The 364,334-nt window shown below is 59.2% G+C and carries 327 protein-coding genes, 1 tRNA gene, 2 pseudogenes and 1 riboswitch; of the genes and pseudogenes, 174 read left to right on the top strand and 156 right to left on the bottom strand.

The genetic code is table 11. From position 1 onward, the window contains the following. Window positions 1-104: 104 nt before the first annotated feature. Window positions 105-2,978 carry an aminomethyl-transferring glycine dehydrogenase gene (gene gcvP / locus KVG95_RS19150; protein ID WP_217857537.1) on the top strand — a complete coding sequence of 958 codons (2,874 nt, stop codon included), beginning with the start codon at window positions 105-107 and terminating at the stop codon, window positions 2,976-2,978. A 178-nt stretch (window positions 2,979-3,156) separates the two neighbouring features. Here gcvP and KVG95_RS19145 read toward each other — a convergent pair whose 3' ends face one another. From KVG95_RS19145 to KVG95_RS19135, 3 genes are all read right to left on the bottom strand, one after another. Beyond that, window positions 3,157-3,477 (bottom strand): DUF2388 domain-containing protein, encoded by a 321-nt coding sequence (locus KVG95_RS19145; protein ID WP_217857536.1) that lies wholly within the window; start codon window positions 3,475-3,477, stop codon window positions 3,157-3,159. 101 nt (window positions 3,478-3,578) lie between these two features. After that, window positions 3,579-5,363 (bottom strand): type IV pilus assembly ATPase TfpB, encoded by a 1,785-nt coding sequence (gene tfpB, locus KVG95_RS19140; protein ID WP_217857535.1) that lies wholly within the window; start codon window positions 5,361-5,363, stop codon window positions 3,579-3,581. A 90-nt stretch (window positions 5,364-5,453) separates the two neighbouring features. Next, the gene (locus KVG95_RS19135; protein ID WP_217857534.1) at window positions 5,454-5,792 is read right to left on the bottom strand and encodes an ACT-like domain-containing protein; all 339 of its coding nucleotides are present in this window, start codon (window positions 5,790-5,792) and stop codon (window positions 5,454-5,456) included. A gap of 127 nt (window positions 5,793-5,919) precedes the next feature. On the opposite strand from KVG95_RS19135, the gene KVG95_RS19130 reads away from it, so the two are divergent. After that, window positions 5,920-6,384, top strand: coding sequence for an Lrp/AsnC family transcriptional regulator (locus tag KVG95_RS19130; RefSeq protein ID WP_046045137.1), 465 nt, complete (start codon window positions 5,920-5,922; stop codon window positions 6,382-6,384). Window positions 6,385-6,503: 119 nt separating this feature from the next. On the opposite strand, the gene KVG95_RS19125 is transcribed toward KVG95_RS19130, so the two are convergent. Then, window positions 6,504-7,871, bottom strand: coding sequence for a CYTH domain-containing protein (locus tag KVG95_RS19125; RefSeq protein WP_217857533.1), 1,368 nt, complete (start codon window positions 7,869-7,871; stop codon window positions 6,504-6,506). A 159-nt stretch (window positions 7,872-8,030) separates the two neighbouring features. On the opposite strand from KVG95_RS19125, the gene argE reads away from it, so the two are divergent. Both argE and argA read left to right on the top strand, forming a co-directional pair. Further along, complete coding sequence (argE, locus tag KVG95_RS19120; protein ID WP_217857532.1) at window positions 8,031-9,197, top strand: acetylornithine deacetylase; 1,167 nt, start codon at window positions 8,031-8,033, stop codon at window positions 9,195-9,197. A gap of 147 nt (window positions 9,198-9,344) precedes the next feature. After that, complete coding sequence (argA, locus tag KVG95_RS19115) at window positions 9,345-10,643, top strand: amino-acid N-acetyltransferase (protein WP_217857531.1); 1,299 nt, start codon at window positions 9,345-9,347, stop codon at window positions 10,641-10,643. Between the two features lie 117 nt (window positions 10,644-10,760). Here argA and tauA read toward each other — a convergent pair whose 3' ends face one another. Then, window positions 10,761-11,747: a taurine ABC transporter substrate-binding protein gene (gene tauA, locus KVG95_RS19110; protein WP_437180798.1), complete on the bottom strand. Its 987-nt coding sequence runs from the start codon at window positions 11,745-11,747 to the stop codon at window positions 10,761-10,763. Between the two features lie 368 nt (window positions 11,748-12,115). On the opposite strand from tauA, the gene KVG95_RS19105 reads away from it, so the two are divergent. From KVG95_RS19105 to KVG95_RS19075, 7 genes are all read left to right on the top strand, one after another. Beyond that, complete coding sequence (locus tag KVG95_RS19105; RefSeq protein WP_217857529.1) at window positions 12,116-13,507, top strand: OprD family porin; 1,392 nt, start codon at window positions 12,116-12,118, stop codon at window positions 13,505-13,507. Between the two features lie 293 nt (window positions 13,508-13,800). Next, on the top strand, window positions 13,801-14,439 hold the full coding sequence (locus KVG95_RS19100; RefSeq protein WP_217857528.1) for a peroxiredoxin: 639 nt from the start codon (window positions 13,801-13,803) through the stop codon (window positions 14,437-14,439). A gap of 317 nt (window positions 14,440-14,756) precedes the next feature. Next, window positions 14,757-15,350, top strand: a complete 594-nt coding sequence (ssuE, locus tag KVG95_RS19095; RefSeq protein WP_217857527.1) for an NADPH-dependent FMN reductase — start codon at window positions 14,757-14,759, stop codon at window positions 15,348-15,350. Window positions 15,351-15,451: 101 nt separating this feature from the next. Continuing rightward, complete coding sequence (locus KVG95_RS19090; RefSeq protein ID WP_217857526.1) at window positions 15,452-16,432, top strand: sulfonate ABC transporter substrate-binding protein; 981 nt, start codon at window positions 15,452-15,454, stop codon at window positions 16,430-16,432. Window positions 16,433-16,438: 6 nt separating this feature from the next. Next, window positions 16,439-17,221 carry an aliphatic sulfonate ABC transporter permease SsuC gene (ssuC, locus tag KVG95_RS19085; protein ID WP_217857525.1) on the top strand — a complete coding sequence of 261 codons (783 nt, stop codon included), beginning with the start codon at window positions 16,439-16,441 and terminating at the stop codon, window positions 17,219-17,221. Next, window positions 17,218-18,024: an aliphatic sulfonates ABC transporter ATP-binding protein gene (ssuB, locus tag KVG95_RS19080; RefSeq protein ID WP_217857524.1), complete on the top strand. Its 807-nt coding sequence runs from the start codon at window positions 17,218-17,220 to the stop codon at window positions 18,022-18,024. The genes ssuC and ssuB overlap by 4 nt, the downstream gene beginning before the upstream one ends. 34 nt (window positions 18,025-18,058) lie before the next feature. Next, window positions 18,059-18,274, top strand: coding sequence for a TOBE domain-containing protein (locus KVG95_RS19075; RefSeq protein WP_003229256.1), 216 nt, complete (start codon window positions 18,059-18,061; stop codon window positions 18,272-18,274). Window positions 18,275-18,477: 203 nt separating this feature from the next. On the opposite strand, the gene KVG95_RS19070 is transcribed toward KVG95_RS19075, so the two are convergent. Continuing rightward, window positions 18,478-19,116: a TetR/AcrR family transcriptional regulator gene (locus KVG95_RS19070; RefSeq protein WP_217857523.1), complete on the bottom strand. Its 639-nt coding sequence runs from the start codon at window positions 19,114-19,116 to the stop codon at window positions 18,478-18,480. Between the two features lie 241 nt (window positions 19,117-19,357). Further along, window positions 19,358-20,734 (bottom strand): glutamine synthetase family protein, encoded by a 1,377-nt coding sequence (locus tag KVG95_RS19065; RefSeq protein WP_007897683.1) that lies wholly within the window; start codon window positions 20,732-20,734, stop codon window positions 19,358-19,360. Between the two features lie 278 nt (window positions 20,735-21,012). On the opposite strand from KVG95_RS19065, the gene KVG95_RS19060 reads away from it, so the two are divergent. From KVG95_RS19060 to KVG95_RS19025, 8 genes are all read left to right on the top strand, one after another. After that, window positions 21,013-21,789, top strand: a complete 777-nt coding sequence (locus tag KVG95_RS19060) for a gamma-glutamyl-gamma-aminobutyrate hydrolase family protein (RefSeq protein ID WP_217857522.1) — start codon at window positions 21,013-21,015, stop codon at window positions 21,787-21,789. 37 nt (window positions 21,790-21,826) lie between these two features. Beyond that, complete coding sequence (locus KVG95_RS19055; RefSeq protein WP_217857521.1) at window positions 21,827-23,185, top strand: glutamine synthetase family protein; 1,359 nt, start codon at window positions 21,827-21,829, stop codon at window positions 23,183-23,185. A gap of 58 nt (window positions 23,186-23,243) precedes the next feature. Next, window positions 23,244-24,608 (top strand): aspartate aminotransferase family protein, encoded by a 1,365-nt coding sequence (locus KVG95_RS19050; protein ID WP_217857520.1) that lies wholly within the window; start codon window positions 23,244-23,246, stop codon window positions 24,606-24,608. Between the two features lie 182 nt (window positions 24,609-24,790). Next, window positions 24,791-25,888, top strand: coding sequence for a polyamine ABC transporter substrate-binding protein (locus KVG95_RS19045; protein ID WP_217857542.1), 1,098 nt, complete (start codon window positions 24,791-24,793; stop codon window positions 25,886-25,888). A 187-nt stretch (window positions 25,889-26,075) separates the two neighbouring features. Beyond that, the gene (locus KVG95_RS19040; protein ID WP_050682232.1) at window positions 26,076-27,173 is read left to right on the top strand and encodes a polyamine ABC transporter substrate-binding protein; all 1,098 of its coding nucleotides are present in this window, start codon (window positions 26,076-26,078) and stop codon (window positions 27,171-27,173) included. Between the two features lie 61 nt (window positions 27,174-27,234). Beyond that, window positions 27,235-28,377, top strand: coding sequence for an ABC transporter ATP-binding protein (locus KVG95_RS19035; protein WP_123720303.1), 1,143 nt, complete (start codon window positions 27,235-27,237; stop codon window positions 28,375-28,377). A gap of 35 nt (window positions 28,378-28,412) precedes the next feature. Then, window positions 28,413-29,294, top strand: a complete 882-nt coding sequence (locus KVG95_RS19030) for an ABC transporter permease subunit (protein ID WP_177318856.1) — start codon at window positions 28,413-28,415, stop codon at window positions 29,292-29,294. After that, window positions 29,291-30,181 (top strand): ABC transporter permease subunit, encoded by an 891-nt coding sequence (locus KVG95_RS19025; protein WP_007897694.1) that lies wholly within the window; start codon window positions 29,291-29,293, stop codon window positions 30,179-30,181. Before KVG95_RS19030 ends, KVG95_RS19025 begins: the two co-directional genes overlap by 4 nt. 141 nt (window positions 30,182-30,322) lie before the next feature. Here the strand turns inward: KVG95_RS19025 and KVG95_RS19020 are convergent, their stop codons facing one another. After that, on the bottom strand, window positions 30,323-30,964 hold the full coding sequence (locus tag KVG95_RS19020) for an HD domain-containing protein (RefSeq protein ID WP_217857519.1): 642 nt from the start codon (window positions 30,962-30,964) through the stop codon (window positions 30,323-30,325). A gap of 267 nt (window positions 30,965-31,231) precedes the next feature. Between KVG95_RS19020 and KVG95_RS19015 the strand changes: the two genes are divergently transcribed. Beyond that, entirely contained in the window at window positions 31,232-32,197 is a 966-nt protein-coding gene (locus KVG95_RS19015) for a GlxA family transcriptional regulator (RefSeq protein WP_217857518.1), read from the top strand. A gap of 135 nt (window positions 32,198-32,332) precedes the next feature. On the opposite strand, the gene KVG95_RS19010 is transcribed toward KVG95_RS19015, so the two are convergent. Further along, entirely contained in the window at window positions 32,333-34,744 is a 2,412-nt protein-coding gene (locus tag KVG95_RS19010) for a penicillin acylase family protein (RefSeq protein WP_217857517.1), read from the bottom strand. A 103-nt stretch (window positions 34,745-34,847) separates the two neighbouring features. Further along, window positions 34,848-35,426: a DUF6436 domain-containing protein gene (locus KVG95_RS19005; RefSeq protein ID WP_038980891.1), complete on the bottom strand. Its 579-nt coding sequence runs from the start codon at window positions 35,424-35,426 to the stop codon at window positions 34,848-34,850. 97 nt (window positions 35,427-35,523) lie between these two features. On the opposite strand from KVG95_RS19005, the gene bipL reads away from it, so the two are divergent. Beyond that, a complete protein-coding gene (gene bipL / locus KVG95_RS19000; protein ID WP_217857516.1) occupies window positions 35,524-36,471 on the top strand; it encodes a phospholipase BipL in 948 nt (315 codons plus the stop codon). Window positions 36,472-36,603: 132 nt separating this feature from the next. Here bipL and KVG95_RS18995 read toward each other — a convergent pair whose 3' ends face one another. Beyond that, a complete protein-coding gene (locus tag KVG95_RS18995) occupies window positions 36,604-37,356 on the bottom strand; it encodes a DUF2059 domain-containing protein (protein ID WP_217857515.1) in 753 nt (250 codons plus the stop codon). Window positions 37,357-37,489: 133 nt separating this feature from the next. On the opposite strand from KVG95_RS18995, the gene KVG95_RS18990 reads away from it, so the two are divergent. Both KVG95_RS18990 and KVG95_RS18985 read left to right on the top strand, forming a co-directional pair. Then, entirely contained in the window at window positions 37,490-38,122 is a 633-nt protein-coding gene (locus KVG95_RS18990) for a 2OG-Fe(II) oxygenase (RefSeq protein WP_217857514.1), read from the top strand. A 2-nt stretch (window positions 38,123-38,124) separates the two neighbouring features. Then, entirely contained in the window at window positions 38,125-38,619 is a 495-nt protein-coding gene (locus KVG95_RS18985; protein ID WP_217857513.1) for a 2-thiouracil desulfurase family protein, read from the top strand. 124 nt (window positions 38,620-38,743) lie between these two features. Here the strand turns inward: KVG95_RS18985 and KVG95_RS18980 are convergent, their stop codons facing one another. Then, the gene (locus KVG95_RS18980) at window positions 38,744-39,331 is read right to left on the bottom strand and encodes a transporter substrate-binding domain-containing protein (RefSeq protein WP_217857512.1); all 588 of its coding nucleotides are present in this window, start codon (window positions 39,329-39,331) and stop codon (window positions 38,744-38,746) included. A 135-nt stretch (window positions 39,332-39,466) separates the two neighbouring features. Between KVG95_RS18980 and KVG95_RS18975 the strand changes: the two genes are divergently transcribed. After that, complete coding sequence (locus tag KVG95_RS18975) at window positions 39,467-39,892, top strand: DUF4399 domain-containing protein (RefSeq protein WP_052964596.1); 426 nt, start codon at window positions 39,467-39,469, stop codon at window positions 39,890-39,892. A gap of 77 nt (window positions 39,893-39,969) precedes the next feature. Here the strand turns inward: KVG95_RS18975 and serA are convergent, their stop codons facing one another. Continuing rightward, window positions 39,970-41,199, bottom strand: a complete 1,230-nt coding sequence (serA, locus tag KVG95_RS18970) for a phosphoglycerate dehydrogenase (RefSeq protein WP_052964597.1) — start codon at window positions 41,197-41,199, stop codon at window positions 39,970-39,972. A 204-nt stretch (window positions 41,200-41,403) separates the two neighbouring features. Here serA and KVG95_RS18965 point away from each other — a divergent pair, with 204 nt between their 5' ends. The 4 genes from KVG95_RS18965 to KVG95_RS18950 all read left to right on the top strand — a co-directional run bounded on the left by KVG95_RS18965 (window position 41,404) and on the right by KVG95_RS18950 (window position 45,817). Continuing rightward, a complete protein-coding gene (locus KVG95_RS18965; protein WP_052964598.1) occupies window positions 41,404-42,798 on the top strand; it encodes a D-2-hydroxyglutarate dehydrogenase in 1,395 nt (464 codons plus the stop codon). Between the two features lie 38 nt (window positions 42,799-42,836). Next, window positions 42,837-43,502, top strand: coding sequence for a fumarylacetoacetate hydrolase family protein (locus KVG95_RS18960; RefSeq protein WP_217857511.1), 666 nt, complete (start codon window positions 42,837-42,839; stop codon window positions 43,500-43,502). A 269-nt stretch (window positions 43,503-43,771) separates the two neighbouring features. Beyond that, on the top strand, window positions 43,772-44,701 hold the full coding sequence (locus KVG95_RS18955; protein ID WP_217857510.1) for an SdiA-regulated domain-containing protein: 930 nt from the start codon (window positions 43,772-43,774) through the stop codon (window positions 44,699-44,701). A gap of 198 nt (window positions 44,702-44,899) precedes the next feature. Continuing rightward, the gene (locus tag KVG95_RS18950; protein ID WP_052964601.1) at window positions 44,900-45,817 is read left to right on the top strand and encodes an SdiA-regulated domain-containing protein; all 918 of its coding nucleotides are present in this window, start codon (window positions 44,900-44,902) and stop codon (window positions 45,815-45,817) included. Window positions 45,818-45,941: 124 nt separating this feature from the next. Here KVG95_RS18950 and rpiA read toward each other — a convergent pair whose 3' ends face one another. Continuing rightward, window positions 45,942-46,616, bottom strand: coding sequence for a ribose-5-phosphate isomerase RpiA (rpiA, locus tag KVG95_RS18945; RefSeq protein ID WP_052964602.1), 675 nt, complete (start codon window positions 46,614-46,616; stop codon window positions 45,942-45,944). A gap of 300 nt (window positions 46,617-46,916) precedes the next feature. Here rpiA and ilvA point away from each other — a divergent pair, with 300 nt between their 5' ends. Together ilvA and KVG95_RS18935 are read left to right on the top strand one after the other, a co-directional pair. After that, window positions 46,917-48,431, top strand: coding sequence for a threonine ammonia-lyase, biosynthetic (ilvA, locus tag KVG95_RS18940; protein ID WP_052964603.1), 1,515 nt, complete (start codon window positions 46,917-46,919; stop codon window positions 48,429-48,431). Window positions 48,432-48,470: 39 nt separating this feature from the next. After that, entirely contained in the window at window positions 48,471-48,896 is a 426-nt protein-coding gene (locus KVG95_RS18935) for a DUF2269 domain-containing protein (protein WP_217857509.1), read from the top strand. A 122-nt stretch (window positions 48,897-49,018) separates the two neighbouring features. On the opposite strand, the gene KVG95_RS18930 is transcribed toward KVG95_RS18935, so the two are convergent. After that, window positions 49,019-49,675: a histidinol-phosphatase gene (locus tag KVG95_RS18930; protein ID WP_217857508.1), complete on the bottom strand. Its 657-nt coding sequence runs from the start codon at window positions 49,673-49,675 to the stop codon at window positions 49,019-49,021. A 143-nt stretch (window positions 49,676-49,818) separates the two neighbouring features. Between KVG95_RS18930 and KVG95_RS18925 the strand changes: the two genes are divergently transcribed. Then, the gene (locus KVG95_RS18925; protein ID WP_007897732.1) at window positions 49,819-50,298 is read left to right on the top strand and encodes an RNA pyrophosphohydrolase; all 480 of its coding nucleotides are present in this window, start codon (window positions 49,819-49,821) and stop codon (window positions 50,296-50,298) included. Window positions 50,299-50,320: 22 nt separating this feature from the next. Further along, window positions 50,321-52,600, top strand: coding sequence for a phosphoenolpyruvate--protein phosphotransferase (gene ptsP / locus KVG95_RS18920; protein ID WP_052964606.1), 2,280 nt, complete (start codon window positions 50,321-50,323; stop codon window positions 52,598-52,600). Between the two features lie 132 nt (window positions 52,601-52,732). Here ptsP and KVG95_RS18915 read toward each other — a convergent pair whose 3' ends face one another. Continuing rightward, window positions 52,733-53,479 carry an NRDE family protein gene (locus KVG95_RS18915; protein WP_217857507.1) on the bottom strand — a complete coding sequence of 249 codons (747 nt, stop codon included), beginning with the start codon at window positions 53,477-53,479 and terminating at the stop codon, window positions 52,733-52,735. Window positions 53,480-53,613: 134 nt separating this feature from the next. On the opposite strand from KVG95_RS18915, the gene KVG95_RS18910 reads away from it, so the two are divergent. The 3 genes from KVG95_RS18910 (at window position 53,614) to KVG95_RS18900 (ending at window position 56,322) form a co-directional block, all read left to right on the top strand. Further along, on the top strand, window positions 53,614-54,396 hold the full coding sequence (locus KVG95_RS18910; RefSeq protein ID WP_217857506.1) for a sulfite exporter TauE/SafE family protein: 783 nt from the start codon (window positions 53,614-53,616) through the stop codon (window positions 54,394-54,396). Window positions 54,397-54,478: 82 nt separating this feature from the next. Continuing rightward, window positions 54,479-55,285 carry a prolipoprotein diacylglyceryl transferase gene (gene lgt, locus KVG95_RS18905; protein WP_123500313.1) on the top strand — a complete coding sequence of 269 codons (807 nt, stop codon included), beginning with the start codon at window positions 54,479-54,481 and terminating at the stop codon, window positions 55,283-55,285. A gap of 65 nt (window positions 55,286-55,350) precedes the next feature. Then, window positions 55,351-56,322: a thymidylate synthase gene (locus tag KVG95_RS18900; protein ID WP_217857505.1), complete on the top strand. Its 972-nt coding sequence runs from the start codon at window positions 55,351-55,353 to the stop codon at window positions 56,320-56,322. 169 nt (window positions 56,323-56,491) lie between these two features. Here KVG95_RS18900 and cadR read toward each other — a convergent pair whose 3' ends face one another. Further along, window positions 56,492-56,941: a Cd(II)/Pb(II)-responsive transcriptional regulator gene (gene cadR / locus KVG95_RS18895; RefSeq protein ID WP_217857504.1), complete on the bottom strand. Its 450-nt coding sequence runs from the start codon at window positions 56,939-56,941 to the stop codon at window positions 56,492-56,494. An 85-nt stretch (window positions 56,942-57,026) separates the two neighbouring features. On the opposite strand from cadR, the gene KVG95_RS18890 reads away from it, so the two are divergent. From KVG95_RS18890 to KVG95_RS18860, 7 genes are all read left to right on the top strand, one after another. Continuing rightward, window positions 57,027-59,306: a heavy metal translocating P-type ATPase gene (locus KVG95_RS18890; RefSeq protein WP_217857503.1), complete on the top strand. Its 2,280-nt coding sequence runs from the start codon at window positions 57,027-57,029 to the stop codon at window positions 59,304-59,306. A 16-nt stretch (window positions 59,307-59,322) separates the two neighbouring features. Continuing rightward, window positions 59,323-60,186, top strand: a complete 864-nt coding sequence (locus KVG95_RS18885; protein ID WP_217857502.1) for a LysR family transcriptional regulator — start codon at window positions 59,323-59,325, stop codon at window positions 60,184-60,186. A gap of 240 nt (window positions 60,187-60,426) precedes the next feature. Continuing rightward, the gene (locus KVG95_RS18880; protein ID WP_217857501.1) at window positions 60,427-61,503 is read left to right on the top strand and encodes a putative 2-aminoethylphosphonate ABC transporter ATP-binding protein; all 1,077 of its coding nucleotides are present in this window, start codon (window positions 60,427-60,429) and stop codon (window positions 61,501-61,503) included. Next, window positions 61,503-63,227, top strand: a complete 1,725-nt coding sequence (locus KVG95_RS18875; protein WP_217857500.1) for a putative 2-aminoethylphosphonate ABC transporter permease subunit — start codon at window positions 61,503-61,505, stop codon at window positions 63,225-63,227. Before KVG95_RS18880 ends, KVG95_RS18875 begins: the two co-directional genes overlap by 1 nt. A gap of 49 nt (window positions 63,228-63,276) precedes the next feature. Further along, window positions 63,277-64,302 (top strand): putative 2-aminoethylphosphonate ABC transporter substrate-binding protein, encoded by a 1,026-nt coding sequence (locus KVG95_RS18870; protein ID WP_038980913.1) that lies wholly within the window; start codon window positions 63,277-63,279, stop codon window positions 64,300-64,302. Window positions 64,303-64,447: 145 nt separating this feature from the next. Next, a complete protein-coding gene (locus tag KVG95_RS18865; RefSeq protein ID WP_217857499.1) occupies window positions 64,448-65,602 on the top strand; it encodes a TIGR03364 family FAD-dependent oxidoreductase in 1,155 nt (384 codons plus the stop codon). After that, window positions 65,581-66,138, top strand: a complete 558-nt coding sequence (locus KVG95_RS18860; RefSeq protein WP_217857498.1) for a phosphonate degradation HD-domain oxygenase — start codon at window positions 65,581-65,583, stop codon at window positions 66,136-66,138. The genes KVG95_RS18865 and KVG95_RS18860 overlap by 22 nt, the downstream gene beginning before the upstream one ends. Before the next feature lie 148 nt (window positions 66,139-66,286). On the opposite strand, the gene KVG95_RS18855 is transcribed toward KVG95_RS18860, so the two are convergent. Together KVG95_RS18855 and KVG95_RS18850 are read right to left on the bottom strand one after the other, a co-directional pair. Beyond that, complete coding sequence (locus tag KVG95_RS18855) at window positions 66,287-67,663, bottom strand: GTPase/DUF3482 domain-containing protein (RefSeq protein WP_217857497.1); 1,377 nt, start codon at window positions 67,661-67,663, stop codon at window positions 66,287-66,289. After that, a complete protein-coding gene (locus tag KVG95_RS18850) occupies window positions 67,656-69,035 on the bottom strand; it encodes a DUF2868 domain-containing protein (protein WP_217857496.1) in 1,380 nt (459 codons plus the stop codon). The genes KVG95_RS18855 and KVG95_RS18850 overlap by 8 nt, the downstream gene beginning before the upstream one ends. Before the next feature lie 85 nt (window positions 69,036-69,120). Between KVG95_RS18850 and KVG95_RS18845 the strand changes: the two genes are divergently transcribed. Further along, the gene (locus KVG95_RS18845; protein ID WP_123719718.1) at window positions 69,121-69,633 is read left to right on the top strand and encodes a dihydrofolate reductase; all 513 of its coding nucleotides are present in this window, start codon (window positions 69,121-69,123) and stop codon (window positions 69,631-69,633) included. Window positions 69,634-69,750: 117 nt separating this feature from the next. On the opposite strand, the gene KVG95_RS18840 is transcribed toward KVG95_RS18845, so the two are convergent. Further along, window positions 69,751-71,142 carry an L-cystine transporter gene (locus KVG95_RS18840; protein ID WP_217857495.1) on the bottom strand — a complete coding sequence of 464 codons (1,392 nt, stop codon included), beginning with the start codon at window positions 71,140-71,142 and terminating at the stop codon, window positions 69,751-69,753. A gap of 238 nt (window positions 71,143-71,380) precedes the next feature. Here KVG95_RS18840 and KVG95_RS18835 point away from each other — a divergent pair, with 238 nt between their 5' ends. Then, on the top strand, window positions 71,381-72,436 hold the full coding sequence (locus KVG95_RS18835) for an HAD family hydrolase (RefSeq protein WP_217857494.1): 1,056 nt from the start codon (window positions 71,381-71,383) through the stop codon (window positions 72,434-72,436). Window positions 72,437-72,676: 240 nt separating this feature from the next. Here the strand turns inward: KVG95_RS18835 and ilvD are convergent, their stop codons facing one another. The 5 genes from ilvD to KVG95_RS18810 all read right to left on the bottom strand — a co-directional run bounded on the left by ilvD (window position 72,677) and on the right by KVG95_RS18810 (window position 79,674). Further along, window positions 72,677-74,518 (bottom strand): dihydroxy-acid dehydratase, encoded by a 1,842-nt coding sequence (gene ilvD / locus KVG95_RS18830; RefSeq protein WP_217857493.1) that lies wholly within the window; start codon window positions 74,516-74,518, stop codon window positions 72,677-72,679. Window positions 74,519-74,775: 257 nt separating this feature from the next. Further along, complete coding sequence (locus KVG95_RS18825) at window positions 74,776-75,996, bottom strand: MFS transporter (protein WP_217857492.1); 1,221 nt, start codon at window positions 75,994-75,996, stop codon at window positions 74,776-74,778. Next, on the bottom strand, window positions 75,989-76,966 hold the full coding sequence (locus KVG95_RS18820; RefSeq protein ID WP_217857491.1) for a diiron oxygenase: 978 nt from the start codon (window positions 76,964-76,966) through the stop codon (window positions 75,989-75,991). Before KVG95_RS18820 ends, KVG95_RS18825 begins: the two co-directional genes overlap by 8 nt. Beyond that, on the bottom strand, window positions 76,963-78,042 hold the full coding sequence (locus KVG95_RS18815; protein WP_217857490.1) for a SagB family peptide dehydrogenase: 1,080 nt from the start codon (window positions 78,040-78,042) through the stop codon (window positions 76,963-76,965). Before KVG95_RS18815 ends, KVG95_RS18820 begins: the two co-directional genes overlap by 4 nt. Window positions 78,043-78,477: 435 nt before the next feature. Then, the gene (locus KVG95_RS18810) at window positions 78,478-79,674 is read right to left on the bottom strand and encodes a class I SAM-dependent rRNA methyltransferase (protein ID WP_007897847.1); all 1,197 of its coding nucleotides are present in this window, start codon (window positions 79,672-79,674) and stop codon (window positions 78,478-78,480) included. 321 nt (window positions 79,675-79,995) lie between these two features. On the opposite strand from KVG95_RS18810, the gene KVG95_RS18805 reads away from it, so the two are divergent. From KVG95_RS18805 to KVG95_RS18795, 3 genes are read left to right on the top strand one after another with little or no spacing between them, the layout of a single operon-like run. After that, window positions 79,996-80,808 (top strand): HDOD domain-containing protein, encoded by an 813-nt coding sequence (locus KVG95_RS18805; RefSeq protein ID WP_217857541.1) that lies wholly within the window; start codon window positions 79,996-79,998, stop codon window positions 80,806-80,808. A 30-nt stretch (window positions 80,809-80,838) separates the two neighbouring features. Beyond that, complete coding sequence (gene mutM / locus KVG95_RS18800; protein ID WP_008007376.1) at window positions 80,839-81,651, top strand: bifunctional DNA-formamidopyrimidine glycosylase/DNA-(apurinic or apyrimidinic site) lyase; 813 nt, start codon at window positions 80,839-80,841, stop codon at window positions 81,649-81,651. 54 nt (window positions 81,652-81,705) lie between these two features. Further along, window positions 81,706-82,029 carry a hypothetical protein gene (locus tag KVG95_RS18795; protein ID WP_007897853.1) on the top strand — a complete coding sequence of 108 codons (324 nt, stop codon included), beginning with the start codon at window positions 81,706-81,708 and terminating at the stop codon, window positions 82,027-82,029. A gap of 141 nt (window positions 82,030-82,170) precedes the next feature. Here the strand turns inward: KVG95_RS18795 and KVG95_RS18790 are convergent, their stop codons facing one another. The 5 genes from KVG95_RS18790 to KVG95_RS18770 all read right to left on the bottom strand — a co-directional run bounded on the left by KVG95_RS18790 (window position 82,171) and on the right by KVG95_RS18770 (window position 86,895). Then, window positions 82,171-82,422: a YfhL family 4Fe-4S dicluster ferredoxin gene (locus tag KVG95_RS18790; RefSeq protein ID WP_003195146.1), complete on the bottom strand. Its 252-nt coding sequence runs from the start codon at window positions 82,420-82,422 to the stop codon at window positions 82,171-82,173. A 148-nt stretch (window positions 82,423-82,570) separates the two neighbouring features. Further along, complete coding sequence (coaD, locus tag KVG95_RS18785) at window positions 82,571-83,050, bottom strand: pantetheine-phosphate adenylyltransferase (protein WP_038980940.1); 480 nt, start codon at window positions 83,048-83,050, stop codon at window positions 82,571-82,573. A 115-nt stretch (window positions 83,051-83,165) separates the two neighbouring features. Further along, the gene (locus KVG95_RS18780) at window positions 83,166-84,761 is read right to left on the bottom strand and encodes a GMC family oxidoreductase (RefSeq protein WP_217857489.1); all 1,596 of its coding nucleotides are present in this window, start codon (window positions 84,759-84,761) and stop codon (window positions 83,166-83,168) included. A 129-nt stretch (window positions 84,762-84,890) separates the two neighbouring features. After that, a complete protein-coding gene (locus KVG95_RS18775; RefSeq protein WP_217857488.1) occupies window positions 84,891-85,436 on the bottom strand; it encodes a twin-arginine translocation pathway signal protein in 546 nt (181 codons plus the stop codon). Between the two features lie 28 nt (window positions 85,437-85,464). After that, window positions 85,465-86,895, bottom strand: coding sequence for a coniferyl aldehyde dehydrogenase (locus KVG95_RS18770; RefSeq protein WP_201061719.1), 1,431 nt, complete (start codon window positions 86,893-86,895; stop codon window positions 85,465-85,467). 146 nt (window positions 86,896-87,041) lie between these two features. On the opposite strand from KVG95_RS18770, the gene KVG95_RS18765 reads away from it, so the two are divergent. Next, window positions 87,042-87,713 carry a TetR/AcrR family transcriptional regulator gene (locus tag KVG95_RS18765; RefSeq protein WP_217857487.1) on the top strand — a complete coding sequence of 224 codons (672 nt, stop codon included), beginning with the start codon at window positions 87,042-87,044 and terminating at the stop codon, window positions 87,711-87,713. 45 nt (window positions 87,714-87,758) lie between these two features. Then, window positions 87,759-88,613: a sulfurtransferase gene (locus tag KVG95_RS18760; protein WP_217857486.1), complete on the top strand. Its 855-nt coding sequence runs from the start codon at window positions 87,759-87,761 to the stop codon at window positions 88,611-88,613. Between the two features lie 114 nt (window positions 88,614-88,727). Here KVG95_RS18760 and KVG95_RS18755 read toward each other — a convergent pair whose 3' ends face one another. The 6 genes from KVG95_RS18755 to KVG95_RS18730 all read right to left on the bottom strand — a co-directional run bounded on the left by KVG95_RS18755 (window position 88,728) and on the right by KVG95_RS18730 (window position 94,568). Beyond that, window positions 88,728-89,570: an AraC family transcriptional regulator gene (locus tag KVG95_RS18755; protein WP_217857485.1), complete on the bottom strand. Its 843-nt coding sequence runs from the start codon at window positions 89,568-89,570 to the stop codon at window positions 88,728-88,730. Window positions 89,571-89,573: 3 nt separating this feature from the next. Further along, the gene (locus KVG95_RS18750; protein WP_217857484.1) at window positions 89,574-90,584 is read right to left on the bottom strand and encodes a hydrolase; all 1,011 of its coding nucleotides are present in this window, start codon (window positions 90,582-90,584) and stop codon (window positions 89,574-89,576) included. 73 nt (window positions 90,585-90,657) lie between these two features. Continuing rightward, window positions 90,658-91,275, bottom strand: a complete 618-nt coding sequence (gene rsmD / locus KVG95_RS18745; RefSeq protein WP_063342248.1) for a 16S rRNA (guanine(966)-N(2))-methyltransferase RsmD — start codon at window positions 91,273-91,275, stop codon at window positions 90,658-90,660. Further along, window positions 91,275-92,765, bottom strand: coding sequence for a M16 family metallopeptidase (locus KVG95_RS18740; RefSeq protein ID WP_217857483.1), 1,491 nt, complete (start codon window positions 92,763-92,765; stop codon window positions 91,275-91,277). The genes rsmD and KVG95_RS18740 overlap by 1 nt, the downstream gene beginning before the upstream one ends. Continuing rightward, the gene (locus KVG95_RS18735) at window positions 92,758-94,113 is read right to left on the bottom strand and encodes a M16 family metallopeptidase (protein WP_217857482.1); all 1,356 of its coding nucleotides are present in this window, start codon (window positions 94,111-94,113) and stop codon (window positions 92,758-92,760) included. Before KVG95_RS18735 ends, KVG95_RS18740 begins: the two co-directional genes overlap by 8 nt. Window positions 94,114-94,265: 152 nt before the next feature. Further along, window positions 94,266-94,568 carry a hypothetical protein gene (locus tag KVG95_RS18730; RefSeq protein WP_217857543.1) on the bottom strand — a complete coding sequence of 101 codons (303 nt, stop codon included), beginning with the start codon at window positions 94,566-94,568 and terminating at the stop codon, window positions 94,266-94,268. Here KVG95_RS18730 and ftsY point away from each other — a divergent pair. The 4 genes from ftsY to rpoH all read left to right on the top strand — a co-directional run bounded on the left by ftsY (window position 94,458) and on the right by rpoH (window position 98,696). Continuing rightward, window positions 94,458-96,041, top strand: coding sequence for a signal recognition particle-docking protein FtsY (gene ftsY / locus KVG95_RS18725; RefSeq protein ID WP_217857481.1), 1,584 nt, complete (start codon window positions 94,458-94,460; stop codon window positions 96,039-96,041). The two genes, KVG95_RS18730 and ftsY, sit on opposite strands and share 111 nt — an antisense overlap. Further along, window positions 96,038-96,709, top strand: coding sequence for a cell division ATP-binding protein FtsE (gene ftsE, locus KVG95_RS18720; RefSeq protein ID WP_007897888.1), 672 nt, complete (start codon window positions 96,038-96,040; stop codon window positions 96,707-96,709). Before ftsY ends, ftsE begins: the two co-directional genes overlap by 4 nt. After that, window positions 96,706-97,728, top strand: coding sequence for a permease-like cell division protein FtsX (gene ftsX, locus KVG95_RS18715; protein WP_217857480.1), 1,023 nt, complete (start codon window positions 96,706-96,708; stop codon window positions 97,726-97,728). The genes ftsE and ftsX overlap by 4 nt, the downstream gene beginning before the upstream one ends. Before the next feature lie 113 nt (window positions 97,729-97,841). Next, the gene (gene rpoH / locus KVG95_RS18710) at window positions 97,842-98,696 is read left to right on the top strand and encodes an RNA polymerase sigma factor RpoH (protein ID WP_007897890.1); all 855 of its coding nucleotides are present in this window, start codon (window positions 97,842-97,844) and stop codon (window positions 98,694-98,696) included. A gap of 189 nt (window positions 98,697-98,885) precedes the next feature. Here the strand turns inward: rpoH and mtgA are convergent, their stop codons facing one another. Then, complete coding sequence (gene mtgA / locus KVG95_RS18705; RefSeq protein WP_217857479.1) at window positions 98,886-99,608, bottom strand: monofunctional biosynthetic peptidoglycan transglycosylase; 723 nt, start codon at window positions 99,606-99,608, stop codon at window positions 98,886-98,888. Window positions 99,609-99,682: 74 nt separating this feature from the next. On the opposite strand from mtgA, the gene KVG95_RS18700 reads away from it, so the two are divergent. The 4 genes from KVG95_RS18700 to trmB all read left to right on the top strand — a co-directional run bounded on the left by KVG95_RS18700 (window position 99,683) and on the right by trmB (window position 101,935). Next, window positions 99,683-100,054 carry a DUF423 domain-containing protein gene (locus tag KVG95_RS18700; RefSeq protein ID WP_038980963.1) on the top strand — a complete coding sequence of 124 codons (372 nt, stop codon included), beginning with the start codon at window positions 99,683-99,685 and terminating at the stop codon, window positions 100,052-100,054. Between the two features lie 90 nt (window positions 100,055-100,144). Continuing rightward, on the top strand, window positions 100,145-100,345 hold the full coding sequence (gene thiS, locus KVG95_RS18695; protein WP_217857478.1) for a sulfur carrier protein ThiS: 201 nt from the start codon (window positions 100,145-100,147) through the stop codon (window positions 100,343-100,345). Window positions 100,346-100,405: 60 nt separating this feature from the next. Beyond that, window positions 100,406-101,200, top strand: coding sequence for a thiazole synthase (locus tag KVG95_RS18690; RefSeq protein ID WP_007897902.1), 795 nt, complete (start codon window positions 100,406-100,408; stop codon window positions 101,198-101,200). A gap of 9 nt (window positions 101,201-101,209) precedes the next feature. Beyond that, window positions 101,210-101,935: a tRNA (guanosine(46)-N7)-methyltransferase TrmB gene (gene trmB, locus KVG95_RS18685; RefSeq protein WP_217857477.1), complete on the top strand. Its 726-nt coding sequence runs from the start codon at window positions 101,210-101,212 to the stop codon at window positions 101,933-101,935. Window positions 101,936-102,072: 137 nt separating this feature from the next. On the opposite strand, the gene KVG95_RS18680 is transcribed toward trmB, so the two are convergent. The 10 genes from KVG95_RS18680 to KVG95_RS18635 form a co-directional block, all read right to left on the bottom strand. Further along, a complete protein-coding gene (locus KVG95_RS18680; protein WP_217857476.1) occupies window positions 102,073-102,396 on the bottom strand; it encodes a DUF3392 domain-containing protein in 324 nt (107 codons plus the stop codon). A 9-nt stretch (window positions 102,397-102,405) separates the two neighbouring features. Then, window positions 102,406-103,611, bottom strand: coding sequence for a radical SAM family heme chaperone HemW (gene hemW / locus KVG95_RS18675; RefSeq protein WP_225923211.1), 1,206 nt, complete (start codon window positions 103,609-103,611; stop codon window positions 102,406-102,408). Then, the gene (gene rdgB, locus KVG95_RS18670) at window positions 103,608-104,204 is read right to left on the bottom strand and encodes an RdgB/HAM1 family non-canonical purine NTP pyrophosphatase (protein WP_217857475.1); all 597 of its coding nucleotides are present in this window, start codon (window positions 104,202-104,204) and stop codon (window positions 103,608-103,610) included. The genes hemW and rdgB overlap by 4 nt, the downstream gene beginning before the upstream one ends. Next, a complete protein-coding gene (locus tag KVG95_RS18665) occupies window positions 104,201-104,635 on the bottom strand; it encodes a DUF4426 domain-containing protein (RefSeq protein WP_217857474.1) in 435 nt (144 codons plus the stop codon). The genes rdgB and KVG95_RS18665 overlap by 4 nt, the downstream gene beginning before the upstream one ends. A gap of 26 nt (window positions 104,636-104,661) precedes the next feature. After that, window positions 104,662-105,282, bottom strand: a complete 621-nt coding sequence (metW, locus tag KVG95_RS18660) for a methionine biosynthesis protein MetW (protein ID WP_052964988.1) — start codon at window positions 105,280-105,282, stop codon at window positions 104,662-104,664. A gap of 7 nt (window positions 105,283-105,289) precedes the next feature. Next, the gene (metX, locus tag KVG95_RS18655) at window positions 105,290-106,429 is read right to left on the bottom strand and encodes a homoserine O-succinyltransferase MetX (protein ID WP_217857473.1); all 1,140 of its coding nucleotides are present in this window, start codon (window positions 106,427-106,429) and stop codon (window positions 105,290-105,292) included. 180 nt (window positions 106,430-106,609) lie between these two features. Continuing rightward, a complete protein-coding gene (locus KVG95_RS18650) occupies window positions 106,610-106,906 on the bottom strand; it encodes a DUF167 domain-containing protein (RefSeq protein ID WP_217857472.1) in 297 nt (98 codons plus the stop codon). Beyond that, entirely contained in the window at window positions 106,906-107,493 is a 588-nt protein-coding gene (locus KVG95_RS18645) for a YggT family protein (protein ID WP_052964991.1), read from the bottom strand. Before KVG95_RS18645 ends, KVG95_RS18650 begins: the two co-directional genes overlap by 1 nt. A 24-nt stretch (window positions 107,494-107,517) precedes the next feature. Further along, the gene (gene proC / locus KVG95_RS18640) at window positions 107,518-108,336 is read right to left on the bottom strand and encodes a pyrroline-5-carboxylate reductase (RefSeq protein WP_217857471.1); all 819 of its coding nucleotides are present in this window, start codon (window positions 108,334-108,336) and stop codon (window positions 107,518-107,520) included. Between the two features lie 26 nt (window positions 108,337-108,362). Next, a complete protein-coding gene (locus KVG95_RS18635; protein WP_217857470.1) occupies window positions 108,363-109,070 on the bottom strand; it encodes a YggS family pyridoxal phosphate-dependent enzyme in 708 nt (235 codons plus the stop codon). Window positions 109,071-109,126: 56 nt separating this feature from the next. On the opposite strand from KVG95_RS18635, the gene KVG95_RS18630 reads away from it, so the two are divergent. Beyond that, on the top strand, window positions 109,127-110,161 hold the full coding sequence (locus KVG95_RS18630) for a type IV pilus twitching motility protein PilT (RefSeq protein ID WP_123500239.1): 1,035 nt from the start codon (window positions 109,127-109,129) through the stop codon (window positions 110,159-110,161). 143 nt (window positions 110,162-110,304) lie between these two features. Here KVG95_RS18630 and KVG95_RS18625 read toward each other — a convergent pair whose 3' ends face one another. Next, the gene (locus tag KVG95_RS18625; RefSeq protein WP_217857469.1) at window positions 110,305-110,925 is read right to left on the bottom strand and encodes a C40 family peptidase; all 621 of its coding nucleotides are present in this window, start codon (window positions 110,923-110,925) and stop codon (window positions 110,305-110,307) included. A 250-nt stretch (window positions 110,926-111,175) separates the two neighbouring features. Here KVG95_RS18625 and KVG95_RS18620 point away from each other — a divergent pair, with 250 nt between their 5' ends. Continuing rightward, window positions 111,176-111,607 carry an NINE protein gene (locus tag KVG95_RS18620; protein ID WP_217857468.1) on the top strand — a complete coding sequence of 144 codons (432 nt, stop codon included), beginning with the start codon at window positions 111,176-111,178 and terminating at the stop codon, window positions 111,605-111,607. A 97-nt stretch (window positions 111,608-111,704) separates the two neighbouring features. Here the strand turns inward: KVG95_RS18620 and KVG95_RS18615 are convergent, their stop codons facing one another. From KVG95_RS18615 to gshB, 7 genes are all read right to left on the bottom strand, one after another. Next, window positions 111,705-112,976 (bottom strand): dihydroorotase, encoded by a 1,272-nt coding sequence (locus KVG95_RS18615; RefSeq protein WP_008007433.1) that lies wholly within the window; start codon window positions 112,974-112,976, stop codon window positions 111,705-111,707. Beyond that, window positions 112,973-113,977 carry an aspartate carbamoyltransferase catalytic subunit gene (locus tag KVG95_RS18610; RefSeq protein WP_007897943.1) on the bottom strand — a complete coding sequence of 335 codons (1,005 nt, stop codon included), beginning with the start codon at window positions 113,975-113,977 and terminating at the stop codon, window positions 112,973-112,975. The genes KVG95_RS18615 and KVG95_RS18610 overlap by 4 nt, the downstream gene beginning before the upstream one ends. 27 nt (window positions 113,978-114,004) lie before the next feature. Then, window positions 114,005-114,508: a bifunctional pyr operon transcriptional regulator/uracil phosphoribosyltransferase PyrR gene (gene pyrR / locus KVG95_RS18605; RefSeq protein WP_052964999.1), complete on the bottom strand. Its 504-nt coding sequence runs from the start codon at window positions 114,506-114,508 to the stop codon at window positions 114,005-114,007. A 99-nt stretch (window positions 114,509-114,607) separates the two neighbouring features. After that, window positions 114,608-115,045: a Holliday junction resolvase RuvX gene (gene ruvX / locus KVG95_RS18600; protein WP_007897947.1), complete on the bottom strand. Its 438-nt coding sequence runs from the start codon at window positions 115,043-115,045 to the stop codon at window positions 114,608-114,610. Beyond that, window positions 115,045-115,617 (bottom strand): YqgE/AlgH family protein, encoded by a 573-nt coding sequence (locus KVG95_RS18595; protein ID WP_052965000.1) that lies wholly within the window; start codon window positions 115,615-115,617, stop codon window positions 115,045-115,047. Before KVG95_RS18595 ends, ruvX begins: the two co-directional genes overlap by 1 nt. Before the next feature lie 180 nt (window positions 115,618-115,797). After that, a complete protein-coding gene (locus KVG95_RS18590) occupies window positions 115,798-116,697 on the bottom strand; it encodes an energy transducer TonB (RefSeq protein ID WP_217857467.1) in 900 nt (299 codons plus the stop codon). Between the two features lie 77 nt (window positions 116,698-116,774). Continuing rightward, window positions 116,775-117,728 carry a glutathione synthase gene (gshB, locus tag KVG95_RS18585; RefSeq protein WP_038980983.1) on the bottom strand — a complete coding sequence of 318 codons (954 nt, stop codon included), beginning with the start codon at window positions 117,726-117,728 and terminating at the stop codon, window positions 116,775-116,777. A gap of 232 nt (window positions 117,729-117,960) precedes the next feature. On the opposite strand from gshB, the gene pilG reads away from it, so the two are divergent. The 6 genes from pilG (at window position 117,961) to KVG95_RS18555 (ending at window position 127,970) form a co-directional block, all read left to right on the top strand. Continuing rightward, window positions 117,961-118,365, top strand: a complete 405-nt coding sequence (gene pilG / locus KVG95_RS18580) for a twitching motility response regulator PilG (protein ID WP_038980984.1) — start codon at window positions 117,961-117,963, stop codon at window positions 118,363-118,365. Between the two features lie 57 nt (window positions 118,366-118,422). Further along, complete coding sequence (gene pilH / locus KVG95_RS18575) at window positions 118,423-118,788, top strand: twitching motility response regulator PilH (protein ID WP_007897961.1); 366 nt, start codon at window positions 118,423-118,425, stop codon at window positions 118,786-118,788. Window positions 118,789-118,798: 10 nt separating this feature from the next. Then, complete coding sequence (locus tag KVG95_RS18570) at window positions 118,799-119,353, top strand: chemotaxis protein CheW (protein WP_217857466.1); 555 nt, start codon at window positions 118,799-118,801, stop codon at window positions 119,351-119,353. Window positions 119,354-119,509: 156 nt separating this feature from the next. Beyond that, window positions 119,510-121,567 (top strand): methyl-accepting chemotaxis protein, encoded by a 2,058-nt coding sequence (locus KVG95_RS18565; protein ID WP_217857465.1) that lies wholly within the window; start codon window positions 119,510-119,512, stop codon window positions 121,565-121,567. A 51-nt stretch (window positions 121,568-121,618) separates the two neighbouring features. Beyond that, window positions 121,619-127,522 carry an Hpt domain-containing protein gene (locus tag KVG95_RS18560; RefSeq protein ID WP_217857464.1) on the top strand — a complete coding sequence of 1,968 codons (5,904 nt, stop codon included), beginning with the start codon at window positions 121,619-121,621 and terminating at the stop codon, window positions 127,520-127,522. Further along, window positions 127,515-127,970: a chemotaxis protein CheW gene (locus tag KVG95_RS18555; RefSeq protein ID WP_217857463.1), complete on the top strand. Its 456-nt coding sequence runs from the start codon at window positions 127,515-127,517 to the stop codon at window positions 127,968-127,970. The genes KVG95_RS18560 and KVG95_RS18555 overlap by 8 nt, the downstream gene beginning before the upstream one ends. Window positions 127,971-128,122: 152 nt before the next feature. On the opposite strand, the gene KVG95_RS18550 is transcribed toward KVG95_RS18555, so the two are convergent. Then, entirely contained in the window at window positions 128,123-128,500 is a 378-nt protein-coding gene (locus KVG95_RS18550; RefSeq protein ID WP_123357313.1) for a DUF6124 family protein, read from the bottom strand. Between the two features lie 584 nt (window positions 128,501-129,084). Here KVG95_RS18550 and KVG95_RS18545 point away from each other — a divergent pair. From KVG95_RS18545 to madM, 11 genes are all read left to right on the top strand, one after another. Continuing rightward, a complete protein-coding gene (locus tag KVG95_RS18545) occupies window positions 129,085-129,714 on the top strand; it encodes a nucleotidyltransferase domain-containing protein (protein ID WP_217857462.1) in 630 nt (209 codons plus the stop codon). Then, entirely contained in the window at window positions 129,677-130,120 is a 444-nt protein-coding gene (locus KVG95_RS18540; protein WP_217857461.1) for a hypothetical protein, read from the top strand. The genes KVG95_RS18545 and KVG95_RS18540 overlap by 38 nt, the downstream gene beginning before the upstream one ends. 263 nt (window positions 130,121-130,383) lie before the next feature. After that, complete coding sequence (gene mdcA / locus KVG95_RS18535; RefSeq protein ID WP_217857460.1) at window positions 130,384-132,054, top strand: malonate decarboxylase subunit alpha; 1,671 nt, start codon at window positions 130,384-130,386, stop codon at window positions 132,052-132,054. Beyond that, entirely contained in the window at window positions 132,054-132,929 is an 876-nt protein-coding gene (locus KVG95_RS18530; RefSeq protein ID WP_217857459.1) for a triphosphoribosyl-dephospho-CoA synthase, read from the top strand. The genes mdcA and KVG95_RS18530 overlap by 1 nt, the downstream gene beginning before the upstream one ends. Then, entirely contained in the window at window positions 132,929-133,228 is a 300-nt protein-coding gene (locus KVG95_RS18525) for a malonate decarboxylase subunit delta (RefSeq protein WP_217857458.1), read from the top strand. The genes KVG95_RS18530 and KVG95_RS18525 overlap by 1 nt, the downstream gene beginning before the upstream one ends. Then, complete coding sequence (locus tag KVG95_RS18520) at window positions 133,221-134,072, top strand: biotin-independent malonate decarboxylase subunit beta (protein ID WP_217857457.1); 852 nt, start codon at window positions 133,221-133,223, stop codon at window positions 134,070-134,072. Before KVG95_RS18525 ends, KVG95_RS18520 begins: the two co-directional genes overlap by 8 nt. Further along, complete coding sequence (mdcE, locus tag KVG95_RS18515) at window positions 134,069-134,872, top strand: biotin-independent malonate decarboxylase subunit gamma (RefSeq protein ID WP_217857456.1); 804 nt, start codon at window positions 134,069-134,071, stop codon at window positions 134,870-134,872. Before KVG95_RS18520 ends, mdcE begins: the two co-directional genes overlap by 4 nt. Then, complete coding sequence (locus KVG95_RS18510) at window positions 134,866-135,486, top strand: malonate decarboxylase holo-ACP synthase (protein ID WP_217857455.1); 621 nt, start codon at window positions 134,866-134,868, stop codon at window positions 135,484-135,486. The genes mdcE and KVG95_RS18510 overlap by 7 nt, the downstream gene beginning before the upstream one ends. Continuing rightward, the gene (gene mdcH, locus KVG95_RS18505) at window positions 135,483-136,394 is read left to right on the top strand and encodes a malonate decarboxylase subunit epsilon (protein WP_217857454.1); all 912 of its coding nucleotides are present in this window, start codon (window positions 135,483-135,485) and stop codon (window positions 136,392-136,394) included. The genes KVG95_RS18510 and mdcH overlap by 4 nt, the downstream gene beginning before the upstream one ends. A 66-nt stretch (window positions 136,395-136,460) precedes the next feature. Then, entirely contained in the window at window positions 136,461-136,877 is a 417-nt protein-coding gene (gene madL, locus KVG95_RS18500) for a malonate transporter subunit MadL (RefSeq protein WP_007897996.1), read from the top strand. Window position 136,878: 1 nt separating this feature from the next. Beyond that, the gene (gene madM / locus KVG95_RS18495) at window positions 136,879-137,643 is read left to right on the top strand and encodes a malonate transporter subunit MadM (RefSeq protein ID WP_038981001.1); all 765 of its coding nucleotides are present in this window, start codon (window positions 136,879-136,881) and stop codon (window positions 137,641-137,643) included. Window positions 137,644-137,754: 111 nt separating this feature from the next. On the opposite strand, the gene KVG95_RS18490 is transcribed toward madM, so the two are convergent. Next, window positions 137,755-138,669, bottom strand: a complete 915-nt coding sequence (locus KVG95_RS18490; RefSeq protein ID WP_217857453.1) for a LysR family transcriptional regulator — start codon at window positions 138,667-138,669, stop codon at window positions 137,755-137,757. A 157-nt stretch (window positions 138,670-138,826) separates the two neighbouring features. Here KVG95_RS18490 and trhA point away from each other — a divergent pair, with 157 nt between their 5' ends. Continuing rightward, complete coding sequence (gene trhA / locus KVG95_RS18485; RefSeq protein ID WP_217857452.1) at window positions 138,827-139,444, top strand: PAQR family membrane homeostasis protein TrhA; 618 nt, start codon at window positions 138,827-138,829, stop codon at window positions 139,442-139,444. A gap of 59 nt (window positions 139,445-139,503) precedes the next feature. Here trhA and KVG95_RS18480 read toward each other — a convergent pair whose 3' ends face one another. Beyond that, complete coding sequence (locus KVG95_RS18480; protein ID WP_217857451.1) at window positions 139,504-140,466, bottom strand: LysR family transcriptional regulator; 963 nt, start codon at window positions 140,464-140,466, stop codon at window positions 139,504-139,506. Window positions 140,467-140,573: 107 nt separating this feature from the next. Between KVG95_RS18480 and KVG95_RS18475 the strand changes: the two genes are divergently transcribed. From KVG95_RS18475 to KVG95_RS18465, 3 genes are read left to right on the top strand one after another with little or no spacing between them, the layout of a single operon-like run. After that, complete coding sequence (locus tag KVG95_RS18475; RefSeq protein WP_217857450.1) at window positions 140,574-141,815, top strand: D-amino acid dehydrogenase; 1,242 nt, start codon at window positions 140,574-140,576, stop codon at window positions 141,813-141,815. An 18-nt stretch (window positions 141,816-141,833) separates the two neighbouring features. Continuing rightward, the gene (locus KVG95_RS18470; protein ID WP_217857449.1) at window positions 141,834-142,184 is read left to right on the top strand and encodes a RidA family protein; all 351 of its coding nucleotides are present in this window, start codon (window positions 141,834-141,836) and stop codon (window positions 142,182-142,184) included. A 28-nt stretch (window positions 142,185-142,212) separates the two neighbouring features. Further along, window positions 142,213-143,115: a transporter substrate-binding domain-containing protein gene (locus tag KVG95_RS18465; protein ID WP_007898005.1), complete on the top strand. Its 903-nt coding sequence runs from the start codon at window positions 142,213-142,215 to the stop codon at window positions 143,113-143,115. 132 nt (window positions 143,116-143,247) lie between these two features. Here the strand turns inward: KVG95_RS18465 and KVG95_RS18460 are convergent, their stop codons facing one another. Together KVG95_RS18460 and KVG95_RS18455 are read right to left on the bottom strand one after the other, a co-directional pair. After that, a complete protein-coding gene (locus tag KVG95_RS18460) occupies window positions 143,248-143,967 on the bottom strand; it encodes a 16S rRNA (uracil(1498)-N(3))-methyltransferase (protein ID WP_217857448.1) in 720 nt (239 codons plus the stop codon). Between the two features lie 138 nt (window positions 143,968-144,105). After that, window positions 144,106-145,512, bottom strand: a complete 1,407-nt coding sequence (locus KVG95_RS18455; protein ID WP_217857447.1) for an adenosylmethionine--8-amino-7-oxononanoate transaminase — start codon at window positions 145,510-145,512, stop codon at window positions 144,106-144,108. Between the two features lie 222 nt (window positions 145,513-145,734). Between KVG95_RS18455 and KVG95_RS18450 the strand changes: the two genes are divergently transcribed. Next, on the top strand, window positions 145,735-147,510 hold the full coding sequence (locus KVG95_RS18450; RefSeq protein ID WP_217857446.1) for a flavin monoamine oxidase family protein: 1,776 nt from the start codon (window positions 145,735-145,737) through the stop codon (window positions 147,508-147,510). 96 nt (window positions 147,511-147,606) lie between these two features. Here KVG95_RS18450 and KVG95_RS18445 read toward each other — a convergent pair whose 3' ends face one another. Next, window positions 147,607-148,536 carry a YncE family protein gene (locus tag KVG95_RS18445; RefSeq protein WP_217857445.1) on the bottom strand — a complete coding sequence of 310 codons (930 nt, stop codon included), beginning with the start codon at window positions 148,534-148,536 and terminating at the stop codon, window positions 147,607-147,609. A gap of 284 nt (window positions 148,537-148,820) precedes the next feature. Here KVG95_RS18445 and KVG95_RS18440 point away from each other — a divergent pair, with 284 nt between their 5' ends. Together KVG95_RS18440 and KVG95_RS18435 are read left to right on the top strand one after the other, a co-directional pair. Next, complete coding sequence (locus tag KVG95_RS18440) at window positions 148,821-149,372, top strand: cytochrome b (RefSeq protein ID WP_008007496.1); 552 nt, start codon at window positions 148,821-148,823, stop codon at window positions 149,370-149,372. A gap of 32 nt (window positions 149,373-149,404) precedes the next feature. After that, the gene (locus tag KVG95_RS18435; RefSeq protein WP_217857444.1) at window positions 149,405-149,998 is read left to right on the top strand and encodes a YceI family protein; all 594 of its coding nucleotides are present in this window, start codon (window positions 149,405-149,407) and stop codon (window positions 149,996-149,998) included. 251 nt (window positions 149,999-150,249) lie between these two features. On the opposite strand, the gene rhlE2 is transcribed toward KVG95_RS18435, so the two are convergent. The 4 genes from rhlE2 to ahcY form a co-directional block, all read right to left on the bottom strand. Beyond that, the gene (gene rhlE2, locus KVG95_RS18430; protein ID WP_217857443.1) at window positions 150,250-152,115 is read right to left on the bottom strand and encodes an RNA helicase RhlE2; all 1,866 of its coding nucleotides are present in this window, start codon (window positions 152,113-152,115) and stop codon (window positions 150,250-150,252) included. Window positions 152,116-152,337: 222 nt separating this feature from the next. Further along, on the bottom strand, window positions 152,338-153,153 hold the full coding sequence (locus tag KVG95_RS18425) for a substrate-binding periplasmic protein (RefSeq protein ID WP_217857442.1): 816 nt from the start codon (window positions 153,151-153,153) through the stop codon (window positions 152,338-152,340). Between the two features lie 192 nt (window positions 153,154-153,345). After that, window positions 153,346-154,191 carry a methylenetetrahydrofolate reductase [NAD(P)H] gene (gene metF, locus KVG95_RS18420; RefSeq protein WP_038981031.1) on the bottom strand — a complete coding sequence of 282 codons (846 nt, stop codon included), beginning with the start codon at window positions 154,189-154,191 and terminating at the stop codon, window positions 153,346-153,348. 160 nt (window positions 154,192-154,351) lie between these two features. Then, window positions 154,352-155,761, bottom strand: a complete 1,410-nt coding sequence (gene ahcY / locus KVG95_RS18415) for an adenosylhomocysteinase (RefSeq protein WP_007898042.1) — start codon at window positions 155,759-155,761, stop codon at window positions 154,352-154,354. A gap of 23 nt (window positions 155,762-155,784) precedes the next feature. Continuing rightward, window positions 155,785-155,883: riboswitch (S-adenosyl-L-homocysteine riboswitch) on the bottom strand. A 198-nt stretch (window positions 155,884-156,081) separates the two neighbouring features. On the opposite strand from ahcY, the gene KVG95_RS18410 reads away from it, so the two are divergent. Beyond that, a complete protein-coding gene (locus KVG95_RS18410) occupies window positions 156,082-156,486 on the top strand; it encodes an acyl-CoA thioesterase (RefSeq protein WP_030130199.1) in 405 nt (134 codons plus the stop codon). Between the two features lie 205 nt (window positions 156,487-156,691). Further along, complete coding sequence (locus tag KVG95_RS18405; RefSeq protein ID WP_217857441.1) at window positions 156,692-157,576, top strand: formate/nitrite transporter family protein; 885 nt, start codon at window positions 156,692-156,694, stop codon at window positions 157,574-157,576. Window positions 157,577-157,687: 111 nt separating this feature from the next. Here KVG95_RS18405 and KVG95_RS18400 read toward each other — a convergent pair whose 3' ends face one another. Continuing rightward, window positions 157,688-158,857, bottom strand: a complete 1,170-nt coding sequence (locus KVG95_RS18400; protein ID WP_217857440.1) for an MFS transporter — start codon at window positions 158,855-158,857, stop codon at window positions 157,688-157,690. A 296-nt stretch (window positions 158,858-159,153) separates the two neighbouring features. On the opposite strand from KVG95_RS18400, the gene KVG95_RS18395 reads away from it, so the two are divergent. Together KVG95_RS18395 and KVG95_RS18390 are read left to right on the top strand one after the other, a co-directional pair. After that, window positions 159,154-159,987, top strand: a complete 834-nt coding sequence (locus tag KVG95_RS18395; protein WP_217857439.1) for an EamA family transporter — start codon at window positions 159,154-159,156, stop codon at window positions 159,985-159,987. A gap of 49 nt (window positions 159,988-160,036) precedes the next feature. Next, window positions 160,037-160,423, top strand: coding sequence for an MAPEG family protein (locus KVG95_RS18390; protein WP_217857438.1), 387 nt, complete (start codon window positions 160,037-160,039; stop codon window positions 160,421-160,423). Between the two features lie 118 nt (window positions 160,424-160,541). On the opposite strand, the gene mltA is transcribed toward KVG95_RS18390, so the two are convergent. After that, window positions 160,542-161,714: a murein transglycosylase A gene (mltA, locus tag KVG95_RS18385; RefSeq protein WP_217857437.1), complete on the bottom strand. Its 1,173-nt coding sequence runs from the start codon at window positions 161,712-161,714 to the stop codon at window positions 160,542-160,544. A 128-nt stretch (window positions 161,715-161,842) separates the two neighbouring features. Between mltA and KVG95_RS18380 the strand changes: the two genes are divergently transcribed. Then, the gene (locus KVG95_RS18380; RefSeq protein WP_052965033.1) at window positions 161,843-162,292 is read left to right on the top strand and encodes a c-type cytochrome; all 450 of its coding nucleotides are present in this window, start codon (window positions 161,843-161,845) and stop codon (window positions 162,290-162,292) included. A gap of 65 nt (window positions 162,293-162,357) precedes the next feature. Here KVG95_RS18380 and KVG95_RS18375 read toward each other — a convergent pair whose 3' ends face one another. From KVG95_RS18375 to KVG95_RS18360, 4 genes are all read right to left on the bottom strand, one after another. Further along, window positions 162,358-162,762, bottom strand: a complete 405-nt coding sequence (locus KVG95_RS18375; protein WP_217857436.1) for a DUF1090 domain-containing protein — start codon at window positions 162,760-162,762, stop codon at window positions 162,358-162,360. A 90-nt stretch (window positions 162,763-162,852) separates the two neighbouring features. Further along, window positions 162,853-164,532 (bottom strand): NAD-dependent DNA ligase LigB, encoded by a 1,680-nt coding sequence (gene ligB / locus KVG95_RS18370; RefSeq protein WP_217857435.1) that lies wholly within the window; start codon window positions 164,530-164,532, stop codon window positions 162,853-162,855. Window positions 164,533-164,685: 153 nt separating this feature from the next. Continuing rightward, entirely contained in the window at window positions 164,686-165,876 is a 1,191-nt protein-coding gene (gene metK / locus KVG95_RS18365) for a methionine adenosyltransferase (RefSeq protein WP_217857434.1), read from the bottom strand. Window positions 165,877-165,894: 18 nt separating this feature from the next. Further along, window positions 165,895-166,890, bottom strand: a complete 996-nt coding sequence (locus KVG95_RS18360) for an ArsR/SmtB family transcription factor (protein WP_217857433.1) — start codon at window positions 166,888-166,890, stop codon at window positions 165,895-165,897. Window positions 166,891-167,163: 273 nt separating this feature from the next. Here KVG95_RS18360 and tkt point away from each other — a divergent pair, with 273 nt between their 5' ends. The 6 genes from tkt to fba all read left to right on the top strand — a co-directional run bounded on the left by tkt (window position 167,164) and on the right by fba (window position 173,530). After that, on the top strand, window positions 167,164-169,161 hold the full coding sequence (gene tkt, locus KVG95_RS18355; protein ID WP_052965038.1) for a transketolase: 1,998 nt from the start codon (window positions 167,164-167,166) through the stop codon (window positions 169,159-169,161). A gap of 150 nt (window positions 169,162-169,311) precedes the next feature. Next, window positions 169,312-170,370: an erythrose-4-phosphate dehydrogenase gene (epd, locus tag KVG95_RS18350; RefSeq protein ID WP_217857432.1), complete on the top strand. Its 1,059-nt coding sequence runs from the start codon at window positions 169,312-169,314 to the stop codon at window positions 170,368-170,370. Window positions 170,371-170,395: 25 nt separating this feature from the next. After that, complete coding sequence (locus KVG95_RS18345; RefSeq protein ID WP_217857431.1) at window positions 170,396-171,559, top strand: phosphoglycerate kinase; 1,164 nt, start codon at window positions 170,396-170,398, stop codon at window positions 171,557-171,559. 34 nt (window positions 171,560-171,593) lie between these two features. Then, window positions 171,594-171,815 (top strand): hypothetical protein, encoded by a 222-nt coding sequence (locus KVG95_RS18340; protein WP_052965041.1) that lies wholly within the window; start codon window positions 171,594-171,596, stop codon window positions 171,813-171,815. A 56-nt stretch (window positions 171,816-171,871) separates the two neighbouring features. After that, complete coding sequence (locus KVG95_RS18335; protein WP_038981062.1) at window positions 171,872-172,204, top strand: MliC family protein; 333 nt, start codon at window positions 171,872-171,874, stop codon at window positions 172,202-172,204. A gap of 261 nt (window positions 172,205-172,465) precedes the next feature. Beyond that, window positions 172,466-173,530 (top strand): class II fructose-bisphosphate aldolase, encoded by a 1,065-nt coding sequence (gene fba, locus KVG95_RS18330; protein ID WP_052965043.1) that lies wholly within the window; start codon window positions 172,466-172,468, stop codon window positions 173,528-173,530. Window positions 173,531-173,618: 88 nt separating this feature from the next. On the opposite strand, the gene KVG95_RS18325 is transcribed toward fba, so the two are convergent. After that, window positions 173,619-174,089, bottom strand: a complete 471-nt coding sequence (locus KVG95_RS18325; RefSeq protein WP_217857430.1) for a hypothetical protein — start codon at window positions 174,087-174,089, stop codon at window positions 173,619-173,621. A gap of 349 nt (window positions 174,090-174,438) precedes the next feature. On the opposite strand from KVG95_RS18325, the gene KVG95_RS18320 reads away from it, so the two are divergent. Then, on the top strand, window positions 174,439-174,576 hold the full coding sequence (locus KVG95_RS18320) for a hypothetical protein (protein WP_217857429.1): 138 nt from the start codon (window positions 174,439-174,441) through the stop codon (window positions 174,574-174,576). 53 nt (window positions 174,577-174,629) lie between these two features. On the opposite strand, the pseudogene KVG95_RS18315 reads toward KVG95_RS18320, so the two are convergent. Then, a pseudogene (locus KVG95_RS18315) lies at window positions 174,630-174,830 on the bottom strand (fructose-bisphosphate aldolase); the annotation flags it as partial. Between the two features lie 255 nt (window positions 174,831-175,085). Next, window positions 175,086-175,754: a polysaccharide lyase family 7 protein gene (locus KVG95_RS18310; protein WP_217857428.1), complete on the bottom strand. Its 669-nt coding sequence runs from the start codon at window positions 175,752-175,754 to the stop codon at window positions 175,086-175,088. A 317-nt stretch (window positions 175,755-176,071) separates the two neighbouring features. Between KVG95_RS18310 and KVG95_RS18305 the strand changes: the two genes are divergently transcribed. The 4 genes from KVG95_RS18305 (at window position 176,072) to KVG95_RS18290 (ending at window position 181,714) form a co-directional block, all read left to right on the top strand. After that, complete coding sequence (locus tag KVG95_RS18305) at window positions 176,072-178,195, top strand: putative bifunctional diguanylate cyclase/phosphodiesterase (RefSeq protein WP_217857427.1); 2,124 nt, start codon at window positions 176,072-176,074, stop codon at window positions 178,193-178,195. A 45-nt stretch (window positions 178,196-178,240) separates the two neighbouring features. Continuing rightward, on the top strand, window positions 178,241-178,732 hold the full coding sequence (locus KVG95_RS18300; RefSeq protein ID WP_217857539.1) for a M48 metallopeptidase family protein: 492 nt from the start codon (window positions 178,241-178,243) through the stop codon (window positions 178,730-178,732). A 260-nt stretch (window positions 178,733-178,992) separates the two neighbouring features. Beyond that, on the top strand, window positions 178,993-179,919 hold the full coding sequence (locus tag KVG95_RS18295) for a DMT family transporter (RefSeq protein ID WP_217857426.1): 927 nt from the start codon (window positions 178,993-178,995) through the stop codon (window positions 179,917-179,919). Between the two features lie 124 nt (window positions 179,920-180,043). Next, window positions 180,044-181,714, top strand: a complete 1,671-nt coding sequence (locus KVG95_RS18290; protein WP_217857425.1) for a B12-binding domain-containing radical SAM protein — start codon at window positions 180,044-180,046, stop codon at window positions 181,712-181,714. Between the two features lie 85 nt (window positions 181,715-181,799). Here KVG95_RS18290 and KVG95_RS18285 read toward each other — a convergent pair whose 3' ends face one another. Then, window positions 181,800-182,744 (bottom strand): class I SAM-dependent methyltransferase, encoded by a 945-nt coding sequence (locus KVG95_RS18285; protein WP_217857424.1) that lies wholly within the window; start codon window positions 182,742-182,744, stop codon window positions 181,800-181,802. Between the two features lie 351 nt (window positions 182,745-183,095). On the opposite strand from KVG95_RS18285, the gene KVG95_RS18280 reads away from it, so the two are divergent. From KVG95_RS18280 to KVG95_RS18270, 3 genes are all read left to right on the top strand, one after another. Then, a complete protein-coding gene (locus KVG95_RS18280) occupies window positions 183,096-183,812 on the top strand; it encodes an autoinducer binding domain-containing protein (protein WP_217857423.1) in 717 nt (238 codons plus the stop codon). A 127-nt stretch (window positions 183,813-183,939) separates the two neighbouring features. After that, complete coding sequence (locus tag KVG95_RS18275) at window positions 183,940-184,530, top strand: acyl-homoserine-lactone synthase (protein WP_217857422.1); 591 nt, start codon at window positions 183,940-183,942, stop codon at window positions 184,528-184,530. A 482-nt stretch (window positions 184,531-185,012) separates the two neighbouring features. Continuing rightward, a complete protein-coding gene (locus tag KVG95_RS18270) occupies window positions 185,013-185,309 on the top strand; it encodes a winged helix-turn-helix domain-containing protein (protein ID WP_090178776.1) in 297 nt (98 codons plus the stop codon). Window positions 185,310-185,430: 121 nt separating this feature from the next. On the opposite strand, the gene KVG95_RS18265 is transcribed toward KVG95_RS18270, so the two are convergent. Continuing rightward, window positions 185,431-185,883: a GNAT family N-acetyltransferase gene (locus KVG95_RS18265; protein WP_217857421.1), complete on the bottom strand. Its 453-nt coding sequence runs from the start codon at window positions 185,881-185,883 to the stop codon at window positions 185,431-185,433. A 258-nt stretch (window positions 185,884-186,141) separates the two neighbouring features. Between KVG95_RS18265 and KVG95_RS18260 the strand changes: the two genes are divergently transcribed. Beyond that, the gene (locus tag KVG95_RS18260; RefSeq protein WP_217857420.1) at window positions 186,142-186,879 is read left to right on the top strand and encodes a substrate-binding periplasmic protein; all 738 of its coding nucleotides are present in this window, start codon (window positions 186,142-186,144) and stop codon (window positions 186,877-186,879) included. A gap of 149 nt (window positions 186,880-187,028) precedes the next feature. On the opposite strand, the gene yccS is transcribed toward KVG95_RS18260, so the two are convergent. The 9 genes from yccS to betI all read right to left on the bottom strand — a co-directional run bounded on the left by yccS (window position 187,029) and on the right by betI (window position 201,062). Beyond that, window positions 187,029-189,212, bottom strand: coding sequence for a YccS family putative transporter (gene yccS / locus KVG95_RS18255; RefSeq protein ID WP_217857419.1), 2,184 nt, complete (start codon window positions 189,210-189,212; stop codon window positions 187,029-187,031). Window positions 189,213-189,435: 223 nt separating this feature from the next. Continuing rightward, window positions 189,436-190,614, bottom strand: coding sequence for a BaiN/RdsA family NAD(P)/FAD-dependent oxidoreductase (locus KVG95_RS18250; RefSeq protein WP_217857418.1), 1,179 nt, complete (start codon window positions 190,612-190,614; stop codon window positions 189,436-189,438). Window positions 190,615-190,773: 159 nt separating this feature from the next. Then, the gene (gene dbpA / locus KVG95_RS18245) at window positions 190,774-192,111 is read right to left on the bottom strand and encodes an ATP-dependent RNA helicase DbpA (RefSeq protein ID WP_229768771.1); all 1,338 of its coding nucleotides are present in this window, start codon (window positions 192,109-192,111) and stop codon (window positions 190,774-190,776) included. Window positions 192,112-192,359: 248 nt separating this feature from the next. Then, window positions 192,360-193,787 (bottom strand): multidrug transporter subunit MdtD, encoded by a 1,428-nt coding sequence (mdtD, locus tag KVG95_RS18240; RefSeq protein WP_217857417.1) that lies wholly within the window; start codon window positions 193,785-193,787, stop codon window positions 192,360-192,362. Window positions 193,788-193,961: 174 nt separating this feature from the next. After that, complete coding sequence (locus KVG95_RS18235) at window positions 193,962-195,311, bottom strand: TldD/PmbA family protein (RefSeq protein WP_217857416.1); 1,350 nt, start codon at window positions 195,309-195,311, stop codon at window positions 193,962-193,964. After that, window positions 195,311-196,753: a TldD/PmbA family protein gene (locus tag KVG95_RS18230; protein WP_008072547.1), complete on the bottom strand. Its 1,443-nt coding sequence runs from the start codon at window positions 196,751-196,753 to the stop codon at window positions 195,311-195,313. Before KVG95_RS18230 ends, KVG95_RS18235 begins: the two co-directional genes overlap by 1 nt. A gap of 284 nt (window positions 196,754-197,037) precedes the next feature. Next, window positions 197,038-198,741, bottom strand: coding sequence for a choline dehydrogenase (betA, locus tag KVG95_RS18225; RefSeq protein WP_038981090.1), 1,704 nt, complete (start codon window positions 198,739-198,741; stop codon window positions 197,038-197,040). Window positions 198,742-198,886: 145 nt separating this feature from the next. Continuing rightward, window positions 198,887-200,359 carry a betaine-aldehyde dehydrogenase gene (gene betB, locus KVG95_RS18220; RefSeq protein ID WP_217857415.1) on the bottom strand — a complete coding sequence of 491 codons (1,473 nt, stop codon included), beginning with the start codon at window positions 200,357-200,359 and terminating at the stop codon, window positions 198,887-198,889. A 109-nt stretch (window positions 200,360-200,468) separates the two neighbouring features. Beyond that, on the bottom strand, window positions 200,469-201,062 hold the full coding sequence (gene betI / locus KVG95_RS18215; RefSeq protein ID WP_217857414.1) for a transcriptional regulator BetI: 594 nt from the start codon (window positions 201,060-201,062) through the stop codon (window positions 200,469-200,471). 380 nt (window positions 201,063-201,442) lie between these two features. On the opposite strand from betI, the gene KVG95_RS18210 reads away from it, so the two are divergent. Further along, window positions 201,443-203,392, top strand: a complete 1,950-nt coding sequence (locus tag KVG95_RS18210) for a BCCT family transporter (RefSeq protein ID WP_367616777.1) — start codon at window positions 201,443-201,445, stop codon at window positions 203,390-203,392. 212 nt (window positions 203,393-203,604) lie between these two features. Here KVG95_RS18210 and choV read toward each other — a convergent pair whose 3' ends face one another. From choV to KVG95_RS18195, 3 genes are all read right to left on the bottom strand, one after another. Further along, on the bottom strand, window positions 203,605-204,783 hold the full coding sequence (gene choV, locus KVG95_RS18205) for a choline ABC transporter ATP-binding protein (protein ID WP_217857412.1): 1,179 nt from the start codon (window positions 204,781-204,783) through the stop codon (window positions 203,605-203,607). Then, complete coding sequence (choW, locus tag KVG95_RS18200) at window positions 204,780-205,625, bottom strand: choline ABC transporter permease subunit (protein ID WP_030128579.1); 846 nt, start codon at window positions 205,623-205,625, stop codon at window positions 204,780-204,782. The genes choV and choW overlap by 4 nt, the downstream gene beginning before the upstream one ends. Window positions 205,626-205,702: 77 nt before the next feature. Then, window positions 205,703-206,653, bottom strand: a complete 951-nt coding sequence (locus tag KVG95_RS18195; protein WP_007907523.1) for a choline ABC transporter substrate-binding protein — start codon at window positions 206,651-206,653, stop codon at window positions 205,703-205,705. A gap of 437 nt (window positions 206,654-207,090) precedes the next feature. On the opposite strand from KVG95_RS18195, the gene KVG95_RS18190 reads away from it, so the two are divergent. Then, complete coding sequence (locus KVG95_RS18190; protein ID WP_217857411.1) at window positions 207,091-208,467, top strand: L-serine ammonia-lyase; 1,377 nt, start codon at window positions 207,091-207,093, stop codon at window positions 208,465-208,467. Window positions 208,468-208,999: 532 nt separating this feature from the next. Then, window positions 209,000-210,103 carry a choline metabolism transcriptional regulator GbdR gene (gbdR, locus tag KVG95_RS18185; protein WP_007937970.1) on the top strand — a complete coding sequence of 368 codons (1,104 nt, stop codon included), beginning with the start codon at window positions 209,000-209,002 and terminating at the stop codon, window positions 210,101-210,103. A gap of 105 nt (window positions 210,104-210,208) precedes the next feature. Here gbdR and KVG95_RS18180 read toward each other — a convergent pair whose 3' ends face one another. The 6 genes from KVG95_RS18180 to KVG95_RS18155 form a co-directional block, all read right to left on the bottom strand. Next, on the bottom strand, window positions 210,209-210,472 hold the full coding sequence (locus tag KVG95_RS18180) for a hypothetical protein (RefSeq protein ID WP_017341203.1): 264 nt from the start codon (window positions 210,470-210,472) through the stop codon (window positions 210,209-210,211). Window positions 210,473-210,852: 380 nt separating this feature from the next. Then, window positions 210,853-212,016, bottom strand: a complete 1,164-nt coding sequence (locus KVG95_RS18175; protein ID WP_217857410.1) for a gamma-butyrobetaine dioxygenase — start codon at window positions 212,014-212,016, stop codon at window positions 210,853-210,855. Window positions 212,017-212,029: 13 nt separating this feature from the next. Beyond that, window positions 212,030-212,506 (bottom strand): thioesterase family protein, encoded by a 477-nt coding sequence (locus KVG95_RS18170; protein ID WP_217857409.1) that lies wholly within the window; start codon window positions 212,504-212,506, stop codon window positions 212,030-212,032. Window positions 212,507-212,671: 165 nt separating this feature from the next. Next, window positions 212,672-213,637, bottom strand: a complete 966-nt coding sequence (locus KVG95_RS18165) for an L-carnitine dehydrogenase (RefSeq protein ID WP_217857408.1) — start codon at window positions 213,635-213,637, stop codon at window positions 212,672-212,674. A gap of 140 nt (window positions 213,638-213,777) precedes the next feature. Then, entirely contained in the window at window positions 213,778-214,665 is an 888-nt protein-coding gene (gene cdhC, locus KVG95_RS18160; RefSeq protein WP_217857407.1) for a 3-dehydrocarnitine:acetyl-CoA trimethylamine transferase CdhC, read from the bottom strand. 99 nt (window positions 214,666-214,764) lie between these two features. Continuing rightward, the gene (locus KVG95_RS18155; RefSeq protein WP_217857406.1) at window positions 214,765-215,709 is read right to left on the bottom strand and encodes a choline ABC transporter substrate-binding protein; all 945 of its coding nucleotides are present in this window, start codon (window positions 215,707-215,709) and stop codon (window positions 214,765-214,767) included. Between the two features lie 207 nt (window positions 215,710-215,916). On the opposite strand from KVG95_RS18155, the gene KVG95_RS18150 reads away from it, so the two are divergent. Next, the gene (locus KVG95_RS18150) at window positions 215,917-216,861 is read left to right on the top strand and encodes a GlxA family transcriptional regulator (protein WP_217857405.1); all 945 of its coding nucleotides are present in this window, start codon (window positions 215,917-215,919) and stop codon (window positions 216,859-216,861) included. 138 nt (window positions 216,862-216,999) lie between these two features. Here KVG95_RS18150 and KVG95_RS18145 read toward each other — a convergent pair whose 3' ends face one another. From KVG95_RS18145 to KVG95_RS18135, 3 genes and pseudogenes are all read right to left on the bottom strand, one after another. Continuing rightward, on the bottom strand, window positions 217,000-217,416 hold the full coding sequence (locus tag KVG95_RS18145) for a DUF3010 family protein (protein WP_217857404.1): 417 nt from the start codon (window positions 217,414-217,416) through the stop codon (window positions 217,000-217,002). Between the two features lie 33 nt (window positions 217,417-217,449). After that, window positions 217,450-217,683 (bottom strand): annotated as a pseudogene (locus tag KVG95_RS18140) (helix-turn-helix domain-containing protein); the annotation flags it as partial. A 7-nt stretch (window positions 217,684-217,690) separates the two neighbouring features. Continuing rightward, a complete protein-coding gene (locus tag KVG95_RS18135; protein WP_038981114.1) occupies window positions 217,691-218,092 on the bottom strand; it encodes a lysozyme inhibitor LprI family protein in 402 nt (133 codons plus the stop codon). 247 nt (window positions 218,093-218,339) lie between these two features. Between KVG95_RS18135 and KVG95_RS18130 the strand changes: the two genes are divergently transcribed. The 7 genes from KVG95_RS18130 to KVG95_RS18100 all read left to right on the top strand — a co-directional run bounded on the left by KVG95_RS18130 (window position 218,340) and on the right by KVG95_RS18100 (window position 226,716). After that, window positions 218,340-219,317 (top strand): dipeptidase, encoded by a 978-nt coding sequence (locus tag KVG95_RS18130; RefSeq protein WP_007907542.1) that lies wholly within the window; start codon window positions 218,340-218,342, stop codon window positions 219,315-219,317. 78 nt (window positions 219,318-219,395) lie between these two features. Beyond that, window positions 219,396-219,926, top strand: a complete 531-nt coding sequence (locus KVG95_RS18125) for a DUF5943 domain-containing protein (protein ID WP_052967365.1) — start codon at window positions 219,396-219,398, stop codon at window positions 219,924-219,926. Window positions 219,927-219,941: 15 nt separating this feature from the next. After that, window positions 219,942-222,002: a dimethylglycine demethylation protein DgcA gene (gene dgcA, locus KVG95_RS18120; RefSeq protein WP_217857403.1), complete on the top strand. Its 2,061-nt coding sequence runs from the start codon at window positions 219,942-219,944 to the stop codon at window positions 222,000-222,002. Between the two features lie 170 nt (window positions 222,003-222,172). Beyond that, window positions 222,173-224,122 (top strand): dimethylglycine demethylation protein DgcB, encoded by a 1,950-nt coding sequence (dgcB, locus tag KVG95_RS18115; protein WP_123719625.1) that lies wholly within the window; start codon window positions 222,173-222,175, stop codon window positions 224,120-224,122. Continuing rightward, complete coding sequence (etfA, locus tag KVG95_RS18110) at window positions 224,122-225,342, top strand: electron transfer flavoprotein subunit alpha (protein ID WP_038981121.1); 1,221 nt, start codon at window positions 224,122-224,124, stop codon at window positions 225,340-225,342. Before dgcB ends, etfA begins: the two co-directional genes overlap by 1 nt. A 15-nt stretch (window positions 225,343-225,357) precedes the next feature. Next, window positions 225,358-226,128, top strand: coding sequence for an electron transfer flavoprotein subunit beta (gene etfB / locus KVG95_RS18105; protein ID WP_030128552.1), 771 nt, complete (start codon window positions 225,358-225,360; stop codon window positions 226,126-226,128). Window positions 226,129-226,149: 21 nt separating this feature from the next. Further along, window positions 226,150-226,716, top strand: coding sequence for a GNAT family N-acetyltransferase (locus tag KVG95_RS18100; RefSeq protein WP_030128551.1), 567 nt, complete (start codon window positions 226,150-226,152; stop codon window positions 226,714-226,716). Window positions 226,717-227,027: 311 nt separating this feature from the next. Here KVG95_RS18100 and KVG95_RS18095 read toward each other — a convergent pair whose 3' ends face one another. Beyond that, entirely contained in the window at window positions 227,028-227,258 is a 231-nt protein-coding gene (locus KVG95_RS18095; protein WP_217857402.1) for a hypothetical protein, read from the bottom strand. 513 nt (window positions 227,259-227,771) lie between these two features. On the opposite strand from KVG95_RS18095, the gene KVG95_RS18090 reads away from it, so the two are divergent. From KVG95_RS18090 to KVG95_RS18080, 3 genes are all read left to right on the top strand, one after another. After that, complete coding sequence (locus KVG95_RS18090) at window positions 227,772-231,230, top strand: alpha/beta fold hydrolase (RefSeq protein WP_217857401.1); 3,459 nt, start codon at window positions 227,772-227,774, stop codon at window positions 231,228-231,230. A 233-nt stretch (window positions 231,231-231,463) separates the two neighbouring features. Beyond that, window positions 231,464-233,332, top strand: coding sequence for a c-type cytochrome (locus KVG95_RS18085; RefSeq protein ID WP_217857400.1), 1,869 nt, complete (start codon window positions 231,464-231,466; stop codon window positions 233,330-233,332). A 26-nt stretch (window positions 233,333-233,358) separates the two neighbouring features. Next, the gene (locus KVG95_RS18080) at window positions 233,359-234,603 is read left to right on the top strand and encodes a metallophosphoesterase family protein (RefSeq protein WP_217857399.1); all 1,245 of its coding nucleotides are present in this window, start codon (window positions 233,359-233,361) and stop codon (window positions 234,601-234,603) included. 123 nt (window positions 234,604-234,726) lie between these two features. Here the strand turns inward: KVG95_RS18080 and gbca are convergent, their stop codons facing one another. Next, a complete protein-coding gene (gene gbca, locus KVG95_RS18075; RefSeq protein WP_217857398.1) occupies window positions 234,727-236,022 on the bottom strand; it encodes a glycine betaine monooxygenase oxygenase subunit in 1,296 nt (431 codons plus the stop codon). Window positions 236,023-236,308: 286 nt separating this feature from the next. Between gbca and gbcB the strand changes: the two genes are divergently transcribed. Beyond that, the gene (gbcB, locus tag KVG95_RS18070) at window positions 236,309-237,409 is read left to right on the top strand and encodes a glycine betaine monooxygenase reductase subunit (protein ID WP_123719621.1); all 1,101 of its coding nucleotides are present in this window, start codon (window positions 236,309-236,311) and stop codon (window positions 237,407-237,409) included. Between the two features lie 105 nt (window positions 237,410-237,514). Here the strand turns inward: gbcB and KVG95_RS18065 are convergent, their stop codons facing one another. Further along, entirely contained in the window at window positions 237,515-238,339 is an 825-nt protein-coding gene (locus tag KVG95_RS18065) for an SDR family oxidoreductase (protein ID WP_217857397.1), read from the bottom strand. 120 nt (window positions 238,340-238,459) lie between these two features. Continuing rightward, window positions 238,460-239,500, bottom strand: coding sequence for a threonine aldolase family protein (locus KVG95_RS18060; protein WP_217857396.1), 1,041 nt, complete (start codon window positions 239,498-239,500; stop codon window positions 238,460-238,462). Window positions 239,501-239,631: 131 nt separating this feature from the next. Here KVG95_RS18060 and KVG95_RS18055 point away from each other — a divergent pair, with 131 nt between their 5' ends. From KVG95_RS18055 to KVG95_RS18015, 9 genes are all read left to right on the top strand, one after another. After that, window positions 239,632-240,348, top strand: coding sequence for a TraX family protein (locus KVG95_RS18055; RefSeq protein ID WP_217857395.1), 717 nt, complete (start codon window positions 239,632-239,634; stop codon window positions 240,346-240,348). A gap of 307 nt (window positions 240,349-240,655) precedes the next feature. Further along, on the top strand, window positions 240,656-241,909 hold the full coding sequence (glyA, locus tag KVG95_RS18050) for a serine hydroxymethyltransferase (protein ID WP_052967379.1): 1,254 nt from the start codon (window positions 240,656-240,658) through the stop codon (window positions 241,907-241,909). A gap of 23 nt (window positions 241,910-241,932) precedes the next feature. Beyond that, window positions 241,933-243,183 (top strand): sarcosine oxidase subunit beta, encoded by a 1,251-nt coding sequence (locus KVG95_RS18045; protein WP_007947735.1) that lies wholly within the window; start codon window positions 241,933-241,935, stop codon window positions 243,181-243,183. Window positions 243,184-243,197: 14 nt separating this feature from the next. Then, window positions 243,198-243,527, top strand: coding sequence for a sarcosine oxidase subunit delta (locus KVG95_RS18040; protein ID WP_008008142.1), 330 nt, complete (start codon window positions 243,198-243,200; stop codon window positions 243,525-243,527). Next, a complete protein-coding gene (locus KVG95_RS18035; protein WP_217857394.1) occupies window positions 243,524-246,541 on the top strand; it encodes a sarcosine oxidase subunit alpha in 3,018 nt (1,005 codons plus the stop codon). The genes KVG95_RS18040 and KVG95_RS18035 overlap by 4 nt, the downstream gene beginning before the upstream one ends. 166 nt (window positions 246,542-246,707) lie before the next feature. Then, window positions 246,708-247,340, top strand: a complete 633-nt coding sequence (locus KVG95_RS18030) for a sarcosine oxidase subunit gamma (protein ID WP_217857393.1) — start codon at window positions 246,708-246,710, stop codon at window positions 247,338-247,340. Between the two features lie 110 nt (window positions 247,341-247,450). Beyond that, entirely contained in the window at window positions 247,451-248,308 is an 858-nt protein-coding gene (gene purU, locus KVG95_RS18025) for a formyltetrahydrofolate deformylase (protein ID WP_007907570.1), read from the top strand. 226 nt (window positions 248,309-248,534) lie between these two features. Beyond that, window positions 248,535-249,734 (top strand): formaldehyde dehydrogenase, glutathione-independent, encoded by a 1,200-nt coding sequence (gene fdhA, locus KVG95_RS18020; RefSeq protein ID WP_052967383.1) that lies wholly within the window; start codon window positions 248,535-248,537, stop codon window positions 249,732-249,734. A gap of 236 nt (window positions 249,735-249,970) precedes the next feature. Then, window positions 249,971-250,576: a DUF2780 domain-containing protein gene (locus tag KVG95_RS18015; RefSeq protein ID WP_217857392.1), complete on the top strand. Its 606-nt coding sequence runs from the start codon at window positions 249,971-249,973 to the stop codon at window positions 250,574-250,576. A 1-nt stretch (window position 250,577) separates the two neighbouring features. Here the strand turns inward: KVG95_RS18015 and yihG are convergent, their stop codons facing one another. Further along, window positions 250,578-251,462, bottom strand: coding sequence for a 1-acylglycerol-3-phosphate O-acyltransferase, YihG family (gene yihG, locus KVG95_RS18010; RefSeq protein ID WP_217857391.1), 885 nt, complete (start codon window positions 251,460-251,462; stop codon window positions 250,578-250,580). 271 nt (window positions 251,463-251,733) lie between these two features. Between yihG and rloA2 the strand changes: the two genes are divergently transcribed. The 5 genes from rloA2 (at window position 251,734) to KVG95_RS17985 (ending at window position 256,045) form a co-directional block, all read left to right on the top strand. Then, window positions 251,734-252,240: a retropepsin-like aspartic peptidase RloA2 gene (rloA2, locus tag KVG95_RS18005; protein ID WP_007904116.1), complete on the top strand. Its 507-nt coding sequence runs from the start codon at window positions 251,734-251,736 to the stop codon at window positions 252,238-252,240. A gap of 59 nt (window positions 252,241-252,299) precedes the next feature. Beyond that, window positions 252,300-252,980: a two-component system response regulator CreB gene (gene creB, locus KVG95_RS18000; RefSeq protein ID WP_217857390.1), complete on the top strand. Its 681-nt coding sequence runs from the start codon at window positions 252,300-252,302 to the stop codon at window positions 252,978-252,980. Continuing rightward, on the top strand, window positions 252,980-254,398 hold the full coding sequence (gene creC, locus KVG95_RS17995) for a two-component system sensor histidine kinase CreC (RefSeq protein ID WP_217857389.1): 1,419 nt from the start codon (window positions 252,980-252,982) through the stop codon (window positions 254,396-254,398). Before creB ends, creC begins: the two co-directional genes overlap by 1 nt. Before the next feature lie 109 nt (window positions 254,399-254,507). Beyond that, on the top strand, window positions 254,508-255,884 hold the full coding sequence (gene creD, locus KVG95_RS17990) for a cell envelope integrity protein CreD (protein ID WP_217857388.1): 1,377 nt from the start codon (window positions 254,508-254,510) through the stop codon (window positions 255,882-255,884). Next, on the top strand, window positions 255,881-256,045 hold the full coding sequence (locus tag KVG95_RS17985) for a hypothetical protein (RefSeq protein ID WP_217857387.1): 165 nt from the start codon (window positions 255,881-255,883) through the stop codon (window positions 256,043-256,045). Before creD ends, KVG95_RS17985 begins: the two co-directional genes overlap by 4 nt. A gap of 49 nt (window positions 256,046-256,094) precedes the next feature. On the opposite strand, the gene KVG95_RS17980 is transcribed toward KVG95_RS17985, so the two are convergent. The 8 genes from KVG95_RS17980 to KVG95_RS17945 form a co-directional block, all read right to left on the bottom strand. Continuing rightward, window positions 256,095-256,724, bottom strand: a complete 630-nt coding sequence (locus KVG95_RS17980) for a glutathione S-transferase (protein WP_217857386.1) — start codon at window positions 256,722-256,724, stop codon at window positions 256,095-256,097. Between the two features lie 198 nt (window positions 256,725-256,922). Beyond that, window positions 256,923-257,102, bottom strand: a complete 180-nt coding sequence (locus KVG95_RS17975) for a hypothetical protein (RefSeq protein WP_123719606.1) — start codon at window positions 257,100-257,102, stop codon at window positions 256,923-256,925. Continuing rightward, on the bottom strand, window positions 257,099-258,229 hold the full coding sequence (locus KVG95_RS17970) for a PepSY-associated TM helix domain-containing protein (protein WP_217857385.1): 1,131 nt from the start codon (window positions 258,227-258,229) through the stop codon (window positions 257,099-257,101). Before KVG95_RS17970 ends, KVG95_RS17975 begins: the two co-directional genes overlap by 4 nt. Window positions 258,230-258,301: 72 nt before the next feature. Then, complete coding sequence (locus tag KVG95_RS17965; protein WP_217857384.1) at window positions 258,302-260,731, bottom strand: TonB-dependent siderophore receptor; 2,430 nt, start codon at window positions 260,729-260,731, stop codon at window positions 258,302-258,304. A gap of 272 nt (window positions 260,732-261,003) precedes the next feature. Continuing rightward, entirely contained in the window at window positions 261,004-261,975 is a 972-nt protein-coding gene (locus KVG95_RS17960; protein ID WP_217857383.1) for a FecR domain-containing protein, read from the bottom strand. Next, a complete protein-coding gene (locus tag KVG95_RS17955; protein ID WP_038981164.1) occupies window positions 261,972-262,490 on the bottom strand; it encodes an RNA polymerase sigma factor in 519 nt (172 codons plus the stop codon). Before KVG95_RS17955 ends, KVG95_RS17960 begins: the two co-directional genes overlap by 4 nt. Before the next feature lie 249 nt (window positions 262,491-262,739). Next, window positions 262,740-263,447 (bottom strand): 3'-5' exonuclease, encoded by a 708-nt coding sequence (locus KVG95_RS17950; protein ID WP_217857382.1) that lies wholly within the window; start codon window positions 263,445-263,447, stop codon window positions 262,740-262,742. Further along, window positions 263,444-265,384, bottom strand: a complete 1,941-nt coding sequence (locus KVG95_RS17945) for a putative nucleotidyltransferase substrate binding domain-containing protein (protein WP_050682164.1) — start codon at window positions 265,382-265,384, stop codon at window positions 263,444-263,446. The genes KVG95_RS17950 and KVG95_RS17945 overlap by 4 nt, the downstream gene beginning before the upstream one ends. Before the next feature lie 264 nt (window positions 265,385-265,648). Between KVG95_RS17945 and KVG95_RS17940 the strand changes: the two genes are divergently transcribed. After that, window positions 265,649-266,095, top strand: coding sequence for a response regulator (locus tag KVG95_RS17940; RefSeq protein ID WP_052967397.1), 447 nt, complete (start codon window positions 265,649-265,651; stop codon window positions 266,093-266,095). A 221-nt stretch (window positions 266,096-266,316) separates the two neighbouring features. On the opposite strand, the gene KVG95_RS17935 is transcribed toward KVG95_RS17940, so the two are convergent. Next, the gene (locus KVG95_RS17935; RefSeq protein WP_217857381.1) at window positions 266,317-268,494 is read right to left on the bottom strand and encodes a malate synthase G; all 2,178 of its coding nucleotides are present in this window, start codon (window positions 268,492-268,494) and stop codon (window positions 266,317-266,319) included. Between KVG95_RS17935 and KVG95_RS17930 the strand changes: the two genes are divergently transcribed. Together KVG95_RS17930 and KVG95_RS17925 are read left to right on the top strand one after the other, a co-directional pair. Next, a complete protein-coding gene (locus KVG95_RS17930; protein WP_217857380.1) occupies window positions 268,477-268,749 on the top strand; it encodes a hypothetical protein in 273 nt (90 codons plus the stop codon). The two genes, KVG95_RS17935 and KVG95_RS17930, sit on opposite strands and share 18 nt — an antisense overlap. Before the next feature lie 231 nt (window positions 268,750-268,980). Continuing rightward, window positions 268,981-269,499 carry a glycine cleavage system transcriptional repressor gene (locus KVG95_RS17925; RefSeq protein WP_052967399.1) on the top strand — a complete coding sequence of 173 codons (519 nt, stop codon included), beginning with the start codon at window positions 268,981-268,983 and terminating at the stop codon, window positions 269,497-269,499. 214 nt (window positions 269,500-269,713) lie between these two features. On the opposite strand, the gene rarD is transcribed toward KVG95_RS17925, so the two are convergent. The 5 genes from rarD to KVG95_RS17900 form a co-directional block, all read right to left on the bottom strand. Beyond that, window positions 269,714-270,601: an EamA family transporter RarD gene (gene rarD, locus KVG95_RS17920; RefSeq protein ID WP_217857379.1), complete on the bottom strand. Its 888-nt coding sequence runs from the start codon at window positions 270,599-270,601 to the stop codon at window positions 269,714-269,716. A 187-nt stretch (window positions 270,602-270,788) separates the two neighbouring features. Then, window positions 270,789-271,763, bottom strand: a complete 975-nt coding sequence (locus KVG95_RS17915; RefSeq protein ID WP_217857378.1) for a serine/threonine protein kinase — start codon at window positions 271,761-271,763, stop codon at window positions 270,789-270,791. 210 nt (window positions 271,764-271,973) lie between these two features. Continuing rightward, window positions 271,974-273,875, bottom strand: a complete 1,902-nt coding sequence (locus tag KVG95_RS17910; protein WP_217857377.1) for a PhoX family protein — start codon at window positions 273,873-273,875, stop codon at window positions 271,974-271,976. 68 nt (window positions 273,876-273,943) lie between these two features. Further along, window positions 273,944-274,708 (bottom strand): TOBE domain-containing protein, encoded by a 765-nt coding sequence (locus KVG95_RS17905; protein WP_217857376.1) that lies wholly within the window; start codon window positions 274,706-274,708, stop codon window positions 273,944-273,946. A 63-nt stretch (window positions 274,709-274,771) separates the two neighbouring features. Beyond that, a complete protein-coding gene (locus KVG95_RS17900) occupies window positions 274,772-275,512 on the bottom strand; it encodes a ComF family protein (RefSeq protein ID WP_217857375.1) in 741 nt (246 codons plus the stop codon). A 90-nt stretch (window positions 275,513-275,602) separates the two neighbouring features. Between KVG95_RS17900 and bioB the strand changes: the two genes are divergently transcribed. From bioB to KVG95_RS17845, 11 genes are all read left to right on the top strand, one after another. Further along, the gene (gene bioB, locus KVG95_RS17895) at window positions 275,603-276,658 is read left to right on the top strand and encodes a biotin synthase BioB (protein ID WP_038981183.1); all 1,056 of its coding nucleotides are present in this window, start codon (window positions 275,603-275,605) and stop codon (window positions 276,656-276,658) included. Between the two features lie 209 nt (window positions 276,659-276,867). Then, window positions 276,868-278,046 carry an 8-amino-7-oxononanoate synthase gene (gene bioF / locus KVG95_RS17890; RefSeq protein WP_217857374.1) on the top strand — a complete coding sequence of 393 codons (1,179 nt, stop codon included), beginning with the start codon at window positions 276,868-276,870 and terminating at the stop codon, window positions 278,044-278,046. Beyond that, window positions 278,039-278,770, top strand: coding sequence for an alpha/beta fold hydrolase (locus tag KVG95_RS17885; RefSeq protein WP_217857373.1), 732 nt, complete (start codon window positions 278,039-278,041; stop codon window positions 278,768-278,770). Before bioF ends, KVG95_RS17885 begins: the two co-directional genes overlap by 8 nt. After that, entirely contained in the window at window positions 278,763-279,575 is an 813-nt protein-coding gene (bioC, locus tag KVG95_RS17880) for a malonyl-ACP O-methyltransferase BioC (protein WP_217857372.1), read from the top strand. Before KVG95_RS17885 ends, bioC begins: the two co-directional genes overlap by 8 nt. Then, window positions 279,572-280,252 (top strand): dethiobiotin synthase, encoded by a 681-nt coding sequence (bioD, locus tag KVG95_RS17875; RefSeq protein ID WP_038981192.1) that lies wholly within the window; start codon window positions 279,572-279,574, stop codon window positions 280,250-280,252. The genes bioC and bioD overlap by 4 nt, the downstream gene beginning before the upstream one ends. A gap of 120 nt (window positions 280,253-280,372) precedes the next feature. Then, the gene (locus KVG95_RS17870; RefSeq protein WP_007904188.1) at window positions 280,373-280,669 is read left to right on the top strand and encodes a hypothetical protein; all 297 of its coding nucleotides are present in this window, start codon (window positions 280,373-280,375) and stop codon (window positions 280,667-280,669) included. Between the two features lie 277 nt (window positions 280,670-280,946). Further along, window positions 280,947-282,752 (top strand): phenylacyl-CoA dehydrogenase, encoded by a 1,806-nt coding sequence (locus tag KVG95_RS17865; protein WP_030129976.1) that lies wholly within the window; start codon window positions 280,947-280,949, stop codon window positions 282,750-282,752. Between the two features lie 227 nt (window positions 282,753-282,979). Next, a complete protein-coding gene (locus tag KVG95_RS17860; RefSeq protein ID WP_217857371.1) occupies window positions 282,980-284,269 on the top strand; it encodes a GGDEF domain-containing protein in 1,290 nt (429 codons plus the stop codon). A 90-nt stretch (window positions 284,270-284,359) separates the two neighbouring features. Continuing rightward, entirely contained in the window at window positions 284,360-286,156 is a 1,797-nt protein-coding gene (locus KVG95_RS17855; protein WP_217857370.1) for an acyl-CoA dehydrogenase C-terminal domain-containing protein, read from the top strand. 265 nt (window positions 286,157-286,421) lie between these two features. After that, window positions 286,422-288,200 (top strand): acyl-CoA dehydrogenase C-terminal domain-containing protein, encoded by a 1,779-nt coding sequence (locus KVG95_RS17850; protein ID WP_217857369.1) that lies wholly within the window; start codon window positions 286,422-286,424, stop codon window positions 288,198-288,200. A gap of 453 nt (window positions 288,201-288,653) precedes the next feature. Further along, on the top strand, window positions 288,654-288,812 hold the full coding sequence (locus KVG95_RS17845) for a YqaE/Pmp3 family membrane protein (protein WP_092400858.1): 159 nt from the start codon (window positions 288,654-288,656) through the stop codon (window positions 288,810-288,812). Window positions 288,813-288,967: 155 nt separating this feature from the next. Here the strand turns inward: KVG95_RS17845 and KVG95_RS17840 are convergent, their stop codons facing one another. From KVG95_RS17840 to KVG95_RS17795, 10 genes are all read right to left on the bottom strand, one after another. Then, entirely contained in the window at window positions 288,968-290,800 is a 1,833-nt protein-coding gene (locus tag KVG95_RS17840; RefSeq protein ID WP_217857368.1) for a S9 family peptidase, read from the bottom strand. Next, the gene (pqqE, locus tag KVG95_RS17835) at window positions 290,766-291,908 is read right to left on the bottom strand and encodes a pyrroloquinoline quinone biosynthesis protein PqqE (RefSeq protein ID WP_217857538.1); all 1,143 of its coding nucleotides are present in this window, start codon (window positions 291,906-291,908) and stop codon (window positions 290,766-290,768) included. The genes KVG95_RS17840 and pqqE overlap by 35 nt, the downstream gene beginning before the upstream one ends. 4 nt (window positions 291,909-291,912) lie before the next feature. Then, window positions 291,913-292,188: a pyrroloquinoline quinone biosynthesis peptide chaperone PqqD gene (pqqD, locus tag KVG95_RS17830; protein ID WP_052967135.1), complete on the bottom strand. Its 276-nt coding sequence runs from the start codon at window positions 292,186-292,188 to the stop codon at window positions 291,913-291,915. Continuing rightward, a complete protein-coding gene (pqqC, locus tag KVG95_RS17825) occupies window positions 292,185-292,937 on the bottom strand; it encodes a pyrroloquinoline-quinone synthase PqqC (protein WP_063342344.1) in 753 nt (250 codons plus the stop codon). The genes pqqD and pqqC overlap by 4 nt, the downstream gene beginning before the upstream one ends. Window positions 292,938-293,084: 147 nt before the next feature. Continuing rightward, window positions 293,085-293,996 (bottom strand): pyrroloquinoline quinone biosynthesis protein PqqB, encoded by a 912-nt coding sequence (pqqB, locus tag KVG95_RS17820; protein WP_217857367.1) that lies wholly within the window; start codon window positions 293,994-293,996, stop codon window positions 293,085-293,087. Between the two features lie 84 nt (window positions 293,997-294,080). Continuing rightward, window positions 294,081-294,155: a pyrroloquinoline quinone precursor peptide PqqA gene (gene pqqA, locus KVG95_RS17815; RefSeq protein WP_009045898.1), complete on the bottom strand. Its 75-nt coding sequence runs from the start codon at window positions 294,153-294,155 to the stop codon at window positions 294,081-294,083. Between the two features lie 156 nt (window positions 294,156-294,311). Next, window positions 294,312-296,750 (bottom strand): pyrroloquinoline quinone biosynthesis protein PqqF, encoded by a 2,439-nt coding sequence (gene pqqF / locus KVG95_RS17810; RefSeq protein WP_217857366.1) that lies wholly within the window; start codon window positions 296,748-296,750, stop codon window positions 294,312-294,314. A 38-nt stretch (window positions 296,751-296,788) separates the two neighbouring features. Then, entirely contained in the window at window positions 296,789-297,583 is a 795-nt protein-coding gene (locus tag KVG95_RS17805; protein ID WP_217857365.1) for a carbon-nitrogen hydrolase family protein, read from the bottom strand. Between the two features lie 12 nt (window positions 297,584-297,595). Beyond that, entirely contained in the window at window positions 297,596-299,278 is a 1,683-nt protein-coding gene (locus KVG95_RS17800; RefSeq protein ID WP_095052657.1) for a flavin monoamine oxidase family protein, read from the bottom strand. A 229-nt stretch (window positions 299,279-299,507) separates the two neighbouring features. Next, window positions 299,508-299,969: an Lrp/AsnC family transcriptional regulator gene (locus KVG95_RS17795; RefSeq protein ID WP_007980298.1), complete on the bottom strand. Its 462-nt coding sequence runs from the start codon at window positions 299,967-299,969 to the stop codon at window positions 299,508-299,510. Between the two features lie 350 nt (window positions 299,970-300,319). Between KVG95_RS17795 and KVG95_RS17790 the strand changes: the two genes are divergently transcribed. Then, window positions 300,320-300,967: a peptidase M41 gene (locus tag KVG95_RS17790; RefSeq protein WP_217857364.1), complete on the top strand. Its 648-nt coding sequence runs from the start codon at window positions 300,320-300,322 to the stop codon at window positions 300,965-300,967. 19 nt (window positions 300,968-300,986) lie between these two features. Here KVG95_RS17790 and KVG95_RS17785 read toward each other — a convergent pair whose 3' ends face one another. Next, window positions 300,987-301,778, bottom strand: a complete 792-nt coding sequence (locus tag KVG95_RS17785) for a helix-turn-helix transcriptional regulator (protein ID WP_217857363.1) — start codon at window positions 301,776-301,778, stop codon at window positions 300,987-300,989. Between the two features lie 139 nt (window positions 301,779-301,917). Here KVG95_RS17785 and KVG95_RS17780 point away from each other — a divergent pair, with 139 nt between their 5' ends. Both KVG95_RS17780 and KVG95_RS17775 read left to right on the top strand, forming a co-directional pair. Beyond that, window positions 301,918-303,021, top strand: coding sequence for a polyamine ABC transporter substrate-binding protein (locus tag KVG95_RS17780; RefSeq protein WP_217857362.1), 1,104 nt, complete (start codon window positions 301,918-301,920; stop codon window positions 303,019-303,021). Window positions 303,022-303,382: 361 nt separating this feature from the next. Then, entirely contained in the window at window positions 303,383-303,628 is a 246-nt protein-coding gene (locus KVG95_RS17775; RefSeq protein ID WP_052967143.1) for a hypothetical protein, read from the top strand. Window positions 303,629-303,752: 124 nt separating this feature from the next. Here KVG95_RS17775 and KVG95_RS17770 read toward each other — a convergent pair. From KVG95_RS17770 to rpsU, 5 genes are all read right to left on the bottom strand, one after another. Further along, window positions 303,753-303,829 (bottom strand) — tRNA-Ile (locus tag KVG95_RS17770). A gap of 15 nt (window positions 303,830-303,844) precedes the next feature. Further along, window positions 303,845-307,591, bottom strand: coding sequence for a bifunctional diguanylate cyclase/phosphodiesterase (locus KVG95_RS17765; RefSeq protein ID WP_052967147.1), 3,747 nt, complete (start codon window positions 307,589-307,591; stop codon window positions 303,845-303,847). 123 nt (window positions 307,592-307,714) lie between these two features. Continuing rightward, window positions 307,715-309,562 (bottom strand): RNA polymerase sigma factor RpoD, encoded by a 1,848-nt coding sequence (gene rpoD, locus KVG95_RS17760; protein WP_123719577.1) that lies wholly within the window; start codon window positions 309,560-309,562, stop codon window positions 307,715-307,717. Between the two features lie 67 nt (window positions 309,563-309,629). Continuing rightward, window positions 309,630-311,603: a DNA primase gene (gene dnaG, locus KVG95_RS17755; protein WP_217857361.1), complete on the bottom strand. Its 1,974-nt coding sequence runs from the start codon at window positions 311,601-311,603 to the stop codon at window positions 309,630-309,632. Window positions 311,604-312,084: 481 nt separating this feature from the next. Continuing rightward, a complete protein-coding gene (gene rpsU / locus KVG95_RS17750) occupies window positions 312,085-312,300 on the bottom strand; it encodes a 30S ribosomal protein S21 (RefSeq protein ID WP_002551877.1) in 216 nt (71 codons plus the stop codon). Window positions 312,301-312,499: 199 nt separating this feature from the next. On the opposite strand from rpsU, the gene tsaD reads away from it, so the two are divergent. After that, window positions 312,500-313,525: a tRNA (adenosine(37)-N6)-threonylcarbamoyltransferase complex transferase subunit TsaD gene (tsaD, locus tag KVG95_RS17745; protein ID WP_052967150.1), complete on the top strand. Its 1,026-nt coding sequence runs from the start codon at window positions 312,500-312,502 to the stop codon at window positions 313,523-313,525. A 23-nt stretch (window positions 313,526-313,548) separates the two neighbouring features. Here tsaD and plsY read toward each other — a convergent pair whose 3' ends face one another. Beyond that, window positions 313,549-314,118 carry a glycerol-3-phosphate 1-O-acyltransferase PlsY gene (plsY, locus tag KVG95_RS17740; RefSeq protein WP_052967151.1) on the bottom strand — a complete coding sequence of 190 codons (570 nt, stop codon included), beginning with the start codon at window positions 314,116-314,118 and terminating at the stop codon, window positions 313,549-313,551. A gap of 74 nt (window positions 314,119-314,192) precedes the next feature. Between plsY and folB the strand changes: the two genes are divergently transcribed. Both folB and folK read left to right on the top strand, forming a co-directional pair. Continuing rightward, a complete protein-coding gene (folB, locus tag KVG95_RS17735) occupies window positions 314,193-314,546 on the top strand; it encodes a dihydroneopterin aldolase (protein WP_052967152.1) in 354 nt (117 codons plus the stop codon). Continuing rightward, the gene (gene folK, locus KVG95_RS17730; RefSeq protein ID WP_217857360.1) at window positions 314,537-315,055 is read left to right on the top strand and encodes a 2-amino-4-hydroxy-6-hydroxymethyldihydropteridine diphosphokinase; all 519 of its coding nucleotides are present in this window, start codon (window positions 314,537-314,539) and stop codon (window positions 315,053-315,055) included. The genes folB and folK overlap by 10 nt, the downstream gene beginning before the upstream one ends. Window positions 315,056-315,136: 81 nt before the next feature. On the opposite strand, the gene KVG95_RS17725 is transcribed toward folK, so the two are convergent. The 11 genes from KVG95_RS17725 to KVG95_RS17675 all read right to left on the bottom strand — a co-directional run bounded on the left by KVG95_RS17725 (window position 315,137) and on the right by KVG95_RS17675 (window position 329,310). After that, entirely contained in the window at window positions 315,137-316,366 is a 1,230-nt protein-coding gene (locus tag KVG95_RS17725; RefSeq protein ID WP_217857359.1) for a multifunctional CCA addition/repair protein, read from the bottom strand. Window positions 316,367-316,430: 64 nt separating this feature from the next. Next, a complete protein-coding gene (locus tag KVG95_RS17720; protein WP_123355697.1) occupies window positions 316,431-317,993 on the bottom strand; it encodes a SpoVR family protein in 1,563 nt (520 codons plus the stop codon). After that, on the bottom strand, window positions 317,990-319,261 hold the full coding sequence (locus KVG95_RS17715) for a YeaH/YhbH family protein (RefSeq protein WP_123355699.1): 1,272 nt from the start codon (window positions 319,259-319,261) through the stop codon (window positions 317,990-317,992). The genes KVG95_RS17720 and KVG95_RS17715 overlap by 4 nt, the downstream gene beginning before the upstream one ends. A gap of 201 nt (window positions 319,262-319,462) precedes the next feature. Continuing rightward, the gene (locus KVG95_RS17710; RefSeq protein WP_007904259.1) at window positions 319,463-321,385 is read right to left on the bottom strand and encodes a PrkA family serine protein kinase; all 1,923 of its coding nucleotides are present in this window, start codon (window positions 321,383-321,385) and stop codon (window positions 319,463-319,465) included. A gap of 297 nt (window positions 321,386-321,682) precedes the next feature. Beyond that, a complete protein-coding gene (glpE, locus tag KVG95_RS17705; protein WP_030130002.1) occupies window positions 321,683-322,012 on the bottom strand; it encodes a thiosulfate sulfurtransferase GlpE in 330 nt (109 codons plus the stop codon). Window positions 322,013-322,045: 33 nt separating this feature from the next. Continuing rightward, a complete protein-coding gene (locus KVG95_RS17700) occupies window positions 322,046-322,927 on the bottom strand; it encodes a symmetrical bis(5'-nucleosyl)-tetraphosphatase (protein ID WP_217857358.1) in 882 nt (293 codons plus the stop codon). Further along, window positions 322,927-323,307, bottom strand: a complete 381-nt coding sequence (gene apaG / locus KVG95_RS17695) for a Co2+/Mg2+ efflux facilitator ApaG/CorD (RefSeq protein ID WP_217857357.1) — start codon at window positions 323,305-323,307, stop codon at window positions 322,927-322,929. Before apaG ends, KVG95_RS17700 begins: the two co-directional genes overlap by 1 nt. 115 nt (window positions 323,308-323,422) lie before the next feature. Continuing rightward, complete coding sequence (gene rsmA / locus KVG95_RS17690) at window positions 323,423-324,241, bottom strand: 16S rRNA (adenine(1518)-N(6)/adenine(1519)-N(6))-dimethyltransferase RsmA (RefSeq protein WP_217857356.1); 819 nt, start codon at window positions 324,239-324,241, stop codon at window positions 323,423-323,425. Further along, window positions 324,238-325,227, bottom strand: coding sequence for a 4-hydroxythreonine-4-phosphate dehydrogenase PdxA (pdxA, locus tag KVG95_RS17685; RefSeq protein ID WP_217857355.1), 990 nt, complete (start codon window positions 325,225-325,227; stop codon window positions 324,238-324,240). The genes rsmA and pdxA overlap by 4 nt, the downstream gene beginning before the upstream one ends. Further along, window positions 325,224-326,540, bottom strand: a complete 1,317-nt coding sequence (surA, locus tag KVG95_RS17680; protein WP_217857354.1) for a peptidylprolyl isomerase SurA — start codon at window positions 326,538-326,540, stop codon at window positions 325,224-325,226. The genes pdxA and surA overlap by 4 nt, the downstream gene beginning before the upstream one ends. Further along, entirely contained in the window at window positions 326,521-329,310 is a 2,790-nt protein-coding gene (locus KVG95_RS17675) for an LPS-assembly protein LptD (RefSeq protein ID WP_217857353.1), read from the bottom strand. The genes surA and KVG95_RS17675 overlap by 20 nt, the downstream gene beginning before the upstream one ends. A 130-nt stretch (window positions 329,311-329,440) precedes the next feature. Here KVG95_RS17675 and KVG95_RS17670 point away from each other — a divergent pair, with 130 nt between their 5' ends. Genes KVG95_RS17670 through KVG95_RS17660 form a run of 3 tightly spaced genes read left to right on the top strand, consistent with a single transcriptional unit; the run spans window position 329,441 to window position 331,897 of the window. Further along, window positions 329,441-330,460 (top strand): aminoglycoside phosphotransferase family protein, encoded by a 1,020-nt coding sequence (locus tag KVG95_RS17670; RefSeq protein ID WP_217857352.1) that lies wholly within the window; start codon window positions 329,441-329,443, stop codon window positions 330,458-330,460. Next, entirely contained in the window at window positions 330,457-331,128 is a 672-nt protein-coding gene (murU, locus tag KVG95_RS17665; protein ID WP_217857351.1) for an N-acetylmuramate alpha-1-phosphate uridylyltransferase MurU, read from the top strand. Before KVG95_RS17670 ends, murU begins: the two co-directional genes overlap by 4 nt. A 1-nt stretch (window position 331,129) precedes the next feature. Further along, entirely contained in the window at window positions 331,130-331,897 is a 768-nt protein-coding gene (locus KVG95_RS17660) for a TerB family tellurite resistance protein (RefSeq protein WP_217857350.1), read from the top strand. A gap of 132 nt (window positions 331,898-332,029) precedes the next feature. Here KVG95_RS17660 and KVG95_RS17655 read toward each other — a convergent pair whose 3' ends face one another. Beyond that, window positions 332,030-333,022, bottom strand: a complete 993-nt coding sequence (locus KVG95_RS17655) for an alpha/beta hydrolase family protein (protein ID WP_217857349.1) — start codon at window positions 333,020-333,022, stop codon at window positions 332,030-332,032. Window positions 333,023-333,095: 73 nt separating this feature from the next. Here KVG95_RS17655 and KVG95_RS17650 point away from each other — a divergent pair, with 73 nt between their 5' ends. From KVG95_RS17650 to trpE, 10 genes are all read left to right on the top strand, one after another. Continuing rightward, on the top strand, window positions 333,096-335,492 hold the full coding sequence (locus KVG95_RS17650) for a PAS domain-containing sensor histidine kinase (RefSeq protein ID WP_217857348.1): 2,397 nt from the start codon (window positions 333,096-333,098) through the stop codon (window positions 335,490-335,492). A 131-nt stretch (window positions 335,493-335,623) separates the two neighbouring features. Next, the gene (locus KVG95_RS17645; RefSeq protein WP_003210977.1) at window positions 335,624-336,253 is read left to right on the top strand and encodes a response regulator; all 630 of its coding nucleotides are present in this window, start codon (window positions 335,624-335,626) and stop codon (window positions 336,251-336,253) included. 387 nt (window positions 336,254-336,640) lie between these two features. After that, entirely contained in the window at window positions 336,641-337,765 is a 1,125-nt protein-coding gene (locus KVG95_RS17640) for an ABC transporter ATP-binding protein (protein WP_030130015.1), read from the top strand. Between the two features lie 50 nt (window positions 337,766-337,815). Further along, window positions 337,816-338,859 carry an ABC transporter substrate-binding protein gene (locus KVG95_RS17635; protein WP_052967170.1) on the top strand — a complete coding sequence of 348 codons (1,044 nt, stop codon included), beginning with the start codon at window positions 337,816-337,818 and terminating at the stop codon, window positions 338,857-338,859. A gap of 198 nt (window positions 338,860-339,057) precedes the next feature. Continuing rightward, on the top strand, window positions 339,058-340,305 hold the full coding sequence (locus KVG95_RS17630; protein ID WP_217857347.1) for an ABC transporter permease: 1,248 nt from the start codon (window positions 339,058-339,060) through the stop codon (window positions 340,303-340,305). A gap of 12 nt (window positions 340,306-340,317) precedes the next feature. Then, entirely contained in the window at window positions 340,318-341,142 is an 825-nt protein-coding gene (locus KVG95_RS17625) for an ABC transporter permease (RefSeq protein ID WP_095052684.1), read from the top strand. Between the two features lie 226 nt (window positions 341,143-341,368). Continuing rightward, window positions 341,369-342,517, top strand: coding sequence for an iron-containing alcohol dehydrogenase (locus tag KVG95_RS17620; RefSeq protein ID WP_217857346.1), 1,149 nt, complete (start codon window positions 341,369-341,371; stop codon window positions 342,515-342,517). An 86-nt stretch (window positions 342,518-342,603) separates the two neighbouring features. Continuing rightward, window positions 342,604-343,278, top strand: a complete 675-nt coding sequence (gene rpe / locus KVG95_RS17615) for a ribulose-phosphate 3-epimerase (RefSeq protein ID WP_052967174.1) — start codon at window positions 342,604-342,606, stop codon at window positions 343,276-343,278. Next, window positions 343,275-344,093: a phosphoglycolate phosphatase gene (locus tag KVG95_RS17610; protein ID WP_038981273.1), complete on the top strand. Its 819-nt coding sequence runs from the start codon at window positions 343,275-343,277 to the stop codon at window positions 344,091-344,093. Before rpe ends, KVG95_RS17610 begins: the two co-directional genes overlap by 4 nt. A 70-nt stretch (window positions 344,094-344,163) precedes the next feature. Next, entirely contained in the window at window positions 344,164-345,645 is a 1,482-nt protein-coding gene (trpE, locus tag KVG95_RS17605) for an anthranilate synthase component I (protein ID WP_217857345.1), read from the top strand. A 169-nt stretch (window positions 345,646-345,814) separates the two neighbouring features. Here the strand turns inward: trpE and estP are convergent, their stop codons facing one another. Next, window positions 345,815-347,722 carry an esterase EstP gene (estP, locus tag KVG95_RS17600; protein WP_217857344.1) on the bottom strand — a complete coding sequence of 636 codons (1,908 nt, stop codon included), beginning with the start codon at window positions 347,720-347,722 and terminating at the stop codon, window positions 345,815-345,817. Next, window positions 347,719-348,081: a hypothetical protein gene (locus KVG95_RS17595; protein WP_217857343.1), complete on the bottom strand. Its 363-nt coding sequence runs from the start codon at window positions 348,079-348,081 to the stop codon at window positions 347,719-347,721. The genes estP and KVG95_RS17595 overlap by 4 nt, the downstream gene beginning before the upstream one ends. Before the next feature lie 47 nt (window positions 348,082-348,128). Here KVG95_RS17595 and KVG95_RS17590 point away from each other — a divergent pair, with 47 nt between their 5' ends. From KVG95_RS17590 to KVG95_RS17575, 4 genes are all read left to right on the top strand, one after another. Continuing rightward, the gene (locus tag KVG95_RS17590; RefSeq protein WP_019650349.1) at window positions 348,129-348,722 is read left to right on the top strand and encodes an aminodeoxychorismate/anthranilate synthase component II; all 594 of its coding nucleotides are present in this window, start codon (window positions 348,129-348,131) and stop codon (window positions 348,720-348,722) included. Between the two features lie 9 nt (window positions 348,723-348,731). After that, window positions 348,732-349,781 carry an anthranilate phosphoribosyltransferase gene (trpD, locus tag KVG95_RS17585; RefSeq protein ID WP_052967178.1) on the top strand — a complete coding sequence of 350 codons (1,050 nt, stop codon included), beginning with the start codon at window positions 348,732-348,734 and terminating at the stop codon, window positions 349,779-349,781. After that, window positions 349,778-350,614 (top strand): indole-3-glycerol phosphate synthase TrpC, encoded by an 837-nt coding sequence (gene trpC, locus KVG95_RS17580; RefSeq protein ID WP_217857342.1) that lies wholly within the window; start codon window positions 349,778-349,780, stop codon window positions 350,612-350,614. Before trpD ends, trpC begins: the two co-directional genes overlap by 4 nt. Before the next feature lie 148 nt (window positions 350,615-350,762). Then, window positions 350,763-351,464 carry a lipoate--protein ligase family protein gene (locus KVG95_RS17575; RefSeq protein WP_217857341.1) on the top strand — a complete coding sequence of 234 codons (702 nt, stop codon included), beginning with the start codon at window positions 350,763-350,765 and terminating at the stop codon, window positions 351,462-351,464. A 38-nt stretch (window positions 351,465-351,502) separates the two neighbouring features. On the opposite strand, the gene crp is transcribed toward KVG95_RS17575, so the two are convergent. Beyond that, a complete protein-coding gene (gene crp / locus KVG95_RS17570; protein WP_052967181.1) occupies window positions 351,503-352,147 on the bottom strand; it encodes a cAMP-activated global transcriptional regulator CRP in 645 nt (214 codons plus the stop codon). A 247-nt stretch (window positions 352,148-352,394) separates the two neighbouring features. Here crp and KVG95_RS17565 point away from each other — a divergent pair, with 247 nt between their 5' ends. Together KVG95_RS17565 and speD are read left to right on the top strand one after the other, a co-directional pair. After that, window positions 352,395-352,817 carry an OsmC family protein gene (locus tag KVG95_RS17565; RefSeq protein WP_007941657.1) on the top strand — a complete coding sequence of 141 codons (423 nt, stop codon included), beginning with the start codon at window positions 352,395-352,397 and terminating at the stop codon, window positions 352,815-352,817. A 198-nt stretch (window positions 352,818-353,015) separates the two neighbouring features. Beyond that, on the top strand, window positions 353,016-353,810 hold the full coding sequence (gene speD / locus KVG95_RS17560; RefSeq protein ID WP_052967182.1) for an adenosylmethionine decarboxylase: 795 nt from the start codon (window positions 353,016-353,018) through the stop codon (window positions 353,808-353,810). Between the two features lie 179 nt (window positions 353,811-353,989). On the opposite strand, the gene coq7 is transcribed toward speD, so the two are convergent. The 6 genes from coq7 to hemJ form a co-directional block, all read right to left on the bottom strand. Further along, entirely contained in the window at window positions 353,990-354,637 is a 648-nt protein-coding gene (gene coq7 / locus KVG95_RS17555) for a 2-polyprenyl-3-methyl-6-methoxy-1,4-benzoquinone monooxygenase (protein ID WP_008008345.1), read from the bottom strand. A 200-nt stretch (window positions 354,638-354,837) separates the two neighbouring features. Then, a complete protein-coding gene (locus tag KVG95_RS17550) occupies window positions 354,838-355,176 on the bottom strand; it encodes a histidine triad nucleotide-binding protein (protein ID WP_217857340.1) in 339 nt (112 codons plus the stop codon). An 81-nt stretch (window positions 355,177-355,257) separates the two neighbouring features. Further along, complete coding sequence (locus KVG95_RS17545; RefSeq protein ID WP_217857339.1) at window positions 355,258-356,046, bottom strand: SDR family NAD(P)-dependent oxidoreductase; 789 nt, start codon at window positions 356,044-356,046, stop codon at window positions 355,258-355,260. 62 nt (window positions 356,047-356,108) lie between these two features. Further along, complete coding sequence (locus KVG95_RS17540) at window positions 356,109-357,086, bottom strand: DUF805 domain-containing protein (protein ID WP_217857338.1); 978 nt, start codon at window positions 357,084-357,086, stop codon at window positions 356,109-356,111. 97 nt (window positions 357,087-357,183) lie between these two features. Next, window positions 357,184-358,152 carry an NAD(P)H-dependent flavin oxidoreductase gene (locus tag KVG95_RS17535; RefSeq protein ID WP_217857337.1) on the bottom strand — a complete coding sequence of 323 codons (969 nt, stop codon included), beginning with the start codon at window positions 358,150-358,152 and terminating at the stop codon, window positions 357,184-357,186. Window positions 358,153-358,185: 33 nt separating this feature from the next. Continuing rightward, entirely contained in the window at window positions 358,186-358,617 is a 432-nt protein-coding gene (gene hemJ, locus KVG95_RS17530; RefSeq protein ID WP_007906869.1) for a protoporphyrinogen oxidase HemJ, read from the bottom strand. Between the two features lie 136 nt (window positions 358,618-358,753). On the opposite strand from hemJ, the gene argC reads away from it, so the two are divergent. Continuing rightward, a complete protein-coding gene (argC, locus tag KVG95_RS17525; protein ID WP_217857336.1) occupies window positions 358,754-359,788 on the top strand; it encodes an N-acetyl-gamma-glutamyl-phosphate reductase in 1,035 nt (344 codons plus the stop codon). Window positions 359,789-359,956: 168 nt separating this feature from the next. After that, a complete protein-coding gene (gene erpA / locus KVG95_RS17520) occupies window positions 359,957-360,307 on the top strand; it encodes an iron-sulfur cluster insertion protein ErpA (protein ID WP_007906865.1) in 351 nt (116 codons plus the stop codon). Window positions 360,308-360,379: 72 nt separating this feature from the next. On the opposite strand, the gene KVG95_RS17515 is transcribed toward erpA, so the two are convergent. Next, complete coding sequence (locus KVG95_RS17515; protein WP_217857335.1) at window positions 360,380-361,471, bottom strand: anhydro-N-acetylmuramic acid kinase; 1,092 nt, start codon at window positions 361,469-361,471, stop codon at window positions 360,380-360,382. A 3-nt stretch (window positions 361,472-361,474) separates the two neighbouring features. Further along, entirely contained in the window at window positions 361,475-362,911 is a 1,437-nt protein-coding gene (locus tag KVG95_RS17510) for a peptidoglycan DD-metalloendopeptidase family protein (protein ID WP_217857334.1), read from the bottom strand. 210 nt (window positions 362,912-363,121) lie between these two features. On the opposite strand from KVG95_RS17510, the gene tyrS reads away from it, so the two are divergent. Then, window positions 363,122-364,321 (top strand): tyrosine--tRNA ligase, encoded by a 1,200-nt coding sequence (gene tyrS, locus KVG95_RS17505; RefSeq protein WP_008008359.1) that lies wholly within the window; start codon window positions 363,122-363,124, stop codon window positions 364,319-364,321. Window positions 364,322-364,334 lie beyond the last annotated feature (13 nt).

The following is a 364,334-nucleotide window of genomic DNA, read 5'->3' as shown; positions in this document are numbered from 1 at the left end:
GGGTATGTGTCAACCTTTCCCGCAGGTTCTCTGCTGGCAGCGACTGCTATGCTGGTTTGACCGCATTGCATCGACGCCGAGCGCCAGTCAAGAGAGAGCCCGTCATGTCCCAGTTGCCGTCCCTGAGCCAGTTACGCGACCCCAATACCTTCCTGCGCCGCCATCTGGGCCCCGATGCCGCTGAACAGCAGGCAATGCTCGACAGCCTTGGTCTTGGCAGCCGGGTCGAACTGATCGAGCAGACGGTGCCGCCGGGAATCCGCCTCAACCGGCCACTGGAGTTGCCGCCGGCCCTCGACGAGGAAGCCGCACTGGCCAAGTTGCGAGGCTACGCTGAGCAGAACCAGGTCTGGACCAGCCTGATCGGCATGGGATACCACGGCACCCTCACGCCGGCCGTCATCCTGCGCAACGTGCTGGAAAATCCCGGTTGGTACACCGCCTATACGCCCTATCAACCAGAGATCGCCCAAGGCCGGCTCGAAGCGTTGCTGAATTTCCAGCAGCTGACCATCGACCTGACCGGCCTGGAACTGGCCAACGCCTCGCTGCTGGATGAAGCCACGGCGGCAGCCGAGGCCATGGCTCTGGCCAAACGCGTGGCCAAATCCAGAAGTAACCTGTTTTTCGTCGATGAGAATTGCCACTCGCAAACCATTTCCGTGGTGCGGACCCGGGCCGAAGGGTTCGGTTTCGAGCTGATCGTCGACGCTGTGGATAACTTGAAACAGCACCAGGTGTTCGGCGCGCTGCTGCAATATCCCGACACCCATGGTGAAGTGCGCGATCTGCGCCCATTGATCGATCATCTGCATGCCCAACAAGCCCTGGCCTGTGTGGCGACCGATCTGCTAAGCCTGCTGTTGCTGACCCCGCCGGGGGAACTGGGCGCCGACGTGGTGTTCGGTTCGTCCCAGCGATTCGGCGTGCCCATGGGGTACGGCGGCCCGCACGCGGCGTTTTTTGCCAGTCGCGACGAATACAAACGGGCGATTCCCGGGCGGATCATCGGCGTATCGAAAGATGCGCGCGGCAACGTCGCTCTGCGCATGGCCCTGCAAACACGTGAGCAACATATCCGCCGGGAGAAAGCCAACTCCAACATCTGCACCGCTCAGGTGCTGCTGGCCAATATCGCCAGCTTCTACGCGGTCTACCATGGCCCGGAAGGGCTCAAACGGATTGCCCAGCGCGTCCACCGGCTGACCTGCATCCTCGCCGCCGGACTGGAGCGTCACGGCATTACCCGTCTCAACCAACACTTCTTCGACACCCTGACCCTGGAGGTCGGTGGCACTCAGACTGCGATCATCGAAAGTGCCCAGGCGGCGCAGATCAACTTGCGTATTCTCGGCCGTGGACAGCTCGGCCTGAGCCTCGACGAAACCTGTGACGAAACCACCGTGGCGAAGCTGTTCGATGTGTTTCTCGGTGCCGATCATGGGCTCAACATCGACGACCTGGACGCTGAAGCGCTGGCATCCGGCATTCCTGCCGGGTTGCAGCGCAGTACGCCGTATCTGCGTCATCCGGTGTTCAACGCTCATCACAGCGAAACCGAAATGCTGCGTTATCTCAAGCAGCTGGAAAACAAAGACCTGGCGCTCAATCAATCGATGATTCCGCTGGGCTCTTGCACCATGAAGCTCAACGCTACCAGCGAGATGATCCCCATCACCTGGCCGCAGTTCGCCAACCTGCATCCGTTCGTGCCCAAAGAGCAGGTGGTGGGTTATTCCTTGATGATCGAGGAACTGGAGCGCTGGCTCTGCGCGATCACCGGTTTCGATGCGATCTGCATGCAACCCAACTCGGGCGCTCAGGGTGAGTACGCCGGGTTGTTGGCGATCCGCAAATATCACGAGAGCCGCCATCAGGGCGCGCGGGATATCTGCCTGATCCCGTCCTCGGCCCACGGCACCAACCCGGCCTCGGCGCAAATGGCCGGAATGCGGGTGGTGATCGTCGAGTGCGACGAGGGGGGTAATGTCGATCTGAATGATCTGAAGGAAAAGGCCACGGAGGCGGGGGACAAACTCGCCTGCCTGATGGCGACTTATCCTTCGACCCACGGGGTCTACGAGGAAGGCATCAGCGAGATCTGTGAAGTTATCCACAGCCATGGCGGTCAGGTGTACATGGATGGCGCCAACCTCAATGCGCAGGTTGGATTGGCAAGGCCGGCTGACATCGGTGCCGACGTGTCGCACATGAACCTGCACAAAACCTTCTGCATTCCCCACGGCGGTGGCGGACCGGGGATGGGCCCGATCGGCGTTCGGGCGCACCTGGCACCGTTCGTCGCCAATCACCCGGTGGTGCCAATCGAAGGTCCGCTGCCGGAGAACGGCGCGGTGAGCGCGGCCCCTTGGGGCAGCGCAAGCATTCTGCCCATCAGCTGGATGTACATCGCCATGATGGGGCCGCAACTGGCGGACGCGAGCGAGGTGGCGATTCTCGCCGCGAATTACCTGGCGCAGCATTTGGCTGGTGCGTTTCCGGTGCTCTACACCGGGCGCAACGAGCGAGTGGCCCACGAATGCATTCTCGACTTGCGACCGCTCAAGGCACAGACCGGGATCAGTGAAGAGGACGTTGCCAAGCGTCTGATGGACTATGGCTTCCATGCGCCGACCATGTCGTTCCCGGTGCCGGGGACGTTGATGGTCGAACCGACCGAGAGTGAGTCGAAGGCGGAACTGGACCGTTTTATTGGCGCGATGCTGAGTATCCGCGCGGAAATCACCGAGGTGCAGAACGGCAACTGGCCGGCAGAGGACAACCCGCTGAAACGTTCGCCGCATACCTTGGCCGACATCACCGGGGTTTGGGAGCGGCCGTACAGCATTGAGCAGGCGGTGACGCCGGATGCTCACACCAAGGCCCATAAGTACTGGCCGGTGGTGAACCGTGTGGACAATGTCTATGGCGACCGCAATCTGTTTTGCGCGTGTGTGCCGGTGGACGAATACCGCTGAAGTAACGGAACACACAAACCCCAATGTGGGAGCGGGCTTGCTCGCGAAAGCGGTGCAACATTCACAATTGATGTCGACTGAAACACCGCTTTCGCGAGCAAGCCCGCTCCCACAATGGATCGCATTTCGGGCAAAAAAATGCCGCTCATGAGAGCGGCATTTTGTTAAGCCACGAACCTTATTTCGAGGCGATGGCATTCTTCGCCAGGATTGCGTTTGCCAATTCCATGTCCGTGGCTTGCAGGCCAGGGTTATCGGCGCGGACTTTCTGTATCGCAGCTTCCAGATAGGGGCCGCGAATTACGCCGTCACTGGCGACAAAGCTGCCGGCGTCGTCCTGGGCGGCGACGACCAGCTTGTGATCCCTGGAGGTCAGGTAGGACGTACCGGTGGTGGCACCGGAAGTAAGGACGTTACGCCAAAAGCTGTCATCAGCCATCGCCGAACCGACTGGAAGGGACAACACGGCGAAGGTAACAACAGCAAGTTTGAGACGCATAAAAGGTGACTCCACTGGATTAACTGCGGGCTTTGATTGCCAATAACCCAATCCAGTTCCGTGACGTTAGTCGGCCTGGAGTGTGTAGCGGTTGCAATGGCCTACTTCTGCTCACTCTGCGGCGTCACTCGCAACACCTCTTCGATCGTGGTCAAACCCGCCGCCACTTTCTGCGCCCCCGACAGCCGCAAACTGCGCATGCCTTCCTTGAAGGCCTGACGGCGGACCGCCAGCAAATCGGTATCAGGGTTGATCAGCGCTTTAATGCCGTCAGTCAGCTGCATGATTTCGTACACCCCGGCGCGGCCGCGATAGCCGGTTTCGCGGCATTCCAGGCAGCCGATGGCGCGTTGTGCGTTACCTGGCAGTGGCGCTTGCCAAGGCCGGGTCAGGGTTTGCCAGTCGTCCTCGCCCAAAGTTAATGGCGCCTTGCAATGCGGGCAGAGGGTCCGGACCAGACGCTGAGCCATGACCCCGAGCACCGTGGCCTTGATCAGGTAATGCGGCACGCCGAGTTCCAGCAGGCGGCTGATGGCGCTCGGGGCGTCGTTGGTGTGCAACGTCGACAACACCAAGTGGCCGGTGAGTGCGGCTTGAATCGCCATTTCGGCGGTTTCGAGGTCGCGGATCTCGCCGATCATGATGATGTCCGGGTCTTGCCGCATCAGCGCACGCACGCCGGCGGCAAAGGTCAGGTCGATGTTGTGCTGGACCTGCATCTGATTGAACGCCGGTTCGACCATTTCGATCGGGTCTTCAATGGTGCAGAGGTTGACCTCCGGCGTCGCCAGTTTCTTCAGGGTGGTGTACAGCGTGGTGGTCTTGCCTGAACCGGTCGGCCCGGTCACCAGAATGATGCCATTGGGCTGGCGGGTCATGTCTTGCCAGCGACGCAGGTCATCGGCGGAAAAACCCAGCTGATCGAAGTCCTTGAGCAGCACTTCCGGGTCGAAGATCCGCATGACCATTTTTTCACCGAACGCCGTCGGTAATGTCGACAGCCGCAATTCGACTTCGCCGCCGTCCGGGGTTTTGGTTTTTACCCGGCCGTCCTGGGGTTTGCGCTTTTCTGCGACGTTCATCCGCCCCAGGCTTTTCAGGCGGCTGACGATAGCCATGGTCACTTGCGGCGGGAATTGATAGACGTTGTGCAGCACGCCGTCGATGCGAAAGCGCACCGTGCCTTGCTCGCGTCGGGGTTCGATGTGGATATCGCTGGCCCGTTGCTGGAACGCGTACTGGAACAGCCAATCGACGATGTTGACGATGTGCGCATCGTTGGCGTCCGGCTCCTGGTCGCTGGCGCCGAGGTTGAGCAACTGTTCGAAGTTGCCCAGGGTGCTGGTCTGTTGATCGGCGTTGGTGGCGCCGCTGACCGATTTGGCCAAGCGGAAAAATTCCACGCTGAAGCGCTGGATGTCCACCGGGTTGGCCACCACGCGCTTGATCGGCAGCTTCAGCACGTGGGTCAAATCGGCTTCCCAGCTGCTGACGAAGGGCTGGGCGCTGGCCACGGTGACGGCGTCGCGGTCGATGGACACCGCCAGAATCTTGTGGCGTTGGGCGAAGGCATAGGACATCAACGGCGTAATGGCCGCGACATTGATTTTCAGCGGGTCGATGCGCAAGTAAGGCTGACCGGCCTGCTGAGACAGCCAGAGTGTCAGGCTTTCCAGATCGAGGTGTTTGCCGGGACGGCTGAGGTCGTCCAGGTGTTGGCTGGCGATGAATTCCAGCGGGTGCTGCTGACCATTTATGGCGTGACGGCGGCGGGCGTTGAGTGCGTGTTCGGCCGAGTCCTGACTGATAAAGCCTTGGGAGACCAATTCACGCAGCAAATCATTGAGGTCCAGCCAGCGGTCCTGAGTGGCGAGTTGAACGGACATGCGGGCTCCTTATGAACAACCGTTCACAAAGGATAGCCGCGCACCCGCAGACCGTTGGGCCACTACCCGACCAAGACGTGTCGGGTTTTTTCAGCCTGCCGCCTGAACCAGCTCTCCCCACGCAGAATCAGCCGCTTGCAGGTTCACCGAGCAGACGCTGATCAGGTTACGTAATTTTTCCGCGATCACTTGAGCACGGTGCCAGCTCAGGCCGTCCATGACGATGTCGATCGACAGCAGATCGTCCATACGCTGCACGTTGACCTGCTGCGGCGTCAAAAACTGCAAGGCGAACAAGTTGAGCGCCCGACACAGCAGATCCGGTTCGGCCTCGGCCAGTAATTGATAGTGAACGCGACAGTGGGCGTTGCTGACGTTCCAGACATCGGCGCGGGCGGGCAGGGTGTTCACGGCTTCTAAATGCGGCATGGTCCGGTCTCCAAAATCACTGGAGGAATTTTTACATTCGGTGCGGGGCATTTCTTATCTATGATTGGGCTTATTGACCATTTATCGAATAGATCAATTCGATTTAGTACCCACTACAGGTTTTTCTATGCACAGCGAGCTGGATGGCTACGACCGCAAGATTCTCGCGTTGCTGCAAGAGGACGCTTCGCTCTCCAGCGCGCAGATCGCCGAACAGGTAGGGCTCTCACAGTCGCCATGTTGGCGACGGATTCAGCGGATGAAGGAGGAGGGGATCATTCGCGGTCAGGTGACGTTGCTTGACCGCAAGAAAATCGGCCTTAACACGCAGATTTTCGCCGAGATCAAACTCAACGCCCACGGACGTTCGAACTTCACTGAGTTCACCGAGGCGATTCGCGGCTTTCCCGAAGTGCTGGAATGTTATGTGCTGATGGGGTCGGTGGATTTCTTGCTGCGGATTGTCACGGCAGACATCGAGGCTTATGAGCGCTTCTTCTTCGAGAAACTGTCGATGGTGCCGGGGATTCAGGAGGTCAACTCGATCGTGGCGTTGTCGGAAATCAAATCCACGACGAGTTTGCCCGTCTGAAGCTTTTGCGGTGAATGTGCTGGCCTCATCGCGGGCAAGCCCCACATTGATCTTCAGCGTCCACGAATACGTGAGCGACAGATAACCCTGTGGGAGCGAGCCTGCTCGCGATGGCGGTATCACAGACGCAGCAAAGTCTTCCAGGCGCGATTCTGATACACCGCAATCGCCTGGTGCTTACGCGCATCCAGCGATTCATCGGTGATCGGCTCGTTGGCCAGTTGCGTCAGTTTGTTCAGCTCACCGTACAAGCGATCCATTTCCGGGATCTCCAGCACGCCACGTGCATGATGCAACCAGGACTGGATGCGCTCGATACGCGGCAGTTGCTCAGCCAAGTCTTCCGGCTGTTGCTGGTAACGCTGCAATTGCAGCGAGTTGGCTTCTTCACCCAGCATGCGCGGCAGCCAGCTGCCCAGTTGTGCAGCGCCCTGGCGATTGCCGCGGGTGTTGCGATCGGCGGCCCAGGCGCGGGCCAGCAACCAGCGTGAAGTGTTCAGGGAGAACAGGCCCCAGCGCACGTCTTCCAGTTCTTCGAGGAACTGCTCCGGCGCGGCTTTGCGCACGTCTTCGTCATCGAGGCCGGCTTGTACCAGCGGGCGCCAGTCTTCCAGCAGGGCATCCAGCGCGACCCGCAGATCGTGAGTCGACTGACGCGGTGCGGCCTGACCGAGGCTGCTGATCAGCGCGCGCATTTCAGCGAGGTTCTCGACCCAGTCCTGCAACAGGCGCCAGTGGCCATTGAAGCGATATTGCTCGGCCAGACGTTGGCTGCTGCTCAGCAAATGCCAGCTCAGGGCGGCGAATGCATCGTCCAGCGGCATTTCGGCGGTGATCTGCGGCGTCGGCAAGCTCAGCGAGTAGCTGTTGGCATCGAACAAGCGATAACCGCGTTCGGCCTTGCTGATGTCACATGGCATCAGCGCCAGGGTTGCGGCCAGTTCGGCGGCCAGTTCCAGCAACGCGGCCGGTTCGCCTTCGCGCAGTTCCAGTTCAAGCTCGCAGATTTCTTCTTTCTGCTTGCCGACCGCCACGTGGCCCAGGTCCAGCGCGGCTTCGATGACCACTTTGGTCTTGCCACGGCCCCAAGCGATTTCCGCGCGTTCGCGAACGAAATCGGTGGTAAAGATGGCTTTCAGGGTTTTCTTGTCCAGCTCGGCCAGCTCTTCGGGCCAGCATTCACCGTCGAGTTTCTTCACGTCGAGTTTGGCTTTGGGCAGGGACCAGTCGTACTCGTGACGCTCGGACAGACCGGCGACGCTCTGGCCACGGGTCTTGAGGGTCTGAATCACTTCTTCGCCATCGCGGCGCAGGCGCAGGGCAACCTTGGCGCGGGCCAGGTCGCGCTCAGGCGTGTCGAAGTACTGGTTCATCAACTCACGGCGTTCCCAGCCACTTTTGTTGCGTTTTTTCAGTAACGGGTGCTCGCGCAGAGCGGCGAGGGTTTCGCGGCTGACGCGGAGTTTGATTTCGGTTTCTTTCTGCATGGCCGGAAAATCCAGGATCGGGAGCGCAGCCGGGGGAATGTGTGGCTGCCAAGGTCGTGCAGTGTACAGGACTGATCCGTCCTACGCGCCGTAGCGGTTTATTCCTGTCGCCGGATGGTTCTATGATGGACTTCAATTCGGGAGTGTTGGGAGTCAGCGATGCCTTTGCCGTCCATGAAAGATCAGTTCGCTGCGCTGATCGCCGCGCCATCCGTCAGCTGTACCCAACCCAGCCTGGATCAAACCAATCGGCCGGTCATCGACTTGTTGGCGACATGGCTCGGGGACTTGGGTTTTGCCTGCGATATCCAGCAGGTCAGCCCCGGCAAATTCAATCTGCTGGCCAGTTTTGGTTCCGGCCCCGGCGGCCTGGTGCTGGCCGGTCACAGCGATACGGTGCCGTACGACGAGGCGTTGTGGCAGACCGACCCGCTGAAACTGACGGAAGTGGACGGTCGTTGGGTCGGCTTGGGCAGTTGCGACATGAAGGGCTTTTTTGCCCTGGCCATCGAAGCCGTCAAACCCCTGCTCGACCAACCGTTCAAGCAACCCTTGCTGATCCTCGCCACCTGCGATGAAGAAAGCTCGATGTCTGGCGCTCGCGCTCTGGCCGAAGCCGGGCGGCCATTAGGTCGCGCGGCGGTGATCGGCGAGCCGACCGGGCTGAAGCCGGTGCGGATGCACAAAGGCATCATGATGGAACGCATCGACATCCTCGGCCAGAGTGGCCATTCCTCGGACCCGCGCCTGGGCCATAGCGCCCTTGAAGCCATGCACGATGCCATCGGCGAACTGCGCGGCTTGCGCCTGGCGTGGCAGCGCGAATTCCGTAACCTGCAGTTCAGCGTGCCACAACCGACGATGAATTTCGGCTGCATTCACGGCGGCGATAACCCCAACCGCATCTGCGGCCAGTGCTCGCTGGAGTTCGACTTGCGTCCGTTGCCGGGCATGGACCCCAAAGCCCTGCGCGCGGCGATTTTGCAGAAGCTCGATCCGATTGCCGAACGGCATAAGGTGAAGATCGATTACGCGCCGCTGTTCCCCGAAGTGCCACCTTTCGAGCAGGCCGAGGCCTGCGAATTGGTGAAGGTCGCTGAAAAGCTTACCGGCCATCGCGCCGAAGCAGTGGCATTCGGCACAGAAGCGCCTTATCTTCAGCGCCTTGGTTGTGAAACGTTGGTATTGGGACCGGGCGACATCGCCTGCGCCCACCAACCGGGGGAATACCTCGAAATGTCACGTCTGCAGCCTACCGTGCATCTATTACGTCAATTGATTGAACATTACTGCCTGACGCCGGCCAAAACGACGATGCCAGTGTAGGAGCGTGTATAAATTGCCGATGTCCCAACCCGTATTCATGAGGAGAGCGCGCGTGTCGCCAAGCCTGTTCCGACGATAACCATCAGCCCGCTGTGCGTTTACTGCTTTACCCTTTTTTCGGCTGCTATTTATTACAGGCCCAGGTTCATGCCCGAATACGTCAATTGGCTTCGCCACGCTTCGCCTTACATCAACGCCCACCGCGATTGCACCTTCGTCGTCATGCTGCCCGGCGACGGCGTGGAGCACCCGAACTTCGGCAACATCGTCCACGACCTGGTGCTGCTGCACAGCCTGGGCGTGCGTCTGGTGCTGGTTCACGGTTCGCGTCCGCAAATTGAAACCCGCCTCGCTGCTCGCGGCCTGACCCCGCATTACCACCATGGCATGCGCATCACCGATGCGGCGACGCTTGAGTGCGTGATCGATGCAGTCGGCCAACTGCGCATCGCCATCGAAGCGCGGCTGTCCATGGACATGGCCTCATCGCCCATGCAGGGTTCGCGCCTGCGGGTGGCCAGCGGCAATCTGGTGACTGCACGGCCGATCGGCGTACTTGAAGGTGTCGACTATCACCACACCGGCGAAGTGCGCCGGGTCGACCGCAAAGGCATCAATCGCCTGCTGGACGAACGCTCCATCGTGTTGTTGTCGCCATTGGGTTACTCGCCGACCGGTGAGATCTTCAACCTCGCCTGCGAAGATGTCGCTACCCGCGCCGCTATCGATCTGGGGGCAGACAAGCTGCTGTTGTTTGGCGCGGACCCTGGTCTGATCGACGAAAATGGCCGGCTAGTCCGCGAACTGCGTCCGCAGCAAGTGCCAGCGCATTTGCTGCGTTTGGGCAGCAATTATCAAGCGGAGCTGCTGGATGCGGCCGCTGAGGCGTGCCGGGGCGGGGTGGCGCGCAGTCACATCGTCAGCTACGCCGAAGATGGCGCGCTGTTGACCGAACTGTTCACCCGTGACGGTGGCGGTACGCTGGTGGCCCAGGAGCAATTCGAAGTTGTGCGCGAGGCAGCCATCGAGGATGTCGGCGGTTTGCTGGACCTGATCAGCCCGCTGGAAGAGCAGGGCATTCTGGTACGGCGTTCCCGCGAGGTGCTGGAGCGTGAGATCGAGCAGTTCAGCGTGGTCGAACGCGAAGGCATGATCATCGCCTGCGCCGCGCTCTATCAGATCGCCGATTCGGATGCCGGGGAGTTGGCGTGTCTGGCGGTGAACCCGGAGTACCGCCATGGCGGTCGTGGCGATGAACTGTTGGAACGCATCGAAACCCGCGCCCGGGCACAGGGTCTGAAAACCTTGTTCGTGCTGACCACCCGGACCGCCCACTGGTTTCGTGAGCGGGGCTTCGTGCCAAGCAGCGTCGAACGCCTGCCGTCGGCGCGGGCATCGCTTTACAACTACCAGCGTAATTCGAAGATCTTCGAAAAAACCCTCTGAACCGGGCGACCCCAAACCCAACACGAGCGAGGCTTGCCCGCGAATTAGGCGACTCGATTTATCGGTTGTCCTTGATGACGCCGCGGGCAAGCCTCGCTCCTACAGGGGGGCGGGGTGTTATTCAGTGACATATTTCGCGCTGACATACGGCGAATAATCCGGCAGCACCGTCTCGACCTTCCCTTGCTCCTTCAAAAACTTTGCCGTCTCACCAATCGCCTTGGCTGTGCCACCGTCCAATAGCGCGGTGGTCTGTTGTGCCTTGGCATCCGGGAATGTGGACCCGGCCAGCAGTTCCGGTACATCGGCGGCATTGGCACCGGTCAATTTGGCGATTTTTTGCACCGGTGCCGAATCGGCGGTCCAGCTGTCTTTATGGGCAGCATAGTCGGCGAATGAATCCAGAGTGACCTTGGCAAATCGGGCCACGACATCAGGATGCTTCTCGGCGTAATCCTTGCGAGCGACCCACACCTCGAAGGTCGGCGCGCCCCATTGGCCGACCTGCGCCGCGTCGGTCAATGTCTTGCCGGTCTTGCGGATTTCCCCCAGCGCCGGCGACCAGACAAACGCGCCATCGATGTCGCCACGCTTCCAGGCTGCGGCGATTTCCGCCGGTTGCAGGTTCACCACTTTGACTTTAGAGGCGTCCAGGCCCCAGTGCTTCAGGGCGCCAAGCAGGCTGTAGTGGGAGGTTGAAACGAAGGGCGTGGCGATGGTTTTGCCGATCAAATCTTGCGGTTTATCAATGCCGCTGCCGTTGCGCACCACAAGGGCTTCGGCAGCGTTGATCTGAGCCGAAACAATGAACGCGACAATCGGCAGGTTACGCGATGCGGCTGCCGCCAGCGGGCTTGAGCCGAGGTTGCCAATCTGCACATCACCGGACGCAATGGCGGTGACCACTTCCGGGCCACTGTTAAAGCGACGCCAATCGATTTTCTGGCCAATGGTTTTCTCGTAAACACCATCAGCCTGAGGGACTTTGCTCGGGTCGATACCGGTTTGATAACCGACGGTGAGAGTCGCCGCGTGAGCGGAAAAAGAAAATATCAGCGATACACAAACTGTAACAAATTGACTAGATAGTGCGCGTTTGGCCATCATGGCGTCGCCTTTTCGATAGTGATTGACGTATGGGGAATACGCCAACGCTAATCGATCTAAAAAAAGGCTCATAAATACCATTTAGTAATTAGCTTATGAGCCGATACCTTTTGTCCCGGTTCGGATCATGGCTCGAGAGCTATATTCCTAAATGGAATTAAAAAGAATGAAATAATTCTTTTTGGGTTTATGAGGAACTCATTACCCTGCAGGGACCAAATCACTGCGATTAGACCTTGGTCGCAGACACATATGGTTACGATTGACTTGTCAGTCACGGTCTGGCGCTAATCGCGCATCTGTGGATCTAGGGCGTTAGACCCGAGACCAAAGAACACAAAAATTAGAACGAGAGGAGCGAAACAATGAAGAAGTCCACCTTGGCCCTGGCTGTGGCCGTAGGGGTTTTGGCGCAGCAGGCAGGCGCCGCCGGTTTCATCGAAGACAGCAAGGCTACATTGGGGCTGCGCAACTTCTACATCAACACGGATAACCGTGACGGTGATGCCAAAGCCGCTGGTGCACAGAATAAACAAGAAGAGTGGGGCCAAGCGTTCCAGCTGAACTTTATCTCGGGTTACACCCAAGGCACCGTAGGCTTCGGTATCGATGCTATCGGTCTGTTGGGAGTTCGTCTGGATTCTGGCGGCGGTACTAACGGTGCAAGTCCGGCAACCCGTACCAATTATGGTTCTTACGGTGGTACGGTCTTCCCAAGTGATTCCAATGGCGAGGCGGTCAACAACTTCTCCAGCCTGGGTCTTACCGCAAAAGCCAAGATTTCGCAGACTGAGCTGAAGCTCGGCACCCTGCAGCCAAAATTGCCGGTAATCGTAACCAACGATGGTCGTTTGCTACCGCAAACTTTCCAGGGTGGCCAGATCACGTCGAACGAGATCAAGGACCTAACCCTTGTGGGCGGTCAGATCGAGCACGTCAAAGGTCGTAACTCGAGCAACAATGAAGAATTGTCCATCGCTGGCGCAAACGGCCGTACTGCGGCAGGACGTGACAGCAACAAGTTCATTTACGGCGGTGGTGACTACAAGATCACCAAGGATCTGACCGCGCAGTATTACTACGGCAACCTGGACCAATTCTACAAGCAACATTTCTTGGGGCTGGTTCATAGCTGGTCCATCGGTCCAGGTGTGTTGAAGTCGGACTTCCGTTACTTTAACAGCCGTGATGATGGCGCTAACGGCCATGATGCCAACTACTTCACAACTGGTGATTACGGTACGGGCATCACCAAGGGTAAAGTCGACAACAACTTGTACAGTGGCTTGTTCCTGTACTCGGTTGCCGGTCACACCTTCGGTGGCGGTTACCAGGTCAGCAATGGCGATAGCGATTTCCCATGGCTGAACCAAGGTGACGGCTCTTCGGCTTACCTCACTACCGACATGCAGATCGCCAAGTTCGCCCGTGCCGGCGAACGCACCTGGCAAGCTCGCTACTCGTATGATTTCGCCAAGGTTGGCGTGCCTGGCTTGACCGCCGGCATTGTTTACCTACGTGGTGACAATATCGACACCAGCGGTCGAGTGGGTTCAACCACTCCACAGAGACTCGTTTCGGCGACTGGCCGTTCCGAATGGGAGCGCGACCTGACTCTGGCGTACGTAGTACCAGAAGGTCCACTGAAAAACCTGGGCTTCACCTGGAAAAACGCCATGTGGCGCAACGACATTCCAGGTCAGCGCGACCAGGACGAAAACCGTCTGATCGTCAGCTACTCGATCCCGCTGTTGTAATAGCGCTCGCGTAACCGACGTAAAAAAAGCCCCGCCCGGCATCACGCCGGGCGGGGCTTTTGCGTTTTCAAGGTGGGCTCACCCCCGTAAACCCTCCTTGAAATTCCCCTTTTTGCAACAACTCAAGGCCTTCTCGAACCTTGTGACCGATGTTCATCCCGATGGTCGTTCAGGTCCAGTGAACAGATATTTAATATTCTTTTATGGTCTAAATAAATCGATATTTATTCTTTTTAATTAATATCGAACGCAGGCACAGTTGAGCTCAACAAGCACTCACAAGGAGCAGCACCATGAGCCTCAGACTTGGCGATATCGCCCCCGATTTCGAACAGGATTCCAGCGCCGGCACTATCCGTTTCCACGAATGGCTGGGCGATAGCTGGGGCGTGTTGTTTTCCCATCCGGCGGACTTCACGCCGGTATGCACAACCGAGCTGGGCTTCACCGCCAGGCTCAAGGATGAATTCGCTCAACGCGGCGTCAAAGCCATTGCTCTGTCGGTAGACCCGGTGGACTCGCATCACAAGTGGATCGAGGACATCAACGAAACCCAGAACGCCATCGTCAACTTCCCGATCCTCGCCGATGCGGACCGCAAAGTGTCCGACCTGTATGACCTGATCCATCCGAATGCCAACGACACCCTGACCGTACGTTCGCTGTTCGTGATCGATCCGAACAAGAAGATTCGGCTGACGATTACTTACCCGGCGAGTACCGGCCGTAATTTCAATGAAATTTTGCGGGTGATCGATTCGCTGCAGCTCACCGACAACTACAAAGTGGCCACCCCGGCCAACTGGCAGGACGGTGATGAAGTGGTGATTGTGCCGTCGCTCAAGGACGAAGACGAAATCAGGCAACGCTTTCCCAAGGGTTATCGCGCGGTGAAACCGTACCTGCGTCTGACACCGCAACCGAACAGGTAATCATCCGAATTTGACGATCGCTCCCACGCTCTGCGTGGGAGCGCCGCCCGTGACGCTCTGCGTCACAGTGGACGCGGAGCGTCCATGGATGCATTCCCACGCAGAGCGTGGGAATGATCAGTCCACCAAAGCAGGGGATTTCAGGCCGTTTCGACGGCCTGTTTTTTTGCCTGGAAAAAGACAATTTTCATATTCGTTTAGGATATAACCAAATGAATAAATATGATTTATAGATATATAAATCAACTGTTAAGGTCACTCCATCAACGCGAGATCGCCAGCCGCGAATCGCCAACATCGCTTAAGGAATTGTCTGAATGCTGGTCGTCTCACTTGGTGGCAGTCCCAGCCCACGCTCCCGTTCCGGAGTTTTGCTGGAGCGCTCGCGACGCTGGTTGCAAGAGCAAGGGGTGGAAGTGGTGAGTTACCAGGTACGGGACTTCCCGGCCGAAGATTTGCTGCATGCCCGCTTCGACAGCCCGAAGGTGATCGACCTGCTGCAACAGATTGAAAACGCCGATGGCTTGCTGATCGCCACGCCGGTTTACAAAGCGTCGTTCTCCGGTGCGCTGAAAACCTTACTCGATCTGCTGCCCGAACGTGCCTTGAGCCACAAGGTGGTTTTGCCGATGGCTACCGGCGGTAGCATCGCCCACATGCTGGCGGTGGATTACGCGCTCAAACCGGTGCTGTCGGCGTTGAAAGCCCAGGAAATGCTACAGGGGATTTTCGCCGTGGACAGCCAGATCGCTTACGGCGAAGGCAGCGCCCAGGCGCAGTTGGCGCCGGAGCTTACGCAACGATTGTTTGAAGCGCTGGAGCAGTTTTTCAGCGCCATGGCTCGTCGGCCCAAGCCGCTCGATCCGAACCTGTTGAACGAACGTTTGTTGAGTGCTCGCTGGAGCATTTAAGCCAGCACTCAAGCCATACCTGAATTTGAAATACTCACCTTACTCAGCCGCTAACGGTCAAGCAGGTGCAGCCAAAACCCAACTGCAAAAAGGAGAGCGCTATGCGCACTGTCATTTTGCGTCGTGGTCTGGTCGCTCTGTTTGCTGCGGCTGTGTCCTTCGGCGCCATTACTCAAGCTCAGGCGCTTTCTACCCATGAAGGCGTGCTAAGAATCGGTTATCAAAAGTACGGCACTCTGGTGCTGCTCAAAGCCAAAGGCACACTCGAAAAACGCCTCGCCGCCCAAGGCGTGGACGTGCAATGGACTGAATTCCCCGGTGGCCCACAACTGCTCGAAGGCCTGAACGTCGGCTCCATCGACTTTGGCGTCACCGGTGAAACGCCGCCCGTGTTCGCTCAAGCGGCCGGTGCCGATCTGCTCTACGTCGCTTATGAACCACCAGCGCCACACAGCGAGGCGATCCTGGTGCCGAAGGGTTCGCCGATCAAATCGGTGCAGGAACTCAAGGGCAAAAAAGTCGTGCTCAACAAAGGCTCCAACGTGCACTACCTGTTGGTGCGTGCGCTTGAAGACGCCGGCCTCAAATACACCGACATCCAGACCGTGTTCCTGCCGCCAGCCGATGCCCGCGCCGCGTTCGAGCGTGGCAGTGTCGATGCCTGGGTGATCTGGGACCCGTACCAGGCCGCCGCCGAACAGCAACTGCAAGCACGCACTCTGCGCGATGGCCAGGGCATCGTCGATAACCACCAGTTCTATCTGGCGACCAAACCTTACGCACAGAAGAATCCTGAAGTGATCAAGGCGCTGGTGGAAGAAGTACGCGCGGTTGGCGAATGGTCCAAGGCCAATCCCGAGGATGTGACCAAGCAGGTTTCGCCACTGCTTGGCCTGCCAGCGGACATCACCCTGACCTCGATGAAACGCCAAGGCTACGGTGCACTGTTCCTGACCCCTGATGTAGTCGCGGCCCAGCAAAAAATCGCCGACAGCTTCTACCAGCTCAAGCTGATTCCCAAACCCTTGAGCATTAAAGACGTGATCTGGACGCCACCGGCGGCCGTTGCCAATGCGCAGTAATTCGCCATGAAGAAAATCATCCACAACCTCGCGCCTTGGGCATTGCCGGTCTTGTTGCTGGCGGTATGGCAGTTGTCGGTGTCGGCGGGCTGGTTGTCGACGCGGATTCTGCCGGCGCCGATCGCGGTGATCGAGGCCGGTGTGAGCCTTGTCAGCAGCGGTGAAATCTGGACCCACCTGGCCATCAGCGGCTGGCGTGCGGCGCTCGGTTTCGCCATTGGTGGCGCCATTGGTCTGACCTTGGGCTTCATCACCGGCTTGTCGAAATGGGGCGAACGCCTGCTCGACAGTTCGGTGCAGATGGTCCGTAACGTACCGCATCTGGCACTGATTCCACTGGTGATCCTGTGGTTCGGTATCGACGAGTCGGCGAAGATTTTTCTGGTGGCGTTGGGCACGTTGTTCCCGATCTACCTCAACACGTATCACGGTATCCGCAACGTCGATCCGGCGCTGGTGGAAATGTCCCGCAGTTATGGCCTGTCCGGCTTCGGCCTGTTTCGTCAGGTGATCCTGCCGGGTGCACTGCCATCGATTCTGGTCGGTGTGCGTTTTGCCTTGGGCTTCATGTGGCTGACATTGATCGTCGCGGAAACCATTTCCGCGAGCTCGGGCATCGGCTATCTGGCGATGAATGCCCGGGAGTTCTTGCAGACCGACGTGGTGGTACTGGCGATTCTTTTGTACGCAGTGCTCGGCAAGCTGGCCGACCTTGCGGCGCGTGGGCTTGAACGTGTGTGGCTGCGCTGGCATCCGGCTTATCAGGTTGCCAAGGGAGGTGCCGCATGACGGCTCAACAACCTCCACGCTTGCTGCGCGGGATTCCGCTGGTGGTGCGCAGGCTGCAAAAAACCTTTGGTTCACGGCAAGTGCTGCGGGACATCGATCTGCACATTCCGGCCGGGCAGTTTGTGGCGGTAGTCGGGCGTAGCGGCTGCGGTAAAAGTACCTTGCTGCGCTTGCTCGCCGGTCTCGACAAGCCCACGGGGGGTGAGCTGCTTGCAGGCTCTGCGCCACTCAGTGATGCGCGGGAAGACACCCGACTGATGTTCCAGGAAGCACGTCTGCTGCCGTGGAAAAAGATCATCGACAACGTCGGTCTCGGGCTCAAGGGCAACTGGCGGCCGCAAGCACTGGAAGCGCTGGAAGCGGTCGGCCTGGCGGATCGCGCCAACGAGTGGCCGGCAGCGTTGTCCGGCGGGCAAAAGCAGCGTGTGGCCCTGGCTCGCGCGTTGATCCATCAACCACGCTTGCTGTTGCTCGACGAACCGCTGGGCGCATTGGATGCCCTGACTCGAATCGAAATGCAGCAACTGATCGAACGGCTCTGGCAACAGCATGGTTTCACCGTGTTGCTGGTGACCCACGACGTCAGTGAAGCGGTGGCGATTGCCGATCGGGTGATCCTGATTGAAGAGGGTGAAGTCGGCCTCGACCTGCATGTGGAACTGCCGCGCCCTCGGGTCCGTGGCTCCCATCGGCTGGCGGCTCTGGAAACCGAAGTGCTCAACCGCGTGCTGTCCCTGCCTGGCCAACCGCCGGAACCGGAACCTGTTTCACCACTGCCTACGCAATTGCGTTGGGCTCAATAACTTAAAGATTCATCCAACGACAGGAATCAACATCATGACTATCAAAGCCATCAACGTTCGTAACCAGTTCAAAGGCTCGATCAAGGAAATCGTGCTGGGTGACGTGCTGTCGGAAATCGACGTGCAGACCGCCTCCGGCATCGTCACTTCGGTGATTACCACCCGTTCGGTGAAAGAGCTGGAACTGGTGGTCGGCAGTGAAGTGATCGCGTTTGTAAAATCCACCGAGGTGTCGATCGCCAAGTTGTAAGCGTGTGTGCAAACAACAACCCCGACGGGTGTGAGCCCTTCGGGGTTTTTTATGCGCGTGATTCAGTGAGTTCGGCGGTACGGCCTTCGCGAGCAAGCCCGCTCCCACATTTGATCTTCAGTGGACACAGATTCTCTGTACGACAGAAATCCACTGTGGGAGCGGGCTTGCTCGCGAAGGGGCCAGTGAAGCCTGCGAGGATATCAGGCTGTAATAGCGCGCTTGGGCAGGTAGGGTGGCAAATACAACCCAAGATAAGCATCAAACACCCGCATCCCTTCTTCAGCCATGCGCGGCGTGATCTGCCCATGCTGTTGCACCGAGCGTGCATACACCCGATCCCCCAGCTCCATGGCCAGCGCAAACACATCGACATCACTTGGCAGGGTCGGCAGTTCGAAGTGGTGGTCGAACAACTTGTGCATCAGGTCGCCGAGTTCGATGTCGTGCTGGCGGTCAGCCTGGGTGACTTCGGTCAGGCCATGCTGGGCGAGGATCAATTGGCGGGCGGCGGCGTCTTCGTCGTAGATGGCGAGCATGCGTTGTTCCACCAGTCGCGACAAATCGCGCCAGCCGTTGAGGGCATGGTGGTCGATAGGCGCTTGGAGACAGGCGCGGAACGCGGCGTGGATGTCGGCGGTCAGGGCTTCAAGCAGGGCCGGGACGCTGGCGAAAAAATGGTAGACGGAGGAGGGCGGGATCTCCGCGCGTTCGGCGACGCTGTAGATCGACAGGCTGGCCACGCCCTCGGCGGCCAGCAGCGTGCGGGCGGCATCGAGTATCGAATCGATCCGGGCCTGACTGCGGGCGCGGGGTTTGCGTGGGGTGGCGGTGCGCGTCATTGAAGTCTCCTGCAGGGCAGCGGGCATTGTACGAGCAGGCATCTATGTTGTCTGCCAGGACGCCATCGCGAGCAGGCTCGCTCCCACATTTGATTTGTGTTGAATGCGAATTTTGTGTTCACAGAAAATCCCTGTGGGAGCGAGCCTGCTCGCGATGAATCCAACCCGGTTCCACTGAAAAAAACCATAAAAAAACGCCGCAGGCTTCAATAGCCGGCGGCGTTGTTTTTACTGCAACCGCTTACACGGTATGCAGGTACCAGTTGTACTCGAGGTCGGAGATGGAGTGTTCGAACTCCTCCAGCTCGCTCTCTTTACAGGCCACGAAGATATCGATGTATTTCGGATCGATGTACTTGGCCATGACTTCGCTGTCATCCAGCTCACGCAATGCATCACGCAAATTGTTTGGCAGGCTTTGCTCGTTTTGCTCGTAGGAGTTGCCTTCCACGGGCGCGCCCGGCTCGATCTTGTTGGTCAGGCCGTGGTGCACGCCCGCCAAAACCGAAGCCATCAACAGATACGGGTTGGCGTCGGCGCCGGCGACACGATGCTCGATGCGCACGGCATCGGAGGAACCGGTCGGTACGCGGATGGCCACGGTGCGGTTGTCCAGGCCCCAGCACGGCGAATTCGGCACGTAGAACTGTGCGCCGAAACGACGGTAGGAGTTGACGTTCGGGCAGAGGAAAGCCATCTGCGCCGGCAGGGTCTCGAGCACACCGCCGATCGCGTGACGCAGTGCGGCGTTCTGCTCGGGATCCTCGCTGGCAAAAATGTTTTTGCCATCTTTATCAAGAATCGAGATGTGGACGTGCAGACCGTTACCTGCCTGGCCCGGATAAGGCTTGGCCATGAAGGTGGTGTCCATCTCATGGTCGTAGGCGATGTTTTTGATCAGACGCTTGAGCAGGACCGCATAGTCGCAGGCCTTGATCGGGTCAGCCACGTGGTGCAAGTTCACTTCGAACTGTGCCGGGGCACTTTCCTTGACGATCGCGTCGGCAGGGATGCCTTGCTCTTTCGCACCTTCCAGAATGTCCTGGAGGCAGTCGACGTATTCGTCGAGGTCGTCGATCAGGTAGACCTGTGTCGAATGCGGGCGTTTGCCGGAGATCGGCGAGCGTGGCGGTTGTGGGCGACCGTTCACGTTCTCCTGGTCGATCAGGTAGAACTCCAGTTCGAACGCGGCGCAGATGGTCAGGCCCATCTCGTCGAACTTGGCTACGACTTGTCGCAGGACTTCGCGCGGGTCGGCGAAGAAAGGATCACCTTCGAGTTCGTGCATGGTCATTAACAGTTGCGCGGTCGGGCGCTTCTGCCAGGGCTCATTGCACAGGGTGTCGGGGATTGGATAACAGATTCGGTCAGCATCGCCGATGTCCAGGCCCAGGCCGGTGCTTTCCACCGTCGAGCCATTGATATCCAGAGCAAATAGAGAGGCCGGCAGGTTGATGCCTTTCTCGTAAACCTTGTGGAGGCTGGTGCGTTCAATGCGCTTGCCGCGCACCACACCATTCATATCCGCAATCAGAAGGTCAACGTACAGAACCTCAGGATGTTCCTTAAGGAACGCGTTCGCTTCGTTAAGCTGAACGGCACGCGGGGGTACCGACATGATGCAACACCTTTGTTGTTAAAAATATCAATCATTGATCTCTTCGGATTCCAGTCAACCCGAACGGCATGCCGAAGTCAAGCAAGGCCTTTTTTGCCCTAAAAAAGCACTCGCGAGGCTTTTTTGAGGCACTTTGGGGCGTTTTTTTGCCTTCGGCCGTCTTGGCTCCCGCGAGCTTGAGCGGGCCGTGTTGTATTTTTTACGGGGGTGTTGTGTAAAAAAATGAACAAGGCTAAGCTCGATTTAAACCCATAACAGCAATAATACCGGGGTGCTTCATGTCTCGCCTGCCGTTAATCGGCGTCACCGGCTGCTCAAAGCAGATCGGTCTGCATGCTTATCACATCAGTGGCGACAAATACGTACGCGCCGTGGCATCAGCTGCCAAGGGCCTGCCGTTGATTCTTCCATCCCTGGCGGATCTACTGACATCGTCCGATATTCTGGACGCTCTGGACGGCATTCTCTTTACAGGCTCTCCATCTAATATAGAACCGTTTCACTATAACGGCCCGGCCAGTGCGCCAGGTACTGCTCATGATTCTGCACGCGATGCCACCACTCTCCCGCTGATCCGCGCCGCTGTCGAGGCCGGTGTTCCCGTGCTCGGCATTTGCCGCGGCTTCCAGGAAATGAATGTGGCGTTCGGCGGCAGTCTGCATCAGAAGGTTCACGAGGCCGGTCCATACATGGATCACCGTGAAGACGACAGCCTGCCGCTGGAAGGGCAGTACGCGCCAAGTCACCCGGTGCACGTCCAACCGGGCGGTGTATTGGCCAGGCTCGGCCTGGCGAGCGAGATTCAAGTCAATTCGATTCATGGTCAGGGTATAGAGCGTCTGGCGCCGAGTCTTCGTGTGGAAGCCGTGGCGCCTGACGGGTTGATCGAAGCCATCTCTGTTATCGAAGGCAAGGCTTTTGCTTTAGGTGTGCAATGGCATCCCGAATGGCAGGTAAGCTTGAATCCTGACTACCTTGCGATTTTCCAGGCATTTGGCGATGCCTGCCGCAAGCACGCACTACAACGCGACGCCGATGCGTCAAACAACGCCTGACTTATAAGAGTCAGGAAACTCAGCCTAAGAGGCATTTATGAGTAACAACCTCGACCAGCTCACCGATTGGTTGAAAGACCACAAGATCACAGAAGTCGAATGCATGATTGGCGACCTGACGGGCATCACCCGGGGCAAGATCTCGCCGACCAACAAGTTCATTGCCGAAAAAGGCATGCGCCTGCCCGAAAGCGTTCTGTTGCAGACCGTGACCGGCGACTACGTCGAAGACGACATCTATTACGAACTGCTCGACCCGGCCGACATCGACATGATCTGCCGCCCCGACCAGAACGCGGTGTTTCTGGTGCCTTGGGCCATCGAGCCCACTGCGCAGGTGATCCACGACACCTACGACAAGCAGGGCAATCCGATCGAGCTGTCGCCGCGCAATGTGCTCAAGAAGGTACTGAAACTCTACGCCGACCACGGCTGGCAGCCGATCGTGGCGCCGGAAATGGAGTTCTACCTCACCAAGCGCAGCGATGACCCGGATTACCCGCTGCAACCGCCGATTGGCCGCTCTGGTCGTCCGGAAACCGGTCGCCAATCCTTCTCGATTGAAGCGGCGAACGAATTCGATCCGTTGTTCGAAGACGTCTACGACTGGTGCGAACTGCAAGAGCTGGACCTCGACACGCTGATCCACGAGGACGGGACCGCGCAGATGGAGATCAACTTCCGTCATGGCGATGCCCTATCCCTGGCCGACCAGATTCTGGTGTTCAAACGCACCATGCGTGAGGCCGCGCTCAAGCACAACGTAGCGGCGACCTTCATGGCCAAGCCTATGACCGGCGAGCCGGGTAGCGCCATGCACTTGCACCAGAGCATCATCAGCATCGAGACCGGCAAAAACGTTTTCTCCAATGAAGACGGGACCATGAGTCAGCTGTTCCTCAATCACATCGGCGGCCTGCAGAAATTCATTCCTGAGCTGTTGCCGTTGTTCGCCCCCAACGTCAACTCGTTCCGCCGCTTCCTGCCGGATACCTCGGCACCAGTGAACGTGGAGTGGGGCGAAGAAAACCGCACCGTGGGCCTGCGGGTTCCGGATGCCGGGCCGCAGAACCGTCGGGTGGAAAACCGTCTGCCGGGTGCCGATGCCAACCCTTACCTGGCCATCGCCGCCAGCCTGTTGTGCGGCCTTATCGGCATGGTCGAAGGGCATAACCCGAGTGCTCCGGTCGTGGGTCGTGGTTATGAGCGGCGCAACCTGCGCCTGCCACTGACCATTGAAGACGCCCTGGATCGCATGGAAAACAGCAAGACCATCGAAAAGTACCTGGGTAAGAAGTTCATCACGGGTTACATCGCGGTCAAGCGGGCCGAGCATGAAAACTTCAAGCGCGTAATCAGTTCGTGGGAGCGGGAGTTCCTGCTTTTCGCCGTCTGATGCGCCGGGCGCCGCTGCGCTTGGCGGCGCCCTCCACTCGAATCCAAGGAGAATTCGCATGACCAGCAACAACCCGCAAACCCGTGAATGGCAAGCCCTGAGCAGCGATCACCACCTGGCCCCGTTCAGCGACTTCAAGCAGCTGAAAGAGAAAGGCCCGCGGATCATCACCAGCGCCAAGGGCGTGTACCTCTGGGACAGCGAAGGCAACAAGATCCTCGACGGCATGGCCGGCCTGTGGTGTGTGGCGATCGGCTACGGTCGCGATGAACTGGCCGATGCCGCCAGCAAGCAGATGCGCGAACTGCCTTATTACAACCTGTTCTTCCAGACGGCTCACCCGCCGGTGCTGGAGCTGGCCAAGGTCATTGCCGACGTTGCGCCTGAAGGCATGAATCACGTGTTCTTCACCGGTTCCGGTTCCGAAGGCAACGACACCATGCTGCGGATGGTTCGCCACTACTGGGCGATCAAAGGCCAGCCGAAGAAGAAAGTCATCATCAGTCGCAAGAACGGCTATCACGGTTCCACCGTGGCCGGCGCGAGCCTGGGTGGCATGACATACATGCACGAACAGGGCGACTTGCCGATCCCGGGCATTGTCCACATTGCCCAGCCGTACTGGTTCGGCGAAGGCGGCGATATGACGCCGAACGAGTTCGGTATCTGGGCGGCCAATCAGCTGGAAGAGAAGATTCTGGAAGTCGGCGTCGACAACGTCGGTGCCTTTATTGCCGAGCCGATCCAGGGCGCCGGCGGCGTGATCATTCCGCCAGACAGCTACTGGCCGCGCATCAAGGAAATCCTCGCCAAATACGACATTCTGTTCGTGGCCGACGAAGTGATCTGCGGTTTCGGCCGTACCGGTGAGTGGTTCGGAACCGATTTCTACGACCTCAAACCCCACATGATGACCATCGCCAAAGGCCTGACCTCCGGTTACATCCCGATGGGTGGCCTGATCGTGCATGACGATGTGGTCGAGGTGCTCAACGAAGGGGGTGATTTCAACCACGGTTTCACTTATTCCGGGCACCCGGTGGCCGCTGCGGTGGCGCTGGAAAACATTCGTATCCTGCGCGACGAAAAAATTGTCGAGCGCGTGCGTACAGAAACGGCACCTTATTTGCAAAAGCGTCTACGGGAACTGAGCGATCACCCGTTGGTGGGGGAAGTGCGTGGGGTCGGTCTGTTGGGGGCCATCGAACTGGTTCAGGACAAAGCCACCCGCAAACGTTACGAAGGCCGTGGCGTCGGCATGATCTGCCGCACGTTCTGCTTCGAAAACGGCCTGATCATGCGTGCCGTCGGCGACACCATGATCATTGCTCCGCCACTGGTGATTACACCGGCTGAAATCGATGAGTTGGTAACAAAAGCACGCAAGTGCCTGGACCTGACCCTGAGTGCGTTACAGGGCTAAGTGCTAGGCTCTGAGCGAGGTGCGAAGTGTGCACTTCGCTCAGTGCAAACAAAGGATGGGTCTTTCCTTGAAAGCCTGCCTTGGATCTTGCCAGACTACCGGTTGTTCGGATGCCCAGTAACAGGCCGCTGAGCACGTGGTTAAAAAGAAAAATTGGAGCATTACCCATGAAGGCATTAGGTATGAAGATAGCTGGCAAGACCCTCCTCGCCATGTCCCTGATGGGCGTGATGGCGGGTGCCGTTCAGGCTGACGACAAGGTGCTGCACGTGTACAACTGGTCCGATTACATCGCACCGGATACCGTCAAGAAGTTCGAAGCCGAGTCGGGTATCAAAGTCGTCTACGACGTGTTCGACAGTAACGAAACCCTTGAAGCCAAGTTGCTGGCAGGCAAGTCCGGCTACGACATCGTCGTGCCGTCGAACAACTTCCTGGCCAAGCAAATCAAGGCGGGCGTTTACCAGAAGCTGGACAAGTCCAAGCTGCCTAACTGGAAGAACCTGAACACGGACCTGCTCAAAGCGGTATCGGTGAGCGACCCGGGTAACGAACACGCGTTCCCTTACATGTGGGGTTCGATCGGTATCGGTTTCAACGCCGAGAAGGTCAAGGCTGCACTGGGGGCCGATGCGCCAACCAACTCCTGGGACTTGCTGTTCAAACCTGAAAACGCTGCCAAGTTGAAGTCGTGCGGTATCAGCTTCCTCGATTCGCCAACCGAGATGATTCCGGTGGCGTTGCATTACCTGGGCTATCCAACCGACAGCCAGGACAAGAAACAACTGGCTGAAGCCGAAGCGCTGTTCCTGAAGATTCGTCCTTCGGTGGGCTACTTCCACTCGTCCAAGTACATCTCCGATCTGGCCAACGGCAACATCTGCGTCGCCGTGGGTTACTCGGGTGACATCTACCAGGCCAAGGCTCGCGCCGCTGAAGCCGGTGACAAGGTGAAAGTCAGCTACAACATTCCGAAAGAAGGTGCCGGCAGCTTCTACGACATGGTCGCCATCCCTAAAGATGCCGAAAACGTCGAAGGCGCCTACAAGTTCATGACCTTCCTGCAGAAGCCGGAAATCATGGCTGAAATCACCAACGCGGTACGTTTCCCGAACGGTAACGCGGCGTCTACTGCATTGGTCGATAAAGAAATCACCAGCGATCCTGGCATCTACCCGCCAGCGGAAGTACTGGCCAAGCTGTACGCGATTGCCGACTTGCCGGCCGCGACCCAGCGGATCCTGACTCGCAGCTGGACCAAGATCAAATCCGGTAAATAAGCCGATTTGAGGCAACTACCTGTTGCCGTCGTCGCGCGACGGCGGCAACAGGAATAATTAAATGACAGAAAGTTTTGCTGGAACGGTTTTTCGAGGGTAAGTTGCGCGCCGGTTTTGTTGCCAGGCAGCCATGGCTGTCATGTAACGCGGGGCAACTTGGGCCCAACTAATTTTAGAGGACCTCCACTTGCCTATTTTTTCTTTGTTGCGCAATGCCCTGCTGGTCGGCGCCGGGCTGACACTTGCTGTCAGTGTTCAGGCCGCTGGCACGGTGCATATTTATAACTGGTCGGACTACATCGGTGAAACCACCCTGGCCGACTTCCAGAAAGAAACCGGTATCAAGCCGGTGTATGACGTATTTGATTCCAACGAAACCCTGGAAGGCAAGTTGCTGGCCGGGCGTACCGGTTATGACGTGGTTGTGCCGTCCAACCACTTCCTTGGCAAGCAGATCAAGGCCGGGGCTTTTCAGAAGCTCGACAAATCGAAGCTGACTAACTATTCCAACCTCGACCCGGTGCTGCTCAAGCGCCTGGAGCAGAACGATCCGGGCAATCAGTACGCCGTGCCGTATCTGTGGGGCACTAACGGCATCGGTTACAACGTCGACAAGGTCAAGGCAGTGCTGGGCCTCGACAAGATCGATTCGTGGGATGTGGTGTTCGAGCCGCAGAACATCAAGAAGCTGCACAGCTGTGGCGTGGCGTTCCTCGACTCCGCCGATGAAATGATGCCCACGGTCCTCAACTACATGGGCCTGAACGCCAACAGCACCAACCCTGAAGACTACAAAAAGGCTGAAGCCAAGTTGCTGGCAGTGCGGCCTTACGTGACGTATTTCCACTCATCCAAATACATCGCAGACCTGGCCAACGGTGACATCTGTGTGGCGATCGGTTTCTCCGGCGATATGTTCCAGGCCAAGGCCCGCGCGGCTGAAGCCGGCAAAGGCATGAACATCGCCTACTCGATTCCGAAAGAGGGCGGCGCGCTCTGGTTCGACATGCTGGCGATCCCCAAGGATGCCGCCAACGCCAAAGAGGCCCATGCCTTCATCAACTATTTGCTGAAACCCGAGGTGATTGCCAAGGTCAGCGATTCCGTAGGCTATGCCAACCCGAACCCCGGGTCGGACAAACTGATGGAACAGTCCATACGCACCGACGCATCGGTATATCCACCGCAAGCGGTCCTCGACAAGACATACGTATCCATCGAGTTGCCACCGAACATTCAACGTTTGATGACGCGCAGCTGGACCAAGGTCAAGTCGGGCAAATAGCTTCAAACTATCCAGGTTCGCCACGTTGAGCGAACTGCAAATTCTGTTGGGAGTTTCGTAAATGGCAGTTGCCTCCGGCGCCTATAAGAAAGCCCTCGAGGGCGACCAGACACCTAAACAGGTGCTGGTCAAAATCGACCGGGTCACCAAAAAGTTCGACGAGACGATTGCCGTGGACGACGTGTCCCTGGAAATCAAGAAAGGCGAAATCTTCGCCTTGCTCGGCGGCTCGGGTTCGGGCAAATCCACCTTGCTGCGGATGCTGGCAGGTTTCGAACGGCCCACGGAGGGGCGCATTTACCTCGACGGCGTAGACATCACTGACATGCCGCCGTACGAGCGACCGATCAATATGATGTTCCAGTCCTATGCCTTGTTCCCACACATGACCGTGGCGCAGAACATCGCCTTCGGCCTCAAGCAGGACAAGCTTCCCGCCGCTGAAGTCGATGCACGCGTGGCCGACATGCTCAAGCTGGTGCAGATGAGCCAGTACGCCAAGCGCAAACCCCATCAGTTGTCCGGCGGTCAGCGTCAGCGTGTGGCGCTGGCGCGTTCGTTGGCCAAACGGCCGAAGCTGTTGCTGCTCGACGAACCGATGGGCGCGCTGGACAAGAAACTGCGTTCGCAAATGCAGCTGGAACTGGTCGAGATCATCGAGCGGGTCGGCGTGACCTGCGTGATGGTGACCCACGACCAGGAAGAGGCCATGACCATGGCCGAGCGCATCGCGATCATGCACCTGGGCTGGATCGCCCAGATCGGCAGCCCGATCGACATCTACGAAACCCCGACCAGCCGTCTGGTCTGCGAATTCATCGGCAACGTCAACATCTTCGAAGGCGAAGTGGTGGACGACGCCGAAGGCCATGCGCTCATCACCTGCAAGGATCTGGACCGCAGCATCTACGTGGGTCACGGCATCAGCACCTCGGTGCAGGACAAGTCCGTCACCTACGCGATCCGTCCGGAAAAACTGCTGGTGACAGCCGACATGCCGACCTGCGAATACAACTGGTCGAGCGGCAAGGTGCATGACATCGCCTACCTCGGCGGCCACTCGGTGTTCTACGTCGAATTGCCGAGCGGCAAACTGGTGCAGTCCTTCGTCGCCAACGCCGAGCGCCGCGGCCAGCGGCCAACCTGGGGTGACCAGGTTTACGTGTACTGGGAAGACGACAGCGGCGTGGTACTTCGCTCATGAACCTGCGCAAACTCAAACGCCGGCTCAATCGAATAATTCCCGGTGGCCGTCAGCTGGTCATCGGGGTTCCGTTCATCTGGCTGTTTCTGTTCTTCATGTTGCCGTTCTTCATCGTTCTGAAGATCAGCTTCGCCGAAGCCGACGTGGCCATTCCGCCGTACACCGAGATCTACAGCTTCATCGACCAGAAGCTCCAGGTGCTGCTTAACCTGAGCAACTACGCGATGCTCGGCGATGACGAGTTGTACATCGCCGCTTACCTCGGCTCATTGAAGATGGCGCTGATCAGCACCGTCCTCTGTTTGCTGATCGGCTACCCGATGGCCTACGCCATTGCCAGCGCCCGCAAAGAGCTGCAAACGGTGCTGGTGCTGCTGATCATGATGCCGACCTGGACCGCAATCCTGATCCGCGTTTACGCGTGGATGGGCATTCTCAGCAACAACGGTCTGCTCAATGGTTTTCTGATGAGCATGGGCTGGATCGACGAGCCGCTGCAGATCCTCAACACCAACCTCGCGGTCTACATCGGGGTCGTTTACTCCTATCTGCCGTTCATGATCCTGCCGCTCTACGCCAACCTGGTCAAACACGACACCAGCCTGCTGGAAGCCGCGTCGGACCTTGGTTCGAGCACCTTCAACAGTTTCTGGAAGATCACCGTGCCGCTGTCGAAAAACGGCATCATCGCCGGTTGCATGCTGGTGTTCATCCCGGTGGTGGGTGAGTTCGTGATCCCGGAACTGCTCGGCGGTCCGGAAACCCTGATGATCGGTAAAGTGCTCTGGCAAGAGTTCTTCAACAACCGTGACTGGCCGGTGGCATCAGCGCTGGCGGTGGTGATGCTGGCGATCCTGATTGTGCCGATCATCCTATTCAACCGTAGTCAGGCCAAAGAAATGGAGGGCAAGGAATGAAGCGCTTCCGTTTCTCAAGTTTCATGCTGGTAGCGGGTTTGCTGTTCATCTACGCGCCGATGCTGATCCTGGTGATCTACTCGTTCAACGCCTCGAAACTGGTGACGGTGTGGGGCGGCTGGTCGATCAAGTGGTACGTGGGGTTGATGGACAACACCCAACTGATGGGCTCGGTGGTGCGTTCGCTGGAAATCGCCTGCTACACGGCGATTGCAGCGGTGGCACTGGGGACGCTGGCGGCCTTCGTGCTGACGCGTATCACCCACTTCAAGGGCCGCACGCTGTTCGGTGGTCTGGTCACCGCACCGTTGGTGATGCCGGAAGTGATCACCGGTCTGTCGCTGTTGCTGCTGTTCGTGGCCATGGCGCAGATGATCGGTTGGCCACAGGAGCGCGGCATCGTCACCATCTGGATCGCCCACACCACGTTCTGTGCGGCATATGTGGCGGTGGTGGTGTCGGCGCGCTTGCGTGAGCTGGACCTGTCCATCGAAGAGGCGGCCATGGACCTGGGGGCGCGGCCGTGGAAGGTGTTCTTTCTGATCACCATTCCGATGATCGCGCCGTCGCTGGCGGCGGGCGGCATGATGTCGTTTGCCTTGTCGCTGGATGACCTGGTGCTGGCGAGCTTCGTGTCCGGTCCGGGTTCCACGACCCTGCCGATGGAAGTGTTCTCGGCGGTGCGCCTGGGTGTGAAGCCTGAGATCAACGCAGTGGCCAGCCTGATTCTGCTGGCGGTGTCGCTGGTGACGTTCCTGGTCTGGTACTTCAGCCGTCGTGCCGAAGAGATTCGCAAGCGTGCGATCCAGCAGGCCATCGAAGAAGGCGCCGCCGATTCCTGGAAACAACCGGACGTGCGCCGGGCGCAGGCGCCGGAAGCGGCTTGAGCCTGATGCCGGGTTGACCACGCATGTGTGGCCAACCCAAATCCACTGTGGGAGCGGGCTTGCTCGCGAAGACGGACTGACATTCAACATCCATGTTGACTGACCCACCGCTTTCGCGAGCAAGCCCGCTCCCACAGTGGTTTATGCCACCCAAGGTGATTTGCGGATGATCTCGACGAAGTTCATCGGCTTGAAGCCCGGCTCGCTGTCCACCAGTACATCCGCGTTCACGGTGCCAAACGTGCTGTCCGGCTTATGTTTGAAGCCATTGGCGAACGCACACAGAATGCACTCCTTGAACCCTTCACCCCGTGGATGCGCATGCACCACTGCTTCACGCTGCACGGTGGAAAACGCCGCGTAGTCGATGCCCAGCACATCCATCTCGACGCCGGCCGTCACCAGCGCCACATTGGGACGCAGGTGTTGCGGCACGCCCGGTGTGGTGTGCAGGGCAATCGACAACCACACCTGTTCGATATCGTCGCCAGACAACCCGTAGGGTTTGAGGAACGCTTTGGCTGCGTTGGCACTGTCGACTTCGAATCGCTCATCATCGCTGCGGTGACCTTCCACCAGACCCAAGTCATGGAACATCGCGCCGACGTACAGCAGCTCCGGATCATAAGCCAACTGCTTGCGCTCACCGCTCAAGGCGCCGAACAGAAACACCCGGCGTGAGTGGTGGAACAGCAGGTCGGACTCGACGTCGCGAATGTATTCAGTGGTGGCCCTGGCCAACGCGCTGTCGGGGATTTTGATACCGGCGATGATGCTGCTCATGGTGCTGTCCTCATGGGGAACGCCGTGGCGGCGCTGATGGGGTCAGTCTGTTCGCGCAGCCGAAACCGGACAATCGATCCATGGCTGCGATCCCGGCCAATGAACCTGCATATCGCGCCAACCTCGCTTGTTGGGCTTGGATTGGCTAGGGTTGAGGGTGATCAGCCAGAAAAGATCGCAGCCTTCGGCAGCTCTACAGGGGTGCGCAATCCCATGTAGGAGCTGCCGAAGGCTGCGATTTTTTCAATGTGAAGGTGAACTTGAACCATGAGTAAAACCATTGCCATCGTGGTGTTCCCAGGCGTCCAGTCACTGGATGTCACCGGCCCCCTGGATGTGTTTTCCGAAGCCAATCGTTTCCTGGCCCCGCAGGATCACTATCGGCTGGAGGTGATCGGTGTCGAGCATGGGGTGATGGCGTGCTCCAACGGTTTGTCACTCAATGCCCACCGGCATTTCAGTGAAGCGCTGGAGGCTTATGATTTGCTGTTGGTGGCGGGCGGGCCGCAGTTGCCGTTCATGAATTTTGGCGCGGCGTTCGATACCTGGCTGCGCGATGCCTGTGCGCTGGCGCAACGCTTTGGCTCGATCTGCAATGGCGCCTTCATGCTTGCCCGGGCCGGATTGCTCGATGGGAGAACCGTCACCACTCATTGGGGCGATGCCGCGGCGCTGGCGCAGCTGTGCCCGTCGACTCAGGTCGAGGCTGATCGCTTGTACGTGCAGGACGGCGAGCTTTACACCTCGGCCGGGGTTACGGCGGGGATCGATTTGTCGCTGTATTTGCTGGCCCGGGATCACGGGCCGGACGTGGCACTCAGCGTGGCCAAGCGGTTGGTGGTGTTCACTCAGCGCTCGGGCGGGCAATCGCAGTTCAGCCCGTTCCTCACGCCCCATGCCGAACCGACGTCGGCGGTGGCGATGGCTCAGCTTTACGTATTGGCCAACCTCAATGGCGACCTGACCATTGCTGATCTGGCCAACGCCGCCAACATGAGCACGCGCAACTTTTCCCGGGTGTTCGCCAAGGAGGCGAAAATCACCCCGGCGGAATTCGTCGAACGGGCGAGGGTGGATGCGGCACGGGTGATGCTCGAAAGCACCCATGCGCCGCTGAAAACCGTGGCGTATCAGTGCGGGTTTCGCGATGCCCAGCACATGCGCAGTGTGTTCAACCGCAGGCTGGGAGTGACACCGCAGCAGTTCAGGTTGAATTTTGCGGTGATGGTTTAGCGGCATTTTGTGTTGCTTGTCATGGCCCCTTCGCGAGCAAGCCCGCTCCCACAGTTGACCGAGTTGTTCAGACAGGCACGGTCTAATGTGGGAGCGGGCTTGCTCGCGAAGGCGTCAGCCGGGCCAACAAAAAATCTATTGCCCCGAACGCGCTGGCAACAGCTTCAACGTACTACGGGTATTGGCCGTCACTTCTTCATCATTGAAATGCGCCTGGTAGTAAACCCCCTCGATATACGCCTCGGCCTGGTCGGCATAGTGGCTGTCGAACGGCACGCCGCTCTGGCCGACCGGGTTGATGGTCAGGCTGTGGGCCGGGTCGGCGAAGTCGATCAACCGCCGGGTTGACGGGCCGTAAGTCACAGGCCACGGCGCCGGGCCGATCTTGGCCGAGAGGTTGTTCGGCACTTCATGGGTGCCGGGCGCCGCGAAGGGCCCGACGTTGAAGATCCGCTCCAAAGGTTTCTGCGTCCCCAGCGGATGGCCGTGAGTCAGGGTGTGCGCTTTGCCCCACTTCCATTGTGTGGAATCGGCGCCCAGAGTGGTCTTGAGGTGAGCCATGCTCGCTTGCCAGGCAACCTTGACCGTATCGGCGCGGGTTTCCTTGCCGGGGGTGTTGCGGTTGTCCCACCACGGTGAATCGGCGGAGGCTGCCAGGCGCGGCAGTGCGGCATCGATCACCCGGGTCGGGAGCAGTGTTTCGAAGAAGTCATTGCCCAGTTCATCGCGCATTGCTGCGTCGGTGAGATTGAACAGGAACTGGTTGAACAGGGTGGCGCTGACGGAGTCCAGCGGATAATCGCCGCTCCACTGCGCCAGTTGTTCCACCATCTTGAGCTCGGCGGGATTGCTCACCACTTCACGCAGTACCGGCAGCAACGGCGCCAGCAAACGCGGACCGTAGTCAGTGGTGGTGCCCAGTTGCAGCTTCTGGTTGGAGTCGTTGTCCCACTTCACGTTCTTGTCGCTGAGCTGACGATTGAGTTGCTGACCGCGATCGGCGAGGTTGTAGTAACCGGGAATTTCCATGCCGGTAGGCGACACCGGTTGGAAGTTGGCCGAGACAATGTAGCCTCGCGCCGGGTTCTCTTCCTGTGGGTTGGCACTGAATGGGTAAAAACCTTCCTTGTCCGCCTGAGGGGTGCTGCCGTCGAGGATGAAACCGGGCTTCACCCCGGCCGGGCGCTTGGGCAGCAACGCCGAGGCCCACCAACCGATGTCGCCCTTGGCGTTGGCGTAGACGATGTTCAGCCCCGGTGCCTGAACCTTGGCCGACGCGGCGCGGGCCTTGGCCAGGGTGTCGGCGCGGTTGAGCTGGTAGAAGCCGTCGAGGATCGGATTCGGCGTCTCGAGGAAGGCCCACCACATGGCGACCGGCGTCTTGCCGGCGGCAGTGCCGAGTGCATCGTTGATGATCGGGCCGTGGGGCGACTGGCGCAGGGTCAGCGTGACCGGTGACTGGCCTTTGACCGCGATCTGTTGTTCGGTGTTGACCAGGTCGACCCATTGGCCGCGATACCAGATCTGGTTCGGGTTGTCCGGGTTGACCTTCTCTGCGATCAGATCCAGGTCGTCGTTCTGGAACATCGTCAGGCTCCAGCCGAAGTCCAGGTTGTGGCCAAGAAACGCAAACGGCACCAGTGCTTGATGGTAACCATAAAGCTCGAAACCCGGCGCTGACAGGTGCGCTTCGTACCACACCGACGGAGCCGAGAAGCGAATATGCGGGTCACCGGCCAGCAGCGGCTTGCCGCTTTTGCTGCGGTTGCCGGAAATCACCCAGGCATTGCTGCCTTCGAATTGTGGCAGGCCATTGTCGGCCAGGGCCTGCTCACTCAAACGGGCGAGGGCGTTCAGCCCCTTCCAGTCATTGGCGGTGAGGGCCGGTGCAGGATTGGCGCGTCTTTTGGCCAGCACGCCCTTGGGCTGCCAGTCGAGATCGAAGATGTTCAGGTACTCGGCGCCCAGTTGGTCACGCACGTAAGTCAGCAACGGTTCGGTGCGAAACGCCGCAGCAAAGCTGTAGGCCATGTAGCCGGCGATGCTGATGCTGTCTTCGGCGGTGAACGGGCGCTTGGGGATCCCCAGCACGTCGAACTCTACCGGCGCAGCGTGGCTGTCCTGATATTGATTGATGCCGTCCAGATAAGCTTGCAGGGCCTTCCACGCCGGCGACTGATGATCCAGCGCGGCCACGTAGCTTTCAGCCCGTTCGCGGATGCGCAGGCTGCGAAACAGTTTGTCGGTGTCGATCAGTTTCGGGCCGAGGACTTCAGCCAATTCACCACGGGCCAGGCGCCGCATGGCTTCCATCTGGAACAGTCGGTCCTGGGCGTGCACGTAGCCGAGGGCGCGGTAGAGGTCGGTTTCGTTTTCGGCACGGATATGCGGCACGCCGCGCACGTCGTAACGCACGGTCACCGAACCTTGCAGGTGCTGCAACTCCACCTGGCCCTGGCGCGTCGGTTGCTTGCTGTACACATACCAGCCGCCCCCGGCGACGAGCACGACGATCAGCAAGGCAAGTACGGCCAGGACGCGTTTCATGGTGACTCCTTGTTCTTTCGGGATTGCCGCCCGTGTGGGCTGCAAACGTGTAGCACAGACCTCCTGTGCCGGGCATTGCGGTCCTGGAAAAGTCAGGAATGCCTTACTTAACCTCCGCAGGCCACGGGCAGTAGCAACCCACCGCTAGCGTGTGGGTGGCGTTCACCGCCCGGCCTTCATTCAGCGCTTGCAGAATGGGCTCGATAAAACTGTTGCTCGAATTGCAGGTCAGGCCTTCGCTGTACGGACCGAAATACGCCAGCCTGCCACTGCGGTCCCAGATCGCCACCGCCGGGCTGGCGGGGATCTGTTCGGAGCCTGGCAGGACATTGATGGTTTTGAGGCGACTCAACGTGCTGGGCAATTGACCGTGGCTGCCGGGCTTTTGGACCGCATAGAACTCGACGCCCTGCGGTACATACTGCTCAACCAGTTCGGTCAGGTGTTGTTGGTTGCCGACATTGCACGGGCAGGCCGGGTCCCAGAAGTGCACCAGGCGAATGGCGCCGGGGCCGGCAAGTTCGTCCGGCAGGCGCAAGGGGTCGCCGGAGAACACCGCAGTGTGCGAACTGAAGGCGCGCAAGTAGCGCCCCTGAAACCAGTCATAGGCGGCCCACAGCACGCCGGCACACACAAGGGCGAGCAGGCTGGCAAGCAGTGTGGTGCGGTAGGCAGGACGCATGGGTTTCAATCCTCGAAGGTCGGCTAGCTTGCCATGCTTGCTGCAACAGATGAATATCGCAGGCCTATAAAGTCCGTTTCGCGCTCTGGAATAGCCCATGTCTGCCACTTTCGACCCCGATCATTTGCGTGCCAGCCTGCGGCCATTGGCCGAGTGGCAGCCGCTGTCGACGGAGGCCATGGCCTATCAGCATTTTTATGGGCTGGATTTTCCCCAGCGAACCTTGCGCAGTGGCCTGGGGCGTTTCGAGGTCGATGGCTATGAAGTGGTCAGCCAGCTCTGGTGGCCCGAGCGGGCGAAGGCGACGCTGTTTCTGTTTCACGGTTTCTACGATCACACCGGGCTCTATCGGCATGTGATCGAGTGGGCGCTGGACCAGGGTTTTGCAGTAATCGCCTGTGACCTGCCGGGGCATGGCTTGTCCAGTGGCGAACGGGCGAGCATCAAGGATTTCGCCGAGTATCAGAACACCCTGCAAGGGCTGTTGGCCGAGGCGCAATCGCTGGACCTTCCGCAGCCTTGGCACCTGTGCGGACAAAGTACCGGCGGAGCGATCGTGATCGATCATGTGCTCAATCAGGGCGCAAGCAGTCCGGCCCAGGGGCAGGTGATCTTGCTGTCGCCACTGGTGCGGCCGCGAGCCTGGGGCTGGTCGCAGCTCAGTTATTACTTGCTCAAGCCGTTCGTCAAAGGCATCGCCCGGCGTTTCAGCGAGAACTCCAACGACCCTGAATTCCTGACGTTCCTGCAAGCCGATCCGCTGCAACCGCTACGTCTGCCCACGGCCTGGGTCGGTGCGCTGGGACGGTGGATCAAGCGTATCGAAGCGGCACCGAAGAGCCCGCGGCAGCCGCTGATCGTGCAGGGGCAGGCAGACATGACCGTGGATTGGGAGCACAACCTTGACGTATTGCGGGGCAAGTTCGATCGGCCTCAGGTGCTGATGTTGCCTGAGGCACGGCATCATCTGGCAAATGAGACGCCGGGGTTGCGGGAGGAGTATTTCGGGTTTTTGAGCAAGGGGATGAAGGGGCGGAATCTCTAGCGGTCGTTCGGGCCTCTTCGCGAGCAAGCCCGCTCCCACATTAGATCTCCAGCGGATACAGAATTTATGTACGCCAGAGATCAAGTGTGGGAGCGGGCTTGCTCGCGAAAGCGATCTTCCAGACGCTGAATATTATTGACTGAGGCTCGACGTACTCTGCCCCACCGCCAACCCCGCCCGAATCGCCGCCAGTGCCGCTTGATAGTAAGCCTTACCTTCCGTGGACTCGGCAAACGTGGCGAACTCTTCCAGCTCGTCATCTGACAGGTCGCGGTAGACATACAGCAGCGTGTTGTTCAGGTCGGCGCCGATCTGCTCCATCAGGCGCTGGCGCTGGCCGTTCAACATGCCTTGAGCCTGACCGCCACCGAGAAGGCCGGGGATCATCGAGCTCAGGCTGTCGGCCGCCACGCCCGCAATCGCCAGGCTGACTTCAGCGCCGGCCTCGCGAGCGGGCAGGGCCTGGGCCAGGTGACCGATGATGAGTTGACGGGTATCGCTGGCCTGCATTTTCGGCAAGCCCTTGGCGTTTTTCGCCAATTGATCACGACGGGTCGCCAGCAGTTCGGCGGCGACAATTTTCTTGCCCAGGGGCGATTGAAAGAAGGTCAGTGCAGGTTTCGGATCGGCAAGCTTTTTGCGCAGCTGCGCTTCGGCACGCTGGTCCATGGCCTTGGGGGCGAAACGCTGATTACTGTTGTTGACCAGGGCCTGAAACACCGCCGGCGGCAGGCTATTCTGGTAACGCTGCTGAGCGGCGGAGAGAGCATCGTTGAAATGCGCGCGTTGTTCTGGCCAACCGGCGACCGTATACAACTGGTCGTGGCCGTCCGCCCAGGCGGGCAATACGCAGAGCATTAGCAGTGAAAAAAGCAAGCGACGCATAGGGACTCCTGTCAGCAGGCGACTATTCTCCGTGCGGCATTCGTACTTGTCGAGAATTCGTATCAGGTTGCGTGCCTTATCCGACCAATCCTCCGCTGCGCGGCTCTGTCGGATTTGCGGGCACAGGAATACTATGCGCGCCATGCAAATATCCTCTGATCATCCGCTGCTGTTACGTATCGTCGACGACCTGGCTGAGCGCGGCTGGTCGCAGCAGAATATTTTCCTGCCTCTGGATCTGACCCGGGCGCTGGCGGCCGAGTGCCGCAAACGTGCCGCCGAGGGCGAACTCGCCCCGGCCGCCGTGGGGCGCGGGCCGTTTTCGGAGATCCGCGAGGGCATTCGTGGTGACCATATCCAGTGGCTCGAACCCGGTCAGGCCGAGGCTTGCGACAGCTATCTGGGATTGATGGACAGCCTGCGTGAGGCGATGAATCGCAGTTTGTTTCTGGGCCTGGAAGATTTCGAAAGCCATTTCGCTCTGTATCCGCCTGGCGCTTTCTACCTCAAGCATGTCGACCGGTTCCGCGATGACGACCGGCGCATGGTCTCGGCGGTGATCTACCTCAATGACGACTGGCTGCCCGAGCATGGCGGTCAGTTGCGCATGTACCTGGACGAAGGCATCGAACACGATGTGGTGCCCACCGGCGGATGCCTGGTGGTATTCCTGTCGGGCGAAGTCCCCCACGAAGTCCTGCCCGCGACCCGCGATCGCCTGTCGTTGACGGGCTGGTTCCGCCGTCGTGGCAACGAGCCGTTCTGATCATGCAAAAGATTCTGGTTAGCCGCTGTTTGCTCGGTCACCGCGTCCGTTACGACGGTGGCGCCAGTGGGCCATTCAATTTGTTGGAACAATGGATTGCCGAAGACCGGGTGGTGCCGTTGTGCCCGGAAGTCGCCGGTGGTTTGCCGACGCCAAGGGCCGCGGCGGAGATTCCGGGCGGGCAGGGTGGTGAAGTGCTTGATGGCCTTGCATCGGTCATCACCACCGAGGGCGAGGACGTCAGTGCCGAGTTTCTTTCGGGGGCTTATCAGGCGCTGGAACTGGTGCAACAGCACGGCATCCGCATTGCCGTGCTCAAGGCCAACAGCCCGTCTTGCGGGAATCTGTTGACCTATGACGGGACCTTCAGTGGCGTGAAGATCAGCGGCGAGGGTGTCACCGCGGCATTGCTCAAGCGCAATGGCGTTCAGGTGTTCAGTGAGTTGGAATTGGCCGAAGCGGCGGCAGCCCTGGCAGCCCTGGCAACCCTGAACTAACGACCTGCCTAAAACCCATGTGGGAGCGGGCTTGCTCGCGAAGAGTGAGTGTCAGTCGACATCAATGTTGCCTGACACACCGCATTCGCGAGCAAGCCCGCTCCCACATTAAATCTTCAGTGCCTTATGGCTTCGGCGCCACGCTCGTATCCGCCCCCAACCACTTCTGCGACAACGCTTCCAATCGGCCATCCCCCTTGATCCGCTGCAAGGCGTTTTCGAGGCTGGCATGAAACGCCGGGTTACCCTTCTGAAACGGAATCGCCAGGCTCACCGGCGGGCCGGCCTTCGGTTCTTCTTCCTTCAGCGTTTGCACCAACACTAGCGGGCGCGGCTGCTCTTCTTTCTGCGCGAGCAATTGTGCATCGGCGTAGCTGTAAGGTTCGGTGAAGTCGAAACGATCCTTAAGGTCCGGGGTCTGTGCTATGTGATTGATGGCCACGTCGTATTTGCCGCTTTCGACGCCGGTCAACAGATCGCCGGAATCGGTGACGACGAAGTCGGCCCGTACATCCAGCTCATCGGCCAGCAGTTGACCCAACTCGACTTCGAAGCCGGTCAGTTTGTCGTCATCCTTGAAATTGAAGGGCGGTGTATTAGCCTCAAGGGCAATGCGCAATTCGCCGCGGTCGTTTACATCGTCCATCAGTTCGGCATGAGCCAAAGGGCTAAAAAGGGGCAGCAGGCAGATCAGGCCAGGCAAAAAGCGCATGGTCACTCCTTTGAATTCATTTATCGCGACGCGCTGTTCAGGCTCGCTTTGCTATGGTTGTCGTGTGCCTTCGACAACGAATGGCCGTGAAGTTGTCACGGTCGAGCGAATTTTACGGAAAAACTGGAGAAGAGAATGAAAACCTTTATGTCACGAGCCGCACTGGCTGGCCTGTTGCTGGGTGCATCGATGCTGGCAACGGCTGCCACACCTGCTCCCAAAGGTGCACAAGCGTTCATTGTTTCCCCGGAAGACGGTGCGACTGTGGGGCAGGAATTCAAGGTTAAGTTTGGCGTGAAGGACATCTCACTTGCCCCGGCTGGTGATCCAACCAAAAACACCGGTCATCACCACTTGCTGATCGATGTCGACAAGCTGCCTGCCGAAGGCGCACCGATTCCGACAGATGCCAACCACATGCACTTCGGCAAGGCGCAAACCGAGGCCACCATCAAACTGGCACCGGGCAAGCACACCTTGCAGCTCGAGCTGGGCGACAGCGGTCACATGCCGTTCGATCCACCGATCGTTTCGAAGAAAATCACCGTGACTGTGAAGTAACTTTTCCACAGCCATGAAAAAGCAGCTGTGAAAAAGGGAGCTCCGAGGAGCTCCCTTTTTTGTCGCTCAAAACGCGATCAGAACAACACGCGGCAACGAATGGTGCCGTTGATGTGCTGCAGCTTCTCCTGCGCCATTTCCGAGTATTCGGCATCGACGTCGATCACGACATAGCCGACTTTCTCGTTGGTCTGCAGGAACTGACCGGAAATGTTGATGCCGTTTTCGGCGAAGACCTTGTTGATCTCGCTCATCACACCCGGAATGTTCTCGTGGATGTGCAGCAGACGGTGCTTGCCAGGGTGAGCCGGCAGCGCCACTTCCGGGAAGTTCACGGACGATACCGAAGTACCGTTGTCGCTGTACTTGACCAGTTTTTCCGCCACTTCCAGACCGATGTTGGCTTGCGCCTCAGCGGTGGAACCACCGATGTGCGGGGTCAGGATCACGTTGTCCAGGCCACGCAGCGGGCTTTCGAACTCTTCTTCGTTGGAGCGCGGCTCCACCGGGAATACGTCGATGGCGGCGCCGATCAGGTGCTTGTCCTTGATCGCGTCCGCCAGGGCGTCCAGTTCAACAACAGTGCCGCGAGCAGCGTTGATTAGAATGCCGCCCTTCTTGATGGCGCGGATTTCTTTCTCGCCGATCATCCACTGGGTGGCTGCGGTTTCCGGAACGTGCAGGGTGACGATGTCGGACATGCCCAGCAGCTCGGTCAGACTGGCAACTTGCGTTGCGTTGCCCAATGGCAGCTTGGTCACGGTATCGTAGAAATACACCTGCATGCCCAAGCCTTCGGCCAGAACCGACAGCTGAGTACCGATCGAGCCGTAACCGACGATACCCAGTTTCTTGCCGCGGATTTCGAAGGAGTTGGCCGCGCTCTTGATCCAGCCGCCACGGTGGCAGGAAGCGTTCTTCTCTGGGATGCCGCGCAGCAACAGGATCGCTTCGGCCAATACCAGCTCGGCTACGGAGCGAGTGTTGGAGTACGGCGCGTTGAATACTGCGATGCCGCGTTCGCGAGCCGCGTTGAGGTCGACCTGGTTGGTGCCGATGCAGAAACAGCCGACAGCCACCAGTTTCTTCGCGTGATCGAAGATCTCTTCGGTCAGTTGAGTGCGGGAGCGAATGCCGATGAAGTGAGCATCAGCGATCTTTTCCTTCAGCTGGGCTTCCGGCAGAGAACCTGTGAGGTACTCGATGCTGGTGTAGCCCGCCGCCTTGAGGACGTCGACAGCCGATTGGTGGACGCCTTCGAGAAGAAGGAACTTGATCTTGCTCTTATCGAGAGAAGTCTTGCTCATCTGCGTAAACCTGTGTCCCGGAGAAAAATGGCAGGAAATGGTCAACAGATGCTGACCCGGACGGCAAGAAAGCCGTCGCCGCAGAACAGCCTTTGGGCACTATCCTGCGGGGTCGGTATGCTAGCATATGCACCCCGCTAAACACTCATTCCTGCGACGTGAAGCGTTCTCAGGATGACCATGAATTGTTCGAGAGTTCTGTCGATGACCAATCCTGCCCTGATTGATGAGCTGAAGACCCTGGTTGAGCCCGGCAAGGTGCTGACCGACGCCGACTCCCTGAATGCTTACGGCAAGGATTGGACCAAGCATTTCGCCCCCGCCCCGACCGCTATTGTGTTTCCCAAGACCACCGAGCAGGTCCAGGCCATTGTCCGTTGGGCCAATAACCACAAGGTGGCGCTGGTGCCATCCGGCGGTCGTACCGGGCTTTCGGCTGCGGCCGTGGCAGCCAATGGCGAAGTGGTTGTGTCCTTCGACTATATGAACCAGATCCTCGATGTGAACCTGACAGACCGCACGGCCGTTTGTCAGCCAGGCGTGGTTACCGAGCAATTGCAGAACAAGGCCGAAGAGCACGGACTGTACTACCCGGTGGATTTCGCTTCGGCAGGTTCCAGCCAGATTGGCGGCAATATCGGCACCAATGCCGGCGGGATCAAGGTCATTCGCTACGGCATGACCCGCAACTGGGTAGCCGGCATGAAAGTCGTCACCGGCAAGGGCGATCTGCTGGAACTGAACAAAGATCTGATCAAGAACGCCACCGGCTACGACCTGCGTCAGCTGTTCATCGGCGCTGAAGGCACGCTGGGTTTTGTGGTCGAAGCCACCATGCGCCTGGACCGTGCGCCGAAAAACCTCACCGCGATGGTCCTCGGCACCGCCGATTTTGATTCGATCATGCCGGTGTTACATGCATTCCAGAGCAAGCTTGACCTGACCGCCTTCGAATTCTTCTCCGATAAAGCCTTGGCCAAGGTTATGGCGCGCGGCGATGTGCCGGCACCGTTCGAATCCGATTGCCCGTTCTACGCGCTGCTGGAATTTGAAGCGACCACTGAAGAAGTGGCCAACCACGCCCTGGAAACCTTCGAGCACTGCGTCGAGGAAGGCTGGGTGCTGGACGGCGTGATGAGCCAGAGCGAAACCCAATTGCAGAACCTGTGGAAATTGCGCGAGTACATCTCCGAAACCATTTCCCACTGGACGCCATACAAAAACGACATTTCGGTCACTGTGTCGAAAGTCCCCGGGTTCCTGAAGGAAATCGACGCGATCGTCGGCGAACACTACCCGGATTTCGAAATCGTCTGGTTCGGCCACATCGGCGACGGCAACCTGCACTTGAACATCCTTAAACCGGATAACCTGAGCAAGGACGAGTTCTTCGCCAAGTGCGCGACCGTCAACAAGTGGGTGTTCGAAACCGTCGAGAAGTACAACGGTTCGATTTCCGCCGAGCATGGTGTGGGCATGACCAAGCGTGACTATTTGACCTACAGTCGCTCGCCGGTTGAGATCGAGTACATGAAAGCCGTCAAAGCGGTATTCGACCCGAACGGCATCATGAACCCGGGCAAGATTTTCGCTGTTTGATTCTTCGAACGTTAAGAGCACGAAGCAGGAGTCGGTCCATGAGCTATCAGCACCAGTATGTCGACGGTACGCGTATTCATTTCCCGCTGGGGAAAGTGGTATGCATCGGCCGCAACTACGCCGAACACGCCAAGGAGCTGGACAATCCGGTGCCTACTGAGCCACTGCTGTTCATCAAACCGGGCAGTTGCGTGGTGCCGCTGGAAGGTGGTTTCAGCATTCCGACCGAGCGTGGCTCAGTGCATTACGAAGCAGAAATCGCCGTATTGATCGGTAAGCCGTTGTCGACCAAGCCGAGCCGTGAAGAAGTGCTGGACGCTATCTCCGGCATCGCCCCTGCACTGGATCTGACCTTGCGCGACAAGCAGGCCGAGCTGAAAGCCAAGGGCCTGCCGTGGGAAATCGCCAAGTCTTTCGACGGGGCGGCAGTGCTTGCGCCGTTCGTGGCTGGCAGTACCTTCGCCGACCTGACCGACATTGGCATCCGCCTGACCATCAATGGCGAAGTGCGCCAGGATGGCAACAGCAAGGACATGCTGAATCCGATTGTGCCGATGATCCAGTACATGGCCGGTTGCTTCTCGCTGCAGGCCGGTGACGTGATCCTCACGGGCACGCCGGTGGGCGTTGGCTCGCTGAATGTCGGTGACGAACTGGTGCTCGAACTGCCGGGCGCCAGCCGCTTCGCCAGCAGCGTCCGCTGACCCGACGCAAAACCCTGTGGGAGCGGGCTTGCTCGCGAAGATGCCGTCAAATCCAACATCAATATTGGATGACAGACCGCATTCGCGAGCAAGCCCGCTCCCACATTGGTTTGTGATCCTTCCCGCAAATTGCATCTGCCCACACAGGGCTTTACCGCCATTTCCCGTTTTTTTCACATCTTGTCCGGATAATTCCGGGGCTTCTGGCGTCTGAGCCAGTCCCAATTGTGCTATTACCCATAGCCTGAATTTCTGGAACGTATCCCTGCATGAGCACCCAACCGCTGCCCAAGCTGAAAACTGCCCGCCGCTCGCGCTTTGTCATGCGTTGGTATTCCTGGCTTTTGCTGGTAGCGGCTGCTGTGTATGGCCTCGTGTTTGCGATGCACTGGGATGATCGCGGCCTGCTCTGGGTGATGGAGCGTTTCGAAAGCCCGGCCGAGCGAAAAGAGAGTATCTGGCTGCCGGATTACCGGGCGGTGATCGACGCCAAACTGCTGCCGGGCATGGAGAAGGACGAAGCGTCGGACGTGTCTTATGACCCGCAGACCAAAACCCTGTTTGCGGTGATGGGCAAGAACCCGTTTCTGGTCGAGCTGACGTTGCAGGGCGATGTGTTGCGCAAAATGCCGCTGGTGGGTTGGAGCAACCCGGAAGGGGTAACGGTCATGGGCAATGGTTTGCTGGCGATCACCGATGAGCGCGCGCACCTGCTTACCATCGTCAAGGTCGATGCCGATACTCGCGAACTGAATATCGCCAGTTTCCCGAAATACGACCTGGGTCCGTCAAAAGACCAGAATAAAGCCTTCGAGGCGATCGTCTGGGATGCGCGCAACCAGCAACTGCTGCTGGGTGAAGAGCGTCCACCGGCGCTGTTCAGCTGGAAAAGCGACGACAGCCAAATCCTCAAGGGCGACAAGCAAAAGCTGTCCAGCGACGAACTGGATATCCGCAACCTGTCGGCCCTGGCCATCGATCCGCGCACCGGCCATACTTTGGTGCTGTCCGCCGATTCTCATTTGCTGCTGGAATTGGACGAGAAAGGCGAGCAGGTCAGCTTCATGACTTTGCTCGGAGGGTTCAATGGTCTGAAGAAAACCATTCCCCGTGCCGAAGGTGTGACCATGGACGAAGCGGGCACGCTGTACATGGTGAGCGAGCCGAACCTGTTCTATCGGTTCGAAAAACAACGGTAGGAGCTGCCGAAGGCAGCGATTTCTTGATCTTTTGGTGCAGGCAAGATTGTTGAAGATCAAAAGAGCGTCCGAACGCGGCCCGAACCTTCGGCCGCTCCTACGAGTTCGGTAATTGTGGTCGAAGGCCACTGGCCATTAAGCTTGAATTCATACTGCCGTGGTATTTCATCCACCCGTCTTGTTTCCGAGCTCGCCTGAATGCGCCGACTTGCCCGTCCCAAACCCCTGATGCTGATCCTGTCGGTGATTGCGCTGATCGTGCTGATTGCCGTCGGCCAGTACCTGCGTCTGTTCGAGCGCACCTGGTTCAATGTGCAGGCGTTCTGGCAGCCAATGAATGCCCAGTCCATTGGTCTGGATCAGTATCAGGTAGCAATCGAGGCGCAAGTCATCGATGGCCTGGACGACGATGTTTCGGCGCTGACCTTCGATCCCGTGCGTAAAAGCCTGTTCACCGTTACCAACAAAAATGCCGAACTGATCGAATTGTCTCTGGAAGGCAAAATTCTGCGGCGTGTGGCGCTGATCGGGTTTGGCGACCCGGAGGCGGTGGAGTTCATCAGTGCTGACACTTACGTGATCACCGACGAGCGCCAGCAACGGCTGATCAAGATTCATCTGGAGAAGGACACGACGTTCCTCGATGCCGCGGACGCCGAGCAGATGACCCTCGGCGTGCACATGAGTGGCAACAAAGGGTTTGAAGGGTTGGCCTATGACTCGGTGGGCAAGCGCTTGTTTGTCGCCAAGGAGCGCGATCCGATGCTGATTTACGAAGTGCAGGGCTTTCCGCATTACAACCCGGAGAAATCCTACGCGGTGCATGTCGTGAACAACCCAAAACGCGATGCCGGGATGTTCGTGCGAGACCTGTCGAGCCTGCAATACGACGAGCGCAGCGGCCATCTGCTGGCGCTGTCCGATGAATCGCGACTGATTCTGGAGCTGGATGTCGATGGGCGGCCGCTGACCACTCTGTCACTGAGCAAGGGGCGTCAGGGATTGCAGAAGACTGTGCCGCAAGCGGAAGGCATCGCCATGGACGACGACGGCACCTTGTACCTCGTCAGCGAGCCGAATCTTTTCTACGTCTTCAAAAAACCAGCACAACCCTGACAGACACTACAAAACAAATGTGGGAGCGGGCTTGCTCGCGAAAGCGCTCTGTCTGCCGACATCTCTATCGGCTGACACGGCCTCTTCGCGAGCAAGCCCGCTCCCACACTGTTTGGTGTCTGCCTTATTGGGCGCGCAGGGTTTTCACGCCTTCGCTCGTCCCCAGTAGCAGCAAATCAGCCGGGCGGGCTGCGAACAAGCCGTTGGTGACCACGCCGACGATGGCATTGATCTGTGTTTCCAGCTCCACCGGGTTGGTGATCTGCATGTTGAACACGTCGAGGATGATGTTGCCGTTGTCGGTCAGCACGCCTTCACGGTAAACCGGGTCGCCGCCGAGCTTCACCAGTTGGCGGGCCACGTGGCTGCGGGCCATCGGGATCACTTCCACCGGCAGCGGGAATGCACCTAGGACCGGCACCAGTTTGCTGGCGTCGGCGATGCAGATGAAGGTCTTGGCCACGGCCGCCACAATCTTCTCGCGGGTCAGGGCCGCGCCACCGCCCTTGATCAGGTGCAGGTGCTCGTCGCTTTCATCGGCGCCGTCGACGTAGAACTCCAGGTCGCTGACGGTATTGAGCTCATACACCGGAATGCCGTGGCCCTTGAGGCGGGCGGCGGTGGCTTCGGAGCTGGCGACCGCGCCATCGAATGCGCCTTTGTGCTTGGCCAGGGCATCGATGAAGCAGTTGGCGGTGGAGCCGGTGCCGACCCCGACGATGCTCTTGTCATCGAGTTTCGGGAGGATGAAGTCGACGGCGGCCTGGGCTACGGCCTGTTTGAGTTGATCCTGGGTCATGCGGGCTCCGAAGTGCCGAAAGGGGAACGAAAGGCCGGCATTATAGGCCTCGCGATAGTGCAGGGGGAAACACTCCTGTGGCGAGGGGGCTTGCCCCCGTTCGGCTGCGAAGCAGTCGTAAGGCTGTCGAATGCGGTGTATCTGGAAGAGTGCTGGGGAGCGCTTCGCGCTCCAACTGGGGCAAGCCCCCTCGCCACAGGTATTACTCCGGTTTCAAAACCATCTGTTTAGTGTGGTCGCCCGGCCAAAAGCCGGGTTAGACTCCTTGGCCCTGCCCAACCCGCTCAGTGATGCTTTCCGATGCTCGAACAGTACGTCAAAAAGATCCTCACCTCGCGCGTTTATGACGTTGCCGTAGAAACCCCATTGCAGACTGCCCGCCAGCTCTCCGAGCGGCTGGGCAACGATATCTGGCTCAAGCGTGAAGACTTGCAGCCGGTGTTCTCGTTCAAAATTCGCGGCGCCTACAACAAGTTGACGCAGCTGAGCGATGAAGAGCGCGCTCGCGGCGTGGTCACCGCGTCGGCGGGCAACCATGCGCAAGGCCTGGCCCTGGCGGCCAAGGTTCTGGGCGTGAAAGCGACCATCGTGATGCCCAAGACCACCCCGGAGATCAAGGTCGAAGGCGTGCGTTCGCGCGGCGGCAAAGTGGTGCTGCACGGGGATTCGTTCCCGGAAGCCCTGGCCTACTCGCTGAAACTGGTCGACGAAAAAGGCTACGTCTACATTCACCCTTACGATGATCCCCACACCATTGCCGGGCAGGGCACGGTGGCCATGGAGATTCTGCGCCAGCACCCGGGGCGTCTGGATGCGATCTTCGTTCCGGTGGGCGGCGGCGGGCTGATCGCCGGGATCGCGGCGTACGTGAAATACCTGCGCCCGGACATCAAAATCATCGGCGTCGAACCGGATGACTCCAACTGCCTGCAAGCGGCCATGGCGGCCGGCGAGCGCGTGGTTTTGCCGACCGTGGGTCTCTTCGCCGATGGCGTCGCGGTGGCGCAGATTGGCCAGCACACTTTCGATATCTGCAAAGACTACGTAGACGAAGTCATCACTGTCAGCACCGACGAGATCTGTGCGGCAATCAAGGATATCTACGACGATACCCGCTCGATCACTGAACCTGCTGGCGCCTTGGGCGTGGCCGGGATCAAGAAATATGTCGAGCAGCGCGGCGTCACGGGCCATACCTTCGTAGCCATCGACTCCGGCGCCAACGTCAACTTCGACCGCTTGCGCCACGTGGCCGAGCGCGCTGAACTGGGCGAGGGTCGCGAAGCCATCATTGCCGTGACCATTCCCGAGAAACCGGGCAGCTTCAAGGCGTTCTGCGAAGCCATCGGCAAGCGTCAGATCACCGAATTCAATTACCGCTACAACACCGGCAGCGAAGCGCACATCTTTGTCGGCGTGCAGACGCACCCGGAAAACGACCCGCGCAGTGCGCTGCTCGCCAGTCTCACCGAGCAGGGTTTCCCGGTGCTCGACCTGACCGACAACGAACTGGCCAAGTTGCACATTCGCCATATGGTTGGCGGGCGTGCCGCCCAGGTTGTCGATGAAGTGGTGCTGCGTTTCGAGTTTCCGGAGCGTCCGGGTGCGTTGTTCAACTTCCTCAACAAACTCGGCGGACGCTGGAACATTTCGATGTTCCACTACCGCAACCACGGCGCGGCCGATGGCCGGGTGGTCGCGGGCCTGCAAGTGCCGCACGACGAGCGTCATCTGGTACCGGCCGCGCTGGAAGAAATCGGCTACCCGTACTGGGACGAAAGCGACAACCCGGCCTATCAGCTGTTTCTCGGCTGAGCGGCTACGCTGATCGGCAGGCTATAAGGAAATCGAACAATGGAAACGTTAACCGCCCTGAAAGTGGCGCACATGGTTGCAACGGTGGTGTTGCTGGTGTGCGCGCTGGGTTTGGGGATCTGGGTCTGGCGCACACGCCGTAACGGTGATACGACGGCTCACGTCCGCACCTTGCAGCGACCGCTGGTGTTCATCTGGCTATTGATGGGCCTGGCATTGCTGAGCATGCCATTCACCGGTTGGTGGATGGTGCATCTGGTGGGCTGGCCGTTGGGGCAGACCTGGCTGCTGGCTTCCAGTGTGCTCTATACCGTGGCGGCCCTGGGTTGGTTCTGGCTGGTGGTGCGGCTGAACAAGTTGCGCAAGGCGCCGGCGGGGAACGGCAAATTCACCTTTGCCCTCGCACTGTTCAGCTTTGTTTGTTTCATCGCGATTGCGGGTTTGATGGGAGCCAAGCCGGTTTAAGGCTACAGACCGAGTCGGCCCCTTCGCGAGCAAGCCCGCTCCCACAATTGATCTCGGCTGTACACAAATCCTGTGTCCACTGAAGATCAATTGTGGGAGCGGGCTTGCTCGCGAAGGCGATATCAGCCGCGCAACGAAATTACCGGCCAACCTCGCTTCTCAGCCTCGGCCCGCAGATTCACGTCCGGGTCGACCGCGATCGGGTTCGTCACCCGCTCCAGCAGCGCCAAGTCATTCATCGAATCGCTGTAGAAATAGCTGTCTTCCAGGTTATGGCCAGTCTCTTCCAGCCAACGAAGTAACCGGGTCACCTTACCTTCCCTGAAACACGGAACATCGGTGCTGCGCCCGCTGTAACGGCCGTCGATCATTTCGCATTCGGTGGCGATCAGGGTCTCAACGCCTAAACGTGCTGCAATCGGCCCGGTCACAAAGCGGTTGGTGGCGGTGATGATCACCAGCTTGTCGCCGGCCTCACGGTGTCTGGCCAGCAGTTCGATTGCCTTGGGCAGCACGATCGGTTCGATGCAGTCACGCATGTAGTCCAGATGCCATTGCTCCAGTGTGGCCATCTCGGTGCGGCCGAGAACTTCCAGGCAGAAGTTCAGGTACGCGTCGTTATCCAGCTTGCCGGCCAGGTAATCCTGATAAAACTCGTCGTTGCGTGCCTTGTAGGCGACGGCGTCGAGGAAACCGCGTTCGCACAGATAATCGCCCCAAGCGTGGTCACTGTCACCGCCCAGAAGCGTGTTGTCCAAGTCGAATAAAGCCAGCCGCATTGCAGTTACTCGCTGAAAAGTCTGTAGAAAGGTGTCCAGAATACGGACTTTTCACAAGAGTGCACATAAGGTAGGTCGGCTCGTTGCTGCTTTCACAACCTTTGTGGAACAATGCGGCGATATGCGTTTGCGAGGTTGTTGCCGTGATCGACCCCGATGGTTTCCGCCCCAATGTCGGGATCATTCTGACGAATGATGCTGGCCAGGTGCTATGGGCTCGCCGTATCAATCAAGATGCCTGGCAGTTTCCACAGGGAGGAATCAACCCCCAGGAGACGCCGGAAGACGCCTTGTACCGCGAGTTGAACGAAGAAGTGGGCCTGGAGCGCGAAGATGTTGAAATACTCGCCTGCACCCGGGGCTGGTTGCGCTATCGTTTGCCGCAACGTCTGGTCAGGACGCACAGCCAACCGCTGTGCATCGGCCAGAAGCAGAAATGGTTTCTCCTGCGCCTGATCTCCAACGAGCAGCGGGTGCGGATGGATTTGACCGGTAAACCGGAATTCGATGGCTGGCGCTGGGTCAGTTATTGGTATCCGTTGGGCCAGGTGGTGACATTCAAGCGCGAGGTTTATCGCCGCGCTCTCAAAGAGCTTGCCCCGCGCCTTTTAGCGCGCGACTGACGACGGAGTTCGACCCCGAGCCATGCTCAATACGCTGCGCAAGATCGTCCAGGAAGTTAACTCCGCCAAGGATCTCAAGGCGGCGTTGGGGATTATTGTGTTGCGCGTCAAAGAGGCCATGGGCAGCCAGGTCTGCTCGGTCTACCTGCTTGACCCAGAGACCAACCGCTTCGTGCTGATGGCCACCGAGGGCTTGAATAAGCGCTCGATCGGCAAAGTCAGCATGGCACCCAACGAAGGTCTGGTCGGTCTGGTCGGCACGCGTGAAGAACCCCTGAACCTCGAAAACGCCGCGGATCACCCGCGCTACCGTTACTTCGCCGAGACCGGTGAAGAGCGCTACGCATCGTTCCTCGGGGCGCCGATCATTCACCACCGTCGCGTCGTCGGCGTGTTGGTCATTCAGCAAAAAGAACGCCGCCAGTTCGATGAGGGTGAAGAAGCCTTCCTCGTGACCATGAGCGCGCAGCTCGCCGGCGTTATCGCCCACGCCGAGGCCACCGGTTCGATCCGTGGCCTGGGCCGTCAGGGCAAAGGTATCCAGGAAGCAAAGTTCGTCGGTGTACCGGGTTCGCCGGGCGCGGCGGTCGGAACCGCGGTCGTCATGCTGCCGCCGGCCGATCTGGACGTGGTGCCGGACAAGACGATCACCGATATCAACGCGGAACTTGGCCTGTTCAAGACCGCCATCGAGGGCGTGCGCGCCGACATGCGTGCCTTGTCCGCCAAGCTGGCCACCCAGCTGCGGCCTGAAGAGCGGGCGCTGTTCGACGTTTACCTGATGATGCTCGACGATGCCTCGCTCGGCAGCGAAATCACCACCGTGATCAAGACCGGTCAATGGGCTCAGGGCGCGTTGCGTCAGGTGGTCACCGAACACGTCAACCGTTTCGAGTTGATGGACGACGCCTACCTGCGTGAGCGGGCCTCGGACGTCAAAGACCTCGGTCGGCGCTTGCTGGCTTATCTGCAGGAAGAGCGGCAGCAGACCCTGGTCTACCCCGACAACACCATTCTGGTCAGCGAAGAACTGACGCCGGCAATGCTCGGCGAGGTGCCGGAAGGCAAGCTGGTCGGTCTGGTGTCGGTACTCGGTTCCGGCAACTCCCACGTGGCGATTCTGGCGCGCGCCATGGGTATTCCGACGGTGATGGGCCTGGTCGACTTGCCGTACTCCAAGGTCGACGGCATCCAGATGATCGTCGACGGCTACCACGGTGAGGTCTATACCAACCCGAGTGACGTGCTGCGCAAGCAGTTCGCCGAGGTGGTCGAGGAAGAGAAACAGCTGGCCCTCGGTCTGGATGCATTGCGGGACCTGCCGTGCATAACGGTCGACGGTCACCGCATGCCGCTGTGGGTCAACACCGGTCTGCTGGCGGACGTGGCGCGGGCGCAGAAGCGCGGTGCCGAGGGCGTGGGTCTGTACCGCACCGAAGTGCCGTTCATGATCAATCAGCGCTTCCCTAGCGAAAAGGAGCAGCTGGCGATTTATCGCGAGCAACTCGCCGCGTTCCATCCGCAACCGGTGACCATGCGCAGCCTGGACATCGGCGGCGACAAGGCGCTGTCGTACTTTCCGATCAAGGAAGACAACCCGTTCCTCGGCTGGCGCGGCATTCGCGTGACCCTCGACCACCCGGAAATCTTCCTGGTGCAGACCCGCGCCATGCTCAAGGCCAGCGAAGGCCTGAACAACCTGCGCATTCTGCTGCCGATGATTTCCGGCACCCATGAACTGGAAGAAGCCCTGCATCTGATCCACCGGGCCTGGGGCGAAGTCCGCGACGAAGGCACCGATGTGCCGATGCCGCCGATTGGCGTAATGATCGAGATTCCGGCGGCGGTGTATCAGACCAAGGAACTGGCGCGGCAAGTGGACTTCCTGTCGGTCGGCTCCAACGACCTGACCCAGTATCTGCTGGCCGTGGACCGCAACAACCCGCGGGTGGCCGACCTTTACGACTACCTGCACCCGGCGGTGTTGCAAGCCTTGCAGAGCGTGGTGCGCGATGCCCATGCCGAAGGCAAGCCCGTGAGTATCTGCGGCGAAATGGCCGGTGACCCGGCGGCGGCGGTGTTGTTGATGGCAATGGGCTTCGACAGTCTGTCGATGAACGCCACCAACTTGCCGAAAGTGAAGTGGATGCTGCGTCAGATCAACCTGAGCAAGGCCAAGGAATTGTTGGCTGAGCTGATGACCATCGACAACCCGCAAGTTATCCACAGCTCGCTGCAGTTGGCGCTGAAGAACCTTGGGTTGGCGCGGATGATTAATCCGGCTTCGGTTAAAACCCTCTAAACCTGATCCGGCCCCATCGCGAGCAGGCTCGCTCCCACAGTTGATTTCTGTCGTGCACAAAATCTGTGTTTACAGAAAATCCAATGTGGGAGCGAGCCTGCTCGCGATGGGGCCGGCCTAGACTAAACCCGTCTAAATCCTGACCTCCACTTCCCCCAAATGCCCCCCATACGGCCCGAAACTCCTTTCGACCATATGCCGCCCCCCATCCGCCTGAACAATCAACGCCGTGCTCGCCCGTGTCCCGTAAGTCGGGCTCTTGATAAACACGCTCGACAACAACGTCTCGGTAGCCTGCCCCACGCCAGTGTCCGGCAGTTCGGCAAGCGGCGCCGTCTGCGGGTCGTTGAGCAAGGCCAATAGCGCCTGCGGCTGCGGATCGCCCAACACCTCGCTCAATGCCGCCTTGGCCTTGAGTACTTTCGGCCACGGCGTATCCAGCCCCGCGTTCGATAACCCATAAATGCCCGGTTGGAGCATGACCGCCTCCGTCTCCCGGGCATTGAAGTGCCATAGCTCATTGGTATTGCCGATTAGCAGATTAAACCCGGAATATTCCTGCGAACGTGCAACAACGTCGCTCAAGTAGTCGTCAATCGACATGTCCCCGCTGAGAAACTGCGCCACCAGTTCACCCCGCGATTTGCGCGCTGGCGGTTGAAGGGGATCACGGATGTTGGTCAGCGCGGCGAAGCGCCCGTTGGCGCCGACACCGAGCCATGTACCGCCAGCCTCAAGGTCGCGACCGGCATACACGTGCGGGGCTTGCGGCCATTGCGCCAGGGGCAGGCTGGGCCGGGCATAGAATTCGTCGCGGTTGGCCGCCACGATCAGTGGCTGGGCATGGCCCGGCCGCCAGGCAAAAACAATCAGGCACATAAGGTGGTCCTTGTGTGTTTTTTGCTCACTCTACGCAGACATCGCTCATCGATCCATCGCCATCCACAGTGGAGCCCGAGGCCATGCTTCCGTTACCATGCCGCTCCTGATTCGGGATGCTTGGGGATGCGGCCATGGAATTTCTGCTCTATCTGGCGTTGGGCGCCTGTGCGGGCGTGTTGGCCGGGCTGTTCGGGGTAGGCGGCGGGATCATCATTGTCCCGGTGCTGGTGTTCAGTTTCACTTTGCAGGGATTTGATGCGTCGATCCTGACGCATCTGGCAGTCGGCACCTCGCTGGCGACGATCATCTTTACGTCGGTCAATGCGGTTCGCGAGCACCACCGCCGCGGCGCTGTGCGTTGGCCGATTTTTGCCTGGATGACCCTCGGCATTCTGATCGGTGCCGGTTTCGGCGCGCTGACTGCCGAAGCGATTTCCGGGCCGAATTTGCAGAAGATCATCGGGGTATTTGCGCTGATCATCGCCGTTCAACTCGCTTTGGACTTCAAACCCAAGGCCAGCCGGACGGTGCCAGGCAAAGTCGGTCTGACGGTGGCTGGCAGCATCATTGGCTGGGCCTCAGCGATTTTCGGGATTGGCGGCGGCTCGTTGACCGTGCCGTTCCTGACCTGGCGCAGCGTGCCGATGCAGCAGGCGGTGGCCACTTCGTCGGCCTGTGGCCTGCCAATTGCCCTGGCCAGTGCATTAAGTTTCATGATTCTGGGGTGGCACGATCCACTGCTGCCGGCCCATAGTCTCGGTTTTGTTTATTTGCCGGCGCTGCTGGGGATCGCCCTGACCAGCATGGTTTTCGCCCGCCTCGGTGCGCGACTGGCCCACAGGCTGTCGCCGCGCTTGCTGAAAAGACTGTTTGCCGCTTTGCTGTTTTGCGTCGGCTTGAGCTTCTTGCTCTGACGCGCAGCGCAATCCTGGCTTAATCCTGGCGTGACAGCGTCGCCCGGGAATTTGAAGGTTTCAACTCTAACGAGGAGTCGCAATGCTGCCTTACCCGCAGATCGACCCGGTGGCCCTGGCCATCGGTCCGCTGAAAATCCACTGGTACGGCCTGATGTACCTGATCGGCATCGGCGGCGCGTGGTGGCTGGCGTCTCGCCGGCTGAACCGCTTCGACCCGACCTGGACCAAGGAGAAACTCTCCGACATGGTGTTCTGGATGTCGATGGGCGTCATCGTCGGTGGCCGTTTGGGTTATGTGCTGTTTTACGATCTGAACGCCTATCTGGCCAACCCGACCCTGATCTTCGAAGTGTGGAAGGGCGGCATGTCGTTCCACGGCGGGTTTATCGGTGTGATGCTGGCGGCGCTGTGGTTCGGTAAAAAGAACGGCAAGTCGTTCTTCCAGCTGATGGACTTCGTCGCGCCGATGGTGCCGATCGGCCTGGGTGCCGGGCGCATCGGTAACTTCATCAACGCCGAGCTGTGGGGCAAGGCGACCGACGTGCCGTGGGCGATGGTCTTCCCGACCGATCCGGCGCAGTTGGCGCGTCATCCGTCGCAGCTGTACCAGTTCGCGCTGGAAGGCGTGGCGCTGTTCGCGATCCTCTGGCTGTTCTCGCGCAAGCCGCGGCCGACCATGGCGGTGTCCGGGATGTTCGCGCTGTTCTATGGCATCTTCCGTTTCATCGTCGAATTTGTTCGCGTGCCGGACGCGCAACTGGGTTATCTGGCCTGGAACTGGCTGACCATGGGCCAGGTGCTGTGCGTACCGATGATTGTCGGCGGGCTGTTCCTGATCTGGCTGGCTTATCGACGCGCCCCGGCGGCCCCCGCAGCTGCTGTATAAGAAGCAGGCGCTATAAATTCGAACCCCGGGGGCTTTGGCCCCGGGTTCAAGGACACAGGTAATTCATGAAGCAATATCTCGAATTGGTCGCCCACGTCATCAAGAACGGCACCAAACAGGCCAACCGCACCGGCGTGAACACCATCAGCTTTCCGGGCGCGATGCTGCGCTTCGATCTGCAGGAAGGTTTTCCGGCGATCACCACTCGCAAGATGGCTTTCAAATCCGCCATCGGCGAGATGTGCGGTTTTCTGCGCGGGGTGAACAACGCCGCCGAATTCCGGGCGCTGGGCTGCAAGGTCTGGGACCAGAACGCCAACGAAAATGCGCAGTGGCTGGCCAACCCGTTCCGTCAGGGTGAAGACGACCTCGGCGAGATCTACGGCGTGCAATGGCGCAAATGGCCGGCGTACAAGCAAATTCCGGTCAGCAACCAGGCCGCCATCGAGCAGACCCTGAGCCAGGGTTATCGCCAGATTGCCGAAGGCGAAGAAGACGGTCAGGCCTACGTGGTGCTGTACAAGGCGATCGACCAGATCCGCCAGTGCGTCGACACCATCATCAAGGACCCGGGCAGCCGTCGCATCCTGTTCCACGGCTGGAACGTTGCGCAGCTCGACGAAATGGCCCTGCCGCCGTGCCACTTGCTGTACCAGTTCCACCCGAATGTTGAGACTAAAGAGATCTCTTTGACCCTCTACATTCGCTCCAACGATCTAGGGTTGGGCACGCCGTTCAACCTCACCGAAGGCGCCGCGCTGCTGAGCCTGATCGGTCGCCTGACCGGTTACACCCCGCGCTGGTTCACCTATTTCATCGGCGACGCCCACGTCTACGAAAACCACCTGGACATGCTCAACGAACAGCTCAAGCGCGAGCCGTTCCCGATGCCGAAACTGGTGATTTCCGACCGCGTGCCGGAGTTTGCCAAGACCGGTGTTTATCAGCCGGAGTGGCTGGAGCAGATCGAGCCGGGCGATTTCTCGCTGGAAGGCTATGAACACCACGCGCCGATGACCGCGCCGATGGCGGTCTAAAGCGTCACACGGTCTCCCTGGATCTCTGATATTCACCAGCGGTGAGTTCACAGAAGATCCAATGTGGGAGCGGGCTTGCTCGCGAAGGCGGTGGATCAGTCGACATCAATGTTGAATGAATGAGCGCCTTCGCGAGCAAGCCCGCTCCCACAGGGGATTTGTGGTGTTCTTAGTGGCCGTGACTGCGCCCGACATGGGAATGCTCGATCTCCGTCGCCACAACCCCGCCGCTCACTTCCAACCGCTGCAAAATCCCGCACTGATCGATATCCGGCCCTTCGCTGCAGCGTTGGCGCAGGTCGAGCAGTTGTGTCTGCAAGGCCAGCAAACCATCGATTCGAGCCTTCACATGATGGATATGTTCGTCGATCAACGCGTTGACGTTTTCGCATTGATCCTGCGGGCTGTCACGCAGGGCCAGCAGGCTGCGGATTTCCTCGAGGGTCATGTCGAGGGTGCGGCAATTTCGGATGAAAGTCAGGCGCTCGGCGTGGGCCTGGGTGTAGACGCGGTAATTGCCGTCGCTGCGGGCCGGTTCTGGCAGCAGGTTTTCGCGCTCGTAGTAGCGGATGGTTTCCACGGCGCAGTCGGTGAGTTTCGCCAGTTCTCCGATTTTCATCGCGACAATCTCCAAAAGGGTGCTTGACCCTATAGTGGCTACAGGGTCTTTACTTGGCAACAGGCACCTTCATGGACGCGACCCAATGAGCGATTCTCTTCACACCCACAAACCCAAGGCCGGGCACGATCACAGTCACAAGCTGCAGCCTGTGCCCCAGCATGGCCATGGAAGCCATGGGGATTCCTGCTGTTCCTCCAAAGCAGCGGCACCTTCGCGGATTGTGTTGAGCGAGACGCCGACCGCCAATGCTCGCCTCAGCAGTTTCCGCATTGAGGCGATGGACTGCCCGACCGAGCAGACGCTGATCCAGAACAAACTCGGGAAGCTGTCGGGTGTGCAGCAACTGGAGTTCAACCTGATCAACCGGGTGTTGGGCGTGACCCATGACCTGCCAAGCACCATGCCGATCATCGACGCGATCAAGTCGCTCGGCATGCACGCCGAGCCGATGGAGCAGGGTGCTGAAACCCAGGCGTCGAGCCCTGCACCTGCGAAAAAGCCCTGGTGGCCGCTGGCGTTGTCCGGCATCGGGGCGCTGGCCGCTGAGCTTATCCACTTCACCAATGCGGCACCAAACTGGGTGGTGGCAGTTATCGCGCTGATCTCGATCCTCAGCGGTGGCCTCAACACTTACAAAAAGGGCTGGATTGCCCTGAAAAACCTCAACCTGAACATCAACGCGCTGATGAGCATCGCGGTGACCGGCGCGATCCTGATCGGCCAATGGCCGGAAGCGGCGATGGTGATGTTTCTGTTCACCGTGGCCGAGTTGATCGAGGCCAGGTCTCTGGACCGGGCGCGTAACGCCATCGGCGGGCTGATGCAGATGGCCCCCGAGCAGGCCACGGTGCAGCAGGCCGACGGCAGTTGGGTCGCCCAACCGGTTAAAAACATTGAACTGGGTGGGCGAGTGCGGGTGCGTCCTGGTGAGCGAATCGGTCTGGACGGCGTAGTGCTGTCCGGCAACTCGACCATCGATCAGGCGCCGATCACCGGTGAAAGCCTGCCGGTGGAGAAAACCATCGGCGACAAGGTGTTCGCCGGCACCATCAACCAGTCCGGTTCGCTGGAATACACCGTGACTGCCGAGGCCAGCCACTCAACCCTGGCGCGCATCATTCATGCGGTGGAACAGGCCCAAGGGGCGCGGGCGCCAACCCAGCGTTTCGTCGACGCCTTCTCGAAAATCTACACCCCGGCGGTGTTCATGCTGGCCCTGGCCGTGGCGGTGATCCCGCCACTGTTCATGGATGCGATGTGGTTCGACTGGATCTACCGGGCGCTGGTGTTGCTGGTGGTCGCCTGCCCGTGCGCACTGGTGATTTCCACCCCGGTGACCATTGTCAGTGGCCTCGCGGCAGCGGCGCGCAAAGGGATTCTGGTCAAGGGCGGCGTTTATCTGGAGCACGGCCACAAACTCGATTATCTGGCCCTCGACAAGACCGGCACCCTCACTCACGGCAAACCGGTGCAGACCGATTATTTGTCCCTCGACCCAATCGCTGATGAAATAGCCCCGGCCATTGCGGCGGCACTGGCCGATCGTTCGGATCACCCGGTGTCGCTGGCCATCGCCAATGCGGCTGTGGATGCAGTTATGGATAGCCAACGCGCGCCGCTGATTGTGGATAACTTCGAAGCCCTGGCGGGTCGTGGTGTGCGCGGCGAAATCAACGGTGAGCTCTACCACTTGGGCAACCACCGCCTGGTGGAAGATTTGGGCCTGTGTTCGCCAGCGCTGGAAGAGAAACTGTTTGCTCTGGAGAAACAGGGCAAATCCGTGGTGTTGTTGCTCGACAAGTCGGGTCCCTTGGCGCTGTTTGCCGTTGCGGACACAGTGAAAGCGTCCAGTCGCGAAGCGATCCAGCAGCTGCATGAGTTGGGCATCAAGACCCTGATGTTGACCGGCGACAACGTTCATACCGCTCAGGCCATCGCCGCCCACGTAGGCATCGATCAGGCGCAGGGCGATCTGTTGCCGACCGATAAGCTGCAAGCCATCGAAACGCTTTATGCCCAAGGCCATCGGGTCGGGATGGTCGGCGATGGTATCAACGACGCCCCGGCACTGGCGCGGGCCGAGATCGGTTTCGCCATGGCGGCCGCCGGCACCGACACCGCGATTGAAACTGCTGATGTCGCCCTGATGGACGACGATCTGCGCAAGATTCCGGCATTCATCCGCCTGTCGCGGCAAACCTCGAATATCCTCAAGCAGAACATTGCCCTGGCATTGGTCATCAAAGCGATCTTTCTTGGGGTAACCTTCGCCGGGATCGCCACCATGTGGATGGCGGTGTTCGCCGACATGGGCGTGAGCCTGTTGGTGGTGTTCAACGGTTTGCGCCTGTTGCGCAAATAGACGATGAGGGAAGGGTGTGCTGAGTGCCGAGCTGAAGGCGTTTTACATGGTTGCCCGGTTGGGCAGCATTACCTTGGCGGCGAAAAAGCTCGGCCTGAGCCAACCGACGGTGACAACCCAGATTCGGCATCTGGAAAGCCAGTACTCGGTTGAGCTGTTCTATCGTGGTGGCCGCCGCCTCAGCGTCAGCGATGAAGGCGCGCGGTTGCTGCCGATGGTCAAGGCCCTGTTGCAGCAGGAAGCCGACATTGAGTTCTTCCTGCGTAACAGCGGTCAGGTCCAGGGCACGTTGCGCATCGCTGCCACGGCGCCGTATTACATCCTCGATCTGGTGAAGACCTTTCGCGAGCGCCTGCCGCAGGTGGAGGTGTCGGTGGAAATCGGCAACTCCCAGCAGGTGCTCGAAGCACTGGAGGATTACCGGGTCGATGTCGCTGCGTCCTCGCAGTTACTGGACGATGCGCGACTGATCCGCCGGGTGCTAGGCAGCGATCCACTGGTACTGGCGGTGCACCGCAATCATCCGCTGGCGGTGCATGACCATGTGCCGCTCAGTGCGCTGGCAGGGCATACCTTGTTGATGCGTGAATCGGGCTCGACCACTCGGCGCTTGACCGAAGAGTTGCTGACCAGCGCCGGGGTTAGCTTCGGCCCGCTGCTGGAGATTGGCAGCCGGGAGTCGATTCGTGAGGCGGTATTGCGCAACATCGGCATCAGCATCATCGCCCGGCAGGAAGTGCCGCATGATCCGCAATTGCGGGTGCTGACCATCGAAAATGCGCCGCAGATTCCTGAGTACCTGTACTGCCTCAAGGAGCGAAAAGGTGCGCGGCTGCCGGCGGCGTTTCTGGGATTGGCGCAGGAAATGGCCCCGGCTTAAGTCCTGCGGTGACTGTGCCGGCCTCTTCGCGAGCAAGCCCGCTCCCACATTTGATTTGCGTCGAACACAGATCAACTGTGGGAGCGGGCTTGCTCGCGAAGGCGCCAGATCAAACAACACAGAACCTGAACGCCCAACCCAAATCCTCGAATACCACTATCGGCCGTTTTTGCCTCGTTGCCACATGACGGACGCATTGCAAACCTAGGATGGCCCTCATCTGCTTGATGAGGTCTGTCCATGAACCACTCGATTGCAACTGCCCTGACCAACCCCGGCGCGCCGATGAAAGTGCGCGGCGTGCAGAAACGCTTCGGCGCGTTTACCGCGCTGGATAACGTTTCCCTCGACGTGGCGGCCGGTGAGCTGGTGTGCCTCTTGGGGCCTTCGGGCTGTGGCAAAACCACCTTGCTGCGCTGCATCGCCGGCCTTGAGAAACAAGACAGCGGCGAGTTGTACCTCGGCGATCGCGACGTTTCCCACCTGGCACCTCAAGCCCGGGACTACGGCATTCTCTTTCAGTCCTACGCTCTGTTCCCCAATCTCACCGTCGAAGCGAACATCGCCTATGGCCTCGCCGGTAGCAGTCGCGATGAAGTGCGCCAGCGCGTCGGTCAGATGCTGGAACTGGTCGGCCTGATCGGCAGTGAGAAAAAATACCCCGGTCAGTTGTCTGGTGGTCAGCAGCAACGTGTGGCACTGGCTCGAGCCCTGGCACCGGCCCCTTCGTTGTTGCTGCTGGACGAACCGATGTCGGCGCTTGACGCCCGGGTCCGCGAGCATCTGTGCACCGAACTGCGTCAATTGCAGCGCAACCTCGGTGTCACCACCCTGATGGTCACCCACAATCAGGACGAAGCCATGCTGATGGCCGACCGCATCGCCGTGATGAACAACGGCAAGGTCGAGCAGTACGCCACGCCACAGGAAATCTACGACCGCCCGGCCACACCGTTTGTGGCCGAGTTCGTCGGTCAGGGCAACTGGCTGCCGTTCCGCCGTAGCAGCGACAGTCATGCCCAGGTCGGCGGGATGAACATGCGCCTGGCTGAAGGCAGCGCTAAAACTGCCTCGGGTCGTTTGTTCTGCCGCCCTGAGGCCATTAACGTCAACCCGCCGGTGCATGAAGAAAACCTGTTCCCGGCCAAGGTTCGCGAGATCACCTTTCTCGGCAACCGCTGCCGCATGAGCTTCGAACTCGATCAGCTGCCGGGCCATGCGCTACTGGCGGAACTGGCGCCGGAAGCCATGCCGCGTCTTGGCGCGCAGCAGATCATGGTCGCCTTGCCTCCGCGCAGCCTGCAGGTGTTTGCCTGATGAGCGCGAACGTCGCGCTGCCGATACCGCACAAGCAGGTTCGGCAGACCTCCCGTGCCGAGATCGGCGACCGGCTGTTCGTGATCGGTGGCAAGGTCCTGCTGCTGGTGTTGCTCGGCGTTGCGGTGTTGATGCCGTTACTGGCGATCTTCTGGCGCGGTTTCAGTTCTGAAGCCGGGCAGGGCGGTGGTCTGGTGGCTGCCCGTGAACTGCTGACCAGTGCGAATTTCCACTGGTTGCTGGGCAACAGCCTGAAAGTGTCTGTCAGCGTCGCGGCCATCGTCGTACCGCTGGCCTATCTGTTTGCCTACGCTCTGCAACGTACGTTGATTCCCGGTAAAGGCATCTGGCGCGGTATGTCACTGCTACCGCTGATGGCGCCGTCGATGCTGCCGGGAATTGCGCTGGTTTATCTGTTCGGCAATCAGGGCATGCTGCGTGGTTTGCTCTCGGACAATATTTACGGCTTCTGGGGCATTGTTCTGGGCGAGGTCATCTACACCTTCCCACACGCCTTGATGATTTTGCTGTCGGCGCTGTCCCTGGCGGATGCGCGACTGTTCGATGCTGCTTCCAGCATGGGCGCTAGCCCGGCGAAAGCTTTTCGCAGCATCACTTGGCCGGCGACCCGTCAGGCGGTGTTCGCTGCGTTCTGCCTCGTCTTCACCCTGACCATCACCGACTTCGGCGTGCCCGTGGTGGTCGGTGGCGACTATCAAGTGCTGGCGCTGGAGGCCTACAAAGCCGTGGTCGGCCAGCAACAATTCGGTCGCGGCGCGCTGATCGGTATGGTCTTGCTGCTGCCGGCGCTGTTCAGCTTCGGCGTCGACGCCTGGCTGCGTCGGCGCCATGGCGATTCCATGAGCGGTCGGGCGCAAGTGTTTCAACCGGCTCCGTCGAAGCTGCGCGACGGTTGTTATCTGGCCATCGTGCTGTTGATCTGCGCGGTATTGCTGCTGGTGTTCGGCATGGCGGTGTACTCGTCGCTGGTGAAATTCTGGCCGTACAACCTGTCGCTGTCGCTCAACCATTACCAGTTCAACGACACCGCGGGCGGCGGCTGGCTGGCCTACGGCAACAGCGTGAAGATGGCGTTGTGTACGGCGTTGATCGGCAGCGTGCTGATCTTCACCGGTGCTTACCTGATGGAAAAAACCAAGGGCCAGCGCGGGCTGAATCTGACATTGCGCATGCTCAGTTTCGTACCGATGGCAGTGCCGGGTCTGGTGCTGGGTCTGGGTTACGTCTTTTTCTTCAACCTCACCGGCAACCCGCTGCATGTGCTCTACGGGACCATGACCCTGCTGGTGGTCTGCACCATTGCTCACTATTTGACCACCGCTCAAATGACCGCCACCACCGCGTTGCGCCAACTCGATGCCGAGTTCGAAGCCGCCGCGCTGTCGCTCAAGGCGCCGCTGTACCGGCACTACCTGCGGGTCACCGTGCCGATCTGCCTGCCGGCGTTGCTGGACATCGTGCGCTACCTGTTCGTCTCGGCCATGACCACCGTCTCGGCGGCGATCTTCCTCTACAGCCCTGACACCATCCTCGCGGCAGTGGCGGTGCTGAACATGGACGACGCCGGTAACGTCGGCGGCGCGGCGGCGATGTCGACCCTGATTCTGTTCACCTCGGCGGGCGTGTCCCTGCTGCTGGCCTGGGCTTCGCGCGGTTTGTTGCGTCGCTCCCAGGCTTGGCGGCAGACCGCGCCTGGCAATTGATTCGCTGCTCCTAAACCAAAAAGCCCTCAACTCAAACAGGAAAACGATCATGTTCAAGCCTTTGGCCCTGGCCGCTGCTGTCCTCACCGCTTTCAGCCTGAACGCCTTTGCGGCGAAAACCGAGTTGACGGTGTACACCGCCCTCGAAGCCGAACAACTGAAGACCTACAAAGAGGCCTTTGAAAAGGCCAACCCGGACGTCGAGATCAAGTGGGTGCGCGATTCCACCGGCATCATCACCGCCAAACTCCTGGCCGAAAAAGCCCGCCCGCAAGCTGACGCGGTGTGGGGCCTGGCGGCATCGAGCCTGGCGATTCTCGATCAGCAAGGCATGCTGCAAAGCTACGCACCGAAGGATCTGGGCAAGATCGGTGGCAACTATCGCGACGCGGCCAACCCGCCAGCCTGGGTCGGCATGGACGTCTGGGCCGCGACCATTTGCTTCAACACCGTCGAGGCCGAAAAGCAGGGTTTGAGCAAACCCGTGAGCTGGCAGGACCTTACCAAGCCTGAGTACAAAGGCAAGATCGTCATGCCCAATCCGGCCTCATCCGGCACCGGTTTCCTCGATGTCAGCGCCTGGCTGCAAACCTTCGGCGAGAAGCAGGGCTGGCAGTACATGGACGACCTGCACCAGAACATCGGCCAGTACGTTCACTCTGGCTCCAAGCCGTGCAAACTCGCCGCCGCCGGGGAATTCCCGATCGGTATTTCCTTCGAATACCCGGCCGTTCAATTGAAACGCCAAGGCGCGCCGCTGGACATCATCCTGCCCAAAGAAGGCCTGGGCTGGGAGATCGAAGCGACCGCCGTGATCAAAGGCACACCGCACGAAGACGCGGCGAAGAAGCTGGCTGATTTCTCTGCAAGCCCGGCGGCGATGGAGCTTTATAAAGAGAACTTCGCAGTGCTCGCGCAACCGGGTATCGCCAAGCCGCAGACCGAACTGCCGGCGGATTATGAGCAGCGTTTGATCAAGAACGACTTTGCCTGGGCCTCGAAGAATCGCGACCAGATCCTCACCGAATGGCGCAAGCGTTATGACGGCAAGTCCGAGAAAGTGGCTGCCAAGTAAATCTTCGTAGGCTGACAGGGCCTCTTCGCGAGCAAGCCCGCTCCCATAGTAGATCTCCAGCGGACACTAAATTTGTGAACGACACAGATCAAATGTGGGAGCGGGCTTGCTCGCGAAGGCGGTCTCGAATTCAGGACATCTCTTGATGACACACCACAACGACATGCTGATCGTAGGCGCCGGCATTCTCGGCCTGTCCCACGCCTATGCCGCCGCCAGACGCGGCCTCAAGGTCAAAGTCTTCGAGCGCAGCGAAACGCCACTCGGCGCTTCAGTGCGAAACTTCGGTCAGGCACTGGTCACCGGTCAACCCCCGGGCCCAATGCTTGAACTGGCCAAGGCCAGCCGCGACATCTGGGGCCAATGGGCACAACTGGCGGGCCTGCAACTCAAGCGCAACGGCTCATACCTGTTCGCCCGCACCGAAGCGGAAGAACACCTGCTGGAAGCCTTCTGCGCCGGTCGCGCCATGCAGCACGGTTACCGCGTCGACCTGCTGCGCGGTGCGGCATTGCGCGATTTATACGGCGGCCAGTTCAGCCATCATCGTGCCGCGTTGCACGGCATGGACGACCAGCAGCTGTATTCGCGCGAAGCAATTCCGGCGTTGATCGACTACCTGCGCCGCGAATTGGGCGTCGAGTTTCACTTCTCCACGCTGGTGCGCGACATCGAGCCGGGGCGCTTGCACAGCACCGCCGGCACCTTCAGCGCGGAACAGATCATTGTCTGCTCTGGCCATGATTATCAAACGCTGCTGGCCGAGCCGATTGCCGAGCTGAATCCGCAAATCTGCCGCCTGCAAATGCTTCGCGCCCGCCCGCAGATCAACCTCAACCTGCAACACGCGCTGCTCACCGGCCTGAGTTGCGTGCACTACGGCGCCTTCGCCGATCTGCCGGAGGCCGCAGCGGTGCAGGCGCAGATTCGGAGCGACGCACCCCATCTGCATGAAAACGGCATTCACCTGCTGATCAGCCCGACGCCTTACGGTGAATTGATCATCGGCGACTCTCACCATTACGGCAGCGACCCATCACCGTTCAATGCCGAGCAGGTGGATGACTGGATGATTGAACTGGCCGAGCAGACGTTGGGCTGCAAGGTGCGCGTGGTCGAACGCTGGCAGGGCGTCTATGGTTCACGCGGACCGGGGCCGTTTTCCTTTCTGCGTCCGATGCCGGGTGTGAGCGTGGCGCTGATGCACACCGGTGTCGGTATGAGCGTCGGGCCGGCGATGGCCGAACGTAACGTTGCGACGTTATTGGGAGACAGTAGATGGACCGTCATGAGCAAGTGATCGCCGAGGTGTTTGGTCTGTACGAACGTTTTGGCGACAACGATTACATTGGCGAACCGGTGTCGCAGATCGAGCACATGTCTCAGGCGGCGGAACTGGCGATGGCCGAGGGGTTCGATGATGAAGTGGTGCTGGCGGCGTTCTTTCATGACATCGGGCATATCTGCGCCGAGGGTGCCGAGAACATGGGTGGTTTTGGGATCGTCAGCCACGAGCGGCTGGGGGCGGATTACTTGCGTCGCGCCGGCTTCAGCGAACGCCTGGTGCGGCTGGTGGAATACCACGTTCAGGCCAAGCGTTATCTGACACTCAAAGAGCCCGGGTACTACGAGCGTTTGAGTGAAGCCAGTCGGCGGACACTTGAGTATCAGGGCGGGGTGATGACGGCTGTCGAGGCTGAGGCGTTCGAGCGGGATCCGTTGTGTGCCGTCAGTTTGCGGATGCGTCAGTGGGATGAGTCGGCGAAGGAGATGTGGGTGCCGGTGATTGATCTGGGCATCTTGAAGGAAAAGGCGTTGCGGCTGTTGGTGGCCTAGGACAGTGAGACCGAGGGGCGGCCTTCGCGAGCAAGCCCGCTCCCACATTTGATCTTCAGTGATGAGAGATTTTGTGTACGACGCAGGTCCAATGTGGGAGCGGGCTTGCTCGCGAAGGGGCCCGCCTGAACAGCACATCACTCGGGCTCTACAACTGCTGCGCCAACACCTCAACCTGCTCCTGCCGCTCCCCCTGACTCAGCTTCGAATTCGGATTAAGCGACGACCACTGCGGATGCGCCCGCGCCTTGTTCAGCGCTTCCGGCAGTTTGCCTTCGCGCCAGGTTTTGTCCTGCGGCGTGGCGACCTGAATGCTGTCCATCGCCGCGTGCCCACGGGAATTCAGAGCCTGCAGCAATTGCCGCTGGCGCAACGCCAACAACCGCAGCACGCCGTCGTCGACAGTCAGTTCTCGCTGCCCTTTGATCTTGCCCAACAGGCGGTTGCCGTAACTACGGGCGGTTTGCAGGGCGCCACCGGCAATCGCACCGGCCAGTGCCGCAGCGCCGAGGGTCAGGCCGCCCACCAGCAAATCAACCCCGGCCCCGGCCGCCGCGCCGGCTGCGATACCGCCGCCGACCCGCACACCGAGCTGTTTCAGGGTTTCCGGGTTGAACAGGTCATCGCCCCAGCGGCCATCGAGCAGCGGCAAGTCACTGGCCGCCGCATCTTGTGGACGGAAGGCGTAGAGCTTGAGCAAGGCCTCGACGCAGCGTTGTTCGCGCTGACGCACGGCTTTGCGTAGTTCGCTGATTGCTTGCTGTTCCTGCGCCGCCTCGCTGACCACACTGCGGCGGCAGGCGGCGCAATCGATCAATAAATCGGCAATCAGTCGCGCTGCACTCTGCTGACGGGCCAGGCGTTGGGCCTGCTGGTCGGCGATCAAACGCTCCAGTTGTTCGCGGGAGTTTTCCAGCAGCAGTGCGAGGCTTTCATAGAGTCGACGCTCGCCATCTTCAGGTGGCGCGACGCTGTCGAAACGCACCAAAGCATGTAAGCCGAGACGTGCCAGGGCTTCACGCCAATCAGGTTCGCGGTGCTGGGCGCTGCTGACAAAATTCAGCACCGGTAGCAGCGGTTTGCCGCAACTGGCCAACACTTCCAGTTCGTCGCGGTACTTGGCCAACACCGGCTCTCGGGCGTCGATCACATAGAGACCGGCGTCCGAGGCGAGCAATTGCCGCAGCACTTTGGCTTCCTGTTCGAAGCGCTGCCGGGCTTCGCTGCCCTCAAGAAAACGCGCCAGTCGTGCCGGGCCGTCGAGACGTTCGCCCGGCCGCTCCAGGCGCTCAAGGTAGTCGAGCAGGGCGATGGCGTCTTCCAGGCCGGGAGTGTCGAAGAGATCAAGCAATGGCTCGCCGTCTACCGACAATCGCGCGCCTTCGACGTGGCGAGTGGTGCTGGGACGATGGGACACTTCGCCGAAGCCGACGTCTCGCGTCAGTGTTCGCAGCAACGAGGTTTTGCCGACATTGGTGTGGCCGACCACGGCGAGCTTCAATGGCTTATTCCAGGCATCAGTCATGACCCGTCTCCAGCCAGTTCAACGGCGCGCAATCGGCGAATGGCAGGTCCAGTTGTTGTAGCGCGACATGCCAGTCGCCCAGGCGTTCGGCATCCAGCGCTTCGCCGGGCGGCGCTTGCAACAACCACACGCGGGTGGCGCTGGCGCTGCGAGCCAGTTCGGCAATCAGCGCCAGGCTGCCACGGTCCGGCGAACGCCGTGGGTCACAGGCGATGGCCAGACGGGCCGGGGGAAAACGGCTCAGCTGTTCGAGCAGTTTGTGCCGGGATTCACGGCTGTCGAGGATGCCGGCGTTGTTGACGTTTTTGGGCAACTGCGGCGGCCAGGGACGTTGGTCGTCTAGCTCGATAGCTACCAACAGCGCGCCATCGCTTTGCAGGTCGCTGGCAGTGTTTTCAACCCGATGAAGTTGTTCTGGCGCGGCATCGCTGATGCCCAGGCGTTCGCTGGTGGGCATCAGCCGTTCGCGCAGTTGGGCGTAGCCGGGCAGGTTCAAATCCAGATGCAGGGCTGCTTGGCCGGTTTTCCAGCGCCACAGGCAGAACAATGCGAGCAACAATCGCGGCAAAACGCCGTACACCAGCAGCACCCCAACCAGCCACGCCGCCCAGGCCTGGCGGGCGCTTTCGATGTTCAGCGCGGCATCGCCGCTGGCGCGGATCATCTCCACGCTGGGCACGCTGAAACCGAGTAAGGCCGGCAGGGCGCCGAGGGCTTGGGTCATGGCGACGAAGGTGTCGCCGCCGAGAATGGTGGTCTCCCAGACGAAGCCGTAGCGCCGGGTCGCCATCAGTATCAGCACCATCACTAAAGCACTGAGCATCGCCAGCAACCACAATCCGTTGACTAGCACGCCCAGCGCCCAACGATTGAGTTTCTGCCGTTGCAGCAACAGCAGCAGGGCCGGCGCCAGTTGCGCGGCGTTGGCATCGCGGGCGAGTTTTTCACTGAGCCACAGCCATAAGCGTCCAAGGGCGGCGCCTTGTTCACCGGCGAACACCAGGCCCAGGGCCCAGCTCAGCAATAAAATCAGATTCAGCCCGAGCAGGCTGCCCAACGCCCAGAACACATTGACTGGAGTCTGGCCGTCGCCTAGCGCGGCAAACGCCAGGCCGGCGCCGCTGATCACCGCCAGCACGGCCAGCACGATCAGCGCCAGTCGCGCACCTTGCAGCCAATGTTTGAGGGCGTGGGTCTGTCCGTCGCGCTCGGCCAGCCACAGGGCGCGGCGTTGAATACGCGTCGGCAGGTCGCCGCCGGCGCTACGGGCGATTCGATTGGCTTCCAGATCGTCCAAGGGGCCCGCGTGTTCTTCACGCAGGCGCACGGTTTCGCTCAGCCAGAGGTTTTGCAGTGGAGTCAGTTCAGTCACGCGGCTTCCCGTCGCTTAATTGAGCGGTGAGCATAACCGCTGTGACGCTTATCGGGGTAAGGGAGGCTCTGGTATCCTCGCCGACATGACTAAATCACTCCCCCTCAGCCTGATCGCAGCCCTCGGTGAAAACCGTGTGATCGGCGTCGACAACAGCATGCCCTGGCACTTGCCGGGGGACTTCAAATACTTCAAGGCCACCACCCTCGGCAAGCCGATCATCATGGGTCGCAAGACCTGGGATTCCCTCGGCCGTCCGCTGCCAGGTCGGTTGAACATTGTGGTCAGCCGTCAGGCGGATCTGCAGCTGGAAGGCGCGGAGGTTTATCCGTCGCTGGAGGCAGCGGTGGTTCGGGCGCAGCAATGGGCGAACGAGCAGGGCGTCGATGAGGTGATGCTGATTGGCGGGGCGCAGTTGTATGCGCAAGGTCTGGAGCAGGCCGATCGGCTATACCTGACCCGCGTGGCGCTGAGCCCGGAAGGGGATGCGTGGTTTCCGGAGTTTGATTTGAACCAGTGGAAGCTGGTGTCGAATGTTCCGAACCCGGCGGAGGGTGACAAGCCGGCGTATAGCTTTGAGGTGTGGGAAAAAGCTTAAAAGCTTCGCGAGCAAGCCCGCTCCCACATTTGATCGCGGGTGTTCATAAATGCTGTGTACACCGCAGGACTAATGTGGGAGCGGGCTTGCTCGCGAAAGCGGTCTGTCGGTCGCTCATCAAGCCTGAGCCAACGCCCCATGCTCATCCGCATCCAGCAGCCCTTTATCCGTTTGCTGCATGATCTGGCTGGTGATCGCCCCAGCCGTAATCGAACCACTCACGTTCAACGCCGTACGACCCATATCAATCAGCGGCTCAACCGAAATCAGCAACGCCACCAGTGACACCGGCAAACCCATGGCCGGGAGCACGATCAGCGCGGCGAAGGTCGCGCCGCCACCGACCCCGGCCACACCTGCCGAACTTAGCGTCACAATCGCCACCAACGTCGCGATCCACAGTGGGTCCAGCGGGTTGATGCCCACGGTCGGCGCGACCATCACCGCCAACATTGCCGGGTACAGACCGGCACAGCCGTTCTGGCCTATGGTCGCGCCGAACGAAGCGGCGAAACTGGCGATGGACTGCGGAATACCCAAACGGCTGGTCTGGGCTTCGATGCTCAGCGGAATGGTGGCGGCGCTGGAGCGGCTGGTGAAGGCAAACGTCAGCACTGGCCAGATCTTGCGGAAGAAGCGCAGCGGGTTGATCCCGGCGGCTGACACCAGCAGGCCATGGACCACAAACATCAAGGCCAGGCCGATGTAGGACACCACCACGAAACTGCCGAGCTTGATGATGTCTTGCAGGTTGGAGCCGGCAACCACTTTGGTCATCAGCGCCAATACGCCGTACGGGGTCAGCTTCATCACCAGGCGTACCAGACGCATCACCCAGGCTTGCAGGGTGTCGATGGCATTGATCACTTTCTGACCTTTCTCGACATCATCCTTGAGCAGTTGCAGTGCGGCGACCCCAAGGAATGCCGCGAAGATCACCACGCTGATAATCGAAGTCGGCTTGGCGCGAGCCAAGTCGGCGAACGGGTTCTGCGGGATGAACGAGAGCAGCAACTGCGGCACATTCAGGTCCGCGACCTTGCCCGCGTAATCGCTCTGAATGGTTTGCAGGCGAGCCATTTCCTGGGTGCCGGCGACCAGGCCTTCGGCGGTGAGGCCGAACAGGTTGGTCAGGCCGATGCCGATCAGCGCCGCGATAGCGGTGGTGAACAGCAGCGTGCCGATGGTCAGGAAGCTGATCTTGCCCAGCGACGAAGCGTTGTGCAGGCGCGCCACGGCGCTGAGGATCGAGGCGAACACCAGCGGGATCACGATCATTTGCAGCAACTGCACGTAACCGTTGCCCACCAGATCGAACCAACTGATCGAGGCTTTCAGTACCGGGTTGCCCGCACCATAAATCGTATGCAGAGCGACACCAAATACCACGCCCAGGACCAGCGCCAGCAGAACCTTTTTGGCCAGGCTCCAAGTGGTGTGACGGGTTTGCGCCAGGCCAGAGAGCAAGGCGAGGAACACCAGCAGATTGAGGATCAGCGGCAGATTCATAAGAGCTCCAATAACTTGTGCCAACTGCATTCCGGCGCAGCTGCGGACCGGCAAGCGTAACAGCTTGATATGTAATGAATTAATATCAAAAACATCGGTTGTCTGTCGTTTTTGGAATAAGTGGCTGACGCTGTGGGGAATGCCTCTGACGGAATCAGGATGTAAGCGGTCGCGGGCAGGCGAGGACTGTCATACAGATTTGTTAGCGTCGAGATCTTTGAATCAGGGAGAAACGCCGATGAAGTTCGCACCGAAATTTCTGGCTGCCGTATTCTGCTTGGGCCTTGCCGGCCAAGCATTCGCTACTGACCTGAAACACTGGCCAGCCGATCAGGCCAAGGCATTGGACGCGATGATCGCGGCCAATGCCAACAAAGGTAACTTCGCAGTGTTCGACATGGACAACACCAGTTACCGCTACGACCTCGAAGAGTCCTTGTTGCCGTTCATGGAAAACAAGGGCCTGATCACCCGCGAGAGTCTCGATCCCTCCCTGAAACTGATCCCGTTCAAGGACACCGCCGACCATAAGGAAAGCCTGTTCAGCTATTACTATCGCCTCTGCGAAATCGACGACATGGTTTGTTATCCATGGGTCGCCCAAGTGTTTTCCGGCTTCACGCTTCAAGAGCTCAAGGGCTACGTCGATGAGCTGATGGCGTCTGGCAAACCGGTGCCGAGCACTTATTACGAAGGCGATGTGGTCAAGACCATCGACGTCAACCCGCCGAAAATCTTCACCGGCCAGAAAGAGCTCTACAACAAGCTGATGGAGAACGGCATCGAGGTCTATGTGATGACCGCCGCCTCCGAAGAACTGGTGCGCATGGTCGCCTCCGATCCGAAGTACGGCTACAACGTCAAACCGCAGAACGTGATCGGCGTGAGCCTAATGCTCAAGGACCGCAAGACAGGCGAGTTGACCACGGCACGCAAGCAGGTCACTGCCGGCAAGTATGACGAGAAGGCCAACCTGGGCCTCGAACTGACCCCGTACCTGTGGACCCCGGCCACCTGGATGGCAGGGAAACAGTCGGCGATCCTGACGTACATCGATGAATGGAAAAAACCGGTCCTCGTGGGCGGCGATACCCCGACCAGCGACGGCTACATGCTGTTCCACAGCGTCGACGTGTCCAAGGGCGGCATCCATTTGTGGGTTAACCGCAAAGACAAATACATGACCCAGATTAACGGCATGATGGCTAAAAACGCAGCAGCCCAGGCGAAAGAAGGGTTGGCGGTGACGGCAGACAAGAACTGGGTGATCGTGAAGCCTGAAGAGATTCAGTAAGACCGAGTCCCGGCCAAGCTCACTCTCAAAGGCAACATAGAACAAATGTGGGAGCGGGCTTGCTCGCGAAGGCGGTCTGACAGTCAACATCGATGTTGAATGTTATGGCCTCTTCGCGAGCAAGCCCACTCCCACAGTTGCTTCGGATTGCCTGCAATATTTGTGAATGGCTGTTGCCCGAGTTGTTCGCAAAAAAATGCCCCGCACTTGGCGGGGCATTTTTGTTTCTGCGACTGAGGCTTACAGCCCGTCGAGCATCGCCTTGTTACGTACAGCACCCTTGTCGGCGCTGGTAGCCAACAGGGCATACGCTTTCAGCGCAGTGGTCACTTTACGTGGACGCACTTCCACCGGTTTCCAGCCTTTCTTGTCCTGCTCGACACGGCGCGTGGCCATTTCTTCATCGCTGATCAACAGGTTGATCGAGCGGTTCGGAATGTCGATCAGCACCTTGTCGCCATCCTGCACCAGACCGATCGCGCCGCCGGCAGCAGCTTCTGGCGACGCGTGGCCGATGGACAGGCCCGAAGTGCCGCCGGAGAAACGGCCGTCGGTGAGCAGGGCGCAGGCTTTGCCCAGGCCTTTGGATTTCAGGTAAGACGTCGGGTACAGCATTTCCTGCATGCCCGGGCCGCCTTTCGGGCCTTCGTAACGAATGATCACGATGTCGCCGGCCTTCACTTCGTCGGCGAGGATGCCGCGTACGGCGCTGTCCTGGCTTTCGAAGATCTTCGCGTTGCCTTCGAAGACGTGGATCGACTCGTCGACGCCGGCGGTTTTCACCACGCAGCCGTCCAGAGCGATGTTGCCGTACAGAACGGCCAGGCCGCCTTCTTTCGAGTAAGCGTGTTCGACACTGCGGATGCAGCCATTTTCACGGTCGTCGTCCAGGGTTTCCCAACGGGTCGACTGGCTGAATGCGGTTTGCGTCGGGATGCCCGCCGGGCCGGCCTTGAAGAAGTGATGCACGGCTTCGTCGGTGGTCTGGGTGATGTCCCACTTGGCGATGCCTTCAGCCAAGGATTTGCTGTGCACGGTCGGCAGGTCGGTGTGCAACAGACCGCCACGGGCCAGGGAGCCGAGGATGCTGAAGATCCCGCCGGCACGGTGCACATCTTCCATGTGGTACTTCTGGATGTTCGGCGCGACTTTGCACAGTTGCGGCACATGACGGGAGAGACGGTCGATGTCGCGCAGGTCGAAATCGATCTCGGCTTCCTGGGCTGCGGCCAGCAAGTGCAGGATGGTATTGGTGGAACCGCCCATGGCGATGTCCAGGGTCATGGCGTTTTCGAACGCCTTGAAGTTGGCGATGTTGCGCGGCAACACCGACTCATCGTTCTCGCCGTAGTAACGCTTGCACAGCTCGACGATAGTGCGGCCAGCTTGCAGGAACAGTTGTTCGCGGTCGCTGTGGGTGGCCAGGGTCGAACCGTTGCCCGGCAATGCCAGGCCCAGGGCTTCAACCAGGCAATTCATCGAGTTGGCGGTGAACATGCCGGAGCACGAACCGCAGGTCGGGCAAGCGCTACGCTCGTACTCGGCGACTTTCTCGTCGGATGCGCTGGAGTCGGCGGCGATCACCATGGCATCGACCAGGTCGAGACCGTGGCTGGCCAGTTTGGTCTTGCCGGCTTCCATCGGGCCGCCGGACACGAAGATCACCGGGATGTTCAGGCGCAGGGACGCCATCAGCATGCCAGGGGTGATCTTGTCGCAGTTGGAGATGCAGACGATGGCGTCGGCGCAGTGGGCGTTGACCATGTATTCGACGGAGTCGGCGATGATCTCGCGGCTCGGCAGCGAATAGAGCATGCCGTCGTGGCCCATGGCGATGCCGTCATCCACGGCGATGGTGTTGAATTCTTTGGCGACGCCGCCGGCCCGTTCGATCTCGCGAGCGACCAGTTGCCCCAGATCCTTGAGGTGCACATGGCCCGGTACGAACTGGGTAAAGGAGTTGGCAATGGCGATGATCGGCTTCTTGAAGTCGTCATCTTTCATCCCCGTGGCGCGCCACAGTGCGCGGGCACCGGCCATGTTGCGGCCGTGGGTGGATGTTTTCGAGCGGTAATCAGGCATGAAGCACTCCGGGCGGCTAATCAGGTATCAAAAGGGAAGTGAGCTTCTATTGACGTCTGGAACACTCAGAAATGGCCGTGTGTCCGGAAGTTGCCGATAACTTTGCGGGATCGCCGCGCGCTTCAGCTTGAGCTCATAAACCCGCCGGGGGATGAATGGCGATGAATCTCGCGATTCTACACCGCTGGCGTCAGGAGGGAATGCCGGAAAGTGTTGAACCAGCGCTGATGGCGCATGTGGGGTGACGATCGGCGGGATTATTCGACGCTTGGGCTGGCTCTTGGGCTTTTGGCTCGGCGATTGATACCACTGTTCAGCGCCAGTGCCGCGCTGCTCAAAATGATGAAGCTGTATCCAAGAGTGGATTGCAGATTGGTCGGGCTCAGGCTGATGAGCGCACTGATCAATCCGCCGCAGATGAACGTCACCGTGCTGCCGGCCGATGCCGAGGTTCCTGCATTTTCAGGGAACAGGCTCATGGCTTTGGAACTGGCGGCTGGTCGAGTGATGGTGGTGCCGGCGGTACAGATAAGCATCGGTACCAGGACGGTGATCGGGGACAGGGCAAAGTGGCTCGCGAGGTAAAGCATGATGAGGCCAGACAGCAGGATCAGGCTCAACCCGCTGATGATTTGATGACCGGGACTGATGCGCTTACCCAAGAGAGTCGCCACCATGCCGCCGACAATGTAGGCGCCGCCGTATATCAACAGAATCAGCGAGAAGTCATAGGCCGATAACTGGAGTTGATCCATGAAAATCAACGGCGAAATGACGATGAACGAAAAATGGCAGGCGAAAGCAAAGGCTGAGATCAACCAGTAGGGCAGGAAGTCGGCATCACGCAGGACCCGACCATAAGACTGGAGGATATTCGGCCGGGCTCCAGTTGCCGCCGGGCGGGTGTTTTCGAGAAACAGACAGGCTTTGAGCAATACCACGCCAGCCAGTGCGATAAACACCCAGAAGCTGCCCTGCCAGCCCAGCGTGGCTTGTAGGAATGTACCGGCCAGCGGCGAGACCGAGATGAAAATGCCGCTGGCGGTGACCATCAGGATCCGCAACCGGATACGTTCCTCACCCTCGAACAGATCCTGAACCAGCGCTTGTGACAGCACGAAACACCCGCAGCCCAAGGCTTGAATGACACGGAACAGCAGGAAGCAGGCGTAGTCCGTGGTCAATATGCAGCCCACTGCACCCAGTATCGAAACGGTTATTCCGGCGAGCAACAGTCCTTTGCGCCCGATCACATCCGACAGCGGCCCGATCAGCAGTTGAGAGGCCGCTATACCGAGCGCAAACAGACTGACCGACAGCGCGATATCGGCGCGCGTGTTGCGAAAGTGCTCAGCCAGCGCAGGGAACGAGGGAAGCAGGACATCCAGCGGGAACACGCCAAGCAGCACCATGGCCAACAACAGGCTGACCTTCCCTCGACGGTGTCTGGAGGTTGCCGCAGAGTGCCCTTCATCCATCGATAAGTCCTGCCTTCCTGAACAGTTGCTGGTTGTAAGGCAGGTCGAAGAAACCGGCCTTCTTCAAAGCCTGAAGCGTCGCCCCGGTGCCGGATCGCGCACGTAGAAGGGTGGCTTGCGGGCTGGTCAGTTCGCCAAGCACTTGCGTGACGGAGGTCTCGTCGAGACCTGCGCCCTGCAGGCTTTCCCGCATCCACCGCTCATCGACCTCAAAGAAAATCCGGATACTGTCCAGTAGCAGCCTGGCGGCGAACGCGCGTTGACGGCTGTTCAGCGTCAGCCACAGGTAATGGAACACTTCAGAAAAATAGCGACTGTGGCGCGCCTCGTCCGACAGATGATCTCTGAGCATTGCCTGCACGCTGGACACCAAGTCGTCACGGCAAACGTCGAGCAGTTCTCTGGCAATGATCGTCTCCGACACGAACCCGACGAGAAACCAGGCCAGCGCCCGGTGTTTGTCAGGTGCGCGCTCGAGCAGGGTGTTCAATCGCGTGATGCGCTGCGGCATGACCGGGCGCAGGTTGATCCCGTAGAACCCGGCAATCTGCTCGGCAAGGTTATTGGAGAACAGGGCGTGATAACCCTCGTCGGTATAAAGCTGAAGCGCAGCGGTCTTCATCCGTGGAGGAATGTTGACCTTCAATTCACCGTGGATGATGGTCTCCACGGAACGGTTGACGATGCGGTGTTCGAGCACGGTGGTGTAGTCGAGGAAGTACACCAGATGATTGGCCGACAGCCGATGGATGACGGGTGGACCTAGCGCTTTGATAGCCGGGTGATTCAGGTAAGCCAGCAAGCCTGGGGGAAACCAGTGACGTGTTTCCAGTTGCTGTTCCAGGTCTGGCGGTAATAGATAGTCATGCTCGCTGGTTCGCACCGATGCGCGGGTATTCCAGTCGCCGAGGGTGAAACGCAGCGCCCAGGAAACGGTGTGGTCTGACGGAGCAATGATGGGGGCGGTCATTGTTGCGGCTCCCGACTGCTCAGCAGATCCTTCAATTCCTTGCACATCACTTGTCCGTCGCTGTGGCCACAGCCAACAAAAAACAAGGGTTGTTCTGCGTTGTTCTCGAGCCCCAGTAATGCTTCGACCTGATCGTCCGTCAGTGCTCCGGTCAGCCACGTGTTCAACCCCAGTGCAGTGGCCACCAGTTGAAAGGTCTGGGAAATATGCCCCGCCTCTACGAAGGCCATCCGGTAGGCTCGTGAGTGTTCATATTTCCACCACAACTTGTCGAAGCGAGCGCTAATGAACAGGCCCGCGGGCAGGTTATTGATGAAGTGTTGTCCACACAGCAACTGCCCCAGTAGCGAGTCAGGTGCCGGGTTGATGAAGCTCAGTGCATGGTCGGTGGGATGGTAGGCGTAGAGCCCTGGTTTCAGGCCGCTGACGTTTTGTACATGAAGAAAGCCTTCGCAGGCATTCAGCCCGCCGCCGGACGGACTGCTGCGTCGGGCACCGAGGCCTTCGACAATGGTTTCGTCGACGTCATTTTCGCGCTCATGCAAGTAGCCCAGGGACAGGTAAAGCAGTGTGCCGACATCTTTCAGTGAAACCGCTTCATCCGTGAAGGTGCGGCAGGTTTTTCGGCCTATCAGGACGTTGGCAAGAGAACCCTCCGGCAGGCAGAAAGGTTTTGGCAGGGCAATTAGTTCGCGTGCCTGGCGTTCTGTGAGTCTGGCGTCCGGCGCGGGTGCGTCCAGGACTTCGGTGCAATGATCCAGATAGTATCTCGACCATTCATGAATATTCTGAGGAACATGTTCGCAGGGAATGTTCTTGGTGCCGATATGGAATATTTTCGACAATTCATCCCAGCCCCATTCAATAGTGTCTTGTATTGATGTGGTCAGTATTCCGGAGTTTAGAAGTTGAGTGTCTACTATGCTGCTGTCGTTATACAGTTTGGGGTTGCTTATAAGTTGTGCAAGCCGGGTTGAATATTTCAGATTAAGTTCAAATTGTTTGTGATTCTTGTAATCCCAGACTATTAGGCTAGGCGTACGAGGAAGTATGAACACGTATGGATTTATCTGCATGATGGACGCTTCGCTCTGGGCATAGCTATAGAAAACGCTGGGTAGCCGGCATCCCCAGCGTTTCATTTACTTAGCGGGTTTTTGGCGCAACCAGAAAAGCCAGGTTGGCGATTTTGTTTGTTTCCAGAGTAATTGCTTTCATGTTTTTTGACTCCTTGTCATTGATCGTGAGTGTCACTTCGCGGTGACAACTCAATCATAGGCGGTAATGAGCCCTTATCAAGGGGATATTAAGTAGGAATATTCTAGTAATTTTGTCGGAGCGATCTGGGGGGGAGCAAGTTTGTAAGTTATATTCTTTTAAATAAAAGATGCAGGGAAACGTCCTGCAAGTCAGTAGGACCGCAAGAGTAAGAAGCAGAGGCTGATGAGTGGATGGTGTGGCGTTAGAACGGCTGACGGAGAGCCTGTTGGCTCCCCGTCGAACCAGCGTACTCAGCTGTTTGGCAGCAGACGGCAGGTGATGCTCTTGATGTAGCGGGTCTCGGCAATGGCCGGGTGTACCGGATGATCCGGGCCCTGACCGCCGCGCTCCAGCATCTGGATGTTGCGGTCCAGGTGACGGGCGCTGGTCAGCAGAATGTTCTGCAGATCGTCTTCCGGCAGGTGCATCGAGCACGAAGCGCTGACCAGGATGCCGTCCTTGCTGAGCAGGCGCATGGCTTGCTCGTTCAGGCGACGGTAGGCGCCTTCACCGTTTTTCATGTCTTTCTTGCGTTTGATGAAGGCAGGAGGGTCGGCCACGATGACGTCGAAACGCTCTTCGCTGGCTTTCAGTTCCTTCAGGGCTTCGAACACGTCGCCTTCGATGCAGGTCATTTTTTCGGCGACGCCGTTTAGTGCGGCGTTGCGCTCGACGCCGTCGAGGGCGAAGGCCGAAGCGTCGACGCAGAACACTTCACTGGCGCCGAAGGCTGCCGCTTGAACGCCCCAGCCGCCGATGTAGCTGTACAAGTCCAGTACGCGTTTGCCTTTGGCATAAGGTGCCAGACGCGCGCGGTTCATCCGGTGGTCGTAGAACCAGCCGGTTTTTTGCCCCTGGATGACTGGCGCTTCGAATTTCACGCCATTCTCTTCCAGCGCGACCCATTCCGGCACCAGGCCGAATACGGTTTCGACATAGCGGTTGAGGCCTTCGGCATCACGAGCAGCGGAGTCGTTCTTGAACAGAATGCCGCTTGGCTTGAGCACTTGGGTCAGTGCCGCGATCACGTCGTCTTTGTGAGCTTCCATGGTTGCCGAGGCGATCTGGACTACCAGGATGTCGCCGAAACGGTCGACTACCAGGCCTGGCAGCAGGTCGGAGTCGCCGTAGACCAGGCGATAGAACGGCTTGTCGAACAGGCGATCGCGCAGGGACAGGGCAACGTTCAGGCGATGCACCAGCAGCGACTTGTCCAGCGGCAACTTGATGTCGCGCGACAGCAGGCGGGCGCAGATCAGGTTGTTCGGGCTCATGGCAACGATGCCCAGCGGCTTGCCGCTGGCGGCTTCGAGGATCGCCTGGTCGCCGGCCTTGAAACCGTGCAAAGGCGTAGCGGCTACATCGATTTCGTTGCTGTAGACCCACAAGTGGCCGTTCCGCAGGCGACGGTCGGCGTTGGCTTTGAGGCGCAGGCTAGGCAGGGACATGACGTCGCTCCGGAAAAAAGAGCGGGAGTATAGCGTGTTGAGGGAGTAGCGGGTTTGGTGGTCGATGAAACGCGGATGAGGGCAGTCAGTAAGGTGCGGAACCTGTGGGAGCGGGCTTGCTCGCGAAAGCGGGGTGCCAGGCAGCATTAATGTCGACTGACACGCCGCCTTCGCGAGCAAGCCCGCTCCCACATGAATGCACTGGACTGACTGTCGGATCCATCTTTTTAAGGGTTAGAATCCCCGCCTGACCCGGAGTGCGTACTTATGTCCCAAGAGCTGACGACCGAACAGATTCAACAGTCCCTGCAAGGCATCAGTGTGCCACCCCAGCCGCAGATCATGGTGGATCTGCAGATGGAGCAGTACATGCCCGACCCGGACCTGGAAGTGATCGCGAAGCTGATCTCCCAGGACCCAGGCCTGTCCGGCGCCTTGCTGAAAATCGTCAACTCGCCGTATTACGGCTTGAGTAACAAGATCACCGCGATCCAGCGGGCAGTGAACCTGTTGGGCAGCCGTTCGATCATCAACCTGATCAATGCGCAGTCGATCAAGGGCGAGCTGAACGACGACGCGATCGTCACCCTCAACCGTTTCTGGGACACGGCGCAGGACGTGGCGATGACGTGCCTGACCCTGGCCAAGCGCGTCGGCGTCCAGGCCGGTGATGAAGCCTATGCGCTGGGCCTGTTCCACGATTGCGGCATTCCGCTGATGATCAAGAAATTCCCCGACTACATGAAAGTGCTGGAACAGGCCTATGGCAACGCCAGCGCCGAATGCCGGGTGGTGGATACCGAGAACAAGCAATACAACACCAACCACGCCGTGGTCGGGTATTACACCGCCAAATCCTGGCGCCTGCCGGAACACGTCACTCAGGCCATTGCCAACCATCACAACGCCCTGGCCATTTTCAGCGATGAGTCGTCGCGCAACACGCCGCTGAAAAACTTGCTGGCGATCCTGAAGATGGCCGAGCACATTTGCGCCTCCTTCCGGGTGCTGGGCAACCAGTCTGAAGACCATGAATGGAACAGTGTCGGGCCTCTTGTGCTCGATTACATGGGTCTATCGGAATACGATTTCGAAACCCAGAAACAAGAGATTCGCGACCTCGCCTCTCGTTGAGTGTCGAACCTCGCCTGATTCGAGAGCCCCATGCCTGAATTGCCGGAAGTCGAAACCACCCGCCGCGGAATTGCACCGCACCTGGAAGGCCAGCGCGTCAGCCGGGTGATCGTGCGTGAGCGCCGTCTGCGCTGGCCGATCCCCGAAGACCTGGATGTGCGGCTGTCCGGCCAGCGCATCGTGCTGGTGGAGCGGCGCGCCAAGTACCTGCTGATCAATGCCGAAGTCGGCACGCTGATCAGTCATTTGGGGATGTCGGGGAATCTGCGGCTGGTGGAAGTCGGTATGCCGGCGGCCAAGCATGAGCATGTGGACATTGAACTGGAATCGGGCCTGGCCCTGCGCTACACCGACCCGCGACGCTTTGGCGCGATGCTCTGGAGCCTGGACCCGCTGAACCACGAACTGCTGATTCGCCTCGGGCCGGAGCCGTTGACCGATCTGTTTGACGGCGAGCGGCTGTTCCAGCAATCCCGCGGACGCTCCATGGCGGTCAAGCCGTTCATCATGGACAACGCGGTGGTGGTCGGTGTCGGCAATATCTACGCGACCGAAGCGTTGTTTGCGGCCGGCATCGACCCGCGCCGTGAAGCCAAGAGCATTTCCCGTGCGCGCTATTTGAAGCTGGCGATCGAGATCAAGCGCATCCTGGCCCTCGCCATCGAGCGCGGCGGCACCACGTTGCGGGACTTTATCGGTGGCGACGGCCAACCGGGCTATTTTCAGCAGGAACTGTTTGTGTACGGCCGTGGCGGTGAGCACTGCAAGGTCTGTGGCACAGGGCTGCGGGAAGTCAAGCTTGGGCAGCGCGCCAGCGTCTTTTGTCCGCGCTGTCAGAGCTGATATCGGCTACGGTCTATAGTCAGTGTTCTCACTGCCTAGCCGAAGGACCGTGCCATGAATCTGTTTCGAACCCTTGTCGTTGCGCTGCTGCTGAGTGTCGGTGCGTCCGCGCTGGCGGCCGAGAACGGCAGCGGCGATCCGCGTTACACCATCCAGAACCCGCCAGCCTACGCCATGCTTGGCGATTTACTGATTGCCCGACCGTTATTGGTGGCGGCGACGGTGATCGGTGCCGGGGCGTTTGTGCTGTCGTTGCCGTTTACCGCGCTGGGTGGCGGTATTGGCGATGCAGGGCAGGCGTTGGTGGTCGATCCGGCGAAAGCCGCATTTGTGCGGTGCCTGGGGTGTATCGGGGAGGGGTTTGAGCAGCGGGAGTGAGGCAGTTAAGTTTTCGGTGCTGCTGATGACGCCTTCGCGAGCAAGCCCGCTCCCACATGGGATTTGTGAACGACGCAGATTCAATGTGGGAGCGGGCTTGCTTGCGAAGAAGCCCGGGAAGACAACACAAAACGGTCAGACTCAAGCCTTACCGGTAATCTTGCGATATTTTTCCATCAACTGTTCTTCAGTCTCCGGATGAGCCTCGTCCAGCGGGATGCAATCCACCGGGCAGACCTGCTGGCACTGCGGTTCGTCGTAGTGGCCGACACATTGTGTGCACAGGTTCGGGTCGATCACGTAGATCTCTTCGCCCTGGGAGATGGCGGCGTTCGGGCACTCGGGTTCGCAGACGTCGCAGTTGATGCAATCGTCGGTGATGATCAGGGACATGCTAACTCCAGCCGGGGCGGCAGGCCCGGGCGCAATAAATCAATGCGCACAATTGTGCCGCATTGGCGCCCGCAGTGCACGCGGGCGCGATCAAGTGCAGCAATCGAAGATTGCGGTAGCCGTAAAAGATCGCAGCCTCCGGCAGCTCCTACTTTTTAAAGCGTAGGGTGAGGGCGTCGGCCACCGCCGGGTGGACGAACTTGGTGATGTCGCCGCCCAGGGCTGCGATTTCACGAACCAGCGTCGAGGAAATGAACGAATAACGCTCGGACGGGGTAAGAAACAGGCTTTCCACATCCGGCGCCAGTTGGCGGTTCATGTTGGCCAGCTGGAATTCGTATTCGAAGTCCGATACCGCGCGCAAACCACGCAGGAATATGTTGGCGTTCTTCTCTTTGGCGAAGTGCGCGAGCAACGTCGAGAAACCGACGACTTCAACGTTCGGCAAATGTTTGGTGACCTCGCGGGCCAGCTCCACACGTTGTTCCAGGGGAAACAGCGGGTTTTTTTTCGGGCTGGCGGCGACGGCGATGATCACATGATCGAACAGGCGCGAGGCGCGTTCGACCAGATCGCCATGGCCCTTGGTAATAGGGTCGAAGGTACCTGGGTACAACACTCGGTTCATCGCGTCGTCCTGGCGGGAGTCCGTTGGGGAGTCGGATGGTATCGCAGCCGTCCCGGTCGGCCAAGTCGCCTGTTGGGTAAGAAAGCACTATAGACGATGGGAATATTCCGCGTTTTCATGGGTTTTTCAAACGTTCGGCGAGCGAAGTGGCCAATTGCGCCGTCAGTCCGTAGACCGACAATTGTGGGTTTGCGCCAATGCTGGTGGGGAAAATCGAGCCGTCATGAATCGACAGATTGCGCAATTGGTGATGTCGGCCGAGGCTATCGGTCACGGCGTTTTTCGGGTCTTCACCCATGGCACAACCGCCCATCACATGAGCACTGCCCAAGCGCGTGCGGTACAACTCAAGGCTCAAATCGTCGATTAATGCGCGCGCTTCGGTGAAGGTTTTCACATAACGAGCGTCGACGTGCATCGGCATCACGGCGTTGGCGCCCCCGGCGAACTGGATCTCGGCCATGCTGTGGAACGACCGGCGCAACCCGTCCCAGGCATACGGTGAAACCTGATAGTCGAGCACCGGTGTACCGTCACCGCGCAATTCAACGCTGCCGCCGGGGCTGTCCGGGTGAAAACCGTCCCGCAGCAACGCCAGCATGGCGTGGGTATGCGGCAGGTTTTCCATATGTCGGGCGCTTTCCGTGCCAAAACCGCCGAGTAATGTGCTGGCCAGCGTCGGGTGGAGCGGTGGAACTTCAAGTTTGTAGGACATCTTGCCAGTGGTGCCATCCTGCCACTGGAAATGGTCGGAATAGATCGACTGCGGCGCGCCGTAGAACGGGTTGATCACTTCATCAAACAGCCCGGCGGACATGTTTACCAAGTGTAGGAATGTTCGTTTACCCAGTCGCTCGTGAGGATCCGGTGCTTCGGAGCGCAATAGCAGCGCCGGGCTGTTGATCCCGCCGCCAGCCAGCACGTAATGCCGCGCCTTGACCGTAATCGTGCGTCCGGTAGGCGCAACGCAACGCTCATCCATCGCCACACAGTGTAGCCCCGTAACCTTGCCGTCTTTGATCGACAGCTTTTCGGCGCGGGCCAGATAGAGCAGCTCGCCACCTTTCTCCAGGGTCGCCGGGATGGTCGTGACCAGCATCGACTGCTTGGCGTTGGTCGGGCAACCCATGCCGCAGTAGCCGATGTTCCAGCAGCCGCGCACGTTGCGCGGAATCACATGCCAGGCGTAGCCAAGTTGTTCGCAGCCTTTGCGGATGACGTCGTTGTTGGCGTTGGGCGGCACCCTCCACGGGGCGACACCCAGGCGTTGTTCCATTTTCTCGAACCAGGGCGCCATCTCGGCCGGTGTGTGGCCTATGACGTCGTGCTCTTTGGCCCAATGTTCCAGCGTCGGGTCCGGGGTGCGAAAGCTTGAGGTCCAGTTGATCAGCGTGGTGCCGCCCACTGCACGGCCCTGAAGGATGGTGATCGCGCCGTCCTTGCTCATGCGCCCGATGCCTTCCTGATAGAGGCTGGTGTAGGCCTGGTCTTCGAGCATCTTGAAGTCGCTGCTGGTCTTGAGTGGGCCTTCTTCGATCAGCAACACCTTGTAGCCGGCGGCGCTGAGGATTTCGGCGGTGGTCCCGCCGCCGGCACCGCTGCCGATGATCGCCACGTCCGCTTCGAGGGTCAGGTCCTGGGTCAGCCGGGCGCCGTTGTAGGTTTTCCAGCCACGGGCCAGGCCTTCGCGGAACGGATCGGGTACGGGCATGTTCGGGTTCTCTTATTATTTTGGATTTGGTGGTGAGGCGGCAGACGCTATCGCGAGCAGGCTCGCTCCCACATGGATCGCGTACCCCCTGTAGGAGCGAGGCTTGCCCGCGAAGGCGTCGCCACGACTTCAAACGGTAGGCGGCCCGGGATACCCGCAATGCGCCCACGACTCCGCCCGGCTGTACCATGCCATCATCACCATTTGCAGCAACGAGCTATGGCCCATGCGCAGCAGGCTCAACGAGCTGTTTTCCCAACGGTCGAGAAAGTGCCGGATCTGTTCGCTGCTGGCGTTTTCCCAACTGCCCCAGATCCCGGTCAATGGGCCGCGAGTAATGCTCATCCCCAACACATCGAACAATTGCCGGGTCAGTTTGAGCATTTCCGGCGACAAGTGATTCAGGCCGTTATCCAGGCAGTGCAGGGTCTCGGCGACAGCGGCCGGCATTTTTTCGACGGCCACGGCACCGTCGAGCATCACCGGGATCACCGCCCGCAGAAACAGCACGTCGCCGCTGCGCAGAATCGCGAAACCGCTGGCCGGGTTGCTCGACGAGCAGCCGCTGAGGTTCGCGCCTAATCCGGCCGTGGCGAGAAAGGCGCTGGCGCCGAGGCTGAATTTAAGCAGGCCGCGTCGTGACAGCGCGGGTGTGTCGGACAGGCTTGGGCTCATTATTGTTATTACCCGGCGGTGATGATCGTTAGCGGATAAACAGCTTCTGGATCAGTTTCTGAATGGATTTGCCGTAGGGCGGATAGATCAGCTTCGCCGCATTGAAACGCTGTTTGATCAGCACGCCTTTGGCCTTGCTGAAGGTCAGGAAACCCTCGTGGCCGTGGTAGTGGCCCATGCCCGAGGCACCGATGCCGCCAAACGGCATGTCGTCCTGAGCAACGTGCAGCAAGGTGTCATTGAGGCAAACGCCACCGGAATGGGTTTCGTGGAGGACGCGGTTTTGCTCGCGCTTGTCGTAGCCGAAGTAATACAGCGCCAGCGGACGAGGGCGTTGGTTGATGTAGGCAAATGCTTCGTCGAGATCCTTGTACGGCACGATCGGCAGCAACGGGCCGAAGATTTCGTCCTGCATCACCGTCATGTCGTCGCTGACGTTGAGCAGCAGGCTATGACTCATGCGTCGCCCCTGGCCTTGATCGAACAGCGGAATCAGCAGCGCGCCCTTGCTGGTGGCGTCGCTGAGGTAGCCGTTGAGCCGTGCCAGCTGCCGGTCGTTGATAATGGCGGTGTAGTCCTTGTTGTCGGCCAGCGTCGGATAAAACCCGCGAACCGCCTGACGATAGGCTTCGACGAAAGAGCCGACGCGGTCTTCCGGCACCAGCACATAGTCCGGAGCGACACAGGTTTGCCCTGCATTGAGGGTCTTGCCGAAAGCGATGCGTTCGGCGGCGTCCTTGAGCGGCACATCGCGGGAAACGATGGCCGGGGACTTGCCACCCAGTTCGAGGGTCACCGGGGTCAGATTCTCGGCCGCCGCGCGCATCACGTGTTTGCCGATGCTGGTGGCGCCGGTGAACAATAAATGATCAAAACGCAGCCGCGAGAACGCCACACCGATATCAGCCTCGCCCAGCACCACGCAGACCAGGTCCTGAGGAAAAACTCGCCCCAGCAATTCCTTGAGCAGCAAACCGGTGGCAGGGGTCGATTCGCTGAGTTTGAGCATCACCCGATTGCCTGCCGACAACGCCCCCACCAATGGCCCGATTGCCAGGTAAAGCGGGTAGTTCCACGGCACGATCACTCCGACCACGCCCAACGGCTGATAAACCACTTTGGCCGATGCTGGCTGAAAGGCGAGTCCGACTTTGCGTCGCGAGGTTTTCATCCAGCCTTTGAGGTGCCGGCTGGCGTAATGAATGCCGTGCAGGCTGGGCATCAGTTCGGCGAGCAGGGTCTCATCGGCGCTGCGGTGGCTGAAGTCCTGGCTGATGGCGTCGATCAGGGCCTGACGCTCATTGCTCAGCAGGTCCTTCAACGCCTTTAGCCATTGCTGGCGCTGAGCCGCGGGTGGCATCGGGTTGGCTGCATACGCCGCGCGTTGAGCGTCGAACAGGGCTTGGAGTTCGTCCAGAGGCTGCTGCAGGTTCTTCAGGTAGGCGATGTCAGCAGGCATGGTCGGCTCCGGATTTATTGTAATGGGGAACTTTTTAGAGTCTATGCTCTAGAAAGTCAAATGACGCTCTGGTACAGCTTTGTTTTATCCATGCGTGGATAGGTCGTAAGATGCCCCTCATCGCACTCTGAATTAAAGCTCAAGCCATGGCCCCTCGGATCAAAACCAGCGAGCGCATCGTGCAGAACAGCCTGGAGCTGTTCAATCAACAGGGCGAGCGCAGTATCAGCACCAACCACATTGCTGCCCATATGGAGATTTCCCCGGGCAACCTGTACTACCACTTCCCCAACAAGCAGGCGATCATCGCCGTGTTGTTCAGTGAGTACGAAAACCTGGTGGACAGCTTCCTGCGCCCGCCCCAGGGCCGCGCCGCGACAGTTGAAGACAAGCGCTTCTACCTCAAGGAATTGCTCTCCGCCATGTGGCGCTACCGCTTCCTGCATCGCGACCTCGAGCATTTGCTCGACAGCGATCCCGAACTGGCCGCCCGTTACCGGCGCTTTTCCCAGCGCTGCCTGATCCAGGGCACACACATCTACGCGGGCTTCGTCGAGGCCGGCATTCTGTGCATGGACAAGGTTCAGATCGAATCCCTGACCCTCAATGCCTGGATCATCCTCACGTCGTGGGTGCGTTTTCTGTGCACCACGCGGGAAAACTCCAACCATCTGAGCGAACAGGCGATAAAACGGGGCGTGTATCAGGTGCTGGTGCTGGAGGCCGGGTTCGTCACGGGTCAAGCTCACGATGCGGTGAATGCACTGTTCGAAGAGTTTTATGTGCCGCTGGCCCAGGCGCTGGAAGAAGTGGGATAAAGAGTGCAGTAGGATTCCAGACAAACAAAATCACAGGAGCCCGTTATGCCCATTGCGCAACTGATCAGCCCGCAAGCGTTGGACCTGAAAAAGGAGACGCCGGGGCTGGTGATTCTGGATTGTCGTTTTGCCCTCGAAGACCCTGATTACGGGCAGCGCAGCTACGCGGAAGGGCATATTGCCGGATCGAGCTTTGCCGATCTTGAGCGTGATTTGAGCAGTGCAGTGGTCAAGGGGGTTACCGGGCGTCATCCATTGCCTGAACCCGCCGACTTGATCGAACGCTTGCAAGCCTGGGGCATCAACGCCGACAGCGAAGTGGTTTTGTACGATGACGGTCCCGGCGCCTACGCGGCGCGGGCCTGGTGGTTGCTGGCGTGGCTGGGCAAGCGCGATGGCGTGTTCATTCTCGATGGCGGGCTGAAAGCCTGGCACGCCGCTGGATTGCCCCTGAGTCTTGATCCGCCGTCGGTTACCCGTGGCACCTTTACCGGGACGCCGGATGCTTCGTTGGTGCTCAGCGCCGAACAACTCCAGCAGCGTCTCGGCCAGCCCGCGCTGACCTTGCTCGATGCCCGCGGCTTGCCGCGCTTCAAGGGCGAAGTGGAACCGATCGATCCGGTTGCCGGGCACATCCCCGGCGCACAATGTGCCGCGTTCACCGATAACCTGGGCAGCGACGGGCGGTTCCTGCCGGCCGAACAGCTCAAGCAGCGGTTTGCCGCGAAGCTCGGTGATCGTTCACCGACAGAGTTGGTCGCGTATTGCGGTTCCGGTGTGACCGCCTGCCACAACTTGTTCGCTCTGTGCCTGGCGGGTTATCCGTTGGGGGCGTTGTATGCCGGGTCGTGGAGCGAGTGGATCAACGATCCTGCGCGAGGCGTCGCCAAGGGCGAGTAAACGCAAAACCAATGTGGGAGCGGGCTTGCTCGCGAAGGCGGTGGGTCAGTCGATATCAATGTCGATTGACCCACCGCCTTCGCGAGCAAGCCCGCTCCCACATTTGGATCTTCGTCATCCATAACCAGGCAGCTGCAAAGCGCTGCGATACGCCCCCGGTCCTACGCCGTAAACCTGTTTGAATTGCCGACTCAGATGACTCTGGTCGGCAAAACCCAGCTGCGTCGCGACTTCCAGCGGCAGGCAGCCGCGCTGTAACAGCGCCCGTGCCCGGGCGATACGCTGCTGCATCAACCAGGTGTGTGGCGGCATGCCGGTGGCTCTGCGGAACACTCGGGCGAAGTGGAAGGGCGACAGGTTCACCGTCGCCGCCAGTGCTTCCAGCGAGGGCGGCGCCGCCAAGCGTGATTGCAGCAGCTCCTTGGCCAGGGTCACCGCCCGGTGTTCCTTGCCAGGTTTTCTGGCGATCGGAACGGCTGCGTGACGTTGCAACAGCGACAGCATCATTTTCCGCCAGGCCGTTTGCTGCTGCAGGGCCGTGGACGGACTCTCCAGCAAGCAATGCAGTTGGCAGAACCCCTTCACCAGATCCGGATCGCGATACAACGTGGCGCCAAACGCTGGCAGGGTATCGGTCGGCAGTTCGAGCTCATCCAGCAATGAAAGAATCTGCCCGCTGTCGGGATAAAACGCCCGGTACAGCCAACCGTCTTCCGTACCTTTGTGGCCGGTGTGCAGTTCATCCGGGTTGATCAGCACCAGTGTGCCGCTGCCGGCCAGATGCTCGGCGCCTCGATAGCGATAACGCTGGGCGCCGGCCATGATCATGCCGATCACATAGCCGTCATGCACATGGGGGGCGAAGCGGTGTTCGATGTAGCGTGCGGACAACAACTCGACCCCAGCCAACGGCGCCGTTTGCCAGAAGTGGATCGACTCGCCCTGATCCGAACCCATGCTCTACTTGCGCCCTGTGGTGGCGAGCCACTGGGGAATGCGCCGTTCCAGGTAATAACCCGGTTGCCGGAATGAGCCCTCGACGAAGCCGACATGCCCACCCTTGGCCTGCAACTCGAATTGAGTGGAGGCAGACAATTCGTCGGCATGCGGCAGGCTATGAGGAAAGACAAATGGGTCGTCGGCCGCCTGGATAATCAGGGTCGGTGTGCGAATCTCTCCCAGGAAATAACGACTCGAAGCGCGGCGATAGTAATCCGCGGCATCGGCGAAACCATTCAGCGGCGCGGTGACCCGGCCATCGAAATCCCAGAAGGTGCGCATATTCTCCAGCGAGCCCAGCGCCGCCAATGCAGCCAAGCCATCCTGATGCCCTTCATGCTGGAATCTGCGCTGCTTGTTCTTGATGTAGGCGACCATCTCCCGCATGAAATGCGCTTGATAGAATTTTGAAAAACCCTGGCTGATACGATCGGCACATTGATCGAGCCGAAACGGCACCGACACCGCCACCGCGCCGAGTACACCGCTGTTGCTACCGGTTTCGCCCAGGTGTTTGAGCAACACGTTGCCACCCATGGAATAACCGACCGCATACAGCGGTGCGAGGGGGCGTTGGGTCCGCAGGTGCTTGATGGTTTCGGCCAGGTCTTCACTGGCCCCGGAATGGTAACTGCGCGGCAACAGATTGGGTTCGCCGGAACAGCCTCGCCAGTTCAGCGCGACACTGGCCCAACCCTGGGCGCCCAGTGCCTTCTGTACGCCGGCCACGTAAGGTGAATTCGATGAGCCGGTCAGGCCATGCAGCACCAGCACCAGTGGCACATTTGCGCTGTGGGGGCCATGCCAGTCCAGATCAAGGAAATCACCGTCTTCGAGCCATAAGCGTTCGCGCTCGCGGTCCAGGTGTGTGGTTTTGCGCCATAGCGGTCCCCACAAGGTTTGTAAGTGCGGATTGCCCAGGCCGTAGGCGGGGTTGAAACGGGGGGTGAAATGTTCTGGCAGATGGGACACGATTGCTCTCGATGCAGCGGTGCTTACCCGCAGCGTTAACTGACTGAGCTTCGCACCGTTTTTACAGGCCGGACTAACCGGCGATCCCTGCCATACGTTGCCACAACGCGTAATACACCCGTCCGGATTTTTGCTCCCGATGCAGGCGCCAATTTTCTGGCAAACCCAATATCGACGGTGCCGTTTCGCTTTCAGTGTAGACCCACGCATCGTCACTCAGCCAATGACGCTCTTCGAGCAAAGTGCAAACGGCCGGCAACAGATTCTGATTAAACGGCGGGTCGAGAAACACCAGGTCGAATGCCGTTGCCGGTTGGGTTTCCAGATAGCGCAACGCGTCGGCAGTCTGTACCTGGCCGGTGGTGCAGCGCAGGGTGCCCAGATGTTCCTTGATGCTCGCTACCGCGATGTTGCTGGCATCCAGCGCCTGGCCCATTGCTGCGCCACGGGACAAAGCCTCGAGAAACAACGCGCCGCTACCGGCAAAGGGGTCGAGTACCTTGGCCCCGGCGACATAAGGCGCGAGCCAGTTGAACAGGGTTTCACGGACTCGGTCCGGCGTTGGGCGCAAGCCTGGCGCATCGGGGAAGCTCAGCTTTCGGCTGCCCCATTCACCGCCGATGATGCGCAGTTGATTCACGCCATTATGCACGTTGTGAACAGGTTTTTTAGGGCGCGATGGACGGGCCATTAATGCTCCGGAACCCCGAGCGGTTGCTCGGCAGGTTTGTCAGATGGGGCCGGTAACGGCTTTTGTGGCACGGTCGGGCCAGCGCTGACGATGACCAGTTTGTCCGTGCTCAGGTGTTTGTTCAATGCGGTTTTGACTTGCTCGACGGTCAGGCTCTGGGACTGCTGCATGAAGTCTTCCAGGTAGCTCAGCGGCAAGTTGTAAAAACCCATGGCGCCGAGCTGCCCGACGATATCGGCGTTACTGGCGGTGGACAGCGGGAAGCTGCCGGCCAATTCACGCTTGGCGTCGTCGAGTTCTTTCTGGGTAGGGCCGGTTTTAAGGTAGTCGGCGAGCACGTCCTGCACCAGTTTCAGCGTGCCTTCGCTCATCTCGGCGCGGGTTTGCAGGTTGATCATGAACGGGCCGCGAACCTGCATCGGGCTGAAACCCGAATACACGCCATAGGCCAGGCCGCGCTTCTCGCGCACTTCACTCATCAAGCGGGTGCCGAAACCACCGCCGCCAAGGATCTGATTGCCCAGGGACAGCGCTGCGTAATCCGGATCGTCACGGTCGATGCCCAGTTGCGCGATCATCAGGTTGGTTTGCTTGGACGGAAACTCGATATGGCCGATGCTGGACTTGGGGTCGGTCGGTTGCTCGATTTTCGCCAGGGCCGGCCCTTTTGGCAGATCGGCGGACACTTGTGCGGCAACCGCCTCGGCGTCGGCGCGCGACAAATCGCCCACCAGCGCAATCACCACGTTACCGGCGGCGTAGGCTTTCTGATGGAAGGCCCGCAACTGCGCCAAGGTGATCGGTGGAATGCTTTTCGCCGTGCCGTCGCTGGAATGCGCGTACGGGTGATCGCCATACAAGCGGTTCATCAGCTCCAGGCTGGCGAGTTTGCCGGGGTTCTGTTTCTGGTATTCGAAGCCGGCCAGCATCTGGTTCTTGATGCGGGCAAACGAGTCGGCGGGGAAGGTCGGTTTGCCGACGACTTCAGCAAACAGCTTCAAGGCAGGCTCGCGTTTGTCCGCGGCACTGAGGCTGCGCAGCGAGGCAATCGCCATGTCTTTATAGGCACCGTTACCGAAGTCGGCCCCCAGGCCTTCGAAGCCTTGGGCGATAGCGCCGACGTCTTTGCCGGCCACACCTTCGTTGAGCATGGCGTTGGTCAACAGTGCCAGGCCGGGTGCATCGCCATCCTGGCTGCTACCGGCGGCGAAAGTCAGGCGCATATCGAACATCGGCAGCTCACGGGCTTCGACGAACAGCACCTTGGCGCCTTCGGCGGTGTTCCAGGTCTGCACGTTCAGCGAGCGATGGCTTGGGGCCTTGCCGTCGAGTTCTGCCAACGATTGCAACTTCTGGCTGGACTTGGCTTTGTCGAGGGCTTCGCTGGCGCTGGTTTCGTCAGACTTGGAGAAATAGAAGGCGGCAGACCCGAGCAGTGCAATGACGACCAGGCCGATCAGGGCCAGGCGTGGTTTTTTACGCTCACTCATGAGTCGTCTCCTCTGGCAGTACATGGGCGACGCTGAGACGTGCGCGGGTGAAATACAGCTTGGCGGCCTTCTGGATGTCTTGCGGGGTCACGCTTTCCAGGTCGGCGAGTTCGGTGTCCATCAGTTTCCAGGACAAGCCGACGGTTTCCAGTTGGCCGATGGCGGTGGCCTGGCTGGTGATCGAGTCACGCTCGTAGACCAGGCCGGCAATGACCTGCGCTCGCACCCGCTCCAGTTCTTCAGTGGACGGCGCCGTGGTTTTCAGCTGTTCAAGCAGTTTCCACAGGCCGGCTTCCGCCTGGGCCATGGTTTTCTTCTTCTGAGTGTTCGGCGTGGCCGACAAAGTGAACAGGCTGTCGCCACGGGTATAGGCGTCGTAGCTCGACGAACCGCCGGACACCAGCTCTTCACCGCGTTCCAGTTGCGTCGGGATCCGGCCGCTGTAGCCGCCGTCGAGCAGTGCGGAGATCAGGCGCAGAGCGTTCACCGAACGCTTGTCTTCGGCGGTGGCGATGCTCGGTACGTTGAAGGCCAGCATCAGGCTCGGCAATTGGGTCTGCACATGCAGGGTGATTTTCCGTTCGCCGGGCTCGGCCAGCTCCAGCGGGATTTTCGCGGGTGGCACGTCGCGCTTGGCGATCGGGCCGAAGTAACGCTGGGCCAGGGTTTTGACTTCGTCCGGAGTCACGTCACCAACCACTACCAGGGTAGCGTTGTTCGGCACATACCAGGATTGATACCAGTGGCGCAGTTCTTCGATCTTCATGCGGTCGAGGTCCGCCATCCAGCCGATAGTCGGCGTGTGATAACCGCTGGCGGGGTAGGCCATGGCCATGAAGCGCTCGTAGGCCTTGGACATCGGCTTGTCGTCGGTGCGCAGGCGACGTTCTTCCTTGATCACCTCGATCTCGCGGGTGAACTCGTCGGCTGGCAGGCGCAGATTGGCCATGCGGTCGGCTTCCAGCTCGAAGGCCACGCCCAGACGGTCACGGGCCAGCACTTGGTAATACGCGGTGAAGTCGTCGCTGGTGAAGGCGTTCTCTTCGGCGCCGAGGTCGCGCAGGATCAGCGACGCTTCGCTGGGGCCGACTTTCTCGCTGCCCTTGAACATCATGTGTTCCAGCGCATGGGACAGCCCGGTCTGGCCCGGGGTCTCATAGCTTGAGCCAACCTTGTACCAGACCTGGGAAACGACGACCGGCGCACGATGGTCTTCGCGCACGACGACCTTCAAGCCGTTGTCGAGGGTGAATTCGTGGGTGGGTTGTGGATCGGCAGCCAGGGCTGAAAGTGGCAGACAAACTGTGCTGAACAGCAGGCCTGCAGCGCGGCGGGCTAGAGCATTCATTCGTTTTTAAACCTTTGGGGCTGCCCGCTTGGTCTTAGCCTAGGCGGGCGAGGAGGTGCTAGGATACTGATCCGTTTTACTGGCGGCCACGCCTATCAGGCCTTTGATCGGTCAGTAGGTTGTTTGGGTTTGCGGCTTGGGCTTTGAGTTTGTCAGCTAAACTCTGCGTTTTCGCCGACGATGCCGTTCCAGTCCTTAGTATTAATCAACCTTTGAGGTGCCGTTGGCACCTCGACAAAATGTTGCGCGTGAACAAGCTGGATGAATCGCAGTCTGTTCTGCATCGAATTATTTATTGCCGAGGCGCTCTTTGGCGCGTCGCTACCGTGAGATAGCCGTCCTCCATGTTTGGTTCCAACGACGACAAGAAGACCCCAGCTGCGGCTGGTGAGAAGAAAAGCCTGTTCGGATGGCTGCGCAAAAAGCCGCAGGAACCCGTTGTCGAACAGCCACAACCACTTCCTGAGCCAACACCGGCGCCGGTCATGGATGAAGTGCCTGCGCCGATCGCCGAGCCGGTGCTGCAATCTGCGGCCGAGCCTGAGCCTGAGCCTGAGCCTGAAACCGAAGTCGTGGCCCCATTGCCGCTGACGCCAGCCGCTGAGCCGTGGCTGACATTGCCGGTGGCGGAAGAGCCGGTGGCGCTGGTCGAAGATGAGCAAGCAGCTCACTTCACTCCGCCGATTCCGGCCCCGACTGCGTTTGCTCCAGAACCGATTCCGGCCCCGACTGCGTTTGCTCCAGAACCGGTTCAGGCGCCAATGGTTGAGCCGGTCATTGAACCTGTGTTCGTGGCCGAGCCTGCGCCGGTTGCTCCAGAGCCAGAAGTGTCGGTATTTGTTGCTCCTGCTCCGGTTGCTCCGATTGTTCAAGCACCTGCACCTGCACCTGCACCTGCACCTGCACCTGCACCTGCACCGGTCATCGTTCCTGTTGTCGCCACGCCCGTTGCTCCAGTGGAAACTCCGGTCGAGCCTGTGCGTACCGAAGAGTCCAAGGCCGGTTTCTTCGCTCGCCTCAAGCAAGGCTTGTCCAAGACCAGCGCCAGCATTGGCGAGGGCATGGCCAGCCTGTTCCTCGGCAAGAAAATCATCGATGACGAGTTGCTCGAAGACATCGAAACCCGTCTGCTGACCGCCGATGTCGGCGTCGAAGCGACGTCGGTGATCATTCAGCGCCTGACCCAGAAAGTCGCCCGCAAAGAGCTGGCCGATGCCGATGCGTTGTACAAATCCCTGCAAGCCGAACTGGCAGCGATGCTCAAGCCCGTCGAGCAGCCGCTGAAAATCACCTCGCAGAACAAGCCGTTCGTGATTCTGGTGGTGGGCGTCAACGGCGCCGGCAAGACCACCACCATCGGCAAACTGGCGAAGAAGCTGCAACTGGAAGGCAAGAAAGTCATGCTCGCCGCCGGTGATACTTTCCGCGCCGCTGCGGTGGAGCAGCTGCAGGTCTGGGGTGAGCGCAACAAGATTCCGGTGATCGCCCAGCACACCGGCGCCGATTCGGCTTCGGTCATCTTCGATGCTGTACAGGCCGCCAAGGCCCGTGGCATTGACGTGCTGATCGCCGACACCGCCGGTCGGTTGCACACCAAAGACAACCTGATGGAAGAACTGAAAAAAGTTCGCCGGGTGATCGGCAAGCTCGACGCCGATGCGCCGCACGAAGTGCTGTTGGTGCTCGACGCCGGTACCGGCCAGAACGCCATCAACCAGGCCAAGCAATTCAACCAGACCGTCGAACTGACTGGCCTGGCGCTGACCAAACTCGACGGCACCGCCAAGGGCGGGGTGATTTTCGCCCTGGCCAAGCAGTTTGGCTTGCCGATTCGCTATATCGGCGTCGGCGAAGGCATCGACGATTTGCGTACTTTTGAAGCAGAACCCTTTGTCCAGGCATTGTTTGCCGAGCGGGAGCGTTCATGATTCGTTTCGAACAGGTCGGTAAACGCTACCCGAATGGTCACGTCGGCTTGCATGAGCTGAGCTTTCGAGTCCGTCGGGGCGAATTCTTGTTTGTTACCGGCCATTCCGGCGCCGGTAAAAGCACCTTGTTGCGGCTGCTGCTGGCCATGGAGCGTCCGACCACCGGCAAATTGCTGCTGGCAGGGCAAGACCTGAGCACCATCAGCAATGCGCAGATTCCATTCCTGCGCCGTCAAATCGGCGTGGTGTTCCAGAATCACCAACTGCTGTTCGATCGCACGGTGTTCAACAACGTCGCATTGCCGCTGCAGATCCTTGGCCTGTCCAAGGCCGAAGTCGCCAAGCGCGTGGACTCGGCCCTGGAGCGCGTGGCGCTCTCGGACAAAACCGATCTCTACCCCGGCGACCTGTCCACTGGCCAGCAACAGCGCGTCGGCATCGCTCGCGCCATCGTTCACCGTCCGGCCTTGCTGCTGGCGGATGAACCGACCGGTAACCTCGACCCGCGTCTGGCGGCAGAAATCATGGGCGTGTTCGAAGACATCAACCGTTTGGGTACCAGCGTGCTGATCGCCAGTCACGACCTGGCACTGATTGCCCGCATGCGTCACCGCATGCTCACCCTGCAGCGTGGCCGATTGATCGGCGATGGGGAGGCTGGCGTATGAGTGCAACACGTAGCCCCAAGGTTTCCGAGCGCGTAGCCCCGAAACCCGCCGATCCGCAGCCGCAGAAGAAAAAGCGCGACGATGACGATGGCCCGGATTTCTCTACGCTGTTCCGTGCCTGGGTCGAAAGCCATCGTGCCAGTCTGCTGGACAGCTTGCGCCGCTTGGGTAAACACCCGATAGGCAGCTTTTTCACCTGCATGGTGATGGCAGTTGCCCTCAGCTTGCCGATGGGCCTGTCACTTTTGCTAAGTAACGTCGAGCGTCTTGGCGGTTCCTGGCAGCGTGCGGCGCAGATTTCCCTGTACCTGCAACTCGATGCCAGCCCTGAGCAGGGCGAGTCGTTGCGTGAGCAGATCAAGGGTATGCCGGGTGTGGCCGAGGCCGAATACGTGGGTCGCGATCAGGCGCTGGAAGAGTTTCAGCAGCAGTCCGGACTGGGCGAAGCGCTCAAGGAACTCCCGGAAAACCCGCTGCCGGGCGTGGTCCTGGTGACCCCGAACGAGGTCGACAAGCCCACGCTTGAAGCATTGAGACAAAAACTTTCCGAATTGCCGAAGGTACAACAGGCGCAACTTGATCTAGTCTGGGTCGAGCGTCTGGCAGCCATCCTCAAGCTGGGCGACCGTTTTGTCTTCGGTCTGACGGTGCTTTTGGTTTCTGCATTACTTTTGGTGATAGGCAATACCATTCGTCTTCATATTGAAAACCGCCGCACAGAGATAGAAGTGATTAAACTCGTCGGCGGCACTGACAGCTATGTGCGCAGGCCCTTTCTGTATATGGGTGCACTTTATGGCTTCGGTGCGGGGATTTTTGCCTGGGGTGTATTGGCGTTCGGCCTGAATTGGCTGAACGACGCGGTAGTTGGACTGGCCGGTTTGTACGGCAGTGATTTTGCGCTGGCCGGAGTGCCAGTTGCCGACGGTCTATCGCTCTTGCTTGGCGCGGTGCTGTTGGGGTATATCGGTGCATGGATTGCAGTCGCACGCCACCTGCGGGAGCTTGCGCCAAAGTAATATCATTTTGCTCGTATTGACCTTTCAGCGTTTATGGGAACTTGTCTTTTGGTTTCCGGTCAATTTTCGCAGTGCTGAACTGCACGAGTTATGTAAGTCGGAGGTTTTTTCGTATGACCAATTCTTTGCAGCCTGCATATGCTCTGGTCCCGGGTGCGAACCTGGAGGCCTATGTGCACACGGTGAACAGCATTCCATTGCTGACACCGGAGCAGGAGCGTGAACTGGCCGAGAGTCTCTATTATGAGCAGGATTTGGGGGCGGCTCGGCAGATGGTGCTCGCCCACCTGCGTTTTGTCGTACACATTGCCCGTAGCTATTCCGGCTACGGCCTGGCCCAGGCTGACCTGATCCAGGAAGGCAACGTTGGCCTGATGAAAGCGGTCAAGCGTTTCAACCCGGAAATGGGTGTACGCCTGGTGTCCTTTGCGGTGCACTGGATCAAGGCAGAAATCCACGAGTTCATCCTGCGCAACTGGCGGATCGTGAAAGTTGCGACCACCAAGGCTCAGCGCAAGTTGTTCTTCAACCTGCGCAGCCAGAAGAAGCGTCTGGCCTGGCTGAACAACGAGGAAGTCCATCGCGTGGCGGAAAGCCTCGGCGTAGAGCCGCGGGAAGTGCGCGAGATGGAAAGTCGCCTGACTGGCCATGACATGGCTTTCGACCCGGCTGCGGAAGCGGACGACGACAGTGCATTCCAGTCGCCGGCCAACTATCTGGAAGACCACCGGTACGACCCGGCCCGTCAACTGGAAGACGCCGATTGGAGCGACAACTCCAACCACAACCTGCACGAAGCGCTTGAAGTGCTGGACGACCGCAGCCGCGACATCCTCTACCAGCGCTGGTTGGCAGAAGAAAAAGCCACGCTGCACGACTTGGCGCAGAAGTACAACGTGTCGGCCGAGCGTATTCGTCAGCTCGAGAAGAGCGCGATGAACAAGCTCAAACTGTCGATCGCCGCGTAACCTGCGCACCGGCAATAAAAAACGCCCCGATCATTGATCGGGGCGTTTTTGTTGGTGCCCAATATTCCTGTTAACCACAGAACCAATGTGGGAGCGGGCTTGCTCGCGAATGCGGTGTATCAGTCAACATCAAAGCTGAATGACACACCGCATTCGCGAGCAAGCCCGCTCCCACAGGGGGCTTTAGCGTTATTGAGACCAAGGCGCCCGGCGCGAAACGTTGAGCCCAAGCAGATAACTGTCCCCACCCAACTGACTCATCTGTTGGCGAATCCACCCGGCCCGTCTTGCAACGTAAGAGGTTGGATGGCTGGCGCTCCACACCCGCGGGTTCGGCAGTACCGCCGCCAGCAAACTCGCCTGCTGTCGGGATATCGAGCGAGCGCCCACACCAAAGTGATGCCGGGCGGCCGCTTCGGCGCCAAACACGCCTTCATCCCACTCGACGCTGTTGAGGTACACCTCAAGAATCCGCTGCTTGGGCCAGAACACCTCGATCAGCCCGGTAAACCAGACCTCCAGGCCTTTGCGCAGCCAACTGCGGCCAGACCACAGAAACAGATTCTTCGACACTTGCTGGCTCAGGGTGCTGGCGCCGCGAATCGAGCCGCCGCGTTCGTTATGCGCAAATGCCGCCTGAATCGCGCCGATATCAAAGCCCCAATGCTCGGGAAACTTCTGATCCTCACCGGCAATCACTGCGACTTTCAGGTCGTCGGAGATTTCGTCCCAGGGTTTCCAGGTGCGTTGCAGGTCGATGGGCTCGCCATCGAACCAGGATTCGACCTTGCGCTCGACCATCAGCGCCGTTCCCGGTGGTGGCACCACCCGAAACAGCAACACCAGCAATACGCTGCCGCCTGCGAACCAGAGCAGGGCCTTCGTGAAACGGCGGAAAATTAACTGCAGCATAGAGATGGCTTGGCCGAACCCGTTGAGCCGGCCATTATACAGACCCTGTTGATCGAGTCTGACTGGAGTTCTTCATGTTGCGTGGCTTCCTGATGCTGGCTGCTTTTTTCGGCTTCACCGGAGTTGCCTTGGGCGCATTCGCTGCCCATGGCCTGAAAAGCCGCCTGAGCGCCGAGTACCTGGCGATTTTCCATACGGGTGTCACCTATCAACTGGTGCATACCTTGGCGCTGCTGGGTGTAGCGCTGCTCGCTACGCAGATTCCCGGTCGACTGATTACTTGGGCCGGCGCATCATTTGCTATTGGCATTCTGTTGTTTTCCGGCAGCCTGTACCTGCTGACGATAACGGGCATAAGCAAGCTCGGGATCGTTACGCCCTTCGGTGGCCTGGCGTTCCTGGTCGGCTGGGTTTGCCTGGGGCTTGCCGCTTGGCGGTTGAGCTGACCACGCGGTCCATTTCGTGACGAATGGCTTGGGTCGGCCTGACTGATCGGGCTAGAATGCCAGCCCCTAAAAATGATGGCGGCATTCGGTATGCGCATTCAATTGAACGGCGAATCCCTTGAACTGCCCGACGGTGAAACCGTTGCGGCCCTGCTGACCCGTCTGGAGCTGACCGGGCGCCGGGTGGCGGTCGAGCTCAATCTGGATATCGTCCCGCGCAGCCATCACGCTGAAACCACGCTGAACGACGGCGATTCCATCGAAGTGGTCCATGCCATCGGCGGCGGCTAGTCGTCCGGCCCTAATGGGCACAGAATTCTGCAAGAACCTCACCCCTACAGAGGATTTCCCATGAGCATCGTTCGTAGCGACAAGCCTTTCGTCCTGGCCGGTCGTACTTACCAGTCGCGTTTGCTGGTAGGCACCGGCAAGTACCGCGACATGGAAGAAACCCGCCTGGCCATCGAAGCCTCGGGTGCCGAGATCGTCACCTTCGCCGTGCGCCGCACCAACCTCGGCCAGAACCCGGGCGAACCGAACCTGCTCGAAGTCCTGTCGCCAGATCGCTACACATTCCTGCCTAACACCGCCGGCTGCTTCGACGCTACCGAGGCTGTGCGTACCTGCCGCCTGGCCCGTGAGCTGCTCGGCGGCCACAACCTGGTGAAGCTGGAAGTGCTGGCGGATCAGAAAACCCTGTTCCCCAACGTGATCGAAACCCTCAAGGCCGCCGAAGTGCTGGTCAAGGAAGGTTTCGACGTGATGGTGTACACCAGCGATGACCCGATCATTGCCCGTCAACTGGCGGAGATCGGCTGCATCGCGGTCATGCCGCTGGCCGGTCTGATCGGCACAGGCCTGGGGATCTGCAACCCGTACAACCTGCAGATCATCCTCGAAGAAGCGAAAATTCCGGTGCTGGTGGATGCCGGTGTCGGTACTGCCTCCGACGCCACCATCGCCATGGAACTGGGTTGCGAAGCGGTGCTGATGAACTCGGCCATCGCCCATGCCCAGCAGCCGATCATGATGGCTGAAGCCATGAAACACGCCATCGTTGCAGGTCGCTTGGCCTACCTCGCCGGCCGCATGCCGAAAAAACTCTATGCCAGCGCCTCCTCGCCGCTGGATGGTCTGATCAAGTAAGAGCCATTGATGACTGAATCAAACGACACGCCTATCCAGACGGAAGAAGGCGAAGAGCGCCAACACCGCCGCATCAAGAGTTTCGTGATGCGCGCCGGGCGCATGACTGAAGGCCAGCAACGCGGTCTGGACCAAGGTACGCCGCTGTTCGTACTGCCTTTGGCCGATGCGCCGGTGGACTTCGATCAGGTGTTCGGTCGCTCGGCACCGCGCTCGCTGGAAATCGGCTTCGGCATGGGCCATTCGCTGCTGGAAATGGCTGCGGCCTCGCCGGAGCAGGATTTCATTGGCGTTGAGGTTCACCGTCCGGGTGTCGGCGCGCTGCTCAATGGCGTGCTGACTCAGGGCCTGACCAACCTGCGCGTCTACGATTGCGATGCGATCGAAGTGCTCAACCGTTGCATCGGTGACAACAGCCTCGATCGCCTGATGCTGTTTTTTCCGGACCCGTGGCACAAGAGCCGCCACCACAAGCGTCGTATCGTTCAGGCCTCGTTCGCTGAACTGGTGCGCAGCAAGTTGAAGGTCGGCGGTGTGTTGCACATGGCCACCGACTGGGAACCGTACGCCGAGTACATGCTGGAAGTGATGAACGTCGCCCCGGGCTATCGCAACCTTGCCGAAGACGGCAAATGCGTCCCGCGCCCGACCGAACGCCCGATCACCAAGTTCGAACGCCGTGGCGAACGCCTTGGGCACGGCGTGTGGGATCTGAAGTTCGAAAAACAGTCCTGAGCCCTACGCAATACCAAATGTGGGAGCGGGCTTGCTCGCGAAGGCGTCGTATCAGTCAACATCACTGTTGAATGATCTACCGCTTTCGCGAGCAAGCCCGCTCCCACATTTGTTTTGTTTTGTGTTGTGCTTGGAGATCAGCGGCGGTCGGCTACAACGCCAATCAACACCAGCACCACCAACAGCACCGGTGCCAGGCTGTAGTTGTTGAACTGGCCGAGGCCTTTGATGATCCATGGCGTTGCATAGATCAGCGCCACGCCGCTGCCGACCATGCACAGCAGGGCCATCAGCGGGACGCGCAGGGCGCCGGCGATGCTGCCCAGGCGTTGGTCGACCCAGCCTTTGATGTCGGCGCCAAACAGCACCAGCAAACAGCCCACCAGCGCCAGAGAGATTTCCGACAGGTTGCTACGGCTCCAGCGGGACACGGTGGCGAGCAGGTCGAGTACCAGATCCATTCGATTTCCTTATGTCAGAAAATTCTGCAGCAAGTCATTGAGAAAGAGTTGTCCGCGCAGCGTGGCCGCCAGACGTGACGGTTCGACCTGCAACAAGCCACTTTGTTCGGCCTCGCGACGGCCTTCGGCGAGGCTTTCCAGGGGCAGCCCGGTGCGCTCCGGATACAACCGCGCTTCGACGCCCTCGGTCAGGCGCAAGGCGTTCATCAGGAACTCGAACGGCAGTTCTTCGTTGGTCAGGGCTTTCTCGCCGGCCTGGAAGCTTTTGGCCGGGTTGAGGTAGTCCTTCGGCAGGCGGGTCTTCCAGGTGCGCACGATGCGCCCGTCCGGATGGCTGAGCTTGCCGTGGGCGCCGGCGCCGATGCCGATGAAGTCGCCGAAACTCCAGTAATTGAGGTTATGCCGCGCCGCACGACCGGGCTGGGCATAGGCCGAAACTTCGTATTGCGCGTAACCGTGTTCGGCCAACAGTGCCTGACCGGCCTCCTGAATATCCCACAGGGTGTCGTCTTCCGGCAGCGTCGGCGGCTGGTTCCAGAACACCGTGTTCGGTTCCAGCGTCAGCTGATACCAGGATAAATGGGTCGGCTTCAGGGCAATGGCCTGGCGCAGATCGTTCAGGGCATCGTCCAGGGACTGATCGGGCAAACCATGCATCAAGTCCAGATTGAAGTTGTCGAAGCCGGCCTGACGGGCCATGTCGGCGGCACGAACTGCTTCATCACCGTTGTGAATCCGCCCCAGCGCCTTGAGTTTCTCTTCCTGAAAGCTCTGGATGCCGATCGACAGGCGATTGATGCCCAGCGCCCGGTAGGCGCGGAATTTCTCCTGCTCGAACGTTCCAGGGTTGGCTTCCAGGGTGATTTCAATGTCGCTGGCAAACGGAATACGTTGCTCGACACCTTTGAGCAAACGGCCCAGAGCCTCGGCACTGAACAGGCTCGGCGTGCCGCCACCGAAGAAGATCGAGCTCAGCTCACGGCCATAAACCGCATGCAGGTCCTGATCGAGGTCGGCCAGCAGGGCGTCGACATATTCTTCTTCCGGCAGCACGGGGCTGGCGGTGTGGGAGTTGAAGTCGCAATAAGGGCATTTGCGTACACACCACGGGATGTGGATGTACAACGCCAGGGGCGGCAGCACGGGCAGGGCCGCTCGAGGCGATTGTGCGGCGCCGCCGAAAATCAGCGGCGACGCGGACGAGTCATGGGTCATTTCAGGCCCAGACGCTGGCGCAGCAGATCCATTGCACGGGCGCGGTGACTGATCTGGTTCTTGTCGCTCGGGCTCAGTTCGGCGCTGGAGCATTCACGCTCCGGCACCCAGAACAGCGGGTCGTAGCCAAAACCGTGTTCGCCGCTGGACTGGGTCAGGATGCGCCCATGCCACAGGCCTTCGCAGAGAATGGGCAACGGATCGTCGGCATGACGCACCAGCGCCAGCACACAGACAAACTGCGCACCGCGCTCGGCTTCGGGCACCTCTTTCAACACGTCGAGCAGTTTGGCGTTGTTCGCCGCATCGCCTTTGCCGTCGGCGTAACGGGCCGAATAGATACCTGGCGCACCGCCGAGGAAATCCACCGCCAGCCCCGAATCGTCGGCCAAGGCCGGCAGACCGGAAATGCGCGAGGCATTGCGGGCCTTGAGAATGGCGTTCTCGACGAACGACAGGCCGGTTTCTTCAGGCTCGACGCTGCTGAACTCGCCGATCGAGCGCAAGTGCACCGATTCGCCGAGCATGGCCTGGAGTTCCTTGAGTTTGCCGGCGTTATGGCTGGCCAGTACGAGTTGCGTGAAATTCATCATTGGCCGGGGAAAAGCTCTTGCTGGAAATTGATGGTGTTGGTTTTGTCGCCGGTTTTAACATCGATCTTGAAGGTGCGGATTTCCTGCTGATCCACCGGGAACTGGGCGATGTAGTACACCGCGCCTGTTTCAGTGATCTGTTTGAACTTCAACGGAATGCTTTGGCTGGTCAGGTCTTTGACCGTGCCGCTGACCTGAGCCGTCTGTGGTTTACCTTCCTTGAGTACCGAAACGTTGATCACGCCCTGATTCTTGCTGCGGGTCAGCTCGGCCGCTTTGGCGATATCCGGTGTCAGGAAAGTGGAATTGAAGGTGTTGTAATGCACCGTCACGTCGCCAAAGGTTTCCTTGCGCTCGCCCTTGATGACGTCGGCGGCCATGGCGGTGACGCTCAGGCAGGCAGTAAGTAAAAACAGTGCTAGACGACCCATGATCGTTCTCCTCGAAGTGTCGTGATTCAGACCGCGACCTTGTGGTCCGGCAGACCGGGGCTGCTGACGCGATAGATGCCGATCTCACCTAACAGATTAGGCCATAGCTTACTGGCCCACCCATGCCGATGCTGTTGATCCACGGCAAGCCGATCAATGACCTTGGCTTCACGTTCGCGACACAGCGCTTCAAAGTCTTCGAAAGTGCAGAAGTGGATGTTCGGCGTGTTGTACCAGGTGTATGGCAGAAACTCCGAAACCGGCATCCGGCCCTTGCTCGCCAGGTACCAGCGGCAGCGCCAGTGACCGAAGTTGGGGAAGGTGATGATGCACTGGCGACCGACCCGCAGCATTTCGTCGAGGATCCTGTCCGGGTAGTGCACAGCTTGCAAGGCCTGGGTCATGACCACGATGTCGAAGCTGTTGCTGGCAAAGTTGCCCAGGCCCTTGTCCAGATCTTGCTCGATGACGTTGATGCCCTTGGCCACGCACTCGGCGATGTTGTCCGGGTCGTTTTCCAGGCCATAGCCGGTGACCTGTTTGTGATCACGCAGCCAGGTCAGCAACTCGCCGTCACCGCAACCGAGGTCGAGCACGCGGCTGCCGGCGGGGATCCATTCCTGGATGATTTCCAGATCGGCTCTCATGTCTTCCTCAAAGCGCTATACGGTTCATGTAATTGCTGAAGGCCTGCAAATAACGCGGGATCGGAATCAGGAAGGCATCGTGGCCTTGCGGAGCGTCGATCTCCAGGTAGCAGACGTCTTTTCTGGCCGCCATCAGCGCGTCCACCAGTTCCCGCGAGCGGGCAGGGGAGAAGCGCCAGTCGGTGGTGAAGGACATCACGCAGAACCTGGCCTGGGCATTGGCGAAGGTTTTCGCCAGGTCATTGTCGAAGTTCGCCGCCGGGTCGAAGTAGTCCAGCGCCTTGGTCATCAGCAGGTAGGTGTTGGCGTCGAAACGTCCGGAAAACTCCTCGCCCTGATACCGCAGGTAGCTTTCGACCTGGAACTCGACGCTGTGGAAGTCGTAGTTGAGCTTTTCGCTCTTCAGGCCGCGACCGAATTTCTCGCCCATGGAGTCGTCGGACAGGTACGTGATGTGCCCGACCATCCGCGCCAGCATCAGCCCGCGCTTGGGGATCACCCCCGCTTCCTGGAACGAACCGCCGTGGAACTCCGGGTCGGTGAGGATCGCCTGGCGTGCGACTTCGTTGAATGCGATGTTCTGCGCCGACAGTTTCGGTGCCGAGGCGATCGCCAGGCAGTGCCGCACGCGGTCCGGGTAGGTGATGGTCCACTGCAAGGCCTGCATGCCGCCGAGGCTGCCGCCGATCACCGCCGCCCATTGGCGGATGCCGAGCAGGTCGGCGAGGCGTGCCTGGCTGTGGACCCAGTCTTCCACGGTCAGCACAGGGAAGTCGGCGCCAAACGGCTTGCCGGTTTCCGGATTGATGCTGCTGGGGCCGGTGGAACCGTTGCAGCCGCCCAAGTTGTTCAGGCTGACCACGAAGAACTTGTTGGTGTCGATCGGTTTTCCGGGGCCGATGCAGCTGTCCCACCAACCGGGTTTGCGGTCGTCGGGGCTGTGGAAGCCGGCAGCGTGATGGTGACCGGACAAGGCGTGGCAGATCAGCACCGCGTTGCTCGCCGTAGCGTTCAGCGTGCCGTAGGTTTCGTATATCAGGTCATAAGCGGGCAACGAACGTCCGCAGGCCAAGGCCAGGGGTTCACTGAAGTGCGCCACTTGCGGCGTCACCAGACCAACAGAATCGGGGGGGAAGGCAGCTGGCATCGACCCTGCTCTCATTGAAATGAGGCGTAAGTCTAAAGACCGGTGGGGTTAGCGGCAAGCAAAGGCCGGGCCTGTTTTTTCCCCAGGTAGACCGAGGCGCGGCAATCGCGAGCAGGCTCGCTCCCACAGGGACGCATTCCATTGTGGGAGCGAGCCTGCTCGCGATGAGCGATGACACGGTCAGCCTGCCGGGCGCACCAGATCCTGCAAATCCGGCAGCTTCTTCGGCGAGCAAATCCGCACCCGTTTCTGCCGGTTCAGCTCCCCGCTGAGCAAACTCACCTGACTCTTGGAAACCCCGAACGCCTTGGCCAGAAACGCCATCAGATACGCATTGGCCTTGCCTTCAACCGGCGGTGCGGTCAGGCGGATCTTCAGGCGATCGCCATGCAGCCCGCAGAAATCATCGCTGCGGGCCGCAGGTTGCAGGTGACACTCCAGAATCAGGTCATCACCGTCCCAGCGAAAGTAGCTCATCAGATCAGGCCGAGCAGCCCCTGTGGCATGAGGGCATAGTACGCAAGGCGCGGGATCAGCCAGCTTTGCACCAACTGGATTGCGATAAACGCGAAGATCGGCGAAATATCGAGACCGCCCAGGTTCGGAATGATCCGACGGAACGGCGCAAGCACTGGTTCAGTAATCTGCGCGACCAGCTCTGCGCCTGGATTGTGACTCCCCGGGGCGACCCAGGACAGAATCACACTGATGATCATTGCGTAGAACAGAATACTCAAGAACAGCGAGAAGATTGCGATCAGTGCCCAAGGCACCAAGAACAGCCAGTCAACCATGAAGCCTTTGAGCAGCAGGATGACCGCTATCAGCACCATCTGCACGATCAGCGCCAGTACCAGTGACGACATGTCCAGCCCGAACATGCTCGGGATTACCCGGCGCAGAGGCTTGAGCAACGGTTGAGTGGCTTTCACGATGAACTGGCAGAGCGGGTTGTAAAAATTCGCCCGAACCAATTGCAGGATAAAGCGCAGCAGTACGATCAGCAGGTACAGGCTGCCCAAGGTTTTAATTACGAAGATGGCAGCGTCATTGAGTCCGAGCATCATTGATTCCTTTGTAAGAGCTGATTAGCGGCCGAGTTGCTCAGCCATCTCGGCCGAGCGGTGCGCAGCGGCGCCGAGTGCTTTTTCTACCAGGGCTTCGAAGCCGCCAGCCTGGAATGACTTGATCGCCGCTTCGGTGGTGCCCGCAGGCGATGTCACGCGACGACGCAGTTCAGCCGCGTCGACATCGCTTGCGACTGCCATGTGTGCAGCGCCCAAAGCGGTTTGCACGGTCAGTTGTGCGGCGATGTCCGCTGGCAGGCCGAGCTTCACACCTGCAGCGGTCATGGCTTCGATCAGCAGGAAGAAATACGCAGGGCCGCTTCCGGAAACGGCGGTGACCGCGTCCAGTTGCTGTTCTTCTTCCAGCCACAGGGCAATGCCAACCGCCGACAGCAGCTCCTCAGCCTGTTGGCGTTGTTCGGAGCTCACCTCGCCGGTGGCGTACAAGCCGCTCACGCCCTGGCGCAGCAGCGCCGGGGTGTTGGGCATGCAGCGCACGATAGGCTGGGCGCCAAGCCAGTTGTTCATGCTGGCGCAGGTGATGCCGGCCGCAATCGAGACCACCAGTTGATTTGGCTTGAGGCTTGGGCGAATGGCTTCGCAAACGGCTTTCATCGCCTGCGGTTTGACCGCCAGCACGATCACGTCCACGCCCTGAATGGCTTCGGCGTTCTCGGCAAACACTTCGATGCCGTGTTCGGCGCTCACGCGGGCACGGGTTTCTTCACCCGGATCGCTGGCGCGGATTTGCGCGGCGTCCAGACCTTTGGCGCGCAGGCCGCCGATCAGGCTGGCGGCCATGTTGCCGGCTCCGATAAAGGCAATACGAGTCTTGCTCATGTCAGGTCCTTATAGAGAGAGGTGAGTCAGCCACGGTGAGGCTGACTATGCACTTGTTGAGAGCCGCGGGCGCCAAACAGGGCCGTACCGATACGAACCCAAGTGGCGCCCTGGGCAATGGCCGACTCGAGGTCGTGGCTCATGCCCATGGAAAGTGTGTCGAGTGGCAGATTCAGGCTGGCTTGCAGGCTCTGCACGGCAGCAAAGGCTGCATCCTGGGCGGCGCGATCTTCAGTCGGCTCGGGAATCGCCATCAGCCCGCGCAATTTCAGATGCGGTAGAGCGCTGATGGCATCGACCAGGGCGGGCAGATCGGCCGGGGTGCAGCCGGACTTGCTGGCTTCGCCGCTGACGTTGACCTGGATGCAGATGTTCAATGGAGGCAAATCGGCAGGGCGTTGTTCGGACAGGCGTTGTGCGATTTTCAAGCGATCCACGGAATGCACCCAGTCGAAATGCTCGGCGATAGCGCGAGTCTTGTTCGATTGAATGGGGCCGATGAAGTGCCAGATCAAGGGCAGGTCGGCCAATTCGAGCTGTTTGCTCAAGGCTTCCTGCAGGTAGTTCTCGCCAAAATCGCGCAGGCCGGCGGCATACGCTTCCCGCAGGGCTTCGGCGGGCTTGGTCTTGCTCACGGCTAGTAGCTGGATGGTGTGCTCGTCGCGCCCGACGGCGAGCGCGGCAGCACGGATGCGTGAACTAACCTGAGCAATGTTGTCTGCTATCGTGGACATCAAGAGGCGCCAGCGGTCTGAAGGTTCGCGGCATTCTACTGGAATTGAGGAGCGCTATGGATATCACTGAGCTGCTGGCTTTCAGCGCCAAACAAGGCGCGTCTGACCTGCACCTGTCCGCCGGTCTGCCACCGATGATCCGTGTCGACGGCGATGTGCGACGCATCAACCTGCCGGCCCTGGATCACAAGGAAGTGCATGAGCTGATCTACGACATCATGAACGACCTCCAGCGGGTGGACTTCGAGAAGCATCTTGAAACCGACTTTTCCTTCGAAGTGCCCGGCGTGGCGCGTTTTCGGGTCAATGCCTTCAACCAGAATCGTGGGGCTGGCGCGGTATTCCGGACCATCCCGTCCAAGGTCTTGAGCATGGACGATCTGGGCATGGGGGAGGTGTTTCGCAAGATTACCGAGGCGCCCCGGGGCCTGGTGCTGGTAACCGGTCCGACCGGTTCCGGCAAGTCCACTACGCTGGCGGCGATGATCGATTACCTGAACAACCATCGCCATCACCACATCCTCACCATTGAAGACCCCATCGAGTTCGTCCACGAATCGCGCAAATGCCTGATCAATCAGCGCGAAGTCCATCGCGATACCCGCAGCTTCGCCACGGCGCTGCGCTCAGCCCTGCGCGAAGACCCGGACGTGATTCTGGTAGGGGAAATGCGTGATCTGGAGACTATTCGGCTGGCATTGACTGCCGCCGAGACCGGTCACCTGGTGTTCGGCACGTTGCACACCACTTCGGCGGCGAAAACCATCGACCGGGTGGTGGACGTGTTTCCGGGCGACGAGAAATCAATGGTGCGCTCGATGCTCTCCGAATCGTTGCTGGCGGTGGTGTCGCAGACATTGATCAAGAAAATCGGTGGCGGACGAGTTGCCGCCCACGAAATCATGCTTGGCACTTCAGCGATCCGTAACCTGATCCGCGAAGACAAGGTGGCGCAGATGTACTCGTCAATTCAGACCGGAGGGTCGCTGGGGATGCAGACACTGGATATGTGCCTGAAAGAGCTGGTGACCAAGGGCGTGATCAGCCGCGAGCATGCGCGGGAGAAGGCGCGGTCGCCGGATAATTTTTAAGGGGGAGTTGTAGCGCTTTCATAGACGCCTTCGCGAGCAAGCCCGCTCCCACATTGTAACGCATTCTAATGTGGGAGCGGGCTTGCTCGCGAAGAGGCCATCATGTTCAAAGCAGATTTCGGGTCTGCTCCGGAGCGCTCAAATCAACGCTGAACAACCCGCAATGCGTTCTGTTCTTTCGGCAGAACCCGCTTGGCAACCACGTAGTGGCTTTCCCAATACGGTTTCTTCAGGGTGTCGATGCTCACCGACTTGCCACGGCGTGGTGCGTGGATGAAGCGGTCGTTGCCCAGGTAGATGGCAACATGATTGACCCGGCGGCTCTTGAGTTTGAAGAAAATCAGGTCGCCAGGCTTCAGATCGTTGCGATCGACCTTCTCGCCATGACCGCTGGCCATGGCGTTAGAGGTACGTGGCAGATCAAACGTGGCGTCGTTGAACGCGTATTTCACCAGACCGCTGCAATCGAACCCTTTACTTGGGGTGCTGCCACCCCAACGATAAGGCGTACCGAGCACGTTTACCGCGCGGCTCAGTACATTGCTGCTTTCCTTGGTCGCCATCGGCGGGACCAGCGTGCTGTTTACGCCGCTCAGTTGGCTGGAGCGTTTTACGGTCTGTTTGTTTTTGCTCGAAGGAGCAGAAGCATGGGATTTTGGGGTGTAACCATTAACGTTGGGAAGACGTTGCTCACGATTGGTGGCGTGGGCGGCCAGGGGCAATAATAGGCAAATGGTTAGCCATGTCTTGAAAAATGGACGCATTAGGCAAGGCTCATATGTGTGAACGCGCAACTTTATAACAGCTTTTTTTGCCCTTCCGAGGCCGTTGGTCGATTCAGACTGGGGGGCGCGGAACTAAAAAGCGGCAAAATTGACGTGAGTTGTCTGGCAAAAGTCAGGTATTACAAGGCTTTGACAGGAATGAAGGTAGCATTTGCCGTATGTCGGCCACCTGTAAAAAAGTCACAAAGAATTCAAGAATATTTCTCTATCGTGTGAGTCGAGGTCATCCATGAACACCTATCAACAACCCGCTTCACAGCAAGACACACACAGCAAAGTGATCGGTTACCTTTTGTGGATTTTCGGTTTTACCGGGGCTCACCGCTTCTATTACGGCAAGCCGGTGACCGGGACGATCTGGTTTTTTACCTTCGGTTTGCTGGGTATCGGCTGGCTGATCGACCTGTTTCTGATCCCCGCCATGGACCGTGAAGCGGACCTGCGCTTTACCGCCGGCCCCATCGAATACAACGTCGCGTGGATTCTGCTGACGTTTCTCGGGGTTTTCGGTGTGCACCGGATGTATCAGGGGAAGTGGATCAGCGGGTTGCTGTACCTGGTGACGGGCGGGTTGTTCTTTCTGGGGGTGTTGTATGACTTCTGGACGTTGAATGACCAAGTGTCGATTCGCAACGCGCAGAACAGAGGCGCCTTCCAATAAGTTGTGGCGAGGGAGCTTGCTCCCGCTGGGTCGCGAAGCGACCCCAAAACAGGTCTGCTGCGCAGCCCAGCGGGAGCAAGCTCCCTCGCCACAGGTCTTAAGCCTGGTGGCTGATCCGCCCATCCACCAAGGTGTAACGCACCACACCCGGCAAGCTATGGCCAATGAACGGGCAGTTTTCACCCTTGGACAGCCAGGTCTCACCGGCCACGGTCGAGGCCGCAGGGTCGAACAGTACGATATCTGCAGGCCCACCCACCGCCAGCTTGCCCGCCGGCAAGCGCAACGCTTCGGCAGGACCGGCGCCCAAGCGTGCGAGCAGCGTCGGCAAGTCGAGCAAACCGTCTTCCACCAAGGTCATCGCCAGCGGCAGCAGTAGCTCAACACTGCTGATACCCGGCTCGGTCGCGCCGAACGGCGCCAGTTTGGCATCGCGTTCATGGGGCTGGTGATGGCTGGAAATGGCTGATACCACCCCCGACTTCACCGCTGCCCGCAGGCCGTCGCGGTCCGCACGAGTGCGCAGCGGCGGCTGGACGTGATAGAGGCTGCTGAAGTCGATCAGCGCTTCGTCGGTGAGAATCAGCTGATATAGCGCCACGTCCGCCGTGACTTTCAGGCCACGGGCCTGGGCCTGGGCGATCAGCGCCACACCGCGGGCGCTGGTGAGCTGGCTGAAGTGCGCACGCACGCCGCTTTGCTCGACCAGCAGCAGATCCCGGGCCAGGGCCACGGTTTCGGCTGTTTCCGGAATGCCTGGCAAACCAAGGAAACTCGCTGTCGGGCCTTCGTGAGCCAAGCCACCTTCGGCCAGATCATGGTCCTGCGAATTGAAAATCACCGTCAGGTCGAACGTCGCCGCGTATTCCAGCGCCCGGCACAGGGTGCGGGTATTGCGGAAACTCTCCAGGCCATTGCCGAAGGCCACGCAGCCGGCATCGCGCAGCGCAACGAGCTCTGCAAGCTGCTCGCCGTCCAGGCCTTTGCTCAGGGCGCCGATCGGGAAGACTTTGGTGTTGCCGGCTTCGCGAGCGCGGTCGAGGATCAGTTCGGCCACAGCCGAAGTGTCCAGCACCGGTTTGGTTTTGGGTGGGCAGCACAGGCTGGTCACGCCACCGGCTGCGGCGGCGCGGGTTTCGCTGGCGATCGAGCCTTTGCGGCTGTAGCCCGGCTCGCGCAGGGCGACGTTCAGGTCAACCAGGCCCGGGGCCGCCACCAGGCCCTTGGCGTCGATGGTGTCTACTGCAACGAAACCAGCCGGAGCGGCGCCGAGGGCGACGATCTTGCAGGCTTCAACGTGGATATCAGTCACTTGATCCAGGCCGCTGGCCGGATCGATAACGCGTGCGCCGAGAATGCTGAGCTTCACTGGGCGTTCTCCTGCTCGAATTGGCGCTGGGCAGTTTGCCCGCTCATGGCCATGGACAGCACGGCCATACGAATCGCGATGCCGTAGGTCACCTGGTTGAGGATCACCGAGTGCGGGCCGTCGGCCACCGCCGACTCAATTTCCACCCCGCGGTTGATCGGCCCCGGGTGCATGACGATGCAATCCGGTTTGGCCCCGGCCAGGCGCGCGGTGGTCAGGCCGAACAGGCGGTAGAACTCGCCTTCGCTCGGCAGCAGGCCGCCGGTCATGCGTTCACGCTGCAGGCGCAGCATGATCACCACGTCGACGTCTTTCAGGCCTTCGGTCATGTCGGTGTAGACCTTCACACCGTATTGCTCGATGCCGATCGGCAGCAGGGTTTTCGGCGCGATCACGCGGATGTCCGGGCAGCCAAGGGTTTTCAGGGCCAGCATGTTCGAGCGCGCTACCCGCGAGTGCAGGATGTCGCCGACGATGGCCACCGAAAGGTTTTCGAAACCGCCCTTGTGCCGACGAATAGTGAGCATGTCGAGCATGCCCTGGGTCGGGTGGGCGTGACGGCCGTCGCCGCCGTTGATAATCGCCACTTGCGGGCAGACATGCTCGGCGATGAAGTGCGCCGCGCCGGAATCACCGTGACGCACGACGAACATGTCGGCGGCCATGGCTTCCAGGTTGCGCAAGGTGTCGAGCAGGGTTTCGCCCTTGCTCGCCGACGACGTGGACACGTTCAGGGTGATCACGTCGGCCGACAGCCGCTGAGCTGCCAGTTCAAAGGTGGTGCGGGTGCGGGTGGAGTTCTCGAAGAACACGTTGCACACGGTCTTGCCGCGCAGTAACGGGACTTTCTTTACCGCCCGGGCGCCGACTTCGAGGAACGAGTCGGCGGTGTCGAGGATTTCCGTCAGCAGCTCGCGGCGCAAACCGTCGAGCGAGAGGAAGTGGCGCAGCTGGCCCTGATCATTGAGCTGCAGCGGGCGCTTGGTTTCTAGAGGCGTCATCGCGAGGGGGACTCTCAATAGGGCGAATTAAAGGGCGAGGTCTTGAAGTTCGAGCTTGAGTTCCGGGCCGGACAGCTTCACCCGTTCGTGGGCCGCCAGCGACAGGGTCGCGCCAACCACGTTCGGGCGGATCGGCAACTCACCGGCGTCCAGGTCCAGCAGGCATACCAGCGTCACACTGGCCGGGCGGCCGTAGTCGAAGAGTTCGTTCATCGCGGCGCGGATGGTCCGACCGCTCATCAGCACGTCATCAATCAGTACCAGGTGTTGGCCTTCGATCTCGAACGGCAGCGCCGATGGGCGTACTTGCGGATGCAGGCCGTTCTGGCTGAAGTCATCGCGGTAGAACGAAACGTCCAGGGTGCCCAGGGGCGAATCGCTGCCCAGTTCATCGAGCAACGCCTGCGCGACCCAGACGCCACCGGTCCGAATACCGATGTAACGCGGTTCGTTGATGCCACGGTTTTCCAGATAAGCCTTGAGGCGGATCGCCATCTGGCTGATCAGTTCGGCGGGATTGGGCAGGCTCATGATTTGCTCCTTCTTTGTCCCGAGCCGGATGTTGCTTGAGTGGTGGCTCGGGTTGTAGCTAAGGGAGACGCCGCAGCGGCTCTTCAGAATTAGGTGCGGTCAGGATTCGAACAGCGCGGTGTTTTCGTCGAGCCAGCCTTGCAACAGCAGCGCGGCGGCGATGGCATCGACCGGGTTGTCGCGGTAACTGCCTTTCTGGCCGCCCCGGACCAGGCGTTCGCCCTTGGCCTCGAAGGTGGTCAGGCGCTCGTCATGCGTATAGAAGGGCAGGTTGTAGCGTCCGTTCAGGCGTCGGGCGAACTTCTCGGCCCGAAGGCACATGTCGCTGGGTGTGCCGTCCATGTTCAGCGGCAGGCCGACCACCACAGCGTCGGGTTTCCACTCTTTAATCAGGGCTTCGACCTGATTCCAGTCAGGAATGCCGTTTTGCGCCTTCAAGGTGCACAGCTCGCGGGCTTGGCCGGTAATCACCTGACCGACCGCAACGCCAATCTGTTTGGTGCCGTAGTCGAAACCCAAAATCAACCGCAGGGCCATCAGGCGTGCCCCGCCTGGCTGGTGAGCAGGCTGAGGTTGACGCCCAAGTGTTTGGCCGCCGCTTCAAGACGCAATTCGCTGCTGGTGTTGAACAGGATGTCGGCATGGAACGGGCAGGTCAGCCAGGCATTGTCGGCCAGTTCGGCTTCCAATTGCCCGGCTTCCCAACCGGCGTAGCCGAGGGTGATCAGGCTTTTCGCGGGGCCGACGCCGTCGGCGATGGCGAACAGCACGTCCTGGGAGGTCGACAGGGACAACTCGTCTTCCAGATCAACGGTCGCCTGAAAAGATTTACCCGATGGGTGCAGGACAAAACCGCGATCGGTTTGCACCGGGCCACCAATAAAGATCGGCACATGCTGGCAGAGCAACGGCGGTTCGATATCGGGGCGCAATTGCTCGAGGATATCGGCCAGGTTAAGGTCCTGCGGGCGGTTGACCACCAGCCCCATGGCACCATTGGCCGTGTGCTCGACGATGTAGGTCAAGGTGTGCGCAAAGTTCGGGTCGGCCATGTGAGGCATGGCGATCAGGAAGTGATGCTTGAGGTAGCTGGGGCTGACGTTCTTCATGAGCGCTAGTGTGGCGTTGGAGGGGCGAACTGACAAGCCGAGGATGCCGCAATTTGGCAGTCGGCACAGACCAAATGTGGGAGCGAGCTTGTTCGCGAAGAGGGCGGTACATACAACATTGATGTCGACTGCCCCGACGCCTTCGCGAGCAAGCCCGCTCCCACAGGGGTTTTGTGCTGGTCAATTACTGGAGAGCTTGTCCCCACGCGCAAACTTCCAGGTGCGGATGATTTCCAGACGGTCAATGTCTGACAGATCCCCGGTAAACGGTGCAAACGGCGCCGCCAGCCTTACGATGCGCTGCGCCGCCTGGTCCAGCAGGGGCTGGCCGGAAGATTCCAGCACCAGCACTTCATACAGCGAGCCGTCGCGGTTGATCGAGACCATCAGTCGCAAATTGCCGTAAATCTGTTTGCGCCGGGCTTCGTCGGGGTAGTTGAGGTTGCCGATGCGCTCGACCTTCTTGCGCCATTCATCTTTGTACCAGGCACCCTTGTCGCGCATGGTCGATGCGGCGCTCAAGCGGTGAATGCGCGGGCGCTTGGCGTACAGCTGTTGTTCGCTGGCCAGTTCCGCTTCCAGGCTGGCGATGTCGCTGGACAGCTGCGCGCTGTCGAACGTCGGTGCCGCCACTTGGGGTTTGGTCAGGGGTTTGGGTTCTTCAGTCTTGGTTGCGGCTTTTTTCGGTTTCGGCGCGACGGTGGTCACAGACGCCTTGGGCGCGGCTTCCTGCACTTGAGGCTTGGCCGCCGGCGGAGGGGTGACTTGCTGCACCTTATTGTCCTGGAATGGCGCGACCTCAGTGGTCTTGGGAACCGCCTTTTTCTCCAGGGTACCGCTGCCTTCCTGATTTTCCTGGGCGAGAAAATCAGCTTTATCAGGCTTCTTTTCGCTTTTGAAAGTGGCGAGGGTAATTTCCAGGGTTTTACTGATTTGCTTGGGTTCGACCATGGAGAACCCGACGCCCAACAGCAAGGCCAGGTGAATCAGCGCCGCCAGAAACAGGGTGAAACCGAGGCGATCAGCCGGACGCACGCCACGGTGGGCGAGTTCAGGGGGCAGATCGGACGGGAGTGTCATAACAAGAAAACCAACATCGCGTTTTTTACAAGCCGGGGATGATAACGCAATGTTGGTTGTTTCTTGGCTGTTCTCGATCAACGAGTCTTGAGCTTCTGATCGATGGCATCCATCAAAAGGCCACCAATGTCGGTGCCGAATGCGTTATCGATCTCGCGAATGCAGGTCGGGCTGGTGACGTTAATTTCGGTCAGATGCTCACCGATTACGTCGAGACCGACGAACAGCAAGCCCTTCTCGCGCAGGGTCGGGCCGACTTGCGCGGCGATCCAGCGATCTTTCTCGGTCAACGGTCGGGCTTCGCCACGGCCACCGGCGGCGAGGTTGCCACGGGTTTCGCCGAGCGCGGGAATCCGTGCCAGGCAGTAATCCACCGGCTCGCCGTCGATCATCAGGATGCGCTTGTCGCCATCAACGATTGCCGGCAGGTAACCCTGGATCATGATCTGCTGACGGCCATGCAAGGTCAGGGTTTCGAGGATCACCGACAGGTTCGGGTGGCCAGCGGTGTGACGGAAGATCGACGAGCCGCCCATGCCGTCCAGCGGCTTGAGGATCACGTCGCCGTGATGGTCGGCAAATTCACGCAACACGTCCGGGCGACGGCTGACGATGGTCGGCGGCGTGCACTGCGGGAACAGCGTGGCGAACAGCTTTTCGTTGCAGTCACGCAGGCTTTGCGGCTTGTTGACCACCAGTACGCCGGCATTTTCCGCTTGTTCCAGCAAGTACGTGGAATAGACGAATTCCATGTCGAACGGCGGATCCTTGCGCATCAGGATCACGTCCAGATCGCTCAGCAGCGCATCGCTTTCGGCGCCCAGCTCAAACCATTTTTCCGGGTTGGCGAACACCTTCAGCGGACGCATCCGCCCGCGAGCCTCGCCTTCGGCCTGATACAAATCGCGCTGTTCCATATAGAACAGTTCCCAGCCACGCTTTTGCGCGGCCAGCAGCATGGCCAGCGAGCTATCCTTTTTATAGGAGATGCTGGCGATAGGATCCATGACAATCCCGACGCGAACGCTCATGGGGTTTTCCTCGAAATTGGGTGGAAAGTGTTGTGAAAAAGTGGCGTCAGAGTGGCGCTGAGTGTGTTCCCGGTCAAGGAAAAACCACCGCCAGGGTCGCCCGATAGATTGGATGGGGAGACTGTGCTAAAAAGGCTGCCATGCCGTGTTGGCCCTTAAGTATCAAGGGTTTCGAGCCAACGATAAGCGGCAAACGGACAAATTGATTCACAAAGGCGACGGTAGAGCCCCTATGGAACAGCATTCCAGCGCCTTGAAGGTCATGGTGATCGATGATTCGAAAACGATTCGTCGCACCGCCGAAACGCTGTTGAAAAATGTGGGCTGTGAAGTCATCACCGCAATCGATGGTTTCGATGCCCTGGCCAAGATTGCCGACAATCACCCCGGCATCATCTTTGTCGACATCATGATGCCGCGTCTGGATGGTTATCAGACCTGCGCTTTAATCAAGAACAACAGTGCGTTCAAGTCCACGCCAGTGATTATGCTGTCGTCCAAGGACGGGTTGTTCGACAAGGCCAAAGGCCGGATCGTCGGTTCCGACCAGTTTTTGACCAAGCCTTTCAGCAAGGAAGAACTGCTGAACGCGATTCAGGCCCATGTACCGGGCTTCGCCGCCGTTTCGCCGCAGTAGGACACGCACAGTGACGCTCGGCCATGGGGCCCGGTGTCGACAAGAATGGGGAAGACCATGGCACGTATTCTGATCGTCGATGACTCGCCGACTGAAATGTACAAATTGACCGGCATGCTCGAAAAGCACGGTCATGAGGTGTTGAAAGCCGAAAACGGCGCCGACGGCGTGGCCCTGGCCCGTCAGGAAAAACCCGACGCGGTGCTGATGGACATCGTCATGCCCGGCCTTAATGGTTTCCAGGCGACCCGTCAGCTCACCAAAGACCCGGAAACCGGGCACATTCCGGTGATTATCATCACCACCAAGGATCAGGAAACCGACAAAGTCTGGGGCACGCGCCAAGGCGCCAAGGACTACCTGACCAAACCGGTCGACGAAGACACCCTGATCAAAACCCTGAACAACGTGCTGGCCGGTTGATCGTCCGGTCATGACCGAGTCGCTGACGGCTTTCGAACTGCTGCTGCAGATTGACCAGCGCTGTCGTCTGCTGGCGGCAGACCTGCCGTCCCAGCCGACCCGACAAGACAGTTGGAGCGGCATCGGCTTTCGCTTGGGCGAGCATTGGTACGTCGCGCCCATGGGCGAAGTCAGCGAAGTTCTGCACGAACCGCGCGTTACCCAATTGCCGGGGGTCAAACCCTGGGTCAAGGGCGTGGCTAACCTGCGCGGGCGCCTGCTGCCGATCATGGATTTGCATGGCTTTTTTTATGGTTATGAACCCGGCCATGAAATGCCGGCCTTGCGTAAGCAACGGCGGATATTGGTGGTGGAGCACAAAGACGTGTTTGCCGGGTTGATGGTCGATGAGGTCTTCGGCTTGCAGCACTTTGCCCAGGACAGTCTGGAGCCGGTGCCGGCCGATGACTTGCAAGGGCCGATGTCGGCGTTCGTCAAAGGCCGGTTTCGGCGTGAGCAGAAGTGGCAGGTGTTCAGCCCGTTTGCGTTGGCGCAGTCGCAAGGATTCATGAACGTCGCCGTATAACCGGCGCGACGCCGATTCAATGTGGGAGCGGGCTTGCTCGCGAAAGCGGTCATTCATTCAACATTGATGCTGACTGACCCATCGCCTTCGAGAGCAAGCCCGCTCCCACAGGGTTCTCGGCAAGGTTCACAGATGCTGGTTAACAGGCGAGGACCGATGATAAAAGCTAAAACAGGCAAGCCAGAAGGATCGCGCAGTCGGTCGCAGATCATCGTGCTGTTCATCGCGCTGATTGTCTTCATCATGCTGCTGTTCGCCAACTTCGCGTACCTCAACACCCAGGCGAATTACGACAAACAGTACATCGGCCACGCCGGTGAGCTGCGTGTGCTGTCCCAACGCATCGCCAAGAACGCCACCGAAGCCGCCGCCGGCAAGGCCGCGGCGTTCAAGTTGCTCAGCGATGCACGCAACGACTTCGCCCAGCGTTGGGGCTATCTGAAGAAAGGCGATCCCTCCACCGGCCTGCCCCCGGCACCGTCCACCGTGCGCCCGGAAATGCGCGCCGTGCAGCTGGATTGGGAGCGTCTGCTGAAAAACACCGACGCCATCCTCTCCAGCGAACAGACCGTTTTGTCCTTGCATCAAGTCGCCGCGACCCTGGCTGAAACCGTGCCACAGTTGCAGGTCGAGTATGAAAAGGTCGTCGAAACCCTCCTGCAACGTGGCGCCCCCGCCACTCAGGTGGCGATGGCCCAGCGTCAGTCGCTGTTGGCCGAGCGAATTCTCGGTGCGGTGAACACCGTGCTGTCCGGCGATGAAAATTCGCAGCAGGCGGCCGACGCTTTCGGTCGCGATGCGGCACGTTTCGGCCTAGTGCTCAACGGCATGCTTCAGGGCAATGCGGCACTGAAAATCAGCCAGGTCGAAGACCGTGATGCGCGCGCCCGGTTGACCGAGATTTCCGAACTGTTCGAATTCGTGTCGGGTTCGGTTGACGAAATCCTCGAAACCTCGCCGGAGCTGCTCAAGGTCCGCGAATCGGCCACCAACATCTTCACCCTGTCGCAAACCCTGCTCGATGAAGCCTCGCACCTGGCCAGCCGTTTCGAAAACCTCGCCGGCGGGCGCAACACCGATACCATCGGCGGTTACGTGCTGGGTTTGCTCGCACTGACATCGATCATCCTCATCGGTCTGGTGATGGTGCGCGAAACCAACCGTCAACTGCGTGAAACCGCTGAGAAGAACGAGCGCAACCAGAACGCGATCATGCGTTTGCTGGACGAAATCGAAGACCTCGCCGACGGCGACCTGACCGTGACCGCCTCGGTGACTGAAGACTTCACCGGGACCATCGCTGACTCGATCAACTATTCCGTCGACCAACTGCGCGATCTGGTGGCGACCATCAACCTCACCGCCGGCCAGGTCGCCGCCGCCGTGCAGGAAACCCAGGCCACCGCCATGCACTTGGCCCAGGCCTCGGAGCATCAGGCCCAGCAGATTTCCGAAGCCTCCACGGCCATTAACGACATGGCCCAGTCCATCGATCAGGTCTCGGCCAACGCTGCCGAATCCTCTGCGGTGGCCGAGCGCTCGGTGGAAATCGCCAACAAGGGCAACGAAGTGGTGCACAACACCATCCACGGCATGGACAATATTCGCGAGCAGATTCAGGACACCGCCAAGCGCATCAAACGGCTGGGGGAGTCTTCTCAGGAAATCGGCGACATTGTCAGCCTGATCGATGACATTGCCGACCAGACCAACATCCTCGCCCTCAACGCGGCCATTCAGGCGTCCATGGCCGGTGACGCCGGGCGCGGTTTTGCGGTGGTGGCCGATGAAGTGCAGCGCTTGGCCGAGCGCTCGTCAGCGGCGACCCGGCAGATCGAAACACTGGTGCGGGCGATTCAGACCGACACCAATGAAGCGGTGATTTCCATGGAGCAGACCACCACCGAAGTGGTGCGCGGCGCGCGTCTGGCGCAGGATGCCGGGGTGGCCCTGGAAGAAATCGAAGGTGTATCGAAGACCCTCGCGGCATTGATCCAGAGTATTTCCAACGCCGCGCAGCAACAGACTTCGTCGGCCGGCCAGATTTCCCTGACGATGAACGTGATCCAGCAGATCACCACGCAAACCTCGTCCGGCTCCACCGCCACCGCCGAGAGCATTGGCAACCTGGCGAAAATGGCCAGCCAGCTGCGGCGTTCGGTGTCCGGTTTCACCTTGCCGGACGCTAAAGCGCAGACTGCGGACAAAGCTTGAACCGACTACGGGTGTTTGCTTTTTTTGACTGGAGCGGTGATTGGAGTGGTTATGGGTGATCGGCACGACTATGTGGCCCTCGAGTGGGTCAAAGGCGAGATTGCCGAAACGCTGAAGCAGGCTCATCAGGCAATCGAAACCCTGATCGACGACCCGCAGGCGACGCATGCGCTGAGCGAGTGTCTGGCCTGTGTCCATCAGGTTCACGGTAGTTTGCAGATGGTCGAGTTTTACGGCGCGGCTCTGCTCGCCGAAGAGATCGAGCAGCTGACCAGCGCCTTGCAGCAGAACCGCGTCAGCCATCGCGACGAGGCGATCCATCTGTTGCTGCACGCCTTGGGACAATTGCCGACCTACCTCGACCGAGTGCAAGGCGCCCGTCGTGACTTGCCTTTAGTCGTGTTGCCATTGATCAACGACCTGCGCAGTGCCCGCGGCGAAAGCCTGCTGTCGGAAACCAGTTTGTTCAGCCCACAACTGCCGGAGCTGGCGCCCCTGAGCCCGCAAGCCCTCGCAGTGCTTGAACCGTCCGACTTGCCGAATGTGCTGCGCAAATTGCGGCAGATGTTGCAGATGGCCCTGGTCGGTTTGTTGCGTGAGCAGGATGACGAACCCCATTTCGGTTATCTGGCCAGGGTGTTTGCGCGCCTCGAAGCGCTGTGCGGCAATGCGCCCCTGAGCCCGTTATGGCAAGTCGCTTCGGCACTGGTCGAAGGCATGCGCAATGGCTCGATCGCCAACAGCCCGGCGTTGCGCAGCCTGTTCAAGGACGCCGACAAAGAGCTCAAGCGTTTGCTCGAACAGGGTATGCCCGGAATCAATCAACCGGCACCGCCGGAGCTGCTCAAGAGTTTGTTGTTCTATATTGCCAAGGCCGAACACCCCACCGGGCAGATGCTGACCATGAAAGATCGCTACTCACTTGACGATGCGCTACCCGACGGCGCGATGGTCGATGAAGAACGGGCACGGCTGGCCGGCCCTGACCGCGACGCCATGCGTTCGGTATTGTCGGCGCTGTGCGAAGAGTTGGTGCGGGTCAAGGAGCGCCTGGACCTGTTCGTGCGCAGCGACCGCCAGCACACCTCGGACCTCGAAAACCTGCTGGCGCCCCTGCGGCAAATCGCCGATACCTTGGCGGTGCTCGGTTTCGGCCAGCCGCGCAAGGTCATCATCGATCAATTGGCGGTGGTGCTGAGCCTCGCTCAGGGCCAGCGTGAACCCAACGACGCGACCCTCATGGACGTCGCCGGGGCCTTGCTCTACGTCGAAGCGACCCTGGCCGGCATGGTCGGTACCGTGGAGCCGGAAAGCCAGGAAGACAGCCGTCTGCCGACCACCGACCTGACGCAGATCCATCAGATCGTGATCAAGGAAGCGCGCATTTGCCTGCAACAGGCCAAGGACATGATCGTCGACTACATCGACGCCGACTGGGACCGCCAGCATTTGCAACCCTTGCCGGCGTTGCTGACCCAGGTGCGCGGTGCGTTGGCGATGATTCCGTTGGCCCGTGCGGCGAGCCTGGTCGAGACCTGCAACGGCTTCATCCGCGAGCATCTGCTGGTGGACCCGGACCAGCCCGGCTGGCAGCAACTGGACAGCCTGGCCGACGTGATCACCAGCATCGAATATTACCTGGAGCGCCTCAGCGACGACCCTGAAGCACCGGGAGAACACCTGCTCGACGTCGCGGAAAAAGGCCTGGCCTCACTCGGCTTCTTCCCCAGCGAACAGCAGGTGCCGATGCTCAAGGATGTACTCAGCCCCAGTGAAGCCCTGGTTATGCAGGACATGCAGGAACTGGACGACCCCGAAACCGTTCAGTCTCTGGCCGATGTGTTGGCCAGCCCGGTGTCATCCGTCAACCCGCCAGCCCTGACCACGCCGGGTAGCCTGTTGCCGCCGCCCGCCGGTGAAGAACCGGTGGATGATGAGCTGCGGGAAGTCTTCCTCGAAGAGACTGACGAGGTGCTGGAAATCCTCGAGGAGTATCTGCCGCGCTGGTCGGCCAACCCCGACAGCACATCGGTCTTGAGTGAATTGCGTCGCGCCTTCCACACCCTCAAAGGCAGTGGCCGGATGGTCCGTGCGCTGGTGCTGGGTGAGTTGGCCTGGGCGGTGGAAAACCTGCTCAATCGCGTGCTTGAACACAGCGTTGCACCTGGGCCTGCGGTGCAACAACTGGTGGGCGATGCGCTGAAGCTGCTACCGGAACTGGTGGCCGAGTTTGCCGCCAATGCCCAGCGCCAACGCAACGATGTCGATCAATTGGCCGCCCGTGCGCATGCCCTCGCCAAGGGTGATAAACCGGTGTCCGGTGAGGACGTGCAGGATGTCGCGGCGCTCGATCCACTGTTGCTGGAGATCTTCCGCAACGAAGCCGAAACCCATTTGAGCAGCCTCAATCGCTTCCTCGACCAAGCCTCCGAACACGTACCGCTTCAGGCCAGCGACGAGTTGCAGCGGGCGTTGCATACGCTCAAGGGCAGCGCCTCGATGGCCGGCGTGCTGCCGATTGCCGAGCTGGCGGCGTCGCTGGATGAACTGACCCGGGAGTACAAGGCGCACCGGATTGCCCTCGATCTGGACGAAGTTGAATTGCTGCTGGAAGCCGAAGGGCTGTTCCGCCTTGGGCTGCGACAACTCAAGAGCGACCCGCTGGCTGAAATCCCCGACGCTCGCTCGCTGATCGAGCGAACCAAGGCATTGCTGGCCGAGCGTCTGCAAAACCTGTTGAGCACGCCCAATACGAAGCAGCGCATCAAGCGCGATCCGCAACTGATCAACAACTTCCTCGCCCAGGGCATGGACATCCTGCTGGACGCCGAAAGCCTGTTACAGCGCTGGCAGCAACATCCCGGCGAGCGGCAGGAACTCAGCGCGCTACTGGATGAATTGACCACCCTCGGCGAAGGCGCGCACCTGGCCGATCTGCATCCGGTGGATGAGCTCTGCGAAGCATTGCTCGACCTTTATGGCGCGGTGGAAGAAAGCAGCCTGGCGGTCAGCGACAGGTTTTTCCACGAGGCGCAAAGTGCCCATGAAGCGCTGATCAACATGCTCGATGAACTGGCCGCCGGCCAGGAAGTCACTGCGCAACCGGAGCGCGTTCGGGCCTTGCGCGGCTTGCTCGATGAGAGTCTCGATCCATCCTCCATGGGCCTGATTCGCAGTGACGGCAGCCGCACCCTGAGCATCCGCGAACTGGGCAGCGCCACCGCCGAGCTGGAGCAAGCCGCGACGCAGGTTGAGCTGGACGACGAAATCGTTTCGATCTTCCTTGAAGAAGCGGTGGATATCCTCGAAAGCGCCGGCCAGGCCTTGCAACGTTGGCTGAGTGACCCGGACAACGCCGCGCCGCTGTTGTCCTTGCAGCGCGATTTGCACACCCTCAAGGGAGGTGCGCGGATGGCCGAGGTCGAGCCGGTCGGCGATCTGGCCCATGAACTTGAAAGCCTTTACGAAGGCCTGGTGGACCGCCGTTACAGCCACAGCGAAGCACTGGCGCAGTTGCTGCAACAGAGCCATGACCGACTGGCCATGTTCCTTGATCAGTTGCAGCACAACCGTCCATTGGGTGATTCGGGTGAGTTGATCGCGGCCATTCGTGAGTTTCGCCAAGGCAATGCCGGCAGCGTCGAGGTGGTCGAACCAGCGGTCAGCAATGACTCGGCGGGCCATGATCCCGAGCTTCTGGAGATCTTCCTCGAGGAAGGTTTCGACATCATTGAAAACTCCGGCGCGGCACTGTTGCGCTGGCAGGCCGAGCCGTCGAGTCGCCAGGAAGTGGAAACACTGTTGCGCGATCTGCACACCCTCAAGGGTGGCGCGCGGATGGTGGAGATTGTGCCGATTGGCGACCTGGCCCATGAACTGGAATTCCTCTACGAAGGCTTGTCGGCGGGCGTGCTGCAACCCACCGCTGAGTTATTCTCGCTGTTGCAACGCAGCCATGACCGACTGGCGCAGATGCTCGACGCCACACGCGCCGGTCAGCCATTGCCGCCGGCCGATCGGCTGATCGATGCGATCAAGAATTTCAGCCATCCGGCGGTGCCCGAAACATCGGCACCCATGACGCTACCCGTAGCGGCCAAAGCCGAGCCAACCGCGCTGCAACCGGAAGGCACCGATACGGTCAAGGTTTCGGCGGAGTTGCTCGACGACCTGGTCAACCTGGCCGGCGAAACTTCAATCTTCCGTGGGCGCATCGAACAACAGGTCAACGACGCACGGGTGGCCTTGAACGAGATGGAAACCACCATCGAACGCATGCGCGACCAGTTGCGCCGCCTCGATACCGAAACCCAGGGGCGGATTCTCAGCCGTCAGCAAGTTGAGGCTGAACGCCTGGGCTACGAAGAATTCGACCCGCTGGAGATGGACCGTCACTCGCAGTTGCAACAGTTGTCTCGGGCGCTGTTCGAGTCTGCCTCCGACCTGCTTGACCTCAAGGAAACCCTCGAGCGGCGCAATCAGGACGCGGAAAACCTGCTGCAACAGCAAGGCCGCATCAACACCGAATTGCAGGAAGGCCTGATGCGTACGCGCATGGTGCCGTTCGAGCGAATGTTGCCGCGTTTGAAGCGCATCGTTCGTCAGGTCGCCAGCGAACTGGGCAAGGACGTGGACTTCATCGTCGGCAACGCCGAAGGCGAGATGGACCGCAACGTCCTCGAACGCATGGCCGCGCCGCTGGAACACATGCTGCGCAACGCCGTCGATCATGGCCTGGAATCGGCCGAGGTGCGTATCGCGGCGGGTAAACCGGCCCAAGGCAAGATCACCCTGGATTTGTCCCGAGAGGGCGGCGACATCATTTTCGACATCCGCGACGACGGTGCCGGCGTGCCTTTGGACGCCGTGCGGCGCAAGGCGATCAAGCGCGGATTACTCCACCCGGACAGCGATATCAGCGACCGCGACGTGCTGCAATTCATCCTGCAACCGGGGTTCTCCACCGCCGAAAAAATCACCCAGATCTCCGGGCGTGGCGTGGGCATGGACGTGGTTCACGAAGAAGTCCGGCAGCTCGGCGGCAGCATGATCATCGACTCTGTGCCAGGGCAGGGCGTGCATTTCCGGATTCGCCTGCCGTTCACCGTGTCGGTCAACCGCGCGCTGATGGTGCAGTGCGCAGAGGATCAATACGCGATCCCGCTGAACACCATCGACGGCATCGTTCGGGTGTTGCCCAACGAACTCGAAGGGCATTACCGCCTCGATCCGCCGACCTACGAATACGCCGGGCAACGTTATGAGTTGTGCTATCTCGGCGAGCTGCTGAAAACCAGCACCCGCCCGAAACTGCTGGGCCAGAGCCTGCCGTTGCCGGTGTTGCTGGTGCAGTGCAACGAGCGGCACGTCGCGGTGCAAGTGGATGCCATGGCCGGCACCCGGGAAATCGTGGTCAAAAGCCTTGGCCCGCAGTTCGCCGCGGTGCAGGGTTTGTCCGGCGCGACGATTCTCGGCGATGGCCGGGTGGTGCTGATTCTCGACTTGCTGGCGCCGATCCGTGCGATGCAAGCGCGGGTGCCGCAACGACCAGTGACACAGGACGTAGAGCCCGAATCGCAACGGCCGCTGCTGGTGCTGGTGGTCGACGATTCGGTCACCGTGCGCAAGGTCACCAGCCGTCTGCTGGAACGCCACGGCATGAACGTGCTGACCGCCAAGGACGGTGTCGACGCCATGTTGCTGCTCGAAGAACACATGCCCGACCTGATGCTGCTGGACATCGAAATGCCGCGCATGGACGGCTTCGAAGTGGCGACCCAGGTACGCGCCGACGAGCGCTTGCAGCATCTGCCAATCATCATGATCACCTCTCGTACCGGCCAGAAACACCGCGACCGCGCCATGGCCATCGGCGTCAATGACTACCTCGGCAAGCCATACCAGGAATCGGTGCTGCTCGACAGCATCGCCCGGTGGAGCAAAACCCATGCATGAACACCGCTCCAGCAACCTCACTGGGCTTTTATTGCCCTTGGCTGATCGCAACCTGATCCTGCCTAACGTCGCCGTCGCTGAGCTGATCGACTATCAGCCGGGGGCTTTCGATCTCGATTCACCGCCGTGGTATCTGGGGCGGGTGACATGGCGGGAACGGCAGATTCCGCTGCTCAGTTTCGAGTCGGCGTGTGGCAACAAAGTGGTGATCGGTGAGCGAGCACGGATCGTCATCCTCAACGCCCTCGGCGGGCGGCCTGAGCTGAAGTTCATTGCGCTGCTGGTGCAGGGGATTCCGCGGTCTTACAAGCTGGATAGCCAGTTGAGCTATGTCGATGTGCCGTTGTGTTCACTGGAACAGGCGGCGGTGCAGGTTGGGGAGCAAGTGGCGAAGGTGCCTGACTTGCTCGCGCTGGAGGAGCTGCTTGTAAGCGCAGGTCTGGTCTGACCGGACCCCTGTGGCGAGGGGCTTGCCCCCGTTGGGTTGCGAAGCAGCCCCAAAACCTGCAACCGGGATGTATCAGGTAAACCGAGAACAATGGTTTTACGACTGCTGCGCAGCCGAACGGGGGCAAGCCCCTCGCCACAGGGGTTTGTGCGTTAAACCCCGGCCTGAGCCTTCATCTGCAACGACTCATGATGATCCAGCACCCGCTCCACCAACAACTGCACGCCATCTGCCAAACGACTGAGCGCCAAGGCGACAGAGCGGCGTGAGCCTTCCACATCGTCCGCCAGATCGGCCGCAATGGCGCTGATGGACAGCAGGTCTTCGGAGGCATTGGCCAGAAGGGCTTCGGTGTCGATATCGGGGGAGACGGTGAAGAGCTGGGATTTACGGCGTTTGGCGGGTTTTTCGTGGGGTGACGGGAAGTAATGGGAGAAGGCGCGGTCAGCGGCTTCCTTCATTTTTTCTGCATCGAGGGATGCTTGGGAATCGGTCCCGGATTCTGGCGGGTTGGGAGTAGCTTTGAACATTGTGCATCTCCAGTAATGAGTTTCAGCTGCTCCATCGGTTCCAAGCGAAGGGGTGGCAGCTGTACGCAGGTTGGAACCCGAGGTGGAGAAAACCCGGCAGACCCGAAGGTCTCCCGCGTACAGCCGCCATAACGGAGTGCACACATTAAAGGTGCGCAAGCATACGTCATGAGGGGCGCTTTTGCGCCTTCTACACCTCGGGGTTCCAAGCCCGGTCGCTGAATTGCCAGCGACACACAAACGATAAAGATCAACGCAAAACCGCACCAGTCGGCGGGTTCCGGCATTGCTGTAGGCAGCGACGCCAGACCGCGTAGCCTCTCACCGTTCCTGCGGACAAACTTTTAAACACAAAACTCCAAGCGGTCGGACCTCCCTGTGGTGAGGGGGCTTGCCCCCGTTCGGTTGCGCAGCATTCGTAAACCATTGTTCTCGGTGTACCTGATACATCCCGGTTGCTGGTTTTGGGGCTGCTTCGCAACCCAACGGGGGCAAGCCCCCTCGCCACAAAGGTTTCTGCATTAGGTTGAAGATTCCCAAAAAGGGACCTATCGTTCCTTTTTTGGGACTTATCGGTCGTTGCCGTGAAAAACCTGTCACTAAGTGAAGCCTTGTTCACCACCACCCAGCAAAAAGTGCTCGGCCTGCTGTTTGGTAAACCCGACCAAAGTTTTTACGCCAACGAGATCGCCCGCTGGGCTCAAGTGGGTAAAGGCAGCCTTATGCGCGAGCTGGATCGGTTGCAGCGGGCAGGCGTGCTGACCATGACCCGTCAGGGCAACCAGACCCACTATCAAGCCAATCCCGACTGCCCGATCTATGCGGAACTGCTGGGCATTGCCCGCAAAACCTTTGGTATTGCCGAGCCTCTGCGTCAGGCGCTTCAACCCTTTGCCGAACAGATCACCTGGGCATTTGTGTATGGCTCTATCGCCAAGGATCAGGCAAACGCATCCAGTGACATTGATCTCATGCTGATCGGCGAGGGCCTGCACTACAGTGAAGTGATGGAGCGGCTTATACCGATGGAGGAGCAGTTGGGCCGCGTCCTCAACCCGACGCTCTACACACCCGACGACTGGGCCGCAAAACTGGCGGCTGAAAATAGTTTTGTCGTGCGGGTAGCGCAGCAGGACAAAATCAATCTGATGGGGGGAAACCCTTTGGAGTCCAAGGATGGGCAGCAACGAGAACCTGGAAAACCTGTTACGTAGCGGTGGACTGAAAGCTGAGCCGCCGGATCGCAAGGAATGCGAAGGGCTGATGCGTTCGGCTGTGGATCGATTGAAAGACGCGCAAACGTCTTCGCTTTCCTTCGCGAGTCGTTTCGACCTGGCTTACAACGCTGCCCATGCCCATGCCCATGCCCATGCCCTTGCACTGACGGCTCTTCGCTTGTGCGGCTACCGTTCAGACAAGCGATATCTGGTATTTCAGTGCCTGGTTCATACCGCTGATATTGGCAAAGTACAGGTTCGGCTATTCGCCCTGTGTCATGAGCGACGAAACCTGGCGGAGTACGAAGGCTATATGGATGAAGATCCGGCGTTGTTGGCGCAACTATTGGAAAACACCGCGCAGCTGCAGATTCGTGTGCAGCAGCAGATGACCGGAGTGTAATGCTCTGCCATTGAAAACTGCGGGGATTGTTCTGGCCCCTTCGCGAGCAAGCCCGCTCCCACAGGTATTGTGGGTGACTCAGAATTTGAGCAAGGCACGGACACTGTGGGAGCGGGCTTGCTCGCGAAGGCGGTCGGCACGGGCAACGAATCCCTCCCGCCAACCATTACCCTGACCGTAACGATCCAACACTCTGCTTGATTGATGCCCCCCACCCAACGCTCCTAAGGTGACTCCCACGACAGCGAACCCGTGGAGTGGTCATGACAACAACAATATCCCCCGACTCGCGATGGACGCGGCGGCGCAGCGAAAAGCAGCGGCGTCTCGAGCTGGTGCGGGGTTTCGCCGACGGTGTGGTGTTGCCCACCGACAAGATCGTTGCGGCGCTGGAGGCGTTGATTCTGCCTGGCGACCGTGTGGTGCTGGAGGGCAATAACCAGAAACAGGCGGATTTCCTTTCCCGTTCCTTGGCCAAGACCGATCCGGGCAAGCTGCATGACTTGCACATGATCATGCCCAGCGTCGGGCGTTCCGAGCACCTGGACCTGTTCGAGCGCGGTATCGCCCGCAAGCTCGATTTCTCTTTTGCCGGCACCCAGAGCCTGCGCATCAGTCAGTTGCTCGAAGACGGTTTGCTGGAAATCGGCGCGATCCACACCTACATCGAGCTCTATGCGCGGCTGGTGGTGGACTTGATCCCGAACGTCGTGCTTTCGGCCGGTTTCATGGCCGACCGCGCGGGCAACATCTACACCGGCCCGAGTACCGAAGACACCCCCGCGTTGATCGAACCTGCCGCCTTCAGCGACGGCATCGTCATCGTCCAGGTCAATCAATTGGTGGACGATGTCAGCGAACTGCCCCGCGTCGATATCCCTGCGTCCTGGGTCGATTTTGTGGTGGTGGCCGACAAGCCGTTCTACATCGAACCGCTGTTCACCCGCGACCCACGACACATCAAGCCTGTGCACGTGTTGATGGCGATGATGGCGATCCGCGGGATCTACGAAAAACACAACGTTCAATCGCTCAACCACGGCATTGGTTTCAACACCGCGGCCATCGAACTGATCCTGCCGACCTACGGCGAATCCCTCGGTTTGAAGGGCAAGATCTGCCGCAACTGGACGCTCAATCCTCACCCAACCCTGATCCCGGCCATCGAAAGTGGCTGGGTCGAAAGCGTGCATTGTTTCGGCACTGAGCTGGGCATGGAAAACTACATCGCCGCTCGACCGGATGTGTTCTTCACCGGCCGCGACGGCTCGCTGCGTTCCAACCGGATGTTCTGCCAACTGGCCGGGCAATATGCGGTGGACCTGTTCATCGGCGCGACCCTGCAAGTCGACGGCGACGGCCATTCCTCCACCGTGACTCGTGGACGGCTGGCCGGTTTCGGTGGTGCGCCGAACATGGGTCACGACCCGCGCGGTCGCCGCCATGGCACGCCGGCCTGGCTCGACATGCGTCACGACGATGCACCCGAAGCGCTGCTGGAACGCGGTAAAAAACTCGTGGTGCAAATGGTCGAGACCTTCCAGGAGGGCGGCAAACCGACCTTCGTCGAAACCCTCGACGCGGTGGAGGTGGCGAAGAAAAGCGGCATGCCGCTGGCGCCGATCATGATCTATGGCGACGACGTCACCCATCTGCTCACCGAAGAAGGCATCGCCTATTTGTACAAGGCCCGTTCCCTCGAAGAACGTCAGGCGATGATCGCCGCCGTCGCCGGGGTGACCGCCATCGGCCTGCGCCACAACCCGAAAGACACCGCCCGCATGCGCCGCGAAGGCCTGATCGCCTTGCCCGAAGACCTCGGCATCCGCCGCACTGACGCCACCCGCGAGCTGCTCGCAGCGAAAAGCGTGGCCGATCTGGTGGAGTGGTCCGGTGGCCTCTACAACCCGCCCGCCAAGTTCAGGAGCTGGTAATGCACGCATTCAACCTGCAACCGAAACCTTTAACCCTGACTGAGCGGCTGGCGGATCTCGCGGTGGACGCGCTGATCGACGAAGCGGATCTGTCGCCGAAACCGGCGCTGGTCGACCGTCGCGGCAATGGTGCGCACATCGATTTACACCTGAACCTGATGCACGCCTCGGCGCTGTCGTTGTGGCCGGCGTTCAAGGCAATGGCAGAAGCGGCCATAGAGTTTGGCGAAGTCGGTTTACCCCTGCGCGAAGCCCTCGGGCGGATTGGGCGTGACGGTGAGCAAACGATGCTCGCCACCACCAACGGTGTGAATACTCATCGTGGGGCGATCTGGGCGTTGGGGCTGTTGGTCGCTGCGGCGGCGCTGGAGTGCACGAATACCAAAGCAAGCGCCGTGACCTTGCGCGCTGCACGTCTGGCCTTGCTCGACGACCGTTACGCGCCGCGTCCTCTGAGCCATGGCGCCCAAGTCGCCCAGCGTTACGGCGCTCGCGGTGCACGCGAAGAAGCACAGCTTGGTTTCCCTGCAGTGATTCAACGCGCACTGCCGCAACTCAAACTCAGCCGTGCCGCCGGCCATGGCGAACAGAACGCTCGGCTCGACGCCTTGCTGGCGATCATGACCCATCTCTCCGATACCTGCGTGCTCTACCGCGCGGGCGAGCAAGGCCTGCAGACCATGCAACTCGGCGCCCAAGCAGTGCTCGACGCCGGCGGCAGTGCGAGCCTGACCGGCCGTCGCCGTTTGCATGAGCTGGACCAACAATTAATCGCGTTGAATGCCTCGCCCGGCGGCGCTGCGGACTTGCTCGCAGCCTGCCTGTTTATCGACCGTATCGACTCGGGCGACGGCATCTTCCAGGGAGCGTTTTGATGGAAACCTTATCCTTTGAATTCCCCGCCGGGCAGCCGCCACGGGGCAGGGCGCTGGTGGGCTGCGTAGGCTCGGGCGATCTGGAAGTGCTGATCGAACCGGGGATGGCCGGCAAGCTGACGATCCAGGTGCAGACCTCGGTCAACGGCAGTGAACAACGCTGGCAGCATCTGTTCGCGCGGATGTTCGACGGCCAGACACTGCCCGCGATGGCGATTGATATCCACGATTTCGGCGCCACTCCCGGCGTGGTGCGTTTGCGCCTGGAACAAGGCTTCGAGGAGATCAGTCATGACTGACAGCGCAGCGCTTCTCAACAAACACAGTTTCGTCGAACTCGGCGCCCGGCAACGAGCGAAAGCCTTGCTCGACGCGGGTACTTTTCGTGAACTGCTCGACCCGTTTCAGCGCGTCATGTCGCCATGGCTGTCACGCCAGGGCGTGGTGCCGCAAGCCGATGACGGCGTGGTGATCGCCAAGGGCTGCCTCGGTGGTTTGCCGGTGGTGATCGCGGCCATCGAAGGTGCGTTTCAGGGGGGCAGCCTGGGTGAAGTCGGCGGGGCGAAGATTGCCGGTGCGCTGGAACTGGCCGCCGAGGACAACCGTAAAGGCATTCCCACTCGCGCCGTGTTGCTGCTGGAAACCGGTGGCGTGCGTTTGCAGGAGGCCAACCTCGGGTTGGCGGCGATTGCCGATATTCATGCGGCGATTGTCGATTTACGCCAGTACCAGCCAGTAGTCGGCGTAGTCGCCGGCAGCGTCGGTTGCTTTGGCGGCATGTCGATTGCCGCCGGGTTGTGCAGCTATTTGCTGGTGACTCAGGAAGCGCGCCTTGGCCTCAACGGCCCCCAAGTGATCGAGCAGGAAGCCGGACTTGAGGAATACGACTCCCGTGACCGGCCGTTTATCTGGAGCCTGACCGGTGGCGAGCAACGGTTCGCCAGTGGACTGGTGGATCGCTATGTCGCTGACGACGTGGCGCAGATTCAGCAGCAGGTTAGCGAGTTGCTCCAGCAGGGTTTGTCGGCGCAGCAACGCAGTCGCCAGGCCGAATGGTTCCTACAACGGCTGGCCAGCCTGGACACCGAACCACAAATCGAGCCGTCGACGGTTCGCGATCTGTATCAAGGAGAGCGCTCATGAGTTCGTATTCCCTGAGAGGCTTGAACTGGTTCAACGCCCTGAGTGCCGGCGCGAAACCGGTCGAGGGTTTACCGGCGTCGTTGAAAGTCGCCGATGGTTTATTGGGTGAGCAGCCTGCGCGTTTTATCGCGGTGGTGGCCGATCCCGACAACCGCTTCGTCCGCGCCCGCAATGGCGAGGTCGGTTTGCTGGAAGGCTGGGGCCTGGCCAAAGCGGTGGATGACGTTATTGCTGCGGATAACGACAAACCTCAAAAACGCGCCTTGATCGCCATTGTCGATGTGCCGAGCCAGGCTTACGGCCGACGCGAAGAAGCCCTCGGCATTCATCAGGCCTTGGCCGGTGCGGCGGACAGTTATGCCCGCGCCCGACTGGCCGGGCATGCGGTGATTGGTTTGCTGGTGGGCAAGGCGATGTCCGGGGCGTTTCTCGCTCATGGTTATCAGGCCAACCGGCTGATCGCGCTGCGCGATCCGGGCGTGATGGTGCATGCGATGGGCAAGGCGTCGGCGGCGCGGGTGACATTGCGCAGTGTCGAAGAACTTGAAGCCTTGGCCGCCAGCGTGCCGCCGATGGCCTATGACATCGACAGCTTTGCCAGCCTGGGTTTGCTTTGGGAAACCTTGTCGGTGGATCAGATCGAACAACCGACGACGGCGGATCTGGCGCGGGTGAACGAGTGTCTGGTTCAGGCGATTGAGGATGTCGAGGCAGGTCGTCGCGATTTGAGCGGCCGCTTGGGTGCGAACAATCGCGCCGCGTCGAGCAAGGTTCGCCAACTGCTGAGAGAGCAGTGGTGAACACGCTTCTGGCCCACGACCTGCTGTGGGGGATGACCCCGGAGCAGTTGCCTGCGGATGCGCCTGCGTGGGTGATCGAGTCGATCAGCGCGGGTCAGCCGGTGGTGGTTCGGCGCGCGATAACTGCGCCGGATCAAATCGCGGTCGGCGTGCGCGGACGCTTGCGTGAACAGCGTTATGCAACGTCGATGGCGATCAGAGCGATTTCGCGTCGGGTAAGGCCGGAAGAGCTGTGTCATGTCGAGACGGTTCGGGATCTGCCGGCGTTGCGAGCGCTGGCGCAACTGCGGCCGATACTCGACACCTGCGGTTGGGTGTGGGGTGTCAGCGGCAGCGCCGGGTTTGAATTGGCCAGCGGTTTTGCGGCGTTGCATGAGCGCAGCGATCTCGATTTGATTCTGCGTACACCGCAACCGTTGAGCCGACTTCAAGCGCAAGAGTTGGTGACGCTTCTCGGCACCGCTGAATGTCTGGTCGACATGCAATTGCAGACGCCGAATGGCGCCGTGGCTCTGCGCGAATGGGCCGGCCCGTCGCAACGGGTGCTGCTCAAAAACGCTCAGGTCGCCTGCCTGGTCACCGATCCCTGGAACCCGCAGGAGCAAGCAGCGTGAGCAGTTTGCTGGTGTTTCCCGGCCAAGGCGCGCAGCAACCGGGCATGCTCCATCGTTTGCCTCGGGAAACGCTGATCGAGGCGAGCGAGGTGCTGGGTGAAGATGTTTTGTTGCTCGATTCTGCCGAGGCGTTGCAGTCGACGAGGGCGGTTCAGCTGTGCCTGCTGATCGCCGGAGTGGCCGCTTCACGTCAGTTGTTATTGAGCGTGGATTACGTGGCCGGATTGTCCATCGGCGCCTACCCGGCGGCGGTGGTCGCCGGCGCCTTGAGCTTCAGTGATGCACTGCATCTGGTCAGCCTGCGCGGCGAACTGATGCAGCAGGCTTATCCTCAGGGCTATGGCATGACCGCGATCATCGGTCTGGATCTGGCGACGGTGGAAGGTTTGCTGGCGCAGGTTCATAGCCTCTACACGCCGGTTTACCTGGCCAACATCAACGCCGATAACCAAGTGGTCATTGCCGGCAGCGATGGTGCGATGAAAGCCGTTGCCGAGGTGGCGAAAGGTTGTGGCGCCGGTCTGGCCAAACGTCTGGCTATCAGCGTGCCGTCCCACTGTCCGCTGCTGGAAGCTCCGGCGAAAATCCTGGCCGAAGCCTTCGCCAAGGTGCAATTGAAAACGCCGATTCTGGGTTATCTGAGCGGCAGTCGCGCCCGGCCTGTTATCAATCCCGAGGCGTTACGCGACGACCTGGCCTTCAACATGTGCCGCGTGGTGGATTGGCGCGGCACGGTGCAAAGCGCTTACGAGCGTGGCGTACGTCTACAGATCGAACTGCCGCCCGGTGCGGTGTTGACCGGATTGGCGCGCCGGGTGTTCGAGCAGGGCACCGTGATTGCCTTCGACGGTGCGCGGCTTGATACCTTGCAGGCGCTGTTGCGTGAGGAGGGAAGCCGCCAACCCTAGATCACCGACTCAGGCTGCGAACGACAAAAACAACAATTCCGACGATGCACTTTGAGGACTACAACAATGATTATTTACGGTGTGGCGCTGTTGGCGATCTGTACGCTGGCAGGGGTGATCATGGGTGACATGCTCGGCGCGTTGCTGGGCGTGAAATCCAACGTTGGCGGGGTCGGGATCGCGATGATCCTGCTGATTTGCGCGCGATTGTGGATGCAAAAACGTGGCGGCATGACCAAGGATTGCGAGATGGGCGTCGGCTTCTGGGGCGCCATGTACATTCCGGTAGTGGTGGCGATGGCCGCGCAACAGAACGTTGTTACCGCTCTGCATGGCGGCCCGGTGGCGGTGTTGGCGGCGATCGGTTCGGTGGTGCTCTGCGGCTGCACCATTGCGCTGATCAGCCGGACCCACAAAGGCGAACCCTTGCCCGATGAACCGGCGGACATAACGTCGGTTGGCGCACCGGCAGGAGGTCGCTGATATGTGGGATCTCATCGAGAAAGGTCTGGAACATAACGGGTTGGTGACAGCGTTCGCGTTCGTTGGCGTGATCATGTGGGTGTCGGTGGTGTTGTCCAAACGCCTGACCTTCGGACGAATTCACGGCTCGGCGATTGCCATCGTCATCGGCCTGGTGCTGGCCTGGGTCGGCGGTACCATGACCGGCGGGCAAAAAGGCCTGGCGGATTTGTCGCTGTTTTCCGGCATTGGTTTGATGGGCGGTGCGATGTTGCGTGACTTCGCCATCGTTGCCACGGCGTTTGAGGTGCAGGCCACCGAAGCGAAAAAGGCCGGGATGATTGGCGTCATCGCGCTGCTGCTGGGCACGATCCTGCCATTCATTGTCGGGGCGAGCATTGCCTGGGTATTCGGTTATCGCGATGCGGTGAGCATGACCACCATTGGCGCGGGCGCGGTGACTTATATCGTCGGGCCAGTGACCGGGGCCGCGATTGGTGCCACGTCCGATGTGATGGCGTTGTCGATTGCCACCGGGCTGATCAAGGCGATTCTGGTGATGGTCGGTACGCCGATGGCTGCGCGCTGGATGGGGCTGGATAACCCTCGCTCGGCGATGGTGTTTGGCGGCTTGGCCGGGACTGTCAGCGGTGTGACCGCCGGATTGGCGGCGACGGATCGGCGGCTGGTGCCGTATGGCGCGTTGACGGCGACGTTCCACACCGGGCTTGGGTGCTTGCTTGGGCCTTCGTTGCTGTACTTCATTGTTCGCGGGATTGTGGGGTAAGGATTTGGTTCTTTGTTGAAAGTACCACCGCCTTCGCGAGCAAGCCCGCTCCCACATTGGAATGCATTTCCCTGTGGGAGCGGGCTTGCTCGCGAAGGGCGCGACACGGTCTCAGGCCTGCCGATTGGCATACATCCGACACTCCGCCAGCAACGCCAGCAAATTCGGGTCACGCTCCTTGGCCTTCAGAAACACCACGCCGATGTGCTGCTGCAACCGATACTTTTCCTGCAACGGAATCAGCTTCACCCGGTTCTCATACACCGCCGCAATCCTTCCCGGCAGCAACGCATAACCGACCCCGGAGCTGACCATGCTCAGCAGGGTGAAGATGTCGTTGACCTGCATCGCCACCTTCGGCTCGAACCCCGCCTGTTTGAACACCCGAATACCGTCCTGGTGTGTGGCGAAGCCTTGGGTCAAGGTGATGAATGTCTCGTCGCGCACCTCGGCCAGATCGACTTCGGTCCGCTGGGCAAAGGGCGAATCAGCTGGGGTGGCGAGGAAGATGTCATCGGAAAACAGCGGAATATGCTCGCAGTCCGGGTCATTCACGCTGTCATCCAGCGACACCAGGATCGCGTCGACTTCCATGTTCTTGAGCTTGTACAACAGGTCGATGTTCGAGCCCAGGATCAGGTCGATATTGAGTTCACTGCGGCGGATTTTCAGGCCCATGATCAACTGCGGGACGGTCTTCACCGTCAGCGAATACAGTGACCCAAGCTTGAAGCGCTCAGCCGAGAACCCGGCCGCTTCGCGGGTCAGGCGCACGCTTTCGAGCACGTCCTGAATCAGCTTCTGCGCCCGTTCTTCCAGCACATAAGCGCTTTCGAGTGGGGTCAGGTTGCGGCCTTCGTGTTTGAATAGCGGGCAACGCAGGGCGCTTTCCAGAGAATGGATGGCGCGATGCACGCTAACGTTGCTGGTTTGCAACTCGGCGGCGGCGCGGGCCAAGTTGCCGGTGCGCATGAAGGCCAGGAACACCTCGAGTTTTTTCAGGGTCAACTCTTCATCGATCAACATGGGCGTGACTCTTATTCGAATCGCTCGATTGTGCCCAATTGGCTGACGTTTGGCTCGATGGCTTTTTGTAGGAGTGGCGCTATACGGAAACATTGCGCTTTTAACCTTGAGGCCTGAGCCTTGCACGCTGCGGTAACGAATTTGAGGTGAGCAACACATGTATCACGGGGAAAGATTGAATGCCTGGACGCATCTGGTCGGGGCGGTGGCGGCGTTTGTCGGGGGCGTGTGGCTGCTGGTGATCGCCAGTATGGACGGCAGCCCGTGGAAGATCGTCAGCGTGGCAATTTACGCGTTCACCTTGCTGGTGCTCTACAGCGCCTCGACCGTTTACCACAGCGTGCGCGGGCGCAAGAAAACGATCATGCAGAAGGTCGATCACTTTTCGATCTACCTGCTGATTGCCGGCAGTTACACGCCGTTCTGCCTGGTGACCCTGCGCGGGCCGTGGGGCTGGACGTTGTTCGGGATTGTCTGGGGGCTGGCGCTGATAGGCATCCTGCAAGAGATCAAACCGCGCTCGGAAGCGCGGATTCTGTCGATCGTGATTTACGCAGTAATGGGCTGGATCGTGCTGGTGGCGGTCAAGCCGTTACTGGCGGCGCTGGGGCCAGTCGGCTTTACCTGGCTGGCGTCGGGCGGGGTGTTGTACACCGTGGGGATAGTTTTTTTTGCCCTCGATAATCGCTTGCGGCATGCGCATGGGGTCTGGCATCTGTTTGTGATTGCCGGGAGCGCGCTGCACTTTGTGGCGATTCTGTTTTATGTCTTGTAGATCGCGTTGCAGCTATTTGCAAAACCTGTGGGAGCGAGCCTGCTCGCGAAAGCGTCAGGTCAGTCGACATCATCGCTGACTGATCCACCGCATTCGCGAGCAGGCTCGCTCCCACAGGGACACAGGCGATCCAGTTGCGCCTGCGCCCGTCGGCTGAACACCTGCAACAAGTCGCTCAAGGTGTGTGGCGGCGGTTCGTCGGCGCGGGTGACTGCGTACAGGGTGATCGGTAGCGCCGGCGCCAGGGGGCGAATCGCTGTGGTGGCGGGGGACGCGCCGAGTGCGGTGAACGGGTCGATCACTGCTAGCCCGGCACCGGATTCAACCATCGCCCGCGCCAGCGAATAAGTCTGCACCGCGATGCGTACCTTTGGCGGCGGATCGACCGCCTCAAGGTAGCTGTCGAGTCTGGCGGCCAGCGGGTCGGCGCTGGACAAGCCGATCAGCGGCGCGCCGGCCAGTTCGATCAACGGCAGCGGTGTGCCGTGAGTATCGTCGGCCCAAAAGCCCTTCGGCGCCAGCGCCACCAGCATCCCACAGGCCAGGGCCTGCGCTTTCAGGCCCGGATGATCGGGCAGTTGCAACGTCAGGGCGACATCCACTTCGCGCATCAACAGGTTCTGCATCAGCTCGCGGCTGTGGGCGCTGGACAGTTCGCAGGCGATTTCCGGGTAGCGTTGCGTCCATTCGTTGATCGCTGGAGGCAGCAGCGACAAGGCCAGCGCCGGGATCGCGCCAATCCGTACGCTGTGGCCGGGCTCGCGGCGCAGGCTCTGGGCCAGACGTCGTACGCCTTGCAGGCTTTCGGTGACCTTGTCGACCTCGCGCTCAAGCTCCAGGGCTTCGGGCGTCGGCTGCAATTTACCGCGCACCCGCAGGAATAACGGAAAGCCCAATTGCTGTTCGGCGTGTTGCAGCACTTTGCTCACCGCCGGCTGCGACACGTGCAGCAACTGGGCGGCGCCACTGACCGAACCGGTCTGGCGAATGGCCTGAAAAATCTCGATGTGTCGCAGTCGCATGGCAAGTCCATAACCTTTGTTTATGGGTCAGGCATCTTTATGCATTGTTCAACGGCTGTCACCTGGTCCTAACCTGAAGCACGTTCCAACAACGCTTAAGGACAGACATGGCTCAGCGGGTTTGCATCATCGGTGGCGGCGTCATCGGGCTGACAACGGCTTACGCACTGGTTCGCGACGGCATCGACGTGACGCTGATCGAGGCCCGGGATTCGTTTGCCAGCGAAACCAGTTTCGCCAACGGCGGCCAGTTGTCCTACCGCTATGTCGCGCCACTGGCCGATGCTGGCGTACCGTTGCAGGCGCTGGGCTGGATGTTGCGCGGTGACTCGCCGTTGAAGCTGCGTCCGCGTTTGGACCCGGCCCAATGGCGCTGGGTGGCGTCCTTTCTGGCGTCCTGCCGTCGTTCGGTGAATCAGCGCAACGGCGCACACCTGCTGCGCCTGGCGCTGCTGAGCCAGGCCACGCTGCAAGGCTGGCGCGACGAAGACCGCCTCGACGGTTTCGATTGGCGGCGCAACGGCAAACTGGTGACGTTTCGTGAAGCCGCAAGCTTCGAGCATGCGCGCCAAGGGCTGGCTGATCCGCGACAGCAACAGGTGTTGTCCCGGGCCGAGTGCGCGCAACTAGAGCCGGCACTCGCCGAGGCGCCGTTTGTGGGCGCGATCTACACACCCGATGAAGAAGTCGCCGACTGCCATGCGTTCTGCCAGCAACTGGTGGCCCGGCTAAAGGCGTCGGGGCATTGCGAGTTTTTGCCGGGGCGCACGGTCACCGGCATTCGTCACGCGGACGGCGCGGTGCAGGCCATCGAAATGGACACGCAGATATTGCCGGTCGAGCAACTGGTGATCGCTGCCGGTCATCGCAGCCCGGCGCTGGCGTTGCCGGGCATGAACCTGCCGCTGTACCCGCTCAAGGGCTACAGCCTGAGCATGCCGATCCGCGCCGAACATCGCGCGCCGGAGCTGAGCATCACCGATTACAACCGCAAGATCGTTTACGCCCGCATCGGTGCACAACTGCGGGTGGCGGCGATGGTCGACATTGTCGGCTTCGACCCGGCGCTCGATCCCAAGCGTCTGGCGCTGATCAAACGCCAGGCGCAGGAAACCTTACCCAATGCCGGCGATTACGACGCCGCCATCGCGTGGGCCGGCATGCGCCCGGCGACCCCGAGCGGCGTGCCATTGATTGGCGCCACGGCGTACCGCAACCTCTGGCTCAACCTCGGCCATGGCGCCTTGGGTTTTACTCTGGCCTGCGGCAGCGCTCGGCTGCTGAGTGAGTTGATTGCCCGGCGCGTACCCTCGATCGAAATGCAGGGCCTCGCACCCCGCGTCGCCTGACTGGAAAAGGAAGAACCGATGAGCATCAAGCGTTTCAACAGCAACAGTCGACTCTCTGGCGCCGTGACCTTTGGCGAGCTGGTGTTTCTATCGGGACAGGTGCCGGGTGACAGCCGCGACGCTGCCGGCCAAACCGCAGAGGTGCTGGCGAAAATCGATGGATTGCTGGCCGAGGCTGGCAGCGACAAGGATCACTTGCTCAACGCAACCATTTACCTGAGTGACATTGGCCGCGATTTCGCCGCCATGAACGAGGTCTGGTCACAATGGCTGTCGCCGGATAAGGCGCCGACCCGCACCACATTGCAGGCGCAACTGGCCCGTCCAGAGGTTCTGGTGGAAATCACCGTGATCGCCGCGCGCTGTTAATTCGAACTACCCACAACGGAGAATAACAATGCAAAAAATCACGTTGATCGGCTGCACCCTTGGCCTGCTGCTCGCCAGTCAGGTCCAGGCCAACGAAGCGCCGCTGACCGGCACGCTGAACAAGGTCGCCAATGCCAAGAGCATCACGCTGGGTTATCGCGACGCGTCGGTGCCGTTCTCTTACGTGGGTGATCACACGGGGCAGCCGATGGGCTATTCGGTGGACCTGGCGAGCAAGATTGTCGAGCGCATCAAGCAAAAACTCGAGCTGCCGGATCTGCAGGTGAAGTACAACCTGGTGACCTCGCAAACACGCATTCCGCTGGTGCAGAACGGCACGGTCGATCTTGAATGCGGCTCGACCGGCGTGACCGCCGAACGCATGCAGCAAGTGGCGTTTTCCTACGGGTTCATCTACGTGAAGGGGCAATTGCTCACGGCGAAGGACAGCGGCATCAAAAGCTTCGCCGACCTGCGCGGCAAGAACGTTGTGACCACCGCCGGCACCACCAATGAGCGGTTTCTGAAGAGTTACAACGTCGATCACAAGATCGATATGTTCGTGATCAGCGCCAAGGACCACGGCGAAGCATTCCAGATGCTGCAGTCAGGGCGGGCGGCGGCGTTCTACATGGACGACGCGCTGCTTTACGGCGAACGGGCCAAGGCTCGCGATCCGCATAAGTGGGTCGTGGTGGGCGAGGAGCAATCCCGGGAAATCTACAGCTGCATGGTGCGCAAGGGCGATCCGCAATTTCTCGAATTGGTGAATTCGACGCTCGCTGATTTGTACAGCTCAGGGGAAATCAACGGCATCTACAACCGCTGGTTCCAGCAGCCGATTCCGCCTAAAGGTTTGAACCTTGAGTTTCCGATGACCAGCGAGTTGAAGGCGATTATCGCCAAGCCGGTGAGTGATCCGGTGCAGTAGTTCCTGAACGATCAGATTCTGTTTTGTGTCTTGTAGATCGCGTCGCCGGCCTTCGCGAGCAAGCCCGCTCCCACACTTGATCTGTGTCGTTCAGAGATCAAATGTGGGAGCGGGCTTGCTCGCGAAGAGGCCCTAGAAGTCGCCCCACAACTGCTGGGCTACCGCCAACGCCACCACCGGCGCGGTTTCAGTGCGCAACACGCGAGGGCCGAGGCGGGCGGCATGAAAGCCGCCGGCCTTGGCCTGCTCGACTTCAGCGTCGGACAACCCGCCTTCCGGGCCGATCAGAAACGCCAGTGTCGCCGGTTTCGCATGGCTCACCAGCGGCTCGGCCACCGGGTGCAGCACCAGCTTCAATTCGGCCTCCGTCTGCTTCAGCCAATCGGCCAACAGCAGCGGCGGATGAATCACAGGCACCGATGAGCGCCCGCACTGCTCGCAGGCGCTGATCGCCACCTGACGCCAGTGCATCAGGCGTTTGTCGGCGCGCTCGTCCTTGAGGCGGACTTCGCAGCGGTCGGTGAAGATCGGGGTGATTTCGCTGACGCCCAATTCGGTGGCTTTCTGAATCGCCCAGTCCATCCGCTCGCCACGGGACAAGCCCTGGCCGAGATGGACCGCCAGCGACGACTCGACCTGCCCGGCGAAGCTGTCATCGATGTTCACCACGACGCGCTTCTTGCCGACGTCCGCCAGCGTGCCGCGAAACTCATGGCCCGAGCCGTCGAACAATTGCACCGCATCACCCTCGGCCATGCGCAGCACGCGGCTGATGTAATGGGCCTGGGCCTCGGGAAGCTCGTGTTCGCCGATGCTCAAGGGGGCGTCGATAAAGAAGCGGGACAGTCTCATCAATGGTCTCTGTAATTCGTCTGAACTGATCGTTCCCACGCTCTGCGTGGGAATGCCTCACCGGACGCTCCGCGTCCGCTTTTGGGACGCAGAGCGTCCCCGGCTGCGTTCCCACGCAGAGCGTGGGAACGAGAGAAACTAGCCCGGATCACGGTAACCCGGATGAAAGTCCTGCGGCACTGCCACGCTGATGCTGTCACGGGTGGCGATGTCGATGCCTTCGCTGGCCACTTCGGCCAGAAAATCGATCTGCTCCGGGGTAATCACGTACGGCGGCAGGAAATACACCACGCTGCCCAACGGCCGCAATAAAGCACCACGCTCCAGCGCATGCTGGAACACCTTCAAACCGCGACGTTCCTGCCACGGATAAGCAGTCTTGCTGGCCTTGTCCTTGACCATCTCGATGGCCAGCACCATGCCGGTCTGGCGCACTTCGGCAACGTTCGGGTGATCGGCCAGGTGCGCGGTGGAGGAGGCCATACGTTGGGCCAGGGCCTTGTTGTTCTCGATGACGTTGTCTTCTTCGAAAATATCCAGCGTCGCCAATGCCGCCGCGCACGCCAGCGGATTGCCGGTGTAGCTGTGGGAATGCAGGAAGGCGCGCAGGGTCGGGTAGTCGTCGTAGAAAGCGCTGTAGACCTCATCGGTGGTCAGGCAGGCCGCCAACGGCAGGTAACCGCCGGTCAGGGCTTTGGACAAACAGAGGAAGTCCGGGCGGATGCCGGCCTGTTCGCAGGCGAACATCGTTCCGGTGCGGCCGAAGCCGACGGCGATTTCATCGTGGATCAGGTGCACGCCATAACGGTCGCAGGCTTCGCGCAGCAACTTCAGGTACACCGGGTGATACATGCGCATCCCGCCGGCGCCCTGAATCAGCGGCTCCAGAATCACGGCGGCCACGGTGTCGTGGTTGTCGGCCAGCGTCTGCTCCATGGCGACGAACATATTGCGCGAGTGTTCTTCCCAGCTCATGCCCTCGGGGCGCAGGTAGCAATCGGGGCTCGGCACCTTGATGGTGTCCATCAGCAGGGCTTTGTAGGTTTCGGTGAACAGCGGCACGTCGCCCACCGCCATCGCCGCCATGGTCTCGCCGTGGTAACCGTTGGTGAGGGTGACGAAGCGCTTCTTGTTCGGCTGGCCGCAGTTGAGCCAGTAGTGAAAGCTCATTTTCAGCGCGACTTCGATGCACGACGAACCGTTATCGGCGTAGAAGCACCGGGTCAGGCCTTCGGGCGTCATCTTCACCAGACGCTCCGACAGTTCGATCACCGGCTGATGGCTGAAACCGGCGAGGATCACGTGTTCCAGCTGATCGACCTGATCCTTGATGCGCTGGTTGATCCGCGGGTTGGCGTGACCGAACACGTTGACCCACCAGGAGCTGACCGCGTCGAGATAGCGTTTGCCTTCGAAGTCTTCCAGCCAGACGCCTTCGCCGCGTTTGATCGGGATCAGCGGCAGCTGTTCGTGGTCTTTCATCTGGGTGCAGGGATGCCACAACACCGCGAGATCGCGTTGCATCCACTGATTATTCAGGCCCATGTTCAGTCTCCTCGAGGCAGCTCGCTGGGTGCGCGGGCAAACAATCGCGCAAGCCTATGCAATGCGCGTCATCGGGACAACCCATTGTGTCGATTGAGCTACTTTGTATAAGGAGATAGACGTCGCTGGCGGCGTTTTGATGGCTGACGTATTCTTCGCGGTTCTTTGAGTCGTCTGACTCGTAAAACCGCTATTTCCTCGTGTATTTCCGGAGTTCGCTGAATGTCTGCTGGTTGGCTGCGCGCCTGTGCGCTGGTGATGTTGGGGCTGTTCAGCGTTTCGGCGCTGGCCAAGGATAAAACGGTGATCGTGATCGGCGGCGGGCTTTCGGGCCTCACCGCGGCGTACGAACTGCAGAACAAAGGCTGGCAGGTCACCCTGCTGGAAGCCAAGCCGACGTTGGGCGGTCGCTCCGGCATGGCCACCAGTGAGTGGATCGGCAACGACAAGACCCAACCGGTGCTGAACAAGTACGTCTCGACGTTCAAGCTGACCACCACGCCAGCCCCTGAATTCGTGCGGACCCCGAGCTACCTGATCGACGGTGAATATTTCACCGCCGCCGATCTGGCGACTAAACAGCCGGCCACCGCCGAAGCGCTGAAACGCTACGAAAAGACTTTGGATGATCTGGCGCGTTCGATTGAAGACCCGCAGAACCCGGCCGCCAACAGCACGCTGTTCGCCCTGGACCAGATCAACGTGTCCAACTGGCTCGATCGCTTGAATCTGCCAGCCACTGCGCGTCAGTTGGTGAATCAGCAGATTCGTACCCGCTATGACGAACCTTCGCGCCTGTCGCTGCTGTACTTCGCACAACAGAGCCGCGTCTACCGTGGCGTTGCCGACCGTGACCTGCGCGCCTCGCGTCTGCCTGGCGGCAGCCCGGTGCTGGCCCAGGCTTTCGTCAAGCAGCTGAAAACCATTAAGACCAGCTCCCCGGTTTCGGCCATCAGCCAGGACAAGGACGGCGTGACCGTCAAAGTCGGCAGTGTTGGCTATCAGGCGGACTACGTTGTGCTGGCCGTGCCGTTGCGTGCACTGAACAAGATCCAGATGACCCCGGCGCTGGATGCCCAGCACCTGGGCGCCATCAAAGGCACCAATTACGGCTGGCGTGACCAGATCATGCTGAAGTTCAAGACGCCGGTGTGGGAAAGCAAGGCGCGTATGTCTGGCGAGATCTACAGCAACACCGGTCTGGGCATGTTGTGGGTCGAGCCGGCCATGAAGGGCGGCGCCAACGTGGTGATCAACCTGTCCGGCGACAACGCGCGGGTGATGCAGGCTTTCGGCGACAAGCAGATGGTCGATCAGGTACTGATTCGTCTGCACGCCTTTTATCCACAGGCACGCGGTTCGTTCACCGGTTATGAAATCCGTCGCTACAGCACCGACCCGTCGATGGGTGGCGCTTACCTGGCCTTCGGCCCTGGCCAGATGAGCAAGTACTGGCGTCTGTGGGAACGCCCGCTGCAACGTGTAGCCTTTGCCGGCGAACACACCGATACCTTGTACCCAGGCACTCTGGAAGGCGCATTGCGCACCGGTCAGCGTGCAGCCAGTCAGGTAGAAGACCTGGCGGCAGGCAAGTCGTTTGAACCGGCGAAAGTTGTTCCGGCGGCGACCGCAGCAGCGGCCGGTGCAGTGGCGGCGAAGAAAGGCAACTTCTTCACCAACCTGTTCGGTGGCTCTGACGACAAACCGGCCCCGGCCAAGGCGCCGGAACCAGCGGCACCAGTTGCTCCGGCACCTGCCCCAGTACCTGTGCCGACTCCAGCGCCAGCACCGGTTGAGGCGCCGAAGCCTGCGGCACCGGTGAAAGCAGAGCCTGCCAAGAAAGCACCGGCCAAAGCGCCAGTGAAAAAGCCTGCTGCCAAAACCGAGACCAAAAAAACTCCGGCCAAGGCGACGGCGAAAAAGACTGAGCCGGTGAAGAAGCCAGCGGTCAGTACTGCTGCGAAGACCCCGGCGACAACTGAAACCAAGGCGCAGTAAGCGCTGGAATCAAAAAAAGCGCGGCAGTGATGCCGCGCTTTTTTTATGTCTTGCGTAGGTCGCCGGCTAAAGCCGGCTGCTGATTTTGCTTTGACGCTAAGCTAGATCGACCCTATGTACTTTGTCGCTTTGGTAGTCGCTGATATAGGCGCGGTTGCGTTGATCAATAACCATGTCATACGGTTCGGAAGCATCAGGAATGGAAACCCGGCGAACAATCTCATACGTGACGGTATTGATTTCAACGACCTCTTTTTTGGTTTGATCAACGGCATAAGCGTTTTTTTTGCCGAATACTATTTTCCCTTCGCAAGTCACAAAATCGAAATGCCTGGTGGTCGATAACTTAGGGTCCAGTACGGTCAGTTTTTGAGCGTCAAGACACACGATATACACTTCTCTGTCGTCGGGACTGACGGTAACCGCTGACGGATACTGTTCGGTTTTGATGATATCGAGGACTTTGAAAGTCTTGCTGCTGATGATCGTTAGTGCGTCCTGATAAGGGCCACCAGGAGAGTTTGTGCTGGAAATATAAAGACGCGAATCGTCCTGGCTGATATCCACACTTATGGAGGGAGAGGGTAATCCTCGCACTCTGCGCACCGCATAAGTGCGGGTATCAATAATTGCCAGCCACTCTTTATCTTGTCGAACGGTGACGTAAACATGCTTCCCGTCTCGGCTCACGACGATTCCCCGAGGATATCTTCCCACCGTGACGTTACCCACCGCATAGGTTTCAGTATCAATAACCGAAACCGAACTTGAACCGTAGTTGGTCACGTAAGCTCTTTTCCCTCCATGGGCCAGGACGATGTTTTGGGGATAATGCTCGACGGCGATGGTGCGGATTACCTTTCTGTTCCGGGTGTTGATCACTGACACATTGCCTGAAATGTAATTGCAAACAAAAACCCGTGATCCGTCGTTGTTGATGGCTATCCCTCGTGGCCCTTCCCCTACGGGTATCGAATTGGATAGGTTTCGCGTAGTCGCGGGGGATGAACTCGAATGGTGACTCATGGTAGAACTCCTGTTCAGACGCTCGGACAATCGCCCGAGATCAGGTTCATCAATGACCTGTAATGGTGGCTACTGTCAGATATGACAGTTCTGACGAGTGGTAAAGGCTTTTTGGAAGCGAATATGGGACAGCGTCTGTAGGTTTTTTCTTCTGGTTAACACTCACTTAACATCTCGACCCCAAGGTCATGATCGTATTTTTCGATGTTTCAGAGCGAAATTTTCCGCTTTAAGTCGATAGATAACTCGATAGTCTTGGGCGCAGTTCTTACAGGATTTGGGCAATGCAGCTACGTAACTCTTCTTCCCGCTACGGGTGGGTCAGCATCTTCGTGCACTGGGGTGTGGCGCTCGCGGTCTTCGGCCTGTTCGCATTGGGGCTGTGGATGGTCGGTCTCGACTACTACAGTTCCTGGCGCAAAGATGCGCCGGATCTGCACAAGAGCATTGGCCTGGTGTTGTTCGCAGTCATGTTGCTGCGGGTGTTGTGGCGCTTCATCAGCCCACCTCCACCGCCCCTGCAAAGTTATAGCCGCATGACGCGTCTTGGCGCCGTGTTCGGCCATGCCTTCCTCTATCTCGGGCTGTTCGCTGTGATGATTGCCGGTTACCTGATTTCCACCGCAGACGGTGTCGGGATCCCGGTGTTTGGCCTGTTTGAAGTTCCTGCACTGGTTTCCGGACTACCGGACCAGGCAGATACCGCTGGTGTGATCCATTTGTACCTGGCCTGGGCGCTGGTAATTTTTTCCGGCCTTCATGCGTTGGCAGCATTGAAACACCACTTTATTGATCGTGATGCGACCCTGACGCGAATGTTGGGACGCAAAGCCTGATGTTCAACCTCGACTCCAAAGGAATAGAAAGCATGTTGAAAAAGACGCTCGCCGCTCTGGCAATCGGTTCTGCTCTGCTGTCGGCTAACGTGATGGCGGCCGATTACGTTGTCGACAAAGAAGGCCAACACGCCTTCGTTGATTTCAAGATCAGCCACTTGGGTTACAGCTACATCACCGGTACCTTCAAGGACATCGACGGCAAGTTCAGCTTCGACGCCGCCAAGCCTGAAGACAGCAAGATCGAATTCAATGTACGCACCGCCAGCGTGTTCACTAACCACGCCGAACGTGACAAGCACATCGCCAGTGGTGACTTCCTGAACGTGGGCAAATTCGCCGACGCCAAGTTCGTCTCCACCAGTGTTAAATCCACCGGTAAAAACGCCGCTGGTAAAGACACTGCCGACGTGACCGGTGACCTGACTCTGGCTGGTGTTACCAAGCCCATCGTGGTCAAAGCCACCTTCCTGGGTGAAGGCAAGGATCCATGGGGCGGTTACCGTGCCGGCTTCGAAGGCACCACCAGCATCAAGCGTTCCGATTTCGGCAAACAGAAAGACCTGGGTCCACAGTCCGACGCGGTCGAGTTGTACATTACGTTTGAAGGTGTGAAAGCGAAGTGAATTTCGCTGCTTGAACAAAAACGCCCCTGATCTCGCTATCCGGGGCGTTTTTTATTGCCGGGCAAAATCTGCACTGGCACCGCAAATCCAATGTGGGAGCGGGCTTGCTCGCGAAAGCGGTCGAGCATTCAGCATTAATGTCGACTGAACCACCGCCTTCGCGAGCAAGCCCGCTCCCACAGGTTTCTTCGCCAGCATAAAAAATGCCCCTGATCTTGCGATCCGGGGCATTTTTCATGGCTTTGAAAAACTCAGCGATTGCGGGTCAGCAAGGCTGGTTTTTCGCCGCGCGGACGGCCTGGGAGTTGATCAAGTTGCTCAGGTGTCGGGAAGCGATCGCTTTTCGACTCCTTATGAATGATCTTCGGTGCCGGGCCGCGCGGGTTCTGCACGGCCGGTTCCGAACGAGGCTGCTCGTCACGGGCCGGGCGGCGGTTGCGGGACTCTTCGCGACGGGCCTGGCCGTCACGTGGAGCACCGTTGCGTGGACCGCTGCGCTTGGCCGGTGGGGTGCCGGTGGTTGCGCCGCTGCTGCTGCGCGGACCGTTCTGGCGACCTTGTGGCTGACCGGTGCGCGGGGCACTGGCGCCTGCGCCTTGTGCCGGAGCACCCGGACGGCGACCACGGCCCTGAGCAGGTTTGGCTTGAGGCACGTAGTCGACGCGGTTACCGAAGTTATCGATATCGTCGTCCAGGAACTCGTCTGGAGCACGGTCGGCGGCGGCGCGAGGTGCCGGACGCTGTTGCTCACGGGCCGGGGTGCCTTCGCGAGGCTTGTGCTCACGGGCAGGGCGATCGCCACGGCCAGTGGCAGCGGTTTTTTCCTTGCCGCCCTTGTCCTTGCCTTTGTCTTTACGACCGCCACCACCACCGCTGCCGTTCGGACCATCGCCGCGCGGGCCACGTGGATTGCGCGGGTTACGCACATCCGGACGCTCGCGGACTTCAGGTTTCTCGGCTTCCACAGCGCTGGAATCGAAGCCCATCAGGTCGCCGTCGGCGATTTTCTGCTTGGTCATGCGCTCGATGCTTTTCAGCAGCTTTTCTTCGTCCGGAGCAACCAGCGAGATCGCCTCGCCCGAACGACCGGCACGGCCGGTACGACCGATACGGTGCACGTAATCTTCGTCGACGTTCGGCAGTTCGAAGTTGACCACGTGAGGCAACTGATCGATGTCCAGGCCGCGAGCGGCGATGTCGGTGGCGACCAGGATGCGCACTTCACCGGCCTTGAAGTCGGCCAGGGCTTTGGTGCGCGCGTTCTGGCTCTTGTTACCGTGGATCGCGACGGCGGTGAGGCCGTGTTTGTCCAGGTACTCGGCCAGGCGGTTGGCGCCGTGCTTGGTGCGGGTGAACACCAGCACCTGTTCCCAGGCGCCCGCGGTGATCAGGTGAGCGAGCAACGAACGCTTGTGGCTGGCAGCCAGTCGGAATACGCGCTGTTCGATCCGCTCGACCGTGGTGTTCGGCGGCGTGACTTCAATGCGTTCCGGGTTATGCAGCAGCTTGCCGGCAAGGTCGGTGATGTCTTTGGAGAACGTCGCCGAGAACAGCAGGTTCTGGCGTTTGCTCGGCAGACGGGCGAGGACCTTTTTCACGTCATGGACAAAGCCCATGTCGAGCATGCGGTCGGCTTCGTCCAGCACGAGGATTTCCACGTGGGACAGATCCACACTGCCTTGGCCGGCGAGGTCGAGCAGGCGACCCGGGCAGGCCACCAGCACGTCGACACCGCGGGACATGGCCTGAACCTGTGGGTTCATGCCGACGCCGCCGAAGATGCAGGCGCTGACGAACTTCAGGTCACGGGCATAGACCTTGAAGCTTTCGTGCACCTGGGCCGCGAGTTCGCGGGTTGGGGTCAGGACCAGTACGCGCGGTTGGCGCGGGCCGTGACGCTGGGATTTGTCCGGGTGACCGTTGGGAAACAACCGTTCCAGAATCGGAAGGGCGAAGCCGCCGGTTTTACCAGTACCTGTCTGTGCCGCAACCATCAGGTCGCGACCTTGCAACACGGCGGGAATGGCCCGCTGTTGCACCGGAGTAGGCTCGGTATAGCCCGCTGCCTCGATGGCGCGGACTAAAGCCTCGGAGAGACCGAGGGAAGCAAAGGACATGAGTAATCCTGTTTTAGTTAGGGCTTGGCCCAATGGGAGTCTTGCCTGGCGCGAATCGCGTTTAAGAGGACGCAATCCCGTCCGGTCCTGCTGGGCCTCGAAGGCTCGTCTGGAGCGCTCGCGCGGGCTGAAAAGCTGCGCTGTAGCGGGATCGAGATGCCTTGAACAAGTCCGAGCGTCCGGGCGTGAGCCTGGCGGGAAGGCCGGAGTATAACAGAGCAATCACTGCGCGCCGCTTTCCTGCTGCTCAACGGTTTTTCCGCCGGTTGCGGTGGCGCTGGCGGCCCGTACTTCAGGGGCAGGGCTGGCGCCATAGCGGGCGCTCAGTTCGGCGTAGGCCGGCTCGCGCTTGAAACGTTTGAGCTCGGCACCGAAACGCTGCACCAATAAATCCATCCCCGCATTGCGGCGTACCGCCAGAAACTGACTTTGCTGGCTGATGATGATCGGGTTCTCGGTGATCTTGTCGCGGATATTCAGTTGATCGAGCAAATGCTGGCCAACCCGGCGATCAGTGATCAGCAGGTCGATGCGACCGCGCACCAGTTTGCCGAAGTTGGCTTCATGGGTGGGTGCCGGCTCTTGGGTGAATAGCGTCGATTCGCTGAAGTCCTTGCTGTACAGGTAGCCCGGCGAGGTGCCGATGGTCAGGCCTTTCAGATCGTCCAGCGTGCGAAACGGATACGGTCGCTCGTTGGCATAGAACATTACGAATTCGACTTGCGAGAGCGGTTCGCTGGGGTAGAGCAGGGTCGCGTCGCGTTCATCACTATGGAAAATATCCAGCACGCCATCCGCCTGGCCTTGCTCTAGCATCGACAGGCAGCGTTTCCATGGCAGGAACTGCCATTCCACGTCGATCCCGAGGCGTTTGAAGACAATGGCGGTGGTTTCGTAGTCGAGCCCCAGAGACTTGCCGTTTTCCTCGTACACGTAAGGTGCCCAGGGTTCGGTGACAATACGCAACTTCTCGCCCCGAGCGGTGAAGCTCAGGCAAGTGAACAGAAGCACGGTCAGTAACTGAGCGATCAGGGGCATGGCTTGAGATTACGACGAGAAATCATAAAGAGCCAGAAACCGGATCCAGAAGCTCTATCTCAGGATATGACTGCACAATAAAGGGGCGCCGGAAAGCAAAAAATCGCAGCCTGCGGCATTTCCTACAGGGGGATACGTACCTTTGTAGGAGCTGACGAAGGCTGCGATCCTTTGATCTTGCTTTAATGACGATTAACGCGGCAACTTCAGGTTATTCCACACCGCCAGACTCGGCTCAGCCTGGTTCAGCGTGTAGAAATGCAACCCTGGAGCGCCACCCTGCAGCAGGCGTTCGCACATTTCGGTGATGACTTGCTCACCAAAGCCTTGAATGCTTTGGGTATCGTCGCCGTAGGCTTCCAGTTGCTTGCGGATCCAGCGCGGGATTTCCGCACCGCAAGCGTCGGAGAAACGCGCCAGCTTGCTGTAGTTGGTGATCGGCATGATCCCCGGCACGATCGGTATGTTCACGCCTTTCGCCCGTACACGCTCGACGAAGTAGAAGTAGCTGTCGGCGTTGAAGAAGTACTGGGTGATCGCACTGTTGGCGCCGGCGTTAGCCTTGCGCACGAAGTTGTTGAGATCGTCTTCAAAGTTGCGCGCTTGCGGATGCATCTCCGGGTAGGCGGCGACTTCGATGTGGAAATGATCACCGGTTTCTTCGCGAATGAATTCAACCAGGTCATTGGCGTGACGCATCTCGCCGCTGGCCATGCCCATGCCCGAGGGTAGGTCACCGCGAAGCGCAACGATACGCGTGATGCCGGCTGCCTTGTACTGGCTCAGCAGGCCGCGCAGGTCGTCCTTGCTGTCGCCCACGCAAGACAAATGCGGTGCGGCAGGGACTTTGACTTCGCTTTCAAGCTGCAACACGGTGTTGAGGGTACGATCACGGGTCGAACCACCAGCGCCGTAGGTGCAGGAGAAGAAGTCAGGGTTGAAGGTCGCCAGATGACGGGCAGTGGCGATCAGTTTTTCATGCCCAGCATCGGTCTTCGTAGGGAAGAACTCGAAGCTGTAGCGACGGTCTTGGGACATGGTCATATCCTTGGAAACACGTAAGCCGGACGCTTGCACATCCCAATGTGGGAGCGGGCTTGCTCGCGAAGGCGGTGGGTCAGACGACATTAATGTTGAATGTTAAACCGCCTTCGCGAGCAAGCCCGCTCCCACAAGGGAGAGCAGGCAGCAGGACCAATCAGTAGCGGTAAGCGTGCGGCTTGAACGGGCCTTCGACGGTCACGCCGATGTAGTCAGCCTGTTGCTTGGTCAGTTGAGTGACCACGCCACCGAAACCGCGGACCATTTCCAGGGCCACTTCTTCGTCGAGTTTCTTCGGCAGTACTTCAACGGTCAGGCGCTCGGCTTTCTGGGCTGGCGACAGGTCGGCGTACTTCTGGCCGAACAGGAAGATCTGTGCCAGAACCTGGTTGGCGAACGAACCGTCCATGATGCGGCTTGGGTGGCCAGTGGCGTTGCCCAGGTTAACCAGACGGCCTTCGGCCAGCAGGATCAGGTAGTCGTCGTTCTGAGCATCGAAAGCGCCCGGGCCGGTACGGTGAACCTTGTGAACCTGTGGCTTCACTTCTTCCCATGCCCAGTTCTTGCGCATGAAAGCGGTGTCGATTTCGTTGTCGAAGTGACCGATGTTGCAGACAACAGCGCGCTTCTTCAGGGCTTTGAGCATGTTCGCGTCGCAAACATTGACGTTACCGGTGGTGGTCACGATCAGGTCGATCTTGCCCAGCAGCGCTTTGTCGATGCTCGCTTCGGTACCGTTGTTGATACCGTCGATGAACGGCGAAACCAGTTCGAAACCGTCCATGCAAGCTTGCATGGCGCAGATCGGGTCGACTTCGGAGACTTTAACGATCATGCCTTCCTGACGCAGGGACTGGGCCGAGCCCTTGCCCACGTCACCGTAACCGATGACCAGCGCTTGCTTGCCGGACAGCAGGTGGTCGGTACCGCGCTTGATCGCGTCGTTCAGGCTGTGACGGCAGCCGTACTTGTTGTCGTTCTTGCTCTTGGTCACCGAGTCGTTAACGTTGATGGCCGGGATTTTCAGCTCGCCCTTGGCCAGCATGTCCAGCAGGCGGTGTACGCCGGTGGTGGTTTCTTCGGTAACACCGTGGACGCGGTCCAGGATCGCCGGGTATTTCTTGTGCAGCAGCTCGGTCAGGTCGCCGCCGTCGTCGAGGATCATGTTGGCATCCCAAGGCGCGCCATCTTTGAGGATGGTTTGCTCCAGGCACCACTCGTACTCTTCTTCAGTTTCGCCTTTCCAGGCGAAAACCGGGATACCGGCAGCAGCGATAGCGGCAGCGGCCTGGTCTTGAGTCGAGAAAATGTTGCAGGACGACCAACGTACTTCGGCACCCAGGGCAACCAGGGTTTCGATCAGCACGGCAGTCTGAATGGTCATGTGGATGCAGCCGAGAATCTTCGCGCCTTTGAGCGGCTGCTCGGCGGAGTATTTGCGGCGCAGACCCATCAGGGCTGGCATTTCGGATTCGGCGATGATGGTTTCGCGACGGCCCCAGGCAGCCAGGGACATGTCGGCGACTTTGTAATCGTTAAAATCTACAGGCGTGATAACAGCGCTCATGATGAGCCTCCATTCGTAATGTATGCGAATGGGCGCCGTTGTGCGTTTAGTGTCTGGCGGTGGCCAGTCAACGCCCCATCCGAGCCTGACAGGTCGAACCTGCTGCAGCGCCCCTCGGACAGGTGGCGGGAAAACGGTAGCAACCGAAGATGACCGTTTTGAAACGGTGGCGATTATAGCTGTGTAGACGATACTTCCAAAGCGTTTCTGCAGGTCAATGCCCGAACGGTAATCGAGACCATAGTCGATGCTTGATAGAGCTCTAGTCCGGGCTCTGCCATGATGGCCGGCATCAATCGGCAAGACGGTCAGGAGTGAGTATGAATTTCCACACCCGCAAATGGGTAAAACCCGAAGACCTCAACCCCAACGGCACGCTGTTCGGCGGCAGCCTGTTGCGCTGGATCGACGAAGAAGCGGCGATCTACGCCATCGTCCAGCTGGGCAATCAGCGCGTGGTCACCAAGTACATTTCCGAAATCAACTTTGTCAGCGCCTCGCGTCAGGGCGACATCATCGAGCTGGGCATCACCGCCACCGAGTTCGGTCGCACGTCGATCACGCTGACTTGCGAAGTGCGCAACAAGATCACCCGCAAGAGCATCCTGACGGTGGAAAAGATGGTCTTCGTGAACCTGGGCGAAGACGGCCTGCCCGCGCCGCATGGCCGGACCGAGATCAGGTACGTCAAAGACCAGTTCAAGGATGACGTCATCGGCGAATGAGATCGGCGGCGCGGCCTTCGCGAGCGGGCTCGCTCCCACATTTGATCTTCAGCGAACACAAACTCGATTAACGACTGAAATTCACTGTGGGAGCGAACCTGCTCGCGAAAGCGGTCTACTGGTCAATGATGATTTAGCGGACCACTGAACAGCTCCGAACCCCGCGTGTCGTAATTAAACGACACGCCACTGGTTCAGGAGCTTTATGGACACGCCCAAAGACGGCAAGACCCCGGACCTCTCGGCGAAAGAACAGCACGAGGTTGACAAGAACCAGCCACCGCGCGCGGCGGTGCTGCACGAAATCATTCGCACCCAAGGTGATCAGGAGCTCGAGCGTAGCGTTGCGGCGCTGTGGTGGTCAGCCCTGGCTGCGGGTTTGACCATGGGCTTGTCGCTGATGGGCATGGGGCTGCTCAACTCGCGTCTGCCGGACGGCGAAGGCTTCAAGGTGATCGCCAGTTTCGGCTACTGCGCAGGTTTTCTCGCGGTGATTCTGGCCCGTCAGCAACTCTTCACCGAAAACACCCTGACTGCCGTATTGCCGATCATGAGCAAGCCTACGCTGGGTAATTTCGGTCGGTTGTTTCGGCTGTGGTCGGTAGTGTTGGTGGGCAACCTCTGCGGCACCTTGCTGGTGGCGTACGTGATGCTGCACCTGCCGATTTTCGACACCAAGACCGATCTGGCCTTCCTCGACATCGGGCGCAAGGTCATGGAGAACGACGCGAGCAAGATGTTCGCCAAAGGCATCATCTCCGGCTGGATGATCGCCACCATGGTCTGGATGATCCCGTCCATGGAAAGCGCCAAGATGTGGATCATCATCCTCATCACCTATTTCATGGCGCTGGGAGATTTCACCCACATCGTTGTTGGATCGGTCGAGGTCTCGTATCTGGTGTTTGCCGGCGAGTTGCCCTGGAAGGATTTCTGGCTGGTGTTCGCAGGACCCACGCTGGTGGGGAACATCATCGGTGGCAGTTTTATCTTCGCGCTGATCAGTCATGCGCAGATTCGCAGTGAAATCGGGCCGCCGAGGAAGAGCACGGATCAAACGCCGGATCCACGCAAGCCTAAAGATGAGTGAAGTGAGCTACACCGCGTAAGCTTCATCGCGAGCAGGCTCGCTCCCACCGGGAAATACGCTGTCCAAGTGGGAGCGAGCCAGCTCGCGATAGCGGTTTGCGCATGCAGTCAATCAGCCGGACACATTGACCGCGACAGCACTGCGTCGTTGCAGGTAGATGAAAAACAGCGCCGTCAGTACCGTCAACCCGCTGACCAGTGCACCGGTCCACGGCAAGTCCGCCAGGTCCGCGCCACTGGCTACAACCAGCCCGCCAATGCATGCCCCGGCAGCGTTGCCGAGATTGAATGCGCTTTGATTCAATGTCGACCCAAGGTTCGGCGCTTCATGAGCCTGATCGATGATCAGCAATTGCAGGATCGGGCACAGCGCGAACGCGAAGATGCCCCACAACACCAGCGTGATCGCCGCCGGGATCACTGAATGACTGGTCTGACTGAAAGCGGCCAGCACGACGACCACAGCCAGGGCCATACCCACCAGAGAGGGCAGCAAACGACTGTCCGCCAGTCGGCCGCCAAGCATGCTGCCCGCCGTCAAGCCCACCCCGAACAACAGCAGCATGATGGTCACGCCATGCGGGCTGACACCGGTGATGTCTTGCAGAATCGGCGCGATATAGGTGAACACGCTGAACAGACTGGTGGACGCCAGCACGCTCATGCCCAGCGCCAGCAGCACGTTGACCTTGCCCAGCACTTTGAACTCGCTCGCCAGGTTGGCTTTGTCCATGGGGATTTCCTTGGGCAGCCAAACCCACTGCGCGATTGCCGCAATCACACCAATCACCGAGACCGCCCAAAACGTCGAGCGCCAGCCGGCGTATTGCCCGAGCGCGGTGCCCAATGGAACGCCCAGCACGTTGGCCAGCGTCAGGCCGGTGAACATCATGGCAATCGCTTGGGCTCGTTTGTTCGGTGCCACCAAACCGGCGGCGACCACCGAGCCGATGCCGAAGAACGCACCATGGCACAGCGCGGTGATCACCCGCGCGGCCATCAAAGTGGCGTAGTTCGGCGCCAGGGCGCAGAGGATATTGCCGAGAATGAACATCAGCGTCATGCCCAGCAATGTGGCTTTACGCGGCATGTTGGCGGTGCCGACCGCGAGGATCGGCGCACCGAACACCACGCCCAGGGCGTAACCGGTGATGAGCAGCCCCGCCTGAGGAATGCTCACGGCGAGGTCGCGGGCGACATCGGGCAGCAAGCCCATGATGACGAATTCAGTGGTGCCAATGCCGAAGGCGGCAACGGCCAGTGCAAGCAAGGCGAGTGGCATGCGCAAGGTCTCTGTCGGTAGTCTTGACGCTTTGATCAGGCATACGCAGGCCGACGACCGTTCTCGGTGAGAGCGGGCAGAGGCAGGAATTATTGGAATTAGTGTGTGCGCAACTGAGTGCGGCGTGGTCGCTTGCAGTATAAACAGCTGCGGACATATGGCGAATCAATTCTCTGCCCCGTGATGTAGGAGCTGCCGCAGACTGCGATCTTTTTATTTTGCTTTTGAAAGATCAAAAGATTGCAGCCTTCGGCAGCTCCTACGGGGGAGGGTGGGGGCAAAATAAGGAGAGTGCCGTGCTCGCGACGGTTCTGGTGTTGGTGGCGGCGCTGTTGCACGCGGCGTGGAATACCCTGATCAAATTCAGCGCAGAGCGGCTGTTGGTGGTGGCCTGCATGGACAGCGTGGCGCTGCTGTTTGTCGCCCTGATGCTGCCCTTCGTGGCGCTGCCGCCACTGGAGATGTGGCCGTGGATTCTCGCGTCAGCGGCATTTGAGTTGCTCTATCGCTACCTGTTGATCCAGGCCTATCGGGTTGGCGATCTCGGCTTGGTCTATCCCTTGATGCGTGGCCTGTCGCCACTGGTGGTGCTGGCACTGACGCTGATCTTCGCCGGGGAAGTGCTGACGGCTCAGCAAATCTTCGGGATTTTGCTGATCCCGTTCGGCATGTTGTGCCTGCTCTGGCAGGGCGGTGGCGGGGTGCGTCTGCCGTGGTCGATGCTACCGGTGGTGACGCTGATCGGATTGTGCATCGGTTGTTACACCTTCATCGATGGTCAGGCCCTGCGACGCTGGTCCCATCCGCTGGACTACCTGGTGTGGGTCACCTTGCTCAGCGCCTGGCCGTTCCCATTGCTGGCGCTGGTGCGCAAGCGCCCGGCGTTCATGCTGTTCTGGCGCGAGCAGTGGCGATTGGGCTTGGCGGTCGGGTTTTGCGTTCTGTTCAGTTACGCTCTGGTGTTGTGGGCGATGCAGCTCGGCTCGATTGCCGAAGCTGCGGCGTTGCGCGAAATCAGCGTGATTCTGGTGGTGCTGTTCGGTATGCGCTACCTGAAAGAACCTTTCGGCAGGCCTCGGCTCTTAGCCTGTGGGCTGGTGCTGATCGGCATATTGGTGATGAAGTTTTAGTCGCCCCTGATGGAATTCGATTTTCTATAACTGAAGAAGGAACTGCGTTATGACGGTTGCTCTGTGGTGCATTTTGATTGCGATCTGCTTGCCATATCTATGCACAGGCGTCGCCAAGTTCAGCGGCGGCAAGTTCGGGCTGAAACAGAATCACGACCCGCGGGCGTTTCTGGATTCGCTCGAAGGGATGGCCAGGCGTGCGCATTCGGCGCAGTTGAACAGCTTCGAAGTGACTCCGGCGTTTGCTGCAGCGGTAATCGTCGCGCACCTGGCCGGTAATGCCGATCTGGTGACGATCAATGTGCTGGCGGTGTTGTTTATCACCAGTCGGCTGCTGTACATCATTTGCTATCTGGCGGACTGGGCGATTCTGCGGTCGCTGGTGTGGGCAATTGGCATTGGGTTGATTGTCAGTTTCTTTGTTGTGTCGGTTTAAAGGCAAGATCAAAAGATCGCAGCCTGCGGCAGCTCCTACAGGGATCGATGTTCATCCGCGATATTGCGACGAGCGCGGTCAATGTAGAAGCTGGTGCAGCCTGCGATCTTTTTTGCTTTTAAAGTTTGTCAGCTACCTGCGGTACTTGTGGCAACGCCGCCCCTTTAGGCCAAAGCATCCAGACCTGCCCCTGCTGTTTCATGTCGCCGGCCAGTTGCCCGGCCGCCTCGCCCGTGCCCCAGAACAGGTCCGCGCGGACTTCGCCGGCAATTGCGCCGCCAGTATCTTGCGCGGCCACCGGGCGTACCAATGCGCTGCCGTCCGGGCGTGTGGTCGATAACCACAACAGGCTGCCGAGTGGAATCACCTTGCGGTCCACCGCCGCGCTGTAACCTGCGGTCAGCGGTACGTTCAGCGAACCGCGCGGCCCTTCGTTGCTGTCAGGGTTGCGGGTGAAGAACACGTAGCTGGGGTTGCTGCCGAGCAGTTCGGGAATGCGCATCGGATTGGCCTTGGCCCAAGTGCTGATAGCGCCCATGGTCACGTCTTCTTTCTTCAGCTCACCCTGGTCCACCAGCCAGCGGCCGATGGGGCGATAGGGGTGGCCATTCTGGTCGGCATAACCGATGCGCAACTGACGACCGTCATCAAGCTGGATGCGACCTGAGCCCTGAATTTGCAGGAACTGCAGGTTCATCGGGTCGGTCAGCCAGGCAATCACCGGTGCCTTCACGCCTTGGGTTTCAATGGTTGCCGCATCGTCGTACGGCTTGAGCACGCGACCTTCGAGTCTTCCGCGCAGGCGTTTGCCTTTGAGTTCCGGATAGATACTGTCCAGAGAGACGATGATCATATCCTCGGGTACACCGTACACCGGGATGTTGGCTTCCTCGGTCTGAGTCAGGCTACCGGGGTACACCGGTTCGTAGTAACCGGTAATCAGGCCGTTGGGGTTGTCATTGGCGGCACGCAGGCCATAGACGTCCAGGTTCTGTTTGAGGAAACCGCGGATGTCATTGGCGGTTGGCTGCACATTGGCGGAAGCCGCACAGGTGCCACCCCAGACAGGGTCGGCCTTGAGTCGCGTGCAGGCGCTGCGCCACGAGCCGAAGCCAGCGACGAGGTCGTTGTCGGATACCGCCGGAAGCGCTTCCCAGGTAGCGCTGGAGTAGGTCGCCAGTGCGTGGGTTTTCGGTTTGCTGCTGTCGCCGCCGGTACAACCTGCCAGCACGGCCACCATTGGAAGCGTCCAGGCCAGATTGTGACGCCATGCCTTGAAACGGCTGTTCATGGAGTAATTCCTTTGTCGGTTGCCTGAGTGCTCCATGCGCTCAAACAACCCGTATTGATAATAGGGCTATTGGTCTTTGCCGATGACGCGAGGATACTGGCCGCCGTTTCCAGTGACCTGAAGCCACCATGACTCTTAAAAGACTTTCTGTTGTATTGCTGGCCTGCCTGACCTTGTCCGCCTGCGGTGGTGTCGACCCGAACTCGCCGCTGGGTCAGCGCAAGGCGATCTTCAAGCAGATGCTCAAGACCGGCGAAGACCTGGGCGGCATGTTGCGTGGGCGTATTCCGTTCGATGGCCCGAAATTCGCCGACGGCGCGGTGAAGCTCGACGCATTGTCCCATGAGCCGTGGAAACATTTCCCGCAGGTGCGCGAAGAGGATCACACCAGCGCCAAGGATGATGTCTGGCAGAAGCAGGCACGCTTCCAGGAAATGGCCCGCACCCTTGAAGGCGCCACCGGTGAACTGGTGATTGCCAGCAAGGTTCAGCCCTACAAGGTCAGCAACCTGGGGCCGGCGGTACAGAAAGTCGAAGATGCCTGCAGTGCGTGTCATAAAGAGTTTCGGGATCATTGATTCCAGAAAAGACTGCAGGGTGGGAGCTGCCAAAAGCTGCGATCTTTTGATCTTGAAAGATCTTGTTACTTATCCAGCTCATCCAGCTCATCCAGCGCTTCCTGCAATTCCTTGCGCGATTGAGCCAGTTTGTCTTTGCGCTTGTTGATCTTCTCGGCGTCGCCTTTTTTCATCGCCTTCTCGAGGTCAGCCTGGCGGGTGCTGACTTCGTGCTTGGCGTCGAGCACCTTGTTTTCCCGTTCCTTCTTCAAGGAGGCGTCGGTGCAATGGGCAGTGACTTCGCTCAGGGCGGTTTCCAGACCAGCCTGTTGATCGGCGTTGCCGCGGGACTTGGCCAGTTCGATCTGGTTGATGATGCCTTGTTTTTTGGCGGCGCAGCCGGTCAGGCCCGGGGCATCTTCGTCGGCCATCAATGGAGCGGCCATCACGCTGCACAGGGTCAACACGGCGAGCGGTGAAAGAAGTTTCATAAAAGCTCCAGGTGAAAAATTCGATATAGCGATGGGCTGTTTGAGCGCATCGGCACCTTTGGGTTCCCGGTTCTCAGACCGGGCTGGCGTCTAGAAACCGTCAATCCCGGCAACACGTAATGTCTCACTCAAGGCGAGGACCTGCGGGTCGCGGAAAAATGCGCTCAATTGCGCTGCGCGCCCCGGGCCGATGCCAGCTTCGGCCTGCCATTGTTCGGTGTTTCGTTGTGCCAGCGCCTGCCATGAGTCGGCGAGGCGTGCCTGGCCAGTCGGCGGCAAACCCAGCGCTTTGAGCCAGCGAGCGAATGGGCGTTGCCGGGCGCTGTTGAAACTGTCCAAAAGACGAGCACTGCTGCGCTCACCGAAGCCGTCAATGTTAGCAAGCTCTTGCCCATCGAGGGTCATCCAATCGAGCAGACTGTCGAGGCGTTCGGCCTTGAGCAGTTTCTCCCAGGTACCTGGTCCGACATGAGGCAATGCCAGGCCTTGTTTACCACTGAGCCAGCTCAGTCGTGCGAGGAATTGGCTTTCGCAGCCGGGTGTCGGTTGCCAGCAGCTTAAGGAATGAAAGTCGGCCGCCAGCGGTACATTCAATTCCGGGCGTTCAGTACTGCGCAATACGACCCCGTCGAGCCTGGGGATGGTTAGCCCCGCCAGGCTGATGGCGACCTGATCGCCGGGCCGAATGTCCAGCGCTTCCCAGCGTTGCAGGGAGCTGGCACTCACGCGTTTGATCTGTCGGTCATCAAGCATCACCGGTACCAGATCCAGCACCGGTGTGATCCGGCCGGTTCGTCCAATCTTGAAGTGGACCTTGCGCACCTCGGCCAGCGCCTGGGCAAAGGGGTATTTCCAGGCGACGCTCCAGTAAGGCGCTTTCGCCTGCCAGCGCTCGGCCGGTGGGCGTTGGCTCTGGCGCAACACGACCCCATCGCTGGCAAAGGGCAGGGGCGCGCGATACCAGTGATCCCGCCAGCGCTTGGCATCGGCAAATGCCTTGATCGGCTGACTGTATGGCGTTGTGCTCGGGAACCCCAACTTATCCAGAGTCGTCACCCGGTCGGGCAGATTTTTCGGGCCTTGCGGCCAGTCCCAGACAAACAACCCGATACCAGTCGCTTGCTCTGGGCTTAGTGCCTTGCGCGCCATCAACCCGGCCACCGTGGCGCGGGCATTGAGGCTGCCGGCCTGGGCTTGTACGTGCTCGGTCAGGCGCCAATAGAGTTCGCCTTGCAACAACAAGTCCAGCGGCTGCGGAAGCTTTTGTGGGATGGCGGCGATCTGGCGTGCCGAGGCGGTCCAGTCCTGGCCGTTTACCCCATCCCCCCGACTGATCGCCCGGTGCAACCAGCCGTTGCGATAGATCAACGTCACCGCCACACCATCAACCTTGGGCTGAATCCAGACCTCGCCCCGATCTTTCAGCCAGGCTTCGACGGCGCGCCCATCGTGCAGTTTTTCCAGGCCGGTATGGGCGATAGGGTGAGCAACCGTGCCGCCGGCCGTACGCAACGGTTCGGCGGAGGGGGCCGCATCAAAACACTCGCGCCATTCGGTCAGTCGCGCACGGGATTGATCATAGAGTTCATCGGCGATCAGCGACTGGCCTTCACGGTGGTAGCTGTCGTCCCAGCGATCGATTTGCAGTTGCAGGGTGATGATTTCTTCCTGCGCGCGGGCCGGTGTCCAGTCAGGGCATTCGGCGGCTTTGACGGTCAGGCAGGTGAAGGTCAGCAGGAAGCAGAGAAACAGGCGCAGGTTGGGCAGCATCGAGAGCGTCCTTGCTCGGTGGGATGCTTTCAAGGCTAGTCAGTTTTCGGGTGTGGGGTGCAAAGGTGTAATTCTGTGTGTTTCCAAGTGCTTCCTCATGAAAAAGCCCCGCACGGCGAACCATGCGGGGCTTTGGGTGCCGCAGGAAAAGTCTTACAGGCCAGCCGCGACACGCAGGTCTTCGGCGCGGTCGGTTTTTTCCCAAGTGAAAGTGGTGAACGTATCGTCGCCCACAGTCTTGGTGGCTGGAGTGCGACCGAAGTGGCCGTACGCAGCGGTTTCCTGGTACATCGGGTGCAGCAGGTCGAGCATGGTGGTGATTGCGTATGGACGCAGGTCGAACACTTCGCGAACCAGTTTGACGATCTTGTCGTCGCTGATTTTGCCGGTGCCGAAGGTGTTCAACGAAATCGACGTAGGCTGAGCAACACCAATCGCGTAGGAAACCTGAATCTCGCAACGCTCGGCCAGACCGGCAGCGACGATGTTCTTGGCCACGTAACGACCGGCGTAGGCCGCCGAACGGTCAACCTTCGATGGATCCTTGCCGGAGAATGCGCCACCGCCGTGACGGGCCATGCCGCCGTAGCTGTCGACGATGATCTTGCGGCCGGTCAGGCCGCAGTCGCCAACCGGGCCACCGATGATGAATTGGCCGGTCGGGTTGATGTGGAACTGGGTGTCTTTGGACAGCAGTTCGGCAGGCAGTACGTGCTTGACGATCAGTTCCATCACGCCTTCGCGCAGGTCTTTGTACGATACGTCAGGGTTGTGCTGGGTCGACAAAACAACAGCGTCGATACCGACAACCTTGCCGCCTTCGTAACGGCAAGTCACTTGCGACTTGGCGTCCGGGCGCAGCCAAGGCAGCAGGCCGGATTTACGGGCTTCAGCCTGGCGCTGAACCAGTTGGTGCGAGAAGGTGATCGGTGCTGGCATCAGCACCTCGGTTTCGTTGCTGGCGTAGCCGAACATCAGGCCCTGGTCGCCGGCGCCCTGGTCTTCAGGCTTGGCACGGTCAACGCCTTGGTTGATGTCAGGGGACTGCTTGCCGATGATGTTCATCACGCCGCAGGTTGCGCCATCGAAGCCGACATTGGAGCTGTTGTAGCCGATGTCGAGAATCACGTTACGGACGATGTCTTCCAGATCGACCCAGGCCGATGTGGTGACTTCACCTGCGATGATTGCCACGCCGGTTTTTACCAGAGTCTCGACCGCTACACGGGCGAATTTGTCTTCAGCAATGATGGCGTCCAGCACCGCATCGGAAATCTGGTCGGCGATTTTGTCCGGATGCCCTTCAGACACGGACTCGGAGGTGAAGAGGGAGTATTCGCTCATCTCGATTTTTTCCTGAATTTACCGATGGTGAGTGTCGCCAGCCGGTCGCTGAAAATGGCGGACCTGAATCTGGAAACCATTACGTAAGCCTACATAGAGGCTTTCCCCGGGAACGAGTCCCGCAGCGGTGGCCCAACGGGCCAGATCGTCCTGTTCAAACCCCAACCATAGATCACCGCAGGCCTCCCTGGCCCAACTCTGGTTGTGGCTACATAACTCTGTCACGAGCAGGCTACCGCCCGGTTGCAGCAAGTGGGCCATGCGCTTGAGTGCTTCGGCCGGCGCGGCGAAATGGTGCAGTACCATGTTCAGTACAACGCAATCAGCCTTAAGGCTTACACCGTTCAATGCATCGGCCAATTGCAGGCTGACGTTAGCCAGCATTTCACGTTCACAGACCTGACGGGCCAGATCGAGCATCGCCGGGCTGTTGTCCAGCGCGGTGACTTGAACGAAACGATGCGCCAGTTCCGGCAGAAAACCGCCATCGCCTGGGCCTACTTCGATGGCTGTGGCGCCGGGGCCGAAACCCAGCTTGTCGAGCAGTGCCACCACGCTTTCGCGGTATTGCGGCAGGCCGGCGATCAAGTCTTGCTGGGCGCGAAACTTCTCTGCGACCCGTGAGAAAAAGTCCTGGCTGGCCGCCGCCCGTTGCCCATGGACCTGACCGATCCGCGACTGAACGTCAGTCGGCAGGGTCAGGTTGTCCACTTCTTCCAGCAGCGCGGTATGCAGTTTGCCGCCCAGCAGATCGGTGTGGGGCAGGGCGCGACGGTAGAAAATCGCATTGCCTTCACGACGGGTCGCCACCAGATCGGCCTGGGCCAAAACCTTGAGGTGATGACTCATGCCGGACTGACCGATGCCGAAGATCTGCGCCAGTTCCAGTACGCCGAACGAATCGTTGGCCAGCGCGCGCAATACATTCAGCCGCAGAGGATCGCCGCCGGCCTTGCACAGGGCCGCCAGCTCATCGCAATCGTCATGTCGAATGGAAGGTGCGCGTAAATTCATAAGGCCAGCAGTCTAGTGACGCTCAGAAATCACCGCAAGAGCAATATCAAAAAGTTTTGATATTGCTCGATAGATGGCACTTCTCAGCGTTAGGTTCAGTCAGCAAGCGAACGGCGGAAAGGTTTCACCAGTCGAATACGTCGTTATCCATTGGAAAAACGTCTTCGGATGACTATCTGTCATTGCCCCGAAGGCGGTCGGTGAGGGAAAATGCTCGCCTTTTTTCCGTTTCGTTTTATTCACTCTCGATTCAATATCCGCAGGAGAACAGCGATGCCCAGCCGTCGTGAGCGTGCCAACGCCATTCGTGCCCTCAGCATGGATGCCGTGCAAAAAGCCAACAGCGGCCATCCCGGTGCCCCTATGGGTATGGCGGATATCGCCGAAGTACTTTGGCGTGACTACCTGAAGCACAACCCGAGCAATCCATCGTTCGCCGACCGTGACCGCTTCGTGCTGTCCAACGGTCACGGTTCGATGCTGATCTACTCGCTGCTGCACCTGACCGGCTACGACCTGTCGATCGATGACCTGAAAAACTTCCGCCAGCTGCACAGCCGCACCCCGGGTCACCCGGAATTCGGTTACACCCCGGGCGTTGAAACCACCACCGGTCCACTGGGCCAAGGCCTGGCCAACGCCGTGGGTTTCGCCCTGGCAGAAAAAGTCCTGGCGGCGCAGTTCAACCGTCCAGGCCATAACGTCGTCGATCACCATACCTACGTGTTCCTGGGTGACGGCTGCATGATGGAAGGCATTTCCCACGAAGTCAGCTCCCTGGCCGGTACATTGGGCCTGGGCAAACTGATCGCCTTCTACGATGACAACGGCATCTCCATCGACGGCGAAGTCGAAGGCTGGTTCACCGACGACACGCCGAAGCGTTTCGAGGCCTACAACTGGCAAGTGATCCGCAACGTCGACGGTCACGATCCGGAAGAAATCAAGATCGCCATCGATACGGCGCGCAAAAGCGAGCAGCCGACGCTGATCTGCTGCAAGACCACCATCGGTTTCGGTTCGCCGAACAAGCAAGGCAAGGAAGATTGCCACGGCGCCCCATTGGGTGACGCGGAAATCGCTCTGACCCGTGAAGCACTGAAGTGGAACCACGGCCCGTTCGAAATCCCGGCCAACATCTATGCCGAGTGGGATGCCAAGGAAGCCGGTCGCGCTGCCGAAGCCGAGTGGGATCAGCGTTTCGCTGCTTACTCCGCGGCTTTCCCGGAGCTGGCCAACGAACTGGTTCGTCGTCTGAGCGGTGACCTGCCGACTGACTTCGCTGAAAAAGCTTCTGCTTACATCGCTGAAGTCGCCGCCAAGGGCGAAACCATCGCCAGCCGTAAAGCCAGCCAGAACGCCCTGAATGCGTTCGGCCCGCTGCTGCCGGAACTGCTCGGCGGTTCGGCTGACCTGGCCGGTTCCAACCTGACCCTGTGGAAAGGTTGCAAAGGCGTCACCGCCGAAGACGCCAGCGGCAACTACATGTACTACGGCGTTCGCGAGTTCGGCATGAGCGCGATCATGAACGGCGTCGCCTTGCACGGTGGTCTGGTGCCTTACGGCGCGACCTTCCTGATGTTCATGGAATACGCCCGCAACGCAGTGCGCATGTCGGCGCTGATGAAGAAACGCATCATCTATGTGTTCACCCACGACTCCATCGGTCTGGGCGAAGATGGCCCGACTCACCAGCCAATCGAGCAGCTGGCCAGCCTGCGCTGCACGCCGAACCTCGACACCTGGCGTCCAGCCGATGCCGTTGAATCGGCAGTGGCCTGGAAATGCGCTCTGGAGCGTGATGACGGTCCGTCGGCACTGATCTTCTCCCGTCAGAACCTGCAGCACCAAACCCGTGATGCCGTGCAGATCGAGTGCATCAATCGCGGCGGCTACGTGCTGAAAGACTGTGCAGGCGAGCCTGAGCTGATCCTGATCGCCACCGGTTCGGAAGTCGGCCTGGCCGTTCAAGCCTTCGACAAACTGACCGAGCAAGGCCGCAAGGTGCGTGTTGTTTCGATGCCGTGCACCAGCGTCTTCGAAGCCCAGGATGCTGGCTACAAACAAGCGGTTCTGCCGTTGCAGGTCAGCGCCCGTATAGCCATCGAAGCCGCCCACGCAGACTACTGGTACAAGTACGTGGGCCTGGAAGGCCGCGTGATTGGCATGACCACCTACGGCGAGTCGGCGCCTGCGCCTGCCTTGTTCGAAGAGTTCGGCTTCACCCTGGAAAACATCCTGGGTCAGGCTGAAGAGCTGCTGGAAGACTGATCCAGAAGTTGCTTCGTCTGGACGGCCGTCTTCGCGAGCAAGCCCGCTCCCACATTGGAATGCATTCTCCTGTGGGAGCGGGCTTGCTCGCGAAGGCAATAGTCCAGACAACGCTGCAATAACGGATTCACCACGGTAATCGAGAACCCCATGCCTCAACCGCGTCCTTACAAAGTTGCACTCAACGGCTACGGCCGGATTGGTCGTTGCGTCTTGCGTGCGTTGTTTGAGCGAGGCTCGACGGCCGGGTTTGAAATTGTCGCGATCAACGATCTGGCCGACATGGCCAGCATCGAATACCTGACACGTTTCGACTCCACTCACGGGCGCTTTCCCGGCGAAGTGAGGGTCGATGGCGATTGTCTGCATATTAATGGCGATTGCGTGAAGGTCCTGCGCAGTGCCACCCCCGAAGGCATCGATTGGGCGTCGCTGGGCGTCGATCTGGTGCTGGAGTGCTCCGGCGCTTACCACACCCGTCAGGATGGCCAGCGTTTTCTCGACGCTGGTGCGCCACGGGTGCTGTTTTCCCAGCCGATGGCCAGCGAGGCGGATGTCGACGCCACCATCGTCTACGGTGTGAACCAGGATTGCCTGACCGGCGATGAGCTGCTGGTGTCCAACGCCTCCTGCACCACCAACTGCGGCGTGCCGCTGTTGCGCCTGCTGAATCAGGCCATTGGTCTGGAATATGTGTCGATCACCACCATCCACTCGGCGATGAACGATCAGCCGGTGATTGACGCCTATCACCACGAAGACCTGCGCCGCACCCGTTCGGCGTTCCAGTCGGTGATTCCGGTGTCCACTGGTCTGGCGCGAGGCATCGAACGCCTGCTGCCGGAACTTGCCGGGAGAATTCAGGCCAAAGCCGTGCGGGTGCCGACGGTTAACGTGTCCTGCCTCGACATTACGATGCAGACCGTAAGTGATACCGACGCCACCGAGGTCAACCGGATTCTGCGCGAGGCCGCCACCCATGGCCCGCTCAAGGGCCTTCTGGCCTACACCGAGTTGCCTCACGCCAGTTGTGATTTTAATCATGACCCGCATTCGGCCATCGTCGATGCCAGTCAGACCCGCGTTTCCGGCCCTCGGCTGGTAAACATCCTGGCCTGGTTCGACAACGAATGGGGTTTTGCCAATCGAATGCTGGACGTTGCTACACACTATCTGCAAACAGCTATTTCCAAAAAACCTGCTCTCTAAAACAGCTATCCAGGAATTGCGACCCATGACCGTGTTGAAGATGACCGACCTCGATCTGCAAGGTAAGCGCGTACTGATCCGCGAAGACCTCAACGTCCCAGTCAAGGACGGTGTTGTCACCAGCGATGCGCGAATCCTGGCTTCGCTGCCGACCATCAAGCTGGCCCTGGAAAAAGGCGCGGCCGTGATGGTCTGCTCGCACCTTGGCCGTCCGACCGAAGGCGAGTTCTCTGCCGAGAACAGCCTTGCGCCGGTGGCCGACTATCTGAGCAAGGCGCTGGGCCGCGAAGTGCCGCTGGTGTCCGATTACCTGGGCGGCGTCGACGTGAAAGCCGGCGACATCGTGCTGTTCGAAAACGTGCGCTTCAACAAGGGCGAGAAAAAGAACGCTGACGAACTGGCCAAGCAATACGCCGCCCTGTGCGACGTGTTCGTGATGGACGCCTTCGGCACCGCTCACCGCGCCGAGGGTTCGACCCATGGCGTGGCCAAGTTCGCCAAAGTCGCCGCCGCTGGTCCATTGCTGGCCGCCGAACTGGACGCACTGGGCAAAGCCCTGGGTGCCCCGGCGCAGCCAATGGCCGCTATCGTTGCCGGTTCCAAAGTGTCGACCAAACTCGACGTGCTCAATAGCCTGAGCCAGATCTGCAACCAGCTGATCGTCGGCGGCGGCATCGCCAATACCTTCCTGGCCGCTGCCGGTCACCCGGTCGGCAAGTCCTTGTATGAGCCGGACCTGTTGGACACCGCCCGTGAAATCGCTGCTAAGGTCAGCGTGCCACTGCCGGTGGACGTGGTGGTTGCCAAGGAATTCGCTGAAAGCGCGACCGCGACCGTCAAGCTGATTGCCGACGTGGCCGCAGACGACATGATCCTGGACATCGGCCCACAGACCGCGGCGAATTTCGCCGAGCTGCTGAAGTCGTCCAAGACCATTCTGTGGAACGGCCCGGTGGGCGTGTTTGAATTCGACCAGTTCGGTAACGGCACCAAAGTGCTGGCCCAGGCCATCGCCGAAAGCTCGGCGTTCTCCATCGCTGGCGGCGGCGACACCCTGGCAGCCATCGATAAATATGGCGTTGCCGATCAAATCTCCTACATTTCTACCGGCGGCGGCGCGTTCCTCGAATTCGTCGAAGGCAAAGTGCTGCCGGCCGTTGAAGTCCTGGAAAGCCGGGCCAAGGCCTGAGGCCGCCCATTTGACCAGGCAAAGGAGTGTTCACATGGTCAGGACCTTAATGTTGTTGATCGCCGTGGGTATGCTGGCGGCTTGCGGGAGTAACCCGAAAGCCACGCCGGAACCCGCGCCGCAAACACAGGAAAAAGGCTGCTACCAGGCCGACTGGCAAGCGGAAACCAACCCGGTGATCAACAAGCGTTCCGGACCGGATGGCCTGGACAAATACGAGACACAGGCCCCGGCCAAGGAACATGGTTGTCCTTGAGGGGTCTGACTCTTTACTCAAGACTGGCGGCTTGCGCCGTCAGTCGAGGACCACGGATGAAACGCTTTATCGCCGTTGCGGCACTGGCATTGCTGGCAGGTTGCGCCAATTTGAACCTGTTCAACGCCGCCGAGCCAGCGGACAGCTGGACCACCTGGACCTGCGACAGCCAGGCCAAAGTGCTCTGGCGCTACACTGACGTCAGCCGAAAGGAAGTCGACGTTCGCCTGGGCGGTGCCGATCAGGTCTACCGCTTGAAGCTTGAACCGGGCGCCGAAGGTTCGCTGTACAGCAACGACATGCTGGCGTTTCACGTAAAAGGTGAGGAAGGCCTGGTGTACTGGGTCGCCACCAATGATTTGATCGGACGCGGTTGTAAAGCCGAGTAAGACGATTGATCTGATTCACAGCGATCCAAATGTGGGAGCGGGCTTGCTCGCGAAGGCGGTAGATCAGCTTGCATAGATGTTGAATGTATAACCGCATTCGCGAGCAAGCCCGCTCCCACAGTGGTTCTCTGTAGTTCTTGAGATTTTGCAGCACCGAATTCGCAGCCCGGGCCAACCCCCGATCTGCAATAACTTGAATAGCCGCCGCCGCTACGGCAGGCTGGCACGATTAACGACCCTCAACCGGGAGAGACACACACAATGGCACTTATCAGCATGCGCCAGATGCTGGACCACGCAGCCGAGTTCGGCTACGGCGTTCCAGCTTTCAACGTCAACAACCTTGAGCAGATGCGCGCCATCATGGAAGCCGCTGACAAGACTGACTCCCCGGTGATCGTCCAGGCTTCGGCCGGTGCTCGCAAATACGCAGGCGCCCCGTTCCTGCGTCACCTGATCCTGGCGGCAATCGAAGAATTCCCGCACATCCCGGTGTGCATGCACCAGGACCACGGCACCAGCCCTGACGTCTGCCAGCGCTCCATCCAACTGGGCTTCAGCTCGGTGATGATGGACGGCTCCCTCGGCGAAGACGGCAAGACCCCGACCGACTACGACTACAACGTCCGTGTTACCCAACAAACCGTAGCCATGGCTCACGCCTGCGGCGTTTCGGTAGAAGGCGAGCTGGGCTGCCTGGGTTCGCTGGAAACCGGCATGGCCGGTGAAGAAGACGGCATCGGCGCCGAAGGCGTTCTGGATCACAGCCAAATGCTGACAGACCCGGAAGAAGCCGCTGACTTCGTCAAACGCACCCAGGTCGATGCCCTGGCCATCGCCATCGGCACCAGCCACGGCGCCTACAAGTTCACCAAGCCACCTACCGGCGACGTGCTGGCCATCGACCGCATCAAAGAAATCCACAAACGTATCCCGAACACCCACCTGGTAATGCACGGTTCGTCTTCGGTTCCGCAAGAGTGGCTGGCGATCATCAACCAGTACGGCGGCGACATCAAAGAAACCTACGGCGTACCGGTTGAAGAAATCGTCGAAGGCATCAAGCACGGCGTACGCAAGGTCAACATCGACACCGACCTGCGCCTGGCATCCACCGGCGCAATGCGTCGCCTGATGGCTACCAACCCTAGCGAGTTCGATCCGCGTAAATTCTTCGGCGCGACCGTGACTGCGATGCGTGATGTGTGTATTGACCGTTATAACCAATTTGGTACAGCGGGCAACGCTTCGAAGATCAAGCCGATCTCGTTGGAAGCGATGTACCAGCGTTATCTGAAGGGTGAGTTGAACGCTAAGGTTAATTAAGCCCTGAGCGTTAGACCGCGTTATGAAAAACCCGCCGAAAGGCGGGTTTTTCAATTGGGCAGGTGTAGATAAGGCTGTACTCTTCTTCTTATGACTTCTGTTTTTGACGTCTTGTTGGTTCAGCTACTTCAGGTAAAGCACCTTGACTTATCCCCTGTAAATCGAAGGCGCCATCCTTAATCTCTAATAGAGTGTCACCATCTTCTCGACTGCCCGCAACGCCGGAAAATACTCCTTCGAAATTTGCAGTCCGAGGATTAGATTTCCCTAAAGTGAAATGACCACCCTTAATCCATCCGCCAGCAATACTAGGGCCATCAGTGCTCATGAGTAGCGCAAGGCCAGTGAGTCCATTTTTACCAAACTCATGACTTCCCGTTAATGTTGTGGGGAAGTTTATTCTCAGCGTGTAGTATTGATCCGATCCATCATCAATAGTAGTGCCATGTATTGTGCAGGTTTCATCTTGCCAGTATAGATTAGGTTTTAAATTAACTAACTTGCCGTCGATGGTGGCGAAAAATTTTCCTTTCGTACCATTTTTATCATAGCTGTTCATCGTGCTAACCCTTTGCGTGGAGTGGTCTAATCATGCTGAGTCCTCCAGCTGGCAGAGAACAACTGTCAATTCTGATAGTTGTTTAGATGTTTTGGTAATTAGAAAAATTGATCTTGGCTCTGAATGAATCGCTATATTTGACATGGTGCTGTTGGGTCGGGGGTTAAGGCGCAAACCTGTGGGCAAGACGGGCATTTTATTGGGGTGACAAGCACAGATCATCGTTTTGTCTCGTCTTTGTTTGGGGCGTTATTGCCAATGTATCTAAAGGACTGTCATATCTGACAGTAGACAGCCTTTATCGATACTCTCAGGATAAAAACTCCACCCTGTAATGGAGTACGCAGTCATGAGCACCAAGGATGTAAAACCAAAAGCGAAAGGTCCTGCGCCTGTCACCAACCCAGCTGTGCCACAACAAGAACCGGAAAGTATCAAAAACTCTAAAGGACCCGCGCCTTACACGCTTCCAAAAGAGTCAGAATAAGCACGTAATAAAAAACCCGCAGAAATGCGGGTTTTTTAATGCTTGGAAATTGATTACTGAGCCTTGAGAGAATCAAACCCACGCTGTTCAATCACCCCAAACACATCGGCAATGTCCTGGATCATGATCCGGGCGATGTTGGTGACGGTGTTGATATTGTTCTCGGCGTAGTCAGGCAGGCTAGTGCAAGCTATGAGGTTCAAGTATTTGAGGACGGCGTTGAGGCGTTCGCTGACGCATTTGTGGAGTTCGCGGGGATGCAACTTTTTGTGGCTAGGGGCTTGCCCCGTTTGGCGGTGCGGTCGTCGTGAACCGGGCGGTGCGGTGTGTCTGGGGAATTGGGTGGCAGGGTTTGGGCTGCTTTGCTGCCAGGAGCAAGCTCCCTCGCCACAATGGGTGGATTCCTACATGGTTTTCGGAGCTGAAGATCAAAAGATCGCAGCCTTCGGCAGCTCCTACAGGGAGCGCGTAACTCGTAGGAGCTGCCGCAGGCTGCGATCTTCTAGGGATCAGGTATCGTGATCAATATCCAGCTTGCTGAACGTCGCTTCCCCTCCTTCGCTGGTGTACCCGGTATTGTCCTGCACATAGACACCGGCCTTGAAGTACAGCGGTTTATCACGCCACATCGCGCTGATGTCGGTGTCCCACTGGTAGCCCGCCGCGCTGATGCCCAATGCACCGCCGGGGCTGAGGTGGATGAGGTAGGAAAATTCCCGATCGAGTTTTACGCCAGTGGCGATGGTGATGACCCGGGCGGTGTCGTCGTCGGGGTGCATGCGGACTTTGGCGACGATGTTTCCGGTTTCGCTGGAGTCCTTATATTGATACTCGAGCTTCACCATGGGCTTTTGGCTTTTGTAGGCATGGATCTGGCCAATGACGATCTTGCCCGTGCTGGGTACCTTGCTGACCGTAAGGGTTGCACGCAGAAAGTTATCCGCGTCGGGGTAGTACCAGTTTTTCAGCGTGCCATTGCTGTAGGTTTCGCGGAGTTCGGTGCGAGGGTAAACCGCGTTTTCGGTGCGGGTGCCGGTTACCGGGGACCAGAAAAACAAGGTGCCGGTGTCGGAGTGGAAGTATTGATCCTTGAAGCCGTCCACCAGTTTGGTTGTTTCAACGGTGTATGGCGGACTGCCGACAGGAACGCTGAGGTTCCAGGTTGCGAGATCGATCATAATTCAAGCTTCCACTTTTTTCTGTACGCACGTGCCAGAAGCTCTAGCGCGCGCCTTCGGGCCGTCTTTATAAGCGTAGAACGGTTGTTTGTTAATGCCCGTTTGGCAGATGGTTGACGTCAACATCCTGTCGAAATGCCATCTTTCCCGGTTTACGGGGGCTGTAGGACTGACCGTTAGTCGGCTATGTGAAACTTTACTGAAGTGACGGCACTCCGGTACCTTCTGCTTTCGCGTATCCGGGTCTAGAGTGAAGTCGCACTATGTGTCCGGTTTTCACAAGAGACCGGCCTGAGGTCCCGAACAAGAGATGCAGCATGGAATGCGCACAACCTACGCCAGCTGAAGGCAACTCAATCCTTTTAATTGTTGATGACTACCCCGAAAACCTGATCAGCATGCGCGCGTTGTTACAGCGCCAGGACTGGCAGGTCATCACCGCGGCTTCCGGCTTTGAAGCGCTCAGCCTGTTGCTCGAACACGACGTCGACCTGGTGCTGCTGGATGTGCAGATGCCAGGTATGGACGGTTTCGAAGTAGCGCGCTTGATGCGTGGCAGCCAGCGAACCCGTCTCACGCCGATCATTTTCCTGACCGCCAACGAACAATCTCAGGACGCTGTGATCAAGGGCTACGCCAGTGGTGCGGTGGATTACCTGTTCAAACCGTTCGACCCGCAAATTCTCAAACCCAAAGTCCAGGCCCTGCTCGAGCATCAGCGTAATCGCCGTGCCTTGCAGCAGTTGAGCCATGACCTGGAGGTCGCCCGTGCCTTCAATGCCTCGGTGCTGGATAACGCCGCCGAAGGCATTCTGGTGGTGGGGGAGGATGGGCTGATTCGCTTTGCCAACCCGGCGATGTCTCGCCTGCTCAATGCCACGGTGCATGAACTGCAAGGCAAAGAGTTTCTGGATTTCCTGCAAAAACCGCACATCCCGATCTGGGCCGACTCCGAATTGTTTGCCGGCTACAAACGCGGTGAAACCCTGCGCCTGCACGATGCGTTGCTGCGTACCGCGCCCGGCCAGCAAGTGCCGGTGGCGTTGTCCTGCGCGCCTTTGCCCACCGAACAACAGGCCATGGTGGTGACGGTGCTGGACATGTCGGTGGTGCGCCATCTGCATCAGCAGCTGGAGTTTCAGGCGGTGACCGATCCGCTGACCGGGCTGCTCAATCGCCGGGGTTTCTATCAGACCGCTGAAAACCTGCTGCTGCGCGGCGAACGCTCCGATAGCACCTGGGTGCTGTTGTACTTGGACCTCGACGGCTTCAAGCGGGTCAATGATTCCCTGGGCCACGATGCCGGCGACCGGGTGCTGCGTTGGGTGTCCGAGCAGTTGAAGGCGTGTCTGCGGCCCTTCGATATTCTGGCGCGGATGGGTGGCGATGAGTTCACCGCGCTGCTGGATCTTGAGCTCCCCGAGCAAGCGGCGAAGATTGCCGAGAAGCTCATCGAGCGAGTGTCGATCTGTCAGCAAATCGACGGCATGGACATCGCCTTGGGCGCCAGTATCGGCATCGCCACTTATCCCGACTGCGGGGCCAATCTCGATGGGTTGATGCGCGCGTCCGACATCGCCATGTACGAAGCCAAGCGTGCCGGGCGTCAGCAATATCGCTTCTACGATCACGAAATGAATGGCCGGGCGCGCTCGCGACTGATGCTCGAAGAGAGCGTGCGCACGGCCATCGAGAACCGCGATTTCAACCTGGTGTATCAGCCTCAAGTGGCCATTGCCGACGGGCAGATTCGCGGGTTCGAGGCGTTGCTGCGCTGGCAGCACCCGAGCGTCGGCGATGTACCGCCGGGGCTGTTTTTGCCGTTGCTGGAAGAGGCGCGGTTGATCAGTCGTCTTGGTAGCTGGATTTACCATCGCGGGGCCAAGCAACGAAAAGCCTGGGAAACGTTGTTTGCCGAAGACTTGGTGCTGGGCGTCAGTTTGAGCAGCACGCAATTCGGTTTGCCTAATCTGGTCACCGAGTTGCGTCAGGTGCTGCAGCGCCATGGTTTGAAGTCGCGGCAGCTGGAGGTCGAGGTCACGGAAGAGGCCTTGATGCTTAACCCTGACGAAACCCGCAAGCAGCTGCGTTTGCTGCGCAATTTGGGAGTGCGGGTGGCGCTGGATGATTTTGGTTCGGGGGCTTGTTCGCTGGCGCACTTGCGCGACCTGGAACTGGACACGCTCAAACTCGACCGGCATTTGATCGCCCGGTTGCCGGGTTCCGAGCGGGATGCAGCACTGGCACGCAGTGTCATCGATTTGTGCAAACAGTTCGGCCTGTTAGTCATCGCTGAAGGGGTGGAGACGGTGGCGCAATATGAATGGCTGCAAGCCAACGGTTGCCAGTATGTGCAGGGGTTTCTGGTCGCGCGGCCGTTGATGGCCGAGGACACCCGTCATTTTGTCGAGCCGTTCGACTGGAGCGCGCTGACGAGTTGAATTCGTTACACTGGCGACCTTTTCGTGACTCGTGTTGCCGCCCCAATGACCGCGCTGAAATACCTCCAGGCCTATCCCGCTGTTTTGCAGGACCAGGTGCGCCAGTTGATCGCCGAAGGTCGGCTGGGCGACTACCTGAGCCAGCGATATCCGGAAAAGCACGGGGTGCAGAGCGACAAGGCGCTGTACACCTATGCCCTGGACCTCAAGCAGGAATACCTGCGTAACGCCCCGGCCATCGACAAGGTGTTATTCGACAACCGTCTGGACCTGACCCATCGCGCGCTTGGCCTGCACACTGCGATTTCCCGGGTGCAGGGCGGCAAGCTCAAGGCCAAGAAAGAAATTCGCATCGCCTCGTTGTTCAAGGACGCGGCGCCGCAGTTTCTGAAAATGATCGTGGTGCATGAATTGGCGCACTTCAAAGAGTCGGATCACAACAAGGCGTTCTACAAGCTGTGCGAACACATGTTGCCGGGGTATCACCAGGTGGAGTTCGATTTGCGGGTGTACCTGACGTGGCGGGATATGCAGTAAAAATCGAAAGGTGAATAAGTGTCAATAAAATCAAACACCTGTGATGTGGACTTCGAACATTCCAGAGTGCATGCAGATGAGCCTTGGACGCTAAACTGAATTGCGCAGTGAAAGCAACTACCTAAATCAATAGTTCTGAAGCCAGGTGTTCCCTGATACCTTTTTCAACTATGCCCTACCCACCGTAAATCACTGCTGTTCCCATTTTTTGCCGGAGCGCGTTCAGCGTTGCCGCCCAATTTATGCAAGGGGCAAGTTGGATGACGTCAATGGTTGAAAATATGAAGGCGATGATGTGCCTGACGCTGGCAATGGCGTTGTGGGCCAGCGCTTTCATCGCCTTGAAAATAGCACTTGAAGAGGTGCCTCCGTTTTTGCTTATTTTTTCTAGATTGGCACTCGGAAGCATTTTCTTCTTGATGTTATGGAAATATAGGGGGCAGGCAAAAATAGAAAAGAAGGACTATGTGTATTTGCTGATGATGGGTGCGCTTGAGCCGTGTTTGTATTTCATATTTGAAACAATGGCTCTTCAATATACAACAGCGTCTCAGGCGGGTGTGGTATTTGCCTTTCTCCCGATATTCATTATTGCCTTCAGTTTTTTTGCGCTTCGAGAAAAACCCAGTATCTCGCAATGCCTGGGTGGGGTTGTCGCCACTCTCGGCGTTATCCTATTATGCTTGACGGGTACGAAGAACGAGGCAGCTATTGCGCCAGTAAAAGGTAACTTTCTGGAGTTATTGGCGATGGCGTGTGCAGCCGTATACACCATTATGTTGAAGAAATTGTCTGGGCAATACTCTCCATTTTTGTTGGCAGCAATGCAAAGTTTTATAGGTACTCTGTTTTTTCTTCCTTTTGCTCTTTATGAGTCGGACATTCCCCGTGAAGTAAGTGTTCATGCCCTATTGGCGGTTCTCTATCTTGGAACCATAGTGACGGCCGGTGCCTATACTTTTTTCAATATAGGTATCTCCAAGGTGAGCGCTTCCGAGGGGGGCATGTATTTTAATCTCATCCCTATTTTCACTTTGCTATTTTCTATTTTGGTCCTCAACGAGAACGTCGACTGGATGCAAATGATGTCCATGATGTTGGTTATCTTCGGTGTGTCCATCGGACTGATTGATCATCGTTTCTTTTTGACGCTCTTGCGTCGTAAGGCACTGTTTATTCGCGAATGACATACACGCTGGATCAGATTGTTAGTCAAGTCCGATAAAACCGACCTCCAACTCATCTTGTTCTGCCCCTTGTTAATTTCAAGGGGCTGGCTTCTTGGTGGAATAACACAAGGAATATAGAGCTATGTTGACGGTTACCCTTTTTTCGGTTCCCGCACCGGGACAATGTGTCAAAGGCGATGATCGTTTTCTTGGCACGGTGAGGACGAGTATGCATAAGGCGCCTTTAACGGCGCTGGCAGCAGGATTGAAAGAAGCCATGCTGGCGCGGAGTGTCATTGTTGATGTGCGAATATGTGACATGCAAATACAAGGCGCGCTGCGGGTTGAAGACAGGCTCAAAGAGAAGTACGGAGAACTTTTTTTCGGTGATCTAGTGCTGGAAAAATACCGGGTAGGCTTACCGTTCAATGCCGTTATAAAAGAAATCCAGGGATCGGACGTTATTGGTATAAATTCTAATTTTACTCATTCTCGTCGAATTGTCGTTGACTTCATACAATACTGTAAAGAGCAAAATCCTGATGCCGTTATTGTGCTGGGCGGAACCGACGCCACTGTAGAGCCGGACTATCATGTTTCCGTTGGCGCTGATGTGGTCGTTAAAGGCGAAGGAGAGCTTTGTTTTGCCGATTTGCTGGAATGTATCGATAAGGGCAAGGATTATAGCGCGGTCCCCAATATTGCCTATCGTGCCATGGATGGTGAAGTTGTTCACACGGTCAAATCGTTCTTAACAAAAACGGGAGCCTATGATGTCAACGATATGCCTCCTCCCAACCTGGATATTGTCGATCTTGAGCGTTACTCCGATACCGGTGAGGGTAAACCGCCCTACGGTATTGAAGGTCCTTTTATCAGTGTGGAAACTTCACGTGGATGTGCGCAAGCTTGTTCGTTTTGTGCAACGCCGACGACAAAAGGTCGGTTCAGGTTTATGCAACTTGAAAAAATAAGACGGCATTTCGATTATTTCAAAAGCAAGGGAATCAGAACGCTATTGTTTCAAGAGGATAACTTATTGTCCCGTATTCATCGTTCTACCTCCGGGAAGCAAGTGTTCTCAACGGGGCGGGATGAGCTATTTGATATGTTTAACCTTGCAAGGGATATGGGGTTTAGCTGGGAATTTACTAATGGTATCGAATTAGGGCAGTTTGAATATCAAGGTGTCGTGGATTGTGAATTGATTCGTGTCATGTTTGACTCCGAATTTGTCAATGGTGAATTGGTGGGTTGCTATCGTGCAACATTGCCACTGGAAAATTTGACGGACGATTGCTCGAAATTATTCAGGAAGCTAAAGCCGCTGGGTGTTATCAAGGATGTTATTGAGGAAATCGTTAATACCGGAATTCATTCGCTTTCGTTCAATGTGATTATTGGTCGGCCCGAGGATGATGAACAAAGCTTGAGCCTGACTTATCTTCGCTCCTTGCAGATTCGTTCACTGTGTAAGGAGTTTAATCCGCAGGTTCAGGTTTATTTCAATATATATATTCTTTCGTTGCTGCCCGGCACCGTTGACTTCAGACGTTACAAACAGAATCTGGAGTTTGATTTGACGCAAGACCCTGAAGTTATTACTTTTTATCTGGGTTCCTTGAGGACGCCATTTTTTTCCCCCTTGGAAATCACGCAAGCGCGCGGTGCCATGGCCAAAATGCTTAATAGTGACGCGTTAATTGATGATTACGATGAGGTGCATTACCTCTCGAGCGAGCGATTCGAGGACCTTTTCACACGCGAATCGTTCGAGGATGAGGCTACTAACATCATTGCAATAGGCGCTTGATCTGCTCAAGGCATGGCTACCATGACCGCCCCGCACTTCTTTGATACGAAGTGCGGCGGCAGGCCTGTTTCTCTGTACCGTCCTGCTACTGACGTGTGTTGACCACCGCAAGAATATGATTGGCAAAGTCCAGGTATTTCGGATTGAGGCCGGTTCTTGCTTCCAGCGCGAGAAGATCATCCATCGGAAGAGAGCTGGTGTGCTTTTCATCACCTAGCCATCCAGGATCCGGCAGGAAGCGCGATATCAGCACATCCAGTGCAACGAAGTCATAGCTCACGGGATGCCCGCTCAACAGTTCATCCAGCTGTTTGCGTGAAATCAGGTTAGAGCGTACGACATGGAAGTGACCCTTGCGGTCCAGGGCATAGAGATGCTCGTCGCGCCTTTCATAATGCAAGATCTCAGACATTGGGGCGGCGTAGAACGTTGGGCGACTGAAGGGCGGCTTGACCGAGAAGTAAAGAAAGCCGGAACTGTATTCGATAAGCTCTGAAATACAGAACGCCAGGTGTTCACTCGGTACATGATTCAAGACAGTGTGAAGGCACAGGGTCAAATCATAAGTTGTATGTCGAAGCGAGTGCGCCAGTCCCTTTGTCAAATCACACTGTGTGTAAGTCACTGACAGTGCAACAGTACCCTTGCGCGCTGCTATATAAGCTGAAAACATATTTTCGGCCTGCAGCAGCATGTCCGCAGACAAGTCCAGACATTCAATATCTATGGCGATATCTTGTTGCAGGCAATAGTTTGCGATTCTGATGGCCCATATTCCATCGCCACAACCCACGTCCAGCAGTTGAAGGGCTCGGGATTCTCCGGATTTTTCTTTTTCAAGAATGATCGCATCAATGGATTCCTGCAGGGCTTGCCAAGTTTGCAAGTCGCTCCAGGAGAAAGGGTGGTCGGCCTTGCAGGCCTTGAGGTCGATAGTCTCTTCAAGTGTCGAAGTGCCGTTGGCGTATTGCGTATAACTTGCCGAAAACCGGCTGTAAAAATCACTGACGTTCTGAGTGGAAGTGGTCATAGGTCACAGGGTCTCGATGATGATAAAAAATACTGATTGAACTTAACAAGCAAAGCGAACCATGAACACTATCTGTTTTGATAGCTAATGCGGACGCTTTAAGGTTGACAGTTTTTGCATCAACTGCTTGCTGGTTTGGCTTCTTGTTCTCGAAAGCTACTGAGGCTGCCAAAGTGCATCGCAAAAAACTTCAACGATGCTCGATAGGGCAATGTCAAAAAAAATATTAAGGTTAAGGTAATTTATTTGCAGTATTTTCAAGGTGTTGGCCCTGTTGCTTGTCGGCTTAGGTGGATTGAGAATGTAACAACGTGCGTGATAGTATGCGGCGCAAAGGGAGAGGTATTGGAAATGGATTTTCTCGAGAGAGTAGTGCAGTTAGAATCAGCAACGAACATTGAAAGTTGGCATAGCCTGATTATCGAGACAGCCCATTTTATGGGCTTTGAGCAAACACTTCTTGGCATTATCGACAGTGCTCAGTCTCCGCTGCATGAAGCAATCATTTTGACCAGTTATTCCTCGATTTGGCGTGATAGATACGACGCCCATGGATATGCTGATATAGATCCTGTGGTTGCACACGCGCGAAGTAGTGTCAGGCATGTCATCTGGCACGACGATTTGTATGTGACACCCCGGCAGAAGTGCTTTCTGGAAGAAGCCAAGTCTTTCAATTTTAAATCGGGTGTGACATTTCCGCTTCATGGCCCAGCTGCCGAGTTTGGGATGTTAAGCCTGCAAGTTGATGCTGAGAATGCGGATGCCGAAAAATTCATTCACAGTAAATTGATGGAGATCAGTTTTTTAAAGGATTCGTTGTTTCAAAAGGCACTTGGTTTTATAAGGAACCATAAGGCTGAGCCTGATATCATGCTTTCTCCACGTGAAATGGAAATTTTAAAGTGGAGTGCGATCGGGAAGTCTACATGGGAGATTTCGAAAATCTGCAATTGCTCTGAGGCGAATATTGACTATCATATTAAAAACATAAGGTCAAAATTTAAAGTTAATACCCGGCGTGCCGCTGCCGTTAAAGCGATAGCGCTAGGACTTATAACCGTATGAAAGGCAGGGCGGTTGCCTTTACGGTAGCAGAATATTTTTCCTCAAGGAACTACTGTATTAGATAGGTGAAAACCAAGTTGAAGTTGAATAGTTTTGTCTGGCTAGCCAGTCAATTGAGGAGCTGTTCATGCAGTATGAAATCGCCCGACGTACAGAGTTCGATGGCTCAAAACTTCAAGCCATGCACACGTTGCGTGCCCAAGTATTCAAATATAAAAAAGGTTGGGATGTCACTCTGATTGCCGGTATGGAAATCGATGGATACGATGCGCTTAATCCGTTTTACATGCTGATCAATAGCCAAGCTCAACCGAATGATGTCCAAGGATGCTGGAGATTGTTACCTACGACCGGTCCTTACATGCTCAAGGATACATTTCCTGAGCTTCTTGCCGCGACGGCTCCTGAAGCCAGCGATGTGTGGGAACTCAGTCGATTCGCTGTCGCTGCAGGGCAACAGTCAACAATGCAGTTTTCAAATTTAACCTTCGAGGCGATCAAGGAAGTCATTTCTTTTGGTATCCGTAATGGTATAAAAACGTATGTGACGGTAACGACAGTAGGTATTGAACGGATGTTGTTGAAGGCGGGGCTGGAGATCGGTCGTCTAGGCACACCATTGCAAATAGGGGTCGAAAAGGCTGTTGCATTGACTATCGATCTTGGCGAACTTACTCGTAAGGCTTTAGGGTTGAATGGTGTCGTTCAGTACCCATAAAAAGGTGTTCTACCTATTATTCATTCAGGTAGTTATGGTCGCTTGAGTGGGAGGTTGTCAGGTGTGGCGATCAGATCGCATGCTGCGTAAAATCCTTGGACAATTCGGTGTTTTGCACGGTATTCACACAGTACCAGGGACGTCGTGAGCAAATGGACATCGGATGATGGAGATTTTACTACCATCCTCCTTCCCCCCGAGCGTAGGCGAACGCATGCGCCAGGTTCAAATACAGTCATATTGTTGTTCTCCCAAAACGATATTTAGCTCTTCGCCAGTGCTTTAAAAAGGCTTCAGTGGCGCACAATGAAGAGCGCATAGATTAGTTAACTGGAATCTAGTCCGAGAATTCGGTGAATGTACACTATCAATACAGATAGTCTGCAGCGATTGCGGGGTGGTCTTGTGATTGGGGTTAATGGCTTGTTATCGTTCTTCAAGCCTGCGATCTTTTGGGGTCATCAGGGGACGGGGAATAGCGGATGGACGTGAGCAAGACTAAAAGCAGTTTTTACCGCCGGTTGTACGTGGCGTACCTGATCGACAGCGGACTGGCCAGCAGCGTGCCGGCATTGACTGAAGTGACCGGCATGCCCCGGCGCACGGCCCAGGACACCATCGCGGCGTTGGCGGATCTGGATATAATTTGTGAATTCGAGCAAGAAGAAGGCGCACGCAACCATGCGGGGCGCTATCGGATTCGCGAGTGGGGAGCGATTGATCGAGGGTGGATCGAGCGTAATCTGCGGCAGATCAAAGCGGTGTTGGAATACCCCTGAGATTTTGTGGTGTTGCGGCTGACGCCTTCGCGAGCAAGCCCGCTCCCACACGGGATTGCCCGTGAATACAAAATACATGCATATCGCAGATGTGGGAGCGGGCTTGCTCGCGAAGAGGCCTTTATGGGCGACGCATCCCAATATGCGGAATGTCATCCTCCAAATACTCTTCACCCACCACCACAAACCCGTACTGCCCGTAGTACCCTTGCAAATGCGCCTGAGCCGAGAGGTAGATCGGCACATCAGGCCAGCGTTTGGCGGCCTGTTTCAACGCCTGGCTCATCATTTCATGCCCAAGCCCTGTGCCGCGTGCAGCGGGAGCAATGATCACCCGGCCAATCACCACGTCACCGCCCTGTAGCTCCGGGTCGAGCAATCGCAGGTAAGCCACCAAACGGTCTCCGTCCCAGCCCATCAAATGGCAGGTGTCACCTTCCAGGTCCTGTCCATCGATGTCCTGATAAATGCATTTTTGCTCGACGATGAACACCTCGGCGCGCAACTGCAAAATGGCATAAAGCTGTTCTTTACCCAGATCGCTGTGGTGTTTGCAGACCCAATCGACTGTCATCTTCAGATTCCTTGAACAACGTTGCTTCGATACTAAGCGTCCTGACGCGGGATGTCTTGATGGCAGCGAAATCTGTGACAAAGGCCAAAATGCCATCATTCATTTCTCGCGAGATTGTCTTCTTTGTGTAATCTGCGATGCAGCGCTGTGCAATGTGGTCGATAAGCAAATGTTAGGACCTGGGTTTCGCGGTAGAGGGGCTTGGGAGTTTTGGCTGAAGAACACGTCGGGCAGCCCGCCCGCTAAGGATTTTCTGGCATGCCGCGATTGCATCGAGCATTTGCTTTGATTGGATTGCTGTTGCTGACACAGGCTGCGGCAGCGCAAAAGCTGCGTCTGGTCGCCGATGCCTGGCCACCCTTTACCGACGCCACGCTGGTCAATGGCGGATTGGCCACGGACATCGTCAGCACCGCGCTGGCCCGGGCCGGTTATGCCAGTGATTTCGAGCAGGTGCCGTGGGCGCGAGCCTTGTTTGGGGTAGGCGAGGGGCGTTACGACGTGCTGGTCAACGCTTGGTACACCGACGAGCGCACGAAACTGGGGCAGTTTTCCGGCGAGTACCTGCTCAACCGCGTGCGCTTTCTCAAGCGCAAAGACACGCCGATCGAATTCAGCAACCTGCAACAACTGCACACCTACCCGATAGCGGTGGTACGAGGCTATGCCTATTCGCAAGCATTCGACGACGATGTGTCGCTGCAGAAAGTCCCCGTGCATAACTTCGCCATGGCCGTGCGTATGGTCGCGGCCGACCGGGTCAAGCTGACCCTGGAAGACGAGTTTGTCGCCCGGTATTACCTGGCTCGGGAATCATTCAAGGTACGCAATGCCGTGGAGTTTTTGCCCAAGCCATTGAGCGAGAACAGCCTGCATATTCTGGTAAGCCTGAAGAACCCCCAGCATGAACAGATCGTCGCCGGTTTCGACCGTGAGATTGCGGCGATGAAGGCTGATGGGAGTTATGAGAAATTGCTCAAGCAGCATGGGATGTAACTGCCGGGTATTGTGGTGTGGCCGATGACGCCTTCGCGAGCAAGCCCGCTCCCACATTAGTTCTGCGGTGAATATAATTTTGTGAACACCACAGATTAAATGTGGGAGCGGGCTTGCTCGCGAAGAGGCCCGCCCGATCAGCAAAAATCTCAAGCCTCGCTAGTGTCCTTGATGAGATGCGCCGCCAACGTCCGCAACGGCCCCAGTTGCCGGCAAATCAACGCCAGTTGCGTCTGCACCAACCGCTGCCCTTCATCGAGCTCATCCGGCATCTGTTCAAGCTCATTGGCCTGCGCTTCTTCCTCATCACTCTGAATCGCAATCGGCTGTTTGCTCGCCAGGCCTTGGGCGATTTCGTCGAGGCTGGCAGCCAGTCTCACGCCGGCACCGTCGATTAAATGCTCGCGCACGTCTGACGGCAGTTGGGTTTCGCGGTGTGCTCCCAGCCCCGACAAATAGCTGAGCAAGGTGTGCGACAGCACCAGGAAGCGGAACCCGACATCCGCTTCTTTGCGGAAGTGCCCCGGCTCCATCAGCATGTTGGCCAGCGTGGTCGACAGCGCGGCATCGGCGTTGTGGGCGTTGCGTCGGGCCAGGCGATAAGCCAGGTCGTCGCTTTTACCGGCGGCGTATTGCTGCATGATCTGGCGCAGGTAAATGCTGTTGCAGGTGAGGGTGTTGGCTAGCACTTTGTTCAAGCGTCGGCCTTGCCAGTCCGGCAGGAACAGGAATACCGCCAGCCCGGCGATGAGACTGCCGAGCAAGGTGTCGAACAGTCGCGGCAGCAGCAGCCCGTAACCATCGCCCACCTGGTTGAAGCAGAACAGCACCAGAAGCGTGATCGCGGCAGTCGCCAGCGTGTAGCGAGTGGTGCGGTTGGTAAAGAACACCACCCCGGCAAGGATGGCGAAGCTCGACTGCACCAACGGATTTGGAAACAGATCGAACAACGCCCAAGCCACGGTCAGGCCGATGGCGGTGCCGACAATCCGTTGCCCGAGTTTGCGGCGGGTGGCGCCGTAGTTCGGCTGACAGACAAACAGCGTGGTGAGGATGATCCAGTAACCTTGCGAGGGGTGGATCAAATGCACCATGCCGTAGCCGATGCTCAACGCCAAGGGCAGGCGCAGGGCATGGCGGAACAGCAAGGACGTCGGCGTCAGCTGCGTGCGTAAGCGTATCCAGACATCTTTGAGGCTACGCGGTGAACGGTCCAGCAGGCTGCTGTCGGTGGCATCTGCGAGCGAATCGGGGTTGCTGGCGTCGCTGAGCAAACGGTCGAGGGTGCCGAGGTTGGCCGCCAATGCTCGCAATGAACGCAGCAGACCGCGCCAGGCCGGATTGCTCTGGATACGCAGGTGTTCAAGGGATGCATGCAGGTCGCTCAGGGCCTCGGCGAAGCTTGCGTCATAGATAAACGGCTGGCGCATCTGGATCGATTCGGCCAGCGCGCGGCAAGCCTTGCCTTGCTGGCGCAGCAGGCGCTGACAGCGGAACAGCACGTCGCTGTGGAAGAACGCTTCGGCCAGCGCGTTGTAGGGGTAGTGGGAGGAACTGGCGCGCTCGTGGATGTCCTGGGCGAGGAAGTACAGCTTCAGATAACGGCTGACTTTCACACCCGGCCGACCGTCGCCGACCCGATGCAGAATGATTTCCTTGGCGGCGTTCAAGGCCGCCACCACCCGACCGTTCTGCTGTGCCAGTTCCAGCCGCTGTGCTTCCACGTCCATCTGCCGGATCGGTTCGAACAGCGACGATTTGAGTTTCAGGTAATAACCCAGTTCGCGGAAGAGTCGTGCCAGGCTCTGCTGCACTGGCTGGTTGGAAAACAGCGCCTGCCACAGCACGGATAGCAAGCCGTACCAGGCCGCACCGGCCACCAGCAGCACCGGCTCGTGCCAGAAATCGGTGACCGCGCCGCCGCGCTGGTCCACGCCGATCATGGTGTAGACCGACAGAATCAGCGTCGCCGAAGCAATTGCGCCATACCGTTCGCCCAGCGCGCCGAGCATGGTCAGGCAGAAACTGGCCAGTGCAAAGGCGATGATAAAGAGGATGGGATAGGGGAAGAGCAGCTCGACGGACAGGGCAGCGACCATAAAACACACCAGCGTCACGGCCAGCGCGTTTAGGCGACCCTGCCAACTGTCGTCGGTTTCGGCCAGGGCGCTGGCGATGATCCCCAGGAACAACGGGATCAACAGCCCCATCTCGTCCAGGTACCAACACAGCGCCATGCTGCCGGTCAGGGCGATGAATACCCGCACGCTGTAGCTGAATTTATCCAGCGCCCAGAGGCGACGCAGAGACTGCCGAAATGTGGTCGATGACATGAAGTGCGAAGGCCTTCCGAGGCAATGACGCTAAATTGAGCCACTAATGACGTCGACGCAATGGCGCCGATCACATCTGACAGCAAAATCTGTTCCTGACCAGTCACCATAGATTCAATGTGGGAGCGGGCTTGCTCGCGAAGAGGCCAGTACATTCAACATCGATGTTGACTGTCAGACCGCCTTCGCGAGCAAGCCCGCTCCCACATTTAATTTGTGTTTGTCAGACGAATTGCGCGGCAGCGTAGCCGGAGGCCCAGGCCCACTGAAAGTTGAAACCACCCAGATGCCCGGTGACGTCGAGCACTTCACCAATGAAATACAGACCCGGGCTTTTCAGCGATTCCATAGTCTTGGACGACACTTCGCGCGTGTCGACGCCACCCAGGGTCACTTCGGCAGTGCGGTAGCCTTCAGTGCCGGCCGGCACGACTTTCCAGCTCGCCAGTTTCTCGGCGATGTCCGCCAGTTCGGCGTGGGTGTACTGCTTCATCGGTTTGGAGGCGAACCAGTTGTCTGCCAGCAGATTGGCCATCTTCTTGGTGAAGATTTCCCCGAGCAGGGTTTTCAACTCACTGTTGGGACGTTCGGCCTGCTGTTGTTGTAGCCAGCTCGGCACGTCGTGATCCGGCATCAGGTTGATTTCCACCGTGTCGCCGGATTCCCAGAACGACGAAATCTGCAAGATCGCCGGCCCGCTGAGGCCGCGGTGAGTGAACAGGATGTTCTCGCGGAAACTCTGGTCGTTGCAGCTCACCAGGCAATCCACCGACGTACCGGACAGCTCGGTGCAAAGCTCCTTGAGCTGATCGGTGATGGTGAACGGCACGAGGCCGGCGCGGGTTGGCAGCAGGTCGTGACCGAACTGCTTGGCCACTTGATAACCGAAGCCGGTGGCGCCGAGGGTCGGAATCGACAGGCCACCGGTGGCGATCACTAGAGACTCACAGGTAATTTGGTCGAGGGTGGTTTGCAGCAGGTAGCCGCTTTCCATTTTTTCGATGTGCTGGATCGAGGTGTCCAGGTGCAGGCTGACGCCGACTTGATCGCACTCTTCGAGCAGCAGGCCGAGGATGTCGCTGGATTTGTTATCGCAGAACAACTGGCCGAGTTTCTTCTCGTGGTACGGCACGCCGTGTTTGGCCACCAGACCGATGAAATCCCACTGGGTGTAGCGCGCCAGTGCGGATTTGCAGAAGTGCTCGTTCTGCGAGAGGAAATTGCTCGGTTCGGTGTACATGTTGGTGAAATTGCAGCGCCCACCGCCCGACATGAGGATTTTCTTGCCGGCCTTGTTCGCATGGTCGAGCAACATCACCTTGCGCCCGCGCCCGGCGGCGGTCAGCGCACACATCAACCCTGCGGCGCCAGCGCCAATGATCACGACTTCGGTAGAGCGCAAAACGGTGTCCTCACACAAATTTTAAATTCACCGGCAAACCAATGTGGGAGCGGGCTTGCTCGCGAAGGGGCCAGTACATTCAACATAGATGTTGTCTGTCAGTCCGCTTTCGCGAGCAAGCCCGCTCCCACATTTGATCTCTGTCAGCCAGACGATCGCTTACAAGATGCGCACGCGCAACGAGCGGCCTTTGATTTTACCGTCGTTCAGGCGCTGCAAGGCTTGCTTGGCGATCCCGCGTTCCACGGCCACATAGGCCTGGAAGTCGAAAATCGCAATCTTGCCGACCTGGGCGCCCGGGATGCCGGCATCGCCGGTCAGTGCACCGAGAATGTCGCCCGGACGTACCTTGTCTTTACGGCCCGCACCAATGCACAGCGTGCTCATCACCGGCAGCAGCGGTGCGCCGCCCTGGGACTTGAGGTTGTCCAACTGATCCCAGCTCAACGGCGACTTCTGCAATTGCTCGATGGCCTGGGCGCGGTGCGCTTCGGACGGGGCGACCAGACTGATCGCGATGCCTTTCTCGCCCGCACGGCCGGTACGGCCGACACGGTGAATGTGGATTTCCGAGTCACGGGCCAGTTCGACGTTGATCACCATGTCCAGCATATCGATGTCCAGACCGCGAGCGGCGACGTCGGTGGCAACCAGCACCGAAGTGCTGCGGTTGGCGAACATGGCCAATACCTGATCGCGGTCACGCTGTTCCAGATCACCCTGCAGACCGACGGCGGAGATGCCTTTGGAGGTCAGGTGATCAACAGTTTCCTGAACCTGCTGCTTGGTGAAGCAGAAGGCTACGCAGGAAGCTGGACGGAAGTGCGCGAGGACTTTGACCACCGCGTCCATACGCTCTTCCGGAGAGATTTCGTAGAAGCGCTGCTCGATCTGCGTATCGTCGTGGAACGCCTCGGCCTTCACGATCTGAGGGGTGCGCATGAATTTCGACGCCAGTTGCTTGATGCCCACCGGGTACGTGGCGGAGAACAGCAGGGTCTGACGGCGCTCCGGGGTCTGGGCAATGATTTCTTCGATGGAATCGTAGAAACCCATGTCGAGCATGCGGTCGGCTTCGTCGAGGATCAGCGTGTTCAGGCCATGGAGCACCAGCGAACCCTTGCGCAAGTGCTGCTGGATGCGCCCCGGAGTGCCGACGATGATGTGTGCGCCGTGCTCCAGCGAGCCGATCTGCGGGCCGAAAGATACGCCGCCACACAGGGTCAGGACCTTGATGTTGTCTTCGGCACGGGCCAGACGACGGATTTCCTTGGCAACCTGGTCAGCCAACTCGCGAGTCGGGCAAATGACCAGCGCCTGACAACCGAAGAAGCGCGGATTGATCGGGTTCAGCAGGCCGATACCGAAGGCGGCGGTTTTGCCGCTGCCGGTCTTGGCCTGGGCGATCAGGTCCATCCCCTTGAGGATCACCGGCAAGCTTTGCGCCTGGATCGGCGTCATCTGGGCATAACCGAGGGAGTCGAGGTTAGCCAGCATGGCGGCGGACAGCGGCAAAGTATTAAAAGCGGTGGCGATGGTGGTCACGGGACTGGCCTGCAAAACAAAATGTCGCGCAGTGTATCAGTCTCGTGGCCATTCGCCCGTAGTTTCCAGACGAGAAGTCGCCGAGCGCAGACCAGGCAAGGCGAAAATAGGCGAGAAAGCGGAGTTGGCTTTAGCCAATGAGCATTTCGAGCCTGTTTTCAACGCAGCATGGTCGAGCGCAGGCACTTATCGTCTGGAAACTAAGGCTCGATGTGTTCTTCCGGACCCCTGACGCGCCGTCCGTCAGTTCTAGACAGCTGCGAGAAGATCGTTGCGGCCAGCATCGCCATGATTCCGACCGTCACAAACGTCAGCTGAAATGCGCCCAGAACCGTGCCCACGCCGTCATTGCCGATTTCTGCCGTGAAGCCACCGAGCAGGGCACCGGCGCAGGCCACTCCGAGGCTCAGAGACAATTGCGCGACCACCGACAGCAAACTGTTACCGCTGCTGGCGCTGGCGTCGTCGAGGTCGATCAGCGTGACGGTGTTCATCGCGGTGAACTGCAAGGAGTTGATCGCTCCCAGAACCGCCAACTGAGCCAGCAACAGCCAATACGGCGTCTGCTCGCTGACCAGTCCCATGCTCGCCAGCATGATTCCCAGCGCCAGTGTGTTGCCGGTCAGCACGCTGCGGTAGCCGAAACGTTCGATCAGCGGTCGCGCCACCGATTTGGCAACCATCGCGGCCGCGGCCAGGGGCAGCATGCTCATCCCGGCCTGAGATGGCGAGTAACCCAGCGCCACTTGCAGTAGCAACGGCACCAGGAATGGCAACGCGCCGCTGCCCAGCCGGGCAAACAGGTTACCGAGGATGCCCACGGCAAACGTCCGGGTCTTGAACAGCGATGGCGCAAACAGTGGATTGTCGATGTGCCCGGCCCGCAGCCAATACGCCGCCAGACACGCCATGCCGCCAAATAGCAGCAACATCACCCGCAAGTGCGGCAGGTGCAGTTCGCCGAGGCCTTCCATGGCGATGGTGATCAGCACCATCGCCGCGCCGAACAGCAAAAAGCCCAGGCTATCGAAGCGGGTGCGCTCACTGCCGCGCAGGTCGGGAATGAATTTCCATACCGCGTAGCAACCGAGGACACCCACCGGCAAATTGATCAGAAAGATCCAGTGCCAGGTCAGGTATTGCACCATCCAGCCGCCCATGGTCGGGCCGATCAGCGGGCCGAGCAGGCCGGGGATGGTAATGAACCCCATGATCCGCACCAGCTCCGAGCGCGGATAGGCGCGCAGCACCACCAATCGACCGACCGGCAGCATCAAGGCGCCACCGAGGCCCTGAATCACCCGGGCGCCGATGAGCATGCTCAGGGTGTTGGACAAGGCGCAGAGCAATGAGCCGAAGCTGAACAGGAGGATCGCACCAAAGAAGATTTTCCGGGTGCCGAAGCGGTCGGCGATCCAGCCGGAGGCGGGGATCAGTAAGGCGACGGTGAGCATGTAGGCGATGATGACGCCCTGCATGCGCAGCGGGTCTTCGGCCAAGTCGCGGGCCATGGCGGGGAGGGCGGTGTTGAGGATCGTCCCGTCGAGGGACTGCATGAAGAAGGCAATGGCGACGACCCACGGCAACCAGCGGGCGGTGACAGCGTCGAGAGGTGGGCGGTTGGGCATGGGACCTCTTTGTCAGGTAGTGCTCGGTCCCTGTGGCGAGGGGGCTTGCCCCCGTTCGGCTGCGTAGCAGTCGTAAATCCGGTGAATGCGGTCTGTCTGACGGAGCGCGTTTGCCGGTCTGGGGCCGCTTCGCAGCCCAACGGGGGCAAGCCCCCTCGCCACAAGGTTTTGTGTTTACAGGGTCAGGGTCAATCGGCTGACGAGCGCACCGGGCAACAACGCCGAGGCCGTGGCCCGCTGACTGTAGGTGCTGGCCGACAACATCAGCTCACGTTCCTCGGTCAATGCTTCCAGCTGAGAACCGAGCAGGCTGTAGACGCTGTCATCGAAACGCATGGTGCTGACCGGTGCCTGAATCTCGCCGTTCTCGACCCAGAAGGTCGCAAACCGTGTCATGCCGGTCAGGCGCGCCGCCGGTTGGTCCGAGTAGTTCAGGTACCACAGGTTACTGATGTAGAGCCCGGTGCCGAGGCGCTTGAGGATGTCCGCCTGCTCCAGGTTGCCGCCTTGCATGACCAGCGCTGTCGGGTATTCATGGCTGCTGGCGCCGTTGGCAGTGAGGTCGTATTCAGCGGCGCTGCGGGAACTGATCAGACGGGCATTGGCCATGCCTTTGGCGATCAGCCCCAGGTCATCGCGAGGATAACCTTCGTCGGAAAACGCCGGGCTCAACGAACCGCTGACCTGCTCACGCAACCATACGTTGGGGCTGAAGCTGGCTTCGCTGGCGTAGAACTTCTGCAAGGGGCTCTGTTTGCTGGCAATCGCCTGGGCGGAAAACCCGCCCCAGCTCAACATGCCCATGATTTCTTCCAGCGCTGCCGGCGCCAGGTAGGCGCGGTATTCGCCGGGCGGCAGGGTGCGCAATGGCCGACCCAGAAACGCCAATTGCTCGCGGGCCTGTTGGAAGCGCCTGGCAAACCCTTCGCTGTTCCAGTCGTGCCCGGCATAACTGGCTTTCACCGCCTGACCGTTTTCATGGAACAGGCTGAAATCGAAGTTGAAGCTGTTGGCCTGATGCCAGCCGAACGCGCCCGAAGAACTGGCGAAACCGCGACTGATCGGCCCAGCGGCGTAGAAACCGACCAGGTCCAGACCCTCGGCAGCCTGAGTGATTTCAGCGACCACCTGCTCGGTGTCCGGCAGGGGATGATCCTGCACGTTGTTGCTCTGCCAGTCGTTCTGGTTAAGCAGCAGGTATGGATCCTGAGGCAACAGTGGCAGGGTTTCGCGCAACTGTTGCAGACCTTCGGCCAGACGCTGAAGATCGGCTTCGGGGTCGCCCGACAGCGTGATATTCAGATCGGCATGACGACCATCGTTAATCAGTTTGAACCCGACACTCGCCTGCTGCACCTGCCCGGCCTGACGGACCTTGGCGTGATTGAAACGCACGAAAGCCGACGACTCGGCGGCGTAGCTGAGGGTGAATTGCTCTGGCGTGCGCAGTGCACCGCGCAGCCAATTGACCAGGTCCTTGAATGACTCGGCCTGGCTATTTGAAGTGCTCGTGGAAGTACTCATCAGGCGTCTCCTCCAAACACATCCACATTGCTGAACACACAGGCCGGCGACGCATGGCCGACGCGGATCACCTGGTTCGGTTCGCCCTTGCCGCAGTTCGGCGTGCCTAGCACTTTGACGGTGTTGGCATCGCCGACAGCGCTGAGGCTTTTCCAGAATTGTGCGGAAATCGCCCGGTAGTTCGGGTTCTTCACCACACCCTTGAGTTCACCGTTTTCGATCAACTGGCCCCATTCGCAACCGAACTGGAACTTGTTGCGCGCATCGTCGATGGACCAGGAACGGTTGGTGCTCATCAAAATGCCGTGCTCGATATTGCCGATCAGTTGTTCCAGTGGCTGATCGCCGGGCTCGATGTTGAGGTTGGCCATGCGGTCGATCGGTGGACGGTTCCAGCCGCAGGCGCGGCTGTTGGCAACGCCGTCCATGCCGGCACGGAATTGCGACAGTGCGCCGCCCAATGGCCGCAGCAACAAACCTTCTTTAATCAGAAATTGCTTGCTGGCGGCGCTGCCATCGTCGTCATGCCCGTAGCTGGCGAGCTGCTCGGGGATGTCCGGGTCGAACGTCACGTTGAGCAGTTCGGAGCCGTATTGCAGGCTGCCGAAGTCTTCTGCCTTGACGAAACTGGTGCCGGCGTAATTGCGCTCATCGCCCAGGATGCGGTCCAGTTCCAGCGGGTGACCGATGGACTCGTGGATCTGCAGCATCATCTGGTCAGGCATCAGCAACAGATCGCGTGGGCCTTGCGGGGTGTTCGGTGCCAGCAGCAATTGCAGTGCCTGATCGGCGACTTTCGGGCCGGCACCGATCAGGCCGCAACGGCTGATCACATCAAAGCCGCCCTGCTGGCCGAAGTTCTCGCGGCCCAGGCTACGGGTCTGGCTGTCGCTGCCGTCGTAGGCGGTGACGTCCACGCTCGGGTAGACGAAACGCTGGGCCTGACGCAATTCGGCACCGGCGCTGTTGAGGTAGATTTGCTCGACGTTGGTGATGCCGATGCTCGCCTGCCAGTTCACCAGTCGCTCGTCCTTGGGCACGGCGGCGGATTCGGCGCCGAGTAATTGGTAGCAATCGCTCAGGGACGGAAAGGGCTGGTCGAAGTTGGGCGAGAAATAGTCGGCGCGGTCGCTGGAGACCGCTTGCTCGCGCAGGTCGAGCAGGGCGTGAGGCTTGAGTCGACGGGCTTGTTGCTCGGCTTTCTCCAGCGCGGCTTGCAGGCCGGATTGGGACAGGTCGTTGGTGGCGGCATAGGCTTCGACACCGTTGACCCGAACGGTCAGCATCGCGCCTTCGTCACGGCTCAGGCTCGGCGGTTCGGCGACGTTCTTGCGTACCGACAGGTACTGGCCGGACTCGCGCACATAACGCAGCGAAAAGAATTCAGCGCCCGTGCGCAAGGCAGCAAAACGCTGCTTGAGCTGGGGGTGGAAATCGAACATTCGGGAACCTCCTTGGTATGGAGTTGCGATGTATCGGTATTGCGAGGGGGTGAAGCGTTGGCGTGGCGCTAGATTAGGCCTGGGCGGGGGGTAGATCAAGGGCGGAGCGGTGTAGGGAGGGGTTGCCCGGTGTATGGCATGAAGTTATGTGTTGTTTGGTCGGGCCCCTTCGCGAGCAAGCCCGCTCCCACATTAGATCGGTAGTGAACACAGATTTTGTGAACATCGGAGATCAACTGTGGGAGCGGGCTTGCTCGCGAAGGTCGCGCCTCGGTGTAACGGTCTTACTGAGCAGTCAGGCTCACATCCCGCAACGGCTTGCCACGCACCGGTGCATCGCCGGCCACGAAGTAAGCGGCCTTGCTACGCGGCAATGGCTTGCGACCGCGGATCTTGTCGGCGATTTTCTCGGCCATCATGATCGTTGGCGCGTTCAGGTTGCCGGTGGTGATGATCGGCATGATCGAGGCATCGACCACGCGCAGGGCTTGCATGCCGTGCACACGACCTTCGCCATCGACCACGGCCATCTCGTCGGTGCCCATCTTGCACGAGCAGGACGGGTGGAACGCGGTTTCGGCGTGCTCGCGGATGAACTTGTCCAGCTGCTCGTCGGTTTGCACGTCGATGCCCGGGCTGATTTCACGACCACGGAAGGCGTCCAGTGCAGGCTGTTGCATGATTTCACGGGTCAGGCGGATGCCGTCGCGGAATTCCTGCCAGTCCTGCTCGGTGGCCATGTAGTTGAACAGGATGCTCGGGTACTCGCGTGGATCCTTGGACTTGGCCTGGATGCGACCACGGCTTGGCGAACGCATGGAGCCCATGTGCGCCTGGAAGCCGTGCTCTTTCACACCGTTGCTGCCGTTGTAGTTAATCGCCACCGGCAGGAAGTGGTACTGAATGTTCGGCCAATCAAATTCCGGACGAGTGCGGATGAAACCACCAGCCTCGAACTGGTTGCTGGCGCCGATGCCGGTGCCGTTGAACAGCCACTCGGCACCGATGGCCGGCTGGTTGTGCAGCAGCAGCGACGGGTACAGCGAAACCGGTTGGGTGCAGGCGTATTGCAGGTACAACTCAAGGTGATCCTGCAGGTTTTCGCCAACGCCCGGCAGGTCGTGGACCACCGGGATGTCGAGCTTCTTCAGCAGCTCGGCCGGGCCGACGCCGGAGCGTTGCAGAATCTGCGGCGAAGCGATGGCGCCGGAGCACAGCAGCACTTCCTTGCGGGCGCGGGCTTCAACGCGCTCTTCAGCGGCGCCGATCAGGTAACGCACGCCGACCGCACGCTTGCCTTCGAACAGGATCTTGTCGGTCAGGGCGTGGGTGACGATGGTCAGGGTCGAGCGCTTCTTGGCGACGTCCAGGTAACCGCGAGCGGTGCTGGCGCGACGGCCGTTCGGCGTCACGGTGCGGTCCATCGGGCCGAAACCTTCTTGCTGGTAGCCGTTCAGGTCTTCGGTACGCGGGTAACCGGCTTGCACGCCGGCTTCAACCATCGCGTGGAACAGAGGGTTGTTGCCGGCTTTCGGCGTGGTCACGCTGACCGGACCGTCGCCACCGTGGTAGTCATTCGGGCCGATGTCACGGGTTTCCGCCTTGCGGAAATACGGCAGGCAGTCGAGGTAGCTCCAGTCTTCCAGACCGGGCAGCTTCGACCAGTTGTCGTAGTCCATCGCGTTGCCGCGGATGTAGCACATGCCGTTGATCAGCGAAGAACCACCCAGGCCCTTGCCGCGACCGCATTCCATCCGGCGACCGTCCATGTGTGGCTCTGGATCGGTTTCGTACGCCCAGTTGTAGCGACGACCTTGCAGCGGGAACGCCAGGGCGGCCGGCATTTGCGTGCGGAAGTCGAGACGGTAATCCGGGCCGCCCGCTTCGAGCAGCAGGACGGTGACGCCTTCGTCTTCAGTCAGACGGGTCGCCAGGGTGTTACCGGCCGAGCCGGCACCGATGATGATGTAATCGAATTCTTGGGACATTGAATGCACCCTCTTTGAAGTTGGTCAGGTCAGGCGAGTGCTTCGCACTCGATCGCGGGCAGGCTCGCTCCCACATTGGAATGAAGTCTCCTGTGGGAGCGAGCCTGCTCGCGAAGGCGGCCTCGCAGGCGAAGCAAATGCCGCCTTAGAACACCGAGGCGTAATCGCCCAGTTCGACCTGTACCGATTTGATGCGTGTGAAGTTGTTCAGCGAGCTGATCCCGTTCTCACGGCCCACGCCCGACTGCTTGTAGCCGCCGACCGGCATCTTGGCGTCGGACTCGCCCCAGGCGTTGATCCAGCAGATACCGGCTTCCAGTTGATGGATCACACGGTGAGCGCGGTTCAGGTCCTTGGTGACAACGCCAGCTGCCAAACCGAACTCGGTGTCGTTGGCACGACGGATCACTTCTTCTTCGGTTTCATAGGTCAGGATGCTCATCACCGGGCCGAAGATTTCTTCGCGAACGATGGTCATCTCGTCGGTGCAATCGGTGAACACGGTCGGAGCCACGAACGCGCCTTTGGCGAATTCGCCGTCGGTCAGACGATCGCCGCCGCACAGGACGCGAGCACCTTCTTCCTTACCTTTGGCGATGTAACCCAGCACGCTTTCCATGTGGGCGAAGCTGACCAGCGGGCCGAAGTTGGTGTTCTCGTCTTCCGGGTTGCCGACGCGAATGCGTGCAACGCGCTCAACGATCTTGGCTTCGAACGCGGCTTTCAGGTGGCTCGGTACGAACACGCGAGTGCCGTTGGTGCAGACCTGACCGGAGCTGTAGAAGTTGGCCATCATCGCGGTGTCGGCGGCGCGATCCAGGTCGGCGTCGTCGAAAATGATCAGCGGAGACTTGCCACCTAGTTCCATGGTCACGTCTTTCAGCGACGAAGCGGAAGCGCTGGCCATGACCTTCTTGCCGGTGTCGGTGCCGCCGGTGAAGGAGATTTTTTCGATGCGTGGGTGTTCGGTCAGCCAAGTGCCGACTTCACGGCCACTGCCGGTCAGCACGTTGAACACGCCAGCCGGAACGCCAGCTTCGGTGTAGATCTCGGCCAGTTTCAGCGTGGTCAGGGAGGTGACTTCGCTTGGCTTGAAGATCATCGCGTTACCGGCCGCCAGGGCAGGTGCGGATTTCCACAAAGCGATCTGGATCGGGTAGTTCCATGCGCCGATACCGGCCACGACACCCAGCGGCTCGCGACGGGTGTAAACGAAAGACGTGGTGCGCAGCGGAATCTGCTCGCCTTCGATGGCCGGTACCAGGCCTGCGTAGTACTCCAGCACGTCAGCGCCGGTGACGATGTCGACGTAACGGGTTTCGGAGTACGCCTTGCCGGTGTCCAGGGTTTCCAGGGCGGCCAGTTCATCGTTGCGCTCGCGCAGGATGTCGACGGCACGACGCAGGATGCGCGAACGCTCCATGGCAGTCATCGCGGCCCAGATTTTCTGACCTTTTTCGGCGCTGACCACAGCGCGCTCAACGTCTTCCTTGGTCGCACGTTGTACGGTTGCGAGGACTTCACCGTTAGCCGGGTTAATGGCTTCGAAAGTGGCGTCGCTGCTGGCGTCGGAGTAACCGCCATCGATGTAGAGTTTTTGCAGTTCGAAACGGGCCATAAAGTCCTCGCAAGAGCATAAGTTGGTTGGCGTTAACCACTGGGGCGTGCCGTGTGGCGTTGGCGACGCTGATCAGTAGCGGTTCAGGGGTTGAGCAATTATGTGTGCTCTAACTCACCTGCTTGGCCAGTTGGAAATCCATGTATTCGTAAGCGATCTGGTGCGCCTGCCCGGTGTCGAAAGCATCTCCCGACAGCGCGCCGCGCAACCACAAACCGTCAATGAGGGCTGCCAGGCCGCGGGCGGCGCTGCGCGCTTGATCAAGCGGCAACACACGGCGGAACTGGCAGCACAGGTTGGAATACAGACGGTGATCGTTGATCCGCTGCAACCTGTGCAAAGACGGGTGGTGCATGCTGGTGGCCCAGAAGGCCAGCCAGGTTTTCATTGCCGGGCCATTGACCTGGCTGGCGTCGAAGTTGCCTTCGATAATCACCTGGAGGTGAGCCCGTGGGCTGGTGTCCTCCAGCGCCTGACGGCGCGCGGTGACGTTCTCGCTGAGGACGCTCATCAGATACTGCGCCGTGGCGGCGATCAGGCCGTTCTTGTCCTTAAAATAGTGACTGATGATGCCATTCGAGACACCGGCCAAACGGGCGATCAGCGCAATGCTGGCATCCCCCATGCCGACCTGATCGACTGCCTGCATCGTGGCTTCGATCAATTGCTGGCGGCGGATGGGTTGCATACCGACCTTGGGCATCTTGCACATCTCCTTAGGCCTTCCCGTAGACGAAAAACGGCTACCGGGTTGAGGGCCAGTCTATTTTGTTTTGATTGAACGTTCAATCAACAAAGAATAAGATCTGCGACAAATCGTCGCTGCTTACAGATTTTTCCTACGTGTAAATGGCGATAAACCGACATCCAAAAATGCTCGAAACCTATACGCGCAGGCGTTCCAAGGGTTTCGGGCTTTTTTCGGGGTGTCTTTATATCACCCACTGGTCGGCTGCCAACTAACCGATTGGTCGGGTAACGCGTTGCCTTGTGTTCTTCTCTCGCACTGCCTGGAGCATCTGTGCCATGAGTTCTGCCTCTCTAATAAAGACCCCACCCGAGAAGGTGACGGTCAACGGTTGGGTGTTTTACACCTCTACCGCGCTGATCCTGCTGTTGACCGCCATTCTGATCATCGCCCCGCAAGAGGCCGGCAGAATGCTCGGCATTGCCCAGGCCTGGTTGTCCCGCAGCTTCGGCTGGTACTACATGGTGGTGATCGCCGCTTATCTGGTTTTTGTGGTTGGCCTGGCGTTTTCGTCCTACGGCAAACTCAAATTGGGCAGCAAGGACGACACCCCGGATTTCAGCTATGGCGCCTGGGCGGGGATGCTGTTCTCGTCGGGTATCGGCATCTCGTTGCTGTACTTCGGTGCTTCCGAGCCGCTGGATCATTACTTCAATCCGCCGGAAGGCGTGGCCGGCAGCAACCTTGCGGCCCGTCAGGCAGTGCAACTGACATTCCTGCATTGGGGCCTGCATGGCTGGGCGATTTACGCGCTGGTCGGCCTGGCCGTGGCGTACTTTGCTTACCGTCATAACCAGCCGCTGGCGTTGCGGTCGGCGCTGTATCCGCTGGTCGGCGAGCGTTGGGTCAAAGGCGCGGCCGGTCATGCGGTGGACGGCTTCGGCATGTTCGTGACCCTGCTGGGGCTGGTGACGAACCTGGGGATTGGTTCGCTGCAAGTGTCGTCGGGTCTGGAAAACCTGTTCGGCATGGAGCACAGCAACACCAACCTGCTGATCGTGATCATCGTGATGAGCACCGTGGCGACCATCGCCGCTGTGTCCGGCGTGGAAAACGGCATTCGCCGTTTGTCCAACCTGAACATCGTGCTGTTCAGCGGTCTGCTGATTTTCGTGCTGCTGTTCGGCCCGACCCTGCACCTGCTCAACGGCTTTGTGCAGAACATCGGCGACTACCTGAACGGCGTGGTACTGAAGACTTTCGACCTCTATGTGTATGAAGGCGACAGTGAGAAGTCCGACCGCTGGTTGGGCCTGTGGACCCTGTTCTACTGGGCCTGGTGGATTTCCTGGGCGCCATTCGTAGGGATGTTCATCGCGCGTATTTCCCGTGGTCGTACGGTGCGTGAGCTGGTGGCCGGCGTGCTGCTGATTCCGCTGGGCTTCACCTTGGCGTGGCTGTCGATCTTCGGCAACTCGGCCCTGGACCTGGTGATGAACCATGGGGCGGTGGAACTCGGGAAGACGGCGCTGGAACAGCCGTCGATGGCGATCTACCAGTTGCTTGAGCATTATCCGGCGTCGAAGATCGTGATTGGCGTGTCGATTTTTGTCGGCTTCGTGCTGTTCCTGACCCCGGCGGATTCCGGCGCGGTGATGATGGCCAACCTTTCCTGCAAGGGCGGCAACGTTGACGAAGATGCGCCGCACTGGCTGCGGATCTTCTGGTCGGTGGTGATCACCCTGGTGACCATCGGCCTGCTGTTTGCCGGTAACTTCGAAGCCATGCAAACCATGGTGGTGCTGGCGGGGCTGCCGTTCTCGGTGGTGCTGGTGTTCTTCATGTTTGGCTTGCACAAGGCCATGCGCCAGGACGTGCAAATCGAACAGGAGCAAGCGGAACTGGCAGCGCGTGGTCGTCGTGGTTTCAGCGAGCGCCTGACCCAGCTGGACCTGCAGCCGAACCAGTCGATCGTACAGCGTTTCATGGACAAGCGCGTCAGCCCGGCGCTGGAAGATGCAGCTGTGCTATTGCGTGCTCAGGGCCTGGATGTGCAGACGTTGCTGGGCAAGGCCAAGCGTTGCATGGGCGTGCGGATCGAGATGGAAGAGGGCAACCCTTTTGTCTACGAAGTGAGCCTGGACGGTTATCTGGCGGCGGCGAGTGACACGGTCTCGGCTGAAAGCGCCGATGAACCGCGCGCACGTTACTACCGCGCCGAGGTGTACCTGCACAACGGCAGCCAGGACTACGACTTGATGGGCTTCACTCAGGATCAGATCACCCGCGACGTGCTCGATCAGTTTGAAAGCCATCGGCAACTGCTTGGTCGGGTTTATAGCTAAGAAGTGAGTGGCGCGGTGTTCCAGTGACACCGCGTCATATTTTTCGCGAGCAAGCCCGCTCCCACAGGTAACCGAGTTCTATCAGGGACATGCGGTCGAATGTGGGAGCGGGCTTGCTCGCGAAGGGGCCATCAGCCGCACAGCTGCATGCCCCGATATCCCGCAAACAAAAACGCCGCGATCTCTCGCGGCGTTTTTGTGTCTGCAGCTTTTTACCCCAGGTTCTTGCCGAGCAGCGCGTGGTACAGCTCGCTGTCGCCAAGGATCCCGACAACCTTGTTGTTGTCGTGCAGCACCAATTTGTTGCCGGTCTGGTAACGAATCTGCAGCGCATCGCGCATGCCGATATTGGAGTCCACCAGCGTTGGTCGACGCCCCAAACCTTCAACCGCTTGCCCCGGTATCCAGTTCTGCAGGTCCAGGCTCGAGCCGTTCTGGCGTGCGCCTTTGATGGTGTTGCCTTCGGCCAGGTCCAGCCACGAATCGCCGCCCGGATCCAGGCACACCGAACCGTTGATGCGTTTGCAGTTGTCCAGGGTGCGCATCAGGCTGCGACCGCACAGTACGTTCAGCGGATTGGTGTGGGCGACAAAGGTTCGCACGTAATCGTCCGCAGGGTTCAGCACGATCTCTTCTGGCTTGCTGTACTGGACGATCCGACCGTCTTTCATGATCGCGATACGGCTGCCGAGCTTCAGGGCTTCATCGAGGTCGTGGCTCACGAACACGATGGTTTTGTTCAGCTTGCTTTGCAGTTCCAGCAGTTCGTCTTGCAGGCCCTGGCGGATCAGCGGGTCAAGGGCCGAGAACGGTTCGTCCATCAGCAGAATGTCGGCGTCCATCGCCAGTGCGCGTGCCAGGCCGACACGCTGTTGCATACCGCCGGAAAGCTCATCGGGTTTCTTGTTGCGCCATTGGGTCAGGCCCACCAGTTCGAGTTTTTCATCGACCAGTTTTTTCCGTTCCTTCTCCGGCCGGCCCTGCATTTCCAGACCGAAGCTGATGTTCTCGCGTACCGTCAGCCAAGGCATCAGAGCGAACTTCTGGAACACCATTGCGATACGCTTGGTGCGCATCATTTTCAGTTCTGCCGGAGTGCAGGAAGCGATGTCGATCTGCTTGCCTTCGTGCTCGACGAACAACTTGCCACGGCTGACGGTGTTGAGGCCGTTGATGCAGCGCAACAGGCTGGATTTGCCGGAGCCGGACAGGCCCATCAGTACGCAGATTTCACCTTTTTCGACGTCCAGCGTGGCTTTTTCAACGCCGACGATTTGCCCGGTCTTTTTCAGGATCTGATCACGGGTCATGCCCTGGTCGAGGAGTTTGAGTGCCTCGCGCGGGTCTTTGGAGAAGATCACGTCCACGTCTTCGAAGCGAATAATGCTCATGCGTCACCCCCTACTTTAGCGTCGGGTTGTTTGCAGATACGGTCGAGCATGATCGCCAGCAGTACGATCGCCAGGCCTGCTTCGAAGCCCAGTGCGATATCAGCAGTGTTCAGTGCGTTGACCACGGGTTTGCCCAGGCCGTCGGCGCCCACCAGTGCCGCAATCACCACCATCGACAACGACAGCATGATGCACTGGGTGATACCGGCCGCGATGCTTGGCATGGCGTGGGGCAGTTCAATCCGTGAAAGCAGTTGACGGCGCGAGCAGCCGAAGGCTTTGCCGGCGTCCATCAATTCCTGCGGAACATCGCGAATACCCAGGTAGGTCAGGCGGATAGGCGCGGCAATCGCGAACACCACCGTCGAGATCAGACCCGGGACCACACCCAGACCGAAGAGGGTCAGGGTAGGAATGAGGTACACGAAGGTCGGCACGGTCTGCATCAGATCGAGCACCGGCCGCATCACTGTGTAGAACATCGGTTTGTGCGCGGCGACGATGCCCAACGGCACGCCGATCAGCACGCACACCAGGGTGGCGAACAACACCTGGGCGAGGGTTTCCATGGTTTCCTGCCAGTACCCCAGATTGAGGATCAGCAGGAAGGAGGCAATGACGAAAACGGTCAGGCCCCATTTGCGTTGGATGAAGTGTGCCAGTAGCGCGATAAGGCCGATCAATGCCAGCGGGTTGAACCAGGTCAGCGCAAAAGTCACGCCGTGGATCATCGTTTCCAGTGACACGGCGATTGCGTCGAAGGTGCTGGCGCCGTTTTGCGTCAACCATTCAACGAAGCCCGCGATGTACTGGCCTAAAGGTATTTTCTGATCAATCAGCATGGTAGTGAACGTCCGCATGCAAGGAAATAAACAGCCCGGGCGAGCGAACTCGCCCGGCGTAAGCGATGCTTCCTAAATCAAGGCTGCGCGAGCTTGGCTTTCACGGCCTCCAGGCCTGGTTTACCGTCAATGGTGGTCACGCCAGCGAGCCAGGTATCGAGCACCTGTGGATTCTTTTTCAGCCAGGCCTTGGCGGCCGCGTCAGGCTTCATTTTGTCGTCCAGGACGTTGCCCATCAGCGTGCTTTCCATGTCGAGGGTAAAGACCAGGTTTTTCAGCAACTGACCCACGTTGCTGCATTCCTGTGCGTAACCCTTGCGGGTGTTGGTGTAGATGGTCGCCTGGCCGAAGTTCGGGCCGAAGTATTCGTCGCCGCCGGTCAGGTACTTCATCTTGAATCGAGTGTTCATCGGGTGCGGTTCCCAGCCCAGGAACACCACGGCGGTGTTGCGGCGCTGGGCGCGATCGACTTGCGAGAGCATGCCTGCCTCGCTGGACTCGACCACCTTGAAGCCGGCGTCTTTCAGGCCGAAGGCGTTCTTGTCGATCATGCTCTGGATCAGGCGGTTGCCGTCGTTACCCGGTTCGATGCCATAGATCTTGCCGTCGAGTTCTTTCTTGAACTTGGCGATGTCGGCGAAATCTTTCAGACCTTTGTTATACAACTCTTCGGGGACGGCGAGTGTGTATTTTGCGTTTTCCAGATTAGCGCGCAGCGTGTCCACGGTGCCGGCATCGCGGTAGGCCTTGATGTCGTTTTCCATGGTCGGCATCCAGTTGCCGAGGAACACGTCCATGTTTTTGCCGTCGGCCAGGGACTTGTAGGTCACCGGCACGGAAATCATCGTGGTCTTGGTCTTGTAGCCCAGGGCATCGAGAACGACGCTGGTGGTGGCGGTAGTGACGGTAATGTCCGTCCAGCCGACATCGGAGAAGTTTACGGTGCTGCATTGGGCCGGTTCTGCGGCTTGAGCCAGAAACGGCAGACTCAGCATGGCGGCCAACAACAACGATGGGGAACCTTTCATAAGGGGCGACTCCTTGGTGTTTTTTTTGGCAGTGTTCCGACTGGACCACCGCACTTATCTGTTGCGGTTGGATGGCGTTTTGGAGACATCTCTACCACGGCGCCTAGCAATCGAGTCGATACGATCATGTACCAGTGAAAATCTGACGCCTACAGGGTGCGTCGTATCCAGTACAGGGATGGTCGCATCCAGTGTCGGTAACGTCGTTTACAGCTTTTTTCAGCCCGTTTTGCCTCGCTGATCCGCAAAAAAACGGCGAAAACATAGCGTAAGCGGCCTGCGGCGCTGGCGGGCATGAGTGCGTCGGTGTGAGACGTTGAACGACATGACAAAAGCCTGATGATGCGGCCATCTCGGCGGATTGCAGCTTGAGCGTAGCAGCTCCGTCACTGGGCGCTTTTGCGCCTGGAGCAGGCACATCCAGGAGTTCAGCAGTAATGGCTATCAGCGTTTTCGACCTGTTCAAAATCGGCATTGGCCCTTCCAGTTCACACACCGTCGGGCCTATGCGAGCTGCGGCGCTGTTCGTGCAAGGTTTGCGTGAGCAGGGTCTTTTGGAACAAGTAAGGCGTGTCGAAGTTCAGCTTTATGGTTCGCTATCTGCCACCGGCATCGGTCACGGCAGCGATAACGCCGTGATCATGGGGCTGATGGGCGAGTGGCCGGACGCGATCGATCCGTCGCAAATCGGCATCCGCATCGTGGCCCTGCGTGAAACCAACACGCTATTGCTCGATGGGCGCTTGTCGGTCCCGTTCATCTGGGCCCGGGACATGCGCCTGATCGACGAGAACCTGCCGTTCCATCCCAACGCCATGACCCTGGTTGCCGAAGGCGATCACGGTGAACTGCATCGCGACACCTACTATTCCATCGGTGGCGGTTTTGTCGTCGATGAGGCACAGGCTTCCAGCGGCGTGGTGGATCTGGATAGCACCGTGCTGCCTTACGACTTCTCCAGTGCCGTCGAGCTGCTCAGTCTCTGCAAGCAGCACAACCTGCGCGTTGCAGAGCTGATGATGGCCAACGAGAAAGTCTGGCGCAGCGAAGAGGAAATTCGCGCCGGCCTGATGAAACTCTGGCGCGCCATGCAAGATTGCGTGGAGCAAGGGCTCAAGCACGAAGGCATCCTGCCCGGCGGTCTGAATGTGCGTCGTCGCGCAGCCAAACTGCACCGTAGTCTGCAAGAACTGAACAAGCCCAACGTGATTGGCTCGACCTTGAGCGCCATGGAGTGGGTGAACTTGTTCGCCCTGGCGGTCAACGAAGAAAACGCTGCCGGCGGGCGCATGGTTACGGCGCCGACCAATGGCGCGGCGGGGATCATTCCGGCGGTGCTGCACTACTTTATGAAATTCAGCGAGGCAGTGACCGACGCTAACGTGGTCGATTACTTCCTCAGTGCCGCGGCGGTAGGGATTCTGTGCAAGAAGAACGCCTCGATTTCCGGTGCCGAAGTCGGTTGCCAGGGCGAAGTCGGTTCGGCCTGCGCCATGGCGGCGGCCGGGTTGGCGGAGATTCTTGGTGCCACCCCGGAGCAACTGTGCAACGCGGCGGAAATCGGCCTGGAACACAATCTCGGCTTGACCTGCGACCCGGTGGGCGGGCTGGTGCAAGTGCCGTGCATCGAGCGCAACGCGATTGCCGCGGTGAAAGCGATCAACGCGGCGCAGATGGCGCTGCGGGGCGATGGTCAGCACTTTATCTCGCTGGACCGGGTGATCCGCACCATGCGTGATACCGGTGCCGACATGCACGACAAATATAAAGAGACATCGCGCGGTGGTTTGGCGGTTAGTGCGGTTGAGTGTTGAATCAGTAGTACCGAGTCGCCTGCTTCGCGAGCAAGCCCGCTCCCACATTGGATTTGTGCACGACGCTGATTAAATGTGGGAGCGGGCTTGCTCGCGAAGGGGCCAGACCAGTCAAAACTGCGCGCTAATTGAGCACCCGATTTAAATCGCGCCACGTTTTAGCGCGTCGCAAACAGGTAAGCCTGCCTCCCCCGGTCAGGGATCCAACTCAAGCCTGACCGTCCGTCACCCGTGCTTGCGGTGACACTCTCCCCTGGAGCGTCGCAGCCCTGTTTCCACAAGTGCTACCGATTTGCTCACAGGCAACGGGGTAGCGGGTTTGCGGCCTCTAATGGCACTTATGACCTCTTATCTCTGCGCGCCATATCTAGACGCATCGCGACGTCGTTTTCAGGAGTTATTGAACACGCATTCAAGTTTAGGCATGGCAATTGCTCTGTCATTACAAAGCCCGTCTCCCACGCGAGAACGATGGCAATAAAAAGAGCCTCCGCCTGAGGCCATCACCCGCTTTGTGTGAGGAGATACCGCGATGACGACGTTCAACTCCGGGGCCCAACCCCAGAACCGTGCGCCTCAATCCATCGGCTTTTTGCTGCTGGACAATTTCACGCTTATTTCTCTGGCCTCCGCAGTAGAACCTCTGCGCATGGCCAACCAATTGTCCGGCCGCGAGCTGTATCGCTGGACCACACTCACCGTCGATGGCGGTCAGGTCTGGGCCAGTGACGGACTGCAAATCACCCCCGACGCCTCCATGCACAAAGCGCCGCCCCTGGACACTGTCATTGTCTGCGGCGGTATCGGCATTCAGCGCACCGTAACCCGCGAGCATGTGTCGTGGCTGCAAAGTCAGGCGCGTCAGTCCCGTCGTCTCGGCGCGGTCTGCACCGGCAGCTGGGCCCTGGCGTGCGCCGGTCTGCTGGACGGTTTCGATTGCAGCGTGCACTGGGAATGCCTGGCGTCGATGCAGGAAGCTTTCCCGCGGGTGGCCATGAGCACCCGGCTGTTCACCCTCGACCGTAACCGTTTCACCAGCTCCGGCGGCACCGCGCCGCTGGACATGATGCTGCACCTGATCAGCCGCGATCACGGTCGTGAACTGTCGGCCGCGATCTCGGAAATGTTCGTCTACGAGCGCATCCGCAACGAGCAGGATCACCAGCGCGTGCCGCTCAAGCATATGCTCGGCACCAACCAGCCGAAGCTGCAGGAAATCGTGGCGCTGATGGAAGCCAACCTTGAAGAGCCGATCGACCTCGACGAACTGGCGGTGTACGTCGCCGTTTCGCGTCGTCAGCTGGAGCGGTTGTTCCAGAAATACCTGCACTGCTCGCCGTCGCGTTACTACCTGAAACTGCGCCTGATTCGCGCTCGGCAGCTGCTCAAGCAAACGCCGATGTCGATCATCGAAGTGGCGTCGGTATGTGGTTTCGTGTCTACGCCGCACTTCTCCAAGTGCTACCGCGAATACTTCGGCATTCCGCCGCGTGACGAGCGCGTGGGTTCCAACACCACACAACAAGTGGCGATGATGCCGCTGCCGCAAGCCTTGGTGCTGTCGCCGTTGTCCGGGCCGCTGTCGGCGTTGAGTCAGGCGCGCAATGAGTCGACTTTCGCTAGCGTAAGGCTCTAAACCGAGGCGCTCCATTCGCGAGCAAGCCCGCTCCCACATTCGACCGAGCTCTCTCAGGGGAACGCGGTCGAATGTGGGAGCGGGATTGCTCGCGAAGGCGATTTATCAGGCGCTACGGCTTTGCTGGTACTCCGCCAACGCAGGCAGCAATTGCTTGTCGATCGCCTGGCGCACGGCCGGCAGGATGGTCGCGCTGCTGGTGTACATCTGCTTGACCATGGTCCGCAGCGTCATCGCCCGCTCATCGTTCAAGCCTCGCACTGCACACTCGCAAGCCTGCTCGGCTGTAGAGCCATTCGGTACTTGAAAACCCAACGATTTCAGCTGGCCCAACAGGTCTTCCTGGTCAATCAAATCGGCGTGCATCATGACGCAATCCTTCTTCAGGGAACGGTGTCGTGGCTCGATTCTGGTAGGGGCTGGGGATGGCGGCAAGGACGATTTGTCGCAATGGCCGCAATACCTATGAACAGGTCGCTTTCGGCTAACTTGCGAGCGATGGGAGTGGGCACACTGGACTCAGCTGGCTCCACGAAGGTTTGGTCACCCTCGCGCAACAGCTCCTCAACAGTACCCACCTCTGCCCCGATCCTGTCACGGCTTGATCGGGGTTTTTTTTGGCTGTGAATCAGGGGTTGTCGGGTGTCTGGGCCGACGCCTTCGCGAGCAAGCCCGCTCCCACATTTGATTTGTGAACGACGCAGATCAAATGTGGGAGCGGGCTTGCTCGCGAAGAACGATGACGCGGTCTAGCGTTGCAACACCAAAATCCGCGACAGCAATTCATCCCGGTCGACATAGCAACCCTGGAAATGCCGGGCGCCGGTAGCGGGGTCGAAAGCGTTGCGGGCGTGGAGGGTGCGGCGGTTGTCGAAGCACCACATCTCGCCGGGATTGAGCCGGGTCATCACCCGGAAGCGCGCCTCGCGGGTCATCGCAATGAAGCGTCGGTAAGCGCGATACAGCTTGGGCATCTGTTCGACTGAAGCATCGAACGGCCCACGCAGAAAGTTCGCCATGCGGATTTCCGACACTTGCCCGAAAGAGTCCAGAGCGATGATCGGCGCCAGACAGCGGTAGTCGCTATGGCGGTCCTTGTTGCGGAACTCCACGGGGATTTCACACAAGGCCTGAAACGCCTCGGGATCTTCCCGACGCAAGGCTTCAGCGATGGCAAAACCGTCGACGAAAATGCTCTCGCCACCGTCGGCGTCATTGACCAGGCAATGTAGAAATTGCAGCCCCGGTTGCAACTCTCGGGTCGGCAAGTCGCTGTGCAGCGGCAGGTTGAAGGCGGTGTAGGCATTGCTGTCGGCGTCGGCCTTGGATTGCACGTTGAACAGCACGCCGAAATTGCTCTCGCGGATGAAGGAGATCCGCTGTGCGATCAGCTTCAGCGAGCCCGGCTCAGTCGGTACGCCGCGAACCTGGGTCAGGCCGATGTCGCGCACGGCCAGTAGCCATTGCAGCAAGGCTTCGTTGTCGTTCATCAACGCCTGATAGTCGAATACTGGAAGCTTCAGGTGGCTGTCCCACAACTTACTTTTCGGTTTGGCGGCGCGGCGTTCGGCGCGGGACTCGTCATCGTAGGCGTGGGCTCGCAGCCAGCCCGGGTCGAAGCGGCTGAGATGGCCGCCCTGCCAATCGACACACAGGCAACCTTCGGCATCGATTCGCGCACTGTCGGGGATCAGATTTTCCGCGACATCGACGATTTCCAGCACTTGCTCGCGGGTCACCGTGTAGACGCACTGCGGGCACGGGCAGTTGTCCCGTAGCCATTGATGATGAAAAGGGCTGACCCTTCCGTCCGCCCACTGCACTTGAATGCGGTCCGCCAGGGTGTGCACGGCGGTCAACGCGCTGATCAACGGGTAGGTGCGGAAATCGGCAAAAGCGGCGGCGGTGTTCATGGCGAGCTCCTTGTTATTTTTCGGGCGGTAAAGCGATTACCCGGCCAATGAAGGCGGGTGCGGACAGGTCGGCTTGCTCGGCGACAATGGCTTGCAGTTTGCTCAAGGTTTCTTCGCTGAACGGTGCGGATCGCGGCCCCGCGAGATCGACGTGCAGCAGCATTTGTTCATTGCCCGCCAGCTCCTTGTCACCGCCTACCAGATGCAGGCTGTGGTAGAGGTGCAGGCGCTTGCGGTCATGGCCGATGATCTGGGTGTGCACTTCGACGTCGGCATCGAGCTTCACTTCGTGCAGATAGTTGAGGTGCAGTTCGAGGGTGAACAGCGAATTGCCGCTGGCTTCGCGGTTGTTGCTGTCCATGCCCAGTCGATCCATCAGCGCGTCGGTGGCGTAGCTGAAAATCAGCAGATAGAAGGCATCGCGCAGGTGGCCGTTGTAGTCGACCCAGTCGGGGATGATTTTGGTTTGGTAGGTGGTGAGGGTGGGCATGATGTAGGTTTCCAACATGAGTGGTGACTGGACTGCCGTCTTCGCGAGCAAGCCCGCTCCCACAGTGATTTGAGGTGTAAATACAATTTATGCCACCCAGTAGATCCCTGTGGGAGCGGGCTTGCTCGCGAAGGGGCCAGACCTGCTGACCCATAAGCTTGAGGATTATTCGCTGAACGCCATCCCATGCTTCTCTTTGGTGGTTTTCACCGCCTCCAGCACCGCCAGCAAGCAATCATCACGATAGCGCTCCAGCGCCGAGATGCTGTGCTTGCCCAGCTGCTCGCCGGTGCCATCCACCACGTCATCGATCAATTTCTCGGTCAGCTCCGGCGCCGGCAGATACGTCCACGGCAACTGCAACGCCGGCCCGAATTGCGCCATGAAGTGCCGCATGCCTGCGTCGCCACCTGCCAGGGTGTACGTCAGGAAAGTACCCATGAACGACCAGCGCAGGCCTGCGCCAAAACGAATTGCATCATCGATTTCACCGGTGGTCGCCACACCGTCGTTGACCAGATGCAACGCCTCACGCCACAACGCTTCGAGCAAACGGTCGGCGATAAATCCAGGCACTTCCTTGCGCACATGCAGCGGGCGCATCCCTAAGGATTCGTAGACTTTCATTGCCGCCTGAACCGCTTCCGGCGCGGTATTTTTGCCTCCGACCACTTCCACCAATGGCAGCAGGTAAACCGGGTTGAACGGATGCCCGACCACGCAGCGTTCCGGGTGGGTCGAACTCTCGTAGAACTCGCTCGGCAACAGCCCCGAAGTACTGGAACCGATCAAGGCATTGGGCTTGGCCGCCGCGCTGATTTTGCTGTGCAGTTCCAGTTTCAGGTCCAGTCGTTCTGGAGCGCTTTCCTGGATGAAATCCGCGTCGCGAACGCATTCTTCGATGGTGGCGACAAAGCGCAGACGATCCTGCGACGCGCCGGGTGCCAGGCCTTGTTTCTCCAGTGCGCCCCAAGCATTGGCGACGCGTTTGCGCAGCGCCGCTTCGGCACCGGGCGCCGGGTCCCAGGCCACCACATCGAGGCCGTAGGCGAGGGCGCGGGATACCCAGCCGCTGCCGATGACACCGCTGCCCAGGGCTGCGAAGGTTTTGATATCAGTGATAAAGCTCATGGCGACGTCCTAAAAGAATTCGGTGATCCCTTGTGGGAGCGGGCTTGCTCGCGAAAGCGGAGTGTCAGTCGACAGAAATGTCGGATGTGACGGCCTCTTCGCGAGCAAGCCCGCTCCCACAGGTGAGGTGTAGGTTCGGGTTAACCGCGCTTGGTCAGGCCCATTTTTGTCCGGCCTTCAGCAGGGGTCAGAACGCGGGCGCCGAGGCGGCTGAGGATCTCCGAGGCGCGTTCGACCAGTTGGCCGTTGGTCGCCAAAACACCCTTGTCCAGCCACAGGTTGTCTTCCAGGCCGACCCGCACGTTGCCGCCGAGCAGCACCGCTTGCGCCGCCATTGGCATCTGCATGCGACCGATGCCGAAACCGGCCCAGACCGCGTCGGCTGGCAGGTTGTCGACCATGGCTTTCATGGTGGTGGTGTCGGCCGGCGCGCCCCACGGGATGCCCAGGCACAGCTGAAACAGCGGGTTATCGAGCAGGCCTTCCTTGATCATCTGCTTGGCGAACCACAGGTGGCCGGTGTCGAAGATTTCCAGCTCAGGCTTAACGCCCAGCTCTTGAATGCGTTTGGCGCCAGCGCGCAGTTGCGCCGGGGTGGACACGTAAATGGTGTTGCCGTCACCGAAGTTCAGGGTGCCGCAATCCAGGGTGCAGATTTCCGGCAGCAATTCTTCGACGTGGGCCAGACGGGTCAGCGGGCCGACCAAGTCAGTGTTCGGGCCGAACTCCATCGGGTTCTCGCCCGCGCCGATTTCCAGGTCGCCACCCATGCCGGCGGTGAGGTTGACGATAATGTCGACGTCCGCCTCGCGGATGCGCTCCATCACTTCGCGGTACAGCGCCACGTCACGGCTGAATTTGCCGGTTTCGGGGTCGCGAACATGGCAGTGGACCACGGTGGCGCCAGCCTTGGCGGCTTCCACGGCGGCCGCGGCGATTTGTTTCGGGGTGACCGGCACGTGTGGGCTTCTGGCGGTCGTGTCGCCAGCACCGGTGAGTGCGCAGGTGATGATGACGTCGTGGTTCATGAGGCGGTTCCTTACAGGCGTGATTTTAGGTGTGGCTCAGGACGTGACGATTCCGTTCGCAGCCCACATCGGGCTGCGAATCGGTGATTCATTTCAGGTTTATTTACTGGTCAGTTTCAGGTTTTCAGCAGCCGGTTTGCCGTCGAAGGTGGTCACGCCTTCGAGCCAGCGTTGCTTGTCTTGCGGGTGATCCTTGAGCCATTGCTTGGCCGACTCGAAGGCGTCCTTGTGATCGAGCAGCGGTTGCATCATTCGGCTCTCGTCTTCGGCGGTGTAGGTCAGGTTGCTCAGCAAGCGACCAATGTTCGGGCATTGCTCGGCATATTTCGGCGCGGTGACCGTCCAGACGGTGGCCATGCCTTCGTTCGGGCCGAGGGCGTCTTCACTGCCGGTGAGGTAGGTCATTTGCACGTTGACGTTCATCGGGTGCGGCGCCCAGCCGAAGAACACTACGGCTTCCTTGCGCCGCACGGCGCGATCCACCGCCGCAAGCATGCCGGCTTCGCTGGACTCGACCAGCTGGAACTTGCCCAGGCTAAACTGGTTCTTGGCGATCATCGCCTTGATCTGAGTGTTGGCGCCCGAGCCAGGCTCGATGCCGTAAATCTTGCCGCCCAGTTCTTTTTCGAATTTGGCGATGTCAGCGAAGGTTTTCAGGCCTTTGTCGGCGAGGTAAGTCGGCACGGCGAGGGTGGCGCGAGCATCCTTGAGGCTTGGCGCTTCAAGCACTTCGACCTGCTTGGCATCGACAAACGGCGTGATGGTCTGCGTCATCAGCGGGTTCCAGTAACCGAGGAACAAGTCCAGGCGCTGGTCGCGAATGCCGGCGAAGATGATTTGCTGGGAGGCGCTGGTCTGTTTGGTGGTGTAGCCGAGGCCGTCGAGCAATACTTGGGCCATGGCGCTGGTGGCGATCACGTCGGTCCAGTTCACCACGCCCATGCGCACGTTCTGGCACGACGCGGGTTCGGCCGCCATGACGCTGGCGCTCAAGAAAGCGGTACCGCTGAGTGCAAGAACACAGCTGCTGATCAGTCGTTTCATGTCGGGTTCCTCGGCAGGTCGTTATTGTGGGTTCCGGTGTCTGATGCGCCGGTGATCTCAAGTTACGCAGCAAAGGCCCCGTAAAAACGCACTGCGGCGACCAGCTCTTGCACTGCAGCGACCTGCGCACTTGAATGCTGTCGGCAAGTGGCGTATCAACGTCCACACGCTTCCCGCCCTCTCGCTACCTGCCATCGAGTGCGCTCCATGTCCCAGGATTTCTACTTCTTGTTGATGCCGGGTTTTTCGGCGATCGGTTTCATCTCGGCGATCGAGCCGCTGCGGGTCGCCAATCGCTTTCGCGGCGAGCTGTATCGCTGGCATGTGTTGAGCGTTGACGGCGGGGCGGTGTTGGCCAGTAACGGCATGTCGGTCAACGCCGATGCAGCGCTGGAACCCCTGAAGAAAGGCGCGACCTTGCTGGTGGTCGCCGGTTTCGAACCGCTGAAGTTCACCACCCCGGCGCTGGAGCACTGGCTGCGTCGCTTGGACAACGAAGGCGTGACGCTCGGCGCTATCGATACTGGCAGCTTCGTCCTCGCCGAAGCCGGCCTGCTCGACGGCCATCGCCTGACCCTGCACTGGGAAGCTATCGATGCCTTCAAGGAGTCTTATCCACAGCTCAGCGTCACTCAGGAGCTGTTTGAGATCGACCGTCGGCGCATTACCTCCGCCGGCGGCACGGCTTCCATTGACCTGATGCTCGACCTCATCGGCCAGGCCCACGGCCCGGAACTGGCGATCCAGGTCAGCGAACAATTCGTACTCGGGCGCATCCGCCCGCGCAAAGACCACCAGCGCATGGAAGTCGCCACGCGGTATGGCATCAGCAACAAGAAATTGGTGCAGGTGATCGGGGAGATGGAGCAGCACAGCGAACCGCCGCTGAGTACGCTGGCGCTGGCGGAATCGATCAAAGTGACTCGGCGTCAGCTGGAACGCCTGTTTCGCCTGCATCTGAACGACACGCCGAGCAATTTCTATCTGCGGTTAAGGCTGGAGAAGGCGCGGCAGTTGCTGCGTCAGACGAACATGAGTGTGTTGGAAGTGAGCATCGCGTGCGGGTTTGAATCGCCGTCCTATTTCACCCGCAGTTATCGGGCGAGATTCGAGCGCTGCCCGCGTGAGGACCGACGTACGGCTAAAGCGTAATTCTGACGACGCCCGAGAAACCTGTGGGAGCGGGCTTGCCCGCGATGGGGCCGGCACATTCAATGTTGATGTTGACTGACACACCGCCATCGCGGGCAAGCCCGCTCCCACAATGATCGGTATTGATGAGAGAAAATGTTACTTCTTCATCAACACCGAGCACGCCGCTTTGTAGGCCTCATGCTGATACTTGTTCAGCGTCTCCGGCAGTGCAAAATCGAACTTCTTGTTCTGCGCATTGATGGTCTGCGGCGACAGCAGCGTCACCTCGCAATTTTCCAGCAGCTGGAAAATCCCCTCAATCTTGAACGTAGTCGGCCCACCGGCGAACTCGCCTTTCTTGCTGCGCTTCTTGATCGCGATCCGGTCAATGGAATTCTCGCGAACAAACGACGCCACCTGAGCGGCGAAGACTTTGACATTGGCGGCTTCGTCGTCCTCGTCGAGGGCGATTTTCTTGGTGTTCAGTTCGACATGGCTCAGGGCCTGGCCGTCGAGGGAGGCCACGGCGATGATCGCTTCACTGCCTTTGATTTCGATGCCGCAGATTTTCATTTCAATCCCTTTTTCCTGATGCTGGCGTTCAGCTTACAACTCTAGTTGGTTGGCAGTGATGCCAAAAGCTGCGGCAATTTTTTCACGGGTTGCCTTGCGGGGCTTGGCGACCGTCTCTTGCTGGGCGAAAGCCGGTTGGGAAATGCCCATGCGCTTGGCAACTTCATCCTGCGTAAGGTTCAGGTGTTCGCGCCAGGCGCGAATAGGAAGTGCTCCATCGACGATGCGGCTCACTACTTCGTGGGGGATCAAATAATTCTCCATTCTTATGTCTTTATTCCTGCCCAATCGACTCCAAAAACTCCGACCGCTCGTCACTCATGCGCGCCACGCAATCGTTCTGCGCAATGGTGAACGCTTTGCTACCACTGGTCGCCGGAAATGCGTCCACTGCGCAATCGGCGTCCCGGGTTTTCAGCCATTGCTGTTGCGCGGTTTTGATTTTGGCGGTGATGTCGGTCAGTTGCGCCTTGTTGTTGCCGTAAAGCGTTTGCATGCGCTCGGTGAGGCTTTGGTAGTTGTCGCTCAGCAGCTGTTCGGCGGTGGTTCTGCTATAGGCCGAGCATTCCAGGGTCTGGATTTCGTTTTCGACGGCGTCGCAGGGGTTGTCGTCGGCCTCTTCAGCTGCTTGTACGCCAGTCGCTATCAGTGCCAAAGCCAGGAAGATCGATTTCATTGCGCCGCCGCCCCTTAATCCAGTCATGCATTCAGTAAAACATCAGTGATGCGGCGAATTCTGGCCCAAGCGGGCGGCGTTGGATAGGTAGGCAATGACGCCTGTTCACGACCCTTTGTCGCGGATTGACGCTTTCGGCAATTCCCCTGTCGTTTTTGCACCCGGCTGCCCCGGCCCTCAGGCATATGCTGGCCCCAAAGCGCCGGCACACGATTCGGCGCATGAATCGCTAATAGGGGACAGCCTGATGAGCCCAGCCGAATTGCACGCCGACAGCATCGTTATCGACGGGCTGATTATTGCCAAGTGGAACCGCGAGCTGTTTGAAGACATGCGCAAGGGCGGTCTGACCGCGGCCAACTGCACCGTGTCGGTGTGGGAGGGCTTCCAGGCCACTGTCAACAACATCGCCGCCAGCCAGAAGCTGATCCGCGAGAACAGCGACCTGGTGATTCCGGTGCGCACCACCGCCGATATCCGCAAGGCCAAGGAGCAGGGCAAGACCGGCATCCTCTTTGGCTTCCAGAATGCTCATGCGTTTGAAGACCAGATCGGCTACGTCGAGGTCTTCAAGCAGCTCGGCGTCGGTATTGTGCAGATGTGCTACAACACCCAAAACCTGGTTGGTACCGGTTGCTACGAGCGCGATGGCGGCCTGTCGGGTTTCGGTCGTGAAATCGTCGCCGAGATGAACCGCGTCGGCGTCATGTGCGACCTGTCCCACGTCGGCTCGAAAACGTCCGAAGAAGTCATCCTCGAATCCAAGAAGCCGGTCTGCTACTCCCACTGCCTGCCGTCGGGTCTGAAAGTTCACCCGCGCAACAAATCCGACGAAGAGCTGAAGTTCATCGCCGATCACGGCGGTTTCGTCGGCGTGACCATGTTTGCGCCATTCCTGGCCAAGGGCATCGATTCGACCATCGACGATTACGCCGAAGCCATCGAATACACCATGAATATCGTCGGCGAAGACGCCATCGGTATCGGCACCGACTTCACCCAGGGCCATGGCCAGGACTTTTTCGAATACCTGACCCATGACAAGGGCTACGCCCGCCGCCTGACCAGCTTCGGCAAGATCATCAACCCGCTGGGCATCCGCACCGTGGGCGAGTTCCCGAACCTGACCGAGACCCTGCTCAAACGCGGCCATTCCGAGCGGGTGGTGCGCAAGATCATGGGCGAGAACTGGGTCAACGTCCTCAAAGACGTTTGGGGCGAATAAGCCACCGCACCTCTGAATCCTTTCCCCCGGCCGTCCGTGCCGGGGGCAACACAACGAATTTTCTGGAGTTAAGTTTCCATGGCCAAGATCGCCCCGCAATTGCCAATCGAAGTCGACAGCGAAACCGGTATCTGGACTTCCGACGCCCTGCCGATGCTGTACGTACCGCGTCACTTCTTCGTCAACAACCACATGGGTATCGAGGAAGTGCTGGGCGCCGACGCCTACGCCGAAATCCTCTACAAGGCCGGCTACAAGTCCGCCTGGCACTGGTGTGAAAAAGAAGCTGAATGCCACGGCCTGGAAGGCGTCGCAGTGTTCGAGCACTACATGAAGCGTCTGTCGCAACGCGGCTGGGGGCTGTTCAAGATTCAGGACATCGACCTCGACAAAGGCACCGCCAGCGTCAAGCTCGAACACTCCGCATTTGTCTACGTGTACGGCAAGGTCGGGCGCAAGGTCGACTACATGTTCACTGGCTGGTTCGCCGGCGCCATGGACCAGATCCTGGCCGCTCGCGGCAGCAAGATCCGCACTGTCGCCGAACAAGTCTACGGTGGCTCCGAAGAAGGCCACGACGACGGTTTGTTCACCGTCAAGCCGTTGTAAGTCGAGGACCCCGCCATGGCTTTCGAAGCAATGTTCCAGCCGATCCAGATCGGCAAACTGACCATCCGCAACCGCGTGCTCAGCACCGCGCACGCCGAGGTCTACGCCACCGACGGCGGCATGACCACCGACCGGTACGTCAAGTATTACGAAGAGAAAGCCAAGGGCGGGATCGGCCTGGCGATTTGCGGCGGTTCCTCCAGCGTGGCCATCGACAGCCCGCAAGGCTGGTGGAAGTCGGTCAATCTGGCCGACGACCGGATCATTCCGCACTTCCAGAACCTGGCCGACGCCATGCACAAGCATGGCGCCAAGATCATGATCCAGATTACCCACATGGGCCGTCGTTCCCGCTGGGACGGCGAGCATTGGCCAACCCTGCTGTCGCCGTCGGGCATCCGTGAACCGGTGCACCGCGCGACCTGCAAAACCATCGAGCCGGAAGAAATCTGGCGGGTGATCGGCAACTACGCAAGCGCAGCCGCACGGGCCAAGGCCGGTGGCCTGGACGGCGTCGAATTGTCTGCCGTGCACCAGCACATGATCGACCAGTTCTGGAGCCCGCGAGTCAACAAGCGTACCGATGAATGGGGCGGCAGCTTCGAAAACCGCATGCGTTTCGGCCTGGAAGTGATCAAGGCTGTGCGCAAGGAAGTCGGTCCGGATTTCTGCGTCGGCATCCGTCTGTGCGGTGACGAATTCCACCCGGATGGTTTGTCCCACGAGGACATGAAGCAGATCGCCAAGTACTACGACGACACCGGCATGATCGACTTCATCGGCGTCGTGGGCTCGGGTTGCGACACCCACAACACCCTGGCCAACGTTATTCCGAACATGAGTTATCCACCGGAGCCATTCCTGCATTTGGCCGCCGGTATCAAGGAAGTGGTGAAGGCTCCGGTTTTGCACGCACAGAACATCAAGGATCCGAACCAGGCGACCCGTATTCTGGAAGGCGGTTACGTCGACATGGTCGGCATGACCCGCGCCCACATCGCTGACCCGCATTTGATCGCCAAGATCAAAATGGGCCAGGTCGACCAGATCAAACAATGCGTCGGCGCCAACTACTGCATCGACCGTCAATACCAGGGCCTGGACGTCTTGTGCATCCAGAACGCCGCGACCTCCCGTGAATACATGGGCGTGCCGCACATCATCGAGAAATCGACCGGTGTGAAGCGCAAAGTCGTGGTGGTTGGTGCCGGCCCTGCCGGGATGGAAGCGGCTCGCGTGTCGGCCGAACGTGGCCACGACGTGACCCTGTTCGAGAAAAAAGAATTCATCGGCGGGCAGATCACTACCGCGTCGAAAGCTCCGCAACGGGATCAGATTGCCGGCATCACTCGCTGGTTCCAGTTGGAACTGGCGCGTTTGAAAGTCGACCTGCGCCTGGGCGTGGCGGCGGATGCGGCGACCATTCTCGACCTGCGTCCGGATGTAGTGGTGCTCGCCGTCGGCGGCCATCCATTTTTGGAGCAGAACGAACACTGGGGCGCGGCTGAAGGCCTGGTGGTCAGCAGTTGGGACATCCTCGACGGCAAGGTGGCACCGGGCAAGAACGTGCTGGTCTACGACACCATTTGCGAGTTTACCGGGATGTCGACGGCCGACTTCCTCGCCGACAAGGGCAGCCAGGTCGAGATCGTCACCGACGACATCAAACCGGGCGTGGCCGTTGGCGGAACGTCGTTCCCGACTTACTACCGCAGCATGTACCCGAAAGAAGTGATCATGACCGGGGACATGATGCTGGAGAAGGTCTACCGCGAAGGCGACAAGCTGGTGGCGGTACTGGAAAACGAATACACCGGCGCCAAAGAGGAGCGGGTGGTCGACCAGGTGGTCGTCGAGAACGGCGTGCGTCCGGACGAAGAAATCTACTACGCGCTGAAGGAAGGCTCGCGCAACAAAGGCCAGATGGACATCGAAGCCCTGTTCGCGATCAAGCCTCAGCCTTCGCTGAACCAGGCGGGCGACGGCTACTTGCTGTTCCGCATCGGCGACTGCGTGGCCCAGCGCAACACCCACGCGGCGATCTATGACGCGTTGCGGTTGTGCAAGGATTTCTAAGAGCTTGTGGAAACCTTAGTGGGAGCGGGCTTGCTCGCGAATGCAATCTGTCAGCCGACATTGATGTCGACTGACCCAACGCTTTCGCGAGCAAGCCCGCCCCCACAGGAATCGAGCAAGGCATCCAGGTAGTTTGGCCTGCAAGACCCTGCGGTCTTTGGGAGCTCCACATGTTGAACACCCTTCTTCCAATCCTGTTGTTCGCTGCCTTGGGCCTGGCTGTCCTGGGCGCGTTGCGGCGGGTGGCTATGTGGCGTCAGGGCCGGGCTTCGAAAGTCGACCTGATCGGCGGTCTGTTCGCCATGCCCAAACGCTACATGGTCGACTTGCACCACGTCGTCGCGCGGGACAAATACATCGCCAATACCCACGTCGCCACGGCCGGTGGTGCAGTGGCGTCCATTGTGCTGGCGATTCTGGTTCATGGCTTTGGCCTGCATAACCGCATCCTCGGTTATGCACTGCTGCTGATGTCGGCGGTGATGTTTGTCGGCGCGATCTTTATGTTCCTGCGCCGTCGCAACCCACCGGCCCGGCTGTCCAAAGGCCCGTGGATGCGCTTGCCGAAAAGCCTGATGGCGTTCTCGGCATCGTTCTTCCTGCTGACCCTGCCGGTCGCCGGCATCCTTCCGGAAAACTTCGGTGGTTGGGTGGTGGCTGCGATCCTCGGCGTCGGCGTGCTTTGGGGCGTGTCGGAACTGTTCTTCGGCATGACCTGGGGCGGGCCGATGAAGCACGCCTTCGCCGGTGCCTTGCACCTGGCCTGGCACCGTCGCGCCGAACGTTTTGGTGGTGGTCGTTCCACCGGTTTGAAGCCGCTGGATCTGAATGACCCGAACGCGCCGCTGGGCGTGGAAAAACCCAAGGATTTCACCTGGAACCAGCTGCTCGGCTTCGACGCCTGCGTGCAGTGCGGTAAATGCGAAGCTGCGTGCCCGGCGTTTGCCGCCGGCCAGCCGCTGAACCCGAAAAAACTGATTCAGGACATGGTCGTTGGTTTGGCTGGCGGTACTGACGCCAAATTCGCTGGCAGTCCGTATCCGGGCAAAGCCATTGGCGAACACAGTGGCAATCCGCATCAACCAATCGTCAACGGGCTGGTGGACGCTGAAACCCTGTGGTCCTGCACCACTTGCCGTGCCTGCGTCGAGGAGTGCCCGATGATGATCGAGCACGTCGACGCCATCGTCGACATGCGTCGCCATCTGACTCTGGAAAAAGGCGCGACCCCGAACAAGGGCGCCGAAGTTCTGGAAAACCTGATCGCCACCGATAACCCGGGTGGCTTCGCGCCAGGTGGGCGGATGAACTGGGCGGCGGATTTGAACCTGAACCTGCTCAGCGAGAAGAAATCCACCGACGTGCTGTTCTGGGTCGGCGACGGTGCCTTCGACATGCGCAACCAGCGCACCCTGCGCGCCTTCGTCAAAGTGCTGAAAGCGGCCAAGGTCGACTTCGCAGTGCTGGGTCTTGAAGAGCGTGACAGTGGTGACGTGGCACGACGCTTGGGCGACGAAGCGACCTTCCAGCTGTTGGCCAAACGCAACATCCAGACCTTGGCCAAGTACAGCTTCAACCGCATCGTCACGTGCGACCCGCACAGTTTCCACGTGCTGAAAAACGAGTACGGCGCCTTCGACGGTAACTACCTCGTGCAGCACCACAGCACTTACATGGCGGAGATCATTGGCGAAGGCGCCCTGAACCTCGGCCAGCACAAAGGCAGCAGCGTGACCTATCACGACCCGTGCTACCTCGGTCGCTACAACGGCGAATACGAGGCACCGCGTGAAGTACTGCGCGCCCTGGGCATCGAGATCAAGGAAATGCAACGCTCCGGTTTCCGTTCTCGCTGCTGCGGTGGCGGTGGCGGTGCACCGATCACCGACATTCCGGGCAAGCAGCGGATTCCCGACATGCGCATGGAAGACATCCGCGAAACCGGCGCCGAACTGGTGGCCGTGGGTTGTCCACAGTGCACTGCGATGCTCGAAGGCGTGGTCGAACCGCGTCCAATGATCAAGGACATTGCCGAACTGGTGGCCGATGCGTTGCTCGAAGACGCAACGCCGGGAAAGCCATCGGCACCGGCCAAACGTGAACCTGCGGAGGTGCATTGATGAGCGACATTATCCGCCGCGACCCACGCGCCGAATGGATCGCCCGCAACCGCTTGCACCCGCTGCATGCGGCCATGCAACCGGCGCAACACAGCTGGATGGGGCCTAACGGCCTCATCCGCAAAAATCCTCACGGGATCGGTTTTATCGGCCCCAACGGCATCAAACGGATTGACCGTAGCGGCGCTCAGCAGGGCGGGGCGACTAAACGCTCGGCCGCGGTTGAAGTGCAGTTGCCGCTGCATCAAGTGGCTGCACCCGCGTTCTACATCAGCGTGGTGCCGGACATGGTTGGTGGCCGTTTGAGCAGCCACGACCGCGACTTGCTCGGCCTGGCCCATCAGTTGGCCGGCAAGGACGGCGCGGTACTGGCCGTGGTCTTCGGTGAGCACAAGGAAAACGCCTTCGCTACAGCTGGCGTGGATCGCTTGCTGGTGCTTGAGGGCGACGAATTCAGCGGTTATGCACCGGAACAACGCGTCCAGGGCCTGCGGGCTGTGGATAACCAGTTCAGCCCCCGTCACTGGTTGCTGCCGGACAGCCGCAGCGGTGGTGGCGAACTTGGTCGGCGCTTTGCCGCCGCGTTGGGCGAACGCCCGGCCACGCGGGTCTGGCAGGTCAAGGATCAGGAGTGCATCGGCCGCGCCGGTGCTGGGTTGCAAGACCTGGCGCGTCCAGTCGCACGCTTGATTCTGGCCGCTGCCGAATGCGCTGAACCGGTCAGCGAAACCCGTCACGAGGCCTTGCCAGTGGAGTTATCCACAGCGGTCGCACGCAGCCTGTCGCGGATCGAAGATCTGGGCGCGGTGGCGGTGGACCCGGCAGCGATTCCGATGGCCGAAGCCGAATTCATCTTCTCCGGCGGCAACGGGGTCAAGGACTGGGGACTTTTCCACAGGACTGCCGAGGCGTTGGGCGCGACGGAAGGTGCGTCACGAGTGGCGGTGGACGACGGCTTCATGGCCCGCGACCGTCAGGTCGGTGCGTCTGGCACTTGGGTCACAGCACGGGTTTACGTGGCGGTGGGCATTTCCGGGGCGATCCAGCATCTGCAAGGCATCGGTGCCTGCGACAAGGTGGTGGCAATCAACCTCGATCCTGGCTGCGACATGATCAAACGGGCCGACCTGTCGGTGATCGGCGAGAGCGCCGAGATTCTTCAAGCCTTGATCGATGCGGTAGAGGCTTACCGCAATGAAGCCAAGCGCGATGCGGCTTAAGGAAAGGAAAGGGTTATGAGCACGAAAATCATCAGCCTGGTGTCCATCGGTGCCCACCCGACCTCCGGCCGGCCACGCCGCGCCGAGCAGGATGCGCGGGCGGTTGAACTGGGTTTGCAACTGGCTGGGGATAACCTGCAAGTGCTGCATGCTGGCGACGTCGCGGAACCGGCACTGCGCGCTTATCTGGGCATGGGCCTGGAACAGCTGCATGTGCTGGAGCAACCGGAAGGTGCTGACGCGCTGCCAGCATTGACCGCGTATTTGCGCGATGCCGGGGCGCAAGTAGTGCTGACCGGCAGTCAGGCGGAAACCGGTGAAGGCTCGGGCATGTTGCCGTTCCTGTTGGCGGAAAGCCTTGGCTGGCCGCTGGTGGTGGGGTTGGCGCAGGTCGAATCCATCGACGGTGGTTCGGCGCTGGTGCTACAGGCCTTGCCTCGTGGACAGCGTCGTCGCCTGAAAGTACGCCTGCCGTTTCTGGCGACTGTGGATAACGCAGCGCCCAAGCCTCGGCAGAGTGCTTACGGTCCGGCACGTCGAGGGGTATTGCAGGCAGATGAAGTCGAGGTGATCGACGATGAGCTGCTGGCAGTGGCTACGCTGCAACCGGCCAAACCACGGCCCAAACGCTTGAAAGTGATCAAGGCCAAGAGCGGTGCAGACCGCATGAAAGCCGCGACGGCCAAGGCCAGTGGTGGAGGCGGACAGGTGCTCAAGGGCGTGACCGCACAGGCGGGTGCCGAAGCCATTCTCAAGTTGCTGATCGAAGAAGGCGTGGTTCGCTAACGGTCCTGTGGAGCCCGGTAAATGGCAGTTGAGTTTCGTTCGGCCCTTCGCGCGGATGCGCGGGAGATTGCTCGCTTGTTTCAGATTTCATCAGAAGGTGCGGCGGATTACATCTGGAGCCAACTGGCGCAGCCTGGCCAGGACCTGCTGGAGGTCGGCGCCAGTCGTTACGCACGTGAAGACGTTGATTTCTCCTATCAGAACTGCCTGATCGCGCAGGCTGAGGGAAAGGTCATCGGCATGCTGCACAGCTACGCGATGCGCCACGATCCGCAGGCCGCTCCCGTGACCGATCCGGTCCTGGCGCCGTATGCCACGATGGAAATCCCCGACACCCTTTATATTTCGAGCCTGGCCCTGCATGAGGGCTGGCGCAATCAGGGGTTGGGCAAACAATTCCTCGCCTATGCCTACGACCGCGCCAACCGGTTGGGGCTCAACGGCTTGAGCCTGATTGACTACGCGGTGAACACCGGCGCCCGGCGGTTCTATGAGCGCCATGGTTTTCGGATCGTCGATACCTGCCAGATCACGCCGCATCCGATGATTCGGGTCACTGGGGAAGCCTATTTGATGTATCGGCCTTGAGGCTGAGCCCTGTTCGTGTGGGAGCGGGTTCAGTGTCGAACACTGATTATGTGCACACCAACGTTACCCACAATCCCTGTTAGCGCTTCTGTGGATAACATGTTCGCCCCTCGCTACATCCCATGCCCATCAAGCCCTCCAGCCTTCCGTACAAAAAACAACCAGCCTAACTCTCGGTTTTTTCGAGCTTTTTCCACAGAACAGCTTCGCTCGTAAGCCGATACTTGCCCCCAATCTCTGTTGGCGCTTCTGTGGATAAGATGTTCGCTGTCCGCTACAGGCTATATAAACCGTGGCTTTCAGTGAGTTGATCAAATAATGCTCAATTGACCCTTTTCTCCCCCTGATCCTTCCGCAAACCCCGAATTCTCGCGGCTTTCAGCGGTTTTCCACAGAACCTGCAAAGTTGCCCCCAAAGTCTGTTGGCGCTTCTGTGGATAAGGTGTTCGCCATCCTCTACGCGCCATATAAACCGTGGCCTGCAGACTTATGATCAAAAAACGATCAATGCTTGCATAAAACCCTGCTTCTGGATAAGTCACGGTTTTTCTTGGTTTTTTGTGAATAAATTTGGGCCGTCATCCACAGTTGTCCCCAATAGCTGTGGGTGGAGATGTGGATAACTTGTTCGCTAAACCCTACGAGCCACGGCGCATATAGGCCGCAACGCGATAGATCAGATTTCATACAGTTCTAAGTCACTTCCTTGACTTCGATCTGTCGGCTGTCTTCACTCTCAGGGCACAAGGACAGCCGTCACTTATCCACATCTGGTTCAGGGAGAACGCGTGATGGATAGCCAGCCACATCGCTCGCAGCCACATTCGCACCCCAGCCCCTGCATGACCTGTGTACCGACACCCGCCACCTTGCTGCGTAAACGGATTCACCGTCGCGCCACCAATCAGCGCGCTCGTCTATAGCGCCTGAAGCCTTTCCCCATCCCCTGACGCCGCTGCCATTGAGGCCCGACCGTGCCCGGTGACCAGGCGTTCGTTCGTCTATCGATTGCAGGCAACCACAGAGTTGCCCATCTGCCTGAGAGGAAATGACCCATGACACGGATCGCCACGCCCATCAGTGATATCAAGGAACATTACGACGTGATCGTCATCGGCTCCGGCTACGGCGGCGGGATCGCGGCGTCGCGCCTGTCCCGGGCCGGCAAGCGAGTGTGCCTGCTGGAGCGAGGCCGGGAAATCCAGCCCGGCGAATACCCCAATACGATGCTGGCGGCCACTGAAGAACTGCAAGTCCATGACCCGGACGGACACATCGGTTCGCGCACCGGGCTGTTCGACCTGCACGTCAATGCCCAGCAGAACGTGGTGGTCGGTTGCGGCCTGGGCGGCACGTCACTGATCAACGCCAACGTCGCCCTGGAACCGGAACCTGGTGTGTTCGACGACCCACGTTGGCCGCTGGCGGTGCGTGAACACCGCGACACGCTGCTCAAGGATGGATACGCCCGGGCTCGGGAGATGCTCAAGCCCAATCCTTACCCAGGCACTTCGCCGGTGTTGCCGAAACTGGAAGCCAACAAAAAGTCTGCGGACTACCTCAAGCAAGGTGCGCATTTCTACAAGCCGCCGATCAACGTGACCTTCGACAAACTGCCGAATAACCTCAACCATGTCGGCGTCGAGCAATTACCGTGCAACCACTGCGGCGACTGCGTGTCGGGCTGTAACAACAAGGCCAAGAACACCACGCTGATGAATTACCTGCCGGATGCCTGGAACCACGGTGCGGAAATTTTCTGCCAGACCGAGGTGCGGCATCTGGAGCGCGACGCCGACGGCGACGGCTGGATCGTACATTTCCAATACCTGGACAGTGGCCGTGAGAAGTTTTCGGCACCGACGCTATTCGTCAAGGCTGACGTCGTCGTGGTTTCGGCGGGCACGCTGGGTTCCACCGAAATTCTCCTGCGTTCTCGCGACAAAGGTCTGGCGACGTCCAATCAGCTCGGCGAGAACATGAGCGGCAACGGCGACATTCTCGGCTTTGGCCATAACTGCGACCAACCGATCAACGGCATCGGTTTCGGCGCGAATCCGGCCAATGAAATGAAACCGGTCGGCCCATGCATTACCTCGATCATCGACATGCGCACCGAAGGCGACTGGCGCAGCCGCATGGTCATCGAGGAAGGCTCGATCCCCGGCGCCCTCGGTCGGCCGATGGTGCCGAGCATGGCCGCGTTCGCCGGGTTGATCGGCAAGCCCTCCGATGACAGTTTCAGCGGCAAGCTCAAGTACGCAGAACGCGAAACCGAGAGCTTCCTGCGTGGCCCGTATCATGGCGCCCTGCACAACATGCAGACCTACCTGATCATGAGTCACGATGACGGCAAGGGTCGCATGGTGCTCGACAGCAAGGACCAGCTGCGCATCGACTGGCCGGGTGTTGGCGAGCAGGAAAACGTCAAACTCGGTAATGAGCGGTTGCACCAGAGCACCAAGGCGTTAGGCGGGATTTGGGTCGAGAATCCGATCTGGACCGAGCTGCTCAAACACAGCATCGTTTCCGTCCACCCGTTGGGCGGTTGCGTGATGGGCGAGGACGCGGAGCAGGGCGTGGTCAACCACAAGGGCCAGGTGTTCAGCAGCACCAGTGGCACCAATGTCTATGCCGGGTTGTACGTGACCGACGGCGCAGTGATTCCGACCTCCCTGGCGGTCAATCCGCTGCTGACCATCTCTGCCGTGAGCGAGCGCAACATGGGCTTGCTGGCGGCCGATCGCGGTTGGCTTATCGACTACACGCTGCCCTCGGCGCCGCGCAAACAGGTGGCGCCGCCGACTCTCGGGGTGCAGTTCACCGAAACCATGAAGGGCTATTTCTCCAAAGACTTCACTCAGCCTCAAGGCACCGATCTCAAACTCTACGAGGCGGCGGCCAAACGCGGCGAGTCGGAGAACTCGCCGATCGAGTTCACACTGACCATCACCGCCAACGACCTCAACCGCATGATCAAGGAGCCCGAGCACGCCGCGACGCTGGTCGGTACGCTCAATGCGCCGGGCCTGTCGCCGGAACCGCTGACCGCCAGCAATGGCGTATTCAATCTGTTCGAGGAATATCAGGAACAGGTCGGCGTGCGGCACATGAAATACGACATGAAACTGACCGCCGAGGACGGCAGCGATTATTACTTCAGCGCTTTCAAGACGGTACCCGAAGACAATGGCGTGCTGAATGTCTGGCACGACACCAGCACCCTCTACGTGACGCTGTATCGCGGGTCGGACAAGACCGGTGAGGTGATGGGTTCGGGTGTAATGCACATCCATCCAGTCGATTTCGCCAAGCAAATGACCACCATGAAGGTGCTCAACGCCCGCAACGAACGCGAGCGCATCGACGGGCTGGCGCGGTTCGGCAAGTTCTTCGCCGGCATTTTGTGGGAGAGTTACGGCGGCGTGTTCGCGGGTGACATCTACTTCAACGCTGATGCACCGCCACGGCAGAAACGCCCATTGGATGCGCCGATCCCGAGCGTGCAATTCTTCCAGACCGAAGACAACGTCCAGCTACGCCTGACCCGCTATCAGGGCGGCAGTAAAGGGCCGGTGATGCTGGTGCATGGCTTGGGCGTGGGCTCGAATATTTTCTCCACCGACACCATCCAGACCAACCTGCTGGAGTACCTGTGCAAGCACGAGTACGACGTCTGGCTGCTGGATTTGCGGGTGAGCATTCTGTTGCCCGCGAGCAAGAAGGAATGGAACGGCGATCAGATTGCGCAGTACGACTTCAAGGCTGCCATCGCACAGATTCAGCAGGCAACCAAGGCGGCGGACGTGCAATGCGTGGTGCATTGCTACGGGGCGACGACTTTCTTCATGTCGTTGTTGGCCGGGTTGCAGGGCGTGCGTTCGGTGGTGTGTTCGCAGATCGCCGCGGATACGGTGGTCGCCACGGCAACCGGGCTCAAGGCCGGTCTGCACCTTCCGGGGATGCTCGACGCCATCGGCATCAAATCCCTCACCGCGTATGCCGACAACAAGGAGAGCTGGTTCAACAAGCTCTACGACAAGGCCCTCAACGGCTATGCCCGCATCGAAGCTCAAGGCTACTGCACCAACCCGGTGTGCCATCGCATCACCTTCATGTACGCGTCGCTGTACCGCCACGACACGCTCAACGAGACTCTGCATGACAACCTGCATGAACTGTTTGGCGAATCGAACATGCAGACCTTCGAGCACTTGGCGTTGATCCTGCGCAAGGGCCATCTGGTGGACTTCAAGGGCCAGGACGTCTACATGCCGCACTTCGACCGGCTGACCATGCCGATCTGCTTCATCAGCGGCGAAGACAACCAGTGCTACCTGCCGGAGAGCACGCTCAAGACTTATGAGCGCGTATGCAAAGCCCATGGACCGGAGCGCTACAGCCGCCATGTGGTGCCGGGTTACGGGCATATCGACTGCATGTTCGGCAAGAATGCGGTGCTCGATGTGTACCCGATCATCCTGCAACACCTGGAGAAAACGGCCCTCGGCTAGCACTGCTTACCTGTGGCCTGGGGCTGCTGTGGCGAGGGGGCTTGCCCCCGTTGGGCCGCGAAGCGGTCCCAAATCGGCAAATGCGGTCATTCAGGAAAACCGCGATTGCAGGTTTCACGACTGCTTCGCAGCCGAACGGGGGCGAGCCCCCTCGCCATAAAAGTCTCTAGCCACAGGTATGTGCCCACTCAAGATTTTTGTTGGTGGATTGGGACAAAAAGGAAATGGATGCTATGGACAGTTACATCCGCTGGTTTCAACGCTTCATCTGGCTAGGCATTGTGATGAACATGGTCTTCGCGATTCCGGCGCTGTTTGCGCCGGCGTTGCTGACTTCGATGCTCGGGATGCCGCCGCAGCTCTCCGATCCGTGGCTGGAAAACGCCGGCATGCTGCTGGTGGGGATCAGCCTGTTCTACATGCCGTCTGGCTTCAACGCACCAAGATACGTCGTGCATTCATGGCTGTGCGTATTGTCGCGACTGATCGCCGTGGCGTTCTGGATCTACCTGATCAACACCAGCAGCCAGGCACAGGTATTTGTGCCGATGCTGCTGGGTGATCTGAGCATGTTCCTGATCCTCGGGATTCTGTTGTACCGGGGCAGCGCGCCGGCCAATCGGCCCTTGGCGTTGCTTCGCGACGGCTGGCATGAGTGGCGCGCAGCGTGGGCGAGACGCTGGCAGCGACACAGCTTCAAGGTTGCCACGCTGGTCGTGGTGCTGGCGCTGGGGTTTATCGGCTATGAGACCTGGTACCAGATGCTGCGGGTGGTACCGGAAGAGCAATACGCCTCCGATGAGGATCACTACAAATACGGCGCCATCGGCCTGGGCATCGAAGCGCGGATTCCCTATTACCTGTTCGCCGTATTGCCGCAAATGTGCCCGGATAAACTGCCGAAACCCGGCGGCTATGAAGTCTTCGGTTTCCTCTACGAGAATGGCAAGGACCTGCCGATCGGCATGGCCAAGCGGCAGATCGGTTACCCGACCGTGGAGCCCAACTGCGCCCTGTGCCACACCGGTTCCTACCGGGCCAATACCAGCGACGTCGCCATCCCGGTGGCTACCGCGCCGGCCAATACCCTGCAACTGCAGGCCTTCCAGTGGTTCGCCTACAATTGCGCCAGCGACCCGAAATTCACCCCAGACGCGGTGATGACGGCGATCAACAGCAAGTTCCAGCTCGGGTTTTTCGAGCGCTTGTACAACCGCTACGTGATCATTCCGATGGCCACCAGCGCGCTGGTCAAGCAGAAACAGGCCTATGCCTGGCAACGCCTGCGCGCCCCACAAGGGCCGGGGCGCACCGACACCTTCAACCCGACGAAAATGGTGGTGTTCGGCTTCCCGGATGACTCGACCATCGGCACGGTCGACTTGCCGCAAGTCTGGAACCAGAAGCCTCGGGAGTCGCTGTACCTGCACTGGGACGGCAACAACAACGACATCCATGAGCGCAACTACGCGGCGGCCATGGCCGTGGGCGCAACGCCGGAGTCGGTGCTGCCGGCCAGTTTCAACCGGGTGACCAACTGGTTGCTGGGCCACCAAGCACCCACATGGCCGTTTGCGCTGGATAAGGCCAAGGTCGCACAGGGCAAACCGGTCTGGGAAAACAACTGCGCTGGTTGCCATGATTTCGGTCGCACCGACACCGGTCAGGTCACCACCAACATTGAGGAACTGGGCACCGATCCCCATCGGCTCAACTCGTTCACCAATGGTTTAGTGACGGCTTTCCATGGCTTCAAGAAATCACCGTTCGACTTTGGCGCCTATCGCAAAACCCAGAGCTACAGCAACACGCCCACCGACGGCGTCTGGTTACGCGCGCCGTATCTGCATAACGGTTCGGTACCGACCCTGTGGGACTTACTGCAACCACCGGAAAAGAGGCCGCTGGTGTTCTTCACCGGCTCCGATGTGTACGACCCGGACAAGGTCGGCTTCGTCACCAGTGGCGCGCAGATGAAAGCCTCGGCGGACTTCAAATACGACACCCGTCTGGAGGGCAACCACAACGGCGGCCACCTGTACGGCACCCAACTGTCGGAACTCGATAAGCGGGCGCTCATCGAGTTCATGAAAACCCTGTAATTCCACTACGGATGGAGGAACACGACATGTCATTGGTCAGTCATTGGGAACACGAGTACGACAAGGTCAAGCTGCGCTTTCACGGCTTGTTCACCCGCCTGGAAATGGCCTGGAAGAAGCTCGTCAGCGAGCTTGAACCGGAGGAGTTCGAAGCCATCGTCGCGCTTCTGCAACGGGGTCACGATCAGGCGCACTACGTGCTCAAAAACGGCGACTTGCCCGACGATCAACCGAGTGTGCCGTGGGAGTTGGCCCACGGTTTGTCGATCCTGCATATCGGTAACGCCACTCCCTTGCCGCAATCGGAAGACGAGCTGCAAACCCGAGTGCTCAAGGACGGCAGCTTGCTCGGTTGTCGCAAATGGGAACTGCTGGATCTGTTGTGGAGCGAGGCGCTGCTCAAATGGATCGAGAACCTTCGGCATCACGCATCGTTCGCCACCAACCCGGCGCTGATGCGCATGGACAGTGACGTGACCCTGGCCATCGCCGGCGACTGGGGCACCGGGCCGTTCGACAGCCATGCCCCGGCGGTGTCAGTGGCCAATCAGATGCAACTGGCCCAGGCCGATTTCACCGTTCACCTAGGGGACGTGTATTACGCCGGCACCCACTCCCAGGAAGACGTCGACATGGTCGGCTGGCCCATGGGCAAGCATGGCTCGTTCACCCTCAACTCCAACCATGAGATGTACAGCGGCGCCCATGGCTATTTCAAGGAGCTGGCCAAGCGTTTCCCGGCGCAGCAGGGCACCAGTTATTTTGCGTTGTACAACGATGATTGGCTGGTGATCGGCCTCGACACGGCTTACGCCTCGGATCCGATCAACCTGTACATGGACGGTGCGCTGAACAAGGAGCAGATCGACTGGATGAAAGGGCTGCCTCAGCGCAAGAAAATCATGGTGCTCAGTCATCACCAGGGCTTCGACATTTCCGGGCACAACAAAACGGCGCTGTATCAACCGGTATGCGATGCCTTGGGCCGCGAGCCGGATTACTGGTATTGGGGGCATTTGCACAACGGCATCTGCTACGCCACTCAAGGCGGGTTGCATGCGCGCTGCGCCGGCCATGGGGCGATTCCCTACGGCAATGCCAGCGAGTTGAACGGGCACTCGCGGGTGTTGTGGTCGGAAACGCAAAATGCGCGGGATGAGGCGTACCCGGATCGGGTGTTGAACGGTTATGTGAAAGTGCGGCTGGTGGGGGAGAACATCGAAGAAACGTTTATTGGGGAGGACGGGTCGGTGCGGTGGTCTTCGAGTTGATTGGGTGAATGTGCGACCGCTTTCGCGAGCAAGCCCGCTCCCACATTAGATCGGTGGCGTACACAAAATCTGTGAACGACCCGGTCAACTGTGGGAGCGGGCTTGCTCGCGAAGCTTTTGCTCTTAGCCTTGAACCGGAACACCTTTGAGGTATGGCGCAGGTTCGGCCCCCAGGTTGTTCAGCAACCGCTCGCTGTACCAATCCACGAAGTTCACCACGCCAAACTCATAGGTCTTGGAGTAAGGCCCTGGCTGGTACGCGGTGGAGTTGATCCCGCGCTGGTTTTCTTCGGCCAGGCGACGGTCCTGGTCGTTGGTCGCATCCCAGACCTGGCGCATGCGCTCCACGTCGTAGTCTACGCCTTCGACCGCGTCCTTGTGGACGATCCACTTGGTGGTGACCATGGTTTCCTGAGCGCTGATTGGCCACACGGTGAACACGATGATGTGGTCGCCCATGCAGTGGTTCCACGAGTGCGGCAGGTGCAGGATGCGCATCGAGCCCAGGTCCGGGTTTTTGATCCGGCCCATGAGTTTGGCGCAGCCCTGTTTGCCGTCCAGAGTCATCGACACGGTGCCCTTGAGCAGCGGCATGCGCACGATGCGGTTACGCAGGCCGAAACTGGCGTGGGCGTAAGGGATCTTCTCGGCTTCCCAGGCTGCAGCGGAGGCAGCGACGTGGTCCTTGAAGGCCTGGTCGGCACGCGGGTCGGTGACGTCGTCCCATTCCAGCAGGGTTTTCAACAGTTCCGGGTGCGACGCGTTGCAGTGGTAGCACTCGCGGTTGTTTTCCAGCACCAGTTTCCAGTTGGCCTTTTCGAACAAGGTGGTCTGGATCGCCACCTTGGTGTTCTCCATGTCGTACGGTTCCATGTAATGGTTCAGCGTCGACAGGAAGTCATCAATGGCCGGCGGGTTTTCCGACAGGCTGATGAAGATGTAACCGCCAGCGGTTTTCACGTTCACAGGCTTCAAGCCGTACTGCTTCATGTCGAAGTCGGCGCCCATTTCGGTGCCGGCGAACAGCAGACGACCGTCTAGCTCATATGTCCACTGGTGGTAGTGGCAGACCAGTTTGGCGACTTTGCCTTTTTCACTGGTGCACAGCCGCGAACCGCGGTGACGGCAGACGTTGTGGAACGCATGGACCACGCCGTCGGCACCGCGAATCACGATGATCGGGTTCTTGCCGACTTGCAGGGTCAGGTAGTTGCCCTTGGTCGGGATTTCGCAGGTCATGCCGGCGATCAACCACTCTTTCAGAAAGATTTCCTGCATGTCGATATCAAACAGCCGCTCGTCAGAGTAAAACGGCTGCGGCAGCGAGAAAGTACGCTCGCGCTCTTGTAGCATCTGCGCGGTGGCCTTGCGTGCGGGTTCCAGCGGATCGCCCAGGCTGATTTTTGCGGTGACGTCCATCGATTTGATCCTCATGGCCATTCTGTGTGGCCGGCGAAATAGTGGCTGATACGGTTTGCTACGCAAGGTGTAAAGGTTGTGACTTGGTATGGGGCGAGTGTGGGGCCGGCGCTCGCCAGAACCTTATCCATGGGCGACATGGCCCAATCTGTTCCCGACGCGCAACCCCCGGTAATTGGGGGCTGGTCGCGATAAGTATGTGAATGTCGCAGATAGGTAAATGGAGGGGCTGCGCTATACGCAGAATCGCCAACATGAAGGCCGGCAGTCGGCCGTGGAGATCAGCATGTCCAACAGCTTCCTGAACCCGGTAACCACCCAGACCTGGGCCAATGGTCGACATATTGTCCGTTGCGTCAAAGTCATCCAGGAAACCTGGGATGTGCGCACCTTCTGCTTTATGGCCGACCAGCCAATCCTGTTCTTTTTCAAGCCCGGGCAGTTCGTCACCCTGGAGCTGGAAATCGACGGCGTGCCGATCATGCGCTCCTACACCATTTCCAGCTCGCCGTCGGTGCCGTACAGCTTTTCGGTGACCATCAAGCGTGTGCCGGGGGGCAAGGTGTCCAACTGGCTGCACGACACCCTGCATGAAGGCCAGGAGCTGGCGGTGCACGGGCCGGTCGGGCTGTTCAACGCCATGGACTTCACCGCGCCGAAAGTGCTCTACCTCAGCGGTGGCGTTGGCATCACGCCCGTTATGTCGATGGCTCGCTGGTTCTATGACACCAACGGCAACGTCGACATGGTGTTTATCCACAGCGCCCGTTCGCCCAAAGACATCATTTATCACCGCGAGCTGGAACACATGGCGTCGCGGATCGACAACTTCAGCCTGCACCTGATTTGCGAGAAACATGGTCTGGGCGAGCCGTGGGCCGGTTATCGGGGTTACCTGAACCACAAGATGCTCGAACTGATGGCGCCGGACTTCCTTGAGCGTGAAGTCTTCTGCTGCGGCCCGACCCCATACATGAACGCGGTCAAGCGCATGCTCGAGACGGCCGGTTTCGACATGACGCGTTATCACGAGGAATCCTTTGGTGCGACACCAGCGGAAGCCCGTGCCGACGCGGTGGAACAAGCCGAAATCGCAGCAGATGCACCGGAAGTCGACGTTGCCGACCTGCATCAGGTCGAATTCACCGCGTCCGGCAAAAGCATTCGCGTGGCGCCGGGCGAAACCGTGCATGCGGCGGCGGCCAAGCTTGGCCTGCTGATCCCGAAAGCCTGCGGGATGGGGATCTGCGGGACCTGCAAGGTGATGAAGCTGGGGGGCGAGGTCGAAATGGACCACAACGGCGGGATTACCGAGGAAGACGAAGCCGAAGGGTTCATCCTGTCGTGCTGCAGCGTGCCGAAGGGCGATGTGCGGATCGAGTTTTGAACCTGTGGGAGCGGGCTTGCTCGCGAAGACGGCAGCGCAGTCAACATTGATGTTGCCTGACACACCGCTTTCGCGAGCAAGCCCGCCCCCACAATGGTTGGTATTTCAGTCCACAAATAAGTCGGGCATCAGCTTGTCTTGGGTGCCGGGCTCAAAGCGGTAATGATCGAATTCGGTCACGCCATGCTCCCGCAGAATCTCCTCATCAATCAGCAAGCGCCCGGTAATGCTGCGGCCACTGCTATCCAGAATTGCGTAAGCAGCATCCGCCATAATCGCCGGCGTGCGCGCATGCTTGAACGACTCGCGTGACCCCAGCTGAAACTCGATGGCGGCAGTGGCGATCATGGTCTGCGGCCACAGGGAATTGACGCTGATGCCGTAGGAGGCGAATTCCTCATTCATGCCCAAAGTCAGCATGCTCATGCCGTATTTGGTCACCGTGTAAGGGCTGTACTGGGCGAACCACTTGGTGGCCAGGTTCAGCGGTGGTGACAGGTTGAGAATGTGCCCGGCGGATTTTTTCAGATAGGGCAGGGCAGCCTGACTGCTAAGGAGCACGGCGCGGGTGTTGATCTGGTGCATCAGGTCAAAGCGCTTGAGTTCGATGTGCTGTACGCCTGTCAGCTTGATCGCCCCGGCATTGTTGATCAGCGCATCGATGCCGCCGAAATGCTCAGAGGCGTCGGCCAGGGCCTGGCGCACGGCAATTTCATCACGCACATCCACCTGCAAGGCCAACGCCTTGCCGCCCGCGGCTTCAACTTCTGCCGCTACGCTGAAAATGGTGCCAGGCAGTTTGGGGTGCGGGGTGGCACTTTTAGCGGCAATCACGATGTTGGCCCCGTCCTTGGCTGCCCGCAGCGCAATCTCACGCCCAATGCCACGGCTGGCGCCGGTAATGAACAGGGTTTTGCCTTGTAGTGACATGCGTACGCTCCTGATTGTTGTTATCTGAGCGGATCGAAACGGCTCGCCAGTCAATGTAGACCAACTCCCCGAAACTGATCGTTCCCACGCAGAGCGTGGGAATGATCAGCCTGGTGGGTTTCAGGCTGCCATCACTTCCCGAATATCCGTCGCCAATTCGCGCACGCGGTCTTCTTCGGTGTCCCACGAGCACATGAACCGGGCGCCGCCGTTGCCGATGAAGGTGTAGAAGCGCCAGCCCTTGGCAGTCAATGCGGCAATGGCCGGTTCCGACAGTTGCAGGAACACGCCGTTGGCCTGCACCGGGAACATCAGTTCCACGCCAGGAATGTCGCTCACCAGTTCGGCCAGCAACTGCGCGCAGTGGTTAGCGTGACGGGCGTATTTGAGCCAGGCGTCGTTTTCCAGAATCCCGACCCATGGGGCCGAGAGGAAGCGCATTTTCGACGCCAATTGCCCGGCCTGCTTGCAGCGGTAATCGAAGTCTTCAGCCAGTTTGTGGTTGAAGAACAGAATCGCTTCGCCCACCGCCATGCCGTTTTTCGTGCCGCCGAAGCACAACACGTCAACGCCGGCCTTCCAGGTCAGGTCGGCTGGTGAGCAGCCCAGATACGCACAGGCATTGGAGAAACGCGCGCCGTCCATGTGCAGGTTCAGGCCCAGTTCTTTGCAGGTGGCGCTGATGGCGCGGATTTCGGCCGGGGTGTACACGCTGCCGACTTCGGTGGCCTGGGTCAGGGTCACGACGCGCGGTTTCGGGTAGTGGATATCCTGGCGCTTGAGGGCGATTTCGCGGATCGATTCCGGCGTCAGCTTGCCGTTTTCGGTGCGGGCAACGAGCAGCTTGGAACCGTTGGAGAAAAACTCCGGCGCGCCGCATTCGTCGGTTTCGACGTGGGCGGTTTCCGAGCAGATCACGCTGTGGTAACTCTGGCACAGTGACGACAGAGCCAACGAGTTGGCCGCGGTGCCGTTGAAGGCGAAGAACACTTCGCAGTCGGTTTCGAACAGTTTGCGGAATTGATCCGCTGCGCGTGCGGTCCACTCATCGTCGCCATAAGCGCGCTGGTGGCCGTGGTTGGCCTGTTCCATGGCAGCCCAGGCTTCAGGGCAGATACCGGAATAGTTGTCGCTGGCGAATTGTTGGCTCTTGTCGGTCATGGCCGGCTTCCGTAATCGAGGCGCTTATGGTGAAGAGCTTCGTGGTCAATGATGGTGCGCACTTTACCGAAGATCGTCCGGGGAGCACACGGGATGTTGCTGTCAGAAAAAAACACGGTTGACGGGCAATTATGCACATGACTCAACGGGATGGGGCGCTGGATCTGCTCAAGTGGCTGGCGCTGCTGAGCATGGTGCTCGATCACCTGCGATATGTCGGTTACTCCATCGATCTGCTGTACGTGCCGGGCAGGTTGGCGTTCCCGTGGTTCTGTCTGGCGATGGCGGCGAACCTGTCGCGAGTCCGTGCAGTAACAACGGATGGCCAGTGGCGTTACCTCGGTTGGTTGTTGCTGTTTAGCGCTGTAAGCGAAATCCCCTACCGGATGTACATTCCTGATCTCAACACCTTAAACGTATTGCCGACGTTGATTCTGGGGCTGTTGGTCGCGCTTGGCTGGCAGAACCAGATGCTTCAATCGCGGCTATTGGCGGCCGGTGCACTTTTGCTGGCAGCACTGTTCCCAGAGCGACTGATGTTCGGTTTTTTTGGCGTGCTGTTGCCGCTGGCGATGTTGCTGGTGATCCACCGGCCCTGGTATTTCAGCCTGCTGCCGGGGCTGGTCTGCCTGGCGGCCAATCAGTGGCAAGTGCTGTATTACGCCGCCCGGCTTCACAGCAATGCAGCCATATTCGGCATTGCCGCTTGTCTGATTGCGCCATTGCTGGGGCTACTGCTATTGCGACACGCCCAAGGCATCCGGCCACCGCCGATGCGGCGTTGGGCTTACGCGCTCTATCCCGCGCATTTCCTCGTGCTTCTGGCCTTGCGCCAACTCATCGCCTGACCCCCAATGCAGGAGCTGCATAACCTTGTGAGAGCGGGCTTGCCCGCGATGGCGGCATCACATCCAGCATAGATGTCAGCTGACCCACCACTATCGCGGGCAAGCCCGCTCCCACAGGGGATCCTTTCTGATTTGAAGATTGTGTCCGGTCAGGCTTTTCGGCCCATGTCGTAAACGCACCTTTGCGTGGCGTCCGTAGGCATTTGGCCTGTCTGCGCCGGTCATACCATCGCATCCAAAGGGCACTGCCGTAACGCCAGTGCCTTACCGAGACGAATGGCGCATAGATGCCGCTGGGAGAGACGCGATGTTCAGCAAGCAAGACCAGATCCAGGGTTACGACGATGCACTGCTGGCGGCGATGAATGCCGAGGAGCAACGTCAGGAAGATCACATCGAGCTGATCGCGTCAGAGAACTACACCAGCAAGCGCGTCATGCAAGCGCAGGGCAGCGGCCTGACCAACAAATACGCCGAAGGCTATCCGGGCAAGCGCTACTACGGTGGCTGCGAGCACGTCGACAAGGTTGAAGCCCTGGCCATCGAACGCGCCAAGCAGCTATTCGGTGCCGATTACGCCAACGTGCAGCCGCACTCCGGTTCCTCGGCCAACAGCGCCGTTTACCTGGCCCTGCTGCAAGCCGGCGACACCATACTCGGCATGAGCCTGGCCCACGGTGGTCACCTGACCCACGGTGCCAAGGTGTCGTCCTCGGGCAAGCTGTACAACGCCGTGCAGTACGGCATTGACACTAAAACCGGGCTGATCGACTACGACGAAGTCGAGCGTCTGGCTGTCGAATGCAAGCCGAAGATGATCGTTGCCGGCTTCTCGGCCTACTCCAAGACCCTCGACTTCCCACGTTTCCGTCAGATCGCCGACAAGGTCGGTGCGCTGCTGTTTGTCGACATGGCTCACGTCGCAGGTCTGGTCGCTGCCGGCCTGTACCCGAACCCGCTGCCGTACGCTGATGTGGTCACCACCACCACCCACAAGACCCTGCGCGGTCCTCGTGGCGGCCTGATCCTGTGCAAGTCCAACGAAGAAATCGAGAAGAAGCTCAACGCGGCAGTGTTCCCGGGTGCCCAAGGCGGCCCGCTGATGCACGTGATCGCCGGTAAGGCGGTGTGCTTCAAGGAAGCGCTGGAGCCTGGCTTCAAGGCTTACCAGCAACAAGTGATCGACAACGCCCAGGCCATGGCCGGCGTATTTATCAAACGCGGCTACGATGTAGTGTCCGGCGGCACCGATAACCACCTGTTCCTGGTCAGCCTGATCCGTCAGGGCCTCACCGGCAAAGAGGCGGATGCAGCCCTCGGTCGCGCCCACATCACCGTGAACAAGAACGCTGTCCCGAACGATCCACAGTCGCCGTTCGTGACCTCCGGCCTGCGCATCGGCACCCCGGCGGTAACCACTCGCGGCTTCAAGGTTGCCCAGTGCGTTGAACTGGCTGGCTGGATCTGCGACATCCTCGACAACCTCGGCGACGCCGATGTCGAGGCCAATGTCGCGCAGCAAGTGGCAGCCCTGTGCGCGGACTTCCCGGTTTATCGCTGAGCGCGGTTTTGGAGTAAATGACTATGCAACGCTATTCGGGCTTCGGCCTCTTCAAACACTCCCTCAGCCATCACGAAAACTGGCAGAAGATGTGGCGCACGCCGACCCCTAAAAAGGTCTATGACGTGGTCATCGTCGGCGGTGGCGGGCATGGTCTGGCGACCGCCTACTACCTGGCCAAGGAACACGGCATCACTAACGTGGCTGTGGTCGAGAAAGGCTGGCTGGGCGGCGGTAATACCGCGCGCAACACCACCATCGTTCGCTCCAACTACCTGTGGGACGAGTCGGCGCACCTGTATGAACACGCCATGAAACTGTGGGAAGGCCTGTCCCAGGACCTGAACTACAACGTGATGTTCTCCCAGCGTGGCGTCTACAACCTGTGCCACACCCTGCAGGACATTCGTGATTCCGAGCGTCGGGTCAGCGCCAACCGCCTCAACGGTGTGGACGGCGAACTGCTCGATGCCAAACAGGTCGCCGACGAGATTCCGTACCTCGACTGCTCCAAGAACACTCGCTACCCGGTGATGGGCGCAACCGTCCAGCGTCGCGGCGGCGTGGCCCGTCACGATGCCGTGGCGTGGGGCTTTGCCCGTGCCGCCGACGCCTTGGGCGTGGACCTGATTCAACAGACCGAAGTGATCGGCTTCCGCAAGGAAAACGGCGTGTGCATCGGTGTTGAAACCAACAAGGGTTTCATCGGCGCCAAGCGCGTCGGTGTGGTCACCGCCGGTAACTCCGGGCACATGGCCAAACTCGCCGGCTTCCGTCTGCCGATCGAATCGCACCCGCTGCAAGCGCTGGTGTCCGAGCCGATCAAGCCGATTATCGACAGCGTGATCATGTCCAACGCCGTGCACGGTTACATCAGCCAGTCCGACAAGGGCGACTTGGTGATCGGCGCCGGTATCGACGGCTACAACGGCTACGGCCAGCGTGGTTCGTACCCGGTGATCGAGCACACCATTCAGGCCATCGTCGAGATGTTCCCGGTGCTCTCGCGCGTACGCATGAACCGTCAGTGGGGCGGCATCGTCGACACCACGCCGGATGCCTGCCCGATCATTTCGAAAACGCCGGTACCGAACATGTTCTTCAACTGCGGTTGGGGCACCGGTGGCTTCAAGGCAACACCTGGCTCGGGCAATGTATTCGCCGCAAGCCTGGCCAAGGGTGAAATGCACCCATTGGCCGCACCTTTCTCCATCGACCGTTTCCACAACGGTGCGTTGATCGACGAACACGGCGCTGCTGCGGTTGCCCACTAACAGGAGAAATCCCCATGTTGCATATCTTCTGTCCTCACTGCGGCGAACTGCGCTCCGAAGAGGAATTTCATGCATCCGGCCAGGCGCACATCCCGCGCCCACTGGATCCGAACAGCTGCACCGACGAGGAGTGGGGCGACTATATGTTCTTCCGCGACAACCCTCGCGGTCTGCACCACGAACTGTGGGATCACGTCGCCGGTTGCCGTCAGTATTTCAACGTCACCCGTGACACCGTGACCTACGAGATTCTCGAAACCTACAAGATCGGCGCCAAGCCGCAGTTCACCGACAAGACCGACAGCCCGAAAGCGGCCGCCACGGCTCTGGGAGAGAAGGTATGAGCCAGATCAATCGCCTGTCCAATGGCGGACGGATCGACCGTAACAAAGTGCTGAGCTTCACCTTCAACGGCCAGGTCTACAAAGGCTTTGAAGGTGATTCCCTGGCCGCCGCCTTGCTGGCCAACGGTGTCGACATCATCGGCCGCAGCTTCAAGTATTCGCGCCCACGCGGCATCTTCGCCGCCGGTGCCGAAGAGCCGAACGCTGTGCTGCAGATCGGTGCGACCGAAGCCACGCAAATCCCGAACGTACGCGCCACGCAACAAGCGCTGTATCAAGGCCTGGTCGCCACCAGCACCAACGGCTGGCCGAGCGTGAACAACGACATGATGGGGATTCTCGGCAAGGTCGGCGGCAAGCTGATGCCGCCGGGCTTCTACTACAAAACCTTCATGTACCCGCAATCGTTCTGGATGACCTACGAGAAGTACATTCGTAAGGCTGCCGGCCTTGGCCGCTCGCCGACCGAGAACGATCCGGACACCTACGACTACATGAACCAGCACTGCGACGTGCTGATCGTCGGCGCTGGCCCTGCGGGTCTGGCGGCTGCGCTGGCGGCTGCCCGTAGCGGTGCGCGTGTGATCCTGGCCGATGAACAGGAAGAGTTCGGCGGCAGCCTGCTTGATTCCCGCGAAAGCCTCGACGGCAAGCCTGCCACCGAGTGGGTCGCCAGCGTCATCGCCGAGCTGAAAAACACCCCGGACGTGCTGCTGTTGCCGCGCGCCACGGTCAACGGTTACCACGACCATAACTTCCTGACCATTCACGAGCGCCTCACCGATCACCTCGGCGACCGTGCTCCGATTGGCCAGGTGCGTCAGCGCATCCACCGGGTTCGCGCCAAGCGTGTAGTGCTGGCGACCGGTACTCACGAGCGTCCACTGGTTTACGGCAACAACGACGTGCCGGGCAACATGCTCGCCGGCGCTGTGTCGACTTACGTTCGTCGTTACGGCGTGGCACCGGGTAAGAAACTGGTGCTGTCGACCAACAACGACCACGCTTACCGCGTAGCGCTGGACTGGCTCGACGCCAGTCTGCAAGTGGTGGCGATCGCCGATGCCCGCAGCAACCCTCGCGGTGCGCTGGTGGAAGAGGCTCGCGCCAAAGGCATTCGCATCCTGACCGGCAGCGCCGTGATCGAGGCCCGTGGCAGCAAACACGTCACCGCCGCTCGCGTTGCAGCGATTGATGTAAAAGCACACACCGTGACCAGCCCAGGCGAATGGCTCGATTGCGACCTGGTCGCCAGTTCCGGCGGTTACAGCCCGGTGGTTCACCTGGCGTCGCACTTGGGTGGCAAGCCGATCTGGCGTGAAGACATCCTCGGTTTCGTACCGGGCGAAGCACCGCAAAAACGCGTGTGCGTCGGTGGCATCAACGGCGTCTACGGCCTCGGCGATTCGTTGGCCGATGGTTTTGAAGGCGGTGCTCGCGCCGCCAGCGAAGCCGGTTTCAGCGGGGTCGAAGCGACCTTGCCGAAAGCCCTGAGCCGTCTGGAAGAACCGACGTTGGCGCTGTTCCAGGTGCCGCACGAAAAAGCCACCGCACGGGCGCCGAAGCAATTCGTCGACCTGCAAAACGATGTCACCGCTGCCGCCATCGAACTAGCGACCCGCGAAGGCTTCGAATCGGTCGAGCACGTCAAACGCTACACCGCACTGGGCTTCGGCACCGATCAGGGCAAGCTCGGCAACGTCAACGGTCTGGCCATTGCCGCCCGTTCGCTGAACGTGACCATCCCGCAGATGGGCACCACCATGTTCCGCCCGAACTACACGCCGGTGACCTTCGGCGCCATAGCCGGTCGTCACTGTGGGCACATCTTCGAGCCGGTTCGTTTCACCGCGCTGCATCATTGGCACGTGAAGAACGGCGCCGAATTTGAAGACGTCGGTCAGTGGAAACGTCCATGGTACTTCCCGAAAAACGGTGAAGACCTGCATGCCGCCGTGAAGCGCGAATGCAAAGCCGTGCGCGACAGCGTCGGCCTGCTGGACGCTTCGACCCTGGGCAAGATCGACATCCAGGGCCCGGACACGCGTGAGTTCCTCAACCGCATCTACACCAACGCCTGGACCAAACTCGACGTGGGCAAGGCCCGCTACGGCCTGATGTGCAAAGAAGACGGCATGGTGTTCGACGACGGCGTGACTGCCTGCCTGGCCGATAACCACTTCGTGATGACCACCACCACTGGCGGCGCTGCACGCGTGCTGCAATGGCTGGAAATCTACCATCAGACTGAATGGCCAGACCTGAAGGTGTACTTCACTTCCGTGACGGATCACTGGGCAACCATGACCCTGTCCGGGCCGAACAGCCGCAAGCTGCTCAGCGAAGTCACCGACATCGACTTGAGCAACGAAGCCTTCCCGTTCATGACCTGGAAAGAAGCTCTGGTCGGCGGTGTGCCGGCGCGGGTGTTCCGGATTTCGTTTACCGGTGAGCTGTCGTACGAAGTCAACGTGCAGGCCGACTATGCAATGGGCGTGCTCGAGAAAATCGTCGAGGCCGGCAAGAAGTACAACCTGACCCCGTACGGCACTGAAACCATGCACGTACTGCGGGCCGAGAAGGGCTTCATCATCGTCGGTCAGGACACTGACAGCTCGATGACCCCGGACGACCTGAACATGGGCTGGTGTGTCGGTCGCACTAAACCTTTCTCGTGGATCGGCCAGCGTGGCATGAACCGTGAGGATTGCGTGCGTGATCAGCGCAAACAGTTGGTCGGTCTGAAGCCGATCGATCCGACCAAATGGCTGCCGGAAGGTGCGCAACTGGTGTTCAACACCAAGCAAACCATCCCGATGACCATGGTCGGTCACGTGACTTCCAGCTACCTGCACAACTCCCTCGGCTATTCGTTTGCCATGGGTGTGGTCAAGGGCGGCCTGAAGCGCATGGGTGAGCGGGTGTTCGCACCGCTGGCCGACGGCAGCGTGATCGAGGCGGAAATCGTTTCTTCGGTGTTCTTCGATCCGAAGGGTGATCGCCAGAACGTTTAATGGCCTCGGGTCCTGTGGGCTGGCCGCTGCACCGCGTTGTTTGCATCGCGAGCAGGCTCGCTTCCACAGGAGATCGCGTAACCCTTGTGGGAGCGAGCCTGCTCGCGATGGCGGCGGCACAGCCACCACAAGGGCCGGAACCAACAGAATTCAAGACAGGTGCTTTATGACCGCAGCCAATGTTTACCAACAACGCCCAACCACCGGGGCCAAGGCCGAGTCGTCGCTGCATCATGCCGACCTTGCCAGCCTGGTGGGCAAGGGTCGCAAGAACGCCGGCGTGATCGTGCGTGAGAAAAAACTCCTCGGTCACCTGACCATCCGTGGCGATGCCCACGATCCTGCGTTCGCCGCTGGCGTGCACAAGGCCCTCGGCCTGGAACTGCCAGCCGCGCTGACCGTGGTGATCAAAGGTGAAACCAGCCTGCAATGGATGGGGCCGGATGAATGGCTGCTGATCGTGCCGACCGGCGAAGAATTCGCTGTCGAGAAAAAACTGCGTGAAGCACTGGGTGACCTGCACATCCAGATCGTCAACGTCAGCGGTGGCCAACAGATCCTTGAACTCAGCGGCCCGAACGTGCGTCAGGTGCTGATGAAATCCACCAGCTACGACGTGCACCCCAACAACTTCCCGGTGGGCAAGGCTGTGGGCACGGTGTTTGCCAAGTCGCAATTGATGATTCGCCATACCGCCGAAGACACTTGGGAACTGCTGATTCGCCGCAGCTTCTCGGATTACTGGTGGTTGTGGTTGCAGGATGCTGCCGCTGAATACGGCCTTAGCGTCCAGGCGTAATTGTGGTGAGGGAGCTTTTGTGGCGAGGGGGCAAGCCCCCTCGCCACAGGCAAGCCCTTACTCACAGAGTTCTCTCTGATCACAGATGTTGCAGCAGGAGTCACCGCACTATGAGCCGCGCCCCAGACACATGGATTCTGACCGCCGATTGCCCTAGCGTCCTCGGCACCGTGGATGCGGTGACCCGCTTTCTGTTCGAGCAGGGCTGCTACGTCACCGAGCACCATTCCTTCGATGACCGGCTCTCGGGTCGTTTCTTCATTCGCGTGGAATTCCGTCAGCCCGACGGCTTTGACGAACAGGCTTTCCGCGCAGGTTTGGCAGAGCGTGGTGACGCCTTCGGGATGGTCTTCGAGCTGACCCCGCCGCACCACCGGCCAAAAGTGGTGATCATGGTCTCCAAGGCCGATCACTGCCTCAACGACTTGCTCTACCGCCAGCGCATCGGCCAGTTGTCGATGGACGTGGTCGCCGTGGTCTCCAACCACCCGGACCTCAAGCCGTTGGCCGACTGGCATCAGATTCCGTACTACCATTTCCCGCTGGACCCGAACGACAAACCGTCGCAGGAGCGTCAGGTCTGGCAGGTGGTCGAAGAGTCCGGCGCTGAACTGGTGATTCTTGCCCGTTACATGCAAGTCCTGTCGCCGGAGCTGTGCCGCAAACTCGATGGCAAGGCGATCAACATTCATCACTCCCTGCTGCCGGGCTTCAAGGGGGCCAAGCCGTATCACCAGGCCTACAACAAGGGCGTGAAACTGGTTGGCGCCACGGCGCACTACATCAACAACGACCTGGACGAAGGCCCGATCATCGCCCAGGGCGTGGAGGCTGTGGATCATAGCCATTATCCCGAAGATTTGATCGCCAAAGGGCGGGATATCGAAGGGCTGACGTTGGCACGGGCTGTTGGTTATCACATTGAACGACGCGTGTTTTTGAACGCGAACAGAACGGTCGTTCTTTAGATTTTTGGGGCCGCTTCGCGACCCATTCGCGAGCAAGCCCGCTCCCACAGGGATTTGTGTCAGGCACAGATCTCAGACACACCCTAAATCCAATGTGGGAGCGGGCTTGCTCGCGAAGAGGCCCTCCCAAACAACACAAGACACACAGGCAATAACCCGAGCAATCAACGCGCCGCCGATCCATGGCGACGCGACCGCTACATAAAAACAACAGCGAGGTGAAAGCATGTCTGGCAATCGTGGTGTGGTGTATCTCGGCAATGGCAAAGTCGAAATACAAAAAATCGACTATCCGAAAATGCAGGACCCGCGCGGCAGGAAGATTAACCACGCCGTCATCCTGCGTGTGGTTTCCACCAACATCTGTGGTTCCGACCAGCACATGGTGCGCGGCCGTACCACTGCTCAGACCGGTCTGGTGCTCGGCCACGAGATCACCGGTGAAGTGATCGAGAAGGGCAGCGACGTCGAGAACCTGCAAATCGGCGACCTGGTGTCCGTACCGTTCAACGTAGCTTGCGGGCGCTGCCGCTCCTGTAAAGAGATGCACACTGGTGTCTGCCTCAGCGTTAACCCGGCGCGTCCGGGCGGTGCCTATGGTTATGTCGACATGGGGGACTGGACCGGTGGTCAGGCTGAGTACGCGATGGTGCCGTACGCCGACTTCAACCTGTTGAAACTGCCTGATCGCGATCGCGCGATGGAAAAAATCCGCGACCTGACCTGCCTCTCCGACATCCTGCCGACCGGTTACCACGGCGCTGTAACGGCCGGTGTTGGCCCTGGCAGCACGGTGTACATCGCGGGTGCCGGTCCGGTTGGTCTGGCGGCTGCCGCTTCCGCTCGCCTGCTGGGCGCTGCAGTGGTGATCATCGGTGACGTCAACCCGATCCGTCTGGCTCACGCCAAGGCTCAGGGTTTCGAAATTGCCGACCTGTCGACAGACACCCCACTGCACGAACAGATCGCCGCGCTGTTGGGCGAGCCTGAAGTGGATTGCGCTATCGATGCGGTGGGCTTCGAAGCTCGCGGTCACGGCCATGACGGCGTGAAACACGAAGCTCCGGCGACCGTGCTCAACTCCCTGATGGGCGTGGTTCGCGTGGCCGGCAAAATCGGCATCCCTGGCCTGTACGTGACCGAAGACCCGGGTGCTGTGGATGCGGCCGCGAAAATGGGCAGCCTGAGCATCCGCTTCGGTCTGGGCTGGGCCAAATCCCACAGCTTCCACACCGGCCAGACGCCAGTGATGAAGTACAACCGCCAACTGATGCAGGCGATCATGTGGGATCGCATCAAGATTGCCGACATCGTGGGTGTTGAAGTCATCAGTCTGGATGACGCGCCACGTGGTTATGGCGAGTTCGATGCGGGCGTGCCGAAGAAGTTTGTGATCGATCCGCACAAGTTGTTCAGCGCGGCGTAAGGCTTCACGCAAAGCAAAACGGCGACCTTCGGGTCGCCGTTTTTTTATGCGTCACACTAACCCTGAGGCGGGAGCGGCAATGCCATTCATCGCACAGGTCCGGGGTTTCACGTTTCATCACCGCCACTTGGGTAAAAATGCCGCGCAAACGAGGAACATGCCGGCATATACCCGGTCAAATCGGCAGTTTTACCGCCCGTTACCGGGTGGTTTTCATGGCGCAAGAGGATGTCTGGATGAAAGTTTCACGCGGTTTTGCACTGGCATCGCTCATGGCTGTCGCTTCGTTGACGACGCTGGCCGCCAGCCCGGCCTTTGCACAGTTCAGCCTCAGCGATGCGGCCAATGTGGTTTCAGCGATGCAGGGCAACCAAGGTGACCAAGGCAATCAGGGTGATGGCGCTGTGGCGGCGGCACCCAAGGCGGCCGGTTTGCTCAATACCCTGGGCTCGCAGCTCAATGTCACCCCGGAGCAGGCTGTCGGCGGTGCCGGTGCGATGCTGGGGCTGGCCAGGAACCAACTCAGCGGCCAGGACTTCTCCGAGCTGAGTAAAAACGTGCCGGGCCTCGATCAGATCGCAGGCAACAGCGCCATCGGTGGCCTGAACGGTTTGGGCGGGCTGCTCGGTGCGGGGTCGGACAAGAATGCGTTGCTCGATGGCTTGCTGGGTAACGTCAAGGACACCAACGACCTGAACAACGCCTTCAGCGCGTTGGGCATGGACAGCGGCATGATCGGCCAGTTTGCGCCGGTGATCCTGCAATACCTCGGTCAGCAAGGCGTCGCCGGTTCGCTGCTGCAAAACCTCGGCGGGATCTGGGGCGCGGGCACCGGTAGCTGAGTCAGCCTTCAGCGCGTAGCTCTTTGATGCGCCGGTCCTTCTCGATCCAGAGCTGGTTGACCCAGTTCTGGACCTTTTCGCGAAACGTCGGATCGTTTTCGTAATCGCCTTGCCACAGCGCCGGGTCCAGTTCGCGGGTCTGGATGTCGATGATCACCCTCGGCACGTTGCCGCTGATCAAATCCCAAAATCCCGGAATCTTCTGCTGTGGGTACACCACTGTTACATCGAGAACGGCATCCAGCTGTTCACCCATCGCCGCCAGCACAAAAGCCACGCCACCAGCCTTGGGCTTGAGCAGGTGGGTGAACGGTGATTGCTGCTGGGCGCTTTTCGCTGAGGTGTACCGGGTGCCTTCCAGATAATTGACCACCGTCACTGGCTGACGCTTGTACAGCTCGCAGGCTTTTTTGGTGATTTCCAGGTCCTTGCCGGCCAGCTCCGGGTTTTTCGCCAGAAACGCCTTGGTGTAGCGCTTCATAAAGGGATAGTCCAACGCCCACCAGGCCAGGCCCAGGAACGGCACCCAGATCAGCTCTTTCTTGAGGAAGAATTTGAAGAACGGCGTGCACCGGTTAAGCGTCTGGATCAGTGCCGGGATATCGACCCAGGACTGATGGTTGCCGATCACCAGGTACGAGGTGTCGCGGCGCAGATCATCGCCGCCGCGAATGTCCCATTGGGTGGGAATGCACAGTCGAAAGATCAGTTTGTCGATTTCGGCCCAGGTTTCGGCAGTCCACATCACCGTCCAGGAGGCGTAATCGCGAAAGCGCCCGGGCAGGAGTAATTTCAGCAGGGCGAACACCATCAAAGGCCCGAACAGCACCAGGGTGTTAAGCAACAGCAGCAGGGTAACGAAACAGCCGGTGAGCAGGCGGCGCATAAGTAACTCTTGAAAGCGTTTGGGCGCGCCATGATAAGCAGCTTCAGGCGACAGGCCAAATGGGTGGTGACGAATGTTTCACGTTTGTGGCGGTATGCTGGACTGACATAGCGATCGTTCCCACGCTCTGCGTGGGAATGCCTCAATGGACGCTCTGCGTCCGCTTTGGGACGCGGAGCGTCCCGGGCTGCACTCCCACGCAGAGCGTGGGAACGATCTATTCGATAACGGTCTAAAATTCCGCTGCCCACTCTTCAAGGAAGCCCCCTACGTGAAATCTCTCCTTGCACTGCTTTCCCTCGTGGCCCTTCCAGTCCTGGCCGCTGAGCCGACTCTGTACGGGCGTTACGAATACATCGCGCTGCCGGAAATCGGCGGCGAAGTCCTCAAGGCCAAAATGGACACCGGCGCCCTGACCGCGTCGCTGTCGGCCAAAGACATCGAAACCTTCACCCGCGACGGCGACGAGTGGGTGCGTTTCCGCCTCGCCACCAAAGGCGCCAGCAACAAGGTCTACGAACACAAGGTCGCGCGGATCAGCAAGATCAAGACCCGCTCCGAAGAAGACGACGATGACAAGGAAGCGATCGAACCCACCAAACGGCCAGTGGTTGATCTGGAACTGTGCCTGGGCAACGTCAAGCGCACCGTCGAGGTCAACCTCACCGACCGCAGCAGCTTCAATTACCCGTTGCTGATCGGCGCCAAAGCACTGCGTGAATTCGGTGCGGCAGTGAACCCGGCACGGCGTTTCACGGCAGACAAACCCGACTGCTGATTGACGGCGAATCAGCCTTGGGGCACCGTTCGCCCACTTAACTAGCGGGCTCGGACGCCATGCCTCATATCCTGATTGTCGAAGACGAAGCAGCGATTGCCGACACCCTGATTTTCGCCTTGCAGGGCGAGGGCTTTACCACCACCTGGTTGAGCCTTGGCGCGGCGGCGCTTGAGCATCAGCGCGCCACGCCGGCCGACCTGATCATTCTCGACATCGGCCTGCCGGACATCAGCGGCTTCGAGACCTGTAAGCAATTGCGGCGTTTCAGCGAAGTGCCGGTGATTTTCCTCAGCGCCCGTGATGCAGAGATCGACCGCGTGGTCGGTCTGGAGATCGGTGCTGACGATTACGTGGTCAAACCGTTCAGCCCTCGGGAAGTGGCGGCGCGGGTCCGGGCGATTCTCAAGCGCATGGCGCCACGACCAGTGGCGGAGGCGGCGTCAGCGCTGTTTCGCATCGACAGCGAACGGGTGCAGATCAGCTATCGCAATCAGCCCTTGAGCCTCACTCGCCACGAGTTTCGTTTGCTGCAATGCCTGCTGGAGCAACCTGAGCGAGTCTTCAGCCGCGAGCAATTGCTCGATGCGCTGGGCGTGGCCGCCGATGCCGGTTACGAGCGCAGCATCGACAGCCACATCAAGAGTGTGCGCGCCAAATTGCGCCAGGTGAAAGCCGATGCCGAGCCGATCCAGACCCACCGCGGCCTCGGTTACAGCTATAGCCCGGGGCACAGCTGATGCCATTGGGGATCCGGATTTTTCTGGTCTACGTGCTGTTCATCGGCCTGACCGGCTATTTCGTGCTCAACACCGTGATGGAAGAAATCCGCCCCGGCGTGCGCCAGTCCACCGAAGAAACCCTGGTGGACACCGCCAACCTGATGGCCGAGATCCTGCGGGACGACTTCAAGGCCGGCACCCTCAGCCAGAACCGCTGGCCCGAGTTGCTCAAGGCGTACGGGGAACGGCAACCGAAGGCGAATATCTGGGGCCTGCCGAAGAATCAGGTCAACCACCGGATTTACGTCACCGATGCCAAGGGCATCGTGGTGCTGGATTCAAGCGGCGTCGCGGTGGGCCAGGACTATTCGCGCTGGAACGATGTCTACCTGACCTTGCGCGGCGAGTACGGCGCTCGTTCGACGCGCAGCAGCCCGGATGATTCGAACTCGTCGGTGATGCACGTCGGGGCACCGATTCGCGACAACGGCCAGATCATCGGTGTGGTGACGGTGGCCAAGCCCAACAGCTCGCTGCAACCTTACGTTGATCGCACCGAGCGGCGATTGCTGATTTATGGCGCCGGGCTGATTGGCCTCGGTTTGCTGTTCGGAGCGCTGTTGTCCTGGTGGCTGAGCGCTGCACTGCGGCGGTTGACGGCGTATGCCCAGGCAGTCAGCGAAGGTCGTCGGGTCGAGGTGCCGCATTATCGTGGCGGCGAGCTGGAGCAACTGGCCACGGCGGTGGAGCAGATGCGCACCCAGCTCGAAGGCAAAGCCTACGTCGAGCGTTATGTGCACACCCTGACCCATGAATTGAAAAGCCCGCTGGCGGCGATTCGTGGCGCGGCGGAGTTACTGCAAGGCGAGATGCCGCTGGCTCAGCAGCAACGATTCGTCAGCAACATCGACAGCGAAAGTGCACGCATGCAGCAGTTGATCGAACGACTGTTGAACCTCGCGCAGGTGGAACAGCGCCAAGGGCTGGAAGAGCGGGTGGCCGTGCCGTTGGCGGATTTGGTCGATGAGCTGTTGAGCGCGCAGGCTGCGCGAATCGAAGGCAAGCAGTTGCGTGTGGAACTGCACATTGCAGCGGATCTGAACCTGCTCGGCGAACCGTTTCTGTTGCGTCAGGCGCTGGGCAATCTGCTGGAGAATGCGTTGGATTTCACCCCGGCTCGAGGCGTGCTGCGCTTGTGCGCCGAACGAGTCGGTGAGCAGATTGAGTTCAGGCTATTCAACCAGGCCGAGGCGATTCCCGACTATGCATTGCCGCGCTTGAGCGAGCGCTTCTACTCACTGCCGCGTCCGGACAGTGGGCGTAAAAGTACGGGGTTGGGGCTTAACTTCGTTGAAGAGGTGGTCAAGCTGCATGGCGGTGCGATGAGTATCGGTAATGTCGACGGCGGTGTAGAGGTCACGTTGCGCCTGCCTTAGGACCGAGTCGCGATGGGGCCACCCCAGTCTCCACATACTCTCCACATTCCCCCCATAAATCTCCCACACACCGACTCCAGACTCTCCCCATCCAAACAGGGAGAGTCCCATGAACCGTAGCCTGACCCTAAAACTCGGGGCGATTGCCCTTTTGATTCTGTTGCTGCTGATCCCGCTGCTGATGATCAATGGCGTGATCCAGGAGCGGCAACAACTGCGCGACGGTGTGCTCGAAGACATCGCTCGCAGTTCCAGCTACAGCCAGCAACTGAGCGGCCCGCTGATGGTGGTGCCCTATCGAAAAATGGTACGCACCTGGAAAACCAACGAAAAAACCAACCAGCGTTATCAGGACGTCGGCGAGGAACGCGGGCGCTTGTACTTCCTGCCGGAGCGCTTCGAACTGGACGGCCAGGTCCAGACCGAACTGCGCGCCCGGGGTATCTACGAGGCGCGGCTGTTCCACGCCAATAACCGCATCAGCGGGCACTTCTCGGTCCCGGCACAACTGGGCATCAAGGAGGACTTCGCCGATTACCGCTTCGACCAGCCGTTCCTGGCCGTTGGCATCAGCGACATTCGCGGCATCGAGAATGCCCTGAAACTCGAACTCAATGGCCAGAGCCTGGACTTTGTACCGGGTAGCCAAGTCGGCTGGTTGGGCGAGGGTGTGCACGTGACGCTGCCAGCGCTGGACACCCAACAGGCTACGGAACTGGCCTTCGGTTTCGACTTGCGCCTGCAAGGCACCGGCCAGTTGCAGATTCTCCCGGTGGGCAAGACCAGCAAGGTTTCACTGGCCGCCAATTGGCCTCACCCCAGCTTCATCGGCAACTACCTGCCGGCCCAGCGTGAAATCACCGATCAGGGTTTCACTGCCAATTGGCAAACCTCGTTTTTCTCCACCAACCTGCAAGAGGCCTTGAACAGTTGCGTATCTGGCGGCGAGTGCGAGGCGTTCAGCGGTCGCAGCTTCGGCGTGAGTTTCATCGACCCGGTGGACCAGTACCTGAAAAGTGACCGGGCAATCAAATACGCGCTGCTGTTCATCGTGCTGACCTTCGCGGGTTTCTTCCTTTTCGAAGTGCTGAAAAGCCTGGCGGTACACCCGGTGCAATACGCGCTGGTCGGCGTGGCGCTGGCGTTCTTCTACCTGTTGCTGTTGTCGCTGTCCGAGCACATTGGCTTTGCCTTGGCATATCTGCTGTCGGCGAGTGGCTGTGTGTTGTTGATCGGTTTCTATGTCTGCCATGTGCTGCGCAGCGTGCGTCACGGCTTGAGTTTTTCGGCAGGGCTGGCGGCGTTGTATGGCTTGCTTTACGGCTTGCTGAGTGCCGAGGATTACGCGCTGTTGATGGGCTCGCTGCTGTTGTTCGGGCTGCTGGGCGTGTTCATGGTACTGACCCGCAAGCTGGACTGGTACGGGATCGGGATCGGGCAGAAAACCGCCAAGCCGCTGGCGTTTGATATTGGAGCCGTGGAATGAGCCGGTCGTTGGGGTTGCGCGAGGATCAGCAGGTGGGAGAGGTGCTGGCGACGCGGATTGCGGGGTTGTTTCCGTTGGATCCGGTGTGGTGCATTCGCGAGCAAGCCCGCTCCCACACTCGATCTCCTGTGAACACCAAAAAGGTGCCCATCGCCGATTAACTGTGGGAGCGGGCTTGCTCGCGAAGAGGCCGGTACAGCCAGCGAATATCTAAACCTTGGGCATCGTCGCAATCATCGAAGGCCGCTGGCTCACTTCAAAATACCAGTCCGCCAGCTTCGGGTTCTCTTTGCGCCATTCCAGATCCGGATGGCGCAGATCCAGATAACCCAAGGCACAGGCCACACTGATCGCCGCGACATCGAAATGGCTGGTCAGCTCGGCAATCGCGTCGGCTTCCAGCAGCGCCAGGGCGCGACGAATTTTGTCGCGCTGTCCGTCGAGCCATTCGTCCCAGTGCTTTTCCGGGACGCGCAGGGCCACTTCATAGCGAATCATCACTGCGGCATCCATGATCCCGTCGGCCAGGGAGGCCAGGGTCAGGCGCCGCCAGCGCGCCGAGCCGTCGCGAGGGATCAGCGGATTGCCGACATGCTGATGATCGAGATAGTCGAGGATCACCCGGCTGTCGTACAACACATTGCCGTCGGCCAGACGCAGGGCTGGAATTTTGCCTAGCGGGTTGTCTTCGTTGAGGGCCGGATCCGGGCTGACCGGCGTGAGCTGACTGGCTTGCAGCGCCACGCGGTTCGTTTGACCGGTTTCGTGCAGCAGCACCATGACTTTGCGAACGAAGGGCGACGCAGGGTTGTGGAACAAGGTCATGCTGGGGGCGGACATGGCAACGATCTCGATCATGGGCAGTGTCGGCAGCATAGCGCTTTAATGCTTGAGCTCAAGCGTGAGCTCACGGATGAGCACGGAACGAAGTGTGGGAGCGGGCTTGCTCGCGAAAGCGGAGTGTCAGGCAACATAAATGCTGACTGATACACCGCTTTCGCGAGCAAGCCCGCTCCCACATTTTTGGTTTTGTGCCATTCAGTGGCGTTGCAAGAGCCCGCGCAGGGCGAGGACGGCGGGGATCCCCAGCCCGAGCCAACTCAATGCATCCCACACGCCATCGCCCAGCAACGCGGCAAACAGCCCCGCGGCGCTGAGCAGGGCAATGACAGTGGGCGTGGCGAAGACCTTCCAGAAATTCGACTGTCTCGGTCTCATGTCGGGCACTCCGCGTTTTCGAGTACAGGTTTCGCGACCTTGCGCCGCACCACCCACAAATAAACCCCGCTGCCGAGCACGATGATGGTCAACACATCGAGGCTCGCCCAGAGGATTTTCATTGGCATGCCGCCGTAATCACCAAAGTGCAGCGGCTGCGACATGCCCATGGCGTCCATGTACCACGGCCGTTCGGCCACTGCCGTGACTTGCAGGGTGCTGGCGTCGATCAACACCGGCGTCAGCAGGTGCGAAGTCAGTTGGGTGCTGCCTTTCATGAACACGGCGTAATGGTGTTCGCTGGAAAACCGCGTACCGGGGAAGGCGATGAAATCGGGCTGCATGCCCGGCGCGACGTCTTTGGCGATGTCGAGCAGGCGGGTCGCAGGCGCCAATTGAGTCAGCGGTGGCGCATCGCGGTAAGGCGCGATCATCGCGCTCAGGCTGTCGTTGCGCCACGCGGCGATCAGCAAGTCGGCGCAGGCACTGATCACGCCGGTCACGCCGACCACCAGCGCCCAGGTCAGCGTCACCACGCTGATCAGGTTATGCAGGTCGAGCCAGCGCAGGCGGGTGGATTTGTCGTGGCGCACGGTCGCGAACTTCAAACGTCGCATGAACGGCAGGTACAGCACCGTTCCGGAAACAATCGCCAGCACAAACAGAATCCCCATGAACGCCAGCAGCAACTTGCCCGGCAGGCCAGCGAACATGTCCACGTGCAGGCGCAGCATGACCATCATCAGACCGCCATTGGCCGACGGCATTTCCAATGCTTCGCCGGTGCGAGCGTCGAGCATGAAGGTGTGGGACGAGTTCGGCTCGGTGCCGGCGGTGGGCGCCATGATGGCGATCACGCCGTTAGGGTCTTCGTCGTCGTAGCCGAAATACTGCATGACCTCGCCGGGACGATGCTTTTCAGCCGCTTGCACCAACTGCTGCAAATTCAGCTGCGGGGTATCGGCCGGCATCGATTTCAACTCGGCGGCATCGCCCAGCAGATGGTCGATCTCGTGGTGAAAGATCAACGGTAGGCCGGTGAGGGCCAGCATCAGCAGGAAGACCGTGCAGATCAGGCTGGTCCAGGTGTGAACGAATGACCAGCGGCGGATGGTTTTGCTTTTCATTTCATGGCCTTCAGAAAGACCCAAGCCGTCCTCGAAGGACGGCCTGGTCGTGGCGCGTGTCAGTTCAGACGATTACCACTTGTACGTAGCGCTGGCGACGACGCTGCGTTGGTCACCGTAGTAGCAGTAGAAGCTGTCGCAAGTGGAGATGTAGTCCTTGTCGAACAGGTTGGTGGCATTCAGTGCCAGTGATGCACCTTTCAGACTGTTATCCAGACGGCCCAAGTCGTAATGGACCGCCGCATCGAACACCGTGTAGGCATCAGCCTTACCCAGCCAGGTGTTGCCCTGGTCGCCATAAGTGTTGCCGGTGTAACGTGCGCCGGCACCGATGCCGAAACCATCCAGCACACCGTTGTGCCAGGTGTAATCGGCCCACAGCGACGCTTGCTGGTTAGGCATCAGTTGCAGGCGATTGCCCTTGAAGTCACCCTTTTGCACTTCGGACTTGGCCAGGGTGTAGGCGGCGATGACTTTCAGGTTGTCGGTGACGTCGGAAACGGCTTCCAGCTCCAGGCCTTTGACCTTCACTTCGCCGGTCTGGCTGGTAATCGAGACGTTGTCCGAGTTGGTCGTGGTGACGGAGACGTTTTTCTGGGTCAGGTTATAGACCGCAGCCGTCAGCAGGGTGTTGCTGCCCGGCGGTTGGTACTTGATGCCCAGTTCCCATTGCTGGCCTTCAGTCGGCTTGAACGACTCGGTCGGCGATGCCGTCGCTTTGCTGGTCGGCTGGAACGACTCGGCGTAGGACAGGTAGGGCACGAAGCCCGAGTCGAACACATAACTGATCGCTGCGTTACCGCTGAATTTCTTGTCCCGTTCGGTGTTGGTGGCATCACCCTTGTTGAAGAATTTGGTGCCTGTGTGGATCCAGTCCTCACGACCACCGAGGGTCAGACGCCATTGGTCGAGAGCCATTTGGTCCTGGACGTACAAGCCGGTCTGGTAGGTCTTCTGGTCATAGTCATAGAACGCCGTCGAGCGTGACGGGCGACCGATTGGCTGGCCATAGATCGGGTTGTTGACGTTAGTGGTCAGACCGTCACCGAAGATCGAGGTGTAGTTGGTATTGGTGCGCTGGTGATCGAGGCCGATCAGCAGGGTGTGACGGATGTCGCCGGTCGCGAAGTCGCCCTGGAAGTTGTTGTCCACGGCGAACTGGCTGATGTCCTCGTCGACACTGGTGCTCGAGCGGCCAACGTTGCCCTCGGCATCGACTTGGGTGAACGGGTAGGCGCCGGGGGTAAGAGCCTGAAAGGACAGGTCCGTTTTGGTGTACCGCAGGTTCTGCTTGAACTGCCAGACATCGTTCAAGCGATGTTCAAAGGCGTAGCCCAGCGCGTAGTAGGTACGGTCGTAGTATTCCCAGTCCGGGTCACCGAGGTTTTTGTGATGGGAGATATCGCCGAGCGGCGAATGGATCTTCGTGCCTTGCACTGGCAGGAACTGGCTGGTGATGCCTGTGTCGTCGCGGGTAAATTGCGTCAGCAGCGTGAACTTGGTGTCAGGGGCGATGTTCCAGGTCAGGCTCGGCGCGATGTTGTAGCGCTTGTTGTCGATGTGATCGACCTGTGTGCCGCTGTCGCGCAATACACCGCTCAGACCATAAAGAAACCGGCCTTCGTCATCGATCTTGCCGGTGCTGGCGAAGTTAATCTGGCGATGATTGTCGCTGCCATATTGCACCTGGATTTCGTTGCTCGACTCGGCGCTGGGACGGCGGCTGACCATGTCCAGCAGGCCGCCTGGCGGGGTCTGGCCGTAAACCGAAGAGGCCGGGCCGCGCAGCAGGGCGAGGCGATCGAGGTTCCAGGTTTCCTGTTTCGGGTTGGCGTACACGCCTTTTGGCAGTGGCAGGCCATCGAGGAATTGCGTCGGTTCGAAACCGCGCACAAGCAACCAGTCGGCGCGGGTGTCGCTGCCATAGCTGCTGGCGACGATGCCAGGCATGTAGCGCACGGCGTCATCGAGGTTTTGCACACCGCGATCTTCCATTTGCTGGCGGGTGGCGACGGAAATCGAACGCGGCGCTTCGACCAGCGCGGTGTCGGTCTTTGTGCCAGCGGCGGTGCGCGTGGCAACGTAACCTTCGACCGGGCTCCAGGCAGTTTCCGCATTTTCCAGGCCAATGACGGCGGTTTCGGGCAAGGCCATCACACCTTCAGGCACGGCCACCAGGCTATAGGTGCCGGCGCTGCTCTGTTCCAGTTGCAGACCGGTGCCGCGTAAGGCTTCCCGCAGGGCGCCGGTGGCGTCGAACTGGCCCTTCACCGGGGCCGAGGTCTTGCCCGCTGCCAGCGACGGATTCAACGACAGTGCCAAACCGGCCTGGCTGGCGATCTGGTTCAGGGTGCTGGCCAATGGCGCAGCCGGCAGGTTGTAGGCGCGAACGCTGGACGCCTGTTCGGCGGCAATCAGTGGAGCGCTGGCCAAAGGGGCGCAAAGGGCAATGGCGACCGCCAGCAAACGAGGACGCAACACGGTGTCTAGCGAACGGGGCATACAGCGGCTCCTGAATGGAAATATTTCTCAATTGCCTAGGTGCCGGACGAGAATCCAAAAGTGATAGGGCGAGATGAAAATAATTTCGATTCAGCCCTTCAATTGGTAGTGAAGACTTACTGTGGCGAGGGGGCTTGCCCCCGTTCGGCTGCGAAGCAGTCGCAAAATCATTGAATGCGGATTATCAGGAAAAATGCGGGGGACCGCTGCGCGACCCAACGGGGGCAAGCCCCCTCGCCACAGTGCCCGCTCCCACAGGATCTGCGCTGAATTCAGGGCTTGGCGTCAGCCTTCGCGACCGTTACCCACCATGGCGTGTGCTGTTCGATCTGCACCGGCAGGGTCGGCAAAAGTGCACTCAGCGCCTTGTCGGTATCGTTCAAGGGGAAGCTGCCGGTGATGCGCAGGTCGGCAATCTCCGGTGTGACGCCAAGATGTCCGCGACGATAGCGACCGAGTTCCTCGACCAGATCCTCCAGCCGCGCGTTGTCCACCACCAACATGCCGCGGGTCCAGGCATCGGCGCCGAGGTTGAGGGCGATGATGGGGCCCAGGCCATTGCTGCGCATCAGCACTTGCTGGCCTTCGCGCAGAATCTGTTCCTCGAGGCTCGATTCGGGATGGGCGGCGACCGCTGATTTCAATACGCTCAGGCGCGTGCCTTCTTCTTCACGCTTGACCAGGAATCGTGTCCCCAATGCGCGCATGCTGCCTTCGCGGGTCTCGACGATAAACGGCCGGGCATCGCCATGGCCGGTTTCGACGAGGATTTCTCCTTCCTGAAGAACGATCAACCGCTGCTTCTCATCGAAGCGCACATCCACTGCGCTATGGGTGTTGAGGTTGATCAGCGTACCGTCGGTCAAGCGCAGGGTGCGCTGCTCGCCGGTGGCGGTGCGCTGGTCGGCCAGCCAATAGTCGATGGGCAGATAACGATCACCGGCGAACAGGGCCAAGCCGATCACCGCCACGATGCTGGCCAGGCCGCTGCCGAGCTTGCGCACCCGGCGTCGGATGCTTTCGCGCGATTGAAGCAAGGCTGTACGGGCTGGACCGTTGGCAACGCTGAAACGCTGGTCGAGCATGCCCAACTGACGCCAGGCCCGAGCATGTTCTTCGTGTGCGGCGTGCCATTTGGCGAACTCTTCGCGCTCGACTGCGTTGCCGGAATCCAGCGACAGTTGCCAGGCAATCGCGGCATCCAGCACTTGCGCCGACACAGGTTTGGAGCTGGCCGGGCTCATACCGGCTCACCGTACAACGCGATGTAGCACTGACGAATGCCTTGGGCCAGGTACTGACGAACCCGCGGCACCGACACGCCCAGACGCTGAGCGATTTCGGCGTGGCCGAGGCCATCGAGACGGTTGTAGAGAAACGCCGCCCGGGCCTTGCTCGAGAGCTTGCCCAACAGGCGGTCGATGGCTTTGAGGTCTTCGAGGATCAGTTGCTGTTCTTCCACCGACGGTTGTTCGCCTTCGGGGATCAGCATCAATTCGGTGAGGTAGGCCTGTTCCAGCGCGGCGCGGCGGAAATAGTCGAACAGCAGGCCCTTGGCGATCGCCACCAGAAACGCCCGGGGTTCGCGAGGCTCCTTGAATTCATCACGGCCCAACAAGCGCACGAAGGTGTCCTGACTCAGGTCTTCGGCCCGTTGTGGGCAGGCCACGTTGCGCCGCAGCCAGGCCAATAGCCAACCGCGATGGTCGCGATACAACGCACCAACGAGCTCACTCTGGGGGCTTTGGACTGACGACACGCAACATCACCGATTGGGAAGTGTTAAGTAACGATAATTGTTCGCGATTGTGGCAGAGGCGGGGGAGGTAAGCAATTGGCGCTGGTCGGGTGGTTTTTGCGGGGGGAATGTCCAGTCAGACCGAGTTATCGTTCATCGCGGGCAAGCCACGCTCCCACAGGTTTTGTGCCGTTTGCGAAATCGGCGGACGACGAAAAACCTGTGGGAGCGTGGCTTGCCCGCGATGGGGCCCGAACAGTCACCGAAGATCTAGAACGAAGGCGCTTGCCGCCGCCGCTTCCACTGACTCAGCCGCTGCTGCAAATTCAACGGGCTATGAATCTGCTGCTGTCGCGCCCGGCTGAATAAAATCAGCACCAGCTCCGCCGTCGCCAAGGCATCGGCACTGGCGTTATGCCGTTCGAAGACCTCCAGCTTGAACCAGTCGATCCACTCGTCCAGCCCTGCCTCGCGAAAGTGCGCCTGCGGGCACAGCAGCGGCGCGATGTCTGCCACGTCCAGAAACGGATGCTGCAACTTGTAACCCAGATGTTCTTTCAGCGCGCGCCCCAGCATGTGCTGATCGAACGGCGCATGAAACGCCAACACCGGACTGTCGCCGACGAACTCCATGAATTCGAGCAGAGCCTGCGCGGGGTCGCTGCCGGCGGCAATGGCGCTGGGGCCCAGACCGTGAATCAACACGCTGGGGCCGAGTTTGAGTTCGGTGCATTGCAGCGTGCGCTCGAATTGCTGGCTGAAGTCGATCGCCCCGTCCTCGATCACCACCGCGCCGATGGACAACAGCCGATCCTTGTTCAGGTTCAGCCCGGTGGTTTCCAGGTCGAGTACCACCCAGCGTTGCTCGCGCAGGCTGCAATCACCCAGCTCGGCCACGGCAGGCAAGCGCTCCAGACGTTGTTGCAGTTCGCCGGGCAAAATGGGGTTTACCGGCCGCAGCCATGAAAACAGGCTCATAACTGATACCGCAGGGTCAGGCTGCTTTGCAGGCGTTGGGCCTGGCGCAGGGATTCACGCAGGATGCGTCGGTCCAGATGATTGAGGCTGTCAGGATCGACACGGTTGGAGTAGGGCAAATTCTCCCGGGTCTGTAGCTGATGTTGCTGCATGCGGGTTTGCTGGATGAAGTGATACGCCTCTTCATAGGCTGCACCGTCCAGCCGTTCGATGACCTCTTTGTCCACCAATTGGCGAAAGCGCTCCAAGGTATTGTTGGTATCGATGCCATGGGCCAGGGCCAGCACTCGAGCCCCATCGACGAAAGGGGTCAAGCCCTGGAGTTTCAGGTCGAGGGTGGCTTTCTCGCCATTCTTGCGAGCCAGCACGAATTCGCGGAAGCGTCCCACGGGCGGACGGTTGCGCAGGGCGTTTTCGGCCATCATCCGCTGGAACAAGCGGTTGTCGCCGACTTGATCGAGAATGCCTTGACGCAGCTGCTCGCAGCCTCGCTCGTCGCCCCAGACCACGCGCAGATCGAAGTAGATGCTCGACCCCAGCAGGTTTTCCGGTGTCGCCTCGCGGATAAACGCCGCAAAACGTCGCGCCCATTCGGCCCGGGACAAACACAGCTCGGGGTTGCCGGCCATGATGTTGCCCTTGCACAGGGTGAAGCCGCACAGCGCCAGGTTCTGATTGATCTGCTGGGCGATGGGCAGCAACTTGCCGCGAATCTCGGCGGCGTGGGCCGCGTCGCGGGCTTCGAACAGAATGCCGTTGTCCTGATCGGTGTGCAGCGTCTGCTCGCGGCGGCCTTCGCTGCCGAAACACAGCCAACTGAACGGCACGCCGGGGTCACCTTTCTCGGCGAGCACCAGTTCGATCACCCGGCACACGGTGTGGTCGTTGAGCAGGGTGATGATGTGGGTGATCTGGGTCGAGGACGCGCCGTGGGCCAGCATCCGCTCCACCAATTGGCCGATCTCGCCGCGCATCGCCACCAGGTTTTCCAGCTTCTGGGCACTGCGAATGGTCCGTGCCAGGTGCACCAGGTCGACCCGTTGCAGGGAAAACAGGTCACGTTCCGAGACCACGCCGCACAAGCGCTGGTCCTTGACCAGGCAGACGTGGGCGATGTGGCGCTCGGTCATGGCAATCGCGGCATCGAAGGCGCTGTGATCCGGCGTCAGGTAAAACGGCGCCCGGGTCATGTGCCCTTCAATGGCTTCATTGAAATCGCTGGTGCCGTTGGCCACCACATGTCGCAAGTCGCGCAGGGTGAAAATGCCCAGCGGCGCCTTTTGCTCATCGACTACCACAATGCTGCCGACTTGCTGATCGTGCATCAGCGTCACGGCTTCACGCAGAGGCGTGATCGGGCTGCAGGTCACCGGGTGACGCATGGCCAGTTCGCCCAGCCGGGTATTGAGCGAGTACTGGGTGCCGAGGGTTTCCACGGCTTTTTGCTGGACTTGCTGGTTGACCTGATCCAGCAAGCTGCTGACACCGCGTAGGGCAAAGTCGCGAAACGGGCTGGAAAGTGCGAACAGTTTGATGAACGCCAACTTATTCAACTGTAGGCAAAAGGTATCTTCGGCCGCCAGATGTTCGGTGCGAGTCGCCCGTTCCCCCAGTAGCGCGGCGAGGGGGAAACACTCGCCGGTGGTGATTTCGAAGGTGGTTTCGGTCCCGCCCTTGGCCGTGTGCGGACGTTCGCCCACGACTCGGCCTTGTTTGACGATGTAGAAATGCTCAACCGGGCCGTCCGCCGGTTTGATGATGCTTTCGCCGGGGGCATAAAAACGCAGCTGACATTGCTCGACCAGATAGGCCAAGTGGGCGTTTTCCATCTGATTGAATGGCGGGAAGCGCTGTAGGAATTGCAAAGTGCCCTGGATGTTCTGCAACACCGCGGTTTTCCCTGCCTGGGTGAAGGCGTCCGCTTTACTCATAACCATTACCGCAGTCTTTTTCTGATTGTTGTGTCGGATCGTTGTGTCAGATCGTTACAGGCATGGTCGGCCCCTGCGGGCAGGGTGCCCATTGGACGTAAGTCTAGGTAGGCAGTGCCGCGTTCGGGATATGGGAAATGTCTGACACAATTGCGGGAAAAACCTCCTACATTATCTATTGGAATAGTTTCCGACGAAGTGCACATTGAAGTCTGCTTAGCGATGTCTGACCACTGTGTCAGGGATCGAATCGAAAACGTTGAGAAAGCCATGTCCGACCACGATATTTTGAGTGATGCCGAGCGCGAAGCGCTCAGTGCCGTCATGTTGGAACCAGACTTGCCGCCTCAGCGGGTGCTGATCGTCGATGACGATAAGGACTCCAGGGAATTGCTGTCGGAAATCCTGGGGCTTGACGGCATTCACTGCATGACGGCAGCCAGTGGCGAAGCGGCGCTCAAATTGCTGGAGGCGAAGCCATCGATCGGGCTGGTAATTACTGACCTGCGGATGAGACATGTCGATGGTCTGGAACTGATTCGTCAGGTGCGGGAATCGGCTCGTGCGGCGTTGCCGATCATCATCGTCTCCGGCGATGCGGACGTGAAGGATGCGATCGAAGCGATGCACCTGCACGTAGTGGACTTTCTGCTCAAGCCCATCGATAGCGGAAAATTGCTTGAATTGGTCAAGCATGAGCTGGGGATGGATGTGTAGCGGCTCTCAGTTGTGGCGAGGGGCTGTTGTGGCGAGGGGGCTTGTCGGAACGCCGCACTGCCCCGTTCGGCTGCGCAGCAGTCGTAGATTCTCACTGAAAAATGCAGGGCCGCTTCGCGACCCAACGGGGGCAAGCCCCCTCGCCACAGAAGTAGCATGCACAAATAAAAAAGCCCTGATCTTTCGATCAGGGCTTTTTCATGTCCGGCGTCAGCGTTTACTCAAAGGCCATTGGCAGCCTTGAACTCGCGACGACGACGGTGCAGAACCGGCTCGGTGTAGCCGTTCGGCTGTTTGGTACCTTCGACCACCAGTTCGACCGCCGCCTGGAAGGCGATGTTGCTGTCGAAATTCGGTGCCAGCGGACGGTACAGCGGGTCGTTGGCGTTCTGACGGTCAACCACCGGCGCCATGCGCTTGAGGCTTTCCAACACCTGATCTTCAGTGACGATGCCGTGGCGCAGCCAGTTGGCGATGTGCTGACTGGAAATACGCAGCGTCGCACGGTCTTCCATCAGGCCGACATCATTGATGTCCGGCACTTTCGAGCAACCCACGCCCTGATCGATCCAGCGCACCACGTAGCCAAGAATGCCCTGGGCGTTGTTGTCCAGTTCGTTCTTGATCTGCTCCGTGGTCCAGTCTGGATTGACGGCCAACGGGATGGTCAGGATGTCGTCCACCGAAGCACGAGCACGTTTGGCCAGTTCGGCCTGACGGGCGAACACGTCAACCTTGTGATAGTGCAACGCGTGCAGCGCGGCGGCAGTCGGCGATGGAACCCAGGCGGTGTTGGCACCGGCCATCGGGTGGGCGATTTTCTGTTCGAGCATCGCGGCCATCAGGTCCGGCATGGCCCACATGCCTTTACCGATCTGTGCGCGACCTTGCAGGCCGGTGCTCAGGCCGATGTCGACGTTCCAGTTCTCGTAGGCGCTGATCCATTTTTCAGCCTTCATGTCGGCCTTGCGCACCATCGGGCCGGCTTCCATGGAGGTATGGATTTCATCGCCCGTGCGGTCGAGGAAACCGGTGTTGATGAACACCACGCGCTCGGCGGCAGCCTTGATGCAGGCCTTGAGGTTGACGGTGGTACGGCGCTCCTCGTCCATGATCCCGACTTTGAGGGTGTTGCGCGGCAGGTCGAGGGCGTCTTCGATGCGACCGAACAGCTCGTTGGTGAACGCAGCTTCTTCCGGGCCGTGCATCTTCGGCTTCACGATATAGACCGAGCCAGTGCGGCTGTTCTTGCGCGAGCTATTGCCGTTGAGGCTGTGAATCGCCGCGAGGCAAGTCACTAGGCCGTCGAGGATACCTTCCGGTACTTCGTTGCCGTCTTTATCGAGGATCGCGTCGATGGTCATCAGGTGACCGACGTTGCGCACGAACAGCAGCGAGCGACCGTGCAGGCTCAGTTCGCTGCCATCGAGGGCGGTATAGGTGCGGTCGGCATTCATGGTGCGGGTAAAGGTCTGACCGGCCTTGGAGACTTCTTCCGACAGATCACCCTTCATCAGGCCGAGCCAATTGCGGTAGATCACCACTTTGTCATCGGCATCGACCGCGGCAACCGAGTCTTCGCAGTCCATGATGGTGGTCAGCGCGGCTTCCATCAGGATGTCTTTGACTCCGGCAGCGTCGGTCTGGCCGACCGGGGTGCTGGCGTCGATCTGGATTTCGAAGTGCAGGCCGTTGTTTTTCAGCAGGATCGCGGTTGGAGCCGCTGTATCGCCGTGGAAACCGATCAGTTGGGCATCGTCGCGCAGGCCGGTGTTGCTGCCGCCTTTAAGGGCGACCACCAGTTTGCCGTCAATGATCTTGTAGCCGGTGGAGTCAACGTGGGAGCCGGCAGCCAATGGCGCGGCTTCGTCGAGGAACGCACGGGCGAAGGCGATGACTTTGTCGCCGCGAACCTTGTTGTAGCCTTTGCCTTTTTCCGCGCCATCCGCTTCGCTGATGGCGTCGGTGCCGTAGAGCGCGTCATACAACGAACCCCAGCGAGCGTTCGAGGCGTTGAGCGCAAAGCGCGCGTTCATCACCGGTACTACCAGCTGTGGACCGGCCATGCGGGCGATTTCGTCATCGACGTTTTGCGTCGTTGCCTGGAAATCGGCCGCTTCTGGCAGCAGATAACCGATGTCTTGCAGGAAGGCTTTGTAGGCCACCGCATCGTGCGCAACACCTGCACGAGCCTGGTGCCAGGCATCGATACGTGCCTGGAAATCATCGCGTTTGGCGAGTAGGGCTTTGTTCTTCGGCGCCAGGTCATGGATGACCTTGTCGGCACCGGCCCAGAACTTATCGGCGGTGAGGCCGGTACCGGGAATGGCTTCGTTGTTCACGAAGTCGAACAGGACTTTGGCGACCTGCAGGCCACCGACTTGAACGTGTTCAGTCATTGCTTGCCTCACTCTGCTCAGCTATTTCGCTTTTCAGCTCTTCAATTTAACAATGAAGCCTCTGGCCATTTAAACCACAAACCCATCTACCAGTACATGCCATTGCTGGCGGCTGGGTTCGATCCGATCAACGGCTTTGCGGCCTTGCTGACAGGGCTTTCAGGGTTGCGGCGGCACCTGCGGCAGACATCGATCCAGCGTTATGTAGTGCGCGCTGCGGCATACTACATGATGAATTGCGGTTGTGAAAATTAGACTAATTACGTCGTTCTGCGACCCCATGACGCATTGCGGTCATGTCGGGGAACGGGATGTTCTCAAAAAACTATTAGATTGTTCCAGTTAAATATAAAAACTTGTACACGATTTATGGTTTGGCAGGATTGTTGGTGGTGCCCCATTCGCGGGCAAGCCGATTCAGCGCAAGATCAACCCTTGCCTATACTTGTTTTTCTATAACAAAAGTCATGACCAGAGGGCTGCGCCATGGACCATCTCGTACTCACTGTAATTGCTCCAGACAAGCCCGGGCAGGTCGAGCGCATTGCCCAATGCATTGCCGAGCACGGCGGTAACTGGCTGGAGAGCCGCATGTCGCGCATGGCCGGACAGTTCGCGGGGATTCTTCGGGTGGGTGTGCCGGCCGAGGCCTACGACGAACTGGTAGACGCCCTACAGAGATTGGCGGATCAAGGGATCCGCGTGCTGATCGCCGAAAGCGGCATCGAACAGTCCTGCACCTGGAAGCCGATTGCCATGGAATTGGTGGGCAATGATCGTCCGGGCATTGTGCGAGACATTACGCGTCTGCTGAGTGAGCAGGGCGTGAACCTGGAGCAGTTGGTGACCGAAGTTCGACCGGCGCCGATGAGCAGCGAGCCGCTGTTCCATGCCGAGGCCATTCTTGCGGTGCCACTGACCTTGTCGCTGGAGGTGCTGCAATCGCGTCTGGAAACCCTGGCGGACGATCTGATGGTCGAATTGGTGCTGCGCAGCGAACCCTGAAAGGTTATCCAAGTTATACGTGCACCTGCCTGTGGATAACCTGTAGAGACACCTGGCCAGGCCACGTCGGCCGGGGCTCTTCAGGATCTGATCAAAAAACCAGCAGTTTCAGTGACTTGCGCACAAACGCCGGGGATCACGCTGTGGATAACCTTGGGAAGGATGGATGCAGGCCACGGAAGACGTGGCCTGTAGAGATTTGTACGTTTTCTGATCAGCTGCGGCGGCGCAGACTTATCCACGCGTCCACGCTGTAAACCGCCAGACCGGCCCAGATAAAGATGAACGCCACCAGCGTGCTGGACGATAAGTGCTCGCCAAACAGCAGAACGGCTTGCAACAACACCAACGTCGGCGCCAGGTACTGGAGAAATCCGAGGGTGGTGTAGGGCAAGTGCCGGGCGGCGGCGTTGAAACACACCAGCGGCACCAGCGTCACCGGACCTGCAGCCACCAGCCACCAGGCTTCAGAGGTGGTCCAGAATTCGGCTTGCGCGCTGCTCGCCGTCGGATTGAACAGCAACCAGGCGACGGCAATCGGCACCAGCATCCAGGTTTCCACCACCAGCCCCGGCAGCGCCTTGACCGGTGCCTGCTTGCGGATCAATCCGTAGAAGCCGAAGGTCAATGCAAGCACCAGCGACACCCACGGCAGACTGCCGACTTGCCACACTTGCTGCGCAACACCAACCGCCGCCAGGCCAACCGCCAGCCATTGCATGCGCCGCAGCCGTTCGCCGAGGATCAGCATTCCCAATAGCACATTTACCAGCGGGTTGATGTAGTAACCGAGGCTGGCTTCGAGCATGCGCCCGTTGTTCACTGACCAGACGTAGGTCAGCCAGTTGGCGGCGATCAACGTGCCGCTCAGGGCCAGGATTGCCAGCCGTCGCGGGTTGTCACGCAGCTCGCGCCACCAGCCTGGATGCTTCCAGACGAGCAGCAGTAAAGCACCAAACAGCGCGGACCACAGCACTCGGTGGATGATGATCTCCACGGCGGGTACGTTGGCGATGGCTTTGAAGTAGAGCGGGAACAGTCCCCAGATGATGTAGGCACTCAGGCCCAGGATGTACCCGCGACGCGGGTTGGCGGCTTGCATGAGAATCCTTGCTTAGGCAGCTAACAAAGAGGGGATTGTAAGGAGATTTGTCGGGATATGTCGCGGACCTTGTGGGAGCGGGCTTGCTCGCGAAAGCGGTCATTCAGTCAGCATCTCTGTTGAATGTGAAACCGTATTCGCGAGCAAGTCGAATCGTCGCACCGCCGCTCCCACATTGGATTTGTGTTCAGAATAACTTCAGCGGTTCTTCGTTGAGTGCGGCGAGTTGCTCACGCAGCGCCAGCACTTGATCGCCCCAATAGCGTTCGGTGCCGAACCACGGAAAGCTGCGAGGGAAGGCCGGGTCGTCCCAGCGACGGGCGAGCCAGGCGCTGTAGTGCATCAGGCGCAAGGCGCGCAGGGGTTCGATCAGCGCCAGTTCCCGCGGATCGAAGTCGTGGAATTCGTTGTAACCGTCCATCAATTCCGACAACTGACCGAGACATTCCTGACGATCACCCGCCAACATCATCCAGATATCCTGCACCGCCGGGCCCATGCGGCAGTCGTCGAGGTCGACGATATGGAACATCTCATCGCGGCACATCATGTTGCCGGGGTGGCAATCGCCGTGCATGCGGATGTTCTGGTGCGGCGTGGTCTTGTAGACCTCTTCGACACGCTTGAGCAGGTCGCGGGCCACGGACTCGTAGGCCGGTAGCAAACTTTTGGGTACGAAGTTGCCTTCGAGCAATGTCGTCAGCGAGTCCTGACCGAAGTTCTTCACTCCCAGCGCTTCGCGGTGTTCGAACGGTTTTGTAGCACCGACCGCGTGCAGCCGACCGAGCAGTTGGCCCAGGCGATACAGCTGATCGAGATTGCCCGGCTCCGGCGCACGGCCGCCACGGCGGGGGAACAGGGTGAAACGGAAGCCGTTGTGTTCATGCAGGCTGGCGCCGTTGTGGATCATTGGCGCAACCACCGGTACGTCGCACTCGGCGAGTTCGAAGGTGAATTGGTGCTCTTCGAGAATCGCTTCGTTGGTCCAGCGCTGCGGACGGTAGAACTTGGCGATCAGCGGCTCGGAGTCTTCGATGCCGACCTGATAGACACGGTTCTCGTAGCTGTTGAGCGCCAGAATGCGTGCGTCGCTGAGAAAGCCGATGCTTTCGACGGCATCGAGCACGAGGTCTGGGGTAAGCGTTGCAAACGGGTGGGCCATGCTGACTCCTGCGCGCAGCAGGCTGCCGCGTCCGGCCAAACATGGTAGCGCAGACGGGGCTTCTTTAGGGGGTTGGGCTTGAGATGAGTGTTGTCTGGGCTGACGCCTTCGCGAGCAAGCCCGCTCCCACGTTAGATCTAAGGTGTGCCGCAATTTGCATTCACACTGAAGATCCACTGTGGGAGCGGGCTTGCTCGCGAAGAGGCCTTATCAGGCGCCGACGATCCCGCCATCCTCTCGGGTAATCGCCATCACCGAAGACCGCGGCTTGCCGTTGGGCTGGTGCTCAGGGAACGTCGACCCACCGTTTTCCCCCGGATGCTGAATCCCGACAAACAAGGTTTTCTGATCCGGCGAGAAGCTGATCCCCGTCACCTCGCAGCCCACCGGCCCGACCATGAAGCGGCGGATCTCGCCGGTCACCGGGTCGGCACAGAGCATCTGGTTATTGCCCATGCCTGCGAAGTCGCCTGCGTTGCTCGAATCGCCATCCGTGAGGATCCACAAACGCCCGGCCTCGTCGAAGCCCAAGCCGTCCGGGCTGTTGAACATGTTCTGCGGGGTGATGTTCGACGAACCGCCCTTCGGCGTACCGGCGTGGACGCCCGGGTTGCCGGCGACCACAAACAGGTCCCAGGCAAAGCTATTCGAGCCGTGATCGTCGCGGTCGGTGCGCCAGCGCAGGATCTGCCCGTAGACGTTTTTCTCGCGCGGGTTAGGCCCGTCCACCGGTTGCCCTTCTTCGCCGCGTTTGGCGTTGTTGGTCAGGGTGCAATAAACCTGGCCATCCTTGGGGCTGACGACGATCCATTCCGGGCGGTCCATGCGCGTGGCGCTCGCAACGCTGGCTGCGAGACGTGCGTGAATCAGCACTTCGGCCTGATCGGCAAAACCGCTGCTGGCATCGATGCCATTCTTGCCGTGGGTCAGTTCGATCCACTGGCCCTGGCCTTTCGGGTGATCAGCGTTGCCGTCGCCCGCGTCGAAACGCGCCACGTACAAGGTGCCGTGATCCAGCAGGTCGCGGTTGGCTTTGGGGTTTTTGTGGTTGATCTTGTCGCGGCTGACGAATTTATAGATGAACTCGCCACGTTCGTCGTCGCCCATGTACACCACGGCGCGACCGTCATTGGTTTCGGCCAGTGCGGCGTTTTCATGTTTGAAGCGACCCAGCGCGGTGCGTTTGACCGGCGTCGACTGCGGATCGAACGGGTCGATTTCCACCACCCAGCCATGACGATTGAGTTCGTTGGGGTTTTTCGCCAGGTCGAAGCGCGGATCATGTTGATGCCAGTTGATCTCTTTACTGGCCGCCACCGCGCCGTAGCGTTTCTGCGCGGCATCGAATTTCTGCTCGGCATTGCTGCTGCCGAAGCAGTCGGTGAAGTTCTCTTCGCAGGTCAGATAAGTGCCCCATGGCGTCTTGCCATTGGCGCAGTTCTGGAAGGTGCCGAGGACTGTCTTGCCATGTTTGTCGGCGCTGGTTTTCATCAGTTCGTGACCGGCCGCCGGACCGCTCAGGTGCAACGGCGAGTTGCCGTGAATGCGGCGGTTGTAGCGCGAGTCCTGGACGAACTGCCACTGGCCGTTCTTGCGCTGCACTTCGATGACCGACACACCTTCACAGGCCAACGCCTTGCGCACCTCTGTAGCCGATTGCGGCGCGCCGCGATGTGGGAAGAGGTAGTGGTAGTTGGTGTATTCGTTGTTGATCGCCATCAGCGCCCGGTCTTTGTCATCGGGGAACTCAAACAGGCTCATGCCGTCGTTGTTGTCGCCGAACTGGACTTCCTGCGCCTCGGCCGTGCCGTTGCCGCTCGGGTCGAACGCCGGGCCATTTTTTTGCAGTGGTTGACCCCAGCTGATCAGTACCGAAGATTTGTAGCCCGGCGGCAGGGTGATGGCGTCGGTCGTGGCGGCAGCGATGCTGTCGAAGCCCAACAGTTTGCTGGAGCCGGCGCTGACGCTGGCGGCCAGCACACTGCGACTCAGCAAATTGCCACCGAGAAACATCGCTGCACCGCAGAGGGCGCCAGCGCTGATGAAGCCACGACGGCTGAGGCCAACCATCTTTTCGAGGTCGGTGGGTTGGTTGTCTTCTAATAAGCTCACATCAGGCTCCCTGCGGGTTTTTGCAGTCACCTTAATGGTGGTCGATGAAGGTTTTGTTGCAGCGCTGATCAGAGCGGTGTGCCCAGCAGAATATTGGACGGTGCGAATTGCACAAGAACCGGTTTGCCAGCGGCGAGTTCGAGGGTTTTCAGGTGCAGCGGCTCGGCCAGGGCGCAAAGTGTCTGGCCATTGGGCAGACCGATGCGCACTTCGCTGGGACCGTCTTGGGCGTCGAGGATTTCTTCAACTGTGCCCTTCAGGCAATTGTTGCCGGGCGCCGCGGCTTGATCGATGCCCAGCAGTTCCAGCCAACCGGCCTTGATCAGTGCCACCACCTCGGTGCCAGTTTGCAGTTCCAGGCGCAAAGTGCTGTCGTGGGTGATCTGCGCATCGATACGCAAGCCTTCGGCCAGTTCAAGACGGATGCGGTCGTTGCGCCCCTGTGCATCGATCGCCACGACCTTGCCGTGTAGTTGGTTGCGTGCGCTGGTTCTGAGCATCAGGCGACCGAGCAGGTCCAGGTCACTGGCCTCTTCGGCGGCTTCCAGCACCTGAGCCTGCAAGGCTTGGAGCTTTTGATACAGGCGCAACACGCGTTCGCCTTCGCTGGACAGTTTGGCGCCGCCACCGCCCTTGCCGCCGACGCTACGCTCCACCAGCGGTTTCTGCGCGAGATTGTTCAGCTCGTCGATGGCATCCCACGCCGCTTTGTAACTCAGGCCCGCGCTTTTCGCTGCGCGGGTAATCGAGCCTTGTTCGGCGATGTGTTGCAGCAACGCGATGCGCTGCGGGCGACGGACAATGTGCTGGGACAACAACGTAGGCAAGGACATGGCGAGACGCTTTGGGCTGTGACGATGGATAGGACGTTGGCGGCTTGAAGTGCGGGAGTCAAGTCAGCCCTCATCGCCAGGTTTGGGTGTACGGGCCAGGCAGTAGACATCGACCCGCGCGGCGCCCGCATCCATCAACAAGCGAGCCAGGGCCTGGGCGGTGGCGCCGGTGGTCAGCACGTCGTCGATCAAGGCGAAGTGGCGGCCCTTGATCGAGGCCGTGGACGCCAGGGCAAAGGCATGGCGCAGGTTCTTTTTACGGGCGTCGGCATTCAGCTCTTGTTGCGCGCTGGTGTCCTGGATTCTCAGCAATAGCGTTTCATCACAAGGTATGTCGAGGCTGACGCTGAGCCAGCGGGCGAGCATCGCTGCCTGGTTGAAACCGCGCTGACGCAGGCGTTTGGAGGCCAGCGGTACCGGTATCAGTGCATCGGGCCGGTCCAGATCCTCATCGAAACGATGTTGCAGGAATTGAGCAAGAAGTTCAGCGAGCAAGCGGCCAAATGGCCACTTTGCGCTGTGCTTGAAACGAGTGATCAAAGTGTCAACGGGAAAGCTGTAAGTCCAGGGTGCGGCAACTCGCTCAAACGCTGGCGGTTGTTTCAAGCATTGGCCGCACGTCATGCCCGTGGCGGGCAATGGCAGGGCGCAGGTTTGGCAGTGCTCGCCCAGCCAGGGCAACTCGGTTTCGCAGGCCATGCAAATTGGCGTGGTGTCGTCTGCGACTTCTGCGCAGAGCAAACAGGTTTGTTTGTTTTTTAACCAGATGTAAACCCGCCCTTCGTATCGTGGTTGACAGCGCATCGCTCTTCCTTAAATATGCCGAACATCCGTGTCGCGTCTGTGGGTATTCCATTCCCCAGCCGCTTGCCAAGCATAAACAAGGAAACGCCCATGAGCGCCAGCACCACTGCAACCCTGCGTCATGACTGGTCTTTGGCCGAAGTCAAAGCACTTTTCGTTCAGCCATTCAACGACCTGTTGTTCCAGGCGCAGACGGTGCACCGCGCGCATTTCGACGCCAACCGCGTCCAGGTCTCGACGCTGCTGTCGATCAAAACCGGTGCTTGCCCGGAAGATTGCAAATATTGTCCGCAGTCCGGTCACTACAACACCGGCCTGGAAAAAGAAAAACTGATGGAAGTGCAGAAGGTCCTCGAAGAGGCCGCTCGCGCCAAGGCCATCGGTTCGACCCGTTTCTGCATGGGCGCGGCGTGGAAACATCCGTCGGCCAAAGACATGCCGTACGTGCTGGAAATGGTCAAAGGCGTGAAAGCCATGGGCCTGGAAACCTGCATGACCCTCGGTCGTCTCGATCAGGACCAGACCGTCGCGCTGGCCGAAGCCGGCCTGGATTACTACAACCACAACCTCGACACCTCGCCTGAGTTCTACGGCAGCATCATAACTACCCGTACTTACAGCGAGCGCCTGCAAACCCTGGCTTACGTGCGTGATTCGGGGATGAAGATCTGCTCCGGTGGCATTCTCGGCATGGGCGAATCTCTCGACGACCGCGCCAATCTGCTGATCCAGCTGGCTAACCTGCCTGAGCATCCGGAATCGGTGCCGATCAACATGCTGGTGAAAGTCGCCGGGACGCCGCTGGAAAATGCCGACGACATCGACCCGTTCGACTTCATCCGCATGCTCGCTGTTGCTCGCATCCTGATGCCGAAATCCCACGTGCGCCTGTCCGCCGGCCGCGAAGCGATGAACGAACAGATGCAGGCTCTGGCGTTCTTCGCCGGTGCCAACTCGATTTTCTACGGCGAAAAACTGCTGACCACCGCCAACCCGCAGGCGGACAAGGACATGCAGCTGTTCTCGCGTCTGGGCATCCTGCCGGAAGCGCGCGAAGAGCACGCCGACGAAGTGCATCAAGCCGCCATCGAACAGGCACTGGTGGAGCAGAAGAGCAGCGAGCAGTTCTATAACGCTGCTGTCTGATCCAGCACAAATCGAATGTGGGAGCGGGCTCGCTCGCGAAGGCGTCAGTACAGCCGACATCAATGTTGAATGTCACACTGCTTTCGCGAGCAAGCCCGCTCCCACATTAACCGCGCTCAACCTGTGGGAGCGTGGCTTGCCCGCGATGGCCGTGACTCGGTCTCCAGACAAGTCAGTACAGCTCCCCACATCTGACCTTCGAGGCCTGCATGTCTTTCGATCTCAGCGCGCGCCTTGCTGCCCGTCGTGCCGAAAACCTTTATCGCCAGCGCCCGCTGCTCGAAAGCCCGCAGGGCCCGGAAGTGGTGGTCGATGGTCAGCCGTTGCTGGCGTTCTGTAACAACGACTACCTGGGCCTGGCCAATCACCCGCAAGTGATCGAAGCCTGGCGCGCGGGCGCGTCGCGTTGGGGCGTGGGTGGTGGCGCTTCGCATCTTGTGATCGGCCACAGCGGCCCGCATCACGCACTGGAAGAAGCCCTCGCCGAATTCACCGGCCGCCCGCGAGCGTTGTTGTTCACCACCGGGTACATGGCTAACCTCGGCGCGGTCACCGCATTGATCGGGCAAGGCGATACGGTGCTGGAAGACCGCCTCAATCACGCATCGTTGCTGGATGCCGGGTTGTTGTCCGGTGCGCGCTTCAATCGTTATCTGCATAACGACGCGGCCAGTCTGGCCAAGCGCCTCGAGAAGGCCACCGGCAATACGCTGGTGGTCACCGATGGCGTGTTCAGTATGGACGGTGACATCGCCGACCTGCCGGCGCTGGCACGGGAAGCCAAGGCCAAAGGCGCGTGGCTGATGGTCGACGACGCTCACGGTTTTGGTCCGCTGGGTGCCAATGGCGGCGGGATCGTCGAGCATTTTGGTCTGAGTCAGGAAGACGTGCCGGTGTTGGTCGGCACCCTCGGCAAGGCTTTCGGTACAGCCGGTGCTTTTGTGGCTGGCAGTGAAGAGTTGATCGAAAGCCTGATCCAGTTCGCTCGCCCTTACATCTACACCACCAGCCAACCACCGGCGCTGGCTTGCGCGACGTTGAAAAGCCTGGAGTTGCTACGCAGCGAACACTGGCGACGTGAGCATCTGCAGACGCTGATTCGCCAGTTCCGCCAAGGCGCCGAACAGATTGGGCTGGAGTTGATGGACAGCTTCACGCCGATCCAGCCGATCATGATCGGCGATGCCGGGCGCGCGGTTCGACTGTCGCAGATGCTGCGCGAACGCGGACTGATGGTGACTGCGATTCGTCCACCGACTGTGCCTGCGGGTAGCGCACGTTTGCGCGTCACCCTGACCGCCGCTCACAGCGAGGCGCAGGTACAGCTATTGTTAAATGGACTGGCCGATTGTTTTCAACAACTGGGACCGGAGCCAAGCCATGCGTGATCGTCTGATTCTGCTGCCGGGTTGGGGGCTCGGGATTTCGCCGCTGGAACCCTTGGCAGCCGCCTTGCAGGGTTTGGATGAGCACCTGCATGTCGAGATCGAGCCGTTGCCGGAGCTGGAATCGAGCGACCTTGAAGAATGGCTCGATGAGTTGGACTCGACGTTGCCACAGGATGCCTGGCTCGGTGGCTGGTCATTGGGCGGCATGCTGGCGTCCGAATTAGCGGCGCGACGCGGTGACCGCTGCTGCGGCCTGGTGACGCTGGCGAGCAACCCTTCCTTTGTCGCCCATGAACAATGGTCGAGCGCGATGCCCGGTGAGACCTTCGATGCGTTTCTGGCCGGCTGCAAGGCTGACTCGCGCATGACGTTGAAACGTTTTTCGCTGCTGTGCGCCCAAGGTGCCGAAGACCCGCGCGGGATATCACGACTGTTGCTCGCTGGCGCACCGCATACGTCTTCGCCGGTGTTGATGAGCGGCCTGGAGTTGCTTGCCCAACTGGATACCCGGCAAGCGTTGCAAGCGTTTCGTGGGCCACAATTGCATTTGTTTGGCGGCCTCGACGGGCTGGTCCCGGCCGAAGCGGCGGGGGATTTGCTGGCACTGCTGCCGGATGTCGAAATCGGTCTGATTGAACAGGCCAGTCACGCGTTTCTTCTGGAAGACCCTCACGGTGTGGCGGGGGCGATTCAGGCCTTTTTGCATGAGTTCGGTGATGACTGATTTATCCCTTCCCAACCTGCCCGGCGGCTTGCCCGACAAACGCCAGGTGGCGGCGTCCTTTTCCCGTGCGGCGGCGAGCTACGACAGCGTGGCCGAATTACAGCGCGACGTGGGCAGCGAATTGTTACGTCGGTTGCCGGAAGATTTTGTCCCTGCTCGTTGGCTGGATATGGGCTGCGGCACCGGGTATTTCAGCCGAGCCTTGGCGGAGAAATTTGCTGCGAGCGCTGGCGTGGCGTTGGACATCGCAGAAGGCATGCTCAATCACGCCCGTCCCTTGGGCGGCGCGACTCATTTCATCGCGGGCGATGCGGAGCGCTTGCCGTTGCAGGACTCTACCTGCGACCTGGTCTTCTCCAGCCTGGCGGTGCAATGGTGCGCGGATTTCGCCTCGGTGCTCAATGAAGCGTATCGGGTACTGAAACCGGGCGGAATTTTCGCGTTTGCTAGTCTGTGTGTAGGCACTCTGTACGAATTGCGCGACAGCTGGCGTCAGGTGGATGGCATGGTGCACGTCAACCGCTTCCGCGAGTTCGGTGTTTACCAACAGCTTTGCGCGGGCAGCGGCTTGAAGGTCGTCAGACTCGAAACGCAGCCGCATGTGTTGCATTACCCCGATGTCCGCAGCCTGACCCATGAGCTCAAGGCACTTGGGGCGCATAACCTGAACCCCGGTCGGCCAGGCGGTTTGACCGGCAGGGCGCGGATCCTCGGCCTGATCGAGGCTTACGAGCAGTATCGTCAGGCACAGGGACTGCCGGCGACTTATCAAGTGGTTTACGCCGTGTTGGAGAAACCCTTATGAGCGCAGCCTATTTCATCACCGGTACTGACACCGATGTCGGCAAGACCACCGTCGCCGCAGGTTTGCTGCATGCCGCGCGATTAGCGGGTTTGAGCACTGCGGCAGGCAAGCCGGTGGCCTCTGGTTGCGACCTGACGCCCAAGGGTTTGCGTAATGCCGATGCGTTGGCACTGTTGGCCGAGTGCTCGATACCGTTGACCTACGATCAGGTCAATCCGGTCGCGTTCGAACCGGCGATTGCACCACACTTGGCAGCCCGGGAGGCTGGCGTAGCGTTGACCGTGCAATCGCTGCTGACACCGATGCGGCAGATTCTCGATATGCAGGCGGACTTCACCTTGATTGAAGGCGCTGGCGGCTGGCGAGTGCCGTTGGCAGATCAGGACAATCTGTCGGACCTGGCCATGGCACTGGGTCTGCCGGTGATCCTGGTGGTCGGCGTGCGCTTGGGTTGCATCAATCATGCGCTGCTAACGGCCGAGGCGATCGCACGGGATGGTTTGCAGCTGGCAGGGTGGGTGGCCAACATCATCGATCCGAAGACTTCGCGCCTGGAAGAGAACCTCGCGACATTGGCCGAGCGCATCCCCGCGCCGTGCCTGGGGCGAGTGCCAAAACTCAAATCGGTGACAGCCGACGCAGTGGCTGAACATCTGCAGCTGGATCTGCTGGACTGAGATTGTTGGCTGGGGTTTTACCTATGGCAAGGCACTGTGCCATTAGTGTTTTTGTCGGGCCTTTTGTCGGCGTGTCTGGTTCAATGGCCGCTGTTGATCCTTTGTCGGACGAGTTCCCCCATGGAAATCTCAGGAAACACCGCTTTTTATGCTGGTCTGAGCACGATTCAGACAGGGCAGAACCGTGTCGATCAGGCTTCGGGTCAGATCGCCAACAACACCATCGAGCGTTCGGTCACCAGTCAATCCTCGGAGATTCAGGTTGATCGTCTGCGTTCGGTAGACCGCAGCCAGCAATCGGATCTGGCCAGCAATATGGTCGAGATGTCTCAGGGCAAGTTCCAGGTGGAGCTGGGCGTCAAAGTCGCCAAGGCATCCGATGAAATGCTCGGTACGCTGATCGATACCTACGCCTGATCCCTCGCTGTATCCGCTACTCCAATGCCGCGCCTGTTCGCGGCGTTTTTCTGCGTAAGTCCTTCTGCCTCAACTAATCTCTCCTACATGGCGTGTTGCTCAGTCAACGGCGTTGCGCAACTGTGTGGCCGAGGTTTTCATGGTGTGATGACGAACGGCAAAAGATCGGCGCTTGACAAGAATTGGGCGTAAACGTATGTTTCAAACAACTGTTTGACCGTCACAACAAATCAACGCGGTCGTTCATTCCCGGTTACATCAGCAGAGGTTTATCGCTATGCCTGACTACAAGGCCCCCTTGCGTGATATTCGCTTCGTTCGTGACGAACTGCTCGGCTACGAAGCGCACTATCAGAGCCTTCCGGCTTGTGCAGACGCAACTCCGGACATGGTTGACGCCATTCTCGAAGAAGGCGCCAAGTTTTGTGAGCAGGTGCTGGCTCCGCTGAACCGCGTGGGTGACACCGAAGGTTGCACCTGGAGCGAGTCCGGCGTTAAAACTCCGACCGGTTTCAAAGAAGCCTACAAGCAATTTGTCGAAGGTGGCTGGCCCAGCCTGGCTCATGACGTAGAGCACGGCGGCCAAGGCCTGCCTGAGTCTCTGGGTCTGGCTGTCAGCGAAATGGTTGGCGAAGCCAACTGGTCGTGGGGCATGTACCCAGGCCTGTCCCATGGCGCGATGAACACCATTTCCGAACACGGCACGCCTGAGCAGCAAGATGCTTATCTGACCAAGCTGGTTTCCGGCGAATGGACCGGCACCATGTGCCTGACCGAACCGCACTGCGGCACCGACCTGGGCATGCTGCGCACCAAGGCCGAGCCTCAGGCCGACGGTTCCTACAAAGTTTCCGGTACCAAGATCTTCATCTCGGCCGGTGAACACGACATGGCCGACAACATCGTCCATATCGTTCTGGCACGTCTGCCGGATGCACCGGCCGGCACCAAAGGCATTTCCCTGTTCATCGTTCCGAAATTCCTGCCAAACGCAGACGGCTCGATCGGCGAACGCAACGCTGTGACCTGCGGTTCCCTGGAACACAAGATGGGCATCCACGGTAACGCCACCTGCGTGATGAACTTTGACGCGGCCACCGGTTACCTGATCGGCCCGGCGAACAAAGGCCTGAACTGCATGTTCACCTTTATGAACACCGCCCGTCTGGGAACTGCGCTGCAAGGTCTGGCGCACGCCGAGATCGGCTTCCAGGGCGGCCTGAAATACGCTCGCGATCGTCTGCAAATGCGCTCCTTGACTGGCCCGAAAGCGCCGGACAAAGCCGCTGACCCGATCATCGTTCACCCTGACGTACGTCGCATGCTGTTGACCATGAAGGCTTTCGCCGAAGGCAACCGTGCGATGGTTTACTTCACCGCCAAGCAGGTCGACATCGTCAAGTACGGCGTCGATGAAGAAGAGAAGAAGAAAGCCGACGCACTGCTGGCCTTCATGACTCCGATTGCCAAAGCCTTCATGACTGAAGTCGGTTTCGAATCCGCTAACCACGGCGTGCAGATCTATGGCGGTCACGGCTTCATCGCCGAGTGGGGCATGGAGCAGAACGTTCGCGACAGCCGCATTTCGATGCTGTACGAAGGCACCACCGGTATCCAGGCACTCGACCTGCTGGGCCGTAAAGTGCTGATGACTCAAGGCGAAGCACTCAAAGGCTTCACCAAGATCGTCCACAAGTTCTGCCAGACCAACGAAGGCAACGACGCGGTCAAAGAGTTTGTCGAGCCATTGGCTGCGCTGAACAAAGAGTGGGGCGAGCTGACCATGAAGGTCGGTATGGCCGCCATGAAAGACCGCGAAGAAGTCGGCGCCGCGTCGGTGGACTACCTGATGTACTCCGGTTACGCCTGCCTCGCCTACTTCTGGGCTGACATGGCGCGTCTGGCTGCCGAGAAACTGGCTGCCGGCACCACCGAAGAGGCGTTTTACACCGCCAAGCTGCAGACTGCGCGCTTCTACTTCCAGCGTATCCTGCCGCGTACCCGCACTCACGTTGTAACCATGCTGTCGGGCGCCAACAACCTGATGGACATGAAAGAAGAAGACTTCGCACTGGGTTACTAAGCCCTACGCAGTCCTTCACAAAGCCGCTGCTTCCTCGGGAGCAGCGGCTTTTTTGTGTCTGAGGCAAACGGGCTGCGCCTGTAAATATTCCTGACTAAAACGCTAAGAAGAACGCCATTGCTGCCGTTAAAGAGGATGGCGATGTGACACACGTCACATTGCACGTGCTTAGCTGCTTTAAATGCAGGCACAATGCCATCTTTGTTTGCCGGGTCGGAGCTTTACCCTTGCCGCGTTCTTCCGCTGTACGTTTCAGTCATTTTTTGCCATCGCTGCTGTTGTTGTTTGCGGGGCTTGCGGCTGCCTACGTCAAGGATCTCAACGTCTTCTTCACTTCGCTGTTCAACGTGCTGCCTACGCTGGTGCTGTTGCTCGGCGGGGCGTATTGCGCGGTTTACCGACGTCAGCGTGAACTGTTTCTGATGGTCACGGTATACACCGCCTACTTTCTGCTCGACACCCAGACCGACTATTACCGCGACAACGGCAAAGTTCGTGAAGACGCCGCCGTGGTCTTCCATCTTTGCTGTTTGTTGCTGCCGTTGCTCTTTGGCTTGTTCGCCGCTTGGCAAGAGCGTACTCATCTGTTCCAGGACATGGTGGCGCGCTTCGCCGTGTTGCTGGCGTTCGGCAGCGTGGCATTGGGGCTGGAACAAAGTTACCCACAGGCGCTGCTGATGTGGCTGTCGGAGATCCGCTGGCCAGCCCTGCATGGTGCCTGGATGAGCCTGATCCAGTTGTCCTACCCGGTATTCATCGCCTCTTTCCTGTTACTGGCCTGGCAATACTGGCGCAATCCAAGACCCTTGCATGCTGCGCAATTGGTGGGGCTGTTGGGATTGTTTTGGATGTTGCCGAAAACCTTCATCCTGCCATTCACCCTGAACATCATGTGCAGCCAGGTGATGTTGATGATCGCCGCGGCGGTTGCCCATGAGGCCTATCAGATGGCCTTCCGCGATGAGCTCACCGGCCTGCCGGGCCGCCGCGCCCTGAACGAACGCATGCAACGGCTGGGGCGCAATTACGTGCTGGCCATGGGCGACGTCGATCATTTCAAGAAATTCAACGACACCCACGGCCACGATGTCGGCGACCAAGTGTTGCGACTGGTCGCCAGCAAGCTGTCGAAAATCAGCGGGGGCGGTAGGGCCTATCGCTACGGCGGTGAAGAATTTGCTCTGGTGTTTGCAGGCAAGACCCTCGAAGAGTGCATGCCGCACCTGGAAGTCATTCGCGAATCCATCGCCACCTACAACATCCAGCTGCGCAATCAGGATAGCCGTCCTCAGGATGACCAACAGGGACGCCAGCGCCGCGCAGGCTCGGGCGCCTCGAGTGTATCGGTCACCGTCAGCATCGGTGTCGCCGAGCGGTTGGAACAGCGCTCGCCGGAAGAAGTGCTCAAATCCGCTGACCAGGCGCTCTACAGCGCCAAGGGCGCGGGGCGAAACTGTGTGATGGCTTTCGGTCAGAACCGTCGTGGCGCGGTGCGCATGGACGCGGCTGCGGGTTGAGTGATGATGGCGCATTCAGCGTCTGGACTGTGATTGTGAGGCGTGGTGCGCGGCAGTAGGTTTGAGCAATCTGCTGCCGGAGAAATGACCATGCCCGAGTACAAAGCTCCCCTGCGCGACATGCGCTATTTGATCGACCACGTCTTCGATTTTCACAGCAACTACGCCGCGCTGGGCGCCACCGATGCCAGCCCGGACATGATCAATGCGATCCTTGAAGAAGGCGCGAAATTCTGTGAGAACGTTCTTGCACCACTGAACCGCAGCGGCGACGAGGAAGGCTGCCATTTCGACAACGGCGTGGTCACAACGCCTACAGGCTTCAAGCAGGCTTTCGCGCAGTACGTGGAAGGCGGCTGGCATGGTCTGGCGGCGGATCCGGTTTACGGTGGCCAGGGTTTGCCAAGTTCCTTGGGTTTGGTCATCAGTGAAATGGTCGGTTCCAGCAACACCTCCTGGGGCATGTACCCCGGCCTGACTCACGGTGCGATGTCAGCGATCCACGCCCATGGCACCGAAGAGCAGAAACAAACCTATCTGAGCAAGCTCACTGCCGGCCAATGGACCGGCACCATGTGCCTGACCGAAGCCCATTGCGGTACCGATCTAGGCATCATCAAGACCCGCGCCGTGCCTCAGGCCGATGGCAGTTGCGCGATCTCCGGCAGCAAGATCTTTATCTCCGCCGGCGAGCACGACATGAGTGACAACATCATTCACCTGGTGCTGGCTAAACTGCCGGATGCTCCTGCCGGTACCAAGGGCATTTCGCTGTTTATCGTTCCTAAATTCCTACCTAATGCCGAGGGCGATGCGGGCGAGCGCAATGGCGTTTCCTGCGGTTCGATCGAGCACAAAATGGGCATCAAGGCCTCGGCCACCTGTGTACTGAATTTCGACGACGCCAAGGGGTTCTTGATCGGTGAGCCAAACAAGGGGCTGAACTGCATGTTCACCATGATGAACCACGCGCGGCTCGGCACCGGTATGCAAGGTTTGTGTCTGGGTGAGGCGAGCTTCCAGGGCGCGATCAAATACGCCAACGACCGCCTGCAAATGCGCTCGCTGACCGGCCCGAAAGCACCGGAAAAAGTCGCCGACCCGATCATCGTTCATCCCGATGTACGCAGGATGTTGCTGACGATGAAGGCCTTCAACGAAGGCAACCGGGCGTTGACCTATTTCACCGCGCAGTTGCTGGACGTTGCGCATCTGAGCCCGGATGAAACGGCGCGTCAGGATGCCGAAGACCTGTTGGCATTCCTGACGCCGATCTGCAAAGCCTTCATGACCGACACCGGGCTGGAGGTGACCAACCTCGGCATGCAGGTATTTGGCGGTCACGGTTTCATTCGTGAGTGGGGCATGGAGCAGTTGGTTCGCGACTGCCGGATCGCGCCGATCTACGAAGGCACCAACGGTATTCAGGCGCTGGACTTACTTGGGCGCAAAGTCCTTGGCAGTCAGGGGAAACTGCTGCGCGGCTTCACCAAAATTGTCCACAAGTTCTGTGCGGCAAACGCTGAACATCCGCAACTCGCCAGCTATGTGGCGCAGCTCAATGGTCTGAATCAGCAGTGGGGCGAGTTGACCACCAAGGTCGGCATGGCAGCGATGAAAAATCCGGATGAAGTCGGTGCCGCTTCGGTGGATTACTTGATGTACAGCGGCTACATCATCCTCGGCTACCTGTGGCTACGCATGGCGTTGGTAGCTCAGGCGCAGCTGGAGTCGGGCAGCGGCGATGCCGATTACTGCCGGGGCAAACTGGCGACCAGCGAGTTTTACTTCAAACGTTTGCTGCCACGTACCGCCGCTCATCGGGCGGCCATCGAGGCGGGCAGCGATTGTCTGATGAAGCTGCCGGCGGAGTTGTTTGCGCTCTGACGGTTAGGCTTGAAAAGCTTCGCGGGCAAGCCTCGCTCCTACGGTTTTATGTCGTTCACCTGAAATGCGTGCGACACGACCTGGAGCGAGGCTTGCCCGCGAATGCGTTTGGGCGGACCTAAGACATCCGCCTGATCTTCAGTGACTAAAAATAACAAAACAGTCATGAGTTGACCCTATGTGTCGTAAAAGTTGTTGGGGTACACTCAGACCAACGAAATCACTATTCCTACGAACCACCTGTTTAGATCTTGCGAGGTTTGCCATGGCTGACTACAAAGCGCCCCTGCGCGATATGCGCTTCGTCCTCAATGAAGTTTTCGAGGTCGCCAAACTGTGGGCCGAACTGCCTGCGCTGGCCGAGACCGTCGATGCGCAAACGGTCGAAGCCATTCTCGAAGAAGCCGGCAAGGTCACCAGCAAAAGCATCGCGCCGCTGAGCCGTGCAGCTGACGAAGAAGGTTGCCGCTGGGCTGACGGTGCCGTCACCACCCCGGCCGGTTTCCCACAGGCTTATCAGACTTACGCTGAAGGCGGTTGGGTGGGTGTCGGGGGCGATCCGACCTACGGCGGCATGGGCATGCCCAAAGCGGTTTCGGCGCAGGTCGAAGAAATGGTCAACTCCGCGAGCCTGTCGTTCGGTCTGTACCCAATGCTGACCGCCGGCGCTTGCCTGTCGATCAACGCCCACGCCAGCGAAGAGCTGAAAGCCGCGTACCTGCCGAACATGTATGCCGGTGTCTGGGCCGGTTCCATGTGCCTGACCGAGCCGCATGCCGGTACTGACCTGGGGATCATCCGCACCAAGGCCGAGCCTCAGGCCGACGGTTCCTACAAAGTCAGCGGCACCAAAATCTTCATCACCGGCGGTGAGCACGACCTGACCGAGAACATCATCCACCTGGTATTGGCCAAACTGCCCGACGCGCCAGCGGGGCCGAAAGGCATTTCGCTGTTCCTGGTGCCGAAGTTCATGGTCAATGCCGATGGCAGCCTGGGCGCGCGCAACCCGGCGAATTGTGGTTCGATCGAACACAAGATGGGCATCCAGGCATCCGCGACCTGTGTGATGAACTTCGACGAAGCCGTGGGTTATCTGGTCGGCGAGCCAAACAAAGGCCTGGCGGCGATGTTCACCATGATGAACTACGAGCGTCTGGGCGTCGGTATCCAGGGCCTGGCCACTGGCGAGCGCTCGTACCAGAACGCTATCGAATACGCTCGCGACCGTCTGCAAAGCCGCTCGCCAACCGGCGCGCAGAACAAGGACAAAGTGGCTGACCCGATCATCGTCCACCCGGACGTGCGTCGCATGCTGCTGACCATGAAAGCCTCGAACGAAGGCGGCCGTGCCTTCTCCACTTACGTGGCGATGCAGCTGGACACCGCCAAGTTCAGTGAAGACGCCACTACCCGCAAACGCGCGGAAGATTTGGTGGCTTTGCTGACCCCGGTGGCCAAGGCCTTCCTGACCGACTTGGGCCTGGAAACCACGGTGCACGGCCAGCAGGTATTTGGCGGTCACGGCTACATCCGTGAATGGGGCCAGGAACAACTGGTGCGCGACGTGCGTATCACCCAGATATACGAAGGCACCAACGGTATTCAGGCGCTGGACCTTGTAGGACGCAAGATCGTTGGTAGCGGCGGGGCGTTCTACAAATTGTTCGCCGACGAGATTCGCCACTTCACCGCGACTGCCGATACAAACCTGGCGGAGTTCACCAAGCCGTTGAATGATGCGGTGGATACCCTCGACGAACTGACTGAGTGGTTGCTGGATCGGGCGAAAAACAACCCGAACGAGATCGGCGCGGCGTCGGTCGAGTATCTGCAGGCATTCGGTTACATGGCCTACGCCTACATGTGGGCACTGATGGCCAAGGCAGCCTTTGGTAAAGAAGCGCAGGACGATTTCTACGCAAGCAAACTCGGTACAGCGCGGTTCTATTTCGCACGTCTGCTACCGCGAATTCACTCATTGAGTGCGTCGGTAAAGGCGGGCAGCGAATCGCTGTTCCTGCTGGACGCAGGACAATTCTGATCCTTTGACGTTGTGTAAGCATTCTCTTACATAACGTGCTGCTGTTTTCCCATAGGCGAAGATTGGATCCAGAGCTAATCTACTTCACATGGACGTCGCGCAGGAAGCGCAAAGCAACAACACGGACACGTAGGATTCTGCCAGGATGGCGGAGTGAAATGGATGTCAGGGAAACAGTCTGCAAAGCCCCGCTTCGGCGGGGTTTTCTTTTGTCTGGAAAAAAGTACTCAGCTCAACCGTCTCCAGTCTCGTCGGGCCATTCAAGTGGTCATCCGGCCCATTCATCACTTCCTCCAATAGTGTCCCCAACAACGTCAGCAAAGCCTGTCGCCGCTGCACATCCCAACACATCTCGAATACTGGCCTTGAAGAGCCGCAATGAACCCTGAAGAACGCCGCAGGTCGATTAGCTGTATGGTTTCACAAGAGCCAACTTCAATCAGGAGCTACCCCATGGATATCATTCGAATCATCATCGCCATTCTGTTGCCGCCACTGGGTGTGTTTCTGCAAGTCGGTTTCGCTGGGGCATTCTGGCTGAACATTCTGCTGACATTGCTTGGTTACATTCCGGGAATCGTGCATGCGGTTTACATCATCGCCAAGCGCTGAGATTCGCTGCGTCAGGTAAATGGCATTCGCGAGCAAGCCCCGCTCCCACATTTGATCTCTGGTGTTCACACACAATGTGCTCACAGAAGGTCCAGTGTGGGAGCGGGCTTGCTCGCGAATGGGGGCACCGCAAATACCTGCACTGAGCGCAGAGTTCAGTCCGCTAACTCCATCACCCGCCTATAAAACAACCACTCCTGCTCCAGCGCATGGGCCTGATTGCCGGCCTTGCGAAAGCCGTGGCGTTCGTCAGCGTAGTAATGTGCTTCGACCAGAATGCCGTTGTCCTGTAGCGCAGTGACCATGTCGCGGGTCTGTTGCGGCACCACCACGGCGTCCAGTTCACCTTGAAAGAAAATCACCGGAACGCTGATGTTGTTCGCGTGCAGCAATGGCGTGCGTGCGGCGTAGCGTTCGGCGTCCAGCACCGGGTCGCCGATCAACCAGTCCAGATAATCACCTTCGAACTTGTGGGTGGCGTGGCCTAGCGCAACGGGATCGCTGACGCCATACAGACTAGCGCCCGCACGGAAGACCTTGTGAAAGGCCAGTGCGCACAACGTGGTGTAGCCACCGGCGCTGCCTCCACGGATAAACGCTTTGTCGCCGTCGATCAGCCCCCGATCGGCGAGGTAGGCCACCACCGCACAGGCATCTTCCACATCCACGTCGCCCCAGCTCAAATGCAACGCTTGGCGATACGCGCGGCCATAGCCGCTGCTGCCTCGGTAATTGAGGTCGGCCACGGCGAAGCCGCGTTGTGCCCAATACTGGATTCGCGGGTCGAACATCGGGTAGCAGGCCGAAGTCGGGCCGCCGTGAATGAACACCACCAAGGGCGCTTTCGTGTCGCCGGTCATCGCCGGGTAGAAGAAACCATGGGCCTCGCCCGAACCGCTTGGATAGCGCAGGGTTTGCGGGCGGCTGATCTGTTCGGCGGGCAGCGGTGCGATACCGCCGGCCAGAACGTTGACCTGGCGTGTTTCACGGTCGATGGCAATGATTGCCGACGAACTGACCGGCGAAGCGGCGATGCAGTAGATGAACTGTTCATCCTGTGCGAGGTGACGGAAGCGGCTGTAGTCGCCCGTGAAATCGTCACGGGAACCATCGCCATGACAAAGCCCCAGTCGACCAAACCCGCCCTCGGTCCAACTCGCCAGATAAGTGTCTTCGCCCAACGGCAACCACGTGCAACCACCCAGTTGCCAAGGCGCCGGTCCATGGTCGGCGGCAGCACTCGGGAGTGGACGCAGACCGTTGCCCGACTCCATCCACGGCTGCCAGAAACCGCCGCGATCCGTCAGACAAAACAGACGGCCGCTGTCATCGAATCGTGGTTGTTGCAGTGACTCCTGGGCACCGTCACCCGCCACACAGCGTGGTTGTGCAAAGGTGTGATCGCTCTGGCGCTTGGCAACCATCAGGCGAGTAGCGGTCCAGGGCTGATCCGGGCGATTCCACTCGATCCAGGCCAGACGTCGACCGTCAGGGCTCACGGTTGGAGCCGCGTAGAAATCGGCGCCTTCGGCCAGCAGATGACGTTGGCCGTCAACCAGATCGATAGCCACCAGGCGATGTCGATCGCGGTGCTCTTCCACCGCCAGCACTTGCCCGTTGGCGAAGTGCAAATCGCCGTAGCGGCATTCACTCGAAGTCAGCACCTCAGGCGCCTCACCGGTCAGTGATTGCCGGTACAGCTGCTGGTCTGCCTCGTTGACGAAAACAAGCCCATCATCGGTCAGACAAAACGCACCGCCGCCATATTCGTACACCCGGCTGCGCACACTGAAGGTAGGCGGTGTCAGGCAATGAGCCTGGCCGTCGCGCCACTGCCAGATCCGGCAGGCGGCGTCCTCGGGGCGGTATTCGTTCCAGAACAGGCCATGCTTGCCGACTTGTAACTCGGCGAAGTCGATGCCGGCCGCGACAGCCCTGGCGGCGCTTAAGGGTTCAGCTTTTGGCGATGAGGCGTGAGTTTCGTTCATTGCGAAAGGCCAGTTGTTCAATGGTCTGGGTCGCGTGTTCGGCCTCTTCGCGGGCCTTGAGAATCACGCCGTGATGTTCCGACTTGCTGCACACCGGGTCGGCGTTGCTCGCGTCACCCGTGAGCATGAACGCCTGACAGCGGCAGCCGCCGAAGTCCTTTTCTTTCTCGTCGCAGGAGCGGCACGGCTCGGGCATCCAGTCGTAACCGCGAAAGCGGTTGAAGCCGAACGAGTCGTACCAGATGTGCTGCATGCTGTGGTCGCGCACGTTAGGAAACTGCACCGGCATCTGTCGGGCACCGTGACAGGGCAGGGCGGTTCCGTCCGGTGTGACTGTCAGAAAAATGCTGCCCCAGCCATTCATACAGGCTTTCGGACGTTCTTCGTAATAGTCCGGCGTAACGAAAATCAGCTTGCACGGATGCCCTTCGGCTTCCAGTTTGGCGCGGTATTCGTTGGTGATGCGTTCGGCGCGAACCAATTGTTCTTTGGTCGGCAACAGGCCAACCCGATTGAGCTGGGCCCAGCCGTAGAACTGGCACGTCGCGAGTTCGACGAAGTCCGCCTCAAGGGCGATGCACAGCTCAATGATCCGGTCGATCTTGTCGATGTTGTGCCGATGGGTGACGAAGTTCAGCACCATCGGGTAGCCGTGAGCCTTCACCGCTCGAGCCATTTCGAGCTTTTGCGCGAAGGCCTTTTTTGAGCCTGCCAGCAGGTTATTCACTTGCTCGTCGCTGGCCTGAAAACTGATCTGGATGTGGTCCAGACCGGCCTTCTTGAAGTCGCTGATTTTCTGCTTGGTGAGACCGATGCCAGAGGTGATCAGGTTGGTGTAAAAACCCAGCTTGCGTGCCTCGGCGATCAGTTCGGCGAGGTCTTGGCGCACCAGCGGCTCACCGCCGGAAAAACCCAACTGCGCCGCGCCCATCTCCCGGGCTTCGCGAAAGACTTTGATCCACTGCTCGGTGGTCAGCTCTTTGCCCTGCTCGGCGAAATCCAGTGGATTGGAGCAGTACGGACATTGCAGCGGGCAGCGATACGTCAGCTCGGCCAGCAACCAAAGGGGCAGGCCGATTTCGGGCTTGAGCGGTAACTTGTCTGACACGGAATCAGGCAAGTTCGATCCAGTGCTGAGCACGGGCGACCTCCATGAATTGCTCGATGTCGTCACCGAGCTCAGGCACGTCGGGAAACTGCGCGCCCAGTTCGGCGATAATCGCCGCGACATCCCGCTGACCATCAATCAAACCGCCAATCAGCGCAGCGCTGTCGTTGAGTTTGATCATGCCTTCCGGGTAGAGCAGCACATGGCCTTTTTGCGCCGGTTCGTACTGGAAGCGGTAGCCGGTGCGCCATGTCGGGGTTTTGCTGCGATCGAAACTCATAAGGTAATTCCTTTATGCCAGACCCGCTGTTCGGTCACGCTGTGGTACGGCGGGCGGTTCAGTTCGTAGGCCATGCTCATGGCATCGAGCATGCTCCAAAGAATGTCCAGTTTGAACTGGAGAATTTCCAGCATGCGCTCCTGGCCTTCCCGCGTAGTGTAGTGCTGCAAAGTGATCGCCAGACCATGCTCCACATCCCGACGAGCCTGGCCCAGACGTGTGCGGAAATATTCGTAACCGGCCGGGTCGATCCACGGGTAATGCTGCGGCCAGCTGTCGAGGCGCGATTGGTGGATCTGCGGCGCGAACAGCTCGGTCAGCGAACTGCTGGCGGCTTCCTGCCAACGGGCGCGGCGGGCGAAATTGACGTAGGCATCCACGGCGAACCGCACGCCAGGCAGCACTAATTCCTGAGAGCGCAGTTGATCCGGGTCGAGGCCTACCGCTTGCCCAAGACGCAGCCAGGCTTCGATGCCGCCCTCTTCGCCGGGGGCGCCGTCGTGGTCCAGCAGACGCTGAATCCATTCGCGACGAATCTCGCGGTCCGGGCAGTTGGCCAAGATAGCGGCGTCCTTGAGCGGGATGTTCACCTGATAGTAAAAGCGGTTGGCGACCCAGCCCTGGATCTGCTCGCGGGTCGCCCGGCCTTCATACATCGCCACGTGATACGGGTGATAAATATGGTAGTAGGCGCCCTTGGCGCGCAGGGCCGCTTCGAATTCGGCGGGGGACATTGCGGTGTCAGTCATTGCGGTTCTCCGGGGTACAACCCTAGATGTGTAGTGCTTGTACGGGCTTCATCGCGAGCAGGCTCGCTCCCACAGGGGGCAAGTGGTAACCCAATCCAGTGTGGGAGCGAGCCTGCTCGCGATAGACCGCGCAGCGGTCTTGGTTTCCTACAACACAATACTCATACCGTCATACGCCACTTCAACCTCGCGCCGAACCAGCTCCGCGCGCTCCGGCGAATCCTCGTCGAGAATCGGGTTGGTGTTGTTGATGTGGATAAGTACTTTGCGCTGCTTGGGCAACTGTTCCAGTACTTCGAGCATGCCGCCGGGGCCGTTCTGCGCCAGGTGACCCATCTCCCGGCCAGTGCGCGTGCCGACACCACGGCGCTGCATTTCGTCGTCGTCCCACATCGTGCCATCCACCAACAGGCAATCGCTGCTGGCCATGATCTTCATCAGCGATGCGTCGACCTTGCCCAGGCCCGGTGCATAGAACAGTTTACCGCCGGTGCTCAGGTCTTCGACGATCAGGCCGATGTTGTCGCCCGGATGCGGGTCGAACCGATGCGGCGAGTATGGTGGGGCGGCGCTACGCAGGGGCAGCGGGGTGAAGCGCAGGTTCGGGCAGGCCGGGACGGTGAAGCTCTGATCGAGTTCGATACGGTTCCAGTTCAACCCGCCATTCCAGTGAGTCAGCATGGTGAACAACGGGAAACCGGTGCTCAAATCTTCGTGGACCATGTCGGTGCACCAGACCTGATGCGGGCAACCTTCGCGCAGGCTGAGCAGGCCGGTGGTGTGATCGATCTGGCTGTCCATCAGGATGATTGCACTGATGCCGGTGTCACGCAGCGCGCGACCTGGCTGCATTGGAGCGAAGTTCTGGAGCTGGGCGCGGATGTCCGGCGAAGCATTGCACAGCACCCAGTTCACGCCGTCATCGGAAATCGCGATGGACGACTGGGTACGCGCCTCGGCCCGCAGGCTGCCGTCGCGAAAACCTGCGCAATTCACGCAGTTGCAGTTCCACTGGGGGAAACCGCCGCCGGCGGCGGAACCTAGAATCTGGACAAACATGGCCGCTCCATCATTGAAAGCTGAAAATAAAAACGCCCCGGCGAGCCGAGGCGTAGCACTGCATTCTCTACCAGACGGCAGAGCTTAGCGGCTTGCGAAGTACATGGTGACTTCGAAGCCGATACGCAGGTCGGTGTAAGCAGGTTTGGACCAGGACATAGAAGCGCTCCTTCAGGTGGATGGGACAGTTGAGACCTATACATATAGTCCACCTCCAGTCGGAGATGTTCAGATAGTTAGGCGGCTATGTTACTCAAAATTACAGAGCGATTGGCCACGAATCTTTGAGAAAGCTAATTGCAGCACCGGTAATGATCATTTTGCCACTTGCCAAGGCGTAGATGGGCCCGGTCCGCTGGCCAGACAGCGCCATCCACCGTCGGCCCGATTCAGTCGTTGTACCGCCGCCAGCAAGGCTTCGCGGTCGCTCATCAGAATCGCTTGAGGCAGGCGTTTCAGGTAATCCGACGAGTGGCCGGCCAGTTGGCCTTGCCAGAGCAGCTCAGTTGCTTGGGCGTTGGGCAGGGCGGTGCTGTCGAATTGATCGGCCAAGGCTTGGCGCTGAGCGATGAAGGTCGCGTTATCGATGCTTTCGATCATCCCTTCCGATTCGCTGAGGAACTGTTGGATGTGCTCCAGCAAATCCAGAGGCGCGACACTCGGTGATTGCACACCGAACAGCAGCCCGGTCTGGCCGTTTATCTGGCGTAGCCCGCTGAATACGGCGTAACCAAGCTGTAGCTCCACCCGCAGGCGCTGGTAGAACGGCGTCTGGCTTACGTGTGCGAGCAAACGCCAGGCGGCCTCATCGGCGATGTTATGGGTTGCTGTCGGGCAGAAGAGTAGCAGCGCGTGTTCGCTGGAGCCGGTATCGACGGAGTTCCAGAGATGCTGTGAGCGAATCGATGGAGGCGGCGTCAGTTGACTGTCCGCAGTGCCGGGAATACGACTCAAGGCAAGCCCCATCGCCGCTTGTGTCTGGGCAGACAGGCCTGCCGCCAGGCCATCCCAGCGCGCGCTCGACCAGAGTTGCTGTAAGTCATCTGAGGCTTCGGTGTGCTCAAGGCATAGCTCGGGCAGCGCCTTGAGCAATTGTCGAATCGGCATCAACGCAACGGCCGCCAGCTCTTCCTGTGAGAAATCGGCATCAGGTTTTGTCAGTTCCTTCAGCGCGTGTTCGAGGACTGTCGGCATCGGTTCCTGCAGGCCCGTCATTTTCAGCAGCCATTCATTACCCGAAGCGCTGAAGGAAAAGTCCACACCGGCCTGACGCGCATCTTCGCGCAGCATCCGCAGGTTGTTTTCCAGATTCGACTGAAGGCGGCTGTGAGGTGCGAACTCCAGGCGCCAGCGCAGATAAACCGCACCTTCATCCGTGTTATCCGGCAACGCCTGACTGAACTGCATCGGCGATCGTTCGCGCCGACTGCGTGAGCGATCCTGGGCAAAAGTCCGCAGGCCGCGATGGGCGCTGGTCTGGCCGCGAATCAATCCGGCATTCGAGGCTGGAGTCTCGGCGCGCAAAAACGGGTTGGGTGTCGGCAGTTGCCATTGGCCGGTGAAGTTATCCACAGCGCCGATTTGTTTGAGGATTGCCTTGAGGGCGACAACGCCCTGTTCGGATAGCCCGGCTTCAAGCTGTTCGCTGTCTCGTTGGGCCCGTTGCAGGGCGGCGCTGACTTGCTGTTGGCGCTGTAGCAGGGCTGCATACTCTTCGCGCAGTTCGGCCCAATCCTGATGAGAGGCAAAAAAGCCCAGCCAATCCAGGAGCCGTTCGCGGATCACGTTGTCCGTTCGCGTTGCGTTGGCGGGCCGGGTGAATTCGATGTGCAGCAAAGCTTGGCCAGCGTAGTGATAGAGCAGCGCGGCTTTCAGGTTGTCCGCCAGCCCATGCTCTCGCAGCTGCGCCAACAGGCCGCCGGGTTTTTCGGCGTTCAGCCAGTGGCACAGGAACGCCAGCGCTTCGGGCGTTGAGTCGGGCAGCGCTTGGAAGGTGAACAGTAGATCAAGCCGACGTTCTCCTGCCTGTTGATAACTATTGTCAGAAGAATCCATCAACAAGGTGGGCTTTGTCTGAGGGACTTTTTCGCCGGGGGTAATAGCAACCGCAAACGCCTGCGCCATTTCCTTCAACTCATCGAGACTCTGTGGCCCGGCCAGGCTCAGTGTCATCTGCCCGGTCTGGTAAAACCGATGATAGAAGTCCTTCAACGCTTGTTGAAATTCGGGCTGCGGTACCGGCAGGCTGTAGCGGTTTCCAGCATGAAACGCCCGCAATGGATGAGCCGCCGAGAGCCCGTCGAACAAAGCAAATTGCTGCTGGGCTGTCGCATCCCGCGACCAGGCGACAAATTCGGCATGCAGCACTTCCCGTTCCCGGCGCTGATCGTCCAGATTCATACGCGGATGAGCGAGCATATCCGACAGACGCTCAAGTCCACCCTTAAACGCCTGAGGCGGCAGCTCGAAAAAGAAGTCCGTCGTACGTTCGCTGGTTCGCGCATTCACCTGCCCGCCATGACCTTGCACGTAGGCCATCAACCCCTGCTCTGCGGGAAAGCGCTCTGTACCCAGGAACAGCAAATGCTCAAGAAAGTGCGCCAGCCCCGGCCAGGCCAGTGGCACGTCGTGACTGCCGGCAGCGACCCGCAACGCAGCGGCGCAGCGCTTCAAATCGGGAGCATGACGCAGCGTCACCCGCAGGCCATTGGCGAGGGTTTCAGTGTGGAGGCGAGGGGGATTCAGCGCAGGCATGAGCACTTCCAGAACAGAGAAGCGCTAATGCTAGCGGATTAGGGCTTGTTCAGCTCGCCGTATAGCTCGGGACGGCGGTCGAGGAAGTAACGATTGGCGGCGCGGGAATCAATCATCATCTGACGATCCAGTTCACCGACAATCAACGCTTCATCAAGTCCGGCCTGGGCGATGCGGCTGCCATCCGGCGCGGCGATGCTGCTTTGGCCGCAATACTGGATGTCGCCTTCGTGGCCGCAGTAGTTGGCGTAGGCCACATAACACTGGTTTTCGAAGGCTCGGGCGCGGACGGTGACATCGGCGATGAAATCGTAGGGAATCATGTTCGCCGTCGGCACCAGGATCAGCTCGGCACCGGCCAAGGCCAGACGCCGGGCGTTTTCCGGGAACTCCAGGTCGTAGCAGATCAAAAAGCCAAGCTTCCAGCCGTTGAGTTCAACCAGCGGAAACTCATCCGGCCCGGGGCTGAACATCGAATGATCGAGGTCGCCGAACAAGTGAGTCTTGCGGTAGTTGCACAACCGTTCGCCATCGGCGTCGATCAACTGCACGGCGTTGTAGATCTGCCCGTCTTCGGTGCGCTCCGGGTAGCCATATAAAATGGCAATCCCCGTCGCTTTGGCAATGCGCGCGATTTGCTGCGCCGACTCACCGTTGTGCACCTCCGCCAGCACGCTGACCGCATCGATGCCGATGTTGTAGCCGGTCAGGAACATCTCCGGCAGCACCAGCAAGTCCGCGCCCTTGGCCTCCAGCGCCAGTTGATGCAGGCGTTGCAGGTTACCTGCGACATCCAGGGGCAGCGGTGGACATTGGTAAAGGGCTACGCGCATTTCGGATTCCTCTTACTCGGGCAGGGCGATCGGACCGATCTCGTTAAACACATCTCCTGGACCCGGGTTTTCGGCGTGAGTTTCACCGCCGAAGTGTTTCATGATCCCCCATACCGCGTTGAGCGACGTCTGCACCGCACCTTCGACCCAGGCCGGCGTCCACGAAACGTCATCGCCGGCGATGAAAATCCCGCGCTGCTCGGGCGGCATGTCGTCCTGCATGAAGTGCGCGTACATGCGCTGGTTGTAGCGGTAGTGGCCGGGCAGGGCGCCTTTGAAAGCCCCGAGGAAGTGCGGGTCGGCTTCCCACGACACGGTGATCGGATCGCCGATGATCCGCGCGGCGATGTCGACTTTCGGGTAGATCTTCTTCAACGCGTCCAAGGCCAGCTTCACGCGTTTTTCCACTGGGTGCGGGAGCATTTTCAGCGCGTCGCTCATCCACGAGTACGACAGGCAAATCACCCCCGGCTTGTCGTCGCCATTGTCGAACAGATAGGTACCCCGAGTCAGGCGATCGGTGAGGGTCATACTCATCAGGTCGCGACCGGTTTCCGGGTCCTTGTCCTTCCAGAATGGGCGATCGACCATCACGAACGTCTTCGATGATTGCATGTAGCGGGTGCGGTCCAGGGCCATCCACATCTTTTGCGAGAACAGGCTTTCGTCGCATTCGATCTGGGTGGTCAGCAGCCAGCTCTGGCAGGTAGTCAGTACTGCCGCGTATTCGCGTGTGTCGCCGTAGTTATCGGTAACGGTAAAACGCCCGTTCGGTGCATGGGCAATTTTTTTCACGCCGGAGCGCGGCGCGCCACTGTGCAGCGAGCTGAGACTGGTGCCTTCAGGCCAATGCACGCAACGCTCCGGTACATGGCGCCAGATGCCCAGCGGCACCTGCTCCACACCGCCGACTACCAGGTGCTGGTGATCGTCACAGTTGGTCATCACCACGCGGAAGATTTCCAGCATCGAGTTGGGGAAGTCCGAGTCCCAGCCGCCAGTACCGAAGCCGACTTGGCCGAACACTTCGCGGTGATGGAACGAGAGCTTGGCGAAGGCTTCGGAGGTGGCGACGAAATCATAGAACGTGCGGTCGTCCCACAGCGGCACCAGGGTGTTCCATAGTTCCTTGAGGCGCGGCACGTCACGGTCGCGGATTGCTTGCTGGATATCGGAGAACTGCGAGCCGGCTTCCAGAGCATCGGCCCAGGCGTCAGCGACTTCCTGGAACAGTGCAGGAAGATCCGCCAGTTTCTGTGCGTAATGAGTTTTGCCTTCCAGATCGATTACCGTGCTACCCGACGCAGGCGTCAGCGGGTTCGGGAAGGGTTTGGTTTGGAGGCCGAGTTTGTCGACATAGTGATAAAACGCGGTCGACGACACCGGGAAACGCATACCGCCGAGCTCGGCGATGATGCCTTCAGCGCCGTTGAATGCCTGGGAGCGCAGGCGACCGCCCATCTTCGAGGCTTCGTAAACAACGGGTTTGAGGCCCAGCTTCATCAATTCGTAGGCGGCCACGAGGCCCGCAATGCCAGCCCCGACAATCGCCACTTCGGCACCGTGATTGTGCGCCGGAATGCTGCCCAGCCCGGCCGGGTGTTCGATCCAGTCGTCGAAGGCGAAAGGAAAGTCCGGGCCGAAAACGGTGACCGGTTTTTTACCGTCTGCAGGATGGCGATTGTTCTTGTTCATGGCTGACCTTGCTGGCGACCTGACGCAGAGTGCGCGTCTGAGTATAGGAAAAGATGGCAGCCATTCTAGAGAGCGTAGAACACGTTAATAAGACGCAATGTGTCGTCATTTTGCTTTGCGTCTACACATTGTGACGACGCAACGCGGCGTTACGACGAAATTAGTCTGTAGGAGCGAGGCTTGCCCGCGAAGAGGCCCGACCAGACACCCAAGACCTAACGGCGGAAACTCAAACCGGCTGCCCCCGATCAATCTTGCTGCTCAAGATGATCGAAGTCGTCGTCTTCTCCACGCCATCCACACTGCCAATCTGATCCAGCAACTGATCCAGCTGCTCCGGCGAGTCGGTGCGCAACCACGCCACGTAATCAAATTCACCACTCACCGCGCACAACTGCTGAACCTGCGCCATGGCGCTAAGACGACGCAGCACTTCCTTGCCGGACCGCGGTTGCACCGTAATCCCGACGTACGCCTGCAATCCGCCATCCACCACGCGCTGCCCCAGGCGCACACCGTAACCGGTGATGACTTTGGCCTTTTCCAGCCGTGCCAGACGCGACGTCACCGTAGTACGGGCGATACCCAGTTGCCGGGCGAGCATGGCCACGCTTTCGCGGGCATTGATCTGCAGGGCCGCGATCAATTGGCGGTCGATTTCGTCAAGAACGGGCGGGCGAGTGTCAGGCAAAGGGGCATCTCCAGCGGCACAGAGCAATGGGCGGTCATGTTACAGGCACATCCTGCGCGGTGCTCGTGGCGGTTGTCTGAACTGGCATCAGTTACGCGCAAGCCCGCTCCCACAGCCAGGCGACGGTCTCATCACGCAGTCGGGCATTTTTGTGCTTTCGCTGGGGCAATAGTTCGGTGTCTTCAAGGCTGGCAATCTCGCCCGGCAGTGTAGAGACGGCAAGTACGTTGTAATTGCCGTACACGGCTGGAGTAATGATGCGAAACGGGTTCTACATCGATAGCATGGACACGAGCCGTTACTCTCATAGTCGAATACGCAACGGAGGGCATTGACGGGAGATGATGGGAATGATGAAGAAGATGCCTCCCGCTATACGGGAACATGCATTGCAGATTGCGAATCACGAAATGGGGCACTACGTGATTGCCCGAGCCTTGGGCTTTGAAACGGGTGATGTGACCCTGAAAGTCACCATGGACTTGAGGCATCAGGCTGGGGCTTCCATTATCTTGACGCGGTCAATTTCCTCGATAGAAGAAATGAAGGAACATTTGGAAGGTCGGCTGATAGTCCTTTTTGCTGGCGCTATGAGTCAGACCTTACCTGCAAAGCATTCAGCCAGGAAACTCGTCGATAAAACGAAAGCGACAGCCATCCTGAATGGAGAGCTTGGGGCGGAACAGGATTACGCAAAAGTAAGGGAGTTACGGCACTTGCTGCGAAATATCTCCTACCCCGATACGGATCCAGCGTCGTCCGAGCGCATAACTGCCGAGCTTAAAGAGATTACTGATCGTTTATGGCTGCGGACCCAACAAATCGTAGAGGCATTGGCCGACACGATTACCGGCTTGGGCGCGGCGCTGGTAGATGGCATGGTCATTGTGGAGCAATGGGGGAGGCCGGCGGATACCTATGAGGTCGTGTTGACGGGGGAAATGCTTGAACGGTTGCGGCCTGTGCAGGCCATTCCATCGTTGAGTGTTTGGGCCTGAAAAGTGCCAGGCGCTGACTTCAATTTGCAGGGCAGATATCCTGTTTTGGCATAAAAAAACGAGCAAACAATTCGGGTTGTGATTTGATGTTTAATTTGGCGTAAATATTTCGGCGGTGAACTTTTATTGTTTCTGCCGACAGGGAAAGTTTTCCTGCTATCTCTTTGTTAGAGAAGCCGCTAAGTAATAATTTGAGGACGTCCTTTTCGCGCGTTGTTATTTGTGTGCCAAGCTGGAGAATCGCTTCTGGCCATGGAGTTGGTTCAGGGGAATCTTTTTCTACGTCAATCTCAAAACACATGCGTTGATGCATTAATGCAGTTACCCATGGTTTGATAATATCAAGTATTGTTATTTGTTCTTGGTTGAAGCGGGCGTTACTACCAAAGGAAATGCATAGCGTTCTATCGGAGTCAAGCTGGACATTGTACTGCGCTTCATCTACAGAAATATACTGTGCGAAGTATTGGTGATAGTACTCAGTCTCAAGGAAGTGCTCCGGTGCAATATCCAGCATGTGAAAGAAACCGCTCTGCGGGTTTTCTCGATTAGCTATATAAAATGGATCCAGCATATAAAGTCCCTTCACGTAGCGATGAATAAAGGCATCTACCTCTTCTGTATCTGCTATTTCAGGGAGACTAACAACTTGTACTTGTTGATTGCTAAATATTAATACGACCCAGTTATCGATCTGCACATATTCATTTAACGTGCGAATAAGTGAGCTCCAGAATTCTGGACGGTTCAACTGCATGATCAGCTTTCCAATCGATCGGTGCCAAGCCAGGCTATGAAGGTCGAGTGGCATTTTCTACCCCTTTAGGGTTAGGGATTCGTAGGTCGCAGGTAAGTATTCGTAGGTATTTACTATTCGTCAATGCCGGGTATATTCACGATCAGGATTCACGATGGCCATGAGGGCATGTCGTCTTGACAAGGATAGTTGTATGAGCAAATCACCTTTGCGAACCATTTTTGCAGCCTCGCTTCTCTGTGCAGGGATCAGCACATCAGTGGGGGCTGTAGAGCCTGGGGTGTATCTGTATAACTGGTTCGGGCTTATCGCACCGGAGACCCCAAAGGAGTTTGAGCAGGAAACCGGCACCAGCATCCATATGGACGCGTTCGACAGTGCCGAAATCATGCAGAGCAAAGTGATGGCTGGGCGCACGGGGTACGACGTGGTTGTGGCTACCTCCAACGTGTTGCCAAGCCTGATCCAGGCGGGAGTACTTCAGCCGTTGGATCGTAATCAGCTGAGTAATTTGTCACACATCGACCCTGATATCTTGTCCCAGGTTGCGGTCAATGACCCTGGTAATCGCTACGCTGTTCCCTATTTATGGGGCACCACCGGCATTGGCTATGACGTTGATAAAGTCAAAGCGGCATTAGGTGATAATGCTCCGGTGAATAGCTGGGACTTGATCTTCAAAGAAGAAAACATCAGCAAACTCAAGTCGTGCGGTGTGGCAATGCTCGATTCTCCAAGTGAGATCATTTCAATTGCTTTGCATTACCTTGGGCTCCCTAGCAACAGTAGGAATCCGGATGATTACCAGAAAGCTCAAGCCCTGTTGTTAAAAATCCGTCCCTACGTCCTCTATTTCGACTCATCCAGAATCGACTCTGACTTGGCTGATGGCAATATTTGTGCAGTTGTAGGTTGGGCCAATGGTGCCCTTGCTGCGCAGGCCATCAACGAGAAGGCTAATACTGGACGCAAGATTGCATACAGCCTTCCTCGCGAGGGAGCGCTGGTTTGGTCAGAAAATTTGGTTCTGTTAAAAGATGCTCCCCACCCAAAGGAAGGCATGGCATTTATTAATTATATGTTGCGGCCAGAAGTTATTGCCAAGAGCTCAAATCACACGTTGTATCCTAACGCTAATAAAGATGCCACAGAGTTTGTTGAGCAGAAGCTGCGCGACAATACTTGGATTTATCCAGACAAAAAGACCGTTGCTACACTTGTTCCACTTGAGCCGCTGCCATTGAAGTTGGAGCGAATCCGCACTCGGGTTTGGACCAAAGTGAAGAGTGGTACGTGATCTGACTTGGTTGTCGTCTTTGATGTTCTATGGGGGGTCTTTATTTTATGTGAGGGGGCTATGGGCGTTTACAGAGAAATTAAAAGCGAAATTAAAGAATTGATAGTGCTGATAAAAATGATTGAGAGATATGAGTCGCTAATTGCACGTAGTTCTATGTCGCTGGATAAACAGTCAGTTGGTTTTAATGAGCGGCGGTGGAGCCGTATTGAAGAATTGCTCCGTAAGTATGATGTGGGTTTATAGTTTTTAAAGAAAATTAATCTGGTTCTGTGTATGTGAAATCACGTAGGGAGCAGGGGCAGCCCGTATCAGCCGACTTACTTAGGGGGCACAGAGGTTCCAGGGAGGGAGAAAAATCATGTACCAAGGTGATTGCCAATGCTACTTGGAGTCGGACGAATACAAAGCCTACAAGGAGATTGAGGAGCAGATCGGCCACTGCACACCCGAACAAGCCTGGGCCATGTATTACGTCTCGGTCGGGAGGGTGCGTGAAAACATCGCCATGGCGGTGATGGAACACATCGCCAGGGGTAACAAGGCACTGCTGGTGGAGTTCCCCGAACTTGCACCGGCTGAAAAGGGAGCTCACCAAGCGAGCTAAGGCGGATCACTTAAGCCTTTACAGCGAAGGAGTCACCAGTCCTGGATCGCGACGGTGTCCATAGGGCTGTATCAACGGTGGCCACCCAGAAACACGAAAGCCGCGCAGTGCGCGGCTTTGAGTATGGTGGGCCCAGTAGGACTCGAACCTACGACCAAGGGATTATGAGTCCCCTGCTCTAACCAACTGAGCTATAGGCCCTCAGTAGGCCGCGGATTATAGCGATGGTTTCTCAGCTGTGCTATCCGAAAAATCCAATATGGCTGTACGAAGAAACGTCGCAGCGAATTCGTCGGGGGGAAGTGGCAGGCTGACGATGTAACCCTGGATCTGTTCACAGCCCTCCGCAGCCAGGAATTGCTGCTGCGCCTGGGTTTCGACGCCCTCGGCGATGACGGTGAATTGCATGCTGCGGCCCAGGGCGATGATGGCGCGAACGATCGCCGCGTCATGCGGATCGTCTGGCAGGCCGCGGACGAAGGATTGGTCGATCTTGAGAATGTCCAGCGGCAGGCGTTTGAGGTAGCTCAGGGACGAATAGCCAGTGCCGAAATCGTCGATCGCCAGTTGCACGCCCAGGCGTTTGAGTTGATGCAGCACCGCCAGCGCCTCTTCGGCCTGGCTCATGATGAAGTTTTCAGTGATTTCCAGTTGCAGGAAGCCGGGGTTGAGGTGGTTGTCCTTGAGCAGTTGTTCGATCCGGCCAAGCAGATTCGGCTGGCGCAGTTGCGCGCCCGCGAGGTTGACTGAGAGTGGGCCCAGGCACTCATAGACCTGATTCCACTCGTACATCTGTCGGCAGGCGGTCTCAAGTACCCAATCGCCGATTTGCAGGATCATGCCGTTTTCTTCGGCCAAGGGAATGAAGTGCTCGGGAGGTACATCACCGAAGGTGGGGTGATGCCAGCGAATCAGCGCTTCGGCGCCAACCACTCGATAATCGTCCAGACTGATTTTGGGCTGGTAGTACAAAAACAGCTCATTGCGCTCGATGGCGCGCCGCAGTTCATGTTCCAGCGCCACGCGCTCGCTGGCTTGGGCGGTGAGGTCGCGGGTGTAACTTTCAACCCGGTTACGGCCCTTGGCCTTGGAGCGATACATCGCGGCATCGGCGTTCTTGACCAGCGTAGCGACGTCGCAGCCGTCCTTGGGATACAGGCTGGTGCCGATGCTGGCGCTGATGAAAAACTCGTGCTCGCCGGCCTGGAAAGGGGCGGAGAAGCAATTGAGCAGCTTGGTGGCAATGTTGTCGGCATCGCTGGACTGTTGCAGACCGGGGAGCAGGATGATGAATTCGTCGCCACCCAGCCGCGCCACGGTATCGATATCGCGCAGTTGCTCCTTGAGGCGCACGGCAATGCCTTTGAGCAGCAGGTCGCCAACCGGGTGGCCGAGGCTGTCGTTGATGTGTTTGAAACGGTCCAGATCCAGGAACAGCACCGCGCCCTGGCCCCCGTTTTCCTGCTGGCTGTTCAGTGCAGTCAACAGCCGACTCTCGAACAGCGTGCGGTTTGGCAGGCCCGTCAGCGGGTCGTGGTGCGCCTGGTAGTCGAGTTTGGCCTGCGCGTGCTTGAGGCTGGAAATGTCCGCGAACACCGCAACAAAGTGGGTGATGAGTTTGTCCCGGTTGCGCACCGCGCTGATGGTCAGCCAACTCGGGTAGAGCTCGCCGTTCTTGCGCCGGTTGGAAATCTCGCCTTGCCAATGACCGTCGGCGGTCAATTGATGCCACATCGCCGCATAAAATGCGCTGTCGTGCAGGCCCGAGGCGAGCAGGCGAGGGGTGTGGCCCAGCGCTTCGCTCTCGCTGTAGCCGGTAATTTCGGTGAATGCACGATTGACCGCGCTGATGTGCTGTTGGGTGTCGGTGATCAATACACCCTCGGCGGTGCTCTCGAACACCGTGGCGGCCTGTTGCAGTTTCTCTTGCATCAGATGTCGCTCGGTAATGTCCCGGGCGATGGTCAGCATGCAGGCCTCATCGCCAATGGGCAACGGCCGGCTTGAAACCTCACAGAGCCGGATCTGCCCGTCTTTGCGGCGGATGTGGCAACTGAAGTCGCGGACAAAACCATCCCGGTGCAACAGCTCGAGCATCTGTTTGCGTTCGTTGAGATTGACCCAGATTCCCAGGTCCAGGGCCGAGCGATCCACGGACATCGCGCTATTGAAGCCGGTAATACGGCTGAAGCCCTCGTTAACCTCCAACAGCAAACCGTCGCTCTGCCGGGACAGGAGCAAGCCGTCGGGGGAGGCATGAAAGGCCTTGGCGAACTTCTCTTCGGAGGTTTGCAGTTGTTGCTGGGTTTCCTTGAGTTGGCTGATGTCCCGCACAACGACCACCAGGGCCGGGGTGGTATCGAGATCGAAAGGCTCGGCAGAAATCAGGCCGGTAAACACCTGACCATTGCTGCGGCGAAAGGGCATCTCCAGGTTGCGGATGCTGCCGGCCTGCAACCGCTGCAACAAACCTGGCCCCACACCGGGTACACCCCAGATGTTCAGGTCGGTGGCGGTCTGGCCTATGACGTCTTCGGCCTTGAGGCCGATCTGTTCTTCGAACGCTTCATTGACCTCCAGCAGACAACCGTCGGAAAGCCGTGCGATCACCAGAATATCCGGACATTGCTGGAACACTGAAGCGAACTTTTGTTCCGACAGGCGCAGCGCCTCTTCGGTGCGCTTGGCTTCGCTGATATCGATCATCAGCCCACGCAGTACTGGTTCATGGGCGTGCTCGATCAGGCTGACGATATCACGGACCCAAAGGCAACGGCCGTCGGCGGTGATGACCCGGTAATCGACGCTGTGATCGCGTCCGGCCGCCACTTCACGGTCGCAGAAGGTCTGGGTCCGGGTCAGATCCGCGGGGTGGATAATGTTGCGCCAGAAGCCCGGAATCAGCCAATGGGGCAGGGGATAACCAAGGAGATCCTGAGCGTGAGGTGACACGTAACTGTAGGTGTAATCGCTGATCCGGGCTTCCCAGGCGATAGCCGAAAGACTCTCCACCAGCCCGCGGTAATGGTATTCGCTGCTGCGCAGCTCCTGTTCCAGAGCGACCCGACGAGCAATTTCCGAACTGAGTCGGCGGTTGATCCGGATAACCACTGCCAGCACGATCATCAGAAACAGTAATCCTGGCAGGCCGTACATCAGCACATCGAGCCAGAACGTTCGATGGTCCAGAACGTTACCGACCCAATGTTCCTGGATGGCACTGATTTCACTCGGGGTCATGTCTGCCAGGACTTTATCGAGGATGCTGACCAGCAGCTTGTTGTTCGGGGGCACGGCCATCGCCAATTGGTAGCGATAGGGTGTTTCACCGCTGACGTAGAGCCCGTCGAGCTTGAGCTGGCGCAGGCTCCAGACGCTGGAGGCGAGATCGCCCACGACGGCGTCCACGGCGTCGGTAGCCAGTGCCTGCAGCGCCGAGCTGACATTGGGCATCGCTACCAGATTCAGGTCGGGATGGTGGGTGCGCAATAGTTCATGGGGGGCATAGTTTTCCACCACAGCGATCTTCAGCCCGTACAGGTCTTCGATTTTGCGCGGTTGGGCACCTCCGACGTGAGCCAGAATGACAATCGGAAAGTCGAGATAGGGGCGTGTGAACGACAGATACGTCTGGCGCTCGGGAGTCGACATGATGCCTGGCAAGATGTCTAGCTTGCCTTGTTTGGCCTGCTGCAAGACTTCAGTCCAGCTGACCGGCTCGATGGGCGTGAGTTTGATGGCCAGCCGTTGACGGATGACGTTGATGTAGTCCGCTGCCAGGCCCTGATAACGCCCGTGTTCGTCGCGAAATTCAAACGGCGGCCAGGACGCGTCCACGCCCAGGCGCAATTCCGGGTGAGCCGTTAGCCAGCTACGTTCTTCGTCGGTAAGAGTCAACGCGCCAGCCGTTGCGGTCCAGGTCATCAGCGACAGCAAAAAAAGCACGGTCGGCCATCTGGGCATAACGGTCTCGTTATGGCTTGGGGGAATGTTTCGAGTGTAGACGGGCTATGCGGCGGGGGGGATGTACGGGGCATTTAATCTGTATAAAGCAAAACCCCCGGCCTGGGCCGGGGGTTCTGTGGATCACTCGTCGAGGAAGGAGCGCAAATGCTCGCTTCTCGTCGGGTGGCGCAGCTTGCGCAGTGCCTTGGCTTCGATCTGACGAATCCGTTCACGGGTCACGTCGAACTGCTTACCAACCTCCTCGAGGGTGTGGTCGGTATTCATATCGATACCGAAGCGCATGCGCAGAACCTTGGCTTCACGGGCAGTGAGGCCGGACAGGACTTCGCGAGTCGCTTCTTTAAGGCTCTCAACAGTGGCGACATCGATTGGCGACTGCATGGTCGAGTCTTCGATGAAGTCACCCAGATGAGAATCTTCGTCATCACCGATCGGGGTTTCCATGGAGATCGGCTCTTTAGCGATCTTCAATACCTTGCGGATCTTGTCCTCAGGCATTTCCATGCGTTCGCCCAGCTCTTCCGGGGTCGGTTCGCGACCCATTTCCTGCAGCATCTGCCGGGAAATACGGTTGAGCTTGTTGATCGTCTCGATCATGTGCACCGGAATACGGATGGTGCGTGCCTGGTCGGCGATCGAGCGAGTGATCGCCTGACGGATCCACCAGGTGGCATAAGTCGAGAATTTGTAGCCGCGGCGGTATTCGAACTTGTCTACCGCTTTCATCAGACCGATGTTGCCTTCCTGGATCAGATCGAGGAATTGCAGGCCACGGTTGGTGTACTTCTTGGCGATGGAGATCACCAGACGCAAGTTCGCTTCAACCATCTCTTTCTTCGCGCGGCGGGCCTTGGCCTCACCGATCGACATGCGACGGTTGATGTCCTTGATCTCGGCGATCGTCAAACCGGTTTCGGTTTCCAGCGCGGTCAGCTTCTGCTGGCAACGAATGATGTCCGGTTGCAGGCGACCAATGGCTTCAGCGTATTTGCTTTTGCCTTTGGCCAGTGCATCGGTCCAGCTTTCGTCGACTTCGTTGCCCGGGAACTGGCGCAGGAAGTCGGCACGCGGCATACGGGCATCACGAACGCACAGTTGCATGATCGCGCGCTCTTGCTGACGCAGACGATCCAGGGCACTGCGAACACGCTCGACCAGGCCTTCGAATTGCTTCGGCACCAGTTTGATCGGCATGAACAGCTCAGCCAGGGCGATCAGCTCGGCGATTGCCAGCTTGTTGCCACGACCGTGCTTTTTCAGGGCCTTGCGAGTGATTTCCATCTGATCGGCGACAGCACCAAAGCGCTGTGCGGCGATGACCGGATCCGGACCGCTTTCGGCTTCTTCTTCGTCGTCGGTCGCTTCGGCGTCATCGTCGTCGGTGTCGTCATCCGCTTTCACGGCTTTCGGGTCGACAGGCGGTGGCACTTCCGCTGCAGGCGGCGCAATGCCGTCGTCCGGGTCGATATAACCGCTCAGGACGTCGGACAGGCGGCCACCTTCGGTGGTGACGCGAGTGTACTCGGAGAGAATATGGTCAACCGTGCCAGGGAAGTGCGCGATTGCGCCCATCACTTCGCGGATGCCCTCTTCAATACGTTTGGCGATTTCGATTTCGCCTTCACGTGTGAGGAGCTCTACCGTACCCATTTCACGCATGTACATGCGCACTGGGTCGGTGGTGCGACCAATGTCGGTCTCGACCGCTGCCAACGCTGCTGCTGCCTCTTCGGCGGCGGCTTCGTCGGTATCGGCGTCGGCCAGCATAAGGGAATCCTTATCTGGCGCAACCTCGAATACGTTGATCCCCATGTCATTAATCATGCGGATGATGTCTTCCACCTGTTCCGGATCTGAAATATCCTCCGGCAGGTGGTCGTTGACCTCCGCGTAAGTCAGGTAGCCCTGCTCACGACCAAGTGTGATCAACTCTTTGATACGAGACTGCTGTTGCGCTTTTCCGGACATAACACCCTATCCACTGAAGGTCTTGGCGGGCAAAAAACAAGCCGAGGATTATACCTGAGCTATGACCTCACGCGCCAGTTGAGGTCGGGCTTGATGCGGAAACATTGCGACTTAAAAGGTCGCGCAGTTGATTTTTCTCTTCGGTGCTCAATTCACTTTGACGTGCTTTTCGAAGAAGTTGTTCCAGGTTTCGCTCGCGTTGGCGGGCTGACAAGCTAGTAATGGTGTCGAAAAACTGTTGTTCAAGGTTATCTCCATCAATCAGCCACTCCTTTTCTGCCAGCGCTTTGAGCAGTCGGCCTTGTTCGGTGCCGTGCCAGCGCGCAATCAGTTGAAATGAGTTTAGCTTGGGATTCTTCTGTACGGCTTCGAGCAGGGCGACCAACAGTTGCGTGTTGGTATGGTCCTCGGCAGCGAAGTGCCCGGCATCCTCGACTTTCTCAGCCAGTTGCGGGTGATGCAGCAGCGTGCGCAAGGCGGCCAGGGTGGGCGGCTCTACAGCGGCCGGAATCCGTGGCGCGCGCGGTTGATCGCGATCGCCGCCACGTTTGCCGTTTTTGTCCCATGGTTTCTTGTCCCATTTCTTGCCGCCTGCACCAGGTTTCTTCGGCGTCCATTCCTGCTGCGGCGCGTACATCTCTTGGGCCTGCGGCTGATGGTAGTCGCTGTAATCCGGCATGGCGTCGTAATCGATGCCCGGATCGTAAGCGGGTGGCGCTTCCTGAGGCTGAGGCGTGCTTTGCACGAGTTGGCTCACGGCTTCGCCGCTAAGCCCGGTGATTTCGCTCAGGCGCTGGCGCATCAAGATGCGCAGGTTGGCCCCCGGGACTTTGTCGATCAGCGGCGCGGCGAGGGTGGCCATGTGGGCCTTGCCTTCGAGGGAGCGCGGGTCCGATTCTTCGGTCAGCTGTTGAAAAAAGTAATCGGCCAGCGGCTGGGCGTGCTGATTGATTCGCGCGCGGAAGGCGTCAGTGCCCTCGGAGCGGACCAGGGTATCCGGGTCCTCTCCCTCGGGCAGGAACAGAAAGCGCGCCCGGCGCCCGTCCTGCAGGCATGGCAGGGTTGCCTCCAGCGCCCGCCAGGCGGCATTTCGGCCCGCCTGGTCACCATCAAAGCAGAACAGCACGCTGGGCACGACGCGAAACAGGCGCTTCATGTGCTCTTCGCTGGTGGCGGTGCCCAGAGTTGCGACGGCGTTGCGCAGGCCTTGCTGGGCGAGGGCGATGACGTCCATATAGCCTTCGACGACGATGATTTCGTCGAGGTTGCGGTTGTTCTTGCGTGCTTCATAAAGGCCGTAGAGTTCCTGGCCTTTATGGAAGACCGGGGTTTCCGGTGAGTTCAGGTATTTCGGCTTGTCGTCGCCCAGCACTCGGCCGCCGAAGGCGATGATGCGCCCGCGACTGTCGCGGATCGGGAACATCACGCGATCGCGGAAGCGGTCATAGCGCTTGCCGGTTTCGGCGTTCTCGATCAGCAGGCCGGCGTCGATCATGGCCTTTTGCTGCAGGGTATCGCTGCTCAAGTGCTTGTACAGATTGTCCCAGCCAGGAGGGGCAAAACCGAGCCCGAAATCCCGGGCGATTTCTCCCGTGAGTCCACGACCCTTCAAGTAATCCACGGCGGCTTTGCGTGACGGATGGCTTTTCAGGGCTTGACGATAAAAATCGGCGGCGGCGGTGAGCAGCGGATACAGCGGCGAATCGGTGGGCTGCCGTGGTTTGTGCGGACGGCCACTTTCTTCGCGGGGAATTTCCATGCCGGCGGCTTTGGCCAGTTCTTCGACAGCCTGGACGAAATCCAGGTTGTCATGGTCCATCATGAAGCCGAGGGCGTTACCGCCAGCGCCGCAGCCGAAGCAGTAATAAAACTGTTTGTCGGGGCTGACGCTGAAGGAGGGGGTTTTTTCTTTGTGAAACGGGCAGCAGGCCGTGTAGTTCTTGCCGGCTTTTTTCATTTGCAGGCGCGAGCTGACCACGTCGACGATGTCGGTGCGGTTCAGAAGGTCGTCAATGAAGCTCTGGGGAATTAGCCCGGCCATGGCGTTCTCGTCATCTGCGCTGAAATGGACCCAAAACGAAGGGCGGCCGAACGCGGGTCGTTGTTTGAGGCGCGCAGGGTGTGCGGCTCGACCGGTGTCGTCTGCGTATCGCTGTCGGGAAGTGTATCTGCCGAAAATCCACTGACGTTAGTACCAATCAGTATTCGACTATTTGAAAGTGTTTCGCTGAATCCGGCGACGGACAGTCGTTGGCCTCGGATAGCTCATAAGCGGGCACGCAAGAAGGTGCCTTGGGCTGATCGTCGTGAGAGGAATCAGTGGGTGTGCTCGTCAGTAGCCTTGGAAGGCTCGTCAGAAAAGACGTGCACCGCTGGCAAAAGAGCCAGGTCTGACGCTGTGAAGCAGATTTGTCTCGGTCGCGTCTGCGGCTTCGACGGTGAAGCATCAAGCGTTTTCCGCAAATGCCATTAGCCCGGCTGAGGGCCGGGCTTGGCAGAAGCTTGCTACGATCGTCTGTGTATTAGTACAGACGAACGGCGCGGCGCTGTTCGCGCTGAACTTTCTTGGCGTGACGCTTAACAGCGGCTGCTGCTTTACGCTTACGCTCAGAAGTTGGCTTCTCGTAAAATTCGCGGCTACGAACTTCAGCCAGTACACCGGCTTTTTCGCAGGAGCGCTTGAAACGACGCAGAGCTACGTCGAAGGGTTCGTTCTCTTTTACTTTGACGGCTGGCATCCAGAGCTACCTTCATTCATTACCGGGGTCAACATCCTCGCGGCAAAAGAGCACTTGAAGACGTCGGTTTTTAAGGGTTGCGGATGTTAACCCCTCATCGCTCGGAATGCAAAGCCTCTGATCGAAAACCGCTGGTCGGGGCATCACGCGAAGACTATTATGCGCGCCTTCGAATTCAGCCTCTACAAGGCGCAAACCCATGCTAGTACTGGGATTAGAAACCTCTTGCGACGAAACCGGTGTCGCACTTTACGACAGTGAACGCGGGTTGTTGGCCGACGCGTTGTTCAGTCAGATCGATCTGCATCGTGCCTATGGCGGCGTGGTGCCGGAGCTGGCGTCGCGTGATCACGTCAAACGCATGCTGCCGTTGATTCGTCAGGTCTTGGCCGAGGCCGGCTGTGTGCCGACCGAGATCGACGCCATCGCTTATACCGCGGGTCCTGGCTTGGTCGGAGCCTTGCTGGTGGGGGCTTCGTGCGCCCAGGCGCTGGCTTTTGCCTGGGGCATTCCGGCCTTGGGTGTGCACCACATGGAAGGTCACTTGCTGGCGCCGATGCTGGAGTCGCAACCTCCGGAGTTCCCGTTCGTCGCTTTGTTGGTGTCGGGTGGTCATACGCAGCTGGTTCAGGTCGACGGGATCGGTCAGTACACGCTCTTGGGCGAGACTCTCGACGATGCTGCCGGCGAAGCATTCGATAAAACCGCGAAGATGATGGGCCTGAATTATCCGGGCGGTCCGGAGATCGCGCGTCTGGCGGAGCAGGGCGTTGCGGGGCGTTTCACTTTTCCGCGCCCAATGTGTGATCGTCCAGGCTTGGCTTTCAGCTTCAGCGGGCTGAAAACCTTTGCGCTGAACACCTGGCAGCAGAGCGTCAGCGCCGGGGACGACAGCGAACAAGCCCGTTGCGACATCTCGCTGGCGTTCCAGCAGGCCGTGGTGGAGACTTTGACCATCAAGTGCAAGCGTGCCCTCAAACAGGCGGGTCTCAAGCGTCTGGTGATCGCAGGGGGTGTCAGCGCCAATAAAGCGCTGCGGGCTTCACTGGAGAAAATGCTCGGCGACATGAAGGGCGATGTATTTTATGCCCGTCCGGAGTTCTGCACCGATAATGGCGCGATGATTGCGTTTGCCGGCTGCCAGCGCTTGCAGGCCGGCCAGCATGAAAGCCTGGCAATCAGCGTGCAGGCGCGCTGGCCGATGGAGCAACTGTCGGCGCTGTGATGAGGGGTGCTCACGTGCGGTATTTAAAAATGCCGTTCGCGCCCGGCAAACAGGTCGCGTAGATTGCCGCGATGACGCCAGACGATCAGGCCCGTGAGTGCGCTCATGGGTAGCAGTGCCGCCGGTTCTTGCCAGGCAAGCAACGGCAGGGTCAGCGGTGTGGCAATCAGGGCTGCGAGTGAGCTGGTGCGGGTCAGGTAGAACGTCAGCGACCAGGCGCAGACCGCCAGCAGCGCGGCAGGCGGGTAGAGCCCCAGCAGCATGCCAGCGGCGGTGGCGACACCCTTGCCACCGCGAAAGCGGAAGTACAGCGGAAACAGGTGGCCGATAACGGCGCAGACGCCGATCCAGGCCTGTTCTTGCAGTGAAAGGCCTATAGCACCCGCGATCAATACGGGCAGCAGGCCTTTGTTCAGGTCGCCGAGCAAGGTCAGGATGGCGAGTTTCTTGCCGGCCAGACGCAACATATTGGTGGCACCGGCATTGCCCGAGCCACTCATTCGCGGATCGGGGTTACCGGTCAGGCGGCTGAGCAAAATGGCGAAGGACAGAGAGCCGAGCAGGTAGGCGAGGATCGCCAGTAACCAAAACATGCTAACTATTCCGGGCGAGGACGCCCTGATTCTAACGGCGCATTGCGCCCTTGTCGTGCAGTGGAGAGAAGTGCTTGGACAGAGTGTTTATCGAGGGCCTGGAAGTCGACACCGTGATTGGTGCCTACGACTGGGAACGAGGCATCCGACAGTGTCTTCGACTTGATCTGAGCTTCGCCTGGGACAATCGTCCGGCCGCCGCCGGTGATGACCTGACCCTGGCGCTCGACTACGCGAGCGTTTCGTCGCGCATTCAGGCGTTCGCCGAACAGGCGCAGTTCCAGCTGGTCGAGACCTTTGCCGAGCGTCTGGCGCAAGTGCTGATGAGCGAATTCAAGATCACCTGGATGCACCTCAAGCTGACCAAGCCAGGTGCCGTCCCGGCGGCCACGGGTGTGGGCGTGGAGATCGAGCGCGGATGTCGCTGACTCAGGTGTACCTCGGGCTCGGTAGCAATATCGAGCGCGAAGCCCATTTGCAGGCTGGCCTGGACGCCCTGGCGGGTTTCCTGGTGGATATGCGCTGCTCGGCGGTATTCGAAAGCCAGCCGGTGGGGATCAAGAGCGGGCCGTTTTTCAATTTTGTGGTTTCGGCTTTCACCGATCTGCCGCTGATGGAGCTGGATCGACGGTTGAAATTCATCGAAGCGGATAACGGCCGTTACGCGCCGGACCGCAAGGGCTTGCCGCTGGATATCGACGTGCTGCTGTTCGGCGACCTGGTGGGCAACTTCGATGGTTTGATCTTGCCGCGGGCAGAGATTCTGAAAAATGCCTTCGTGCTGTGGCCGTTGTCGCTGATTGCGCCGGACCGTGTGCATCCGGGCGTAGGCAAAAGCTTTGCGACTTTGTGGGATGAAGCGCAGATCGATCAGGTGCTGGCGCCAGTGGCGTTTGAATGGCGCGGCCAACAGCTGACCCCTTTGAATTTGTTGTGAGGCGGATGACGCCATCGCGAGCAGGCTCGCTCCCACAGGTTAACGCTAACCCTGTGGGAGCGAGCCTGCTCGCGAAGCTTTTCAAACAGACGCCGCCGCTTTATAAGCCTTCAGCGCCTTGAGCCGCTCGCGCTTGATCGCCTCGCCCAACTCCGGTCCCTTGAATCCCTTCTCCAGCAACGGCTGAACGGCAACACTTCGCGCTGCGGTTGCCGCGCCACGTAAATATTCCGCCTGTGGATAACTTCTCTGCTCCAGGCCTTTACGCCCCCGAGCGTCCATTTCACACGCTGCGATAAACTCCTCAAAGCGCTGAGGTCGACGATAGACGTCGAAACTCTGCAACAACTCCAGCAAGGTCGACGGTTTCAGCTCCAGCGCACGATGGCCATGGGTGTGATACTTGCCCACCAGTAGCGCCAGTTCCTGACAGTCCTTCGGTGCCTTGAAGCGCTCATTGACCGCTTTGATCAGCTTCAGGCCTTTGTGCTCGTGGGCGATGTGGCGGGGCCATTCTTCCTCGGGCGTCAATCCTTTGCCCAGGTCATGCAGCAAGCAGGCCCAGCGTACGGTCAGCGGTTGTTTATGCAGTGCCGCTTGCTCCAGCACGCTCAGGGTATGCACGCCCGTGTCGATTTCCGGGTGATGGGCTTCGGGTTGCGGTACACCGAACAGCGCGTCGACTTCCGGCATCAGTACCTTGAGCGCGCCGCACTCGCGCAGCACCTCGATGAATACCTGAGGCTGGTCTTCCATCAGCGCGCGGGCGATTTCTTTCCAGCTGCGTTCGGGAGTCAATGCCTCCAATTCACCTGATTCGCTGAGTTGACGCATCAGCTCCAATGTCTCGGGGGCGACGGTAAAGCCCAGTTCCGCATAACGCGCGGCAAAGCGGGCAACGCGCAAAACACGGAGTGGATCTTCGGCGAACGCGGGGGAAACGTGACGAAGCAGACGTGCCTCTAGATCCTGCTGGCCATGGTAGGGGTCGGACAGGTTCTGCTGGTCGTCTTCGGCCATGGCGTTGATCGTCAGGTCGCGACGAATCAGATCTTCTTCGAGGGTGACGTCGGGGCTGGTGTGAAAGATGAAGCCGCCGTAGCCGCGCCCGTTTTTGCGTTCGGTGCGGGCGAGGGCGTATTCCTCACCGCTTTTGGGGTGAAGAAACACCGGGAAGTCCGCGCCCACCGGACGAAAGCCCTTGGCGAGCATTTCTTCGGTGGTGGCGCCTACAACGACCCAGTCGATATCGGTGACAGGCTTGCCCAGCAGGCGATCGCGTACCGCACCGCCGACTTTATAAATCTGCATAAAAAACCTCCGTTAGCCCGACAGAATAACCTTTGCGTCGAACTTCCGGAGGCAGAAAAGAGGATCAAAGATGAATGACTGCCAAGTCCAGCCGGCCGTAATCACCCTCGCCATGCTCGCTTCTGGGCGGAACATGGTGGGTTTTCATCACCTGATCCCCTTGCAGGGTTTCCAGGTGAATGTCGAAGCCCCAGAGGCGGTGCAGGTGCTTGAGTACTTCATCAGTGGAATCGCCCAGCGGTTTGCGGTCGTGTTGCTGGTGACGCAAGGTCAGGGAACGGTCGCCACGCCGGTCAATGCTGTAGATCTGGATGTTGGGTTCGCGATTGCCCAGGTTGTATTGCGCCGCCAGGGTTTCACGAATGGTTCGATAGCCGTCTTCGTCGTGTATCGCCGGAACCAGCAGATCGTCCTTCTGATCGTCATCGAGGATGCTGAACAGCTTGAGGTCGCGGATCACCTTGGGTGACAGGTACTGCAGGATGAAACTCTCGTCCTTGAAGCTGCTCATGGCGAATTTGATGCTGGACAGCCAGTCGGTACCGGCGATTTCCGGGAACCAACGGTAGTCTTCCTCAGTGGGCTGTTCGCATATCCGGCGGATATCGCGATACATGGCAAAACCCAGGGTGTAGGGGTTGATGCCATTGTAGTAGGGGCTGTCGAAGCCGGGCTGAAAGACCACGCTGGTATGTGAAGTCAGGAATTCCATCATGAAGCCATCGGTGACCAGGCCTTCGTCATACAAGTCGTTCATCAAGGTGTAGTGCCAGAACGTGGCCCAGCCTTCGTTCATTACCTGGGTCTGGCGCTGCGGATAAAAATACTGGGCGATCTTGCGCACAATCCGCACGATTTCGCGCTGCCAGGGCTCCAGCAGCGGGGCATGTTTTTCGATGAAATACAGGATGTTTTCCTGAGGTTCGGCGGGGAAGCGTGCGTTGTCCTTGTCGCTGTATTTGTCTGCGCCTTTTGGAATTGTCCGCCACAAATCGTTGATCTGCTTCTGCAAATGCTCTTCCCGATCCTTCTGCCGACGGCGTTCTTCTTCGGCGGAAATCGGATAAGGGCGTTTGTAACGGTCGACGCCGTAATTCATCAGCGCATGGCAGGAATCGAGCAAGTCTTCTACCGCGTCGATGCCGTGGCGTTCTTCGCACTGCATGATGTACTGCTTGGCGAACACCAGGTAATCGATGATCGAACTGGCGTCGGTCCAGGTGCGGAACAGGTAGTTGCCTTTGAAGAAACTGTTATGGCCATAGCACGCGTGAGCCACCACCAGCGCCTGCATGCAGATGGTGTTTTCTTCCATCAGATAGGCAATGCAGGGGTCCGAGTTGATCACAATCTCGTAGGCCAGGCCCATCTGGCCGCGGCTGTAGGATTTTTCGGTGCTGAGGAAGTGTTTGCCATAGGACCAATGGTGATAACCCAGGGGCATGCCGACAGAGGCATAGGCGTCCATCATCTGCTCGGCGGTGATCACTTCGATCTGGTTGGGGTACGTATCCAGCGCGTAGCGGGCCGCGAGACGACTGATTTCGCGGTCGTAGGCCTGGATCAGCTCGAATGTCCATTCGGAGCCGGTGGAAATGGGTTGGCGCTTCTGCTCTTTGGCGGTCATGTCACTAACCTGCGCTGGAAGAGTTCACGGAAGACCGGATAGATATCCCCGGCCGAGACCAGTTGCTGCTGGGCAAAAGTGTCAGAGAAGGCTTCGGCGATGCGTTCGTACTCGAACCACAGGGCCTGGTGTTCGCGCGGGGTAATCTCAACATAAGTGTAGTACTGCACGAACGGCATGATCTGGTTGATCAGGATGTCGCGGCAGATCGGCGAATCGTCGTTCCAGTTGTCGCCGTCGGACGCCTGGGCGGCATAGATGTTCCATTCGTTGCTCGGATAACGCTCGGCCATGATCTCCTGCATCAGTTTCAGGGCACTGGAGACAATCGTGCCGCCGGTTTCCCGGGAGTAGAAAAACTCCTCCTCATCAACTTCACGGGCGCTGGTGTGGTGGCGGATGAACACGACGTCGATTTTGTCGTAGTTCCGCTTGAGGAACAGGTACAGCAGGATGAAGAAGCGTTTGGCGATATCCTTGGTCGCCTGGGTCATGGAGCCAGACACGTCCATCAGGCAGAACATTACTGCTTTGGAGCTGGGGTTCGGCTGCTTGATGAGCAGGTTGTACTTGAGGTCGAAGGTGTCGAGAAATGGCACTCGGTGAATGCGCGCGCTGAGCTTCTCGATTTCTGCTTCGAGCTCCTGGATATCGCCGAAGTTGTCCGGTTCTTCCCGTTTAAGTCGCAGCAGTTCCTCTTTGACTTCGCGCAATTTCGCCCGGCTGCTGCCGGACAAGGCAATGCGTCGGGCATGGGCCGAACGCAACGTGCGGATAATGTTGATCCGTGACGGGTTGCCCTCGTTGCTGATGCCGGCGCGTACGGTCTTGAAGGTGTCGGTGCCGGTCAGGTGGCGTTTGACCAGATTAGGCAGCTCAAGGTCCTCGAACATGAACTCGAGGAATTCCTCCTGGGTGATCTGGAAGACGAACTCGTCCATCCCTTCACCCGTGTTACCGGCCTTGCCGGGGCCTCTGCCGCCGCCACCTCCGGGCGGGCGGGCGATGTGCTCGCCGCTGATGAATTCCTTGTTGCCGGGGTGCACGATGGTTTGCTTGCCGCCACGACCGTGGTGAAGCACCGGCTCGTCGATGTCGCGGCCGGGAATGCTGATCTGCTCGCCGTGTTCCATATCGGTAATGGAGCGCCGGCTGACCGCCTCTTCGACAGCCTTTTTGATGTGATCACGGTAGCGCCGCAGAAACCGCTGGCGGTTTACCGTGCTCTTGTTCTTGCCATTGAGACGTCGGTCGATCACATAGCTCATGACTGCTCCTTAGAAGCTGTCCTGAAAGGGGCGAGCGTTAACGCAGCATAAGTCCAGTGCCGGAGGGTGTACACGCTCCCCCAAGCGCTTTGACGCTGCCTGAACCTCGCTACCGCATTTCGGACACCTCCAGAGGCCTGTGTAACAGAAAAAGCGTAAACAGGCCTCGGGCTAACGACAACCGGTCTGACCGGCAGCGGGTTACTGTGATTTTCTGACCCGCAAGTACCACTCGGACAGCAGTCGTACCTGTTTGTCGGTGTAGCCCCGCTCGACCATCCGTGTGACGAAGTCGTTATGCTTCTGCTGGTCCTCTTTGCTGGCCTTGGCGTTGAAGCTGATGACCGGCAGCAAGTCCTCGGTGTTGGAGAACATTTTCTTCTCGATGACCACCCGCAGTTTTTCGTAGCTGAGCCAGGTTGGATTCTTGCCGTTGTTGTTGGCTCGGGCGCGCAGTACGAAGTTGACGATTTCGTTGCGGAAATCCTTCGGATTGCTGATGCCGGCCGGTTTTTCGATTTTCTCCAGTTCTTCGTTCAGGGCTACGCGGTTGAGGATCTCGCCGGTTTCCGGATCGCGATATTCCTGATCCTGTATCCAGAAGTCGGCGTACAGCACGTAGCGATCGAAGATGTTCTGACCGTACTCGCTGTAAGACTCGAGGTAGGCAGTCTGGATCTCCTTGCCGATGAATTCGATATAACGCGGCGCCAGGTACTCTTTCAGGAAGCGCAGATAGCGTTCGCGGGTCTCGGCCTGGAACTGTTCCTGTTCAATCTGTTGTTCCAGCACGTAGAGCAGGTGCACCGGGTTGGCGGCGATTTCGTGCGGATCGAAGTTGAAGACCTTCGATAGAATCTTGAAGGCGAAGCGGGTCGACAGACCGTTCATGCCTTCGTCGACACCCGCTGCGTCGCGGTATTCCTGGATCGACTTGGCCTTCGGATCGGTGTCCTTGAGGTTTTCGCCGTCGTACACGCGCATCTTGGAGTAGATGTTGGAGTTTTCCGGCTCCTTGAGGCGCGAGAGCACGGTGAACTGAGCGAGCATTTTCAGGGTGTCGGGCGCGCAATGGGCCTTGGCCAGCGAGCTGTTGAACAGAAGCTTGTCATAGATCTTCACCTCGTCGCTGACGCGCAGGCAGTACGGCACTTTGACGATATAGATCCGGTCGATGAATGCTTCGTTGTTCTTGTTGTTCCGGAAGGTGTGCCATTCCGATTCGTTGGAGTGGGCCAGCAGGATCCCGGTAAACGGAATCGCCCCCAGGCCTTCGGTACTGTTGTAGTTGCCTTCCTGGGTGGCCGTCAGCAATGGGTGCAGCACCTTGATCGGTGCCTTGAACATTTCGACGAACTCCATCAGGCCCTGGTTGGCCCGGCACAATGCCCCCGAGTAGCTGTAGGCATCGGCGTCGTTCTGCGGGAACTCTTCCAGTTTGCGAATATCGACCTTGCCCACCAGTGCCGAGATGTCCTGGTTGTTTTCATCTCCCGGCTCGGTTTTCGCGACCGCAATCTGGTTGAGGATCGACGGATAGAGTTTCACCACGCGGAACTGGCTGATATCGCCGCCGAATTCGGCCAGGCGCTTGGTAGCCCATGGCGACATGATGGTATTGAGATAGCGCCGGGGAATACCGAAGTCTTCTTCGAGGATCGCGCCATCTTCGGTGGCGTTGAACAGACCCAGGGGCGACTCGAAAACCGGCGAGCCCTTGATTGCGTAGAAGGGCACTTTCTCGATCAGTTGCTTGAGCTTTTCGGCCAGGGACGATTTACCGCCACCGACAGGGCCAAGCAGGTAGAGGATCTGTTTCTTTTCTTCCAGACCCTGAGCGGCATGGCGGAAATACGACACGATCTGGTCGATGCATTCTTCCATCCCGTGGAAGTCTTCAAAGGCCGGATAGCGGCGGATCACCTTGTTGGAAAAGATTCGCGACAGCCTCGAGTTGGTCGAGGTGTCGAGCAGCTCCGGTTCACCGATGGCCAGCAAAAGTCGCTCTGCTGCGGAAACGTAGGCGCTGCGGTCCTTTTTGCATAGCTCCAGGTACTCTTGCAGAGAGAGTTCTTCCTGGCGCGTGGACTCGAAGCGTTGTTGGAAGTGGCTAAAGATACTCATGACGTCACCTCGCTCGATACGTGGAGCCGACGCCGGATCAGTCAGTCGATGCTGGCAAGCAACTGAATATGCAGTTGCTGTTTACCCCCCAGAACACCTTCAGGGTATCAACCCTGAAAGCTACTCCCGATGACCCGCGCGCCGGTGTACCGGCTCTCCCCTGTTTTGGATGGCCTGCGCTTAAGGATAGTTCGGAATCTTGAAGGTAAAGGCGCAATAAGTAATTAGTTGTGGCAGACCGTTCGTCAGCCAGCGCGCGAGCCCACGGGGGCCGGGCCTTGCGCGCCTTGAAAAAAATTATTCGGAAGTGCCTTGCGCCGTTTCCGAAGGATAGGTCGTACGCCACAGCTCAAAACCGCCATCCATGCTGTAGACGTCGGAGAAGCCCTGACTGATCAGGTAAGCGGCCGCGCCCTGGCTGGAATTGCCGTGATAGCAGACCACTACCGTTGGCGCGTCCAGGTCAGCGCCCTGAATGAAAGCATGCAGAGAATGGTTGTCCAGATGCTTCGAACCGGCAATGTGCAGCGCGGCAAAAGTTGCCGGGTCGCGGACATCGACTACCACCGCGCCTTGTTCGCGCAGGGCCTGGGCCTGTTCTGGGGGGATACGTTTGAATTCGCTCATGGCGGGCTCCTGTGGCTCGGCTGAAAGCGCAGTCTAGCGCGGGGCGCTGGCTGACGTTTGTTCGGGAATGGAGGTGGCGACAGCCGGCCCAGTATGGCCGTGGGCGTCGCATTTACATTGCAGGCGCTCGCCGGTGTCGACGTTCATCAGGGTCATGGCGCCACCCCAGACGCAACCGGTGTCGAGCGCAAACAGGCCCGGCTCGTTGCACTGGCCTTCGAGCGCCGCCCAGTGGCCGAAGATGATCTTCAGGCCTTTGGTCTTGCGCTCCTTGTGGGTGAACCACGGCGCATATCCCGGTGGTGCAGTGTCGATGCCTTCCTTGCCCTTGAGATCAAGCTTGCCGTCGCTGGTGCAAAAACGCATCCGGGTGAAATAGTTGGTGATGACTCGCAAGCGCGCCGCGCCTTTGAGGTCGTTGTCCCATTTCACCGGTTCATTACCGTACATGCCGTCAAGGTAAGGCGCGAAGCGGTTGTCGTCGCGCAGGGCTTCTTCGACTTCGGCGGCGCACTTCAAGGCTTTGCGCAGCGACCATTGAGGCGGGATGCCGGCATGGACCAGGGCGATATCGCGCTGTTCATCGTAATGCATGAGCTTTTGTTGCCGAACCCACTCCAGCAGCTCCCCGCAATCGGGGGCTTCAAGGATCTCGCGCAGAGTGTCGGCCTTCTTCAGGCGTTCGATGTTTTGCCCGACGGCCAGCAAGTGCAGGTCATGGTTGCCGAGCACGCAGATCAGCGATTCGCGCAGGCTATAGAGGAAGCGCAAGGTTTCCAGCGACTGTGGGCCACGGTTGATGAGGTCACCCACCAGCCACAGACGGTCCCGGGCAGGGTCGAAGGCGACTTGCTTGAGCAGGCATTGCAGCGGTTCAAGGCAACCTTGCAAGTCGCCGACAGCATACGTCGCCATCAGTGCAGGGCTCCGGGTACTGCCAGACGGAATGGTGCGATGATGGCATCGAAGTGTTTGCCGTCATTGGCGACCATTTCATAAGTGCCCTGCATCGTGCCGACCTTGGAGGTCATGACAGTGCCGCTGCTGTAGGTGTGGCTCTTGCCCACGTCGATCAACGGCTGTTGGCCGACGACGCCTGCACCGCGAACCTCCTCGACATGTCCGTCACCGTCGGTGATCACCCAGTGCCGTGAAAGCAGTTTGGCGGGCACCAGGCCATTGTTCTGCACGGTGATCGTGTAGGCGAAGGCAAAGCGATTTTGCTCGGGTTGCGATTGTTCTGCCAGATAGCGGGTGACGACGCTGACGTCGACCTGATAACGAGGATCGGACATGCAAAAGGCCTTAAAAACGAAGCGGGACGCGGGGCGTAACTGATGGATCTCAGTCTAGGCCAAGTATCGGGTAGTAGACCAGAGTGGCGTCCTACCCGATAGCGCTCATCGCCTGTCAGTCGGTGGCAGGCTTTTGTAGGACTTGTTCGCTGAGCTTGTCGGCCAGGCGCACGAAGGCAGCCAGATCGAGCTGTTCGGGGCGCAGGCTGCCATCGACGCCGGCGGCTTCGATTTCGGCGTTGCTCAGCAGCAGTTTGAGAGTGTTGCGCAATGTTTTGCGGCGCTGGTTGAAGGCTTCGCGCACGACGCGCTCCAGCAGTTTGTGATCTTTGGCTGGATGCGGGAGTACCGCGTGAGGCACCAGACGCACGATGGCCGAATCGACTTTCGGCGGCGGATTGAATGCGCCCGGGCCAACGTTGAACAGATGTTCGACCCGGCAGTGGTACTGAACCATGATCGACAGGCGACCCCAGTCACCGCCACCAGGCCCCGCCGCCAGACGCTCGACCACTTCCTTTTGCAGCATGAAGTGCATGTCACGAATCAGGCTGGAGTTGTGCAGCAGATGAAAAATCAGCGGCGTAGAGATGTTGTACGGCAGGTTGCCGACCACTCGCAGGCTGTTCGGCGCGGCGTTCAGACTGTTGAAGTCGAACTTCAGCGCGTCGCCCTGATGCAGGTGGAAATTGCTCTTGCTGGCGAACTGCTGATTGAGGATCGGGATCAGGTCTTTGTCCAGCTCCACCACGTCCAGTTGGGCGCCGCTGTTGAGCAGGCCTTCGGTCAATGCCCCCTGGCCCGGGCCGATTTCCAGCAGACGGTCTTCGGGTTTGGCATGAATGGAACGCAGGATACGGTCGATAACGCCGGCATCGTGCAGGAAGTTCTGGCCGAAGCGCTTGCGCGCCCGGTGTTGGTAATGCTCGGTCATAAACGGGTCTCGGCCATCTGGTAGGCGGTTTCCAGGGCGACTTGCAGGCTGCCGGTGTCGATTTTGCCGCTACCGGCCAGGTCCAGGGCGGTGCCGTGGTCGACCGATGTGCGGATGATCGGCAAGCCGAGGGTCACGTTGACTGCCGCGCCGAAGCCTTTGTATTTCAGCACGGGCAGGCCCTGGTCGTGGTACATCGCCAGCACCGCGTCGCAGTGCTCCAGATATTTGGGGGTAAACAGAGTGTCGGCGGGCAGGGGGCCGCGAAGGTCCATGCCCTCGCCGCGCAGGCGCTCTAATGTAGGTTCGATGATGTCGATTTCTTCATGGCCCAGGTGACCGCCTTCACCGGCGTGCGGGTTAAGCCCGCAAACCAGGATGCGTGGCTGGGCGATGCCGAATTTTTCTTGCAGGTCGGCGTACAGGATCCGCGTGACCCGCTCCAGGCGCTCCGGTGTGATTGCATCGGCAATCTCGCGAAGGGGCAGGTGAGTGGTGACCAATGCCACGCGCAAGCCGCGGGTGGCGAGCATCATTACCACTTGCGCGGTATGAGTCAGGTCAGCGAGAAACTCCGTGTGCCCGGAAAAGGCGATTCCGGATTCATTGATCACGCCCTTGTGCACAGGGGCGGTGATCATGCCGGCGAAATGCCCGTCCAGGCAGCCCTGGCCAGCACGCGTCAGGGTTTCCAGAACGAAAGCCGCATTGGCTTTGTCCAGATGCCCGGCGGTGACCTTGGCGTTAAGTGGCGTATCCCACACATACAGGCTGTTGGCCGGGGCTGGAATATCTGGCCAGCTGTCTGGCGTTACCGCCAGCAGATCGACAACCACGCCCAGTTGCGCGGCCCGCTCGATGAGCAGGTCGCGGCTGGTAATGGCAATCAGAGGGTGTGGCTGGGCTTGCGAGGCGAGCAGCAGGCACAGGTCAGGACCTATGCCGGCTGGTTCGCCGGGGGTCAACGCGAAACGCTTGGGTTTCACTGCGTTGCCTGGTCTGCACCAGGGAGCTTGATTTCTACATACGCTTCGTCACGGATCTGACGCAACCAGGTTTGCAGCTCTTCGTCGTATTTGCGGTTGCGCAGTACGGTCATCGCTTGCTGCTCACGGGCCTGGGTGGTGCTGTCGGTGGCGCGGCGGCCAAGGACTTCCAGAACGTGCCAGCCATATTGAGTCTGGAACGGCTTGGACAGCTGACCTTGTGGGGTCTTGGCCATCACTTCGCGGAATTCAGGCACCAGTGCATTCGGGTCGATCCAGTTCAGGTCGCCACCGTTGAGGGCGGAACCCGGGTCTTCCGAGAAGCTTTTCGCCAGCTCACCGAAATCTTCGCCCGCTTCGATACGGGAGTAGAGCGATTGAGCCAGTGCTTTGGTTTTTTCTTCGTCGCGGATCGGGCTTGGTTTGACCAGGATGTGACGCACGTGCACTTCGTCACGCACCTGGGCTTCGCCGCCACGCTTGTCGAGGATCTTCAGGATGATGAAGCCGCCCGGTGTACGCATTGGCTGGGTCACGTCACCCACTGCCATGGTGCCCAGCAGGCGATCGAACGGAGGTGGCAGTTGAGCGGCTTTACGCCAGCCCATGTCGCCGCCTTCCAGCGCGGTTTCGCTGGCGGATTTGGCGATTGCCAACTGACCGAAGTCAGCGCCTTGCTTGAGCTGCTGGTAAACCGCGTCGGCTTGTTTGGCTGCATTCTGAATCGCGTCGGAGTTAGCGCTTTCCGGCGTAGGAATCAGGATGTTGGCCAGACGGAACTCTTCGGACAACTGCATCTTGCCCAGGTCGGACGCCAGGAAGTTCTTGACTTCCTGCTCGGACACCTGGATGCGTTCGGCTACACGGCGCTGACGTACACGGCTGATGACCATTTCGCGGCGGATCTGGTCACGGGCGTCGTCATAAGACAGGCCGTCGCGAGCCAGGGCGGCGCGGAATTGTTCGATCGACATGTTATTGCGCTGGGCAATGGTGCCGACAGCCTGGTTCAGTTCTTCATCGGTAATGCGGATGCCGGAACGCTCGCCGATCTGCAGTTGCAGGTTTTCGACGATCAGACGCTCGAGCACCTGCTGATCCAGCACGCCTGCAGGCGGTACGGCAGCACCGCGTTTGGCGATGGTTTGCTGAACTTCGTGAACACGCTGGTCCAGTTGGCTCTGCATGACCACGTCGTTGTCGACGATGGCCACCACTTTATCGATGGACTGTACCGCAGCGTTGGCCGCGGTACCCAGGAACAGCGCGCCCAGCATCAGCGGGCGCAGACAATCAGAAAGCTTGGTCTTCACGTTCACGATAACCTTGGATGCCTTTGTCGAGGAAGCTCTCTACCTTGGCGCCGGTGAGGCCGCCGAGTCCCTTCAGAACAATTTGGAGGAAGATGCCGTGGTCGCCTTTTTCGTTTTCCGGGGCGTTCTGACTGAACTCGTCATAGCTGACCCAGTAACGGTTGATCAGGCGCAATTTCCAGCAGCAGTTGTCGTATTCGAAACCACCGAAAGCTTCCAGAGTACGGTTGCGGTTGTAGTCATACTGCCAGCGGCTGATAGCGTTCCACTGCGGCACGATCGGCCAGATCACCGAGAAGTCGTGCTGCTCGATCTTGTAGTAGTCTTTCACGTAGCCAGGAGTGCCCGGGGTACCGTAGTCACCGCCGCCTACCGACCATTTGCCGGTGTTCTGGTCATAACGAACCTGGTCATTGCGATAGCGATAACCGGCGTTGATGACCTTGTTCGGGTTGTCTTCAGGCTGGTAGTGGAACATCGCGCTGCCCGAGCGTGGGCTGCGGCTGTCCGGGTCCCAGTTGTAGTCAGCGGTGGTGCGCCAATCGCGGTTCCAGCGGTATTCGTATTCCAGTGCATACGGCGAGACGTTGGCTTGAGCATCGTCACGGGTTTTCGCATCGATACCTGGCAGCTGGACTTCGCGGTCCTTGAAGTACAAGGCCTGGCCGACGCTGATGCGTTGACGTTCGAAGCCGTTGTCTTCGATCCAGCGGTTGGTCACGCCCAACGACAGCTTGTTCTCGTCGCCGACACGGTCAGCGCCGGAGAAGCGGTTGTCACGGAACAGCGAGGCGTAGTTGAAGGTGGATTCGCTGGTGTCAAAGATTGGAATGTCTTCCTGATCCGTCTCTGGGACGTAGAGGTAGAACAAACGCGGTTCGAGGGTTTGGCGATAGTTCTTGCCGAACCATTGAGTATTGCGATCGAAGTAGAGACCGCTGTCGATACTGGCGATTGGTACGCCACGGTTTTGATTGCTGCTGAACGTGCCATTGATACGGTCTGACTCTGCATCCTGCAAGGCGATGTCGCTTTTACCTTTGCCGTCCAGATCCAGCTGGTACTGGGTGTACTGATACTTGAGCGATGGCTTCAAGAACCCATAGGTCCAGTTCAGCGGCAGACTGACACCCGGCTTGAGATTCAAACGGTCGCCGGTAGCGCGAGCCAGGCCGGTCACGTTGTTATCAAGTCGCGGTTCGACGGTGCCATCTTCGTTTACGAAGTTGCCATTTTTCAAATCACGGTCGAAGCGGACGATTTCAGTCTCATAGTCGAAATCAAGACCGTTCGGGTGATAGGGCAGCGCGCCATTGAAGGTGATCTGCGGCAAACGATCATAAGGCGTGATGTTCGAAACGGTCGCCAGCTGATAAGCCTGGGCATTCAAACGAGCGGTATAGCTGTCGCCACGATAGGTGACAACACCTTGCTGATTCACGAAATCGGCACTTTTTACACCAATCTGATCAGTCTGCAGATCCTGGAAGTAATACGGATCACTGATTTTGGTGTAATCGACCTGAGTCATTACGCGCGAGTCCAGACCACCCTTATGCTGCCAGTTGTACATGTAGCGGGTTTTTTCGTAGTCGGACTGATTGCTACGCTCGGTTTCTTCGTCATTGAGGTACGCGGCGCCAAACTGACCTTCGCTGGACTTGGTCAGGTAGCGGAATTCGCCTTCCATCAACAGGCCGCGCTTGGCCATGTAGCGCGGGTACAACGTGGCGTCATAATTCGGTGCCAGGTTGAAGTAGTACGGCGTCACCAGCATGAAGCCGGTATCGCTGGCGGTGCCGATGCTCGGCGGCAGGAAGCCGGACTGGCGACGGTCGTCGATCGGGAAATAAATGTACGGCGTGTACAGAACCGGAATGTCCTTGACCCGCAGCGTCACGTTGGTCGCAGTACCGAAACCGGTCGCCGGGTTCAAGGTGATGTTGTTGCCCTTGAGCTGCCAGGCGTTGCTGTTCGGTTCGCACGTGGTGTACGTACCGTCCTTGAGACGGATGATCGCGTTCTCGGCACGTTTGGCGTACAGCGCGTTACCGCGGATACGCGATTTGTGCATCACGTATTCGGCGTTGTCGATCTTGGCTTCACCGGTGTCGAGCTGCACGTCGGCGTGGTCGCCGACGATCAGTGCGCCATTGTCGCGAATGCGCACGTTGCCGCTCAGTTCGCCACGGCTTTCGGCCTGGTACAGGTTCGCTTCGTCGGCTTCGGCCTGCATGCTGCCCTGACGCAAGACCACGTCACCGGCCAGGGTAGCGATCTGCTCATCCTGCTTATAGCGAGAGGCTTTGGCGCCAAGAAAGGTCGGAGCGTCACTTTTATTCGTCTTGTCATTCATGCCAGGACGAATCGGTTCGATATAGGAACCAGAGCAGTAAGGACCGGTTTCGGCCAATTGCGCTGCAGTGAGCTTCTCGCGCGGAACCCAGTCGAGGTGGCTGTAGTCTTCACTACGCGACTTCAGTCCGCGGCCCTTGGACTCGGTGACCAGTACGGGTTTGGCGCCGGTGTCTGCGGTGTCTGCCGGGGCTTCGCCAGTGGCGGAAACTGCGCTGCCGTCATGGACGGGGCGTGGCGGCAATGCAGCAGCCGGTGCCTTTGGCGCACAGTCCCAGGCACCCGAAGCAGAGACTGAGCAGTCATACTGTTCCGCGGCGACCACGAACGAAGTGGCTAGAGGTTGCAGGGCCAGCAGACTGCCGGTGACCAACAACGGAAATTTTTTACGAAACGCGGGGGATTTCAATGCCATCTTATTAGTCCGGGCTTCCTGCGTGCCATCTGCCCGCGGTGTGGGCCGCACGCCTCTCGATGGTCTGAAAAAGATGCTGGATAATAAAGCATGACCCGCTTGACGGCTAGCGCCGTCGGAGACCCTTGCAATGCCTGACCAAGATGTACGCTTGCAACACCTGAAAGTTTGGCTCGATGAACAGTTGGCTATCCTCTTTGCAGAACAAGGTTGGGGCGCGGTGCCCCCGGCCACGTTGACTGCGGCCAGTAGCGACGCGAGTTTTCGGCGCTATTTCCGCTGGGAAGGCGCAGGCAGAAGTTTCGTCGTAATGGACGCGCCGCCGCCCCAGGAAAACTGCAAACCTTTCGTGGATATCGCTTTTCTGCTGGCGAAATCCGGAATAAACGTGCCGAAAATTTATGCCGAAGACCTTGAACGTGGTTTTCTTTTGCTCAATGACCTGGGCAACAAGACTTACCTGGACGTGATCGACAGCGAAAACGCCGACGATTTGTTCAAGGATGCCCTGCAAGCGCTGCTGGCTTTCCAGCAGTTGCCGATGGTGGCGCCGCTGCCAAGTTATGACGTGGCACTGCTGCGTCGTGAGCTGGAACTGTTCCCCGAGTGGTACGTGAAACGCGAACTGGGTATCGAATTCGACTCGACGCAGCAAACGCTTTGGCAGCAGGCCAGTGACTTGCTGATCGACAGCGCTCTGGCTCAGCCCAAAGTCCTGGTGCATCGCGACTACATGCCTCGCAACCTGATGCTCAGCGAGCCGAATCCCGGCGTGCTGGATTTCCAGGACGCGGTATACGGCCCGGTGACTTATGACGTGACCTGCCTGTTCAAGGATGCGTTCCTCAGCTGGCCTGAAGAGCGTGTGCGTGGCTGGCTGGAAGATTACTGGCAGCAAGCCGGTGCGCTCGACATCCCGGTGCAGCCTGACTTCGAAGATTTCCTGCGCGCCAGCGACCTGATGGGCGTGCAACGGCACCTGAAAGTCATCGGCATTTTCGCCCGCATCTGCCATCGCGATGGCAAGCCGCGCTACCTCGGCGATGTGCCGCGCTTCTTTGCTTATATAGACGCGGTCATCGCCCGTCGCCCTGAACTGGCGGAGCTGGGTGAATTGCTGGCCAGTCTGCGTGCTGGAGCGACGGCATGAAGGCAATGATTCTGGCCGCGGGTAAAGGCGAGCGCATGCGTCCGCTGACCCTGACCACGCCAAAACCGCTGGTTCGCGCCGACGGAGTGCCCCTGATCGAATATCACCTGCGAGCGTTGGCGGCGGCGGGGTTTACCGAGATCGTGATCAACCATGCCTGGCTCGGTCAGCAGATCGAGGATTACCTGGGCGATGGCTCGCGGTATGGCGTGAGCATTCAGTACTCGGCGGAAGGTGAGCCGCTGGAGACCGGTGGCGGTATTTTCCGTGCGTTGCCGTTGTTGGGTGACGAGGCCTTTGTGGTGGTCAACGGTGACATCTGGACCGATTACGACTTCAGCGTGTTGCACCAGCCCATCGCCGGGCTTGCTCATTTGGTGTTGGCGGACAATCCGGTGCATCACCCGAGTGGAGATTTCACCCTGGTCGATGGCCATGTACAGGACGGTCGGCCGGATACTTCAACCCTGACCTACAGCGGCATCGCTGTGCTGCACCCGCAGCTGTTTGACGGTTGCTCGGCCGGTGCCTTCAAGCTTGCGCCGCTGCTGCGCAAAGCGATGGCTGACGGGCAAGTGACCGGCGAACACCTGAACGGGCATTGGGTGGATGTCGGCACCCACGAGCGCCTGGCTGAAGTAGAAACCCTGATAGAAGCGAGACGCTGACATGTTGTGGCCAGGGACTCTGATTGGAGCCGGAGCGGGCTTTGCCATAGCCAGCATTCCGGGGGCCATGCTCGGTGCTTTGTTGGGACAGGCGCTGGACCGGCGCTTGCACCTGCAGAGCTGGGCGCATTTATGGGAAAAATTTGGTGGTCGCTCGGTGCTGCGCAACGATGAGCTGCTGTTCGTGTTGCTGGGCCGATTGGCCAAGAGCGATGGGCGGGTAGTGGATGGGCACATTCAGCAGGCGCGGCAGGAAATGCGTGCTCTGGAGATGACCGAATCGGCACAACGTCGCGCGATTGCGGCGTTCAATCGTGGTAAGTCGGGACATGACCGGTTGCGCGGTTATCTGCGACGCCTGAGTGCTCAACCCCATGCGGCGGAAGGTGTGTTGCGTGCCTGTTGGCGGATGGTCTGGGCCGATGGCCGCGCCGGTAGCAGTGAGCGCGAGCTGATTGCCCAGTGGGGCAAATGGCTGGGCTGGACGCGGCAACAGGTGCAGGCCTTGGCGACTGACTATGAGCCGCAGAAACGCCCATCGGTCAGCAGCGCTGTAACTTACCAAGATGCCTTGCGGCTATTGGGCGTGTCGGCGACCAGTGAGCCGGCGCAAATCAAGCGCGCCTATCGACGCCTGCTCAGTCGTCATCACCCCGACAAGATTGCTGGCAGCGGTGCAACGGCTTTGCAGGTTCGCGAGGCTACGGACAAGACTCGTGAATTGCATACTGCCTACACGTTGATTCGTGAGCGGCGGGATTTTCGTTAGCAGGGCAGAGTTGTGTTGACAGTGCTATCGCCTTCGCGAGCAAGCCCGCTCCCACATTTGATCGGCGTTGCCTGCCTGAACGCGATCTAATGTGGGAGCGGGCTTGCTCGCGAAGGGCGCGCCGCCGATCTATCAGTCTGCCGCGTTCTGCGGATTCAACCAACCCCGCACCCGCCGAACCAACTGCTCTTGCTCGGCCTTGGCATTCCCCGGCAGCGCCTTGAGCGAAACCTGACTGAACCCCGACGTTTTCAAGCGCTTGCTGGCCTGCAAACGTTCCAGCGCCGCGTTACGATCCCCCGGCTTATCCATATAGAAGATATCTGCGGTAGGCAGCTTCAAGGTAGGTGTGAGCTCAGCCAGCCCCGGCATCGCTGTAACAGGCGTCTGAGCGGCGACCATCACCAACTTCTCGACTTGCGATGGCTGCTTCTCGCTCAGATAACGCGCGGCCCAGTAAGCGCCGGTACCATGGCCCAACACGACGATGCTGCGAGCGCTTTGCTGTTCGGCGTAGGCGATGGCTGCATCGATACGGGCGAAGATTCGCTCCGCGTCTGCTTTGGCCTGTTCTTCGGTGGTTTCGACGATAGCCTTGTCGGCCACATCCGCTTCGCCGCCGGCCGCCTGTTCGATGGGCGCCGGGGTCGTGGCTTCTTTGCTGCCGGCATCAGGCGCTTTGGGTGTTGGCGCCACTTCGACGATACGTGGCGCAATGGCATCGCTTTGCAGGTCCGGCAAGGTGATACTCAGGCTGCTCCACTCGACGTCCGGCAACTTGCGCCGCAATGGGCTGATCGCTTGCGGCCAGTCAATGGTTTCGCCGGCGCCCGGGATGATAATCACCGCGCCTTTGGGTTCGGTGGTATTGGCCGGTTTCCACAAGGCGAGAAAGTTGTCGGTGCCGGCTTGCAGTTGTTGCTGTTCCTGCGCAGGGATTTTTCGCTCAAGTGCTGCCGCTTCTTCCTGACTACGCTCAAGCAGAGGCTGACGTTCGACCGGTTTTTCTTCTGCGGGTTTTTCCGCAGCGGCAGGTGCCGGGTCGGCCGCCTCGACGGAAAACGCGCAAGGCAGGATCAACGACAGGCACAATGCTGGCAGTGCCAGGCGGTAGACAGGGGGCATCGGATATTCCAGGCCAGAAGTTAATCCGGCAGCCTAATGGGTTGGTCAGTATTTGTCAGTGTGTGAGACTTCGATGATGCATTTTCGCTGCCTGTGGGTTATCGGCTGTTTGTGGCTTCCCTTGATGGGCTGGGCGGCGCCCGCGCCACCAGCGCACGTCGTGCACCTGTCGCCAGCGCAACAGCAATGGCTGGCGCAGCATGGCGAGTTGCGGGTCGGGGTGGTGTTGCAAACACCTTATGCCCAATACGATCGCCGCTTGCAGCGCCTGTCCGGGGTTAATGTCGAGCTGATGAAGTGGCTGGCCAAAGCGCTCAAGATCGAGTTGAGCTGGCGCAATTATCCTGATCTTGCACAACTGGAAGCCGCGGCGCGTGAAGGCGACATCGATATCGCACCGGGGCTGACGCAAACCCCCGCAGGTTTGCGGTTCTGGCAATTTTCCGACCCTTACATGCGGGTGCCGCAACTGGTGGTCAGCGACCAGAAGAGCACCGGTGCAGTAGAGCTGGAAAAGCTCGACAGTCAGACCCGCGTCGCCGTGCGCATGCCCAGCGCCACCGCCGATTATTTGCGCAGTAACTATCCCCATCTGAACCTGCAAGGCGTGCCCCTGGAGCGCCAGGCGCTGCAATTGTTGTTGAGTCAGCAGGCCGGTTACGCGGTGGTCGATGAAGCGCAGTTCGGACGTCTGTCTGTCGAGCCTGAGTTCTCCGGGCTGGTCGTGGTGGGCGATATAGGCTTCCCGCAACTGCTGCGAGTGGCCACGCGTCGGGACTGGCCGGAGTTGGCCGGTATCGTCGAAAACGCGCTGCGGGCGATTCCGGCCAAGGACCTGGAGCAACTGCACAATCAATGGCTGCAACCCAAGTATCCGCGGCTGTCCGAGTCGCCGGGTTTCTGGCAAAACCTCAGCCTGCTCTTGGTGATGTTGTTGCTGAGCAGCATGGCCATTGTGTTTTGGCAACGTCGTCAGCAACACAGTCTGGAGCAACGCTTGCTGGCGGCGCGCGAAGACATTGCCCTGCGCGAGGCCAGCGAAGAGGCCTTGCGCCTCACGCAGTTTTCCATCGATCAGAGCACTGTCGGCATCCTCTGGGTCAACTGGGACAGCCATGTGCGTTACGCCAACCGGGCGGCCGAAACCATGCTCGGCTATCCGGCGGGCGGGATCATTGATCGGCCCTTGATCGACTTCGAACCCGGTTTGCACATGGACCGCTGGCTGAACCTGTGGAAACGCGCTCGGGCCAGTGAAGAAGGGCCGCAAAGTTTCGAAACTAATTGCGTGCGAGCGGATGGCAGTATTTTGCCGGCGGATGTTTCGTTGAGCTTCTTGCGTTTTCGCGAAGGCGAATACCTGGTGGTTTACCTCAATGATGTCACCGAGCGTCGTCGCGCCCTGGCCGCGTTGCAGGAAAGCGAGGCGCGGCTGCAAGGGATCGCCGCCAACGTCCCCGGCCTGGTCTTTCGTCTGGAGCGCGCGCCGGTGACAGGGCAGATCGACTTTGCCTACATCAGCGAAGGCAGCGAGAGCCTGGTGGGGTATTCGCCGGCCACGTTGGCCCATCGGGACAAAGGCCTGCGCAGCCTGGTGCATCCGGATGACAAGGCCAGTTATCACCAGACTCAGGACCATGCACTGGACACCGACAGCGACTGGTCGTGGCAGGGACGGATTCTGACCCGTCAGGGCGAGCAGCGCTGGGCCGAGATCAAAGCCATCACTCGCCGCCTCGAAGACGGCGCCTATGTCTGGGACGGGATCGTCTGGGACATCACCGAGAGCAAGCGCATCGAACTGGAACTGGCCAGCTCTCGCGAGCAATTGCGTGAGTTGTCCGCCCACCTGGAGAGCGTGCGGGAAGAGGAAAAGGCCCGCATCGCCCGGGAAGTTCACGACGAGCTGGGTCAGATGTTGACCGTGCTGAAGCTGGAAACGTCCATGTGCGAATTGGCCTACGCCCAGCTTGATCCGGGCCTGCACGAGCGCTTGAACAGCATGAAGCGTTTGATCGCTCAGCTGTTTCAACTGGTGCGCGATGTGGCCACGGCGCTACGGCCGCCGATTCTGGATGCCGGGATTGCCTCGGCTATCGAATGGCAGGCGCGGCGGTTCGAAGCGCGCACGCAGATTCCGTGCCTGGTGCAGGTGCCGGATAACTTGCCGATGCTCAGCGATGCCAAGGCCATCGGGCTATTCCGGATCCTTCAGGAAGCGCTGACCAATGTCATGCGCCACGCCCAGGCGCATACTGTTGAACTGACGCTGACCCTTGAGGGCAATGAACTCTGTCTGACTGTCAGCGATGATGGCGTAGGATTTGTCGCCGCCACTGGCAGGCCGACATCCTTCGGTGTGGTCGGCATGCGTGAGCGGGTGTTGATCATGGGCGGGCAGTTATCGCTTGAGAGTGAGCCGGGGGAGGGCACGACCCTGAGTGTGCGAGTGCCGCTGGATGAAGCCTGATGGTTTTAAGTTGTTTGGACTGGCGCCTTCGCGAGCAAGCCCGCTCCCACAGGGGAGAACGCATTCCAAATGTGGGAGCGGGCTTGCTCGCGAATGATCTTGGCTCTGACATAAGAAGAATGGAGAAGAACGTGATCCGTGTACTGGTAGCCGAAGACCACACCATCGTTCGCGAAGGCATCAAGCAGTTGATCGGCCTGGCCAAGGACTTGCTGGTGGTAGGGGAGGCGAGCAATGGCGAGCAGCTGCTCGAGACCTTGCGCCATGTTCCCTGCGAAGTGGTGTTGCTGGATATCTCCATGCCCGGGGTCAACGGCCTGGAAGCGATCCCGCGGATTCGCGCGCTGAACAATCCCCCGGCGATTCTGGTGTTGTCGATGCACGACGAAGCGCAAATGGCCGCACGAGCGTTAAAGGTTGGCGCCGCAGGCTATGCGACCAAGGACAGCGATCCGGCATTGCTGCTGACGGCAATCCGCAAAGTCGCGGCGGGCGGGCGATACATCGACCCGGACCTGGCCGACCGGATGGTCTTCGAAGTCGGCCTGACGGATTCGCGCCCGTTGCACTCGTTGCTGTCGGAGCGTGAGTTCTCGGTATTCGAACGCCTGGCCCAAGGCGCCAACGTCAACGACATCGCCCAACAACTGGCCCTGAGCAGCAAAACCATCAGCACCCACAAGGCGCGGCTGATGCAGAAACTCAACATCACCTCCCTGGCCGAACTGGTGAAGTACGCGATGGAACACAAACTCCTCTGACACACCCAATCCCACTGATTCACTGCAATCCAATGTGGGAGCGGGCTTGCTCGCGAAGGCGGGCTACCTGTCGATACATGCGTTGAATGACACACCGCCTTCGCGAGCAAGCCCGCTCCCACAGGGAATCTCCTTTGAACATCCAATCGTGGGCATATCCAATAACGACACCCTTTACGCATAGCTTTTTGCCTGTTTTTGTGGCTTACAGCTCACCGCCTGTCGCGATCCCGAATCGACATATCCATCCCCGCCATCCTTGTAGGGCAATCCCTACCCCCAATCTTCCATCCGGCTGAGGCGATTCTCTCCTGCGCCCCGATTTGCGCCGCTCCCAGCGTCCACTAGGCTTAGTCCACAGCAGTCATCAATAACAAAGGTGTGGGTATGAGCCAGGTTGATTCAAGCGCAGGGGCCAGCGATATTCTGGTCAGCTTTCGTGGAGTGCAAAAGAGCTACGACGGCGAGAACCTGATCGTCAAAGACCTCAACCTGGATATTCGCAAAGGCGAATTCCTCACCTTGCTCGGGCCGTCCGGCTCCGGCAAGACCACCAGTCTGATGATGCTCGCCGGTTTCGAAACGCCGACCGCCGGCGAAATCCAACTGGCCGGGCGTTCCATCAACAACGTGCCGCCGCATAAACGCGACATTGGCATGGTGTTCCAGAACTACGCGTTGTTCCCGCACATGACGGTTGCCGAGAATCTGGCGTTCCCGCTGACCGTGCGCGGCTTGAACAAGAGCGATGTCAGTGACCGGGTCAAGCGTGTGTTGAGCATGGTTCAGCTCGACACCTTCGCCCAGCGGTATCCGGCGCAACTGTCCGGTGGCCAGCAGCAGCGTGTGGCCTTGGCCCGTGCGTTGGTGTTCGAACCGCAACTGGTGCTGATGGACGAACCTCTCGGCGCGCTGGACAAACAACTGCGTGAACACATGCAGATGGAAATCAAACACCTGCACCAGCGCCTCGGTGTGACCGTGGTCTACGTGACCCACGACCAGGGCGAAGCCCTGACCATGTCCGACCGGGTGGCGGTTTTCCATCAAGGTGAAATCCAGCAGATCGCGCCACCGCGCTCCCTCTATGAAGAGCCGAAAAACACCTTCGTCGCCAACTTCATCGGCGAGAACAACCGCCTCAACGGCCGCTTGCACAGCCATACCGGCGATCGTTGTGTGGTCGAGCTCGGTCGCGGCGAAAAAGTCGAAGCGCTCGCAGTCAATGTCGGCAAGACCGGCGAACCCGTCACGCTGTCGATTCGCCCGGAGCGCGTGAGCCTCAATGGTTCGAGCGAGTCCTGCGTCAACCGCTTCTCAGGGAGGGTGGCGGAATTCATCTATCTGGGCGACCACGTCCGGGTTCGCCTGGAAGTCTGCGGCAAGACCGACTTTTTTGTGAAACAACCGATTGCCGAGCTCGATCCCGCGCTCGCCGTCGGCGATGTGGTACCGCTTGGCTGGCAGGTCGAACACGTTCGCGCGCTCGACCCACTTTTAGAGGCGCATTGATCGCCCCCCTGCTTCACCAACACCAACCCTGCACGTGGAGAGAACAATAAATGTTGAGATCCCTGAAATTCACCGCCCTGGTCGTAGGCATGATGGGTGCGGCACACGCGATGGCGGCGGGCCCGGACCTGACTGTGGTGTCCTTTGGCGGGGCGAACAAGGCGGCGCAGGCCAAAGCCTTTTACGCACCGTGGGAAGCGGCGGGCAACGGCAAGATCGTTGCTGGCGAATACAACGGTGAGATGGCCAAGGTCAAAGCCATGGTCGACACCAAGAGCGTGTCCTGGGACCTGGTGGAAGTTGAATCGCCAGAACTGTCCCGTGGTTGCGACGAAGACATGTTCGAGCAACTCGATCCTGCGCTGTTCGGCAAGACCGAAGACTACGTCAAAGGCGCTATCCAGCCGTGCGGCGTGGGCTTCTTCGTGTGGTCGACCGTGCTGGCCTACAACGCCGACAAACTGAAAACCGCTCCGACCAGCTGGGTGGATTTCTGGGACACCAAGAAATTCCCGGGCAAACGCGGCCTGCGTAAAGGCGCCAAGTACACCCTGGAATTCGCCTTGATGGCCGATGGTGTTGCACCGAAAGACGTCTACAAAGTGTTGGCCGGCAAAGATGGTCAGGACCGTGCGTTCAAGAAACTTGATGAGCTCAAGCCAAGCATTCAGTGGTGGGAAGCCGGCGCGCAACCGCCGCAATACCTCGCCTCCGGTGACGTGGTCATGAGCTCGGCCTACAACGGCCGGATCGCGGCGGTACAGAAAGAAAGCAACCTGAAAGTGGTGTGGAACGGCGGTATCTACGACTTCGACGCATGGGCGATTCCAAAAGGCCTGGATAAAACCCGTGCCGAAGCGGCGAAGAAATTCATCGCGTTCTCGGTGCAACCGCAGCAACAGAAGACCTATTCGGAAAACATCGCTTACGGCCCGGCCAACACCCAAGCCGTGCCATTGCTGTCCAAGGATGTTCTGAAGGATATGCCGACCACCCCGGAAAACATCGCCAACCAGGTGCAGATCGACGTCAGCTTCTGGGCTGACAACGGCGAGCAACTGGAGCAGCGCTTCAATTCCTGGGCTGCCAAGTAACCACGCCACACGGGACGACGGTTGACCGGATGATCGTTCCCACGCTCTGCGTGGGAATGCCGCCCGGGACGCTCCGCGTCCCTGTGACGCAGAGCGTCACTGGATGCGTTCCCACGCAGAGTGTGGGAACGATCAGCACCAAAAGTTCGAGGCGGCGTTTGCCACCTTTGCAATGATCAAAGATTTCCGGAGTACGCCATGGCTATCGCCGTTCCCGTGAACGCGGGCACTGACCCCACCTTGAAGCAGCGGCTCAAGCACGCCGAGCGGATCAACCGCTGGAAAGCACAAGCCTTGATCGCGCCGTTGGTGCTGTTTCTGTTGTTGGTGTTTTTGGTGCCGATCGTGGCGCTGCTCTACAAAAGCGTCGGTAACCCGGAAGTGGTCGGCGCCATGCCGCGCACCGTGGCTGCCATCGCCAGTTGGGATGGCCGAGGCCTGCCGGCAGAGCCTGTGTACAAGGCCGCCAGCGAAGACCTCGCCGAAGCCCGCAAGAATCAGACCTTGGGTGACTTGTCCAAGCGCTTGAACATGGAGTTGGCCGGCTACCGCAGCCTGCTGACCAAAACCGCACGCGCCTTGCCGTTCGCCACGGAGCCGGCTTCTTATAAAGAAGCGCTGGAAGCGCTGGACGAGCGTTGGGGCGACCCGGCCTATTGGCAGGTCGTGCGTCGCAACACCAGTAACATCACGTCTTATTACCTGCTGGCCGCCGTCGACCACCGTATCGACGACCTCGGCGAAGTGGCCCCGGCCACCCCCGATCAGGCGATCTACCTCGATATCTTCGCCCGGACCTTCTGGATGGGCCTGATCATCACCGTGATTTGCCTGGTGCTGGCCTATCCGTTGGCCTACCTGCTGGCGAACCTGCCATCGCGGCAAAGCAACCTGTTGATGATTCTGGTGCTGTTGCCGTTCTGGACCTCGATTCTGGTGCGAGTCGCCGCGTGGATCGTGTTGCTGCAATCGGGCGGCTTGATCAACAGCGGTCTGATGGCCATGGGCATCATCGATAAACCGCTGGAGCTGGTATTCAACCGCACCGGGGTTTACATCTCGATGGTGCACATCCTGCTGCCGTTCATGATTCTGCCGATCTACAGCGTGATGAAAGGCATCTCGCCGACTTACATGCGCGCAGCGATTTCCCTCGGCTGCCATCCGTTCGCCAGTTTCTGGCGGGTGTATTTCCCGCAGACCTATGCCGGTGTCGGCGCCGGTTGCCTGTTGGTGTTTATCCTCGCCATCGGCTACTACATCACCCCGGCGTTGCTGGGCAGCCCGAACGATCAGATGGTCAGTTATTTCGTCGCCTTCTACACCAACACCAGCATCAACTGGGGCATGGCGACCGCTCTCGGTGGGCTATTGCTGCTGGCGACTGTGGTGCTTTATCTGATTTACAGCTGGCTGGTGGGCGCCAGTCGCCTGCGCCTGAGCTAAGGGGAGAATGAAATGCTGAGTCCTTATATGTCGCCCATCGAACGGGTGTGGTTCTACAGCTTGCGCATTCTCTGCGGGCTGATCCTGTTGTTCCTGATCCTGCCGGTGCTGGTGATCATTCCGCTGTCGTTCAACTCGGGGAGTTTTCTGGTCTATCCGCTGCAAGGCTTCTCGCTGCACTGGTACCAGGACTTCTTTGCCTCGGCGGAATGGATGCGTTCGTTGAAGAACAGCATGATCGTGGCCCCGGCCGCGACGGTGCTGGCGATGATCTTCGGCACGCTGGCGGCAATCGGCCTGACCCGGGGTGATTTCCCGGGCAAACCGCTGGTGATGGCGCTGGTGATTTCGCCGATGGTGGTGCCGGTAGTGATCATTGGTGTGGCCAGTTACCTGACTTTTGCCCCGCTGGGGTTTGGCAATAGCTACATCTCGCTGATCGTCGTGCACGCCGTATTGGGTGTGCCGTTTGTGATCATCACGGTGTCGGCGACCTTGCAGGGGTTTAACCAGAACCTGGTACGGGCCGCTGCAAGTCTGGGGGCTTCGCCGTTGACCGCGTTTCGTCGAGTGACATTGCCGTTGATTGCGCCGGGCGTGATTTCCGGTGCGCTGTTTGCCTTCGCCACCTCGTTCGACGAAGTGGTGGTGACGCTGTTCCTTGCCGGTCCGGAACAAGCGACCTTGCCTCGGCAGATGTTCAGCGGCATCCGTGAAAACCTCAGCCCGACGATCGCCGCTGCCGCGACGCTGCTGATTGCGTTCTCGGTGATCCTGTTGCTGACGCTGGAGTGGCTGCGCGGGCGCAGCGAAAAACTGCGCACCGCGCAGGTCTGAAATTACACACAGCTCAAAATGTGGGAGCGGGCTTGCTCGCGAAGGCGGCGGAACATTCGACATACACGTCGGCTGACACTCCGCTTTCGCGAGCAAGCCCGCTCCCACATTTGATTTGTATCGATCCCGCCATGCATGTTCGGTCATTTATGATCTGAATAGCAGACAAACCCCAATCCCCAGCTACTATTGTGCCCAGCTCCCCTATCTATAAGAGGCTGCGCACATGAGTCTTTCCTCTTTCAAAATCGCTCACAAACTGATCACCGGCGCAGGTGCCATCGAGCAACTGGCGGCTGAGCTCACACGCCTGGATGTCGACAACCCGCTGATCGTTACCGACGCCGCTCTGGTCAAGTCCGGCACGGTAGAGCTGGCGCTGGCGCAGCTGGGCGAGCGCAGTTACGAGATTTTCGACCGGGTGTTGCCGGACCCGGAAATCGCCATCGTCGAAGATTGCATGCGGGTTTACCGTGAAGGCGGGCATGACGGACTGATCGGCCTCGGTGGCGGCAGTGCCATCGACATCGCCAAGAGTGTTGCGGCCTATGCCGGTTACCACGGCGCCCTGGAGGATTTGTTCGGCGTCGATCAGGTGCCGCGCAAAGGCCCGCCGCTGATTGCCATCCCGACCACTGCCGGCACCGGTTCGGAAGTGACCAACGTGGCCATCCTCTCCGACAAGGTCGCGCAGCTGAAGAAGGGCATAGTCAGCGATTACCTGTTGCCGGATGTGGCGCTGGTCAGCCCGCAAATGACCCTGACCTGCCCGCGCAGTGTCACCGCTGCCAGTGGCGTCGATGCGCTGGTGCATGCCATCGAGTCCTACCTGTCGCTTAATGCCTCGCCAATTACCGATGCCCTGGCCATTGGCGCGATCAAGCTGATTACCAAGGCGCTGCCCAAGGCCTACGCCAATCCATCTCATCTGCAGGCCCGCGAAGACATGGCCACCGCCAGCCTGATGGCCGGCATGGCGTTCGGCAATGCCGGGGTCGGCGCGGTGCATGCGTTGGCGTATCCGTTGGGTGGGCGTTTCAACATCGCCCATGGCGTCAGCAATGCCTTGCTGCTGCCGTATGTCATGACCTGGAACAAGATGGCTTGCGTGGAGCGTATGCAGGATATTGCCGAGGCCATGGGGGTGAAGACTGCTCATCTGAGCGCGAACGAAGCGGCGGACAAAGCCGTGGAGGCGATGACCGAGCTGTGTGCCGCGGTGGAAATCCCGTTGGGCCTGCGCAGTTTCGGGGTGCCCGAGGACGCGATCCCGGCCATGGCCGCGGAAGCCGCCGGCATCGAGCGCCTGATGCGCAACAATCCGCGCAAGCTGAGTGCTGTCGATATCGAGAAGATCTACCGAGCGGCCTATTAGTACCCAATCATCGCAGCACGGTGCGCGCGTCAAAGCATGAGGTATACAATGCGCGCCATCGTGATTCTGCTCAAAAAAGGTGCGTCATGCAGCCCTTCGTCATTGCTCCGTCGATTCTCTCCGCCGACTTCGCCCGCCTGGGCGAGGAAGTGGACAACGTCCTGGCCGCCGGCGCCGACTTCGTGCACTTCGATGTCATGGACAATCACTACGTGCCAAACCTGACCATCGGCCCGATGGTCTGCGCCGCGCTGCGCAAGTACGGCGTGACCGCGCCGATCGACGCGCACCTGATGGTCAGCCCGGTGGACCGCATCGTCGGTGACTTCATCGAAGCCGGTGCGACCTACATTACCTTCCACCCGGAAGCCACGCAGCACGTCGACCGTTCCCTGCAATTGATCCGCGAAGGCGGCTGCAAGGCGGGCCTGGTGTTCAACCCGGCGACCCCGCTGGATGTGCTCAAGTACGTGATGGACAAGGTCGACATGGTCCTCCTGATGAGCGTCAACCCAGGCTTCGGCGGGCAGAAGTTCATTCCCGGCACTCTCGATAAGTTGCGTGAAGCGCGGGCGCTGATTGATGCCTCCGGTCGTGATATCCGCCTGGAAATCGACGGTGGGGTGAACGTGAACAACATTCGCGAAATCGCTGCTGCCGGCGCCGACACCTTCGTCGCCGGTTCGGCGATCTTTAATGCGCCGAACTACCAGGAAGTGATTGAAAAAATGCGCTCCGAACTGGCGCTGGCTCGTCCATGAGTGGTTTTGAGCAGCTGTTCCCCGGGCGTTTGCCGCGGCTGGTGATGTTCGATCTGGATGGCACGCTGGTCGATTCGGTCCCTGATCTCGCGGCGGCTGTGGATAACATGCTGCTCAAACTCGGGCGTCAACCTGCCGGTATCGAACCGGTGCGGGAGTGGGTTGGCAACGGGGTGCACATGCTGGTGCGCCGGGCCTTGGCTAATCACATCGACGCCGAGGGCGTCGATGAGGTCGAGGCCGAGCATGCCCTGGAATTGTTCAACGGCTTTTATGAGGACGGTCACGATCTGACGGTGGTTTACCCCGGCGTGCGTGACACCCTCAAGTGGCTGAATAAACAAGGCATCGAAATGGCGCTGATCACCAACAAGCCGGAGCGCTTTGTCGCGCCGCTGCTGGATCAGATGAAGATCGGCCGTTACTTCAAATGGATCATCGGTGGCGACACCCTGCCGAATAAGAAACCTGACCCGGCCGCGCTGTTTTTCGTGATGAAAATGGCCAACATTCCGGCGTCGCAATCGTTGTTCGTCGGCGACTCGCGCAGCGATGTGCTGGCGGCGAAAGCGGCGGGGGTCAAGTGCGTGGCCCTCAGTTACGGCTATAACCATGGTCGACCGATTGCCGAAGAATTGCCGGCGCTGGTGATCGATGATCTGCGCAAACTAATTCCCGGTTGCCTGGATCCGGCCGCTGAGATAACGTTGCCCGACGCTGTTCAATCCCCTCCTGGAAACGCCATCGTGGTGGTCACTCGCAAACTCTGGATGAAAGTCATCAAGGCCCTGGCCCGCTGGCGTTGGCGCGCCTGACTTGTTCCTGGCCGGCATACCGGCGCGTTTGCACACCTGACCGTTAGACCCTCAAGCCACGAGGCACCTCATGATCCGCGAAGAATTCCTGCGTTTGGCCGCTGCCGGCTACAACCGCATCCCGCTTGCCTGCGAAACCCTGGCCGACTTCGACACGCCATTGTCGATCTACCTGAAACTGGCCGACGAGCCGAACTCCTACCTGCTGGAGTCGGTGCAGGGCGGCGAAAAATGGGGCCGTTATTCGATCATTGGCCTGCCGTGCCGCACCGTGCTGCGGGTTCACGATCACCACGTCAGCGTGACCCACGACGGCGTAGAGATCGAAAGCCACGACGTTGAAGACCCCTTGGCCTTCGTCGAAGCTTTCAAGGCGCGCTACAACGTGCCGACCATCGCCGGTCTGCCGCGCTTCAATGGCGGTCTGGTGGGCTACTTCGGTTATGACTGCGTGCGCTACGTGGAGAAGCGTCTGGGCAAATGCCCGAACCCGGATCCACTGGGTGTACCGGACATTCTGCTGATGGTCTCCGATGCAGTGGTGGTGTTCGACAACCTCGCGGGCAAAATGCACGCGATCGTCCTGGCCGACCCGTCGCAGGAAGATGCCTTCGAGCAAGGTCAGGCGCGTCTGCAAACGCTGCTGGAACAACTCCGTCAGCCAATCACTCCGCGCCGTGGCCTGGATTTCAGCAAACAACAATCGGCTGATCCGGTGTTCCGCTCGAGCTTCACCCAAGACGATTACGAAAAAGCCGTCGACACCATCAAGGAATACATCCTGGCCGGTGACTGCATGCAGGTTGTGCCGTCCCAGCGTATGTCGATCGACTTCAAGGCTGCGCCTATCGACCTGTACCGGGCGTTGCGCTGCTTCAACCCGACGCCTTACATGTACTTCTTCAACTTCGGCGACTTCCACGTCGTTGGCAGTTCGCCGGAAGTACTGGTGCGGGTCGAAGACAACCTGATCACCGTGCGCCCGATTGCCGGCACCCGTCCGCGAGGCGCCAACGAAGAGGCTGATCTGGCGCTGGAAAAAGACCTGCTGTCGGACGACAAGGAAATCGCCGAGCACTTGATGCTGATCGATCTGGGCCGCAACGACACCGGTCGCGTTTCGGAGATCGGTTCGGTGAAACTCACCGAGAAGATGGTGATCGAGCGTTATTCCAACGTGATGCACATCGTGTCCAACGTTACCGGCCAATTGAAGGCCGGGCTGACGGCGATGGACGCACTGCGGGCGATCCTGCCGGCGGGCACCTTGTCTGGTGCGCCGAAGATTCGCGCGATGGAAATCATCGACGAGCTGGAACCGGTCAAGCGTGGCGTCTACGGCGGCGCGGTCGGTTACTTCGCCTGGAACGGCAACATGGACACCGCGATTGCGATCCGCACCGCGGTGATCAAGAACGGCGAACTGCACGTACAGGCGGGTGGCGGCATCGTTGCTGACTCGGTGCCGGCGCTGGAATGGGAAGAAACCCTGAACAAGCGCCGCGCCATGTTCCGCGCCGTGGCCCTGGCCGAGCAGACGCCAGACACCTGAGTTCATGCAATACCTGTGGGAGCGAGCCTGCTCGCGATGGGGCCAGCACAGCTGACATTGATGTTGCCTGACTCATCGCTATCGCGAGCAGGCTCGCTCCCACATGAATCTCACCACCTGAAAAAACGCGGCGCCTATGAGGGCGCCGCGTTTTTTTATTGCCTGCGGTTTAGAAATCCAACGTCACCCCAACGTTGATGCCCTGCTGGGTAAAGTCATCATCCTTGCGGAAAGAGTAACCACCACGCAATGCCAGGTCGGCGGTCAACTTGTGGCTGACCCCCAGGCTCACACGGTTCAAGTGGCTCTGCGGCGTATAACCTTCGAGCGTGAAGTCATTTACCGGCAGGCTGTTGAGGGCGATGTTTACCTTCTGAACGTCATCTTCGTACTCGCGCTCGTGGGCATATTCGCCAAATACTTGGGTCTGACGGGTGAAGTTGTATTTGCCCTGCAAGCCGACACCCAGGCGTTTTGAGTCTCGGGTCTGATCATCAAAAGTCAGTGCCGTGGAGCGGTTGCTGTTTTCCGAGTAGCCGTCGACTTCCACTTTGGCGTAATCGGCGCTGATGAACGGTGACAGGTGCCATTCGCTGCCCGCTTGGGCAATGTCGTAGCCAAGGCGAGTGCTGAACGCCCAGAGATAGCCATCGGTATCACCCTTTTCCGCGCCTTCGCTGACACCCAGGTCGAATTTGCGTTCGAGATTGTCGTAATCCAGCTTGCCACCGGTCAATGCGGCATCGGCCCACCAGCGATTCTCCTGGAACTGGGCGAAGGCGGTCGCCAGATAGCTATTGAGTTTGTAGTCCGAATCGTTGCTGCCTGCTTCCAGGTTCTGGCGATAGAAGCCTGCTGCCACACCGACGCGCCAAGCTTCATTAAGGCGATAGCTGCCGCCGATATTCAGGTTGTAGCCGCTGCCGTCGGCGCTGGCGCCGCTGTTTTGGCTATCGACATCCAGATGCTGACCACCGCCGGCAACAATCGCGCGCCATTGGCCGACGGCTTGCCAGTTTTCCCAGTCGGATTGCCACTGACTACGCAGTTCGTCCTGGTGCGCGCGCAAGGTGGCGTGGGCCATTTCCGGCAGTAATGTCAGCTCCCACGGCGCAGCCAGTAGGGAGTAGGCGTAGTCGGAAATCAGTTTTTGCCCGGCTTCAGTCGGATGGACCCCATCGTTGTAAATCAGCTTGCTGGGATCCGGCGTGGCACTGTTGATCCCATACGTAGGGTTTTCGGTGCAGCTGTTGCCGCTGAAACAGGTCGCCGTCAGGTTCTGGCCTGTAGCAAAACCGAATCGCGCCGGGTCGGCGAAGGTTTCCTGCAGCAGCAACGGAATGTTCAGCGGGATGATTTCGGCTTCGATCCCCGCGAGACGGGTGACCAGTTGCCGGTTGAAGGCAGAGCTCAGTAGTGAGGTAGGTGTCTGCTGGGGCGTGCCATTGATGGCGGGCGTCAAACCCAGGTCGGGCAGCAGCCATACCATGATGTACCGGGCGCCGGCAGCCTGCAAAACCTGGACGCTGTTAGCCAGTCGATCCGCAGCGGCATTCGCCTGAGCGCCACTTTGTACACGTCCCTGAAGAAAATCGTTACCACCCCCGGAAATGTAATACAGCGCATTCGGATCGGCGCTGAAGTTGTTTGTCGGCAGATAGCCCGAACGCGTGCGTTCACCCGTAGCGGATACGCTGGTGATTGAGGTGAGGATCTGGTCGGTGCGGTAACCTCCAACGGCCCAGTTATTGCCATCCGGCAGGCCCTGGGCCGCACGCGCCGCCGAAGTTGAAGCGGCCGTCTGGTCCGGTGAAAACCCGAGCCTTTCACCCAGCAGTTGGGTCGAGTTGGCGGAATAGATTTCGCCGCTGCCGTTCTGGTAAACCGGTCCGGTCCGGTTGGTGAAGCGCAGGGTCGAACCGGGAGGGCCGCCCGTGTCGGTAAACTGCCCGGCATCGTTGAGGCTATCGCCGAAGACGATGAAATTCGAATAAGGGTTGGGCGCCGCGATCGCCTGGGTGCAGGCCATAGCGAGCAAGCAGCCGGCAAGCGGTACAGCCAACGTCTGTCTGATCATGAGCAAGTCCGTTTGTTATTGTTGTAGTGAGCAAAACGATAGTGCCAAAAACTATAGAGCCTGTTGCCGTTCGGCGCGAACCCGTCGATTGTTTCACGCGCTTCGATCGCCCCATATTGCACGCTCTGCCCAGCTAAGTTACTGTGCCAAGACGTATAAATGAGACCTTCCCCGTGTTGATCGTCAGCAAACTTCTGGATCAAGTCATCAAGGCACACGCCCGTTGGCGTTGGCGCGCCTGAATCCTTCTGCCGGCCCGGCCGGACCTTTACCGCTTTGCCTTCTTTACCCGCAAGACAAACCGCTTTGCAGCGCGACTCCAGCGACTGACAAAGTGCAGGACGCTGCGGGTAAATCATTCGAAGGCTGTATTCAAAGTCAGTAAATTCAAGAGGTTCTTAACGCCATGTTGCTGATGATCGATAACTACGACTCTTTTACTTACAACGTTGTGCAATACCTTGGCGAGCTGGGCTCCGAGGTCAAAGTCGTGCGCAACGATGAACTCACCATTGCCGAAATCGAAGCCCTCAAGCCTGAGCGCATTGTCGTGTCGCCCGGTCCTTGCACCCCGACCGAAGCCGGTATTTCCATCGAAGCGATCAAGCACTTCGCCGGCAAGCTGCCGATTCTCGGCGTTTGCCTGGGTCACCAGTCCATCGGCCAAGCCTTTGGTGGCGATGTGGTCCGTGCCCGTCAAGTCATGCACGGTAAGACTAGCCCGGTATTCCACGAGGATAAGGGCGTATTCGAAGGCCTGAATCGCCCGCTGACGGTCACCCGCTATCACTCGCTGATCGTCAAGCGCGAAACCCTGCCCGATTGCCTGGAACTGACCGCCTGGACCCAGCTTGAAGACGGCTCGGTCGACGAGATCATGGGGCTGCGCCACAAGACGCTGAACATCGAAGGTGTGCAATTCCACCCTGAGTCTATCCTCACCGAACAGGGGCACGAGCTGTTCGCCAACTTCCTCAAACAAACCGGCGGCACGCGCTAAGGACTTTCCATGGATATCAAGACAGCCCTGAGCCGTATCGTCGGCCACCTCGACCTCAGTACCGATGAGATGCGCGATGTCATGCGCGAAATCATGACCGGGCAATGTACGGACGCGCAGATCGGCGCGTTCATGATGGCCATGCGCATGAAGAGCGAAAGCATCGATGAGATCGTCGGCGCCGTGACGGCGATGCGCGAGTTGGCGGACAAGGTTGAACTCAATACCCTCGACGGCGTGGTCGATGTGGTCGGCACCGGCGGCGACGGTGCGAACATTTTCAACGTCTCCACGGCTTCCTCGTTCGTGGTCGCCGCAGCCGGTTGCACCGTAGCCAAGCACGGTAACCGTGCGGTGTCGGGCAAAAGCGGCAGTGCCGACTTGCTGGAAGCCGCGGGTATCTACCTGAACCTGACGCCGGTTCAGGTGGCGCGTTGCATCGACCACGTCGGCATCGGTTTCATGTTTGCCCAGACCCACCACAGCGCCATGAAGCACGCCGCCGGCCCCCGCCGCGAGCTGGGCTTGCGCACGCTGTTCAACATGCTCGGCCCGCTTACGAATCCGGCCGGTGTGAAACATCAGGTGGTGGGTGTGTTCAGTCAGGCGTTGTGCCGGCCATTGGCCGAAGTCTTGCAACGTCTGGGCAGCAAGCACGTACTGGTGGTGCACTCGAAGGATGGCCTGGACGAGTTCAGTCTGGCGGCACCGACCTTTGTGGCGGAATTGAAGAACGACCAGATCACCGAGTATTGGGTCGAACCCGAAGACTTGGGGATGAAGAGCCAGAGTCTGCACGGTCTGGCGGTGGAAAGCCCGGCGGCCTCCCTTGAGCTGATTCGCGATGCTCTGGGCAAGCGCAAGACCGAGAACGGTCAGAAAGCCGCAGAGATGATTGTGCTTAATGCCGGCGCCGCGTTGTACGCCGCCGACCATGCCAGCAGTTTGAAAGAAGGCGTTGCCCTGGCGCACGATGCGCTGCACACAGGCCTCGCTCGGGAAAAACTTGAGGAATTGGGTGCATTTACCGCGGTATTCAAAGTGGAGAATGAGGGATGAGTTTACCGACGGTTCTGGAAAATATTCTGGCCCGCAAAGTTCAGGAAGTCGCCGAGCGTCGCGCTCGTGTGAGTCTCGCGGAGCTGGAAAATCTGACCAAGGCGGCCGATGCACCCCGTGGTTTCGCCAAGGCATTGATCGATCAGGCCAAGACGAAACAGCCAGCGGTCATTGCTGAAATCAAGAAGGCTTCGCCAAGTAAAGGCGTGATTCGCGAGAACTTCGTGCCTGCGGACATTGCCAGAAGTTACGAAAAGGGCGGGGCCACTTGCCTGTCGGTGCTCACCGACATCGATTACTTCCAGGGCGCCGATGCGTATCTGCAGCAGGCTCGGGCGGCGTGCAAGTTGCCGGTGATCCGCAAGGACTTCATGATCGATCCTTACCAGATCGTCGAATCCCGGGCTCTGGGCGCTGACTGCGTGCTGTTGATCGTCTCCGCACTGGACGACGTGAAGATGGCCGAGTTGGCTGCCGTGGCCAAAAGCGTCGGTCTTGATGTGCTGGTGGAAGTCCACGATGGCGACGAGCTGGAGCGGGCCTTGAAAACCCTCGACACGCCGCTGGTGGGTGTGAATAACCGCAACCTGCACACCTTCGACGTCAATCTGGAAACCACCCTCGACCTGTTGCCGCGCATCCCGCGTGATCGTCTGGTGATCACCGAGAGTGGCATTCTCAATCGGGCCGATGTCGAGCTGATGGAAATCAGCGATGTGTATGCGTTCCTGGTCGGCGAAGCGTTCATGCGTGCTGAAAGCCCGGGTACGGAATTGCAGCGCCTGTTCTTTCCCGAGCGTGGCATTCCAGTGAGCGGTTCTACGCTCGACTGATTGAAAATCGGGGCGCTCCCTTCGCGAGCAAGCCCGCTCCCACATTAGCCCGCGTTCAGCCAGACAACGCGGTTCAAATGTGGGAGCGGGCTTGCTCGCGAAGGCGGCATAAGATGCACCACAGACTGACCGTCCTATGGAATACCTTATGACCTCACCAACCCCTCTGACCATCGAAGCCGGCCTGCTCGCCGAACAGGATCTGCTGGCCCATGTGTGCACCGGTGAGTCGGAGTTCGGTCTGCTGTTCTGGCAACCCACTGACCGCGCGTTGGTCATGCCCCGTCGCTTGAATCGTTTGCCACTGTTCGACGCCGCGTGCGAAATATCTGCTGCCGCCGGCTGGCCGGTACTGCTGCGTGAAACCGGCGGTGAGCCGGTGCCGCAATCGGCATCGACCATCAACATCGCACTGGTTTATGCCCCACCGCGCAGCGAAGGCGATCTGAACCGCATCGAAACCGGCTACCGGCGTCTGTGCGATCCGATCTGTCAGTTACTGGATGAGCTGGGCGGCACTTCGTCGTTGGGCGAAATCGAGGGCGCGTTCTGCGACGGCCGTTTCAACGTTAACCTCGATGGTCGAAAGATGGTCGGCACCGCCCAGCGTTGGCGCCAGAGCAAGGGCGGTCAGCGTCCGGTCGGTCTGGTGCATGGGGCGATGTTGATCGATGACGAACGAGAGACGATGGTCGCGGCGGTCAATCGCTTCAATGAAGCCTGTGGCCTGGAACAGCGGGTTCGCGCTGAAAGCCACATTGCCCTGCATGAAAAGTTTGCCGCTCCTGAGGCGCTGGAACGGCTCGATGCGCTGTACCGACAGTTGCTGGTTGAAATGCTCGGGGCTTAAGTTTAGGAACTTAAGTTTTCGAGCTTAAGTTTTCGAGCTTAGCGCGTACCGAAGACCACCATGGTCTTGCCTTTGACGTTGACCAGGTTGCGCTCTTCCAGATCCTTGAGCACACGGCCGACCATCTCACGGGAACAACCGACAATCCGGCCGATTTCCTGACGGGTCACCTTGATTTGCATGCCGTCCGGGTGGGTCATGGCGTCAGGCTGCTTGCACAGTTCCAGCAGGCAGCGCGCAACGCGACCGGTCACGTCGAAGAACGCCAGGTCGCCGACCTTACGCGTGGTATTGCGCAGGCGCTGTGCGATTTGTCCGCTGAGCACGTAAAGAATGTCTGGATCTTGTTGGGACAACTCGCGGAATTTTGCGTAGCTGATTTCCGCGACATCGCACTCGACCTTGGCGCGCACCCAAGCGCTGCGTTCCTGTTCCAGGCCGGCTTGCTCAAACAGACCCAGCTCGCCGAAAAAGTCGCCGGAATTGAGGTAGGCAATGATCATTTCACGGCCGTCGTCATCCTCAATCAGGATGGTTACCGAACCTTTGATGATGAAAAACAGCGTGTCCGAGCGGTCACCTGCACAAATGATGTTGCTCTTGGCTGCATAGCGACGGCGCTGGCAATGCATCAACAGTTTGTCGAGGTTCTTGATTTTGGGTGTGGGAGTAATAGCAACCATGGTTGTATCCCGAAAAGACTGCACGGTGTTTGTTTTTTATAGGAGCTGGCGAAGCCTGCGATCTTTTTTATTCGCTGCAAAGCTGGCTATTCGCCATTGAATTGGCGTCAGCTTAACAGACGCATTCCTTCAAGATTCGAGAATTTGCCTACGACGCAGATGGCTATGTCCTAGGAAGGCGAAGCGCTGCCAATCAAGGGCCCTGTGCTAAGCTGGCGACCCTTTTTTATACAGTGGAGTCTTGGCGATGAAGGCACGCATCCAATGGGCTGGCGAAGCCATGTTCCTCGGCGAATCCGGCAGCGGTCATGTCGTGGTCATGGACGGTCCGCCCGATGCCGGCGGTCGTAACCTGGGTGTCCGGCCGATGGAAATGCTTCTGCTGGGTGTTGGCGGTTGCAGCAATTTTGATGTGGTCAGCATCCTCAAGAAGTCCCGTCAGGCCGTCGAAAGCTGCGAAGCCTTCCTCGAAGCCGAGCGTGCGACCGAAGATCCGAAGGTTTTCACCAAGATCCACATGCACTTCGTGGTCAAGGGCCGCGGGCTGAAAGAAGCCCAGGTCAAGCGCGCCATTGAGCTGTCTGCAGAGAAGTATTGCTCGGCCTCGATCATGCTCGGCGCGGCTGGCGTGGCGATTACCCACGACTACGAAATCATCGAACTCGGTTGAATCGACATTCAACTATCATAAAAGCGGTGCAGACTCTGGCGATCCATCGCTGACGTCTGCACAGGTCGCTTTCCTGAACAGAAAAAACAAAATCGCCATCGCGAAGAGGTGTTAACCGTCCTACGCAGGTGCGTCGTTCGCATCTGACGGGCATGCTTGATCACGCGGCCAGCCCGCAATACATAGAGAGTTTTAACGGTGAAAAGCAAACTCAAGCTCCACGGGTTCAATAACCTGACAAAGACCTTGAGCTTCAATATCTATGACATCTGCTACGCGGAAACCCCGCAAGACCAACAGGCTTACGTCGAGTACATCAATAAAGAGTACAACGCCAAGCGCCTGACGCAGATCCTCACAGAAGTTGTCGATATCATTGGTGCCAACATCCTGAACATCGCCAGTCAGGACTATGAACCCCAGGGCGCCAGCGTCACGATTCTGATCTCTGAAGAGCCGGTGACCCCGACCGACAGTCAGATCGAAGAGTCTCCGGGGCCGTTACCCGAAATCATCCTGGCCCACCTCGACAAGAGCCACATCACGGTGCACACCTACCCGGAAATCCATCCGGTGGACGGTATCGCGACGTTCCGTGTGGACATCGACGTGTCGACCTGTGGCGTCATTTCACCGCTCAAAGCACTCAATTTCCTGATTCACCAGTTCGATTCAGACATCGTGACCGTGGATTACCGCGTGCGCGGCTTCACCCGTGATGTTGAAGGCAAGAAGCACTTCATCGACCACGAGATTAACTCGATCCAGAACTACTTGTCCGAAGACACCCGCGACGCGTACCAGATGACTGATGTGAACGTGTATCAGGAAAACCTGTTCCACACCAAAATGCTGTTGAAGCACTTCGAACTGGATAACTACCTGTTCGGCGACGCCACCAGCAACCTGTCCTCTGAGCAACGTGCCTTGGTGACTGAGCGTGTGAAACACGAAATGCTCGAAATCTTCTACGCGCGCAACATGCCAAACTAAGATCTTCGAGTACAAAAAAAGGCGACTACCTTGCGGTAATCGCCTTTTTTATTGCTGTCTGTCAGACAGACCGTGCTATGGCCTTCGCGAGCAATCCCGCTCCCACATGGAACTGTGTTCACAGAACTACTGTGGGAGCGGGCTTGCTCGCGAAGAGGCCCGATCTGAAGACGCTTCCGTCAGATCCGATAAGTACTCTTCGTCATCACCTTGGCCAACAAACTCATCCCGAACTTCACCGGCGCCGGAAAACGAAATCCACCCGCATCCAGCGCACTTTCAGCATGATGCTCTTCATCGATACGCATCTGCTCCAGGATCGCCCGGGATTTTTCGTCCTCGGCTGGCAGTTGCTCAAGGTGTTCGTTCAGGTGTTTGCAGACCTGATGCTCGGTGGCAGCAACGAAACCCAGGCTGACTTTGTCGCTGATCAACCCGGCAACCGCGCCAATCCCGAACGACATGCCGTAGAACAGCGGATTGAGGATGCTGGTATGGCTACCCAGCTGATGAATGCGTTGTTCGCACCAGACCAGATGGTCGATTTCTTCTTCGGCGGCGTGCTCCATGGCGGCGCGCACTTTCGGCAGTTTGGCGGTCAGGGCCTGACCTTGATACAGCGCCTGGGCGCAGACTTCACCGGTATGGTTGATGCGCATCAAGCCGGCGACATGTCGGGTGTCCTCGTCGCTCATTTGCGCATCCGGCTGCACGATGGCCGGCGACGGACGGTAGGGCTGACCACTGAAAGGCAACAAAGTCCGCATCGCGGCATCGGCTTGCAGCAGAAGACGGTCAATCGGCGAGTAGTGACGTTGGGTAGTCATGCTGACCTCCGGGAAGAATCTCGGCGGCCAGTTTAACCCAATCGGCCGGGGGAGGGTTTGCGCCGAGTCATTTCCGGTGGGAGCGACACCAATCCTGTAGGAGCGAGGCTTGCCCGCGAAGCTTTTGGCGCACTTGAGGACGCCTTCGCGGGCAAGTCGGATCGCCGCACCGCTCGCTCCTACAGGGGTAGGATGGTGGATCAGCCCGGCGGCCAGTGCATCTGGCGCTGACCCAATACATGCATATGTATGTGATAGACGGTCTGCCCACCTAGTGGATTGCAATTCATGACCAGGCGGAAGCCCTCTTCGCAACCCAGTTCCAAGGCCAGACGCTGGGCAGTGAACAGAATATGCCCAGCCAATGCCTTGTCGTCCTCGGTCAGGTCGTTAAGCGTGCGCACCGCTTTTTTCGGGATCACCAGAAAATGCACCGGTGCCTGTGGCGCGATGTCGTGGAAGGCCAGTACCTGGTCGTCCTCGTAAATGATCTTCGCCGGGATTTCCCGGTTGATGATCTTGGTGAACAGAGTATCCACAGCTGTTTTCTCCGTTGTTTGGGCTGGCCTGAGTGTAACCATGGGTTATCTCAGAGCCCAGCCTTTTGCCTTGAGGATTGATCAGCGCGGGCAATAGGCTTTGTTGACCATGCCCGCGATTGTCCGGGTCAGCCAGCGTGAGCCGAGCCGCGGCAGGAACGCGAACCAGCGATTCAGGCGACCGGGGATAATAATGGCGCGATTTTTCGCCAGCGCGCGCACGGTATAGAGCGCGACTTCTTCTGGAGTCATCAGCAGTTTGCTCTCGACCAGTTTGTCGGTGTCCAGTTGCGCGGTGCGGAAAAACGCCGTGCGGGTCGGGCCGGGGCAGAGCACCGATACCTTGACCGCACATTTCTTCAGTTCGACGCGTAAACCTTCGGAAAAATGCAGTACGTAAGCCTTGCTGGCGTAGTAAGTGCTCATCCAGGGGCCGGGATGGAACGCCGCGACCGAGGCGACGTTCAGAATCTGCCCGCCGCCCTGCAGGGCCATGCTGTTGCCGATGGCATGGCACAAGCGAGTGAGGGCCAGGATGTTCACTTCGATCAAGTCCTGCTCGGTCATCCAGTCCTGGGCCAGGAACGGACCGCAGGTACCGATGCCGGCACAGTTGACCAGCAAATCGATTTGCCGATCGCCTTCCTCCAGCTCCAGCAAAAATCCGGACAGCCTCAGCGGCTCACCCAGATCACAGGCGCGAAACAGCACCTCCACACCAAAACGTTGAGTCAGTTCGATCGCAATGCTTTCCAGCTGATCACGCTGTCGGGCCACCAGAATCAGGCTGCGGCCGCGCCGGGCCAGCGCTTCGGCCATCGCCAGGCCGATGCCGCTGGAAGCGCCAGTGATCAGAGCGTAACGGGTCATGCAGTTCTCCATCGCAACAGCTCCGCGCCGGCGACGCAGGTGTCACGGGCGGGGAGCGCTGTTCATTCTTTCGCAGAGTCTACAGGGGCCTCGGCTGCTTCGGCTGCATCATCGGATGAATTTGGTGCTTGTTCGGCCTCTTCGGCCGGCTCGACTTCAACTTCGTCGGTGATCACCGAGCTGCTTTTATAGGTGCTCTCGGTGGCGCTTTCGTACTCATCCTGGATCGCGGTGAGGCCTCCAGTCAGCCCGCCCACAAACATGAGCGCGATAAACACCAGCCACAGCGAAGCCAGCACCCTGACCGCGTTGCTGTTGGGCGGTGGTGGTGCGCCATATCGGTTGGCCGTGTTGTTACCCGGCACGATCATTATTACAAACGGAAAAACGCTGCCCACGACCGGTACAAGGTTCAGCAGCCAGAGCCAGCCGGACCAGCCAATATCGTGCAGGCGCTGCACACTGAACTGGATGCTGATGAATGCGAGCACCACGACCAGGATAAAGGCCAGCAGACCCGCGAGGACCAAGCCAGCAGTGGAGTCCGTGCTAATGAGCGCGAAGCCGAAAATAGCCAGCACGGCACCAACGCCAAGCGTCACCAGCGTAAGCGCCATCGTCCAGGCCAGAAAGCGCAAGCGACCGATGCGGCCAACGAAACTGAATGCCTTGAGTGCAGAAAACTCCGGCAGTGCTTCGCCGACAGAGGCTCGGGGCGGTGCATAGGGAGAATCGGGATCTGCCGTGACAGGTTGGTTATTGGCAGGGGCGTGTTCGTGAACATCGGACAGGTTCAGCTCGATCGAGGGTTCTGTTTCGATTCGGGCATCGATGCCGGTTTTCGTCAGCGCCTGAAGGTAAGTCTGCGCGTCGGCGTGTGACAGGTCGCGCTTGAGTGCAACTGTCCGGCCACTGAATAGGCGCTCGATAGCCGCGACATCGCTTTTGAACAGCTCGGCGAGATTGAGCTTCGCGGTGGTGGCGTCAACACCTGGCTGCAGAGCGCCATCGAAGACGATCTTGAAACGGTTTTCGCTCATGGCCGAGGCATCCTTGTCGCGAGAGTTTGTTTGTAATAGACGGTGTTGCAAGTATGGAGTGTAGGGCCAGCCGGATTGGGCTGGCCAAGTTTTTCTGTCAGCGCGGCCAGCGCTTGGGCAACGCCGCCGCCAGTTCCAGCGCCTTGCGGTATTCGGCATCGAGACGTGCGACCAGTTGATCGACACCCGGCAGGTCATCGATTTCTCCGACACCCTGGCCTGCGGACCACACGGTTTTCCAGGCTTTGGCTTCGTCGCTCAATGGCTTGAGCTTGGAGCCGAAATTCACCTCGCCCTTGCCTTGTAGGGTTGCCATGTCGAAACCGGCGGCCTCCAGGCTCCGACGCATGAAACTTGCCGGTACTCCCGATACCGCTGGAGTATGGATGATATCTGCGGCTCTGGAAGTCAGGAGCATCTCCTTATACGCGTCAGGTGCATGACTTTCAGTGGTGCCGATAAATCGCGTACCGAAGTAGGCCAAATCCGCGCCGAGCACTTGCGCGGCAAGAATTTCATGGCCATGGTTCAGGCAACCGGCCAGCAGCAGGGTCTTGTCGAAAAACTGGCGAATCTCGGCGATCAGCGAAAACGGGCTCCAGGTCCCGGCGTGACCACCGGCGCCCGCGGCCACGGCAATCAAACCGTCAACACCTGCTTCAGCGGCTTTTTCCGCGTGGCGACGGGTTGTCACGTCATGAAATACCAGGCCTCCGTAGCCATGCACGGCGTCGACCAATTCTTTCACGGCGCCGAGGCTGGTGATCACGATTGGTACTTTGTGCTCGATGCAGATCGCCAGATCCGCCTGCAATCGCGGGTTGCTGTTGTGGACGATCAGGTTCACCGCGTAAGGCGCAGGGTTTTCCAGTATCGCCAGTCCTGCTTCGATTTCTTCCAGCCAGGCCTTGAAACCGCTGCTCTCACGCTGGTTCAGCGCGGGAAAGCTGCCCACCACGCCATTACGGCAGCAGGCGAGCACCAGCTCAGGGTTGGAGATCAGGAACATCGGCGCTGCCACCACGGGCAGACGCAAACGTTGTTCGAGCAAAGCGGGCAGCGACATTGGAAGTACCCCGGGTGAATTATGCTTGTTGGATTAAAACGGCCGAACGACGACCAGAATTACGATAGCCAGCAATATCAGAACCGGCACTTCATTGAACCAGCGATAAAAGACATGGCTGCGGGTGTTTTCGCCACGGGCAAAACGTTTTACCTGTGCACCGCACATGTGGTGATAGCCGATCAGGATTACCACAAGGGTCAATTTGGCATGCATCCATGCACCTTGAGTGAAGTAGGCGCTTGGGTTGAGGCTGATCAGCCAGATGCCGAACACCAGGGTGGCGATCATCGCCGGGCCCATGATGCCCCGGTACAGCTTGCGCTCCATGATACTGAAGCGTTCCTTGCTGACGGTGTCTTCGCTTTGAGCGTGATAGACGAACAGGCGCGGCAGGTAAAACAGGCCGGCAAACCAGCAGACCATGCTGACGATATGAAGCGCTTTGAGCCACAGATAAAGCATTTTTAGTTATTCCCAGGGTTCACGGTAGCGCGAATAGTAGAGGCTTGAGCCGCCACACGTCACCTTGACGGTTGTCGCAGAGCCGCGCGGCCCCTATTATCGACGGCTTTCCAGTGGGTTCGTTGAGGGTAGGTTTATGGTCAAGGTCGGTATCGTCGGCGGCACGGGTTACACCGGTGTCGAACTGCTGCGTCTGTTGGCACAGCATCCGCAAGCTGAAGTGGTAGTGATCACTTCCCGATCCGAGGCTGGCTTGGCCGTGGCCGACATGTACCCGAACCTGCGAGGCCACTACGACGGCCTGGCTTTCAGCGTTCCGGACATCAAGACCCTCGGGGCCTGCGATGTGGTGTTCTTCGCCACACCGCACGGTGTCGCCCATGCCTTGGCGGGTGAGTTGCTGGCTGCCGGGACCAAGGTCATCGATCTGTCGGCAGACTTCCGCCTGCAAGACGCCGATGAGTGGGCCAAATGGTACGGCCAACCGCACGGCGCGCCGGAACTGTTGGAGGAGGCGGTCTACGGCTTGCCGGAAGTTAACCGCGAGCAAATCAAGCAAGCACGGCTGATTGCTGTGCCGGGTTGCTACCCGACCGCCACGCAATTGGGATTCCTGCCATTGCTTGAGGCCGGTCTGGCAGATACCACTCGTTTGATCGCAGACTGCAAATCCGGCGTCAGCGGTGCCGGTCGTGGCGCTTCTGTAGGTTCGTTGTACTCCGAGACGTCGGAAAGCATGAAGGCTTACGCCGTCAAAGGGCACCGTCATTTGCCGGAAATCCGCCAGGGTCTGCGTCGTGCAGCGGGCAAGGACGTGGGGCTGACCTTCGTTCCGCACCTGACGCCAATGATTCGCGGTATTCACTCGACGCTCTACGCGACTGTCGTGGATCGCTCGGTGGATCTGCAAGCGTTGTTCGAAAAGCGCTATGCCAACGAACCGTTCGTCGATGTAATGCCTGCCGGCAGCCATCCGGAAACCCGTAGCGTGCGCGGCGCCAACGTTTGCCGTATCGCCGTGCATCGTCCGCAGGATGGTGAGCTGGTGGTGGTGTTGTCGGTGATCGACAATCTGGTCAAAGGCGCGTCGGGTCAGGCGGTGCAGAACCTGAATATCCTGTTCGGTCTGGACGAGCGTCTGGGCCTGTCCCATGCCGGCATGCTGCCATAAGGCTTTATCCCGCTCAGCAAAAAGGCCCGTCGAACGGGCCTTTTTGCATTTTGGTCTGACAATTGGGTTGATTGATATACCGTAACAATAGTTGACCGATTTTCTGGGAGAAGCGGATAATGCGCGTCATCACGCATTATGGCGGCGTAACGCCGGGAGATAGTCAGCATGAGCGTCGAATCCTTCACCCCCACGGCTTTGCAATTCACCCACGGTGCCGCGCACAAGGTGAAGAGCCTGGTCGATGAAGAGGGGAATGATCGCTTGAAGCTGCGCGTATTCGTTACGGGCGGCGGTTGTTCAGGGTTTCAGTACGGCTTCACCTTCGATGAAGAAGTGGCCGATGACGACACCATCGTCGAGCGCGAAGGCGTCAGCCTGGTGGTCGATCCAATGAGCTTCCAGTACCTGGCAGGTGCCGAAGTGGATTACCAGGAAGGTCTGGAAGGTTCGCGTTTCGTGATCAAGAACCCGAACGCTACCACCACGTGTGGCTGCGGCTCTTCGTTCTCGATCTGATCGCACCTCACCGCATTACCAGGCGCCGCGAATCTCAGGACTCTGCGGCGTTTTGCTGTCTGGGGTTCAGGCTCAGGCGGGGTAGATGGCGCCGAGTACGCGTAGGCCGCGGGCGCCGGTGACACTCGGACGGTTGGCCGCGATACCTTCCAGGCAGCAATGAGCCAGCCAGGCGAAGGCCATGGCTTCGACCCAGTCCGGGTCTACGCCGTAAGCAGCAGTGCTGCTGACTTTCGCATTCGGCAACAAACTGGCCAAGCGCTTCATCAGCGTGGCGTTGTGCGCGCCGCCACCACAAACCAGCAGCTCCCGTGTATCCGATTGAGCGCTTTGCAATGACTCGACAATGGTCAGCGCAGTCAGCTCAAGCAGCGTAGCCTGTACGTCTTCGGCAGCGAAGGTCGGTAGCTGCGACAGATGCTGCATCAGCCATGGCAGATTGAACACTTCGCGGCCGGTGCTCTTCGGGCCTTGGGTCACGAAGAATGGATCACTGAGCAGCTCGCTCAACAGAACCGGTTCTACCTTGCCGCTGGCGGCCCATTGACCGTCACGATCAAAGTTGTCGCCGCGTTGCTGGTGAATCCAGGCATCCAGCAGGACATTCCCGGGGCCGCAGTCAAACCCTGCAACAGGCTTGCCGGGTTCGATCAGGCTGAGGTTGCTGAACCCGCCGACGTTCAATACCGCGCGATTGCCAGGCCGTTCTTCAAACAGGGCTTCGTGAAAGGCTGGAACCAGTGGGGCGCCTTGTCCGCCGGCGGCTACATCGCGGCTGCGGAAATCGCTGACCACGGTGATGCCGGTCAGCTCGGTGAGCAAGGCGGGGTTGCCGATTTGTACCGTAAACCCGCGCGCCGGCTCATGGCGAATGGTCTGGCCGTGGCTGCCAATCGCGCGAATGTCGTCGGGTTTCAGATTTTGTTGGTCGAGGAGGGTGTGAATGCCCTGTGCGGCCAGTTTCACCCAGTTCTGCTGGGCAATGGCGGAGCGGGCAATCTCGTCCGGGCCGCTGGCGCACAAGCCAAGCAGCTCGGCGCGCAGGGAATCAGGCATAGGGATGTAATGGGTGGCGATCAGCTTGATCGCCGGGGCTTGCTCGATCAACGCAATGTCCAAGCCATCAAGGCTGGTCCCGGACATCACACCTATATAGAGCGCCATGGCTTAACGTTTACTCGAAGCCAGCTGGGTAGTTTTCTCTTGATCCATGCGCGCCATCAGCGGTTGGCTTTGCGCGAGGAAGCGTGCGCGTTCGGCTTTGGAGATCGGATCGGCCATCGCCACCTTCTGACCCAGCGGGTCGACGTGCACGCCATTGACCTGGAACTCGTAGTGCAAGTGCGGGCCGGTGGACAGGCCGGTAGTGCCGATGTAACCGATCACCTGACCTTGCTTGACGCTGCCGCCAGTCTTGATGCCTTTGGCGAAGCCCTGCATATGACCGTACAGCGTACGGTAGGTATTGCCGTGCTGGATGATCACGGTGTTGCCGTAACCGCCGCGACGACCCGCCAACAATACTTTGCCGTCACCGGCAGCCTTGATCGGCGTACCGCGTGGTGCCGCGTAATCGACACCCTTGTGGGCGCGGATCTTGTTCAGGATCGGGTGCTTGCGGCCCATGGAGAATTTCGAGCTGATGCGGGCGAAGTCTACCGGAGTACGGATAAACGCCTTGCGCATGCTGTTACCGTCGGCCGTGTAGTAGCTGCTGTTGCCTTGTTTGTTGGTGTAGCGCACCGCGGTGTAAGTCTTGCCGCGGTTGGTGAAGCGTGCGGAGAGGATCGGGCCGTTGCCGATTGCTTTGCCGTTGACGACCTTCTGTTCATAGATCACATCGAACTCGTCACCTTGGCGAATATCCTGGGCGAAGTCGACGTCATAGCCAAACACGCTAGCCATATCCATGGTCAGGCTGTGGGATAAACCGGCCCGGGCGGCAGATTGCGACAGCGAACTGTTGATCACGCCATGAACGTAGGCGGAGCGAACAGTGGGCTTGGCGGTAATGCGGTTGAACGTATAACCCTTGTCATTCTTGGTCAGGCTGATGCTTTCCATGTCGCTGACCTTGCTGTGCAAGTTGGTCAGCTGGCCATCCGGGTCCAGTTCGAACTCAAGCTTCTGGCCATGTTTGAGCTGGCTGAACTGCTTGGCCTGCTTGTCGCTGGCCAGCACTTCATGCACCGAAGTGACCGGAAGGCCGACTTTCTCGAACAAAGTCGAGAGAGTGTCGCCTTTGCTAACAATCACTTCCTTATGGCCTGGCGCCTTCTTCTCTTCTACGACTGGCGCGGGAGCAGGGGCGGGGGCGGGGGCGGCCTGGGCGGTTTCCTGAGTGTCTTCGGCGTTGTTTTCGATCTGCGCGAAGGGGGAGGCTGCCGGCTCATTTGTGGCTTGGACGGCTTCGGCGGCGTCTTGATCTTGTGTCAGTTGTTCTGCAGGGCTTTCCAGTTCAAGACTCAGGGTCGTCTTTTTGGCTTCAACATCACTGGAAGGGAATACCAGAAGCGCCAGGCTGAGAAGGGCGGCGATGCCACTTGCTGCAAGCAGGTGGGTCTTCGGGTAAAGCGGAGGCGCTTTAGACGGTTCTGTGGTCATAGGTAATTTTGACTTTGAAAAGATGAATTGGAAAAGATGAATGACATGATGAAGACGAAATAACTGTATAAAATATAACCAAATCATCTCTGAAGCAAGTCTGCGAACGCTCTGTCCGTGGATTGGCGTCCGTGCGCCGGGCAAAACTTGTATTTGGTGCGCGATCTTGTATGGTTGTTCCCCTTTGAATCTGAGCCTTGCGGGTCTGTTATGAAGTCGGTTGAAGAGCAGCTAGCGCTGATCAAACGTGGTGCAGAAGAACTGTTGGTCGAGTCCGAGCTGATCGAGAAACTCAAGCGTGGCCAGCCGCTACGTATTAAGGCAGGCTTCGATCCGACCGCGCCGGATTTGCACCTGGGTCACACCGTGCTTATTAATAAGCTGCGCCAGTTCCAGGAACTGGGTCACCAGGTGATCTTCCTTATAGGTGACTTCACCGGGATGATCGGTGATCCAAGCGGCAAGAGTGCGACACGTCCTCCGCTCACCCGTGAGCAGGTTCTCGAGAATGCCGAGACCTACAAAACTCAGGTATTCAAGATTCTTGATCCGGCCAAGACTGAAGTGGCGTTCAACTCCACCTGGATGGATCAGATGGGGCCAGCCGACTTTATTCGCCTGACTTCGCAATACACCGTGGCTCGCATGCTCGAGCGCGACGATTTCGATAAGCGTTACACGACCAATCAGCCAATTGCTATTCACGAGTTCCTCTATCCGCTGGTTCAGGGTTATGACTCGGTCGCGTTGCGCGCGGATGTCGAGTTGGGTGGTACCGATCAGAAGTTCAACCTGCTGATGGGGCGCGAGCTGCAGCGTAGTTATGGGCAGGAGGCTCAATGCATTCTGACGATGCCGTTGCTCGAAGGTCTGGATGGTGTGAAGAAGATGTCCAAGTCGTTGGGCAACTACGTCGGCATCCAAGAGGCGCCGGGTGTCATGTATGGCAAGCTGGTCTCTATTCCGGATGTGCTGATGTGGCGTTACTTCGAATTGCTCAGTTTCCGCTCCATGGAAGAGATCAATGCTTTCCGGGCTGACGTCGAGGCAGGTGCGAATCCGCGTGACATCAAGATCAAGCTGGCCGAAGAGATCGTTGCGCGCTTTCATGGTGAAGAGGCTGCGGCCAATGCTCATCGTGCGGCGGGCAATCGTATGAAAGACGGTGAACTGCCGGATGATCTGCCAGAGATCGAGTTGACCGCTGCCGAGGATATGCCGATTGCTGCTGTCCTTAATAAGGCGGGCCTGGTGAAGAACTCCGCTGTGGCGCGCGATCTTCTCGGTTCTGGTGGTGTGCGTATAGATGGTGAGGTTGTCGATCGCACCTTTATATACGTACTGGGCGCGACCCATGTTTGCCAGGCCGGGAAGAAGGCATTTGCGCGTATTACGCTCAAATCCGAATAAAGCTGAAATCAGG

This window comes from Pseudomonas farris, assembly GCF_019145235.1.
Classification (GTDB): Bacteria; Pseudomonadota; Gammaproteobacteria; order Pseudomonadales; family Pseudomonadaceae; genus Aquipseudomonas; species Aquipseudomonas farris.
This window is presented reverse-complemented; position numbering and strand designations above follow the sequence as displayed.

Bases quoted from the DNA above. Each gene is read 5' to 3' on its own strand.
- argC (WP_217857336.1), top strand. From the start codon at position 358,754: ATGGTCAAGGTCGGTATCGTCGGCGGCACGGGTTACACCGGTGTCGAA.
- KVG95_RS18650 (WP_217857472.1), bottom strand. From the start codon at position 106,906: ATGAGCTACTTTCGCTGGGACGGTGATGACCTGATTCTGGAGTGTCAC.
- creD (WP_217857388.1), top strand. From the start codon at position 254,508: ATGAACCGTAGCCTGACCCTAAAACTCGGGGCGATTGCCCTTTTGATT.
- KVG95_RS18235 (WP_217857416.1), bottom strand. From the start codon at position 195,311: ATGAGTACTTCCACGAGCACTTCAAATAGCCAGGCCGAGTCATTCAAG.
- KVG95_RS18300 (WP_217857539.1), top strand. From the start codon at position 178,241: ATGACCGCGCTGAAATACCTCCAGGCCTATCCCGCTGTTTTGCAGGAC.
- KVG95_RS17720 (WP_123355697.1), bottom strand. From the start codon at position 317,993: ATGACCGCCAAAGAGCAGAAGCGCCAACCCATTTCCACCGGCTCCGAA.
- KVG95_RS18840 (WP_217857495.1), bottom strand. From the start codon at position 71,142: ATGAATCTGCCGCTGATCCTCAATCTGCTGGTGTTCCTCGCCTTGCTC.
- KVG95_RS17965 (WP_217857384.1), bottom strand. From the start codon at position 260,731: ATGCCCCGTTCGCTAGACACCGTGTTGCGTCCTCGTTTGCTGGCGGTC.
- rpsU (WP_002551877.1), bottom strand. From the start codon at position 312,300: ATGCCAGCCGTCAAAGTAAAAGAGAACGAACCCTTCGACGTAGCTCTG.
- ftsE (WP_007897888.1), top strand. From the start codon at position 96,038: ATGATTCGTTTCGAACAGGTCGGTAAACGCTACCCGAATGGTCACGTC.
- KVG95_RS17625 (WP_095052684.1), top strand. From the start codon at position 340,318: ATGCTGAGTCCTTATATGTCGCCCATCGAACGGGTGTGGTTCTACAGC.
- KVG95_RS18815 (WP_217857490.1), bottom strand. From the start codon at position 78,042: ATGCAGATAAATCCATACGTGTTCATACTTCCTCGTACGCCTAGCCTA.
- KVG95_RS17595 (WP_217857343.1), bottom strand. From the start codon at position 348,081: ATGATTTACCCGCAGCGTCCTGCACTTTGTCAGTCGCTGGAGTCGCGC.
- KVG95_RS18665 (WP_217857474.1), bottom strand. From the start codon at position 104,635: ATGGGTCGTCTAGCACTGTTTTTACTTACTGCCTGCCTGAGCGTCACC.
- KVG95_RS18995 (WP_217857515.1), bottom strand. From the start codon at position 37,356: ATGCGTCGCTTGCTTTTTTCACTGCTAATGCTCTGCGTATTGCCCGCC.
- KVG95_RS17925 (WP_052967399.1), top strand. From the start codon at position 268,981: ATGGACCATCTCGTACTCACTGTAATTGCTCCAGACAAGCCCGGGCAG.
- pqqD (WP_052967135.1), bottom strand. From the start codon at position 292,188: ATGAGTTTCGATCGCAGCAAAACCCCGACATGGCGCACCGGCTACCGC.
- KVG95_RS17620 (WP_217857346.1), top strand. From the start codon at position 341,369: ATGAGTCTTTCCTCTTTCAAAATCGCTCACAAACTGATCACCGGCGCA.
- KVG95_RS18780 (WP_217857489.1), bottom strand. From the start codon at position 84,761: ATGCCCGTACCCGATCCGTTCCGCGAAGGCCTGGCCCGTGGCTGGAAA.
- bipL (WP_217857516.1), top strand. From the start codon at position 35,524: ATGTCTGCCACTTTCGACCCCGATCATTTGCGTGCCAGCCTGCGGCCA.
- KVG95_RS18595 (WP_052965000.1), bottom strand. From the start codon at position 115,617: ATGAAGAACGTCAGCCCCAGCTACCTCAAGCATCACTTCCTGATCGCC.
- KVG95_RS17975 (WP_123719606.1), bottom strand. From the start codon at position 257,102: ATGAGACCGAGACAGTCGAATTTCTGGAAGGTCTTCGCCACGCCCACT.
- KVG95_RS18445 (WP_217857445.1), bottom strand. From the start codon at position 148,536: ATGAGTCACCATTCGAGTTCATCCCCCGCGACTACGCGAAACCTATCC.
- trpD (WP_052967178.1), top strand. From the start codon at position 348,732: ATGGATATCAAGACAGCCCTGAGCCGTATCGTCGGCCACCTCGACCTC.
- madM (WP_038981001.1), top strand. From the start codon at position 136,879: ATGTGGGATCTCATCGAGAAAGGTCTGGAACATAACGGGTTGGTGACA.
- KVG95_RS19125 (WP_217857533.1), bottom strand. From the start codon at position 7,871: ATGCAGAAAGAAACCGAAATCAAACTCCGCGTCAGCCGCGAAACCCTC.
- KVG95_RS18320 (WP_217857429.1), top strand. From the start codon at position 174,439: ATGAGCACCAAGGATGTAAAACCAAAAGCGAAAGGTCCTGCGCCTGTC.
- rarD (WP_217857379.1), bottom strand. From the start codon at position 270,601: ATGCAAGCCGCCAACCCGCGTCGCGGGTACATCCTGGGCCTGAGTGCC.
- gshB (WP_038980983.1), bottom strand. From the start codon at position 117,728: ATGAGCGTTCGCGTCGGGATTGTCATGGATCCTATCGCCAGCATCTCC.
- KVG95_RS17970 (WP_217857385.1), bottom strand. From the start codon at position 258,229: ATGAAAAGCAAAACCATCCGCCGCTGGTCATTCGTTCACACCTGGACC.
- KVG95_RS18170 (WP_217857409.1), bottom strand. From the start codon at position 212,506: ATGCCCACCCTCACCACCTACCAAACCAAAATCATCCCCGACTGGGTC.
- KVG95_RS17865 (WP_030129976.1), top strand. From the start codon at position 280,947: ATGCCTGACTACAAGGCCCCCTTGCGTGATATTCGCTTCGTTCGTGAC.
- ruvX (WP_007897947.1), bottom strand. From the start codon at position 115,045: ATGGCCCTGCGGTTGATTTTGGGTTTCGACTACGGCACCAAACAGATT.
- hemW (WP_225923211.1), bottom strand. From the start codon at position 103,611: ATGACCCATGACTCGTCCGCGTCGCCGCTGATTTTCGGCGGCGCCGCA.
- erpA (WP_007906865.1), top strand. From the start codon at position 359,957: ATGAGCGTCGAATCCTTCACCCCCACGGCTTTGCAATTCACCCACGGT.
- ilvA (WP_052964603.1), top strand. From the start codon at position 46,917: ATGCTCGAACAGTACGTCAAAAAGATCCTCACCTCGCGCGTTTATGAC.
- ligB (WP_217857435.1), bottom strand. From the start codon at position 164,532: ATGCTGCCCAACCTGCGCCTGTTTCTCTGCTTCCTGCTGACCTTCACC.
- KVG95_RS18015 (WP_217857392.1), top strand. From the start codon at position 249,971: ATGAAAGTTTCACGCGGTTTTGCACTGGCATCGCTCATGGCTGTCGCT.
- KVG95_RS18860 (WP_217857498.1), top strand. From the start codon at position 65,581: ATGGACCGTCATGAGCAAGTGATCGCCGAGGTGTTTGGTCTGTACGAA.
- KVG95_RS19070 (WP_217857523.1), bottom strand. From the start codon at position 19,116: ATGACGCGCACCGCCACCCCACGCAAACCCCGCGCCCGCAGTCAGGCC.
- KVG95_RS19010 (WP_217857517.1), bottom strand. From the start codon at position 34,744: ATGAAACGCGTCCTGGCCGTACTTGCCTTGCTGATCGTCGTGCTCGTC.
- KVG95_RS18375 (WP_217857436.1), bottom strand. From the start codon at position 162,762: ATGAAACTTCTTTCACCGCTCGCCGTGTTGACCCTGTGCAGCGTGATG.
- KVG95_RS18975 (WP_052964596.1), top strand. From the start codon at position 39,467: ATGAAAACCTTTATGTCACGAGCCGCACTGGCTGGCCTGTTGCTGGGT.
- KVG95_RS17650 (WP_217857348.1), top strand. From the start codon at position 333,096: ATGATGCATTTTCGCTGCCTGTGGGTTATCGGCTGTTTGTGGCTTCCC.
- KVG95_RS17805 (WP_217857365.1), bottom strand. From the start codon at position 297,583: ATGCGCGTAGCCCTTTACCAATGTCCACCGCTGCCCCTGGATGTCGCA.
- KVG95_RS19045 (WP_217857542.1), top strand. From the start codon at position 24,791: ATGAAGATAGCTGGCAAGACCCTCCTCGCCATGTCCCTGATGGGCGTG.
- KVG95_RS18060 (WP_217857396.1), bottom strand. From the start codon at position 239,500: ATGACCGACAAGAGCCAACAATTCGCCAGCGACAACTATTCCGGTATC.
- cdhC (WP_217857407.1), bottom strand. From the start codon at position 214,665: ATGAACCACGACGTCATCATCACCTGCGCACTCACCGGTGCTGGCGAC.
- KVG95_RS18570 (WP_217857466.1), top strand. From the start codon at position 118,799: ATGACCGAGTCGCTGACGGCTTTCGAACTGCTGCTGCAGATTGACCAG.
- creB (WP_217857390.1), top strand. From the start codon at position 252,300: ATGCCTCATATCCTGATTGTCGAAGACGAAGCAGCGATTGCCGACACC.
- KVG95_RS18310 (WP_217857428.1), bottom strand. From the start codon at position 175,754: ATGATCGATCTCGCAACCTGGAACCTCAGCGTTCCTGTCGGCAGTCCG.
- KVG95_RS17780 (WP_217857362.1), top strand. From the start codon at position 301,918: ATGAGCAAATCACCTTTGCGAACCATTTTTGCAGCCTCGCTTCTCTGT.
- trhA (WP_217857452.1), top strand. From the start codon at position 138,827: ATGTATCACGGGGAAAGATTGAATGCCTGGACGCATCTGGTCGGGGCG.
- KVG95_RS19060 (WP_217857522.1), top strand. From the start codon at position 21,013: ATGTCTCGCCTGCCGTTAATCGGCGTCACCGGCTGCTCAAAGCAGATC.
- ftsY (WP_217857481.1), top strand. From the start codon at position 94,458: ATGTTTGGTTCCAACGACGACAAGAAGACCCCAGCTGCGGCTGGTGAG.
- KVG95_RS18760 (WP_217857486.1), top strand. From the start codon at position 87,759: ATGCCCATTGCGCAACTGATCAGCCCGCAAGCGTTGGACCTGAAAAAG.
- coq7 (WP_008008345.1), bottom strand. From the start codon at position 354,637: ATGACTACCCAACGTCACTACTCGCCGATTGACCGTCTTCTGCTGCAA.
- pyrR (WP_052964999.1), bottom strand. From the start codon at position 114,508: ATGAGCCTGCCCAATCCCGCCGAACTGATCAGCCAGATGGCGATCCGC.
- KVG95_RS18085 (WP_217857400.1), top strand. From the start codon at position 231,464: ATGGACAGTTACATCCGCTGGTTTCAACGCTTCATCTGGCTAGGCATT.
- fba (WP_052965043.1), top strand. From the start codon at position 172,466: ATGGCACTTATCAGCATGCGCCAGATGCTGGACCACGCAGCCGAGTTC.
- trmB (WP_217857477.1), top strand. From the start codon at position 101,210: ATGACTGAATCAAACGACACGCCTATCCAGACGGAAGAAGGCGAAGAG.
- KVG95_RS19130 (WP_046045137.1), top strand. From the start codon at position 5,920: ATGCACAGCGAGCTGGATGGCTACGACCGCAAGATTCTCGCGTTGCTG.
- KVG95_RS17985 (WP_217857387.1), top strand. From the start codon at position 255,881: ATGAGCCGGTCGTTGGGGTTGCGCGAGGATCAGCAGGTGGGAGAGGTG.
- KVG95_RS17900 (WP_217857375.1), bottom strand. From the start codon at position 275,512: ATGCGCTGTCAACCACGATACGAAGGGCGGGTTTACATCTGGTTAAAA.
- KVG95_RS18980 (WP_217857512.1), bottom strand. From the start codon at position 39,331: ATGCGCTTTTTGCCTGGCCTGATCTGCCTGCTGCCCCTTTTTAGCCCT.
- fdhA (WP_052967383.1), top strand. From the start codon at position 248,535: ATGTCTGGCAATCGTGGTGTGGTGTATCTCGGCAATGGCAAAGTCGAA.
- KVG95_RS19050 (WP_217857520.1), top strand. From the start codon at position 23,244: ATGACCAGCAACAACCCGCAAACCCGTGAATGGCAAGCCCTGAGCAGC.
- KVG95_RS18700 (WP_038980963.1), top strand. From the start codon at position 99,683: ATGTTGCGTGGCTTCCTGATGCTGGCTGCTTTTTTCGGCTTCACCGGA.
- KVG95_RS18340 (WP_052965041.1), top strand. From the start codon at position 171,594: ATGGTCAGGACCTTAATGTTGTTGATCGCCGTGGGTATGCTGGCGGCT.
- mutM (WP_008007376.1), top strand. From the start codon at position 80,839: ATGCCTGAATTGCCGGAAGTCGAAACCACCCGCCGCGGAATTGCACCG.
- tyrS (WP_008008359.1), top strand. From the start codon at position 363,122: ATGAAGTCGGTTGAAGAGCAGCTAGCGCTGATCAAACGTGGTGCAGAA.
- KVG95_RS18460 (WP_217857448.1), bottom strand. From the start codon at position 143,967: ATGAGACTGTCCCGCTTCTTTATCGACGCCCCCTTGAGCATCGGCGAA.
- KVG95_RS19100 (WP_217857528.1), top strand. From the start codon at position 13,801: ATGAGCCTCAGACTTGGCGATATCGCCCCCGATTTCGAACAGGATTCC.
- KVG95_RS19020 (WP_217857519.1), bottom strand. From the start codon at position 30,964: ATGAGCAGCATCATCGCCGGTATCAAAATCCCCGACAGCGCGTTGGCC.
- KVG95_RS18265 (WP_217857421.1), bottom strand. From the start codon at position 185,883: ATGACAGTCGATTGGGTCTGCAAACACCACAGCGATCTGGGTAAAGAA.
- KVG95_RS17905 (WP_217857376.1), bottom strand. From the start codon at position 274,708: ATGTCCTTGCCTACGTTGTTGTCCCAGCACATTGTCCGTCGCCCGCAG.
- KVG95_RS18380 (WP_052965033.1), top strand. From the start codon at position 161,843: ATGACTCTTAAAAGACTTTCTGTTGTATTGCTGGCCTGCCTGACCTTG.
- etfB (WP_030128552.1), top strand. From the start codon at position 225,358: ATGAGCACGAAAATCATCAGCCTGGTGTCCATCGGTGCCCACCCGACC.
- KVG95_RS18690 (WP_007897902.1), top strand. From the start codon at position 100,406: ATGAGCATCGTTCGTAGCGACAAGCCTTTCGTCCTGGCCGGTCGTACT.
- KVG95_RS19145 (WP_217857536.1), bottom strand. From the start codon at position 3,477: ATGCGTCTCAAACTTGCTGTTGTTACCTTCGCCGTGTTGTCCCTTCCA.
- etfA (WP_038981121.1), top strand. From the start codon at position 224,122: ATGAGCGACATTATCCGCCGCGACCCACGCGCCGAATGGATCGCCCGC.
- KVG95_RS18525 (WP_217857458.1), top strand. From the start codon at position 132,929: ATGGAAACCTTATCCTTTGAATTCCCCGCCGGGCAGCCGCCACGGGGC.
- KVG95_RS18325 (WP_217857430.1), bottom strand. From the start codon at position 174,089: ATGAACAGCTATGATAAAAATGGTACGAAAGGAAAATTTTTCGCCACC.
- KVG95_RS18435 (WP_217857444.1), top strand. From the start codon at position 149,405: ATGTTGAAAAAGACGCTCGCCGCTCTGGCAATCGGTTCTGCTCTGCTG.
- rdgB (WP_217857475.1), bottom strand. From the start codon at position 104,204: ATGATGAATTTCACGCAACTCGTACTGGCCAGCCATAACGCCGGCAAA.
- madL (WP_007897996.1), top strand. From the start codon at position 136,461: ATGATTATTTACGGTGTGGCGCTGTTGGCGATCTGTACGCTGGCAGGG.
- KVG95_RS17510 (WP_217857334.1), bottom strand. From the start codon at position 362,911: ATGACCACAGAACCGTCTAAAGCGCCTCCGCTTTACCCGAAGACCCAC.
- KVG95_RS18090 (WP_217857401.1), top strand. From the start codon at position 227,772: ATGACACGGATCGCCACGCCCATCAGTGATATCAAGGAACATTACGAC.
- pilH (WP_007897961.1), top strand. From the start codon at position 118,423: ATGGCACGTATTCTGATCGTCGATGACTCGCCGACTGAAATGTACAAA.
- KVG95_RS18540 (WP_217857461.1), top strand. From the start codon at position 129,677: ATGGGCAGCAACGAGAACCTGGAAAACCTGTTACGTAGCGGTGGACTG.
- KVG95_RS19025 (WP_007897694.1), top strand. From the start codon at position 29,291: ATGAAGCGCTTCCGTTTCTCAAGTTTCATGCTGGTAGCGGGTTTGCTG.
- KVG95_RS17775 (WP_052967143.1), top strand. From the start codon at position 303,383: ATGTACCAAGGTGATTGCCAATGCTACTTGGAGTCGGACGAATACAAA.
- KVG95_RS18480 (WP_217857451.1), bottom strand. From the start codon at position 140,466: ATGCGACTGCGACACATCGAGATTTTTCAGGCCATTCGCCAGACCGGT.
- KVG95_RS18820 (WP_217857491.1), bottom strand. From the start codon at position 76,966: ATGACCGCCCCCATCATTGCTCCGTCAGACCACACCGTTTCCTGGGCG.
- KVG95_RS18125 (WP_052967365.1), top strand. From the start codon at position 219,396: ATGGCCAAGATCGCCCCGCAATTGCCAATCGAAGTCGACAGCGAAACC.
- KVG95_RS18740 (WP_217857483.1), bottom strand. From the start codon at position 92,765: ATGAGTGAGCGTAAAAAACCACGCCTGGCCCTGATCGGCCTGGTCGTC.
- bioB (WP_038981183.1), top strand. From the start codon at position 275,603: ATGAGCGCCAGCACCACTGCAACCCTGCGTCATGACTGGTCTTTGGCC.
- KVG95_RS18145 (WP_217857404.1), bottom strand. From the start codon at position 217,416: ATGAAAATCTGCGGCATCGAAATCAAAGGCAGTGAAGCGATCATCGCC.
- KVG95_RS18855 (WP_217857497.1), bottom strand. From the start codon at position 67,663: ATGACTGATGCCTGGAATAAGCCATTGAAGCTCGCCGTGGTCGGCCAC.
- KVG95_RS19075 (WP_003229256.1), top strand. From the start codon at position 18,059: ATGACTATCAAAGCCATCAACGTTCGTAACCAGTTCAAAGGCTCGATC.
- KVG95_RS17535 (WP_217857337.1), bottom strand. From the start codon at position 358,152: ATGTCGCTGCCCGCTTTGCTCGAACAACGTTTGCGTCTGCCCGTGGTG.
- KVG95_RS18630 (WP_123500239.1), top strand. From the start codon at position 109,127: ATGGATATCACTGAGCTGCTGGCTTTCAGCGCCAAACAAGGCGCGTCT.
- KVG95_RS18965 (WP_052964598.1), top strand. From the start codon at position 41,404: ATGACCAATCCTGCCCTGATTGATGAGCTGAAGACCCTGGTTGAGCCC.
- metX (WP_217857473.1), bottom strand. From the start codon at position 106,429: ATGCCAGCTGCCTTCCCCCCCGATTCTGTTGGTCTGGTGACGCCGCAA.
- choV (WP_217857412.1), bottom strand. From the start codon at position 204,783: ATGAGCATTATTCGCTTCGAAGACGTGGACGTGATCTTCTCCAAAGAC.
- KVG95_RS19035 (WP_123720303.1), top strand. From the start codon at position 27,235: ATGGCAGTTGCCTCCGGCGCCTATAAGAAAGCCCTCGAGGGCGACCAG.
- KVG95_RS17785 (WP_217857363.1), bottom strand. From the start codon at position 301,778: ATGCCACTCGACCTTCATAGCCTGGCTTGGCACCGATCGATTGGAAAG.
- plsY (WP_052967151.1), bottom strand. From the start codon at position 314,118: ATGTTTTGGTTACTGGCGATCCTCGCCTACCTGCTCGGCTCTCTGTCC.
- KVG95_RS18335 (WP_038981062.1), top strand. From the start codon at position 171,872: ATGAAACGCTTTATCGCCGTTGCGGCACTGGCATTGCTGGCAGGTTGC.
- KVG95_RS18610 (WP_007897943.1), bottom strand. From the start codon at position 113,977: ATGACGCCTCTAGAAACCAAGCGCCCGCTGCAGCTCAATGATCAGGGC.
- KVG95_RS17885 (WP_217857373.1), top strand. From the start codon at position 278,039: ATGCGTGATCGTCTGATTCTGCTGCCGGGTTGGGGGCTCGGGATTTCG.
- dgcB (WP_123719625.1), top strand. From the start codon at position 222,173: ATGTTGAACACCCTTCTTCCAATCCTGTTGTTCGCTGCCTTGGGCCTG.
- KVG95_RS18520 (WP_217857457.1), top strand. From the start codon at position 133,221: ATGACTGACAGCGCAGCGCTTCTCAACAAACACAGTTTCGTCGAACTC.
- KVG95_RS18305 (WP_217857427.1), top strand. From the start codon at position 176,072: ATGGAATGCGCACAACCTACGCCAGCTGAAGGCAACTCAATCCTTTTA.
- rpoH (WP_007897890.1), top strand. From the start codon at position 97,842: ATGACCAATTCTTTGCAGCCTGCATATGCTCTGGTCCCGGGTGCGAAC.
- KVG95_RS18345 (WP_217857431.1), top strand. From the start codon at position 170,396: ATGACCGTGTTGAAGATGACCGACCTCGATCTGCAAGGTAAGCGCGTA.
- KVG95_RS17725 (WP_217857359.1), bottom strand. From the start codon at position 316,366: ATGCAGATTTATAAAGTCGGCGGTGCGGTACGCGATCGCCTGCTGGGC.
- KVG95_RS17675 (WP_217857353.1), bottom strand. From the start codon at position 329,310: ATGGCATTGAAATCCCCCGCGTTTCGTAAAAAATTTCCGTTGTTGGTC.
- lgt (WP_123500313.1), top strand. From the start codon at position 54,479: ATGCTGCCTTACCCGCAGATCGACCCGGTGGCCCTGGCCATCGGTCCG.
- KVG95_RS18790 (WP_003195146.1), bottom strand. From the start codon at position 82,422: ATGTCCCTGATCATCACCGACGATTGCATCAACTGCGACGTCTGCGAA.
- KVG95_RS17855 (WP_217857370.1), top strand. From the start codon at position 284,360: ATGCCCGAGTACAAAGCTCCCCTGCGCGACATGCGCTATTTGATCGAC.
- KVG95_RS17700 (WP_217857358.1), bottom strand. From the start codon at position 322,927: ATGGCGACGTATGCTGTCGGCGACTTGCAAGGTTGCCTTGAACCGCTG.
- proC (WP_217857471.1), bottom strand. From the start codon at position 108,336: ATGAGCAAGACTCGTATTGCCTTTATCGGAGCCGGCAACATGGCCGCC.
- KVG95_RS18275 (WP_217857422.1), top strand. From the start codon at position 183,940: ATGCAGTATGAAATCGCCCGACGTACAGAGTTCGATGGCTCAAAACTT.
- KVG95_RS19105 (WP_217857529.1), top strand. From the start codon at position 12,116: ATGAAGAAGTCCACCTTGGCCCTGGCTGTGGCCGTAGGGGTTTTGGCG.
- tkt (WP_052965038.1), top strand. From the start codon at position 167,164: ATGCCCAGCCGTCGTGAGCGTGCCAACGCCATTCGTGCCCTCAGCATG.
- KVG95_RS18030 (WP_217857393.1), top strand. From the start codon at position 246,708: ATGACCGCAGCCAATGTTTACCAACAACGCCCAACCACCGGGGCCAAG.
- KVG95_RS18035 (WP_217857394.1), top strand. From the start codon at position 243,524: ATGAGCCAGATCAATCGCCTGTCCAATGGCGGACGGATCGACCGTAAC.
- dgcA (WP_217857403.1), top strand. From the start codon at position 219,942: ATGGCTTTCGAAGCAATGTTCCAGCCGATCCAGATCGGCAAACTGACC.
- coaD (WP_038980940.1), bottom strand. From the start codon at position 83,050: ATGAACCGAGTGTTGTACCCAGGTACCTTCGACCCTATTACCAAGGGC.
- rhlE2 (WP_217857443.1), bottom strand. From the start codon at position 152,115: ATGTCCTTTGCTTCCCTCGGTCTCTCCGAGGCTTTAGTCCGCGCCATC.
- KVG95_RS17515 (WP_217857335.1), bottom strand. From the start codon at position 361,471: ATGGCGCTCTATATAGGTGTGATGTCCGGGACCAGCCTTGATGGCTTG.
- ptsP (WP_052964606.1), top strand. From the start codon at position 50,321: ATGCTCAATACGCTGCGCAAGATCGTCCAGGAAGTTAACTCCGCCAAG.
- bioC (WP_217857372.1), top strand. From the start codon at position 278,763: ATGACTGATTTATCCCTTCCCAACCTGCCCGGCGGCTTGCCCGACAAA.
- murU (WP_217857351.1), top strand. From the start codon at position 330,457: ATGAAGGCAATGATTCTGGCCGCGGGTAAAGGCGAGCGCATGCGTCCG.
- KVG95_RS18930 (WP_217857508.1), bottom strand. From the start codon at position 49,675: ATGCGGCTGGCTTTATTCGACTTGGACAACACGCTTCTGGGCGGTGAC.
- KVG95_RS17655 (WP_217857349.1), bottom strand. From the start codon at position 333,022: ATGCCCCCTGTCTACCGCCTGGCACTGCCAGCATTGTGCCTGTCGTTG.
- bioD (WP_038981192.1), top strand. From the start codon at position 279,572: ATGAGCGCAGCCTATTTCATCACCGGTACTGACACCGATGTCGGCAAG.
- KVG95_RS18180 (WP_017341203.1), bottom strand. From the start codon at position 210,472: ATGATGCACGCCGATTTGATTGACCAGGAAGACCTGTTGGGCCAGCTG.
- KVG95_RS18465 (WP_007898005.1), top strand. From the start codon at position 142,213: ATGCAAAAAATCACGTTGATCGGCTGCACCCTTGGCCTGCTGCTCGCC.
- KVG95_RS18880 (WP_217857501.1), top strand. From the start codon at position 60,427: ATGAACCACTCGATTGCAACTGCCCTGACCAACCCCGGCGCGCCGATG.
- KVG95_RS17660 (WP_217857350.1), top strand. From the start codon at position 331,130: ATGTTGTGGCCAGGGACTCTGATTGGAGCCGGAGCGGGCTTTGCCATA.
- KVG95_RS18280 (WP_217857423.1), top strand. From the start codon at position 183,096: ATGGATTTTCTCGAGAGAGTAGTGCAGTTAGAATCAGCAACGAACATT.
- KVG95_RS18295 (WP_217857426.1), top strand. From the start codon at position 178,993: ATGACGTCAATGGTTGAAAATATGAAGGCGATGATGTGCCTGACGCTG.
- KVG95_RS17715 (WP_123355699.1), bottom strand. From the start codon at position 319,261: ATGAGCTATGTGATCGACCGACGTCTCAATGGCAAGAACAAGAGCACG.
- KVG95_RS17840 (WP_217857368.1), bottom strand. From the start codon at position 290,800: ATGAACGAAACTCACGCCTCATCGCCAAAAGCTGAACCCTTAAGCGCC.
- KVG95_RS19135 (WP_217857534.1), bottom strand. From the start codon at position 5,792: ATGCCGCATTTAGAAGCCGTGAACACCCTGCCCGCCCGCGCCGATGTC.
- crp (WP_052967181.1), bottom strand. From the start codon at position 352,147: ATGGTTGCTATTACTCCCACACCCAAAATCAAGAACCTCGACAAACTG.
- trpE (WP_217857345.1), top strand. From the start codon at position 344,164: ATGATCCGCGAAGAATTCCTGCGTTTGGCCGCTGCCGGCTACAACCGC.
- KVG95_RS18290 (WP_217857425.1), top strand. From the start codon at position 180,044: ATGTTGACGGTTACCCTTTTTTCGGTTCCCGCACCGGGACAATGTGTC.
- tsaD (WP_052967150.1), top strand. From the start codon at position 312,500: ATGCTAGTACTGGGATTAGAAACCTCTTGCGACGAAACCGGTGTCGCA.
- KVG95_RS18555 (WP_217857463.1), top strand. From the start codon at position 127,515: ATGCATGAACACCGCTCCAGCAACCTCACTGGGCTTTTATTGCCCTTG.
- KVG95_RS17935 (WP_217857381.1), bottom strand. From the start codon at position 268,494: ATGACTGAACACGTTCAAGTCGGTGGCCTGCAGGTCGCCAAAGTCCTG.
- KVG95_RS18470 (WP_217857449.1), top strand. From the start codon at position 141,834: ATGAGCATCAAGCGTTTCAACAGCAACAGTCGACTCTCTGGCGCCGTG.
- KVG95_RS18875 (WP_217857500.1), top strand. From the start codon at position 61,503: ATGAGCGCGAACGTCGCGCTGCCGATACCGCACAAGCAGGTTCGGCAG.
- KVG95_RS18865 (WP_217857499.1), top strand. From the start codon at position 64,448: ATGACACACCACAACGACATGCTGATCGTAGGCGCCGGCATTCTCGGC.
- KVG95_RS18410 (WP_030130199.1), top strand. From the start codon at position 156,082: ATGAATTTCCACACCCGCAAATGGGTAAAACCCGAAGACCTCAACCCC.
- KVG95_RS17590 (WP_019650349.1), top strand. From the start codon at position 348,129: ATGTTGCTGATGATCGATAACTACGACTCTTTTACTTACAACGTTGTG.
- thiS (WP_217857478.1), top strand. From the start codon at position 100,145: ATGCGCATTCAATTGAACGGCGAATCCCTTGAACTGCCCGACGGTGAA.
- KVG95_RS18550 (WP_123357313.1), bottom strand. From the start codon at position 128,500: ATGTTCAAAGCTACTCCCAACCCGCCAGAATCCGGGACCGATTCCCAA.
- ahcY (WP_007898042.1), bottom strand. From the start codon at position 155,761: ATGAGCGCTGTTATCACGCCTGTAGATTTTAACGATTACAAAGTCGCC.
- KVG95_RS18405 (WP_217857441.1), top strand. From the start codon at position 156,692: ATGGACACGCCCAAAGACGGCAAGACCCCGGACCTCTCGGCGAAAGAA.
- pqqC (WP_063342344.1), bottom strand. From the start codon at position 292,937: ATGACTGACACCGCAATGTCCCCCGCCGAATTCGAAGCGGCCCTGCGC.
- KVG95_RS18080 (WP_217857399.1), top strand. From the start codon at position 233,359: ATGTCATTGGTCAGTCATTGGGAACACGAGTACGACAAGGTCAAGCTG.
- pqqB (WP_217857367.1), bottom strand. From the start codon at position 293,996: ATGTTTGTCCAGATTCTAGGTTCCGCCGCCGGCGGCGGTTTCCCCCAG.
- KVG95_RS18135 (WP_038981114.1), bottom strand. From the start codon at position 218,092: ATGAAATCGATCTTCCTGGCTTTGGCACTGATAGCGACTGGCGTACAA.
- yccS (WP_217857419.1), bottom strand. From the start codon at position 189,212: ATGTCATCGACCACATTTCGGCAGTCTCTGCGTCGCCTCTGGGCGCTG.
- KVG95_RS18735 (WP_217857482.1), bottom strand. From the start codon at position 94,113: ATGAATGCTCTAGCCCGCCGCGCTGCAGGCCTGCTGTTCAGCACAGTT.
- betI (WP_217857414.1), bottom strand. From the start codon at position 201,062: ATGCCCAAGGTCGGTATGCAACCCATCCGCCGCCAGCAATTGATCGAA.
- KVG95_RS18040 (WP_008008142.1), top strand. From the start codon at position 243,198: ATGTTGCATATCTTCTGTCCTCACTGCGGCGAACTGCGCTCCGAAGAG.
- mdcE (WP_217857456.1), top strand. From the start codon at position 134,069: ATGAGTTCGTATTCCCTGAGAGGCTTGAACTGGTTCAACGCCCTGAGT.
- estP (WP_217857344.1), bottom strand. From the start codon at position 347,722: ATGATCAGACAGACGTTGGCTGTACCGCTTGCCGGCTGCTTGCTCGCT.
- KVG95_RS18450 (WP_217857446.1), top strand. From the start codon at position 145,735: ATGTCTGCTGGTTGGCTGCGCGCCTGTGCGCTGGTGATGTTGGGGCTG.
- creC (WP_217857389.1), top strand. From the start codon at position 252,980: ATGCCATTGGGGATCCGGATTTTTCTGGTCTACGTGCTGTTCATCGGC.
- KVG95_RS18475 (WP_217857450.1), top strand. From the start codon at position 140,574: ATGGCTCAGCGGGTTTGCATCATCGGTGGCGGCGTCATCGGGCTGACA.
- KVG95_RS18285 (WP_217857424.1), bottom strand. From the start codon at position 182,744: ATGACCACTTCCACTCAGAACGTCAGTGATTTTTACAGCCGGTTTTCG.
- argA (WP_217857531.1), top strand. From the start codon at position 9,345: ATGCCCGAATACGTCAATTGGCTTCGCCACGCTTCGCCTTACATCAAC.
- KVG95_RS17945 (WP_050682164.1), bottom strand. From the start codon at position 265,384: ATGGTTATGAGTAAAGCGGACGCCTTCACCCAGGCAGGGAAAACCGCG.
- KVG95_RS18360 (WP_217857433.1), bottom strand. From the start codon at position 166,890: ATGAATTTACGCGCACCTTCCATTCGACATGACGATTGCGATGAGCTG.
- KVG95_RS18845 (WP_123719718.1), top strand. From the start codon at position 69,121: ATGACTAAATCACTCCCCCTCAGCCTGATCGCAGCCCTCGGTGAAAAC.
- gbcB (WP_123719621.1), top strand. From the start codon at position 236,309: ATGTCCAACAGCTTCCTGAACCCGGTAACCACCCAGACCTGGGCCAAT.
- KVG95_RS18825 (WP_217857492.1), bottom strand. From the start codon at position 75,996: ATGGATGAAGGGCACTCTGCGGCAACCTCCAGACACCGTCGAGGGAAG.
- KVG95_RS19065 (WP_007897683.1), bottom strand. From the start codon at position 20,734: ATGTCGGTACCCCCGCGTGCCGTTCAGCTTAACGAAGCGAACGCGTTC.
- KVG95_RS17630 (WP_217857347.1), top strand. From the start codon at position 339,058: ATGGCTATCGCCGTTCCCGTGAACGCGGGCACTGACCCCACCTTGAAG.
- KVG95_RS18530 (WP_217857459.1), top strand. From the start codon at position 132,054: ATGCACGCATTCAACCTGCAACCGAAACCTTTAACCCTGACTGAGCGG.
- KVG95_RS18175 (WP_217857410.1), bottom strand. From the start codon at position 212,016: ATGAACACCGCCGCCGCTTTTGCCGATTTCCGCACCTACCCGTTGATC.
- KVG95_RS17960 (WP_217857383.1), bottom strand. From the start codon at position 261,975: ATGAGCCCGGCCAGCTCCAAACCTGTGTCGGCGCAAGTGCTGGATGCC.
- KVG95_RS18270 (WP_090178776.1), top strand. From the start codon at position 185,013: ATGGACGTGAGCAAGACTAAAAGCAGTTTTTACCGCCGGTTGTACGTG.
- betA (WP_038981090.1), bottom strand. From the start codon at position 198,741: ATGTCCCAAGAATTCGATTACATCATCATCGGTGCCGGCTCGGCCGGT.
- KVG95_RS18835 (WP_217857494.1), top strand. From the start codon at position 71,381: ATGAAGTTCGCACCGAAATTTCTGGCTGCCGTATTCTGCTTGGGCCTT.
- KVG95_RS18795 (WP_007897853.1), top strand. From the start codon at position 81,706: ATGAATCTGTTTCGAACCCTTGTCGTTGCGCTGCTGCTGAGTGTCGGT.
- KVG95_RS18900 (WP_217857505.1), top strand. From the start codon at position 55,351: ATGAAGCAATATCTCGAATTGGTCGCCCACGTCATCAAGAACGGCACC.
- pilG (WP_038980984.1), top strand. From the start codon at position 117,961: ATGGAACAGCATTCCAGCGCCTTGAAGGTCATGGTGATCGATGATTCG.
- KVG95_RS18390 (WP_217857438.1), top strand. From the start codon at position 160,037: ATGACGGTTGCTCTGTGGTGCATTTTGATTGCGATCTGCTTGCCATAT.
- KVG95_RS17540 (WP_217857338.1), bottom strand. From the start codon at position 357,086: ATGAGCGAAAACCGTTTCAAGATCGTCTTCGATGGCGCTCTGCAGCCA.
- tauA (WP_437180798.1), bottom strand. From the start codon at position 11,747: ATGGCCAAACGCGCACTATCTAGTCAATTTGTTACAGTTTGTGTATCG.
- KVG95_RS19055 (WP_217857521.1), top strand. From the start codon at position 21,827: ATGAGTAACAACCTCGACCAGCTCACCGATTGGTTGAAAGACCACAAG.
- KVG95_RS17870 (WP_007904188.1), top strand. From the start codon at position 280,373: ATGGAAATCTCAGGAAACACCGCTTTTTATGCTGGTCTGAGCACGATT.
- trpC (WP_217857342.1), top strand. From the start codon at position 349,778: ATGAGTTTACCGACGGTTCTGGAAAATATTCTGGCCCGCAAAGTTCAG.
- KVG95_RS18150 (WP_217857405.1), top strand. From the start codon at position 215,917: ATGTCCCAGGATTTCTACTTCTTGTTGATGCCGGGTTTTTCGGCGATC.
- metF (WP_038981031.1), bottom strand. From the start codon at position 154,191: ATGTCCCAAGACCGTCGCTACAGCTTCGAGTTCTTCCCTACGAAGACC.
- gbdR (WP_007937970.1), top strand. From the start codon at position 209,000: ATGACGACGTTCAACTCCGGGGCCCAACCCCAGAACCGTGCGCCTCAA.
- argE (WP_217857532.1), top strand. From the start codon at position 8,031: ATGCCTTTGCCGTCCATGAAAGATCAGTTCGCTGCGCTGATCGCCGCG.
- ssuB (WP_217857524.1), top strand. From the start codon at position 17,218: ATGACGGCTCAACAACCTCCACGCTTGCTGCGCGGGATTCCGCTGGTG.
- purU (WP_007907570.1), top strand. From the start codon at position 247,451: ATGAGCCGCGCCCCAGACACATGGATTCTGACCGCCGATTGCCCTAGC.
- KVG95_RS18490 (WP_217857453.1), bottom strand. From the start codon at position 138,669: ATGTTGATCGATGAAGAGTTGACCCTGAAAAAACTCGAGGTGTTCCTG.
- KVG95_RS18935 (WP_217857509.1), top strand. From the start codon at position 48,471: ATGGAAACGTTAACCGCCCTGAAAGTGGCGCACATGGTTGCAACGGTG.
- KVG95_RS18055 (WP_217857395.1), top strand. From the start codon at position 239,632: ATGCACATGACTCAACGGGATGGGGCGCTGGATCTGCTCAAGTGGCTG.
- KVG95_RS18635 (WP_217857470.1), bottom strand. From the start codon at position 109,070: ATGTCCACGATAGCAGACAACATTGCTCAGGTTAGTTCACGCATCCGT.
- KVG95_RS18645 (WP_052964991.1), bottom strand. From the start codon at position 107,493: ATGCTCGGACTCAATGACGCTGCCATCTTCGTAATTAAAACCTTGGGC.
- KVG95_RS18960 (WP_217857511.1), top strand. From the start codon at position 42,837: ATGAGCTATCAGCACCAGTATGTCGACGGTACGCGTATTCATTTCCCG.
- mltA (WP_217857437.1), bottom strand. From the start codon at position 161,714: ATGAACAGCCGTTTCAAGGCATGGCGTCACAATCTGGCCTGGACGCTT.
- KVG95_RS18755 (WP_217857485.1), bottom strand. From the start codon at position 89,570: ATGGGTTCGGATCAGGGCGAGTCGATCCACTTCTGGCAAACGGCGCCG.
- glyA (WP_052967379.1), top strand. From the start codon at position 240,656: ATGTTCAGCAAGCAAGACCAGATCCAGGGTTACGACGATGCACTGCTG.
- mdcA (WP_217857460.1), top strand. From the start codon at position 130,384: ATGACAACAACAATATCCCCCGACTCGCGATGGACGCGGCGGCGCAGC.
- KVG95_RS17640 (WP_030130015.1), top strand. From the start codon at position 336,641: ATGAGCCAGGTTGATTCAAGCGCAGGGGCCAGCGATATTCTGGTCAGC.
- KVG95_RS19090 (WP_217857526.1), top strand. From the start codon at position 15,452: ATGCGCACTGTCATTTTGCGTCGTGGTCTGGTCGCTCTGTTTGCTGCG.
- rsmA (WP_217857356.1), bottom strand. From the start codon at position 324,241: ATGACCGAGCATTACCAACACCGGGCGCGCAAGCGCTTCGGCCAGAAC.
- KVG95_RS17710 (WP_007904259.1), bottom strand. From the start codon at position 321,385: ATGAGTATCTTTAGCCACTTCCAACAACGCTTCGAGTCCACGCGCCAG.
- KVG95_RS18770 (WP_201061719.1), bottom strand. From the start codon at position 86,895: ATGCCTGCTGACATCGCCTACCTGAAGAACCTGCAGCAGCCTCTGGAC.
- mtgA (WP_217857479.1), bottom strand. From the start codon at position 99,608: ATGCTGCAGTTAATTTTCCGCCGTTTCACGAAGGCCCTGCTCTGGTTC.
- folK (WP_217857360.1), top strand. From the start codon at position 314,537: ATGTCGCTGACTCAGGTGTACCTCGGGCTCGGTAGCAATATCGAGCGC.
- KVG95_RS19015 (WP_217857518.1), top strand. From the start codon at position 31,232: ATGAGTAAAACCATTGCCATCGTGGTGTTCCCAGGCGTCCAGTCACTG.
- epd (WP_217857432.1), top strand. From the start codon at position 169,312: ATGCCTCAACCGCGTCCTTACAAAGTTGCACTCAACGGCTACGGCCGG.
- cadR (WP_217857504.1), bottom strand. From the start codon at position 56,941: ATGAAAATCGGAGAACTGGCGAAACTCACCGACTGCGCCGTGGAAACC.
- KVG95_RS17940 (WP_052967397.1), top strand. From the start codon at position 265,649: ATGTCCGACCACGATATTTTGAGTGATGCCGAGCGCGAAGCGCTCAGT.
- KVG95_RS18625 (WP_217857469.1), bottom strand. From the start codon at position 110,925: ATGCGTCCATTTTTCAAGACATGGCTAACCATTTGCCTATTATTGCCC.
- KVG95_RS18455 (WP_217857447.1), bottom strand. From the start codon at position 145,512: ATGGGCCTGAATAATCAGTGGATGCAACGCGATCTCGCGGTGTTGTGG.
- bioF (WP_217857374.1), top strand. From the start codon at position 276,868: ATGTCTTTCGATCTCAGCGCGCGCCTTGCTGCCCGTCGTGCCGAAAAC.
- KVG95_RS18560 (WP_217857464.1), top strand. From the start codon at position 121,619: ATGGGTGATCGGCACGACTATGTGGCCCTCGAGTGGGTCAAAGGCGAG.
- KVG95_RS18045 (WP_007947735.1), top strand. From the start codon at position 241,933: ATGCAACGCTATTCGGGCTTCGGCCTCTTCAAACACTCCCTCAGCCAT.
- KVG95_RS18065 (WP_217857397.1), bottom strand. From the start codon at position 238,339: ATGTCACTACAAGGCAAAACCCTGTTCATTACCGGCGCCAGCCGTGGC.
- serA (WP_052964597.1), bottom strand. From the start codon at position 41,199: ATGAGCAAGACTTCTCTCGATAAGAGCAAGATCAAGTTCCTTCTTCTC.
- KVG95_RS18230 (WP_008072547.1), bottom strand. From the start codon at position 196,753: ATGTTCGATTTCCACCCCCAGCTCAAGCAGCGTTTTGCTGCCTTGCGC.
- KVG95_RS17915 (WP_217857378.1), bottom strand. From the start codon at position 271,763: ATGGCCCACCCGTTTGCAACGCTTACCCCAGACCTCGTGCTCGATGCC.
- choW (WP_030128579.1), bottom strand. From the start codon at position 205,625: ATGCTGATTGATCAGAAAATACCTTTAGGCCAGTACATCGCGGGCTTC.
- KVG95_RS17545 (WP_217857339.1), bottom strand. From the start codon at position 356,046: ATGACCCGTTACGCTCTGATCACTGGCGCTTCCAGCGGCATCGGCCTG.
- metW (WP_052964988.1), bottom strand. From the start codon at position 105,282: ATGAGAGCCGATCTGGAAATCATCCAGGAATGGATCCCCGCCGGCAGC.
- ssuC (WP_217857525.1), top strand. From the start codon at position 16,439: ATGAAGAAAATCATCCACAACCTCGCGCCTTGGGCATTGCCGGTCTTG.
- dbpA (WP_229768771.1), bottom strand. From the start codon at position 192,111: ATGCTGGCTAACCTCGACTCCCTCGGTTATGCCCAGATGACGCCGATC.
- rpoD (WP_123719577.1), bottom strand. From the start codon at position 309,562: ATGTCCGGAAAAGCGCAACAGCAGTCTCGTATCAAAGAGTTGATCACA.
- KVG95_RS17565 (WP_007941657.1), top strand. From the start codon at position 352,395: ATGAAGGCACGCATCCAATGGGCTGGCGAAGCCATGTTCCTCGGCGAA.
- yihG (WP_217857391.1), bottom strand. From the start codon at position 251,462: ATGCGCCGCCTGCTCACCGGCTGTTTCGTTACCCTGCTGCTGTTGCTT.
- KVG95_RS18165 (WP_217857408.1), bottom strand. From the start codon at position 213,637: ATGAGCTTTATCACTGATATCAAAACCTTCGCAGCCCTGGGCAGCGGT.
- KVG95_RS18400 (WP_217857440.1), bottom strand. From the start codon at position 158,857: ATGCCACTCGCCTTGCTTGCACTGGCCGTTGCCGCCTTCGGCATTGGC.
- KVG95_RS17850 (WP_217857369.1), top strand. From the start codon at position 286,422: ATGGCTGACTACAAAGCGCCCCTGCGCGATATGCGCTTCGTCCTCAAT.
- KVG95_RS17790 (WP_217857364.1), top strand. From the start codon at position 300,320: ATGATGAAGAAGATGCCTCCCGCTATACGGGAACATGCATTGCAGATT.
- ftsX (WP_217857480.1), top strand. From the start codon at position 96,706: ATGAGTGCAACACGTAGCCCCAAGGTTTCCGAGCGCGTAGCCCCGAAA.
- metK (WP_217857434.1), bottom strand. From the start codon at position 165,876: ATGAGCGAATACTCCCTCTTCACCTCCGAGTCCGTGTCTGAAGGGCAT.
- KVG95_RS18950 (WP_052964601.1), top strand. From the start codon at position 44,900: ATGCGCCGACTTGCCCGTCCCAAACCCCTGATGCTGATCCTGTCGGTG.
- KVG95_RS18810 (WP_007897847.1), bottom strand. From the start codon at position 79,674: ATGTCCCTGCCTAGCCTGCGCCTCAAAGCCAACGCCGACCGTCGCCTG.
- KVG95_RS18765 (WP_217857487.1), top strand. From the start codon at position 87,042: ATGGCCCCTCGGATCAAAACCAGCGAGCGCATCGTGCAGAACAGCCTG.
- tfpB (WP_217857535.1), bottom strand. From the start codon at position 5,363: ATGTCCGTTCAACTCGCCACTCAGGACCGCTGGCTGGACCTCAATGAT.
- KVG95_RS18870 (WP_038980913.1), top strand. From the start codon at position 63,277: ATGTTCAAGCCTTTGGCCCTGGCCGCTGCTGTCCTCACCGCTTTCAGC.
- gbca (WP_217857398.1), bottom strand. From the start codon at position 236,022: ATGGACGTCACCGCAAAAATCAGCCTGGGCGATCCGCTGGAACCCGCA.
- KVG95_RS18565 (WP_217857465.1), top strand. From the start codon at position 119,510: ATGATAAAAGCTAAAACAGGCAAGCCAGAAGGATCGCGCAGTCGGTCG.
- KVG95_RS18915 (WP_217857507.1), bottom strand. From the start codon at position 53,479: ATGTGCCTGATTGTTTTTGCCTGGCGGCCGGGCCATGCCCAGCCACTG.
- KVG95_RS18195 (WP_007907523.1), bottom strand. From the start codon at position 206,653: ATGAAAGGTTCCCCATCGTTGTTGTTGGCCGCCATGCTGAGTCTGCCG.
- rpe (WP_052967174.1), top strand. From the start codon at position 342,604: ATGCAGCCCTTCGTCATTGCTCCGTCGATTCTCTCCGCCGACTTCGCC.
- KVG95_RS17950 (WP_217857382.1), bottom strand. From the start codon at position 263,447: ATGAGCCTGTTTTCATGGCTGCGGCCGGTAAACCCCATTTTGCCCGGC.
- KVG95_RS17635 (WP_052967170.1), top strand. From the start codon at position 337,816: ATGTTGAGATCCCTGAAATTCACCGCCCTGGTCGTAGGCATGATGGGT.
- KVG95_RS17575 (WP_217857341.1), top strand. From the start codon at position 350,763: ATGACCTCACCAACCCCTCTGACCATCGAAGCCGGCCTGCTCGCCGAA.
- KVG95_RS17670 (WP_217857352.1), top strand. From the start codon at position 329,441: ATGCCTGACCAAGATGTACGCTTGCAACACCTGAAAGTTTGGCTCGAT.
- KVG95_RS18985 (WP_217857513.1), top strand. From the start codon at position 38,125: ATGCAAAAGATTCTGGTTAGCCGCTGTTTGCTCGGTCACCGCGTCCGT.
- apaG (WP_217857357.1), bottom strand. From the start codon at position 323,307: ATGTCCGATCCTCGTTATCAGGTCGACGTCAGCGTCGTCACCCGCTAT.
- KVG95_RS19005 (WP_038980891.1), bottom strand. From the start codon at position 35,426: ATGCGTCCTGCCTACCGCACCACACTGCTTGCCAGCCTGCTCGCCCTT.
- ilvD (WP_217857493.1), bottom strand. From the start codon at position 74,518: ATGCCTGATTACCGCTCGAAAACATCCACCCACGGCCGCAACATGGCC.
- KVG95_RS17980 (WP_217857386.1), bottom strand. From the start codon at position 256,724: ATGTCCGCCCCCAGCATGACCTTGTTCCACAACCCTGCGTCGCCCTTC.
- rpiA (WP_052964602.1), bottom strand. From the start codon at position 46,616: ATGACCCAGGATCAACTCAAACAGGCCGTAGCCCAGGCCGCCGTCGAC.
- KVG95_RS18100 (WP_030128551.1), top strand. From the start codon at position 226,150: ATGGCAGTTGAGTTTCGTTCGGCCCTTCGCGCGGATGCGCGGGAGATT.
- KVG95_RS17610 (WP_038981273.1), top strand. From the start codon at position 343,275: ATGAGTGGTTTTGAGCAGCTGTTCCCCGGGCGTTTGCCGCGGCTGGTG.
- KVG95_RS17800 (WP_095052657.1), bottom strand. From the start codon at position 299,278: ATGAACAAGAACAATCGCCATCCTGCAGACGGTAAAAAACCGGTCACC.
- dnaG (WP_217857361.1), bottom strand. From the start codon at position 311,603: ATGGCCGGGCTAATTCCCCAGAGCTTCATTGACGACCTTCTGAACCGC.
- KVG95_RS18955 (WP_217857510.1), top strand. From the start codon at position 43,772: ATGAGCACCCAACCGCTGCCCAAGCTGAAAACTGCCCGCCGCTCGCGC.
- KVG95_RS18990 (WP_217857514.1), top strand. From the start codon at position 37,490: ATGCGCGCCATGCAAATATCCTCTGATCATCCGCTGCTGTTACGTATC.
- KVG95_RS18425 (WP_217857442.1), bottom strand. From the start codon at position 153,153: ATGCCCCTGATCGCTCAGTTACTGACCGTGCTTCTGTTCACTTGCCTG.
- KVG95_RS17845 (WP_092400858.1), top strand. From the start codon at position 288,654: ATGGATATCATTCGAATCATCATCGCCATTCTGTTGCCGCCACTGGGT.
- KVG95_RS18890 (WP_217857503.1), top strand. From the start codon at position 57,027: ATGAGCGATTCTCTTCACACCCACAAACCCAAGGCCGGGCACGATCAC.
- mdtD (WP_217857417.1), bottom strand. From the start codon at position 193,787: ATGCCCAACCGCCCACCTCTCGACGCTGTCACCGCCCGCTGGTTGCCG.
- KVG95_RS18680 (WP_217857476.1), bottom strand. From the start codon at position 102,396: ATGGATCTGGTACTCGACCTGCTCGCCACCGTGTCCCGCTGGAGCCGT.
- KVG95_RS18155 (WP_217857406.1), bottom strand. From the start codon at position 215,709: ATGAAACGACTGATCAGCAGCTGTGTTCTTGCACTCAGCGGTACCGCT.
- hemJ (WP_007906869.1), bottom strand. From the start codon at position 358,617: ATGCTTTATCTGTGGCTCAAAGCGCTTCATATCGTCAGCATGGTCTGC.
- KVG95_RS18775 (WP_217857488.1), bottom strand. From the start codon at position 85,436: ATGAGCCCAAGCCTGTCCGACACACCCGCGCTGTCACGACGCGGCCTG.
- KVG95_RS18590 (WP_217857467.1), bottom strand. From the start codon at position 116,697: ATGACACTCCCGTCCGATCTGCCCCCTGAACTCGCCCACCGTGGCGTG.
- KVG95_RS17765 (WP_052967147.1), bottom strand. From the start codon at position 307,591: ATGCCCAGATGGCCGACCGTGCTTTTTTTGCTGTCGCTGATGACCTGG.
- rsmD (WP_063342248.1), bottom strand. From the start codon at position 91,275: ATGGCCCGTCCATCGCGCCCTAAAAAACCTGTTCACAACGTGCATAAT.
- betB (WP_217857415.1), bottom strand. From the start codon at position 200,359: ATGGCCCGTTTCGAACTGCAAAAACTCTACATCGATGGCGGTTACTCC.
- pqqF (WP_217857366.1), bottom strand. From the start codon at position 296,750: ATGCCTGCGCTGAATCCCCCTCGCCTCCACACTGAAACCCTCGCCAAT.
- KVG95_RS18260 (WP_217857420.1), top strand. From the start codon at position 186,142: ATGCCGCGATTGCATCGAGCATTTGCTTTGATTGGATTGCTGTTGCTG.
- KVG95_RS18440 (WP_008007496.1), top strand. From the start codon at position 148,821: ATGCAGCTACGTAACTCTTCTTCCCGCTACGGGTGGGTCAGCATCTTC.
- KVG95_RS18130 (WP_007907542.1), top strand. From the start codon at position 218,340: ATGAGCCCAGCCGAATTGCACGCCGACAGCATCGTTATCGACGGGCTG.
- KVG95_RS18910 (WP_217857506.1), top strand. From the start codon at position 53,614: ATGGAATTTCTGCTCTATCTGGCGTTGGGCGCCTGTGCGGGCGTGTTG.
- KVG95_RS18190 (WP_217857411.1), top strand. From the start codon at position 207,091: ATGGCTATCAGCGTTTTCGACCTGTTCAAAATCGGCATTGGCCCTTCC.
- glpE (WP_030130002.1), bottom strand. From the start codon at position 322,012: ATGAGCGAATTCAAACGTATCCCCCCAGAACAGGCCCAGGCCCTGCGC.
- KVG95_RS18620 (WP_217857468.1), top strand. From the start codon at position 111,176: ATGAACACCTATCAACAACCCGCTTCACAGCAAGACACACACAGCAAA.
- ssuE (WP_217857527.1), top strand. From the start codon at position 14,757: ATGCTGGTCGTCTCACTTGGTGGCAGTCCCAGCCCACGCTCCCGTTCC.
- gcvP (WP_217857537.1), top strand. From the start codon at position 105: ATGTCCCAGTTGCCGTCCCTGAGCCAGTTACGCGACCCCAATACCTTC.